Raw genomic sequence first — 461373 nt, 5'->3', positions numbered from 1 at the left:
GACGTGCTCGACTGGTATTCACGCGTCGCCGAGCCGATGCAGTTCGCGCTCAAGCTGCAGGAAATGCGGGAGATGATCGAGCCGTATGCCGCGGGTCTCGCGGCCGCTTCGCATTCCGACGAGACATTCGGCGCACTTGCGGCCGCTCACGCCGCGATGGCCGGTGCACGCAATGTCGATGAATGGGTGCGGGCCGATCTGCAATTTCACCTGAACGTGTTGATTGCGTGCAGCAACGAATTGCTGATACCGCTCGGCACGCTGATCGAGCGCACGCTCGAGGCGCAGCTTCGGCTGAATGCGAAACGCGCGGCCGTCTTCAACGCTTCACTCGCCGAACATACGGCGGTGTTCGAGGCGATTCGTGACCGCCACGCGGACGCGGCGCGCGACGCAATGGTGCGCCTGCTCAGCGTGACGCGGGCCCGCATCGAGGCGTGATCGGTTCATCGTCGCATGTGCCGTCGAAGCGTCTGGCGTCTTATGCGTCTGGCGGAGTGTCAGCAGTGACGGAATGACCGGCAGGTCGCGGCGATGTGCGTCAGCGTGAGGTCGTTTAGATAAGCGACCACTGACGCCAACTGTGTGGTTCATGCAGTTAAAGCTGGCATGCCGCAGTTCGAACCGCTGGCGAATTGTCGGCTGGGCCGGCGGGTTGAACGGCGTCGAAGTGACCGCCTGCTCTGCGTTTGAACGACGCAACTGGCGCGGCCGCTTCCGGTCGCATGCTATTTCGCCTCGGAGCCTGTAGCCGTGCCCGACGGCGGCGCAAGTTCATAGCAGCCCGGCGCGGTTTTGCCCGCTTCCGGCGCTTGTGGATCGATGCATTTGAAAGCGCTCTGATCGCGCTGCACGAATATCGTGTCGGCGGGGCCGCCGGCGCCGCGAGGCGTATTGACGACGGCGACGATCTTGTAGCCGTTTTGCAGGAGTGTCGACAACGTGGTCTGACTTGCGCGCCACTGATTGTCAGTCGGCGTTTGCGCCAGAACGGCAGTTGCGGAAGCGGCGCCGAGAAGCGCAATCGATGCGGCGGCCACGGCGCGCGCGGCGGTGCGAAACGTCATCAAGAAACCTCCTTGAAGTTGCGGGTGTAAAACAAAAAAGCCGCTGAACCTTGCGGATCAGCGGCTTTTTCTTGCAACTGGTGGCGAATCAGGGACTCGAACCCCGGACCTGCGGATTATGATTCCGTCGCTCTAACCAACTGAGCTAATTCGCCGAAAGAAGCGAGATTATGAGGATAGCGCCGAGGGCTGTCAACCCCCGGCGCCCAACTTTTTCAGTTGCCGCCTGAACAAGGCGCCTCAATCTTTTGCGTAGATGTCCGAGTCTTTGGTTTCACGAACGAACAGCATGCCGATCACGAAGGTGATGAGCGCGATCACGATTGGATACCACAGGCCCGAGTAGATATTGCCCTTCGCCGCGACGATCGCAAACGCCGTGGCCGGCAGGAAGCCGCCGAACCAGCCGTTGCCGATGTGATACGGCAGCGACATCGACGTATAGCGGATTCGAGTGGGGAACATCTCGACCAGCATCGCCGCGATCGGTCCGTAGACCATCGTCACGTAAATCACGAGGATCGTCAGAATCGCCACGCTCATCGGCCAGTTGATCTGCGAAGAATCGGCCTTCGGCGGATAACCGGCGGACTTCAGCGCCGTCGAAAGAGACTTGTCGAACACCTTGCCTTGATCTTTGGCGTCGGCGGCTTTGCCGTCATAGGTGGAGACCACCGTATCGCCGACCTTGATCTGCGCAAGGGTGCCCATCGGAGCCGCGACGTTTTCGTAGTTCAAGCCGGACTTCGAAAGCGCGCTCTTCGCGATGTCGCACGAACTCGTGAACTTCGACGTGCCGACCGGATTGAACTGGAACGAGCATTCGTCCGGGTTCGCGATCACGACGATCGGCGCCTTCGCCGTGGCCGTTTCAAGCGCCGGGTTGACATAGTGCGTCAGCGCCTTGAACAGCGGGAAGTACGTGAGTGCCGCGATCAGCAGGCCGGCCATGATGATCGGCTTGCGGCCGATCCGGTCCGACAGCGAGCCGAAGAACAGGAAGAAGGGCGTGCCGATCAGAAGCGCAATGGCGATCATGATGTTGGCCGTCGCGCCGTCCACCTTCAGTGTCTGCGTCAGAAAGAACAGCGTGTAGAACTGGCCCGTGTACCAGACCACGGCCTGGCCGGCGGTCAGGCCGATCAGCGCGAGAATCACGACCTTCAGATTCTTCCACTGGCCGAACGCCTCGGAAAGCGGCGCCTTGGACGTCTTGCCTTCGGACTTGATGCGCTCGAACACCGGCGATTCGTGCAACTGCAGGCGGATCCACACCGAAACGCCCAGCAGGAGGATCGACGCAATGAACGGAATCCGCCAGCCCCATGCGCCGAACGCGTCTTCGCCCATTGACGTGCGCACGCCGAGAATGACCAGCAGCGAGAGGAACAGGCCGAGCGTGGCAGTCGTCTGGATCCACGCGGTGTAGAAGCCGCGACGTCCCGGCGGCGCGTGTTCGGCCACATACGTCGCAGCACCGCCATATTCGCCGCCGAGTGCGAGGCCTTGCAGCATGCGCATCGCGATGAAAATCACCGGCGAAGCAATGCCGATCGCCGCATAGCCGGGCAGGAAGCCGACCAGGAAGGTCGACAGACCCATGATCACGATCGTGACGAGGAACGTGTACTTGCGGCCGACCATATCGCCGAGCCGCCCGAACACCACTGCGCCGAATGGCCGGACTGCGAAGCCCGCAGCGAAACTGAGCAGCGTGAAGATGAAGCCCGCAGTCGGATTGACGCCCGAGAAAAAGCTCTTGCTGATGAAGGCCGCGAGCGAACCGGCCAGATAGAAGTCGTACCACTCGAAAACCGTACCTAGCGACGACGCGAAGATCACCCGCTTCTCATCGCGCGTCATGGGCACGGGCGAAATGTGTCCGCCAACGGTAGCCATATGTCGTCTCCAAATATTGATATGCACGCGGTGCGCCGGCCCGCGGCGTTCCCGTGCAACCGATTATTGGAGTGAAAACTTACGGCCTTCTGACATGAACGGCTGCTGCCGCAGCTTTTGACGCGCCGGCGGAATGTCGTGAAAATTCGTCAATCAACCTGCAACGCCGCCTGGTTGCGCATGAACGCCGCCTATCTCGCCATTTGACACCCGTCGCGGTCAGTTCACGTTAGGGTAAGTCCTGCCCCGTTCCAGCACATGTAAACTGACGCGTACGAGCGTTCCCGCGAGCTGCGGAGAGTTCTGATAGACGTTGTCGTCGATAGTCAGCTCGCCGCCGTGCATCGTCGCAATCTCGCGAACGATCGCAAGCCCGAGGCCGCTACCGTCGCCCTCACGGCCGAGAATCCGGTAGAACCGCTCGACCACTCGCGAACGTTCGGCCACCGGAATGCCGAGGCCTGTATCTTCCACCTCCAGATGCACGAGCCGCGCGGCTTTCTCGTGCCGCACCCTGACCGTGATGCGGCCGCCCGCCGGCGTATAGCGAATGGCGTTGTCGATGAGATTCGACAACATTTCGCGCAGCATGACGGGATTGCCTTCGACTTCGACGGGCTCGTCCGGCGCTTCGTAGCCGAGGTCCATCTGTTTGGCGAACGCGGCCTGCACCCAGTCGCGCACGGCGTTGCGGGCCACTTCTGTCACTTCCACCGGCGTAAAAATCTGTCCGGACATGCGGTTTTCCGCGCGAGCAAGCGCCAGCAACTGCGTGACGAGGCGGGCCGCGTGTTCCGAACTCGTCGCAATCTGCTCGAGCGAGCGATGCACTTCCGCCGACGCGTCCTGCCGCAACGCCAGCTCCGCCTGGGTCCGCAGGCCGGCAAGCGGCGTTTTCATCTGATGCGCGGCGTCGGCGATAAAGCGCTTTTGCAATTCCATGTTCTGTTCGAGGCGCGTCAGCAGATCGTTGAACGACGTGACGAGCGGCTCGATTTCCGGAGGCGCGCGACGCGCTTCCAGCGGCGACAGGTCGTCAGGGCGCCGCGCGCGGATATGCGCCTGCAATGCGTGCAGCGGCGCGAGACCGCGTGACAGGCCGAACCACACGAGCAGGATGGCGAGCGGCAGGATCACGAACTGCGGCAGGATCACGCCTTTGATGATGTCGTTGGCAAGCTGACTGCGTTTGTCGAGCGTTTCCGCGACTTGCACCAGCACGGGCTCGGCGCCGGGCGTCTGCGGAAACTCGACCGTCGTATAAGCCACGCGGATGTCGTTGCCGCGCAGCATGTCGTCGCGAAATGCGACGAGCCCCGGTTGCGGCCGGTCTTCTTCGTGCGGTAGCGGCATGTCTCGCTCGCCCGCCACCAGTTCGCCTCGCGTGCCGAGCACCTGATAGAAAACACTGTCGACGTTGTCCGTGCGCAAAAAGTCGCGTGTGGAGTCGGGCAGCGTCAGTTCAGCCACGCCGTTGACCGGGTGGATCTGGCGCGCGAGCACATAGGCGTCGGTTTCGAGCGCGCGGTCGAACGGTCCGTTCGCGATCGATTTGGCAACGAGATAAGTCACCGCGAGACTCATCGGCCACAGCAGCAACAGCGGCGCGAGCATCCAGTCGAGAATTTCGCCGAAGAGCGAGCGCGGGCGGGCTGCGGCTGCGGCTTCGGTTTCGTCGGGCGGAGCGAACGGATTGGCGTAGCGCTCGTCGCGCGCCTCGTCGAGGTCCGCCGCGCGGGCCGTCGCGCGATCGGCGGGTGCGGACATGGGTGTGCTCTATTTGTAGTGGTGGCTTGCCGGCATCCCGTCTGACTGCGGCGACGAAGGCGGCTCGGGTTCGGGCTCGGCGGGCGTGGACGCGGCGGCGTTCGTATTGGGGTTTGCGGGCGCGACCGCCTTCTCGAGACAGTACCCGAGCCCGCGCACGGTAATGATGCGCACGCCGCTCGGCTCGATCTTTTTGCGCAGCCGGTGCACGTAAACCTCGATCGCGTTGTTGCTGACTTCCTCGCCCCATTCGCACAGATGATCGACGAGTTGCTCCTTCGAAACCAGACGCCCGATTCGCTGCAGCAGCACTTCGAGCAGTCCGAGTTCACGCGCCGAGAGCTCGATCACCTGCTCGTTGATATAGGCGATCCGGCCCACCTGGTCGAACGATAGTGAACCGTGCCGCACGACCGTCGGGCCGCCGCCCGCACCGCGCCGCGTCAGCGCGCGCACACGCGCTTCGAGTTCGTTGAGCGCGAATGGCTTGGCCATGTAGTCGTCGGCGCCGAGATCGAGGCCTTTGACGCGTTCGTCGACGCTGTCTGCAGCGGTCAGGATGAGTACGGGGAGATTGGAGTTGCGGGCGCGCAAGCGGCGCAGCACCTCGAGTCCGGACATGCGCGGCAGGCCGAGATCGAGAATCAGCAGGTCGAAACTTTGCATGGACAGCGCGGTGTCGGCCTCCACGCCGCTCTTCACGTGATCGACAGCATAGGCCGATTGGCGGAGTGATCGAACCAGACCGTCCGCGAGTATGCTGTCGTCTTCGGCAATCAGAATTCGCATGGTGCGCCAGCTCAAGGCTTGGCCGGCACCTCGGGTGTCCCCGCGGCGCACAGCGGTCTCCGAAAATTATTGTGGGTGATTTGGGCAGCGCGGCGGTAAACATGCGTGTTCGCATGAGAATCGCGCTTGCCAAAACCACTGTTTTTTTATACAGTGTCTGGGTTTCGTGTGCTGTCCTTCAAAAGGTGGGCCGCACATCTGCCTCAGACGCCGTTCATCATAGCAAAGGACGATTCATGGAAGAAAGCAAGAAAGGCTCGGCTGGACTGACTGCTGAAAAGAGCAAGGCACTCGCTGCCGCCCTCGCGCAGATCGAAAAGCAGTTCGGCAAAGGGTCGGTCATGCGGCTCGGCGCAGGTGAGGTAGTCGAAGACATCCAGGTCGTTTCAACGGGATCGCTCGGCCTCGACATCGCGCTTGGCGTCGGTGGTTTGCCGCGTGGTCGTGTGGTTGAAATTTACGGTCCGGAGTCGTCGGGTAAAACCACGTTGACGCTGCAAGTTATTGCTGAAATGCAAAAGCTGGGCGGCACGGCAGCGTTTATCGACGCCGAACACGCGCTGGACATCCAGTATGCGGGCAAGCTCGGCGTGAACGTGAACGACCTGCTGGTTTCGCAACCGGACACGGGTGAACAGGCGCTGGAAATTGCCGACGCACTGGTGCGTTCGGGCTCGATCGACATGATCGTGATCGACTCGGTCGCGGCGCTCGTGCCGAAGGCTGAAATCGAAGGCGAAATGGGCGATTCGCTGCCGGGTCTGCAAGCGCGTCTGATGTCGCAGGCGCTGCGCAAACTCACTGGCACGATCAAGCGCACGAATTGCCTCGTGATCTTCATCAACCAGATCCGCATGAAGATCGGCGTGATGTTCGGCAACCCGGAAACCACTACGGGTGGTAACGCGCTGAAGTTCTACGCGTCGGTGCGTCTGGATATTCGCCGCATCGGTTCGATCAAGAAGAACGACGAAGTGATCGGCAACGAAACGCGCGTGAAAGTGGTCAAGAACAAGGTGTCCCCACCGTTCCGCGAGGCGATTTTCGACATCCTGTACGGCGAGGGTATTTCGCGTCAGGGCGAAGTCATCGACTTGGGCGTGCAAGCCAAGATCGTCGACAAGGCCGGCGCGTGGTACAGCTATAACGGTGAGCGTATCGGCCAGGGTAAGGACAACGCGCGCGAATTCCTGCGCGAGAATCCGGACATCGCTCGTGAAATCGAAAACCGTATCCGCGAATCGCTGGGCGTGAATGCAATGGCTGAAGCGGTGACCGGCGCAGGCGCAGAAGTCGCGGGCGAAGAAGAGTAACCATTACGTGATACGCAAGGGCCGGCCACTGTCCGAGACCGGACGCAACGCGGGCGGCCCGCGTAATGACGAGAACGATTCGTTCGATCCGTCCGAATCGTTCGACGCGCATGATCGCGCTGCGGGCCGTGGCCCGCGGCGTGCCCAGTCCCAAAACCCGCCTGCTAGCCCAAATTCCGCGGATTTCTCGGACCCATTCGAGACTGCAGGAAATACCACGGCTACTGAGCCCACGTATAGCCGCTCACGTGACTCACGCCGAGCATCCGCCGACGCGAAATCCGGGCAAAACGAAGCGAAAAAATCCCAACGTCCCGCACGTTCGCTTAAGGGTCGCGCGCTCGGCTATCTGTCTCGTCGCGAATATAGCCGCAGCGAACTTGCGCGTAAGCTGAAGCCGTTCGTCGAAGAGAACGACTCGCTAGATACGCTGCTTGATACGCTGGAAGCCGAGAACTGGCTGTCCAATTCGCGCTTCACCGAAAGTCTGATTCATCGCCGGTCGTCGCGGATGGGCGCGAGCCGGATCGTCGGCGAATTGAAGCAACATTCTGTCGATCAAACGCTCGTCGAAGAGGCGAGCGCCCAATTGCGCGAAACCGAGCTTGCGCGCGCCCAAGCGGTGTGGCGCAAGAAGTTCGGCGAACTTCCACAGACATCGGCGGAGCGCGCGAAGCAGGCGCGTTTTCTTGCATCGCGCGGTTTCTCGGGCGCCACCATCGGCAAAATCCTCAAAGGCATCGACGAAGGATGGAGCGGTGACTAGGCGCACGCAGGGGAGTAGTCCGCGACCGCGCGCACAGCGTCGTCGAGCACGAAACCGGCTCTGGGCGGCCCGCAGGCCGTTCCGCCGCATTCGGGGCTGTCTCAAATACCCAGTATGCTAAAATTCACGCGTTTTCCAATTCGGCCTTTCCTTTCCGCATGCCGCTTTCCTCGCCAGTGCCCCGTCAATTGCGCCATCGCCGCGCAATCAGAGCGGAAGCTTTTGAGCGAGCCGATGGCCTGTGGGATGTGGAAGCGTGCTTGACCGACGAAAAGCCACGCGATGTGGCGCTTGCGTCGGGCGTCCGGCCCAATGGTCAACCGATCCATGAACTCTGGCTTCGCATCACCATCGATCGCAAGCTCAATGTCGTCGACGCCGAGGCGTCGTCCGACTGGGTGCCCTATCCTGGGCTATGCCAAGCCAGCAATCCTGCCTACCGTGCCCTCATCGGGCTCAATCTGCTTCACAACTTCCGTCGCGATGCTGCCCGTTTGCTGGCCGGCACGGCTGGTTGCACGCATCTCACCGAGTTGTGCGCGATCCTGCCGACCGCTGCTATCCAGGCGTTTGCCGGCGACGTGTGGGATACCGGTGACAAGGCAGCAGGCGCGAGCGCCAGTTCAGAAAATGAGTCGGCCGACGGTACCGCCGAACGTTTAAACGACAAACCGCCATTCCAGTTGGGACGCTGCCAGGCACTGCGTTTCGACGGGGAGGCAGTGCAGAAGTTTTACCCGCGCTGGTATGGCTACGCGCCACGCCCAGCTGACCGCCCGGCATCGCCAGACAACGGGGCGGCCCGCCAAGAAGGCAGGGGCAATGCGCCCGGCATGTTGGACGGTAGCGGAAACGAAGTTCAATCCAACTCTCAGACTGAAGGGAATCACGCATGAAGATTCACGAGTACCAGGGTAAGGAAATCCTGCGGAAATTCGGCGTCGCGGTACCGCGCGGCAAGCCGGTCTTCTCGGTGGATGATGCGGTCAAGGCCGCGGAAGAGCTCGGCGGCCCGGTTTGGGTCGTGAAGGCTCAGATCCACGCGGGTGGCCGTGGCAAGGGTGGCGGCGTGAAGGTTGCCAAGTCGCTGGAACAGGTTCGCGAATACGCGAACCAGATCCTCGGCATGCAACTCGTCACGCACCAGACTGGTCCGGAAGGCCAGAAGGTGAATCGCCTGTTGATCGAAGAAGGCGCGGACATCAAGAAGGAACTGTATGTCGGCCTCGTGATCGATCGTGTTTCGCAGAAGATCGTCGTGATGGCATCGAGCGAAGGCGGCATGGACGTCGAAGAAGTCGCGGAAAAGACGCCCGAGCTGATCCACAAGGTTGCGGTCGATCCGTCGACGGGCCTGAAGGACGCCGAAGCTGACGACCTCGCGAAGAAAATCGGCGTGCCCGACGCATCGATCCCGCAAGCGCGCGCGATCCTGCAAGGCCTCTACAAGGCATTCTGGGAAACCGACGCATCGCTCGCCGAAATCAACCCGCTGATCCTGACGGGCGACGGCAAGGTCATCGCGCTCGACGCGAAATTCAACTTCGATTCGAACGCACTGTTCCGTCATCCGGAAATCGTCGCGTATCGCGATCTGGACGAAGAAGATCCGGCTGAAGTCGAAGCGTCGAAGTTCGATCTGGCGTACATCTCGCTCGACGGCAACATTGGCTGTCTGGTGAACGGCGCCGGCCTCGCAATGGCAACGATGGACACCATCAAGCTGTTCGGCGGCGAACCGGCGAACTTCCTCGACGTGGGCGGTGGCGCCACGACCGAGAAGGTCACGGAAGCGTTCAAGATCATGCTGAAGAACCCGAACCTGACCGCGATTCTGGTCAACATCTTCGGCGGCATCATGCGCTGCGACGTGATCGCGGAAGGCGTGATCGCGGCGTCGAAGGCCGTGTCGCTGAAGGTGCCGCTCGTGGTCCGCATGAAGGGCACGAACGAAGACCTGGGCAAGAAGATGCTCGCTGAATCCGGTCTGCCGATCATTGCGGCTGACAGCATGGAAGAAGCGGCTCAGAAGGTCGTCGCGGCCGCTTCGGGCAAGGCGTAAGCCTAGTCCACAGCGCGTTTACCAGGATTAACCAGGATTACGAATGGCATCGCGCGAGCGACGCTGGCGGCGAACGTGTCGTCCAGTGGCGCCCCCGCGCGACGCCAAACGAACAGAGGTCAATACATGTCGATTCTGATTAACAAAGACACCAAGGTCATCACGCAGGGCATCACCGGCAAAACCGGTCAGTTCCACACGCGTGCTTGCCGTGAATACGCAAACGGCCGCGAAGCGTACGTTGCCGGCGTGAACCCGAAGCGTGCCGGTGAAGACTTCGAAGGCATTCCTATCTACGCGAGCGTCGCTGAAGCCAAGGCTGAAACGGGCGCGACCGTGTCGGTGATTTACGTGCCGCCGGCGGGCGCTGCTGCCGCAATCTGGGAAGCAGTCGAAGCCGACCTGGATCTCGCGATCTGTATCACGGAAGGCATTCCCGTGCGCGACATGATCGAGATCAAGGACCGCATGCGTCGCGAAAACCGCAAGACGCTGCTGCTCGGACCGAACTGCCCGGGCACGATCACGCCGGACGAGCTGAAGATCGGCATCATGCCGGGCCACATCCACCGCAAGGGCCGCATCGGCGTCGTGTCGCGTTCGGGCACGCTGACGTATGAAGCAGTCGGCCAGTTGACGGCGATCGGCCTCGGTCAGTCGTCGGCAGTCGGTATCGGCGGCGACCCGATCAACGGTCTGAAGCACATCGACGTGATGAAGATGTTCAACGACGATCCGGAAACGGACGCCGTCATCATGATCGGCGAGATCGGCGGTCCGGACGAAGCGAACGCGGCTGAGTGGATCAAGGGCAACATGAAGAAGCCGGTTGTCGGCTTTATCGCTGGGGTGACGGCGCCCCCGGGCAAGCGCATGGGCCACGCCGGCGCGCTGATCTCGGGCGGTGCCGATACGGCCGAAGCGAAGCTGGAAATCATGGACGCATGCGGCATCAAGGTCACGAAGAACCCGTCGGAAATGGCGCGTCTTCTGAAGGCCATGCTGTAAATCGAAACTGGCGCCCAGTTCGAGCGCCTTTTTTGATACGCTTACGAGATCCTTTCGTTAGCGTGCGGTTTCAAGAGCGGGGGAGTTAAACACTCCTCCGCTTTTTTAATTGGCCGCGCTTCCCGTTCCCTTCTATTCTTCCGTTCATGTTCGAGTTCCTCGCCACGCTCCATTGGGGCGCAGTCATTCAAATCATCGTCATCGACATCCTGCTGGGTGGCGACAACGCCGTCGTGATCGCGCTCGCCTGCCGCAACCTGCCGCCAGCCCAGCGCACGAAGGGCGTGCTGTGGGGCACGGCGGGCGCCATCCTGCTTCGTGTCGTATTGATCGCGTTCGCGGTCGCGCTGCTCGACGTGCCGCTGCTGAAGTTCGCGGGGGGGCTGTTGCTGTTGTGGATCGGGGTTCGCCTGATGGCGCCAGCGCACGACGCGCACGAGAACGTGAAGCCCGCTGACAAGCTGATGGCGGCAATCAAGACGATCATCGTCGCGGATGCCGTGATGAGTCTCGACAACGTGATCGCCATCGCAGGCGCAGCCGAGGCCGCCGACCCGCAGCATCGCCTAGCGCTCGTGATTTTCGGGTTGGTGGTGAGCATTCCGTTGATCGTATGGGGCAGCCAGTTGGTGCTGAAGCTGCTGGACCGTTTCCCGATCGTGATTACGCTCGGCGCCGCGTTGCTCGGCTGGATCGCGGGCGGGCTCATCATCAACGATCCGGCAGGCGACCGTTGGCCGGTCCTCGATACGTCCGTAGCCGAATATGGCATGAGCATCGCCGGTGCGCTGTTCGTCGTGATCCTCGGCTACCTGATCAAGCGCCGCAACGCGAATCGCGCGGCGGCTCAACATTAGCCATTCGGCCGACTATGTGACACGAGCGTCGCTCGCTACGATGGAAGCGCCTGTTCCCGATCCGTGGGGCAGGCGTTTTTCGTTTCTGGAGCCTGCCGATGATCGTCACTTTGCCTTATTCCCCATATTCTCAGTCCGCGCTGATCTCACAGTCGCGGCTCACGCGAGCACGCTGGTCGTCTACATTTGCGCGCGCGTGCCGGCGCCTCGGCCTCGGTTTTACGCTGATCGAACTGATGATCGTGCTCGCGATTGTCGGCGTGATCGCGGCCTACGCGATTCCCGCGTATCAGGACTATCTGGCGCGCAGCCGTGTCGGGGAGGGCTTGTCGCTTGCGGCGTCGGCGAGACTCGCCGTATCGGAAAACGCGGCGAGCGGCAACGCGTTTAGCGGGGGCTATGCGTCGCCGCCCGCAACGCGCAACGTCGAGTCCGTCCATGTCGACGACGACACGGGTCAGATCACCGTCGCCTTCACGACACGTGTGGCTCCGTCCGGCTCAAACACGATCACGCTTGTACCGTCGGTGCCCGACAACGTCGATGCACCCACCGCACGCGTTGCGCTGACGAAGGGTTCGGTGCAGGCAGGCGCGCTCGCGTGGGAATGCTTCGCTGGCGGTAAAACGGCGTCCTCTTTGCCGGCGCCAGGCGCAGGACCGAGTCCTGTCAACGCGCCTACGCTGTCGTCGAACCTTGCACCGCCCGAGTGCCGCACGTAATGCAACGGGCGGGCGCATGGCGGGCAGTTCGAGCGTAAATCGCTGATTTTCGGGATATTTCGGCAGGGCCGGCGCACAGCACAAGGATTTTTTTGTATAGTGCGCCGGTTGGTGCGACACGCACGCTCGTGTCCGTTCGCTCACGTTACGAGCATCGACTGCAGTAAAGATGCGCTTGAGGCCCCTTCGGGGGCGATTTCTAGTAGCTGAGTGTGTGGTCCTTCGGGACTACGCCCCATATTTTTGTGAAGCGTGACCCGGGCTTGTCCAGCCGGAGGATCGCATTGTATTGACCTGATTACCGTCAGGCCCCGCCCAGTCAGCGGCTTCATCTCCGCCGACCAGGCGGGATGTCGTGTGCAATTCCTGCGCTTTCAACAGCAACGGATTCGCAAACCGATACGAGCGAAAGCTCGGTGTGTCATTGTTTTGCCTTACCTGATGTCCGGGTGAGGAAGTGAACCTGCTGTACGACCAGCAGTAGCCTAGGAAGACATGCGTCACTGGCAACGGTGGGGTGTGAAGCTCTTCTGACAATGTAGCCCCCGGACGTTTCGGGCAGATCGGCTCCGCGAGGAACGATCTGGAGACTCCCAGCAGCAAGGGGGTTGAGGAGCTAGGCTGGCTGATAGGGTTAATGTAAGTGAACTGCTGATAAACCTCGTAAGCACTGAGGAGCCAAAGCTGCTTGAACATTGGGCTCTAACCAAAAGGTACGTGGCTGGTTAATCCGCTCAACCGTCGGATTACGTCGTCACTTAGCCACCGGGGAAGAGGCAGAACCTACGTCAGTCGTGTGACATGCCGGGAACGTGGTAAGCCTGTATGGTTGCCAGCGCAGTAAGGCTGGCAGGCGAACCGCAAGGGACGCTGTTGATTGTGCAGGTATGGGAGGACGGAAAAAGCGAAAGCCGGGCTGTAATGGTTCGGATAGGGGTTGGGACATCACCCCACGCGAAAGCGGGCAGACTTCCGTCTGGTCTACCGTCGCAAGACGGCTGACTACCCTCTGTAACTTGGTCAGATGCAGGTGCATGCGCCTGCATTGAGTTTTGTTGTTCCCCAGCGGGGTGTATCTGCCCCGCTGGGGGAGATGCGCCTTCTGTCTGGGGACTTTTCCAGGTAGGAGAGCAGCATGAAAGTATCTGGTCGGAAGTCCGGATCTGCGCTTTCCCACGCGCCGGACAACTGGCACGCCGTAGATTGGCGTCGGGTTGAACGGAACGTGAGAGGGATGCAGATTCGAATTGCGAAGGCGACGCGAGAAAGTGACTGGCGCAGGGTGAAAGCCTTGCAACGGATGCTGACTCGCACGTTGTCCGCAAAGTTGTATGCGGTACGACGTGTTACGCAGAACCAGGGTGCGCGAACGGCTGGAGTTGATCGCGAGCTATGGGATTCGCCTGAAAGCCGGTGGCTTGCTGTCGGCAGGTTGAAGCGGCACGGGTATAAGCCTCTGCCTCTACGGAGAGTCTTTATCCCCAAGGCCAACGGGAAGGAGCGCCCTCTGGGCATTCCGACCATGCAGGACAGGGCGATGCAAGCCTTGTATCTGCTTGCCTTGGAGCCGGTAGCAGAGTCGACGAGTGACCCGAACTCTTATGGGTTCAGGCTCAATCGTTCGACGGCTGATGCCATGTCTCAGATTTTCGTTGTCATGGCCCGTCGTCGTTCAGCGCAATGGGTACTTGAAGCGGACATCAAGGGATGCTTTGACCACATCAACCACGAGTGGCTGGAAAACAATGTCCCGATGGACAAAGTGATCCTTCGCAAATGGTTGAAGGCTGGCCTGATTTACAAAGGGCAGCTACAGGCGACGGAGGCCGGTACGCCGCAGGGAGGCATCATCTCTCCGACGCTGGCAAACGTGACGCTGAACGGGCTGGAACGTGAACTGATTGCGTACCTCGGTGCGAAATTTGGGATCGGGAAAGCGAACAAGCTAAAAGTGAATGTGGTGCGATACGCGGACGACTTCGTCATCACTGGCGACTCGAAAGAGATGCTGGAACACGAAGTCAGGCCTTGGATAGAAACTTTCCTTGAAGCACGGGGATTGCAACTATCGGAGGAGAAGACCCGGATCGTTCACGTTGACGAAGGCTTTGATTTCCTTGGGTGGAACTTCCGGAAGTATTCGGGAACGCTGCTCATCAAGCCGAGCAGGAAGAACGTGCAGACGTTCTATCGCAAGGTGGCGGATACGATCAGCGGTCACAAGGCGGTAAAGCAGGAGGAGTTGATCCGATTGCTGAATCCGATGCTACGAGGCTGGGCGCAATATCACAGCCCTGTAGTAGCCAAGCAGGCGTATAGCCGCATGGAGTCGTTGGTGTTTTACAGGCTCTGGCGGTGGTCGAAGCGGAGGCATCCAAACAAGAGCGCGGAGTGGGTGAGACGGAAGTACTTTCACTCGCTTGGCAATCGGCATTGGGTGTTCGCCGCTCCCGTAGTTCAAGAGGACGGCAGCAAGGGTTTGCTTGAGTTGTACCAGATCAGCGGTACGGACATCAGGCGCCACAGGAAGGTCAAAGGGGAATTCAATCCGTTTGATCCATTGTGGGAGCAGTACAGCGAGCAATTGCGGCAGGATCGCATGGAGTACTCGATGCGTTATCGCAAGCAATGGGTGGCGCTGTACAAATCACAGAGCGGCTTGTGTGCGCACTGTGGCTGGGCTCTGACGAACGAGACCAGTTGGCACGACCATCATCTGGAATATCGGATGCATGGTGGGACCAACGCTCTGTCGAACAGGGTTTTGCTGCACCCCGACTGCCACCGGCAGGTACACGTTGGTAAACTTGTGGTAACTAAGCCGGCTCCGTCGTTGCACTGACGGGGCTTTGTAAAGAAATATGTAGGCTTGAGCCGTATGCGGGGAAACTCGCACGTACGGTTCTTAGGGGGCCCCTGTTCCGCAAGGAAGGGGGGCTACCCTACCTGACGCCCACCGCTTATTCGATGCCCACCCCTTTCGCGCGCTACCTTTCTCTCGTTCTGTTGGCTCTCGCGTTGGTGCTGCCTTATGCAGTCGTCAACCATACCTATCCGATTCCGACGTTTTACGCGGAGTTCACCGCGCTCGCGCTGTACCTGTTGATGGGCGCGGGCGTCGTCTTCCTGATCGCGAGTTCGCGGCCGCGTATCGGCTTTGCGTCTCCCGTCGTCGCACTCGTGCCGTTCCTGTTCGGCTTGCTGCTAATCGCGCAGTCGGTGGTGTTGCCGGTCTCCCAGCCGTCGATGAACTGGCTCGGCGGCGGCTTTCTGCTCGCCGCTTTCATGGCGACGCATGCGGGCTACGGTTTCGTACGCGCGAAGCTCAATGAGACGGCGCTCCGGTGGGCCGCCTCAGCGCTGGTCGTCGGCGGTCTTTACGCGGTGTTCTGCCAGGTCATCCAGCTTTTTCATCTCGAGGCGCGAGTATCGCCGCTGGTCGTTGCATACAACGTGACCGTCGAGCGCCGGCCGTTCGGCAACATGGCGCAGGCGAATCACCTCGCCACTTATATCGCGTTCGCGATGGCGGGCGCACTGTTTCTCGTCCAGACACGCCGGATCGCCGTCGCCATCTGGGCATTGGTGTCCACGCTCTTCGCGGTCGGACTCGCGCTGACTGTCTCGCGCGGACCGTGGCTGCAAATGGGCGTGATCGTGGTAGCCGGTTTCTGGATGGCGTTTGCGCAGACTCGCGCCGAGCCGCAATTGCGCCGCAGTCATCGTCAGTGGCTTATTCCGATCGCGTTGGGGGTGCTGTTCTTTGTCGTCAACGCGCTGATTCGATGGGCCAACGTGCGTTATCACCTGGAGCTGGGGCAGTCCGCGGCCGATCGCTTCAAGGATGCCGGCCAAATCGCGCCGCGGCTTGCGCTTTGGAAATACGGCTGGACGATGTTCCGGACCCATCCGCTGATGGGCGTCGGTTGGGGCGAGTTTCCGAGTTACCAGTATCAGTTCGCGAAGACCCTTGGCGGGGTCGAGATCGCCAACAATTCACACGACATTTTTATCGACCTGCTCGCGAAGACAGGCTTGATCGGCCTCGCGATCGTGCTGTTTGGTCTCGTTACGTGGCTGGTGCGGGTAGTGCGCGCGCCGCAGAGCGCCGCGCGTGTTTTCGGCATCGCGCTGATCGGCGTGCTCGTCATGCATGCGCTCGTCGAATATCCCCAGCAGTACATGTTCTTCCTGCTGCCTGCCATGTTCGTGTTCGGCCTGCTGGAGACGCGCCCGCTGCGTCTCGTGCCCGCGCGCTTGTCGTTCGGCGCGTTTGCGGTGGTCGTGTTCGGCGGCATTGCTGCGCTGTATCCTGTTTATCGCGATTACGCGCGCGCCGAGGTGCTGTACTACGGCTCGCGTCCGGCCGAACAATATCGCGCCGATCCGTCGTTCCTGTTCCAGGCATGGGGCGAATACGGTATGGCCACACTGTTGCCGATGGATTCGACGGATCTGCGACACAAGCTCGCGATGCACCGGCAGGCGATGGCGCTGTTGCCCGGCGAAACCGTGCTGCGTCGTTATGCGGTGCTGCAGGCGTTGAGCGGCGATACGGCCGCGGCATTCGACACCGTTGAGCGACTGAAAATCTTCGCCCAGGAGTTGAAGGACTGGCCTTCGCAATTGAGCTACCTGTACCAACTCTGCGATGAGCAGAAAACGCTCGCCGGCTTCAAGGCGGAACTGGTCAAGCGTTATGGCATACCTTCGGGCGACGTCGCGCCGGACGACGACAGCGACGAGGATTGAGCCGCGCAGTCGTTTGAAGATGAGTCGAAGCGGGGCGACATGAGTGGGTATTCAGCCCGCCACCCAATCCCCCGATTTCCCGCCATGCTTCTCCAGCACCTTCACATCGGTGATTGTCATTCCCCGATCCACCGCCTTGCACATGTCGTACACCGTCAGCAGTCCAACCTGCACGGCGGTGAGTGCCTCCATCTCAACTCCGGTTCTGCCCAGCGTCTCGACCTGCACGGTGCAATGCACGCCCGGTAGAGTCTCGTCGAGTTCGAAATCCACTTTGACGCGCGTGAGCGCAAGCGGATGACATAGCGGAATCAGGTCGGCGGTGCGCTTCGAGCCCTGGATTGCGGCAATGCGCGCGACGCCAATCACGTCGCCCTTTTTGGCGTTGCCGTCGCGGATCAATGCGAAGGTTTCCGGCAGCATGCGAATCGAACCGCGTGCGATGGCAATGCGCTTCGTCTCCTGCTTGCCGCCGACGTCCACCATGTGCGCGTCGCCGGCAGCGTCGAAATGAGTGAGTTCAGGCATGGTTGGCTCCTTCAGAGGGCGCCTATCATAGCAGTGCGGCGCGGACGTCTGGCTTGCACGAGCGAGCCGGATCCGCGCAACGGCTGATTACAATTGCGGCGTGCCCGTTTATCTTAGACCGCTTGTCCTTGAGCGGACGGCGTCGCTTTCCGAATCCGTCATACGAACTCGCAATGTGTCCGAACCGGTTCCTTGCTGCGTTGCTGTGTGTCGCGCTTGCGGCGCCGCCCGAGGCGTTCGCGCAAGCGCGGGCCGCGTCCGGCGTCGCGCCTGTCGTTACGCAGTCCGCTGAGCCGCCGCTCGTCAGCGGGCCGGTGGAGTCTTACTCCGATCCGATGGTGCCGCCTGAGATCGCCCAAGGCGTGTTCGGCGTGTACGGCGGCGCGGAAAGCCGCTTTTCCGGCAATTTTGGCTTGAACCGCGGCGGCAATTCGGCCGGTGGCGGAAGCAACGACGGCTGGCGCGCGCCGATTGCCGCGCAGCAACTACCTGATCTCGGCAGCGGCGGCTCGGGCTCGCTTACGCCGCAGGCGGAGCGCAAGCTCGGCGAACGCGTCATGCGCGACTTGCGCCGGGACCCGGACTATCTCGACGACTGGCTGGTACGCGACTATCTCAACTCAGTCGCCGCGAAGCTCGCGGCGGCGGCCAACGCGCTCTATATCGGCGGCTATCGCCCGGACTTCGATCTTTTCGCGGTGCGCGACACGCAAATCAACGCCTTCTCGCTACCAGGCGGTTTCATCGGCGTGAACACGGGGCTGATCGTCGCCACCCAAACCGAGTCCGAACTCGCGTCCGTGCTCGGTCACGAAATGGGGCACGTCCTTCAGCGCCATATCTCGCGAATGATCACCGCCAGTGAGCGCAGCACCTACGCCGCGCTCGCCAGCATGCTATTCGGCGTTCTCGCGGGCGTGCTCGCGCACAGCGGCGACCTGGGCAGCGCGATCGCGTTTGGCGGCCAGGCTTATGCCGTCGACAACCAGTTGCGTTTCTCGCGATCCGCTGAGCACGAGGCCGACCGCGTCGGTTTTCTTCTGCTCGCGGGCGCAGGCTACGATCCTTATTCGATGATTACGTTTTTCGGCCGGCTCGACCGCGCGGCAATGAGCGACACCGGGATACCGGCGTATGCGCGCACCCATCCGCTGACTGGCGAGCGGATCGCCGACATGGAGGACCGCGCTCGCCGCGCGCCTTACCGTCAGCCGCATCAGGCCGCCGAATACGGGTTCGTGCGTGCGCGAGCGCGTCTGTTGCAGGACCGCTCCCGCAGCGAGTACGCGGACGAGATCTCGCGGATGCGCTCCGAGATCGAGGACCGCACCGCGCTGAACATCGCGGCGAACTGGTATGGCGTTGCGTTTGGCCAGATGCTGCTCGAACGTTATGACGACGCGGCGGCTTCGCTGGCGTCGTCACGCGCGGCGTTTGCCGCGGTCACACAGGCGGCGAGTGACGCCGGCCGCAGTTCGCCAAGCCTCGACGTGCTGGCCGCCGACATCGCGCGGCGCGCGGGCCATGACGACGAAGCCGTCCGTCTCGCCGACCTCGCGCAAAAGCGCTGGCCACAGTCGCATGCCGCTATCGACATGCACATACGCACGCTGCTGACGTTGCGGCGATTTACCGAAGCCCAGGCGCTAGCGCAGAAAGAGACGCAGGCGCAGCCCGATCAGCCCGCATGGTGGTTGTATCTTGCGCAGGCAAGCGTGGGGACTGGCGACGCGCTCACGCGGCGTCGGGCGCTCGCCGAAAAGTTCGCGCTCGAAGGCGCGTGGCCGTCGGCGATCCGGCAACTGAAGGACGCGCGTGATATGAAGACGATCGGCTATTACGACCTCGCGACCGTCGACGCCAGACTGCATGAGATGGAGAAGCGCTACCAGGAAGAGCGGCTCGACGAGAAGGGCTAGGCGCGGGTTGAGCGGTTCCGCGCTACGCGAGCATGGTGAGAGGCGCGGCTGTCAATTGAATGCGCGCGCGTGAGCCGCACGGGTTGCGCGGCAGATTGCCAAAGGCTTCTGCCTCAAGCGTTCGCCGCCGGACTTTGCACAAAGCCGAAGCGCGACGCAATATCCGCCCGACACACGGGCTCCAGCGACAGCTTCACGCCGTCGTTCCAGTGGAATTCGCCGCTCAGCGAATCTTCGGCGAGCGCTGCATGATCCGCGAAAATTTCGAGATCGTGATCGTGCAACACGGCCACTCGCGGCTGCGCGGAGGTGTCGGCGAACAGAATGCCGCCTTCGTCATCGGCCAATACCGCCGACGGCTCGAAATCGTTGCCTGCGTGGTCTTTCAGCGCCAGCGTGCCGTTGGGTTCGACTACCAGGCGCACGACCCAGGGCGTGTAACCGAGTTCCACATATACGCGCTGCGGACCGTTCTGAAAGAACCATTGCCCGCGTTCGTCGCGCTCGTAATTGCGGTTGATGAAGCCCAGCAACGCCTCGTGACGGATCGGCACGCCCGACGAACCGCTCGCCTGCGCGGCCTCGTCGCGCATACGCCAGTTGCCGCGCCGGTCGAGCATCAGCCAGCCGGTGCAACTCGGTACGTTCGGCCACTTGGCCAACGCCTGCTTGACGATGTCATCCATGATCGACGTGCTGCTCCAGGTAGCCGAGCACGCGCCTCGAAAGCCAGTCGATGCGGCCCGGAAACGGTCCGGTCATGAAGCCGGCGTGGCCACCGTGCCGCGGCTGATCCAGTTCCACCGCCGCCGACACCTCATGCTGTGACGGCAACGCCTCGGCCGGCAGGAACGGATCGTTCCGCGCGTTCAGCACGAGCGTGGGCACCTGAATGTGAGGCAACAACGGTCGCGTGGTTGCCGCACTCCAATAGTGGTCAGTATTGCGAAAGCCGTGCAGCGGCGCGGTGACGACGTTGTCGAACTCGTACATCGTGCGGCTTGCAAGCATCGCGTCGCGGTCGAAAAGACCCGGAAATTGCACGAGCTTCTGCGAAGCTTTCAGCTTGAGCGTCTTCAGGAAGTTGCGCGTATAGACGAGGCCGAAGCCCTGCGACAACGCTCGACCGCCAGCGTGCACGTCGATCGGCGTGGAGATCGCGGCGGCGGCGGAGATGATCGACGCCGCGTCCTCACGCTGCTCGCCGAGCCAGCGCAGCAGCACGTTGCCGCCGAGCGAGACGCCCGCTGCGGCGATCGGCCCGCGATGCACAGCGCGCAGGCGCCGCAGGACCCAATCGACTTCGTTGCTATCGGCGAGATGATAAAAGCGCGGCAAGCGATTCAGCGGGCCGCTGCAACTGCGGAAATGCGGCACTACGCCGTGCCAGCCGTACTCGCGCGCGGCCGCCATCAACGTGGACGCGTAGTGCGATGCTGAACTGCCTTCCAGGCCGTGGAACAGGACGAGCAACGGTGCGTCGGCGGCCGGAACTGGGGTTGCCGTATCCGCTGCAAGCGTCGGGCGCGGCTCGCTGCCGTGCACGACCCAATCGACGTCGATGAAGTCGCCGTCAGGCGTGTCCCAGCGCTCACGGCGGAACGCCACCGCCGGACGTCGGGCAAACAGCGACGGCACGATGGTCTGCACATGCTTGTTCGGCAGCCAGAGCGGTGCGCGGTAGAGCAGGTCGATGGCCACTTCGACAGCAGCTTCGGCGCGCGTCGCGCCCGAAGACGTGGATCCGTCTTGCATCGTTGCCGATGAGGACTTGCTGCGGAGCGTGCTCATGCCGGTCGTGGAGCGAGAGTGCGGCGGCGCCGACCGCGCGTCAGTGAAGCGACCCTTGGCCATGTCGCATCTTCGTGGCGAACTGGCTGGCTGCTTCGTTCGGCATAGGGCTCGCGTGAATGTGCGCGATGCGCCACTCGCCGCGTTCGTGAACCATCACGTAGGTGGTGAAGACCATTGCAGGCAAGGCTTTCGGATCGACCGGGCGATGCGCTTCCGCGATTGCGTAGACGACGGTGCCGAGGCTGTCGTACACGCGAATGTCGAGCGGCTCGATCGAGACCGGCGCGGCTTCGAGCTGGATCTGCAAGCCGGCCCGAATGCTCTCGAGGCCGTGCAAATGCGAGCCGTCGGCACAGATGCAGCTGACGAACTCTTCATCGATCCACAGGCCCATCAGGCTGTCGATATTGACCTCGGCGACAGCCTGGTAATAGGCGTTGAGGGTATCGGCGGCAGCTTCGAAGATATGGGCAAAACGTGGCATGGCTCGTCAGTCTCTTGTGCGCGGCGCGCGGTTGCGGGGCAGCGGTCAGCGGGACAGTCCGGCGCACCGGACAATCGCCCCGTGCGCCAGAATGCCCGCGCCGCAAGGCGTGAACATGACGCGACGCGCTCAGGGGCGTGCGGTGTTGCGTGCGAGTGCTGCGTACGAGTGTCAGCCGGCTCAGCGATGCGCGAGCAACATGCCGCGCAGATCGCCGAAAACCTGCTCGGCGCTCAACTGCTTCAGACAGTTCAGATGACCAAGCGGACACTCGCGCTGAAAACAGGGGCTGCATTCGAGATGAAGCCATTGTACCTTCGCGAGCTCCGACAAGGGCGGCGTGTGGCGCGGATCCGTTGAACCGTAGACGGCCACGAGCGGCCGGCGCAGCGCCGCGGCGACGTGCATCAACCCCGAATCGTTCGTGACGACCGCGTTGGCTCGCGCGATCAGCGCGCATGCTTCGCCGAGCGCCGTCTGTCCGCACAGATTGCGCACGTTGGGCGCTTTCTCGGCGATCGCCTGCGCCAGCGGCGCGTCCTTCGGGGAGCCGAGCGCGACGATCTGCGTGTACGGGAACGACTGTCCGACCATTTGCGCGAGCGCCGCGAAATGCTCGGGCGGCCAGCGCTTGGCCGGGCCGTACTCCGCGCCGGGGCAGAACACGAGCAGCGGCACGCGCGTGTCGAGGTTAAAGCGCGCCGACACGCGTGACGCTTCGTTCAGGTCGGCGTCGAGCCGCGGCATTGGCAGGTCGTCGGGGATTTTGGCGCCCGGAGCGTAGGCGAGGGCGGCGTAGTGGCCGACCATCGGCGGACGCTCGTCTTTGCGCGGATTTGCGTGGCGCACGTTCAGCAGGCCGAAACGGCTTTCGCCGGTATAGCCGATCCGCAAGCGGATGCCCGCCATCCACGGAATCAGCGCCGACTTGAACGAGTTCGGCAACACGTACGCCGCGTCATAGCCGACGTCACGCAAGTCGCTCGCGAGTTGCCAGCGGCGCAGCATCTGCAGCTTGCCGTGCGCGAGGTCCGTCGCGTAGACATCATGGATTTCCGGCATGCGTTCGAGCACGGGCGCGACCCAGGAGGGCGCGACCGCGTCGATGGCGATGCGGGGATGCAGTTTCACGAGGCGCGCAAACAGCGGCTGCGCCATCAATGCGTCACCGATCCAGTTCGGTGCGATAACCAACGCGCGACGCATCAGAGTGATTGTCCGGTGTCGAAACGAAGCGCCGCGCGCGATGCGCGTTGCGCTTCGGATAGGTAAAAGTGAAAGGGGAAGCCGTCAGCGAGGCGACGCGATGCCGTCATGGCTGTCACGCCGCGTGGCTGCCTTGCTGCTGCTTGCCCGTCTGCTCGCGATGCCTCGAACGCGCTGCCAACGGAGCGCAATGGAGCGCAACGGAAAGCAACGCGCCGAGGCGACGCATGCGAGGCTGAGTCTCGCGACACCGCGCGTTGCGAATCCACGCGATCAGTCGGACAGGCAGTGACAGGCAACTTCGCAGGCAACGACAGGCAACTTCGCAGACGAGCGAGTCAGAGCGCGAGCTTCAGTGGCCCTTGATGACTTCGCCGTCGCGCAGCTTGTAACGGGTGCTGCAATAGGGGCAGCGCGCTTCGCCGTGCGTGACGTCGATAAAGACGCGAGGATGCGCGCTCCAGCGCGGCATGGCCGGATTCGGGCAGTACGCCGGGAGGTCTTTCGCCGTCAGTTCGACCAGCGGCATTTCCTTGATATCGCTCATGAGACTTTCTCGTTGTATGCAGGGTGCGTGCGGCGCGCCGTCCCGGGCCGTCGTCAAACGAAGGCAGCCCGAAGCCAGGCGCGGCGCGCGTTAGATCTTGGTTAGCCAGTGCGCGTACTTCTCGCTCTTGCCGTTGACGATATCGAAGAAGCCCGACTGCAGCTTCTCCGTGATCGGACCGCGCGCGCCCGCGCCGATCGTGCGGTTGTCCAGTTCACGGATCGGCGTGACTTCTGCGGCGGTGCCGGTGAAGAACGCTTCGTCGCAGGTATAGACCTCGTCGCGGGTGATGCGCTTTTCAATGACCGGAATGCCCATGTCGCGGGCGAGCGTGATGACCGTGTCGCGCGTGATGCCGTCGAGGCACGACGACAGGTCCGGCGTGTACAGCTTGCCGTTGTTCACGAGGAAGAAGTTTTCGCCGGAGCCTTCCGACACGTAACCGTCGACGTCGAGCAGCAGCGCTTCGTCGTAGCCGTCGGCGATGGCTTCCTGGTTGGCGAGAATCGAGTTCACGTACCAGCCCGACGCCTTCGCGCGGACCATCGACACATTCACATGATGCCGCGTGAACGACGAAGTCTTTACGCGGATGCCCTTGGCAATGCCGTCTTCACCGAGGTAAGCGCCCCACGGCCACGCCGCGATCGCCACGTGGATGGTGTTGCCCTTGGCCGAGACGCCGAGCTTTTCCGAGCCGACCCAGATGATGGGGCGCAAATAGCACGACTCGAGCTTGTTCTCGCGGACCACCTCGCGCTGCGCGGCGGCGAGCGTTTCGTGGTCGAACGGCACGTCCATCTGGAAAATCTTGGCCGAGTTCAGCAGACGCTTGGTGTGTTCCTGCAAACGGAAAATCGCGGTGCCGCCGTCTGCTGTTTTGTAGGCGCGCACGCCTTCGAAAACGCCCATGCCGTAATGCAGCGTGTGGGTCAGCACGTGGATCTTGGCATCGCGCCAGTCGATCAGCTTGCCATCCATCCAGATCTTGCCGTCGCGGTCGGCCATTGACATACGATTCTCCAGCAGGTGCGTGTTTATCTGAGCCCCCAAGCCCGTCGCCTCGCGTCAGGCCCCCTAAGGGGCGGGAAAGCCGGTACGTGCCGGCGGCTTCCGGTGGGGTGCGGCGAAGAGCGTTATTTTAGCGTCTTTTGCACACGGAACGGGCATTTGGACGCACTTCGGGCGCTATAATTCGGCAGACGCATAATTCACATCCGGACGCGCCAGCGGGTGCTTGACGACCTGGCGCCCATTTCCCTCATCGCGGCCACCTGCGCTGGCGCTTTTTCGCCTCATGCTCGCTCGTCTGTCAGATACCGATCGCCGTGCCTTCCGTGAAGGCGCTCGCGACTATTCGCCAACGCTCATGGCAATCTGCTCGTGGGGCCTCGTCACCGGCATCGCAATGAGCAAGTCCGTGCTCACGCTGCCGCAGGCGCTCGCCATGTCGCTGCTGTGCTACGCCGGTTCGTCGCAGCTGGCGGTGCTGCCGCTCCTCGCCGCGAAGCTGCCGGTCTGGACCGTGCTGCTCACGGCCGCCATGGTCAATCTGCGCTTCGTGATCTTCAGCGTCGGCCTCGCGCCGCATTTTTCTTATCTGTCGATGTGGCGGCGCATCTCGCTTGGCTACTTCAACGGCGACGTGATCTATCTGCTGTTCGTAAAGAAGAACTTCCCGACCGGCTACGTCCCCGGCAAGGAGGCGTATTTCTGGGGCATGGCGTTGAGCAGCTGGCTGTCGTGGCAGGTCGCGTCGATCGCGGGCATCCTGCTCGCGAGCCTGATTCCCGACAACTGGGGCCTGGCGCTCGCCGGCACGCTTGCGCTGCTGCCAATCATGGTGGCGGCAATCGCGACGCGCTCCACACTGGTGGCGGTCGCCATCGCGGGCGTCGTCTCGCTCCTCGCGTTCGATCTTCCGTACCGGCTCGCGCTGCCGCTCGCGGTGATCGCGGCGATAATCGCGGGCAGTGCTGCGGATCTGATGGTTGAGCGTGCCGACTTACGGCGCATTCGCGGCGGCGCGGGAGATTCGCGGTGACATCTACGGAAATCTGGCTGGCAATCATCGGCATGACCATCGTCACCGCGGTGACACGCGCCATGTTTCTAATCGGCGGCGAGCGCACGGTTTTACCCGCGCGCGTTCAGCGCATGCTGCGCTATGCGCCGGCCGCAGCGCTCGCGGCGGTGGTGCTGCCCGACGTACTCGCAACGCCCGAGGGCCTGTCGTTTGCGCCGTCCAACCACGAGTTCTATGCAACGCTTGCCGGGCTTGGGTGGTTTTTGTGGCGCCGCACCATGCTTGGCACGATCGTCGTCGGAATGGTGGTGTTCACGATGTTGCGGCTCTTCATGTAACTCCGGTGCGGCCGATGCTGCGCTGCGGCATGCAGCGCGGTGTCCAAATACGGGACATTCGCCCGTTCGCGGGTCAGAAGGCAGTTCGGATCAGTTAAAATGGCCCTTTCCGGGATGATCGCGCCGATGCCTGGCGCCTGCGCCGCGGCCTTGCCGCCGGCCCCCGACTTTGTGGAGCCGCCGTGCCGACGCGCTGGAGTTCACCGCGCCCAAAGCCCTGAGCGACGTCCGCCACCGCCTTCTCATCAACTCGCACACAAACGCCCATGAACAAGGTATTGCGTCTCTCCGATCTGATCGCCGAAGGCAAGCTGTCCGGCAAACGGGTGTTCATCCGCGCCGATCTGAACGTGCCGCAGGACGATCAAGGCAACATCACCGAAGACACCCGCATCCGCGCCTCTGTGCCGGCGGTCAAGGCAGCGCTCGACGCTGGCGCGGCCGTAATGGTCACGTCGCACCTGGGACGTCCGACCGAAGGTGACTTCAAGCCGGAAGATTCTCTCGCGCCGGTCGCAAAGCGTTTCGCCGAACTGCTTGGCCGCGACGTGCCACTCGTCGCGAACTGGGTTGAAAACGGCGTGAACGTCGCGCCGGGCGACGTTGTGCTGTTGGAAAACTGCCGCGTCAACAAGGGCGAAAAGAAAGACTCCGACGAGCTCGCGCAGAAAATGGCGAAGCTCTGCGACATCTACGTGAACGACGCGTTCGGCACCGCGCATCGCGCTGAAGCCACCACGCACGGCATCGCGAAATATGCGCCGGTTGCTTGCGCCGGCCCGCTGCTTGCCGCCGAACTGGAAGCGCTCGGCAAGGCGCTCGGCGCGCCGAAACGTCCGCTGGTTGCGATCGTCGCGGGCTCGAAGGTGTCGACCAAGCTGACCATTCTGAAGTCGCTGGCCGAGAAGGTCGATCAGCTGATCGTGGGCGGCGGCATCGCCAACACGTTCATGCTGGCGGCCGGTCTGAAGATCGGCAAGTCGCTGGCGGAAGCGGATCTGGTGAACGAAGCCAAGGCAATTATCGACGCGGCGAAAGCACGCGGCGCATCGGTGCCGATCCCGACCGACGTGGTCACGGCCAAAGAGTTCTCGCCGACCGCCAAAGCTGAAATCAAGGCCGTCGCCGATGTTGAAGACGACGACCTGATCCTCGACATCGGACCGGAAACTTCGAAGGCGCTCGCCGCGCAACTGGAAAAAGCCGGCACCATCGTGTGGAACGGCCCGGTCGGCGTGTTCGAATTCGACCAGTTTGGCAATGGCACGAAGACACTGGCCGACGCCATCGCGAGATCGCCCGCGTTCTCGATTGCGGGAGGCGGCGATACGCTTGCCGCGATCGCCAAGTACGGCATCCACGACAAGGTGAGCTATATCTCGACGGGCGGTGGCGCCTTCCTCGAGTTCCTCGAAGGCAAGAAGCTGCCCGCCGTTGAAGTACTGGAATCGCGGGCTTAACGTGGCGACGCGCTCACCAACGTCGAAATCTGCAAAAGCGGACGGTCAGCGCGGCAAGCCGCGCGACACCGCAACAGGAGCGGCAGGGGAGCGCGCCACGCGCTCCGATGTGGCAACGGCAGCGATGGCGGCCCCGGAGTCGGCGCTTGCCGACACGGTTGCCGCCGCGGTTGCGGCTGTCGGCGAAGCCGCCCACGCTGTCAGTCAGCAAGAAACATCCGGGACGTCTCCCGAGCTCGCGGAGTCGACCACTGCGGGCGACACCTCTCGATTGGCCGGCGACCGGACTAGCGAATCGGCCCGCCCGTCGGCAGAACTCCCCGATCCGCAAGTCGCGCCCGCTCCCTCACCGGCGCCTCACGTGCTGGTTTCGAACACTGCTTCACCCCATAAAGCGACGCTGGTTTCAACCGGCGCGCAGCCCCTGGCAGCATCTTTCGGTGCGCAGCCTCCGCATCCGACTCGCAGCGCTCTTTCCAGCGATCCCATCCAGACGAGGAGACTCATGCATCGCGCCACCAAGATTGTCGCTACCATCGGACCGGCTTCCAGCACGCCGGAGATCCTGCTGCAAATGATTCAGGCAGGCGCCGACGTGGTGCGGCTCAATTTCTCGCACGGCACGGCCGACGACCACCGCCAGCGCGCCGAATTCGTGCGCGAGGCGGCTCGCCAGGCGGGCCGCGAGGTCGCCATCATGGCGGACCTGCAAGGCCCGAAGATCCGGGTCGGCAAATTTGAAAACGGCAAGGTTTCGCTCGTCGCGGGTGAGCCGTTTATCCTCGACGCCGACTGCGAGCTCGGCAACCAGGAGCGCGCCGGACTCGATTACAAGGACTTGCCGCGCGACCTGAAGCCTGGCGACGTGCTGCTGCTCAACGACGGTCTGATCGTGCTAAACGTTCAGCGCGTGATCGGCAACGAGATTCATACGATCGTGAAGATCGGCGGCGACCTGTCCAACAACAAGGGCATCAACCGCCAGGGCGGCGGTCTGTCGGCGCCCGCGTTGACCGCCAAGGACATGGAAGACATCCGCACGGCCATGTCGCTCGGCGTCGATTTTGTCGCGGTGTCGTTCCCGAAGAACGCGACCGACATGGAAATGGCTCGCCAGCTGGCGAACATCGCCGGCGCACCTTACGGCATCAAGCCGAAGATGATCGCCAAGATCGAGCGCGCGGAAGCCATTCCTGCGCTGCAAGGCATTCTCGACGCATCCGACGGCATCATGGTCGCGCGCGGCGATCTCGCCGTGGAAGTGGGGAATGCCGCAGTCCCCGCGCTGCAAAAGCGCATGATTCGTATGGCGCGCGAGTCGAACAAGTTCGTGATCACCGCGACGCAGATGATGGAGTCGATGATCTACGCGCCGGTGCCGACCCGCGCCGAAGTATCGGACGTCGCGAATGCGGTCCTAGACGGTACGGACGCGGTGATGCTATCGGCGGAATCGGCGGCGGGCAAGTATCCGGTGCAGACCATCGAGACAATGGCCGCGATCTGCGTCGAAGCCGAGAAGTCCGAGCAGTCGGAGCTGGACCGGGATTTCCTCGATCGCACGTTTACGCGCATCGACCAGTCGATTGCCATGGGCGCGCTCTTCACGGCGTTTCACCTTGGCGCGAAGGCGATCGTCGCGTTGACCGAATCGGGTTCGACCGCGCTGTGGATGTCGCGTCACTGGACGCACGTTCCGATCTTCGCGCTCACACCGCGGGTCGGCAGCGAGCGGGCAATGGCGCTGTACCGCAACGTGACGTCGCTGCATCTGGACACCAACACCGACCGCGACACCGCGTTGCAACAGGCGTTGGAGACGGTGGTCAGCAAGGGGTACGCGTCGCGTGGCGACATGGTCGTGCTGACTGTCGGCGAGCCGATGGGGCAGGCCGGCGGCACGAACACGCTGAAGATCGTGCGGGTCGGCGAGCCGTATTGATCGCATGCCCGGCGGACCGGGGTGAGTGGTTGCCACCCGCTCCGGTCGACCGCCCTGCATGAGATCGGAGTAACGCGCTAGAGCGACTCCGGTCGACAGCTTTGCATGACCGGTACTGGCTGGATCGAACGAAGCAGGTTGTCAGGCCCCGCGAGAGGCGGTGCACCCGCCGCGAGTGCGTGCGTGGCGTGAATGAACGGGTGCGCACGGGTATGCAGCTTGCTTCGCGACAAGATCGCCCACAAGATGCCGGCGGCACAAGAATTCGTTTCAATCTAAGGAGTTACAGCATGCCTCTCGTATCAATGCGTCAACTGCTGGACCATGCCGCTGAAAACGGCTACGGCCTTCCGGCATTCAACGTGAACAACCTGGAGCAGGTGCAGGCGATCATGGCGGCGGCCGACAAGGTCAATGCCCCGGTCATCATGCAGGCTTCCGCCGGCGCGCGTAAGTACGCGGGCGAGGCGTTCCTGCGCCATCTGATCGAAGCAGCGGTCGAGTCCTATCCGCACATTCCCGTCGTGATGCACCAGGACCACGGCCAGTCGCCGGCGGTCTGCATGGCGGCGATCCGCAGCGGCTTCACGAGCGTGATGATGGACGGCTCGCTCGAAGCCGACGGCAAGACGGTCGCTTCATACGAGTACAACGTCGACGTATCGCGCAAGGTCGTGGAAGCCGCGCATTCGATCGGCGTGACGGTCGAAGCGGAACTCGGCGTGCTCGGCTCGCTGGAAACCATGAAGGGCGACAAGGAAGACGGCCACGGCGCGGAAGGCACCATGACCCGCGAGCAATTGCTGACCGATCCGGAACAGGCCGCCGACTTCGTCAAGCTGACGCAGTGCGACGCGCTCGCAATCGCAATCGGCACGTCGCACGGCGCATACAAGTTCAGCAAGAAGCCGACGGGCGACATTCTGTCGATCCAGCGCATCAAGGAAATTCACCAGCGCATTCCGAACACGCACCTCGTGATGCACGGTTCGTCGTCGGTGCCGCAGGAACTGCTCGCGGAAATCCGCGAATTCGGCGGCGATATGAAGGAAACCTACGGCGTGCCGGTCGAGGAAATTCAGGAAGGCATCAAGCACGGCGTGCGGAAGGTCAACATCGATACCGACCTGCGTCTCGCAATCACCGGCGCAATTCGGCGCTACATGGCGACCAATCCGGGCAAGTTCGATCCGCGCGACTATCTGAAGCCGGCGCGTGAAGCTGCAATGAAGATCTGTATCGAACGCTACACGCAATTTGGCTGCGAAGGCCAGGCTGGCAAGATCAAGCCCGTTTCGCTTGATAAAATCGCGGAGAAGTACAAGTCGGGCGAGCTTGCACAGGTCGTCCGCTAAGCGGTATTTGCGTCAGCGCAGGCTCTGCACCTGGCCGTCTGGCCAGGTTGTCGTTAGATCGCCGTTCCCGCATCATCCGGGGAACGGCGTTTCCCTTTTGTTCCGGTCACACTTTTTGCCTTACTTTTAGCGAACCACGACGATGTCTACCCTCTACGAATCCACGCTCCGCTCGCTGCCGCTGCTCGGCCGCGGAAAAGTCCGCGACAACTATGCAGTGGGCAACGACCAGTTGCTGATCGTCACGACCGACCGTCTGTCGGCGTTCGACGTCATCATGGGCGAGCCGATTCCGAATAAGGGGCGCGTGCTCAACGAAATGGCGAACTTCTGGTTCGAAAAGCTCAAGCACGTGGTGCCGAATCACCTGACCGGAGTGGCGCCGGAATCGGTGGTGGCGGCGGACGAAGTCGAGCAGGTCAAAGGCCGCGCGGTCGTCGTGAAGCGCCTCGAGCCGATCCTCGTTGAAGCTGTGGTGCGCGGCTATCTGGCCGGCAGCGGCTGGAAAGATTACCAGGCCACGGGTTCGGTGTGCGGCGTCGAATTGCCGGCTGGTCTGCAAAACGCGCAAAAGCTGCCTGAGCCGATCTTCACGCCCGCAGCCAAGGCTGAGATGGGCCATCACGACGAAAACATCACGTACAACGACATGGAGCGTCGCATCGGCACCGAACTGTCGGCCACGATCCGCGACATTTCGATCAGGCTGTACAAGGAAGCTGCGGATTACGCCGCCACGCGCGGCATCATCATCGCCGACACGAAGTTCGAGTTCGGTCTGGACAACCACGGCAAGCTGTACCTGATGGACGAGGCGCTCACCGCCGACTCGTCGCGCTTCTGGCCGGCCGACCAGTATCAGGTCGGCACCAATCCGCCTTCGTTCGACAAGCAGTTCGTGCGCGACTGGCTGGAAACACAGGACTGGGCGAAAGAGCCGCCCGCGCCGAAGCTGCCGGACGACGTTATCCAGAAGACGGGCGAGAAATACCAGGAAGCGCTCGAACGCCTGACCGGGCAGAAGCTCGCCTGACCAGATCCGCGCCGTTCGAGAAAAGGAAGCCGCAAGATGAGTGAAGCACAGACCGCCCACACGCATGGCGCGCCGGTTATCGGCGTGTTGATGGGCTCCAGTTCCGACTGGGAAGTAATGAAGAACGCCGTCGCGATTCTGCAGGAATTCGGCGTGCCCTACGAGGCAAAGGTCGTCTCCGCGCACCGCATGCCGGACGAAATGTTCGCCTATGCTGAAAGCGCGCGCGAGCGCGGTATCCGGGCGATCATCGCGGGCGCGGGCGGCGCGGCGCATTTGCCGGGCATGCTGGCGGCCAAGACCACGGTGCCGGTGCTAGGCGTGCCGGTGGCGAGCAAGTATCTAAAGGGTGTCGACTCGTTGCACTCGATCGTGCAGATGCCGAAAGGCGTGCCCGTCGCCACATTTGCAATTGGGGAAGCGGGCGCGGCGAATGCGGCGCTGTTCGCGGTCTCGATCCTGAGCGGCACGAGCGGCGAATATGCCGAGAAGCTCGCGGCGTTCCGCGTGCGCCAGAACGAAGCGGCCCACGCAATGGTATTGCCGGCGCTGTAAGCACGCGCCGAAAAATGGGCCGATGCACCTGCTGAAAACAGACTCAGTAACGGCTCGATTGATACACACAGTCCTCTGTCAGACCCACCGGCCGGACGGTTGCCATTGCAGGAGTTGCAGAACTGCGGGCACACCCGGTCGCGACCGACCACTAAGATGAACCCAGACAACACACCGGTTTCACCGATTTTGCCCGGCGCATGGCTCGGCATGGTTGGTGGCGGCCAGCTCGGCCGCATGTTCTGCTTTGCCGCTCAGGCAATGGGCTACCGCGTCGCCGTGCTCGATCCGGACGAAAGCAGCCCGGCGGGCTCGGTCGCCGACCGCCATCTGCGCGCGGCCTACGACGATGAAGCGTCGCTGACCGAACTCGCCCGGCTATGCGCGGCGGTATCGACCGAATTCGAGAACGTGCCGGCCGCGAGCCTCGACTTCCTCGCGAAGACCACGTTCGTGAGCCCGGCCGGCCGGTGCGTCGCCGTAGCTCAGGATCGCATTGCCGAGAAGCGCTTTATCGCGTCGTCGGGCGTGGCGGTCGCACCGCACGTGGTGATCGAATCGTCGGACGCGCTCGCCGCGCTTGACGATGCGAAGCTCGAAGCCGTGCTGCCCGGCATCCTCAAAACGGCTCGCATGGGTTACGACGGCAAGGGCCAGGTTCGCGTGCGCAATGCCGCCGAAGTGCGCGAGGCGTATGCGTCGCTCGCCGGCGTGCCTTGCGTGCTGGAAAAACGCTTGCTGCTGAAGTTCGAAGTTTCCGCGCTGATCGCGCGCGCGGCGAGCGGCGCTTCGGTCGTGTACCCGCTCGCGCAAAACACGCATCGCGACGGCGTGCTGTCGCACACCATCGTTCCGGCGCCGGACGCAAGCGCCGCACTCGTCGAGCAGGCACAACAAGCCGCGCTGCAAATCGCCGACAAGCTCGGCTATGTCGGCGTGCTCTGTGTCGAATTCTTCATTCTCGAAGACGGCTCGCTCGTGGCCAATGAAATGGCGCCGCGTCCGCACAACTCCGGGCATTACACCGTCGACGCCTGCGCGACCAGCCAGTTCGAACAGCAGGTGCGTGCAATGACCGGCATGCCGCTTGGCGACACCCGCCAGCATTCGCCGGCAGTCATGCTGAACATTCTCGGCGACGTCTGGTTCCCGGCCGGCCCGAAGGGCGCGTCGGTCACGCCGCCATGGCACGAGGTGGCGGCGATGCCGGCGGCGCGTTTGCACCTGTACGGCAAGGAAGAAGCCCGTTGCGGCCGCAAGATGGGACATGTGAATTTCACGGCTGCGACGCTCGAAGAAGCACGCACGGCGGGGCGCGACTGTGCGCGGCTGCTCCACATCGCCACGAGTTAACGCGCGAGCCATGCCCGATCAACAGCAACCCGCCCAACCCGGCGCAGACGCCGCAAATGCTCTGCCCGTGAGCGCCGAACAAATCGAGCACGCAGCGGCGCTGCTCGACGCAGGCGGCCTCGTCGCGTTTCCCACGGAGACGGTCTACGGGCTCGGCGGCGACGCTGAGAACCCAGAAGCGGTGGCTCGCATTTATGCGGCGAAGGGCCGGCCGGCGAATCATCCGGTGATCGTGCATCTGGCTCCGCAGGGCGATCCGCAATATTGGGTCGAGCATTTGCCTCAGGAAGCGCAGCGTTTGATCGACGCGTTCTGGCCTGGGCCGCTCACGCTCATCCTGAAGCGCGCCGCTCGCATACCCTCGGCGGTCAGCGGCGGGCAGGATTCGGTTGGACTGCGCTGTCCTTCGCATCCTGTAGCGCAAGCGTTGTTGCAGGCGTTCAGCGCGTTGCGCGACGGACATGGCGGCGTCGCGGCGCCCTCGGCGAATCGCTTTGGACACGTGAGTCCGACCACCGCACAACATGTTCGCGAGGAGTTCGGCAACGCGATTCATGTGCTCGACGGCGGCGCGTCCGACGTCGGTATCGAATCGACAATCGTCGATTTGTCGCGTGGTTTTCCAGCTTTGCTGCGACCGGGCCGCGTCACGCCGCAAGACATTGCCGACGTGCTCGGTGAAGCGCCGCGCCTTCCCGACGGCTCCGACGCAACGGCGCCGCGTGCGTCCGGAACGCTGAAGGCGCACTACGCGCCTCGCACGCCGTTGGCGCTGTTGTCGTTCACCGAACTGGAACCAATGCTGGCCGCCCGCGCGCCGGGCGAGCGCGTTGCACTGGTCGCCCGCGCTTCGCGCGCGGGGCATTGGGCCGACGCCGAAGGCGTGCATTTCATCGCGGCCCCCGAAGATCCGCATGTGTATGCACGCGAGCTGTACGGGTTGTTGCGGGCGCTCGATCGTGCCGACGTCACGCGCATTTTGATCGAGAAATTGCCGGATACGATCGAATGGATCGCCGTGAATGATCGGCTGGGCCGCGCGGCAGCGGCGTTCGAAGCGCAAAGCCACGCCTGAACTCTCGCGTCTCCCGAAGCGCTCCAAAGTAGCGGAGAAGCGCGCAATAAAAAAACGCCTGGCTGCAATCGACACACTCGCACAGTCGATCAGCCAGGCGTTTCGCATTCCAACGTTCGCAGCTCGAGACCGCGTCACGCGCGGTCTCCCGAAACTCCACTTATTTACCGAGACCGGTCGCCGCGATCTGCTGCTGGACATACTGCGCGAACAACGCGTGCATGTGCGTGCTCGGGTGGACCGTGTCCGCGAACATGTAGGTCTGGTCCGCACCGGCCACCGTGTAGGTTTGCGGCGAGCAGAACAGCGAAGAGGCGAACTGGCTGCCGTACTGCTCCGGAGTCAGGCCGTTCGTCGCGGTGGGATTGGCTCGGGCGTAGGCCGTTGCGTTGGCCTGCATCGCGCTCAGGTTGCACGCAGTGTCAGTGTTGGACACCGTGAAGCCGAGCGCCTTGTAGTTCGGCAACTGCTGATCCTGCCACGCGAATGCATCGACCACGATCACTTTGCCCGTGCCCACGAGGCCGAGCGCCGTGAGGTTCTGAACGAAGAGATAGTTATACGCAGCGGCGATTCCCGACAGCAGCGCGGCGGAACCCGGTGTCTTCGCGTTGGATGCGACGCCAAGCGGCGTATTGCCGATGTCGGGCACAGTCGAGACCACCACGTGGGTCGCACCCGCGCCAACAATCGTTTTGACTTGCGCGGCGAGTTGGGCGGCGGCCTGAGCGACCTGCGGGTTAGGCAGCTGTTGCAGATAGCCGACGATAAACGCGACCTGGCCGGCCTGTGTGTTCGGCAGCTTGCCCGCCTGCACGAGCAGTGGGTATTGCGTCTGTAGCGCGGTGCCGAGCGCGGTCAGGTTAGCGGTGTTTTCCGCGAACTGGAAGATGTCGTTCGCTCCGCCGTTCACGAGCACCAGCTGGTTCGCGTTGAAGCTCGAATGGGCACCGAGGTAGTTCGCGACCTGAGTCACGATGGGCACCGTCGTGGCCGCCATGTTGTTAGGCGCCCAGCCTTTGCCTTGAGCATTGACGACGTCCGAGCCGCCCTGCGCATAACCGTAGCCGCCCGTTGCGACCAGCGGCTGGCCGAAGCCGCCGAGGTATGCCGGTTTCAAGGTGTCGCCGTAATACTCGGCCACTTTCTGCGTCCACACTTCGCCCGGATTGGTCGTGAAGCGGCCACCGCCGAAGCTGCCCTGAATCACCGGCGAATAGGTGCCGGCGTCCGACAGGCTGTCGCCGAACGAAACGACTTGCAACTTGACGCCGCCCGCAGGCGTGCTGCTGGCGTTGTTGTTATTGTCGCTGCCACCGCCGCACGCGGCGAGCAGCGCAAACGCCGCGCTCGCGATGGCGGTTTGCGAGAGGCGCAACCAATGCTGTTTCCTCGATGCTGTGTGCTTCATATTGACTACATCTCCTCGTATGTTTGGCCCTTGCGCCATATATTGCAGGCCGCGTCCACCGCGTCGGCGGCGTGACGACAGCTTACAGAATCTTCTACGGTCTGCGTCGTGCGGAATACGCGGCCGTATCGTTGTTGTCGTTGATGGTTGCGTGCGCAAGCGTGGCCGTTGAGCCGGCGCTGCGGCGCGCGTGATAATCGGCTGCCCACGCGGGCGGTGCAAAAAGCGCACGCAGCTTGTTACGCGCGCCGTGCACGCTCGCGAAGTCGCGCGCCATCGACGCCCATTCGTGGAACGTCACCTTCAGCGGGTTATACGTATCGAGCGGCTCCACGATGCCGTATACGGGCGGCTCGCGCGGGTCCTCGTCGACGTAGCTGTCGAACAGCCGGTCCCACACCACGAGCACGCCAGCGTAATTGCGGTCGATATAGCGGTCATTGCGCGCGTGATGCACACGGTGAATCGACGGCGTGTTGAATACGTACTCGAGCCAGCCGAGCTTGCTGCCCGCTTTGCTGCCGAATTTACCGATCGCCTGCGTATGCACGAAAAACTGGAAGCCCAGGTTGATCAGCACGATGGCGACGATCTGCTTCGGCGGAAACCCGAGTACGGCAAGCGGAATCCAGAAGAGCCACATGCCAGCCACCGGATACATCAGGCTCTGGCGGAACGCGGTCGAAAAATTCATTCGTACCGACGAGTGGTGCACGACATGCGCGGCCCACAGCCATCGCACGCGGTGGCTGCAACGGTGAAATACGTAGTAGAGCAGATCCTGCGCGACGAACAGCACGGCAAACGAAAGCCAGCCTGCGTGCCACGTGTAGACGCGGTAGCGATCGTAGAAGAACGCATAAACAGGGATGATCGCGAGCCAGGCGAGCTTGTCGGCAGCTTGCTGCATGAGCGCGAGCGCTGCGTTGCACAGCGTATCGCGCCAGCTGTAAAGCCGCGCGCCGGGGCGCGTTCGCCGCAGGTGCCACGCCTCCCAGCCGATACATGCGAGAAAGACTGGCGCCATGGCGAGCAGCAGCAATTCGGCGTCGAATTGCATGGTGTCTTCCTCCGTGGTCCCTTGTCGCCGCGTGATATGCCGCGGTGTTTTGTCGTGTTGCTGTGCGAGCGTGCAGCGCGTCTCGAACACTGCTCGACAGCGTACACGCTTAAGGTCTCACCGCGCGCCGCCTTCGCTAGAAGGAATCCTCAATGCGCGTCGTGTTTGCGCGGGTTTTTCCTGGGCTTGCCATGTGGTGCCACGCTGGCCGATTCCGCGGCAGGCACCGAGATTCTGCTGAAGCCTTGGTTTGGTCCCTGATACACCCATTCGAGCAGCGCGTCGTGCGCGGCGCGCGCGGCCTCGGAGTGCGGATCGTTGATGAAGCTCACCACCACGTAGCTGTTGCCGTCCGCCGATGCCACGTAGCCCGCGATCGCCCGCACGTCGCGCAAAGTGCCGGTCTTGATCTGCGCGTTGCCGCCCGCACCCTGGTTGGTCAGCCGGTTGCGCATGGTGCCGTCGACACCGGCGATCGGCAGCGACTGCACGAACACCTGGGCGACAGGGCTCGCGTTGGCGCGTTGCAGCAGGTCGGCGAGCGACAGCGCGGTGATGTGCTCCTCGCGCGAGAGGCCTGAGCCGTTGTCGAGCGTCAGATATTCCATGTCGATGCTGTCACGCCGCAGGAACGCCTCGATCGCGCGGGCGGACTTGGCGGGCGTCGCAGGCCCTTTTTCTTCGGCCGCTCCGATCGACAGGAACAGGTTTCGCGCCATGGTGTTGTTGCTGAACTTGTTGATGTCGCGAACGATATCTGACAGCACCGGCCCCTGATGCGTGGCCACCAGTTTTGCGCCGACGGGCACGGCGCCTTCACGCGTCGCGCCGCTAAAGGTGCCGCCCGTCTGCTGCCACAAAGCAAGGAAGCCGCCCGCGAAGAACGCCGAATGATCGAGCACCGCGACGTTGACGGTGCGTGGGCCGCAGCGCACCGAATAGTCGCCGGCGAACGATGCGACGAGGGCACCGTTCGGCGTCGGCGTGACGGTGGGCGACACGGATGCCGCTTCGCCGCGGCACGGGCCGTTGACCGCGCGCATCTGATTGTCGATCTGCAACTGTGCAAGCGCGGGCAGTACGTCGATCGTGACGGTGCCGTCCGATGAAGGCGTCAAGGTGAACGATAGCGACTTGAATGCGTACAGCAGTGGGTCGGGCCCGACGTTATATGGCGCGCTCGCGTCGTCATCGAACGGCGGCAGATCGCGCGTCGACGGATCGAAGTAGCGCTTGTCGAGCACGAGCGCGCCATCTATACCGCGAATTCCCGCCTTGTGAATCTTCTGCACGAGGTCGATGAGTTCTTCGGGCACGAGCTTCGGGTCGCCCGTACCTTGAATGTACAGATTACCGTGCAGCACGCCGTTGGCGTCGACTGTGCCGTCGGCGTACGCGTTGGTGCGCCAGCGGTAGTCGGGGCCGAGAATCGACAGACCGGAGTAGGTGGTGACGAGCTTCATCGTCGAGGCGGGCATCATCGGCTTGCCCGCATTCAGCGCGACGATCGGCGTGCGATCGCCGACTTTTTCGATGACCACGCTGATCGACGACAACGGCACGTGCGCGCGCTGCAAGCCGATCATGACCGATTGCGGCAGCACGGTGCTGACGTTGACGCTCGGATGCGCCGCCTTGACGCGCGCCTGCGCGGCAAGCGGCAGCGACGCGCCACCGGCGAGCGCGGCACAAACGAGCAGCCATGCGCTCGCGTGCGGCGCCGCGCGGCGCGGCGCGGCAGAAACAGAGCAGGCGGACAAGGATGCGATGAACGACGACGTTAAGCGCGTGCGCAGCGCCGCTTGACGAAGATGGCGTGCGGCGAAAGACAGGAAAGCGTGCGTCATGGACGGGCGAGAAAGCAAAATGTCAGGGCGTGCAGCACGCGGCGATTCAAAGCAGTGGAGATGCGCCGCACGAAGGTTCGCAGCGCGTCAGCGGGTGCGTCATTGCGCATGCGGCGTTGAAGCATTCGAGCTGGCGCGCATTGCTTGCGAACTACGTGAGTCAAGCCTCAAAACCGCCGCGCGACGCAAAGCGCCCATTGTAGTGACATGCCGCCGGCCTGCGGTGAAAAAAGCGCCACACGGCGCGCACGCGCAGAGCGGGCGCTAGAATGCGGCATCATCGAATGTTGAGGAAACGGGACCATGCGCATCTTGCTAGTCGAAGACGACCGGATGATCGCCGAGGGCGTACGCAAGGCGCTGCGCGGCGAAGGCTTCGCGGTCGACTGGGTGGAAGACGGCGAAGCGGCGCTCAGCGCGGCGGGCAGCCAGCCCTACGACCTCGTGTTGCTCGACCTTGGGCTGCCCAAGCGCGACGGTCTGGACGTATTGCGCACGCTGCGCGCGCGCGGCCACGCTTTGCCGGTGCTGATCGTCACGGCGCGCGACGCGGTGGCCGACCGCGTGAAGGGTCTCGACGCCGGCGCGGACGATTACCTCGTCAAGCCGTTCGATCTCGACGAACTTGGCGCGCGTATGCGCGCGCTGATCCGTCGTCAATCGGGCCGCAGCGATTCGACAATCCGCCACGCCAATCTGACGCTCGATCCCGCGTCGCATCAGGTCACGCTCGACGGCGCGCCGGTGGCCTTGTCGGCGCGAGAGTTTGCGCTGCTCGAAGCGCTGCTCGCCCGGCCCGGCGCCGTGCTCTCGAAGAGCCAGCTGGAAGAAAAAATGTACGGCTGGGGCGAGGAGATCGGCAGCAATACCGTCGAGGTCTACATTCATGCGCTGCGCAAGAAGCTCGGCGCGGACCTGATCCGCAACGTGCGTGGCCTTGGCTACATGATTGCCAAGGAAGCCTGAGCCGATGCGTTCGATCCGCCGTCAATTGCTGGTGTGGCTCCTCGCGCTCGTGTTACTCGGCGTCGGCGTTGCTGGCTGGCTGATTTACCGCCAGGCGCTTGCCGAAGCGAATGAACTGTTCGACTACCAGTTGGAGCAGATCGCGGCGGCCCTGCCGTCCGAACCATTCTCACAAGTGCTCGGCTCGCGCGATACCGGCGACGAAGGCATCGTGCTGCAGATCTGGAATCGCAACGGCGTGCTGATGTACTACTCGCGTCCTCGCGCGCCGCTCGCGCCGCGCGCTGAACTGGGCTTCACGACCGAGCATACGGATCGCGGCGACTGGCGCGTGTACGGGGCGATCGTCGGCGATAACGTCGTGCAGTTGGCGCAGCCGTTGTCGGTGCGCAACCGCCTTGCCGCCGACGTCGCATTGCGCACGTTGTGGCCGTTGATCGTGCTGCTGCCGGCGCTCGGGCTCGCGGTGTGGGTGATCATCGGACGCGGGTTGCGGCCGCTGCGGCGCGTGACGAGCGCGCTCGACACGCGTCATCCGGAGGCGCTCGATCCTTTGCCCGATCAGCGCCTGCCGCTCGAAGTGCAGCCGCTCGTGCGCGCGTTGAACGGGCTGTTGCAGCGGCTCGCCACCGCGCTCGACATCCAGAAGGCGTTCGTCGCCGACGCCGCGCACGAACTGCGCACGCCGCTTGCCGCCGTGCAGATTCAATCGCAACTGGTGGCGCGGGCAAAAGACGACGCGGCGCGCAGCGAAGCGCTCGCCGACCTGCAAGCGGGTGTGACGCGCGCGACGCGCCTTGCCGAGCAACTGCTCGCGCTCGCGCGCTCGGAACCGGACGGCCTCGGCGTAACTGACGCCGTCGACTTGCGCTCGTTGCTGCAGGACTGCGTGGTGACCTATGCGCCGCTTGCTGAAAATCGCGGCGTGGACCTCGGCATCGAGGCGAGCGAAGCGGCTACCGTGATCGGTGATCCCGAGTCGCTGCGCGTCATGTTCAACAATCTCGTGGATAACGCGACCAAGTACACGCCGCGAGGCGGGCGCGTCGACGTGAGCCTGCATGTCGAAGAGGGTCATCCGGTCGTGCGTATCGCCGACAGCGGGCCCGGCATCGAGCCTGCGGAACGCGAGCGCGTCTTCGACCGTTTCTATCGCGCGGGCGCCGGCGAAAATCGCGTACGTACCGATGTGGCCGGCAGCGGACTCGGCCTCGCGATCGTCCGGCGAATCGCGACGCAACATCACGCGACAGTGTCGCTCAACAAATCGTCGGCAGGCGGCTTGGAGGTCACGGTACGCTTCTGAACCAATGCTTTCGATTTGCCTGATGCAGAAAACCCCTGAAGAGAAGGCCAAAACACGATCTGTCGCTGCTTAAGACTCTTTTAAGCGATGCCCCGTACGCTTCCTGACATCCGAGTTTCTTTCTCCAGTCAGGAGTACACGATGAACGCGAAAACCTTGTCTCGCAGCGCTGTTGCAGCGGCTGTCGCCGTTGCGCTTTCCGCCGGCTATGTGGCGGGCCATCGCGACGTGCCCGCGCCCCAGGTCATCTCGCCGGCGCAAGCGGCGATGATGCCCGCCGAAGCTGCCGCGAAAACCGGCATTCCCGATTTCTCCGGTCTCGTCGAAACGTACGGACCGGCGGTCGTCAACATCAGTGCAAAGCACGTCGTGAAGCGCGCGGCGCTGCGCAACAACGGCGGCAATGGCGGCATGAGCGGCGGCAATCAGTTGCCGATCGATCCGAGCGACCCGTTCTACCAGTTCTACAAGCATTTCTTTGGCGGCATGCCGGGCGTGCAAGGCGGCGACGGCGGCGATGCGCCCGACCAGCCGAGCGCAAGCCTCGGTTCTGGGTTTATCGTCAGCAACGACGGTTACATCCTGACCAATGCGCACGTGGTTGACGGCGCCAACGTCGTCACGGTGAAGCTGACCGACAAGCGCGAGTTCAGAGCCAAGGTGATCGGCGCCGACAAGCAGTCGGACGTCGCCGTCCTGAAGATCGACGCAAGCAATCTGCCGACAGTGAAGATCGGCGATCCGCGTCAGAGCAAGGTCGGTCAGTGGGTCGTCGCGATCGGTTCGCCGTACGGCTTCGACAATACGGTGACCTCCGGCATCATCAGCGCGAAATCGCGTTCGCTGCCGAACGAAAACTACACGCCGTTCATTCAGACCGACGTGCCGGTGAACCCCGGCAACTCCGGCGGGCCGCTCTTCAATTTGCAGGGCGAGGTGATCGGTATCAACTCCATGATCTACTCGCAGACCGGCGGCTTCCAGGGGCTTTCGTTCGCAATCCCGATCAATGAGGCGATCAAGGTCAAGGACGACATCGTCAAGACGGGTCACGTGAGCCGTGGGCGCCTGGGTGTCGCGGTGCAAAGCATGAATCAGACGCTGGCAGATTCGTTCGGCATGCAGAAACCGCAAGGCGCGCTTGTCAGCTCGGTCGATCCGGACGGTCCTGCCGCGAAGGCGGGGTTGCAGCCGGGAGACGTGATTCTGTCGGTGAACGGCGATCCGGTGGGCGATTCATCGGCGCTGCCTTCACAGGTGGCAGGGCTCGCGCCCGGCAGCACGGCCACAGTGCAGGTGTGGCGGGACAAAGGAACGAAGGATCTGAAGGTGACGATCGGCTCGTTGTCGGACGCAAAACTGGCCTCGGACAAGACCGATCAGCCCGCGCAGTTGCAAGGGCGTCTGGGCGTGGCCGTGCGTCCGCTGACGCCCGAGGAAAAGAGCAGCGCTTCGATCTCGCACGGTCTTCTCGTGCAGCAGTCGGGCGGCGCGGCAGAAAGCGCGGGCATCCAGCCGGGCGACGTGATTCTCGCCGTCAACGGCCGGCCGGTGACGAGCGTCGATCAGTTGAAGCAGATGGTCTCCGGCGCGGGCAATAGCATCGCGTTGCTGATCCAGCGGGACAACGCGCAGATTTTCGTGCCGGTCGATCTGGGTTGATCGACGTCCGGTCAGTCATGACTGGTCGATAAACAGCATCGAGTAACGCTTGCCGGTCTGTTTGCACTTACTGCAGACAGACCGGCATTTTTCTTTCCGTGCCGGAAGCCGCAAACCGGGCGCTTTGCGGCGTGTGACGTGCGAAACAGGCGATTCGCCGTGCTGTCGAGCGGCCGCGTGGCACGGCAGTTGCATCGACATTGAATCCGGTCCCATCGACGGGTAACGGATAAGGACGTCAATAAGGAGCAAACCGATGAAGAACCAACGCACTCAGCGAAAGATCGTAGCCGCCGCGGCCAGCGTGGCGCTCACTCTCGGTCTGGCGGGCGGCGCATACGCGCAGCAGGCGAGCGAAGTAACCGGCGGCACCACCGCCGACCAGACGAGCGCAGGCAACGCCAACGGCGGAGGTCTGCCGCAAATCCAGCAACAAGGCGACGTGTCGTTCGTCTCGGGCGGCGTCGGTCTGGACGAGTCCAAGGCACTGCAGCAGGCGCAAAGCCAATGGCCCTTGTCACTGCGCTTTACGGGACCGGGCTCGGACTATCTGGCCGACGTCCACGTGCGGATCGTCGACGCGCATAACGGCGAGGTGTTGAGCACCGCGTCGCGCGGACCCTACATGCTCGTGAAGCTGCGCCCGGGGCGCTACACGGTGCACGCGACTTACAAGGACCGCGACCAGTCGAAGGCATTGACGGTGCCCGCGAAGGGCACGGCGAAAGCGGCGTTCTACTGGAACACGCAGTAAAGCCGGGACTTGTCGGGCATGCAGCACGGAGGCCGCGCACTCGCGAGGACTTTGACCGATAATGAAGCCACGGGCCCGTCCCGTGGCTTTGCTGTATGCACGACCGCACACTTTCACGGAGCCGAGACATGAGCGATGCCTTGACACCTCACGCAAACCCGGACAAACCCTCCGGCGGGCACGCCATTACGATAACGGGCAATCATCACCGGGTGCGGGTGATTCATGGCGGCGTGACGATGGCCGACACGCACGCGGCGCTCACGCTCGCCGAAACCGGTCTGCCCGACGTGTTCTATTTTCCGCGTGAAGACGTGAACATGGCGCGGCTCGAACGCTCCACGCACACGTCGCACTGTCCGTTCAAGGGCGACGCATCGTACTACCACCTGCGCACCGAAGACGGCTTGATCGAAAACGCCGTATGGACTTACGAGACGCCGTTCGAACAGGCAGCCCCGATCCAGGGATATCTCGCGTTTTACTCATCGCGCGTCGACCGCATCGATCAGACTTCCTGATCCGCTGTCGCGCGTCTGTCGGAGGCTGGGATGGAACTGAACGACGCGTTACGGATTCCACTTGCGCCGTCCGATGTCTGGGACGCGTTGCAAGACCTCGCGCTCCTGCGCGCCAGCCTCGATAACTGCGAGTCGTTCACGCGCCTGTCGCACGGCGAATACGCGCTGGCTATGACGGTGCCCCTCGGGCCGCTGCGTGCGCGTTACGAAGCGCGCGCGCACGTCGCGGGTCAGGATTCCGGCCCTGCCGACGCGGAGCGCCGCACGATCAATTTCAAGGCGCGCGCCGAAGGTATCGGCTCACTGCGCGGACAGATCGAAGTGCGCCTGCGCGCGGAAGAGGGCGCGCTCGGCAGCAGGGAGCGCGGCACGCGGATCGATTACACGATCTGGGCGACGTCTTCGGGGCCGCTCGCTGAACTGCCCACGCGTCAGCTGGAAAACGCGCTTCACCATCTCGCCGACGATTTCTTCGCCGAATTCAGCGCAGTAGTGCGGGCGAAGCATGGGCAGGGACCAAACCGCGCGCGCGGTTCGGCCGCGCGTCGCCAGCATGTATTTTTGCGGCCTATCACGCTGAGCGGCGTTTCGCGGCGCACCCGCGCCGAACATGGCAACCCGCTTGCCGGACGCGCTGCCAGCGTGTCGCACGGCGTCTCGCACCCCGAGCCGACGCCTCACGCCATGCCGAACTGGGCGTGGGCGGCGATGATTTTTCTCGTCGCGCTTCTGCTGTATGTGGCGCGCTGGATCAGCGAGCACTGAGGGCGGCCCGCTTGTTCTTCGCGCCTCGACCGGCGCGCGAGCGGCTTGGACGCGCGGAACGGTTGCGCAGCGTGCGGGGTCGAGTGTCGTGCGGGCGCGACTACGAATTCGCGGTGAGCGACTACGAAAGCGCGTCGCTTTTCACCTGCGCTGCTTCGCGACGTCGATGCCATGCTTCGCTTTCAATGTGTCACCCGGCGTCTTCATTGCCATTAGCGTGTCACGCGGCATTTGCGTGAGCGCTGTGTCTCATACGCCGCGAAACGCTCTTCGCCATGCTGAGGGCGAGGTTCGAAAGGCTTCTGCGAAATGTTGACGCAATGACGCCGCCGACCCAAACCCGGCGATGCCCGCAATCGCTTCCACCGACTGATCCGAACTCTCCAGCAACTGCTGCGCGCGCGTGAGCCGTTGTGCGAGCAGCCACGCGCCGACGGTCGTGCCGGTGGCGAGCCTGAAGCGTCGCGTGAAGGTGCGCCGGCTCATCAGCGCGCGCGCCGCGAGGCTGTCGAGCGTGTGCGGTGCGTCGAGGTTGCCGCACACCCAGTCGAGCAGGCCCGAGAGCCGGTCCTCGCGGACGTTCGGCGGCAGCGGCTGCTGGATGTATTGCGCCTGGCCGCCTTGCCGGTGCGGCGATACGACGAGCCGCCGCGCGACGAAGTTCGCTACCTCGGCGCCGCACATCTTGCGCAGCACATGTAAACAGCAATCGAGGCCGGCAGCCGTGCCCGCCGACGTCAGCACGTTGCCGTCGTCGACATACAGCACGTCGCGATCGAGCCGGACGCGCGGGTAACGGCCCGCGAAGTCGTCCGCCCATGCCCAATGCGTGGAGGCCGGGCGGCCGTCGAGAATGCCGGCGGCAGCCAGCACGAACGCGCCGAGGCATAGGCCGACGAGTTGCGCGCCGCGTGCGTGCGCCGCGCGCAGTGCGTCGAGCAAAGCGGCTGGCGGCGGCTCGGCGGGATCGCGCCAGCTCGGCACGATGATCGTGTCGGCTTCGGCGAGCGCTTCGAGGCCGTGAGTCACGGCAATGGAGAATCCTGCGGTCGTCGTCAGCGGGCCGGTTTCCGCTGCACACACGCGGAAGTCGAAGCCGGGAACGCCGGCGTCGCTGCGGTCCTCGCCGAACACCACGCATGGCACGGAAAGATGGAATGGGCTGATGCGGTCGAACGCGATCACAGCGACGATGTGTGTTCGCTGTCCGCGGGGCTTTGCGGCGACGGGGGCAGAAGCGGCGGCAGGTGTAGCCATGAGTCAGGCACCTTATGAGAGCGACGACGATGGCCCGATTCTAGCGAAGATTGTCAGTCGGGCCGCTGTTGGCATAACGGGCGTAGGCGAACAATGCGTCATCGCGGCGGCCTCGCTTGCCTGAAGCTAGCGGGGCTCTGGCGCGCGACCTCGTCAATCTTTTCCAGGAGTCTGGCCATGACCACACCACGCCGTGCGCTGATCGTCATCGACGTGCAGAACGAATACGTAACGGGCAATCTGCCGATCGAGTATCCCGACGTCCAAAGCTCGCTAGCCAACATCGGACGCGCGATCGACGCCGCGCGCACCGCCGGCGTGCCGGTGGTGATCGTGCAGAACTTCGCGCCGGCCACTTCGCCGCTGTTCGCGCGCGGGACCGCGGCAGCCGAACTGCACCCGGTGGTCGCTTCCCGTGAGCGCGATCATTATGTGGAAAAGTCGCTGCCGAGCGCCTTTACCGGCACGGACCTCGCCGACTGGCTGGCAGCACGGCAAATCGACACGGTGACGGTAGTGGGTTACATGACGCACAACTGCGATGCATCGACGATCAATCACGCGGTCCACGCGGGCCTCGCCGTCGAATTCCTGCACGATGCAACCGGCTCCGTGCCGTATGAAAACAGCGCGGGCTTTGCGAGCGCGGAAGACATTCATCGCGTGTTCAGTGTGGTGCTGCAATCGCGCTTTGCGGCGGTGGCGAGCACCGACGAATGGCTTGCCGCCGTCAGTAGCGGTGTGCCGTTAGAGCGCGGCAACATTTATGCGTCGAATCAGAAGGCGCGCAGCCGAAATCGCTGATGGTCCAGCGTGACAACGAGCGCTGCGAGAGCGGGCGCGGCCGTTTGCGTCAAATGGGAAGTTTGCCGACAACGACAGCCACCGCTCGATCAGCCGCAAACTACACCGCCCGAGCGGCCCGCAGCCGCCGCTTCACGTCGACTTACGCAGCGCCGGACTCAGACGTAATGCGTCGAAAATACCTTCGACCATGCGCTCGCCGAGCGCGGTGAAATCCGTGGCGTCGGGTAGAAACAGCATGTCGCGCAGCGACCCGCCGACAAACGCATGCACCATGGCGGCAGCGAGCTTCGTATCGAGGTCTGCCGGCAATTGTCCTTTCGAGATCGCGTTGCGCAAGCCGCCTTCGATCTTGATCAGCGCCTCGCGCATATTGGTCTGGTAGCGGACCATCACCGGTCCCATCTCTTCGACCAACTCGCACTTTAGAAACAGAATGTCGAACACGCGACGGCGCCGCTGATCGGTCGCGGTATCGCGTACACAGACGATGCAGATTTCCATCAGCCGCCCAAGCGGATCGGGCTCGTTCGGGTCCAGCGACGCGGCCTTGAGTTCGTCCAGCGGCAGCAGCACGCGGTCGAACATCTCGGTAAACAGATCGCTCTTGTGGGAAAAATGCCAATAAATGGCGCCGCGCGTGACGCCGGCCGCCTGTGCGATGTCGGCGAGCGAAGTGCGCGAAACACCCTTTTCGAAGAAGACCCGCTCGGCTGCGTCGAGGATGCTGTTGCGCGTCTCCAGCGCTTCTTCTTTGGTTCTTCTGACCATATTTGTATAACTTGCCCTGATTGCGGGTTTTCCCGAGCCTTTTTAAGTGCGCTCGATGACAATCCGTTTGCCTTGAACCGTTTGGCGAAGCTTTCTTCCGGGTCCCCGCCCCGCAAGAGAAGTAACGCACTTTTACATCCATTCGTGAATGTATATATAATAGCACCCCACGATCGGATAGCCCAAGCTGTGACGACCGGTTAATATCCGTCACTGTTGTCTTCAGAACGCTTACGCGCCGTGCTTCAACGGGCGGCGCGGTGCGGCATTTCCCGGTATGGCGCATTTGGTTCAGGTTGCCTCGCAACTGTTGCCGGCAACCATGGGCTTTCGGTCGAGCGTCGCAAGACGCATGTGTGCGCCGTCGTCCCCGGGGTAGGGATGCGCGCACTTTTTCATTCTCAGTCATAGACAGAGGTCGCTCCATGCGCGTCGAACGGGTTCCATTCCGCTTAATCAGTGCCGCGACGGCTGCCATATTGCTGGCAGCATGCGGACCAAAACAATCTGCCCCGCCGCAACAGACGCCCGAAGTCGGCGTCGTCACAGTCCAGCCGACTACCGTACCTGTCGTCACTGAATTGCCGGGCCGCACCAGTGCATTCCTCGTCGCGCAAGTGCGTGCGCGGGTGGACGGCATCGTTCTGCGCCGCGAATTCACCGAAGGCGGCCAGGTCAAGGCAGGCCAGCGCCTGTACAAGATCGATCCGGCGCCGTACATCGCCACGCTGAACAACGCGAAGGCGACGCTTGCCAAGGCGCAGGCCAACCTCGCATCCACCACGGCGCAGGCAAGCCGCTTCAAGGTGCTGGTTGCGGCCAACGCGGTCAGCAAGCAGGACTACGACAACGCTGTAGCCGCGCAAGGCCAGGCCGCAGCGGACGTCGCCGCAGGCAAGGCCGCTGTCGAGACGGCGCAAATCAACTTGGGCTATACCGACGTGACCTCGCCCGTGACGGGCCAGATCGGCGTGTCGCAAGTCACGCCGGGCGCTTATGTTCAGGCGAGCGCCGCGACCCTGCTCGCCACCGTGCAGCAACTCGATCCGGTCTACGTCGACCTGACGCAATCGAGCCTCGAAGGTCTGAAGTTGCGCCGCCAGATGCAGGAAGGGCGTCTCAAGACGAACGGCCCTGACGCCGCGAAGGTTTCGCTCATTCTCGAAGACGGCCGTACGTATTCCGAAAAGGGCAAGCTGCAGTTCACCGACGTGACGGTCGACCAGGGCACGGGCTCTGTCACGGTCCGCGCGATCTTCCAGAACAAGGACAAGGTGCTGCTGCCGGGCATGTTCGTGCGCGCGAAGATCGAGGAAGGCGTGAATGAGAACGCGCTCGTCGTGCCGCAAGTCGGTATCACGCACGACCAGAAGGGTCAGCCTACTGCGCTCGTCGTCGGTGACGACAACAAGGTCGCGTTGCGTCAACTCGTCACCTCGGGCACGTACGGTTCGAACTGGGTGGTCGAGAGCGGCCTGAAACCCGGCGACCGCGTGATCGTGCAGGGCACCGACAAGGCGAAACCGGGCATGCAGGTCAAGACCGTTGCCGCGCAACTTCCCGCTACACCCGCCTCCGGCGCAGCCGCTCAAGGTGCGCCGGCCGCCAGCGGCAGTGCGCAGACGGCTCAACCTGCCTCCGCTGCATCGGGCGCGTAATAACAGGGAGCCCGCCACATGGCAAAGTTCTTCATTGATCGCCCGATTTTTGCATGGGTGATCGCCATCATTTTGATGCTCGCGGGTATCGCGTCGGTGTTCACATTGCCGATCGCGCAATATCCGACCATCGCGCCTCCGGCTGTGCAGATCAGCGCAACGTATCCGGGCGCTTCGGCGAAGACGGTGGAAAACACCGTTACGCAGGTGATCGAGCAGCAGATGAGTGGTCTCGACCACTTGCTGTACCTGTCGTCCACTTCGGATGACTCGGGTACCGCAACCATCACGCTGACGTTCGCGGCCGGCACCAATCCTGACATCGCGCAGGTGCAGGTGCAGAACAAGCTGCAGCTCGCCACTCCGTTGCTGCCGCAAGCGGTTCAGCAGCTGGGTACGAAGGTCACGAAGTCGAGCAGCAGCTTCCTGCTGGTCATGGCGTTCGTGTCCGAAGACGGCAGCATGAGCAAGTACGACCTCGCGAACTACGTGGCGTCGAACATTCAGGACCCGGTGAGCCGTATCGACGGCGTGGGTACGGTCACGCTGTTCGGCTCGCAGTACGCAATGCGAATCTGGCTCGACGCGAACAAGCTGACCAACTTCGGCTTGACTCCGGTAGACGTGCAGACCGCGCTGCAGGCGCAGAACGTACAGGTCGCCGGCGGCTCGCTCGGCGGCACGCCGTCGGTGCCGGGGCAGGTGTTGCAGGCGACCATCACGGAAGCGACGCTGCTCAATACGCCTGAGCAGTTCGGCAACGTGCTGCTGAAGGTCAATCCCGACGGCTCGCAGGTCCGTATCAAGGACGTCGCGCGCGTCGAGCTCGGTGGCGAAAACTACAACTTCGACACCAAGTACAACGGTCAGCCGACCGCCGGCTTCGGTATCCAGCTCGCCACCGGCGCGAATGCACTCGCAACGGCGAAGGCGGTGCGCGCGAAGGTCGCCGAACTGTCGAAGTACTTCCCGCACGGCCTGGTCGTCCAGTATCCGTACGACACCACGCCGTTCGTGCGTCTGTCGATCGAAGAAGTGGTCAAGACACTGCTCGAAGGTATCGTGCTGGTGTTCCTGGTCATGTACCTGTTCCTGCAGAACCTGCGCGCCACGCTGATCCCGACCATCGCAGTTCCGGTGGTGCTGTTGGGCACGTTCGCGGTCATGAGCATGGTGGGCTTTTCGATCAACACGTTGTCCATGTTCGGGCTCGTGCTGGCAATCGGCCTCCTGGTGGACGACGCGATCGTGGTGGTGGAAAACGTCGAGCGGGTGATGGCGGAAGAGGGCTTATCCCCTCGTGAAGCCACGCGCAAGGCGATGGACCAGATTACCGGCGCGCTCGTCGGCGTGGCGCTCGTGCTGTCGGCGGTGTTCGTGCCGGTCGCGTTCTCGGGCGGTTCGGTCGGCGCTATCTACCGGCAATTCTCGCTGACCATCGTGGCCGCCATGGTGCTGTCGGTGCTGGTCGCGTTGATTCTGACGCCGGCTTTGTGCGCGACGATTCTCAAGCCGATTCCGCAAGATCATCACGAAGAGAAGAAGGGTTTCTTCGGCTGGTTCAACCGGAACTTCAACAAGAGCCGCGACAAGTATCACTCGGGCGTGCACCACGTGATCAAGCGCTCAGGCCGCTGGCTCATCATCTACATGGTGGTGATCTTCGCGGTTGGTTTGCTGTTCGTGAAACTGCCGAAGTCGTTCCTGCCGGACGAAGACCAGGGCACGATGTTCGTGCTGGTGCAAACGCCTTCGGGCTCCACGCAGGAAACCACGGCGCGCGCGCTGAAAGACGTGTCGGACTATCTGCTCAACGGCGAAAAGGCGATTGTCGAATCCACCTTCACGGTGAACGGCTTCAGCTTCGCGGGCCGCGGTCAGAACGCCGGTCTCGTGTTCGTGCGGATGAAGGACTACGCGCAGCGTCAGCACGCGGATGAAAAGGTGCAGGCGCTGGTGGGCCGCCTCTTCATGCACTTCGGCAGCTACAAGGGTGCACTCGTGTATCCGGTGAATCCGCCGTCCATTCCGGAACTCGGCACGGCTGCGGGCTTCGACTTCGAGCTGCAGGATCGCGCGGGTGTCGGCCACGAAAAGCTGATGCAAGCGCGCAACATGCTGCTGGGCATGGCCGCGCAAGATCCGACGCTGGCTCAGGTACGCCCGAACGGCCTGAACGATACGCCGCAGTTCAAGGTGAACATCGATCACGAAAAGGCCTCGGCACTCGGCGTATCGCTGTCCGCAATCGACCAGACGTTCTCGATCGCGTGGGCGTCGCAATACGTGAACAACTTCCTCGATACCGACGGCCGGATCAAGAAGGTGTACATGCAAGGCGATGCACCGTTCCGTATGACGCCGGAAGACCTGAACAGCTGGTACGTGCGCAACACGGCAGGCGGCATGGTGCCGTTCTCGGCGTTCGCAAGCGGCCAGTGGACCTATGGTTCGCCGAAACTCGAGCGTTACAACGGTATCTCCGCGGTGGAAATCCAGGGCGCGGCGGCACCGGGCAAGTCGACGGGCCAAGCGATGACGGCAATGGAAGCGCTCGTGGCGAAGCTGCCCGCGGGTGTCGGCTACGAATGGACAGGCCTGTCGTTGCAGGAACGCCAGTCCGGTTCGCAGGCGCCGATTCTGTACGGCATCTCGATCCTCGTCGTGTTCCTGTGTCTCGCGGCGTTGTATGAGAGCTGGTCCATTCCGTTCTCCGTGATCATGGTGGTGCCGCTCGGCGTGATCGGCGCATTGCTGGCCGCCACGCTGCGTGGGCTCGAGAACGACGTGTTCTTCCAGGTCGGTCTTCTGACAACAGTGGGGCTCTCGGCGAAAAACGCGATTCTAATCGTCGAATTTGCGCGCGAATTGCAGCTGAGCGAGGGCATGGGTCCGGTCGAGGCCGCGTTGGAAGCGGCACGTCTGCGACTGCGTCCGATTCTGATGACGTCGCTCGCGTTCATTCTCGGCGTGATGCCGCTCGCGATCAGTAACGGCGCGGGCTCGGCGAGCCAGCACGCAATCGGTACGGGCGTGATCGGCGGTATGTTGACGGCGACCTTCCTCGCGATTTTCATGATCCCGATGTTCTTCGTCGTGATCCGCGCGAAGTTCGGCGGCGAGAAGGAAGACCCGGACGCGGCGCTCGCACACTACAACGAGCACCATCCGCATGATCCGCAAGGTGGCGGAGCGGCTGGCGGTTCCGACACCAATGGCTCGGGCAAGGACGGACATTGAGATGCAAAAACACTCTTTGATTGCAGTGGCGGTCGCGTTCCTCGCTGCCGGTTGCACGATGGCGCCGAAGTACGAACGCCCCGCCGCGCCGGTGACGAGCACGTTCCCGACCGGCGGCGTGTATGACACGCAGCCGGGCGCAACGCAGCCTGACGGCTCCGGTGCGCGCAGCGCGAACGGCCTGGCGGCGGCCGACATTGGCTGGCGCGATTTCTTCATCGATCCGCGCATGCAGCAGTTGATCGAGATCGCGTTGAAGAACAACCGCGATCTGCGCGTGTCGGTGCTGAACATGCAGGCGTCGCAGGCGCAGTTCCGGATCGTTCGCGCGGGGCTGTTCCCGACGCTCGACGCCGCGGCATCGCAAAGCAAGCAGCGGACGCCGAAAGATCTGACGGTGTTTGGCAATACGATCTCGAATTCGTATTCGGTCGGCCTGAACGCATCGTGGGAAATCGACTTCTTCGGGCGTATTCAAAGCCTGAAGGACCAGGCGTTGGCTCAGTACCTGGCCACGGCTCAAGCGCGCAAGGCGGCTGAAATCGCGTTGGTCTCGCAGGTGGCGGATCAGTACCTGACGGTGCTCGAACTCGACGATCTGCTGAAGGTCACGCAAGGCACGCTCAAGACCGCGCAGGAGTCGTATCGCATCACGAAGCTGCAGTTCGACAACGGCACGGGCTCCGAACTCGATGTTCGCCAGGCGCAGACCGTGGTCGAGCAGGCAGAGGCGGCCCTGCAAGCGCAGGCGCGTCTGCGGGCCCAGGCGGAAAACGCGCTGGTGCTGCTGGTCGGCGAGCCGTTGCCCGCCGGCCTCGCGCCCGGCCTCTCGTTGAACGACCAGAATCTGCTCACGGATATTCCGGCGGGTCTGCCGTCCGATCTGCTGACTCGTCGTCCCGATATCATGGAGGCCGAAGAGAATCTGCTTGCGGCCAATGCGAATATCGGCGCTGCGCGCGCGGCCTTCTTCCCGAAGGTTTCGCTCACGGGTAGCTTCGGCACGCTGAGCCCGACGCTCGGCGGCTTGTTCAAGCCGGGTTCGGCAGCGTGGAGTTTCGCGCCGTCGATCACGCTGCCGATTTTCGAAGGCGGTCAGAACCTGGCCAACCTCGATCTCGCGAATATCCAGAAGAACGTCCAGATCGCCACGTACGAAAAGGCGATCCAGACGGCCTTCCGCGAGGTAGCAGACGCGCTCGCCGCGCGCGGCACATACGATCAGCAGATCCAGTCGCTCGAGCGCAACGCGTTTGCAGAACAGCGCCGGCTCGATCTGTCGAATCTGCGCTATACGAACGGGGTCGACAGTTACCTCGCGGTGCTGACCGCGCAGACCGCTTTGTATTCGGCGCAGCAGTCGTTGATTACCGCGCGCATGGAGCGTCTGCAGAACCTGGTGACGTTGTACCAGGCGCTCGGCGGCGGCTGGATCGAGCATAGCGGCGATCAGCCGCGTCCGGCCGACGCACCCGTCGACTACGGTGCGGCAAGTGCGCCGGCAGCGGCTTCCGCTGCGACCGCCGGCTGACTGTTAAAGCAGGTCGACGGCTAAGCGACCCGAGAAAAAAACGCCACGGCATGCCGTGGCGTTTTCTTTTACAGCGGTGAGCGGAACGAGCAGGGCGCGCCTGCTTGCGAGGCATTGCAAAAAAACCCAAGGCTTCACCGATTCAACGTCGGCTCCCTCACTTTCAATGCAGGTCCGCCGCGCGCAGCATTTCGTCGCGAGGTTGATCGTTGCCGCCGCGTCCGTCGAAATCGTGGCCGGCCTTGCGGATTTCGCACTGCGCCTTCTTCTCGCTTTTGACGCCGTTGAAAATCAGATTCAGCACGACCGCGGATACCGAAGCCAGCAGGATTCCACTATGCAGCAGCGGTGACAGCGCGGGCGGCAGTCTCGAGAAGAAGTGCGGCGACACGACCGGTACCAGTCCCAGCCCGATACTCACCGCAACGATGAACAGGTTGTGGTGATTCCTTACGAAGTCGACCTTCGACAGCACCTTGATGCCATTGGCTGCGACCATGCCGAACATCACAATGCCCGCTCCGCCGAGTACGAAAGCCGGCACTGACGCGACCACTTGCGCCATCTTCGGAAACAGGCCGAGCAACACGAGGATCACGCCGCCCATCGCGCAGACAAAGCGGCTCTTCACGCCCGTGACGCCGATCAGGCCGACGTTCTGCGAGAACGACGTATGCGGAAACGAGTTGAAGATGCCGCCGATCAGCGTGCCGAGTCCGTCCACGCGCAGGCCGCGCACTAGCGCTTTCTGATCGACCGGACGATCGACCATATCGCCGACCGCGAGGAACATGCCCGTGGATTCGATGAAGGTAACGAACATCACAGTGACCATGGTCGCAATCGACAACGGATCGAAGTGCGGCAGGCCGAAGTGGAACGGCATCACGAAGCCGACCCACGGTGCGTGCGTGACGCCTTCCATGTTGACGCGGCCGAGCGCCAGCGCGATCACGAAGCCCGCGACAATGCCCAGCAGTACGGAAATATTCGCAATGAATCCCTTGGCAAACTTGTTGATGAGCAAGATCAACATCAGCACGAGCAGCGACAGCCCGAGGTAGACCGGGTTGCCGTAGTCCGGATTGCCCACGCCGCCGGCCGCCCAGTTGATGCCGACGCCCATCAGCGACAGCCCGATCACCGAGATCACCACGCCGATCACCACCGGTGGAAAGAAGCGCAGCAGCTTGCCCACAGCCGGCGCAAGCAGGATGCCGATCACGCCGGCGGCAATCGTCGAGCCGAAGATGTCGAGGATGCCGAGCGACGGATTCGTGCCGATCGCGACCATCGGACCGACTGCGGCGAACGTGCAGCCCATGATGACCGGCAGCCGGATGCCGAAAATCCACAATCCGAGCGTCTGGATCAACGTGGCGATGCCGCACGAGAACAGGTCGGCACTGATCAGAAACGCGATCTGGTCTTTCGGCAGTTTCAGCGCGGCGCCGACGATCAGCGGGACGGCGACAGCGCCCGCGTACATCACCAAAACGTGCTGGATGCCGAGGGTGAGCAACTGGCCCGCAGGCAGCCGCTCGTCGCACGGGTGAACCGTGTTCGATTGCATAACGTCTCTCTCCACAATCTAGTTTTGGGATGGACTCCAAGGTATCGGGGACGAAAAAGCGCAACAAGACCGCTGGGGCCTATTCCGGCATTCCCGGTGACGATATGCGCAAGCCCGTTTTGAAAGACGGAATCGACGAGAGCGGCGGGTTCATCGGCGGTCAGCCCCTTGCAGCCGCGATGCGCGCGCGGTTGTGCGCATGCCCGAGCCGCCGCGATATATGTGAGAATCGATCAGGTGTATCCGGGCTGGCACATAGTCGTGTTTTCACGAAACTCGCCGCCGACCGGGGTTTACCCGCAATCTGGCCGCTTTGCGCATGCGGCAGCCCTTGGTTTGCACACATCGCGCGACTGGCAAAAGTCGGCGCTCACAGCACGGTTTGCGTGCTCTCACTGACACCCTAACTGACGACGCTCCATCACTCATGAGCTTTCTCGGCATCGACCTCGGCACCGGCTCCCTCAAAGTTGCAATCGTCGATGACGACGGCCATGAACAGGCCGCCGCGAGCGTCGCTTATCGCCTTGAGACGCCGCACGCCGGCTGGGCGGAGACGTCGGTGCAGACGTGGTGGCGCGCGCTGTGCGAAGCGGCTGCCCGCTTGCCCGACGGCTTGCGTCGCGAGGTCAAGGCGATCGGCTTGTCGGGGCAAATGCACGGCGTCGTGTTGATCGACGAAACCGGCAATGCCGTTCGGCCTGCCATGCTGTGGCCTGATACGCGCGCGTGGACTTTGCTCGACGCGTGGCCCGAGCCGCAGCCCAACCCGGTGGCGCCAGGCATGGCCGGTCCGTTGCTCCGCTGGATCGTGTTGCATGAACCGGAGTCCGCGCGCCGTACCCGCTGGGTATTGCAACCAAAAGACTGGCTGCGCGTCGCGCTGGGCGGGGCGGTCGCAACCGATCCGTCGGACGCCTGCGCGACCGCGCTCGCCGATCCTGACGGCACGTGGGACGCGGCGCTGGCCGAACGGCTCGGCATTCCGCACGAGTGGTTCCCGCCGTTGGGGCCGTCTTATGCAGCCGCGGGCGTGTTGTCGCAGAGTGCGGCGCAGGCGCTGGGTTTGCGCGCGGGGATCGTGCTTGCGACGGGTGCCGCCGACACCCCATGCGCTGCGCTAGGCAGCGGCATTGCACGCGACGGCGACGCGCTTCTGACGACGGGCACCGGTGGTCAGATCGTCGTACTCGCCGAGCATGAGCCGCAGGCGGTGAAAGGCTTGCATCGTTATCGCGCGGCGAGCGATCACTGGTATCGGATGGCGGCCATGCAGAACGTAGGCATTGCGCTTGAGCGGGCGCGCGGATGGCTATGCTACGAATGGAGCGACGCCTATGCCGAAGCGTTCGGCGAGCACGCAAACCACGGCTCCGACATCGACGCTAACGCTCACGCCAACGCCGCCGCAGCGACAGCGCCGCTGACCTTCCTCCCGTACCTCACAGGCGAGCGCACACCGTGGCTCAATCCTGCGGCGCGCGGCGGCTGGCTCGGCCTTGCTCTCGATCACACGCGCGGCGCGATGATGCGCGCCGCGTTCGAAGGCGTCGCTTTTTCGCTGCGCGCGGGGCTCGATGCGGTCCGCGCGAGCGGCGCAACAGTGACGTCATTGAAGCTTGCCGGAGGCGGTTCCGTCGATGCCCGCTGGCGCCAGTTGCTTGCCGATGCGCTGAATGCGGAACTGCACGCGGTCGACTGTCCAAATGCCGCCCCGCGCGGTGCGGCCATTCTAGGTGGCATTGCAAGCGGTCACTGGCATGTGCACGATCTCGCTGCGCTCGCGCCTGGTGCGACACACGTGGCGAGCCCGCGAGGCGATCGCGCGCTCGCTGAACGCTATGCACGTTTTCTGGATCTGTATGGTCGCGTCGAAACGTGGTTCGACGCACCCGCGGCGCCTGATGAGCAGAGCGGTAATGTCACCTGCTGACAATGCCGCGACGCACTTTGCAATACCATGACGCTTTTCATGCGTTAGCCTGTAGCTCGCGCGGCGCAGGCATCGGCCGCAGCATGATCCCCGTATATTCGCGCGTCGCCATGTTGCAGGCCTCGACGCGCGTCGCATTCACAGACTCACAGGAGCATTCACGATGAAGACCAAAGCAGCAATCGCATGGAAAGCCGGCGCACCGTTGACGATCGAAGAAGTCGATCTCGAAGGACCGCGCGCAGGCGAAGTCCTGATCGAAGTGAAAGCGACGGGCATCTGCCACACCGACTACTACACGCTCTCGGGCGCCGATCCCGAAGGCATCTTCCCGGCGATTCTCGGCCACGAAGGCGCGGGCGTGATCGTCGATACGGGTCCGGGCGTCGGCACGCTGAAGAAGGGCGATCACGTCATTCCTCTTTACACGCCGGAGTGCCGTCAGTGCAAATTCTGTCTGTCGCGCAAGACCAACCTGTGTCAGGCGATCCGCTCGACGCAAGGCAAGGGCCTGATGCCCGACGCCACGTCGCGTTTCTCGCTGGACGGCAAGCCTTTGTTCCACTACATGGGCACGTCCACCTTTTCGAACTACATCGTCGTGCCGGAGATTGCGGTTGCCAAGGTGCGTGAAGACGCGCCGTTCGACAAGATCTGCTATATCGGCTGCGGCGTGACGACGGGCGTCGGCGCGGTCGTGTATTCGGCGAAGGTGGAAGCGGGCGCGAATGTGGTCGTATTCGGGCTCGGCGGCATCGGTCTGAATGTGATTCAAGGCGCGAAGATGGTGGGCGCGGACAAGATCATCGGTGTGGACATCAATCCGGGCCGCGTGGAACTCGCGAAAAAATTCGGCATGACGCACTTCATCAACCCGAACGAAGTCGAGAACGTGGTCGATCACATCGTGCAGCTTACCGATGGCGGCGCGGATTATTCGTTCGAATGCATCGGCAATACGAAGGTGATGCGCCAGGCGCTCGAATGCACACATAAGGGTTGGGGTCAGTCGTTCATCATTGGCGTGGCAGCGGCGGGCGAGGAGATCAGCACACGTCCGTTCCAGCTCGTCACGGGCCGCGAGTGGAAGGGCTCCGCATTCGGTGGCGCGCGTGGCCGCACCGACGTGCCGAAAATCGTCGACTGGTACATGGAAGGCAAGATCAACATCGACGATCTCATCACGCACCGTCTGCCGCTCGAGCGCATCAACGAGGGCTTCGACCTGATGAAGAAAGGCGAGTCGATCCGCTCGGTCGTGCTGTATTAACTCGGCTCAATCAAAGCGACTCAATGAAAGCGACTCAATGAAAGCGACCAACAAGGAGCAAGACGATGCTTAAGCTACTGTCGTCGCACGCCTGTCATGGCGGCGAACAGCGCTTTTACCGGCACGAGTCGCGGACCGTCGGCCTGCCCATGCGCTTCTCGGTGTATCTGCCGCCGCAGGCCCTGCAGCCAGATGCGAAGGTGCCCGCGCTGTTTTATCTCGCGGGGCTCACCTGTACCGAAGAGACGTTTCCGATCAAGGCCGGCGCGCAGCGCTTCGCCGCGCAACATGGCGTTGCGCTCGTCGCGCCGGATACGAGCCCGCGGGGCGCGGGCGTGCCGAACGAGAGCGCCGCGTGGGACTTCGGCGTGGGCGCGGGCTTTTACGTCGATGCAACGCAGGAGCCGTGGGCGCGGCACTACCGGATGTACTCATACGTGCGCGACGAGCTGCGCGAAACGGTGCTGAAGGAACTGCCCGTCGACGGCTCGCGGCTCGGCATCTTCGGGCATTCAATGGGCGGTCACGGCGCGTTAATGATGGCGCTGCGCAATCCGGACATCTATCGCTCGGTATCGGCCTTCGCGCCGATCGCGGCGCCCACGCGTGCCCCTTGGGGCGAGAAAGCGTTCAGCGGCTATCTCGGCGAGGACCGCGAGACGTGGAAGGAATACGACGCAAGCGAACTCGTGCGGCGCGGATCGCGCCAGTTCGCAGAGGGAATTCTGGTCGATCAGGGACTGGCCGACCAGTTTCTCGCCGAGCAGTTGTACCCGGACGTGTTCGAAGCGGCATGCCGTGAGGCGGGCCAACCGCTGACGTTGCGCCGCCATGCGGGCTACGACCACGGCTATTACTTCATCTCGACCTTCATTCAGGACCACATCGCGCATCACGCGAAGGTCCTGGTCGGCTGAAATCTTTTGTACCGATGGCGGCGCCGTTGCGGGCCGCCATCCCCATCTAGCGCCTTTGGGTTTAGCGGCGCTTCAGCAGACTTCCGCCATACACCACCGCCGACAGCGCAGTGATCCAGAAGCTGGTCGGCCAATCGGTATAGAACGCGAGCGTCACGCCGAGCCACGCCTGCAGCAACGCGAACCCGGCGGCGAGCACCAGACCGGCGGAAAGCCGCGTCGTCATGTTTTGCGCGGCGGCGGCCGGGCCGACCATCAGCGTGAAGACCAGCAGCACGCCGACGATCTGCGTGCACGCGGCCACTGCGAGCGCGGCAATCGCGAGAAACAGCACCGACACGAGACGCAACGACACGCCCTTTGCTTCGGCCAGTTCAGGCTGCAGCGAAGCAAACAGCAACGGGCGCATGATTGCCGCGAGCGCGAGCAGGCTGACTACGCCCAAGGCGGCCAGCACAGCGAGCGTCGACTCGTTTACGCCGAGCACGTTGCCGAACAGCAGCGCTGTGACCTGCGTCGCGTAGGCGGTGAAGAAGTGCAGAAACAGCAGGCCGAAGCCGAGCGACAGCGACAGGATCACGCCGATCGCCACATCGCGTCCGGCAAGGCGCTCGCCGAGTGCGCCCATGCCGATGCCGGCCGCGAGCGTGAAGCCGACCATGCCCCAGATCGGCGAAATACCGATCAGTACGGCGCCGGTCGCGCCAGTGAAGCCGACGTGCGAAAGCGCGTGGCCGGCGAAGGTCTGTCCGCGCATCACGAGAAAATAGCCGACCACGCCCGCGAGCACCGCGACGATTCCCGACGCGGCGAACGCGTTCACCATGAAGTCGTATTCAAACATCGTGCTTATGTCCGTCGCGTGAGTCGTGCTGGTGTGAATGGCCGTGCGCGGGTCCGTGCGAGGTTCCGTGCGAATGACCACGGGAATGCGAGTGGCCGCCGTTCCCGTCGTGTTCATGTTCGTGATCGTGCTTTTCTACTTCGACGCCGCCCGACATCACGAAGATGCGGCCGTTCACGCGCATCACGTCGATGGGTGAACCGTAGAGGCGCGACAGCACGGGCCGGGTGATGACCTCGTCGACGGTGCCGAGCGCGGCCACGCCGCTGCCGAGGTACAGCACGCGATCGAGCGAGTTGAGCAGCGGATTGAGTTCGTGCGCCGAGAACAGCACGGCAATGCCGAGTTCCTGCTGCACGCGCCGCACGAGTTCGACGACGCTCTTCTGATGATGGGGATCGAGGCTGATGAGCGGTTCGTCGAGCAGCAGCAGTTTCGGCGCGCCGAGCAGACATTGCGCGAGCAGCAGGCGCTGCCGCTCTCCGCCTGAGAGTTCGGATAACGGGCGCTCGGCGAGTTTTCGGCCGTCGACCAGTTCGAGCACGCGCTCGACGTCCGCGCGCGTCCTGGCGTCTGCGTGCGGTAGTCCCCAACGGTGGCCGTCGGCCGCCATTGCCACGAAATCGCGGCCACGCACGCGCCGTCCGGCGAGCGCGCTGCGCGTTTGCGGCATATAACCGATCGACGAGTTGCCACGCTCAACCGGCTGCCCCAGTACGCGGATCGAGCCGCTTGCCGCCGGTACGAGGCCGAGCACCGCGCGCATCAGCGTGGTCTTGCCGGCGCCGTTCGGCCCCAGTACGCCGATGAATTCGCCCTGATTTACGACGAAGCCGGCATCGCGCAAGATCGTGCGGTCGCCGAGTTCGAGCGTGACGTGATCGACTTCGAGCACGGGCGCGCGGCTCATACCTGCACTTGCTGACAGATTGGCTGGCGTACTGCGGCCAGTGACATTCATTGCGTTTTTCCTTTGACGCTGGCCGCCGCCGCATTCGCGCCGGCCGCGCCGCCTTGGGCGAGCGCTGCGCCGAGCGCGTCGAGCTGCGAAAGCATCCACGTCTGATACGTCTTGCCCGCGGGCTCGGTCTCGGTGACGCTCATGGTCGGCACCTTCGATTGCTGCGCGAGCTTCAACATGCGTTTGGTCAGAGCCTCGGTTGCCTGGCTGTTATAGATCAGCACGCGCACGCGCTTTTCACGCAGATCGCGTTCGAACGCGGCGATGTCGGACGCGCTCGCTTCGGTTTCGTTCATGGCCGCCAGCTGAAAGCGCATGTTGCGCATGCTCAGCCCGATTGAGTCCGACATATAGCCGAACACCGGCTCGGTTGCCGTGACCGGCGTGCCGGCATAGCGCGCATGCAACTCCGCAACCTTCGCCTCCACCGGCTTCAGCGAATCCAGAAACTTCGCGAGATTCGCATCGTACGCCGACTTGTGCGCCGGGTCAGCCGCGACGAGCGCCTCGTTCACCGCGCGCGCCACCTTGGGCATGGTCGACGGGTCGTACCAGAGATGCGGATTGTCGCCGCTCTTCTTGCCGGTAAGGTCGGCCGCGACGATCGTCGCGCGCTTCGTGCCTTTCGAAGCCGCCAGCAGTTTCACCATCCACGGATCGTAGTCGGCACCGTTGTAGACCACGATGCTCGCGTGTTGCAACGCGCGAGCCGTCTTCGGGCTGGCTTCGAACAGATGCGGGTCCTGGTCCGGATTGCTGAGAATGCTCGTCACGTCGACGCTCTCGCCGCCGAGCTGCTGCACCACGTCCCCATAAAAGTTTTCCGCGGCGACCACCGGGATTTTCGCATCCGCGGCGAATGCTGCCTGGCTTAACGCGAAGGCGGCTGTAACCGCGGCGACATACTTCGAGAACAACCTCGTGCCGGTCTTTTTCATTATGTGTCCTGCTGCGTGAGGGTTGAATGAATGGCAAACGTGAAGCGATGGTTCATGTGGACGCAGTGGCGCGCGTCGCGCGTGCGCACCGTGCGCAAAGGCCGCTCAATTCGACGACCGCACGATGTACCTCGAAGCCGTGTGCCGGCGCACTATGCGACAACTGCCCGGCGAGGGCGTCGCCCGGAATCTCGACGGTCGCCCCGCAGCGGTCGCACATCAAAAACTGGCTGCAGTGCGGCACGCCGACCTCGCAGCAGGCGACAAACGCGTTCTTCGACTCGATGCGATGCACGAAGCCATGCGCGAGCAGAAAATCGAGCGCGCGATAGACCGTGGTGGGCGGTACGCGGCCGCGTTCGGGTTCGAGCGCGGCGAGCAACTCGTAGGCGCCGACAGGCCGTTCGCTCGCGACAATCGCCGCATACACCTGACGCCGCAGCGGCGTCAGGGCCAAGCCGTGCAACGCGGCATGCGCTTCGGCATGCGCAAGCCGCACAGCATGATGTTCTGCAGTCGATGTAGTCATCAGCGCGGATCTCCTTGTCGGTGACGTCAGGCGGATGTAAGGGCGGCTCGTGACGCGAGGTCGCAATGATATAACGTATCTTGTTTTTTTGTCACCGGTCGGACCCGAGAGCGCTGCAACCGTCGGGCGCGCTCGTTCCGCGCTGCACCATCGAAATCTGAGAGAGCGCCTTGACATGACCGGGTGCGTATCCGATCATTCGATCACAAACAGAGCAATTGATCGCGCAATGAGCGTTCGCTCACCGCGCCTCCAAAAAGCGAAACGAATCGGAGACAAAGCGTGTCGGCACGATTGCAAGACAAGGTGGCCATCCTGACAGGCGCGGCAAGCGGAATCGGCGAAGCCGTGGCGCGGCGTTATCTGGACGAAGGTGCGCAATGCGTGCTGGTGGACGTGAAGCCGGCTGACAGTTTCGGCGACGCGCTGCGCGCCGCATACGGCGAGCGCGTGCTCACGGTCAGCGCGGACGTCACTCGCCGCGAGGACATCGAGCGGATCGTGGCGAGCACGCTGGAGCGCTTCGGCCACGTGGATATCCTGTTCAACAATGCGGCGCTGTTCGATATGCGCCCGATCCTCGACGAATCGTGGGACGTGTTCGACCGCCTCTTCGCGGTCAACGTGAAGGGCATGTTCTTCCTCATGCAAGCCGTCGCACGGCAGATGGTCGAGCAAGGCCGCGGCGGCAAGATCATCAATATGTCGTCGCAAGCTGGGCGGCGCGGAGAAGCACTCGTGTCGCATTACTGCGCGACAAAGGCGGCCGTCCTCAGCTACACGCAATCTGCTGCATTGGCGCTCGCGCCGCACAAGATCAACGTGAACGGCATCGCGCCGGGTGTCGTCGATACGCCGATGTGGAAAGAAGTGGATGCGCTTTTCGCCCGCTATGAGAACCGGCCGCTCGGCGAGAAGAAGCGCCTTGTCGGCGAAGCGGTGCCGCTTGGGCGCATGGGCGTTCCCGACGATCTGACCGGCGCGGCACTATTCCTCGCATCCGCGGATGCTGACTACATTACGGCGCAAACCCTGAACGTCGACGGCGGAAACTGGATGAGTTGAGCGGCTGAACCCGCGTTATCCAGCGTCATTTTCGTAGAACAAACGCAGCATCACATAACGCACGAGAAAGGAGACAACACACATGAAACCAGCCCTCAAATCCGCGCTCAAGGCGGTTAGCGCAGGCGCCGCTGCATGCTTCGCGCTGAGTGCGTCGGCGGCCACGGTGACGATCGCGACGCTGAACAATCCGGACATGATCGAGCTGAAGAAGCTGTCGCCCGAATTCGAAAAGGCGAATCCGGACATCAAGCTGAACTGGGTGATTCTCGAAGAAAACGTGCTGCGTCAGCGCGCCACGACGGACATCACCACCGGCAGCGGCCAGTTCGACGTGATGACGATCGGCGCGTATGAAACGCCGCAGTGGGGCAAGCGCGGCTGGCTCACGCCGCTCACGAACCTGCCCGCCGATTACGATCTGAACGACGTCGTGAAGACGGCCCGCGACGGCCTCTCTGCCGGCGGCCAGTTGTACGCGCTGCCGTTCTACGTCGAAAGCTCGATGACGTACTACCGCAAAGACCTATTTGCGGCGAAGGGCCTGAAAATGCCTGATCAGCCGACCTACGACCAGATCGCGCAATTCGCCGACAAGCTCACCGACAAAGCCAACGGCATGTACGGCATCTGCTTGCGCGGCAAGGCGGGCTGGGGCGAAAACATGGCGTATGGCACGACCGTGGTGAACACGTTCGGTGGCCGCTGGTTCGACGAAAAGTGGCACGCGCAACTCACTTCGCCGGAATGGAAGAAGGCGATCACGTTCTATGTCGATCTGTTGAAGAAGAATGGGCCGCCGGGAGCGAGCTCGAACGGCTTCAACGAAAACCTGACGCTGATGTCCTCGGGCAAGTGCGCAATGTGGATCGACGCGACGGTGGCCGCGGGCATGCTGTACAACAAACAGCAGTCGCAGATCGCGGACAAGGTCGGTTTTGCCGCGGCGCCAATCGCGGTTACGCCGAAGGGTTCGCACTGGCTGTGGGCGTGGGCGCTCGCAATTCCGAAGTCCTCCAAACAGGCTGACGCAGCGAAGAAGTTCATTACGTGGGCCACGTCGAAGCAGTACATCGAGCTCGTCGCGAAAGATGAAGGCTGGGCATCGGTGCCGCCTGGAACGCGCCAATCGACGTACGCACGTCCCGAGTACAAGCAGGCCGCGCCGTTCGGCGACTTCGTGCTCAAGGCGATCGAAACGGCCGATCCGGAGCATCCGACGGCGAAGCCCGTGCCGTACACCGGTGTGCAATTCGTTGGGATACCTGAATTCCAGTCGTTCGGCACCGTTGTCGGTCAAAGCATCTCCGGCGCAATTGCCGGTCAGATGACGGTCGACCAGGCGCTGGCGGCAGGCCAGGCCACCGCGGATCGCGCGGTGAAGCAGGCCGGATATCAGAAGTAACGAAGAGTAGATCGGAAAGCTCGCCACTGCAGTTACGTGGCGCGTGCCGGCTGACGCCCGTCGGCCGGCTCACGCAGCACAGCGGGCCGTCACGGCCGCGCATACGCCGCAACGCCGACTCGTCTTCATAGCGATATGGCGATTCATGCGGTTCGTGCCGCCCGCGCATTACCGAACAGGTGGTCAATCATGCGTCCTCTGCGCCTACCTCTCATGCATGCCCATCCCCAGACAGAAAAAGAACGTGAAGTCCGCAAAGCCAATTCCGCGCGCTGGCTCGTGTCGCCGTCGGTCTCGGTGCTGTTGCTGTGGATGACGATTCCGCTCGCGATGACGATCTGGTTCTCGTTCTCGCGCTACAACCTGCTGAATCCCGACCTGAAGGGTTTCGCCGGTTTCGACAACTATCAGTTTCTCGCCAGCGATCCGTCGTTCGGCCCGTCGATCGGCCACACGTTGCAACTGATCGTGTCGGTGCTCGTGATCACGGTGGTTGGCGGCGTGCTAATGGCGATCCTGTTCGACCGCAAGTTCTACGGGCAGGGCGTCGCGCGGTTGCTGGCCATCGCGCCGTTCTTCGTGATGCCTACGGTGAGCGCGCTGATCTGGAAGAACATGATCCTGCATCCGGTCTACGGCCTCGTCGCGAGCGGCATGCGCGCGATTGGCCTGCAGCCGATCGACTGGTTCGCCGAGTATCCGTTGACTGCGGTCATCATGATCGTCGCGTGGCAATGGCTGCCGTTCGCGTTTCTGATTCTCTTCACGGCGATCCAGTCGCTCGATCAGGAGCAGAAGGAAGCGGCGCGCATCGACGGAGCGGGTCCATTCTCCATGTTCTTCTACATCACGCTGCCACACCTGAAACGTGCGATTGCCGTGGTGGTGATGATGGAGACGATTTTCCTGCTGTCCATCTTCGCCGAAATCTATACGACGACCGGTGGCGGTCCCGGCACCGCGACCACCAACCTGTCGTACCTGATCTATTCGCTCGGCCTGCAACAGTTCGACGTCGGTCTCGCCTCGGCGGGCGGCATTCTCGCTGTCGTGCTGGCCAATATCGTGTCGTTCTTCCTCGTGCGGATGCTCGCGAAGAACCTCAAAGGGGAGTACGAAAAATGAGCCAGGTTGTCTCTACTCCGGCGTCTACCACGGCGCCCATGACCGTGCCGGCGAAGTCGCCGTTCGCCGCGATCCGTCGCGGCATTCCCGGCGTGCTCGCCTGGCTTGTCGCGCTGCTGTTGTTCTTCCCGATCTTCTGGATGACGATCACCGCATTCAAGACGGAACAGCAGGCGTACTCGTCGTCGCTATTTTTTACGCCGACGTTCGACAGTTTTCGCGAGGTATTCGCGCGCAGCAACTACTTCTCGTTCGCGTGGAATTCGATCCTGATCTCGGTCGGCGTGACGGTTCTGTGCCTGATTCTCGCCGTGCCGGCGGCATACGCAATGGCGTTTTTCCCGACACGTCGCACGCAAAAAGTGCTGCTGTGGATGCTCTCGACCAAGATGATGCCGTCGGTCGGTGTTCTCGTGCCGATCTATCTGCTCTGGAAAAACAGCGGCTTGCTCGATACGGTTTCAGGTCTCGTGATCGTCTATACGCTGATCAATCTGCCGATTGCGGTGTGGATGTCTTTCACGTACTTCGCCGAAATTCCACGCGACATTCTGGAAGCGGGCCGTATCGACGGCGCGGCGACCTGGCAGGAAATCGTCTATCTGCTGATGCCGATGGCGCTGCCGGGGCTCGCTTCCACCGCGCTACTGCTCGTGATCCTTTCGTGGAACGAAGCATTCTGGAGCATCAACCTGTCGAGTTCCAACGCAGCGCCGCTCACGGTTTTCATCGCGTCGTACTCCAGTCCTGAGGGCCTGTTCTGGGCCAAGCTGTCCGCGGCTTCGCTGCTTGCGGTGGCGCCGATCCTGATCGTCGGCTGGCTCTCGCAGAAGCAACTCGTGCGCGGCCTCACGTTCGGGGCGGTCAAATGACGGCAGGCACCAGTGCAGGAAATTTCGCGCTGATCTGCGATTGCGACGGTGTATTGATCGACAGCGAGGCGGTGGCTGCGCGCATGCTCGTGCATGAGCTTGAAGCGCGCTGGCCGGGCGCCAATATCGAACCGGTCGTGCTGCCGTTACTCGGGTTGCGCATCGAAAAAGTGCTGGAAGGCACGGCGATGCAACTCGGCAGAAGCCTCGGCCTCGACGACATCGACGCGATCCGCCGGTCCGTGGAAGCAGCGGCGATGCAGGCGCCGGCAGTGCAGGGCATCGAGCAGGCGCTGGCGCAGGTCCCGCTCATCAAAGGTTGCGCGAGCAACAGCTTTCGGCCTTACGTGCAGACCGTTCTTGCGCGTACTGGGCTCGTGAGATTTTTCGGCGACCGTCTGTTTTGCGCCGATAGTGTGGCCAATCCGAAGCCCGCGCCCGATGTCTATCTGGCGGCGGCGAAGGGTTTGCGGCTCGCGCCTGCTGCATGCCTCGTGGTCGAGGACAGCGTGACCGGCGTCACGGCGGCGAGCGCGGCAGGAATGACTGTGCTGGGATTCATCGGCGGCGGTCATGCGAGCGACGCGCAAATCGACAAACTGCATGCGGCCGGTGCCCGGCATGTATTCGACGACATGCATCAGTTGCCGGAGCTGGTCGCGCAGTGGACGTTGAGCGCGACGGCCGCGGCGCCGTAAGCGCGGGCGGCGCGACGCACGACGAACGTGCGACCAGCGCGGCGGCAACGAGCAAACGCAACATGGCAATAGACAAGCAACACACAGCATTACACGGAGACACATCATGGCAAGCGTAACTCTGCGCAATATCCGGAAGGCCTACGACGACACCGAAGTGATGCGCGACATCAACCTCGACATCGCGGACGGCGAATTCGTCGTGTTCGTAGGTCCGAGCGGTTGCGGTAAATCGACGCTGATGCGGATGATCGCCGGCCTCGAAGACATCAGCGGTGGCGACCTCACCATCGACGGCACACGCATGAACGATGTGCCGCCCGCGAAGCGCGGTATTGCGATGGTGTTCCAGTCGTATGCGCTATATCCGCACATGACGCTGTACGACAACATGGCGTTCGGCCTGAAGCTCGCCGGCACGAAGAAGCCGGAGATCGACGCGGCCGTGCGCAACGCGGCAAAGATCCTGCATATCGATCATCTGTTGGACCGTAAGCCCAAGCAACTATCGGGCGGTCAGCGCCAGCGCGTCGCAATCGGCCGCGCGATCACCCGCAAGCCGAAAGTGTTTCTGTTCGACGAACCGCTGTCGAATCTCGACGCCGCGTTGCGCGTGAAAATGCGGCTGGAATTTGCGCGCCTGCATGACGAACTGAAGACCACGATGATCTACGTGACGCACGATCAGGTCGAAGCGATGACCCTCGCCGACAAGATCGTCGTGCTCTCTGCGGGCAATCTCGAACAGGTCGGCAGTCCGACCATGCTGTATCACGCGCCGGCCAATCGATTCGTCGCGGGTTTCATCGGCTCGCCAAAAATGAACTTCATGGAAGGCGTCGTGCAATCGGTCACGCACGACGGCGTGACAGTGCGCTATGAAACCGGCGAGACGCAGCGCGTCGCGGTAGAGCCTGGCGCGGTCAAGCAGGGCGACAAAGTGACCGTGGGCATCCGCCCCGAGCACTTGCATGTCGGTATGACGGACGACGGTGTATCGGCCCGCACGATGGCCGTCGAATCGCTCGGCGACGCAGCGTATCTGTACGCGGAGTCGAGCGTCGCGCCGGACGGTCTGATTGCACGCATTCCGCCGCTTGAACGTCATGCGAAGGGTGAGACGCAAAAGCTCGGCGCGACGCCCGAGCATTGCCATCTGTTCGATAGCGAAGGCAAGGCGTTCCAGCGGAAGATCGTCGAAGTATTGGCGGCTTGACGTGGCGGGAAGGCGCGAGTGCGGCCTTCCTGCTGTTTGTTTCAACGATACGGCGGCCTGCGCGTGTGGTCCGCGCTGAGCTAACGCCCCGCTCAAATACGCCGGGCGCTCTTTTAAGCTTCGAGAGCCGCCCGCGCGCACAGTTCGTCGGTAACGAGCCCCGACAGCCAGCCGCCCTTGAGCACTGCAATCAGTGCTTCACGCTTACGCTTGCCGCCCGCAAAACCAATGGTTGGCCGCAGCGGGGGCGAATCGATTTCGATGCTCGTCACGCGCCGGCCCGTCGGCGATTCGACGCGGGCACCGGCCGCGTCGATGGGCAGTCCGAGCATTTCGGCCACCGCGCCGTTCTGCATGAGTTCCTTCACTTCGGCCGACGTAATGAAGCCGTCCTCGTGCAGCGGGCATTTCGGCCCTATATTGCCGATGCCGACGAACGCGACGTCCGCCTGCGCCGACAGCGATTCGACGATCCGATAGAGCCGGTGATTGCACCACTGCGCGCGTTCGGCCTCGGTATCGGCAATCAACGGCGCGGGCAGCAGAAAATGCTTGCCTCCAGTCTTCTCCGAAATGTGCAGCGCAACGTCATAGCGGTTCGAGGAGCCGTCCTGAGCGATGGCCCCGACCATCGACACCAGCCGGTGCTGCGGACGGTCTAGCTGCGCGATCTGATCGACCGCGGCTTTGAGTGTCCGGCCGCTGCTCACCGCAACCACCATCGGCTTTTCTTCGGCGAGGTAACGTTCCATGACCTGCGCGCCCGCGACCGCGAGCTTGCGATCGACTTCATCGGGCGTGTCGCTGTCGATCGGCACCACCTCGCACATGGCGAGACCGTAGCGTTTCGACAGTTGATCGGCGAGCGACAAACAGTCCGCCAACTGGTGATCGACACGTACGCGGATCAGATTTTTTTCCACCGCGAACGCGACCAGCCGTTGCGCGACCGGGCGCGACACCTGCAGCTTCTCAGCGATCTCGTTCTGGGTATTGCCCGCGACGTAGTAGAGCCACGCGGCGCGAGTAGCAAGATCTAGTTTTTCTGTGGACTTGGGCACGGTGACGATTCGCTTGAAGGGCGCCGATAGTGGCAGCCGGCGCGCGCCTTCAGGCGCCGCCGGTTGCGGTTTGCGCTGTTGCCATGCGTTTCAGGCGAGCCGCTCGCGCGCGGGGTCGAATAGCGGCCGCACATGACGGTACAGCGCACGATAAGCGTCGAGCCGCGTCCGCAATTCAGCGTGGCGGCGCGGGTTCGGCGTGAACTCCTTTTCGATCGGCGGTTTGCTGAGCACGGTCGCCGGATCGCCGCCCGCCGCGAGCCAGCCGAGACGGGCCGCGCCGAGCGCCGCACCGGTCTCGCCGCCGCCGTGCTTGCGCGTGGCGGTGTCGAGCGCGTCGGCGAGCAACTGTGCCCAGTAGTCGCTGCGTGCGCCGCCGCCGAGCAGCGACAGCGCCTTTGCTTCCGTGCCGGCTGCGCGCAGCGCGTCGAGACCGTCGGTGAGTGCGAGTGTCACGCCTTCGAGCACCGCGTAGCCGAGCAGCGCACGGTCTGTTGCGTGGTTCATGCCGAAGAACACGCCTTGCGCATACGGGTCGTTGTGCGGCGTGCGCTCACCGGATAAGTACGGCAAGAAGAGCGGTGCGGTGGTGAGCGCTTCTGCGGGCAGCGCTTCTATTTCAGCGAGCAGCGTGGGTTCGTCGGTCGAGGTGAGCTTGCAGACCCAACGCAAACAGCTTGCCGCCGACAAGACCACGCTCATCTGATGCCAGCGGTCTGGAATCGCGTGGCAGAACGCGTGCACAGCGGAAGCAGGATTCGGCCGGAAGCTGTCGCCGACCACGCACAACACGCCGGACGTGCCGAGCGACACGAAGCCGTCACCCGGCTGCGTCGCGCCGATGCCGATTGCGCTGGTTGCATTGTCGCCGCCGCCGGCCGCGACGATTACGCCGTCGGCCAGACCATATTGGCGCGCAAGTTCCGGCAGCAACGTGCCCGACGGCGCACTGCCTTCGGCGAGGCTCGGCATCTGCTTGCGTGTCATGTTGCAGGCCGCAAGCAGCGAATCGGACCAGTCGCGTTTTGCGACGTCGAGCCACAGCGTGCCGGCCGCATCCGACGGATCCGAGACCTTGCCGCCCGTCAGCTGCAGACGCAGGTAGTCTTTCGGCAGGAGCACACAGGCAGTGCGCGCAAAGATGTCGGGTTCGTGACGCGCGACCCACAACAGTTTCGGCGCGGTGAAGCCCGGCATGGCGAGATTGCCTGCGACGCTATGCAGGTCTGGCGCGCGCTCCGTGAGCTCGGCGCACTCCTTGTCGCTGCGCATGTCGTTCCAGAGAATCGCGGGTCGCAACACGCGGTCTTCGGCATCCAGCAGCACGGCGCCGTGCATCTGCCCGGAAAGGCCAATGCCGCGAATCTGGGCGAACTCGTCCGGATGTTTCGCGCGCAATGCGGCAAGCGCACTCTGCGTGCCCTCCCACCAGTCTTCGGGATTCTGCTCCGCCCAGCGTTGATGCGGACGCGAAACCGTGAACGGAGAGCCCGCGGTGCCGATCACGCGTCCGTTGGAGGCGAGCAGCAGGACTTTCACTTCGGACGTGCCGAGGTCGATGCCGAGATACATGGGCGGAAAACCTTCGTCGTTAGAGATGCGCTACTTTAGCCGCACACGGCGCGCGGTGCCATGCGCATTAAGCCTGGCACCGCGCGTGAATTCGAACGTGGATGTACGGTGTTTCTTACGCGTGCGCGCGTTTGGCGAGCCAGACGTCGACACGCGCCAATGCACCGGCCAAAGCAGATTCCAGCTCCGGCGTTTGCGCCATGCTGCCCCATAGCAGACGGTCCGCCGCGAATGCCTGCAAAGGATCGGGCGCGGCGAAGAAGCCGCGCGCGACGCGCTCGTCCATCACGCCGTCCTGATACGTGTAAGGCAGCGTGCCCGCCTGCCAGCGCTCCAGGAAGCGGAAGAACAGAGCCGGCAGCATCGCGGTGGCTGCGGGCGTTACGCCGCGCTCGAAACATTCGGCGAGCGTCGGCGCGATGAAGCCAGGCAGTTTGGAAAAGCCGTCGGCGGCGACGCGCTGGTTGGTGTCCTGGATATAAGGATTGCCGAAGCGTTCGAGCACGACATCGCGATAACGCTCCAGGTCGAGCGGACTCGGCGACAGGCAGGGGATCACGTCTTCGGTCACGTAGTCGAACGCGAACTTGCGAATGTCTGCGTCTTGCGTGCCTTCGTGGATGTAGTTCAGGCCGACCAGCGTCCCGGCCCACGCGATGCAGCTATGCGTCGCGTTGAGTATGCGGATCTTCGCTTCTTCGTAGGGCAGTACCGAATCGACCAGTTCCGCACCGACTTTCTCCCATGCCGGACGGCCCGCTATGAATCGCTCTTCGATCACCCATTGAATGAACGCTTCGCCCATTACCGGGCACGCGTCGTCCACGCCCGTCGCGGCCTTCACACGTTCTCTCACGTCAGGTGTCGGGCGCGGCGTGATGCGGTCGACCATCGAGCTTGGACACGCGGTATTGTCGTCGAACCATTGCGCCAGTTCACCCGCGCCGCGTAGTTCGAGAAACGCGCTCATGCCCGCATGAAAACGCTCGCCGTTGCGTCGCAGGTTGTCGCAGGTTTGCAGCGTGACCGGACCCGCGCCGTTTTTCATGCGCGCATCGAGAATCGCCGCGAGCGCGCCGTAGATAGTGGTATGTCCGCCTTTCAGGTCGGTCGAGAGATCGGGGTTGGCCGTGTCGAGCTGGTCATGTTCGTCGAGATAGTAGCCGCCTTCGGTCACCGTGAACGAGATGATCTTGCAGGCCGGGTCGGCACCGGCTTCGATCAGCGCGTCGAGGCTTTCGGTCCACGGCACGACGCGCTCGATCGAGCGGATCGTCTCGTACGCGCGTTCGCCCTGAGGCGTGACGGTTTCGAGCGTATAGACGCCATCTTGTGCTGCGAGCGCTTCGAGCACCGCGTTCATGTCGCTGCGGATATTGCCCACGGTGAGCGACCAGTGCGGTTCGCCCGGCAGATTCGCTTCGTTCAACCTGTGGAGATACCACGCCTGATGCGCGCGATGAAACGATCCCGCGCCGATATGCAGGATTACGTGTGCGGCCGCGCCGCTATCTTGCCCGCTGCTCATGTGCGTCTCCATGTATCTGGCTCGCGCGGCTTGTCGCGCGCGTCTTTTCTTCAGTTAGAGCATTTGCTCTGTATGTGAGCGAATGATCGTACCCGGCGAAATGAAAGTCAAGGCGGCTGCACAGGGTTTTCGTGGCGCAGCGCGGCGGCGCGTGGTCGCCTGACACGTTGAATGACCGGGCGACGCGCTTCGTCGCACGTTTTTGCATTGCATCATTCTTGACGTTGAACCCGCCAGGACTTACCCGAATGCAAAAAAGTATCGGTCCGCAGTCTCATTTTTAGTGGTGGCTTACGCGTTTGGAGGCTACTTTTCGCTGTACACGAAGAAGACGAGCGGCATCCTTGTGAGCCGCATCATGGAGGCAGACAGTGCAACCCGATCTGGAGATCGTGGCCGTACGCCGCGACGAGTCGTTCAAAGTGTGGTCGCACGGCTATCCGTATCGCACGGTACGCTGGCACTTTCACCCGGAGTACGAGATTCATCTGATCGTGGCGACCACGGGCAAGATGTTCGTCGGCGATCACATCAGCAGCTTCGCGCCGGGCAACCTCGTGTTGATGGGCCCGAACCTGCCGCACAACTGGGTGAGCGACGTGCCTGAGGGCGAGAGCATCGCGCAGCGCAATCTCGTCGTGCAGTTCGGCCAGGAGTTCGTGTCGAGCTGCCTCGAAAGTTTCCCCGAGTGGCGTCAGGTCGAGGCGTTGCTCGCCGACTCGCGCCGCGGCGTGTCGTTCGGCGCCCGCACGAGCGCCGCGATCCAGCCGCTCTTCCTCGAGTTGCTGGCGGCGCGCGGGCTGCGCCGTCTCGTGCTCTTCATGTCGATGCTCGAAATCCTGATGGGCGCAGAAGATCGCGAGACGCTCGCGAGTCCCGCGTATCAGGCCGACTCAACGGGCTTTGCATCGACGCGTATCAATCATGTGCTCTCGTATATCGGCAAGAACCTCGCGAACGAGCTGCGGGAATCGGATCTCGCACAACTGGCCGGTCAGAGCGTGAGCGCCTTTTCGCGTTATTTCCGTCGGCATACGGGCTTGCCGTTCGTGCAATACGTGAACCGCATGCGCATCAATCTCGCATGTCAGTTGCTCACCGATAGCGAACTCAGCGTCACCGACATCTGCTTCAAGGCGGGCTTTAACAATCTGTCGAATTTCAACCGGCAGTTTCTCGCGGTGAAAGGCATGGCGCCTTCGAGGTTCCGCCGCTATCAGCAACTGAACGACGCGAGCCGCGATGCATCGGAAGAAGCCGCGGCGCGCGGCGCGGGCATCGACGATGCGCCCGCCATCGTGCTCGCGCCGGGTCTGCCGCGTCCTGCCGCCTCTGCGTATCCGCCAACGTAACGCCTACCTTGTTCATACGCCTCGCTTGCCAGCAAGGCGTTCTGCTTCACCTGTGTTTCAACACGTATCGCGCTGCCCGACGGCAGCGTGACGGACGTGCTCACTTCAAGAACGGAGACAACCATGACGCAAACCACCTTCAAACACGCATCGTTGAATACTTTCGCGCGGCGCGGCGTGTTGTACGCGAGCCTCGCATTCAGCCTGTCCGTGGTCGCGGCGCCTGCCGCGCAGGCAGCGCCGCTCAAGATCGGCATGACGTTTCAGGAACTGAATAATCCCTATTTCGTGACGATGCAGAAGGCCCTCAACGACGCGGCCTCGTCGACCGGCGCAACGGTGATCGTGACCGACGCGCATCACGACGTGAGCAAACAGGTGAGCGACGTCGAAGACATGCTGCAGAAGAAGATCGACATTCTGCTCGTGAATCCGACCGATTCGACCGGCATTCAATCGGCGGTGACGTCCGCGAAGAAAGCGGGCGTCGTGGTCGTCGCCGTGGACGCGAACGCAAATGGTCCGGTCGACTCGTTCGTCGGCTCGAAGAACTTCGACGCTGGGCAGATGGCCTGCGAGTATCTGTCGAAGTCGATCGGCGGCAGCGGCGAAGTGGCGATTCTCGACGGCATTCCGGTCGTGCCGATTCTCGAGCGCGTGCGCGGCTGCAAGGCCGCGCTTGCGAAGTCGCCCGGCGTAAAGCTCGTGGACACGCAGAACGGCAAGCAGGAACGCGCGACGGCGCTGTCGGTGACCGAAAACATGATCCAGGCGCATCCGAATCTGAAAGGCGTGTTCAGCGTGAACGATGGCGGATCGATGGGCGCATTATCGGCGATCGAGTCGTCGGGCAAAGACATCAAGCTGACGAGCGTCGACGGTGCGCCCGAAGCGATTGCCGCGATTCAGAAGCCGAATTCGAAATTCGTCGAGACGTCTGCGCAATTTCCTGCTGACCAGGTGCGTATCGCACTGGGCATCGCGTACGCGAAGAAGTGGGGCGCCAATGTGCCGAAAGCGATTCCCGTCGACGTGAAGATGATCGACAAGAGCAATGCCAAGGGTTTTAGCTGGTAAGCCGAATGCCCGCTGCCGCGCTTCGATTCCTGATGCGCGGCGGCGAGCAGTGATGGAGCACCCGATGGACACGATTCTCAAGCTCGACAACATCACCAAGAGCTTTCCCGGCGTGAAGGCGTTGCAAGGCATTCACCTCGAGATCGCACGCGGTGAGATTCATGCGCTGCTCGGCGAGAACGGCGCGGGCAAATCGACGTTGATGAAGATCTTGTGCGGCATTTATCAGCCGGACGAAGGCACGATCACGATCGAAGGCGAGCCGCGCCACTTCGCGAACTATCACGATGCGGTGGCTGCCGGCGTCGGCATCGTATTTCAGGAATTCAGTCTGATTCCGTATTTGAACGCCGTGGAGAACATGTTCCTGGGCCGCGAAATGAAGAATGGCCTGGGCCTGCTCAATCGCGGCGGGATGCGGCGCGCAGCTGCGGAAATTTTCGGGCGGCTTGGCGTTTCGATCGACCTGTCGGTGCCTATTCGCGAGCTCTCGATCGCGCAGCAGCAATTCGTCGAAATCGGTAAGGCGTTGTCGCTCGAAGCGCGCATCCTCATTCTCGATGAACCGACTGCGACGCTCACGCCTGCCGAAGCGGAGCATCTGTTTGCGATCATGCGCGACCTGAAAAAGCAGGGTGTCGCGATGATTTTCATCTCTCACCACCTCGAAGAAATTTTCGAAGTATGCGACCGCATCACGGTGTTGCGCGACGGCCAGTATGTCGGCATGACGGAAGTTGCGCAGTCCGACGTGGGCCGCCTCGTCGAGATGATGGTGGGGCGCCGCATTGAAAGCAGCTTTCCACCAAAGCCGCCGTTGCGGCCGGACGCGAAAATCGTACTGGACGTGCAGAAGCTGCAGCTGCTGAAAGACAGCCCGATGCTGCAATTCACACTGCGCGAAGGCGAGATTCTCGGCTTCGCCGGACTAGTGGGTTCGGGCCGCACCGAAACCGCGCTCGCCGTGATCGGCGCGGACCCGGCCTATGTGAAGGAGATTCGCATCAACGGCGAGGCTGCCAATCTGTCCGATCCGGCCGATGCATTGCGCGCGGGCGTGGGGATTCTTCCTGAAAGCCGTAAGACGGAAGGGTTGATTACGGACTTCTCGATCAAGCAGAACATCTCGATCAACAACCTCGGCAAGTATCGCTCGCTCCGATTCTTCATCGATCAGCGCAGCGAAGCGCGCGCCACCGCCGACATCATGAAGCGCGTGGGTGTGAAAGCGCCGACCATGCACACCGAAGTCGCGACGCTCTCGGGTGGCAACCAGCAGAAAGTGGTGATTGCGCGTTGGCTGAACCATCACACCAACATTCTGATCTTCGACGAACCGACGCGCGGCATCGACGTCGGCGCGAAGGCGGAGATCTATTTGCTGATGCGCGAACTCACTGCGCGCGGCTATTCGATCATCATGATTTCGTCCGAACTGCCGGAGATCGTCGGCATGTGCGACCGCGTCGCCGTGTTCCGCCAAGGTCGCATCGAAGCGCTGCTCGAAGGCGACCAGATCGACTCTAACGCCGTGATGACCTATGCAACCGCCGGCACTCGTGGAGCCCAGCATGAACACGCCTAATCCTTCTTCTTCGCCGAAAACATCGACCGTCAGTAGTGACACGCCCGGCGCGCCGGTGCGCTTTACATGGGCCGCGTTGAAGCGCTCCACGCTGTTCTATCCGTTCATCGGCTTGCTCGTTGTCTGCATCGTCATGGTGTTCGCGAGCGACAGCTTCCTCTCGGGCGCCAACATCGAGAACGTACTGCGCCAGGTGTCGATCAACGCAATCATCGCGGTCGGCATGACGTGCGTGATTTTGACCGGCGGCATCGATCTGTCCGTGGGCTCCGTGATGGCTCTGGCAGGCACGCTCGCCGCCGGTTTGATGGTGGCCGGCATGAATGCGCTTGCTGCGTTGGCGGTGGGCGTTGCCGTCGGCCTCGGCTTCGGCGCGGCCAACGGTTTCTTCGTCGCGTTCGCCGGCATGCCGCCGATCATCGTGACGCTCGCGACCATGGGCATTGCGCGCGGTCTGGCGCTGATCTACACGGGCGGGTATCCGATCGACGGTTTGCCCGACTGGGTCAGCTTTTTCGGCAGCGGCAAGATTCTCGGCATTCAGGCGCCGGTCGTGATCATGGCGGTGATCTATGTCATCGCGTGGGTGTTGCTGGAGCGCATGCCGTTTGGCCGGTACGTGTATGCGATCGGCGGCAATGAACAGGCGACGCGTCTATCCGGCGTGCGCGTGGCGCGCGTGAAGCTGATCGTCTACACGATCGCAGGGTTGACGTCCTCATTCGCGGCCATCGTATTGACCGCACGTTTGATGAGCGGTCAGCCGAATGCGGGCGTGGGTTTCGAACTCGACGCCATCGCCGCCGTGGTAATGGGCGGCACTTCGATTTCCGGCGGACGCGGCTCGATCATCGGCACGTTGATCGGCGCGCTGCTGCTCGGCGTGTTGAACAACGGGCTGAACATGGTCGGCGTGAATCCGTATGTGCAGAACGTGATCAAGGGCGGAATCATTCTGCTCGCGATTTACATCAGCCGTGACCGTAGAAAGTAAGGCTCGAATTTCCATCTGATCTCCACTTCAGGCAGGATTTGCAATGACGAATCAATCTACTTCATCCGACAAGCAGAACATGACCGCGATTGTTTGCCACGCACCGAAGGACTATCGCGTGGAACAGGTCGCGAAACCGCGTGCGCGAGCGCACGAACTGGTGATCCGTATTGCGGCGTGCGGCATCTGCGCGAGCGACTGCAAATGCCATTCGGGCGCGAAGATGTTCTGGGGCGGTCCAAGCCCGTGGGTCAAGGCGCCAGTGATTCCGGGCCACGAGTTCTTCGGCTTCGTGCAGGAGCTCGGAGACGGCGCGGCCGAGCATTTCGGCGTTAAGGTCGGCGACCGTGTGATCGCGGAACAGATCGTGCCGTGCGCAAAGTGCCGCTATTGCAAGTCGGGCCAATACTGGATGTGCGAAGTGCACAACATTTTCGGGTTCCAGCGCGAAGTCGCGGACGGCGGCATGGCCGAGTACATGCGCATTCCGCCGACAGCAATCGTCCACAAGATTCCCGACGGGATTTCACTGGAAGACGCTGCGATCATCGAGCCGCTCGCGTGCGCGATTCACACCGTCAATCGCGGCGACTTGCAACTGGACGACGTGGTTGTGATTGCCGGCGCGGGGCCGCTCGGATTGATGATGACGCAAGTCGCGCATCTGAAGACGCCGAAGAAGCTCGTGGTGATCGACCTCGTCGAAGAGCGCCTGGCGCTTGCGCGCGAATACGGCGCGGACGTCACGATCAATCCAAAAACTGACGACGCGCTCGCAATCATCCATTCGCTTACCGACGGCTACGGCTGCGACGTATATATTGAAACGACCGGTGCACCGATCGGCGTGAATCAGGGCATGGATCTGATCCGCAAGCTCGGGCGCTTTGTCGAGTTCTCGGTGTTTGGCGCGGATACTACGCTCGACTGGTCGGTGATCGGCGATCGCAAGGAACTCGACGTGCGCGGCGCGCATCTCGGCCCGTATTGCTATCCGATTGCGATCGATCTGCTCGCGCGCGGACTCGTTACGTCGAAAGGGATTGTCACGCACGGCTTTTCGCTGGAAGAATGGGATGAAGCGATCAAGATCGCCAATTCGCTCGATTCGATCAAAGTACTCATGAAGCCGCGCGCCTGAGCCTGCGCCTGGGCGGAAACCGGAGCGGCATATAAACGGAGACTGTATGGATTACGTCATCGGCGTGGATATCGGCACGCAGAGCACGAAGGCGCTGCTCGTCGATCAGCATGGGGCCATCGTCGCGCACCATGCGTCGAGCTACCAGCCGGATACGCCCAGGCCGCTATGGGCGGAACAGTGGCCCGCCGTGTGGTTCAAGGCGGTCACGGAATGCATTGCCGCGTGCGTTCGCAAGGCAAAGGAGGCGGGCGTCGCGGCAAGTTCGATCAAGACTGTGTGCGTGAGCAGTCTGTATGGCGGCTCGGGCATTCCTGTCGATAGCGATATGCGTCCGCTCTATCCCTGCCTCATATGGATGGACCGGCGTGCGACCGATCAGGTCGAGTGGGTGCGCAACAACGTCGACCTCGATCGGCTCTACACGATCACAGGCAACGGCGTGGACAGCTATTACGGCTACACGAAGATGTTGTGGCTGCGCGATCACGAGCCGGACGTATGGGCGCAAACACGTTATTTTCTTCCGCCGAACGCGTATGTGATCTACATGCTGACCGGCGAGATTGCAGTCGATCACAGTTCCGCCGGCAATATCGGCGGCATTTACGACATCGCGAAGCGCGACTGGTCGGACGAGGCGCTCGACATGCTTGGCATTCCCGCAACGATGATGCCGGAGCGCCTCGTTGAATCGTCTGAAGTCGTGGGCAGCTTGCTATCGCAGTGGACTGAAGAATTGGGACTCGCGGCAGGCACGGCGATCGTCGCGGGCGGTGTGGACGCGGCCGTCGCAACGTTCGCGGCCGGCGTGAGCCGCGCGGGGCAGCATGTGGCGATGATCGGCACGAGCATGTGCTGGGGATACATCAATCAGACGGTGGATGCCCGCCACGGATTGATCAGCATGCCTCACGTTTTCAACGGCCAGCGCGACATTTATGTATTCGGCGGCGCGATTACCGCCGGGGCGTCCGTGACCTGGTATCGCGATCAGTTCTGCCATGCGGAGATCGAAGCTGCGCGCGCGACGCCTCATGGCGATCCGCATCGGCTGCTTGAGGACAACGCCGCGAAGGTGCCGGCCGGGTCCGATGGCGTGATGTTTCTGCCGTATTTGATGGGGGAACGCAGCCCCGTCTGGGACGCAAAGGCGAGCGGCGCATTCGTCGGCCTAAGTCTGTTCCATACGCGGGCGCATCTATATCGCGCGGTACTGGAGGGCGTGTCGTTCGCGTTGAAGCACAACATAGAGGCGGGCCGCAAAGGCGCGCAGTCGCTGGAAGACAAACTGGTGGTGGTCGGCGGCGCGGCGCATTCCGACTTGTGGATGCAGATCATCGCCGACATCACCGGCTATCCGGTCTACACCATCGAGCAGGAAGTCGAGGCGGCAATGGGCGCCGCATTGCTCGCGGCGCTGGGCGTCGGACTGATTTCGCAGGAAGCGGCGCAGGGAGGATGGGTCACGCTGGTCGAGCGTGCGCAACCGGACGCCGCGCGAATGGCCCTCTATGAACAGCGCTTCGGCATCTACACGGATCTCTATCCGGCATTGAAACCGGTCATGCATCGCTTGCAAACATCATGAATGCTACTTTCGATTTTTCTGGCCGCTCGATACTGGTGACGGGCGCTTCGAGCGGAATCGGCCGCGCGACGGTCGAGATGTTGTGCACTTGCGGCGCGAACGTGGTGGCGGCGGCGCGCAATGTCAGCGAGCTTGCGCGCCTCGCTGAAGAGACCGGCTGCGAGCCGTTGATGCTCGACGTGAGCGACGAGGCTGCAATCGACGATGCGTTTGCGTCGCTCGGTCCTTTCGACGGTCTCGTGAATTGCGCAGGAATCGCGTTGCTCGAACGGGCAGTGGATACCACCGCCGCGAGTTTCGATCGCGTGATGGCAGTGAACACGCGCGGCGCCGTGCTGGTTGCGAAGCATGTGGCGCGAGGAATGATCGAGGCAAAGCGGGCTGGCAGCATCGTCAATGTGTCGAGTCAGGCGGCGCTCGTGGCGCTTGACGACCATCTGAGCTATTCGGCTTCAAAAGCGGCGTTGGATGCGGTGACGCGAGCCTTGTGCATCGAATTGGGGCCGTTCGGAATTCGCGCGAATAGCATTAATCCCACTGTGACGTTGACACCTATGGCCGTGCAGGCCTGGAGCGATCCTGTGAAGCGGGAGCCTGCTCTCAAGGCTATTCCTCTCGGGCGATTCGCCGAACCCGCTGAGGTGGCTTCGGTCGTAGCGTTCTTGTTGAGCGATGCGGCTTCTATGGTGAGTGGGGTTTCGTTGGCTGTCGATGGGGGATTTACTGCGAGGTGATGTTGGTCTCGTGGCGATTGCTGTTCTTCAACCCCAGGCCTTTCCTTGATGTCACCGTGGTTTATGAGCGCTGCCCCGTGCGGGGCAGCGCTCAGCAACTACAACACAACTACAACATAGTCCTGACATGCCAAAGCTCAGGAAACAGCACCACGTCGAGCATTTTGCGCAGATACGGCGCCCCACTTGTCCCGCCCGTTCCCTGCTTGAACCCAATGATCCGCTCGACCGTAGTCACATGCCTGAACCGCCACTGCCGGAAAGCATCCTCGAGATCGACCAGTTCTTCGGCCATCTCGTACAACTCCCAGTGCTTCGAAGGATTGCGATAGACCTCCAGCCAGGCCGCTTCAACGGAAGCATCATGAACCGTCGGCTGCGTCCAGTCGCGTGTGAGTCGCGAAGGAGAGATCGCGAACCCGCGACGCGCCAGCAGCTTCACTACTTCATCGTAGAAAGACGGGGACTCGAGAGAAGCCTTCACCTCGGCGAGCACTTCAGCACGGTGCGCATGCGGCTTTAACATCTGCTCGTTCTTGTTGCCAAGCAGAAACTCGATCTGCCGATACTGGTAAGACTGAAACCCCGACGAACTGCCCAGGTAAGGACGCATCGACGTGTACTCAGAAGGCGTCATCGTTGCAAGTACGCTCCAGGCTTGCACCAGTTGCTCCATGATCCGCGAGACGCGGGCAAGCATCTTGAACGCCGGAGGCAACTCATCGCGATGCACAGCGCCCAGCGCGGCGCGCAACTCGTAGAGCGCGAGCTTCATCCACAATTCGCTCGTCTGATGCTGAATGATGAACAGCATCTCGTTGTGATCGGGCGACAAAGGATGTTGCGCATCCAGCACCGTGCCGAGCGACAGGTAATCGCCGTAACTCATCGACTCGGAAAAGTCGAGTTGTGCGTCGTGCCAGCCATCGGCTGAAGCAGCGTTCGTAGCCGGCGCTTCAGCGGAAGCGGACGCAGCGCGCCCATGACCGAACGGACAACCTTGCGCGGGCTTTTCTTCGGGCAAGCCCGGCGTTTGCATATGATCGTTCATCGCGCGCTCCTCAGGTCACCGCGCTGCGCGCGGCGAATTCGGGTGCTCGCCAGGTCTCGCGCACGAGCACCTCGCGTAACGTTTCGACGGCATCCCATACATCGACGAAGCGCGTATACAGCGGCGTGAAGCCGAAGCGCAATACGTGCGGCTCCCGATAATCGCCGATCACGCCGCGCGCAATCAACGCCTGCATGACCTCGTAACCATGCGGATGTTCGAAGCTCGCATGCGAGCCGCGCTGTGAATGTGCGCGCGGCGTGACGAGCTTCAACGGAAATTCACTGCAACGGGTCTCGACCAGTTCGATGAACAGATCGGTCAGCGCGAGCGACTTGCGGCGAATCGCCTGCATGTCGGTCTGCAGGAAGACGTCGAGTCCGCATTCGACGAGTGCCATCGAGACCATCGGCTGCGTGCCGCACAGAAAGCGGCCAATGCCGTCGTCGGGCTGATATGCGGGGTCCATCTTGAACGGCGCACGGTGCCCCCACCAGCCGGAAAGCGGCTGCGCAAAATCGTTCTGATGGCGCTGCGGCACCCAGACGAATGCGGGCGAGCCCGGGCCGCCGTTCAGGTATTTGTACGTGCAACCCACTGCATAGTCGGCACCCACGCCGTTCAGATCGACCGGCACGGCGCCGGCCGAATGCGCGAGATCCCACAGCGCCAGCGCGCCGTTGTCGTGAATCAGTTTGGTCAACGCGGCCATGTTGTGCATGTAGCCGGTGCGGTAGTTGACGTGCGTGATCATCGCGATCGCGGTGTCTTCGCAGATTGCGTCGGGCAACTCGGACGGGTCGTCGACCAGTCGAAGTTCATAGCCGCGGTCGAGCTGCTCGATCAAGCCCTGCGCGATGTAAAGGTCCGTCGGAAAGTTAGAGCGCTCCGAGACGATCACGCGGCGCTGCGGGTCGCGTGCGTTCGCGAGCCGCAGCGCGGCGGACAGCAGCTTGAACAGATTGATCGAGATCGTATCGGTGACGACCACTTCGTTTTCAGCCGCGCCGATCAACGGCGCAAGCTTGTTGCCGAGGCGCCGCGGCAACGCGAACCAGCCCGCGGCGTTCCAGCTGCGGATCAAACCCTCGCCCCATTCGGCGGCGATCACGGTTTGTGCGCGTTGCGCCGCTGCGGCTGGCGGCACGCCGAGCGAATTGCCGTCGAGGTAAATGGTGGTCGGCGACAACGCGAACTGGTCGCGTAATGTCGCGAGCGGGTCGGCGCTATCGAGCGCCAATGCTTCTTCGCGGTGTTTCATGGTGGTCTCGTTCAGTCGGATGATGCGGATTCGACAATCAGTACGCGTCAGGAAGCGCGCGGAGCACTGCGCGCACGGGGCTTGCGTCGAGCGTGGTCAGTTTCAGCGGCAGCGCGATCAGCTCGTAGTCGCCGGGAGCTACGTCGTCGAGCACGATGCCTTCGAGAATAGCCATGCCGTGCGCGCGAACGCGGTGATGCGCGTCCATCGTTTTCGATTCCTGCAGATCGAGCGAAGGCGTGTCGATGCCGATCAGCTTGACGCCCTTCGTCGCCAGCAGGTCGATCGTCTCAGGCGCGACGGCGCAGAAGCCGCTGTCCCACGCCGCAGTCGGCGCATTTCTGTAAGTTCGCAGTAAGACTCGCGGTGGCAAGTCGCCCTGCAAACCATCTAGGTGTTGTGGCGTCACAACAGGCGAGGCGCCGATGCAATGAATCACGCGGCATCGTCCGAGGTAGATGTCGAGCGGTACATGGCCAATGGCGGCGCCTGCTGCGTCGTAGTGCAAGGGGGCGTCGGTATGGGCGCCGGTGTGCGGCGAGAGAGTCAGCCGTGCGACGTTCACGGGCGACCCGGCCTCGATTCGCCAGACGCGCTCAATGCCAACGGGGGTGTCGCCAGGCCAGACCGGCGTTGCCGTATCGACGGCGGGGGTTATGTCCCAGAGTGTCTGCATGTCTCCATCTGCGGTTGATGTCTATAGGGAATGATAGGTGTCTGACCGCGAAATGTGATTGCGAAAAAATCTCCTTCCGAGCCGTGTCTTGGAACATAATTTGAGACAAATGGGAAAGGGAGACCGAATATGAACGCGATCTCGCTCGACGCCACCGATTGCCGTATTTTGACGGTGCTCCAGCAAGAAGGACGAATCAGCAATCTCGATCTCGCGGAGCGCATCTCGCTGTCGCCGTCGGCGTGCCTGCGGCGCTTGCGACTACTCGAAGAGCAGGGCGTCATCGAGCACTACCGCGCGTGTCTAAACCGCGAGGTGTTGGGATTCGAACTGGAAGCATTCGTGCAGGTGTCGATGCGCAACGACCAGCAGAATTGGCACGAGCGCTTTGCGGATGCACTGCGCGATTGGCCGGAAGTGGTCGGCGCCTTTGTCGTGACAGGGGAGACGCATTACCTGCTGCGCGTTCTTGCGCACAACCTCAAGCACTATTCGGATTTCGTCCTGGAGCGTCTCTATAAGGCGCCGGGAGTGATGGATATTCGCTCGAATATCGTGTTGCAGACTTTGAAGGAAGATTCGGGCGTGCCGGTGTCGCTGGTCACGAAAACCGGCGGCCACGGCGCGCCGCACAACGATCGTTGAGGCGCTGCCTCGCGTTGGCGCCGTTGCAGCTGCTGAATGCAGCTACAGTGGTTTGAGTCCGTGAAACTGGCCGTTCTGAAACACGAGCGGCGCGATCTCCGCCGCATTCTCATGCACGCCGCAACGTTCCACCTCGCCGACGAAAATCACGTGGTCGCCTTCTTCGTAACGGCTGCGGTTATGGCACTCGAACCAGGCTAGCGCGCCGTCGAGTACGGGCATGCCCGTGTCGCCCGCCGCGTGCGATACGCCTTCGAACCGATCGCCTTTGACCGTGGCAAACCGCTTGCATAGATCGAGTTGCGACGAGGCCAGCACATTGACGACGTAATGGCTGTTCGTGCGGAACACCGGCATGGACGCCGAGCGCGTTGCGAGGCTCCACAGCACCAGTGGCGGGTCGAGCGAAACCGAATTAAACGAACTGGCGGTGATGCCGATCAACTGCCCCGACGCCGCACGCGTTGTGATCACGGTGACGCCGGTAGCAAACTGGCTGAGCGCCTGCCGGAAGGCGGCCTGGTCGAAATTGGGCGGGCTGGCTCGCTTCATTGCGCGCACGCCGTGGATGCACGTGGGCGGAAAGCCGCGCTAAAGCGCTTGCCCGCACAGCGGGAAACAGATAATTCAAAAGTCATAGTGAAAATCGTCGATTTGCCCCAATTTTAACTGCAATCGCGATGCACCGGCCGGACACAGAACGGCGCATCGCAAAACCCGCTAAGCTGAACACTGCGCCGGCACCATAAGCGCTGTAGCGAAGCGGAAGCGGCATAGGCCGATCACGAGCTTGAAGGAGCGAGCAGCATGAGTCAGACAGGCGAAGTCGCCACCTTGGGTGGCGGGTGTTTCTGGTGCCTCGAAGCGGTTTATCTGGGCGTCGAGGGAGTGAACTCCGTGGAGTCGGGCTATGCAGGCGGCGAGACGCAGCGTCCGACGTATGAGCAGGTGTGCGACGGCGCAACGGGCCACGCCGAGGTCGTCAAGGTAGATTTCGATCCGGCAAAGATCGGCTATCGCGAGATTCTCGATATTTTCTTCGCGATCCACGATCCGACGCAGTTGAACCGTCAAGGTAACGACGTCGGCACGCAATACCGCTCAGTGATCTTCACGCACTCCGACGCGCAGCGCGAGACGGCTTTGCAGGCAATCCGCGAAATCGGCGAGCAGGGCATCTACGACGGCCAGATCGTCACGCAGGTACTGCCGCTCGACGGCAACTACTGGCCCGCCGAGGCCTATCATCAGAACTATTTTGCGCAGCATCCGAATCAGGGCTACTGCTCGTTCGTGGTCGCGCCGAAAGTAGCGAAGTTCCGTCAGAAGTTCGCGCACCGCATCAAGGCGAGCTGACGGGGAGGGAGCCGACATCTTCGTGCTCGTGTGCAAGCCGCGCACAGGCTTCGACGATTTCGCGCGCCAGTTCCACACAACTGAGCGGCGCTGAGCCTTCAGCCTTGTTGTTGACCGCGATCACCACCGGCTGGCCGGCAAGCGCATAACGCGCGGCCAGTTCGGCGAGCGACGCGCGCGTCGCCGGATCCTGGTCGACGAGCCGGTCGAACGGCTCGTACTTCGCCTTCGCCTGCTCGTACTTGAAGCCGCCATGCAGGCTCCAGCGAACGATTAGCGGCCCGGCCGGTTCGCCGTCCAGCAGCGCGAGCGCCGCAGCCTGCCGCAGAGGGTCGGGCATCCGCGCATGGATGCCCACGCAGTAGCGCACGCCCGCCACTTTGAGTGTACGAATGAAGCGCGGCGTGAGCAGACTGGCGTCGCGGATTTCGATCGCATAGCAGGTGCCTTGCGGCAGCTTCGGCAACGCCGTCAGAAAGTCGCCGAGCCGTTCTATGAACGCGGCCGGCTGCGCGAGCATCTGGTCGGGCAGCGGCGACAGCTGGAACACCAGCGCGCCCGCCTTTGCGCCGAGACCTTCCAGACACGGCGTGACGAAATCGTCGATCGCCATCTGCGCGTTGAGAAAGCATGGGTTCAGCGACACCGGCTCGCCGCGTTCGGCGCGCACCGTTGCGTCGGTGATCGTCATCGGCGCTTTTACGATAAAGCGGAAATGCTCGGGCACCTGCTGTGCGTAGCGCAGGTATTCAGTGACCGTGAGCGCCTGATAGAACGACCGGTCGATGCTGACTGTCTTGAGCAGCGGATGCGCGCCGTAGGCGGTGAGGCCGTCGCGCGAGAGCTTGCTGTTGCTGTACTCATCGCCGTACACGATGCCGTTCCAGCCGGGAAACGACCATGTCGATGTGCCGAGGTGCACGTGCGGCGGCAGTTGCGCGGCGAGCGCGAGTAGCTCCGGCGAGGGCGGGGCGGCGAGGATTTCCTTCGTGCGGCGCTTTTGGGGCGTATTGGCTTGCAGCGGGTTTGCTGCGGCGAACGCCGGCGCTTCGTCCTGCTGCCCGTCTTGTTGCTCGTCCTGCTGCCACAGCGACGCGGCGGCGGCTGTCTCGCGCGCACCGCGCCGGCTCGCCGGCTCCGACACGGGGGCGGGGCTGGCGGGCGGGGACTGAGAGGCGGCCTCCTGCGCGTGCGGCAATGGATCGCCGGAGACAATGCCCGAAGGCTTCGCGCGCGCTCCGATTTCCGCCGATGCAACCGCCGGTTCCACCGGCATTCCGAACAGATCGAACTGCACCGCTTCGCTTTGCACGTCCGCCTGGAGTGGCGCTTCCGGCTCGCCCAGCGCCTGTTCGACTTCGCTTGTCCCGCTCTGGCCCATCGAGATTCGACCTGCTGTTCAGTAGTTTGCGCCGCGGCGGCACGCTGGTGCACGACGCTGCGGTGCTCACGTCACAGCGGCTTCTCGTACATGTAACGGCGCGACCACGGCAGGGTTTTAGCGCTGCGGCCGGCCTTCCGGCATACGACCTGATAGATGGAGACGTCGTCGTTTTCGAATGCGTACGCGCAGCCGGCCAGATAGACGCGCCAGATGCGGAATTTTTCGTCGTCGACGAGCTTGCGGGCTTCTTCCGCATGCGCCTCGAAATTCTCCGCCCAGATGTCGAGCGTGTGCGCATAGTGACGGCGCAGGCTTTCGACGTCAACCGCTTCGAGCCCGCCGCGCTGCATCGATTCGAGTGCGAGGCTGATGTGCGGCAACTCGCCGTCGGGAAACACATAACGGTCGATGAACTCGCCGCCGCCAAGCGCGGTTTCGCCACTATCCGAGTCGCTCGACGTGATGCCGTGGTTCATCGCGACGCCGTCGTCGGCGAGCAGGTCATGCATCTTCTTGAAATAACCCGGCAGATTTTTGCGTCCGACGTGCTCGAACATGCCCACGCTCGTGATGCGGTCGAATTGCCCTTCGACGTCGCGGTAATCCTGCAGACGAATCTCGATCTGATTTTCGAGGCCCGCGGCTTTCACACGCGCCGTGGCCAGATCGAACTGGTTCTGCGACAGCGTCACGCCCACGCATTGCGCACCGAATTTCTGCGCTGCGCGCAGCACCAGCGCGCCCCAGCCGCAGCCGATGTCGAGCAGGCGCTGCCCCGGCTGCAACTGGATCTTGGTGAGGATGTGGTCGATTTTCTTGATCTGCGCGGTCGCCAGATCTTCGTTGCCGTTCTCGAAGTACGCGCACGAGTACACCATGTTCTCGTCGAGCCACAGCTTGTAGAACTCGTTCGAGACGTCGTAGTGATACTGGATCGCCTTCCGGTCCGACGCTTTCGAATGCTGGAAATAGCGCCGCATGCGTGCGAGTTTGCTCGCACTGGTGACGGTATTGCGCGCGAGCTGATAGCCCACGTTGATGATGTCCGAGAGCTTGCCCTCGATGTCGATCTTGCCCTTGACGTACGCCTCGCCCAGATTGTCGAGGCTCGGTTCGAGCAGGTAAGGCAGCGCCGTCGCGCTTTTCACATGCAACGTGACCTGAGGCGCGGCGAACCGCCCGAAGTCGTGTTGCTGGCCGTCCCACAGCACCAGACGTGCTGGTAAGTCAGCCCTGGTCTTTACTTCTTCCACCCACTGCGCCAGCTTTTTCTCCCAGAACATGCGATCTCTCCGTGTCCGTTGAACTAAAGCGAAGCTTGTGTGGAGCGCAAATCAGTGCGGCGCGACTCCCATGCCGCGAGATGCGATCCGTGTGCCGCGCGCTGCTGCGTTGGCTGCGCGCTGGCGACATTGTTTGTGTCGATTCACGGCGACAGACGGGCGATCTGCCAGTCGCTGTTCTCGCTTACGCGCGTGTAAAGCAGGCGGTCATGCAAACGCGACGGCCGACCTTGCCAGAATTCGATTGCTTCGGGCACCAAACGATAACCGCCCCAATGCGGCGGACGGGGAGGCTCATCGCCATATTGCAGGCGCATTTCGCGTTCGCGGGTTTCGAGCTGCGAGCGGCTTTCAATCACCTGACTCTGATTCGATGCCCATGCGCCGATTCGTGAACCGGCCGGACGCGACGCGAAATACGCGTCGCTTTCTTCCGCGCTCGTTTTGACGACGCGCCCCTCAATGCGCACCTGGCGCTCGAGTTCGATCCAGTAGAACAGCAGGCTCGCGTACGGATTGGTGGCTAGCTCGCGGCCTTTGCGGCTTTCGTAGTTGGTGAAGAACACGAAGCCCCGTTCGTCGACGCCCTTAATCAACACGATGCGCGCCGAAGGCCGGCCGCGTGAGTCGACGGTGGCGAGCGTCATCGTATTCGGTTCGGGCAGCTTCGCGTCGACAGCCTGTTGAAACCAGACGTCGAATTGCCGCAACGGGTTGCGATCTACGTCGCCGATGTCCAGAGAACCCAGCGAATAGTTTTTTCGAAGTTCGGCGAGTGAGGTCATGTTGTTATGCGAACGCTACAGTCAGGGCAGTATAGCTAAGGCATTAATTTTTTGCGCGCGACTGGATCAAGCGCGACGCAGGCCCGGCGTGCATGATCGGGTAATGCCCCGGAGCGCGACAGGGTGATTGCGGCGGCAATGCTCATTCAGGCGTTCAGGCAAAATACGGCTGCGCGATCTGAAAGCGCGTCCGTTTTCTGCCTGTTCAATGAGCCCCATCATGTCGACCACCGCGCAATCCGATCTTACTACCAGCCTCGACGGGAGTGAAACCGCCGACCGTGCGCGGCGCTTCGGCGGCATTGCGCGTCTGTACGGCGCGCCGGCGCTCGCCGCTTTCGAAAGCGCGCATGTCGCGGTGATCGGGATCGGCGGAGTCGGGTCGTGGGTGGCCGAAGCGTTGGCGCGCAGCGCTGTCGGCACATTGACGCTGATCGATCTCGACAATGTCGCCGAGAGCAACACGAACCGGCAGATTCACGCGCTCGACGGCAACTACGGAAAACCGAAAGTCGAAGCAATGGCCGAGCGCATCGCGGCAATCAATCCGTTCTGCGACGTGCGCCTCGTGGAAGACTTTGTCGAGCCCGACAATTTCGCGGCGACGCTCGGCGGCGGCTTCGACTATGTGATCGACGCGATTGACAGCGTGCGCACCAAAACCGCGCTGATCGCGTGGTGCGTCGAGCGCAAGCAGCCGTTGATCACGATTGGCGGCGCGGGCGGCCAGCTGGATCCGACGCGCATTCGCATCGACGATCTCGCGTTGACGATTCAGGACCCGTTGCTGTCCAAGGTGCGTGGGCAGTTGCGAAAGCAGCATGGGTTTCCGCGCGGGCCGAAAGCTAGATTCAAGGTGAGCGCGGTGTATTCCGACGAGCCGCTCATCTACCCGGAGGCGGCGGTCTGCGATATCGATGCGGAAGCGGAGCACGTCACCACGTCGCCCGGTCATACGGGGCCGATCGGCTTGAACTGTGCGGGCTTCGGTTCGAGCGTTTGCGTGACGGCGAGTTTCGGTTTCGCCGCCGCCGCGCATGTGCTGCGTGCCTTGACGAAACAGGCGGGGTGATGCGTTTCTAGCGCGGCAAGCGGCGTGCGGCACGAGCCGGAATTCAGCCCGACGCCGCACGCGCGTAATCTGGGTGCCTAGACTCGCTTCAGTACAGCGCCGCGCTGAGCTTGCGCCGCCATTGCGACACCAGCTCTGGCTGATGCGCGGCGAGATCGAACACCGAGAGCATGGTCTTACGGCCAATGTCGTCGCGGAACGTGCGGTCGCGCTGCACGATGCCCAGCAGATGTTCTAGCGCGTCGGCGTACTTGCGGCGTGCGATCAGCGCGCTTGCCAGATCGAAACGCGCCTCCAGATCGTCCGGATGACTTGCGACGCGCGCTTCCAGCGCATCGGTGGGCGGCAGGTCGGCGGCGGCATCCACGGCGTCGAGCCGCGTCTTGATCGCGTTGAAGCGCGCGTCGATGCCTTGCGTGGTTTTCGGCGACAGCAGATCGACTTCGTTGCGCGCCTCGTCGATGCGGTTGTCGTCAAGCAGCATCTCGATGCGATCCATGCGTGCTTCGTCGAAGCCCGGGTCGTAGGCGAGCGCGGATTCCAGCGCATCGTAAGCGTCTTCGCGGCGACCTTCCTCGAGCGCGGTCTGTGCCTCGAGACGCGCAGCATCCGCGCCTTGCGGCACGAGCCGCTCGATGAATTCGCGCAGTCGGCCCTCAGGCAGCACGCCGATGAACTGATCCACCGGTTGGCCGTCGGCAAACGCCATGACGTGCGGGATGCTGCGCACCTGGAAGTGCGCGGCCAGTTCCTGATTCTCGTCTACGTTCACCTTGACGAGCTTCCATTTCCCGGCGGCTTCGGCTTCGAGCTTCTCCAGCATCGGGCCGAGCGTCTTGCAGGGGCCGCACCACGGCGCCCAGAAATCGACCAGCACAGGGGCCAGTGTCGACGCCGTGATGACGTCCTTTTCGAATGTGGCCAGAGTGGTGTCCATTGCGTCCTCGTCGATAAAAACGGTTTGTCTGCTAGTTGGGGCCGAGCGGCGTGGATTCAATGTTCAATGCGCGCCGCGACGTCGCCGGGACTGGCCGTCATTTCTTTTGCGGCAGTGGAATCCATTCGGTTTCGCCCGGCACTTTGCCCATCTCCTGATTGGTCCATGCCACTTTCGCGGCTTCGATCTTCTCGCGCGAACTCGCGACGAAATTCCATTCGATAAAGCGTTCACCGTCGAGTTTTTCGCCGCCCAGGACCATCACGCGCGCACCGTGCGTGCTCGCGAGGGTAACGGTCTCGTCGAGCGCGAGCACTGCCATCTGGCCGACTTCGAGCGGCGTGCCGTCGATTTCCAGATCGCCGTCGACAAGATACACGCCGCGTTCCTCATGCTCCGGTTCCAGCGCGAAGGCGCTGCCCGGCGCGAACTCGCCGGCGACATAAAGCGTGCCGGAAAACGTCGTGACAGGCGAGGTTTCGCCGAAGGCCGTGCCGGCGATCACGCGCAGCGTGACGCCGTTGCGCTCGACCACGGGCAGCGTGTCGGCGACGTGATGCGCGAACGACGGCTCCACCTCTTCGTCTTCGAGCGGCAGCGCGACCCACGTCTGAATGCCGTGGATGGTCTGACCGTTCGCGCGGTCCTCGGCGGGCGTACGCTCGGAGTGGACGATGCCGCGCCCGGCCGTCATCCAGTTGACGTCGCCGGGGATGATTTTCTGCTCGGAGCCGAGACTGTCGCGATGCATGATCGCACCTTCGAACAGGAAGGTCACCGTGGCGAGACCGATATGCGGGTGCGGACGAACGTCGAGGCCGACGCCCGGTTCCAGCGTCGCCGGTCCCATGTGGTCGAAAAAGATGAACGGTCCGATCAGCCGCGCGGCCATTGCAGGCAGCACGCGCCGCACAGTCAGACTGCCGACATCGCGCAGATGCGGTTTGAGAACTGCTTTGATCGAAGAGGACATGGGCGGGCTCGGCTGAATAAGGAGGAAGAAATTTCTCAATGGACGATTCTACTGCGGAGGGCGCAACGACGACGTTTCGCAGCACAGTCCTGCTCCGAAAATCCGTAGCACGAACAATCACGTGCCCCGCCACCCTCCGCTAAACTCGCAGGTTCAATAATCAATTGGAGACTGGGATGTCACCCAGGGACCTGCTGCTCGCACTGATCGTGGTGATCGCGTGGGGCGTCAATTTCGTTGTGATCAAGGTGGGCTTGCATGGCGTGCCGCCCATGCTGCTAGGCGCGCTGCGCTTCATGCTCGCCGCGTTTCCGGCGATATTTTTCGTCAAGCGTCCGCAATTGCCGTGGCGCTGGCTGCTGGCGTACGGAACGACGATCTCCTTAGGGCAGTTCGCCTTCCTGTTCTCGGCCATGTACGTCGGCATGCCTGCGGGGCTCGCGTCGCTCGTATTGCAGGCGCAGGCATTTTTCACGCTGATCTTTGCGGCGTTTTTTCTGCACGAACGCTTCCGCTTGCCGAACGTCGCCGGTTTGCTGATTGCAGCTGCCGGGCTCGCCGTGATAGGCATGCAAGGCGGTCACGCCATGACGCTCGCCGGTTTCCTTCTCACGCTGTGCGCCGCGTGTTCGTGGGCGCTCGGCAACATCGTCACGAAGAAAGTCGGCAAGGTGGATCTGGTCGGCCTCGTGGTGTGGGGCAGCCTGATTCCGCCGCTGCCGTTCCTGGCGCTGTCGTATGCGTTGGAGGGCCCGCAGCGAATCGCTGCAGCGCTGTCGGGTATCAGCGCCATGTCGATCTTCGCGATCGTTTATCTCGCGTTCATCGCCACGCTGATCGGCTACGGTTTGTGGAGCCGTCTGCTGTCGCGCTATCCGGCGAGCCAGGTCGCACCGTTTTCGCTGCTCGTGCCGATCGTCGGCCTGGCGTCTGCATCTCTCTTTCTCGACGAGCGGCTTTCCGGCGCGCAGGTCGCCGGGGCGGTACTGGTGATGGCAGGGCTCGCGGTCAACGTGTTCGGCGGTTGGGTCGCTCAGCGCCTGTCGCCGGCGCGCTGAATCGCGCTACTGAACGAGAAAGGAAGGAAAAACGGCCGCATTGCTGCGGCCGTTTTTGCATCGTCGTATAACAGCGCGCTATACGCGCATTACGTCATGCGGTTTTTCGCGAGCGGCGGGTTCGCCGCAAAGTAACGCTTGATGCCCGTCATGATCGCGTCCGCCATCTTGTCGCGATACGCGTCGTCGTTCAGGCGGCGTTCTTCGTCCGGGTTGCTGATGAACGCGGTTTCCACGAGGATCGACGGAATATCCGGCGCCTTCAGCACCGCAAATCCCGCCTGTTCGACCGAGCCCTTGTGCAGCTTGTTGATTCCGCCGATCTCTTTCAGCACGAAGTTGCCGTAGCGCATCGAGTCGCGAATCTGCGCGGTGGTGGACATGTCGAACAGTGCGCGGTTGACGGTCGCGTCGGCGGACTTGATGTTGATGCCGCCAATCTGATCCGATGAGTTCTCCTTGTTCGCCATCCAGCGCGCGGCTGCGCTCGACGCGCCGTGCTCCGACAGCGCAAACACCGACGAGCCCCGCGCGTCGGGCGTGGTGAACGCGTCCGCGTGGATCGACACGAACAGGTCAGCGCCAACGCGCCGCGCCTTTTGCACACGCACGTTCAACGGCACGAAGAAGTCGGCGTCGCGAGTCATCATGGAGCGCATGTTCGGCTGCGCGTCGATCTTCGCGCGCAGCTTCTTGGCGATGTCGAGCGCGACGTGCTTTTCGTAAGTGCCCGAGCCGCCGATTGCGCCAGGATCTTCGCCGCCATGCCCTGGATCGATCGCGACCGTGAGAAGGCGGACCGTGTTGCTCTTGCCGGGCTTCGGCGTGGTGAACGTGTAGGTGTCGTCGCTGGCGTCGTCGTCGTTGCCCAGGCTGTTAGCGCTGTTGCCACTGTTACTACCGCTGCCTTTATTGCGCGCGATTGCGCTGGGCGGCGACGCGGGAGCGCCCGGTGTCGCCGGCTTTGCGATGATCGGCGGGATCGGCGGCAGTGGCGTGGGTGCGCCGTGCGCGGGCGGACGTGGCACGCTCGGCGCCGACCCGCTGCCGCCGTTTTGCGCATAACGCTCGAAGAACGCTTCGCTGTTGTCGGCGACCGGCGGCGTCGTGCCCGGGCCGCTCAACGTGGCCGGCGGCGCGCTGTTTTCTTCGTTCAGCGTTTGCTGCTTGCGCTCGCTCTGGGCGAGCAGTTCCATCAGCGGATCCGGTGCGACGGCAGGATACAGGTCGAACACCAGCCGGTACTTGTACGCGCCGACAGGCGGCAGTGCGAACACCTGCGGCTTCACCGAGCCCTTCAGGTCGAACACCATACGCACGACGTGCGGCTGAAACTGGCCGACTCGCACCGACTGGATCTGCGGATCGTTTGGCGTAATCTTCGAGACGAGGTCCTTCAGCGCCTGATCGAGATCGAGGCCGCTGAGATCGACCACGAGCCGGTCCGGACCTTGAAGCAGCTGTTGCGCGTTTTGCAGCGGCTGATCGGATTCGATCGTCACCCGCGTGTAGTCGCGTGCGGGCCATACGCGCACACCCAGCACCGAGCTGGCCAGTGCAAGACGCGGTGCGACGAGACCGAGCACAAGCGTGGATGCGCCCGCGCACAGAATCTGCCGGCGCCGCCAGTTATGCGTTGCGGTGGCCGCCGATTCGATCGAGCGGAACGGTTTGATCAACATCTTTCGAGACATGCCTTTCCTGTTTCGCTGTATGCCCGTGCGACGAGTACGCGGCCGTCGCCCTCGCTATCCAGGTCGAGCGAGAAGACGAGATCCGGCACGCCGAGAAGACGCCCCGCGCGTTGTGGCCATTCGACGAGGCAGACCGCGCCGCTGTCGAAATACTCGCGAAAGCCGGCGTCGGCCCATTCGGCCGGATCGGTGAATCTGTACAGATCGAAGTGATAAAGCGCGAGTTCCCCGGTGGGTCGTTCGAGCACGTAGGGCTCGACGAGCGTGTACGTGGGACTGCGCACGCGGCCCGTGTGACCGAGGCCGCGCAACGTGGCGCGCACGAGTGTGGTTTTGCCGGCACCGAGATCGCCGACCAGTTGTACTTGTAGACCGTGGAATGCCTGAGCACCCTGGCCGCTGCCCTGGCCTTGCGCTGCGACGGCGACGCTTTCGATGGCCCGTGCGAAGCGCTCGCCGAATGCGAGCGTGGCGGCTTCGTCCACGAACGTGAAGGCGCGTTCGAGCAGAACTTCGGCGGGCGGCGCGATCGCGCGATCGGGATGGTCAGGCATTCTCGTAAAATGGCGTGATGAACCGAAGTCCGGAGTCTCCCGTGTCCCCTGCGCCCAATGCGCCAACGTCTTGTGACGAGGCGCGCGCCGAGCGTCAATTCGATGAAGCGGCGCTGCATGCGCTCGCGCGAAACATCAAGACGTGGGGCCGTGAACTGGGTTTCGGGGCGATCGGCATTAGCGATACCGATCTCTCCGCTGCCGAAGCGCCGCTTGCAGCCTGGCTGGAAGCGGGGTGCCACGGCGAGATGGATTATATGGCGAAACACGGTATGAAACGCGCGCGGCCTGCCGAGCTTGTGGCCGGCACGCTACGTGTGATTACCGCTCGCATCGCCTATTTGCCCGCCCATGCAATGAGCGGAAAGCCGGGCGAAAGCGAACCGCAGGAAGTGCCGCCCAGCGAGGACTGGCGGGCTGTCGAGCATGCGCGCCTCGCCGATCCGTCGGCCGCGGTGGTGTCGATTTATGCGCGCGGCCGCGACTATCACAAGGTGATGCGTAACCGTCTGCAACATCTGTCAGAGAAAATTCAGGCGGAGATTGGCGCGTTCGGTTATCGCGTGTTCACCGACTCCGCGCCGGTGCTCGAAGTGGAGCTTGCGCAAAAGGCCGGCATCGGCTGGCGCGGCAAACATACGCTGCTGCTGCAACGCGATGCGGGTTCGCTGTTCTTCCTTGGCGAAATTTATGTCGACGTGCCTTTGCCGACCGACGCGGAGACGACGCCCGAGCGCGCGCCCGAAACGCCGGGCTCGCATTGCGGCAGTTGCGCGCGCTGCATCGGCGCATGTCCGACAGGCGCGATCGTCGCGCCTTACAAGGTGGATGCCCGCTTGTGCATCTCGTATCTGACCATCGAGTTGAAGGGCAGTATTCCCGTCGACATGCGTCCGCTGATCGGCAATCGTGTTTATGGCTGCGACGATTGCCAGCTCGTGTGTCCGTGGAACAAGTTCGCGCAGGCTGCGCCGGTCGCCGATTTCGACGTGCGGCACGGGCTCGATCGCGCGTCGCTGGTGGAACTGTTCGGCTGGAGCGCGGACGAGTTCGACACGCGCATGCAGGGCAGTGCGATTCGCCGTATCGGCTACGAAAGCTGGCTACGCAACCTTGCCGTGGGCATGGGCAACGCGCTGCGTGCGCCGCGCGAGACTTTGAGTGCGGACGCTCGCGGGGCAATTGTAGAGGCGCTCCAGCGCCGCGCCGGCGACTCTTCTCACGTGGTGCGCGAGCACGTGCAATGGGCGCTCGAAGCGGCATGAAAAGCGGCGTAAAGTATCGGCAATCCGCGAGTCTGTTGTACGTCTCGAATCATCGTCGCGCGAGCCAGGAGGCGCCATGTTCAACGCAGTGATCGACGCGCCGTTCGGCAAGGTCGGCATTCGCCTGGAAGGCGAGGCCGTGCGCGAGATCGTCTATTTGCCCGAGTCGATGCAGAACGTCGCGCCCGACACGCCGTTGGCGCGACAGGCGGTCGAGCAGATCGAGCGGTATTTCAGCGAGGCGTCGGCGACATTCGAACTGCCGCTCGCGCCGGTCGGCACCGCTTTCCAGCGGCGCGTGTGGCAGGCAATTTGCGAGATTCCGCCGGGTGCCGTGCTGACCTACGGCCAGCTCGCCCGGCAGCTCGGCAGTGTGCCGCGCGCGGTCGGCCAGGCGTGCGGCGCCAACTACTTTCCCATTGTCATTCCATGTCATCGCGTGGTGAGTTCGAGCGGCATCGGCGGATTCGCGCATCACGCCGAAGACGGTTTCTTTCGCAACGTCAAGCGTTGGCTGCTGACGCATGAAGGCCTTCTCTACGCATGAGCGATACCCTGGTTGAAGACGCGAGCGCGCAATCGCCTTCGCCGCTATCGTCGCCTTTGTTCGCGACGAGTTCCGCGTCGATCGACGCATTCTGCGACGCGCTCTGGCTCGAACACGGCCTGTCGCGGAACACGCTCGACGCATACCGTCGCGACCTGCGTCTCTTTAGCGAATGGCTCGCGCAAACGCGCAACGCATCGCTCGACACCGCCGGCGAGGCCGATCTGAACGCGTACAGCGCCGCGCGTCAGAAAGACAAATCGACGTCCGCGAATCGGCGCCTCTCGGTGTTTCGCCGCTACTACGGGTGGGCCGTGCGCGAGCATCGCGCGAAAGTCGATCCGACGTTGCGCATCCGTTCGGCTAAGCAACCGCCGCGTTTTCCGTCGACGCTCAGTGAAGCGCAGGTCGAGGCGTTGCTCGGCGCGCCCGACATCGAGACCGCCCTGGGTCTGCGCGATCGCACGATGCTCGAACTCATGTACGCGAGCGGCTTGCGTGTTACCGAACTCGTCACGCTGAAGACGGTGGAAGTCGGTCTGAACGAAGGCGTGGTTCGCGTAATGGGTAAGGGCTCGAAAGAGCGGCTGATTCCGTTCGGCGAAGAGGCGCACGGCTGGATCGAGCGCTACCTGCGCGACGCACGCCCGGCGCTGCTCGGCGCGCGCGCGGCAGACGCGCTGTTTGTCACGAGCCGTGCCGAGGGCATGACGCGCCAGCAGTTCTGGAACATCATCAAGCGACATGCGGCGGTGGCTGGTGTGCACGCGCCGTTGTCGCCGCACACGTTGCGGCATGCGTTCGCAACGCATTTGCTCAATCACGGCGCCGACTTGCGCGTGGTGCAATTGCTGCTCGGGCACACCGATATTTCAACCACGCAAATCTATACCCACGTGGCGCGCGAGCGGCTGAAGTCGCTGCATGCGCAGCATCATCCGCGTGGGTGAACGTGGTATGAGCTAATCGCTGCCGCTGGCGACGTGTTGCGGCTTCAAAGGAATTCGCGCAGCCGGTGCTTGAGAATCTTGCCCGTCGATGCAGCCGGTAACGCGGCAAGCACCTTTACCTCGGCGGGCCGCTTGTAGGGCGCGAGGCGCTCTACGCACCAGGCAAGCAGTTCGGCCGGCGTCACGCTTGCATTCGCCGCCAGTTCGATGAACGCGATAACCTCTTCGTTGCCCTCGACGGGACGTCCGATCACCGCCGACTGAACGACCTGCGGATGCGCGTTGAGCACGTGCTCGACCTCGGCCGGATACACGTTGAAGCCGGAGCGAATGATCAAATCCTTGCTGCGTCCGACGATATGCAGCGCGCCGTCGGCGTCCTGCCTCGCCAGGTCGCCGGTTTTCAGCCAGCCGTCCTCGGTCACGGCGGCGCGCGTTTGCTGCGGGTTGCGATAGTAGCCAAGCATCACGTTCGGGCCGCGCACCCACAGCTCGCCGGTTTCGCCGACCGCGACATCGGCGCCGTCGAGGCCGACGAAACGCACTTCGACGCCGGGGATGACCTCGCCCACCGAGCAGTCGCGGCGCGGCGCGTCGAGCATGGTCTGTGAAACCGTGGGACTGCTCTCCGTCATGCCATAGCCGTTATGCAGCGGCAGACCGTAGACGCTTTCGACGTGCGCTTTCAGCGCGGCGTCGAGCGGCGAGCCCCCCGAATAGATGAAGCGCAGATACGGCGCGTGCCACGGATGCCCGTGCGTCTGCAAATGTTCGATCAATTTCGCGTGCATGGCTGGCACGCCCTGGAAAATCGACACGCGTTCGTCGGCAAGCGCGCGCCGCACTGCTTCCGGCGCGAAGCGCGGCGCGAGGCGCAAGGTCGCGCCAGCGTACAGGCTGCCGAGACACACAGACGCAAAGCCGTACACATGCGAGATCGGCAGCACGGCGTAGACGACATCGTCAGGACGGACCTGGCGCAGACGGCTCGATACCGCGGCGATGAACAGCAGATTGCGATGCGACAGCATCACGCCCTTTGGCGCGCCGGTCGTGCCGGTCGTGTAGATGAGCGCCGCGCATTGGCGGTCGTTCGCGGCTTCCACCGGTTCGGCTTGCGCGGACGTGTCCACCGTGAACGACCACGCGCCGATACCCGGCGCGACGTCTGGCGCTGCGCTTGCTCCATGACGCTGCGCGTGCTGACCAGCATCGACTGAGCTTTCCACCGCGTAGGCCGTCACGCGCGGCTGCGCGTGCGCGCGAATCGCGTCGAGCTCGGACGCCGACAGGCGCGCATTCGACACGAGCGCCCAGGCGTCGAGCCGCGCGGTCGCGAAGAGCAGCACGATCTGCGCGATGCTGTTTTCCGCCACGATCATGACGCGGTCGCCGCCACGCACGCCCCAATCGTGAAGCAAAGCAGCGGTGGCTTCGACGGCCCCAACCAGTTGGGCGTTGGTGAGACGGCGTCCGTCTTCGATCAACGCGACGTGTTGCGGATCGCGCCCGGCCGCCAGCGCGGGAATATCGGAGATGCGCGCGGGCAGGGCGTCCAGCAGCGCGGGAACGTCGATCATGGGGCGTAAAGGCGAAGCGGTACTCAAGAGCGTCTCCTAAATGCGATTGTGTGCCCGGCGTGCATCGCGCCGGAAGATTTTCGAACGATCGTGCCACAATGCATCGAGCCGCACAATTGACCATTCGGCAAATAGCCGTTGTGCAAACTCGCCATTACAATGCGCCGATGAGCAAATCCAGACACGTATCCGAAACGCCTGCCACGCAGTTCCTGCGCCGTCATGGCGTCGTTTTCGGCGAGCATCCATACGATTATGTGGAGCATGGCGGCACAGGTGAATCGGCTCGCCAGCTGGGCGTAGACGAACATCATGTGGTGAAGACGCTGGTCATGGAAGACGAGCATGCCAAGCCACTCATCGTCCTCATGCATGGCGACCGTACTGTCAGTACCAAGAACCTCGCGCGGCAGATTGGCGCGAAGCGCGTCGAGCCGTGCAAGCCCGAGGTGGCGAACCGTCATTCCGGCTATCTGATCGGCGGAACCTCGCCGTTCGGCACGCGCAAGCAGATGCCGGTGTACGTGGAGTCGAGCATTCTCGAGATGGACAGAATCTGGCTGAACGGCGGCCGGCGCGGCTTTCTCGTCAGCATCGAGCCGAAGGTGCTCACCGACCTGCTGGCAGCGAAGCCGGTGCAGTGCGCGAGCGTCGATTGACGTTTGCTTGAATGTTCGTAGCGAGCGCGCGTTCGGTAGAATGTGCGCCGCTCGGTGCGCCTCTGTGGCCCGCCGCATTGCGTCGCGTTCCGTTGCGATTTTCGTTCCCCGAGCGGTTGAGGTATCCAGTTGCAGACCGCCGATCCTTTTAAGAGTCACAGATGCAAAACCTGATCGTTGCTGTCGTTGCCTACCTGATCGGTTCGGTGTCGTTCGCCGTGATCGTGAGCGCCGCGATGGGGCTCGACGACCCGCGCTCCTACGGCTCGGGCAACCCTGGTGCGACGAATGTATTGCGCAGCGGCAGCAAGAAGGCCGCGATCCTGACGTTGATCGGCGACGCCTTCAAAGGCTGGCTGCCGGTGTGGTTCGTCGTGCATTTCGGCGCCCATTACGGGCTCGACGATATGTCGGTGGCGATTGCGTGTGTCGCCGTGTTTCTGGGCCACCTGTACCCGGTGTTCTTCCGCTTCAAGGGCGGCAAGGGCGTGGCAACGGCGGCCGGCGTGCTGCTCGCCATCAACCCGATCCTGGGCGTGGCGACGCTGCTCACGTGGCTGATCGTGGCGTTCTTCACGCGCTATTCGTCGCTTGCCGCGCTGGCGGCGGCAGTATTCGCGCCGATCTTCGACGGCTTCCTGTTCGGGCCGCACATCATTGCGCTGGCCATTGTCGTGATGAGCTCGCTGCTCGTGTGGCGTCATCGCGGCAACATCGCCAAGCTGATGCGCGGCGAGGAAAGCCGCATCGGCGACAAGAAAAAGGCGGCTGCGGCTGCCGGCGCGGGGGCAGGCGAGGATCGTTGAGCGGCTGGGTTCCGGCCGCGCGCGGCTGCGTGCTGCGGCTGCCATGCCTTTGCAACTGTTGCTTGCGTTTGCAATGCGCTCGCCGCAGCAACGCCCGCCATGGCTTACGCGCTGTGGCGCTTGAACAAACGCTCAGTCGCGGAAGTTGTTGAAGTCGAGCGGCGTGTCGGTCACGTCCTTGCGCAGCATCGCAATCACGCTTTGCAGATCGTCGCGCTTTGTTCCGGTGACGCGAACCGCGTCGCCCTGAATGCTCGCCTGAACCTTGATCTTGCTGTCTTTCACGAGTCGCACGATTTTCTTCGACAGATCGCCGGACACGCCTTTCTTGATCTTGATGACCTGCTTGACTTTGTCGCCGCCGATCTTCTCGATCTTGCCGTAGTCGAGAAAGCGTACGTCCACGTTGCGCTTCGCCATTTTCGACAGTAGCACGTCTTTCACCTGGCCGAGCTTGAAGTCATCGTCCGCGTAGGCGGTGATTTCGTTTTCCTTGTGTTCGACGCGCGCGTCGGACCCTTTGAAGTCGAAGCGGGTTGAGATTTCCTTGTTGGACTGCTCGATCGCGTTCTTGACTTCGATCATGTTCGCTTCGCAGACGACGTCAAACGATGGCATTGCATTCTCCCAATAGTGCGGCGGTGCGCGACGCAGCCGGTCGGCTCGTCGTGTGGCACTCGCTATAATCACGGACCGATGTCATTTTACCGACGCCGCCCCCATTTGCCTAAGGCCGCCGCGCGGCCGCAGCCCGAAGCCGTTTTCGGCTCGTCGCCCGATAGTTCTCATCCAATGTCTCACACCGATTCCGCCGAGTTCGTTGCCGGCTATCCGCTCAAGGCCCACAACACTTTCGGCTTCGACGTCCGCTCGCAGTGGGCTTGCCGCATCGAGCGCGAAGCGCAATTGCTCGCCGCGGTGCGCGATCCGCGCGCGGCCGGCTTGCCGCGTCTCGTGCTCGGCGGCGGCAGCAATGTCGTGCTGACAGACGACTTCGCTGGACTGGTGCTGCTCGTGGCCTTGCGCGGGCGTCGGATCGTGCGCGAAGACGCCGACGCCGTGTATGTCGAAGCGGCGGCCGGCGAACCGTGGCACGACTTTGTTGCGTGGACTCTCGCTCAAGGGCTACCCGGTCTCGAAAATCTTGCGCTGATTCCCGGGACGGTGGGCGCGGCGCCGATCCAGAACATCGGCGCGTACGGCCTCGAGATGTGCGAGCGCTTCGTGTCGCTGCGGGCCGTCGAGCTTGCGTCGGGTAAGACGGTCGAGTTCGATGCGCACGCCTGCGCGTTCGGTTACCGCGACAGCTTTTTCAAGCGCGAAGGGCGCGATCGTTTCGTCATCACGTCGGTCGTTTTCCGTTTGCCGAAGATGTGGCGACCGCGCGCGGGTTATGCAGACCTGGCGCGTGAACTCGCCGCGAACGGCTATGCCGCCAATGGCGGGCAACCCGACGCAAAGGCGATCTTCGACGCCGTCGTCGCGGTGCGGCGCGCCAAGTTGCCAGATCCGCTCGAACTGGGTAACGCGGGGAGCTTCTTCAAGAATCCGGTGATAGACGCCGCGCAGTTCGCGGCGCTGAAAAGCAGCGAGCCGGACGTGATTTCGTACGCGCAGCCCGACGGGCGCGTGAAACTTGCGGCAGGCTGGCTGATCGACCGTTGCGGATGGAAGGGCCGTGCGCTGGGCGCCGCTGGCGTTCACGAGCGCCAGGCGCTGGTGCTGGTCAATCGTGGTGGTGCGAGCGGGGCTGATGTGCTGGCGCTTGCACGAGCAATTCAACGCGATGTGCAGGCGAGATTTGGCGTCGAACTGGAAGCCGAGCCCGTGTGCGTGTGATTACGGGCGGCGCGTCGCCGAGCCTAAGTGGACGGCGTAAGCCGGTCTCACAAGCCGAGGACTGTCTGACGGTAAGGAAAAAATAAAGGCGCCGGGGCTTTTTGGCCCCGGCGCCTTTTTGTATGCCTGCGTTGCGGCGTCAGCCGCGCTTTCAGCACACCACGCGTCGGTCGCGGCTCAGGTCGTCGCCGTCCGCTACCGTGAGCCGCGCCGAGTGCATGTGTCGGCGCGGAACTTCACACGGCGCGAAGTGGCATCGCCGAGCTTCCGGCTTAACCGCGCTGACGGCGGGCGTTCTCCGCGATGCGCATACGCAAAGCGTTGAGCTTGATGAAGCCGCCGGCGTCGGCCTGGTTGTAGGCGCCGCCGTCGTCGTCGAACGTTGCAATGGTCTTGTCGAACAGCGTTTCCTTCGAATCGCGAGCGACCACCGACACGCTGCCCTTGTACAGCTTCACACGCACCCAGCCGTTGACTTTCTCCTGCGTGTGGTCGATCAGCACCTGAATCGCGCGACGCTCCGGGCTCCACCAGTAGCCGTTATAAATCAGCGACGCGTAGCGGGCCATCAGGTCGTCTTTCAGGTGTGCGACTTCACGGTCGAGTGTAATCGACTCGATGCCGCGGTGCGCCTTCAACATGATCGTGCCGCCCGGCGTTTCATAGCAGCCGCGCGACTTCATGCCTACATAGCGGTTTTCCACCAGGTCGAGACGGCCGATGCCGTGCTTGCCGCCAAGACGGTTCAACTCGGTGAGCATTTCCGCCGCCGAGAGGCGCTTGCCGTTCACCGCGACCGGGTCGCCGTGCTCGTATTCGATATCGACGTATTCGGCCTGATCCGGAGCCTGTTCGGGCGACACGGTCCAACGCCACATGTCGGCTTCGGCTTCCGCTTTCGGGTCTTCCAGATGACGGCCTTCGAACGAGATGTGCAACAGGTTCGCGTCCATCGAATACGGCGCGCCGCCTTGCTTGTGCTTCATTTCGATCGGAATGCCAGCTTTTTCCGCATAGGCGAGTAGCTTTTCGCGTGACAACAGATCCCATTCACGCCACGGCGCAATCACCTTGATGCCCGGCTCGAGTGCGTAGTAGCCGAGTTCGAACCGAACCTGGTCGTTGCCCTTTCCGGTTGCGCCATGCGACACCGCCTCCGCGCCGGTGGCGCGCGCGATTTCGATCTGACGCTTGGCAATCAGCGGACGCGCGATCGACGTGCCCAGCAAGTACTCGCCTTCGTAAATCGTGTTGGCGCGAAACATAGGGAACACGAAGTCGCGCACGAATTCTTCGCGCAGGTCTTCAATGAAGATGTTTTCCTGCTTGATGCCGAGTTGCAGTGCCTTCTTTCGCGCCGGTTCCAGCTCTTCGCCCTGGCCGATGTCGGCCGTGAACGTGACGACTTCGGCGTCGTAGTTGTCCTGCAACCACTTCAGGATGACGGAGGTGTCGAGGCCGCCCGAATAGGCGAGCACGACTTTCTTGATATCGCTCATGGTGAACTCGTAGCTGGAAAAAGCGGGAAAACAAGGCGCGCCGGCGGTCCCGGAGCGCGGAAAACAACTATTTTGACACTAAACGGCTGCGTGGCCGCATTTTGCGGCTTTCACGACCGGGCGACGGCGCATTTGCACGCTCACTTGCGGCCCGATTGACGACTGGATGTGCAGCCGCGCATTGGGCTTTGTGCGAAGCCGCGGCGCCGATGCCTTGTGGCTCCAGTCAACGCCTGGCCGCGCCTCACGCAGTGGCTGCAAAGCGGCCGGCTCAGTGATTGAGCTTGCCCAGCAGCAGATATTCCATCAACGCCTTTTGCACATGCAGACGGTTTTCGGCCTCGTCCCACACGACGCTTTGCGGGCCGTCGATCACTTCCGCGCTCACCTCTTCGCCGCGGTGGGCGGGCAGGCAGTGCATGAAGAGGGCGTCCGCATTGGCGCGCGACATCATCTCCGCGTCGACGCACCAGTCGGCAAAGGCCTTCTTGCGCGCTTCGTTTTCCGCTTCGAAGCCCATGCTGGTCCACACGTCGGTAGTGACGAGATCGGCGCCTGCACAAGCTTCGTTCGGATCGTCGAACTCCTCGAAAAACGGCGTGCTCTCCGCTGCGACCAACGCGCGGTCGAGCTTGTAGCCCGGCGGCGTGGACAGGCGCAGCTTGAAGCCGAGAATCTGCGCGGCTTCGATCCATGTGTACAGCATGTTATTGGCGTCCCCGACCCACGCAACCGTTTTTCCACGGATCGGACCGCGATGTTCGAAGTACGTAAAAATGTCGGCCAGCACCTGGCACGGGTGATATTCGTTCGTGAGACCGTTGATCACCGGCACGCGCGAATTTTCGGCAAAGCGCTGAATAATGTCCTGACCGAACGTGCGGATCATGATGATGTCGACCATGCGCGAAATTACCTGCGCTGCGTCTTCGATGGGTTCGCCGCGACCCAATTGCGTGTCGCGTGTGCTCATAAAGACGGCATGGCCGCCCAACTGGAAAATACCGGCTTCGAACGAGAGGCGTGTGCGAGTGGAATTCTTTTCGAAGATCATCGCCAGCGTGCGGTCGTGCAGCGGATGGTAAGTCTCGTAGTTCTTGAACTTGCGCTTCAGAATTCGCGCGCGCTCCAGCACGTACTCGTAGTCGTCTAGCGAGAAATCCTTGAACTGCAGATAGTGGCGAATTTTCTTGGCGGTCATGAAACAAATACGGCGGTCTCACCCGGCAGGATTGCCGGACGGCGCCGCCGTCGTTATGTGGTAACTCAATGCAGCATAAAGGATTTCGCCTCATTTGACGAGTCGGCGAAAAGGCCGGGAAAGCGCTTTGAAAGCCTAGTTGTGCTGTCGAAGCGAGCTTGTGTGCAGTGCGGAAAAAGGCCCGCTGCGCTATAATCTGCGGGTTATTCCAAGGCCCAGCAGGCCGGTGCTTCGCTTCGGCGGGGGCACGGCTCGTATGGCTCGCGCGGTCGGAAGGGCAGTTCGCGGTGCGCCGTCTCCACGTGCGTCACAGCGGCTCAGCCCGCCTCACGGTCTCCGTCGGCGCGGCTCTCTGGAGCGGCTCACACGCGAGGCTCAGGGTTTCGAAATCCGTTTTATCGCTTGCTGTCGCCGTCGTCCGCTGGGCAGTCACACAGGTATTCCTACATGGCCGAAGCAGCTCCAACCGAATATTTCATTCAGGGCATCACGTCGACGGGAAAGAAATTCCGGCCGAGCGACTGGTCGGAGCGGCTCGCGGGTGTGATGTCATCGTTCGGGCCGGGTGCGCGGAAAGGCCCGCACGCCTACATGCAGTACTCGGTGTACGTCCGGCCAACCATGATTGGCGACCTCAAGTGCGTGATTCTCGATTCGCGCTTGCGGGACATCGAGCCCATGGCGTTCGACTTTGTCATGAACTTCGCGAAAGACAACGACCTCGTGGTGACCGAAGCGTGCGAACTCGAACTCGAGCATGCTCCGCCGCCGCAAGCCAAACGGCATGTCATTTAAGGCACGCTGCGCTGGCTTTTCAGAATGCAAAAAACCCGCTGATCGCGGGTTTTTTTGTGCCGGCGTGGGGGCGGATCCAAGGCCGCTCTCTAGTCTTTCGCAGCAAACAAAAAAGCCCGCCAAAGCGGGCTTTCATGCGCAGCGGAAACAGGAGGTAGCCCGCCGAAGCGGGCTGACCGGAATTACTGTGCTGCGGACGCCTGCAGACCCTTGATGGCTGCGGCGAGGCGGCTCTTATGACGAGCTGCCTTGTTTTTGTGAACGATTTTCTTGTCGGCGATGATGTCGATGGTCTTCGACGATGCCTGGAAGATTTCAGCGGCCTTAGCCTTGTCGCCGGCGTCGATCGCCTTGCGCACTGCCTTGATAGCCGTGCGGAACTTCGAGCGCAGTGCCGAGTTGTGCGAGTTTGCCTTGGCGGCCTGGCGGGCGCGCTTGCGTGCTTGTGCGGAGTTAGCCATGACGGTTCCTTATCCTGTTCCTGTTTCCAGTACCTGACCTTCAAGTGGTGAGGCGCTGCTTTTAGATCCGAACTCTTGGAAGCGATTGCCCAAGAGCGCAAAAGTGTCGAAAAACGGTCGAACTACGCGAAGGCGGGCCGATGTTTGCGGCGCCATGTTCCGGCGTATTGCAGACCGGCAGCAGATAACTGGTGCCAGCCTCAGCCCTATCCGGAAGCCGTCCGAGAACTGAGCGAGCTTCGAAACCGGCGATTATAGCAACAAAATCATGGACGTGGCAACGGGAATGCGCTGCCTGCGTGCCGCGCCTTGGTCGGCAGGATCTCGTGACCCGCGGTCCCAACGCTGTCCGCGGACCTACGTCATTCGCAACCGCCCGTGCGCGACGCAACAAAAAACGACGCAATTCGCCGCCGCGCCGCGAACGTCTGCCGGGTAAATCGGTCCGAATCGCTTCCGGCTCGTCGTCCGCATCTGCGGCACCCTTATAATAAGCGCCCCATGAATCTATTCCGAGCCCTGCTGACGGTCAGCGGCTTCACGCTGTTGTCGCGCGTGACCGGACTGGCCCGCGAAACGCTGATCGCCCGCGCGTTCGGCGCCAGTCAATACACTGACGCGTTCTACGTCGCCTTCCGAATTCCGAATCTGCTGCGCCGCATCTCCGCCGAAGGCGCGTTCTCGCAGGCCTTCGTGCCGATCCTCGCCGAGTTCAAGAACCAGCAGGGGCACGACGCCACCAAGGCGCTCGTCGACGCCACTTCGACGGTGCTCGCCTGGGCGCTCGCCGTGCTGTCGCTGATCGGCGTCCTGGGCGCATCGGGCGTCGTGTTCGTGGTTGCCTCGGGTCTCGCCCACGAAGGCCAGGCCTACGCGCTCGCGGTCACGATGACCCGCATCATGTTCCCGTACATCATCTTCATTTCGCTCACGTCTCTCGCGTCGAGCGTTCTGAACACGTACAAGAATTTTTCGCTGCCCGCGTTCGCGCCGGTTTTGCTCAACGTCGCGTTCATCGTCGCCGCGGTGTTCTTTGCGCCGCGAATGCACACGCCGGTCTATGCGCTCGCGTGGGCCGTGATCGTGGGCGGCCTGTTGCAGTTCCTCGTGCAGTTGCCCGGTCTGAAGAAGATCGACATGGTGCCGCGCATCGGCCTCAATCCGGTTCGCGCGCTCGCGCATCGCGGCGTGAAGCGCGTGCTTTCGAAGATGGTGCCGGCTATGTTCGCCGTGTCCGTTGCGCAGATCAGCCTCATCATCAACACGAACATCGCGTCGCGGATCGGGCCGGGCGCCGTCTCGTGGATCAACTACGCCGACCGGCTGATGGAGTTCCCCACGGCGTTGCTCGGGGTGGCGCTTGGCACGATCCTGCTGCCGAGTCTCTCGAAGGCGCATGTCGACGCCGACCCTCACGAATATTCGTCGCTGCTCGACTGGGGCTTGCGGGTCACGTTCCTGCTGGCCGCGCCAAGCGCAGTCGCGCTCTTCTTCTTCGCCGAACCGTTGACGGCCACGCTGTTTCACTATGGCAAGTTCGACGGCAACTCGGTCGTCATGGTGGGGCGTGCGCTCGCCGCCTACGGCGTTGGCCTGATCGGCCTGATTCTGATCAAGATTCTCGCGCCGGGTTTTTACGCGAAGCAGGACATCAAGACGCCGGTGAAAATCGGCATCGGCGTGCTGGTGCTCACGCAGTTGAGCAACTATGTGTTCGTGCCGATCTTCGCGCATGCAGGGCTCACGCTGAGTGTCGGGCTCGGGGCTTGCGGCAACGCGCTGTTGCTGTTTCTCGGATTGCGCAAGCGCGGTATCTATATGCCGTCGAGCGGCTGGCTCAAGTTTTTCGTGCAGTTGCTCGGTGCGTGCCTCGTGCTGGCCGGCCTGATGCATTGGCTCGCTCAGAGCTTCGACTGGATCGGCATGCATGACCGGCCGATCGACCGTATCGCGCTGCTGGGCGCCTGCCTCGTGCTGTTCGCCGCGCTATATTTCGGTATGCTTTGGCTGATGGGCTTCAAATACGCGTATTTCAAAAGGCGAGTGAAGTGATTACGATGACGCGGGTTCTCGACTATTTCAGCACGCTCGTCGCCGAAGACGAAAGCTTGCCGCTGACGGAGGCGGCGCTCTCGCTCGCGCAAGATGCTTACCCCGACCTCGACTTGCAAGGCACGCTGGCCGAGATCGACGAACTCGTGGTGCGCCTGCAGCGCCGCATGCCGGAGGACGCCGACATCCGTCAGAAGGTCGGCGTTCTGAACCGGTTTTTCTTCCGCGAGCTCGGATTCGCGAGCAATCTGAACGACTATTACGACCCGGACAACAGCCACCTGAACGCGGTGCTCAAGCGTCGCCGCGGCATTCCAATTTCGCTCGCCGTCCTGTATCTGGAAATGGCGGAGCAGGTTGGCATCCCGGCGCGCGGCGTGTCGTTTCCGGGACACTTCCTGTTACGCGTAACGACACCTGACGGCGACGTGATGCTCGATCCGACCAGCGGACATTCGCTGTCGGAGTCGGAAATGGTCGACATGCTGGAGCCGTACGTCGCTTCGGCTGGCGAATCGGTGAGCAGAGCGCTGCGCATGCTGCTGCAGCCGGCCACGCGGCGCGAAATCATCGCGCGTATGTTGCGCAATCTGAAGTCCACGTATTTGCAGACGGAGCGCTGGCAGCGCCTGCTTGCCGTCCAGCAGCGCCTCACGATTTTGCTGCCGGAGAGTATCGAAGAGATTCGCGACCGCGGATTCGCGTACGCGCGCCTCGACTATCTGCGCCCGGCGCTCGAAGACCTCGAGCGCTATCTGGGCGAGCGCCCGGATGCCGAAGACGCGACGGTCGTCGAGTCACAGTTGCAGGAACTGCGTCAGCGCACGCAGCATAACGATCGCGACTAGCAAATAGCGAACGGCGCTCGCGAGCGCTTCAGAATAAAACGCCTGCACATGCGTCATGTGCAGGCGTTTTTCGTTGTCGCCGCAGGAATTTGCGGCGCAGGCGGTTGTTACTTCGGCTGCATGCGAATGGCGCCGTCAAGACGGATCACTTCGCCATTGAGCATCGGATTATCGAAAATCTGCTTGGCAAGCATTGCGTATTCCGCCGGCTTTCCGAGGCGCGGGGGGAACGGCACCATTGCGCCGAGCGCGTCCTGCACCTCTTGCGGCATGCCGAGCAGCATCGGCGTTTCGAAGATGCCCGGCGCGATCGTCATGACGCGGATCGCATTGCGCGACAGGTCGCGCGCGATAGGCAAGGTCATGCCGACCACGCCGCCCTTCGACGCCGCATAAGCTGCCTGGCCGATCTGACCGTCGTATGCGGCGACCGAGGCGGTATTGATGATCACGCCCCGTTCGCCGTTGGTGTTCGGCTCGTTTTTCGACATGGCGGTAGCCGCGAGCCGGATCATGTTGAACGTGCCGATCAGGTTGATCGAGATCGTGCGCGTGAACGAGTCGAGCGGATGCGGGCCGTCTTTGCCGACCGTTTTGACGGCGGGCGCAACGCCCGCGCAATTCACGAGGCCGCGCAGCGTGCCCAGCTTCGTTGCAGCGGCAACTGCTTGCGTCGCGTCGTCTTCGCGGCTCACGTCGCATTTGACGAAAATGCCGCCGAGTTCTTTGGCAAGGGCGTCGCCGGCATCCTGATTGAGGTCGGCCAGCACGACCTTGCCGCCGTTCTCCGCGAGAAGGCGCGCGGTGGCGGCCCCGAGACCCGATGCACCGCCGGTGATCAGGAATACGTTGTCGCGAATCTCCATGTTTCCTCCTTTGCTCGATATGGTAGGTAAGTCAGATTGAATCGGCTTTCGATGATTGATAATCCCACAACGCCATCGCCGGAGATCAAATAAAAACGTCCGTGCGGAAACGCAATAAAAAACCCGCCGAAGAGGGCGGGTTTTTCGTGTCAGCGAATGCTAAGGGGCCGATTACTTCAGCGCGTCGAACACACGGTCGCGAATTTCCTCGACCGTGCCGAGGCCCGAAATGCGACGGTATTGCGGCGCCCGCAGCGGCGTGCTTGCGTCGCCGTTTTTCGCCCAACCGTTGTAATACTCGATCAACGGCTTGGTCTGCGCTTCATACACTTGCAGACGCTTCTTGACCGTTTCTTCCTTGTCGTCCTCGCGCTGGATCAGCGGCTCGCCGGTGACGTCGTCGATTCCTTCGACCTTCGGCGGGTTGAACTTGACGTGATATGTACGACCCGACGCCGCGTGCGAGCGGCGGCCGCTCATACGTACGATGATCTCGTCGAACGGCACGTCGATTTCCAGCACGTAGTCGATCGCGACGCCCGCCTGCTTCATCGCCTCTGCTTGCGGAATGGTGCGCGGAAAGCCGTCGAACAGATAGCCGTTGGCGCAGTCCGGTTGTTGCAGACGCTCTTTCACCAGGTTGATGATCAGTTCGTCTGTGACCAGTTCACCAGCGTCCATAAAGCGCTTTGCTGCCAGGCCGAGCGGCGTGCCAGCTTTGACGGCCGCGCGCAGCATGTCACCGGTGGAAATTTGCGGAATGCCGAATTTTTCCTTGATGAAGTTTGCCTGAGTGCCTTTACCCGCGCCGGGCGCACCCAAAAGGATCAAACGCATGTGTATCTCCAGATCTATGTGAATTCTTTGGGGCGCTGCAAGCATCCCACGAGGACGAGGGACCCGCGTCGGCTACCGTCTGGTCTCGCGCTGCACGTCGAAGACGGCGCTGCAAGAAACACACACGGCGCGACGGGGCAAACCCAGGCTCTCGCGAATAACGGGAGGTGCGCACAAGCGTCCGATTATGCCATGGGTTTTTGCGCTCAAGACCCGAATAAAGCCCGCACGCGCGCCAGATCCGCGGGCGTGTCCACGCCCGGAAGCGGCACCTCGGGCGTGATCAGGACCGCAATGCGCTCGCCGTGCCACATCGCGCGCAATTGCTCGAGCGCTTCGACCTGTTCGATAGGCGAGATCGCGAGATCGGGATACGTGCGCAGGAACTTGGCGCGATACGCATACAGCCCGATGTGCCGATGAACCACCGCGGGCGCGGGCGGCACGGGCATCGACGCGACGTCGGGCCAGTGCGGCCGATAAGCGTCGCGCGCCCAGGGAATCGGCGCGCGTGAGAAATACAGTGCCACGCCGCGCGCATCGAGCACGACCTTGACCACGTTTGGATTGAAAATCTCCGCCGCGTCGACGATCGGATGCGCGGCAGTAGCGATCGCGCAGTCGTTTCTTGCCGCGAGGTGCGACGCGACGCCGCACACGAGAGCCGGATCGATCAGCGGTTCATCGCCTTGCACATTGACGACGATCGTCTCGTCGCTCCAACCGAATTGCGACGCAACCTCGGCAAGGCGGTCCGTGCCCGACGGATGGTCGGCGCGCGTCAACACGGAATCGAACCCATGCTCGCTGGCCGCATCGAGCACCGACTGGGCGTCCGACGCGATCAACACCTGCTGCGCGCCCGACTCGCGTGCGCGTTCGGCGACCCGCACCACCATCGGCTTGCCACCGATATCGGCGAGCGGCTTGTTGGGTAATCGGCTCGACGCCAGGCGCGCGGGCACAACGGCGATGAACGGGGGCGTGGCGGGGTTGGTGTGATTCATCGGAGAGATGCGCGCAAGGGTGGAGAGGACGGGAGCAGGGACGCGGTGGGACTGAGCCAGCAAACGCGAGACACGGGAGCCGGCAAACCGGGCTTGCACGGATAAAGCCCAAGACCTGGCCGATAACGCGAAGTCGACATTGCCGGCGGCAGATCGACAATGCAACGGGCACAGAAACCAGCCCACGATGCATCCGCGCTCGCGGCGCGCTTTGCGCCACCTGTCAGGCATTAACCCAAATGCGCTCTACGCGATATCCCTTCGCTAGCCAGACCCGCGTTAGGCGACCGAACCAGGATTCAGGTCGACCGGCGTGCCTTCGACAGTTTGGCGCGCCTCGTCGACCAGCATCACCGGGATGCCGTCGCGGATCGGATACGCGAGTTTGTCGGCGTTGCAAATCAGTTCCTGCGCGGCACGGTCGTAGCTGAGCGGGCCCTTGCAGATCGGGCAGACGAGGATTTCAAGCAGGCGAGCGTCCACGGACTTTCTCCACAACTAATGCAATGAGGCGATGATCGAGCGCGGCTTCCACGGGAACGACCCAGATGCGCGCGTCGCGCCAGGACCCTAATTTTACCGCATCCTTTTCGGTTATCAGGATGGCGTCGGCGTCAGCGTCGGTGAAAGGATTGCGCTCGAAAGCGTAGTGATCCGGCAGCGCGCGAGTTTCAGGCGCAAGGCCCGCGGCGCGCAGCGTAGCGAAGAAACGTTCCGGCGCACCGATGCCCGCGGCGGCCAGCACCCGGTCGCCGCTGAACTGCGCGAGCGGACGGCGCAGCGCGGGATTCCCGAGATGCCACGCGTCGGCGGGTGCGAGTTGCAGCGAGAAGGTGTTCGGCCACGCAGGCAGCGTTTTCGCGTACGGGTCGTTGATCAGCGTGGCGTCTCGACGACGCGAGAGCGGCTCGCGCAGCGGCCCTGCCGGCAGCAGAAACCCGTTGCCGCCAAGCCGGTGATCGAACACGACCAGTTCGGCGTCGCGTGCCAGCCGGTAATGCTGGAGGCCGTCGTCGCTGACAATCACGTCGACGTCCCGGTGCGCCGCGCACAACGCCTGCGCAGCCGCCACGCGGTCCGGGCACACCCAGACTGGCGCGCCGGTGCGGCGCGAGATCAGCAGTGGCTCGTCGCCGCCGACACTTGCTGCCGATGCAGGCGTCACCGGCGTGGGCGTCTTCACGCGTGCGCCGTAACCGCGCGACACGACGCCAGGATTGAAGCCGACCCCGCGCAACGCTTCGACTAGCGCGATCACGGTCGGCGTCTTGCCGGTGCCGCCGACTGTCACGTTACCGACCACCACCACAGGCACGCCCACGCGCACCGACTTCAGCCAGCCGAGCGAGAATGCGGCGCGGCGCATCCCGGCGACTGCGCCGAACATGCAGGCAAGAGGCGTCAGCGACCATGCGAGGGGTCCGCGGTGTTGCCACTCGCGGGTAACCCGCGTTTCCAGGCGATCGAGAATTCCGCTCATCGGCAAAGCGGACGAGCTAGCGGCGCACCGCTCGCGCGTCGGTTCAGGTGCAGCGGCGTGAAGGCGCCAGGGGCAATGCGCGGGACAGGCATGAACGCGATTCTCCGGACGGTCGAAGTGTGGGGCCGAGTGAGCACAGGTTGAGCACGAAAGGGCGCAAGCGGGTCGACACCGCGCCTAAGCGCCGCCCGGGTCTGCTGTGCTGTGCAACCCGCCACTCTAGCGCGCACGCGTCCCAGCCCGCAAGTCGCGGGCACGACATCCGATGCATCGGTTTCGTTTAGCCGGTTATTTGCGGCCTGTGGATAACTTTGTGGAGAACTGCACCGCCACCGGGCCGCGAAGGCCGTTGCAAGCCCTTCGCATCGGCAATCATTCTCATTGCCCATCAGTAAAATTCATATAAATCAACGAGATGGTTCGGATTTTCGTAGTCCTGCGGTCTCTTTGGCGGCATCGGCTTGGTAAGTCCCGACATGTGGACACTTTTGACATTTTGCGCGGCCTGCTGGACGCCGATGGCTGCTCGGTCTATCGTCTGTCCGGCCAGTCCCAACAGGTTTCCATGCATGAATTCCGATAGTTCTTTTAATTCGCCGACGCTGCCCGGCGGCGAAGTCGTCGTTCCAGTTTCCGCTTTGAACCGAGCGATCGGCACCATGCTTGAACGCTCGTTTCCGCTCGTGTGGGTCGCAGGAGAGGTGTCGAATTTCACGCGTGCCGCGAGCGGTCACTGGTACTTTTCAATCAAGGATGCGCAGGCGCAAATGCGTTGTGTGATGTTCCGCGGCCGTGCGCAGTACGCGGACTTCATGCCAAAGGACGGCGACCGTATCGAAGTGCGGGCCCTCGTCACGATGTACGAGCCGCGCGGCGAGTTGCAACTCAATGTGGAGGCGGTGCGGAGGACCGGGCAGGGGCGTCTTTACGAAGCGTTTCTGCGGCTCAAGGCGCAGCTGGAGGCCGAAGGGCTTTTCGCCGCAGAGCGCAAACGCGCGTTGCCTTCGCATCCGCGTGCAATCGGCATTGTCACCTCGTTGCAGGCGGCTGCGCTGCGCGATGTCCTTACAACGCTGTCACGTCGCGCGCCGCATATTCCGGTGATCGTGTATCCGGCGCCGGTGCAAGGTGTGGGCGCGAGCGCAAAGCTGGCGGCGATGGTCGATGCGGCCAGCGCGCGGCGTGAGGTGGACGTGTTGATCGTATGCCGTGGTGGCGGTTCGATAGAAGATCTGTGGGCCTTCAACGAAGAAGTGCTGGCCCGCGCGATTGCAGAAAGCGCGGTGCCGGTGGTCAGTGGCGTCGGTCACGAGACCGATTTTACGATTGCCGATTTCGCCGCCGATATGCGCGCGCCGACACCCACGGGCGCCGCCGAACTGGTAAGCCCGCAACGCGTGCTGTTGTTGCGCGAACTCGATCATCGGCACGCCGCGCTCGCTCGCGGCTTCGGCCGGATGATGGAGCGGCGCGCCCAGCAACTCGACTGGCTTGCGCGCCGGCTCGTGTCGCCAGCCGAGCGTCTTGCGCGGCAACGCATGCACCTGCAGCAATTGAGCGCGCGGCTCTCGTCGGCGGGCGCGCGACCAGTGCGCGACGCTCGAGCGCGTTTTTCGTTGCTGCAGATGCGTTGGCAGCGTTGGCGTCCCGACCTCGCCGCGCATCAGGCGAAACTCGACAATCTCACGCAACGACTCGATGCCGCGCTGTTACGCCAACATGAGCGTCAGGCCTCGCGCATCTCGACACTGGCCGCACGGCTCGAAGTGCTGAGTCCGCAGCGCACGCTCGAGCGCGGCTATGCCGCGGTGCTCGATGCCCAATCCGGTCGTGCGGTGCGAGCGCCGTCGTCGTTGAAACCTGGCCGCCGCCTGACCGTGCATCTCGCAGAAGGCGCCGCCGATGTCGCGCTCGCGGATGTGCAACCACGTCTCGCGGACGGTTTCTGACATTGCGCTGACACCATGCAGCGCGCGTACTTTTGACTGTGCGTTGTACCGGTTTCAGGTCTAACGCGAGCAGTAATTACGCGGTTTTGCAGGCAATTCGCCGATGCCGGACATAAAGTCCGTTCGTTTGCGGGGTTATTCCAAGTCGCCTACAATCGAGTGCTCTGAAGCGTTATCCGCAGACTCCCCACAACAGATACAGACTGAAGGAAAGCACCATGGAACATACGCTCCCGCCGCTGCCGTTCGCGAAAAACGCACTCGCTCCGCACATGTCGGAAGAGACGCTCGAGTTTCACTATGGCAAGCACCACCAGACCTATGTGACCAACCTGAACAATCTGATCAAGGGCACGGAATTCGAGAATCTGTCGCTCGAAGAAATCGTGAAGAAGTCGTCGGGCGGCGTGTTCAATAACGCGGCTCAAGTGTGGAATCACACGTTCTTCTGGAACAGCCTGTCGCCGCAAGGTGGCGGCGCTCCGACCGGCGCGCTGGCCGACGCGATCAACGCCAAGTGGGGCTCGTTCGACAAATTCAAGGAAGAGTTTGCGAAGACCGCTATCGGCACGTTCGGCTCGGGCTGGGCATGGCTCGTGAAGAAGGCAGACGGTTCGCTCGACCTCGTGTCGACAAGCAACGCAGCTACCCCGCTGACCACGGACGCTAAGGCGCTGATCACGATCGACGTGTGGGAACACGCGTACTACATCGACTACCGCAACGCACGTCCGAAGTTCGTTGAAGCTTACTGGAACATCGTCAACTGGGAATTCGCGTCGAAAAACTTCGCGTGAGTCGACAGTGAGCATAGCAACGATCCCGCGGCTTAGTTAATAAACGGCAGTGTCGTTGTGCTCAGACTCTAAGCTGGTTGCGATTTGAGCCTTAAGCGTAAGCAGAAATAGAAGCCCTCCGTGTGAGGGCTTTTGTTTTTCTCGCTGGCTGCAATTTACGGCTCGCGTGCTTACAGCAACTTTGTCACCGGTCGTAATCGTGCGAGTATAAAAGGGGCGCTGCTTAGGCCGCTTGCGCGGCTTTGTGTGTCAGCGCAAAACATATGGTAACTGTTCGGTAAACATAGCGCGCGCCGATTGGTCTAACGTGTGTTCTCCCAATTCCTTGCTACTCGCGCCATCATGATTTCAAGTCTAAAACCAGTGCGCGCCGCGCTGCCTCTCGGGGCCGTTGCGCTTGCACTGCTGGGCGGCTGCGCCGTTGTGCCGCCGAGCGGTCCCACGGTGGTGGCTCTGCCGCGCAGTGGCGAGCCGCTCAGTCAGTTCCAGCAAGACGATTACACTTGCCGTGACTATGCGTTCCATTCGTCCGATGTAGCCGGCGCCTCGCAGAGCGCGACCACGAGCAGTGTCAACAGCGCAGCGGTGGGCACGTTCGGCGGCGCGGCAGTCGGCGCACTGTTGGGCGCGGCGGCGGGCAACCCCGGCGCGGGCGCGGCCATCGGCGCGGGCAGCGGTTTACTGATCGGCGGTGCTGCTGGCGCGAATGGCGCACAGTACTCGGCGAACAGCCTCCAGGCACGGTATGACGCAGCCTACGCGCAGTGCATGACGTCGAAAGGCAACACCATCTCGCAGCCGCAAATGCCGGTCTACGCGCCGCAGCCGGTGTATGCGCCGCAGCCCGTCTATGTCGCTCCGCCGCCGCGTTATTACGGGCCGCCGCCGGTCATGTACTCGCCTTATCCGTACTACTGACCGTAGGTCTTGCATACGCGCGCATGAGCCGCGTCCGGCACATGCGCAGATGGATGAATGGCGCGAGCTATTCCGCGTCGCTGCTTCCCGCCGTCTTGCGCGGCCGGCGGTTGCGTGACGATGCCGTCTTTCGTGCGGCTCTCTTCTTCGGCGCTGGCGTTTCCTCTGCGACGGCTGACGATTCCGCAACTGACGGCGCGGTTTCCGCGGCACTGTCCGATTTTTGTGCTGCAGTCTTTCGCGCTTTCTTCGCGGCCGGTTTGCGCGGTTCGCGCGGCCTACGACGTTGAGTCTGCGTGTCGTCCGCCTGCTCCGCCTCGGCACTCGCGACTGCTTCGGCTTCGCTAGTCGTCATGTTGTCCGGTTGCGCGGCGGGTGCTTGAAGCAACTCCGACGAGGAATCCATGCTTGCCTGCGCGGGTGCCTGCCTCAATCCAGTATCCGGATCGCTTTGACTGGCCGCGCCGTAGTCGTCTTGTCGAGCAGAGGTTCCGGCGGATTCGTAGGGGCTTTCCTGTGCGACTTCGCGCGTGACTTGCTGGCTCGCTCCTCCTTTCCGGTTGCCACGGCCCCGACGACGCTGATCATGCTTACCGCCTGTCTCGGCTGTCACCGTTTCAGCCGCCTTAGGCTCGACAAGCTGTTCAGCAACCTGTGCGGTATCGGCACGTTCGCTCGCATGTTCAGTCGCCTGCTCGCCCGCACTTTCTCCGAGCACGTTCGAGACCGTGCTCCGGTACACATAGGCGCCTGACTTCTCGTCGCGGCCGAATTCCAGCAGTCCGCGCGCGTGCGCCTCCTCCAGCAGATTGCCGAACGCGCGAAAGCCATAATACGTCTCGTTGAAATCAGGCTTACGACGCTTGATGGCGTTTTTCAGTACTGACGCCCAGATTTTTCCGCTGTCGCCGCGCTCGGAAGCGAGTGCGTCGAACGTTTGCACTGCAATCTCGACGGCTTTAGTGCGACGCTTTTCGAGGTCTTCCTTGCTGCGGCTTTTATCTTCTTCCTGCGATGGCTTGCCGGTCGGCTGAGCCGCCTTCTGCGGCCTTGACGATTCCCGCTTCGCAACTGTCCGTTGACTTTCCCGGACGAGGTCGTCGTAAAAAAAGAACTCGTCACAGTTTGCGATTAGGAGGTCTGACGTGGATTGCTGCACGCCGACGCCAATCACCTGTTTCGCGTTTTCGCGCAGTTTCGACACAAGCGGTGAAAAGTCCGAGTCGCCGCTGATGATGACGAATGTATTGACGTGTGATTTGGTGTAGCAAAGGTCGAGCGCGTCGACGACCAGCCGGATATCCGCGGAATTCTTGCCCGATTGGCGCACGTGCGGAATTTCGATCAATTCGAAGTTGGCCTCGTGCATTGCGCCTTTGAAACTCTTATAGCGATCCCAGTCGCAATACGCTTTCTTTACGACAATGCTGCCCTTGAGCAGCAGACGTTCGAGCACCAGCTTGATATCAAACTTGTCGTACTTCGCGTCGCGCACGCCCAGCGCGACATTTTCGAAGTCGCAGAAGAGCGCCATGCTGACGGTTTCATTGGATGACGCCATGTAAATCTCCATTGAAGCGCTCGTCGATGTCGACGAATCGCGACCATGATAGCGATTCCAGCGAAGCTGATCAGCTTTTGTCGAGACAACGCAGTTCAACGCGCCGACCTACAGATCGTGGCGCTTACCTGGCGCGGCAGGAAACGGGCTTATCGCCGCCCGCGTTTCCAATACCTCGTCCACGAGGCCATAGGTTTTTGCCGCGAGGGCTGACATGAAATTGTCGCGGTCTGTGTCGCGCGCGATTTCCTCGATGCTTCGTCCCGTCCGTTCGGCCATCATCGCGTTCAGGCGTTCGCGCAGGTAGAGCACTTCCTTAGCCTGAATGTCTATATCTGCCGCCGTGCCTTGGCTACCACCCGAGGGCTGATGGATCATGATGCGTGCGTTAGGCAATGCGTACCGTTTGCCCCGTTGGCCGGCGCACAGCAGGAACGTGCCCATGCTTGCAGCAAAGCCGGTGCATAGCGTCGACACCTCCGGCTTGATGAACTGCATGGTGTCGTAAATGGCGAGGCCGTCGTAAACCGAGCCGCCCGGCGAGTTGATGTAAAACGAAATATCCTTGTCGGGGTTCTCGGATTCGAGGAATAGCAGTTGCGCCACGATAAGACTGGCCGACTGCTCGTTCACGGGCCCCACTAGAAACACGATGCGCTCGCGCAACAAACGAGAATAGATGTCGTAGGCGCGCTCACCGCGACCGGACTGCTCTATGACGGTTGGGACGAGCCCGAGACCTGTGACGGATGGGTAATTGGAATGCATTCTTGCCTCGCGGAAGTGGGCTGCTGTCCCTATGACGATCCCGCTGTCGGCCGCGTGACATAAGTATTTTTTGGCGCGCCTGTCACGCAACGGGTTGCCCAAGCGTCAAGCTGCAATGGATGCCCTTTTGCGGTGAGCCGACGGAGCATCCTGCATATCAGCGCACGCGCTTTTTATCACGCACGATCTGGAGGTCAACGCATGACAGAACACGAAATCGACAAGGCATCCAGCTTCGGTGCGGTGCGCGCCCGTCTTATCGCGTTGGCGTATCGCATGCTGGGCAGTCGCGCGGAGGCAGAAGACATCGTGCAGGACGTCTGGCTGAAGTGGCATCTTGCCGACACGCGTGAAGTGCAAACGCCGGCGGCCTGGCTGACCACGCTGACCACGCGCACGGCGATCGACCGTCTGAGAAATGTGCAGCGCGAGCGGGAATCGCAGGCCACTGGCTGGTTGCCGGAGCCTTGGCTCGACGAAGTCGCACCATCGGCCGAAGAACTCGCCTTACGCGCCGCGGAAATGTCGTATGGCGTGATGCTACTGCTTGAGCGTCTCAAACCGGATGAGCGCGCGGCGTTCGTGCTGCACGAAGCGTTTGATTGTGACTATGCCGAGATCGGCAAGATCCTGGAGCGTACGCCTGCAAGTTGCAGGCAGATAGTCCATCGAGCAAGAGTTCGATTGCAGCGTGCGGGCGCGCCGTTGCAAAGGCCCGACGCCCAAGCTCACGCGCGGATCGTCGAGCGTTTGCGCAGCGCGTTGGAGGCGCAAGACCGGGCTAGCTTGCTCGACCTGTTTAGCGACACACCGGTAGTCGTTAGCGACGAGCCGGAGTTCGGGGCGCTGAATGTTGTGGCAAGTTCGCCCGCACCTCTGGTCACGCCTTCAGTTACACGTGGAGGTGCGGACGCTGTAACAAACTCGCCGGGAATACCGGCACAGGCGGTTGCCCAAGCACCTGCCTGGGAGCAGGAGTCTACATTCGGCTCTACATTCGGCGATTGGATCGAGAAGGTGACGTCGCTGGCGGGGCGGGCGAGCCACGTCAAACTGGTGTCGGTGGGCGGAGCGCCGTCCATCGCTTTCCTTATCGAAGGCGAGGTCGTCGCGTTGATCGACGTCTCTACGGAAGGCTCACACCACAGCCACCCAAGCGGCGAGAGGCGCAGTCGGACACACGGCCCGGTCTGCGACGCGACCAACGGCGCTCAGAAGATCGTTTCGTTGCGTGCGGTAACGAGCGCGTCGCGGCTTCGGGCCGCCAACCGCGTTTTAGCCCGCGCAGCGGTCGCTGAGCTGCTGGCGCGGATTACGCGCAACCCGGCGCAGTCAATTGCGATGAGCCGCGACTTCCCAGTTGATGTCTACGCATAGCACCTGAGTGCCCTTCGGCGTATGCGCGGCGATTGAGGCAGTCACACACAAGTGCGCTTCGTTGATCGAAAGATAGGGAGGTGTTAGATGCACTTGACCCGGCACACGCATTGCCTGGATGAAATACGGCCGCCGCTCCCAACTTGCGCCCTCCGAATGCAACAGTGGTCGGAAGCGCTTGGCGCGTTGCGAGGCGCGCCCGGGAGGCAGCACGTTGTCGCCGATCTGCCGTCCTGAGCCGTCCAGAATGAAGCAGCGTGCTGTCTCGCCGAGTTTCAGCAACGGCGCAGTCGCCTCGGCAGCAGGCCGCCCAGCTACAAGCTCTGCGGCTGCCGTTTGGAGCGCAGTCACGTACGGCGCCAGCCGCGTCGCCTGCGCGCGCTCACGCGCTGCAACCCGCTCACGCAACGCCGCCGAAAGGGAGTCCATCAAACCAGCAGCGGTTTGTGGCTTGACCGCATCGACGCTCGGACCCGCAAAGAAGGCGCCCTGCACGAAATCGACGTTGCATTCGAGAGCGATCAGCGCATCACGTTCGGTAGTGAGGCCACCCATCAGCACCAATTGGCCGGACTCGTGCAGCAGCGAGACGAGGCCGGGCAGCACGCGTTCAATGTGCGAATGCTCGCTGGCTTGCGCAAGAATGCAGCGATCGAGCGTGACAATGTCGGGGCGCAGGTTCCAGACGCGGTCAATGTTCGAATGCTTGGCGCCAAAGCCGTCGAGCGCGATCAGAAAGCCTGACTTGCGAAGTGCGTCGATGATCTCGGCAAAACGTGTTGTTTCGCCGCCCGCCTGTTCGGACACTTCCAGGACAACGCGTTGTGGCGGCAAACCCAACGCCTTGAGGCCGGCCAGGAGTGCGTCGCCATAACTGGTGTCCATCAGTGCGGCCGGGTGAAGGCTTAGGAAGAGCCATTCATCGTGACTGTCGAACGCGTTGAAGTTGCCAAGGTGAAGTGATTCGGCCAGCCGACCCAGTTCGAGCAGGTCACCGCGCCGCGCGGCCTGCGTGAAGACCTCATGCGAGGGGACTTGCACCGCGTGCTCGTCGTGGGCGCGCAGCGACGCGTGATAACCGATTGCGCGCCGGTGCGATACCGAGAAAACCGGCTGGAACACGCTGAAGACGGTGTAGCCGCCGTAAAGAACGGTGCGCCGGGAGCCTTCGTCGCCGGCCATCGGGCGGGGAGGCTGGAAACCGGGAGGATCGAGTTCGATCATGCTCATCATGTCAGTCGTGTGAAGGGCAACGCGATTGCATGCTCGACGTGGTGTGCATGCGCGATACGTAAGTTTACAGGATAGAGGAGCAAGAATTATGCGCATGCAGAGACGCTACGTGCGCGCGCGATTGCTACGAGGGATCGGGGAACATTGTGCGCCAACCCGGGCGCTCGCGAGATAATTCGCACTTTGCTGGTGCGGGCTGCGCCCTGCGGCAGAGCCCGGTGTTGGCGGCCACGCTGCCGTCGAGAAAGTCCGGCAGGCGCTCTGCGGGGAGTTGTGTCAGGTGCTCGGACTGCTGTCGACGACCAACAGCTAACGTCTTTGACTGGCATCAACTATCGCTGCCCGCCGACAGCCAACGCCCCAACCAACGCCGCAACCCAACCCCACCACCGCAAGCCAACCTAAAAAACTCAGGTGCGCTCAGAAGGGTCGGTCTTTTTCGCGGGCGTCCGAATATCAGGCGACAACTGCGCGAAGATCCACGCCGATCCTGCGGTGATGATGCCGACGCACAGGAACGTCGCATGAAACGCGGGCAGCGAGTTAGCGGCTGTCACGCGTGGCAAGAGGCCCGTGAACGTGGCGAGCAGGGCGCCGGCCACCGTCACGCCGAGGCTCATCGACAGCATCTGGACAAGGGAGAACAAACTGTTGCCGCTGCTTGCGCCGCCGGTCCCGAGGTCCTTGAGCGTCAAGGTGTTCATCGCGGTGAATTGCATCGAGTTGACTGCGCCGAACAATGCCAGTTGCACAAGTCTCAACCATAATGGCTGGCCCGCGCTGGTGAGCGAGAAGCTCGCCATCGTCAAGCCGACAAGAACCGTGTTGGTCATTAATACGCGGCGATAGCTGTACTTAATGATCAGCGTCGTCACGAGGCGCTTGGACGCCATGCCCGCAGCTGCGACGGGCAGCATCATCATGCCGGCTTCAAACGCGCTATAGCCGAGGCTCACCTGCAATAGCAGCGGAATCAGATACGGCATCGCGCCGCTGCCGATCCGCGCGAATAGATTGCCGAGCAGTCCGACGCTGAAGGTGTGGATTTTGAACAGATCGAGCGAAAAAATAGGCGACGGCTCACGCACCGCGTGCAAACCGTAGGCGACAAAACACGCCAGGCTCAGGATCAGCAGCACGAGCACGGTCGCGTGTTGAATGCCGAATTCGGTGCGTCCGTCGAGCGCGGACGAAATCGCCACCATGCCGGCCACGAGCAGAAGGTAGCCTTTGACGTCGAACTTGCCGACCTGTTCGTTACGGCTATCCGGCATGAATATGAATGTGGCGATGCATCCGGCGATGCCCACGGGCACGTTGATTAGAAAGATCCAGTGCCAGGATGCAATCTTCACCAGCCAGCCGCCAAGCGTCGGGCCAATCAACGGACCGATCAGTCCGGGGATGGCAACGAATGACAGCGCCGGCAGATAGCGCTCGGCCGGAAACGTCCGCAGCACGGCGAGCCGCCCGACCGGCAGCAGCATCGCGCCGCCCACGCCCTGCACGATGCGGAACACCACCAGTTGGTTCAGCGTATGAGCGTTCGCGCACAGCAACGAGCCGACCGCGAAAACCAGGATCGCGCTGAAGAACACGCGTCGCGTACCAAGTTTGTCGGCGAGCCAGCCGGACACGGGAATCATCACGGCCATCGTCAGTGAATAGGCGATGACGACCGACTGCATGCGCAGCGGAAGTTCGCCGAGGCTCGTTGCCATCGCTGGGAGGGCGGTGTTGACGATCGTCGAATCGAGCGTCTGCATGAAAAAGCCGGTCGCGACGAGCCAAAGCATCACCGTCAGTGAGCGGGCGGAAGGGGCGCTGGCTGCGACGGTTGCCGAGGCGGGTGGAGTTGGCGGCGTGGACATGAAGTAGCGGCGAGGCGCAAGGACGGCAAGGACCCGCTATTCTAGGGAAAAGCAGCCGACGACGCAGGAAGGGCAGAGCCCGACCCCAACCCCAGCCCCGGAGGTGTCAGGAATTTTGTGTGCTGAGGTCGGTTAAAAAATCTCAGCTCATGGCGGCGGTGAATCGCTCGCCGAACAGAATGGCGAACTGATTGACAGCTTGCCGCCAGGTGATAGGCGGCATCTTCCAATCCTTTTCGATGTTGCGCAAGGCCAGATACAGCAGTTTGCTGGCGGCTTCGTCGCTGGGGAAGTGGCCGCGATTCTTGACGATTTTGCGCAACTGCATGTGCATGCTCTCGATGGCGTTGGTCGTATAAACGATTCGACGCACCTCGGGGGGATAGGCGAAGAAGGGAATCACCTGTTCCCATTGGCGTTGCCACATGGCCGCGACGGTAGGGAATTTGCGGCCCCATTCGCTTTGCGCAAAGGCGTCGAGCGCCACTGCCGCCGCCTCGGCCGAGGCGGCCTGATAGACCGGCTTGAGCGCAGCCGCCAACGGCTTGCGGTCCTTCCAGCTCGCCAGATTCAGCGAATTGCGGATCAGATGCACGATGCAGGTCTGAATCTGGGCGGCCGGATAGACCGCTTCGATCGCCTCCGGGAAGCCGCGCAAACCGTCAACCACCGCGATCAGGATGTCGTGCAGGCCACGGTTCTTCAGTTCGTTGAAGACCTTCAGCCAGAACTTGGCTCCCTCGGTTTGCTCGATCCACAAACCCAGCACTTCCTTGCGGCCGTCGGCGCGAATGCCCAGCGCGAGATACACCGCCTTGTTCCTGACCGTGCCTTCGTCGCGGATCTTCAGCCGAAGTGCGTCGAAATACACGATCGGATACATCGCCTCAAGCGGGCGTTGCTGCCACTGTTCGACCTCGGCCAGCACTTCATCGGTGACAGTCGAAATCAGATCGGGCGACACCTGCAGGCCATACAGTTCCAGCAAATGGCCCTGGATCTCGCGCACGCTCATGCCGCGCGCGTACATGCTGATGACGTGATCGTCGAAGCCCGGCAGCCGGCGTTGATACTTGCCGACCAGTTGCGGCTCGAACGTTGCCTGCCGATCACGCGGGATATCCAGATTCAGTTCGCCGTTGGGCGTGATGACCGTCTTATGGCTCGTGCCGTTGCGGTGGTTGCCGGCCTTGCCTTGCTCAACCTCGTTCTCCAGGTGATGCGTGAGCTCCGCCGCCAGCATGCGCTCAGCCAGTTGCTTCTTCAGTTGCCCGGCCAGGCCCGATTCGCCGAGAACCGACTCCGCATCCTTGTTTTGAATCTGCGCCAGCAGTTGATCGATCAGTTCATCGGGAAACAGCTTCGGCGCCTTCGGGTTCTTGATCTTCTTAGTCACAGTTGCTTCGGTCATAGGACGTTGTTTCCGTTATCGTCTCATGACCTCGGCACACTAAAATTCTGACAGGCTCCCAGCCCCGCAACCGCCCCTCTACCCCCGCAACGCCGCCGCCGCTCGAAAAAACGCTTGCGCCCTCGGCTCGTTTCCGAACGCGGCGTGAATCCGGATCCACGGACTCTGTTCCATGCCCGGCCGGAAATAGCTGCCCGGCGCAACGGTCACGCCCAAAGGCACACCGCACTCCACCAGCCGTTCCGCATTGTCCACGTGCGGCACGCGAGCCCACAGAAATTTGCCTCCAACCGGTTTCTCGAACACCTCCCAACCGGCATCTTCTAGCGTTTGTATCGTCGAGCCCAGCGCATCGCGCATACGACGCCGCAGTCGCTCGAGATATTTGCGGTATGCGCCGCGCTCGAGTAGCGATGCCGTCACCGTCTCTGCAAAGAGCGACCCGCCGATGCTAGTCAGCATCTTGATATCGACGAGATCCTTGATGATCGCGTGGCTCGCCACGACACAGCCGATGCGCAACGACGACGACAGTGTCTTCGACAGTCCGCCGATATAAATCACGTGTTCCAACTGATCGAGCGTCGCGAGGCGGTCCGTGATGTCGGTCTGAAAGTCGGCGTAGATGTCGTCTTCGATAATCGTGAAGTTGTGCTCGCGCGCGAGTTGCAGCAGACGGAACGCCACCGGCGGGGCAACCGTCGTCCCAGTCGGATTGTGGAACACGGTGTTGATGAAGAACAGCTTCGGCCTGTGCCGCTTCAACTGCGCCTGCATGACGTCGAGGTCCGGACCGCTCCGCGTACGCGGAATGCCGATCAGCCGGACGCCGTGCAGCTTCAGCAGGCCATACAGGTTGTAGTAGCCGGGGTCCTCGACGAAGATCGTGTCGCCCGCCTTCAGCATGTAGCGCATCAGCAGATCGAACGCCTGGCTTGCGCCGTTCGTAATGAGAATCTGCGAAGTGTCCGCGCGGATGCCCAGTTGCGCGATTCGTGCCTGCAAGTGCTCACGCAAGCTCAAGTTGCCGAGCGGCGTTGCGTAGTCGACCATGCTGGCCGGATCGGTGCGCAACACGTGCCGTATCGCCTGGGCGATGTTGTCGGTGTCCCGCCACGGCTCGGGAATGAAGCCGCTACCAAGCTTCAGCGTTTCGCCCGGATGGTTGAACTGCTGGAGCAGGTGGTCGGACTCGTCCTCGGCGCGGCGCGGGTCCGACGTGCCGTCGCACTGCGCGCCGCCCGGCGGCCGGTCGGCCACGTAGAAGCCCGAGCCGTGGCGCGAGTCGACGTAACCGAGCGACACGAGCCGGTCATAAGCCTCGATCACCGGAAAGCGGCTCACGCCATAGTCGGCTGCGAACTGGCGGATCGACGGCAATTTCGAGCCGGGATGCGCGGCGCGCGAGCGGATCCACGCGGTCACGCCGGCGACAATCTGCTCGGTCAGCGGCACACCATTGTCTCTGTCCAGCTGAATATCGAGTCGCATACGGTTTCCTTCACGAACGCGTTGGGCGGACAAACGGCGCCGTCGCGCGCCAACTGTTCGGTTTTTCAGCTGCACAGTTCCGACGAAAGTGTTCGGAACTGTGCATGGGTATTCGATCATCGCACGTCAATAATCCATACAACAGAGAAGCCCTTTTGAAGGAGAACGGCAATGCGTGAAGTGCGAATTTTCGAACTGGAGCATGAAGAGCCGGCCGCGGCCTGGCATGTCGCACGCCCGTCCACTTTCAAAGTGATCTCGGGTGAGATCTGGCTGACAGTCGAAGGCGACAGCGAAGATTACTGGCTTGCCACGGGTGAATCGATCGAGTTGCCGCGCCGGGCCGTGGCGTGGATCAGCGCCGGGCGTGATGGTGCGCGCTTCGCGCTCGCAAGCGGATCGGAGCGCGGAACCATCAAGCCGATGCTCGGCGTGCCGACACCGAACTGGCTGCCGCGCTGGCTCGGCGCCGCCTGACAGAAGGAACCGCAGAAATACCGGCAGAAGTACCGGCGCGAGGGGCGGCTGGCTTCCCGCCGCTCAAGCCTCGAGCTCGCCAACATAACGTGCTCGCGGCCGGATCAGGCTGCCGTCGCGCGCCTGTTCCATTGCGTGCGCAATCCACCCGACCACTCGCCCCACTGCAAAAAGCGTGAAGGCGGCGCCGGTCGGCAAGCCGAGCACACGCTCGATGGCCGCAAGCGCGAAGTCGACGGTCGGCTCGGCGCCGGTCGTATCGCGCACCGCTCGCGCGAGCGTCAGCACCTCGGGGAGCGGCGAGCGGGCTGGCGCACAGTCCTGCAACAACTCCAGCAGGAGCCGCGCGCGCGGGTCGCCGTCCGGATACAGCGGATGCCCAAAGCCCGACAGCACTGGCCCTTGCGTGCCTTGCTCGTGACGCGACAAGCGGGTAGCCAGATAACGATCGAGATCGGCGGCGCGTGAGGCTTCGTCCAATAGTGCGGCAATGCGCATGGTTTCTCCGCCGTGGCGCGGGCCCGCAAGCGCGGCGAGACCGCCCGCGACTGCCCCGAACAGATGAGTGCCCGTCGACGTGATGCAGCGAACCGTGAACGTCGACGCGTTCAGTTCGTGATCCGCGCACGCGACAAGCGCCGCGCGCAGCAGCCCCGCTTGCTGGCGGCTGCGCACCTGCCAGGCCGATGCCAGTTGCCGATGCAGCGGCGCATTCGACGGCGCCGCCGAGATCATCGCGGCGGCCAGCAGCCGCATCACGGCGCAGGCGTTGTCCAGCTGCGCATCGCGACCGAGCGCCCACACCCGCGGCATTTGTGCCGCCGCCGCGGGCAACAGCACCAGCGCGCGATCGAGCGGCGTATTGTCGCCCCACAGTTTCAGCCACGCGGCCCATTGAGCGGCGGCGATCGGCGCGGCCGGCGCGTCCGCAATGCGCGCCGCGCTGCACTCCCACAACAACGCGGCGACGTCTTCCAGCGATTCGGTGCGCGCGAGCGCCGTCGCATCATGCCCGCGATATCGCAGGCGCCCCTGCGCGACCAGCGTGATCGACGACTCGAGCACCGGCACGCCCCAGTCCAGCACTTTCTGCGCGACCTTGCCCGCGCGTTTGCCGTCTTCCTTGCGCCGCGCGAGCCGCCGCACCTCGCGTGCGTCGTAGCGACGATGCTTGCCTTGTGCGTCCGGCGACGAGCTCAGCAAGCCCCGGCTCACATACGCATAAAGCGTGGCAAGGCTGATGCCGAGTTCAGCGGCGGCTTCGCGGGCGGTCAACGAGTCGGGCAAAGGCACAGGAATGCGCGGCAAAGTAGAGGTCAACCAAAGAAATCAATATATATTGATTATCATAATCAAGATTGATTAACGCAAGGCGCGATTCTAGACTCGATCGCATCTCCGTTACTCGACTGTGAACAACATGACGCCCGAACTCGCGCTCGACCACATCTGGAGCCTCGCGAACTGCGAGCCAGCCGCGCTTCGTTCCGTACATTTCACCGGCTCGGAGCCGGGCTTGCCGTCGGTATTCCGGGTCGGGGCGCTGGCGTCCGCGACCATCGCAGCGGTGGGTTTGGCGGCGGCTGAGTACCATCGGTTGCGAACGAGGCACGGGCAGCGAGTGACGGTGGACATGCGGCGCGCGCTGGCTTCGTTCCGCAGCGAACGTTACCTGCGCGTCGACGACGGGCCGCCGCCTGCGCTCCGCGATCCGGTGACGGGTTTCTACGAGACGGGAGATGGCCGCTGGATTCAACTGCATACGAATTTCGCGCATCACCTGAACGGCGTGTTGAAGGTGCTCGGTTGCCAGAACGATCGTGCCGCGGTCGCGGCGGCAATTCGCGGCTGGGACGGCGCCACGCTCGATCAGACTCTCGCCGATGCGGGCCTGTGCGCCGCGTTGATCCGCTCGCCCGGCGAATGGGCCGCGCTCGATCAGGCGAAAGCGATCGCGGGTTTGCCGCTCTTCGAAATAGAGCGGATCGGCGATGCGCCGCCAGCATTGCCCACGTCCCCGCGGTCGTTCGAGCCGTCATCGCGCGATACTGGAAGCCGGCCGCTGTCCGGCGTGCGGGTGCTGGACCTGTCGCGCATCATCGCAGGACCAGTCGCCGGGCGAGCGCTTGCGCAGCATGGCGCTCAGGTGCTGATGATCAACGGGCCGCATCTGCCGAACATTGCGCCGCTCGTGATCGACAACGGGCGCGGCAAACGCTCGGCCGTGGTCGATCTGCGCGACGCGGCGGGGCGCGAGATTTTGCGCGGTTTGACGCGCGACGCCGACGTCTTTTTGCAGGCATATAGGCCCGGAGCGCTGGCTGCCCGCGGATTCGGTCCCGAGGACGTGGCGCGCTTGCGGCCCGGCATTGTCTATGTGTCGGTGTGTGCGTATGGATACGAAGGGCCGTGGGCCTCGCGACGCGGTTTCGATAGCCTCGTGCAGTCCGCGAGCGGCATCGCGATGACCGAGCAATCCGCGGCTGGATCGACCGAGCCGAGACATCTGCCGTGTCAGGCGCTCGATCACGCGACTGGCTATCTCGCCGCTTTCGGTGCCATGGCTGCGTTGGCGCGACGCGCCACCGAAGGCGGGAGCTGGCACGTCAAAGTCTCGCTCGCGCAGACGGGCCAATGGCTGCAATCGTTCGGCGAAATCGCCGACGGGTGGCAAGCCCCCGATGTTTCGCTTGACGACGTGCGCGACTGCCTCGTCACAGTGGATTCGGATTTCGGTCGCGTACAGGCAGTGCAACCGGCCGAACAACTGGAAGAGACGCCGGCTTTCCTCGGGCTGCCGCCGTCGCGTATCGGCGCGCACGACGCGAAATGGCTGTAGCGGAACTGCGTCGCTGCGTCGGCCCGCTCGTGACAGAACCGCCTATTTGCGGAGCTCCGCGACGAAATCGTAGTAGTCGTTGCGGCAATACGTGTCGGTCAATTCAATAGCGCGCTGGTCGGCCGTATATCCGACGCGCTTAATCAGCAGGAGCGCTTCGTTCGGCGCGATGCTCATTTGCTGCGCGATCTCCTCGCTCGCATTGACCGCGCGGAAATGCTGCAGTGCGCGGACGATCGTCAGTCCGCGATTCTCCAGATAGGTGTAAAGCGAATCGCCGATCGCCTGCGGATCGGGAATCACCGCAGCGGGGAAGGTGGAATTCTCGACCGCCATCACGATGCCGTCGGCGAGACGCAAACGCCGCAGCCGCGTCACGGCCGCAGCCGGCGAAAGCCCGAGTTGGATCACCTCTTCGCGATTGGCCGGCAGGATTTCGCGCGACAGCCATTTCGAACTCGGCGTAAAGCCTCGCCGCCGCAACATTTCGCTGAAGCTCGACAGACGCGACAGCGGATCTTCATAACGTGGTGTGATGAAACTGCCGGCGCCTTGCGTGCGTCGAATCAATCCCTGCTCGACGAGTAGCGCGATAGCCTTGCGTGAAGTGATTCGCGAGACGCCGAGCGCCTCCGAAAGCACCCGCTCCGACGGCAGCGCCTCGCCGGCGTTCCAGCGGTTCTCGTGAATGGCCGTGCCAAGCTTGCGGGCAAGTTGAAGATAAAGCGGTGTGTCGTTTTCCGGGTCCGGGCGCAGATCGCGCCAGCGGTCTTCCGAGGCAGAGGTCATGGGGCTTACGCTAGAAGGGCGAGGAGCAATTCTAAGACATCGGCGCGCTACGTTATAGCGGGCTTTTGCCTGATGGCCTGTCGGCCGGTCCTGCAACCGCTAAACTCGTCGATACGCTTTCTCGCAGCACCGCCGCGCGTTGGTTCGGCGCTGGCGCGTGGTCACACGTTCGGCCACAGTCCACAGTCAGTCACTTCAGGAGTCAACATGACGACCGATATCGCAAGCGTGAGCCTGCCCGACGGCGAGCGCATCCCCAAACTCGGGCAAGGCACGTGGGAAATGGGCGAGCAGCCGGCGCGCCGCGCGGCCGAGATCGACGCGATCCGCTTGGGCGTCGAGCTTGGCATGACGCTCGTCGATACCGCGGAAATGTACGGCGACGGCGCAGCCGAACTGTTGTTGGGCGAAGCGCTCGCGGGACTGCGCGATCAGGTGTTCCTCGTTAGCAAGGTCTATCCGCATAACGCAAGCAGGCGCGGCGTGATTTCTGCTTGCGAGCAGAGCCTCAAACGTCTGAAGACCGATCGGCTCGATCTGTATCTGCTGCATTGGCGCGGTTCGATCCCGCTCGAAGAAACAGTCGCCGGGTTCGAAGCGTTACGCGACGCGGGGAAGATCCGCCACTGGGGCGTGAGCAACTTCGATACCGAGGACATGGAAGAACTCATCGCTACGCCCGGCGGCACGGCGTGCGCGACGGACCAGATTCTCTACAACGTTGCGCGGCGCGGGCCCGAATTCGATCTGCTGCCGTGGCTCGCCGAGCGCAATATGCCGGCAATGGCCTACAGTCCCGTCGATCACGCACGTCTGCCGAAGCGCTCGCCGCTCGACGACATCGCTAGCGCGCGCGGCGTCTCCGTGTTTCAGGTGGCGCTCGCGTGGGTGCTGCAGAAGCCGGGCGTGTTCGCCATTCCGAAGACGGGCCGCGTCGAGCACGTGCGCGACAACCATCGTGCGCTGCAACTGCGGCTCGACGCTCAGGAACTCGCGGCCATCGACAGCTATTTCAAGCCGCCGCGCGGCAAGCGCCCGCTTGAAATGCTTTGAGCCAGGCGCGCGCCGCAGACGTATCGCGGCGCAGTGAGCGCCCGGCGGTGTTCAGAGCATTCTTGGCGTGCCGCCTACTACGCACACCAAGTCGCGACAGGAAAACCGCCGTGCGCGACGCTGCTCAGTGTCGTCAATTGCAATTGTGATGCAGATGCACAGAGCCCAGCACCGCGACTTCGGCGGGCGTGTGCTTGAGCGAATCTTCGTTGACCTGGCCCGCGTCCGCGACGAATTCGTCGACGATCGAAGAAACCGGTGTATTGCGCAGACACAGCGACACGCGCTGGGTTTCGTTGGCAGGCAAAGACGCGCGCTGGCCGAGGAACAGCACACCGTACTGATAACCGTGGATGATGCCGCGGATCGCGCCCACGCATTGACCGTGCGCAACGTTGTCGTTCTTCTGCTTACAGGCTTGCGCAAGCGAGTATGCGGAGAAGCTGGGGTCCACAGGCGGCGCGGCTTGCGACATCGTGGGCGACAGCGGCTGCGCCGTCGGTGCCGTGCTTTGCCCGCCGGTCTGCGCATTGGCGAGCGAGGCGAGGCTCAGAGCAGCGGCCGCTGCGAGGCCGACGACCGCGCGTGCCGCGGGGCAGGGGACGTTTCGTTGCATGTTGTGGTGCCCTCATATCGAACGTAGAAACTGATATGAGGCAATTGCCGCGCTTTGGTTCCGGACGTATGCGCCGCGCCGGCTCGTGGCATTTGTCGCGCATGTCGGCGTGCAGGCGAGAAAGCGAAAGGGGCAGTAGCGCATTCGCCGCGGTGCCTTACTTTCGAAGCAAACACAGAAAGCCTCGATGCGTGAGCTTCAACAGTGGGCAGCACTACGGCCGCAAACAACGCTTATGAAGTGGCGCTATGAGTCTCGCCCGGCACCGTTGGCGGGACTCGCGGGCTTGTCGCGGGCAACGTCGCGTGCTTCGTCGTTTGCCTGGTCGCGCGACGCGGTTTGCAGTGCCCGCAGTTCGTCGGCCGGAATGTGGCAGCGGATCAGATGGTTGCGGCCGATGCCGTTCGTAGCCTCGCGGGCTGAACCGGTCGCGTGGGACACATACGCTGCATCGGTTGCCTCGGCAAACGGCGGGTCCTGCTGTTCGCAGATCGCGCCGAGCTTGCGTGGACAACGCGTGTGAAACACGCAGCCGGACGGCGGCGACGCGGCGCTCGGCAGATCGCCCGACAGGCGGACTCGGGCCACGGTCCCGTGGCCGTCGAGTGTCGGCACGGAAGACAGCAGCGCTTCCGTATACGGATGCTGCGGCCCGTCGAATACCGCGGCCGCCGGTCCGATTTCAAGCAGTCTGCCGAGATACAGCACGGCGATGCGATCGGACAAATACCGAACGACGTGCAGATCGTGCGAAATGAATACGTAGCTCACGCCACGCTCGCGCTGCAGATCGGCAAGCAGATTGAGGATTGCCGCCTGCACGGAGACGTCGAGCGCGGAGGTCGGTTCGTCGCACACCACCACGCGCGGCTCGCCGGCGAACGCGCGCGCAATGGCCACGCGTTGTTTGAGTCCCCCGGAAAGCTGGCGCGTGCGCGAGCCGAGATAGCGCTCCGGCAAACGCACGGCGGCCGTCAACGTGGCAAGCCGATCGTCGATGGCCGCGCCGCGCAGCGCCGCAAGACGCGACAACGCGCGGCCAATCAGCCGCTTCACAGAATGCGCGCGGTTAAGCGCCGAGTCCGGATTCTGGAACACGATCTGCAGCGACTTGACCTGCTCGTCGTTGCGCCGCGTGACGCGTGCGGCGAGCGGCGCGCCGTCGAGTTCGAGCACGCTGCCTGCGTCCGGCGCGAGAAGGCCGAGCATCAGTTTCGCGAGCGTCGTCTTGCCGCTGCCCGATTCGCCGACGAGACCCAGCGTTTCGCCGGCCGCGAGATCGAGCGAAACCTTGTCGACGGCGCGCAGCGCTGTGCCGGACACATGGAAAGTCTTCGATAGATTCTCGGCGCGCAAGACGATTTCTCGCGGGTTTTTGTCCGCAGTCGCAAGGCCATGCTCGGGCAATGCTTGCGCGAGCGCGCGCGGCAACTCGATCGCGCGCTCGTGATAGTGACAGCGCGACATCTGGTCGCCATGCGCCGCGCTGACGCGGTACGGCGGCGGCGCTTCGCGGCGGCACCGGTCGTCGGCGAGACGACAGCGCTCCGCGTAGATGCAGCCTTGGGTCACCGAGCCAGGCGAGGGCAAGCCGCCTGCAATGGTATCGAGCCGCTCGGTATCCTTGCTGCGTCCCACGGTGGGCAGACAGCGCAACAGTCCCACGGTGTACGGATGACGCGGCCGCGTGAAAACGTCTTGCGTCGCGCCCTCCTCGACGAGCTTGCCTGCGTATAGCACGCCGACGCGCTCACACATTCGCCCGATCACCGCGAGGTTGTGGCTGATGAACAGCACGGCGGTACCGAGTTCCGCGCGCAGTTGCGCAACCAGATCGAGCACTTCCGCCTCGACGGTGGCGTCGAGCCCGGTGGTCGGCTCGTCGAGAATCAGCAGCGCCGGGTTCGACGCGAGCGCCATCGCGATCACCACGCGCTGCTGCATGCCGCCCGACAATTGATGAGGATAGCTGTCCATCACCCGTTCCGGCGATGCAATGCGCACGCGCTGCAGCATCTCGAGCGAGCGTCGCATTGCTTCATCGGGCGCGACGCCGGCGGCTTCGAACGCTTCGGACACTTGCCGTGCAATGGTCAACGACGGATTCAGCGCGCGCGCCGGGTCCTGATAGACCATTGAAATGGTGTTGGCGCGCATCGTGCGCAAAGCGTCGGCGTCGAGCTTGTTGACGTCGGCGCCGGCGATGACGATCTTGCCCGCCTTCACCTTGCCATTGCGCGGCAGATAGCGCAGCGCCGCCATCGCGACGGTCGACTTGCCGCAGCCCGATTCGCCGACGAGCCCGTAGGCTTCGCCGCGCCGCACGCGAAACGATACGTCCTGCAAGACTTCGCGATCGCGACCGCGCATCCGGTATGTGACCGTCAACCCGACGACGGTCAGCGCATCCGTGCGGTCGCTCTTCGACACGTCGAAGGCGGGGAACGAGGAGGGCGGAGGTCCGTTCATCGGTCGAGCACGCCTTGTACGCCGTCGGCGATGAGGTTCACGCCGACGACCAGCGTCGCAATTGCGCCGGCCGCGAATACGACGGTCCACCACGCGCCGCCCGCCATCAGCGTGTACGACTCGGAAAGCGCGAGGCCCCAGTCGGCTGAAGGCGGTTGAATGCCGAAGCCAAGAAACGACAGCGTGGCTACCGCGAAGATTGCATAACCGAGCCGCACGGTCGCCTCGACGATGATCGGCGGCAGCACGTTCGGCAGAATTTCGGCGAACATGATGTACGGCGCGCGTTCGCCGCGCAGTTGCGCGGCGGCGACGTAGTCGAGATGCCGCTCTGCGAACACGGCGGCGCGCACGGTGCGCGCGGTAATCGGCGTGAAGGTGATGCCGATCACGAGTATCACGGTCAGGTTCGACGCGCCCACCGCAGCAAGCGCGAGCAGCGCGACGATCACGAGCGGCAGCGCGAGTACCGCGTCGATCGCGCGGCCCACGACGTTATCGACCCAGCCGTCGAAGTAACCGACGACGAGACCTAGCGACGTTCCCGCCACCGTGCCGAGTAGTGTCGCGAGCGGCGCAATCGTGAGAATGTCGCGCGCGCCGACGATCACGCGCGAGAACACATCGCGGCCCAACTGGTCAGTGCCGAACCAGTGCGCGCGGTCGGGCGGCATGAGTGAATTGAGCGGGTCGGACGCATACGGATCAACAGGCACGAACCATTGCCCGGCAATCGCGCATACGATCCACCACACGACGATGAGCACGCCCACCACGAACGTCGGCGAGCGCAGCAACACACGCAACTGATCGAAGCGCGGCTCGCTTGTGGCGCGCGGTGCGGCCGGCGGAACAATGGTGCTCATTCGGCGCTCCTCACGCGCAGGCGCGGATTGAGCAGCACGTGCAACGCATCCGCGACGAGATTGGCGACGGTATAGACCACGCCGACCGTCAGCACACCTGCCTCCAGCATCGGGAAGTCCTTCGCCTTCGCGGCGTTGTAGATCAGCGAGCCGATGCCCTGATAGTGGAAGAGTGTCTCGACCACCACGAGGCCGCCAATCATGTAGCCGAGTTGAGTGGCGGCCACGGTGATGGTCGGCAGCAGCGCGTTGCGCAACACGTGCCGCCAGATCACGGTGTGACGCGGCAAGCCCTTGAGGATCGCTGTGCGCGTGTAGTCGGCGTCGAGCGCTTCGACGGTGCCGGCGCGCGCCATCCGCGCGATATAGCCGAAGAACACCAGTACCAGCGGCAGCACCGGCAGAATCAGATGACGCAGTTGTTCGAGCGCGCCGGCGTCGGGCGCATACGCAGCTTCGATAGGCAGCCAGCGCAGCCACACGCCGAACACGAGAATCAGCACGATCGACGACACGAACTCCGGCACGACGGTCGCCGACAAACCCGCAATGCTGATCGTGCGATCCAGCCAGCGTCCTGCGTGCATCGCGGACCACACGCCGCCCGCAATGCCCAGTGGCACCACGACGACGAACGCGAGCAGGCCGAGCTTCGCGGAATGCGCAAGTGCATCGGCGATAAACGGTCTCACCGGCTCGCGATAAGCGTACGAAAGTCCCATGTCGCCTCGCACGAAATGCGAAATCCACTCGACGTATTGCGTCATTAGCGGACGGTCGGCGCCGAGTTGATGATTGAGCGCCGCCACCGCGCGTGCGTCGGCGAGCGGCCCGAGCACCGCCCGACCGATGTCGCCGGGCAGCAGTTGCCCGCCGGCGAATACGATCACGGACAACAGCCATAGCGTGATGAGCGACAGCCCCACGCGCGTTGCAAGGAAACGCACGACGCGGCCGGCATTGCCCTTCGGGGACGAGGCGGGAGAACTCACTGTGGTCGACATCGTGAACGCTTGCCGAAGAATTGCGCGCCGATGCGAGACGCTTACGCGCTCAACACCGCACGGTCGAAGTAGAGCTGCGCGAGCGCGGTGAAGCGCACGCCGTTCACGCCCTTGCGCATCGCGATCAACTGATCGTAGAAGAACGGGATGATGATCGGCGTTTCATCGAGCAGCAGCGTCTGGATCTGGCCGGAGATTTTCTTCTGCGATGCGAGGTCGATGGCCGCGACGAATTGCGCGACCAGTTGATCGTATTGCGGGTTCTTGAAGTGCGCGGCGTTCCACGTGCCGCTGCTCGTGAGCGGCGCATTCAGAAACACGTTCGGCACGCCGCGATGACCGTAGTCGGTGATGCCGAGCGGCGAGTCGAGCCAGTCTGATTTGCCCGGCGTGCCCGCGCCGTAATACAGCGACTGGCTCTCCACCTTCAGATTGATGCGCACCCCGATCGCCTTGGCCGCGTTCTGCACTACGACCGCGAGGTCGGGAATCTCCATGTATTTTTCAGTGGTCAGCGTCACGTCGAAACCGTTGGGCACGCCCGCTTGCGCAAGCAGTTGCTTCGCTTTCGCTACGTCGATTTTGCGCTGCGCAACACCCGCATCGGACGACGGAAACACCGGCGCAAAGGGGCTGTCGTTGCCGAGTTGCGCGCGTCCCTTGAAGAGGCCGCGCACCAGCACCTCGCGATCGATCGATAGGGCAAGCGCCTGACGCACGCGCTTGTCTTTGAAAAGCGGGTTGTCGTTGCGCATGTGAATCTGCCGATGCGCGCTCGACTTCACGCCGATTGCCTTGTAGTCGGGATTGTTCAGAATGGCCGCGCCGCCTTGCACGGTGAAGGTGCCCATCACGTCGGCCTGATGGCCTTGCAATGCGAGCAGTTGCGCCTGCTGGTCCGCGTAGAAGGAGAACTGTACGCGTTGCGGTAACGCTTTCTCCCCCCAATAGTCGGGGTTGCGCACGAACGATGCACCGACCTTGGGCTGATACTTTTCGAACTTGAACGGACCGGTGCCGATAAAGCTCTTTTCATAACCGCCCGCGTAGTTCGCGGGCAAGATCACGGCGTTGTAATTGTCCGAGGAAACGTAGTACGGGAAATTGCCGTTCGGTGCGTCGAGGTGGAACGCGACGGTGTGCTCGTCGACCACCTTCGCGCCACCCTTGGACAACACGCCCTTCAACACCGAGAGCGCCGCCGAGCCGGTCGCAGGATCGGCGAGCCGGTCGAATGTCGCGACCACGTCTTTCGCCGTGAAGGGCTGGCCGTCGTGGAATTTGACGTTCTCGCGCAGCTTGAACGTCCACACGTCGCCCTTGTCGTTCGGCTTCCAGGACAGCGCGAGGGCCGGCTTCAGCATGAGCTTTTCGCCGTCGTCGTCGATCAGGAATTCGCCGGTCTGATTCAGTAGCGCGAGGCTCGCGGCATCCGTCACGGTCAACGGGTCGACGGCGCCCGTAGGCGTCAGATGCGCGACCCGGATCGTCTGGTTCGAAGGACCGCCCGCGCTTGCCTGACCTTGTGCATGCGCTGCCGGGAGATTCAGCACGCCGCCGCCAACGAGCGACAAACCGATCACGCTCGCGTAGCGCAGCAGATCGCGGCGAGTGATACGGCCGGCGAGAAATTCGTCGATTGCGTGATTGCCGTACGCGTCGGCGGTGCTGCGGAGGAGGTCAAGAGCGGGGAATCGGTCAGCGGGAGTCTTCATCGATGGAATGTCCAGTCCGTTCGGTTGCCGGTTCTGAGAAGCCGCGCCGGGCGCGACAGTCAGGCTGCGAGGCGGCACGATTGCGGCGATGCTTGTGACGATATTAGGCGGCTTCAGTTTAAGCGATTGCTCGCGGAATGGAGCGCTTGCGGCGGTGTCGTGTTGGCGATCCGTGAATAAAAGGGCCGGTGTGTGTCGTCATCACAACGGTGAGCGCGACATTGCCGTGGCACGTTCGGCGCCTCTCGCGAGGCGCGCCTGCCGCTGTCGGCGCCGCAGTGGACGAACCGGTGCGATAGCGATGGAAAGCTTACCGGCCGCAGCAAACGCGCGCGTCGATGTGGACGCAATTACCGCGCCGCGATGGCTGGGCGCTTCCAGCGATGAAACAGCACCGAGCCGATCCAGCACGCCATGAACGCCGCGACGATGCCGTAGCCGAGCACGCCGAACTGCTCATTGGCGTTCGTCACCGCATCCCATATTCCCCCGTTCAGACCGAGCTTGTCGGACAGCAGTCCCAACGCCTCTACGCCGCCGATCACGATCGCGACGACCGCCGACACGAAGGTAATGCTCGCGTTGTAGTAGAGCTTGCGTTTGGGGTCGTCCATGGCCCAGCCGTATGCATGGACCATCAGCACGTTATCCGTCGAATCGACGAGCGTCATGCCTGCGGTGAAAAGCGCAGGAAACACCAGGATCGAATACAACGGCAAGCCCTTGCCGGCTTCGGACGCGGCAATTGCAAGCAAGCCGATCTCGGTTGCCGTGTCGAAGCCCAGTCCGAACAGCACGCCGACCGGGTACATATGCCAGCTTTTAGTCACGAGCCGGAACAGCGGCCGCAACGCGCGTGACAACAAGCCTCCAGGACCGGCTGCATGGTCAGTGTCGAACGCAGCAGCAGCCAGTTCGCCGTCACGTTGGACATGACGATAGCGCCGCCACACGTCGCGCAGAATCACGAGGTTCACGGCCGCGAGCGTGAGCAGGAATGTTGCCGAAACAAGGGTACCGATGGTGCCGCCCACGGCCTTGAACGTCTCGAAGCGGCCGTGCAGCGAATGCGCGGTCCACGCGATGCCGAGCGTCGCGAGAATCACGATGCTCGAATGTCCGAGTGAGAACGACAGGCCCACGCCGAGCGGCCGCTTGCCGGTCTGCATCAGTTTGCGCGTGACGGCGTCGATAGCGGCAATGTGGTCGGCGTCGACTGCATGGCGCAGACCGAAACCGTACGCGAGCAGCGCCGTACCGAGCAGCAGCGGATAGTGGCGAAACGCAATCAGCGCCCATGCCCATGCGCCCAGATTGGCCGCGATCAGAACTGCGTACAGCGTGAGAAGGCGAGGGCGCAGCGAAGCAGTCGGCGTCATGAGTCGCGTGAAAGTGATTAGTGATCGTGCGGATGTTTGTGAATCGGATCGACCCAATACACCGCTTCCGGTTGTTCGACTGCGTCGATATTCAGATTGACCACGACCGCTTCGTTGTCGCTGCGCACGAGCACGCATTCGAGCGGATCGTCGGTGCTCGCATTGATTTCCTGATGCGGCACATACGGCGGCACGAAGATGAAGTCGCCAGGACCGGCTTCAGCGGTGAACTCCAGATGCTCACCCCACCGCATCCGCGCCTGCCCGCGCACCACATAGATCACGCTTTCGAGCGCGCCGTGATGGTGTGCGCCGGTCTTCGCATTCGGATGGATCGTCACCGTGCCGGCCCAGATTTTTTGCGCGCCGACGCGTGCAGCATTGATCGCCGCCGCGCGATTCATGCCTGGCGTTTGCGCGGTGTTGGTGTCGAGCTGATCGCCCCGAATCACCTTGACGCCGTGCTCGCGCCAATCGACGGGTGTGGCCTGCTGCTTGTCGCGCTCGTCCTTGTAATGCGGATGTTCGTGATCCTGGCTCATCGCATGTCTCCTCGTGGCTTGCGTTGACATTCGTCGTGGAAAGGGCCGCGGCGCCGTTCGGCATTTTTACACGTTAAAAAACGTCTGTGGGGCGAGGGACCGCCTGCGTCTTCGTGGACGAAAAAAAGCCCGTCCATGAAGGACGGGCTTTGGCCGGTCAGCCTGAGTGGCCATGCTGCGGCACGCAGGCTTGTTTCATTAGCGCAGCGCCTACTTGTGCTTCGCGTTGATCACGGCTTCGGCGACGTTGCTCGGGGTTTCAGCATAGTGCTTGAACTCCATCGTGTAGGTGGCGCGACCTTGCGTGGCCGAGCGCAGCGACGTGGAGTAGCCGAACATTTCCGCGAGCGGCACTTCGGCGCGCACCAGCTTGCCGCCGCCGCCCGCAATGTCTTCCATGCCTTGCACGAGGCCGCGGCGGCTGGAGAGATCGCCCATCACGTTGCCCATGAAGTCTTCGGGCGTTTCCACCTCGACGGCCATCATCGGCTCGAGCAGCACGGGCTTCGCCTTGCGCATTGCTTCCTTGAACGCCATCGAGCCGGCCATGCGGAACGCGTTTTCGTTCGAGTCGACGTCGTGGTACGAACCGAAGGTCAGCGTCACTTTCACGTCGACTACCGGATAGCCCGCCAGCACGCCGGCCTTTAGCGTTTCCTGAATGCCCTTGTCCACCGCCGGAATGTATTCGCGCGGAATCACGCCGCCCTTGATCGCGTCGACGAATTCGTAGCCCTTGCCCTGCGGCGCCGGCTCGAGCGTGACCACCGCGTGGCCGTACTGACCGCGGCCACCCGATTGCTTGACGAACTTGCCCTCGACGTCTTCGACCTTGTTGCGCACCGTTTCGCGATAGGCGACCTGCGGCTTACCGACGGTCGCTTCCACGCCGAACTCGCGCTTCATGCGATCGACCAGAATTTCGAGGTGCAGCTCACCCATGCCGGAAATGATCGTCTGACCGGATTCCTCGTCCGTTTGCACGCGGAACGAAGGATCTTCCTGCGCAAGACGATTGAGCGCGATGCCCATCTTTTCCTGGTCGACCTTGGTCTTCGGTTCCACGGCCTGGGAGATCACGGGCTCAGGGAAGATCATCTTTTCGAGGATGATCACGTTATTCGGATCGCACAGCGTGTCGCCGGTAGTCGCTTCCTTCAGGCCGACTGCCGCCGCGATATCGCCCGCGTAAACTTCCTTGATTTCCTTGCGCTCGTTCGCGTGCATTTGCAGAATGCGGCCGAGACGTTCCTTCTTTTCCTTGATCGCGTTGTAGACGGTGTCGCCCGAATTCACGACGCCCGAATACACGCGGAAGAAAATCAGCTGGCCGACGAACGGGTCGGTCATGATCTTGAAGGCGAGTGCCGAGAACGGATCGGTGTCGTTCGGGTGACGCTCGATTTCCTTGTCGTGTTCGTCGTGACCGGTAATCGCGGGCACGTCGACCGGCGACGGCAGATAGTCGATCACCGCGTCGAGCATTGCCTGCACGCCCTTGTTCTTGAACGCGCTGCCGCACAACATCGGCACGATTTCATTGGCGATGCAGCGCGCGCGGATGCCGTGCTTGATTTCTTCTTCGGTCAGCGTTTCGCCGCCCAGGTATTTATCGAGCAGTTCTTCGTTCGCCTCGGCGGCGGCCTCGACCATCTTGTCGTGCCATTCCTTCGCGGTGTCAGCGAGCTCCGCCGGAATGTCGCGGTATTCGAACTTGATGCCCTGGTTCTCTTCGTCCCAGAAAATCGCCTTCATCTTGACGAGATCGACCACGCCCTGAAAGTGTTCTTCCGCGCCGATTGGAATCTGGATGGGCACCGCGACGCCCTTCAGCCGCTCGCCGATCTGCCGCTGCACGCGGAAAAAGTCTGCGCCGACGCGGTCCATCTTGTTGACGAACGCGATGCGCGGAACCTTGTACTTGTTCGCCTGACGCCAGACGGTTTCAGATTGCGGCTGCACGCCGCCCACCGAGTCGTAGACCATGCAGGCGCCGTCTAGCACGCGCATGGAGCGCTCGACTTCAATCGTGAAGTCGACGTGCCCCGGCGTGTCGATGATGTTGATCCGATGCTCGGGGTAGTTGCCGGCCATACCTTTCCAGAAGGCGGTGGTGGCTGCCGACGTAATCGTGATGCCGCGCTCCTGCTCCTGTTCCATCCAGTCCATCGTCGCCGCACCGTCGTGAACCTCACCGATCTTGTGGGTCACACCGGTGTAGAACAGGATGCGTTCGGTAGTGGTGGTTTTGCCGGCATCGATGTGAGCGCTGATGCCGATATTCCGGTAGCGCTCGATGGGAGTCTTGCGGGGCACGTGAACCTCCTTGGAATAGCGCGCCTGAAACGGTTGGCGGGCGGCAGTCTGTGCCGCCCGGACCGCGGGATGCTGCATTGCTAAGAATACTAGGATAGCGCGTCGGCCCGTCTTTTGCAGGAATCTTGCCAGGCGCGGGCTGGCCGGGCGGGGCGGGGCGCGGCGGTGCCGTAACGCAAGAATGACGGGCAGTGCACGGCAAGAATGACAAAAGCCGCCGCCTTTGGAAAGGCGACGGCTTTGCGGTGGTGGATCTGACGAAGCGGCTGGCTTATCAGGCGCGCTGCCGCTGCGGAACGGGGCGGTGTTTGGGGCGGTGTTTGCGATGGAGCACTGCGCGATGATCGGCCCGCGAACTGCCGTGCAACTCGTGCGCCAGTTGCGCTAGTTACTGCGCAGCCGGCAGCCCCTGAATCTTCATTCCAGGCTTGATACCCTTCGACGTGAACCAGCCCTTGCTCATCTCGAGCGCATAGACGCCGTTATTCTTCGGGCAGTGATTGTTGGTCGTTTCCGCCTGCATTTCGTCGATGTCGGTCACGGTCCCGTCGGCTCTGATGAATGCAATCGACAATGGGATCAACGTGTTCTTCATCCAGAAGCAATGCACGGCATTCTCGTTGAAGACGAACAGCATGCCTTCGTTCGGCGCCAGGTTCGTGCGGTACATCAGACCTTGCTCGCGATCCGCGTCGTTGGCGGCGACGGCCGCGTCGATCACGAACATGCCGGCGGTGAGCTTCGCGCGCGGAAATTCGCCAGGCTGTTTCGCGCCGGCCGGCATTTGCTGCGCATGAGCGGGGGCCGCACTCAAAGCGGCGAACGACACCGCCGCGAACGGCAGGATTGCGGCAACGGCGAAACGCGCCATCAACGAGCGCATGGAAAATCGCACGGCATGACTCCTTGCTGAAATTAACCGGGGAATGTTACGCGAGCGCGTCAAAAACAAAAAGGCAGATCGCCTTGCGGTGATCTGCCTTTCAACGCCGTAAGAACGGCAATGAAGCTAGTTCTTGACTGCGTCTTTACAACAAACTTACTCCGAAGCGCCCGAAGCTGCAGCAGCTGCTGCTGCCTTCTTGTGCGACTTCTTGTGAGCGTGCTTCGTGGTCTTCTTAGCCGACGAAGCAGCAGCTGCCGGAGCTGCCGAAGCTGCTGCCGGTGCCGAAGCTTGTGCGAATGCTGCCGTTGCGAAGAGGCCAGCGACCAGAGCGGCGATCAGTTTGTTCATTTTGCAAATCCTCAGCTTTAGTTAATTAACCAAATGACCCGGTTATGTTTGAGTCATGTCGGTAAACGTGCCATCCACCTTTCGGTTGACAGGTGCGTCGAACAAATTTTTCGACGCGCCCGCCTAGCGCTCAGACTGCCCGCACGGACCGCGCATGCGGCTTGTACAAAGGCCCTTAAGGCTGAATGCCGGACGGCTTAGAGCGGCATCTGCGTCGAATAACGCGTGAGCTCGCGCACCGGTTGACGTGAATTTTCCGGAAAGTTTCGATGTGGGACGTTGAGGTGAACCAGGCTTTCGACGAGTTGCGCGAATGCCGGTGTTTCACGGTTTTTCACTCGCGAGTTTCACGCGCCGTTTTGCTCACGGAGACAATGACTTAGCGATTCAGGCGTAGCCTTCCCAAGGCGCTTTCAGCGGCAGATCGAGGCTTTCTCCTGGCTGCAGACCAAGCGAAAAAATATCGAGTGCGCCGATGCCGACACGCACGAGACGCAGCGTCGGAAAGCCGACCGCGGCCGTCATGCGGCGCACCTGGCGATTCTTGCCTTCGGTAATCGACAACTCGATCCACGTGGTGGGAATCGCGGCGCGATAGCGGATCGGCGGCGTGCGGGCCCAAAGCGTGTCGGTCGGCTCGACATAGTCGGCGCGGCAGGGCTGCGTCACGTAGTCGCCCAGATCGACGCCGCGCGCGAGCTTTTTCAACGCGATGGAATCGACGGTGCCTTCCACTTGCGCCCAGTAGCGCTTGACAAGCTTATGACGCGGTTCGGCGATACGCGCTTGCAGCGCGCCGTCGTCGGTGAGAAGCAGAAGGCCCTCGCTGTCCGAGTCGAGACGCCCGGCTGGATAGACGCCGGGTACCTTCACCCAGTCGGCCAGCGAAGCGCGCGTCTCGTGCGCGGAAAACTGGCAGATCGTGCCAAACGGCTTGTTCAGGGCGAGAAGGCGCATAAGAAATGATGGAGTCGTGCGACGCCCGTTGCGGCGTGAAGCGCCGATGCGCAAACAGAACACGCCCGGGCCTGTAGTCGATGGCGCGATCATAAAGCATAGCGCGTGTCCGAAAGCGCTGAGTCTTGTGTAAGACACGACGTTCGGCCGTGGCGGTCGTGGGCGCTTCATGTTGGAAAACCCCGAGCCGCTCTCGCCTCGGTGCAGCGCCCGCGTGGGCTAGAATAACGGCCAGGCCGCTTGCGGGCGTCCGGCATTGCGCGTAGCGAGGAGCGCCCATTTTCGCAGTCTCCCATCAGCTTTCAGCACAGCCTTCACTGGAGTCCGATCATGCCGTATCAGCACATCAACGTTCCGACCGGTGGTGACAAGATCACCGTCAATGCGGATTTCTCGCTCAACGTGTCCGACCAGCCGATCATTCCGTTTATTGAAGGCGACGGCACCGGTGTCGACATCACGCCCGTCATGATCAAGGTCGTGGACGCCGCAGTGGAAAAGGCCTACGCGGGCAAAAAGAAAATCCACTGGATGGAAATCTACGCGGGCGAGAAGTCGACCAAGGTCTACGGTCCGGACGTATGGCTGCCGGAAGAAACGCTTCAGGTGCTGAAGGAATATGTCGTGTCGATCAAGGGGCCGCTCACCACGCCGGTCGGCGGCGGCATCCGCTCGCTGAACGTCGCGCTGCGTCAGGAACTCGACCTGTACGTGTGCCTGCGTCCGGTTCAGTACTTCAAGGGCGTGCCGTCGCCCGTGCGCGAGCCGGAGAAAACCAACATGGTGATCTTCCGCGAGAACTCGGAAGACATCTACGCGGGTATCGAATGGCCGGCCGAATCCGAAGAGGCGAAAAAGGTCATCAAATTCCTGAAGGAAGAGATGGGCGTGAAGAAGATCCGCTTCCCCGACACATCGGGAATCGGTATCAAGCCGGTGTCGCGCGAGGGTACGGAGCGTCTCGTGCGCAAGGCGATCCAGTATGCAATCGACAACGATCGCCGCTCGGTCACGCTCGTGCACAAAGGCAACATCATGAAGTACACGGAAGGCGCATTCCGTGACTACGGCTATGCGCTCGCGCAGAAGGAGTTCAACGCCGAGCTGATCGACGGCGGTCCGTGGATGAAGGTCAAGAACCCGAAAACGGGCGGCGACATCGTCGTGAAGGACGTGATCGCCGACGCGTTCCTGCAGCAAATCCTGTTGCGCCCGGCTGAATACGACGTCATCGCGACGCTCAATCTGAACGGCGACTACGTGTCGGACGCGCTGGCCGCGCAGGTCGGCGGGATTGGCATCGCGCCGGGCGCGAACATGTCGGATTCGGTCGCGATGTTCGAGGCCACTCACGGCACGGCGCCCAAATACGCGGGCAAGGACTACGTGAATCCGGGTTCGGAGATTCTTTCCGCGGAAATGATGCTGCGCCATATCGGCTGGCTGGAAGCCGCGGATCTGATTATCAAGTCAATGGAAACGTCCATTCTGCAAAAGCGGGTCACTTACGACTTCGCGCGTCTGATGGAAGGCGCGACGCAGGTCTCGTGTTCGGGATTCGGCCAGGTGATGATCGAAAACATGTAAGCGGCGCGTGGCAAGCCGCCCTGCTGGCATCGCGAGGAACCCGGTTGCGCTTTTCAGGCAGCCGGGTTTTTTTACGCTAACCGGTCGATATGAGGTTTCGTGACCGACGCATACCGGCTGAAGGCGGAGTGCGCGATGACGCGAGGCGAGGCAAACGAGGAGCCTGCATGACCGACTGCCCGATATTTGGGACGTCGATCTATTTGCAACGGGATTGGGATTAACAGGAAGTGACGCCCAAAAAGAAACCCGGCGCGAAGCCGGGTTTCAAAAGGACGGGTACCGAACACGTGTCAGGCGGGTGCCTGGATGTTCGATGCCTGCTTGCCTTTCGGGCCTTGCACGACCTCGAAGGTCACTTTTTGGCCTTCCTTGAGGGTCTTGAACCCATTCATCTGGATGGCCGAGAAGTGTGCAAACAGATCCTCACCACCTTCGTCAGGCGTGATGAATCCGAAACCTTTTGCGTCATTGAACCATTTGACCGTACCAGTTGCCATTCCAACTTCCCCTGTAACTCATGTCACTACCACGAGCCCTCGAAAAGCTCGACGACCGCGCGATGCAGCCGCTCCCTCCTCACAAGCTCACCATCGGCATTTTTTCGAATTTGGCGCAGTGAAAAAAGTGCCAGCTTGATTGTTGAGGCTCTTTATTCGAGTGTCAAGAAAATTTTGAGATGGCGTTACACGCGTTGCCAACAGGCGGTTTCCAGGGTTTTTCCCGCTTTTGTTATGTGCGGTTGCGCAAGCGGGGCGTCTTGAAAAGTCGCATAATCGACTCACTTGCTGTTCTGCGGGTCGCTCGCCGCGAGATGGGCGAACGAGTGGCGGTCAGCTAGCTCCGGCAGGTTGTGCGATACTCGATCCGACTGCGGCGCAGCACGGCCGCGACGCATGATCTGGATAGGGGGCCGGCACCGCAATCGGCTCGTCGAATGGCGCATGCAGGCGGTGAGTTTCCGCCAGCGGCGGCGTTCGGGTGAACCGGCCGGTTTGCCGGGTTTTGACAGGATTGCGGGCCTGTCCTAGATGTTTAGAATGGGTGTATGGCGATTATCCCGGACAAGCAGGACGGCACCGTACTGGAGCGGCAGGAGAAAAAGCTCAAGCCGCCATCCATGTACAAGGTGGTGCTGCTGAATGACGACTTCACGCCAATGGAATTTGTCGTGATGATCGTGCAGGAATATTTCAATAAAGATCGTGAAACCGCAACACAGGTTATGTTGAAGGTGCATCGCGAGGGCAGGGGAGTTTGTGGGGTCTATACGCGGGACATCGCGTCGACCAAAGTCGAGCAAGTCGTTACCCACGCACGGCAGGCCGGGCATCCGCTGCAGTGTGTGATGGAGGAAGCATGATTGCCCAGGAACTGGAAGTCAGCCTGCACATGGCGTTCATGGAAGCACGCCAGGCGCGGCACGAGTTCATAACGGTCGAACATCTTTTGCTGGCACTGTTGGACAATCCGACAGCGGCGGAAGTGTTGCGTGCATGCGCGGCCAATATCGAGGATCTGCGCCAGAACCTGCGCAACTTCATTCATGACAACACGCCTACCGTGCCCGGCACGGACGACGTCGACACGCAGCCCACGCTGGGTTTCCAGCGTGTGATTCAGCGCGCGATCATGCATGTTCAGTCCACCTCGAATGGCAAGAAGGAAGTGACCGGCGCGAACGTGCTGGTTGCGATCTTCGGCGAGAAGGACTCGCATGCGGTCTACTACCTGCAACAGCAGGGCGTGACACGTCTGGACGTGGTCAATTTCATCTCGCACGGCATCGCCAAGACGAGCAGCACCGACGCCGCGAAAGCGAGCGACGCGAATGCCGAGTCCGACGAAGCCGCCGCGCAGAAAGAAACTCCGCTCGCCCAGTTCACGCAGAATCTGAATCAGATGGCGAAAGACGGCCGCATCGATCCGCTGATCGGGCGTGAGTCGGAAGTGGAGCGCGTGGTCCAGGTGCTGTGCCGCCGCCGCAAGAACAATCCGCTGCTAGTTGGCGAGGCGGGGGTCGGCAAGACGGCGATCGCCGAAGGTCTGGCGTGGCGAATTACGCGCGGCGAAGTGCCGGATATTCTGGCCGACGCTCAAGTGTATTCGCTCGACATGGGCGCGCTGCTGGCCGGCACCAAGTATCGCGGCGATTTCGAGCAACGCCTGAAGACGGTCCTCAAGGAATTGAAGGAACGCCCGCACGCGATTCTTTTCATCGACGAAATTCATACGCTGATCGGCGCTGGCGCCGCGTCGGGCGGTACGCTGGACGCGTCCAACCTGCTGAAGCCGGCGTTGTCGTCGGGTACGCTCAAGTGCATCGGCGCGACCACGTTCACCGAATATCGCGGCATCTTCGAAAAAGACGCGGCATTGTCGCGCCGTTTCCAGAAGGTCGACGTGACTGAGCCGTCTGTCGAACAGACGGTGGCGATTCTGCGCGGCCTGAAGTCGCGTTTCGAAGAGCATCACGGCGTGAAGTATTCGTCTGGCGCGCTGTCGGCGGCAGCGGAGTTGTCGGCACGATTCATCACAGATCGTCATTTGCCGGACAAGGCGATCGACGTGATCGACGAAGCCGGTGCGGCGCAACGCATCCTGCCGAAGTCGAAGCAGAAGAAGACGATCGGCAAGAACGAGATCGAGGAAATCATCTCGAAGATCGCCCGCGTCCCGCCGCAAAGCGTGTCGCAAGACGATCGTAGCAAGCTGCAAACGCTGGATCGCGATCTGAAGAGCGTGGTGTTCGGGCAAGACCCGGCTATCGACGCGCTGTCGGCCGCAATCAAGATGGCGCGTGCGGGTCTCGGCAAGCTGGATAAGCCGATCGGCGCGTTCCTGTTTTCGGGTCCCACGGGCGTCGGTAAGACAGAAGTGGCCAAGCAGTTGGCGTTCACGCTCGGTATCGAGTTGATCCGCTTTGACATGTCCGAGTACATGGAACGTCATGCGGTCAGCCGTTTGATCGGTGCGCCTCCAGGCTATGTCGGGTTCGACCAGGGCGGGTTGCTGACCGAGGCTGTCACCAAGAAGCCGCACTGCGTGCTGCTGCTCGACGAAATCGAGAAGGCGCATCCGGACATTTACAACGTGCTGCTGCAGGTCATGGACCACGGCACGCTGACGGACAACAACGGCCGCAAGGCGGATTTCCGTAACGTCATCATCATCATGACGACGAATGCGGGCGCCGAGGCGATGGGCAAGTCGGTGATCGGCTTCACGAATCGTCGGGAAACCGGCGACGAAATGGTCGACATCAAGCGCATGTTCACGCCGGAGTTCCGTAACCGTCTGGACGCGACAATCAGCTTCCGTGCGCTCGATGAAGAAATCATCATGCGCGTGGTCGACAAGTTCCTGATGCAACTGGAAGATCAGTTGCATGAGAAGAAGGTCGATGCGCTCTTCACCGACGCGTTGCGCAAGCACCTCGCGAAGCACGGTTTCGATCCGTTGATGGGCGCGCGGCCAATGCAGCGTCTGATTCAGGACACGATTCGCCGTGCGCTGGCCGACGAACTGCTGTTCGGCAAGCTGATGAGCGGCGGCCGTGTTTCGGTCGACGTCGATGCGGAAGACAAGGTCCAGTTGACCTTCGACGAGCATCCGGCGCCGCGCAATCCGAATCCGGAAGCGGTCGAAGTCGAGTAAGCGTCGAGCGTACTCGCCACAGAAAAAACGGCGTGGACCGCAAGGTCCACGCCGTTTTCATTTGCGCTGTTCAGTTCAGTGCTTGCCGGTGCTGCCAAAGCCACCTGCGCCACGTTCGCTTTGCTCGAACTCATCGACGATATTGAATTCGGCCTGCACGACCGGCACGATCACGAGTTGCGCGAGACGCTCCATCGGATTGAGCACGAACGCGGTCTGGCCGCGGTTCCATGTCGAGATCATCAGTTCGCCTTGATAATCGGAATCGATCAGGCCGACCAGATTGCCGAGCACGATTCCGTGCTTATGTCCCAGACCCGAGCGCGGCAGGATCAGCGCGGCATAGCCGGGGTCGCCCACGTGTATCGCGAGCCCCGTCGGCACGAGTGCGGTTTCGCCGGGCTTGAGCGTCAACGGCTCTTTGAGACACGCGCGCAAATCGAGCCCCGCGCTACCGCTCGTCGCGTAGGCAGGAAGCTGGTCGCGCATGCGCGCATCGAGAATCTTCAGGTCGAGTTTCATGCAGGTTCGAAGGTTTAAGAAGTTGAAGCCGGGCGCCCGAGATGGAACGCTTCGGCAAGGAGTTCATAGGAACGCAGGCGCGCGCGATAGCTGCCTGCGACGGTAAGCACGATGAGCTCGTCGGCCTGGAACTGCTCCTGCAATGCATGGAGGCGCTCGGTCACGACTTCGGGCGTGCCGATGATACTGCGCGGCTTCTCGCGGTCTATCACCAGTTTCTCGCGCTCGCCATACTCCTGCGCGACACCCTGTTCGATAGTCGGAATCGGTTCGTTCAGGCCATAAGCCATTTGCACCCGACGCAGATCGACGGCTTTCGCCAGATCAGCGGCTTCCTGTTCGGTGTCCGCGCAAATCACGAACACGGCGGCGGCCAGATACGATTGCTGCGTTTCCTCGCTCGGCTTGAAACGCTCGCGATACGCGTGCGCGACCTGATGCCCGAAATGAGCGTTGATGAAATGCGCAAACGCGAAGCGGATTCCGAGCTGCGCAGCGAGCAACCCGCCGAATTCGCTTGAACCGAGCATCCACAGCTGCGGACGCGTGGCAACTTGCGGTTGCAGCAGTACGCCTCGCGCGACGTGATCGGCAGGCAGCGTGCCGTGCATCAGGCCGAGCAGATCGGCCACCTGTTGCGGGAAGATTTCGCCGCGGTTGTAGTCGCCCGCAGCAACCGCCTGGGCGGTGCGCATGTCGCCGCCGGGCGCGCGCCCAACGCCGAGATCGATGCGGTTAGGGAACAGCGCCTCCAGCATCATGAATTGCTCGGCGACCTTGAACGGGCTGTAGTACGGCAGCATGATGCCGCCGGAGCCCAGCCGGATGCGCCGCGTGACGCTGCCAAGGCGCGCGAGCATCACTTCCGGACACGGGTTCGACACGCCACGTAAGCCGTGATGCTCAGCGCACCAGTAGCGCGTGTAGCCGAGATCGTCGGCGAGTTGCGCGAGTTCTACCGTGGCGGCAATCGCGTCCGCCACCGAGTGCCCTGAAATGACGGGCGTTTGATCGAGCACGGAAAGTAGCGTCATGTCAGTGTGCTCCAGATGGGTCATTCGCTTCGCCGCGTTGCTTGCGGCGACTGCATGCCGGCGCCGGACCGCCGGCTCAGCGAATCAAACTTGTGTCGGGCAGACGCTTCGCAATCTCCGCGATCAGCGCGCGCGCGAGCGTCTGCTTGTCCGCGCGCGGCAGCCTGGTGGCGCCGCCCGCTTCGAACAGGATGACCTCGTTATCGTCCATGCCGAATGTGAGCGGCCCGAGATTGCCGATCAGAAGCGGCACGTTTTTGCGCACGCGTTTTTCTTCGCCATGCACTTCGAGATCGCCGCTTTCCGCGGCGAAGCCGACGGTGAAGGGCGGATGCGGCAACTTCGCGACCGAGGCCAGAATGTCCGGATTTTCGACGAACGAAAAAGTGGGCAACGCGCGATCCGCGCTTTTCTTGATCTTGTGGTCGCTCGGGTGATCGACGCGCCAGTCAGCGACCGCGGCTACGCCGATGAAGATGTCCGCATCTGTCACCGCGCGCATCACGGCATCGTGCATCTGCTGGGCGGTCTGCACGTCTTCGCGGAACACGCCCCACGGTGTTTCGAGCGCGACAGGACCGGCGACGAGATGCACGTCGGCGCCGGCCTGTTGCGCGGCGCGGGCCAGCGCGAACCCCATCTTGCCACTCGATCGGTTGGTGATGCCGCGCACCGGGTCCAGCGGTTCGAACGTCGGCCCGGCGGTCAGCAACACGCGCCGGCCCGAAAGAATTTTCGGCGCAAAGAACGACGCGATCGCCTCATAGGTCGCCGCGGCTTCGAGCATGCGCCCGTCGCCGATTTCGCCGCAAGCCTGAGGACCGGAGTCCGGCCCGAGCACTTCAATTCCGTCCGCGCGCAATTGTGCGACGTTGCGCTGCGTGGCCGGGTTTTGCCACATCTGCCGGTTCATCGCGGGCACGACGAGCAGCGGACAATCGCGCGCGACGCATAGCGTAGCGAGCAGGTCATCGGCCATGCCGTGTGCGAGTTTGGCGAGGAAGTCGGTGGAGGCAGGCGCAATCACGATCGCGTCGGCTTCGCGCGACAGATCGATATGCGCCATGTTGTTCGCAATACGCGCGTCCCACTGGCTCGTGTAGACGGGCCGGCCAGACAGCGCCTGCATGGTCACCGGGGTGATGAACTGCGTGGCCGCTTCGGTCATGACGACCTGCACGGTTGCGCCGGCCTTGGTCAGCAGGCGCGTGAGTTCGGCGATCTTGTAGCAGGCAATGCCGCCCGTCATACCGAGGACGAGGTGTTTCCCTGCGAGTTCTGCGGTTGCCAACGAAAGCCTCCGACAAAGCGTGGTGGCCGAGCGCGGCGCGCTTGCACCGTTGCCGGCCGTCAAAGCGGACTTCTGGCACGAGGCGAGCGGTCGAAAGGCGACCGCGGCCTCGCGCTGTGAGGCGACCGCTATCGCGACCTTAACGCGAGCCGCGTACGCGCCGCAACTCGTCGATTACGAGCAGAATCGCGCCGACCGTAATCGCGCTGTCGGCCAGGTTGAACGCCGGCCAGTGCCACGCGCGCACGTGGAAATCCAGAAAGTCGATCACGTGGCCGTACGCGAGCCGGTCGATCACATTGCCGAGCGCGCCGCCGAGTATCAGCGCAAGCGCGGTGCAGAACATTTTTTGCCCGCCGTGGCGCTTGAGCAGATAGCAGATCACCAGCGCGGCGACCACGCCGAGCGCGGTAAACGCCCAGCGTTGCCAGCCGCCAGCCATTGCGAGGAAGCTGAATGCCGCGCCGCGGTTGTACACGAGAATCAGGTTGAAGAACGACGTGACCTCATGCGCGACGCCATAAGCAAACACCTTCTGCACCGCGATTTTCGTCAACTGATCGAACAGGATCACGATCAGCGCGACGCCCAGCCAGGGCGCCAGCGAACTGTTTCCGGCGGAAGCTTTCGATGTGGTTTTCGCCATGGTTCTCGCCATTATGCCGCGCTCCTCGCTTCACCGTTACCGAACAGGTTGCTGACACAGCGGCCGCACAGCGTGGGGTGTTCCGCGTCTGCGCCCACGTCCGCACGATAGTGCCAGCAGCGCTCGCATTTCAGATACTTCGACGTGATCACTTCGACGCCTTCTTCGTCTTCGCTCTCGACCTTGACGACGCTCGCCGCCGACGTGATCAGCACGAACTTCAGGTCGTCGCCGAGGCTCGTCAGCGCGTCGTAACGTGCGCCGCTCGCGCGGATTTCCACTTCCGCCTGCAGCGACGAGCCGATCAGGTTCGCGACGCGCGCTTCTTCCAGCGCCTTCGTCACGTCGCCGCGGGCAGCGCGCAACAACGTCCATTTGTCGAGCAGCGTGCCTGCGTCCGGCACCGCCGGAAACGCGTGGTACGTCTCGGTGAAAATGGTCTCGCTGTTCGGCTGGAACACCTTCCACGCTTCTTCGGCTGTGAACGACAGGAACGGCGCCATCAGACGCAGCAGGCCTTGCGCGATGTGATACAGCGCGGTTTGAGCCGAGCGGCGCGCGACGGAATCCGCAGCCGTGGTGTACAGGCGGTCCTTCAGCACGTCCAGATAGAAGCCGCCGAGGTCTTCGGAGCAGAACGTTTGCAGCTTCGCGACGACCGGGTGGAACTCGTACTTGTCGTAATGCGAGAGGATGTCATTTTGCAGATTCGCCGACAGCGCCACCGCGTAGCGGTCGATCTCGAGCCAGTCTTCGACCGGGCGCGCGTTCTTCTCGAAGTCGAAGTCCGACAGATTCGCGAGCAGGAAGCGCAGCGTGTTGCGAATGCGGCGATAGCCTTCGGTCACGCGCTTCAGGATTTCTTCGGAGATAGCGAGCTCGCCCGAGTAATCGGTCGACGCGATCCACAAGCGGATGATTTCTGCGCCGAGCCGGTTCGCCACTTCGTGCGGATCGATACCGTTGCCGAGCGACTTGCTCATCTTGCGGCCTTCGCCGTCGACGGTGAAGCCGTGCGTGAGCAGCGCGTTGTACGGCGGACGGCCGTCGAGCATGGACGCGGTCAAGAGCGACGAATGGAACCAGCCGCGATGCTGGTCCGAGCCTTCCAGATACAGGTCGGCCGGGAATTGCAGCTCGTCTTTATGCGAGCCGCGCAGCACGTGCCAATGCGTGGTGCCGGAATCGAACCACACGTCGAGCGTGTCGCGGTTCTTTTCGTACATGTTAGCGTCGTCGCCGATCAATTCGCGCGGGTCGAGCGTTTGCCATGCTTCGATACCGGCCTCTTCTACGCGCTTCGCGACTTCCTCCAGCAACTCCAGCGTGCGCGGATGCAGTTCGCCGGTTTCCTTGTGCACGAAGAAGGCCATCGGCACGCCCCATTGGCGCTGGCGCGACAGTGTCCAGTCGGGACGGTTTGCGATCATGCTGAAGAGGCGCTGCTTGCCCCACGACGGATAAAACGCCGTGTTTTCGATGCCTTCGAGTGCGGTTTCGCGCAGAGTCTTGTCGGTATCGTTCGGCTTCACGTCCATGCCGGCGAACCATTGGGACGTGGCGCGGTAGATGATCGGCGTCTTGTGGCGCCAGCAGTGCATGTAGCTGTGCGTGTACTTCTCGGTGCGCAACAGCGACCCGGCGCCTTGCAGCGCTTCGACGATCTGCGGATTGGCCGCCCAGATCGACAGGCCGCCGAACAGCGCGAGCGATTCGATGTAACGGCCGTCGCCCATCACAGGATTGATGATGTCGGAATCGGCCATGCCGTGTGCCTTGCAGGACACGAAGTCTTCCACGCCATAGGCCGGCGACGAATGCACGACGCCCGTGCCGGTTTCGGTCGTGACGTAGTCGCCCAGGTAGACCGGCGCCGTCCGCTTGTAGCCCGGATGAGCGGACGCGAGCGGATGGTTGAAACGCAGATTGACGAGCTTCGCGCCGGGCGTGGTCGCGACGACCGAGCCTTCCAGGCCATATGTGTTCAGACATGCTTCGACGCGTTCTTCGGCGAGGATCAGCAGGCCGCGCGGCGTGTCGACGAGCGCGTAGACGATTTCCGGATGCAGGTTCAGCGCCTGATTCGCGGGGATCGTCCACGGCGTGGTGGTCCAGATCACGATGCCGCCTTCGTTGCGCGGCAGCGCGGCGAGACCGAACGCCTGTGCGGTCTTTTCCGGCTCGGCGAAGCTGAACAGCACGTCGATGGTCGGATCTGTCTTGTCCTTGTACTCGACTTCTGCTTCAGCGAGCGCCGAGCCGCAGTCGAAACACCAGTTGACCGGCTTCAGGCCGCGGAACACGTAGCCCTTTTCCATGATCTTCGCGAGTGCACGGATTTCTCCGGCTTCGTTTGCGAAGTTCATCGTCTTGTACGGGTTGTCCCACTCGCCGAGCACGCCCAGACGACGGAAGCCGACCTTCTGCTTTTCGATCTGCTCGGTCGCATAGGCACGCGCCTTCTGCATCACTTCGGCGGCGGGCAGCGACTTGCCGAACTGCTTTTCGATCTGGATTTCGATCGGCATGCCGTGGCAGTCCCAGCCCGGCACATAGACCGCGTCGAAGCCCGCCATGTTGCGCGCCTTGACGATCATGTCCTTCAGAATCTTGTTCACCGCGTGCCCGAGGTGAATGTCGCCGTTCGCATACGGAGGGCCGTCGTGCAGGATGAATTTCTTGCGGCCCTTGCTGGCGGCGCGGATCTTCTCGTAGATCTTGCGTTCCTGCCATTCCTTGACCCATTGCGGCTCGCGCTTGGGCAGATCGCCGCGCATCGGGAACGGCGTGTCGAGCAGGTTCACGGGATAACGTGACGGCGGTTTCGAATCGGCTTTCTTGTTGCTCATGATGTGGTCGCGGTGAATTCTTTATAAGCGCAGCGGGGCGCGGGTTGCGCACGATGCGCGAGAGCGTGGGGCGCGCCCGGCAGGTATGTCGCGCGATGCACGGACGCCTTTCGACGCGCGAGAGCGGCGGTCCTTGCGGCAATCAGCGCGCATGGACCGCGGCGGCTATCTAATTCGGTCGGTGGCCGACGTGGCGAAACCGGTGGAACGGCTGCCCGGTGTACCCGCGCCGACGGCCGCGAACCAAGCGCGCGCGTTGGCGACGTCGCGCGCAATGGCGGCCGTGAGCGTTTCGAGGTCGACGTACTTTTCCTCGTCACGCAGCTTCTTCAGGAATTCGACGCGCACGAGCTTGCCGTATGCGTCGCCGTGCCAGTCGAGCAGGTGCACTTCGAGCAGCACGCGGCCGGAATCGTCGACGGTTGGACGCAGGCCGAGGCTCGCGACGCCCGGCAGCGGTTCGTCCGCCACGCCATGCACGCGCACGACGAAAATGCCCGCGAGCGCCGGACGCTTGTGCGCGATCGGCAGGTTTAGCGTGGGAAAGCCGAGATCGCGGCCGAGCTTCATGCCGTGCACGACGTGACCGCTGATCAGGTAATCGCGGCCCAGCGCGGCGCGCGCCGCGTCGAGATCGCCGGCCACCAGCGCCGCGCGTACCCCTGAGCTGGATATGCGCGCGCCGGACGGATCGGCGACCGTTGCCATTTGTTCGACTTCGAAACCGTAGTGCTGCCCCGCGGCTTTTAGCGACGCGAAGTCGCCCGCGCGCTTTGTGCCATAGCGGAAGTCGTCGCCGATCATCACCCAGCGCGCGTGCAGCCCGTTGACGATGATCCGTTCGACGAACGCATCCGGCGACTGGCTCGCGAATGTGTGATTGAAGTGTTCTACGACGACGCGGTCCACACCGTTGGTGCGCAGCGCCTCCAGCTTGTCGCGCAGCATCGCGATGCGTGGCGGCGCGCCGGCGGGATTGAAGAACTCGCGTGGGTGTGGCTCGAAGGTCATCACGCAGACGGGCAGGCCGCGCGCGTCGGCCGCCGCGCGCACGTGCGCGAGCAAAGCCTGATGGCCGCGGTGGACACCGTCGAAGTTGCCGATGGTCAGTGCGCAGGGCGCACGGCTTTCAGCATTGGGAAGACCGCGGAAGACTCTCACGATAGCGCGTCGGGATAGAGCGGGCGAGGTGCCGCAAAACAAACGATTATAAACGCTCGGCGCACGGGACGGCGGCGCGTCGCGGTTTGGGTGCCCCCGAATGATAAAATCCGCGCATGAAAAAACTCGTCATCCTGATTTCAGGGCGGGGAAGCAACATGGAAGCTATCGTTCGAGCCTGCTCGGACGAAGGCTGGCCGGCGCAAGTCGCTGCCGTGATTGCCAACCGTCCGGATGCCGCGGGCCTTGCGTTCGCGGCGTCGCACGGCATTGCCACGGCGGTGGTCGATCACCGCCAGTTTCCCGATCGCGACAGCTTCGACTCCGCGCTCGCTGAACAAATCGATCGTTTCGCGCCCGATCTGGTAGCGCTCGCAGGCTTTATGCGCGTGCTGACAGACGGTTTCGTCGACCGTTATGCGGGGCGCATGTTGAACGTGCACCCGTCGCTGCTGCCGAGCTTTCCGGGACTGAAAACGCATCAGCAGGCGCTCGACGCCGGCGTGCGCCTGCACGGCGCGTCGGTGCATTTCGTTACTTCGCAGCTCGATCACGGGCCCATCGTCGCGCAGTCGGCGGTGCCCGTCGAGGCCGGCGATACGCCCGCCACGCTCGCCGAGCGCGTGCTTGCAACTGAACACATTATTTATCCACGCGCGGTGCGCTGGTTCGTCGAAGGGCGTCTCGCTCTGGATGGCCTGCGCGTCACGCTTACGCCGCCGGAGCCGCAATGGCTCTTTGCCGGTCACACCGCCGGAGAGGGCGCATGAGATTACATGGTTTTCTGATTGGACAAACTGAGACTTTGCTGGCTGAAGTCCTTCGACTGAACGGCCCAGCCGACGCTACCACGAGCCGTTTCTTTCGCGCACATCCGAAGCTCGGGCACGGCGAGCGCGGCGTGATTGCCGAGGCGGTTTTCGCGGTGCTGCGTCGCCGGATGGAGTTTGCGCACCTTGCCGAAAGCGGCGCGGGCAGCCCGGCCCGCCGCATGGCCTTGCTCGGCCTGATGCAGACGGCCGGCCGCACGGCGCTCAAGCCGTTCGTGTCGGACGCGGAGTCGAAATGGCTCGAGCACGTCGCGATGATCGACCCGGACAGCTTGCCGCTGCGAATTCGCCTGAACCTGCCCGACTGGATCTATCAGGCGCTCGCAAAGCGTTTTGAGCCGGCCGAACTGGCTCAACTGGCGGCCGCGTTGAACTACCCGGCGCCTCTGGATCTGCGCGCGAACCCGATCAAGGCGAGCCGCGACGACGTACTGAACGCGCTGTCGAAAGCCGGCATCGAAGCCGGCGCAACGCCGTTCGCGCCGTTCGGCGTGCGGGTGGTGGGCAAGCCGCCGCTCACCAAGCTCGACGCGTTCCAGCAGGGTTGGGTCGAGGTGCAGGACGAAGGCAGCCAGTTGCTGTGCTCGCTGGTTGCGCCGAAGCGCGGCGAGATGATCGTCGACTTCTGCGCGGGCGCGGGCGGCAAGACTCTGGCGCTGGGCGCGGCGATGCGCTCGACCGGGCGTCTCTACGCGTTCGACATCTCCGAGCGGCGTCTCGCCAAGCTCAAGCCGCGACTTGCGCGCAGCGGTTTGTCGAACGTGAATCCGGTACTGATCGACAGTGAACACGACGCCAAGATCAAGCGGCTTGCCGGCAAGATCGACCGGGTGCTGGTTGACGCGCCCTGCAGCGGTTTGGGTACGCTGCGCCGCAACCCGGACCTGAAATGGCGCCAGTCGCCGGAGTCGGTCGCCGAACTCGCACCCAAGCAGGCGTCGATTCTGGCGAGCGCGGCGCGTCTGGTGAAAAAGGGCGGTCGCCTCGTGTATGCAACCTGCTCGATCCTGGAAGCGGAGAACGAAGCGGTCGTCCAGCAGTTCCTCGCAGATCATCCGGACTTTGCGCTCGTGCCCGCGCGCGAGGTGCTGGCCGAGCAGCGCATCGATCTCGAAATGGGCGATTATCTGTCGCTCTGGCCGCACCGCCACGCGACCGACGGCTTTTTCGCCGCCGTGCTCGAACGCCAGAGCTGAGCCCGCAATAGGCCAGCCGGCTCGCGGATCGACTACCCGAACCGCGAGCCGAACCGTCAGCCGGTCATTCCGGCAACATCATGCAAAACCGTATCTTTTCTCATTTGTTCGGCGATCTCGCGCGCGACTTCGGCCAGCCCGTCATGCTTTGGCAAGTCGGGGTGCTGATTGCCACGCTCGCGCTCGCCTGGTTACTCGCCAAGCTGCTGCGACGGGCGCTCGATTTGCGCCGTCAAACACGCTATCAGACGCTGCGCTTTGGCGCGGAAAGCCTGAACCGCGCGTTTTTCCCGCTGATCGGCGCAGTGCTGGTGTGGATCGCACGGGCGATCGCCGGGCGGTTCATCCACACGTCACTGCTCGATCTCGCGTTGGTGCCGCTCTTCGGCATCGGCTTGATTTACATCGTGTTTTTCTTCGCGCGGCGCGTCTTCAGCCATGACGGGGAGACTCACCCGTGGCTTTTCCTCGTCGAAAAGATCGTTTCTCTGGGCGTGTGGGTCGCGATGGTGCTCACCGTGATGGGCATTCAGGACGACGTGATCGCGTGGATGGCGAGCGTGCACTTTCGTGTCGCCAACGCGCACATGACGCTGCTCTCGCTCGTCACGGGCCTGCTGTGGGTCTGCGTGACGATGATCGTCGCAATGTGGCTCGGCTCGGCGTTCGAAGACCGTCTGATGCGCGCCGCGACGCTCGACGCGAATCTGAAAGTCGTGGTGGCGCGTGTCGGCCGCGCGGCGTTTGTACTGGCGGCGGTGTTGATCAGCTTGTCGCTTGTAGGCATCGACATCACCGTGCTCGGCGTGTTCGGCGGTGCTCTGGGCGTGGGGCTGGGGTTCGGTTTGCAGAAGATTGCAAGCAACTACGTGTCGGGCTTCATCATCCTGATCGACCGGTCGCTGCGAATCGGCGACACGATCAACGTGAGCGGCCTGCAAGGCATGGTCACGCAGATCCGCACCCGATATACGGTCGTGCGCGGTCTTGACGGTATCGAAACGCTCATTCCCAACGAAAAACTGATTACCGACGTCGTGCAGAATCAGTCGTCGTATCTGACGCGTGGCTATGCGAAGGCGGCCGTGCAGATCGCCTACACCGCCGATGTCGAGCAGGCCATGGCGCTCCTCGCGCAAGCGGCGGACGGCGTGCCCCGCGTACTGACGGACCCCGCGCCCACGCCTTATCTCGTAGGCTTTGGCGCCGATGGCATCAATCTGGAACTAGGCTTCTGGATTGCCGACGCGGCAACGGGCACATCAGCCGTCCGCTCGGCGGTCAATCGCAACATCTGGCAGCTTTTTTCCGCACACGGCATCTCCATTCCTTTCGCGCAACGCGAAGTCCGCATTGTCGGGAATGCGGCTGACATAGCAAATGTCGGAGGCGCGTTGTCCAGATCGGTAAATGTGACTGACGGGATGGCTGATCAGGCTGGCAACGCTATTTAGCGGGCACTCGCACGGCACTGATGAGTCTAAGAGGGCTTGCCGCGGGGCTATTTCCGTTGATGCTGCACAAAAAATCTCTATTTGTTACAAACACTTGGAACGCTTCCAGTAGAATGTCGTCCAATCCCGCTGTATGCTTTCACTTTCTTGACACGCGCAGTTCGCGGGTGTCTCGTGTCTCTCGTTCCACAGGTAAATTGCCTTGTTGAATTCTTTGCTCGATTTCCTTGCCCACGGTTTGATGCGCTTCTCGTGGTGGCAACTTGTTCTGTACACGCTCGCCGTGACACACGTCACGATCATCGGTGTGACGGTTTATCTGCATCGCTGCCAGGCGCACCGCGCGCTGGAGCTGCACCCTGTCGTCAGTCATTTTTTCCGATTCTGGCTGTGGATGACCACGGGCATGCTGACCGGTCAATGGGCGGCTATCCACCGTAAGCACCACGCGAAGTGCGAGACGGAGGAAGATCCGCATAGCCCGCAAACGCGCGGCATCTGGAAGGTGCTGCTCGAAGGCGCGGAACTGTACCGCACCGAAGCGAAAAATGAAGAGACGATGCGCAAGTTCAGTCACGGCACGCCGAATGACTGGATGGAACGCAACGTCTACACGAAGTACCCGATTCTCGGCGTCAGCCTGATGATGGTGCTGAACGTCGCGCTGTTCGGCGTGGTCGGCCTGACCATCTGGGCGGTGCAAATGGTGTGGATTCCGTTCTGGGCAGCCGGCGTGGTGAACGGTCTCGCGCACTTCTGGGGTTATCGCAACTTCAACTCGTCGGACGCCAGCACGAACATTTTCCCGTGGGGCATTATCATCGGCGGTGAAGAGCTGCACAACAATCACCACACGTATGCCACCTCGGCGAAGCTGTCGAACAAGTGGTACGAGTTCGACATCGGCTGGATGTACATCCGCATCATGTCGGCTTTCCGCCTTGCCAAGGTGAAGAAGGTCGCGCCCACGCCGCGTCTGACCACGGGCAAGATGGTGCTCGATCAGGACACGTTGCAAGCCGTGCTGGCTAACCGTTACGAAGTGATGGCGCGTTACGGCAAGGCGCTCAAGCGTGCGTATCGTCAGGAACTCGCGCATCTGAAGGAAGTGGGCGCGCGCGAGAAATATCAGGTCATGCGCGGGGCGCGCAGCTGGTTCCACAAAGAAGAAGCCGGGCTCGACGAGCCGCAGAAGCGTCTGCTGCCGCAAATCTTCGCGAACAGCCAGAAATTGAAGACCTACATCGACATGCGTAACGAACTTGCGTCAATGTGGGAGCGCTCGAATGCGTCGCGCGATCAGTTGCTGGCGCAGTTGCAGGACTGGTGCCATCGCGCTGAAGCGAGCGGCATCAAGGCGCTGCAGGAGTTCGCAATGCGACTGCGCCGTTATGCTTAGTCACGAAATCCATTAAAATTTCGTTACGTCACAAAACCCCGCGTTGGCGGGGTTTTGCTTTTTGGGCCGCGGAATTTGCATGACGCGATGGGTATTCCACGGCGGCAAAGCGAGGGCAGAAGAGATCATGGATCAGCAGGCGATCAAGGCCGTGGAATACGACCGGCCGTTGGCGCAGGGGACCTCCTGCGGGATCGGGCAGGCGTGGGCGAAGGTGCCCGAGGTGCCGTCGGCGCAGGAAAAAGTGGCGCTGAAAGAGCGCATTCGCGCATTGCTCAAGCGCGAGAAGGCCGTGCTCGTCGCCCACTACTATGTCGACGCCGAATTGCAGGAGCTGGCCGACGAAACAGGCGGCTGCGTGGCCGATTCACTTGAAATGGCCCGCTTCGGGCGCGATCACGAGGCCCAGACTCTCGTTGTGGCGGGAGTGCGGTTCATGGGCGAGACGGCGAAGATTCTCAGCCCGGACAAGCGCATTCTGATGCCGGATCTCGACGCAACATGTTCGCTGGACCTCGGCTGTCCGGTAGATGAGTTTTCGGCTTTCTGCGACGCACATCCAGACCGCACGGTGGTCGTTTATGCGAATACGAGCGCGGCCGTTAAAGCCCGCGCAGACTGGATGGTGACATCGTCGATCGGACTGGAGATCGTGGCCGACCTTCACGCGCGCGGCCAAAAGATCATTTGGGCGCCTGACCGGCACCTTGGCGGTTACATCCAGAACAAGACCGGCGCGGACATGCTGATGTGGCAGGGTTCGTGTCTCGTACACGACGAATTCAAGGGCATTGAACTCGATTTGCTGCGCGCCGAATATCCAGGAGCTAAAGTCCTGGTTCATCCGGAGTCTCCAGCCAACGTGGTGGCGCAGGCGGATGTCGTCGGCTCCACGACTCAGTTGATCGATGCCGCGCAGAAGTTGGATGCGACGCACTTCATCGTCGCAACCGACCTCGGCATCCTCCATAAGATGCAACTCGCTGCGCCCGGCAAGACGCTGATTGCCGCGCCTACTGCCGGCAACAGCGCGACATGCAAGAGTTGCGCGCACTGCCCGTGGATGGCTATGAACGGTCTCGCGAATCTCGCCGACGTCCTCGAACGCGGTCATAACGAGATTTTCGTCGAACGCGCTGTTGGGGAGCGGGCCCGTGTGCCGATCGACCGTATGTTGGACTTTGCGGCGCGCCATAAGAAGCGCGTGCAGGCGAGCGGCGATCTGGCGCGCGACGCGCAGTTGTATTCGAACGTGGGAGCCGCCTGATGAACGCGGCAGCGCATAGTTCAGCAGTGCCCCGTTCGGCGGCATACAGTCACGCCGAAGCCGTGTCGCCACTCTTCGCCGAGATCCATGCGCAATACGGCGCAGCGTTCCACGCAGCGCTCGCGCGCAACGTCGCCGACGCGCTTGCGGAAGACGTCGGCACGGGTGACCAGACCGGCCGCCTCGTCCCCGCCGACGACGTGCGCCGCGCGCGTGTCGTCGTCCGTGAAGATGCGGTGCTGTGCGGCGTGTCGTGGTTCAACGCGGTTTTGCGGCAAGTGGACTCGCGGATCGAGGTGCAGTGGCTTTACCGCGAAGGCGACCGGATGACAGCAGACACTCCCGTGTGCGAACTGCGTGGACCGGTCCGTGCGCTGCTCACTGCCGAGCGCAACGCGCTTAACTTCCTTCAGCTTTTATCAGGCGTGGCGAGCGCCACGCGCCGGTACGTCGATGCGGTCGCTCATACGCGTACCCGCATTCTCGATACGCGCAAGACGTTGCCCGGCTTGCGGCTCGCGCAGAAATACGCGGTGCGCGTGGGCGGCGGAGCGAATCAACGGCTCGCGTTGTATGACGGCATTCTGATCAAGGAAAACCACATTGCTGCTGCTGGCGGAGTGGGGGCGGCTATGGACGCCGCGCTCGCGCTCAACGCGGGCGTCTCTATCCAGATCGAGGTCGAGACGCTCGAGCAGCTGGAAACGGCATTGGCGCATCGCGCGGAGTCTGTTCTGCTCGACAACTTTTCGTTCGATTCGATGCGCGAAGCGGTGCGGATCACCGCGGGGCGCGCCGTACTGGAAGTGTCGGGTGGCGTGAACTTCGAAACAGTGCGGACTATCGCGGAAACGGGCGTCGACCGTGTGTCGATCGGCGCTCTGACGAAGGACGTACGAGCGACCGACTACTCTTTGCGGATCGTCTGACGGAAATTCTTGCTTATAGAACGCCACCGCCGGCCCGGAGCCGGCGGTGGCGTTTCGCCTTCGATCATACGTTGCGGTTTCGGACGTGCTCGGGCGAGAGCACGGTCGGCAGCGCTTTCGGCAAAGTTGCCGGCCAGTCGCGGCTGAAATGCAGGCCGCGGCTTTCGCGCCGGGAGCGCGCGCCGTCCACGATCAACGAGGCTACGTCCACCAGATTGCGCAACTCGAGCAAATCGCGGCTCACCTTGAAGTTCGCGTAATACTCGTGAATCTCGTCGCGCAATAGCGCCAGCCGGTGTTTGGCTCGCGCGAGGCGTTTGTCCGTGCGCACGATGCCGACGTAGTTCCACATGAGCCGGCGAAGCTCGTCCCAATTGTGTGCGACGACCACTTCTTCGTCGGGGTCCGAAACCCGGCTCTCGTCCCAGTCTGGCAAAGGCGCGTGGACGGCGCCGCAGAATCCCTCTTCTTCGATCGCACGTGCCGCCGAGCGGCCAAGCACGAGGCACTCGAGCAGCGAATTGCTGGCAAGGCGGTTCGCGCCGTGCAATCCAGTGCAAGATGTTTCGCCGACTGCATAGAGCCCTGCGAGATCGGTGCGGCCGGTCAGGTCGGTTACCACGCCACCACACGTGTAATGTGCCGCCGGAACTACGGGGATCGGTTCCTTCGTGATGTCGATACCGAATTCGAGGCACCGAGCGAGGATCGTTGGAAAATGCTCGCGAAGAAAGTCCGCCGGCTGATGGCTGATATCTAGATATACGCAATCTATGCCGCGTTTCTTGATCTCGAAGTCAATCGCGCGCGCCACGATGTCGCGCGGTGCCAGTTCGGCGCGTTCATCGTGATTCGGCATGAACCGCGTGCCGTCCGGCAGCTTCAGGACGCCTCCCTCGCCGCGCACCGCTTCGGAGATCAGGAACGACTTTGCGTACGGGTGGAAGAGGCAGGTGGGATGGAACTGGATGAATTCCATATTCGAGACCCGGCAGCCTGCACGCCATGCCATCGCGATGCCGTCGCCCGTCGCGGTATCGGGATTTGTCGTGTACAGATAGACCTTGCCGGCGCCCCCGGTGGCAAGCACCGTATGCGGCGCCTCGATCGTGACGGTGCGTCCGCTTTCTACATCGAGCGCGTACAGGCCATGGCAACGGCGGCCCGGCAGTCCGAGCCGGTCAGACGTGATCAAGTCGATTGCGTAGTGATCTTCCAGCAGTGTGATGTTCGGATGCTGCCGCACACGCTCGCTCAGCGTGGCGACTACCGCATGGCCCGTCGCATCCGCCGCATGAATGATCCGCCGATGGCTATGGCCGCCTTCCCGAGTCAGATGGAAGCCGAGTTCCGCGGAGTCGTCTTTGGTGAACGGCACGCCTTGTTCAATCAGCCATTCGATAGCAGCGCGTCCGTGCTCGACGATGAAACGCGTCGCGGCTTCATCACACAAGCCGGCGCCTGCAACGAGGGTATCGCGCACGTGATTCTCGATGCTGTCCGCCGAATCGAGCACCGCGGCAATGCCGCCTTGCGCCCAATCGCTCGCACCCTCGGTTATCGACCGCTTGGCGATCACCGCGACCCGCCGCGTCTGCGCGAGGTTGAGCGCGACGCTCAGTCCCGCGAGACCGCTACCGACAATCGCCACATCGAATTCCATTGCTCGCATCTCCGTCTTTCGTTTTGCTGTAGCAGCGTGCGATTTACGCGCTGCTAAAACGGGAAAGGATACGCGCCGCGACGGTCGAGGGAAAGCTGGCTGAAGGTTATAAGACTCTGTATCGCCGACGATGGCGACTCAGGGTCAGCTGGTTTGGTTAGTCCAAAGCAAAAAGCCTCGCACGAATGCGAGGCTTTTTGTGTATGTCTTGCCGTCGTCAGGCGGCAGGAGCCAAGATTTATTTAATCTTGGTTTCCTTGTACTCAACATGCTTACGGACGACCGGATCAAATTTCTTGATCAGCATCTTTTCCGGCATGTTGCGTTTGTTTTTCGTCGTCGTGTAGAAGTGACCCGTGCCTGCGGTCGATTCCAGCTTGATCTTGTCGCGTGCGCCTTTCGCCATGATTTACTCCTTAGGCTTCACCGCGTGCGCGCAGATCTGCGAGCACAGCGTCGATACCGTTCTTGTCGATCAGGCGCAGGCCGGCGTTCGAAATACGCAGACGCACCCAACGGTTTTCGCTTTCCACCCAAATGCGGCGGCTTTGCAGGTTCGGCAGGAACCGGCGCTTGGTTTTGTTGTTCGCGTGGGAAACGTTGTTGCCGCTCATCGGCGCTTTCCCAGTTACTTGGCATACGCGTGCCATGAGAGCACTCCTAATACGCTAATTCTGAGTTCGAACGCCGTGAAAGTTTCCCGAAAAGAAAAGAGTCGCGCTGAAATTCAGGCACGTATCCTTTCCGGAACGCCTTGGTGGCTTCGGAACAGGGGGTTGGAAACAGGCAAACCGGAATTCTAGCAGAAAAAAAGCCGCAAAATCAAACCTTATTTGCGGCAGCAAGACACGGCGCAGGGCCTTTTCCTTTGCCGTTCGTGCTTTTTCCGTACCGTTTCGGGGCGAGCTGCAGGCGTCGACGCATGGTCCAACGTCAGGGCCAACCGTCGCGGGCAAAGGAGTATACGCTGTCGGAGCCGATCACCAGATGATCGACCAGTTGAACGTCGATTAGCGCAAGCGCTTCGCGCAGTGCGCGCGTCAGGCTGCAGTCGCTCGCGCTCGGCCGCACAGCGCCAGACGGATGATTATGCGCGACGATCAGGCTCGCGGCATTGAGCGTCAACGCGCGCCGCACGATCTCACGCGGATACACCGCCATGCGCGTGAGCGTCCCGCGCGCGCTTTCCTCGCTGCGGATAAGCCGGTGCCGGGCGTCCAGAAACAACGACACGAACACTTCGTGCGGACGGCCGCCTATGAGCAGGCGCAGGTAGTTTTCGACCGCTTCCGGAGAATTCATGAGCGACCGGCGGCGCATTTTGTCGACGAGCGAGCGGCGCGCCATTTCCATGATCGCGAGCAATTGCGCTTTTTTCGCGGGCCCGATGCCGCGCAGCCCGTCGAAGTCCGTGTAAGTCGCGTCGAGCATTGCCCGCAGTGAGCCGAAACGGTCGAGCAACTCGCGAGCCACGCTGAAAACATCGTGGCCCGGCAAGCCGGAGCCCAGTACCAGCACGATCATTTCAGTGTCTGACAGTACGCTAGGGCCCTGGTCAATCAGCCGCTCACGCGGCATGTCACGCTTAGGCCATTTGCGCCTGCGACGCAATCTGTCCGCCGTGGGCGCCGAAGCACCCTGCGGCGAACGAGCGAAATCCAACATTGGTTCGTCGATCGTCGACGCATAATCAGACATATACAGACAATTCCTCCGCTTGGGGTTCGGCCCGGTGCGCGCGACGGACGCAAGCCGAGGCCAGCCATGTGGCTTACAATAGACGCTTTGCGCACGGCATGCCGACGGTTTGCCGCACGCGTCAGCTGCGCCCCGCGGCGCACGCGTGAGAGCGCGCTTCGACTGAGCGAGCATTGCATGAGCATCATCGACATTTCCGAAGTGAAGGCCGGTTCACACGTGACGCTTCACTACCGGCTTTCCCTTGCCGATGGCGCCGAAGTCATCAATACCTTCAACGACAAGCCCGCCACGCTGCTGCTCGGCGCGGGGCAACTCGCACCGCCGCTGGAAGACATTCTGATGGGTTTGAAGGTCGGCCACCATTCGACCTTTCAGCTAGCCCCCGGGGCCGCATTCGGTCCCCGCAATCCGGAGTTGATCCAGCGCGTGTCTCTGGCCACGCTGCGAGAAAACAGCATGATCGGCGAGGATTTTTCGCCAGGCGACCTGGTCGAATTCAACGCGCCGGGCGGCGGCCGCTACGCTGGCGTTCTGAAAGAAGTGAACGAAACGTCGGCCCTGTTCGATTTCAACCACCCGCTTGCCGGCCAGGCGCTGGCATTCGAAGTGAAAATCATCGGGATTCTTTAAACATGATCATCGCGGATACGACCCTTGCCGAAACGGAGATCCTGCTGGCTCAGCCGCGCGGTTTCTGTGCCGGCGTCGATCGGGCTATCGAGATCGTCGAGCGGGCTATCAAGCTGCACGGTTCGCCGATCTACGTGCGCCACGAAATCGTCCATAACGCCTACGTCGTCGAAGATCTGCGCAAGAAGGGCGCTATTTTCATCGAGCGTCTGGAAGAGGTGCCCTCCGGCAATACGGTCATTTTCAGCGCGCACGGTGTCTCGAAAGCGGTGCGCAGCGAGGCCGAATCGCGCGGGCTGCGCGTCTACGACGCCACCTGCCCGCTCGTCACCAAGGTGCACATCGAAGTGGCGAAGATGCGGCAAGACGGCTTCGACATCGTCATGATCGGTCACAAGGGCCATCCAGAAGTGGAAGGCACGATGGGCCAGGCGGGCGAAGGCATGTACCTCGTCGAGGACATCGAAGACGTGCAGGCGCTGGAACTGGCCCACCCAGACCGGATTGCGTTCGTCACCCAGACCACGCTTTCCGTCGACGACGCAGCGGAGATCATCGGCGCGCTCAAGGCGAAATATCCGTCCATTCGCGAGCCGAAGAAGCAGGACATCTGTTACGCCACGCAGAACCGCCAGGACGCCGTCAAATTCATGGCGCCGCAGTGCGACCTGGTGATCGTGGTCGGCAGCCCCAACAGTTCGAACTCCAACCGGCTGCGCGAACTCGCCGAAAAGCTCGGCGTGCCTTCCTATATGGTGGATTCGCCCGACCAGATCGATCCTGCATGGGTCGAGGGCAAGCGCCGGATCGGCGTGACTGCCGGTGCTTCGGCTCCCGAAGTGCTTGCGCAGGCCGTGATTGCCCGCTTGCGCGAGCTTGGCGTGCGAAACGTGCGCGCGCTCGAAGGCATTGAGGAAAACATCGCGTTCCCGTTGCCGCGTGGCTTGGGTCTGCCAGCCTGACCTTTTGCAATTGTCAAAAAAGCGCGCCCTCGGGCGCGCTTTTTTTTGCCCGTGGCCGGCGGGCGCCGTTCGTAATTGGTGCCATATCGAGTGAGGCACCGATTTTTGGCGTCCCATTTCGATATTTTTTCGCGAATCCGATCCGACGTTTATTGAAATTTGATGACTATGACCCCGTTTTATGACGTTTGATCCGGCCGCAAACTATTTTGACGCACTAACATGGTGCCGAGATGGACGCAGCGCCGTTTAAATATGATTTAAGCGAAAGCGCGGTCCGACCGGGGCTCGAACAACGCGTCTGCAACACTTGATGCCAATGGGTCCCACGCTGGTGCAACTGATGCACGAAAATCAGTCGCAACCGGGTTGCGCCTTCGGCTTCAATGCGGTCTTGAAAAGCGGTTGCAATGCAGGAAAACCCTGCCGGTTCAACAATATTGCCCGTCGCAAAATTGGAGTTACAATGCGCGCGTTCTCAAGGCCTTAGGGTCCCGAACAATAGATTTTGCAAGGCGCGGGAGACCTATTTAATGCGAGTCAAGTTTGCTTACGCCGTGTCCATCGCGGCCGCGGTTGCGATGCTGACCGCGTGCGGCAAAAAACAGGATGGCGAGGCGGGAGCAGGAGCATCGGCGGCAGTGGCGGCATCCGCTGCGCCGGCGAGCGAAGCAATCGTTGTGAAGATCGGCCATGCAGCCCCGCTGACGGGCGGCATCGCGCATCTGGGCAAGGACAATGAAAACGGCGCGCGTCTCGCGGTCGAGGAAATCAACGCACAAGGACTGACGATCGACGGCCACAAGATCGACTTGCAGCTCGACGCGCAAGACGACGCGGCGGATCCGAAGGCCGGTACGGCGGTCGCGCAGAAGCTCGTGGACGATCACGTGGTGGCCGTGGTCGGGCATCTGAATTCGGGTGTCTCGATTCCGGCTTCGAAGATTTATAGCGACGCAAGCATCGTGCAGATCTCGCCTTCGTCGACGAACCCGGCGTACACGCAGCAAGGTTTCAAGACGACCTACCGCGTCGTCGCGACCGACGCGCAGCAAGGTCCGGCGCTCGCCAATTACGCCACGAAGGCGTTGGGCGCCAAACGCATCGCCGTCGTGGACGATGCAACCGCCTACGGTAAGGGGCTCGCGGACGAATTCGCGAAGACCGTCGAGGCGAGCGGAGCGAAGATCGTCGCGCGGGAAGCGACGAACGACCGGGCCACGGACTTCCGGGCCATCCTCACAAAGATCAAAAGTGTTCATCCGGACGCCATCATGTTCGGCGGCATGGACGCGACGGGCGGGCCGTTTGCCAAACAGGCGGCGGCGCTCGGTATCAGGGCAAAAATCCTTGGCGGCGACGGCGTGTGTACCGACAAGGTGGGGGAGCTGGCGGGAACCGCAGTGCAAAACCTGGTCTGTTCGGAAGCGGGACTCGCGCTTTCGAAAATGGACAGGGGAGCGGACTTCGAGAAGAAGTACGTGGACCGCTTCCACACGCCGGTGCAGATTTACGCACCGTTCACGTATGACGCTGTGTACGTGATTGTCGATGCAATGAAGCGCGCTAATTCGATCGAGGCGCCCAAGGTGCTGGCTGCGATGCCGTCCACCGATTACCACGGGGTAATCGGCCGCATCGCGTTCGACGACAAGGGTGATTTGAAAGAGGGCGCCATTACGCTTTACGACTTCAAGGACGGCAAGAAAGCGGTTCTCGACGTCGTGAAGATGTGATGACGGGACGTTCAGCCTGACGGCACCGAACCACCCAACGGTGCCGTTTTTGCATCCGCTGAAGGCGAGCCTGCGACTGTGACCCAGTCGTCTGGGCAAACCGGCGGCGGATAAACCCTTACCGGTCTTTTACATCAGTACCCGCAGTGCCGTTGAGATTCCGTAACGCATCACCGCCCACCGGCTGATGAAGAGCGCGAATCCAGTCGCACGGGCTAAGGAGCATTAAATGGATATCTTCATCCAGCAGATCCTAAACGGACTGGTGCTGGGCAGCGTTTATGCCATCATCGCACTGGGCTATACGATGGTTTACGGCATTCTTGGCATCATCAACTTCGCTCACGGCGATGTGTTGATGGTGGGCGCGATGGTCGCGCTCTCCGCCATAGGCGTGCTGCAAAACCACTTCCCTGGCCTCGGCAATGTGCCGACGCTGTGCATCGCGCTGGCAATCGCCGCCGTGGTTTGCGCGGTGGTGGGCTACACGATCGAGCGCGTGGCTTACCGGCCCCTGCGCAAGGCGCCGCGTCTCGCTCCGCTGATCACTGCGATCGGCGTGTCGATCCTGCTGCAAACGCTCGCCATGATGATCTGGTCGCGCAACCCGCTGCCTTTCCCGCAGCTTCTGCCCACCGATCCGCTGAACGTGATCAAGGCCACCGACACGACGCCTGGCGCCGTGATCTCGATGACTGAAATCGTGATCATCGTCGTCGCGTTCCTCGTCATGGCAGGCCTGCTGCTGCTCGTGCACAAGACCAAGCTCGGCCGCGCGATGCGCGCCATCGCCGAGAACCCGGGCGTCGCCTCGCTGATGGGCGTGAACCCGAACTTCGTGATCTCGGCCACCTTCATGATCGGCTCGGCACTTGCTGCGCTCGCCGGCGTGATGATCGCGTCCGAATACGGCAACGCGCACTTCTACATGGGCTTCATCCCCGGCCTGAAGGCCTTTACCGCGGCGGTGCTCGGCGGTATCGGCAATCTCGGCGGCGCGATGGTGGGCGGCGTGATTCTGGGGCTGATCGAACAGTTGGGCGCCGGCTATATCGGCAACCTGACCGGTGGCGTGTTCGGCAGTAACTATCAGGACGTGTTTGCGTTCATCGTGCTGATCATCGTGCTGGTGTTCCGTCCGTCGGGTCTGCTCGGCGAACGCGTTGCGGATCGCGCTTGATCCAGGCCAAGGAGTAAATCAAATGACCTCAATTCAACCGATCGAGCCGTCCACGACGCTCATTCCCGAGAAGAACCTGGCGAAGACGCTGACCGTCGGCATCATCACCGCGTTCTTCGTGATCGCTGCGCCGATGATCATCGGCACCGCCGGCGGCAACTACTGGGTTCGCGTGCTCGACTTCGCGATGCTGTACGTGATGCTGGCACTCGGTCTCAATGTCGTGGTCGGCTTTGCCGGCCTGCTCGACCTGGGTTATATCGCCTTCTACGCGGTGGGCGCCTATACCGCGGCGCTGCTGTCCTCGCCGCATCTGGCCTCGCAGTTCGAGTGGATCGCGCATCTCGCACCGAACGGACTGCACGTGCCGTTTCTCATCATCGTGCCGTGCGCGATGGCGGTGGCGGCGTTTTTCGGCGTGATACTCGGGGCGCCGACGCTGCGTCTGCGAGGCGATTACCTCGCCATCGTGACGTTGGGCTTCGGGGAAATCGTCCGGATCTTCCTGAACAACCTCGACCGTCCGGTGAACATCACCAACGGCCCGAAGGGCATTACCGGGATCGATTCGGTGCACCTGGGCGACTTCAGTCTCGCGCAGACGCACTCGCTGTTCGGCTTCCAGTTCCCGTCGGTGTACTCGTACTACTACCTGTTCGTGCTTGCCGCGCTGCTCGTGATCTGGGTCTGTACGCGTTTGCAGCACTCTCGTATCGGCCGTGCATGGGCCGCGATCCGCGAAGACGAAATCGCCGCCAAGGCGATGGGCATCAACACGCGTAACGTGAAACTGCTCGCGTTCGCGATGGGCGCGTCGTTCGGCGGTCTGTCGGGCGCGATGTTCGGCGCGTTCCAGGGCTTCGTGTCACCTGAATCGTTCACGCTGCCGGAGTCGATCGTCGTGCTGGCGTGCGTGGTGCTGGGCGGCATGGGCCACATTCCTGGCGTGATTCTCGGCGCGGTGCTGCTCGCCGTGCTGCCGGAATTCCTGCGCTCGACGATGGGTCCGCTGCAGCACATGCTGTTCGGCCATGAAATCGTCGACACCGAAGTGATCCGCCAGCTGGTCTACGCACTCGCGATGGTGCTCATCATGCTGTATCGCTCGGAAGGCTTGTGGCCGTCGCCGAAGCACGAAGACAAGATTGCGAAACTGTCGAAGCGTAGCGGCAAGAAGCCGGTGCGCGCCTGACGGACAGGGAGAAAAAACATGAGCGATAACATTCGACTGTCGGTAAAGGGCGTCAACAAGCGCTTCGGCGGTTTGCAGGCACTGTCCGACGTCGGCCTCGAAATCAAGGCCGGCCAGATTTATGGTCTGATCGGCCCGAACGGTGCCGGCAAGACAACGTTCTTCAACGTGATCACGGGCCTGTACACGCCTGACTCGGGCGACTTCAAGCTCGACGGCCAGAACTACACGCCGACCGCGGTGTATCAGGTGGCGAAGGCGGGCATTGCCCGTACGTTCCAGAACATCCGTCTCTTTGGTGGCATGACCGCTCTGGAAAACGTGATGGTCGGCCGGCACGTGCGCACGAAACACGGCTTGCTGGGCGCGGTGTTCCAGACGCCGGCCGAGCGCAAGGAAGAGCGTGAGATCAAGGAGCGCGCGATCGAACTGCTGGAGTACGTCGGCATTGCGCAGTACGCGGACTACACGTCGCGCAATCTGTCGTACGGCCACCAGCGCCGCCTCGAAATTGCGCGTGCGCTTGCAACCGATCCGAAGCTGCTCGCGCTCGACGAACCCGCTGCCGGCATGAACGCAACGGAAAAAGTCGAACTCACGCGACTGCTCGACAAGATCCGCGCCGACGGCAAGACGATCCTGCTGATCGAGCACGACGTGAAGCTCGTGATGGGTCTGTGCAACCAGATGACGGTGCTCGACTACGGCAAGGTGATTGCGCAAGGACTGCCGCAAGACGTGCAGAAGGATCCGAAGGTGATCGAAGCTTATCTGGGTGCAGGAGTCCACTGATGTCCACGACGCAAGCAATGTTGAAAATCAAGGGCCTGCAGGTCAATTACGGCGGCATCCAGGCAGTGAAGGGCATCGACCTCGAGGTCGGCCAGGGCGAGCTGGTCACGCTGATCGGCGCGAACGGCGCGGGCAAGACCACGACGATGAAGGCGATCACCGGGCTCAAGCCGTATGCCGCAGGTGACATCGAGTACATGGGTCAGTCGATCAAGGGCGTGCCGCCGCATGAGCTTCTGAAGCGCGGCCTCGCGATGGTGCCGGAAGGTCGCGGTATCTTCGCGCGCATGTCGATCGTCGAGAATATGCAGATGGGTGCGTATCTGCGCAGCGACAACGACGGCATCAAGGCCGACGTCGACCGTATGTTCGGTTTCTTTCCGCGTCTGAAAGAGCGCGCCACGCAATACGCGGGCACGCTCTCGGGCGGCGAGCAGCAGATGCTGGCCATGGCGCGCGCGATCATCTCGCGTCCCAAGCTGCTGCTGCTGGATGAACCGTCGATGGGCTTGTCGCCGATCATGGTCGAGAAGATCTTCGAAGTGGTGCGCGCAATTTCCGCTGAAGGCATGACCGTGCTGCTCGTCGAGCAGAACGCGCGTCTTGCGTTGCAGGCGGCGAATCGCGGCTATGTGATGGACTCGGGTCTCGTCACGATGTCGGGTGACGCGAAGCAGATGCTGGACGATCCGAAGGTCCGGGCGGCTTATCTGGGTGAATAAGCGGGGTAAATAGCCCTTCAAGCTGAACCGCCGATGTAAAAAGGCCGCATGCGTGAGTCAAACGCATGCGGCCTTTTTCTTTTTACGACGCATGAAGCGCCTGAAAACTAAACCGGCGGCGAGTCCGCCAACTCACCAAGACGTTTGCCGAAACTGACCACCGCATCCGGGCGATAACCGAGCGCCTCGTAAAACGCGCGGACGTCGCTCTTCGCGGACAACACCTGCAGGTTCAGCTTCGGGCAACCAAGCGCCGTCAACGCATTTTCGACGTGTGCGACGAGACGCGAGCCGATGCCATGTCGCCGCAACGACTCGTCCACCGCGAGTGAATAAAGCCAGCCGCGATGACCGTCGTAGCCGCCCATCACCGTGCCGACCACTCGCTCAGCCAGCACCGCTACAAAGAACAACTCGGGCTGCGTCGCGAGCTTGTTCGCAATCGACAGATGCGGGTTGCGCTGCGGCTTCGTCACGTCCCTGTATTCCGGGAAGGCCTGCTGCCACAGCGCGACCACCGCGTCGGTGTCGCTCGCGTCGAAGCGGCGGATAGAGAGTGTTGCGGTCGCGGTCGTCGTCATACGCGTTCTGTGCAATTACAGCGTGTCGAGGATCGAACGCAGCATCGCCATCATCTGGTCGATCTCTTCGTTCGTGACGTTCAGCGCAGGCATGAAGCGCAGCAGGTTCGGACGCGCCGCGTTCAGCAGGAGACCGTCGGGCTGCATGTCACGCGCCTTTTCGACGATCTGGTTGCCGATGTCCTTGCCGAGGAGCAGCGCACGCAATAGACCTTCGCCGCGCTCTCCCTTGAAACCGCGCTCTTCCGACAACTCGAGCAGCTTCGCGCGCAAATACTCGCCGCGCGCACGCACGCCTTCAAGGAAGCCCGGCGCGGTGAGTTGCGAGATCACCGAGTAACCGACCGCGGTCATCAACGGATTGCCGTTGTACGTGCCGCCCTGGTCGCCTGCTTCGAACACGGCGACTTCAGCTTTCGCGAGCAGCGCCGCGAGCGGCACGCCACCGCCAATACCCTTGCCGAGCGTCATGATGTCCGGCTCGATGCCCGACAGCTCATACGCGAACAGCGTGCCGGCACGGCCGCAGCCGCTTTGCACTTCGTCGACGATCAGCAGCACATTGTGCTTGCGGGTCAACTCACGCAGTTGCTGCATGAATTCGCGCGTTGCCGGAATCACGCCGCCTTCGCCCTGGATCGGTTCGAGCATCACCGCGACCGTTTTCGCGTTGATGAGCTTTTCCACCGACGCGATGTCGTTCAGATCCGCTTTCGGGAAACCCGGCACTTGCGGCGCGTAGATCGTGTCCCAGCCCGGCTTGCCGCTTGCCGACATCGTGGCGAGCGTGCGGCCGTGGAAGCTGTGATCGAACGTGATGATTTCGAATGCGCCGTCCTTGAACTTCTTGCCCCACTTGCGCGCGAGCTTGATCGCGCCTTCGTTCGCCTCGGCGCCGCTGTTTGCGAAGAACACCTTGTCGAAGCAGCTATGCTGCGTGAGCAGCGCCGCGAGCTTCGCCATCGGCTCGTTGTAGAAAGCCGGCGACGGATTGAAGAGCAGCTTCGCCTGCTGGTTCAGCGCTTCGATCATGCCTTCGTTGCAATGACCCAGGCAATTGACCGCCCAGCCCTGAATGAAGTCCAGATATCGCTTGCCGTTGTTGTCGTAGAGCCACGAGCCCTTGCCGTGCGTGAAAACGATTTCGGGCCGGTTGGTGATGTACATCAGCGACTCGATCGGATATTCATTGAAATTCATGACGGCAGGCTCCAGACAGCGGGTAAGAGGTGGATAAGGCGTTGGCGCACGTCAGCCGATGAGCAAACGGGCAGGAAAAACAAAAAAGCCACGGCATGCCGTGGCTTTCATGATTCGAACAGCTTGCGCTTTGTTGTAGCGCGAATCCGTGACGAAGCCGGCGGCGTCCCTAGGGAAGCGGCGAGCGGCGACGTCGAAGTTCGGATTGGATGCGGTTCATGCGCGAAAGAATACGACAATAAAAGCGCTGGTGTAAACCTTGAATTTGCACGAATTCATCGCGATGGGCGCGTCTGGCAGTTTTTTCGCGCCTGTATTCATGCTGACATGTTGTCTCAGGCACGGCTCGCTCGTTGTTACGAGCGGGCCGTTTCTTTCAGCGGGTTTCGAGTTAAACCGCGTTCGCCAGGTCAGCGGCGCTCGTGAACGAGTCCGCGTAGAACTCGTCTTCGGGCAGGCTGTGATGCTGCGTGAAATCGCGCTGTGCCGACTCGACCATGACCGGCGCGCCGCACGCATATACCTGATACGCGGACAGGTCGGGAAGGTCTTCGATCACTGCCCGATGCACGAAGCCCACGCGGCCGGTCCACGCATCGCTCGCGTCCGGCTCCGAAAGCACCGGCACGAACTTGAAGTTCGGGATTTCGCGCGCCCATTGTTCGGCCAGTTCGAGCAGATACAGATCTTTCTTGCGACGCGCGCCCCAGTACAGCGTCATCGGGCGGTTCAGGTTCTTGAACACCGCATGCTCGACGATTGCCTTCAGCGGCGCGAAGCCGGTGCCCGAAGCAAGCAGCACGATCGGCTTGTCCGACTCTTCACGCAGGAAGAACGTGCCGAGCGGCGCTTCGAAGCGCAGGATATCGCGCTCCTTCATGGCGTTGAACACGTGGTCGGTGAAGGCGCCGCCAGGCATGTGGCGAATGTGCAATTCGATCGGGCCTTCGGCGTGCGGCGCATTCGCCATCGAATAGCTGCGGCGCTTGCCGTCCTTCAGAATGAATTCGAGGTATTGGCCGGCAAGATATTGCAGACGTTCGTTAGCAGGCAATTGCAGCTTGAGTACGGCGACGTCGTCGGCCTTGCGCTCGATCGCATTCACACGGCACGGCAGTTTTTTCACCTGCACGTCGCCCACACCTGCCACTTCGCGGATATCGATCTCGAGATCGGAGCACGCCGTTGCGCAGCAGAAGAGCGCCATGCCGCGCGTTTTTTCTTCGTTCGACAAAGCCGACGACGAATGTGCGCGCTGTTCGACCTGGCCGCTGACCACAGCGCCTTTGCACGAACCGCACGCGCCGTTCTTGCAGCCATACGGCAGACCGATGCCTTGACGCAAGGCGGCGTTCAGCACCGGCTCGTCCTGTTCTACCTGAAACTGCCGGCCGCTTTGCCGGAGCGTGACGTTGAATGCCATAAAGTGTTCGAAGTCGAAAAGTCGGTAATCGTTAAACGGAGAGACGGGGCACGCACAGCCGGGATCGTCGGAGCCAGCGGTATTGTCGCCCGGCGCCCCGCGAGCTTGACGGCTACAATGCGTGCACCATGAAAGCCACACGAAACTTCCGCCGTCCGCGCGTGCTGATCGTAGGTTGCGGCGATGTCGGCATGCGCTGCGTACCGCTGTTGCAGCGCGCCCACGTCTTTGCACTGACAAGCCATGCGGAGCGCAGCGCCGAGTTGCGTGCCGCGGGCGTTTCGCCGCTGGTCGGCGATCTCGACGAACGCCGCAGCCTGAAACGGCTCGCGGGCCTCGCGCCCACAGTGCTGCATCTGGCGCCGCCGCAGAAAACCGGCGACGACGACCGCCGCACTCGCGCGTTGCTATCAGCTCTCGCGATGCGCCGCGCTCGCGCGGTGTCACGCACGCATGGGACCCGCGCCACCATCGCGCCGGTCGGGCGCTTGCGCCGCGCGCGCGCTTCATGGGCACAAGCACGGCCACTCCCGGAACCAGCCGATATTGTACCCGACGGCCTTCGCCGCGCCGCCGCTTCACGAGCGCAGTTGCGCATCGTGTATGCGAGCACGACAGGCGTCTATGGCGATTGCGGCGGGGCGTGGATCGACGAGACGCGCGTCACGGAACCGGCCAATGCGCGTGCAAAACGTCGCGTGTCGGCCGAACAGCAATTGCGACGCGCGACCGCTCGCGGGTCGATTGCTGCGAGCATCGCGCGGATTCCGGGCATTTATGCAGCCAATCGTCTGCCGCTCGCGCGGCTTGAAAAACGCACACCGGCGCTAGTCGATGCCGACGACGTCTACACCAACCACATTCATGCGGACGACCTCGCCGCGATCCTCGTGCGCCTCGCCACTCGCGGCAGGCCGGCGCGCGTGGTTCACGCGTCCGACGACTCGTCGCTGAAAATGGGTGAGTACTTCGATCTTGTCGCCGACGCGTTTGGTTTGGCGCGTGCGCCGCGTATCACGCGGGCTCAGGCTGAAGAGCAGATCGAGCCGACCTTGCTGTCATTCATGCGCGAGTCGAGACGGCTCGTGAACCGCCGCCTGAAAGAAGAGCTAGGCATACGCCTGCGCTATCCGAGCGTCGAAGATTTTCTGCAGCAAGCGGCAGGCGCTGGGGAAGTGGCTAAAGACGCTGCTATGGGCGCTGCAAGCACGCCGTGAAGGCCCGGCAGAGGTATCGCGTTGCCTCAAAAGCCTGGCGACGCAGCGGCAAAGAAAGTCCGCCGGGCGTCGGCCGGACAACTTGGTGAAGCGTCGCCGCACGGCACACCACAGCACCGCATGGCAGCGCGCGTCGTGACTCACGTCAGCGCTGGCAGTGCTTCAAGCAGCAGGAAGCACAACATTCCGCCGATCAACGCGCCGATCAGATTCGGATCGTATTTGTGCCGCAGCCGCATGACGATCAGCAGTCCGCCGATCACTAGCAACCCGACACATACGAACGCCGGCAACACGTACGAGAGCATGACTCCGTTATGGACGATCATGGCCGCTCCTTGAACTCTTTGTAGTCTTTGTTTAAACGAGTATAGGGCGCGGCCTGATGAAGAGCATGCTGCAGCGCAGCGTCGATCGCATGCGCGGTCGCGCGAATGTGCGCGTGCGCACAGGGCTTTCCTAATCTTGTCAGATGGTTGCGCGTGACCTACCGGTTTACCCGCTCCGTAAAGATCCGAGGTCGGCTTCGTCGAGCCATTGCCACGCGCCTGGCGCGAGGGTCGCGGGCAAAGCGAGTCCGCCAACGCGCTCGCGATGCAGCGCTTCGCAACGGTTGCCGGCCGCCGCGATCATCCGCTTGACCTGGTGATACTTGCCTTCCATGACGGTGAGCGCCAATGTGTGCTCGCCGCGTGCGTCGGCCGCGACTGCCGCGACCGGCTTCGACTCGCCGTGCAATAACACGCCATTGCGCAGCGCGCTCAACTGCGCGTCGTCGATCGCATGACGGGTTGTCGCGACATACACCTTCGGGACCTTGCGTTTGGGCGACGTGAACATGTGGACGAACTTGCCGTCGTCGGAGAGCAGCAGCAAGCCGGTGGTGTCCTGATCGAGCCGGCCGACGCATTGCACGCCGCGCTCGGCGAACTGCGGCGGCAGCAGACTGAATACGCTCAGATGATGCTGCGGATCGCGCGAGCACTCGTAGCCGGCCGGCTTGTTGAGCAGGAGATATGCGCGCTCGCGATACGGCCAGACCACGCCGTCGACGCTGAAGCAGAACGACGCATCGTCAGTCGGAAAATCGGCGTCGGCGTCGGTGCACAGCGTTCCGCCGATGCTCACGCGAGCGTCGTTTATCAACGCGCGGCATTGGCGGCGCGAGCCGAAGCCCTGGGTGAAGAGAATGCTTTCGAGATTCATGGCGAGCGAAGAATAACACCGCAAGAAGCGGGGCGTCCCGCGGTGGGTTCGCGGCCACGATGGTCGCTCCTCTTTCGTTGCCGGAGCCATCGATGCACGCCTCGCCGTCTTCATCCCGTGTCCTTTTGCCGGCCGCTTTCCAGCGGCTCGCGTGGTCTAACCTCGTCGCGCAATCCGCTGAGCAGATCAGCCTCGCCGCCGCGCCGCTCGTCGCCGTGTTCGCGCTCGGCGCCGACGCACGCGGCACGGGACTTCTGCAGACAGCGCAGACGCTGCCTTTCCTGTTGCTGTCGATTCCGCTCGGCGTATGGGCCGACCGCCGCTCGCGCCGCACCTTGATGGCGCTCGCCGAAAGCGTGCGCGTCGTCGCAATGCTCTGCGTGCTTCTGCTTCTGATGACCCATGCGCTCAGCCTGCCGTTGCTCGCCGCGCTGGGCTTCGTGGCCGCGACTGGCACAGTGGCCTACAACGTCGCCGCGCCTTCGCTAGTGCCGTCGATAGTCTCGCGCGAAGCGTACGCCAGCGCGAACGGCCGTCTCGAACTTGCGCGCAGCGTCGCGTATTCGGCTGGGCCGGCGCTGGGCGGCCTGCTGGTGGGATGGATCGGCGCGGGATGGGCATACGGTTGCGCGGCCGCGTTGTCCGCGCTCGCGGTGGGTTTGCTTGCGGGACTGCGCGAACCGCCGCGCACGGCGACGCCTGCGCGTCACTTCATGCTGGAGTTGCGCGAGGGTACGCGCTTCGTATTGCGCGACTCGCTGCTGCTTCCCATGCTTGCGACGGCCGTATTTTTCAACCTTGGCTTTTTCGTGCTGCAAGCGGTGTATGTGCCGTACGCGGTGCATCGGCTGGGATTGAGCGCCTCGGCGGTAGGCATCACGCTGGGTGCGTATGGCGTCGGCATGGTGTGCGGCGCGCTGGCCGCACCCGCCGTCGCGCGACGCCTCGCGTTCGGCCGTGTGCTCCTGATCGGGCCGTCGTGCGGGCTGCTCGCGTCGCTCGTGATGGTGGGGACGCTCGTCGCGCCGTCGTTCTGGCTGGCGCTGCTCAGCTTCTTTCTGCTCGGCGCGGGACCGATCCTGTGGGTGGTCGGCTCGACCACGCTGCGCCAGGCCATCACGCCGCAACGGATGATGGGCCGCGTCTCCGCGCTAAACAGCACGGCGACCTATGGCGCGCGGCCGGCAGGCGCACTGCTCGGCGCGGCGATCAGCGCGCGCTGGAACATGGACGCCTGCCTGATCGCCGCCGCCGCGGCCTTTTTCGTGCAGGCGTCGATCATCGCGATGTCGCCTGCAGCGCGGCTCGCGCGCATTCCCGAGGAACGCGTCACGGCTTGCTGAAGATCAACTTCAGCGCAGGACGAGCGCCAGGGCAAACCCCCAAAAAATGAAAATGAATTTTTTCTCGGACCAATTTCATGTAAATATACTTTCATCCAATTTGCTTACACCTCGACACACTGCCGCGCTGACCACGCCGCTTCGCTCGCATGATTCATCAACCGTCCGTTGCATCCAATCCGGCCGAGCAGGCCATCGCTGCGCGCATCGAGGCGGCCATGCCAACGCTCACGCCGATTCATCGGCGTATGGGCGAGTACGTACTGGCCAATCTGTTCCGCGCGGCCACCATGCGAATCGACGAACTGGCGAGCGTGGTCGGCGCGTCGGTGGCGACCGCGAATCGCTTTGCCCGCGCGCTCGGTTTCGACGGCTATCCACAGTTCCGCGATGCGCTCGTGCGCGGCTTCGAGGCGACGCTCGCGCCGGTCGAACGGCTGCGTAGCGCGCAGGAGTCGCTCGCTGCGGGCGACGACGTGGTCGACGCGTCGCTCGAACAGGCAAGCAACAACCTGCACCTGACCCGCACGGCGATCGACAGCGCCGCCGCCGAGGCCGCGGTCGAAGCGATCCTCGCCGCGCGGCGTGTGTTCGTGCTGGGCGCGGGTACGAGCGCGTTCCTGGCCGGGTTGATGGAGCACGGCCTGATGGCGTATCACGACAACGTGCAATCGCTCGCGTTCATCGGCGGACCGTCGCATGCGGCGCGGCGCCTGTTCAACTGCGGCAAGGGCGACCTCGTGATCGGCATCGCGTTTCCACGTTATGTCGACGACACCATCGAGCTCGCGCGTCGTGCGGCAACTCGCGGCGCGCGCGTGCTGGCACTGACCGACGGACCGCGCTCACCGCTCGCGCAGTTCGCCGATCTCTCGTTATACGTGCGCTCTGAACGCCGCCTCGCGGCGAACGCGGATGCCGCTGTTCTTGCCGTGATAGAAGCGCTATGCGACGCGGTCGCTTATCGGGCGAAGCGCTCGGTGAAGGCAGCCGCCGACGTTACCGAGTTCGTATTGCCGTGGCTCACCGATCCGCTGTCCGCATCCGCGAGTGGGGCGGGTGAAGCCGTGCGCGAACCGGCGCGCACTGCGCGTACGTCAGTAGGCGCAGTACCGAACCCTCGCACCACCCAGGCAAAATCCAAACTCAAACGATGAACGACAACGCAGTCATTGCCATTCATGGCGGCGCGGGCACGATCCTGCGCGCGTCGCTGTCGGCCAGTGCCGAGGCCGAATACCACGCGGCTCTGCACGCCGTGCTCGCTGCCGGTCAACGCGTGCTTGCAGACGGCGGCAGCGCGCTCGACGCAGTCAGCGAGGCCGTGCGGTTGCTCGAAGACTGCCCGCTGTTCAACGCGGGCCGGGGTGCGGTCTACACGGCAGCGGGCACGCATGAACTCGACGCGGCGATCATGGACGGCAGCACGCTCGAGGCCGGCGCGATCTGTTGCGTGAAGCGTGTGCGCAATCCGGTTCTGGCCGCGCGCCGCGTGCTCGAGTGCAGCGAACATGTGCTCTTCACCGGCGAAGGCGCGGAAAGCTTCGCGGCCGCGCAGGGACTTGAATTCGTCGAACCGCAGTACTTCGATACCGAAGCGCGTTATCGTCAATGGCTGCTCGCGCGCGATCAGCAGCGCGCAATGCTCGATCACGACGGCGCGTCGCTCGCCGCGTCGCCGTCGTCTGCAGACAATAGCGATCCCATGCCGCACGAGCCGATCGATCCGAACCGCAAGTTCGGCACTGTCGGCGCGGTCGCACTCGACAGGCACGGCCACGTTGCGGCGGCGACGTCGACGGGCGGCGTTACCAACAAGCAGGTCGGGCGCGTGGGCGATACGCCGCTGATCGGCGCGGGCTGCTATGCGGACGACGCAACCTGCGCGGTCTCGACCACCGGCTCGGGCGAAATGTTCATGCGCATGGTCGCGGCTTACGACGTCGCCGCGCAAATGGCCTACCGCAACGTGTCGTTGCACGAAGCCGCGCATGACGTCGTGATGAACCGCCTGCCCAGGATCGACGGCCGCGGCGGCCTGATCGCCGTCGACGCACTCGGCAATATCGCGTTGCCGTTCAATACCGAGGGTATGTACCGCGGTTTCGTGCGTCTTGGCGAGGCGCCGACGACGGCGATCTACCGTTAGTTCGTTACCCTGAACACTGCTGAAGACCGCTAGCGCGTTCGAATTCAAAGGAATCATTGTGCCGACTTCATCGCACACCGCCAGCCCGATTACTGAAAACCTGCCGACGCAACGCGTGCTTGCAGTCGACAACCTGTCGGTCGCGTTTCGCAGCGGCGAGACCACCTTCAACGCGGTGCGCAATCTGTCGCTGACAGTCGAGCGCGGTGAGACGCTCGCGATAGTGGGCGAATCGGGTTCAGGAAAATCAGTGACATCGCTCGCGTTGATGCAGCTGATCGAGCATGGCGGTGGGCGCCTTGCCGGCGGCAGCATCGCATTCCGGCGCCGCGACGGCAGCGTGCTCGACCTCGCGAAAGCGTCGTCCGGCACGATGCGCTCGATTCGCGGCGCCGACATCGCGATGATTTTTCAGGAGCCGATGACCTCGCTCAATCCAGTCTTCACGGTGGGCGACCAGATCAGTGAGGCGATCTCGCTGCATCAGGGCAAGAGCCGCTCGGCGGCATTCGCGGAAACACTGCGTCTGCTCGAACTCGTGCGCATTCCCGAGGCGCGGCGCGTGGCGGCGCGGTTTCCGCATCAACTGTCGGGCGGAATGCGCCAGCGCGTGATGATCGCGATGGCGCTGTCGTGCAAGCCCGCGTTGCTGATCGCCGACGAACCGACCACCGCGCTCGACGTGACCATTCAGGCGCAGATCCTGCAACTGATTCGCGGCCTGCAGGACGAGATGAACATGGGCGTGATCTTCATCACGCACGACATGGGCGTGGTCGCTGAAGTGGCGGACCGAGTGCTGGTGATGTATCGCGGCGAGAAGGTCGAAGAGGGTGCGTCGGACGCGCTCTTCGCGGCGCCGTCGCATCCTTATACGAAGGCGCTGCTCGCCGCCGTGCCGCGTTTGGGCGCAATGCAAGGCACCGATCAACCCGCGAAATTTCCGATTCTGACGGTCGAGCAGGCGGGCGCGAGCGGCGCCGATGAACCCGTGCGCCCTGCAGCCGCCGTCGCGAAGGAAACGCAACCGCATGTCGACGAAAGCACGCCGCCGATTCTGCGCGTGCGCGATCTGGTCACGCGCTTTCCGGTCAGGACCGGGCTTTTTGGCCGCCTGACGGGCCGCGTGCATGCAGTCGAAAAAGTCAGTTTCGATCTGCGGCCGGGTGAAACGCTCGCGCTAGTCGGCGAGTCGGGCTGCGGCAAGTCGACCACGGGCCGCTCGCTGTTGCGGCTCGTGGAAAGTCAGAGCGGTTCGATCGAGTTCGACGGCAAGGAAATCAGCTCGCTCACAGGACCTGCGTTGCAGGCACTGCGTCGCGATATCCAGTTTATTTTCCAGGACCCGTTTGCGTCGCTCAACCCGCGGCTGACGGTTGGCTTCTCGATCATGGAGCCGCTCCTCGTGCACGGCGTCGCGCAAGGCGCCGAGGCGCAGGCGCGGGTCGCGTGGCTGCTCGAAAAAGTGGGCTTGCCGCCTGAAGCCGCGCGCCGTTACCCGCATGAATTTTCCGGCGGCCAGCGGCAACGCATCGCGATTGCGCGCGCGCTCGCGTTGAATCCGAAAGTCGTGATTGCCGACGAATCCGTTTCCGCGCTCGACGTCTCCGTGCAAGCGCAGATCGTCAATCTGATGCTCGATCTGCAGCGCGAGCTCGGCGTCGCGTATCTGTTCATCTCGCACGACATGGCGGTCGTGGAGCGCGTCAGTCATCGCGTTGCGGTGATGTACCTCGGCCAGATCGTCGAGATCGGTCCGCGCCGCGCAGTGTTCGAGGCGCCGCAGCATCCGTACACGAGAAAGTTGATGGGCGCGGTACCGGTTGCCGATCCCGCGCGACGTCACGCGAAACGGATGCTCGCCGCCGATGAAATCCCGAGCCCGATCCGCTCATTGAACGATGAACCGGCCGTGGCGCCGCTCGTCGCCGTGGGTCCGGGGCACTTCGTCGCACAACATCGCGTCGGCGGCGCGTATTGAACGGCGATGAGCGCAGCCAGCGGAGCCAGGCGTAGCCGGCACGCAAGCAGCCCTGACACAAGATCCGGGGAACAAAGCCGGACAACAAGCCGGACGCAAAAATCCGATGCGGCAACTTAAAGCAACGTAAAGCAACCTAAAGCAAATCGTCTCGCAGCAACTTAAACCATTTCATTTTCGCAGCCTGGAGCACACTCATGAACCTGCCGGTCCCGTCTTCCACGTTCCGTTTGCGCGCGCTGATCAGCGGCGGCGCGGTAATGTTCGCGATGCTCGCGGGCAATATGGCGCACGCCGAAACCACCGCGGTGATGGCCGTCGCCTCGACCTTCACCACGCTCGATCCGTACGATGCGAACGACACGCTGTCGCAAGCCGTAGCCAAGTCGTTCTACCAGGGGCTCTTCGGCTTCGACAAGGACATGAAGCTCGTCAACGTGCTCGCCGATAGCTACGAAGCGAGCCCGGACGCGCGCGTCTACACCTTCAAGCTGCGTCACGGCGTGAAGTTCCAGGACGGTAGCGACTTCAATGCCGCCGCAGTCAAAGCGAACTTCGACCGCGTGACGGATCCGGCGAACAAGCTGAAGCGTTACAACATGTTCAACCGCATCGAGAAGACGGAAGTGGTCGATCCGTACACGGTGAAGATCACGCTGAAGGCGCCGTTCTCGGCCTTCGTCAACGTGCTTGCGCATCCGTCCGCGGTGATGATTTCGCCGGACGCGCTGAAGAAGTACGGCAAGGACATTGCGTTCCATCCGGTCGGCACGGGCCCGTTCGAATTCGTGAAGTGGGACCCGGCAGGTGACCTGACGGTGAAGAAGTTCGGCGGCTACTGGAAGAAGGGCTATCCGAAGGTCGATGCAATCGACTGGAAGCCGGTGGTCGACAACAACACGCGCGCCGCGCTGATGCGCACGGGCGAAGCCGACTTCGCGTTTCAGGTGCCGTTCGAGCAGGCCGCGCAATTGCAGTCGAGCCCGAAGGTCGATCTGATCGCGTCGCCGTCGATCATTCAGCGCTACATCAGCCTGAACATGAATCAGAAGCCGTTCGACAATCCGAAAGTGCGCGAGGCGCTGAACTACGCGGTCAACAAGGAGGCGCTGACCAAAGTCGTGTTCGCCGGATATGCAACGCCTGCCGACGGCGTCGTGCCGCAAGGCGTGGACTACGCGGTGAAGCTCGGGCCCTGGCCGTACGATCCCGCGAAGGCTCGCGCGTTGCTGAAGGAAGCGGGTTACCCGAACGGTTTCGAAACCACGCTGTGGTCCGCGTATAACTACTCGACCGCGCAGAAGGTCATTCAGTTCGTGCAGCAGCAACTGGCGCAAGTCGGCATCAAGGCGCAGGTCGAGGCGCTCGAAGCCGGCCAGCGCGTAGCCAAGGTAGAAAGCGCGCAAGACGCGGCGACCGCGCCGGTGCGCATGTACTACGCGGGCTGGTCGTCGTCCACAGGCGAAGCCGACTGGGCGATCACGCCGCTGCTCGCGTCGGTCTCGTTCCCGCCGAAGATGGTCAATACCGCCTACTACAAGAACGATACGGTCGACGGCGACCTGAAGCAGGCGCTCGAAACCACGGATCGCACGCAGAAGGCCGCGCTTTACACGGACGCGCAAAAACGCATCTGGGCCGACGCGCCATGGATTTTCCTCGTCAAGGAAAAGGTCGTGTATGCGCGCAGCAAGCGTCTGTCGGGTGCTTATGTCGCGCCGGACGGCTCGTTCAATTTCGACGAGATCGCGGTCAAGTGATGAGTTGACCGTGCGGCGCTGCATGTTGCATCAGGACATGCGGCGCCGCGCTCGCGTATCGCTGCCCTACATGACACCTCGTTGCCCGCTTCATTGCCGGATTGAGCTTCAATGCTGAACTTCCTAGTCAAACGTCTCTTTGGTTTGCTGCCGACGCTCTTTATCGTCGCGGTGCTGGTCTTTCTGTTCGTGCATCTGTTGCCGGGCGATCCGGCGCGGCTCGCCGCCGGTCCCGATGCCGACGAAGCGACCGTCGCACTGGTGCGTGCGGACCTCGGACTCGACAAGCCGATGCCGCAGCAGTTCGCGCACTTCTTCGTGAAGATCGCGCACGGCGATTTCGGCACGTCCACGCGCAGCAAGCGGCCCGTTAGCCAGGAGATCGGCGAGCGTTTCATGCCGACGCTGCTGCTCACGCTCGCAAGCATGGTATGGGCGGTCGTGATGGGCATGGGTATCGGCATCGTGTCGGCGGTGTGGCGTAACCGCTGGCCTGACCGGCTCGGCATGACGCTCGCGGTGTCGGGTATTTCCTTTCCCGCATTTGCGCTCGGCATGCTGCTGATGGAGATTTTCTCGGTGAAGCTCGGCTGGCTGCCTATTGTCGGCGACGGCTCGTGGCAGAGCTACATACTTCCTTCGCTCACTCTCGGCGCGGCGGTTGCGGCGGTGATGGCGCGCTTCACGCGCGCATCGTTCGTCGAGGTGATGAACGAGGACTTCGTGCGCACCGCGCGCGCGAAGGGCGTGCCCGAGCGGCTCGTGATCGTCAAACACTGTCTGCGTAACGCAATGATCCCCGTCGTCACGATGATGGGTCTGCAATTCGGCTTTCTGCTCGGCGGCTCGATCGTGGTCGAAGTCGTGTTCAACTGGCCGGGCCTCGGGCGCTTGCTGGTGGACGCGGTGTCGATGCGCGACTATCCGGTGATTCAGGCCGAGGTGCTGCTGTTCTCGCTCGAATTCATCATCATCAATCTGGTCGTCGACGTGCTGTACGCCGTGATCAATCCGACCATCCGTTTCAAGTGAGGCCTGCATGAGCACGACAGCCACCGGGCCGGATGCGGCCAAACCTTCCGGCGCAGAGCGCGCGATCCGCACGCCTTGGAGCGAGTTCTGGCGCAAGTTTCGCAAGCAGCACGTCGCGCTCGCCGCCGGCATTTTCGTGTTGCTGCTGGTCGTGATCGCGATTGCCGCGCCGCATATCGTGCCCTACGACCCTGAGAATTTCTTCGACTACGACGCCTTGAATGCAGGGCCATCGGCCGCGCACTGGTTTGGCGTCGATTCGTTGGGCCGCGATATTTTCAGCCGTATTCTCGCGGGCTCACGCATTTCACTCGAAGCCGGCTTTTTGTCTGTAGCGATCGGCGCGGTGATCGGCACTTTCTTCGGGCTGCTCGCAGGCTACTACGAAGGTTGGTGGGATCGCATCACCATGCGTGTGGCCGACGTGCTGTTCGCTTTTCCCGGCATTCTGCTTGCAATCGGCGTGGTCGCGATTCTCGGCAACGGCATGATCAACGTGATCTGCGCGGTGGCGATCTTCAGCATTCCAGCCTTCGCGCGGCTCGTGCGCGGCAATACGCTGATGCTCAAGCAGCTCACGTATATCGAAGCGGCGCGCAGTATCGGCGCGTCGGATTGGACCATTATCGTGCGTCATATATTGCCGGGCACGATCTCGTCGGTGGTCGTGTACTTCACGATGCGTATCGGCACGTCGATCATCACCGCCGCTAGCCTGTCGTTTCTCGGACTGGGCGCTCAACCGCCAACGCCCGAGTGGGGCGCAATGCTCAACGAAGCACGCGCGGATATGGTCACCGCTCCGCATATCGCGCTGTTTCCGAGTCTCGCGATCTTCCTGACCGTGCTCGCGTTCAACCTGCTGGGCGACGGCTTGCGCGATGCGCTCGATCCGAAGCTCGATCGCCCATGAGTTCGACGCAGTTGCCGGGTTTGCACAATTTGCCGGATGCGCCGCATATCGGCGAGTTGCAGTGCGGGCCGCTGGGCACGATTGCCGACGTGCATGGCGTGAGCGTCGGACACTGCACGCTCGATGAAGGCGCGCTACAAACCGGCGTCACCGTGATTCGTCCGCATGCAGGTGATCCGTTTCTCGACAAGGTGCCGGCGGCGGCGTCGGTAATCAATGGCTTTGGCAAGAGCGTGGGCCTCGTGCAGGTCGACGAACTGGGCACGCTCGAAACGCCTATCGCGCTGACCAATACTTTCGGCGTGGCCGCTGTGGCGCAGGCGCAGATTCGCGCGGCCATACGCGCTAATCCGTGCATTGGCCGCGAGTGGCCGACCATCAATCCGCTGGTGTTCGAATGCAACGACGGATACCTGAACGATATCCAGGCGTTAGCCATCGGCGAGCAGCACTTCAATGAGGCATACGACGCGGCGAGTACGAGCGTTGCGAGCGGGTCGGTCGGAGCGGGGCGCGGCATGTCGTGCTTCGATCTGAAGGGCGGCATTGGCAACGCTTCTCGCGTGGTGCGGATCGGTCAACGTGAATACACAGTGGGCGCGCTCGTGCTCGCCAACTTCGGCCGTTTGCCGATGCTAATTGTCGACGGTACTCCACTCGGGCGAATTCTTGCCAGGCGTGCGGCAACAGAGAAGGCGGAATCGGCTGGCAAACGTGCGGATGTCGCGAAGCCCGAGCAAGGCTCGATCATCATGATCGTCGCAACCGATGCACCGCTCGACGCGCGTCAACTCAAGCGCCTTTCTTTGCGCGCGGCCGCGGGCCTTGCGCGCACGGGTTCCGTCTATGGTCACGGTAGCGGGGATATTGCGTTCGCTTTTTCAACGGCTTATACGGTGCCGCATATCGCCGAATTCATCGCCCTCCCGCCTCTGCTCGCCGATCAACACATGGACCCGCTCTTTCGCGCCTGCGCCGACAGCGTCGAACAGGCGATTCTCGATGCGTTGTGGAGCGCGGAGTCCGTGACCGGCCGCGATGGACATCGGCGTCTATCATTGGGCGAGAGCGCTCCCGACCTCGCGCATTTACTGAAAAGAAAGTCCTGATGAAAGTCCTTATTTCCGCCGACATCGAAGGGATTGCCGGCGTGTTTCATCCCGAACAAACGCGCTCGGGCAACGGCGAATACGAAGCCGCGCGCCGCTGGATGACGCTCGAAGCGAACGCGGCGATCGAAGGTGCGTTCGCCGGCGGCGCGACTCAAGTGTGGGTCAACGATTCGCACGGCGGGTTTCGCAATCTGCTGCCCGACCTGCTCGACCCGCGAGCTCAGGTGGTGCTCGGCAAGCCGCGCACGCTCGGCATGATGGCTGGTCTGGAATACGGCGCCGCGCTCGTGTTCATGATTGGGTATCACGCAATGTCGCAAACGCGCGGCATCCTCGCGCATACCATCAATAGTTTCGCGTTTGCACGCGTGTCGTTGAATGGGGAAGAGGTGGGCGAGGCGGGGCTCTACGGCGCGCTGGCGGAAGAATATGGCGCACAGGTAGCGCTTTTATCCGGCGACGACGTTTTCGCCGACGAAACCGCGCCGCGCTTTCCAGGCGCGCGCTTCGTCGTGACGAAGAGTGCGACCGGACACGCGAGCGGCGTCACGCAGTCGCCGGCCAGCGCTCGCGCGGCTATCGGAAGCACTGCACGCGAGGTGGTGCAGCAGCATCTCGCCAACGGTCACCCTTCGCAAGCTACACGCGGCACGGCTAAGCCTGTCGAGTGCGAATTGCGCGTGCAGACGAGCGCACTAGCCGATCTGTTTTGCCAGTGGCCGACGATCACGCGTGTCGATGCCGTCACGTTGCGCTTTGGCGCGGAATCGGCTGAACATGCGGTGCGCATGCTCAACTGTTTATCCGCGATGTCGTTCATGCTGCGATAGCGTTTGCGTTTGCAGACCCGCCGCGAGTAATTGAACGGCTGTACTACTGCTGCCTGCTCAATTCGCGCGCGGCTCGGTCTATCACGTCGGCAATCGCGCCCGCATGCGACACCGGCGCGAGATGGCTCGACGCCATCGGCACGATCTTCGCGCCCATCCGCTCTGCCATGAATCTCTCGACGTCCGGCGACACTGCGCGGTCTTTGGTCGTCACCACGTACCACGAGGGCTTCTCTTTCCACGCGACCTGGCTCACCGTTTCGCCGAAGGCCTTGGCGGCGATCGGTACTTGCGCGGCCGACAGCACACGCGTCAGATTTTCGGGGACGTCGGCGGCGAAGTCGGCGTGGTATTTACTGCGGTCCAGCCACAGAAAACCGCTCGCGTCCTTGACGATGCTTTGACCCGAGGGCATCGGCGCGCCGCGCTTCAGCAGGTCCATCGTCGACTCGTGCAGATCCGGTGCGATTGCCGCGATGTACACGAGCCCCGCGACGTTCGGCGCATTCGCCCCCGCTTCGGTAATCACGACGCCGCCCCATGAGTGGCCGACGAGCATCGTCGGGCCTGCCTGGCGAGCAAGCACACGACGCGTCGCGGCGACGTCGTCAGCGAGCGAGGTAAGCGGGTTTTGCACCGAACTCACGTGATAGCCCTTCTGCTGCAATTTCGCGACGACGCCATTCCAGCTCGAACCGTCGACGAACGCGCCGTGAACCAGCACGACATTGCGCACCGGCCCTGTTATCGCCGCGATGGCGGGCTTGGTGGCCGAGGCTGTAGCGGGCGCCCCGGAGGCGGCGGAAGGCACTGCAGATGGGCTGGCTTCGGCTGCCGGCGGAGCAACCGGCTCGGCGGACTGGGCGGGTTCGGGCGTGCGTTCCGCGGCCGGTGCACCAGGGGGTGTGGCCGCAGGCGCTGTGTTCTGTGCGACGTTTTGCGCAAAGACGCCGAGACTTTCAAAACCGAGACAAAGGACGGCGGCGCAAAACAGGTGTTTGGGTGACATGTTGCATCTCCTGAGGCATCGAACCGACTACGGCAACATACAGAAGCGGTGCGGCAGTGACAACCGCTATCCTCCCGTGCCGGTGCGTGCGAGACAAAGCGCGGGTTGGTACCAGTATTTGGGCAATTTCGGCCGAGGTAAAATTTTCGGTTCTGCCGGAGCGGACCACAAGTCCGCTCCGGCGATCGAAATCCATACACTGGGGCGCAATTTGGACAATGCACTACAGCAAGACGGCCTGAAACGCGGGCTGAAGAACCGCCACATCCAGCTCATCGCATTGGGCGGCGCGATCGGCACGGGACTCTTTCTCGGCTCGGCAAGCGTATTGCAGGCCGCGGGCCCTTCGATGATTCTCGGCTATGCAATTGGCGGTGTCATCGCGTTCATGATCATGCGGCAGTTGGGCGAAATGGTCGCGCAGGAACCCGTGGCCGGCTCGTTCAGCCACTTCGCGTACAAGTATTGGGGCGACTTTCCCGGCTTTCTGTCTGGCTGGAACTACTGGGTGCTATACGTGCTCGTTAGCATGGCCGAATTGACGGCGGTCGGCACATACGTTCATTACTGGTGGCCCGGTGTGCCGACGTGGGTGTCGGCGCTGGTGTGCTTCGCGGGCATCAACGCGATCAACCTCGCGAACGTCAAAGCATACGGCGAGACGGAATTCTGGTTCGCGATCATCAAGGTCGTGGCGGTCATCAGCATGATCCTGTTCGGCGGCTATCTGCTCGTCAGTGGACATGGCGGCCCGCAGGCATCGATCAGCAATCTCTGGAGCCATGGCGGATTTTTCCCGCATGGGTTCCACGGACTCTTCACGATGCTCGCCGTCATCATGTTTTCGTTCGGCGGGCTGGAACTGATCGGCATCACCGCAGCGGAAGCAGACGAGCCGCAAAAGAGCATTCCGAAGGCCGTGAATCAGGTCATCTACCGGATCCTGATTTTTTATATCTGCTCGCTCGCGGTGCTGCTGTCGCTGTATCCGTGGAACGAAGTGGCGGCCGGCGGCAGCCCGTTCGTGATGATCTTTTCGCAGATCGGTTCGACGCTGACCGCCAACGTGCTGAACGTGGTGGTGCTGACCGCGGCGCTGTCCGTCTACAACAGCGGCGTCTACGCGAATAGCCGCATGCTGTACGGCCTCGCGGAACAGGGCAATGCGCCGCGCGCACTGATGAAGGTCGACCGGCGCGGTGTGCCGTATATGGCGATCGGCTTATCGGCGCTGGCCACGTTCACCTGCGTGATCGTCAACTATCTGATTCCCGCCGAGGCGCTCGGCTTGCTGATGGCGCTTGTCGTCGCTGCACTCGTGCTGAACTGGGCGTTGATCAGCCTCACGCATCTGAAGTCGCGCCGGGCGATGGTCGCAGCGGGCGAGACACTCGTCTTCGAGTCGTTCTGGTTTCCCGTCAGTAACTGGATCTGCCTCGCATTCATGGCGCTGATCCTCGTGATTCTCGCGATGACCCCAGGCTTGTCGGTTTCCGTGCTGCTCGTGCCGGTGTGGCTCGTGGTGATGTGGGCGGGCTATGCGTTCAAGCGTCGTCGCGCGGCGGCGCATGTTGCCGCGCGGGTGGTGGGACGCTAGGAGGATGAGGCGAGCAAGGCGAGAGCCGTGCTCGCCGAAAAGCAAAAACCCGCGAAGCGTTCGGCTTGCGCGGGTTTGCGATACATCTTGCGGCTAATTCACCGCTGATTTCGTGCTGACCACGAAAATATTTGGTGCCCAGGGCCGGAATCGAACCGGCACGCCTTGCGGCGGGGGATTTTGAGTCCCCTGCGTCTACCAATTTCACCACCTGGGCAGGTCTTGCAGCGCACGCGCGAGATGCTGGCGCGTGGCGAAGACGCAGATTATGGCCGAAAATTCGACGACGGGCAAGCCGGTTGCAGCCACCGCGCGCCATGCCGTCAAACAGTGCGCGAGAAACGTTCGAGCGTCTGTTGGCCGAGATAGCGGTCGAACACCATTGCGATGTTGCGCACGAGCATGCGCCCGGCCGTCTGTACTTCCAGCTTGCGCTCGGTCAGCGACACGAGGCCGTCCTGCTCGAAGCCGCGCAAGCGGTCGAGTTCGGGTTCGAACGTATCGGCGAAGCGGATGCCGTACATCGCTTCGAATTCGTCGAACCGCAATTCCAGATTGCACATCAACTGGGTGATGATGTCGCGGCGCAGGCGGTCGTCGGCGGTGAGGCGTACACCGCGTGCAATTGCCAGTTTGCCGGCGTCGATCGCCGCGCTGTACGCGGGCAGGTCTTTTGCGTTCTGCGCGTAGACGTCGCCGACCTTGCCGATCGACGACGCGCCGAAGCCGATCAGATCGCATTCGGCACGCGTGCTGTAGCCCTGGAAGTTGCGGTGCAAGGTTCGCTGTGCCTGCGCGCGCGCCAGTTCGTCTGTGGGCAGCGCGAAGTGATCCATGCCGATGTAGACGTAGCCCGCCGCTGTCAGACGCTCGACTACCCGTTGCAAGATAGCGAGCCGCATTGCAGGCGAGGGCAGCGTGGCAGCGTCCATCTGACGTTGCATTTTAAAGAGCTGCGGCATATGCGCATACGCGAACACGGAGAGGCGATCAGGCGCGAGTTCGATCATCGTATCGAGCGTGCGAGTGAAGCTGTCCACCGTTTGATGCGGCAGGCCGTAGATCAGATCGACGCCGATCGAATGAAAGACTGTATGCCTCGCGGCCTGCATGACAGAGGCGGTCATGTCGAGCGGCTGAATGCGGTTGATGGCGCGCTGCACGAGCGGATCGAAGTCCTGCACGCCGAGACTGAGGCGATTGAAGCCGAGCTTGCGTAGATGCGCGATGGTCTCGGGCGAAGCCTCGCGCGGATCGACTTCAATCGAATATTCGGCTTCGTCGTCGGGCAGCAAGGTGAAGTGCTCGCGAGCCGCGCTCATCAGCTCGGCCAGTTCATCGTTCGACATGAACGTGGGCGTGCCGCCGCCCAGATGCAATTGCGATACTGGCCGGCGCGTATCGAAACACGCGGCCTGCAAGGCCATTTCGCGCTTCAACTGTTCGAGGTAGGGGCGGGCGCGCGCGCGGTTTTTCGTCGCGATCTTGTTGCAGCCGCAGTAGAAGCAAACCGTGTCGCAGAACGGAATATGGAAGTACAGCGAGAGGTCCGCGGCCGATGCGCCAGGGTCCGCTGCGGCGCGTAAATAGTCGGCAACGGAGAAGTTGTCGCGGAACTGAAGGGCAGTGGGATAGGACGTATAGCGTGGGCCGTTCGCGCTGTACTTGGCGAGCAGATCCGGGCGAAACAGCGAATTGGCGGTGGTCATGAAGGGCTCGTTGTGATGGCCACCGGCAAAGAGGCGGGAACTCCGCTGTTTCCCGCATTGATGAACGGAACTCGCGGCGCCTCACGAGCGTGGCCTTGAGGGTCAGTCGAGTTTACGTGAGCGGTCTCGCGCCGGATTGTGTAAAAAGGTCGCACGCGACGCAGTGGCACAATGCGGGTCGGGTGGCGATGCGCCGCTCTTCGATTTAAGGACAATGTAGTGAGTGATGTGCGCGATCGCGTGACGAACCGCGACTCTCCGTTTGATGTGGCAGATCATGCGTGCCGCCCCGATTGCGGCGCGTGTTGTATCGCGCCGTCGATTTCAAGTCCCATTCCGGGCATGCCGAACGGCAAGCCGGCGGGTGTGCGCTGCGTGCAACTAGGCGAAGACTTGCGATGCGCGATCTTCGGCCGGCCCGAGCGGCCGGCATGCTGCTCGGGGCTGCAGCCGCAGCTGGAAATGTGCGGGCCGGACAGAGGAAGAGCGCTTGCATGGCTCACGCTGCTCGAAGCGCAGACTCGGCCCGAAGTTGATTAAAGCAAGTACCTGGACCGAGGCAGGCTCTCAATGGTGGTTGATCGGAGATTGTGTATGACTGGACTTGTCGCGCCCACCAGGCGCCGTTTTCTGCTCGCAGCGCTGGCCGGTGCCGGCGCGCTTGGCATTGTTTCGCTCACGGCCTGCGCCGCGTCGATCTTTCCGTTCATTCCGTCGCACTACACGTTCTCGCAGCAGCAGGTGCAGGACGCCGTGCAGCGCAAATTCCCTTATCAACGCACTGTCTCACAAGTATTCGACGTCGCGCTGAGCCATCCGGTGGTCGGCTTGCTGCCCGACGCGAACCGCATTTCGGTGAAGCTCGATGCGCACCTCGCGAGCCCGTTCATGCCGCAGCCGGTCGACGGCGTCTTCACGTTGTCGAGCGAACTCGCGTACGACGCCGCGAGCAAATCCGTCGTGCTGAAATCGCCCAATGTCGACAACGTCAGCGTGAGCGGCGAGGCGCAGGCTTATACGCAACAGATCAACGCCGCCGCCGCCGTGCTCGCCACGCAGTTGTTGAGCAATTACCCGATCTATACATTCAAGCCGGAACAACTTCAATTTGCCGGAGTTAATTACGAACCCGGTACAATCACCATCCTTACAAACGGCATACGCGTGCAAATCGTCGAGAAATGACGTTGCGCGTGGCCGGCAGGGCCGTGCGTCGTCGTGCCGGCCGTGCCAGTTCCGACAATCGACAAACGAAAACGATGAGGGGCACGGATGGACTGGTTATTGGCTTGCAAGGCGTTGATTCTGGGCGTCGTCGAAGGCTTGACGGAATTTTTGCCGGTGTCGAGCACAGGGCACCTGATCGTCGCGGGGAGTCTCCTCAACTTCACCGACGAACACGCTAAGACCTTCGACGTCGTCATTCAGCTCGGCGCGATTCTGGCGGTGTGCTGGGAGTTTCGCCGCCGCATCGGCAGCGTGGCGACTGGCCTGCCGAGCCGTCCGGAAGCGCGGCGCTTTACGTTGAACGTGATCATCGCGACCATTCCGGCGGTCGTGCTCGGTCTGCTGCTGGAAAAGTCGATCAAGGCCGCGCTGTTTTCGCCGGTGCCCGTGGCGTTCGCGCTGGTGGTGGGCGGCGTCGTCATCTTGTGGGCAGAAGCGCGCCAGCGCGCGCAAGCTCGCGAAGGCGGACAAGCCAGGGTTGCGCGGGTGACCAGCGTGGACGACCTGAGCGCAATGGACGCGCTGAAAGTCGGCCTCGCTCAATGTTTCGCGTTGATCCCTGGCACGTCTCGCTCGGGCTCGACAATCATCGGCGGGATGTTGTTCGGACTCGACCGGCGCGTGGCCACTGAGTTTTCGTTTTTCCTCGCGATCCCGATCATGTTCGGCGCGACAGCCTACGAGTTGTACAAGGACTGGCATTTACTGTCCGTCGACGCGCTCGGCGTTTTCGCGCTGGGCTTCGTGGCGGCGTTCGTCAGTGCCTTTTTGTGTGTGCGCTGGTTGCTTCGCTACATCGCCGGACACGATTTCACGGCGTTCGCGTGGTATCGCATCGGCTTTGGATTGCTGATCCTGCTAGTCGGCTATAGCGGCGCGCTGAGCTGGACGGAGTGAGTCTCTCCCGCTTCTCCTATGCCGGGAAAAAAGGTCCGTCACTCGAGGTGGCGGACCTTTTTGTTTGTGCGGTCGATGTTCTGGCGGCAAACGTCTCTGCGTTTATGCGACGTCGCGTTTGCGGAACACGAGATCCCACACACCGTGGCCGAGGCGCAGGCCGCGTCGCTCGAACTTCGTTACCGGACGATATTCGGGGCGCGGCGCATAGCCGTCGACGGTGTTTTGCAACGTCGGCTCGGCATTGAGCACTTCAAGCATCTGTTCGGCGTAGTTCTGCCAGTCGGTCGCGCAATGCAGATAGGCACCGGGCTTCAGGCGCGACGCGAGCAGCGCGACGAACTTCGGCTGAATCAGGCGACGCTTGTGATGGCGAGCCTTGTGCCACGGGTCGGGAAAGAAAATGTGCACGCCGTCGAGGCTGTCCGGCGCGATCATCTGTTCGAGCACTTCCACGGCGTCGTGTTGAATGATGCGGATGTTGGTCAGCGCCTGCTCGCCCATCAACTTCAACAATGCGCCGACACCCGGTTCGTGCACTTCGACGCCGAGAAAATCGTCGCCCGGACGGTGCGAGGCGATTTCCGCGGTGGTCGCGCCCATGCCGAAGCCGATCTCCAGCACGCGCGGCGCTTCACGGCCAAATACGCTGTTCCAGTCCGGCTGCTGCGGCGCGAACGGAACGACGAAGCGCGGGCCGAGTTCGTCCATCGCGCGGCGCTGACCGGTCGACACGCGGCCGGCGCGCGTGACAAAGCTTCGAATGCGCCGGCGATGCAAGGCCTCGCCGTGCGGCGTTGCGTTGTCGGCAGCGGCGACATCGTCTGTTTCGTTGGAGGACGTCGGAATGTCGTCGGGCAAGCCGGCGTTGTTGGGATCGTGGATCATGGTCGATGCTGCTACAAGGATGAAGGCTTCGCGGCTTGCTCGGCGCGGGTTGGCGCTGATTGGCGCTCGCTGATAACGACGCGGCGCACCGCGTTAGCGCGAGCCGGTTGTCATTTCGGCAAGCGGAGTGCGATCAGTCGCCGCGCGGGCTAGCCGTCGCTACAAAAAAGCCGCCTTCGTAGAGGCGGCTCATGCCTGATTGATGCCCAAGGCTCGGCAATAACGTTGAGCGGGCGTTGCAAGTGCGCGTAAGGTAGCACAACGCGAAAGGGTGCGTCCAGACAGCGCGCGGTTCGCCGCGGCCGCAGGCAGCGCACGTTACGTTTTAGTAACGGTGCAGGTCTTGTATGATTTAATCGTTCTGTAAGCCATCTCGTTTCAACGATTAAACTACGCGCATACCGTTATGAGTAAGTACACACACAATCACCGCGAAGCAAAACCAGCGAAAACCGGCTGGAGCTCGATTAAGCCCACCAGTATTCCGGCTACGTCCGTGAATGCGCTTCGGGAAGCGATGTCGACTGAAGGTGTGCCGCTGACTCAATTCAACGATCTGCTGTGGCTCATGGCGCAGGAGTCGGGCGGTGCGGTGAATCTGCGCAATCCTAAATCCGGCGCACGTGGGCTGTTTCAATTGCTGCCGTCGCAATATGAATTGAATCCGGACGGCGTCACGTCTTTTGGCAATGCAGTGGAAGAATGCCGCGGCGGAATTCGATATATTCTCGGCCGCTATCACAATGCGGCGTCCGCCTGTTTGGCATGGAAAGCCAATCAGTGGATTTGACGTAGCAGGCGTTCGGGTTGACTAAGACTCAGCGCGGTGAATGCAGATACTTTCTTCGAAGCAGTTGCGAGCGGGCTGCAAAACTGCCGGAAAGTATCTGGAGCGGGCGATGGGAATCGAACCCACGGCTCTAGCTTGGGAAGCTAGGGTATTACCATTATACGACGCCCGCAGAGCGCGCTATTTTACTCGCGAAATGGCAGCGAGCGCAAACTGCGCCGCTGCTTTCCTTACGCCGCACCGTGCGCGGCGACATCGCCCGGCATTCCGCTTCGCTTCAGATCACGAAGTAAGTCAGTTGGACGGCGGCGCGCGTGACCACCATCAGCAGCACCTGCACGATCACGAACAGAAGAATCGGCGAGAGGTCGATGCCTCCCAGATGCGGCACGACGCGTCGCAGCGGATTCAGAAACGGCGCGGTCAGTTGATAAAGGATCGGCATTGCCGGCGAACGGGGATTCAGCCACGACAGCAGCGCCATGAGAATCGTCATCCAGATAATCAGATTCAACGCCCACTTGATCACGGTCAGTACCGCGACGATCAGCAGCGTCGGCACCAGCGTGAGCGGGTCGGCGCCCGTCAGGACCACCATCAGCACGACGTAGACAATCGCCGCGATCAGCGCCGCAACGAGGCTCGCCCAGTCGACGTTGCGCGTGCTCGGCAGAATGCGGCGCAGCGGCAGAACGATCCAGTTCGTCGCTTGTAGCACGGCGTTCGTGACCGGGTTGTACGGCGGCATGCGCACGACCTGCAGCCAGGCGCGCAGCAGCAACGCCGCGCCGAAGAGGGTGAAGACGGTATTGAGCAGAAAACGGGCGATATCGCCAAACATCGTGTGTCCTTATGCTTCTGATGACAGCCGTGAAACGGCATGGGCGCCTGTGCTTTTCGGTCTCGTGCACCGGCGGGTCAGTAACTGGCATCGGTCGCCGACGCGGCCGGATGCTTCGCAAAGCGGATGATACGGGTCGTGCAAGGCTCGCATGTTCAACGTCGGACGAAGAGCCGCCCCCCGCATCAACTGCGGCCAGTCACACGGAAACCTTGATTTCGCTGATGAGAATGGCGCCGTTGCCGCCGTCGGTGTAGTTCGGAATATCGGCCAGCAAGCGTTCGGATGCCGGCTTGAAGACCTTGTAGAAGTCATCCGTGCTGTCGAACAGGAAGTGACCCGCGGCCACATACGGCGGCGGCGTACCCGGCGGGCCCGCGTTGATGCCCACGTCGACGGACCAGCCCTTCAGCGACGGGCCAAACAGTTCCGCCGCGAGCGGCATGTGGGTGACGCAGTAATAGTCCACGTCGAAGTGGCCGTTTTCCCGATACGGATAGAGGATGCTGACCTTGATCATTGTGCGTTCTCGTCTGTTGGTCCCGAAGCGAGGCGCCGACGGATTGCGCGCGGCGCCGGACGTCACATTATCACGGCTTACTTGACGCTTGCACCTGCTGCCGCCTGATTCAGCGAGCGGCTCAACGAATCTTCCACCGCGTCGGCGATTGCGGCGATTGCCGCGGGCGGCGTGGCGCGGCGTTGCGCCAGCTCGACCGCGCGCCGTGACAGCAGACCATACAACGCAGCGTGATCGCCGCCGAGGCTTTCCATCAACGCCAACTGCTTTTGCACGACACCGGTGTCGCCGCGCGAGACCGGCCCGGCGAGCGCGTTGGGCAGTCCCTTGTCGCGAGCGGTCTGGATGGTGCCCGCGAGCATCGGCAATAGCGCGCGCAACGCTTCGTCCTCGGCAAAGCCGAGCGTGCGCCACAGGGCGACGCATTCAGCCAGGCTGCAGAGCGCGAAACTCGCCGCATAGTGCGCGGCGCCGTGGTACAGCATGCGGCCGCCCGGAGGAATCGACAACGGATGGCAGCCTAGCGCGACGGCCAACGCCGTCAGCGTGTCTTTCAGGTCGCCGTCGGCCTCGATCGTCACCGAGCAGCCGGCGATACGGTCGAGGTCGGCCAGCTCGCCGCTGAACAGGTAGAGCGGGTGAAAGCCGCCAATCGCCGCTCCCTGGTCCCGTGCGCCCGCCAGCAACTCGACCGGCGACGCGCCGCTGCAATGCACGAGCGCCTTGCCATAGACTGCATCGGGGGCGAAACGCAGTGTGTGCGCTGACGTACCGATGCTGTCGTCGGGAACGGCTAAAAAGACAACATCGGCGCCGTCGACGACTTGCTGAGGATCGTCGAGCGCCACGCAGTTGGGAATTTGACCGGCGAGCCGGCTAGCGGAAGCGGGCGTGCGGCTCGCCACGGCCGTCACCGGATAGCCTGCGCGCGAAAAACACAGCGCGAGGCATCGCGCGAGCCGGCCCGCGCCGATAAAGCCGAGGCGTGGCGAATGGGTGTGGGACTGGGACTGGGACATGTCGACGTGCTCCAGACGGGACGTGAAGGGGAACAAGCAGTATCGCGCATCGGCCGGCGTACAACGTGTGCAACGGTCGTCAGATGAGTTTGCCTGCGATATGACGCCGGCTGCTGGTCATGGCGTCGCGCGCGCCCCGCGGGCTTGAAAACTGCTCACAATTTCCCCATGGCCGATCGGCCGTGGCTGTCTATGGGTATTCGCTTCGCAATTTCGCAATCGGATTCGGGGAGGCTACGATGAATATTTTTTCTTACCGGAAGCACTTGCGGTTTTTGACCCACGCCCAGCGGCGTCGCTGGTGGGATCAGAAGAAGCGTCTGAGCCCGCGCGTGCGCATCAGCGCCGCGTACGTGCCACCCAACGTGTCCCGCGAATTCGCGTACGTGAAGGTCGGCTGACCGACACCCGTTTCGAGCCTTCAAAAAGCCCGGCCTCTGCGCCGGGTTTTTTATTGGGCCGTTGCCCTGCGTCGTCAGCATTGAAGCTAATTTGTAATTAAAGATTACCAAGCCGGCGTCCGTTTAACTCGCCATTGCCTTGCGACACCATCGTGTCCACCGCGAAGAGGCCTAGTCCGTTGATTCCTCAGGCGGTGCGCGCTCATTAAGCGACGCTGCTTATCGGGCGACAGCGCAAAACCTTTTCGTATATTGCAATTTGCAACAAATGCGAACAGCGTCGCGCAGGCTTTTTAGATAAATTGATTTCGTAGCATGCATGGCATGCGAAGTTGGCGACCTTTTGAATGGGCCGCGCCAGGAGAATAAAAGTGAAGAAGTTCGTTCCGTTCGTCGTTGCCGCCGCCCTCGGCGTGGGGCTTGCCGCCACCGCGCAGGCACACGTCTCTGTCGGTATCGGTATCGGGGTACCGGTCGCGCCGGCTTATCCTGTGTATGCCGCGCCTGTCTATGCGCCGCCGCCGCCGGTGTACTATTCGCCGCCGCCGCCCGTCGTCTACGCCCCGCCGCCTGTGGTCTACGCGCCGCCGCCCGTAGTCGTGGGCGGGTACTACGGCTACGGTCACCCTTATTATCGCCACGGCTACTACGGTGGCGGTTATGGCCACGGTTACTACGGTGGTGGTTATGGTCACGGTTACTATCGGCGCTAATTCTGCCTGGCGCACGGGTCTGGATCGACACCTGCCTGGTTGATGCCTCGCTATAGTCGGTCAGACAGTCTGAACGGCGTAACGTCGGCTTGATCGCCGCGTTACGCCGTTTTGTTTTTACGGCGTCGGGTCAGTTGGTGCCGACGTTTCAAAGCGTCGGCGAAGCTGGGAGAATGGCTGTTTCGCCACCGCTCTGGAGAACTCCGCCGATGCAGCCGATGCACCCACTTCCCGCTCCCACCTTCGACGACGTGCTCGACGCCGCAGCGCGACTCGAGGGCGTCGCGCACCGCACGCCCGTTCTGACCTCGAGCACGTTCAACGAGCGCACCGGAGCGTCGGTATTCTTCAAGTGCGAGAACTTTCAGCGAATGGGGGCCTTCAAGTTTCGCGGCGCCTATAACGCGATCTCGCATTTCGACGCGGAGCAGCGCAAGGCCGGCGTGCTGACCTATTCGTCCGGCAACCACGCGCAGGCTATCGCGCTGTCGGCGCGCCTTGCCGGCATCCGCGCGACGATCATCATGCCGCACGACGCGCCCGCGGCCAAAGTGGCCGCCACCAAGGGCTATGGCGGCGAGGTAATCACCTACGACCGCTATAAGGAGAACCGCGAGGAGATCGGCCGAAGGCTCGCCGAGGAGCGCGGCATGACGCTGATTCCGCCATACGATCATCCCCATGTGATCGCGGGGCAGGGTACGGCGGTGAAGGAATTGCTCGACGAAACGGGGCCGCTCGACCTGCTATTCGTGTGTCTGGGCGGTGGCGGGCTGATTGGCGGCAGCGCGTTGTCGGCGGCGGCCTTGAGCCCGGACTGCACGGTAATCGGCGTGGAGCCGCAAGCAGGCAACGACGGTCAGCAATCTCTTGCGCGTGGCGAGATCGTGCATATCGACACACCGCGCACCATCGCCGATGGCGCGGCCTCGACGCATCTGGGCGACTACACCTTCGCGATCATCCGCAAGCTGGTTGCGCGGATCGAAACCGTCACCGACGAGCAGTTGATCGACACCATGCGGTTTTTCGCCCAACGCATGAAGATCGTCGTTGAGCCGACCGGCTGCCTAGCGGCCGCGGCCGTGCTGAACGGCGTGGTGCCAGTGAAGGGCAAGCGCGTGGGCGTGGTGGTGAGCGGCGGTAACGTCGATCTCGAAAAGCTCGCGCAGTACCTGGCCTGATCATTTTCCGGCGCGAAGCCGGCTCGACGTGTATGAAGACGGCCCGCCCCAGGTTCACAGGGCGGGCCGTTGCATGTCAGCTTGCCACTTGTGCGACTGGCGAGCGCTCTGCCGTTTGCAGAATCAGATCGCGGTAACCGTTCACGATCACGCTGTATGAGAAGTAGGCGAACAGTAGCGCGGACAACACATGGCACGCGCGGAGCAAACCGGTGCCGGCGCGCTTGCGGCCGTGGCTGCCGAGGCCGCAGATGAACACCGTCCAGCACAAGCCGCCAAGAAAGAAACCGCCGAGAAATACGGGCGCGGTTTTGGCGCTCGTCGCGCCGGCTTTGGCGATCAGTGCGCCCCCCACCGCGGCGAACCATAGAATCGCCGAGGGCGACGACACCGCGAGCAATACCCCGCGCAGGAAACCGCGCCACGCAGACAGATGCGGCGAACTGGCGTCCGCCTCGCCGGCGACGGGCGGTGCCGACGCCGGAAACATCGCTTCGCGCGCCATCTTCCAGGTAAGAAACAACAGGATGACTGCGCCGCCGATCCACACGACCCAGCGCACCGACTCGAACTGCAGCAGCGCAGCCATGCCAGCTAGCGCAAGCGCCGCATAAATCAGGTCGCCGACGCACGAGCCAAGGCCGAGCCAGAAGCCCGGCTTGAATCCGTGCGACAGCGCCAGCGAAATCATCGCGACGTTCACGAGGCCGATGTCGAGACACAACGACAAAGACAGGAAGAACCCGTCCGACATCATCGAGAAGGCATGCATACCTGCAACTGCTCCATCTGTTTGTTATGCGGCCGCGCGCTGGGCTCGCTCGGCGCGCTCACAGTCCCAGTTCGTCCCACAAACTGTCGATTCGCTGCTTCACCGCCGCGTCCATTTCGATAGGCCGGCCCCATTCGCGATCGGTTTCGCCGGGCCATTTGTTGGTCGCGTCGAGTCCCATCTTTGAACCGAGGCCCGCGACCGGCGACGCGAAGTCGAGATAGTCGATCGGCGTGCGGTCGACGAGCACCGTATCGCGCGTCGGGTCCACGCGCGTGGTGATCGCCCAGATCACTTCTTTCCAGTCGCGAATGTTGACGTCTTCGTCCACGACGACAATGAACTTCGTATACATGAACTGTCGCAGGAAGCTCCAGACGCCGAACATCACGCGCTTGGCGTGGCCCGGGTAGCTCTTCTTCATCTGCACGATCGCCATGCGGTAGCTGCATCCTTCGGGCGGCAGATAGAAATCGGTAATCTCGCTGAACTGCTTCTGCAGAAGCGGTACGAACACTTCGTTGAGCGCGACGCCGAGCACGGCAGGCTCGTCGGGCGGTTTGCCGGTGTAGGTGGAATGGTAGATCGCGTCGCGGCGCATGGTGATGCGCTCGACAGTGAATACCGGAAACCACTCCTGTTCGTTGTAGTAGCCGGTATGGTCGCCATACGGGCCTTCCAGTGCGTGCTCATAGGCGGCCGAGGCGCCCTTGGCCGGCCGCGGCGGCGCGCCGGCCGGAGCGGGCGAGGGCGCACCTTGCTGCGGATAGATAAAGCCTTCGAGGACGATTTCCGCGCGTGCGGGTACCTGCAGACCGTCGACGCCCGGCGTAATGCATTTGGCCAGCTCCGTCCGAGCACCGCGCAGCAAGCCTGCGAACTGGTATTCGGACAGCGTGTCCGGCACCGGCGTTACCGCGCCGAGGATGGTTGCCGGATCTGCACCCAGCACGACCGCTACCGGATACGGTTGGCCGGGATTCTTCAACGCGAACTCGCGGAAGTCGAGCGCGCCCCCACGATGCGCGAGCCAACGCATGATCAGCTTGTTGCGTCCGATTAGTTGCTGGCGATAGATGCCGAGATTTTGTCGGCTCTTGTTCGGGCCTTTTGTGACGGTCAGGCCCCACGTGATCAATGGGCCGGCGTCCCCAGGCCAGCAAGTCTGGATAGGCAGCTTTTCCAGGTCGACGTCATTGCCCTCCCACACGATTTCCTGGCAGGGCGGCGCGCTCACGGTTCGTGGCGCCATGTCCCACACCGCCTTCGCGAGCGAGAACAGTTTGCCCGCGTCCTTCAGCCCTTTTGGCGGCTCCGGTTCCTTCAACGCAGAGAGCAGCCGGCCGACGTCGCGCAGCGAATCCAGCGCGGCGCCGTCGCCTTCGCCGGCTTCAGTGTCGATGCCCATACCGAGCGCTACCCGGCGCGGCGTACCGAACAGGTTGCCAAGCACCGGGAACGCATGCCCCTCCTGGTTCTCAAATAGCAGAGCCGGCCCCCCGGCGCGCAGCACGCGGTCGCACAGTTCGGTCATTTCCAGTACAGGCGATACCTTTTGCGGGATACGGCGCAGTTCCCCAATCGTCTCGAGACGGCCGATGAAGTCACGCAGGTCTTTGTATTTCATCTGATGCGGTTGTGTGCCGCGAGCGGCGATAGCGGAAAGCGCGACTGCGGAGGAGGCGCCAGAACGATTGTCGATTTTACCTGCGTTGGCTAGCGCACGTAGATCGGCCGAACGTCATAGGTCGAGCAACGATCGCCAGAATGCCGAAAAACCGCTCCGTACGGCCCTCTGAGCGGTCGGAACCCTTGCCGTTATTACAATTAGTTATATTTTTGCTAGTTTATAGTGTTGACGATCTATAAAACCGTGCCCTAGAATCCGTCCACGTTGGTTGCAGGGCGTGAACCTTTTACCACTGCCCCCGGTCCCATTAGACGCAACGCGTCACCGCTTACCGAAGCCCTGCACGGTATCCGTCGGTCTTATCGATGTCCTTGCCAGCGCCAACTGACGCTGGTTTTTCGCGTGGGAGCCACCGCCCGCATGTTTTAGGCATGCCGCGGACCGCTTTTCAGGAAGGCTCCCCACAAACGGTATATGCCGTTTTCCCGACGTCGCTGCTGCCCTAACCAGACAGAGCGCGCGATGTCTTGACTCTGCGAATGTGTGGTACCACCTGTTTTTCCGGTGGGGTTCGCGGATCATGCAACATGGGAGATCTGAATGAACGCCTGGTTATCGTGGCGTCCCGACGAACGTATCGCGCAAGTCGTGCGTGGTGCAGTCCGTCGCGGGACGCAATTGAGTCATCACCTGTTCAGCATTGTCGGCGGCATTGCCGTGGTGCTGGCAATCGCGCTGTGGCTGATGCCCACGTGGCGCGGCACCCTCGCGGCGAAGGCGATGCCGGTCCTTTCCGCGGCCGTGCAAGCGGGCCCAGCCCGCCTGCTGCAGGGCAATCCGCTGCCCGCTTTCGGGCCGCCGGGGCGCACCTCGTCGGACGAAACGCTGTCCGCGAACTCGAACCCAAACAGCGCTGACGTGGCAAGCGTCGGCAATAACGCGGGCGTGAGCGTCGGCAATACCAGTTATGACGGCGCGTTCGACGGTTCCGGCTCGGCCGGCATGGGGATCGCGGCGCTCAACGGTCTCGATCCGCGCACGATGCAAAGCGTTTCGGCGTTGGCCAGACTGATTCCTGCGCAACGCGTATCCGCCGACGCACGGGACGATCGCGTGCTGATTTCGTCGCGTGAACAAGCTCTCGTGGCGTCGTACCTGGCTCGTCGCTACCGCGTCGCCCAGGAGCCCGTCGGCGAGCTGGTGAAGGCTGCTTTCGACACTGGTCGCGAAGTCGGTCTCGACCCGCTGTTGTTGCTGTCGGTCATGGCAATCGAATCGGGCTTCAACCCCTACGCCGAGAGCGGCGTGGGCGCGCAGGGCCTGATGCAGGTGATGTCCAAGGTTCATTCGGACAAGTTCCAGTATTTCGGCGGCGAGAGCGCTGCCCTTGAGCCGGTCGCGAATATCAAGGTCGGCGCGCTGGTTCTGAAGGATTGCATCGCGCGCGGCGGTTCGCTGCCGGGCGGGCTGCGGCTGTATGTTGGCTCGACGTCGCAGGACGACGGCGGCTACGCCGCCAAGGTGATGGCAGAGCGCGCGCGTCTGCGTGACGTGGCGCGCGGCCGCAAGGTGCCGATCAACGCGCCGCAGGCGCCGGTTATCACGGCATCGAATAATGCTTCGTCGTCCTCGTCCTCGTCCTCGTCGTCGTCCGCTGCTGCGAACAACAGCAACGGCAAGCGGGTGCAGGTCACGCTGGAAGGAAGCCACCCGTTGAGCGCCGCTGCGCAGGGCAAAACGCCGGTCTCGGAACAGGACGATGCCAGCACGAGTGCTCCCAAACACGTGGCGTCTGCCGCGGAACTGGGCGCCTGAATCGCTCGCAGACCCTCATGCTGATCGCCTGACGCCAGTGCGAACGGCAAGAAAAAAGGACACCTTCGGGTGTCCTTTTTGCGTTTCAGGAGGCCGCCCGGCCAGGCGACAGCAGCGGCCCGCGTCCGGGTGTGCCCAGCGGCAAGCAACTCTCGCCGCGCGAGACACTCGCCAGGCCCGGCCGCCTTGCTCTCCTATTGCTGCTGGCCGAAAAGCCGCGCCAGGCGTTCCACCGCCTCTTCCAGCTTCTCGTAAGCGGTTGCGTACGACAGCCGGATATATTGTTTTGGAGCGTGGCTGCCGAAGTCCATTCCTGGCACGAGCACGACACCTGCCTCGTGCAGCATTGCTTTCGTGAGCGCCGAACTGTCGCCTGCGGCAGGATGAGCGACGCTCCGGCAGTCGGCGTAGACGTAGAACGCGCCGTCGGGCATGACGGGCACTGTGAAGCCCAGCGATTCGAGCGCCGGCGCGATGAAATCACGCCGACGTTTGAATTCGAGACGGCGTGCCTCGTACGTTGCGATGGTTTGCGGTTCGAAGCACGCGAGCGCCGCGTGCTGGGCGAGCGCTGACGCGCAGATGAAGAGATTCTGCGCCAGTTTCTCGAATGCGCTCACCATGCCCGGCGGGACCACCAGCCAGCCGAGGCGCCAGCCCGTCATGTTGAAGTACTTCGAGAAGCTGTTGACCGTGATGACGTCGTCGCCATAGGACAGCGCCGACACGGGTTTAGCGTCGTAGCTCAAGCCCTGGTAAATCTCGTCGACGATCGTGAAGCCCCAACGCGCGCGCACCGCTTTGACAATGCGTTCAAGTTCCGCCGGCTCGATCGAAGTGCCGGTCGGGTTGGACGGCGACGCGAGCAGCACGCCACGCGTGCGCTCGTTCCAGAGCTGCTCGACATCGGCGGCAGTCAGTTGGAAGCGTTCGGCAGGGCCACTCGGCACCATCACCGGTTTGCCTTCGGCGGCGATCACGAAATGGCGGTTGCATGGGTAGCATGGGTCCGGCATCAACACTTCGTCGTCGCGATCTACCAGTGCCGCGCATGCCAGCAGCAATGCGGCCGACGCGCCCGCGGTCACCACGATCCGGGCGGGATCCACGTCGACGCCATAGACGTCTGCGTAGTGCGCCGAAATTGCTTCGCGCAGTGCGTGCAATCCAAGTGCGCTGGTGTATTGCGTGACGCCGCGGCGCAGCGCGTTCGCTGCTGCCTCGATGACCGGTTCAGGGGCGGTGAAGTCGGGCTCGCCGATTCCCATGTGAATGATGTCGCGCCCGTCGCGCTCAAGAAGCGCAGCCTCTTTTGCCAGCTCCATCACGTAGAACGGCTGGATGGAGTCGACGCGTGCGGCGAGCCGCATAAGAGGTTCGGTCACAGAGTTCATACGGTCAAATCCAGTTCAAATGCGAAAGCGCGACCGCCATTCGAGCGGTTCTCGCGCGCGGCAGCGTTGTGACGAGCGATGCATTTCGTTGTGTCGGCGTCGCGCGCATAGGCGACGGTTACGACGCGATGTTGCGCGAGCCGACCACACGCATGTCTAGCCCTTTCGAGCGGCTTCGATTTCCGCGACGCGCAGCTTGGCCGCCAGCTTGTCGAGCACGCCATTCACGTACTTGTAGCCGTCAGCGCCGCCAAAGGTCTTGGCCAATTCAACCGCTTCGTTGATCACCACGCGGTAAGGAATATCGAGGTGATTCTTCAGTTCAAACGCGGCGACGAGCAGTACGGCGCGCTCGACCGGCGATAGCTGCTCGATTGGACGGTCCAGGCAAGGCGCGATATCGGCGGACAGTGCCTCGGAATCGCGAATCACGCCGTGCAGAACGGCGTCCAGATGCTCATGGTCCGCTTTGTCGAAGCCCTGCGCGCCGCGCAACTGCGCGTCGATCTCACCGCCGGGCGAACCCGACAGCAGCCACTGATAAAGCCCCTGCGTGGCCAGTTCGCGGGAGCGTCGGCGTGCGCTCTTCATGCCTCTTCCTCTTCTTCGTCTTCTTCTTCGTCGCCACCGAGTTGTTCCAGCGCGACCGCGAGGTTCGCCATTTCGACCGCTACGCGTGCCGCGTCGCGACCTTTCTCGGTCATGCGAGCGACGGCTTGCTCGTCGTTCTCCGTGGTCAGCACCGCGTTCGCAACAGGAATGCCGAAGTCGAGGCCGATGCGCGTGATGCCCGCGCCACTTTCGTTCGACACCAGTTCGAAGTGGTACGTTTCGCCGCGAATGACCGCGCCGAGCGCGATCAGAGCGTCGAACTGCGCGCTCTCAGCGAGCTTCTGAAGCGCCAGCGGGATTTCGAGCGCGCCCGGCACGGTGACGAGCAGCACGTCTTCGCCGGTCACGCCGAGGCGTTCGAGTTCTTCGATGCACGAGTCGGCGAGGCCGTTGCAGACGGGTTCGTTAAAACGCGCCTGGACGATGCCGATGCGCAGTCCGTCGCCGTCGAGGTTCGGTTGGTATTGTCCGATTTCCATGTGAATTCCGTAGTGTTTTTGAGTGAGCGCGAGGCGCGTGAATGACCGGATCAGCGTTATTGCGGAGGCTGCGCGGCGCTGCCTGGCATGGGTATAAAGCCTGTGACTTCGAGACCGTAACCCGACATGCTGCCCAGCTTGCGCGGATTCGACAGCACCTGCATCTTGCCGACGCCCAGCTCGCGCAAAATCTGCGCGCCGATGCCGTAAGTCTTGAAGTCGACGGGCCGGCGCTTGAGCGCGTCTGCTTTTTCTTTCGAATCGAACGCCTTGAAGACGTCGATCAGATGTTCCTTCGAGTCGCCGCAATTGAGCAGCACGATCACGCCGACTTCGCGCGAGGCGATCTCCTTCATGGCTGCGTCGAGCGTCCACGAATGAGTGGATTCGCCGACTTCGAGCAGGTCGAGCACCGACAGCGGCTCGTGCACGCGCACCGGCGTGTCCGTCTCCGGGTTCGGCGTGCCGCGCACGAGGGCAATGTGCGGCTGACCGCTCGGCTGATCAAGATACATGACCGCGCGGAAAGCGCCGTGCGCCGTCTGCATGGTGCGCTCGCAAATGCGCTCGACGATCGACTCGGTGCGGCTGCGATAGTGGATCAGATCCGCGATAGTGCCGACCTTCAGATCGTGCTCTTTTGCGAACTCCATCAGGTCGGGCAGGCGCGCCATGGTGCCGTCGTCGTTGATGACTTCGCAGATCACTGCCGCCGGCGTAAGGCCTGCCAGCGCTGTGAAGTCGCAGCCTGCCTCCGTGTGGCCGGCGCGCACCAGCACGCCGCCCGGCTGGGCCATGATCGGAAACACGTGGCCCGGCTGCACGATGTGCTCCGCCTTCGCGTCCGGTGCTACTGCCGTGGCGATCGTGCGGGCGCGGTCGGCGGCCGAAATGCCGGTCGTCACGCCCTCCGCCGCCTCGATGCTGACGGTGAACGCGGTTCCGTACTGCGTGCCGTTGCGGTACGTCATGAGCGGCAGGTTGAGCAGCTTGCAGCGTTCCTGCGTGAGCGTGAGGCAGATCAGGCCCCGGCCGTAGCGCGCCATGAAGTTGATCGCTTCCGGCGTCACGAATTCGGCGGCGAGCACCAGATCGCCCTCGTTTTCGCGATCTTCTTCGTCGACGAGGATCACCATCCGGCCGGCTTTGAGTTCGGCGATGATCTCTGTAGTGGAGGCGAGCGTCATGTTGGCGAGTTTTTCGGGAAAGCGCGTATTTTACGCCACGCGCGGTCCCAAGTCGCCTCCGCCGGACGGCATATGCCGTTTGGCCGACTGGCGCTGCGTCACCGGCCGTTGATATGCTCGGCAGAACGATAGACGCATGGACTGATGAGAAGCGGCAAGGCGCCGCATGCGGGGGCGCCCGGCGGCGGTTGCCGCTTTGAGTTGTTGCCGCCTGCTGGCGTTGCTGCTGGCGTTTTTGCCGGCTACTTCGGTGCGTTGAGCATGCGCTCCACGTAGCGAGCGATCAGATCGATTTCCAGATTCACCGGCGTGCCTTCGCGCAGGTGCTTGAGCGCGGTGACTTCCACCGTGTGCGGAATCAGATTGATCGAAAACTCGCAGCCGTCGTCACGATCTTTAACCGAGTTGACGGTCAGACTGACTCCGTTGACAGTGATAGAGCCCTTGTACGCAAGATAGCGGCCGATCTCGCGCGACGCCAGCACGCGTAGTTCGTGCGATTCGCCTACTGGCGCAAAGTGGGTGACCGTACCCAGGCCGTCGACGTGACCCGAGACGATATGGCCGCCCAGCCGGTCGTGCGCGCGCAGTGCCTTTTCCAGGTTGACTTCGCCCACTTCGCCAAGGCCCGCTGTGCGGTTCAGGCTTTCGCGCGACACGTCCACTTCGAACGAATGGTCGGTCTTCGCGACCACGGTCATGCAGGCGCCCTGAATGGTGATGCTGTCGCCGAGTTGCACGTCGGCGAGATCGAGGCCGCCGGCTTGCACGTTCAGGCGCACGCCCGCGTCGCCGTTCGTGCCGAGAGGCCTGACTGACTCGATGCGGCCCACTGCCGCGACGATTCCTGTGAACATCGTACTAATCCTTAAAACGAAACGGGTTGGGACGCGGTGTCGGTTCCGGCTGCGGTTACGCCCGCCGGCACGAGGCGCGCGAGAATCCGAAGATCTTCGCCGATCCGCTCGACGTTATGAAAAGCCAGCTTGACGCGTCCTTCAAGTGTTTCAGGCGCGCTCAGGTTGAACATGCTCATCGAGTCGATACCGAGCAGACTCGGCGCGAGATAGACGAGTAGTTCGTCCACGCAACCTTCGCGCAACAGCGAGCCGTTCAGCTTGTAGCCGGCTTCCACGTGTAGTTCATTGACCTGGCGCTCGCCCAGCACTTTCAGCATGGCCGGAAGGTCCACCTTGCCGGCCGCGTTGGCCAGCTGGACGATCTCAGCGCCGCGCTCGCGTAGTGCTTGCGCACGGTCGCTATGCCGTTGATCGAGATTGCCGCAAAAAATCAGCGTGGGCGCCCCGGCGAGAATCTGCGCCTGCGGCGAGACTTCCAGCTGACTGTCGATCAACACGCGTTGCGGCTGACGCGGCGTGTCGACAGCGCGCACAGTCATGCGCGGATCGTCTTCCCTGACGGTGCCGATGCCGGTCAGAACCGCCGACGCGCGGGCGCGCCATGCATGTCCGTCGGCCCGGGCGGCCTCGCCGGTGATCCATTGGCTGACGCCGGATGGGAGGCCGGTGCGGCCATCGAGCGAGGCTGCCACTTTCATGCGAACCCACGGCCGGCCGCGTGTCATGCGCGACACGAAGCCGATGTTCAATTCGTGCGCCTCATTGGCGAGCAGCCCGCAGCGTACTTCGATGCCCGCGTCGCGCAGCACCGCAAGACCGCGTCCGGACACCTGCGGATTGGGGTCTTCCATCGCGGCCACCACGCGCGCGACTTGCGCTTCGATCAGCGCGTTCGCGCACGGCGGCGTGCGGCCGAAGTGACTGCACGGTTCGAGCGTTACGTAAGCGGTGGCGTCGCGCAGATCGTGACCGCGCGAACGCGCGTCTTTCATCGCGCGGATTTCCGCGTGGTCCTGACCGGCCGGCTGCGTGAAGCCTTCGCCGATCACTTCGCCGTTCTTGACGAGCACGCAACCCACGCGCGGGTTCGGGTCGGTCGTGTACATGCCGCGCTTGGCCAACGCAAGCGCGCGTTCCATATGGACGAAGTCGGTTTGCGAAAACATCGGTGTGTGGTTGGGTCCGGTGGCAGGGTGGCGGCGGTTTCGGGACGCTCAGGCGCTCAGCGACGCGAACGCGCCACGGGCGGCCTCCACAGTTGCGTCGACGATCGCGTCGTCGTGCGCAATCGAAACAAAGCCTGCTTCATATGCCGACGGCGCGAAGTAGACGCCCGCGTCGAGCATCTTGTGAAAGAACGCGTTGAAGCGCGGCACGTCGCTCCTGGTCACTTCGGCGAAGCTTGTTGGAATCGACTCGGTGAAGTACAGGCCGAACATGCCGCCGAGCGAGTCGGCCGCGAACGGTACGTTGGCTTCGCGAGCGACCTGGGTGAGACCTTTCGCAAGACGGGCAGTGCGTGCGGCGAGCGTTTCGTAAAAGCCCGGCGCCTGGATCAATTGCAGCGTCTTCAGGCCCGCGGCGACCGCGATGGGATTGCCGGACAACGTGCCCGCCTGGTAGACGCCGCCGAGCGGCGCGAGGTGAGCCATGATGTCGCGCCGTCCGCCGAAGGCAGCCGCCGGCATGCCGCCGCCGATCACTTTGCCAAGACACGTCAGATCCGGCGTGATGCCGTAGACCTCTTGCGCGCCGCCCAGCGCCACGCGGAAACCGCACATTACTTCGTCGAAGATCAGCACGGAGCCGTATTCGGTGCACAGGCGTCGCAGCGCCTGCAGAAACTCGGGCGTGGCGCGCACCAGATTCATGTTGCCCGCCACCGGCTCGACGATTACCGAGGCGATTTCGTTGCCGAAAGCTTTGAACGCCTCTTCGAGCGCGGCGACGTTGTTGTATTCCAGAACCGTGGTGTGCTTTGCGATGTCGACCGGCACGCCCGCCGATGTCGGATTGCCAAACGTCAGCAGCCCCGAACCGGCTTTCACGAGCAGACTGTCGGCATGGCCGTGATAGCAGCCTTCAAACTTGACGATGCGGCTGCGGTTCGTGAATCCGCGCGCCAGACGCAGCGCGCTCATGGTCGCTTCGGTGCCGCTCGACACCATGCGCACCTGTTCGATCGACGGCACGAGCTTGCAGATTTCCTCCGCGATTTCAATTTCCGACTCGGTGGGCGCGCCGAACGAGAAGCCGTTGGCCAGCACGCGCTGCACCGCTTCCAGAACTTCGGGGTGCACATGCCCGAGGATCATGGGACCCCAGGAGCCGATGTAGTCGATATAACGCTGGCCATCGGCGTCCCAGAAATAAGGACCCTGTGCGCGTTCGATGAAACGCGGCGTGCCGCCGACCGAGCGGAATGCGCGGACCGGCGAATTCACGCCGCCGGGAATGGTGCGTTGCGCGCGGTCGAAGAGGGTTTGATTGTTGGACATGACGATGCCTGGAATTGGGTTGCGCAGCGGCGCGGCTTGCCCGCGAGCGGTTCGCGCGACGCCGGGATAGATGAGAGAAATTGTACCGGAGTCGGTGTGAACAGGTTTTGCGGAGCGACGTGGCTTTCAGACGCATTCGCAGCGCCGCGTCAGCGCCGCGGCGCGCGCTTCCGTGCGGGCGTCTTGATGGAGGCCTTCACAGGCGATGTGCCGGTGGGCGATTGCGACGCGTGCGCTGCCGCTTTGGTGGAGCGTGCCGGGCCAACCGGCGTGTCCAGTGGCGGCGGCTTGCGTTTGCCCGTGAGTTCAGCCCAGCGTTTTTCTAGCGCGCCTTCCGCGATCGGTTTGATCACCGTGCCTGAACTCTGCGCGTCCCAGATCTGCACCGAAAATGGATGCACGCGCAACATGTCGCGAGGGATCACCACGTTTTCATGCGCATCGACGAGCCAGTCGTAGACGAAGTCGATGCACAGGCGGTAGCCGCGCTTCGTGGTTGGGTCCGGGACCTCATACGGTGCGCGTGTCACATAGCCCGAGCCAAAGATGCCTTTCGGCTCCGTGGCGACACGATGCAAAAACACGCGGTCGCCGGGCAGAATGCCGCGCGCGAATCCACAACCCCACACATCGGCTACGGCGACGCCCGCCGCAACGCGTTTGGCCACATCGGGCAGTTCTGGCCACGGCCATTTCTTGGGGCTCCAGATCAGCAGGAAGGCAGTCATCGCAACGTTGCACAGAAAGGTATGAGGGACGCGCGCCGCTGCCATCTTCGCGCGACGCTGAACGGCCGAAACGGTTCACGCGGCAGCTTAACCGATCATTGGCAGGCTTGCCCTGCAAGCCTGCAACGGCCTCATGCTGCGGCTCGTGCTCGCTGCTGGCGAGGTCGATGCATTAACCGTCGCGTACAATCGATGCGATCAACTGCAGTCTTTTTGTACCCCCGCGCGCCGGTCTTCCGAGGACGCGCGCTTCACCTGGATTCCCATGTCTCACGTCACCGGACGCCGGCCAGATGGCCGGCTGATTCTGTTGCTCGGTGCGCTTGCCGCGTGCGGGCCGATTTCCATCGACATGTATTTGCCGAGCTTGCCGACCATCGCGCAGGCGTTCGCGATCGGAACGGGCGCCGCACAAGCCACGCTGACCAGTTTCATGTTCGGCTTCTCGATCGGCATGCTGCTCTACGGGCCGTTGTCCGATACATATGGCCGCCGGCCTGTGCTGCTGGGCGGCATCATGATGTATGCGCTGGCGAGCATTGCGTGCACGCTGTCATTCTCGATCGGCGCGCTGGTCACGTTCCGTTTCGTGCAGGCGCTGGGTGCGGGCGCGGCATCGGTACTGGCTCGCGCCATTGCCCGCGACGCGCATGGTCCGACCGACGCTGCGCGCGTCCTGTCCATGCTCGCCATCGTCACGTCGATCGGACCATTGCTCGCGCCGCTGATCGGCGGACAGTTGCTGCTGCTTGGCGGCTGGCGCGTCGTCTTTATTGCGTTGACGCTGTTCGGCATGGTGTGCGCGATAACCGCGTTTCTCAAAGTGCCGGAAACCTGGCCGCGCGAGAAGCGTGCGCATTCGGCGCTACTGAAATCGTTCGCTGCATACGGCCGGCTGGTACGCGATCCAGTTGCCTGGGGGCATATGCTGTGCGGCGGCATGGCATTCGCGTCGATGTTCGCGTACATCACGGCGACGCCGTTCGTCTATATCCAGTACTTTCACGTGTCGGCGCAGCACTATGGCTTTCTGTTTGCGCTGAATATTGTCGGGATCATGCTGGGCAACTTCATGAATACACGGCTTGTCGGCCGGCTTGGGTCGTTGCCGATCATTTCGTTCGCCGCGACCGTGAGCTGTATTGCGTCGTTGTTCGTCTGTCTTGTCTCATTGACCGGGTGGGGCGGGCTGTGGTCGATCGTTGCCGGCCTGTTCTTTGTCGTTGGCGTGGTGGGTTTGCTGTCCGCCAATTGCACGACGGATCTGATGCATCGCTATCCGGTGAATGCGGGGGCGGCCGCTGCCGTGTTCGGCGCGGTGCAACTGGCTCTCGGCGCGCTGTCGAGCCTCGCGGTCGGACTGTGGCAGGACGGCTCGCCGAAAGGCATGGGCGTCGTGGTGGGCGTCGCAGGATCGCTGTGCTACGTCGGCTGTATCCTGGTCGTCAGATGGCACGGGACGAAGGCGCCGGTGGCTGTCGTCTAACGACGTCGTGATGGAGATGCGCAGTAAAGGCGGCGGAGCAGGGACGGCGTAAAGAGAGCGCTCCGGGTTCCTGCACCTGGTGCGTACTCGCATTCCGGTGCATGAATCGCTTCTACCGGAAAACACCAGGTGTTGCGCGCACGCGACCTTGCCTTTGAATTGGCATTGCTATGATGGGATCACTGTTCCTCGGAGCGGCAATCATGGCGATCAGAGATTTGATGAACGGCGAGCGGCAACATGCTGCATTCGCCGAAGCGCGGAAGCTGGCGGACAGCGGCGCCTATCACGACTACACGGACATCGAATACGTTTTGCGCTTTGATTACGGCTTGACCGATGTGTCCACGCTGCTCGACAGCCAGTTGATGCATCGCGATCTGAACCGGCGTTGCGCCGACGCACGCGAAAAGCTCGACGCGGTTAGTGTGTGACGCGGGGTGGGGGCGTCGATCGTCGTCGTGCTGTCTTTATGGCGCGTACGGGCAATCGCACATCTATTCCGCAAATTCGTACGGCTTCAAGGTTGAAGCCAGGCGCCGGCGCGCGTGTAGTGTGCGGGGCGAGTACAAACAAAAACGGGCCTTGCGGCCCGTGGATGTGTACAGAGATCTGGCGGAGGCGTGACCCCCTTAATTAGCTCCGCAGCGATTGCACGGCATTGCCTATGCAGCTTATTCGGACCGGCAATTTACCACTGCCTGCCGGACTGCCTTGCACGGTACATCTGCGTTATTACACCGCCAACGACTGCAAGCAGAAGGCCGAAAACTAAGCCACAACGCAAGGCACACACCAGCGCTCGCGTACCGCACGCGTCTCCGCATTCGAGGGTTTGTGACGGTAGGGCTATATAAAGCCCCGCAAGGCCGCCCCCTACGGCGCCAATGACGAACAGGAGCGCGAAAACGAACGCCTTCTTCATTTGATTTCCCAGAATAGGATCGTTTTCGAGTCAGCAAGATTGGAGTATAGGTTTTCCGGACCGACGCCTAAAACGGATAGCGGATTCCACACCTTGTTTATACCGAACGTGAACCGAAGAGTCGTTTCGGAGCTCGGCGTAAGGCTATCTACGTTCCACAAGTCAATGTGATCGCCAGTCGGATCTTTGTCTTTCAAGTTGCGTCGCCAGTAACTCCCGAAGAAGATAACTCCCGTTTTTCCCTTCACCCTATCTTGCCAGCCTGTGCCTGTAATTTGTACTGGAACAGGGCAACCAGCGAAAGGGCGACGCTGAAGCCATTCCGCCACTTCCTTGGCCCGAAGCATGTGACTTGGTGGGTGACCTTGAAACCAGCACTTCTCGCCTTTGAACGACTTATTGGTGATTCCCACATTAGCGAGACATGTGCCGAAGCGAATGGCACACTCATCCTCAAAAGCTGGCTTTCCTGTTGACGGGTCCGTACACGGATCGGAGTGGGGATATGCCGACCACAACGCGGCAAAAGTAACAGCGTTCAACTCCACTTCTTTGATGGAGTTAGGCGTTGAGTTGGTTCTGACTAATGTCTTTCTGTTCGGCATCATTCAGTCTCCCTGTTTTGCAAGGGCTTCATCGCCCCAATACACTGTGTAGTCGCCGCGACTCTCGCCGGTGTGAATGCGAGGTAGCAGTCCATCCGCATCGAGGCGTCCCGCGCGCATCTGGCCGTCTGGCGTCTCGATCAGATACGGATACCCTTCGAGCGTCATGCCCGCAGCAGCGGCGCGGACCTGTTCGTCGTATATCGCATCTACTACCGATGAGGCGATCGCAGCAGCCGCCTCGCTGCTTACGCCCGCTGTGCTTTCGTCGGTCCAGTAGAAGCAACCCGGATTGGGACTAGCCATCACGCGATTCTGTCCGCAGGGACACAGCACCAGATCGCCTTCGACGACGCCGGGCTTTCCTCGGTAACATCTGCGTGTAGCCGTACCGGATATCCTGAATGCGCCCTTGCACTTGCCACACGTTGCTTCGTCACCGTGCAGCGCGAATGGCCTGCCGTGATCCGTCATGTGAGTAGCAGACCCACCGGTTACAACGCCACCTGTCGTCGTCGGGCTGCCTTGCACGACGAGCGCCTTACGCATGGGTGTCGCCTCTCGCATCGGCAGGCTCAGCGGCAGGCGGCACGTATCCGGAATTGAACGGGAGGTGAGTCGTTTCGCCGTTACTTTGACGCGAACCGATCAGCGCAGGCGGCTTACCCTTCCATGTGGCGGCATAAGCCGCGCCATCTATAACGGTAGTTTGACCGCCGTCGTCATACGCGTCGATATCTACGACGCGAGCGAATGCCTTGCCTCTATACTCGGCGCTGGTCAGTACCCGGCTCGCGTATCGGCCGCGTCTGGTACGAGTACCAATAATTGCAAACAGGTTTGTCGTTTGGTTCTTCTGCTGTTCCGGCATTTCTACGTCTCCTGTCCTGGTTGAGTTGCTCCGATGCATCGCGCGAAAACTGGCCCGCTGACGCGGCAAGGCATTACCCCGCAGGACAGGCCGACAGCCATATCGGACAACTCTGAAAACAGGTGACGTGCTGCGGTTTGGTGACGTGGGACAGTATTTCCCGCTCGCATTCCAGTGGGATAGTGACAATGCATTAATTCAGATATGCGTAGCATCCTTGTGATGCTGTCAATAAAAATCCGATCAGAACAGTCGGCTTCAGGTCACTACGGCATCCCGAATATGCGACTAGATATCGTGAGCTAACCCTGCGCTCACGTCGACGGGAGCAAGTCAACGGCAAACCCGCCGAACACCGCAAAACGGCGCCGAAATGGAAGATACCCTTGTAAGTAGGCTGGGAGCGCAAGATGTCGGGAAACTTATTTTTGACTGCCGAAGAGATGGTCGAACTGAGCGGCAAGCGGAAACACCATAGCCAGGCGAAAGTTCTTCGTGCGATGGGCGTCGAACACGTGATTCGCCCGGATGGTCGGGTGCTCGTGCTGCGACAGCATGTTGAACAGTTGTTTGGCGCTAAGGCCGAGGCCGACCGCGATTCGGATGCTGATTCATTGATCCACTGGAACGCGGCGTAGCCACCGCTCTCGATTTCTATGCAATTCGCATCAGGCGGGGCGGTTCGTTGAGCACTCGTCGCTATATGTTGTGGTGCAGCACATATTTTCCCTGTTATTTAGTACTTCTTCCACATATGAGGAATAGTTTACGGTAGTGTTTACCTGTGGCTGGCAGCGCAGTGTAAAAAGTGCGCTGCTGGTTACGAGGCCAGTCACCGACACTTCCCGAGCCGAGGCGCCTGTTCGTTACCCAAGTGCGCGAAGATAAATCCGCAAATGAGCGGCGTCAGGATGCCGCACTTGATAAGGAGTATTAAATATGAGTGGCAAACTTAAACCGGGGCAGCCGGCGCCGAGGTCCGGTGAGTACGGGATCGTAGGCCCCCGCGGGGGAAAGACTGGTGAAGAGCGAACAGCCGTACAAGGGAAGCCGATGCCTCCTACGCCTAAGCCAGGACAGAGCTACACAATGGACCGACCCGCCCACAACGGCGCGGGCAAGTCTCCCAAAAAGTGATGACGTACGCCGCGTCTGAGAGCGCGGCTTCTAATATGGATTTGTCATGGCCACAAGACATCAAATACTTTGCATTAACAAGACGCATCGTCAGAGCCGACATGAAGCGATTTCACACATCGGCGGTAAGAACGCCGACGGAAGCCGATGGAAGCTCAGCGAGAAAGATGCAATTGACGGAATCGAATCTGGTAAGTGGAACTTCTATGTGGTCGGCGGGGGCCAGACCGCCGAGGTGCTCGTCTGGCAGACCCCGCAAGGTCACAAGTTTCTGAGGACAGGGCGTGATTCCACTACCGCCGACAATCTGCTCAGCCTCGCTGAGTGTCCGTAGCCATTTTCGGGAGTGACAGCATGGCCTTCGAAGCATTATTGACTGACGATCTTGTTCGAATCGCCGCAGCAGGGGGCGGCTTTCGACTCCAGGCGGGCGTACGGGCCACGGAGGATCTGGTTCGCATCGCCGCTGCCGGTAGCAGGCATAACGCAAGACTTATTTTTGTCGGGCTTGGGGCAAGGACCACCGACGACATAGTGCGTATCAGCGCAGCTGGGAAAGGCGGTGTGTTCTTCGAATAGCGCCCTCGAGTCCACCATAAAACTTACGACTGAATGCGATTAATTGCAACGAAATCGGACAACTACTTTTGGGTGTTTTGCGCTGAGAGCCTTAGCTGGTAAGGCTTTGCGCGATTGAATCGGATTGATTCGGATGAGAGGCGAGGGGTGTCCTGGCGGAGGCGGTGAGATTCGAACTCACGGAAGGATCACTCCTTCGCCGGTTTTCAAGACCGGTGCCTTAAACCGCTCGGCCACACCTCCAAGCCGCAAATTGTAACCTGAAAAAACCTCGCTGCGGCGCTCTCTTGATCCGCATTCACTGCGGATCTTTCAGAAACAACGCCTGTAGATCGTTGAGGAACGCTTGTCCGAGCGGCGTGGGCGCAATCTTTTCGTGGTCTCGCGTAATCAGTTTGCGCCGTTCCGCCTCCTGCAAAGCCGGCTCGATAGATGTCATCGACAAACCCGTACGTTCGATGAACCGATGCACCGGAAAGCCTTCCACCAGTCGCAGCGCATTCAGCATGAACTCGAACGGCAGGTCGCGCGGTCCGACTTCGTGTTCTTCCTGCACCGCCGCGCCGGCCTTGGCGTGCTCGATGAACGTGGCCGGATGCTTGTAGCGCGCCTGACGCAACACACGATTCGGAAACGACAGCTTCGTGTGCGCGCCGGCGCCAATCCCAAGATAGTCGCCGAAACGCCAGTAGTTCAGGTTGTGCTTGCTCTGCCGATGCGGCCTGGCATACGCGGACACTTCGTAGCGCTCATATCCCGCCGCCGACGTGCGTTCGTGAATCCAGTCGTGCATGTCGGCGGACGCGTCGTCGTCCGGCAGCGCAGGCGGGAATTTCGCAAACAGCGTGTTCGGCTCGAGCGTCAGGTGATACAGCGAGAGATGCGGCGGCGCGAACGACAACGCAGTCTCGACGTCGGCCTGACATTCGGCGAGCGTCTGCTGCGGAAGCGCGAACATCAGGTCGAGATTGAAATTGTCGAACGTAGTGGCGGCCACTTCCACCGCATGGCGCGCTTGCGTCGAATCGTGAATCCGGCCGAGCGCCTTCAGATGCGCCTCGTTGAAACTCTGGATGCCCACCGACAACCGGTTCACGCCGCTCGCACGAAACTGCGCGAACTTGGCCGCCTCAAACGTGCCGGGATTGGCCTCGAGAGTGATCTCCGCATCGGCGTCGAGCGGCAAGAGGGCGCGCACGTCCGACAGCATGCGGTCGAGTCCGGCCGCTGACAGCAAGCTCGGCGTACCGCCGCCGATGAACACCGTATGCACCTGCCGTCCCCACACGAGCGGCAACGCCATCTCGAGGTCGGCACGCAATGCGTCGAGATACTCGCTCTCGGGAAAACTGTCGCCTTTCCATTCATGCGAGTTGAAATCGCAGTACGGACACTTGCGCACGCACCACGGAAAATGCACGTACAACGAGAGCGGCGGCAGCGACGTCAGACGGATGCTGCCCGGCGACGTGAATGCCTTGATCACGCCGTTTCCGACATCGGCGGGCGTCGGCTTGATCGGTATCACGCTTCCTCCGTCAGACGCGCAAGCAGTTGGCGCAACGCAATCGCGCGATGACTGCTGGCGTTTTTCAGCGCCGGTTCGAGTTCCGCGGCGCTCGCGTTCAGCGACGGCAGAAAGAAGTACGGGTCGTAACCGAAGCCGTTCGCGCCGCGCGGCGCATCGAGAATCTCGCCATGCCAGCGGCCTTCGGCGATCAGCGGCTCGGGATCGCCGGCGTGACGCACCAGTGCCAGCACGCAGTAGTAGTACGCGCGGCGATCGCTCTCGCCTTGTAGCGCGGAGACGAGCCGCGCGTTGTTTGCCGCGTCGCTCTTCTCGCCACCCGCCAGTTGCGCGTAACGCGCCGAATAGACGCCCGGCGCGCCGCGCAGCGCGCGCACGCACAGACCGGAGTCGTCGGCGAGGGCAGGCAGCCCGGTGAGCCTGGCCGCATGCCGTGCCTTGGTAAGCGCGTTCTCGACGAACGTGGGATGCGGTTCTTCCGCTTCCGGCACACCCAGTTCGCCCTGCGCAATCAACTCGATGCCGGCCGCGCCGAGCAGCGCGGCGAACTCGCGCAGCTTGCCGGCGTTATTCGACGCCAGCACGACCTTGTTCAACGGCGATCCCGATAGAGACGCGCCATTGCCTTCACGAACCTCACTCACCTCGATACTCCAATGCTTCTTTCTGTTTCGCAATCAGCGTGGCGATGCCGTCGCTCGCGAGATCCATCAGCGCGTTCATTTCATCGCGCGAAAAAGGCACGCCCTCTGCGGTGCCCTGAATTTCGACGAAGCCGCCCGCGCCCGTCATGACCACGTTCATGTCGGTGTCGCATTGCGAGTCTTCGTCGTAATCGAGATCGAGCACCGGCACGCCGTCGTACACGCCGACTGAAATCGCCGCGACGTAGTCGGTGATCGGCGAACTCTCGATGCGCCCCGCAACCAGCAGTTTGTTCACCGCGTCATGCGCAGCGACAAAAGCGCCGGTGATGCTCGCCGTGCGTGTGCCGCCGTCGGCCTGGATCACGTCGCAGTCGATATGCAGCGTGCGCGCGCCAAGCTTCCCCAGATCGAACACCGAGCGCAGCGCGCGGCCGATCAGACGCTGGATTTCCTGGGTGCGCCCGGTCTGCTTGCCGCGCGCGGCCTCGCGGTCGCTGCGCGTATGCGTGGCGCGCGGCAACATGCCGTATTCAGCGGTGAGCCAGCCCTGGCCGCGATCGCGCAGGAACGACGGCACGGTCTCCGCGATGCTCGCCGTGCAGATCACCTTGGTGTCGCCGAATTCGACCAGCACCGAACCCTCCGCGTGCTTCGTATAGTGGCGCGTGATATGCACGTCGCGCAGCTGATTGGCGAGACGGCAGCTAGGGCGTTGAGTGGTGTCGGTCATGTTGGTTGGGTCGGGAAGGAAGCAGGAGGGGAAAGCACGATTTTACAGCCGATCCGCGCAGGTATGCGCCCCGTCGGCGCGCCGTGTCGGCCGGGGCTCTCCAAGGGGTCCCATCGCCAAAAATGGGATAATGCCGTTTCACCGCCTCGCGTCTCGTACACGCCGGGCGATTCGACTCTTCGGCCAGCGTCTCACGCATGGCCACCATCGCGAGAAATACGATGATCTACAGCATGACTGGCTATGCGAGCGCGACACGCGAACTCGTTGCGGCCTCCGGCACGGGCGGCGTAAGCGTGTCGGTCGAACTGCGCACGGTGAACTCGCGCTTCCTCGACCTGAACTTCCGTATGCCCGAGGACGTGCGCGTATGCGAACCCGCGCTGCGCGAAATGCTGATGAACAAGCTGTCGCGCGGCAAGGTGGATATTCGTATCAATCTGCAGCGTAGCGAACAGACGGCAAACGCCGGTTCGATCAATCATGACGCGCTGACGCAGCTTGCGTTGCTGGAGCGCACCGTGCTGGCGACGTTTCCGGAAGCGGGCCGTCTGCGCTCGGGCGAAATTCTGCGCTGGCCCGGCGTGCTCGCCGAGACGGGCGTGGCGCCGGACGTGCTGCGCGACGCAGTGCTCGCATGCGGCAAGCAGGCCATTACCGATCTGATCGACGTGCGCGCCCGCGAAGGCGCACAACTGGCCACGATGCTGCTCGCCAACGTCACCGAGATGGAAGCGATCGTCACGAAGATCACGCCGCTCGTGCCGGAACTGATCACAAAGCATCAGCAGAAAATCGTCGAGCGACTGCAGGAAGCGCTCGGCATTGCCGCACCGGAAACGGCGGCGACCACCGTGTCGCGGGAAGAGATCAACGAGCGGATTCGCCAGGAAGTGACGATGTACGGTATCCGCATCGACATCGCGGAAGAGCTGTCGCGGCTCACGGCTCACCTGAACGAAACGCGTCACGTGATCCAGAAGGGCGGCAAGGTCGGCAAGCGGCTCGACTTCATGATGCAGGAACTCAATCGCGAAGCGAACACGCTCGGCTCGAAGGCGGCGGCGAAGGAACTGGCGGATTCGTCGATGACCCTGAAGCTGCTCATCGAACAGATGCGCGAGCAGGTACAGAATCTGGAATAAGGCTGGAGCATCACAACATGACCGATCACCACACACGCGAAAGCGGCGCACCGCGCAACCCGTATGCCGGAGCGTATCCGGGCAACCTGTTCATGGTCGTCGCGCCGTCGGGCGCCGGCAAGTCGACGCTCGTGAACGCGCTGCTTGCCGGCGACGACGCGATCCGTCTGTCGATCTCGTACACGACTCGCCCGCCGCGCCCGAAAGAGCAGGACGGCGAGCATTACCACTTCACGTCCGTCGACGATTTCATGCGGCGTCACGACGAAGGCGAGTTTCTGGAAAGCGCCGAAGTGCACGGCAACTACTACGGCACTTCGCGCGTGTGGATCGAGGAGCAGATGAAGAGCGGCCATGACGTGCTGCTCGAAATCGACTGGCAGGGCGCGCAACAGGTGAAGAAGCAGTTTCACAACGCGGTCGAAATTTTTATCCTGCCGCCATCGCTCGAAGCGCTCGAAGAGCGTCTGAAAAAGCGCGGCCAGGACGAGCCGAATGTGATTACGCGTCGGCTTCTCGCCGCAGGCAGCGAGATGGCGCACGCGGCCGAAGCGGAGTATGTGGTGATCAACGAGAACTTCGATCGCGCTCTCGGCGAACTGCAGTGTCTCGTGGCTGCCACGCGTTCGCGCTTCGCCTCGCAATACGCGCGTCATACGCAGCTTTTCGTGCAGCTCGGCATTCACCTTCCGCACCCCTGAGCGCGGCGGCGATTCGAGCACATAAGGTAGAATAAGCAACATACTGAGAAGGAACTCAACATGGCCCGCATTACCGTCGAAGACTGTCTCAAACAGATCCCGAATCGTTTCGAACTCGCGCTCGCCGCAACGTATCGCGCGCGTCAGCTCGCTCAAGGCCACACGCCGAAAATCGAAAGCCGTGACAAGCCCACGGTCGTCGCGCTGCGCGAAATCGCGGCCGGCCAGGTCGGCGTCGAAATGCTGAAGAAGGTGCCGGTTTAAGGCGCACTGTTTCTGTTTTCGGTTGGCAAGCATTTTTGCCATAGTTTTTGCGTCACCTGATTGCATCAACGTGCAGACCGGCGTTAACTCTCAACCGCTACGGAGGCGACCATGAGTACTACCCCGCCCACCGCCACGGAAGCGGAGCATGACGCCGACTCGCCTTCGTCTGCACGCAAGTACATCGACGCGGTCCTCGAACAGTCGTTTCGCCATCTGTTCGGGCCGACCGCCACGCCGGAGCAGCCGCGCCGGCATGACGTCGTATCGATTGCCAAGCTGACGTCCGCGTTGTCCGGCTATTTGCAGCCGGAAGAGATCAAAGACGTCAAGGCGGCCTTCCATTTCAGCGACGAAGCCCACCTCGGCCAGTATCGCCAGAGCGGCGAGCCCTACATCACGCACCCTGTTGCCGTTGCGGAAATCTGCGCCGGCTGGAATCTCGACGGCCAGGCAATCATGGCCGCGTTGCTCCATGACGTGATGGAAGACCAGGGCGTGACCAAGGCCGAGCTCGCCGAGCGTTTCGGCGCGAAGGTCGCGGAACTGGTCGACGGTTTGTCGAAGCTCGACAAGATGGAGTTTCGCAATCGCGAGGAAGCGCAGGCGGAAAACTTCCGCAAGATGCTGCTCGCCATGGCGCGCGACGTCCGCGTAATTCTCGTGAAGCTGGCCGACCGGCTGCACAACATGCGCACGCTCGGCGCGGTGCCGCCCGAAAAGCGTCGTCGCGTGGCGCGTGAAACGCTCGACATCTACGCGCCGATTGCGCACCGACTCGGCTTGAACAATACGTATCGCGAGCTACAGGACCTGAGCTTCGCGAACTTCAATCCGCATAGGTATGCCACGCTCGAGAAAGCCGTGAAGGCGGCGCGCGGCAACCGGCGGGAAGTGGTCGGCAAGATTCTGGAATCGGTGCAGCGCGCAATTGCCGACGCGAAGATCGACGCCGAAGTGACCGGTCGCGAGAAAACCATCTTTAGCATCTACAAGAAGATGCGCGACAAGCAGTTGTCGTTCTCGCAGGTGCTGGACGTGTACGGCTTTCGTGTGGTGGTGGACAGCGCGCTCGAGTGCTACACCTGCATCGGCGCATTGCATGCGCTCTACAAGCCGGTGCCGGGCAAGTTCAAGGACTACATCGCGATCCCGAAGGTGAACGGTTATCAGTCGTTGCACACTACGCTCGTTGGTCCGTTCGGCGCGCCGATCGAGTTCCAGGTGCGTACCCGCAAGATGCACGAGATCGCCGAAGCCGGCGTGGCGGCACACTGGCTGTACAAGAACGGCAGTGCCGATCTTAACGATGTGCAAAAGCGCGCGCATCAGTGGCTGAAGTCGCTGCTGGACATTCAGAGCGAAGCCGGCGACTCGAGCGAATTCCTCGAGCACGTAAAGATCGACTTGTTCCCCGACGCGGTGTACGTCTTTACGCCGAAGTCGAAGATCATGGCGCTGCCGCGCGGCGCCACGGCGCTCGACTTCGCGTATTCGATCCACAGCGACCTGGGCAACCAGTGCGTCGCGGTGAAGATCAATAACGAATTGCTGCCGCTGCGCACCGAGTTGAAGAGCGGCGATATCGTCGAAGTCATCACGGCGCCGTATTCGAAACCGAATCCGGCGTGGCTCGGTTTTGTGCGCACCGGCAAGGCCCGTTCCGCAATCCGCCATTATCTGAAGACGATGCGGCTGAACGAGTCGGTTCAGCTTGGCGAGCGTCTCGTCGATCAGGCTTTGAAGGGCTACGGCCTGGCGCTGTCGGACGTAACGCCCGAAGCGTGGGAAAAGCTCGTGCAGTGGACGGGCAACAAAAATGGCCAGGAAATTTTCGCGGACATCGGTCTCGGCCGACGCGTCGCGGCTGTCATGGCAAAGCGTATCGAAGTGTTGATGAGCGGCCGCGATGCCGACGACGACGGTTCGCGCTCCGAGTCCGGTTCCACGCCGCATGCGCCGCCGGTCGTGATCACCGGCACCGAGGGCATGTCGGTGCAATTGTCCGCATGCTGCCGTCCGATTCCGGGCGACGACATCATGGGCTATATCGGCATTGGCCTCGGCATGGCCATCCACACTACGGACTGCCGCGTTGCACAGCGAATCCACCGGCGCGATCCCGGCCGCTGGATCGACGTGGCGTGGGCGCCGCAACCGGGGCGTCTGTTCGACGTCGCAATCAAGGTGCTGGTCAAGAACACGAAGGGCGTGTTTGCCCGCGTGGCCGCAGACATTACTTCTGCGGACGCGAACATCGTGCATATCGCGATGGACGAAGACCTGTCGCAGGAATCCACGATCTTGCGCTTCGTAATCCAGGTCAGCGACCGCGTCCATCTGGCCAACGTCATGCGCCGCGTGCGTACAAATCTCGACGTAATGCGCATCGCGCGTGAGCGTCCGAGCGACGACGGCCATCACCGGCATGACGGCGGCATGCGAATCGACCGCGAGCGGGCCGATTACTGAGCTTTGCCGCCCATCGGGCGGAGAGGTGCCGTTTCTTTCTGCCGGAACGCCGGCGCCGCTAGCGAGTCTCACCTGAAAACTCAGGGAGAACGCTGATGAAAGTAGCTGACCTCGAAGGCCTCGCACTGGATTATTGGGTGGCGCGCAGCCTGCACGATTTCGTGCGAGAGATTCATTCACCGACAGCGGCGAGACCGTCGCCATCCGCGGGAACGATCATGGCCGTCCGTGGGATGGCCGTTTCACACCCACCACCTCATGGGATGCCGCTGCGGCAGTAATGGAGCGCGCGCGTCGGCTCGAAATGCGCGAGCGTAGCGGGGGAAGCCCTGCACACTGCGTGGCGGAATTCGAAGGCGGCCGCGGTGAAGTGGAGGGGCGTGGCGACTCGTTGCGCGTGGCATTGCTGCGGGCATTCGTGGAAAGCCGGTTCGGCGATAGCGTGGGCGAAATGCTGCACGAGTCGCAGATGCTGGTCGACAACACGGCTCGGCGCATAGCCGAAGCGACGGCGGGCGATACTTTTGAAGAGGTTCCGAGCCCGGACGGGCATATCGGCGATATTCAGTCTCCGCCGCGGCCATGAGGGCCATGCGCGATCACCGTGCTGTCGTGGGAGCGGTTGATGCAGAAACGCGCCCGAAAGACAAAGGGCCTTCCAACTGGAAGGCCCTTTAGAGGTGGTGCGGCTGGCAGGATTCGAACCCACGACCCCTTGGTTCGTAGCCAAGTACTCTATCCAACTGAGCTACAGCCGCACGCGAAACGGGTGGTGTACTACTTCACTAAAACTGGGTAAAACATAAGGGCCTCCCCGGAGGGAGGCCCTCGAATAAGTGGTGCGGCTGGCAGGATTCGAACCCACGACCCCTTGGTTCGTAGCCAAGTACTCTATCCAACTGAGCTACAGCCGCACGCAGAAACGAGATTATAGCAAAGGTTTCAAAAAAGGGAAGCGTGTAACTGCGATTTGTCTCATTGTCATGATCGTGTACCCTAGTGGAGCAGTCGTTTGCTGCAGCTTATGGATCATCATGAACAAGGCCTTTGTCAAAGAGTCGAGCGACGATAATGACGACGATCTCGACGTCGCCCAGCCGGAAATCCCTGCCGGAACCAAGAACTACATCACGCCTGCCGGTTACCACCGCATGCGCGATGAACTGCTGCATTTGATCGACGTCGACCGGCCAGAGGTCGTCAAGCTCGTGTCATGGGCTGCGTCGAACGGCGATCGCTCGGAGAACGGCGATTACATCTACGGCAAGCGCCGCCTGCGTGAGATAGATCGGCGCATCCGATTTCTGACAAAGCGTCTGGATCTCGCCGAGGTTGTCGACAGCAGTAAGCAGGAGAACGTCGATCAGGTCTTTTTCGGCGCGACTGTCGAATATGCGACAGAGGACGGTGAGCAGCACACCGTGACGATTGTCGGCATCGACGAGGTCGATCTCGATATCGGACACGTAAGCTGGATCTCGCCGATCGCACGGGCGTTGCTGAAGGCGAAAGTCGGCGACACCGTGACGTTGTACACGCCGGCCGGTCCGCAGCCGATCGACATTCTCGACGTCAAATATCCGCCTGCGAATAGCGACGTCTAGTCTGTCACCTCGTGCAGATTTGTCCGCACGGAACGTCTTCAGGCAACAAAAAAGGCGCCGCGAACGGCGCCTTCCATGCTGCGAGTCCTGCCAGCGATGTTAGAAGCGGTGACGCAGCCCTGCCGTGACCGCAACCTGCTTGTTGTTGCTCGAAGCACCCAAACCGTTGATGTCTGCACCGACGATCGCGCCTTCGTTGACCTGCTGGTATTCACCCTGCAGATAAACGTCCGTGCGCTTGGACAGTGCGTACGCCGTTTGCACATTGAACTGATTCCAGTGCGGACGGGTGCCCGCGAGGCTCGCGCGCGTGTACGTGTACGAACCGGCAATGCTGACAGCCGGCGTCAAAGCGTAACGAGCGTTTGCTTCGTAGTTCTGGAAGTGCGCGCTGTTGTTCGGCAGACCGATGCCGCCGGGTTGGCCCGATGCACCTGCGCCGATGCCAACGAGACCCGACAGGTTCGTCTGCGAATAGACGAGGCCGACGGTTGCCGGACCAAACGCGTAGCTGGCGCCTGCGCCCCACGTCTGCTGACGGCCAGCGAAGAACGTGTTGTCGCTGGATACGGCACCACCGGAGTTGAACGCCGCAGCCGCGCCGGTCGCTCCGTTACTGTTCAATTGCAAATACGCTGCGCCGACGTTCAGGCCGCCCCAGTTGTACGACGCGCCCGCGCTGTATGCGCGGTTGTTTGCGAAGCCGTCAGCCTGGTTCGAGAAGCCATACAGGCCGCCGAACTTGAAGCCGCCGTAGTTCGCGCTCGTGTATTTGACCGAGTTGTTGATACGGAACGAGTTGTTCAGGTTGTCGTTGTCGAACGGGTGGGCGAACTGCGTGCCGCCGTATTGCGTACCGGTCAGCGCCAGCGGGCCAACGTAGTCAACCATGCTGTCATATTGACGGCCGAGCGTGACGGCGCCGAACTGGTTGCTCGACAGACCAACGAATGCCTGACGGCCGAATTCGCGACCGCCTTGTTTCAGCGAGCCGTCGTTGATGCCGAAGCCGTTTTCCAACGTGAAGATTGCCTTCAGGCCGCCACCGAGGTCTTCAGCGCCGCGCAAGCCCCAACGGCTGCCATTCACCGAACCGCTCGTCTGTTGCCAGTTGCTGTGACCGTGCTGGTTGTTGGTGTACGTAATGCCGGCATCGATCAAGCCGTAAAGCGTGACGCTGCTTTGAGCGTGCGCCGCAGTTGCAAAAACGCCCGTCAGGGCCGCGACCATGAGAGTCTTTTTCATCTTGTTACTCCGAAAGCGAGAGTGAGCGGTGAATCGTGCTTCGGAAACCTTCACGCGGGCGCTGCGAGAGGCGTATCCGTGTCAAGGTGCGCTTGAAGATGAAGCGCTGATTTCCGGTTACGCAAAGTGTAGAGAGAGGCTCGATTCAATGGACGTTTCGATTTTTGCAATAAAGAATTACTTGATTCGAAACGATGAAAGAACCCCGGCAAAGCCTTGCTGGTCAATGCTTGCGGGCATGTCATGAAGTATTCGAACAGACGAATGCGAAGTGGCGTTGCGAAATCGCGACGGTAATCCGATGCGAAAAAACAACGAATTCGGCCGGGAACTTTATTGTTGTTGTTCTAGCAACAGACGATTGTATTTTGTGTGAATAATCGCATTGGGATTAAACGCTATACTGAAAGTTCTGCTTTCCGAAGCAGACTTTTTCGTTGACGAAAAAGATCTCCAAACCTTTGTCGGCGCGACTTCCCAGTCGCGCTTTTTTTTCGTCCGCTAATCGGCGAGTTGGCGTTATGGCGCTGGGCGATGATCAGTGCGCTGATGCGGCGCGGTCCGCACTCCACTCGTCCGCCGTGGGCGCGGTCCAATCTTCCATAACGTAGCGTCGGGCGTCCATTGGTGAGGACAGCAGGTTCTGCCAGTGGTCCCCGTGCCACATCGGATCGAATTCCAACGCTGATGGCTGACCAGGCTCAGATGGGAGAGGTGAGGGGGCGGGCGATCGTTCGAGATGAGGAATCAGATTAGAAAGGATTCGGCGGATTTCACTGAACTGCATGGCAACCTCCTGATGCGCATTACTGCAAAACGCTGGTTTCATGATCCGATTGCGTAGGTCCGCGAACAAGTCGGAGAAACACTTATCAACGTTGCAGAGCATTACCGGCAACGGCGGTCGGAAAATGCTTCCTTCTTATTATCAAGGATTGGTCGGCTAAAGTAATATTGACCAAGCACCAAAGACAATGAGATTACTTTATCGCTTCGAAGGCGCGATCTATCGCGTCACAGGACAAAGTGGGTATGGCCGCAGTCCTATTGGAATCACCTAACAAAGGGCGCGGAATTTCTCCGACGAACAATTTGGTAAGTGCGCAAGAAAAAGAATTGCCGAGTACCTTACCAAACCGGCGACTCTATTACCCACGCACTATATAACGCCGCGTACTTTCAATGCCCCACTGCGTCGGGAGGTGGGGCCGCGGCCGACGCTGAGGAGACCCTCGCCGACGAGGGGCGGACCAAGCCCCGCCCATGCCCGCGGGCCACTGGCCGCTAACTAGTGCATACTTGCCGCAAAGTCACGCGTCCAAGCATTCCTTTCATGTCTGAACAGTTTTTGTCCGAAACGGCCCTCAAAGATCCAATCGTCTTCGTCGATCTGGAAACCACCGGTGGCTCGACTAGCGAGCACCGCATTACCGAAGTCGGCGTCGTCGAAGTGGGGCCGGCCGGCGTCTCGCGCTGGAGCAGCCTCGTCGATCCGCAGCAACCGATCCCGTCGTTCATCCAGCAGCTCACCGGTATCACGAACGCGATGGTGCGCGGCGCGCCGACGTTCGACGCCATCGCGCCCGAACTGTTTGCCCGACTCAACGGCAAACTCTTCATCGCGCACAACGCGAGCTTCGACCGGGGGTTTCTGCGCGGCGAGTTCCGCCGTGTCGGCCTGTCCTTCGACCCGGACGTCTTGTGCACCGTGCGCCTGTCGCGCGCGTTGTTCCCGTCTGAAAAGCGCCACGGGCTCGACGCCCTGGTTGAGCGACACTCGCTGGTGCCGTCCGACCGGCATCGCGCGCTTGCCGACGCCGATCTGATCTGGCAGTTCTGGCAGCGGCTTCACGGCCTCGTGCCGCTCGACGTTCTGCGCGCGCATATTGAGCGCACGACGCGGCGCTATCGGTTGGCAGGCGACATCACCGAAGATCTGCTTGAGACCGCGCCTGCCGGATGCGGCGTCTACGCATTCTATGGAGACGACGACTTGCCGTTGTACGTCGGGCGGAGCGTGCGTGTCCGTCAGCGACTTCGTGCGCATCTGACAGGCGAACGACGTTCGTCGAAAGATATCCGGCTTGCGCAGCAAGTGCGGCGCGTAGAGTGGCGCGCCACCGGCGGCGAGTTGGGTGCGATGCTCGCCGAGGCGCAGTGGATCGCGACGCTGCGGCCGGGGCATAACCGTGTGCCACGCGTCTCGAAGAGCGATCCTGCGGGCGCGCCGTGGCCGTTCCAGGGGCCCGTCGTTTTCGAGGAGCATGAAGAAGCGTCGCAGGCGCGCGCTTTCCATGTCGTCGACCAATGGTGTTACATCGGCCATGCGCCGTCGCTGGCGCAGGCGACCGAACTGCATGCCGCCAGTCTGGCCGGCGGCTTCGAAGCGTCGACCTACAAGATTTTGCAGAGCCACCTTGCGCGCGGCTTGCGGATTATGCCGCTCAGCGTGCTGGGCGCCGCGCCAGCCGTAGGCGTCGTTTGACCGCTCTCGCCTGATTGCGCGGCTGCTACGGGTGACCGGGCGAGAATTCGTCGTTCCTCTCCGCGGCCGTTTTTCCTTCGACCGCGTCTTGCGTCTACCGCACCGTCAGCCGGTTGCGCCGACGCCACCGCTTTCGCATACGTGCCCAAGCGCGCGATTCAATGCAGTTGAGCGCGCGGAATCGTAGCGAGTCAGAGACTTCCAGCTAGCCAGCGATTGCGCGACGCGCGACGGACAATCCGGAGCCGCGCGCAGCGGTTGCACGCGAGCAAGGCCGGCGACGAGCGATTGCGTCAAGCGATCCAGTTGCGGACGCGTGCTCGTTGCGAGGTCGGGAGCCGGCTCCTGCGGCGGCTGCGTTGCGCGCCAGCTCGCAAAAAGTGCGTTCTGCACATCTTTGCTCGCGTCAATCTGATCCTGGAAGAACGCGCGCGCGAACGCCGGATCGACGTTGGCGGCTGCCGCCCGTTTCTCCACATCAGCAAGCAACGCCTGCTCGCGCGGCGTGTCGGTGATTGCCTGGTGATTAGCCCACTTCCAGCGCGCGACCGGTTCCGCGAGGGCGAGTCGCTGCGACGCGAGCGCGATCAGATTCGTGAGCGCGGTATCGTCGCCGTCGGCGAGGGCAGAACTAGGGGCAACCAGGAGTGATGCGAGAAGGGCGAGCGCGCACGGCGCGGCAAAGCGAAACAGACGATTCATAAGCTGGACGATGGCCGGGCGGCTGTGGAAGGAAAGCTGAAGCATAGACGATGCTTCATTGCACGAGCGTTTTCGCCGGCATCAAAGCGGTGCTGCCGGTCGCGGCAGAACCAGCCAGTTCACGCGAGCAGAGGCGGTCGCAGGCTCGAGTGCGAGCGTCAACGCCAGTCAGCGCTAGTCGGCCTGGTGAGAGTGTGATCCAAAGGAATCAGCGAGCCGCGCGGCACCGCGCCTTGTGCCATAAGCACAAGGACCGCTACCGAGTCGCGCCGCTGCACAATTACTTTGCGTCGCAAGACTTGCGTTGTTCGTCGAAAAAGGCGCGCACATGCTCTGGCAATTCCGCCCCGAGAAACTCGACGCCGACAGGTTCCGGATCCGGGCTAAAGACTTTGTCCGGGGTCGGGATCTTCGGTGGTTTGGCATCCATGATCGTTCTCCTTTACAAACCGATTATCGGCCTCGTGCCCCGTTTCGCACCAGTGTCCGATTAGCATCACACCATCTTTGTTGCTTTAACGGCACAGCGCACCATTTCAGCAGAGCTTCTGATCAAATTTATAGGTTCGCTTGGTCGCCGTTCCGTGGTCTTGCGTACAGTTTAAACGTCGAATGTTTCGAAAATCCCTTGCGAGCCTTATCCAGCGGGCTGTCACGAAGGCGAACGGTACATTTGCAGTATCAGTCTTCAGTATGCTCCGGGTATTCCCCGACTGACGATGCATTTGTGCATTGCGATATCGGCATAAAATTCCCGGTAAAAAGCGAACGTTCGTTTATTGCCGATCGGACATTTATTCTGTTGCAACCACGGTGATTACTTTGTAAACGATTTATTTGTCACCTCGTTGACGGAGACCAATTTTTAAAGCGCGATATGCGCAATAAGGCTCTCCTCGCATTCGAATGCGTCGGCCGTCTCTTGCTGCTGGCATCAACGCCGCGCACTTTGCGCCAAAACTTCGTCTTCTTTAGTGACGAGCCTCGCCGCGTCAACGTCGCCTCCTATGATGAACGTGACTGGTTTCCGTCGGCCACGGTGCGGTGGACAACTGACCCCCGGCGGCCAATGCGGAAGATGGTTGTCTTCGCCTTCAAAGGGTTCGTCATGGAAAACGGTGTGTACTGGAATGGACGGCAGGTCGGGATCGAATGCGATGGCCGCATCTCGTGGTTTCCGTCAGCGCCGAAGGAGGCAGTCGCTGCGTACGGAGACGCTAAACGCACGGACGGTAAACAAGACGCCGGCCAGATCAGCGACGCGGTCGTCGCGCGTAACCTCGGGACAGTCGCGCAATTTGGCAGACCTCACTTGCGTGACTAGGAAGCAAGCCGAAGACGTCGACGAAAAACAAAAAGCCCAGTCATGAGGACTGGGCTTTTTGCTTGAATCTTGATGGTGCCGGAAAGAGGAATCGAACCCCCGACCTTCGCATTACGAATGCGCTGCTCTACCGTCTGAGCTATTCCGGCATCAGGAGAAACGAGATTATAGGGACTTCTTTATTGGCTTGGCAAGCCCTCGAATCACTTTTTTGTTTCGAGATGGTAGCGGGTCACGCGGTCCACTTCGTTCTTCGATCCGAGGAACACCGCAACGCGCTCATGCAAGCTCTTGGGCTGAATGTCGAGAATGCGCTTTTCGCCGTTGGTTGCCGCGCCGCCCGCCTGTTCGACGATAAACGCCATCGGATTCGCTTCGTACATGAGCCGCAGCTTGCCGGGCTTCTCCGGCGTGCGCTTGTCGGCCGGATACATAAAGATGCCGCCACGATTCAGGATACGGTGCACGTCTGCCACCATCGACGCGATCCAGCGCATGTTGAAGTCGCTCTGACGCGGGCCGTCTTTACCCTGCTTGAGTTCGCCGATGTACTGCTCAACCGGCGGATACCAGTGACGTTCGTTCGACGCATTGATTGCGTACTCCCGCGTTTCGACAGGAATGCGCATGTCGCTTTGCGTGAGCACCCACGAACCAAGTTCCCGGTCGAGTGTGAAGCAGTTCACGCCATTGCCGGTGGTCAGCACCAGCACGGTTTGCGGTCCATACACGGCATAACCCGCAGCAACCTGTTCTGTGCCTGGCTGCAGGAACGACTGTTCGGTGGGCTGCTGGCCATCTGGGCAGCGGAGCACCGAAAAGATCGTGCCGATAGAAACGTTCACGTCGATGTTCGATGAGCCGTCGAGCGGATCGAACACCAGCAGGTACTCGCCCTTTGGATAGTTCGCGGGGATAGGGAAGAACTGCTCCATTTCCTCCGACGCCATGCCCGCCAGGTTGCCGCCCCATTCGTTGGCTTCGAGCAGGATTTCGTTCGACAGAATGTCGAGCTTCTTCTGTACTTCACCCTGGACGTTCTCGCTGCCCGCCGTGCCGAGTGCGTCGCCCAATGCGCCTTTGCTAACGTGATAGCTGATCGCCTTGCATGCGCGTGCGACAACTTCGATCAAAAGCCGCAGGTCGGCCGGCAGGTTATTGGTTTCCCGCTGCTGCTCGATCAGGTACTTCGTGAGAGTGGTACGACGTTGCAAGGACATTGCTGTACTCCAGGAGGCTTGAGGAATATCCCGATTTTAACCGCTCGGTGTGTCCGCTCTGTGCTTTTGACATCGGAGCGCGCATGCAATGGCTCCCGATTGGTCCGAGCGGCTCTGCGCGAGCGAGCCGTTCAGCCTTTGCGCCGGGCCTTTCCGCCCGTCGCGTTGCCGCTCACGCTGGCTGCAAGTGCCGCAGCAGGGGCGTGTTCCGCCGATACCTTCGGCAGCTTCGGACGGTCCGCCTTAGGCATGGGTTCTATCTCGCGTTCGATCTGCTCGCCCGCTGCCGCCGTGGCAACGCGCAGGTCGTATGCGATTTGCAGGTTGAGCCAGAACCGCGCGCTCGCGCTGAAATAGCGCTCGAGGCGCAGCGCAGTGTCGGCGGAAATTGCGCGCTTGCCGCGGACCACGTCGTTGATGCGCGGCGCTTTTACGCGCAACGCGAGCGCGAGCGCGTTGACTGACTTGCCGAGCGGTTCGAGAAGCATCGCGTTAAACGTAACCCGTTAAATGGATGGGTTTACTTTCACCCGTCCGGACGCGACCGAACAGTCAGCCAGACGGCTAACGTCGAGGCGAGCCTGAGGCCCGAGGTCGTCGCAAAACAAAAGGCGAAAAAAAGCCGGCAACGTGTGCCGGCTTGCTGATACGGAGGGCCGCGTCAGAGGAGCGTCATGCGAGCGCTTTCTCGACAATCTCACGTACGTCGCGCGATTTGACTTGCGATGCCACTTTCTCCAGTGCCGCGCGCATGCCTTCGCGCAGCGTCGGCGTGAAGCGGCGCCACAATTCGAGCGACCGCGCGAGGCGGGCGGCCACTTGCGGGTTGATCGCGTCGAGTGCGATTACCTGGTCCGCCCAGAACGCATACCCCGAGCCGTCTTCGGCGTGGAACTGCGCGGGGTTGGCCGCGCAGAAGCTGAAAATCAACGAGCGCGCGCGGTTAGGATTTTTCAGATTGAAGGCCGGATGCGTCATCAGCTTGCGTACGACGTCGATGACTGGACGCTGCGCGCTGCCGCGCTGCGTTGCCTGCAAAGCGAACCACTTGTCGATTACAAGCGGCTCCTTCTCGAAGCGCCGGTAGAAGTCGTCGAGCGCGTGCTGCGCTTCGGCGCTGCCACCATTTGCCGCGGATGCATTGAGCAACGCGGACAGCGCCGCCGCGCGGTCCGTCATGTTGTTCGCCGCATCGTATTGCGCAGACGCGAGCCGCACCGTTTCCGACGGATCGTCGAGCTCCGTGAGATAAGACAACGCCAGGTTCTTCAACGCACGGTGGCCTGCCGCCGCCGGCGTGGCTTCATACGGGCCCGGCGTGCGATGTTGCTCGTAGATCTTTAGCCAGTCGTTCTTGAGTGCATTGGCGAGGCGCTTGCGCACGAACTGCCGCGCCGCATGCACGGCCGCCGGATTGGATTCGGCCATCTGCTCGGCGAGATACGCTTCGGACGGCAGCATCAATGCAAGTTCGCGGAAAGCCGGCGAGAGCGACTCGTCCGTGAGTACGCGTGCGAACGCGGCCGCCACCGAGTCGTCGAGCTGCAGCTCGTCGCCGCTTGCGGCCCGTCCGGCTAGCGTCAGCAACTCGCGCGTGGCGAGCCGTTGACCGGCTTCCCAGCGGTTGAACGGATCGCTGTCGTGCGCGAGGAGGAACGCCAGTTGATCCGCCGAGTAATCGTATTCGACGATCACCGGCGCCGAGAAATTTCGCAACAGCGATGGCAACGGTTCCTGCGCGACATTGACGAACGTGAAGGTCTGCTCGGTCTGCGTGAATTCGAGCACGCGAGTGGTCGAGTCCGAAGCCTTCGGCTCGCTCTCCAGTTGCAGCGGCATGTCTTTTCCGTCTTTGCCGATCAGGCCGATCGCAAACGGAATCAGCAGCGGGCCCTTTTGCGTTTCGCGTGCGGCCGGTGCCGCGTCGCCATAACCTTGCGTGAGCGTTACGCTGTAGCGCTGCTGCGCGGCGTCGTAACGCGTGCGCACCGTCACCCGCGGCGTGCCCGCCTGGCTGTACCAGCGCTCGAACTGCGCGAGGTCGCGGCCGTTTGCGTCGGCGAGCGCATGACGGAAGTCGTCGCAAGTCACGGCCTGGCCGTCGTGCCGCTTGAAATACAGGTCCATGCCCTTGCGAAACCCTTCGCGGCCGAACAGCGTCTGATACATCCGCACGACTTCGGAGCCCTTTTCGTAGACCGTCATCGTGTAGAAGTTATTGATCTCGACGTAGCTTTCGGGACGCACCGGGTGGGCCATCGGCCCGGCGTCTTCGGCGAACTGCATCTGGCGCAGCACGCGCACGTCTTCAATGCGCTTGGTGGCGCGCGCGGCTTCGTCACTGCCGTCGGTCTCGCCGGCGGCCATGTCGGCCGAAAACTCCTGATCGCGAAATACTGTCAGGCCTTCCTTCAGGCTCAACTGGAACCAGTCGCGGCACGTCACGCGATTGCCTGTCCAGTTGTGGAAATACTCGTGGCCGACCACCGCCTCGATATTCGCGAAGTCGGTGTCGGTCGCCGTTTCGGGATTCGCCAGCACATACTTCGTGTTGAAGATGTTGAGCCCCTTGTTCTCCATCGCGCCCATGTTGAAGTCGCTCACTGCGACGATCATGAAGCGGTCCAGATCCAGTTCAAGCCCGAAGCGCTCCTCGTCCCAGCGGATCGAGTGAATCAGCGAATCCATTGCGTGACGGGTCTTGTCGAGATCGTGCGGCTCGACCCACACCTGCAGCAGCTTTTCCTTGCCCGAGCCCGTTTTTACGCGCTCTTCCAGCGCAACGAGCTTGCCGGCGACAAGTGCGAACAGATAGCTCGGCTTTCTGAACGGATCTTCCCAGCGCGCGAAATGACGGCCGTCCGGCAGATCGCCTTCTTCGAGCAGATTGCCGTTGGACAGCAGCACGGGGTAATCGGCCTTGCTGGCCCGCAGCGTAACCGTGTAAGTGGCCATGACGTCCGGCCGGTCGAGGAAGTACGTGATGCGACGAAAGCCTTCGGCCTCGCACTGCGTAAAGAAATTCCCACTCGAAACATACAGGCCGGAGAGCGTGGTGTTCGCGGCCGGATTGCAAATGCTCGTGAGCGTGAGTTCGAACTTTTCCGGCACGTTGTCGAGGACCAGGCCGTGTTCGTGCGCATGCGCGTTGGCGAACGGCTGGCCGTCGAGCGTGGCGCTGACGAATTCAAGCTGTTCGCCCATTAGCTCCAGATGCGCGGCGCGCGACGCGTCCGGATTGCGGCGCACGCGCATTGTGTTCTTCACGACCGTGCGTTCCGGCAGCAGGTCGAATTCGAGTGCGACGGTGTCGATCAGGAAAGCGGGCGGCGCATAATCGGCGCGGCGGATCACATTGGGCGTTGCGGTATCGGCCATGGCGTTCTGTAGTGATGGGACTCGAGCGGCCGGCGCGCGAAGGCACGTGAGCCGGGCTTGTCGAGCCATTGTACAAAGCCTCGGCGAATCGTGCGGAGCGAACTTTCGACCGTTCCCAATGCGCCGCAAGGCCGGCGCGCGACCGGCCGTCCAGACAGACGTAGGCGCACGCAGCGGGACCCGGAAAGGTGGGGCCGGGCCTACGGTCTACGTACAATACAAACACGAGCCGACCCAAACGCTTCCCGAGGTAGACCATGAAAACGAACCGATGGACGCGCCGCGCCATGCTGCTGCTGGCGGCGCTGACCGTGCTGCTGTCCGGCTGCACCACTTACGTCACGACACAAGTCACCGCGTTTTCCGACTGGAGCGGCGGCGACGCGACGCGTACCTACGCGTTCGCGCGCGAACTCGACCAGCGGAACAATCTCGAACTGACCACGTATGAGCACATCGTCGCCAATGAACTGGCCACGCACGCGTTTCGCCAGGTGGACGGCGCGGAGGCGCGCTATCTGGTCGGGCTATCGTATGGAATCCGCTCGGACGTGGTGACAGTGGCCGAGCCGGTCTATTACAACCCGTGGCCCGCGCCTTACTGGGGGTGGGGGCGCCCGTATGATCCGTGGGGGCCATGGGGACCGTTCCCCGCCGGATACGTGAACCAGAGCTATCCGATCTTCACACATCTGCTAGGTATTCGGATCACCGAGCGCGCGACCGGCAAGGAAGTCTACAACGTGACCGCGCGCAATTCGGGCGACGAGTCGTCGCTGGTGAGGGCTATGCCGTATCTCGCCCGCAGCGCGCTCGCTGACTTCCCGCTTGGCAATGGCGTCGTGCGTACGGTCAAGATTCCGCTCGGCGGTGGCGCAGGCGCTCCGAACGAAACGCCTGTGCCCGCCGCTGCACCGGCGTCGGCCATGGCGCCGGCGCCCGCATCCGGCGCGAAAGCCACGCAGTGACGGAGCGGTGAGCGCGGCGCGCAATCCGGTTGGCGCCCGGATCTCACGGTTCGCTTCAGATTCCCGCGCCGAACAATGCCATCGTCCCGAGAACGACGAACAGCACGGCGGCGATGCCATGCACGACGCCGGTCGGCAGACGGTGAGCGAAACGGTCGCCGAGCAGGATCGCCGGCACGTTGGCGATCGTCATACCCAGCGTGGTGCCGGCCACCACGCCGAAGAAATCGTGAAACCGCGCGGCAAGCGCCACCGTCGCGATCTGCGTCTTGTCGCCCATCTCCGCCAGGAAAAATGCCACCACAGTTGCGCCGAAGACGCCGAGGTGGGTGCGGTTCGTGTTGGCCTCGTCATCGGCGAGCTTGTCGGGTACGAGAATCCACAAACCCATGCCGATGAACGAAATAGCCAGCGCCCAGCGCATCACAGTGGGCGTGAGCAGCGAGCCGAGCCACGCGCCAAGTGCGCCCGCGCCCGCGTGATTGACGAGTGTCGCGGCCAGCACGCCCAGGATAATTGGCGCTGGCTTGCGATAACGCGCGGCAAGCACGAGCGACAGCAATTGCGTCTTGTCGCCGATCTCGGCGAGCGCGACCGCTCCGGTCGAAATAAGAAAAGCGTGGATCACGTTGTTTTGAATTCCCGGGCCGAGATTGAACGAGCGACGACCCACGACACGCCGGGCCCAATTGCGGCGGGGTGTGGGTCATCGGTCTCGCCAGGCCAGAGGCTGCGGCTGCCATGGCCGTGACGGCCAAGTCTGTTGACAGGCGCCCCCGCGAATTCGCGTTCCACGAGCCCAGCATGCTTGCCGGATGAACGCGCTGCAGGGCGGCTACTCCCCAATGAGGGGCGGATTATAGCAGGCGTCGCATGACGGCCGCAGCGCCGGCCCATGCATCGGCCGGCAAAATGAATGTATTGAAGTGCAACAGCGTTCGCAGAAAGTTTATTGAAAGTTTCAAGCGAGTTTCAGCGTAAGCCGCGTCGCGCAACACTGGAATCCGGCGGGAAAACGCGCCGCCATAGGCATTTCCCAAGGCGTCCCTTGAAACGTCCGCGAAATCTAATATGGTCTGAACGGCACCGTGGCAATCGCGACACGGATACAGATGGATACGTCTTTTTTGGCTGATTTAAACCAGAATCTTCAGTATGATTCCGGCCACTGCGGGAGCCGGAGCCAATCTATAAGGTCCATTGTCAGAGGCGCCTAAATAATCTGGCCGATGTGCCGTTAATTTCGGTGAACCTACAAAAAGACTGGATCGACCCGCGGCTGGAGTTGCCGGTCCGCGCGGCGCGCATACGCTATGAAGGCTGCGTGTTCCGTCAGGCGCTTCAACCTCTCCCTGCTTCTACGCGCGAACACCGATATGCCCGATCCGCACTGGACCATTCCGGTCGCTCGCTGGTCTAGCTGGCCTGCCGCCGCTTCTGCCGCACCCGACATCGGCTTTATCGAGCCGATCGTGCGGCGGCGTCTCAGCACTCTGTCCCGAGTCGCACTGAAGGTTGCGCACGATTGTGTCGGCGCCGGCGAGGCCCGCGTCGTGTTCGCCTCGCGGCACGGGGAGTTGCGCCGCACTACCGACATCCTCCGCGCGATCAGCTCCGGCGAGCCCGTCTCGCCGACCGCCTTCAGCCTCTCGGTGCTCAACGCCATGACGGGCGTGTTTGGCATTGCGCGGGGCGACCGCTCGGCGGCTAGCGCGATCTCCGCCGGCCCTGAAACGCTCGGCTATGCGCTCCTCGAAGCCCTTGCGCAATTCGCGACGCAGCCTGCGTCGCCGGTATTGCTCGTCTACGCCGACGAGCCTGCAGATCCTGCATACGGCACCATCGAAGACGAAGTCCAGGGCGGCGCGATCGCTATTCTGCTGAGCAGCGAAGGCGCGTTGGGCCATCTCGTGTGTGCGCGATCCGCGGCTGTCGGCCCGGACACCGCGCAACGGCGTGACACCACCGAGACCGACACGCGCTTCGCCACACAGAGCCAGGCGCTGCTGCACTGTCTCGAGACCCGCAAACCGACGGCCTGGCAGGGCGCCGGCGCCCTATGGCATTGGGAATGGCATGACCGCGCGGCTTGATTACGCCTGGCGACTCTTCGCCACCGGCATGGCGTTCGTCGTGTTCGGCATCTGCGGCGTGCTATTTTCGGTGCTCGTGTTTCCGCTCGCGTGGCTGTGGCCGCATCGCGCGTCGCGACAGCTTGCGGTGACGGGCGTGATCCACTGGTTCTTTCGCGCGCTTGTCGCCGTACTTCAGCGCATTGGCGTGATGGAGCTCGAAGTGTCGGGCGTGGACGCGTTGCGCGCGCGCAAGCCGTCCATCGTGGTGGCGAATCACCCCACGTATCTCGACGTGATGGTGCTGCTCTCGCTCACGCCGCATGCATGTTGCGTCGTGAAAAACGCGCACTGGAGCAATCCGTGTTTCTGGGGAATCGTGCGCTCGGCGGAATACGTCAGCAATGTCGATCCCGCGGAACTGGTCGAGGCCGGCGCGAGGCAGCTGGCCGCGGGCTATACGATGATCATATTTCCGGAAGGCACGCGCAGCCCCGCTCCGAACCGGTTGCATGCGTTCTCGCGCGGCTTCGCGCATATGGCGTTGAAGGTCGGCGCGCCGATCGTGCCTGTGCTGATGGATTGCGACCCGCCCGCGTTCACGAAGCAGATGCGCTGGTACCACGTGCCCGCGCGAGCGTTCCGCATGCGCGTGAACGTGCTCGAACCATTGGGCGTGGACCAGCTCAAGGCAGACGACACTACACCGGCTCTCGCTGCGCGCAGCGTGACGAGTGCCGTCGAAGCACACATTACTCAGCACCTGTTCGATTATGGATTCTTTAAAACTGGAAATTAAGCAGCTCCTCATCGAAGCGCTCGATCTGGAAGACCTGAGTCCCGCCGATATCGACGACGATGCGCCATTGTTCGATACCGACGGCATCGGTCTCGATTCGATCGACGCACTCGAAATCGGCATCGTGCTGCGCAAACAATACCAATTGACCATTGCGGCAAACGACGAACGCACGCGCGAACATTTCCGCTCGATCAGCACGTTGGCCGCGCTGGTCGAGAGTCAGCGCGAAGCGGCGCACGCTGCGAACGAAACCAACAGAAAAGGGGAATAAATCGTGTCCGAGGCAGAGATTCTTGAACGCATCCGCGCCATCTTCAAAGAGAACTTCGCAATCGAGCCCGAGCGCGTGACGCCCGACGCCCATCTGTTCGAAGACCTCGATCTGGATAGCATCGACGCCGTCGATCTCGCGATCAAGTTGCAGGAAATGACCGGCCGCCGAATCAAGCCGGAAGAGTTCAAGTCGGTGCGCACGGTCGGCGACGTGATCGGTGCTGTCGAATCCCTGCTGGCGGCCCAAGGCTGATGCCGGCAGTGCGCTCGGGAACGCCGGCGGCTGCGACTGAAGCGCCTGCTTCCGGCGCCTCGTCCACCGGCGGGCGCCATTGGGTCAAGGCAGTCGTGCAAGTGCTGGTGAAGCTCGCCTATCCGGCGTTAATCCTGTGCGCATGGCGGTGGGACACGCCGCGTTATGTCGGCTGCATGCTGTTCGCGATCCTGTGGTTGCAGCGCTGGGCCGGCAGCGGTCCGGTCGCGACATCGCTGCGCCGCCTCTCCGCAATCGACTGGACCGTGGTCGGCTTGCTGAGCTGCGCGTCGGCGGCAATCGTGTTGACCAACAGCGAGCTGCTGTTGCGCCTGTATCCATCGCTCGTCAATCTCGGCCTGCTGATCGCGTTCGGCGCGACGCTCGTGCGTGGCCCGTCGATGATCGAAAAGTTTGCGCGCCTCGGCAACCCCGATCTGCCGCTGGGCGCAGTGCGCCATACGCGGCGCGTTACTCAGGTGTGGTGTGTGTTTTTTCTGCTGAACGGTGCTTTCTCTGCTTATACCGCGCTCTACTGGAGCCGCGCGAACTGGTCGATCTATAACGGCGCAATTGCTTATGTGCTGATCGGTGTTTTGCTCATCGCCGAGGTCATATGGCGCTACCTCGTGGTGCTGCCGCGCGCCGCGCGTTCGGAGGCGGCATGATCGCGTTGCACGACCTGTTGTCGACTCCGTTGAGTACAGTAGCGGCCGCCGCGCCGGTTTGCCGCGATCGCGGTTTGCTGCTCGATCGCGCTGCGTTTCGCGCGCGCGTTGCGACGCTGCTGGCGGCATTGCAATCGCAGGCGGCGCAACGCTACGCATTGTGTATCGACGATCCCTTCGATTTCGCCTGCGCGTTATTCGCGCTGTTCGCATGCGGCAAGGAGCCGGTGATTCCGGCGAACGCGACGCCCGGCTATCTCGCCGATCTCGCCGATGCCTACGACGTCGTGCTCTCCGACGCTGCGCTGGCGCCGTATGCGCAAGCCGACGCGGACGCCGACGCCGACGCTCAAGCGCCGGGCGCACAAATCGACCCGCAAGCACCGCTCACGCTCTACACGTCGGGCAGCAGCGGCCGGCCCAAGCCGATTCGCAAGACGCTCGCGCAGTTCAACGCCGAGGTGCATACGCTCGAACAGCAGTGGGGCACGTTAGTTGGCAACGCGACGATGCTCGCGAGCGTGCCGCACCATCACATCTACGGTCTGCTGTTTCGCGTGATGTGGCCGCTGGCCGCCGGCCGCGCGTTCGACCGTGAGATCAGCATCGAACCGCTGCATCTGCAAGCGCAGCTCGCGCAGAGCGGAGCGGCGGTGATCGTGTCGACGCCCGCGCAGTTATCGCGCTGGCCTGCGCTGCCTGGCTTCGCCGGATTGACGCCCGCACCGCGCGCTTTTTTCTCGTCGGGCGGTCCGCTTGCGCTTGAAGCCGCGCACGAATATGCGGCGGCCTACGGCGCCGCGCCGCTCGAAATCTATGGCAGCACTGAGACGGGCGGCATTGCGTGGCGCCGCCAGGATCAGACGGATGCATGGCAACCGGTGAGCGGCATCGAAGTGCGCCGCGACGAAGACGGTGCGCTCAGCGTGCGCTCACCGCATCTGGACCACGACGGCTGGCATCGCACCGACGACCGGATCGCATTCGACGAGCAAGGCCGCTTCCGTCTGCAAGGCCGGCTTGATCGCGTAATGAAGCTCGACGGCAAGCGCGTGTCGCTGCCGGAACTGGAGGCGCGCCTCGCGCTGCATCCGTATGTCACGCAAGCGGCAATCGTGCCGCTCGAGGGCGGCGTACGTGAGCGCGTCGGCGCTGTCGTCGCGTTGACCGAAGCAGGTAATAAAGCATTGCGCGACGAAGGCCGCGTGCTGCTCGCGAAAACCTTGCGCCGACATCTCGCCGATTATTTCGATGTCGTCGTGTTGCCGCGTCACTGGCGCTTTCGTCTTGCGTTGCCGTTCGACGCACGCGGCAAGCTGCCGGTCTCGGCGGTCGCGGCGACGTTCGAACCGCGCGCCGAGGGCGTCGAAGTGCTGGCTGAAGCGCGCGGTGGCGACACCGCGGAGACACTGCATTACGAGTTGCGCGTGCCCGCCACGCTCCCGCATTTCGCCGGCCACTTTCCTGGCTTGCCGATTCTGCCGGGCGTGGTACAGATCGATTGGGCGATGCGGCTTGCCGCCGAGCAACTGCCTTGCGTGCGCGGTTTCACGTCGATCGATCGATTGAAGTTCATGGCGCCGGTTGGGCCGGGCGCGGTGCTCAAGCTCACGCTCGCGCACGATCCCGCACGTCAGCGGGTGCAGTTCGTGTATCGGGCGAACGAGCGCGAATGCGCGTCGGGCGTGATCGTTTATCGGGCGGACGCATGATGAACTTCGCTCCCTGCATCGTGATCCCGATCTACAACCACAAGGACGCGATTGGTGCGACCGTCGCGCATCTCGCGGTGCACGGCTTGCCGATTTTCGTCGTCGACGACGGCAGCGACGAGGCCACGCAGCAGGTGCTCGCGCAACTCGCGCACGAGTACGCGGCGCAGCTCACGTTACTGCGTCTGCCCGTCAACGGCGGCAAAGGCGCGGCGGTGATGGCGGGGTTGCGCGCCGCGCGCGAAGCCCACTACACGCACGCGTTGCAGATCGACGCCGACGGTCAGCACGACGCCACCGACGTGCCGCGCTTCATCCAAGCGGCGCGCGCCGAACCGGGTGCGGTGATTCTCGGCCGTCCCGTCTACGACGAGAGCGTGCCGAAAGCGCGTCTCTACGGCCGTTATCTGACGCATGTCTGGGTGTGGATCGAAACGCTTTCGCTGACCATTCGCGATTCCATGTGCGGCTTTCGCCTGTATCCGCTTGCGCTGGCTTGCGATCTGATCGACAGCGTGCAGTTGCCCACGCGCATGGACTTCGACATCGAAATTCTCGTGCGCCTTTATTGGCGCCGCGCCGCATTCCGCTCGATTCCCACGCGCGTCACCTATGCGAGCGACGGCGTTTCACATTTCGACGTGCTGTGGGACAACGTGCGCATCAGCCGCAGCCACACGCGGCTCGTGTGCGGCATGCTGGCGCGTCTGCCGATGCTGCTCGCGCACAAGTTCATGCCACGGCGTGCCGCGCCAGCCGATACACGGAGCAAACAAAGCGGCAGCCCTGAAGCGCAGGACTGGTGGCGTATTGCCGAACGTGGCAGTCATCTGGGCATGTCATTGCTCGCGCTCAGTTGCAAGTTGTTCGGCCGCCGCTTCACCGGGCTGTGGCTGCATCCGATCGTTGCTTATTTCCTCTTGACGGGACGTGCCGCGCGCGAGGCGTCCGCAAATTACTTCAGGCGTCTGCGCGAAGCCGAACCGCACGGCGATACGCCTCGCCCGGGCTGGCTCTCTGCGTATCGTCACATGCTGGCATTCGCCCAATCGGGCTTCGACAAGCTCGCCGCGTGGTCCGGGCGCGTCAACAATGCGGACGTCCAGTTCGAAGATCCTTCGGCGTTCGAAGCATTGGTCGCGAGCGGCAAGGGCGCGCTGGTTATCGGCGCGCATCTCGGCAATCTGGAGATGACCCGTGCGCTCGCCGCACAGGGCGCGTATGCGAAAGTCACGGCGGTCGTCTATACCGGACATGCGCGGCGCTTCAACAGCGTGCTGGCCTCCGCGAATGGAGAGTTCTCGCGGCACCTGCTGGAAGTCGCGGACTTCGGGCCCGAAACCGCGATGATGATGCAGGAGCGCGTCGACGCGGGCGAATTGCTGGTGATCGTGGGCGACCGTGTGCCTGCGCATGAAGCCGGCCGCACCACCGAGGCGCGTTTTCTCGGCGCGACTGCGCCTTTCGCACAAGGTCCATATGTGCTCGCGCATGCACTCGGCTGTCCGGTCTACCTGTTCTTCTGTCTGAAAGAACACGACGGTTATCGTCTTTATTTCGAGCCGTTCGCCGAGCGCATCGAATTGCCGCGCCGCGAACGCACGCAGCATCTCGCGGCCTGGGCGCAGCGTTATGCAGTGCGTCTCGAACATTACTGTCGCAAGGCACCTTATCAATGGTTCAACTTCTTCGATTTTTGGGCTCGCCCCAAGCGAGACGCGAATGGCCGAACATGACCTGATCGACGCGCCGGATGCCGGCGCGCATGCGGCTTCCAACGGCGACAGCCACGCGGCTCACGTCGTGATCGGCGGGCGCAAGCTGAGTATCGAAGACGTCATAGCGATTGCTCAGCATCGCGCGCCGGTTGCATTGAACGCGGACCCCGCGTGGCGCGCCCGTATTCAACGCGGCGCGGATTTTCTGCGCCGCCATCTTGCCGCGGGCGAGACGGTCTACGGCGTCAACACGGGTTACGGCGACGCCTGTGTGGTCGACGTGCCGATGGAGCTCGTCGAAGCTTTGCCGTTGCAACTCACGCGTTACCACGGCTGCGGCATGGGCCAATATCTCGACGACGCACAGACACTCGCCGTCATCGCCGCACGTTTGAACTCGCTCGCTTATGGCTTTTCAGGCGTGCGCCCGGTATTGCTCGAGCGCCTCGCTGACCTGGTCAATCATCGCGTGCTGCCGCGCATTCCCGCCGAAGGTTCGGTCGGTGCGAGCGGCGATCTGACGCCGCTCTCGTATGTCGCCGCGGCACTCGCGGGCGAACGGGAAGTCATGTTCGAAGGACGTCTGCGCGACGTGCGTGAAGTGTGGAACGAACTCGGACATACGCCGCTTACGCTCGCGCCGAAAGAAGGCCTCGCACTAATGAACGGCACAGCGGTGATGACCGGCCTCGCGTGTCTGGCGTTCGCTCGCGCGGATCATCTGACCCGGCTCACTGCGCGCCTGACCGCGCTTTGCACCGTCGCGCTCGACGGCCGCGCCGCGCATTTCGACGCCACGCTCTTCGAAGTGAAGCCGCACGCCGGCCAGGCGCAGGCAGCCGCATGGATACGCGACGATCTGGAAGGCCGCGACGATACGCCTGGCCACCGTTTGCAGGACCGCTATTCGATCCGCTGCGCGCCACATGTGATCGGCGTTGCGCGTGATGCGCTGAGCTGGGTGCGTCGCGACATCGAAAACGAACTGAACAGCGCAAACGACAACCCGCTGATCGATCCCGACAACGAGCGGGTACTGCACGGCGGCAACTTCTATGGCGGTCACATTGCATTCGCGATGGATTCGCTGAAGGTCGCGGTCGCCAATCTCGCCGATCTGATGGACCGGCAACTGGCGCTCCTCGTCGACGTCAATTTCAATAATGGCCTGCCGCGTAACCTGACTGGCGCCGCGCCCGCGCGCGCCGCGATCAATCACGGCTTCAAGGCCGTGCAGATTTCGTCGTCCGCGTGGACTGCCGAAGCGCTCAAGAACACGATGCCCGCGAGCGTATTCTCACGCTCGACCGAGGCGCACAATCAGGACAAGGTCAGCATGGGCACTATCGCCTCGCGCGACTGTTTGCGCGTGCTGGAGTTGACCGAGCAGGTTGCCGCCGCGCATACGCTGGCAACGGTTCAGGCCGCGCGTTTGCGCTTGCGCATCGACAGCGCCACGCCGGTTCCTGCAGCGTTGCGAACGTTCATGGAAAACGTCGGCACGCAATCTCCTTTCGTCGACGAAGATCGCGCGCTCGAACATGATTTGCGCGCGCTGACTGCGCGCATTGCCGCATGCGGGTTGTTGCACGATTACCGCGGAGGACCGCAAGCATGAGTACGACGGAAAGCGCGACCCGCAAGGTACTGAGCGCGAGTGCAATAGTGGAGGTGCCGTTCCACGACGTGGATGCGATGAATGTGTGCTGGCACGGCCATTATCTGAAGTACTTCGAGATCGGCCGTGCGGCGCTGTTGCGCGCATTCGATTACGACTACCGCGAGATGCAGGCGTCGGGTTATCTGTGGCCGATCGTCGAAGCACATCTCAAGTATGTTCGCCCGGCTACGTACGGTCAGAAGATCGACGTGCGCACCCAACTGCTTGAACACGAAAACCGCCTGAAAATAGGCTACGAAATTATCGATTGCGAATCGGGCACGAGACTCACCAAGGGCTATACGATCCAGGTGGCGGTCGATGCCGCCACGCAAGAGCTGCAGTTCGTGTCGCCGCCAGTGGTCTTCGAGAAACTGGAGCGCGTATGGCGATAATGAATTCCAGCGTGCGGTTGTTGAGTGGACTGCGTGCCTGTGCGTTTTCTATTGCGGTGGCCAGTGCGTTGAGCGTGCCGGCATGGCCAGTGTATGCCGCGTCTACAGACGGCAATCCCGCACTGGTCTCGCAGGTCGCATCGCATCTTGCGCAGGCCAAAGGCGTGCGCGCGCAATTCACGCAAACGCAGACGCTGGCCGCGATGAAGCAGCCGCTCGTCAGTACCGGTTCCTTGTTGTTTCTGCGTGAGCGCGGCGTGATCTGGCATATCGACACGCCGTACAAAGCCACTTATGTCATCACCGATGCAGGCGTCGCCGAAATCAATGCCAACGGTCAGCGCGTCACGACGCACAGCGCGCAAGGCACGCGCGGCGTCGCGCAAGTTTCGAAGATGATGCGTGCAATGCTCGGCGGCGATCTGTCCGCGCTGTATTCCCAATTCGACGTGCAGGCCGAGGGCAGCGCCGCGCACTGGCGCATGCAGCTGACGCCGAACCAGCCGCAGCTTGCGCAGTCGATTAAAGGCTTGCAGATGAGCGGCGGAGACTTCCTGCAGAGTTTGCGTATCACGCTCGCCAACGGCGATACGACGCAACTCGGATTCAGCAAGAGCGAAGCGGTGAGCGAACCGGCCGTGGCCGAACGCAGTCTGCTCGGGACGCCCTGATGGACCTGCTGCAACACAGGTCCGCGAAAAACGCGTGGGGCATGCGCGCCGCGTGGCTGCTGCTCGCGCTCGTCGCGGCGTTGTATTGCGGCTGGCGCTTCGCGGGGCCGTCGCCGTTGCAGACGAATCTGCTTGCGCTGCTGCCGGCAACTGAAGCAGATCCGGTCGCGGAGAAAGCGGTCGATACGCTGGCGAGCGCTCTCGGCGACCGCACGGTTTTTCTCGTCACCAGTCACGACGATGCACACGCCAAAGCGGCGGCAAAGCAACTCGGCGCTTCGCTGCAGAAAAGCGGGGCGTTCGCTTCGGTGACGGCGGAGTTGCCGCCATTCGATCTGTCGCAGATAGCGGCGCTGTATCTGCCATATCGTTTCGGCTTGCTGACGCCTGCCGACCGCGCGGCAATTGCAGGCAGTAAGGCGCCGGACGCCGCGTTGCGCGACGCGCTCGCCCAACGCATCTATAGCCCGGTGCGCGGCGGACTCACTACGTCGCTTGCCGACGATCCATTCGGCTGGCTCGAACACTGGCTCGGCAATCTGCCGCTTGCGACATCGAATCTCGAACTGGAAGACGGATTGCTGGTATCGCATCAAGACGGGCATCAAGGCACTGCGACGAGCGTACTGATCATGGCTACGCTGCCAGGCTCTGCATACGAAACCAAAACGCAGCACGCGGTGCTCGCGGCCCTGTCGCGAGGCGAGCGCTCGTTGAAGCAGGCATTCCCCGACGTGTCGGTCGCACGAACCGGCGCCGTGTTCTACGCCGAGTCGGCGCGCAGCGCGTCGGAACGCGAAGTGCATCTGATCGGCGTCGCGTCGCTCGTCGGCATCGCGCTGTTGATGATGTGGGTGTTCCGTTCACCGCGTCTGCTTCTGCTCGGCTTCGTCTCGACCGCGCTCGGCATCGTCTGCGCGCTTGCGGTGACGCTGCTCGTATTCGGCAAGTTGCATCTGCTGACGCTCGTGTTCGGCGCGAGTCTGATCGGCGAAGCTGTCGACTATTCGATCCAGTATTTCGTCGTCTATCTGGGTGCCGGGCGCCATTGGGATGCGCGACGGGGCGCACGTGCGGTGCGTCCCGCGCTGAGCGTGGCGCTTGCCACGAGCCTGCTTGGTTACGCGATTCTCACGTGGGTGCCGTTTCCCGCGCTCAAGCAGATTGCATGCTTTGCGATGGCGGGCATCGTGACGGCGTTCGCCTCGGTGATGTGGCTGTTGCCCGCGTTGCTGCCGCATGCGCCGAAGCGCAGTCCCCGGCGACTGTTCGAGCGCTCGGCGCGTTTGTTGAGCGCATGGCATCGCTTGATCGGCGGCAAGCGTGCGTGGATCGTGGCAGCGCTGTTGCTGATCGTCGCGATTCCCGGCTGGTTGCGTCTCACGAGCGACGACGACGTGCATCTGCTGATTCAGCGCGATCCGTCGCTCGTCGCGCAAGAGGACAAGGTGCGCAACGCGGTGGGAATCGATAACAGTGCGCAGTTTTTCGTCGTGCGCGGTGACACGCCGGAACTCGTGTTGGAGCGTGCCGAAGCGCTGGGGACAAAACTCGAGGCACTTGGCGGCACGCCGAACGAGGTGGGCGGTTATCAATCGGTCGCACAGTTCGTGCCGTCCGCACAGCAGCAGAACAGAGACCGCGCGTTGCTCGCGCAGCATGTGTTCGACGACACGGCGGCATTGCGCGCCACGCTGCTGCAAGCGGGCTTCAAGGACGAAGTCGCCGACGCGTGGATCGCAGCGGAAAAGAATGCGCAAACGAAACCACAAACGCTTCTGACCGTCGACCAGTGGCTCGCTGCGCCGTGGTCGCAACCATACCGGCATTTGTGGCTCGGTCAGGTCGATGCGGCGACGAAAGCGTATGCCGCCGTCGTGATTCCGCAAGGCGTGACACCGCGCAACGAGGCCGCCTTGATCGCGACCGCGCGCTCAGTGCCAGGCGTGGCTTTTGTCGACAAGGCCGCGAGCGTATCGAAGCTGTTCGGTGCGTATCGCGTGGACAGCGGCTGGTGGCTCGGCGGCGCGCTGACATTGGTGCTGATTCTGCTGATCGTGCGCTACGCCCGGAAACAACCGCACTCGGGGCACGCCGCGAACGAAGTGCCGCTCGCACACCGCATGCGCGGCGGCATCGCCGTGACGCTGCCTGTACTGCTCGCAGTAGGCGTCACACTGGCGGTATTCGGCTACGCTCGTGTGCCGCTCAATCTGTTCAACTGGCTGGCGCTCATGCTCGTGCTCGGCGTCGGCGCGAACTACGCCGTATTTCTGCGTGAAGGGTGCCTGCGCGGGGACGCGGATCTCGGCGCGGTGTGGACGGGCGTGCTGCTTTCGGCCGCCACCACGCTGTTGTCGTTCGGCATGCTCGGCATGAGCGCAATGCCTGCGCTAAAGAGTTTCGGCGCGACGCTCGCGCTCGGCATTGCGGTCTCGGTGCTGCTCGCGCCGATCGGCATGCCATCGGAATCCAGGAGGGCCGCATGAAAGCGCCACCAGTTTATTTGCACTCGCTCGGCATGATCAACGCGCTCGGCGGCGACCTCGACAGCATCGTGCCGGCGCTCGCCGCGAGCCACGCGCGAGGCATGGCGGCCGTGCATACGGGCATCGGCGACGCGTTTGTTGGCAGCGTCCTGACGCCGCTCGATCTCGCTCCGCCCGCCGATCTCGCGCGCTACGACTGCCGCAATAATCGCTTGCTGCTCGCCGCGCTTGCGCAGATCGCGCCGGCCGTCGACGCCGCGCGCGAGCGCCACGGCGCGCATCGGATCGGCGTGGTGCTCGGCACCAGCACATCTGGTATCGAAGCGGCTGAGGCCGCGTTCGTCTATCAGGCGCAAGCGGGCGACTTGCCGGCGAACTTCAACTACCGGCAGATGGAAATCGGCACGGCCGCGCCCTTCGCGGCGGCGGCACTTGGCTTGAAGGGCCCAGCGTTTACGATCTCGACAGCGTGCACGTCGAGCGCGAAAGCGTTCGCGTCGGCGCGGCGTCTGTTGCAATTGCAGGTGTGCGATGCGGTGGTGGTGGGCGGTGTCGATTCATTGTGCGAGTTGACGGTGCAAGGCTTTGCGTCGCTCGAATCGACCAGCGGCGAGCGCACCAATCCGATGAGCCGCAATCGTTGCGGCATCAATGTCGGCGAAGGCGCGGCCGTGTTTCTGATGAGCCGCGACGAAGCGGCGGTGCGCCTTGCGGGTGTCGGCGAATCGAGCGATGCGCATCATATTTCGGCCCCCGATCCGCAAGGTGTGGGCGGCGAGATGGCGCTGCGCGAAGCAATCGCGGATGCGGGCATCGCGCCGTCGTCTATCGGTTATGTGAACTTGCACGCCACGGCCACGCGCAAGAACGACGAGATGGAAGCGAACCTGATGTCGCGTGTGTTTCCCGACGGCGTCGCGACGAGCGGCACGAAACCGCTGACCGGCCATCAACTGGGCGCGGCGGGCGCGACCGAACTCGGCTTCGCCTGGCTCACGCTCGCACGCCATGACGTTGCACTGCCACGCCATGTCTGGGACGGCGAAGCGGACCCCGCGCTACCCGTGCTGGAACTCGTCGAAAGCGAACGGTTTTTGCCGCGCGGCGAGGGCGCTCAATACGTAATGAGCAACTCGTTTGCGTTCGGCGGCAGCAATGTCAGTCTGATTCTTGCACGGTAAGGCGCGATGAACTCGACACGAAGCATTGACGAACTGCTGCAGCAACCTATCGAAGCGATCATCCCGCATCGCGGCACCATGCTGCTGATCGACGCCGTGACCGCGTTCGACGAACAGACGCTGAGCGCTCGCGCGACCGTGCATGCCGATGCATGGTATGCGGACGCGCAAGGCGGGATGCCCGCGTGGATCGGCATTGAATTGATGGCGCAGTCGATCGCCGCACACGTCGCGTTGCTCGCCATGCGTGGCGGTGGCCGCGCGCGTCCCGGCGTGCTGCTCGGTTCGCGCAGCTACAAGGCGTTGCAGCCGTCGTTCGCAGGCGGCGCGCAACTGCTGATTCACGCAACGGAATTGCTGCGCAGTGACGAAGGCCACGGTGCATACGAATGCACGATTCATCACGACGACGTGTGTTGCGCCGAGGCGGTGATCAAGGTCTTCCAGCCGTCCGATTTTCAGTCATTCATCGAAGGGAGTTTCAATTCATGAGCCGGCGTGTTCTCGTTACCGGCGCAAGCCGCGGCATTGGCCGCGCGATTGCGTACCAGTTGGCCGCCGACGGCTTTGCAGTGTCCGTGCACTGCCGCACGGGGCGCGCCGAAGCCGAGGCAGTGGCGTCGGGCATCGCCGCTCAGGGCGGCACTGCGCGGGTGCTGCAATTCGACGTGCGCGAGCGCGCGGTGTGCCGCGATGTGCTCGAAACCGATGTGGCGGCGAACGGACCGTACTACGGCATCGTATGCAGCGCCGGCGTGACGCGCGACGCCGCGTTCCCCGCGCTCACCGACGAAGACTGGGACGTCGTGATCGAAACCGGTCTCGACTCGTTCTATAACGTCGTTCATCCGCTGACCATGCCGATGGTGCGTGCCCGCAACGGAGGGCGCATTGTGACTATCGCATCGGTATCGGGCGTGATGGGCAATCGCGGTCAGGTCAACTACAGCGCGGCAAAGGCCGGCCTGATCGGCGCGACCAAGGCGCTCGCGGTGGAACTCGCGACGCGCAACATCACCGTCAACTGCGTGGCGCCCGGTCTCATTGAAACCGGCATGCTCGACGAGATGCCGCTCGAACACGCATTGAAGACGGTGCCGATGAACCGCGTCGGCCAGCCTGCCGAGGTAGCGTCCGTGGTCAGCTTCCTGATGTCGGATGCGGCCTCGTATGTGACTCGCCAGGTGATCGGCGTCAACGGCGGGATGGTCTGATGAAGCGAGTCGTCATTACCGGCATGGGCGGCGTCACGGCGCTCGGCGATAGCTGGGACGCAATCGAAGCGCGTCTGAAAAGCGGCGTGAACGCAGTGCGGCGCATGCCCGAGTGGGACTACTTCGAATCGTTGCATACGCGGCTCGCATGTCCGTTGCCGCAGTTCGTCACGCCCGCGCATTATCCGCGCAAGAAGACGCGTTCGATGGGCCCCGTGTCGATGTATTCGGTGCGCGCAAGCGAACTCGCGCTCGCAGATGCGGGCCTCGCCGACGACGCGAGCATCAAGGACGGCCGCATGGGGGTCGCGTACGGCTCGTCGTCGGGCTCGGTGCAGCCGATCCGCGCGTTCGGCACGATGCTCGAAAGCGGCTCGATGAGCGACGTCACGTCGAACAGCTACGTGCAGATGATGCCGCACACGACAGCCGTGAACGTCAGCCTGTTCTGGGATCTGAAAGGGCGGATCATCCCCACGTCGTGCGCATGCGCGTCGGGCAGCCAGGCGATCGGCTACGCGTATGAAGCGATTCAGACCGGCAAGCAGACGCTGATGTTGGCGGGCGGCGCGGAAGAATTATCAGGTCCGGCGGTCGCGGTATTCGATACCTTGTACGCAACCAGCACGCGCAACGACGAGCCTCATCTGACGCCGCGTCCATTCGACGCCGCGCGCGACGGCCTCGTGGTCGGCGAAGGCGCCGCCACGCTCGTGCTCGAGGAATACGAGCACGCGGTGGCGCGCGGTGCGCGGATCCACGCGGAGATCGTGGGCTTCGGCTGCAACTCGGACGGCGCGCATATGACGCAGCCCACGGCGGAAACCATGGCGTTCGCGATGCAGCTTGCACTGAAAGACGCCGCGCTTCCGCCCGAAGCGATCGAGTATGTGAACGCGCATGGCACGTCCACGGATCGCGGCGATGTCGCGGAGAGCCACGCAACCGCGCAGACATTCGGCGAGCGCATGCCGATCAGTTCGCTGAAAAGCTATGTGGGCCACACGCTGGGCGCGTGCGGCGCGCTCGAAGCCTGGTGGACCATCGAGATGATGAAGCGCAACTGGTACGCGCCCACGCTGAATCTGCAGGACGTGGACCCGGCCTGCGCGCCGCTCGATTACATCATCGGGACGGGGCGCGAGATCGACGCCGAACTGGTGATGAGCAACAACTTCGCGTTCGGCGGGATCAACACGTCGCTCATTTTCAGGCGTGTTCGATGAGCGTGGCGTTGCAACGCGTGGTCGTTACCGGCATGGGCATCGTGTCGTGCCTCGGCAATTCGCTCGACGAAGTGTCGGCTGCATTGCGCGCGGGGAAATCGCGCATCGAACGAGTCGACGCATGGCGCGAACGCGGCTTTGCGTCGCAAGTCGCAGGCGTGGCGTCGGTCGCCAATGAAGCGCCTTTCGAGCGCAAGCTGGAGCGCTTCATGGGCGATACCGCGCGCTTTGCCTGCCATGCGGCGCGCAAGGCGATCGACGATGCCGGGCTCGATGCCGCCATGTTGCGCTCGCCGCTTGCCGGCACCGTGATCGGCTCGGGCGTCGGCACGATGTCGAGCTACGACGCCGCGATGGCCGTTGCCAACACGCGCGGCGTCGATAAAGTGCCGCCATACACGGTGCCGCATGCAATGAGCAGCACAGCCTCCGCGAACGTCGGGCAGGTGTTTGGGCTCGAAGGCGTGGGCTATTCACCGTCGTCGGCATGCACGACTTCCGCGCTCGCGATTGGCCAGGCGATGCAACTGATTCAGACCGGCCGCCAGCAGATCCTGCTCGCGGGCGGTAGCGAATCGCTGCACGACAACATGACGCTGATGTTCGACGCGATGGGCGCGTTGTCGCGCCGCTCCAACGATGCGCCCGAGCGCGCGTCGCGTCCTTACGATACGAAGCGCGACGGCTTCGTGATCGCGTCGGGCGGCGGCGTGCTCGTACTCGAAGCGCTGGACCACGCAGTGGCGCGGGGCGCGCGCATCTACGCGGAACTCACGGGGTTCGGCGACTGCACGGACGCCGGCATGGTCACTCCGCGCGCGGCAGGCATCGCGCGCGCCGTGCGCGGCGCACTGGACGAAGCGGGCAAGCGTCCGGACTACATCAACACGCATGCGCCTTCCACGCCGCTTGGCGACGTCGAGGAACTGCATGCGTTGAGGCAAGTGTTCGGTGCCGCATCCGAGCGCGGTGTGCCCGCATTTTCGTCGACCAAGGGTATGACCGGGCATCCGCTTGGCGCATGCGGCGCACACGAGGCGATCTACACGTTGCTGATGATGCGCGACGGGTTTATTGCAGGCACCACAGGGATCGATTCGGCGGAGCCGGAAATCGACAGCATGCCGCTCGTGTGTGAGACGCGTGACGCGCGTATTCGCACGGCGATGTCGGTGTCGTTCGGCTTCGGCGGCAGTTGCGCGAGCTTGATGTTCGAGGCATGGCAGGGCGGCTGAAACGGTCGCAATTTTAAAGACGAGGGTGATAAAAATGAAAAGAACATTGGTGCTGGGTGCATTGACGATTGCGGCCGCGACGCTGACGGGTTGTGCGACACAGGTGAAGTCGCTGCCGCTCGCGGCCGCGGGCGGCGAATCGCGCGGCGGCGTTCCCGTGTATTTCGGTGAGCAAAGCCATCCGGCCGTGAAGCGCGGATTGGGCGACGTCTCGTACTCGGTGCGCATCGCGCGCAAGGTTGCGGGCCCCGACGACGCATGCCGCGAGGCGCTCGCCGAAGCAATCGGCAAGCTTCGCGTGGCGGCGCGCGAGCGCAACGCGAATGCGGTGATCGACGTGACGACGCGCTTTCACAGCAGCGAAAGCAATTCGTCCAGCGAGTTCACCTGCGGCGTGAGCCCGAGTGCCGCCGCGATCGCGATCAGCGGCCGGCTCGCTGTGCTCGAGGCGAACTGATGCAATTACAAGAACGAAGTACGCGAAAGCGCGACTGAGTTCACCTGCGGCGCGGGTGCAGTGATTGCGGGCGTGGCGTTGAAGGGTGACGTCGTCACGTTGCGCAAGTAACGCAACCTGAGCCGACTCAGGCGGTCTTCACCGCCGCGACATTGACGAGCGTCTCACGGCGCTTGCCGGGTTGCGGACGGTAAAGGCCGAGCCGCTCGAGCAGACCGAAGTCTTTCGCGCGGCTCCACCAGAGATAAGGCAGGGACACGTTGCGTTCGGTAAAGGTGAAGCCGCCGCGACGAATCATGTCGAGATAGCCGTCCGCGCTTTTTTGCACCTGCATTGGATGACGAAACAGCAGCCGGATCACCCACGACCTGATGTACGCGTCGGTGGATTCGGCGAACAGCAGCACGCCGCCGGGCTTCAACACGCGGCGGAATTCGGCGAGCGCGCGGTCCTGCTCGACGAGATGATGGAAAGTCTGATGGCAGAACACGATGTCTGCGCTCGCATCGGGCAGCGGCAGCGCCGCGCAGTCGCCGTGCAGCAGTTCGATGTCGGCGACCTTGTCGCGGCAGGCGTTGGCCGCATTGGCCGCGAGCGCAAGCGACGGCTCGTGATAGTCGATGCCGACGATGCGGCGCGGCTCGAATGCATCGGCAAGCAGGCCAAACGAAATGCCTTGTCCGCAGCCAACGTCGACGATGACGGGCGCTGCGGGCAAGGGCGTATCGATCAGGCGCTTGAGGTCGTTGATCGCGACGCGCAACACATGATGTTCCCATGTGTGAGTACGCAGAAACCAGATTCCAAATGCCGTTTCCGGCACGAAAGGCACACTGGATGTTTGAGACAGCGACACGCTGGACTCCCCGGTGAAATATTTATTGCTGTTAGAGATGCGATGTAACAGGACGTAAGGATGCAGCGTAATGCTGCGTCGAGCAAGCAAACGATTGAGGCGAAATTGAGTACACATGACATGAAGCACACGGCGGGACACATCACGGTCGACGTCGCGATCATCGGCGCCGGTCCGGCCGGTGCAGTCGCGGCCGCATTGCTGCGCAAAGCGGGACGCTCGGTGCTCGTGCTGGAGCGCCAGCACTTTCCGCGTTTTTCGATTGGCGAAAGCCTGCTGCCGCAAAGCATGGCTTATCTGGAAGAAGCCGGCATGCTGCAGGCGGTGATCGAGGCCGGATTTCAGTACAAGAATGGCGCGCAATTCGTGTATCGCGGCCAATCGTCGTCGTTCGATTTCCGCGACAAGCACAGTGCGGGATGGGGCACGACGTATCAGGTGGAACGCGCGGTGTTCGACGAGATCCTGATTCGCTGCGCAGCGGAGCAAGGTGCGGATGTGCGCTTCGGGCATACAGTGCAGGCCGTGCATACCGGCGAGGGCACGGGTGCCGCGCCGCGCGTCGACGTGATCGACGAGGCAGGACATGCGTATCAGGTCGAAGCGCGTTTCATATTCGATGCAAGCGGCTTTGGCCGTGTGCTGCCGCGTCTGCTCAACCTTGAGGCGCCCACGCGTATGCCCACGCGCGCCGCGCTATTCTCGCATGTCTACGACGGCCTCCCCGCGGGCGCCCACGACCGCAACAAGATCTGCGTGGCAACGCATCCCGAGCGCCGCGACGTGTGGTTCTGGATGATTCCGCTTGCGGGCGGACGGTCGTCGGTCGGATGCGTCGCCGAGTCGAGTTTTCTCGACGTGCCGCCAACGGAGCGCGAGCCGAAGTTGCGTGCGCTGATCCAGAAGGAGCCGACGTTTAACCGGCTGATCGGCGACGCGCCTTTCCTGTTGCCTGTGCGGCATATTTGCGGCTATTCGGCGAATGTCGAGCGCCTGCACGGACCGGGTTATGCGCTCCTTGGCAACGCTGGCGAGTTCCTTGATCCGGTGTTCTCTTCGGGCGTAACGATCGCACTACGCTCGGCGCATCTGGCGGTACAGACCTTGAACCGTCAACTGGATGGCGAACAGGTCGACTGGTCCGCGAATTACGACGTGCCGTTGCGCAAGGGCATCGATACGTTCCGCGCGTTTGTCGAGCGCTGGTACACGGGCGAATTGCAGGACATCATTTTCCACCCTGACCAGACACCGTCGATCCGCCGCATGATCAGCGCGGTGCTGGCAGGCTATGCGTGGGACGAATCCAACCCGTATGTCGCCGATCCGGCGCGCAGGCTGAATGCCTTGCATGAGGTTTGCGCGCGGCGCTGAGTCCTCACGGGTGGGGCATGCAGCGAAACCATCAAGCCACTTTCGAGCGGCAATCAGGCCGCGAACCGGGCGACGCGCGGCGCGTGCTGCCGCACGTCGTCGCGGCGATGCACGCGCTTGCCTGCCGCGTAAGTTTCATAGACCGCGCGATCGTCGCCGAGCAGCGCGAAGGCGAACAGCAACTCTTCGAGCGACTCCGTGCGCGCGGTGCGGCGCGCGAGCAGCGGCGTTGCTCGAGGATCGAGCACGACGAAGTCCGCTTCCGACTTCGGCTTGAGCGTGCCCACCTTGTCTGCGAGATCGAGTGCTTCGGCCGCGCCCGCTGTCGCGAGATAGAACATGCGCGTGGCCGTCAAATGGTGGCCCGTCAATCGCGCGACCTTGTGCGCTTCATTCATTGTCTGCAGCATCGAGAACGACGTGCCGCCACCGACGTCCGTAGCGAGTGCGATCGGCATGTTAGCTTCGTCGGCCTTGTCGAAATCGAACAGACCGCTGCCGAGGAACAGGTTCGACGTCGGGCAATGCGACGCGACCGCGCCGGTTTGAGCCATGCGTTGCCGGTCTTGCGCGTCGAGATGAATGCAATGCCCGTACACCGCGCGGCGGCGTAGCAGGCCGTAGTGGTCGTAGATGTCCAGATAGCTGCGGTGACCGGGGAAAAGACTGTTGACCCATTTCACTTCGTCGGTGTTCTCGGCGACGTGACTCTGGATGAACACATCCGCATGCTTGCCCGCCAGCACGCCGCAAGCTTCCAGTTGCGCTTCGGTCGAAGTCGGCGCGAAACGTGGCGTGAGCGCGTACATCTGACGGCCGCGGTTGTGCCAGCGGCCGATCAGCTCGGCGCTGTCGTCATAACCGGATTGCGCGGTGTCGCGCAGGAACTCCGGACAGTTGCGATCCATCAGCACTTTGCCTGCCACCATGCGCAGATTGCGCGCCTCACTTTCGGCAAAGAGCGCGTCGGCCGACTCCTTGTGCACCGTGCAGTAGACAAGCGCGGTGGTCGTGCCGCAAGACAGCAGTTCTTCGAGGAAGAAGCTTGCTGTATCGCGGGCATAGGCCTGATCGGTGAAACGGCGCTCGGTCGGAAACGTGTACGTGTCGAGCCACGGCAACAGGCCAGCCGCAGGCGACGCGATCATGTCCGTTTGCGGGTAATGAATGTGCGTGTCGATGAAGCCCGGCACGATCAGCTTGTCGCGCATGTCCTGAACCGGCGTGCCCGGCGCAAGTCGAGACGCGAGTGCCGCGTACGCGCCCGCCGCGACGACATGGCCGTCTTCGACGATCAGAAGGCCGTCCTCATTGAAGATCGCCGCGTCGGGCGAGCGCGACGGATCGCCGTTGAAAGTCAGCAACTGCGCGCGGAATGCCGATTGGGCCGGGTTAGCCGTTGTAGCCGGGTGAGTCATGAGAAAACCGTCTCCGAATGTGAAAAGCTGAGCAGCGTGGAGGGCCGTGTTGCGATGCCCGCGCTGCAATACGTCGGCCCTTTAATGTGCGCCGCTTTGATTCCAATGCGCATCGAGCTTCGCGATCAGTTCCGCGCGCTCTTGCGGCGTAACGAACGACGCTTCGAAACCGTTGCGGATGATCGTGTAGACCTCCGCATCGTCGAGCTTCAATGCGTCGATGGTCGCCGCGTAGTTGGCGTTCACATAGCCGCCAAAATACGCCGGATCGTCGGAATTCACCGTGACGGCGACGCCGCGATCAAGCAGGTCCTTCAGCGTGTGCTTTGTCATGTCGTCGAACACGCAAAGCTTGAGGTTCGACAGCGGACACACCGTCAATGCGACACGCGTGTCGGCAAGACGCGCGACGAGCGCCGGGTCTTCGATGCTTCGCACGCCATGATCGACGCGGTCTACCTTGAGCAGATCGAGCGCTTCATAGATGTACGACGGCGGTCCTTCCTCGCCCGCGTGCGCGACGAGCTTCAGCCCGAGCGCACGCGCTTTTGCGAAGACACGTTCGAACTTCGACGGCGGATGGCCGCGCTCCGACGAATCGAGCCCCACGCCGATCAGGCGATGCTTGTACTGGTCGAACAGCGGCCGTGCTTCTTCGAACGTTGCAAGTGCATCTTCTTCCGACAGGTGACGCAGGAAGCACAGAATCAGCTTGCTCGACATGCCGCGCTTTTCCGCGTCGGCAAGCGCGCGCTCAATGCCGGCCACCACCGTCGCGATGGGCACGCCGCGCTCGGTGTGCGTCTGCGGATCGAAGAAAATCTCGCTGTGAATCACGTTGTCGGCGAGGCAGCGCTCGACATACGCCATCGTCATGTCGTAGAAATCCTGCTCATGCAGCAGCACGCTCGCGCCGGCGTAATAGATGTCGAGAAACGATTGCAGATCGGTGAATGCATAGGCTGCGCGCAGTGCTTCGATCGAGTCGTAAGCGAGCTTCACGCCGTTGCGCTCGGACAGCGCGAAAATCAGTTCGGGTTCGAGTGAGCCTTCAATGTGAATATGCAGTTCGGCCTTCGGTGCGAGCATGGCCTTTTCGATGAGGGACGTAGCGGTTGTTGTGTTCATGGTCGGTCAGAAGTTCGTTGGTGTCGTTGTGCGCCGGATGCGTAAGCGTGATGTCGACTCGCTTCGTCAAACCGTCTGCGCGGCGCGATGCACACTCGCGTTCGCTTCGACAGCTTGCAGCAGTTGCGCGGCCGCGGAAATCGCAATGATCTCCGGCGACTTGTCGACGATGCCATCCACGCCGAGCGGACACTTCATCCGCGCAATCCGCGAAGGATCGATGCCTCGCGCAGCGAGCCGGTGCTCAAACTGTTTGCGCTTGCTGTGCGAGCCGATCATGCCGAAGAACGCAAAATCGCCGCGCCGCAAAATACGCTCGGCCAGTTCGAGATCGCGCGTATGGTTGTGCGTCATGACGATGAAGTACGTGTTGGGCGCAGCCGTGTCGACGGCTTCGTCAGGCGCGTCGTTCGCGTCGATCTTTACGTTGTGCGCGTGCAGCGAGTCAACGGGCGGAAACTGCGCATCGCGCTCGTCGACCCAGCGTACCGTGCAAGGCAGCGTGGCGAGCACGCGAACCAAAGCGGCGCCCACGTGCCCCGCACCAAACAGCACGACCGGAAAGTCGCCTGGCGCAATGGTCTCGGTGAGCAGCGCGCCGCTGTCGTCGAACCCGGCGCCGTCCCACAGCAGGCAGTCGGCGGCATCGACACCCGGCTCGGGGTCGGACAGCATCACCGCATCCGGTGCGGGGCCGAATGATACGCTACGCACCGTCGATTGACCTGCGGCCACGCGCTTCGCGAGCGACGTGATCCAGCCGAGATCGCCGATGTCGAGCCGTTCGAACGCAAGTATTACGGCGCCGCCGCAGCATTGCCCGAGACTCGGACCGAGCGCGAAACGCTCGAGCCGGCGCATGTGCGGCGAGCGCATGCCGTCGCGCAGCACCTGGCGCGCAGTCTCGATCGCTTTCCATTCGAGGTGTCCGCCGCCAATCGTATGTTTCGCCGAATCGCGCGTAACGATCATCTTGGTCCCGGCCTCGCGGGGCGCCGAACCTTCGACGCGCGCGACCGTCACCAGCACGGCGGCGTCGCCGTGCGCGAGCAGTTGTTGCAGGTCAGGTAGCCATGCTTGCATCCGACGAATCTCCGTACAGTGCCGCTCGGGGTTTCCATGCGGCCGGTTGAGCCTGGTGCGAGGCGATCGTGTCGCGCCGGGCGTATCTGCAAGTCACTTGCGTTCGCTGCGCTTCGCCCGGATCTCCGCTTGCGTTGTCTGTTTCTCGCATGTCAGGCAGTCGTGTCGCTGGTCGACGCCTCTGTGCTCGTTCCTTGCTCGGATGCCGGCTCGCACGCGCTTTGTGCGTGCAACGCATCCAGTGCATCGAGGATCGCTTCGGGCGTCGCGGGCGCGCGCAACATCGGCGCATGCTGTGCACACGGTACCGCGGCCGCGATCGCGTCGCGAATCGCGAGGAACACGGAGAACGGCAACAGCAAAGGCGGCTCGCCGACAGCCTTCGAGCGGAACACTGTCGGCTCTGCGTTCGGGTTTGGGTAGAGCCGCACGTGGAAAGCGGCGGGCGTATCGTTCACAGCCGGAATCTTGTACGTGGACGGTGCATGCGTCATCAGACGGCCGTCGCGGTTCCACCATAGCTCTTCGGTCGTGAGCCAGCCCATGCCCTGAATGAAGCCGCCTTCGACCTGACCCAGATCGATCGCCGGATTGATCGACTGACCAGCGTCGTGCAGTACGTCGGCACGCAGCAGTTTCCATTCGCCGGTCAGTGTGTCGATCACTACTTCGGACACGGCCGCGCCATACGCGAAGTAATAAAACGGATGACCGGTCAGCGTTTTCGCGTCCCAATGCACCTTCGGCGTCGCGTAGAAACCGTCCGACCACAACTGCACGCGCGCGAGGTACGCGGCGCCGACCAGTTGATCGAAGGGCATCGCACCGCCGTTCACCGTTACCTCGCCGTTCGCGAACAGCACATCGTCCGCGTTGCCGCCGAGTTGTTTCGCCACGAGTTCGGCAAGCCGCGCACGAATGTTTCGCGCGGCGTCTTGCGCGGCCTTGCCGTTCAGATCGCTGCCGGTGGAAGCCGCGGTCGCCGACGTGTTGGCGATCTTCGAGGTATCGGTTGCGCTCACACGCACGCGCGAGAGCGGCAAGCCGAACTCATTCGCGACGACTTGCGCGACCTTCGTGTTGAGCCCCTGGCCCATCTCGGTGCCACCGTGATTGACGAGCACCGAGCCGTCCTTATACACATGCACCAGTGCGCCGGCCTGATTCAGAAACGGCACATTGAACGAGATGCCGAACTTGACCGGCGAAAACGCGAGGCCGCGCTTCAGTATTGGGCTTCTGGCGTTGAACGCGGCGATCGCTGCGCGGCGAGCGCGATAGTCGCTGGAGTCGAGCAGATCGTCGGTCAACGGCGCGATGATGTTGTCTTCGACAAGCTGTCCATATGGAGTCGTATCGCGCTCGCCTACGCCGTAGTAGTTGGCGAGGCGTACGTCTAGCGGATCGTGGTTCAGTTGACCCGCAATGCTGTCGAGCATCACTTCCATCACGAGTGCGCCTTGCGGGCCGCCAAAGCCGCGGAACGCGGTGTTCGACTGCGTATTCGTTTTGCAGCACAGCGCGACGATGTCGACGTCGGACAGGTAGTACGCGTTATCGAAATGACACACGGCGCGCGTGGCGACGGCGCCAGAGAGATCGGCGGAATAGCCTGCGCGCAACGCAATTTCCACACGGGCGCCGAGAATGCGGCCATTGTTGTCGAAGCCCGCTTCGTATTCGTAGATCGCGTCGTGCCGCTTGCCGGTGATCATGAAGTCGTCGTCGCGATCGGCGCGCAGTTTGACCGGACGACGCAGCAGCTTCGCCGCGAGCGATGCCACGCAGGCGAAGAGCGCCGATTGCGATTCCTTGCCGCCGAAGCCGCCGCCCATCCGGCGGCACTCGCACACCACGTTATGCGCGGGCCAGTCGAGCATATGCGCGACGACCTGCTGCATTTCGCTCGGATGCTGCGTCGAGCTATAGACGAGCATGCCGTCCATCTCTTTCGGCACCGCATACGCGACCTGGCCTTCCAGATAGAACTGCTCCTGGCCGCCGACTTCGAACGTGCCGCGAATTTTATTCGGCGCGGCGGCGATCTTCGCGTCCGGATCGCCGCGCTTCAGATGCAGCGGCGGCAGCACGAACTGTTTGGCGGCCTTCGCGTCCGCCGGGGTGAGAATCGCGTCGAGCGGCTCATAGCGGATCACGTCGTCGCTCTTTGCGAGCGCCGCGGCGCGGCGCGCGAGCTCGTGGCTCTGCGCAATCACGGCGAACACAGGCTGACCGAGGTACAGGACTTCGTTGACGGCGAGAATCGGGTCGTCGTGCAGCACAGGGCCGCAATTGTTTTCACCTGGGATGTCTTCGGCGGTCAGCACCGCTATGACGCCGGGCGCTTTCTTCACCGCGTCGAGATCCATCGACACGATGCGCGCGTGCGCATGCCGCGACAAGCCAAGCGCCGCGTGCAGCGTGCCTTGCAGTTCGGCGATGTCGTCGGTGTACGTGGCCTCGCCGCTCACGTGCAGCGCGGCCGATTCATGTGGCAGCGCGACGCCGATCGCGGCTTCGGGTCGATGCAGGTCGGCGGGGCTTCCAGCCGGGCCTTCCGCCTGTTTTGCAGCGCGTTCGACAAAAGCATCGGTGCGATTCATCACGACGGCTCCTTCACGATCGCGTCCGGCGTGCCGGCTTCGAACGCGAATGCATTCACGTCGAAGAGCGCGAGCGGCGCGCCCTCGCGCGTTTCCAGATGGAAGCGCCACAGCAGGTTGCGCGCCACCTTCAGCCGATAGGCGCTCGATGCGCGCATGTCGGTGAGCGGCTGATAGTCGGCGGCAAGTGCGTTCATGGCCTGCCGCGCGGTGCTTTCGTTCCACGTCCCGCCGCTCAGCACGGCTTCGGTTTGCGTGGCCCGCTTCGGCGTTGCAGCCATGCCGCCGAATGCGACGCGAGCCTCGACGATCGTGCTGCCTTCGTCAATATGCAGAGCGAATGCGGCGCAGACCGCCGAGATGTCCTGATCGTAGCGCTTGGACACTTTGTAGGTGCGAAAGCGCAGATTGCCCGCCGGCCGCGGCACGCGCAGCGCGGCGACGAATTCGCCCGACACGAGCGCGGTTTTCTGATAGCCGAGATAGAACTCGTCGAGCGGCAGCGTGCGCGTTTTCGTGCCGTGGCGCAGCACCACTTCGGCACCGAGCGCAAGCAGCGCGGGCATCGAATCGCCGATCGGCGAACCGTTTGCAACATTGCCGCCGAGCGTGCCGGCATTGCGGATCGGCAGCGATGCAAAGCGCGTCCAAAGTTCGGCGAGTTCGGGGTAGTCGGCGGCTAGAGCCGCATACGCGTCTTCGAGCGTGACAGCCGCGCCGATGGTGAGCGTCTGCGCATCGCGCTCGATCGTCTTCAGTTCACGCACATTGCCGATGTACAGAACGTCGCCGAGATCGCGGAACTGCTTGGTGACCCACAGGCCGACGTCAGTGCTGCCGGCCACGAGCCGGGCTTGCGGATGTTCGGCGCGAAGCCGCGCGAATGCGTCGAGCGTGAGCGGCGCATAAAACGCTGGCGCGCCGAAGGCCGCGCCGCGCGTGTCGGGCGCGCGGTACTCGAAGGTGTCGTTGCGTTGCAGTTTGCGCAGCGTTTCTTCGACAGCCTTGCGATCGAGCGTCACGCGCGGGTATTGCGCATAGTCGAACATTTTCTGCGATGCGTCCACGATCGGCCGGTACCCGGTGCAGCGGCACAGGTTGCCGGAGAGCGCAGTGTTGATTTCGTCGCGTGTCGGCAGGCCGGCAGCCGCTGGCTGGTTTTCGTAGAGTGCCCACATCGACATCACGAAGCCTGGCGTGCAGAAGCCGCACTGCGAACCGTGACAGTCGACCATTGCCTGTTGCACGGGATGCAGCGTGCCGTCCGCAGCGCGCAGGTCTTCGACCGTGAACAGGGCTTTGCCGTCGAGGGTGGGCAGGAACTGGATGCAGGCGTTGACCGCTTTCAGCGCGAGCGCGCCTTGCGCGTCGAGCTCGCCGATGACGACCGTGCAGGCGCCACAGTCGCCTTCAGCGCAGCCTTCCTTGGTGCCGGTGCAATGCAGGTCTTCGCGCAGATGCTGGAGCACGGTGCGCGATGCGGGTACGCCGGAGATCTCGTGGACGGACCCTTGGCGATAAAAGCGGATGGTTTGCGTTGTCATGGCGAATCCAGAAGACAGTGCGGACCGGGCGCGCGTTACGCATGGGGTCGCGCCAAAGCCGGCCTCGCGCACGTAGATCGCCATCCATATCCGAAGATAGCATTACGGCGCCCCAAAAATATTTCCGATGTCGCATGAAGCTTATTCGGAAGATGCAATGAGATCAGTCCGATTTGAGTCGGATTCGCTTCGCGCGGGGAAGTTGCGTCGGGCGGGGGACGCACCAGCAAAAGCTGGCAGAAGGCGGAGAAGGAGCAGGCGAAGGGGCCGGGGCGGGACTGCGGACCAGGCGAAGCGCCGACCCGGCGGTTCAAAAACGCCGGAAACCGGGACGCGCGACGGCGGCAGCAACCGGATCGGCCCCGATCCACATAGGCGGTATCACTGCGGCGGTCTTCGCCATAGCGCCGCGCCGTCTAAAACCGGCAAATTCCCTCAAGCAATCCGTCTGCGATTGCGCACTAGGCTAATCGCCAGCGGAACAAAAGCCAGCACGAAGCCGACCAGTGCCCACATCGGCAGCGTCAGCCCCAGGATCGGCGGATAGGCGGTTTCGCATAGCCCGGCCACCTTGAATACGCCCGGCAGCCAATGCGCAGGCGGCAAGCTGTCGACGATAGGCTGCAGCGCGTCGAAGCCACAGCTGAAGCCCGGATTCGCCTGCACATACACGTGCCGGGCCGCCGTCACGATACCCGCCAGCGCCGACAGTGCCGCCAGCGTTTCGAGCAGACGCACACCGCGCCAACTATTGAACCGCGCGCCGAGGAACGCGAAGATTGCGATCAGCAGGAAGAAATAGCGCTGGATGATGCACAGCGGGCACGGGTCCTCGTGCTTGACGTACTGCAGATACAGCGCGCCGGCAACGAGGCCGACGCAGATCAGGCCAAGCAGGACCAGCAGGGAGCGCTCGCGGCGCAGCATCGCATTGTCGTTGTTCATGGATCGTGTGGCGGTTGTGTAGCTGTTGTGTGGCCGCTAATCAGCGGAAACGGCGAGTGCCCGCGATTTTAGCGCGAACCCCCGCCCACACGACGCCACACCCGCACGCAAACCGTGACGCCGCTCAGCGAATCGCGTTGAGCACCGCTTCGGCGCCCCGGCCAATGGCGAGAAGCGCGTCGTCGGCGTGCGGCGCGCCTGCCAGCATCAGGCCGACCGGGGCGTCGCCTCGCAAGTGGCAGGGCAGCGACAGCGCGCAGGCGTCGAGGAAGTTGAACACGCCGGGGTTGCGCAGCATCAGTGCGTTGGTGCGGCCGAAGAGGTCGTCGTCGGAAACGAGTTCGGCGACGCGAGGCGGCAGCATCGGCACGGTCGGCGCGACTACCGCGTCGAAGCGCTGCCACAGCGTGCGCGCCGCTTCGGCGAGCATCGCGTCGCGTTCGGCGAGCAGGTCCAGATAGTCGGCGGCGCTTGCCGGCTGGCCCTTGAGAATGCGCACCAGCACGCGCGGATCGTATTGCTCGCGGTGCTTCTCCAGCAAAGGACGATGCCACGCATACGCTTCGATCGGCGAAAAGCCGAAACGGTTGATGTCCGGCAGACGGTCGAGCGGCGCAAAGCGCACTTCGCTGACAATCGCTCCGGCCGCTTCGAGGTGCTTGAGCGCGGTGTCTACAGCGGCCGCGACCTCGGGCTCGACGCCGTCTGTCACGTAGTTGGTCAGCACGCCGAGGCGCACGCCTTCGAGCGGCCGCGCAGCCGGCACGCGCGGTTCGAGCCCGGCGAGCGTGCGGTCCACCAGTGCGCAGCACGCCACCGAGACGCCGATCGGGCCGAACGAATCGAGCGTCGGCGAAAGCGGCACGCCGCCCTGCTTCGGAACGCGCGCGGCGGTCGGCTTGAAGCCGGTCAGACCGCACAGCGCGGCCGGAATGCGAAGCGAGCCACCCGTGTCGGTGCCGAGCGCGACGGCGGCCATGCCGTCCGCGACGGATGCCGCGGCGCCCGACGACGAGCCACCCGAGATCCGCTCGTCGCCCTTTACGTCGCGCCGGTACGGCGACAGCGGGTTGCCGTAGTGCGGATTGAGTCCAAGCCCGGAAAACGCGAATTCGCTCATATTGGTTCGTCCGACGATCACCGCGCCCGCCCGCTTCAGGCGCGCGACGGCTACGGCGTCATGCGTGGCGGGGGAGGCGTCGGCAAGCACCGTCGAGCCGGCGCGGGTCGGCTGTCCTTCAATGTCGAACAGATCTTTCACCGAGACCGGGATGCCGGCGAGCGGCGAGAGTACCGTGCCGGCGGCGCGCAAACGGTCGTGCGCGTCGGCGGCCTGGCGTGCGCCGTCTGCATCGATGTGCATGAAGGCGACCGCGCCCTGGCCCGCCGGATCGACGATCCGTTCGAGCGCGGTTTCGACGAGCGCGCGGCTCGTGGTGCGCCCCGCGACGAGGTCGGCGGCGAGCTGGGCAAGCGGCGGGAAGGGCGTGAATTCAGTGGCCATGATGTCGTTCGATCCGGTTGGTCTGCGTGAAGCCGCTTACGTAACGTTTCTACATGCGGTTTCTACATGCGGGTTTTACATGCGGTTGAAAAGCGTCGCGCGAAATGCCTCGATATGTTTCTGCACCGAGCGTTTCGCGCCTTCGGCGTCGCGCTCGCGCAGCAGGCGGAACAGTTCGAGGTGTTCTTCGTGAACGTCTTCGAGATGATGCGGCTCGGAGAGTGAAATGAACCAGAAGCGCAACGAGCGCTCATGCAGTCCGCGCAGAATGTCGGCGAGCACCGCGTTGCGCGAGGCGGCCGAAATGGCCAGATGGAACTCGCGGTCAATGTCCATCATGCCTTCTATGTCGTGCGCGGCGAGGCACACGGCCGAGCGCTCCAGCAGTGTCTGCATCGCGTCGTAGTCGTGCTGTTGCGCGTGACGCGCGGCGAGTTCGACGCAATAGCTCTCGTTGACGAGGCGCACGTCGATGATCGCAAGCACGTCGTCGAGTGAAACGGGACGCACCATGATGCCCTTGCGCGGCATGATGGTCAGCATCCCTTCGTGGACGAGCCGGTGCAGCGCCTGGTGCACCGGCGTCCTGCCGATGCCGGTCAGCGCCATCAACTCCGCTTCGTTGAGCACCTCGCTCGGCCGCAAACGCATCGTGATGATTTCGCGCTTGACGAACGCATATGCCTGTTCGGCGAGACTCGCGTTGGCGGTCGCGCGGGTGGGCCGTGGAGGGCGGGCGGTCTGCAAAAGCGTCATGTGAAGAAGGAGCGGACGATGTCGTCCGCGCATTGTAGAGCAAGGTCGAGCGAGCATTTCGCGGGCGCGGCGGGCGCTGGCTTCGGTCCGATGCAAGCTGCGTGAGCCTGGCCTGTCAGGGTGGCTCGTGCCGCCGAACCAGCCTCCGTGGACCGAGGCTGTTCGAGCCCGCCACGCCGCACAACTATTGATACCTCACGCGCTACCCGCCACCGTTGTCGCGGCGTGCTGAACCCTGACACGCGGCATCATCAGCGTGACGAGGCCTCCCACGATCAGCGCGCCCGCAATCAGCACGAGCCCGAACGTCACGCTATGCGTCGCGTCTTTCACAATACCGAGTACATACGGGCTGACATAACCGGCGAGGTTGGCGATCGAATTGATCACCGCAATGCCGGCGACCGCAGCGGTGCCTTGCAGGAAGCTCGTCGACATCGACCAGAAGATGCCGAAGCCCGCGAGAATGCCGATATACGCAATCGACAAACCGGTGACGGCTAGCGGAATCGAGTTCGTAACCGACGCGCTGCCGAGCAGGCCCGCCGCGCCGATGAAACAGCACACGGCGTAATGCCAGCGGCGCTCGCCGGTCACATCCGACGAACGGCCGATCAGAATCATGCCGATACCGGCAGCCAGATACGGGATGGCGGTAACGAAGCCGTTGGTCACGAGATTCGTCACGCCGAGGTCTTTGACGATCTGCGGCAGCCAGAACGAAAAACCTGCATTGCCGGTAACGAGGCAGAAGTAGATCAGCGTGAGCAGCCAGAAGCGGCCCGAACGCAATGCGATAGAGAGGCTATGTTCGGCGCCTTCCGCAGCTGCCGCGGCATTCTCACGCGAGATGCGGGCGAGGATTACGCGTTTTTCGTCGTCGCTCAGCCACGGGGCCTCGGCGGGCGTGTTGCGCAACACCGCGAGCGCCCAGAAGCCGGCGAGAATCGACGGAATGCCTTCGATCAGGAACATCCACTGCCAGCCGCGCAATCCGTGCGCTTCGTGCAGCGCCGACATCAGGAAACCCGACAACGGCGCACCGATGATGCCCGCCACCGGAATTGCAGCCATGAAGACGGCGACCATGCGCGCGCGGCGGTCGGACGGGAACCAGAACGTCAGATACAGCACGACGCCCGGCACCAGTCCGGCTTCAGCGACGCCGAGGAAAAAGCGCAGCACGTAGAACATGGTCTCGCTGCGTACGAACATCATCAGACACGACAGCAGGCCCCACAGCATCGTGATGCGGGCGATGGTGGCGCGCGCACCGAATTTCTTCAGCAGCAGGTTGCTCGGCACCTCGAATACGAAATAGCCGAAGAAGAAGATTCCCGCGCCCAGTCCGTACGCGGCGTTGGAAAGTCCGAGGTCGCCGGTGAACTGCAGCTTCGCATAACCGATGTTGACGCGATCCAGATACGACAGCACGTAGACAAGAAACAGGAACGGCATGATGCGCCACGTGATCTTGCGGATGGCGGCGGCTTCGAGCCAGGCGTCGGAAGACGCGTCGGCAGCGGATGGCAATGGGGTGCTCATGAATGCCTCATTGAACGATAGCTCATTCGACAACAGGTAACGCGCGCACGCGATAGGCGTGGCGCAGCGTGCGGTTCAGTACGGGGTCGTGCAATTCGAGTTCGAGCGCGTCGCCGTCGTCCATGCCGACAATGCCGCCTTGCACCGCGAGCGTGCCGCAGAACATGGCCGCGCCTTGTGCGAGCGGGGCGCGCGCGAGCAGGTCGGCGGCGGGTAGCAACGAGGCGACGCTGCCTTGTTGATACACGCGGCGCTCGCCGTTCGCGATCGCATGGGCGCGCAGTTCGAGCTGATCCCAATGGTCGGCGACGTCCTCGAATCGCCACGCGTCGCGCGCGACCGGCTTTGGACACACCTGCTTGGAGACGGTCACGCCGTAGGCCTCGACTTCCCGGTCGGTGTGATCGGAGCCGACGGTGACGAGCAGTCCCGCATTGGAATGCACCAGCACGCATTCCGCTTCGCCGCTCGACTTCGTGCCGACGACGTCGATCTGTTCGGCTTGCGTCAGCAGTTCTGAGCCCAGACGGTAAAAGCACGGCGTGGTGGAAGGGCGCTTCACGCCGAGTTCGGCAAGCTCGGCAATGTGGTGCTCGATTGCGGCCTGATCGCGGCCTGCCCAGCCAGCGATCGTGAGGCGGTTTACATCGGTTGAAATGGCGCGCTCGGCGCCGGAACGGTCTACAACCTTGAAAGACACCTGCTGCATGAGTGAACTCCGGAACGATATGCGGCAAATATTATTGTGATATTTCACAGGCGTCCAGCGTGTCAAAAACATTGGCTTCCAATCGCCGACCGGCGCGCAGGACGCGGCGCCGGAGACGGTTTGTTACACTGCGCTTCTTTGAACATTACTTTTTGTAAGGGAAAGACGCATGCACGAAGGCATCGGCTTCATTCAGGATCTGGCGGTCGTGATGGCGCTCGCCGGCGTCGTTACCGTGCTGTTCCATCGCCTGAAGCAGCCGGTGGTGCTCGGCTATATCGCGGCGGGGGTGATCATCGGTCCGTACACGCCGCCGTTTCAGCTGATCCACGACGAGCAGACCATCAAGACGCTGGGCGAACTGGGCGTTGTGTTCCTGATGTTTTCGCTCGGTCTCGAATTCAGTCTGCGGAAGCTCTTCAAGGTGGGCGCGACCGCGATCGTCGCGGCGCTCTCCGAAATCGTACTGATGCTGTGGCTAGGCTATGAAATCGGCAGCGCATTCGGCTGGAGTTCGATGGATTCGTTATTCCTCGGCGCGATACTCGCCATTTCGTCGACGACCATCATCGTCAAGGCGTTGTCTGAGCTTGGCCTGAAGCGCGAGAGTTTCGCGCAACTCGTATTCGGCATTCTGATCGTCGAAGACATTCTCGCCATCGCGATGCTCGTGCTGCTGTCCGGCATCGCGCAAACAGGGCAGTTGAGCGCGGGCGTTGCAGCTGTCACGCTGGGCAAGCTGTTGCTGTTCATGACGGTGTCGCTGGTTGTCGGCATTCTCGTCGTGCCGCGCGCGCTGAACTATGTCGCGCGTGCCCGCAGCGACGAGATGTTGCTCGTCGCCGTGCTCGGGTTCTGTTTCGGTTTCTGCCTGCTGGTGGTCAAGCTCGACTACAGCATTGCGCTGGGCGCGTTCCTGATTGGCGCGATCATGGCCGAATCGCGTCATCTGCATCGAATCGAGCATCTGATTGCACCGTTGCGCGATGCGTTTTCTGCGATCTTTTTCGTCACCATCGGATTGATGCTGAATCCCGCGGTGCTCGTCGACTATGCGTGGCCGATTGCCGTCATCACGGTCGCGGTCATCGTCGGCAAGATCGTCTCGTGCGGGCTAGGCACCTTTCTCGCGGGCAAGGACGGCCGCACGGCGATGCGCGTCGGCATGACGGTTTCACAGATCGGTGAGTTCTCGTTCATCATCGCGTCGCTCGGTTTGACGCTGAAGGTGACGAGCGCGTTTCTTTATCCGATTGCGGTGGCCGTATCGGCTTTGACCACGCTCTTCACGCCTTATCTGATACGCGCCGCAGATCCGCTCACGCGGCGTTTCGCCGACGCGATGCCGCGCACGCTCGTCAATGTGTTCGGCATGTATAGCCAGTGGTTGAGCAGCCTCAGCACAGAAAGCGGCGAGCCCACGCTTTTCAGCATGACGCGGCGAATCATTCTGCAAATCGCGGTGAATCTTGCGTTGGTTGCCGCGATCTTTCTGATCGTGTCCTACGGCGCGCCTTATATCAGTACGGTGTTGACGCGTTGGGTCAGTTCAGAGCCGATGCAGCGCGTCGCACTATGGAGCGCCGCACTGCTCGTGTCGATGCCGTTTCTGGTGGCGGTTTATCGCAAGACCAAGTCGCTCGCGTTGCTGCTCGCCGAGGTGAGCGTGCAGCCGGCGACGGCCGGGCGCTTTACGAGCGCGCTGCGTTATGCGATCTCCGATCTCGTGCCGGTGGTGTGCATGGTCGGCGTGTTTCTGCTCGTCGCGGCGCTGTCGGGCGGCATCCTGCCGCCCACCGGCCTACTCGCCGCGGTGCTGATCTGCGCGGCGCTGCTGCTCGCGCTCGTGTGGCGCTGGTGCGTGAAGATTCACGCGGCGATGCAGATCGCGCTGCGCGAAACTTTTGACGAACAGCCGGATCCCTAAGTTAGACAGAACTGCGCGAGGCGGCCCGACAATGTGAGCAATTGTGTGCGGGTTTGCCGGGTCAGGCACGCTGGCGGATAATCAGGGCATATTCATTCGTTCGCGTGGAAGGCGCCTGTCCAACAGTCATGAGCGAAAACAAACCTGAAAACGTCGGTCAACCCGGCAGTTCAACGCCGCCTGCGGCATCGCCGGAAAGCTTCGGCCAAACACCGGCCGAACCGACCGCATCGTTACCCCTCTCGCATGAAGATGCCATTCAGTCGCCCGTGAAAGATCCGGTCGCGTCGAAGGCGGCGCCGTCGTCTGTGCCAGTCACGGCATCGGTCACGGCGCCGGCCACTTCGTCGGAGGCGGCTGCGAGGTCATCGACTGACGATCCCGAAAGCGCGTCCACCGTTACGCCGGTCGCCAAGCGGACCGCCCAGCAACGCGACGCAGCCGAGGCGCGCAGTTCCGCCGCGGCTTCCACCGCGAAGCAGGAGGCCGCGGTCCATGAGCGCGACGCGCGTTCCGTTCGCGGGCGGGAAGTTCCTTCGGCGACGTCCGCCTCGTCCGGATCCTCATCGCAGATTCATAGCGCGACGCCGCTGACCAGTGAACCGATTCAAGGCGAACTCATCACTTCGGCTGACGACGTGCTCGCCGCGGAAGACGCCGCTGCATCTACCGCGCGTCCGGCCGGTTCGCCGCCGCCGGGCTTCGGCGCCGCGCCCGATTTCACCGCGACCAACCCGCCGCCGCCGAATGCGTTGCCGCCGTCACCACCGCGCTATCTGAAGCAGACGGACTCGGCGTGGTCCGTGTTCGGTCGCATCATCGCGGCGCGGGCGCGGCAACTGTTCGATCGTGCCGGTCAGCGGATCACGCAGCGCACGCTGCGCATCGGCGTATCGGCGCGAATCTTCCACCCGGAGCCGGGCGCGAAAGGTCTGCGCGGCAAGACGCTGCAATATCTCGAGGAGTCGATTGCGCACTGGGTGATGTCGCGCGACGTGCTCGTCTTCATGATTCCGACGGTCGGACACCAGGGCATGCTGCATCCGAGCAACATTCGTTTGCGCGACTACGCGAAGCATCTCGACGGCCTGTTGCTGCAAGGCGGCGCGGACGTTTCGCCCCAATCGTATGCGGAGGCGGCGACAAGTCCCGAATGGCCCGGCGACCGCGTGCGCGACATGTACGAGCTCGAACTGCTGCATGAATTCATCGAGTCTGGCAAGCCGGTGCTCGGCGTGTGCCGCGGTTGTCAGCTGATCAATGTGGCGTTCGGCGGGACCCTGTATCAGGATATCGCCACCGACGTGCCGACCGCCGGTGCGCACGTGAACGAAGATTACGATCAGCATCGGCACGCCATCCATTTCCCTGACGGCTCGACGCTCGCCAATATGTTCCCCGCCCGGCGCGACGCGATCGTCAACTCGATTCACCATCAGGCAGTCAAGACGCTCGGCCGCGATCTGAATATCGAAGCGGTGTCGGCATCGGACGGCATTATCGAAGCCGTGCGCTACCGGCGCGCGCCTTTCGTGATGGGTGTGCAATGGCATCCCGAGTTCCATCGCGCGGGCGGTCCTGAGTTGCTCGATTGCACGCCGCTGCTCGATACATTCCTGCGAGTGGCGCGCGAAACGCGCTTCTAGGCATGGAGTGACGGCAGTTCGGGCTTGCGTATTGCCGGCGCGGCCCGGTGCCGGAAAATGTCATTCGTCAGAGGCGCCACTGCGTAAGTGGCGCCTCGTTATTTATGGGTTTGTCGTTATCACTTGCGCGTGGCGTCTGGGCGTAACGTCTTGTCGATTGACGCCATATTTCTCCTGCGTTTCAAGCCTTATCCAGATATGTTTTATTTCGCGATAGACGGGCACGTCGTGTATTTCGGACAACGTAGTTTTATCTCAATTTAAAGTCCAATTTTGCGACGCTTCAATGCTTCGCTTAAGCGACAATCCGCGCGATAATCCAAAGCTGTTTTCTGGATCCGCATTGAGCATGCACGTATGAAGTACACCTTATTGATACGGCGCGCCATGCTGCTCGCGACTTCGTGTGCGCTGTTGCAGCATGGCGGGTTCGTGCTGGCCGCGCAAGGCGAAATGGCCGCGCCCATGGTCGGCACGCGGCCGGCCATGAACACTCTGACGCCGCAGCCCGTCGTCGCTGTGCTGCGCGACGCGGCGTCGGGGGGCGCCTCGGCCTCCGCTGTGTCGCTTGCTACGGGCGCCTCAGGTTCGTCAGGGTCGTTAGGTTCGTTGGCTCAGTCCGCTGCATCGCCCGAGTCGCCGATGTCTGGCGACGCGCAAGGCAACGTGGCCGAATTAATGCAAATGATTCAGGACACGAAGCTGAGCGAATTGCGCACCACGTACAACGGCAGTTATGGCGCGAGCCTTTTCTTTTATCCTCGCGAGATGACGTACTACGTCGCGTTGTTTCAGGACAAGCATTTCTGGCGGGTAATCAAGTCGGCGGACGCGGGCCGGGCTGAAGCAATCTACGCGGGATTCGTACAGCAAACCGCGCAGTTGGCTGAGGTGGAGATTCACCGGACGCAGTTGCAGGCGCAGAAGGCGTACATAGAGGACACGATCGCGTTATCCGAAGATCGTGCGAAGCGCCTGCAAGCCGACCTCGAAGTCGCCCGCACCCAGCAGGCCAAGGTCAACGACTACCAGCGTCAAACGCAAAACGAAGCGGCCGCGTTACGCGAGGAAAAGGAGCGGGCTCAGGCGCAACTGCGGCAGGTGCAAGGTCAGGTCATGCAATTGCAACGGCAGACCGAAATGGGCTTGGCAGGCCAGAAGTAAATGCGCTTGAATGCGGAGGAAGCCCGGCTTTGGCAGCCGGGCTTTTTTATGCCGCTTTTCGCGCGGCTATCTGATGAATTGATCCGGCGCTTCGGTCACGCGCCGATGTGTGAGACGGGCGCTCCACTGCTGCCCGGCGCTCTCGTCCAGATTCGCGGATGATGCCTGCTGCACCTGCTGCACCTGCTGCACCTGCTGCGTCGCGCTGCCGTGGCGAATGCTCGCGGACATGTCGGCGAACGTGTAGTCACTCGTGCCTGGTTGCGTCGGCGCGGGCGGCGAGTATGAGCCCGCAACCGATGGTTTGACGAACATCCGCGTTAGGGGCGTTGATATTGCGATTGTCGACACGCTGTCGACTGCATGCCGGCGATGATTCACAGCGTCAGCTCTCGGGCGATGTCCATAGACGATCCGGCGATCGCCGTCCTTCCTGCCGGCAACCGGCGTGCGTGTGCGGACGATGGTCGCTGAGCGGTGCGGTTCGATCGACGCGGTTGTCGACGAGTGCAGCGTCAAGTTGCCCGAAGGAACGGTCCGGGCCCTGCCGGACGCAGATGCGATTTGCGCATGCTGCCGTACGGCAACAGCGCTTGCACCGCTCAAGTTCGATGTTTCGGCGACGCTGTTTGAAACGTCAACGGTATCGCGCCGCAGAATCTGCGCGGCCGGCGTCTGGCGCTCGACAACAGCTATGTCAGCGCGCTTCGTAGGGTTGCCATTGCGCGGACCACGGACGTCGACATGACCGAATGCCGTCCATGCGAGCAGTGCGGCGCCACTCAACGCACAGGCGCCGCCCGCCAACGCCCACCGCGGCATGAGGAGCGCGCGTGCCGCGGGTCCTGCGACATGCGCTTTCACTGGGGCAAAAGCATCCTGAAAAGCGGGAGCCTCAGGCGCAGCCAGACTGTCCGCGAAACTCGAGTGCCCCGGAGGCAAGCCGCCGCGAAGTTGCAACGCTTCCGCGTCATGCTCACGCACTGTCTCCGCCGCCCTCGTGCCCATCGCCAATCCCATCATGGTCGCCGCGGACGCGTCGGCAAGCTGATGGTTCGGCGCTACCCATCGACAGAACGAGCGAATAGGCTGGTCGCTCAAATCAAATGTCTTGAGGACGGCTCCATAGAGCCCGTGCAGCCCTTTATCCGGGCGGTGGCTTGGCGCGAGCAACGCCCACCCGCGGCCGAAGGGCGCCGGCAGATCATTGAACGGGCGGGAGCGGGGCAACGCCATCGCGCCGTCAATTATGGTTAAAGCTGTGGTGGGCATCGATCTCTTCCAGCGCCTCGGGGACGGACGCCGCCTGGCGTCCCGTAGGTCGGTGAGACGATGGCCTCGGAGCAGTACGCAAAAAACGCTTCACGCGTCCACGCGCCGAAGCGCAGGGACGCGTATGAGCCTCCGCGAATGCATTAGCACTTCAACAGGGAAGCCATCGTCGGGAAGAAAGCATGATGCGCCCGAACGAAACCGGCAACGCTCAGACGCTTCGCAACGTGAGTGCAGATCTGTCCGGGATTGCAACGCTCAAGACGCAGGTCAGGCGCTCGACTTGTCCAACCGATAAACATAGCGCAGCGCAGTGATATCCACGCCGCCCATGCGATCCGGCTCTGCGCCGACATACTGCCAGCCTTGCCGTTCGTAGAAACCAATAGCCGGCAGATTGCCCTCTAGCGCGAATAGATAGAGTTGGGTCTCGCCCTGCGCGCGAGCCCAGTCTTCGGCGGCGCGCATCAGCAGTTTGCCGACGCCAATGCCCTGATGCTCCGGAAGTGCATGCAGGTTGTCCAGCAGCACGCCCCACGCGGATTCCGGTTGACTCTCCACGCATACGAAGCCAACGGGCTCGCCGCCCAATTCTGCAATCGCCACCATGCGACGCTCGCCACCCGGCGCGCTCATGCGGGCTTCCCAATAGGCGGCGCGTTCCTGAGTGACTTCACCGTCCAGAAAAGCGTCGGGCAACAGACCGCGATAAGTGGCGCGCCAGCTCGTGCTGTGAATAGAAGCGATAAGCGCTGCGTCGGCGATGGTTGCGGGGCGCAGCGAAAGGGCAGAGGCGGTTGGCATCGGGAAGGCATCACGGCAATGACGAGTTGCAATTCTAACGGTAGCGAGTGGCGCACCCGGCTGTAATGAAAATGTAGGAAATACGCAACAGCACTATCGACGGTAACATGATGCGGCGCGACTTCCGGCGGGTCTCAACGTTTACCCTGATACCGCTAAAGTGCATTGGGTCGCAGAATTCAGCGCCCCCGGCGCGGCTCAACCTGCGGCCAACCATTTGCCTGCGGCATCCGCTTTCTCACCGGGCGCGGATCGATTCAACTGCCAGATCGCCGCGGCTTGCCGGGCGTGGGCTTATCAGAGAACGTCATGTCAACAGCGTCACACGCCATCTCCTCGTCGCAAGAATCCAAAGCCAAGACCGTGTTCCGCGTAGTCAGCGGCAACTTTCTTGAGATGTACGACTTCATGGTCTACGGCTACTACGCGTCCGCGATTGCCAAGACCTATTTTCCGAGCGGCAGTGAGTTCGCGTCGCTGATGCTTTCGCTATCGGTGTTCGGCGCGGGCTTCCTCATGCGGCCGCTTGGCGCGATTGTCCTCGGCGCTTATATCGACCATCACGGTCGCCGCAAGGGGCTGATCCTCACCCTGGGCCTGATGGCGCTCGGCACGCTGACCGTAGCGTCCATTCCCGGCTACGCGACGATCGGCCTGCTTGCCCCGGTGCTCGTGCTGCTGGGCCGCTTGCTGCAAGGCTTTTCCGCGGGCGTGGAACTGGGCGGCGTGTCGGTGTATCTGTCGGAGATCGCCACCAAAGGCAACAAAGGCTTCTATTGCGCGTGGCAGTCGGGCAGCCAGCAGGTTGCCGTGGTGTTCGCCGCGCTGCTCGGCGTAATGCTCAACAAGATGCTGCCCGCCGACCAGATGAGCGCATGGGGCTGGCGCGTGCCGTTCCTCATCGGCTGCCTGATCGTGCCGTTTCTGTTCATGATTCGCCGCTCGTTGAAGGAAACCGAGGAGTTCTCGGCGCGCAAGCATCGTCCGGGAATGGGCGAGATCATGAAGACCATGGCCGCGAACTGGGGCACCGTGCTGGGCGGCATGGGCATGGTGATCATGACCACCGTGTCCTTCTACATGATTACGGCTTATACGCCGACCTTCGGCAAGGAAGTGCTGAAGCTGTCGTCGATCGATACGCTCGTCGTCACCGTCTGCATCGGTCTGTCGAACCTGATCTGGCTGCCGCTCGCGGGCGCGCTGTCGGACCGCATCGGCCGTCGTCCGGTGTTGCTCGCTTTTACGGCGCTCACCATCGTCACCGCGTACCCGGCGCTGCAATGGCTCGTCGCCGAGCCGTCGTTCGCTCGGCTGCTCGCCGTCGAGTTGTGGCTGTCGTTCCTCTACGGCAGTTATAACGGCGCGATGGTCGTGGCGCTGACCGAAGTCATGCCGGTCGAAGTGCGCACCGCAGGCTTCTCGCTCGCGTACAGCCTTGCCACGACGATCGGCGGTTTCACGCCGGCCATTTCCACGCTGCTGATCCATTCCACCGGCAACAAGGCGGCTCCGGGCCTGTTCCTCGGCGTGGCCGCGATCTGCGGGCTGATTGCCACGCTCGTGCTGTACCGCACGCCCGAATCGCGCGATCAATACAAAGCCGCATGATTCTGAGCGCGTGCTGACGCCGCTTGCGACGTCGACGCAACACAAACAAAAAACCCCGCGCTCGTCAGACCGCGGGGTTTTTTGTTGCCGTAGCGATCACACGACCGGGCGGCTAGCCCCGGCGCAATTCATTTGCGACCGCCTGCACGACCTCGCGCCATGCATCGGGCTGCGGCTGACGTACCAGTGTCGCACTCCCGTACCACGGGCTCCGCGTGTCGTCGGCGCACCAGCGCCAATCGGGCGCGAACGGCAGCATCAGCCAGAGCGGCTTGCGCAGCGCGCCGGCGAGGTGCGCGATCGACGTATCGATCGACACCACCGCGTCGAGGCGCTCGATGATCGCCGCCGTATCCGCGAAGTCGTCGATCCGCTTGTCGAACCGATGTATCGACCCGGCTCGCGGATGCGCGTCCAGCGCTGCGCATTCATCGGCACTGAGATTGGGCTGCAACACGATCCAGTCGATGCCTTCGATCGCGAAAAGCGGATCGAGCTCGGCGAGCGGCATAGAACGCGTTTCGTTCTGATGGATGCGCCCCGACCACGCAAGCCCAATCTTGCGCTTTGCCTGGCCGCCGAGTGAGCCGCGCCATTTCCGCCGGTACGCGGGTGGTACGCTGAGATAGGGCGCGCGCTCCGGAATCGTGTCCGACGTCGTGCCGAGCGCGAGCGGCAAGCTCAGCAACGGGCATTGAAGATCAGCGGCGGGGCGCGGCGCGCCTCGCGGGATGAGCGTCACGCGCCACGTCTGCGCGGCCGGCTCGAGCAGCGGCAGCAACTGCGGCTGTACTTCGAGCACCACACGCGCCGCACGTTGCGCGGCCAGCGGGACGAAGCGCACGAACTGCAACGTATCGCCGAAACCCTGTTCGGCGTGTATCAACAGCGTGCGTTGTGACACCGGCTCGCCGTGCCAGCGCGGTAAGGTTTCGATGGCCGGCTCGGCGACCGTTTGCAGACGCCATTCGTATTCAGGCAACCCACGCGCGAAGTCGCCCAGCGCGAGCCACGCTAGCGCCCGGTTCATATGCGCCGACGCGAGATCCGGCTGCACGCGCAGCGCCTGATCGAATGCGCGTACAGCTGTGGCGTGTGCGCCCAGCGCCTGGTGTGCGGTGCCAAGGCTCAGCCACGCGAGCGCGAATTGCGGATCCAGTCCGACTGAGCGTTCGAGATACGGTATCGCTTGAGCGTGACGCCCGAGCGCAGCCAGCGCGTTGCCCATGCCGAAGATGGCGGGCGGCAGGTTCGGCTGCAATACGAGCGCAGCCTCGAACGAGGCAACCGCCTCTGCATGCCGGCCGGTGGCGTCGAACGTATTGGCGAGGTTGAAATGCGCAGCGACGAAGCGCGGCTCGGCGGCGAGTGCGGCCTGGAAGCACGGGATCGCTTCGTCGGCGCGGCCGAGCGCATTGAGCGACATGCCCATGTTGTTGAGCGCTCCGGCGTGGCCTGGGCGCAATTCCAGCGTGCGCCGGAACGAGGCGATAGCTTCCTCGTGACGCCCGAGCGCGTGCAACGCGTTGCCCAGATTGTTATGCGACGAGGCGTCGTCCGGCTGCAGGCGCAACGAGCGGCGGAATGCGTCCGCGGCGTCTTGGTGACGACCTGCCGCCGTGTAGGCATTGCCGAGGTTGTAGTGCGCCATCGGGAACGACGGCGCAAGCGTGAGAGCGTTGCGGAACTGGTCGATGGCTTCGTCGATCTGGCCGAGCGCCTTCAGCGCGTTGCCTAGGTTCAATTGCAGCGCGGCGTCTTGCGGGCGCAGGTCTACCGCGCGCCGCACGAGTTCGGCGGCCTCGGCGTGCTGGCCCTGCTGGTGGCGCAGGACGCCCAGCAGGTGCAACGCATCGACGTGCACCGGGTCGCCGTCGAGCGTCGCGCGGTAGCCGCGTTCGGCATCGTCGAGCCGGCCGTCACGATGCGCCGCGAAAGCGCGGTCAAATACAGGTTGCATGACGGGGATGGTAGTCGGGTGAGGCAAAGCCCGCATTTTCCCACACTCGCTGACCCGCACCCCGGTTTGACCCGGCGTACCGGTTGCGCTAACATGTGAACACCTGTTCATATGTGTGCCGCCCATGATTCCCGCTACGGCTTCATTGCCGCCTTTGCCACCTTCGCCGGCGAGTTTCGAACCGCGCCTGGCGGACAGGATCGCGCCGCTCGCCGACCTGTTCCGCCTGCTGGGCGATCCGACGCGCTTGCGCATCGTGCTGGCTTGCGTCGACGAACGGCGGGCGGTGGGTGCCATTGCCGAAGAACTGAATCTGTCGCCGTCGCTCGTAAGCCATCATTTGCGGCTGCTGCGCGCGGCGCGAATCGTGCGGGCGCAGCGGCAGGGCAAGCAGGTCTTCTATCTCGCCGCCGACCGCCACATCAGCACGATGTTGGCCGGCATGCTGGAACACGTGGCCGAACCCGCCCGTGATGACGCATTGGATCTGCCATGAAGAAAATCGAAGAAAGGGAAGACGAACACGCCCCGGTGTGGCTCGACGCGTCGGATAACAACGACGTCGCGGACAAGCAGAGTCGCGTTGCCGACACGCAGGTCCACGAGGACAGTGATCGCGGGGTGGTAGCGGGGGAGCGTTCTGCTCGTGGGCTTGAACAGGACGGCCATAGAGACGGCGGCGATCACGGCCATGCCGCCGGCCACAGCCACAGCCACGACCACAGCGGCAGCGACGACCAAAGTCACGGCCACGACCACAGTCACGATCACGGCGGTGGCCACAGCCACACCCACGCAGGCCACCACCATCACCATCACGCGCCCGTCGCAGGCCACGGGTTCGCGTTCGCGCTGGCTGTCGCTTTGAATGTGGCGATCGTCGTAATTCAGGCGCTGTACGGCGTGCTCGCGCACTCGACCGCGCTGCTCGCCGATGCCGGCCACAACCTGTCCGACGTACTCGGCCTGCTGCTCGCCTGGGGCGCCGCCTGGCTCACGACACGCCGTCCTTCCGCACGCTACACGTTCGGCTACGGCAGTTCGTCGATTCTCGCGTCGCTGGCCAATGCGGCGCTCCTGTTGTTCGCATGCGGCGTGATCGTTGCCGAGGCGATCGGCCGCCTGATGAATCCGGCGCCGGTCGCAGGGCTCGCCGTGTTTGTCGTTGCGACCGTGGGCGTCGTCGTGAACGGGATTTCCGCGTGGCTCTTCATGCGTGGCCAGAAGGAAGACCTCAACATCCGCGGCGCCTTCCTGCATATGGCAGCCGATGCCGGTGTGTCCGCTGCGGTGGCCATAAGCGGTCTCGTGATTCTCTATACCAACTGGACCTGGCTCGACCCGCTTATGAGCCTGCTGGTGGTCGCGGTCGTCGTCTACGGGACTTGGGGGCTGTTGCGCGATTCGGTGAGGCTCGCGCTCAATGCAGTGCCGTCTGGCGTCGACCTGCCAAGCATCCGCGATTATCTGGCGGACCTGCCCGGCGTCGAGGGCGTGCACGATCTGCACGTGTGGGCGCTGTCGACCACCGGTAACGCGCTCAGCGTGCACCTCGTGATGCCGGCCGGGCATCCGGGCGACGAGCGGCTCGACGGTATCGTGCTCGCGTTGCGGGAGCGCTTTTCGATGCAACACGCGACGCTGCAGGTCGACCTCGGCACGACCAGTCATCGTTGCGCGATGGATCATCCGGCAGAGCAACACTGACATCTGCCGACACAGCAGCCCGCAGCCTGTTGACGCACCACAGCACAGCGCCGCGGCGCCGGTCTGCGTCAAGCCCGGCTCTGCGCGATACACCTCGCAATTGATGCAGCGCGCCGTTCAGCCCGGGGGCTCGGGGCGTACACTAGAACGCACTGTGCTCTGCGGAGTTTCGCATGGACGCTGCTGCTGATAATGCGTCGCCGGTCCTGATCGTCGGGGCGGGTCCGACCGGCCTCGCCGCTGCGATGAGCCTCGCGCGCGCTCATATTCCCGTGCGTCTGATCGACCGCGCGATGCAGCCGAACCCTTATTCGCGGGCAATCGGCATTCAGGCGCGCACGCTCGAACTGCTGGAGCAGCATCGACTTGTCGAGCGGTTTCTCGAACTGGGCCATCGCGCCCGCGTCGCGAATCTGTTTTCGCACGGCATGCGCCTCGCGCAACTTGACTTCGATCCGCTGCACACGCGCTATCCGTATCTGCTGTTTCTCGATCAGTCGGTGACCGAGCGTCTGCTGACCGAGCATCTCGCGACGCTCGGTGTCACGGTCGAGCGGGGCGTCGAACTCACGATGTTCACACAAGGCTCGGCCGGCATCCAGGCGACGCTGCGGCGCGCCGACGGTCACACGCAAACGCTGCGTCCGTCCTACATGATCGCTGCGGACGGCGCGCACAGCATGATCCGTCATAGCCTCGGACTGAGCTTCGAGGGCAAGACACTCGAGCAGACCTTCCTGCTCGCCGATCTGCACGCCGAGACGGACTGGCCCGAGGACGAATTCCACATCTTCGCTTCCGGTGAAGGTCTCGTCGCACTCTTTCCAATGGGCCACGGCCGGCATCGGCTGATCGCGGATCACGCAGTCGAGCGCGTCGCCGAAGCCGCACCGCTGTCGCCGGTAGTGCTTGGCGAACCGCCGCTCAATCGCGCACCCGGACCGTCGCTCGACGAATGCAAGGCACTGCTCGCGAGGCGGGTGCATGAACGCGTCGATGTCTCGGAACTGGCGTGGTCCTCGTATTTCCACCTGAACAGCCGGATGGTCGAGCGGCTGCGCGTGGGGCGCGTCTTTCTTGCTGGCGACGCCGCGCACGTGCATAGTCCGGCCGGCGCGCAGGGAATGAACACCGGCATCCAGGAAGCGTTCAATCTCGGCTGGAAGCTCGCGCGCGTTCTGAAGGGCGCGGCGCCCGATCGCCTGCTCGACACCTACCATCTCGAACGCCATCCCATTGAGCGCGACGTGCTGCGGCAAACCGGGTTCATCACGCAGATGGCCGAGGCGGATCACGGGCCGCTCAAGCTGCTGCGCGAGCGCGTGATGCCGGTTCTCGCCGCGCTTGGCCCGTTGCGCGACGCCGCGCGGCTCACGATCAGCGAGTTGTCGGTCCAGTACCGCCGCAGTCCGCTCACGCTCGAACGCGTGCTCGACGGCGGCCCGCGCGCGGGCGAGCGCGCGCCGGATGCGGTGGTGCACGTGGTCGACGGTCCGCTCGGACGCGCGCCCGGCATCGGCTGCATTTTCGATCTGCACGACCCCGCGTTCTTTTCGCTGTTCGTGCTCGTGCCGCCATTGCCCGTCGACGAAAAGCCGCTTGATCCGGACGCGAAGCACGAGCCGCCTCGCGACGCCGAGTTCGAGCGTCTAGTGGCCGACATGGAGAGATTGTTGCCAGGCGCGGTGCGCATCTGGCGCGTGACGGACACGACCGGCGACGGCGGTCCGTCGCTAGCCGAGTCGTATGGACGAACGCGGCCGTCGTTCTATCTGCTGCGGCCCGACGGCTACATCAGCGCGCGCGGGCGCACCGGCTCGGACCTGAACGGCCTCTTGCGGCATTGCGAAGCGTGGTTCACGGTTGGCGGACAGATACCCGAGCAGACAGCCGTGTAAAGCTGCGGCCGGCGGCTGCCCCGGTTGGAGCCGCCGCCTTTACGTGCAGACCGCACGACCTGTTATATGCCGCTTCAGGCGATTGAAGGCTCCGCAGGCGTCAGGCGCTCGCGGTGTTTGACGAGTGCTTCCCTGACGATCGCCGACATCGCGATGCCGCTTGCGTCCGGGTTATCGAGCGCCGCGAGCAACGCGCGCCGCATGCGTGGCTCCCAGAAACGGCGGATGTGGTCAGCGACGCCTGTAACCGCTTCTTCCCGATCCGGCATCGAATCGAAAAAGTCGCCGATGCGGTTTGCCATGTCGATCAGATTCTGTGTGTCCATGGATCGCCTCACTTACCCGCGGTCGCGTTGGCCATCTCGCGGTGCTTCAGCAGTTCGAGCTGCTCCGCGTTAAAGCGTGAATACTCTTTCTGCCATTGCGACGGCTGTTCGACCGGCATGACCTGCACCGCCGTGACCTTGTATTCCGGACAGTTGGTCGCCCAGTCCGAGCTATCGGTCGTAATCACGTTCGCTCCCGATTCGGGGAAGTGGAACGTCGTATAGACGACGCCAGGCTGCATCCGCTCGGTGACCTTCGCACGCAGCACGGTCTGTCCCGCGCGCGATTCGATGCCGACCCAGTCGCCTGTCTTGATGCCGCGTTCTTCTGCGTCGTGCGGATGCAGTTCGAGGCGGTCCTCGTCATGCCAGCGCGAGTTCTCCGTGCGGCGCGTTTGCGCACCCACGTTGTACTGCGACAGAATGCGCCCGGTGGTGAGGAGCAGCGGAAATTTGCGCGTGACTTTTTCCGGCGACGCGATGAACTTCGTAATCACGAACTTGCCCTTGCCGCGCACGAACGTATCGATGTGCATGGTCGGTGTGCCGTTGGGCGCCTCTTCGTTGCAAGGCCACTGGATACTGCCGAGTTCGTCGATCTTTTTGTACGACACACCGTGGAAGGTCGGCGTGAGACGCGCGATTTCGTCCATGATCTCGGACGGATGCGCGTAGTCCATTTCATAGCCTAGTGCGCGCGAAAGCAGCAGCGTGACTTCCCAGTCGGCGTAGCCCGGCACCGGCGGCATGACCTTGCGCACGCGCGAGATGCGGCGCTCCGCATTCGTGAACGTGCCGTCCTTTTCGAGGAACGTCGAGCCGGGCAGCAGCACATGCGCATACTTCGCGGTCTCGTTCAGGAAAATGTCCTGTACGACGATGCATTCCATCGACGACAACGCAGCGGCCACATGGTGCGTGTTCGGGTCCGACTGTACGATGTCTTCGCCCTGGCAATACAGGCCCATGAAGCTGCCGTCGAGTGCTGCTTCGAACATGTTCGGAATGCGCAGACCCGGTTCGGTTTGCAGCGTGACATTCCACGCGTCCTCGAACTGCGAGCGCACGATCGTATCGCTGATGTGTCGATAGCCCGGCAGCTCGTGCGGGAACGAGCCCATGTCGCACGAACCCTGCACGTTGTTCTGGCCGCGCAGCGGATTGACGCCGACGCCTTCACGGCCGATGTTGCCGGTGGCCATCGCGAGATTCGCAATGCCCATCACCATCGTGGAGCCCTGCGCGTGTTCAGTGACGCCGAGGCCGTAGTAGATCGCGGCATTGCCGCCCGTTGCATAGATGCGCGCGGCTTCGCGCACGTCTTTGGCCGGCACGCCGGTCACGGCTTCAGTTGCTTCAGGCGCATTCTCCGGAAGCGCCACGAAATCGCGCCATTGCTCGAACGCGCGTCCCTCGCAGCGCTCGGCGATGAATGCTTCGTTCAGCAGCCCTTCGGTCACGATGACGTGAGCGAGCGCGTTGACGATGGCGACATTCGTGCCGGGGCGCAATTGCAGATGATGCGACGCCCTCACGTGCGGTGTATCGACGATGTCGATCCGGCGCGGATCGACGACGATCAGCTTCGCGCCTTCGCGCACGCGGCGCTTCAGACGCGAGCCGAACACCGGATGGCCGTCGGTCGGATTCGCGCCGATCACCATGATCACGTCGGCCTTATCGACCGAGGCGAACGTCTGCGTGCCCGCCGATTCGCCGAGCGTTGTCTTCAGGCCATAGCCGGTCGGCGAATGGCAGACGCGTGCGCAGGTGTCCACATTGTTGTTGCCGAACGCGGCCCGCACGAGCTTCTGCACCAGATACGTTTCTTCGTTCGTACAACGCGACGATGTAATGCCGCCGATGGAATCGCGTCCATGCTTCGCCTGGATGCGGCGGAATTCGGAAGCTGCGTAATTGATCGCTTCTTCCCAGCTGACTTCGCGCCACGAATCGGTGATTTTCGCGCGGATCATCGGCTTGGTGATGCGGTCCTTGTGCGTCGCATAGCCCCATGCAAAGCGGCCCTTCACGCACGCGTGACCTTCATTCGCCTGACCGTTCTTGAACGGCACCATGCGAACGACCTGGTTGCCCTTCATCTCTGCCTTGAACGAGCAGCCGACGCCGCAATACGCGCAGGTGGTGACGACCGAATGTTCGGCCTGGCCGAGCATGACCACGGTCTTTTCCTGAAGCGTGGCGGTCGGGCACGCGGAGACGCACGCGCCGCACGACACGCATTCCGATTCCATGAACGGCTGGTTTTCGCTCGCCGCCACGCGCGATTCGAAACCGCGCCCCGCGATGGTCAGCGCGAACGTACCTTGGGTTTCTTCACATGCACGCACGCAGCGATTGCAGACGATGCATTTCGCCGGATCGTACGTGAAGTACGGATTCGATTCGTCCTTCTTGTCCTGCAGGTGATTTGCGCCGTCGATACCGTAGCGCACTTCGCGCAGTCCGGTGACGCCTGCCATGTCCTGCAGTTCACAGTCGCCGTTCGCGGGGCAGGTCAGGCAATCGAGCGGGTGATCGGAGATATACAGTTCCATCACGTTGCGGCGCAGCGATTGCAAACGATCGCTCTGCGTGCGCACCTTCATGCCGGCTTCGACCGGTGTCGTGCACGAGGCCGGGTAGCCGCGCTTGCCTTCAATCTCGACGAGACACAGGCGGCACGAGCCGAACGGTTCCAGCGAATCGGTCGCGCAGAGCTTCGGCACATTCACGCCGGCTTCGATAGCGGCGCGCATGACCGACGTGCCGGCCGGCACCGTTACCGCCTGGCCGTCGATTTCCAGCGTCACGTCGACATCGGCGTGACGCTCCGGCGTGCCGTAGTCGGTGTCGTCGAAGTAGGAGCGCGGGGTGCGCGATTGTGCTTGCGCTTGTGACTTGCACGCGCAGTTGCCGGAGCCGCAGCCGCCGACAGGAGTATTGAGCATGTCTGACATGGTTGGGCTCCTCGTTCAGGCCGCGGCTTTCGGTGCGTCGGCGCGAGCGTCGGCGAGACCGAAGTCTTCAGGAAAATGGTCGAGTGCGGACAGCACGGGGTAAGGTGTCATGCCGCCCATCGCGCACAGTGAGCCGGACACCATCGTGTCGCAAAGATCGCGCAGCAACTGCACTTGCCGCGTGGACGTGTCGCCGTTACGGATTCGTGCGATCACTTCGACGCCGCGTGTGGAACCAATGCGGCACGGCGTGCACTTGCCGCAGGATTCGAGCGCGCAGAAGTGCATCGCGTATTGAGCGAGTTCGGCCAGATTCGACGTGTCGTCGTGCACGACGAGACCGCCGTGGCCGACCACGGCGCCGACCGCCGCATACGCTTCGTAATCCATCGGAATGTCCCACTGGCTTTCCGGCAGATAGGTGCCGAGCGGGCCGCCAACCTGCACGGCGCGCGCGGGCCGGCCGCTTGCCGTGCCGCCGCCGTAGTCGTAGATCAGTTCGCTCAGTGTCACGCCGAATGCAAGTTCCACGAGGCCGCCTTGCTTGACGTTGCCTGCCAGCTGGAACGGCAGCGTGCCGCGCGAACGGCCCATGCCGAAGTCTTTGTAGAACGCAGCGCCGCGCGCGAAGATGATCGGCACCGTGGCGAGCGTGATGACGTTGTTGATCACCGTCGGCTGGCCGTACAGACCGACCAGCGCGGGCACCGGCGGCTTCGCGCGGACGACGCCGCGCTTGCCTTCGAGCGATTCGAGCAGCGCGGTTTCTTCGCCGCAGACGTACGAGCCGGCGCCCTTCGCGACGAACAATTCGAACCGATGCGCGGAGCCGAGCACGCTGTCGCCGAGCCAGCCGGCGGCGCGCGCTTTTGCGATTGCGGCTTCCAGCGTCGCGATCGAATGCGGATATTCGCTGCGCACGTAGATGTAGCCTGCCGTTGCGCCGGTCACGACGCCCGCGATGATCATGCCTTCTATCAGCACATACGGGTCGCTCTCCATCACAAGGCGGTCGGAGAACGTGCCGGAGTCGCCTTCGTCCGCATTACAGACGATGTACTTCTGTGCGGCTTTCGCCGCGCGCACCGTGCGCCATTTGATGCCGGCGGGGAACGCGGCGCCGCCGCGTCCGCGCAAGCCCGATTCGATCAGCGCTTCGCATGCCGCGTCGCCGTCGGTTTGCAACGCCTGGCGCAAGCCTTCGAGACCGCCGTGCGCAACGTAGTCGTCGGTGGAAAGCGGGTCGGTGATGCCGATGCGCGCGAACGTCAGGCGCTGTTGCTTCTTCAGATACGGAATCTCGTCCACCACGCCGACACGGCGAGCATGCTCGCCCCCGTTGATGAAGCCCGCGTCGAAGAGCGCGCCTACGTCACTTTCCTCGACGTTCGCATAACCTACGCGACCTTCGGCCGTTTGCACTTCGACGAGCGGTTCGAGCCACAGCAAGCCGCGCGAGCCGTTGCGAATCAGGTCTATCGCGATGCCGCGGCGTGCGGCCTCGGCTTTGATTGCGTCGGCCAGTGCATCGGCGCCGAGTGCGAGCGCGGACGAATCGCGGGGAACATAGATGCGCGTCATGCCGTCACCTCCACGCATTTGCTGGCAGCCGCGAAAATGGCGTCGAATTTCTGCGGCGTAACCTTGGCATGGAGCGTGCCGTTCACCATCATCGCCGGCGACAGCGCGCATTGGCCAAGGCAGTACACCGACTCGAGTTCCACCGTGTCGCCGGTTTCATGCCCGGCGTCGAAGCGGCAGCCCGTATGCGCCTCGATGTGCTGCGCGAGCGCCTCGGTGCCCATGCTGCGGCAGGCTTCCGCGCGGCATAGTTGCACCGTGACGGGCGCCGCCGGACTCGTGCGGAAATGGTGGTAGTAGGTGATGACGCCGTGCACTTCCGCGCGCGACAGGTTCATCACGCGAGCGAGCGATGGAACCGTGGCGGGCGGCACGTAACCGAGTTCGTCCTGAATCGCGTGCAGCACCGCTAGCAGCGACTTGCCAGGCAGCGCGTGACGCTCTACGAGCTGTTCCGGCGCGAAGGCGATGAGATCGTCCAAGTGGGGGCTCCTCCAAAGTCATATATGCACTTGTTATTCATAAAGTGTGCACTTATGCTTCGTTTATTCGATATGGGATAGCCGAACGATAGGCGGGCGAAACGGCCTATGCAATAGGAGAAACCTGTACATATATGATCAGAATCGAGTGCCGCGCGCAACTGGTGTTGAAGGGTCCCGACGGTCGGGAGGCAAGCCTGTCGGACGTCGTGCCGTTGCTCGCTCTCGTGAACGAGTCGGGCAGCATTGCGCAGGCGGCGACGCTTAAGGGTTTGTCCTACCGTCACGCGTGGGGTTTGTTGCGCGGAATCGAGGAGCGTCTGGGCGGTCCGCTGATCGCGAAGGAGCGCGGCCGAGGTTCGGTGCTTTCGGACCTCGGCCACGCGGTGCTGCGTGCGCAGCGTTTATGCGGCGAGCGGCTCGACGGCAATATGCAGGCGCTGGCGAGCGAGGTGGCAAGCGATCTGAATCGGTGGCTCGCGCCGCCCGTCGATCACGTACGCATTCATGCATCGCATGGTTATGCCGTGGCGGCGCTCGTGACCGCTCTGGTCGCGAACGAGCTGCCCGTCGAAATCAAATACCGCGACGGCGCCGACGCCGTGAGTGCGCTCGCGCGCGGCGAATGTGAACTAGCCGGCTTTCACTTGCCGCTCGGCGAGTTTCGCGAGGCTTGCGCCGATACGTACCGGCGCTGGCTCGATCCGCAACGCCACGTGCTCGTGCATCTGACGCGGCGCAAGCAGGGGCTTTTTCTCGGTAAGGGTAATCCGAAGACCATCGGCGGCCTGAGCGACCTCGCGCGCGACGACATCCGCTTCGTCAATCGTCAACATGGCTCCGGCACACGCATGCTGCTGGATCTGGCGCTGACAAAGCTTGGCATCGACCCGGATCGCGTGAATGGCTATGCGTCGGCGGAGCTTACGCATTCGGCGATCGCCGCATTCGTTGCTAGCGGCATGGCCGACGTGGGCTTTGGCGTAGAACCGGCGGCGCATCATTTTGGGCTCGACTTCATTCCTGCCGTCGACGAAGACTATTACTTCGCATGCGACCGCGCGCGGCTCGAGCGCGAGCCGCTGTCCACGGTAATAGAACTGTTGCGCGGCAGCGAGTTTCATGAAAGCGTCGATCAGCTGCAAGGCTATGATCCGCGCGAGTGCGGCAAAGTCGTGGACCTCGAAGCAGGATTGAGCGGAGCAGGCGCGTAAGCGGTTGTAAACATCGTGGCGCGTTCGACGCTGCGTATGGCTTTCGTTTGGGATACTCTCTAAGCTTCCGCTTTTGCCCAACCGCGCGCCACGCCGCGCTACGAATCGATATGAAAGCTCTTGTACATGCATGCGCCGCCGCAGCGTCGGCCGGTTTGCTCCTCGTGACTATTCCGGTCGCTTTCGCGCAGAATTCGCCGGGCATACCGGGCGGCATTCTGCAGGAGCAGTTCCGGCTTGCTGAACATCCGCAAATGCCGTTCGCGGCTTCCGCGCCGTCGGACAAATATCAGTCGGACAAGAAGTCGGCCATGCGCAAGCGCGGCGACCTGGGCGACCCGAATGGCTGCAACCTGCGCTGTCCGAAAGACGAGTAGGCTGCTGTTCAGTGCATTTTTGCTAGTTGAAACGCCGGCGCTTTGCCGGCGTTTTTCGTTGGTAGTGCGCCTGGGCGCCGATTACGGCTTTGCCGCGTGCCAGACGTCCTTGAAGCCGTCTCCTTTTGCGTCCCCCGCCTGCTTGTCCGCCGAGTAGCGATAAAGCGGATGACCTTTGTACGCCCATTGCTGCTTGCCGTCCGCCGACGGAATCAGTGTCCAGTCCCCGGACGGTTTGTCGGAGGGGCTGGCCACGGCAGCCGGCCAATAGCTCGTGCAACCGCCCGTGCAGGCGCTGACGCCCGGCGTCGTGTCCTTGTCGAAGGTGTAGAGCGTCATGCCGTCGGCGGTAACGAAGCGGCCGTCGACAACCTTCGGGGGTTCGGCAAAAGCGGTCTGTTGCAGTGCCAGCAAGGCGAGGCAGAAGAGGGTTTTGCGCATGATGTCGGCTCCTGTTGTTTGTGATCGTGTGAGTTGTTAGCGCGCAAGGCGGCTCGCGTCCGCGCGTGAGGTATCAACGAACGAGCCGGGAGGTTTATTCCACGTTTGCCGGATGTGTCGCTATTCACTTGCGGCCCGATGCTCATGCGCGTCGCCATCTCGTTCTCGGTACGCTTGCGCTCGCACTGTCACAGTAGGCGACGGATTCGGGTTTAGCAACGCGTCGTGATATTGCAAGGCGTGAATTCATCGCGGTTTCATTGAATTGAGTTGATTCCCATTCTGACGTAGGAATGTTTCGCATTGTATGTAGGTGCGATGAATTAACCCGGTGAGTGTTTTGCATACACCTGGGGCGTGAATAAAGAATGATTGAATGGTGATTTTAGAACGGGCGCTCATGCCACGCCTGGAAATCGAGCCGACTGGTCGATCCGACTGCCGCCGTCATGGTGCGGGCAGGCTCGCCATGTGCGCTGCCGGGCAACGTAGGCCGGAATATTCGTGGATTAAACAGAGAAAATTCTGATGAATAAAGATAAATGAAAAATTGCGTCAAGATGCTGCTTTTTAAAAAATATCGGATGCTAGAATCTGCGCCGCTCGATGAGTGATGAATTACTTGCGAGCTAAATCATTTATTCAGTTAACTTAGGTAAACAAAAATGCAAAAGATCAACCGTAATGAACTGGCCAAATCCGCTGTTGCGGGCGGTTGCTGCAAGAGCAGCACCGCAAAGACGACGCAGACGACGCTGAAGAGCGCTGCTCCGGTCAAGTCGCGCGCCTAATGCTCGACCGTGCCGGGACCGCGCCCGCTGGCGAGGTTCCGGCACACGAACGAACGCCAACATGAAGCCGTGGGTGGTCGGGCGGAACGTGCTGACTTTCCTGCGCAACCGGATTGCGATTGCGAGGCGCAGCGTACAGGTCGCGTTGATTGCGCGCATGCCGCGATCGGCAATCGAGCCGCTGTCCGCCGTCTTATGGCGAATCTATCGGCTCGTCGATGCGCGTACGCGCTGGGAAGGCGTGTGCCGTTACGAGATTGGACGCGACGTACTTGACTTGCCACTGTGCAACCCGGGCCGCGTTGCCGCCGGCCGCTTCCGGGAGCGCCTGATTGACCAGCGGATTTATTTCGGCCGGCTGTCGCGGGGCAGCGAAGCATGGCCCGACCTGCAACAGATCGCGAGTTCGCTCGCCACACGAATCAGGCAACTGCAGGCAAATGAACCTGGTCGCCCGGTCATCGTGTCGCCGTTTCACTATGTGTCGCAGTACGCGAATATTTACGTCATCGACGAACTGCGGGCGTTGCTCGGACTCGAGTCGATCGCCGTGGTGTCCGGCGTGCCACGAGATATGTATGGCGATGATCACTCGCTCATACCAGGCGTGAACGTGCTGTACACCTACGGGGAAGACGATCGCAATGGCCTCGGCCTGCGTGTCGCGCGCGCATTGAAGCGCAGTGGCGTCGCGGTGTTGTTTGCCGACGTGCCTCCGTTCGCACTGCACCGTTATCCCATGGAGACGGTGAGCGTCTCCATGTTTGGGCGCAACGCGCGCATTCATAACGGCGTGTTCCGGTTGGGCGCGCAGTTCGACGCGATATTGCTGCCGTTCTATTTGCGCTTTGAGCGCGGGCGTTTCGGCGCCGAAATATTCGAGCCGTTGCCGCTTGCCGGTACAGGCGCTGTTCAGCAAGTTGCGAGGTATATCGAAGCCGCGGCCGCGAACAACTATTCGGATTGGCTGGTTGCCGGCCATCCTTCGATGTACTCGTTCGCGCCCGTTCGCTAAAGCTCTCCCGCCCGGCACGAGAGTCGCGGCATCGCATTCGACCCAAAAGCGCGCAGGCATAGAAATGCGCACAGACCAGCACCGGCTGGCATCCGGCAGCAACGAGGCTATGGAACCGATCTATCTCCCACAATTCAGGGACGTCTCGTGGCGTTGGCTCGCCTATGCGGCGTCCACGCTCATCATTGTCGCGGTCGTTTTCGCGTTCGTTCACGACGTGGAACTGAAGCAGGACGTGCGCGCGGAAATCGTGTCGCCGTCGGAAATCAAAATTCAGGGGCTGAGCGGCCTGGTCTCGGACATCTATGTCAGCACCTCGGCGCGCGTCGGGCAGGGCGCACCACTCTTCAGGCTGGAGCGCGATCTTTCGCTGGCGAGTGACGGCCGGCAGCGCCCGGCATTTGACGCGCATGACCGCGACGAGCAGATTCGTACGAGCGAAGCGCAATACACGCAGCGCAAGGCCGACCTCAGCGCGCAGCTGGACGCCGCGCGTCTTGCTGCGCAAAGCCGTCGGGCGGAAATCCTGGCGCTCGATGAGCAATTGAGCCAGAACGAGCAATTAGCCAACGAAGCTCAACGTACGGTCGCACGGCTCGAATCGGTGTCGGACTACGTCACCGCAGACCGCGTCGAACAGGCGAGGGCGGTGACGCATCAGGCGAAGGTGTCGGTCGCGCAAAGCGCCGCGCGCCGTCAACAGTTGAACGCCGAACTCGGCGCGGCACTCGGCACGCAAACCGGGCTTGGCGCGCAGCTGACTGAACTTGAAGCGCGCCATGCGCGCGAGCTGCAGGACATTCGTGTGCGGTTCGAGCAGATTCGTCAGGACGCGACCATTTCCGCACCGAAGGCAGGCGTCGTCACTTTTTCTGGGCTCGTTCCCGGCCGCACGCTGGCCACGGACGACGTCGCACTCGTGATATCGACCGGCGAGAAGGGGCCGCTGCGCGCTGCATTGCGTATTCCTTCGCGACGGCGTGGCTTTATCCGCGAAGGGCAAGTTGTGCGGCTCAAGTTCGACGCGTTTCCCTATGCAAAATTCGGCAGCTACGCGGCGCGCATTGATTCGATCTCCCGCACCACGGTGCGATCAGGGATGTCACCTGCGGGCGCTTCGGAGCCGCGCGGTGCGCAAGGCGGCTATATGGCATGGGCCACGTTGAGCGACGACAAGTTCAAGTTCGAACAGCAACGCTTCGACATTCTGCCCGGCATGGCCGCGACGGCGAGCATCGTCATCGAACGGCGCACCATCGCCGAATGGGTGCTCGCGCCATTTTTTCGAATGCTGCGAGCTTGACGATGCGCGCTATCTATCAAAACGAAGTTGCCGAATGCGGCTACGCGTGTCTCGCCATGGTCCTGTCACACTTCGGCCGGGCCATTGAGGTGCGCGAGTTGCAGGCATTCAGGCCGATCTCAGCCAACGGCCTCTCGCTGATGGACCTGTACGACGTGGCAGTCGAATTCGGTCTCGCCGTCCAGGCGTACCGCTTTGACGCCGGCGATCTGCCGAGCATCAAGCGCGGTTCGATTCTGCACTTCGGCGGCGCGCATTTCGTCGTGTTCGAGAATTGCGGGCGCGGCTATGTGCAAGTGATCGATCCGGCAAGCGGGCGGCGGCGCATCTCCATGGACACTTTTGTCGCGAATGTGTCCGGCTACCTGCTCGAATGCTCGCCGACGCCAGCCATGCCGCGTATGCGCAACAAGTCGCGTGTGCCAGGCGCGCTGGCTCGCGTGCGTGCGCTCAATCCGCAGCTCACCGCGCAGATCGCCAAGGTGATGTTCGTCGCGCTCGGCAGCCAGTTCGCGATTCTCGCCATGCCGTACCTCGGCAATCTGTTGCTCGACGATGTTGTCGCCGCTGACAACCTGAACCTGCTCAATGTGTTGATGCTGACGTTCGGCGGCATTTTTATCGTCGGTGCGTTGAGCCAGTACGTTCAGAACTACCTCGTCGAGCTTCTGCACGGTTTAGTGCAGATGAACATGACCGAGGGAATCGTGGCGCAACTATTGCGCAACCCCATACCGTACTTCGAGAAGCGTCACGTCGGCGATCTGTTTGCGCGCGTGAAGGCGCAAGACGAAGTCAGCGCCTTCACCACCCGGACAACGATCTCGACAGGCATCGACGTCGCGGTCGGCATGCTCGCGCTCGCATTGATGCTGGTGCAAAGCAGGCAACTCACGGTGATCGCCGTGCTGATTTTTATGGTCTACGTGGCGGTGTCGTTCGCGCTGTTTTCGCGCATGCGCGATACCCATGCACTGGTGCTGGAGGAGTCGGCGCGCTGCGACGACACGCTTATCGAAACGATCCGCGCGGCTTCGTTGATCAAGCTGTCGCAGGGCGAGGCGCGGCGCACGGCGATCTTCATGGCGAAATATCGCGCGTATATGGCGGCGTTGGTGAAGAACAGCCGCCTCGCGAGCGCACGCGACGCGATCCTCAAACTTGTCGACTACGCGGACATGATCGCGGTGAGCTGGTTCGCCGCACGTCTGATGCTGAGCGGCACGATTTCGGTGGGCGTCTTTTATTCGTTTCTGATCTACAAGTCGCTGTTGTCCGAGCGCTTTGCGCGAGCCGTCAACGCAGCCTTCGAATATTTCATGCTGAGTGTTCCGGTTGCGCGCGTGGGCGATATTGTCGATGGCGAAGCGGAACGGTACACCGAGCCCGGTGAGATGCATAAGGCCGTCGAGGTGCGAACGTTCGAGCGCATCGATGTCCGCGGCGTCACGTTCCGCTACGGCGTTTCGGATCAACCGGTGCTCAAGGACGCAAACATCGTGATCCGGCGGGGCGCCAAGATTGTGATTACCGGCGCCTCGGGAAGCGGCAAGTCGACGCTCTTCAAGCTGCTTGCCGCAGCCGAGCCGCTGCAGGAAGGCGAGATCACGCTAAACGGAATAGCGTGGCCGAATCTCAGTGTCGATGAAATTCGACGACATGCCGTTCATATGCGGCAGGGCGATCTGATCCTGCACGGCTCGATTGCCGACAACGTCTCACTTTTCGCGGGCAATGCGGACGAGGCGCGCATTCATGCATTGCTGGACGACGTCGGCTTGCTGCCCGATGTCATGCGCCTGCCGATGCGCACACGCACGGTGATTAGCGACACGATCGCGAATATTTCGGCGGGCCAGCGGCAACGTTTGCTGCTCGCGCGAGCGTTGTATCAGCAACGGGAACTGCTGCTGCTCGATGAGCCGACTTCGAACCTCGACCCGGCATCCGTGCGGCATGTTGTCGACTTGTTGCTGCGTCTGGACCGTACGGTGGTCGTGATTACGCATGACATGTCGCTCGCTTCGGCGTTCGACACGCGCTATCGACTGGTCGACGGTGAACTGCTATGCGAGGCTCGCGAGGGAGTTCTGGCAGATGAATAAACGCACGATCGCGGGCGCACTGCTTGTGTTCAGCGGTGTGGTTTTCGCAGAGTCCGCGGCGGCTATCGATCTGCTCACCGTGGTGGAGCAGAGCACCGATCACGACGCGGACCTGGCAGCGTTTCGCGCCGGCTCGCGAGCAGCAGGCGAGGCCTTGCCGAAAGCCCGCGCGGCGCTGCTGCCGCAGCTGGCGGCGGGTTGGGGACGGGCATACAACAGCACGGTAACCGAGGGCGTTCCGAACACCCACTACTGGCAGAACGGGTGGACTGTCGCGCTTACGCAGCCGGTTTTCGACTGGAGCAGATGGACCACCTACAAGCAGGCGCACTTCGTTCAGGCGCGCGGCGCGGTCGATCTCGCGCGTGCGCAGCAATCGGCCATTCTGCGAGCCGTGCAAACGTACTTCGACGAACTCGCCGCCGAGGACGAACTGACACGCGCCGACGACTACACGGCGGCGCTGGATGTACACCTGGAAGAACTGCGGCGTCGGCGGGGTGCCGGCGAGGCCACGGTGATCGATGTGCAGGAAGCCGAGGCGGCTTGCGAACAGGCGCGGTCGCAACAGTTGGACGCCCGCGACGACTTGCAGTTGAAACGGCTCGCGCTGGAACACCTCACGGGGCAGCGGTTTGCGGGGCTGTCGCGCTTGTCGGACGCCGCTGTCATGCCAGGACTGTATCCGGAAGATATGGAAAGCTGGGCCTCCCAAGCCGAGGCGCACGACTACACGGTGCAACTGAAGCAGATCGACCGGCGCATTGCAGAACTCGAGGTCGAGAAGGCTCGCGCAGCGCGGTTACCGGTCGTGAATCTGACGGCGAGCCATACGCCAACCGGCGCGGCGTCCGGCTACGTCCGCCCGACGACGACAACGACGGCGATGCTGTCGGTGAGCATTCCCATTTTCGAAGGCGGTGCAACGAGCGCGAACATCGACGAAAAACTCGCACTCGAAGACAGGGCGCAGGACGAACTGGTTGCGGCGACACGGTTGGCGGGCGCTAGCGCACGGGAATACTGGTCGCGCTTTCTTGCCGGCGTCGCCCGGGTGGAAGCGCTGTCGCGATTGGTGCAGAGTTCGCGTGCCGCGCTCAGCGCGACGAAGGTCGGCTATCGCGTGGACAGTCGCGGGAGCGCAGATGTGCTGCGGGCATCTGACGCGTTTTTCGCGAATCGCCGCGATCTTATTCGGGCACGGTATGCAACAGTCGTTGGGCTTCTTCAACTGAAGGCGGCAACCGCAAGTCTGAATCTCGACGAGGTGGCGCGCGTTAATGAACTGATGCTGAACGTTGCGGATCGTCAGCCGGTGACTCGCGTGAATGTACAACACGCGGTGGTGGATGCCAAAGTGGACCGGGCGGCGGTTGAGGCAGAGATAGAGACGCGTGCAGCGGGTACTGAGACGCTGCGGGCGGTGGTGGGTACGCAGCCGCCACGAAGGGTAGCCGACACCGATCCGCAGCCGGCAGCGATTGACACGGCCGTGCAACGCGCGCTTGGCGCTATCCGCCAGCAATAAGCGCCGGCGCAATCCGCGCTGCACAGTTTGCGGTGCGCGGGATCGCCATGCCGAAGCGCTGGCGGTCTAAAGACAAAAAACCCCGAGCGGCGAGCGCCGTCGGGGTATTCGTTGAGGCATTGCCATTTGCCTGAAAGGTGTCTGGTGGAGGCGGCGGGAATCGAACCCGCGTCCAGAAGCACTCTACGACCAGTTCTACATGTTTAGTTCTGTCATTTGATTTAACCATAGTGACGCGGACGAACACGCTGCACTACGGCGATTCACTAGATTTTCGACCCGGACGTCGTGACTCCGTCAAGGCTTAACTGACGTATATGACCTCTGTCGGTATTGCTACCGGTCTTGCGACTCTAGCCCGTCAGTGAACTAGGCAGAGGACGGCGGCCCTTAGGCTGCCAGTGCGAACGTATCGTCGTTTGCAGTTACGTTTTTCCCATTGATTAACGAGGTGACGGGTCCTCGACATGCCCTAGCCGCTTCGCAACCCCTGTCGAAACCAGGTCGCCCCCGCGGTTCGTTGCTCACAACTTCGAGCCAACGTATATTTTACAATAGATTGACGGCCGTGTCTTGACCGATCCTGGGCTGGTGTGAGTTGCCGGTTCGGGCGCGTGCCGGGGCCGATGGCTAACCGATGTCGCGAAGCAGCTTCTGCAGTTCGGCCGGCGACTGCACGACATGCTGCGCATGCCATTGCGTCGGCGGAATATCGTCGCCGCAGTAGCCGTAGGCCGCAGCCACCGTCTTCATGCCGGCAGCAAAGCCCGCCTGCACGTCACGCAAGTCGTCGCCGACATAGACGACGCGCTCGGGCGTCACGTCGAGTTCGCGAGCCGCGTGCAGCAACGGCGCCGGGTGTGGTTTCGAATGCGGAGTCGTATCGCCGCTGACCACGCAGCCGGCCCGCTCTTCCAGACCCAGTTGCGCGATTAGCGGTTCCGTGAGCCGCGCCATCTTGTTCGTGACGATGCCCCAGCGCACGCCCCGCGCGTCGAGTTCATCGAGCAGTTCGGGGATGCCCGGAAAGAGCGTGGTTTCGATGCAAAGGTCCGCTTCGTAGTTGGCGAGGAACTCCTCGCGCATCGATGCGAACTCGTGGTCGTCCGGTCCGATGCCGAACGCCCCGCCGATCAGCCCTCGCGCGCCAGCCGACGCGAGCGGCCGTAGTCTTTCGAGTGGGACCATATCGAGTCCGCGATCATGGCGCATCTTGTTGACGGCGGCGGCAAGGTCTGGCGCCGTATCGGCCAGCGTGCCGTCCAGATCGAACAGCACGGCTTGGCAAAGACCCAGTGCGTCTTCGTGGTCTTCACGTTGGGGCAGGGGCGTAGGATCGCTCATCGATTGGATTAGGTCGGCGTTCGGGCGGATCAGGCGTCGCGGCGGCAGGCGAGCATGTAGTTCACACTCGTGTCTGCCGAAAGCGCGAAGTGCTTGCTGAGCGGGTTATAGACGATACCCTTGATGTCTGCTGTGCGTAGGCCGGCGGCTCGCACGAAGCCCGCGAGTTCGGACGGACGGATAAAACGCGCGTAGTCGTGCGTGCCTTTAGGCAGCATGCGCGCAATGTATTCCGCGCCGATCACCGCAAACAGGTATGACTTCACGTTTCGGTTGAGCGTGGAGAAGAACACCCAGCCGCCCGGTTTGACGAGCGTCTTGCACGCCTCGACGATCGCAGCGGGCTGCGGCACGTGTTCGAGCATTTCCATGCAGGTGACCACGTCGTAGGTGCCTGGCTCACGTGCGGCGAGCGCCTCGGCAGCGATCTCCTCGTAATTAACCGTTACACCGCTTTCAAGGCTGTGAAGATCGGCGACGCCAAGGGCTTCGCTCGACAGGTCGATTCCTTTGACGTCCGCGCCCAGGCCAGCCATTGACTCGGACAAAATGCCGCCGCCGCACCCAATGTCCAGCACGTGCTTGCCGGCCAGATGGGCGTGGGCGTCGATCCAGTTCAAGCGAACGGGGTTGAGTTCATGCAGCGGTTTGAACTCGGCGTTTGGGTCCCACCAACGATGCGCAAGGTCGCTGAATTTCTGTAGTTCGTGGGGATCGGCGTTGGTCATGGCAAAGCTGCCTCGATGAGAGCGGTGAGCGGGCGCTCGAGGATAAACCCGGAGTATATAGGCGAGGGGCCGGGGCGGCAAAATGCCGCCCGCGCGTGCAAGCGGTTGGCGGCGCTCGCCTGGCTTGATCGGCAATCTGCGCAGTCTGCGCAAAAAAAAGCCCCGCCGAAGCGGGGCTTTTCGTGCTGCGGTAGTTTGTAGCTTACTGCTTCGAAGTACCGACAACTTCGACTTCCACGCGACGATCCGGTGCGAGGCAGGCGATCAGTTGCTTGCGGTTCTTCTGGTTGCAACCGGTCGTGACCGGGTTGCGCTTGCCCTTGCCTTCCGTGTAGATACGGTTGGATTCGATGCCCTTGCTGACGAGGTATGCCTTCACAGCTTGAGCGCGACGCAGCGACAGACGGTCGTTGTACTTGTCCGAACCGATGCGGTCCGTGTAACCCGTTGCCACGACGACTTCGAGGTTCAAGCCCTGGATCTTCGATGCCAGATCGTCCAGCTTTTCCTTGCCAGCCGGCTTCAGGATAGCCTTGTCGAAGTCGAACAGTGCGTCAGCCTGATACGTGATTTTCTGGCTGGTGATGGCCGGTGCCGGTGCGACCGGTGCCGGCGGCGTCGGAGCCTGGGCAACCAGTGCGCCGTCGCACTTTGCGTTAGCCGTTGCCGGCGTCCAGAATGCATCGCGCCAGCAAAGCTCGTTCGTGCCGTTCATCCAAACGTATTCGCCAGTACCATTCACCCAGTTGTCATTGGTAGCTTGTCGCGACGCCGGCACCGACTGTGCCATTGCGGATGCAGCCATAACTGCGGTAGCTGCAATGAACGCGAGCTTTGAAAGTTTATTCATATTTCTCCTCTCGAATTTGAGATTACCGCAGGTTTACTGCGAGCCTGTTGACGAAGACAAGTCATACATTGCTCGAAGTATAACATTGGTGCCAAACAAAAAACGCTGTGTGTAGACTTCGAGCAGTGTCTGACTCTTTGTGCGTTGGCATTTTGCCATATCGTTCCCTTCCGACGATAAAAAAATCCGCCCCCGATCAAAACGCCTTCCAATTGTGGTGCATGCGCAACAGAACCGATCGCCCGGAGCGTCCCGCCAGTCATGGCTGAGCGCGAAATTGCCGCACGCATTAATCGAGCCTGGCCGGCCCGGATATGGGGCATTTGAACCCCGCTCTGACGCCTTTACCTAGCACTCGCTAATAGGTATACGTGCGACTGCCGGGCGCGGATGACCGGCATGTTAGAATCGCGTGATGCGTTGCGCCTGCAATGCTTACGCGAAGGCGCCGTCTTCCCGTCGCCTTCGCACGTAAAAGATACGGATAATGGATCAATTCGCCAAAGAGACTCTGCCAATCTCCCTAGAGGAGGAAATGCGCCGTTCGTATCTCGATTACGCGATGAGCGTGATCGTAGGGCGTGCGCTTCCTGACGTTCGCGATGGCCTGAAGCCGGTCCACCGGCGCGTGCTTTACGCGATGCACGAACTGAACAACGACTGGAACCGCGCGTACAAGAAGTCGGCGCGTATCGTCGGCGACGTCATCGGTAAGTACCACCCGCACGGCGACACGGCTGTATACGACACCATCGTCCGGATGGCGCAAGACTTTTCGCTGCGCTACATGCTCGTAGACGGCCAGGGCAACTTCGGTTCGGTCGACGGCGACAACGCCGCGGCCATGCGATACACCGAAATCCGCATGGCCAAGATCGGCCACGAACTGCTCGCCGACATCGACAAGGAAACGGTCGACTTCACGCCGAACTACGACGGCAGCGAGAACGAACCGGCCATTCTGCCCGCGCGTATTCCCAATCTGCTGATCAACGGCTCGTCGGGTATCGCGGTCGGCATGGCGACCAACATTCCGCCGCACAACCTCAACGAGGTTGTCGACGCGTGCCAGCACCTGCTCAGGAACCCGGAAGCCACGATTGACGAACTGATCGAGATCGTTCCGGCCCCCGATTTCCCGACCGCCGGCATCATTTACGGCGTGGCGGGCGTGCGCGACGGCTATCGCACCGGCCGTGGCCGCGTGGTAATGCGCGCGCTGACGCACTTCGAAGAGATCGATCGTGGCCAGCGCATGTCGATCATCGTCGACGAATTGCCGTATCAGGTGAACAAGCGCTCGCTTCTCGAGCGTATTGCCGAACTCGTCAACGAGAAAAAGCTGGAAGGCATTTCCGACATCCGCGACGAGTCCGACAAGAGCGGTATGCGCGTCGTGATCGAGTTGAAGCGCGGCGAAGTGCCGGAAGTCGTCCTGAACAATCTGTACAAGGCGACCCAGCTTCAGGACACTTTCGGCATGAACATGGTCGCGCTGGTCGACGGCCAGCCGAAGCTGCTGAATCTGAAGGAGATGTTGTCGTGCTTCCTGTCGCATCGCCGGGAAGTGCTGACGCGGCGCACTGTATATGAACTGCGCAAAGCTCGCGAACGTGGGCATGTGCTCGAGGGTCTCGCCGTTGCGCTCGCCAATATCGACGAGTTCATCGCGATCATCAAGGCCGCGCCGACTCCGCCGATCGCAAAGCAGGAATTGATGGCGCGTCCGTGGGATTCCTCCCTGGTGCGAGAAATGTTGTCGCGCGCCGAAACGGAAAACGCGTCGGCCGGTGGCCGCGAAGCCTATCGTCCTGACGGATTGAATCCGTCCTTCGGTATGCAGTCGGACGGCCTCTACCGTTTGTCCGACACGCAGGCTCAGGAAATTCTGCAGATGCGTCTGCAGCGCCTGACCGGCCTCGAGCAGGACAAGATCATTGGTGAGTATCGCGACGTCATGGCGCAGATTGCCGATCTGCTGGACATCCTGGCACGCCCGGAGCGGATTACGGCGATCATCGTCGACGAACTCACGTCGATCAAGTCGGAATTCGGCGACGCGCGTCGCTCGAAGATCGAGCTGAACGCGACGGAGCTGAACACCGAAGATCTGATCACGCCGCAAGAAATGGTCGTGACCATGTCGCACGCCGGTTACGTCAAATCGCAGCCGTTGTCCGAATATCGCGCCCAGAAGCGCGGCGGTCGCGGCAAGCAGGCGACTTCCATGAAGGAAGACGACTGGATCGACACGCTGTTCATCGCGAACACGCACGACCATATTCTGTGCTTCTCGAACCGCGGCCGCGTGTATTGGGTCAAGGTCTACGAAGTGCCGCAAGGTTCGCGGAACTCGCGCGGTCGTCCGATCGTCAACATGTTCCCGCTGCTGGAAGGCGAGAAGATCACGGTCGTGCTGCCGGTTAAGGAATTTTCCGCCGACAAATTCGTGTTCATGGCCACCGCGTTAGGAACGGTAAAGAAGACACCGCTCGAAGCCTTCAGCCGACCGTTGCGCAAGGGTATTATCGCGGTCGGTCTCGATGACGGCGATTACCTGATCGGCGCGGCTATCACAGACGGTCAACACGACGTCATGCTGTTCTCCGATTCCGGCAAGGCGGTCCGCTTCGACGAAAACGACGTGCGGCCAATGGGGCGCGAGGCGCGCGGCGTGCGCGGCATGCAACTCGAAGACGGCCAGAACGTGATCGCGTTGCTGGTGGCGGGCGACGAGCAGCAGTCGGTGCTCACGGCCACGGAAAACGGCTTCGGCAAACGCACACCGATCACCGAGTACACGCGTCACGGTCGCGGCACGAAGGGCATGATCGCGATCCAGACGTCGGAGCGCAACGGCAAGGTCGTTGCGGCCACGCTGGTCGATCAGGAAGCGCAGATCATGCTGATCACCAATACGGGCGTGCTTATCCGTACGCGCGTGTCGGAAATTCGAGAAATGGGCCGTGCAACCCAAGGTGTTACACTCATCAGCCTTGACGAAGGGACCAAGCTTTCAGGTCTGCAACAGGTTGCCGAAGCAGAAGCAGACGTCGATGTGGAAGGCGACGCCGAAGGTCCCGCCGACGGCAGCAACGACGTTGAAGACGGCGGTGCCGCCTGACCTGCGTCGCAGGCTTGTGCATTCGTTAACCGGTTGAAAGCCGCGCAGGAAACAATAGTGTGTCGGGCCGACATGCTTTCTGCGCGGCAAGCAGTTCAAGTCAATTTCTATTAGGGAGTAATGATGCAGAAACGATTTAAACAACTGGCGTTGCTGGCTGCCCTCGTGCCGACGTTTGCAATGGCTCAAGCGCTTCAGAGCCAGGCTCCGTCGGCTCCGGCTGCTGCCGCAGCACCGGTTGATCCGGCCAAGCAGGCTGCAATCAAGGACCTGCTGGACGCAATCGACGCGCAGAAGCTCGTTGGCGCAATCGGTAACAGCGCGCAAATGCAGGCAAAGCAGCTGGTCCCGGCTATCCTTTCGGACGCGCTGAGCGAGAACAAGACGATGACGGACAAGCAGAAGCAGGCTTCCGTCCCGACGCTGCAAAAGAACGCAGTGCCGAAGCTGGTTGACGGCGCAGGCCAGGTCTTCGCGACGGACAGCTTCCGCCAGGACGCAATGCAAGCTCAGTACGATGCTTACGCAAAGTACTACAGCACGTCGGAAATCAAAGATCTGACCACGTTCTACAAGAGCCCGACGGGCCGCAAGTTCATCCAGGTTCAAGACCAGGTGGGCCGCGACGTCGTCAACGGCTTGATGCAAAAGTACATGCCGCAATCGATCAAGGCGACGCGTGACCAGGCTGACAAGGAAGTCGCTTCGGTCAAGCCGGCTAAGTAAAGCCTCGGGCGAAGACTGCGCTCGCGCGCCAGTGGCGGCCCCTCACAGGGCCGCCGGTTTGGCGGGTTCGCGGGGACAGTGCGATAATGGCCGTTTGCGCGTGTGCGCAAATGGCCATTATTTTTTGGCGCGAGATTGCGGAGCCTGCTGCGTTTTGATCGCCGCGTTGCAGATCGACACAGCGTTTCTCGTCTGCCAATAAATCTAGCCGGTTCAGCAGCTTTTTTTCGCGGCGGCCTCTTCGTCGACTCGTGCGCGATCTTCCGTTTTCGCGCCGCTTTCAGGATCTCACGATGCGCGTCTTTAATTTCTCCGCCGGTCCGGCGGCCATGCCCGAAGAAGTGCTGCGTCAGGCAGCCAACGAGATGCTCGACTGGCAAGGCAGCGGCATGAGCGTGATGGAGATGAGCCATCGTGGGAAAGAGTTCATGTCGATCCACGAGGAAGCGCTGCTCGACCTGCGCGAGTTGCTGGCCGTGCCGGCGAGCCACCGCATCCTGTTTCTGCAAGGCGGCGGTCTCGGCGAAAACGCAATCGTGCCGATGAATCTGCTCGGTTCGAAGCCGCGCGCCGACTTCGTCGTCACGGGTTCGTGGTCGCAAAAGTCACTGAAGGAAGCGCAGAAGTACGGCACCGTGCACGTTGCGGCAAGCGGCGAGACGGCTGACGGTTTCACGCGCGCGCCCGCATTTTCCGAGTGGCAAATGTCGGACGATCCGGCTTACGTGCATTTGTGCACGAACGAAACGATCCACGGCGTCGAGACATTCGAGATTCCTGATCTCGGCAACGTGCCGTTGGTGGCGGACGCGTCGTCTCACATCCTGTCGCGTCCCATGGACATCGCCAAATACGGCGTGCTGTTTGGTGGCGCGCAGAAGAATATCGGCATGGCCGGCGTGACGGTGGTGATCGTACGCGAGGACATGCTGGATCGCGCGCAGGCCATTTGCCCGTCGGCGTTCGAATGGAAGATCGTCGCCGAGAACAATTCCATGTACAACACGCCGCCCACGTATGCGATCTACATCGCGGGGCTGGTGTTCAAATGGTTGAAAAAGCAGGGCGGCCTCGCTGCAATCGAGGCGCGTAATCTCGAGAAATCCAAGCTGTTGTACGACACGATCGACTCGAGCAGCTTCTATCTGAACAAAGTCGAGCGTAGCTCGCGTTCGCGGATGAACGTACCGTTCTTCCTCGCCGACGAGTCGCGCAATGAAGAATTTCTCGCCGGCGCGAAAGCGCGGGGAATGGTGCAGCTAAAGGGCCACAAGTCCGTCGGCGGCATGCGGGCGTCGATTTACAACGCCGTTCCGCTCGAAGGCGTCAAAGCGCTTGTCGAATACATGAAGGAATTTGAACAGCGCAGCGCTTGAGTGCTTCGGCATTCGGCGCGCGTATCCTTTCCAGCACGCTTTTTTTTCAGCAGCTATCGGCAGGACCGTTTTCACGCATGGACGACGAACTCAATAACCGACTCAAACCTCTTCGCGAACGCATCGACGCGCTCGACGCGCAGCTGATCGCGCTTCTCAATCAGCGCGCCGCGGTGGCGCTCGAAGTCGGCGAGGTCAAAAAGCATTTCAACGCGCCGGTGTTTCGCCCCGAGCGCGAGCAGCAGGTGATCGCCCGTTTGCAGGACATGAGCGAGGGGCCGCTCGCGAGCGAGCATATCAGCGCGATCTGGCGCGAGATCATGGCGGCCAGCCGGGCGCTCGAAAAGCCAATCAAGGCGGCTTACCTCGGGCCGGTGGGCACCTACAGCGAGCAGGCCATGCACGAGTACTTCGGTCAATCGATCGAGGGGCTGCCGTGTCCGTCGATCGACGAAGTGTTCCGCTCGGTCGAAGCAGGCGCCGCCGAATTCGGCGTCGTGCCTGTCGAGAATTCGACCGAAGGCGCGGTATCGCGCACGCTGGATCTGCTGTTGCAAACTCAGTTGGCCATTGGCGGCGAACTTGCGTTGCCGATTCATCACAATCTGTTGACGCTGAATGGCGGCCTTGCGGGCGTCACGCGCGTGTGTGCGCACGCGCAGGCGCTCGCGCAATGTCAGCGCTGGCTCGCGACCAATGCGCCGCATCTGGAGCGCCAGGCGGTGTCGAGCAACGCCGAAGCCGCGCGTATGGCGGCGGAAGATCCGACCGTCGCGGCGATCGCGGGCGACCGCGCTGCGACCCATTACGGCTTGCAAGTCGCCTATGCGCTGATTCAGGACGACCCGCACAATCGCACCCGCTTCGTCATGATCGGCAAGGAACGCACAGGCGTGAGCGGACACGACCAGACGTCGCTGATCGTGTCGGTGGCAAATGAGCCGGGCGCCGTGTTCAAGCTGCTGGAGCCGCTCGCGCGTCATAGCGTCTCGATGACCCGCTTCGAATCGCGGCCAGCGCGCGTGGGTACGTGGGAGTACTACTTTTATATCGACGTCGAGGGCCACCGCGACGATCCGGCTGTAGCTGCCGCGCTTGAAGAGCTTGGCCAGAAGGCAGCATTTCTGAAGATTCTCGGCTCGTATCCGCGTGCGCGCTAACGGTCAACGGTCGGCGAGTAAGCTCACGCAGACAGTGGGCCGGAGCGCTGGCCGCGACTTTTCTAATAATCGTTCGGAGATTTCATGACAACGTCCTTCGGTCCTTCTTACGTACGCGCTATAGCGCCCTACATTGCCGGTAAGCCCATTTCTGAAGTGGCGCGCGAGTTCGGGCTGGACGAAGCGAACATCGTAAAGCTCGCGTCGAACGAGAACCCGCTCGGCATGCCGGAGTCCGCTAAACGTGCGATGGCGCAAGCCGCGAGCGAACTGGGCCGCTATCCCGATGCAAATGCGTTCGAGCTGAAGGCCGCACTGAGCGAGCGCTACGGCGTGCCGTCGGACTGGATCACGCTCGGCAATGGCAGCAACGACATTCTCGAAATTGCCGCGCATGCGTTCGTCGAGAAAGGGCAGTCGATCATTTACGCGCAGTACTCGTTCGCAGTCTACGCGCTCGCCACGCAAGGCCTCGGCGCGCGTGCGATCGTGGTGCCGGCTGTGAAATATGGGCACGATCTCGACGCGATGCTGGCCGCGATCACCGACGACACGCGCCTGATCTTCGTCGCCAATCCGAACAACCCGACCGGTACGTTTATCGAAGGTTCAAAGCTCGAAGCGTTTCTCGACAAGGTGCCGCGCAACGTGGCAGTGGTTCTGGACGAGGCGTACACGGAATATCTGCCCGCGGAAAAGCGCTACGACTCCATCGAATGGGTGCGCCGTTATCCGAACCTGCTCGTGTCGCGCACGTTTTCGAAGGCGTTCGGTCTCGCGGGCTTGCGTGTCGGATTTGCGATTGCCCAACCGGAGTTGACCGACTTGCTGAACCGTCTGCGTCAGCCGTTCAATGTGAACACGCTCGCGCAAGCCGCAGCGATCGCCGCGCTCAACGACAAGGCGTTCCTGGAGAAAAGCGCGGCGCTGAACGCGCAGGGTTATCGCCGTTTGACCGAAGCGTTCGAGAAGCTCGGCCTCGAATACGTGCCGTCCGACGGCAATTTCGTGCTGGTGCGCGTCGGCAATGACGACGCGTCCGGCAACCGCGTGAACATCGAATTGCTGAAGCAGGGCGTGATCGTGCGTCCGGTCGGCAACTACGGATTACCGCAGTGGCTGCGCGTCACGATCGGACTGCCGGAAGAAAACGAAGCGTTCATCGCCGCACTCGAAAAAACCCTCGCCACCGCTTAGGCGGCAAACCTTGACCCACGCGCCTCGTCGATATGAAAGGCGCGCTTTTTGTGTGACCGACGTGGCCGCGTTTTCTTTTAACAAGCTGGTGATTTTTGGTGTCGGCCTGATCGGCGGATCGCTTGCGCGCGCACTGCGCGAGCGCGGCGAAGCGGACGGTGCGCGGACGGTAATTGGCGTGGGCCGCTCGGCTGCGTCGACCGGGCGCGCGGTCGAACTCGGCGTAATCGATAGTGCGGCGGCATTGACCGACGACGCCGCGCTGCGCGAAGCGCTTGCGGGCGCCGACGTCGTGTTGCTCGCGGCGCCTGTTGCCCAGACGCAGCCGCTTCTTGAACGCATTGCGCCATTTCTCGGCGCAGATACGATCGTGACCGACGCCGGCAGCACCAAATCCGACGTTGTGGCCGCTGCCCGTGCCGCACTGGGCGCGCGCATCGGCCAGTTCGTGCCGGGGCATCCCATTGCCGGGCGCGAGGCGAGCGGTGTCGAGGCCGCGTTGCCGGACCTGTATGTAGGCCGCAATGTCGTACTGTGTCCGTTGCCGGAGAATGCGCCGTCTACCGTCGAGCGCATCGCGGCGATGTGGCGCGCGACTGGCGCGCTCGTGCGCGACATGGCGCCCGGGCAGCACGACCGCGTGTTCGCGTCGGTCAGTCATTTGCCGCATGTATTGTCGTTCGCGCTCGTCGAGCAGATTCTCAATTCGCCCGATGCCGCACTGAAATTTTCGTTCGCCGCGGGCGGCTTTCGCGACTTCACGCGAATTGCCGCGTCGAGCCCGGAAATGTGGCGCGACGTCTGCATCGCCAACCGCGTTGCACTGCTTGACGAACTCGACGCCTACTCTGCGGTGCTAGCGCGTCTGCGCACGGCTATCGAGGCTGCCGACGGCGCCGCGCTCGAAGCCGTGTTTGCCCGCTCTCGTCTCGCGCGTACCGAATGGCAGGAACAACGCGCGGGCGGCGGCGCGCCGGGCGACGCGTCCAAATAACCGGAAACTGGACTCAATCATGGAATTCCTCGATCTCGGACCATTTTCTCGTGCGTCCGGCACGGTTCGTTTGCCTGGCTCGAAGAGCATTTCGAATCGGGTGCTGCTGCTCGCGGCGCTCGCCGAAGGCGAAACGACAATCATGAACCTGCTCGACTCCGACGACACCCGCGTGATGCTCGACGCGCTCGAAAAGCTGGGTGTGCGTCTGAAGCGCGACGGCGACACGTGCGTCGTGACCGGCACGCGCGGCGCTTTCACGGCGCGCACGGCCGATCTGTTCCTCGGCAATGCCGGTACGGCGGTTCGTCCGCTGACCGCGGCACTCGCGGTGAATGGCGGCGACTACCGCATTCACGGCGTGCCGCGCATGCACGAGCGGCCAATCGGCGATCTGGTCGATGGACTAAGACAGATCGGCGCGAGAATCGACTACGAAGAAAACGAAGGCTTTCCGCCGCTGCGAATCCGTCCGGCGCAGATTTCCGCCGAGGCGCCGATCCGCGTGCGCGGCGACGTCTCCAGCCAGTTCCTTACGTCGCTGCTGATGACACTGCCGCTTTTGCGCACCGAAAGCGGCGTGAGTACCGTTCAGGTCGACGGCGAACTCATTTCCAAGCCGTATATCGATATCACGATCAAGCTGATGGCGCGCTTTGGCATCGAGGTCAAGCGCAATGGCTGGCATCAGTTCGTGGTGCCGGCGGGGCAGCGTTATCAATCGCCGGGCACCATCATGGTGGAGGGCGACGCGTCGTCGGCGTCCTATTTCCTCGCGGCGGGCGCGCTCGGCGGCGGGCCGCTGAAGGTAGAGGGCGTCGGCCGTTCAAGCATCCAGGGCGACGTCGGCTTCGCGGATGCGCTCATCAAGATGGGCGCGAATCTGCAAATGGGCGAGGACTGGATCGAAGTGCGCGGCGTCGGCCACGACAGCGGCAAGCTCGAGCCGATCGACATGGACTTCAACCTGATCCCCGACGCCGCCATGACCATAGCGGTTGCCGCGCTGTTCGCCGACGGCACGACCACGCTGCGCAACATTGCGAGCTGGCGCGTGAAAGAAACGGACCGGATCGCGGCAATGGCCACCGAACTGCGCAAGGTCGGCGCGAAGGTGCAGGAGGGCGAAGACTTCCTCGTGGTCACGCCGCCAGAGAAACTGATTCCGAACGCGTCGATCGACACCTATGACGATCACCGCATGGCAATGTGTTTTTCGCTCGTGAGTCTCGGCGGCGTGCCGGTCCGGATCAACGACCCGAAGTGCGTCGGCAAGACATTTCCCGATTATTTCGAGCGCTTCACCGCGCTTGCCCAACCCTGATTCCTGTGCGAATCGCCTGACGTGCGACTTTTTCGATGAAACCGATCCGTCCCTTTCACCAGACGCCCGTCATTACGATCGACGGCCCGAGTGCCTCCGGTAAAGGCACCGTGGCCGCGCTGGTTGCCGCGAGCCTCGGCTTCCACCTGCTCGACAGCGGCGCGCTATACCGCCTCGCCGCGCTCGCCAGCATTCGCTACAACGTTGCGGCGGACGACGTCGAGGCCCTTGTAAAGCTGATCGACGACCTGCATATCACGTTTCGCGAAGGCCTCGCTCAGCTCGACGGAGTGGACGTTTCGGCGGACATTCGCGCCGAGGAAGTGGGCAGCCGCGCTTCCGCGATCGCCGTGCATGCCCCGGTGAGGGCCGCGCTGGTGGCGCGCCAGCGGGCGTTTCGCAAGGAGCCGGGCCTCGTCGCGGACGGTCGCGATATGGGGACGGTCATCTTCCAGGACGCCGTGCTCAAGGTGTTCATGACGGCCAGCGTGGAAGCCCGCGCGGCGCGGCGGCATAAGCAATTGATACAAAAAGGCTTTTCTGCTAACATAGATAACTTGCTCCGGGATTTGCGCGAGCGCGACGAGCGTGACAGTCAGCGCGCAGCCGCGCCGCTTAAGCCCGCAGCGGATGCAAAGCTGCTCGATACGTCCGCCTTATCGGTCGATCAGGCGGTCGAGCAGGTAGTCCAATGGTACGAAGCCCTGGTTCCGCAGGCGTGACTGGAATGCATCGAGCATCGGTCGCACATGAATGCGCGGCCGCAGTCGTAGTTCCATTGTGTGTTGGTGCTTCGCGATGGTCGCGAAGCGTTGTATTAACCCTTTAACCCCGCGTGGCATTCGCATTCTTGCCGTAGTTGCTGACCGTCCGGCCAGCCGGGCAGCGCGAGAACCATGCAAATTTTGATTTTTATGTCCGACCTGCAAACCTCTACCCCGAATACCGAATCTTTTGCGGCTCTGTTCGAAGAGTCGCTGACCAAGCAAGACATGCGCGCCGGCGAAGTGATCTCCGCCGAAGTCGTGCGTGTTGACCACAACTTCGTGGTCGTCAACGCTGGTCTCAAGTCCGAAGCCTACATCCCGCTCGAAGAGTTCCTGAACGACGCGGGCGAGGTAGAAGTGCAGGCGGGCGACTTCGTTTCCGTCGCGATCGACGCGCTGGAAAACGGCTATGGCGACACGATCCTGTCGCGCGACAAGGCGAAGCGTCTGGCTTCGTGGCTGTCGCTGGAAAAAGCTCTCGACAACAACGAACTCGTGACCGGCACGATCACGGGCAAGGTCAAGGGCGGCATGACCGTCATGGTCAACGGCATCCGCGCGTTCCTGCCGGGTTCGCTGGTCGACACGCGTCCGGTCAAGGACACGACCCCGTACGAAGGCAAGACGCTCGAATTCCGCGTCATCAAGCTCGACCGCAAGCGTAACAACGTCGTGTTGTCGCGCCGTGCCGTGATCGAAGCAACCCAGGGCGAAGAGCGCGCAAAGCTGCTCGAAACGCTGAAGGAAGGCGCGATCGTGGAAGGCGTGGTGAAGAACATCACCGACTACGGCGCGTTCGTGGACCTCGGCGGTATCGACGGCCTGCTGCACATCACCGACATCGCATGGCGTCGTGTGCGTCACCCGAGCGAAGTTCTGTCGGTTGGCCAGGAAGTCACCGCGAAGATCCTCAAGTTCGACCAGGAAAAGAACCGCGTTTCGCTGGGCATCAAGCAACTCGGCGACGATCCGTGGGAAGGCATCTCGCGTCGTTACCCGTCGGGCACGCGCCTGTTCGGTAAGGTCACGAACATCACCGACTACGGCGCATTCGTCGAAGTGGAATCGGGCATCGAAGGCCTCGTCCACGTGTCGGAAATGGACTGGACGAACAAGAACGTTGCACCGTCGAAGGTTGTTCAGCTGGGCGACGAAGTCGAAGTCATGGTTCTCGAAATCGACGAAGACCGCCGCCGTATCAGCCTCGGCATGAAGCAGTGCAAGCCGAACCCGTGGGACGACTTCAGCCGCAACTTCAAGAAGGGCGACAAGCTGCAAGGCGCAATCAAGTCGATCACCGACTTCGGCGTCTTCATCGGTCTGCCGGGTGGCATCGACGGTCTGGTTCACCTGTCGGACCTGTCGTGGTCGGAAACGGGCGAAGAAGCTGTTCGCAAGTACAAGAAGGGCGACGAAGTGGAAGCGATCGTTCTCGGCATCGACGTCGAGAAGGAACGCATTTCGCTGGGTATCAAGCAGCTCGAAGGCGACCCGTTCAGCAACTTCGTTGCAATGAACGACAAGGGCTCGATCGTCGACGGCGTGGTCAAGACGGTAGACGCGAAGGGTGCAGTGGTTCAGCTGTCGGCTGAAGTCGAAGGCTACCTGCGCGCTTCGGAAATCGCACAAGACCGTGTGGAAGATGCTCGCAACGTGCTGAAGGAAGGCGACAAGGTCAACGCGATGATCATCAACATCGATCGCAAGTCGCGTGGCATCAACCTGTCGATCAAGGCGAAGGACTCGGCTGAGCAACAGGAAGCGATCCGCGGCCTGGCTTCGTCGGATTCCAGCGCAGCTGCTACCGGCACGACCAACCTCGGCGCACTGCTGAAGGCCAAGCTCGACGGTCAGAACCAGTAATTGAGGAACGCCCCCGAACCTGCCGTCTTGCGCGGCAGGTATCCCTTTGCGGGGAAAACCTTGGGGGCGGCTCGGCGTTTTCTTGAGAGGTCTGCTGCAGTATGACCAAATCGGAATTGGTCGCCCAACTGGCTACGCGGTTTCCGCAACTTGTCCTAAAAGATGCGGATTTCGCGGTGAAGACGATGCTTGATGCGATGTCTGAGGCGCTTGCCAAAGGTCATCGCATCGAAATTCGAGGTTTCGGCAGCTTCGGCCTGAACCGCCGTCCTTCCCGCGTCGGGCGCAATCCGAAGTCGGGCGAAAAAGTGCTGGTGCCTGAGAAGTACGTGCCGCACTTCAAGCCGGGCAAGGAATTGCGCGAGCGGGTCGATCGCCGCGCGGGTGAGCCGTTGAAGGCGGAAGAGCCGGACGACGATCTGTAAATGCTCCGCCATACGCTGTGTATTGGGCAGCGTGGTATTGGTAGCGTCAGCGGCCAGTGCCAGTCGGCAAAAAGAAGAAATGCGCCTCCGGGCGCTTTTTTTTCGCCTGCGCATTTTCGGTCCACCTCGGCGGACGCGCACCTGCCGGTTGAGTTGTCGGTCGCAATGTTTGGCGCCGTAATAGCCGCGCTTTCAGCCAAGTTCTCAGGCAGGTTCCACGCCAGGTTCTCGGTCGACTTCAAGACCTCTTCTAAGTCGAATCTCAAGCCGAGTCTCAGCCACCTTCAAAGCCGCCATCCCAGCCGCCATCCCAGCCGCCGTTCAAGCCCCAATCCCCCGACACGTTCAGCCACACTGAGCTCACAACGATCGCGCCAAATCGAAACCCCCGTCCGCATCGTCTCCAGCGCTTTTCTGTAAGCGCAGGATCCGCCAGTTCCTGCCCAGCCGCGAGGGCTTCAATTACAATACGGGTCACTTCGGCGCGGGCAACACCGTGGCGCGACGCGTCATCAGGCCGGCGTCACCCCGCAACTGCCGTCAAGAGATCTATTCATGAAATTTATCGTCTGGCTGATCCGTGTACTGGTGTTCGTGCTGCTGCTGGTGCTGGCACTCTCCAATACGCAACCTGCTACGCTGAATTTCCTCGCTGGCTACGCGTGGTCGGCGCCGCTCATCCTGATTGGCCTCGCGTTCTTCGGGGTTGGGCTGCTCGCGGGTCTCGTTTCGTCGATGCCGGCTGTCGTGCGCCTGCGCATGGAGAATGGCCGCCTCAAACGAGAACTGCGTGTGGCGCGCGAGGCGCCGGTCGTCGTTGAACAGCCGCCCATGCCGCCGCTGATCTGATTTTGTCGTTCGCCGCGCACATAGCGCGCGGCATTCCATTTCCGCCTTCAGGCTCATTTGTATTCATCGCATGGATCTAGACTTCTGGTGGCTGCTTGTCATACCCGTCGCTTTTGCGTTCGGCTGGATGGCTGCGCGCTACGACCTCAAGACGCTGCTGTCAGAAAGCGCCAATCTTCCGCGCTCCTATTTCCGCGGACTAAACTTTCTGCTCAACGAGCAGCCGGATCAGGCGATCGACGCGTTCATCGAAGTGGTCAAGCTCGATCCTGAAACCGTCGAACTTCACTTTGCACTGGGCAATCTTTTCCGCCGCCGCGGAGAAACGGACCGCGCGATTCGCGTGCATCAGAATCTCCTCAGTCGTGCCGATCTACCGGTCAGCGAGCGTGATCACGCGCTATTCGAACTCGGACAGGACTTCCTGAAAGCCGGCCTGCTGGACCGCGCGGAAGAAACCTTTCGTTCGCTCGAAACCGGCGACTACGCGTTGGGCGCGCAGCGCGCGCTGCTTACCATTTACGAAATCGAGAAGGACTGGATCAAGTCGATCGACACAGCGCGTCATCTGGAAACAATGGGCGCGGAGCCGCTCGACAAGGAAATCGCGCAGTTCCATTGCGAACTCGCGCAGGAAGCGCTGCAACAGAAAAATCCCGACGAAGCACGCCGGCAACTTGGATTCGCGCTGAAGGCGAACCCTACCAACGTGCGCGCCACGATTCTGTTTGGCGACGTCGACGCGGCCGGCGGCGCACAAGAAGCGGCGATTGAACAATGGCGGCGCGTCGAGGAACAGAACCCGGCCTACCTGCCGCTCGTCGCCGAGAAGCTGATGAAGGCGTACGAAGCGCTCGGCCGAGCGCAGGAAGGCGCTGATCTGCTCACCACGTGGGTCGACCGCTATCCGAGCAATGATCTGCTCGACGTCGCGTACCAGCACGTCGCGTCCTTGCGCGGGCCCGATGCGGCGCACGCGCTCGCGCGCTCGCAGATGCAAAAGTCGCCAAATCTCGCGGGTATGACGCGGCTGCTCGAAGCGCAACAGGCCGTCGCGGAAGAGCCGCGGCGTAGCGAACTCGAACTGATGCGCACGCTGATCCGCCAGCGCACCAAAAATCTGCCGCGCTACACGTGCCAGAATTGCGGCTTCAGGGCGCGGCTTTTCTACTGGCAGTGCCCGGGTTGCAGCGGTTGGGAAACCTACGCGCCGCGCCGGGTCGAACCGATCACCGCGACGAACTGAGTTCGCGGACGGATTTGACATCGTGCTGATGACCGGCTTTTTCACCGCCGGGAATCATCACCGGAACCTTCAACCGGAAAGCGTATGAAAATCACCATTATCGGCACCGGCTATGTCGGCCTCGTCACTGGCGCGTGCCTCGCTGAAATCGGCAACGACGTGTTCTGTCTCGACGTCGATCCGCGCAAAATCGAAATCCTCAACAACGGTGGCGTGCCTATTCACGAGCCGGGCTTGCAGGAAATCATCGCGCGTACGCGCGCGGCCGGCCGCATCACGTTTTCGACGGACATCGAAGCGAGCGTCGCTCACGGCGACGTGCAATTCATCGCCGTCGGCACGCCGCCCGACGAAGACGGCTCGGCCGATCTGCAATACGTGCTGGAAGCCGCGCGTAACATTGGCCGTACGATGAACGGCTTCAAGGTGATCGTCGACAAGTCGACGGTGCCGGTCGGCACTGCGCAGCGCGTGCGTGCGGTGATCGAAGAAGAACTGGGCAAGCGCGGGCTCGCCGGTAGCGGACAGCATCGCTTCTCGGTGGTGTCGAATCCCGAGTTCCTGAAGGAAGGCGCCGCAGTAGACGACTTCATGCGACCCGACCGCATCGTGCTCGGCAGCGACGAAGACGAAGCCGGCTTGCGCGCGCGTGAACTGATGAAGCGCTTGTATGCGCCGTTTAACCGCAATCACGAACGCACCTTGTACATGGACGTGCGTTCGGCCGAATTCACCAAGTACGCAGCCAACGCGATGCTCGCCACGCGCATCTCGTTCATGAACGAGATGTCCAATCTCGCGGACCGTGTCGGAGCGGACATCGAGGCGGTGCGCCGCGGCATCGGCTCGGACCCGCGGATCGGCTATCACTTCCTGTATGCCGGTTGCGGCTACGGCGGTTCATGCTTCCCGAAAGACGTGCAGGCGCTGATTCGCACTGCCAGCGAAAGCGGCCACAATCTGCGCATTCTCGAGGCCGTCGAGGAAGTGAACTACACGCAGAAAGACGTGCTTGTACAGAAGATCGCGCACAAGTGGGGCAACGACCTGTCGGGCCGCACGTTCGCCGTTTGGGGCCTCGCGTTCAAGCCGAACACCGACGACATGCGCGAAGCGCCGAGCCGCCGCGTCATCGCTGAACTGCTGGCGCGTGGCGCTCACGTGCGCGCGTATGATCCGGTCGCCGTGACAGAAGCGCGCCGCGTTCTCGCGATGGATCTGCACGATTCGCCGGAACAGCTCGATCGTCTCACTTTCACGAGTACGCAGGACGAAACGCTCACGGGCGCCGACGCGCTCGTGATCGTCACCGAATGGAAGGAGTTCAAGAGCCCCGACTTCGCGCATCTGAAATCCGTGCTCAAGTCGCCGGTGATTTTCGACGGCCGCAATCTGTACGAGCCGGATGCCATGAACGAACTCGGCATCGACTATCACTCGATTGGACGTCCTTATGCCCAACCCTCCAAACGTGCGGCCGATGCCTGAGATCATGCCCGCATCCGCCACGTCCACGCCCACCTCCACGTCTACGCCTGCACTTACCGTGGTGCCGCGCGCGCAACTCGCTGCCGCGCGCGTCCTCGTGGTCGGCGACGTGATGCTGGACCGCTACTGGTTCGGCGACGTCAATCGTATCTCGCCGGAGGCGCCGGTGCCGGTCGTGCACGTGCAGCGCCAGGAAGACCGGCTTGGCGGCGCTGCGAATGTCGCGCGCAATGCTGCGGCGCTCGGTGCACAAGCGGGCCTCCTGTGCGTCGTCGGACATGACGAACCGGGCGAGCGCATCGTGCAGTTGCTCGGCGAGAGCGGCGTGAACCCGCATCTCGAACGCGATCCCGCGCTTCTAACGACGATCAAGCTGCGTGTGTTGTCGCGTCAGCAGCAGCTGCTGCGCGTCGATTTCGAGAACTCGCCGGCGCATGAAGTGCTGCTCGCGGGTCTTGCTCGCTTCGACGAATTGCTGCCTTCGCACGACGTGATCCTGATGTCCGATTACGCAAAGGGCGGCCTGACCCACGTCACGCAGATGATCGCGAGAGCGCATGCTGCGGGCAAGCCGGTGCTGGTCGATCCGAAGGGTGACGACTGGGAACGCTATCGCGGCGCCACCTTGATCACGCCGAATCGCGCGGAGTTGCGCGAAGTGGTCGGTCAGTGGAAATCGGAAGAGGACCTGACCGAGCGCGTGAGCAAACTGCGCGCGGATCTCCAGTTCGAGGCTTTGCTGCTCACGCGTTCGGAAGAAGGCATGACGCTGTTCTCCAATGACGGCATCCTGCACACATCGGCTGTCGCGCGTGAAGTGTATGATGTTTCCGGTGCGGGCGACACGGTGATCGCCACGCTCGCGGCCATGCTGGGCGCCGGTCTCACGCTGGTCGAAGCGGTTGGCCTCGCCAATCGCGCGGCCGGAATCGTGGTCGGCAAACTCGGCACCGCCACCGTCGACTACGACGAACTCTTTCAATGACGCCGCCCGCCAGATTCGTTGCCGCACGCCTTCGGGCTGCGTGCAGAATGGATCGGCGGGACGTCGACTGACCCTGACGATTCGCGTTGGTGCCCCAGCGCTTACGCGAGTCCCTAAAGGCTCATTACCGCGGGACCATCATGACCCTTATCGTCACCGGCGCGGCCGGTTTTATCGGCAGCAACCTCGTAAAAGCGCTCAACGAGCGCGGCGAACAACGCATCATCGCCGTGGACAATCTGACGCGCGCCGACAAGTTCAAGAACCTCGTCGACTGTGAAATCGACGACTACCTGGACAAGACCGAATTCGTCGAACGCTTCAAGCGTGGCGACTTCGGCAAAGTGCGCGCGATTTTCCACGAAGGCGCCTGTTCGGACACGATGGAAACCGACGGGCGCTACATGATGGAGAACAACTTCCGCTACAGCCGCGACGTGCTCGACGTCTGCCTCGCGCAGAACATCCAGTTCCTGTACGCGTCCTCGGCTGCAACGTATGGCGGCTCGAGCCGTTTCGTCGAAGAGCGCGAAGTCGAGCAGCCGCTGAACGTGTACGGCTATTCGAAGTTCCTGTTCGATCAGGTCATTCGCCGCGTGCTGCCCACTGCCAGAAGCCAGATCGCCGGATTTCGCTACTTCAACGTGTACGGTCCGCGCGAAACGCATAAGGCGCGCATGGCGTCCGTGGCGTTCCACAACTTCAACCAGTTCCGCGCCGAGGGCAAGGTCAAGCTGTTCGGCGAATACAACGGCTACGCCGCGGGCGAACAGACCCGCGATTTCGTCTCCGTGGAAGACGTGGTGAAGGTCAACTTGTTCTTCTTCGACAACCCCGACAAGTCGGGCATCTTCAACCTGGGCAGCGGGCGCGCGCAGCCGTTCAACGACATTGCGAGCACGGTGGTCAACACACTGTGCTCGTTGAACAATGAGCCGTCGCTCTCCCTTGCAGATCAGGTGCAACGCGGGCTAATCGAGTACATCCCGTTTCCCGACGCATTACGCGGCAAGTACCAGTGCTTCACGCAAGCGGACCTCACGAAGCTGCGGGCGGCGGGTTACGACGCGCCGTTCCTCAGCGTGCAGGAAGGGGTCGATCGCTACGTGCGTTGGCTGTTCGGCCAGGTGTAAATAATTCGGATACCTCTTTAAACTGGAATCTCCCGGTTGGTGATGTCGCCAACCGGTTGTACGAGGGAGATTCCATATGTTTCGAAAAATTCTGGTTACCGCGGCCATGCTCGCCGCTTTCGGTCACGCGTATGCGTCGGTCGACGTCAACACGGCTAACGAGGACGCACTGCGCGGCATCAAAGGCATCGGTCCTGCCAAAGCGAAAGCCATTCTCGAAGAGCGTTCAGCGCATGGTCCATTCAAGGACCCGAGCGATCTCGGCAAGCGGGTCAAGGGCATGGGCGGGCATACCGTCGAGCGCCTGCAGGCGGAGGGTCTCGCTGTCGGTCCGGCTGGCGCGGCTGCTGGCTCGCAGGTTGCGGCGTCTTCACAGACCAAAGGCGCGACCGTTCCGGCCAATACGCCTAAAGGCGGCGCCACAGTGGCGGTGAAGAAATAGTCTGACACGAGTTGGGCGCGCGGTACCGGTCGCGCCGCGCGCGCTTCGTCATCGTATTCCCTTCATGGTCGGAGCCGGCAGCAGCGCTCCTTAAGCCGTCACTCGCATGACTGGCTCCCGCGGTACTCAGCCGCGGGCTTTTTGCGTGGAGGACGTTGCATCCATGCGGGCAGAAGGGCCGCGCGGCAACGGTGGGCACGGTGGTTTAGAATCAAAGCATTGAAGACTTCGCGCATCGACAGCACCAGAACCTATATGGCTTACAAAACGATTGAAGACACGATCGGCAATACACCGCTCGTGCAACTCGTCCGGCTCCCCGACGACGAGATCCGCAGCCGTAACAACGTGGTCCTCGCCAAGCTCGAGGGTAACAACCCCGCAGGGTCGGTGAAAGATCGCCCGGCGTTGTCGATGATCAAGAAAGCGGAAGCGCGCGGCCGTATCAAACCGGGCGACACGCTGATCGAATCGACAAGCGGCAATACCGGCATCGCGCTCGCCATGGCAGCGGCGATCCGCGGCTACAAGATGGTTCTGATCATGCCGGAAGACCTGTCGGTGGAGCGCCGTCAAAGCATGGCCGCATACGGCGCGCAGATCATTCTCACGCCCGTAACGGGCGGCATGGAATACGCGCGCGATCTGGCCGAACAGATGCAGCGCGACGGCAAGGGCATCATCCTCGATCAATTTGCGAATCCGGACAATCCGGCGGCGCACGTCGAAGGCACAGGCCCCGAAATCTGGCGCGATACCGAAGGGCGCATCACGCACTTCGTGTCGTCCATGGGCACGACGGGCACCATCATGGGCGTGTCCAGTTATCTGAAGCAGCAGAATCAGGCGATCGAAATTGTCGGCGCGCAGCCCGAGGAAGGGTCGCGCATTCCCGGCATCCGTAAATGGCCAGAGGCTTATATGCCGAAGATCTTCGACCGTAGCCGGGTTGACCGCGTCGAGAACGTGAGTCAGGCCGCTGCCGAAGCAATGGCGCGCCGCTTGGCGTCCGTCGAAGGCATTTTTGCGGGTATTTCGTCGGGCGGAGCGTGCGAGGTGGCATTGCGCGTCGCGCGTCAGGTCGAGAATGCGACCATCGTGTTCATCGTCTGCGACCGCGGCGACCGTTACTTGTCCACTGGCGTGTTTCCGGCGTAAGCGGGCAGTGTCGCTCGCGCGCAATACGAAATAGCGTCAGTTAAAAAAAGCGCCAGGAGGCGCTTTTTTTACATCTGGCAGCGGGTATCGTATCGGCCTGCGGTCCGCGCTACGAACTATTGCGAAGCCGCGCTTGGCGGCGCTGCGTTGTTCTGAGCATTGCCCGGACTCGCTGCGTCGCTGGCTTGCATCTGGGACTTGATGCGTTCGCCCAACTGATAAACCGCGAGTGCATAAAAGAAGCTGCGGTTATAGCGCGTGAGCACGTAGAAGTTTTTCAGGCCCAGCATATATTCCGTGCCGCGGCCCGGCGACGGCAGGTCGACCACCGTGACAGGCGTTCCCGCTTCCGCTGCGATATTCACGCCCGGCTCATTGAGGAGCAGACCCGCGCGCAACAACTGGTCGAGCGGCCAATGCGGTTCCGGCGCACCGTCGGCGGCGGCTTGAGCGACGCCCAGGCTGCCAGCGTCCGTACCGATTTTCCAAACCACGGGCCGGCCGTTTTCCCAGCCGTTCTGCCGCAGATAGTTCGCCACGCTGCCGATCGCATCCGCCTGGCTCGTGCGCAGGTCGATTTCCTTGTTGCCGTCGTAACTCACCGCGTACTGCGTGATGCTGCTCGGCAGGAACTGCGGAATGCCGATCGCGCCCGTGTACGAGCCGAGCACCGTGGTCGGGTCGATCTGCGAATCGCGCGTCCACACCAGGTAGTCTTCGAGATTCTTGCGGAACGTTGCCTGACGGTCGGCGCGATTAGGCGTGTTCGGATAGTCGAAACTGAGCGTAGTCAGCGCGTCGAGGACGCGGAAGTTGCCCATGAAACGGCCGTAGATCGTTTCCACGCCGAGAATGCCGACGATCACCTCCGGCGGCACGCCAAACTCCTCGTACGCACGCTGCAGCGTGGCCTGATTCGCGCGCCAGAAACGAATGCCCGCGTTGATGCGAATCTGATCGAGAAAGCGCGACTGATACGCGCGCCAGTTCTTCACCGAAGGAGAAGCCGACGGCGTCACCAGCTTGACCGCGGTCGCCGAATAGCTCACGCCGGCAAAAAGCGAATGCAGCGACGACTCGTCGAAGTCGTAGCGCGCCGCCATATCGTTGATGAATGCATCGACATTCGGGTTGTTCGCGTAGCGCTGCGGAATGATTTCTTCTTCGAAGGTTTGCCCTTGCGGCACCGCTGTTTGCGGTTGTGCCTGAGCGAGCAGCGTCGGCGGTTTTTTTCCGGCGATCTGCGCAAGTGCCGGAGTGGTTGCCATGAACATGCACGATGCGATGGAGAGTGCGGCGGCGATGGTTCGGGTGCTGAGCCGGTTTCGTGCAGACAGAGCAAGCTTGACGGTCATAGTGAGCTAGGGGCGCAGTGCGAAAGGACAAAGACAGGAGGAAAACGGATCGGGGCAGTATACCCGAGGCCTCTCGCGAAACTGTGCCGGACGCGTTACAGCCACGTCGTGTGGTAACTTGACGATGTTGGCGCGCCGCGGGCGCGCGCCCCTGGATGGAGACGCGCCGCGCACGCCTCGAAGGCGACGCGCCGCAGAAGAAAATCATGGCAACAGGCTTCTATTCTCACGCCGACTGTCTGCTGCACGACATGGGGCAATGGCATCCCGAGTGCCCTGCACGGCTGCAGGCCATCGAAGATCAATTGATCGCAAGCCGCATCGACGCGTTGATCGAACGCGAGTCGCCGCCGCTCGCCGACGAAGCGGCGCTGCTACGCGTGCACACCCAAGCGCACATCGATTACATTCGCAGCCGTTCGCCGGCCGAGGGCATGGCTGAAATCGACCCCGACACGTCGATGAATCCGCATACCTTGCAGGCAGCGTTACGCGCAGCCGGCGCCGCAGTGGCCGCCACCGACGCGGTCATCGAAGGCCGCTTCGACAACGCCTTCTGCAGTGTGCGCCCGCCCGGTCATCACGCGGAACCTGCGCGCGCCATGGGCTTCTGCTTCTTCAACAATGTCGCGATTGCCGCGCGTCATGCGTTGGAGGTGCATGGCTTGCAACGCGTCGCGATCATCGACTTCGACGTACACCACGGCAACGGTACCGAGGCGGCGTTTTCCGGCGACTCGCGCGTGCTGATGTGCAGCATCTTCCAGCATCCGTTCTATCCGTTTACCGGTGCCGACAATCAGGCGCCCAATATGTGCAACGTGCCGATGCCCGCGCGCTCGAAAGGCATGGCGGTGCGCGAGGCGGTCGACATGCTGTGGCTGCCTCGTCTGAATGAATTCAAGCCTGAGATGCTGTTCATTTCGGCAGGCTTCGACGCGCATCGCGAGGACGATCTCGGCAACATGGGTCTGGTCGAAGACGACTACGTGTGGATCACCGACCAGATGCGCGACATCGCAAACCGCTATGCGCGCGGGCGAATCGTGAGTTGCCTCGAAGGGGGCTACAACCTGTCCGCTCTTGGGCGCAGCGTCGTCGCACACGTGCGAGCGCTCGCGGGAATCTGACGAGTCGCCGCGCCGCATAGACTGCGGTCGCCGGACATTGAAATGGAACGAGCCATGAATGCCGATGCACTGAGCGCTTCGCTGATCGAGACGGAAGCCGACGCGTACGGCGTGCCGGGCGTCGTCCTTCTGACGATGAACCGGCCCGACGCATTCAACGCACTCTCGGAGCCGTTGCTTGACGCATTGCAGGAAGCGTTGAACGGACTCGCTGTGTCGCAAGCGCGCGTGGTGGTGATCGCCGGCGCAGGGCGCGCATTCTGCGCGGGACACGATCTGAAAGAGATGCGCGCGGCGCCGTCGCTCGAGTATTACCAGACGCTGTTCGCGCGTTGCACGAAACTCATGATGACGATCCAGCGCTTGCCTCAGCCGGTGATCGCGCGTGTTCACGGGATTGCGACGGCGGCCGGCTGCCAGCTCGTCGCGATGTGCGATCTGGCCGTGGCTTCGGACACCGCGCGGTTTGCCGTCTCGGGCGTGAACCTGGGACTGTTTTGCGCGACGCCGTCGGTGCCGCTGTCGCGCAACCTCTCGCGCAAGGCCGCGCTCGAAATGCTGTTGACCGGCGATTTCATCGACGCCGCAGAGGCGAAGCGTCAGGGCCTCGTCAATCGCGTGGTCCCTGCGGACTCCCTGGATGCGGAGGTGGCAAGGCTTGCCACCAGCATTTGCGCAAAGCCGGTCGAAGCCGTCACTGCAGGCAAGGGGCTGTTCTACCGGCAGCTCGAAATGGGCATCGAAGCGGCGTATCAGCTTGCGGGCCAGACGATGGCCTGCAACATGATGGACGACTCGGCGCTCGAAGGCGTGCAGGCGTTCATCGACAAACGCCCACCTGACTGGAAGCGCTAGCGCATGCGCCCCAGTCTCTGATCGATCCACTCGATCAGTTCGCTCATAACACGCTCGCCGTCCAGATCGTTCATCGTCTCGTGAAAGCTGCCTTCATAGAGCCGCAGCGTCTTGTCCGGCGATCCGGCGTGGTCGCTAAAGTCGCGGCTTCCTTGAGGCTCGGTGAGTTTGTCGGCGGTGCCGTGATAAACGAGTAGCGGCAAGCGCAGCGCCGCGCGGCCCGCTTCGATACGCGTCATCGCCAGCAACAATTCCGCGCCGGTGCGCGCGGGGATCGGACCGTGATGCACGAGCGGGTCGTTGCGGTTCGCGTCCACCACGGCAGGCACGCGCGAGAGCAGGGCGGCGTCGATTTTCATTGCCGGGAAGCTTGGCCATACGCGGCTGATCACCTGACTCAGCTTGAGCATCCAGCGAGGCACGTCGCGGCCTGGCGCGAGCGCGGGGCTCGACAGAATCAGGCCGCTCACGCGTGTGCCGAGGCCGTCGTGAGCGGTGCCGAGGCGCTCGGTCGCGTAAAGCGCGGCTACGGCGCCTCCCATGCTATGGCCCATCAGAAAAAGCGGGGCATGCGGACGCGCCTGGGATGCGGCATTGAGTAAAGCCTGTGCGTCCAGCAGGTAATCGTCGAATCGTTCGACGTATGCGCGCTTGCGGGTGCCCGGCCATGGCCGCGCAAGTCGATTGCCACCAGTTCGACGCCGGCTGCATTGAGCCGCGTGGCCAGCGCCCGATAGCGGCCCGCGTGTTCAGCCAGTCCGTGGATGAGTGCGACCGTTGCGCGCGGCGTTCCTATGACAGGCCAGCAGTACAGCGGCAACTCCACGTTGTCGGCGGTGAAGACGGACGAGCGAAAAGGCTCGGTGCTTTCTGCGCCGGTCGGGGCGGTGAAAGCGCTGCTGTTTTGGGAAGTCTGCATGACGGCACGTCCATGGGTTCTGGTCCCGGCAGATCATAGACCGCCGCCATGTCGGCCGGAGAAATCGCCCCTTGCGCGTCCCTCTAATGTCGATTAGTTATGAAAGAATCGTAATTGATTATTAAAGGGAATGACGTCGCCTACGGTAGAATCGCGGGCTCAAATCCCAATAAAAGTGACGGCGGATGCTTGGTCGGAAAGCGCATGACGCTCGTCGACAAACCCGCCGTTTCGTTTTTCCATGATCGAAATACGCAATATCTCCCAGCGGTTCGCGGGACCCCGGGGCTGGGTCGAGGCACTGCACAACGTCAATCTGTCGATTCCGGCTGGCGAAGTGTTCGGCATCATCGGCCGCAGTGGCGCCGGCAAGAGTACGCTTGTGCGTACCATCAACCTGCTGACGCGTCCGACGGAAGGCAACATCGTCGTCGACGGCCGGGATCTGACCACGCTGCCCGCTGCGCAATTGCGCGAGGCGCGCCGCGAAATCGGCATGATCTTCCAGCACTTCAACCTGCTGTCGTCGCGCACGGTGTACGAGAACGTCGCGCTTCCGCTCGAACTCGCCGGCATGAAGCCCGACGAGATCGAGGCGCACGTGCTGCCGCTGCTTGAACTCGTGGGCTTGTCCGCGCAGAAGGACCGCTACCCGGCGCAGATCAGCGGCGGACAAAAGCAACGCGTGGGCATCGCGCGAGCGCTCGCTAGCAAGCCGAAGGTGCTGCTCTCCGACGAAGCGACGTCCGCGCTCGATCCCGAAACCACGCGCGCAATCCTTGAACTGCTCAAGCGGATCAATCGCGAACTGAATCTGACCATCGTGCTGATCACGCATCAGATGGACGTGATCAAGCAGGTTTGCGATCGCGTCGCCGTGCTCGACGCGGGCCGCGTGGTCGAAGAGGGCAAGGTGATCGACGTGTTCCTGCAACCGCATCACGAAGTCACGCGCGCGCTGATCGGCGACGTGATCGCGCAAGAACTCCCGCCTGCAATGAAGGCACGTGTGGCCGAGCGTCTGAAGACCGGCAGCGGTCATCTGCTGCGTCTCGCCTTTACGGGTTCGGGCGTCGATCAGCCGATTCTCTCGGAGACGATTCGCCGCTACGAGCTCGACTTCAACATCCTGCACGGACAGATCGACGAGATCCAGGGGCAGGCGTTCGGCTCGCTCGCGGTGCTCGCGGGCGGCGAGCCGGCCAAGGTGGCGCAAGCGCTCGCTTATCTGCGCGAACAAGGTGTGGTGGTGGAGGAACTCTCGTATGTTGAGTGAAATGTTCGACATGTTCGTCCAGTCGTTCTGGGAAACGCTCGTCATGGTGGGCATTTCCGGACTGGTCGGCGCACTGGTGGGTTTGCCGCTCGGCGTGCTGTTGTATCTGACGGACCGTCAAGGCGTATTGCAGAACGTCGCAGTCAATCGTGCGATGGGCGTGGTCGTCAATGCCGTTCGCTCGACGCCGTTCATCATCCTGCTCGTGGCGGTGATTCCGTTCACGCGCCTCGTGGTCGGCTCGTCGATCGGCACGGCTGCGGCTGTTGTGCCGCTGACCATTGCCGCGGCGCCGTTCATTGCGCGACTCGTCGAGACCGCGCTGCGCGAAGTCGATCGCGGCCTGATCGAGGCGGCGCAAGCAATGGGCGCGACCACCAGCCAGATCGTATTCAAGGTGTTGTTGCCGGAATCGTTGCCGGGCGTCGTCGCCGGATTGACGATCACATTCGTTTCGCTGGTCGGGTATTCGGCGATGGCGGGCGCGATCGGCGGCGGCGGTCTCGGCGACCTGGGCATCCGGTACGGGTATCAGCGGTTTTTGCCGGAAGTCATGTTGACGGTCGTCGTGATTCTGATCGTTTTCGTACAGTTGGTGCAGTCGTTCGGGGATTGGCTCGTGCGTCGTCTGAGCCATAAATAATCAAAAGGTCCATCATGCAACGTCGTTTCATTCTTAAGCTCGCCGCGGCGCTCGGTGCCGTATCGATGTTCGCCGCCAGCGCGGCTCACGCTGAAGACGCGATCAAGGTCGGCGTCACCGGCGGTCCGCACGCGCAGATCATGGAAGTCGTGAAGACTGTCGCGGCAAAGAACGGTCTGAACATCAAGATCGTCGAATTCTCCGACTATGTGCAGCCGAACGCGGCGCTCGCCGGCGGCGACCTCGACGCAAACAGCTATCAGCACGACCCGTACTTGCAGGCGCAGGTGAAGGACCGCGGCTACAAGCTGATTCGTGTCGCCGATACGGTCACGTATCCGATGGGCATCTATTCGAAGAAAGTAAAGACGCTGGCCGACCTGCAGCCGGGCGCGAAGATCGCGGTGCCGAACGACCCGACCAACGGCGGCCGCGCGCTCCTGCTGCTGCAAAAGCAAGGGCTCCTGAAGTTGCGCGCCGACGCGGGTCTGAAGGCTACGCCGCTCGACATCGCCGACAATCCCCGGAAGCTGAAGATCGTCGAGCTCGACGCCGCGCAGATTCCTCGCTCGCTAAACGACGTGGATGCTGCGGCAATCAACACCAACTTCGCCATGGAAGCAGGGCTGAAGCCGAAGCAGGACGCGATCGCGATCGAGGACCCGAAGGGTCCGTACGTGAACATCATTGCGATCCGCGAGGCAGACAGGAATAAGCCGTGGGTCGCCAAGCTGGTGGCGGCTTACCATTCGCCGGAAGTGAAGCAGTTCGTCGAGGGCAAGTTCGGCGGCGCTGTCATCACCGCCTGGTAAGCCGAGCGGCTTCAGAAACGGCAAGACACGTCGGCGATATGAGAACTAGAGTCGTAAGTGAGAACCCGGGGTTGCTGCCCGGGTTTTTTTGCGATTAAAATAGAACGACCGTTCGATATTGCCGTCACGCCACTGGGGAGCGATATCCTCGTGCTAGAACACCCGCGATAAGGCTGCAGTGAGGCAGTCGCTATAATGTTCGCTGGGTTGACGTATTCGTAACTTTGGAGCGTGTGCATGAAAATCCTGGTGCCAGTCAAGAGAGTGGTCGATTACAACGTGAAGGTCCGAGTCAAGTCGGACGGCACGGGCGTCGACATTGCGAACGTAAAGATGTCGATGAATCCGTTCGACGAAATCGCGGTTGAAGAAGCCGTGCGTCTGAAAGAAGCCGGTGTGGCGACCGAGGTCATCGCGGTATCGGCCGGTGTCACGCAATCGCAGGAAACGCTGCGCACGGCGCTCGCCATCGGCGCGGACCGCGCGATCCTGATCGAGTCGTCGGAAGAATTGCAGCCGCTGGCGGTGGCCAAGCTGCTCAAGGCGCTCGTCGACAAGGAACAGCCGCAACTGGTGATTCTCGGCAAGCAGGCCATCGACGACGATTCGAACCAGACCGGTCAGATGCTTGCCGCACTGGCCAACCTGCCGCAGGCAACGTTCGCGTCGAAAGTGGTCGTGGCCGACGGCAAGGCAACGGTATCGCGCGAAGTGGACGGCGGCGCCGAAACGCTGTCGCTCACGCTGCCCGCAGTGGTCACCACCGACCTGCGGCTGAACGAGCCGCGCTATGTGACGCTGCCGAACATCATGAAGGCGAAGAAAAAGCCGCTCGAAACGATCAAGCCTGAAGACCTCGGCGTCGATGTCACGCCGCGTCTGAAAACGCTGAAGGTTGTCGAGCCGCCCAAGCGCTCTGCCGGTGTGAAGGTGCCGGATGTGAAGACGCTGGTCGAGAAGCTGAAGACCGAAGCCAAGGTGCTGTGAGCAGCGCACGGAGACGAATGAAATGACGAATCTGGTGAATCTTGTAATAGCAGAACACGACAACACGTCGATCAAGGGCGCAACGCTGAACACGATCGCAGCCGCGCAGAAGGTCGGCGGCGATATTCATGTGCTGGTCGCAGGTCAGAATGCACAGGCTGCAGCGGATGCGGCGGCGAAGATCGCCGGTGTTTCCAAAGTGTTGCTGGCCGACGCGCCGCAACTGGCCGAAGGGCTCGCTGAAAACGTCGAAGCAACGGTGCTGAACATTGCGAAGGACTACTCGCACATCTTCGCGCCGGCCACTGCCTACGGCAAGAACATCGCGCCGCGTATCGCAGCGAAGCTCGACGTCGCGCAGATCAGCGATATCACCGCGGTCGATTCCGCCGACACGTTCGAGCGCCCGATCTATGCGGGCAACGCTATCGCGACGGTGCAGTCGGCCGATCCGATCAAAGTCATTACCGTACGCACGACGGGCTTCGACGCAGTTGCAGCCGAAGGCGGCAGCGCGACGGTGGAGAAGATCGAAGCAGCCGCGGACGCGGGCATCTCGCAGTTCGTCAGCCGTGAAGTGACGAAGCTGGATCGTCCCGAACTGACGTCGGCGAAGATCATTGTTTCGGGCGGCCGCGGCCTGGGCAACGGCGAGAACTACACCAAGGTTCTCGAGCCGCTGGCCGACAAGCTGAACGCGGCGCTGGGTGCATCGCGTGCAGCAGTGGACGCGGGCTTCGTGCCGAACGACTATCAGGTCGGCCAGACCGGCAAGATCGTCGCGCCGCAGTTGTATGTGGCGGTCGGCATCTCCGGCGCGATCCAGCATCTGGCGGGTATGAAGGACAGCAAGGTGATCGTCGCCATCAACAAAGACCCGGAAGCGCCGATTTTCAGCGTTGCCGATTATGGCCTTGTTGGCGATCTGTTCACGCTGGTGCCGGAGCTCGTCAGCGAACTCGGCTAAGCGTCCGGGCGCCGTATAAAAGCCATTCAAAGGCGTTAGGCGACATATAAAGGGCGCGGGACCAACAAGTCCGGCGCCCTTTTTCCATCAAGGCAGGAGGGGAACACAATGAGCTATACGGCGCCTATCAAGGACATGCTGTTCGTGATGAAAGAACTGGCGGATCTCGAGCAGATCGCGACGCTGCCAGGCTTTGAGGACGCGAATCTGGACACCGCCCAGGCCGTGCTGGAAGAGTCGGCGAAACTATGCGGCGAAGTGCTGGCTCCGCTGAATGTGGAAGGCGATCGCAATCCGAGCAGTTGGAAAGACGGCGTAGTCACCGCGACGCCGGGCTTCAAGGAAGCGTTCCGCCAGTTTGGCGAAGGCGGCTGGCAAGGCGTGCAGCATCCCGTCGACTATGAAGGTCAGGGTCTGCCCAAGCTGATCGCGACCGCGTGCATCGAAATGCTGAACGCGTCGAACCTGTCGTTCGCGCTGTGCCCGTTGCTGACCGACGGCGCGATCGAAGCGCTGCTGACCGCCGGCACCGACGCGCAGAAACAGACCTATGTGCCCAAGCTGGTTTCCGGCGAATGGACCGGCACGATGAACCTCACCGAGCCGCAAGCCGGCTCCGACCTCGCGCTCGTGCGCACGCGCGCCGAGCCGCAAGGCGACGGTTCGTTCAAGCTGTTCGGCACGAAGATTTTCATCACGTGGGGCGAGCACGACATGGCGAAGAACATCGCGCATCTCGTGCTGGCGCGCACGCCGAATGCGCCTGAAGGCGTGAAGGGCATTTCGCTCTTCATCGTTCCAAAGTTTCTGATCAATGAAGACGGTTCGCTCGGCGAGCGTAACGACGTGCACTGCGTGTCGATCGAACACAAGCTCGGCATCAAGGCGAGCCCGACCGCGGTGCTGCAATTCGGCGATCACGGCGGCGCGATTGGGCACCTGATCGGCGAGGAAAATCGCGGCCTCGAGTACATGTTCATCATGATGAACGCGGCTCGTTTTGCCGTGGGCATGCAGGGCGTCGGCGTGTCGGATCGCGCGTATCAGAAGGCGGTCGCGTATGCGAAGGACCGCGTGCAAAGCCGTCCCGTCGACGGCTCTGCAAAACAGCCGGTCGCGATCATTCAGCATCCGGATGTGCGCCGCATGCTGTCGACAATGCGCGCGCTCACGGAAGCATCGCGTGCGCTCGCTTACGTCGCGGCAGGGCATTGCGACATCGCGCATCGTCATCCGGACGAAGCGACGCGTGCGAGCCACCAGGCGATTTACGAATTCCTCGTGCCGATCGTGAAGGGCTGGAGCACCGAGTTGTCGATCGACGTGACGAGTCTCGGCGTGCAGGTGCACGGCGGCATGGGTTTCATCGAGGAAACGGGCGCCGCGCAGTATTACCGCGATGCCCGCATCCTGCCGATTTACGAAGGTACGACTGCGATTCAGGCAAACGATCTGATCGGCCGCAAGACGGTGCGTGATGGCGGCAAGGTTGCGAAGTTGCTGCTCGAGGGCGTCGCTGAGACCGTCGAATCGCTCGGCGCGCAGCAAGGGCCTGCGTTCGAGTCGATGAAAAAGTATCTGGGGCAGGGGCAGCGCTCGTTGAGCGCCGCAATCGATTTCGTCGTCGCGAACACGAAAGAGGATCCGAACGCCGTGTTTGCCGGCAGCGTGCCTTATCTGAAGCTCGCCGGAATTGTGCTCGGCGGCTGGCAGATGGCGCGTGCACTGCTCGTCGCCGCCCAGAAACGCGATGAAGACCCGGCGTTCTACAGCGCGAAAACCGCGACCGCGCAATTCTACGCGGAGCATGTGTTGCCGCTTGCGTCCGCACTCGAAGCGTCGATTGTCAGCGCGAAGGGCGGCGAGGGCGTGCTCGCGTTGTCGGCGGACCAGTTCTGACACGGTCTGTGCTGGACATTGCCCCGTAAATGCAAACGGCGCCTTGAAGCAAGGCGCCGTTTCTCTTTTTACGAGTCGCTTCGTGCAGTCACGAACCGGCTGACGACGCGGTATGCGTCAAATCTCACGAGCTCGCGAAGTCACGCTTCATGCATAAGCCGGACGATGCGCGGCGCCGGTGTCGCCGAGATAACGATGTACCGACAGATCGTCTGCCTTGATGGCAGGCTGCTTGCCCGAGATGACGTCGGCGAGCAATTGGCCGGAACCACACGACATGGTCCAGCCGAGTGTGCCGTGGCCGGTGTTCAGGAACAGATTTGCCACCGGCGTGCGGCCGACGATCGGTGTGCCGTCCGGCGTCATGGGGCGCAGCCCGGTCCAGAAGCTCGCCTTCGACGTATCGCCGCCACCCGGGAACAGGTCGTTCACGCACAGTTCCAGCGTTTCACGGCGCGCCTGGCGCAACGACTTGTCGAAGCCGACGATCTCAGCCATGCCGCCCACGCGAATCCGGTTGTCGAAACGAGTGATCGCGATCTTGTAGGTTTCGTCCAGCACCGTGGAAATGGGCGCGGCCGCTTCATTGACGATAGGCGCCGTGATCGAGTAGCCCTTCAGCGGATACACCGGAATCTTCACGAGCCCGGACAGGAATTTCGTCGAATACGAACCCAGCGCGACCACGAACGAATCGGCGCGCACCAGTTCGTTCCCGCATTGCACGCCGGCAATGCGGTCTCCGGCCATGGCGAGTGCGTCGATCGGCGTGTTGTAGCGGAATTTGACACCCAGTTGCTCGGCCAGCGCGGCAAGGCGCGTGGTGAACATCTGACAGTCGCCGGTTTCGTCGCCCGGCAGGCGCAGACCGCCGGTCAGCTTGTGGGAGACAGCGGCGAGCGCCGGTTCCGCCTGCGCCAGTTCGGCGGCCGACAGCAGTTCGTACGGCACATTGGCTTCGCGCAGCACCGCGATGTCTTTCGCCGCGCCGTCAAATTGCTGCTGCGTGCGGAACACCTGCAACGTGCCGCCAGTGCGGCCTTCGTACTGGATGCCGGTCTCGGCGCGCAGCGCCTGCAGGCAATCGCGGCTGTATTCGGCAAGACGGACCATGCGGCCTTTGTTGACCGCATAGCGCGACTCGGTGCAGTTCTGCAGCATTTGCCACATCCATTGCAGCTGGAACTGCGTGCCGTCGAGGCGGATTGCGAGCGGTGCATGTTTCTGGAACATCCACTTGACGGCTTTCAGCGGCACGCCCGGTGCGGCCCATGGCGACGCATAACCGGGCGAGATCTGCCCGGCGTTGGCGAAACTGGTTTCGAGCGCCGGGCCGGCTTCCCGATCGATAACGGTCACTTCATGACCCGCCCGTGCCAGGTAATACGCGCTTGTCACGCCGACGACGCCACTGCCCAAAACGACGACTCGCATAGCTGCTCCGGAAAATTCGCAAAGATTCAGGGGCGGTGCGCTCGTTGGTTCGTGGATTCGTGCGATTAACGAGGTGTAACGCGGTTCGCCCAGTGTTAACCGCTATACTATGGGCGAGCCTGTAGGTTTTGTTATTGTATTTTTGCGATTTTCAGAAGAAACACTATGCGAACGCAGCGCCAGCCGGTCCGAGCTCTCGACAAGCTCGATCACAAGATTCTCCGTCTGCTGCAGCAGGACGGTCGCATGGCCATGAAAGACCTCGCCGAGCAGGTCGGACTGTCGGTCACCCCGTGTATTGAGCGCGTCAAGCGCATGGAGCGCGACGGCGTCATTACCGGCTACTACGCGCGCGTGAATCCGGCGGAACTGGGCGCGGCACTGCTCGTATTCGTAGAAATCACGCTGGATCACAAAAGCGGCAACATGTTCGACCAGTTTCGGCGCGAAGTTCAGAAAATCCCCGAAGTGCTCGAATGCCACCTCGTGTCGGGCGACTTCGACTATCTGATCAAGGCGCGTATCGGGGAAATGGCCGACTACCGCAAGCTGCTGGGCGACATCCTGCTGCAGCTCCCGGGCGCGGTGCAGTCGAAAAGCTATGTGGTGATGGAGGAGATCAAGGAAACGTTGACCATTCCCGTCGGCGACGAAGCCACGCGCTAGTTTTCCGCGGGGCTCGACAAACGGCGTAAACACTGTATATTTATACAGGTGTTTTGCGCCGTTTTTCATTTGTTTTGTGCTTGCCGTGACCAAGTCCCCCGTTTCTCCCGTCCGCGAGTTTCCAATCGCACCGCCAGCGCCTCGCAAGGGGCGCGGTGCGGTAACGAACTTGCAGGGACGCTATGAAGTCGACCACCGCGAAGCCGTAGACGACGGCTGGCTCGCGGTCCCGGACGAAGAAGGAGGGCCGAAGGTTCTGCGTACGAAGGTTTTCGAGGAAAGGGCGAAGAGCATCCTCACGCGCAATAGCTCGCCGGATATCCCGTTCAGTGTGTCGCTCAACCCGTATCGAGGTTGCGAACACGGCTGTATCTATTGTTTCGCGCGGCCCACGCATAGTTATCTCGGGCTCTCGCCGGGACTCGACTTCGAAAGCCGGATCTATGCGAAGGTCAATGCGCCTGAATTGCTGGAGCGCGAACTTTCGAAGAAATCGTATGAGCCGGAGCCCATCGCGCTTGGCGTGAATACCGACGCCTGGCAGCCCGCAGAACGCGATTGGCGGCTCACGCGGCGCGTGGTCGAGGTGCTCAGCGAGCGGAATCACCCATTTGCAGCGATCACGAAGTCGTCGCTGATCGAGCGCGATCTGGATCTGCTTGCGCCCATGGCGGCTCGGGGCCAGTTTATGGCAGCCATCACAATCACTACGCTAGACGCGGATATCGCCCGTACGCTGGAGCCGCGCGCGGCCACGCCCTCGCGGCGGCTGCGAACCATCCGCACACTGAGCGAGGCTGGCATTCCGGTCGGTGTGAGCATTGCGCCCGTCATTCCGTTTGTCACCGAGCCCGACATGGAGCGCGTGCTCGAGGCGTGCGCGGAAGCCGGCGCCACCAATGCGAGCTATATCGTGCTCCGCTTACCGTGGGAGGTCGCACCGCTTTTCAAAGACTGGCTCGCAGCGCATTTTCCCGATCGCGCTGAACGGGTCATGGCGCGCGTGCGCGATATGCGCGGTGGGAAAGACTACGACTCGTCTTTTTCTGCCCGCATGAAGGGCGAAGGTTTGTGGGCCGATCTGCTCAAGCAGCGTTTTCACAAAGCGGCGCGCCGTTTAGGGCTGAACCAGCGCGACCGGGGCATTCTGGATATGTCCCACTTCCGGCGAAACGAGCCTCAGCGCGTTCCGGCGGCAATTCCGGACAATCCGCAACTCGATCTGTTCTAGCGTATTGCGCGGCGCGCCGGGTTATTGCGAAAGCGCTTTGGCAGCCTGAACTTGTCCTTCGAAGTAGGTCTGGAAGGAAATGGCGAGGCCGGTCATCAACAGGAAAGCCCCGATCAGCAGCGAAAAGATCACCACGAAGATTACGGTCCAGCCGGATCGGCTGGTGCGCTGCGTGTGCGCGTTGAACTGCCTGTCCCATTTTTCGTCGGGGCGCAGGCCGTAGACGATCGCGGCGAGGAATGCAGCCAGAAGCGAGACGGCGCCAGGAAACGCGAGGACCCAGCCGAGCATTGAAGTGCGTTCGCTCGCCACCAGCAACATCGCGCCTGGAATGCCGATCAGCGTGCCGATCACGTGAGCCCAGCCGAAAAGGTCGCGCGGTCCGTACAGGTAGAAGCGATGTGCGCCGACGGTGCCCAGGAAAAATGCCAGTGCGGCGGTGATGGTTTTGGATCGAAAGTAAGGCGAGGTCGAAACTGGCTTGGACATGTAGGCGAGGGCAGGGTAACGGGCGGTCAGTAACGCGGGCCGAAGGAGCGGTCAATGGAGCGGACACACCGTTGCCGCGGACCGTCGCGCATTCTACGCCGCTCGAGTGCGGCCGGTCACGCGGCGTACGGCCTCATGGGACTCGGGCATGTTGCCGTTTGGCTTGATGGTTCCGGTGGCGGGAGCACCGTCTGACTAGATTGACTGCTGGCCCACTGAAATGTCGAGCGGCCCGACGGGCGTTCAAGGCGCAGAGTAAGTGACGCGATAGATAGCGCCGGCGTAGTCGTCGCTGATAAGCAGGGACCCGTCGGGCAGCGGCAGGACATCGGCCGGGCGACCCCAGACGGTTTCTCCCGACTGGAGCCATCCTTCGGCGAACACTTCCTGACGCGCATGACTGCCGTCCGGCTCCGTGACGACGCGCATCACGCGGTAACCGGACTTCTTGCTTCGGTTCCAGGAACCGTGCTCGGCAATGAAAATATTGGCGCGGTAGTCCGGCGGGAACATGGAGCCGCTATAGAAACGCATACCGAGCGCGGCAACGTGCGCACCGAGTTTGGCGACGGGCGGCGTGTACGCGCTGCATGGGTGACCCCCGCCAAATTCCGGATCGGGAATGACGCCGGCGTGGCAGTACGGAAAGCCGAAGTCCATGCCGACGCGCGGGGCGCGGTTGAGTTCGTCATCGGGCGCGTCGTCGCCCAGCAGGTCGCGACCGTTATCGGTGAACCATAGCTCGTGCGTCGCCGGATGCCACGCAAACCCGACCGTATTACGCACACCACGCGCCACGACTTCGTAATGGTTGCCGTCAGGGTCCATGCGGCCGATCATCGCGTAGCGGTCACGGTCTTTCTCGCAGACATTGCAGGGCGCGCCTTGCGGCACGTAAAGCTTGCCGTCCGGCCCGAAAGCAATGAATTTCGCGCCATGATGAGTCTCTGTCGGCAGTTTGTCCGTCACTATGACTGGCTTGGGCGGCGCATTAAGGCGCGTATCAATCGAGTCGAAGCGTAAAATCTTCGACACCGCGGAGACGTACAGCGCTCCGTCGTGCCAGGCCACGCCGACCGGGGTCTCCAGGCCCGAGGCCACCACGTGGCGCCCCGTGGCGCGTCCGTTCTGCAGTTTAAGTGCGTACACGTGGCCGTCGAGGCTGCCTATATATAGAACGCCTTGCGGCGACAACGTCATGGCGCGAGCAGTCGGTACAGCGTCCGACAAAACCTCAATGCGAAAACCGGCCGGCAGCTTGATGCGTTCGACGGGCAGCGCGGCAAACACATTGCACGCGAAGGAAGCCAGGAACCCTGCCGCCACCGTGCGAAAAGCGCGACAGAGCGAGGCATTAGCGGTCCGACGGGCGAAGAAGAAGAGTACGAGAGCGGCTCGGGACAGTGGTTTCACAAGGCGTTCCGTCAGGTTGTTTGGGCTTCTGGGCGCCGCCGACCACCCGCGCCGTATGGGCGGCGCAACCGCGCTGCTCAGTTTATCCCGGTAAGTGTTTGTTATGGCGTCAGTTTCCCGCTATAATCGCGTGTTTCAGTCGTTCCGAACCCCGGTTTTCAAGGATTCTAGTATGGTCATCATCCGCTTGGCTCGTGGCGGCTCCAAGAAGCGCCCGTTCTACAACATCGTCGCAACCGACTCGCGTAACCGTCGTGACGGCCGCTTCATCGAGCGCGTTGGTTTTTACAACCCGGTCGCTACGAAGGGCGAAGCCCTGCGTATCGCTCAAGACCGCCTCACGTACTGGCAAGGCGTTGGCGCGCAACTGTCGCCGACCGTCCAGCGTCTCGTGAAAGAAGCGCAAAAGGCGCAGCCGGCTGCTTAATGGTAGCTCGCATGCGGATCGTCGTCGGTTTGGCCGGCGGCTCGCGCAACTTGCATGAGCAGTCCGATACGCAAGATTTTTTGCCGAAGCAGGCGTCGAAGTTCGTAGTGAGGCTCAATCATGTCCGAGCGTGAATCCGGCAGTTCAGGTCGCGTAAAGGCCAAAGAGCCGCCGAAAGGTGCGAACTCACGTGCGAAGACGTCTGGTCAGGCGCCATTCGGTGCATTCGTCCGCAAGCCGGTCGAACGGGCCGAAGGCAAGACGAAAGCCAATGTTGCAAACGCCGGTTCCGAGGCAGCAGCAATGCGCGCGGAAACGGCGGAGAGTTGGCCGGCCGACGCGGTCGAGGTCGGCGCAATCGTCGACGCATACGGCCTCAAAGGCTGGGTCAAGGTGGCCGCTCATGCGGATGCCGGCCATGGCGGCGACGCTTTGCTCAGTGCAAAGCGCTGGTGGCTGATGAAAGGCCGCGAGCGGAAGTCGGCGCCGTCATTGCAGGCGAAAACGCATAGCGACAGTGTGGTGGCCCATCTGGGCGGCGTCACTGACCGTGATGCGGCGTTGTCACTTCGCGGCTCTCGCGTCTATATCAGCCGCAGCGAATTTCCGGCGCTGGAAGCCGACGAATTCTACTGGGTCGACCTGCTCGGCCTGGATGTGGTGAACCTTGCCGGCGTCAACCTGGGCAAGGTGGCAGACATGATCGACAACGGCGCGCATTCGGTTTTGCGCGTCGAATATGCGGCAGCCGACAAAATCGGCAAGCCGGTCACCGCCGAGCGTTTGATCCCGTTCGTCGGTGTGTTCGTCAAAACGGTGGACCAGGCGGCAAAGCAGATCATCGTCGACTGGGAAGCCGATTATTGACAGTTCAGCAAATCGAGTTCGCTAAAACGGAGAGAGCGATGCAGTTCGATGTCGTCACGCTCTTTCCCGAAATGTTTCGTGCGCTGACCGACTGGGGTATAACCAGCCGGGCAGCAAAGCAGGAGCGCTATGGGTTGCGCACGTGGAATCCGCGTGATTTCACAACCGACAACTACCGCACAATCGACGATCGCCCATACGGCGGCGGCCCCGGCATGGTCATGCTGGCCAAGCCGCTGGAAGATGCGATTGGCGCAGCCAGGACGGCGCAGGCGGAGCAGGGCATCGGTGCGCCGCGCGTTGTGATGATGTCGCCGCAAGGCGCCACGTTGAATCACGAGCGTGTCATGAAGTTCGCCGCGCAGCCGGGGCTAATCTTGCTGTGCGGGCGTTACGAAGCGATCGATCAGCGTTTGCTCGACCGCGTTGTAGACGAAGAAGTCAGTCTTGGCGACTTCGTGCTGTCGGGCGGAGAGTTGCCCGCCATGGCCTTGATGGATGCGGTCGTGCGCCAGCTACCGGGCGTGCTCAATGATTCGCAGTCGGCGGTGCAGGACAGTTTTGTCGACGTGCTGCTCGATTGTCCGCACTACACGCGCCCCGAGGAATATCAAGGTGTGCGCGTGCCTGATGTGTTGCTTGGCGGCCATCACGCGGAGATCGAAGCGTGGCGTCGACGCGAGGCCTTGCGAAACACGTTGCGCAAGCGGCCTGACCTGATCGTCAAGGCTAGAAAAAACAAGATGTTGAGCCGTGCCGACGAGGCATGGCTTGCAAGTCTCGCGAAGAAAGAGCCGAAGGCGTAAAGCTTCGGTCTTTTGAGCGGACACCAGGCGGCGCCGCACATGCGTGTACGGCGCCTGATGTGAACCCATCCTCTATCGGGGCCGTAGCCGGGCATTTTCATGCGAGGCAGGTACGAACGCCGACAAGATGGACTTAGGAGTCAGTGATGAATCTGATTGCAAAACTCGAGCAGGAAGAAATTGCGCGCGCCCTCGGCGAAAAGACCATTCCCGAATTCGCCCCTGGCGATACGGTGATTGTCAGCGTGAACGTGGTTGAAGGTACGCGTAAGCGTGTTCAGGCTTACGAAGGCGTCGTGATCGCCAAGCGTAACCGTGGTCTGAATTCGTCGTTCATCGTCCGTAAGATTTCGTCGGGCGAAGGCGTCGAGCGTACGTTCCAGACGTACTCGCCGCTGCTGGCAAGCATCGTCGTGAAGCGTCGTGGCGATGTGCGTCGTGCGAAGCTGTACTACCTGCGCGACCGTTCGGGCAAGTCGGCTCGAATCAAGGAAAAGCTGGTCTCGAAAGACCGCGCTGCTTCCCAAGCGTAAATGCTGTAAGAAAAAGCACCCCTCGCGGGTGCTTTTTTGTTTGCCAGGTCAAAATAGCGGCATCGCCTCTACCGCTCACTCGAGAGATCCGTTGATCCGCCCCGCCTTTGAACCTGAAACTCTGCCTGTCGAAGCGACCGGCGCCCACTTGCCGCCAGTGCACGCCGAGCGTCTTACGCCCGACGGCCTGCGCCGCCGTTTCAAGCAGCATCTTTGCTGGACACCCGAGCCGATCGTCGAGACGCCGTGGCGCAATACACAGGGCGATCCGCGTGTCGCCTCTGTACTGGTCCCGCTCGTAATCCGCGCAAATGGCCTGACGGTGCTGCTCACGCAGCGTGCCGACCATCTTAACGATCACGCAGGCCAGGTCAGCTTCCCCGGTGGCCGGCAGGAACCGTTCGACGCAGACGCCACAGCTACTGCTTTGCGCGAAGCGCAGGAGGAAGTGGGCTTGGCGCCGTCGCGCGTCGAAGTGCTTGGCGCGCTGCCCGACTATTTGACGGGCACGGGCTTCCGCGTGACGCCGGTAATCGGCCTCGTGCATCCGCCGTTCGCATTGAAAGCGGACGCGCTTGAGGTCGCAGAAGTATTCGAAGTGCCGCTCGCATTTCTGATGAACCCGGCGCATCACGAAGAACGCGTGTTCCGATACGAAGGAGGCGAACGGCGATTCTTCGCTATGCCGTACCCGCGCGGCGCGTCATTGGAAGCGGCTGAAAGAGACGACGGCACGGGTAGCCACTATTTCATCTGGGGCGCGACGGCCGCCATGCTGCGCAATTTCTATCGCTTTCTAACGGCTTAAGGTGAGGTGACGCGCACGGTCGCCGGATGTTTGGCAACGACCTCGCTCAGTGGCATCCGACCCTGTGCTATCGTTATGAAACAATCGTAAAACTCGAAAAGCACGGCGCATCGCATGACTTTTTTTTCCGTATTGCTGGCTCTGATCATTGAACAGGTGCGCGCACTGTCGCCGAACAATCCGGTATCCGCGCTGCTTCAATACCATGCGGAGTCGGCGGCGCACGGATTCGATGCGGGCAAGCCCAAGCACGGCCTTCTTGCGTGGCTCGTCGTAGTGGTTCCGTGGACGCTCGTCGTCGCGCTCGTCTACTACGTTCTGTACAACATCCATTTCGCGCTGGCGTTCCTGTGGAACGTCGCGGTGCTGTACTTCACGCTGGGCTTCCGCCAGTTCAGCCATTACTTTACGGACATTCATCTCGCGCTCAACAACGACGATGTGCCGCGCGCCCGTGAAATTCTGAACGAATGGACCGGTCTCGACACGCTCGACATGCCGGTCAGCGAGATCGTGCGCCATACGCTGATTCACGCAGTCGTCGCGTCGCATCGCCACGTTTTCGGCGTGTTCTTCTGGTTCCTGATTCCGGTCGGGCCGGCGGGCGCGGTGCTGTATCGCATCGCCGAATATTTGTCGCGTACGTGGGCCCGTCCGGTCGACGACCGTACCATCGCGTTTTCAAGTTTCGCGCAGCGCGCATTTTTCGTGATCGACTGGGTGCCGGCGCGGCTTACGTCGCTGGGCTTTGCGATTGTCGGAAATTTCGAAGACGCGATCTATGCATGGCGTAACCATGCGCGTCAGTGGCCGGATGCGAACGACGGCGTGTTGCTGGCCGCCGGCAGTGGCGCGCTTGGCGCACGTCTGAGCGGGCCGCTCGCAGAGCCGTCGAGTCTCGACGCGCTCGCCACCGGCGACGGCGGTCCCATGCAAGTCGGCGACGATTGCACGCCGCGCACGCTCCAATCGGCCGTCGGGCTGGTGTGGCGCGCAGTCGTGCTGTGGATGATCCTGTTGCTCATGCTGACAATCGCCGTGTGGCTCGCTTGATCACACACGCATGCGAACAAAAAAAGCCGGGTTACCCCGGCTTTTTTTACGTCCTTCTCCGGGCTCAGGGCGCTTTGAGAACTGTAGTCCGCTGAGGCAGAACATCGACCACGCCGCGTCAGTCTGAACAGCATCGGATGAAGCGCATCAAGCGCATCAGCTCATGTCCATACTGTGGAGGCGCGAATCACCCGTCCAACGGATCGCGCGCCGTACCGCACTGCCAGCACACAGTGAATTGCGCTTCGAGCCTCTCACCGCACTGGCGGCACTGCCAGCCAGGCGCCCCGGCCGCTGGACCTTGCGACGCGGCATCGATCAAGCGCCGCGCCACGGCCTCGTCGCGGTCGTCGACGAGCCATAGCTCAGGGGCGCATTGATCGGCAGGAATATCGCCGAGCGCGCCGTTCAGATAGCGGTTGTGCAACTCGCACGGAATGCCGGCCGCGGCCAGCACATTGACCCAATGCTGTCCGATGATCAGGTTTGGCGCGCGCATCAGCCTCATGTCAGCGAACGACTTGACTGGCTTCGTGCACGAGTTGCGCGTACAGCGCATGTCGTTCGCGGCGGATACGGCCATCAGCAACCGCCTCGAGGATTGCGCAGCCCGGCTCTTGCAGGTGATGGCAGTTGTAGAACCGGCAATTGGGCAAGAGCGGCCGGAACTCCGGAAACGCGCGTTCGAGCCGGCCTTCGGTCAAATGATGCAGGCCGAATTCCTGGAAGCCCGGCGAGTCGATCAGTGCGCCGCCTTCGCCATCCACGCTGCGAGTGTCGTGCACGATGTCCGTGGTGTCCGCTGTGTACGCTATGTCCGTTTTGTCATTACGGGCGAAGTTCGGCAACGGATAGAGACGCGTGAACGTCGTCGTATGGCGGCCGCTGTTCAACGCCGTCGAGATCTCGCGCGTGGCGACTTCGGCGTCCGGAATCAGCAGATTCACGAGCGTGGACTTGCCCATGCCGGACTGGCCGAGCAACAGCGTCGAATGGCCGCGCAAGTGTTCGATCAACGCGGTGCGAGCGGCCTCGGGTTGGGCCTTGATCGACACTTCCACGACCGTGTAGCCGAGCGCGCGATACGGCTCCAGCCGTTTGCGAGCGCCTTCGAGCGCATCGGTCACGTCGATCTTGTTCAGCACGATCAACGGCTTCAGTTCGTTAGCTTCCGCTGCGACGAGCGCCCGGCCGAGCAGGTCTTCGCTGAAATGCGGCTCTGTCGCGAGCACGATCAGCAACTGGTCGAGATTCGCGGCGAACAACTTCGACTTGTACTGATCCGAACGATAGAGCAGATTGCGCCGCTCGCCGATTTCGACGATCACGCCCTGGTCGGCGGAAGTGGGCTCGTAGATCACGCGGTCGCCTACTGCGACTTCGCTGCGCTTGCCGCGTGGGAAGCATTGGAGCATCGGGCCGCCGTCTTCGGGCGCGACCAGATAATGGCGGCCATGCGCGGCCACCACGAGGCCGCCTACGCGCGTGCTGGACGGCGCGCGCGGCGCTTTCTGAGGGCGGCCGCTCATGCGTGGCGCAACAGTCGGTCGATCCGCTGCGACGCAGGCGGATGCGAGTAATAGAACGCGGTGTAGAGCGGATCGGGCGTCAGCGTGGACGCATTGTCTTCATACAGCTTGACGAGGGCGTTGACGAGGTCTTGCGCGTGAGTTTGCGTGGCGGCGAATGCATCGGCCTCGAACTCATGCTTGCGCGACGTGAGACTGCCGAGCGGCGTCACGAAGAACACGAACACAGGCAGTGCAAGGAAGAACAGCACGAGCGCGAGTCCGCTATTACCGCCGACTAGCGACGGCCGCACGCCCAGCCCTTCGTAAAACCACACGCACTGCGTGAGCCAGCCGAGCAAGGCGAGCATGACGAGGCTGAGCGCGAACGTGACCAGCATCCGCTTGATCACGTGACGGCGCTTGAAGTGGCCGAGTTCGTGCGCGAGCACGGCTTCAATCTCGCTGCCCGACAGGCGCGCAAGCAGCGTGTCGAAGAACACGATCCGCTTGGCTGCGCCGAAGCCGGTGAAATACGCGTTGCCGTGCGCGGAGCGGCGGCTGCCGTCCATCACGAAGAGCCCTTTGGCCGCGAAGCCGCAGCGTTTCATCAGCGCCTCGATGCGGCTTTTCAGCGCTTCGTCCTTGAGCGGTTCGAATTTGTTGAAAAGCGGTGCGATAAACGACGGGTACAGCACTAGCACGAGCATCTGGAAGGCGACCCAGACGATCCATGTCCACAGCCACCAGAAGCTGCCCGCCTGGTTCATCAGCCACAGTACGACAAACAGCAACGGCAGACCGAACGCGGCGCCGAGCAACACGCCCTTCAACCGGTCGACGATAAAAATGCGCTTGCTCATCCGGTTGAAGCCGAAGCGTTGCTCGATGACGAACTGCCGGAAGTAATCGAACGGCAGGTCGATCGCGCTGGTAATCGCGATCACGGCCGCGACCAGTGCGATCTGCCCGACGTAGCCGCGGCCGAGCCAGTCCGTAATCGCCAGATCGAGTGCCTGCACGCCGCCGAGCAGTGTCAGGCCGATCAGTACGGCGGCGCCGACGACGATCTCGATCATCGTGAGACGCGTGCGCTCGACGGTGTAGTCGGCGGCGCGCTGGTGCGCACTCAGCGCGATAGTGCCGGCAAACTGGCTCGGTACCTGCTCGCGATGGCTGGCGACGAAGCGGATCTGCCGCGACGCGAGCCAGAGTTTGGTGCCGACCATCGCCACGACGGCGACGACGAACAGAACGGTGAAGTACAGGGTAGGCATCCGTGGATTCCGTGGTATCTATGCGAGAATTATATGTTTCTTCCCGCGTCGCAGCGGGGACATGCTCAAACCATCTCAAACGACCAACCGCCGCCGCAACGGGGCTTCCCGCAAGCTTCCTGCCCGGCCATCAGGACTGCCTTCATGACCGACACTCCCGAATCCGCGCAACGGCTGCCACTCGTGCGCAGCGACATGAATCTCATCTGGCTGGACATGGAAATGACCGGACTCGACCCGGATTCGGACCGCATCATCGAAATTGCGGTGGTGGTGACGAATTCGACACTCGACAGAATGGTCGAGGGGCCGGTTCTGGCGATTCATCAGAGCGACGAGACGCTCGCCAGGATGGACCAGTGGAATCAGAACACACACGGCCGGTCGGGACTGATCGACCGCGTGAAGGCATCTACGGTGAGCGAAGCCGATGCCACTGAACAGATTCGCAATTTTCTCAGCACACATGTGCCACCCGGCAAGTCGCCGATGTGCGGGAACTCGATCTGCCAGGACCGCCGCTTCATGGCGCGCTGGATGCCGGACCTGGAAAGCTTCTTCCACTACCGCAATCTCGACGTCAGCACGCTCAAGGAGCTGTGCCGACGCTGGCAGCCGGCAATCTACAAAGGTTTTCAGAAGCGTGCGCTGCACACGGCGCTCGCCGACATTCACGAGTCGATCGATGAACTGAAGTACTACCGGGAGCACTTCCTGATTCCGCCGACGCCGGACGCGTCCCTCAACGCGGAATAAGCTAAGCCTGCCGAGGGGCGCGCACCGCGCTCTTCGGCCGGAACGCCTTCACCACTTCCGCACTGGTCTCCACATACGGCCCACCGATCAGATCGATGCAGTAGGGGACCGCCGCAAAGATGCCGGGCACTTTCACCGTGCCGTCGGCGTCGCGCAGGCCTTCCAGCGTTTCCTTGATCGACTTCGGCTGACCCGGCAGGTTGATGATCAGCGCCGCGTGATCCGCCGTCTCGCGGATCACCGCGACCTGGCGCGACAGGATTGCGGTCGGCACGAACTTCAGGCTGATCTGCCGCATCTGTTCGCCGAATCCCGGCATCTCCTTCGTCGCGACCGCGAGCGTGGCTTCAGGCGTCACGTCGCGCCGCGACGGGCCCGTGCCGCCGGTAGTCAGCACGAGATCGCAGCCGACTTCGTCGACGAGTTCCGTGAGCGTTGCCGAGATGGTCGGCGCGTCGTCCTGAATGAGGCGCGTGACCACTTGCCACGGCGAACTCAATGCGGCGCCCAGCCACTCCTGCAACGCCGGAATGCCTTTGTCTTCGTAGACGCCGGTGGATGCGCGATCGCTGATCGACACGAGGCCGATCAGGATCTCGTCGGGGTGATTGCGCTTCAGCTTGGTGTCAGGCGTCGCGGTCGTCATCGTCGTCTTCCAGGGCGTCGTCGGCATCGGAATCGCTCGCTGCCGCAGGTCCGTCCGCGTTCTTGATCCACTGGAACAACTCGCGGAAGTAACGCGGCGGCTTGTTCTGCTCGGCTTCCTTGCGGGCGTTGCGGATCAGCGTGCGGCCTTGCTGCGGATCGGCGTTCGGATGCTGGCGGATGAAATCGGTCAGCGCGGCGTCGTCGGCGAGCAGTTTTTCGCGAGTGCGCTCGATCCAGTGCAGTTTGGCCGTTTCCGCCTTGTTGACACCGTTGTAAGTGTCGAGCGCGGTGCGCAGCGCGGCGGTTTCCTCGTCCAGCAACGAGCGCATCACGCGCCCGACGTACTGCACCTGACGGCGCTTGCCTTCGTGATCCGTAATGCGGCGAGCCTCGCGCACGGCGTCGTCGAGCTTTTCTGGCATCGGCATGCGCTTGAGCGCGTCTTTGGGCAGCGCGATCAGCGCCGAGCCGAGTTCCTGCAGCTCGTGCATTTCGCGCTTGAGCTGCGACTTGCTCGGACGGTCGTAACCGTTTTCGTCGACTTCCGGCTCGGCGGATTCGATGGGTTGAATGCGGGTTTTGCGTGTCATGTCGATATTGTAGCGTGCCAGGCCCGACGAACCGGCTGCGCCGCCGTGCATGGCGACCGACATCGCCGGAAGCGAGCAGCGAATGCCAGGTGCTGCAGCGCTTAGCTTGATATGATCGCGGGATGCGTTAGTGCGCTCGAACGCACGGCAAACGCAGACTGGCGCGCATACGAGCAGCGCATATGAGGCGCACTGAACAGCGCGGCATGTGCGAACACCCAAGGGCCGTTCGGCCCCGAACAGGACGGCAACGACAATGGCAGCAGACATGGACGTCAAGCAGCGCTTTTTTCCGCATACCCAGGATGAACTGAAGGAAATCGCCTCGGACATTCTTCGTCACGCGAAGTCGCTCGGCGGTACCGACGCGGCAACCGAAATTTCCGAAGGCGACGGCCTGTCCGTCTCCGTGCGGCGCGGCGAAGTCGAGACGATCGAACATAACCGCGACAAGATGGTCGGCGTGACCGTGTTCATCGGCAACAAGCGCGGCAACGCGAGTACTTCCGACTTCTCGTCACAAGCGCTAAAGGACACGGTCGCGGCCGCGTACAACATCGCCCGCTTCACGGCGGAAGACGATTGTGCGGGTCTCGCCGAGGCAGAGTTGCTCGAAACCGAGCCGCGCGACCTCGATCTCTACCATCCGTGGAATCTGTCCGCCGACGAGGCCGTGGAAATCGCCCGTCGCGCGGAGGACGCCGCGTTCGCCACCGATCCGCAAATCAAGAACTCGGAAGGCGCGAGCGTGTCGGCGCAGCACTCGCAGTTCGTGCTTGCGACGTCGCGCGGTTTCCTCGCCGGCTATCCGTACTCTCGTCACTACATCGCCTGCGCGCCGATTGCCGGCAGCGGCCGCAACATGCAGCGCGACGACTGGTACACGTCTACGCGTAGCGCGGAGCAACTGGCCGACCCCGAAGCGGTCGGTCGTTACGCGGCGCAGCGCGCGCTTGCGCGCATCGGCGCGCGTGGCCTCGACACGCGCAAGGTGCCGGTGCTGTTCGAAGCACCGCTCGCCGCGGGTCTGCTCGGTGCGTTCGTCCAGGCTACGAGCGGCGGCGCGCTGTATCGCAAGACGTCGTTTCTCGTCGATAGTCTTGGCAAGCCGGTGTTTGCGCCGCACGTGCAGATCGTCGAAGATCCGCACGTGCCGCGCGCCATGGGCAGCGCGCCGTTCGACGAAGAAGGCGTGCGCACGCGGCAGCGTTCGGTGGTGAAAGACGGCGTCGTGGAAGGCTATTTCCTCTCGACCTATTCGGCGCGCAAGCTGGGCATGCAGACTACCGGCAACGCGGGCGGCTCGCACAACCTGTCGCTGCTCAGTTCGAACACGCGTGCGGAAGACGACTTCGAAGAAATGCTGAGGAAGCTCGGTACAGGGCTGCTGCTGACCGAACTGATGGGCCAGGGTGTCAACTACGTGACGGGCGACTATTCGCGCGGCGCGTCCGGCTTCTGGGTCGAGAACGGCAAGATCCAGTACCCGGTCGAGGAGATCACCGTCGCAAGCACCTTGCAGGAGATGTTCCGCCATGTCGTAGCGATCGGCGCGGACACGATCACTCGGGGCACCAAGCAGACCGGCTCGGTGCTGATCGAGCGGATGACGATCGCCGGACAATAAGCGGTTTCCCAGCGTTGTAGCGGCACAGACGAAAACGCCACGCAAGTTTGCGTGGCGTTCTGCTTTTCGGCGTGCTTCGTTCCGCTTTTGTCAGCGCGCTTCACTGCGCTCGGGGCGCCTCACGTCACCGGCTTTTGCGCTTGTATGTGACGAACGCGTAGTCGAAATCGTTCGGTGCATGCGCGCGATGCGTTTCGTGTGCAACTTCTTCCCACTCGTTTGGATCGACCGCCGGGAACGTCGCGTCGCCGTCGAAATCAGCCGAAATTTCCGTGACGATCAGCTTGTCTGCGAGACGCAGCCCTTCCACATACAACTGGGCACCGCCGATCAGAAACGCTTCCGGCGCCTGGTCCTGCGCGGCGAGCTTGAGTGCTTCGTCGAGCGTGGTGGCCGCGTCGCAACCCTGGAAGCGCCGGCCTACATCGCGAGTCACGACAATGTTGCGGCGTCCCGGCAACGGCCTGCCGATCGACTCATGCGTTTTGCGGCCCATGATGATGGGCGCGCCCATGGTGGTCCGCTTGAAAAACGCGAGGTCTTCGGGAAGTCGCCAGGGCAACTGGTTGTCGCGGCCGATCACGCCATTATTGGCGCGAGCAACGATCAGGGTGAGCGTCGTCATCGAATGGAAGAGGGAACATAACCTGCCTGATTCTACCTGACGCACACGCTCCGGCCGCCGCTCTGGCGGGGTCCATCGAGCGGCAACGTCCATTGGCACCGGCCGAAAAATGCGGCGCACACTGCGACATCGCTGAATCCGCGCGCAATAAAACCCCTTGAGTGGTGTGAGACTATGTATACATAGCGATTGGCGAACATCTCGGACCGCTCGCAAACCATTGGTGCATTGGTGAACAACGTTCCCGTCACCAATCAGATAAAGTAGTGGCACAGGAAACTATGCGGGTTGAACCCGCCAGAAGAAAATACCTATTAGATACTGATTGAAACGGTATGATCTACCTGCGTTCCTATGTATGAGAAAAGCGCTTCCACATTTCGTAATTCGTAAGTTGATTACTTATTTATCGGCGTGGACGCCTTGCTGGGCAAGGGCGGGCGGATTAAATTCGCATAATTGTTTTCCAAGCCGCGCGCGTATAGTAAGCTCTCGGAAAGAGCTTCAATTTTAAAAAAAGCCCGCTAACGGGCCGTCTCAAACACACACGCCGCTTTCTGGGGATCAGCTGTCCGCACGGAATGGAATGGCCGTTCGGTTTTTGCTATTTGCGAATCCCGAATGTGTCAGCGTGTCTGAATTGCGGTTCAGGTGCGTGCATCATCCTTAACGTTCGTTGACGAGAGGATCTGAATAATGGAACCCGCAACGCGGCAACTGATTTACGTTTCGCGAGAGCCAAGCGCGGAACTGAACACCCGCTTCCACCAGCGTGGCTGGAATGTTGAAGTGGTGGGATCGGCGCGCGACGCGCGCCGGGCCGTACGCGCCGGTTCGGCAGCGGGTGGCCTGCTCGATTTATCGAGCCATTTCCAGCCGCATGAAATTGCAGCATTCGAATCCTGCCTGACCATGCCGAACGTCGGCTGGGTCGCCGCGACCATGCCTGGGCAACTCCAGGACGCAGCGCTGCGCCGTCTGGTACGCGACTATTGTTTCGACTATGTGACCGTCCCCTACTCCGGCGACCGGATCGTCGATTCCGTCGGTCACGCGTACGGCATGATCTCGCTCGGCGAACCCGCTTCGAACGATGCATCGCAGGGCGCCGAAGGCGAAATGGTCGGGTCGTGCGACGCAATGTTGGCGCTGTTCCGCTCCATCCGCAAAGTCGCGATGACTGACGCGCCCGTCTTTATCTCGGGCGAGTCAGGAACGGGAAAAGAACTGACGGCCGTTGCGATTCACGAACGCTCGGCGCGACGCAACGCGCCGTTCGTACCGATCAACTGCGGCGCGATTCCGCCGCACCTGCTGCAGTCCGAACTGTTCGGCTATGAACGCGGCGCGTTTACCGGTGCGAATCAGCGCAAGATCGGCCGCGTGGAAGCGGCCAACGGCGGCACGCTTTTCCTCGACGAAATCGGCGATCTGCCGCTCGAAAGTCAGGCGAGCCTGCTGCGTTTCCTTCAGGAGCGCAAAGTCGAGCGGCTGGGCGGCCATAGCGCGATCGACGTCGACGTGCGGATTATTTCCGCAACGCACGTGGATATGACGGCTGCCATGATCGAAGGACGTTTCCGCTCGGACCTGTATCACCGCCTGTGCGTGCTGCAAATCGACGAACCGCCGCTGCGCGCGCGCGGCAAAGACATCGAGCTGCTCGCGCGCCACATGCTGGAGCGTTTCAAGAAAGACGCGAGCCGGCGCCTGCGCGGTTTCGCACCCGACGCAATCGCCGCTTTGCACAACTACGGCTGGCCGGGCAACGTGCGTGAGCTCATCAACCGTGTGCGTCGTGCGATTGTGATGTCCGAAGGGCGCGCGATCACGGCGCGCGATCTCGAACTCGCCGAGTATGTGGAGATCGTGCCGGTGTCGCTCGCTCAGGCGCGCGAAGCGGCCGAGCGCCAGGCGATCGAGCTTGCACTGTTGCGTCATCGTGGACGTCTCGGCGACGCGGCCCAGGAACTCGGTATCTCGCGTGTCACGCTGTACCGGCTGCTGTGCTCGCACGGCATGCGTCATATGGAAAGCGAGCCGCTGGCGTCCCCGCACGGCACGTTGCCCGCATCGGTGCCGCATCTCTGAGATGCGGCCGCACGCAACGGTTGTGAGCTGGCCGCTCCGCAGCGGCCTGTAGACCGGACGGGCCGCGACGCGTGGGCCTCGCCGTGGTTTCGCGCGGGGTTCGTCGCATCAGGCCGCCTTCCTTCCATAGTCTCTCGCAAGCGGTCGGCGCCCGCCGGCCGCGCTTGGTAAAATCGGGTTTTCCGCTCAATCTCGCGGCGCACCGCTTCCGGACCGCGTCGAAGGAACCCGCATGAAACAATACCTGGACCTCGTCCGCACGATTCTCGACACTGGCACGTGGCAGGAGAATCGCACCGGCATCCGTACCATCAGCATGCCGGGCGCCATGTTGCGCTTCGATCTTCAGCAGGGTTTCCCGGCGGTCACGACGAAAAAGCTGGCATTCAAGTCGGCCGTGGGCGAACTGGTCGGTTTCCTGCGCGCGTCGCGCAGCGCCGCTGATTTTCGCGACCTCGGCTGCAAGGTGTGGGACGCGAACGCCAACCAGAATCCGCAATGGCTTGCCAATCCGTATCGCGAGGGCCCCGACGATCTGGGCGACGTGTACGGCGTTCAGTGGCGGCAATGGCCGGCCTACAAGGTGCTCGACGCCAGTGCGACCGCGCAGCTTGCGGATGCGACCGCGCGCGGTTTCCAGGTGATCACTGAATTCGACGAGAACGGCAGCCGCAAGGTGCTGCTGTACAAGGCGATCGATCAATTGCGTCAATGCCTCGACACCATCATGCAGAATCCGTCGGACCGGCGGATCCTGTTTCATGCCTGGAATCCTGCGGTTCTGGATCAGATCGCCTTGCCGGCTTGCCATCTGCTCTACCAGTTCCTGCCGAACGTGGCGAAGCGCGAAATCTCGTTGTGCCTATACATCCGCAGCAACGATGTCGGGCTCGGCACGCCGTTCAATCTGACCGAAGGCGCCGCTCTGCTGCATCTGGTGGGACGCTTGACGGGCTACACGCCGCGGTGGTTCACGTACTTCATCGGCGACGCGCACATCTACGAGAACCAGCTGGACATGCTGAAGCAGCAGCTCACGCGCGAGCCCTATGAAAGCCCCAAGCTCGTCATTTCCGAGCGCGTGCCGGACTACGCGAAGACTCATGTGTACGAACCGGAATGGCTCGAGAAGATCGAGCCTTCGGATTTCTCGCTGGTCGGCTACCGGCATCACGAGCCCCTCACGGCGCCCATGGCTGTCTGACGCGCCTGACCAAAAAAGCCTCCGCGATGCGAATCGCGGAGGCTTTTTGTTTTGTGCCGACGACAGACTGCTTGTGGGGAAAGGCGCTTAGCCCTTGTGATGCTCGTCGTGGCCACCGGACGAGCGCTGCTCACCGTGCTGCTGCGGCTCAGGACGCGGCTGCTGCGCCTGCTGAGCTTGCGGTTGCGGACGCGGCTCAGGGCGCGGCTGCTGCACTTGCTGCGGATGAAACTCCTGACGCGGCGCCTGCTGAGCTTGCGGTTGCGGACGCGGTTCAGGACGCGGCGGCTGCACTTGCTGCGGATGTAACTCCTGACGCGGCGCCTGCTGAGCTTGTGGTTGCGGACGCGGTTCAAGACGCGGCTGCTGTTGGACCTGCGGCCGCTCGACCGCTTCGGCGTGCTGCGCGGGCTGCCGTTGATCTTGCGCCGCATGCGGCTGTTGCCCGATCGCCGGATTTCCCACGGCGTGCGGCACCTCGCGTGACTGCATCGCTGGGTTCCGCTGACCTCCTGGCTGCTGCGACCACTCCGGCCTTGGCGTCTGCGCCTCTTCACCGCCTCGCTGGCGACCCTGCTGCGCTTGCTGGGCCATAGGCATATGCGGCTGCGTCCACGCCGGCTGCTGACGCCCATCCGCGGCACCTGACTGGCCCTGCTGCTGAGCCGGTTGTCGAGCCGGTTGCGCTGCCACTCCCCGCTGTTGTGCGACGCCCGGGTTGCCGCCGTTCGCCTGCGGTGGCCGCGGCACGCCGTTCGGCGGGGCACCTGCTGCGCCAACCTGCTGCCCGTTCCACCGCAAGGGCATGCCGGGACGCTCCGGCTGTGCGCCCGCGCGCCCCGGCTGAACTGCGACAGGCGCGTCACCCGGCCGGCGCCCAGCCTGCGGCACGTTCTTCTGCGGCTGGCCCGTGGCGCCCGGCGCGGCCTGTCCTCCCGGTCCCGGCTGAAGAACTGGTGCTCCCGGCGCCGCCCCCGGCATTCGTCCCGGAAGATGCGACTGGACGACCCGCACGTTCTGCACCGGCAACGCACCGGGCCCACCCGACATGTGCGCCGGGACCGACGTCCGAACGATCGGCTGCCCGGCGCCCGGCACGCGTCCACCGCTTTGCGCGAAACGCTGCGCGAGGCCATCGCGGTAGGCGGGCGGCATCGACGGACTACGCGTCGCGACGACTGGACGCGTCATCACCGCCGCCGGCGGCCGGTAATTCGCGTTGCGCAGACCAGGCCCGTAACTCTCGCGCACCGGCGCGATGCCCGGGGCGCCCGGGTTGATCCGCGCATTGCGCCACTGCGCGGGATCGACCTTCTGCGCGAAGCGCCCCACGGGCTGTCCATGCACGAAAGCCGTCGCCGGAACCGCCGTCACAGCGCGCGGCGCCCGGTAGTTGACGTACGTGTTGTGGATGTTGGTGATATTGCGGTTGTAGTTGTTGATGACCGTCGTCTGATTGACGCGTTCGTAGTAGCGCGGGCTCCAGTGATCGTGGTCGCCCCAGTGCGGATGCCACCGTTCGCCCGGCCCGAGTGGGAACCACGCGACGCCCGCGGCCACCGCACCGCCAATCGCCAGGTTCACGCCCCAGTCGACGCCGCCGCCTCCGCCATCGCCGCCGACGAAAGCCACCAGCGCTGGCGCATAGACCGGCGGCGCGCTGACCACGACCGGCCCCGGCACCCATGCCCAGGAGTCGTCGACGTAGGCCCAGCGGCCGTAGTGATACGGCGCGAAGCCCCACGGTGCGTCGTCGACCCAGGTCCAGCCCCAAGGCGCCTGCCATACCCAATGTCCGTCGTGGTAAGGCGCCCAGCCGGCGGGCGTCGCGCGCGGCACCCATACCTCGCCGTATTGCGGGCTGCTGCGCCACGTACCGTTGGCATCCAGATCCTGATAACCGGGGATTTCACGCGACACATAGCGCGCCGATACCGAGCGGTTTTCGGCAGCGTCGCGGCTCGTGGCCCATTGGTCGAAGCCGTCGGGGCCGGGCGCGCCATTGTCGGCGAGCGTTTGCAAAGAAGTGCCGGCAAAGCGGATCTGCTGGCCGGCCGCGATCGGCACCTGTGCGCCGTCGCCGTAAATCGTCGCATTGCCGTTGCGAACGGTGACGGTGGTGCTGCTGCCGTCCGGCGCGACATCGACGCGGTAGTCGCCCGGACCGTTCAAGCCGAGCGCGAGATTCGGCGTGTCGATTTCATACGACGACCCCGGCGGCAGTTCCCGCACATGCGCCGACAACGTCCCTTGCGCAACCTTCAACTGCGCGCTGTTGTCGTCGAGACCGAGGATATCCAGGCTTGTCGACTGGCCGAGACGCACGGCGGTCGAACCAATATGCAGCTCGGAACGCGCGTTCTGATCGTTCCACAACTGGTCGCCGGTGGTGAGCGGCCGGTTGATCTGCGCGTACGACCAGTCGGCAGCGCCGGCGGGCTCGGTGGTCACGGTTCCGGCCATGTAGTTCAGCCGCGCAACGCGCCCGGGCGGATCGCTGTCCGCAGCGACGCCCTGCGGCGCCGGCGCGGCTTGCTGCGCGAGCGCGGCCTGCGCGGCGAACAGGAAGGCGGCCGCGGCGATCAGTGAGTAGCCGATGGTGCGACGGGTTGACGATGGTGAGGGCGTGGTTCTCATGATTGTTCTCCGACGGACGATGCACGTGCAGCATCCGTGAACCACTGTACCCGCGCCGTTTGTTTCAAGACGCCCACTTTTGTAAAGCCTCGCGGCGACTGGTAACAAAAGGTCTCTATCAGGTTGCGTCGGGCTCCGAGCCCGCCGTCACTCACTCGGCCAGGAAGGCGTCGAAATACCGGTGTCCGGCGGGCGTGATGCGCAAGATCCGTGGCCGTTCGGTGCGTTCGACCCAGCCGTGGGCGGCCCACGAGTCGAGCAGCGCCGCCCCGAGCGCGCCACCGAGGTGCGGGCGACGTTCGCTCCAGTCCGGGCACGTGCATGCAAAGCGGCGCCGGCGGCTGCGCTGCGCCGACAGGTCGATGCCCCAGTCGGAGAAGCGGGCGGCGCCCTCCGGTGTGGCTTCGAGCGACGCACCGTTCAAAGCGAGCAGTCCTCGTCCGACGAGCCGCTCGAACACGCGTACGGACAACTCACCGGCCATATGGTCGTAGCAGGTGCGTGCGTAGCGCATGTCGGTCGGCACCGTGCGCACCGGGCGCGGCACCGGACGCTGCGGCGCGCTGACTTGCGCGACGTTGGCGAGCGCTTCGATGGACGCCGCGATGTCGGCCGACGCAATGCGGAAATAGCGATGCCGGCCGCGCACCTCGAGCGCGAGCAGGCCTCCCTCGGTCAGGCGCGCGAGATGAGCGCTGGCCGCCGATGGCGACAGTCCCGCGATCATCGTCAGTTCGCCGGCGGGGCGGGCGCTGCCGTCCATCAACACCCACAGCATGGCTGCGCGGCCGGGATCGGCGAGCAGCGCGCCAATGCGGCTCAGGCCGGGAAAATGATTGTGTTCGTCTGCGAGGCTGGCGGGCATGACGCGTCTCCGTGTTCTGTCGGTCTCCGATGCGCGGGGCGCAACGTACGATGCAGCCACTTTACCTGGCAAATGCATTCGATGTTTCAGCGTGGCGTGAACGGTGGATTGCAACCTGGCGCATGCGCCTGGAGCGCCAGGCTAGAATCGACGCCTGTCTTTGCAGGAAACGCAGTCATGAAAACAGTTCTGGCCGTCGTCGTTTGCATTGTCGTGCTGGGCGCCTGTGCTGAGGGCGGCTCCGGCTCGGCATCGGGCGCAGGTACCGGCAGCGTCACCATGTACGGCACGATCGACGAAGGCATCACCTTCCATAAATAAAGGCGTCATCCGCCTCAGTGCCCCTTTCGGCAAGCAGCGAATTGGCAGAAACTGATACATCGTTGTCATTGCTGCCACGCGCAGTCATGTGACGATGTGGTTTTCGACAAGTGAGTACTCGCCGGCTCAGCTCAGTCAGGCCAGTCGGGCGCCTTAAGGCATGACGGCGAGTGAGGGCCGCTCGGGCCACATCGACCACCTTCGCCGCCGGGACCGATCCATGCCGCCTGCCGCACCAGCTTCGTCTTCTCGATCCGCCGCCGCTTCAACTGCCGGGTCCGCCGCCGGCTCCGCTTCCCCCGCAGTTTCCGCGGACCTGCGCGGCTCCGGCCCGCATGGACGTCGCGACGCGCGTGTGCTGGCTGTTTGCCAGGCGTTGTACACCTCGTCAGTGTCGATCGATCTCACGCTGACCGGCCTCGTTGGCTACACGCTCGCCGACGACAAGGCGCTCGCCACGCTGCCTTTTTCGCTGATCACGGTGGCTGCGGCGCTTACGACGATCTTCGCGTCGTTTCTGATGGGGCGCATCGGCCGTCGCGCGGGTTTCGTGCTGGGCGCGAGCGTCGGCGCGCTGGGCGGCGCTGTGTCGGTGTGGGCGATCTTTCATCACGACTTCTGGGCGTTTTGCGCGGGGACCGCGACGGTCGGCGTATTCCAGGCGTTTGCGCAGTACTACCGGCTCGCCGCCGCCGACGCCGTCCATCTCGAAGCCAAGAGCCGCGCAATTTCGACGGTTCTTACGGGCGGCGTGGTCGCGGCCGTCTGCGGGCCACTTCTCGCCGCGTGGAGCAAAGACTGGCTCGCGCCGGTGACGTTCGCGGGCTCTTACGCGCTCGTCACCGGACTCGCGCTCGCGTCGATTGTCCTGTTGATGCTGCTTTATCGCGACATGGCGCCTGCGCCGGCCGTGGTAAGTACCCACGACGTCGCACGGCCGCTCGGGGAGATCGTGCGGCAGCCGATCTTCGCCGCGGCGCTCGCGAACAACGCGCTCGGCTATGCCGTAATGATGTTCGTCATGACCGCCACGCCGATCGCGGCGGTCGCGTGCGGGCACAGCATCGGCGACGGCGCGTCGATCATCCAGTGGCATCTGGTCGGCATGTTTGCGCCGTCTCTGTTTTCCGCCCGGCTCATCAAGCGTTTCGGCGTGCTGCCGGTGATCGGCGCGGGCATTGCGCTCTCGTCACTATGCGGTGTCTTCGCATTGCGTTCGACCGATCTGCCGCACTTCTACGCCGCGCTTGCGTGTCTCGGCGTGGGCTGGAATTTCATGTTCGTGGGCGGCTCCACGCTGCTCGCGCAGTCGTACAGGCCGTCGGAACGCGCGAAGACGCAGGCCACCAGCGAATTCACGACGTTCGCGTTCTCCGCGCTCGGTTCGCTATTCGCAGGGCAATTACTGGCGCGCTTCGGCTGGGCGACGATCAACGCAGCGATCTTTCCGCTGCTTGCCGCAGCGGCGCTCGCCACGCTCGCCTATGCGCGGTCGTCCAGACGGCGCGCGGCGGGAGGGGGCGCGTGATGAGCGTGCGTCATATCGTATTTGCGGTCGCACCCGATCTGGTCTTGCTCGATGCGTGCGGCCCGCTGGAAGCCTTCTGGCGCGCCGAACTGACGATGGCCGCTGCGCAGGGCGCGGGCGATGGCGGTGTGCGGGCGCCGATGCAGGCGAACCCGGCCGCACATCCGCTCACGCCTACGGATGCGTCCGCACCGGCATGCAAACGCCCGGTCGCCTATCGCACGACGGTCGCTTCCATCGACGGTGGCGTCTTGCAGACTTTTCCGGGCCTGCCGGTCGTGACTGAATGCCTCGATTCACTTGACGCTGAGCCGATCGACACGCTGATCGTCCCCGGCGTTCCGGTCGATCAGCATTGCACGCTGCAGCCGGAACTCGTCGCGTGGATCAGGCGCAATGCGCCGCGCGCACGGCGCGTGTGCTCGGTATGCACGGGCGCGTTCTATCTGGCGGCGGCCGGTCTGCTGGACGGCCGCCGCGCGACCACACACTGGCGCGATGCGCCGCATCTCGCGCGCCGCTTTCCCAATGTTCATGTCGATGCCGATCCGATCTTTATCCGCGACGCGGGCCCGGACCGAGCACCAGGTGGAGGCGAACGCGTGGTCTGGACGTCGGCGGGTGTGACGGCTGGCATCGATCTGGCGCTTGCACTGATCGAAGAAGACGTCGGCCACGCCGTTGCGATGCAAGCCGCGCGGCGCCTCGTCGTCTTCATGAAGCGGCCCGGCGGGCAGTCGCAATTCAGCGCGGCGCTCGCGGCACAGGCGTCGGCGGGAGGGCCGTTCGAGGCCTTGCATAGCTGGATGGTTGACCATTTGCGCGAGGACCTCACGGTCGAGCGACTCGCCGAACACGCGCGGATGACGCCGCGGACCTTCGCACGCCGCTACGTCGACGAGGTCGGGCGCACGCCGGCGAAAACCGTCTCCGCATTGCGCCTCGAAGCGGCTTCGCAGGCACTGGCCGAATCGCGCCGGCCGCTGAAGCGCATCGCGCTCGATTGCGGTTTCGGCAGCGAGCAGCACCTGCGGCGCGCGTTCGTGCGGCGCTTCGGCGTTCTCCCACTCGAGTATCGTGAACGGTTCATGTCCGCGACCGCGCCTGCGTCGGCGAACCATCGCGAGGCGCCCGCCCGCGCAGGCGACGACGTGCGCTGAACGGCTGCGCGCAACGACGTCGCGCGTATTTCCGCCCGATAAGTGGCCACGCTGTCAATATTGCGCTCGTATAATCGCCTCCTTTCAATGCATCCGATTGACCGGAGTCAAGATGAGTAGCCATCTCTCAGCGCCGCTGGAACGTTCCGAAACCACGTTCCGCTTTCTCGCCGAACCCAGCTCGGTCAACTTCGGCGGCAAGGTGCACGGCGGCGCGCTGATGAAGTGGATCGACGAAACCGCGTATGCGTGCGCGGCGGTGTGGTCGGGGCGTTATTGCGTGACGGTGAGCGTCGGCAATATCCGTTTCCGTCGACCGATTCTGGTGGGCAACCTCGTCGAATTGCGCGCGCGCGTGGTGGCGACAGGGCGCACCAGCATGCACATCCATGTGTCGGTGCAGGCTGGCGACCCGAAGGGCGGGGAGTTGCTGCAAACCACGGATTGTCTCGTCGTGATGGTCGCGGTCAATGAAAACGGACACCCGGTGCAGGTGCCGTCGTTCGTGCCGGAAACCGACGAGCAGAAGCGCCTCGCGAAGTACGCGATGGACGTGAAGGAAGCGCTCGACGCGATCGTCGAGCTGAAGCCGGAAGAAGTGGCGCAGGGCAAGGTTTGAACGACGCTTGCGGGCGTTCACTCGGGCGCCGGCAAAACTTCAGGCGGCGATCCTTTGCCGCTTAAGCGCCCCGTTTTCCCGTCCACGCTAGTCTGAATAAAACCCGCATCGAATCAGACCGGGCGACTCACCGCGAGTCGCCCGGCGCGTCAAGTTGGGAGCGGGCAGGCGCCAATCAAGGCGCCGAATGGCCCACCATATCGCCCGGCCGCACCCATTCGTCGAACTGTTGCTCAGTGACATACCCGAGCGCGAGCGCCGCGGCCTTCAGCGTGGTGCCCTCCTTGTGCGCCTTCTTCGCGATCTGCGCGGCCTTGTCATAGCCGATGTGCGGATTCAGCGCCGTCACGAGCATCAGCGATTCGTTAAGCAGTGCGTCGATCCGCTCGCGATTGGGCTCGATGCCGACTGCGCAGTTGTCGTTGAAACTCAGAGCGCCGTCGCTGAGCAGGCGGATGGACTGCAGCACGTTGTGCGCGATCATGGGCCGGAACACGTTCAACTCGAAGTTGCCGCTCGCCCCGCCGATGTTCACCGCGACGTCATTGCCGAACACTTGCGCGCACAGCATCGTCAAGGCTTCGGACTGCGTGGGATTGACCTTGCCCGGCATGATCGAGCTGCCCGGTTCGTTCTCCGGAATCGACAGTTCGCCCAGGCCGCAGCGCGGACCGCTCGCGAGCCAGCGGATGTCGTTGGCGATCTTGTTCAGGCTTGCGGCCACCGTTTTCAGCGCGCCGTGCGCGAAAACGAGCGCATCGGCTGCGGCCATCACCTCGAATTTGTTGGGCGCGGAAACGAACGGCACGCCGGTGAGCTGCGCGATTGCAGCCGCGACCTTGCCGGCGAACTGCGGATGCGCATTCAAACCGGTGCCGACAGCCGTGCCGCCCTGCGCGAGCTCGTACAGATGCGGCAACGTTGATTCAACGTGGCGGATGCCATGGTCGAGCTGCGCGACATAGCCCGAGAACTCCTGACCGAGCGTGAGCGGCGTTGCGTCCTGCAAGTGCGTGCGGCCGATCTTGACGATGCCGGCGAACGCCTTCGCCTTGCCGTCCAGCGTGTCGCGCAACGTCTTGAGGGCAGGCAGTAGATGCTTGACGATGCCATACGCGGCGGCCACGTGCATGGCCGTCGGGAAGACGTCGTTCGACGACTGGCCGCGATTCACGTCGTCGTTCGGATGCACTTTGCGCGCTTCACCGCGCTCGCCGCCGAGCAGTTCGCTCGCGCGATTCGCGATCACTTCATTCAGATTCATGTTGGTTTGCGTACCGGAGCCGGTTTGCCAGACCGCGAGCGGGAACTCTTCCGGATGCTTGCCTGCGATGATCTCGTCGGCCGCCTGCATGATCGCGTGCGCCTTCGTCTCGTCCAGCACGCCGAGGCCCAGGTTCACCTCGGCGGCGGCGCGCTTGATCACGGCCAGCGCGGTGATCAGTTCAGGCGATTGCTTCTCGGTGGAAATGCGGAAATTCTGCAGCGAGCGCTGCGTCTGCGCGCCCCACAAATGAGCGTTCGGCACGGCGATTTCACCGAACGTGTCGCGCTCCATTCGTACGTCTTCAGTCATGGTTGAGCTCCGCTTTTAAAGTTCTGCGTTGACCGGCAATAGGGAGAATAGCCCCGTTAGCGCGTTCCGGTATAACCCTGCCTGCGGGTCGAAAATGTAGGTGCGGCGCGTGCCGTCTTCGACATCGGTCCACACGAGCGGTGACAGCGGCGCGCCGATCGAACGAAGATAGGCGAGTTGCGCGTCGTCGGCGAGCGTCACGCGGTAGCTCCGCTCGGGCGCCGTGGCCGTGGCGAAAATGTCGGCGACCTGCGCAGCCAGTTCCGGGTTGTGGATCACGAGTGCGAGTTCGGTATTCAGATGCGCCGAGCGCGGATCGAGGTTCATCGAGCCGATCACCAGAATCCGGCGGTCGATCACATAAGTCTTCGCATGCAGACTGGCACGCGAACGCGACCCGGCGATTCCCGCCGTGGGCGTATCCTGGCGCGGCTTGAACTCGTATAACTCGACGCCCTGTTGCAGCAGCGGCACGCGAAACGGACTGTAGCCCGCTTGCACCGCGACCGCGTCGGTGGCGGCGAGCGAATTCGTCAGGATCGCTACGCGCACGCCCCGGTGCGTGAGTGCGCCGAGCGCCGTCACGCCGGCCTCGTGCGGAACGAAGTAGGGCGACACGACGAGGAAATCCTTGTGCGCATCCTTCATGAGTTCGCCGAGCCGCTTCATCGGTGGACTGACGTAGTCGGGCGACGGGCTCTCGATTTTCTCCGGCTGATCCGCCTTGAACTCCGCTTGTGCCCAGGTCAGGCCGAGTTGCTTGCCCGCAATCTGCGTGGCGAGCGGCGTCGCGTTCAGGGGTTTCGCGTTGTATGGATCGGCGTTGGTGCGCCAGTGCTTGCGTAGGTCGTCGCGCGTCTGATCGAGTTCCTCGCGATCGAATTTCTGCTTGTTCAGCACGCCGAGCGGATAGGCGACGCTGCTGTTCCAGTAGTCGTCGAAGCTCGCCGAGACATCGGCGGTGATCGGGCCGGCGGCGAGCACGTCGATGTCGCGAAACTGCAGGACTTCGCTCGCGCTGAAGTATTCGTCGCCGAGGTTGCGGCCGCCGACAATCGCCAACTGGTTGTCTGCGATCATCGCCTTGTTGTGCATGCGGCGCGTGAAGTGGCCGATCTGCGTGAAGACATTCGTGGTGCGCTCGAACACACCCTCACGCGCGCTGCCGAACGGGTTGAAGACGCGAATCTCGATGTTGTTGTGCGAGTTGAGCCCCGCCATGATGCGGTCGATGTCCTTGAAGTTCAGGTCGTCGACCAGCATGCGCACGCGCACGCCGTGATCCGCCGCGTACAGCGCCGCGCCGAGCAGCAGCTTGCCGGTGGTGTCCTCGTTCGCGATGTAGTACTGCATGTCGAGCGTTTTCGTCGCCGCGCGGGCGAGCGCGATGCGCATCTGCAGTGCGTCCGTGCCGCTCGAGAGCACACGAAAACCCGATTCCCCCGGATGAGCGGCTTCGAGCGGTTCAAGCGCCGCGCGAAGCGGCGTGTTTTCGCTCGGCGCCAACGCGTGAGTGACGGGGCGGTCGAATGCGGTGGCGGGAGGTTTGGTTGCGCACGCAGTCAGAAATGCCGATGTGCAGCACAGCAAGAAAAAATGTCTGGCGGAGCGGATTGCGCGCTTGCGTTGCGTCGCGGTCTGCTTTTGTTCTATATGCCACTGCACGCTTTTTCCCCTTGTTGTTCAGGCTTTTCGTAACGGCAGCGCAGATGTTGCACTCGCGCTGCCGAGAAATCCATTCTAAGGGGAATCGCGCCGCCGGACTGTGCACCGCGGCACGCCGGCGGCGCGCGGGACCGCGATGAGCGGTCGTTCGAAGCCGTCAGACACGTTCGGTGTTCAGCCCGCGTTCGCCTTCGGCATACGTCGAGCCCTTCGCCGGACGCCCTGCCCAATAACCCGCGAGCAGTGACCCCGACAGGTTGTGCCAGACGGAGAACAGCGCGCCGGGCAACGCGGCAATTGGCGTGAAGTAGAGTTTGCCGAGCGTCGCGGCGAGGCCCGAGTTCTGCATGCCGACTTCAATCGCAAGCGTGCGGCAAACGGCTTCGTCGAAACCTAGCAGACGGCCGCCCCAATAGCCGCCGAGCAGGCCGATGCCGTTATGCAGCACCACCCCGAGCATCACCACGAGGCCGACAGACGCAATGCTCTTTTGCGTGCCGCCCACCACCGCGCCGATGATCAGCAGGATCGCGACCATCGAGACCAGCGGCAGCACTGGCTCGATCTTGCGAACCGTCTTGCCGAACAGATGATTCACCACGAGGCCGACCACGATCGGCAGCGCGACGATTTGCAGGATGCTCATCAACATGCCGTGGACGTCGACGGCGATCGACGCATCCACGTAAAGGCGCGTGAGAAGCGGCGTCGCAAAGACACCGACGAGCGTGGACAACGCACTGATCGTCACCGACAGCGCGACGTCGCCGCGCGCGAGATAGATCATCACGTTCGACGCCGTGCCGCTTGCCACGCTGCCCACCAGCACCATGCCGGCGGTCAGGTCGGGCGGCATGCGCAAGGCTTTGGCGATGACCCAGGCGGCGAGCGGCATCACGAGATAATGCAACACGATGCCTGCGATCACCGGCGCCGGCCGTGTGAAGACGCGTTGAAAGTCCGCGACGGACAGCGTGACGCCCATCGCCAGCATGATGATGGTCAGAAGCGTGGTGACGTGCGGAGCGATGCCGGTGAACGAAGCCGGCGAGAAATACGCTGCAACCGAAATGAGCACGGCCCAAACGGGAAAAAGACGGGTGATGCGGGCAGGCATGGGGCAAGGTCCTTGGTTATGTTTTATGGCGAGAAGCGGGGGTTGGTCGTTCGCAAGCGAGCGCAGCGCTGAAGGCGGCGACGGTCTGCCGGGCGCGGCGCCTCACGGGCTGCAACGAGTGCCTGGGAGCGGGACGCGCCATACTTCGCGGTTGCTGCAGTTGTGTCGCAAGAGAACGGCAGGTTGTCAGCGGATGGTGGACCTGCCGGCGGCGCGGTCCTTTGTGAGGCGCGCAAGCGGAGCTCCGGTGGATGGACGCGGGTTCGCGACACGCACCGAAGAAGTCATGCATTTTAACGTTGTGGGCGGCAGCTTGCCGGCGCTATGGTTGCGCGTGCAACGGCTTTGCAGGGACGTTGTTTTGGTGTGCCATTGTCCCTTTTGCGGCGCGGCCGGCCGCCGGGCCTTAAAGCGGACCTGTCACGCAGCGCGGGCGCGCCTAAACGGCGAGTCCGTTCTCCGCGTTCAAACCGATGCGGCAGGCGGGGCGTCCGCCGCAACCGGCACGCGCCGCAAACTTAGCTTGTGAAAGCGCAGCGTCATTAGCAGCGCGACGCTCGCAAGGCCTGCTGCGAGTCCCCACCATAAACCTCGAGCACCCAGCCCGGCATGAAAGGCGAGCGTATAGCCGGTTGGAAAACCAATCACCCAGTAACCGAATGCGGCGGCGATCATTGGTATGCGCGTGTCTTTCAGACCGCGCAGACAGCCAGATCCGACCGTTTGCATGCCGTCGACAATCTGAAAAATCGCCGCCACGCCAAGGAGCGAACTCGCGAGCGTGACCGTTGCTGCATTGGCCGGGTCGTCCAGGTGCAGATAGAGGCCGACGATCCAATGCGGCGCGGCGATCAGCACGATTCCCGACAACGTCATGAAGCCGACGCCGAGTGCCAGCGCGACGAAGCCCGCATGACGCGCGGCGAGCGGCTGCCCGGCGCCGGACCAGAAACCGACTCTCACATTGGCCGCCTGGCCGATCGCGAGCGGCACCATGAATGCCACTGACGCGACGTTCAGCGCGATCTGATGTGCGGCCAGTTGCGACTCGCCAAGCAGCCCGACCATCAGGCCGGTCGCGAGGAAGAGCGTCGATTCGACGCCGTAGGTGATCGCCACCGGCCAGCCGATACCGAACAGCTCGCCCATCAGCGGGACGTTGGGACGCGTGGCGACCACGAAATGGCGATAGCGCGGCCGCAGATGCAACAGCGCCATCAGCACGAGCGCGGTCAGCCAGACGGTGATGGACGTCGCAGCCGCCGAGCCGAGGAAGCCGAGCCGCGGCAGCCCATAGGCGCCGTGAATGAGTCCGTAGTTGAGAAAGCCGTTTACGCCGACACTCACCAGCGAGACCCACAGCAGCCGCCGCGCCGCGCCGATCGCCGGCAGGAACGAGCGCATCAGACCGACGCCGATCAGACTGCCCAGCGCGCCCCAGCGCAGCACCGCCGCGTATTCGCCGACGTTATGCGCGAGCAGCGCCGGCTCGCCGAACGCAAGCAGGATGGGCGTCGCGAACGACAGCAAGGCGAACGCCGGCACCGACAGCAACACCGACAACACAAAACCGGTCCAGTAGATGTGCGGCACGCGGCTTTCGTCCTGCGCGCCGCGCGCATGCGAAACGCTCACGCTGACCGACGTCAGCACGCCCTGAAGCAGCGTCACCACGACGAAGAACAGATTGGCGCCCAGGCCGCCGGCCGCGAGCGCGTCCGGCCCGAGAGAGCCGAGCAGGATCGTGTCGGTGACGCCCATGGCCATTTGCGACAGCTGCGCGATGGCGAGCGGCGCGGCGAGCCGCGCGGTGTCGGCGGCGTGGCGGGACAAGGTCGGCGGACGGGTGGCCACCCGGGTGAAGCCGGATTGAGTCATGGAGCGTGTGAAAGTTGACGGAATGACGACGCCGTGACCGCCGCCCACCGCGGCACTGGAAGCACCGAAGGCAACGGAAGCGCGCTCTGTGAGAGACGCGCGGGCTCGCGGTCGCATGGCCGCTCAGCCTCGCGACGACACCCACCAGCGCGGCTCCACGCGGTTCCAGGAGAGCCGCCAGCCGGCGATGTCAGCGAGGCCGTTCGTCTAGCGAAACCAACAGCTTATTGCGTGACCGCTGCAAAGTCGATGGATTAAGCACATTTTTGGTGCGCGAGTTTCCTGCGGAATCTCATGGTTCGAGAGCGGGCGGGAGCCGTCAGGCTTCGTGGACCGCGATTCGCGTGTCGCCGAGCAGCACCACCTGTCCTGCGCGGATCTTGCACGTTTTACGCGTTTCGACGCGGCCGTCCACGGTGACGGCTCCGTCCGCCACCATCATCTTCGCCGAGCCGCCGCTGTCCGCGAGCCCCGTGATCTTCAGCAGATTGTGAAGTTCGACGTAGTCGCCGGTGAGCGTGAAATCGAGGTTGGGCATGTGCTTTGCACCTTCAGGCAAGGGGTTCGCATCATAAAGCACAAGCTTGCCCCTAAGAAGTCGCGTTGTCTCGCGCAGTGTTTCGTGAACGCATCGCAAGCAAATGCAAGCAGATGTTATCCGTTTGTCGGAAAGTGAAACGTTGCGTAACACCAGTCGTCACGACGGGACTTCACTCGTAAAGTGCATCTCAGCAGGAAAGCTTGCCGGATCTAGTTCGGCTATGAGCAGACCGGGAGGGCGTCCAGCGCGCCGCAGTGCGATGCAGGGCGGTTCGACCCGGCCACAACAACTCTAGAGAGGAATTTGCCATGACCCAGATTCGTACGCTCCTGATCGGTACCGCCATGACCGCATTCGCCGCCACGGCAGCTGTCGCGCAGACCGCGCAACCCGTTCAACCGGCTGCGGGCATGAATACGCAGGTACAGGTTCAGACGCCCGGTGCCGACGTCGCGCCGGCCACTCCTGCCGCCCAAGGCGTGCAGCCGGTCACCCCGGCGCCGACCCGCCTGACGGCCTCGGGCTCGCCCGATCCGCTCGTACAAAAGCGCGAAGCCAACGCGAAGGCTAACGCAGAGTACCGCGCGTCGAAGAAGGCGTCGAAGGCCGAGCTGAAGGAGCAGCAGAAGGCTGCCAAGTCCGAATACAAGGAGCAGGTGCGCGACGCGAAGATCAACAAGAAAGCGGACAAGCAGGCCGCTGACAACGAAATGAAGATGAACCTGCAAAGTCAGGCGGGCGCGCAGACCGACGGCGGCGAAGTTAAGCACTAATGGCAGGCGGCGCCGCGGGCTCAGGTTAGCCCGCGGCGTCGAACCCGGCTTGACCTGATGAGACTGGTAAGGAGGAATCGCATGAGCAACGCTCGATTTGCTAATTCCGCAAAATCTCCGACCGCGCGGCTTTGCGCGCTGCTGATCGCGGGCTGCCTGTCGTCGGCCGCATTCGCGCAGGCAAGTGACCCCGCAGCGCCGGTCACGCACGCCGATCAGAAGGCGGCGAAGCAGCAAGCGAAGGCAGACAAGAAGGCGGCTGTCGCGCAAGCCAAGGCCGACAAGGAAAAGACCGAAGCTCAGGCCGACGCCGACAAGGCGCATGCCGAGGCCAATCTGAAGGACGCGAAGAAGCAGTAGGTTCCTGCTTCCTGATGGGCAGGTGCGACTTGCTCAACGAAACGGCCCGTTTGCGTTAAGCACACGGGCCGTTTCGTTTGACCGGCTCGTAAGCGTGTGGCGCGGCGCGCGCGTGACGGCGCCGCAGCCGCGCTAAAAAAGGGCGCTTGTGCGCTCGGGTTGTATGGATATACAGTATGCGTCGCCGTTCCCGATCCATTCAACGCCCTTAAAACACCGTGCTTTCCGTCGCAGAAACGCCGTCGCCGTCCGATACCGCCGCCTGGCTTGCGAAGCTGAACGACGCTCAGCGCGAGGCCGTCGAATTCGGCACCGACACGGCTCATTCGCCGCCAGGCGCCTTGCTGGTCATTGCGGGCGCGGGCTCGGGCAAGACCAGCACGCTTGCGCATCGTGTGGCCAATCTGATGGTGAAGGGCGCCGATCCGCGCAGAATCCTGCTCTTAACATTTTCGCGTCGCGCGGCGCTGGAAATGACACGCCGCGTCACGCGTATTGCCACGACGGCGCTCGGCACGCGCGCCGCGCTCGCGCAAGGGCTGACATGGGCGGGCACGTTCCATAGCGTCGGCGCGCGGCTTTTGCGCGAATATGCAGAACTGATCGGTCTTGCACCGGCCTTTACGATCAACGACCGCGAGGATTCCGCCGACCTGATGAATCTGGTGCGGCATGAGCTGGGTCTGTCCGCGAAAGAACGGCGCTTTCCGGCTAAGGGAACCTGTTTCGCGATTTACTCGCGCGTCGTGAACACCGGCGCGTCGCTCGGGCAGGTGCTCGACAGCGCGTTCCCGTGGTGCCGCGAGTGGGAAGCCGATCTGCGCATGCTGTTCGCCGCCTACGTCGACGCCAAGCAGAAGCAGAGCGTGCTCGATTACGACGACCTGCTGCTTTACTGGTCGCATATGGCCGCGGAGCCGGCGATTGCCGCGGATCTGTCGGCGCGCTTCGATCACGTGCTGGTCGACGAATATCAGGACACCAACCGGCTGCAGGCGTCGATTCTCTTCGCGCTGAAGCCGGACGGACGCGGCCTGACCGTGGTCGGCGACGACGCGCAGTCGATCTATTCGTTTCGCGGCGCTACCGTGCGCAATATTCTCGATTTCCCGGCGCATTTCGATCCGCCCGCGGTTCAGGTCACGCTCGAACGCAATTACCGCTCGACCGAGCCGATTCTTGCCGCGTCGAACGCGGTGATCGAACTGGCCAGCGAGCGATATACGAAGAACCTGTGGACCGACAAGTCGTCGGCGCAGCGGCCCCGGCTCGTCACCGTCGCGGACGAGGCCGACCAGGCGCGCTATATCGTCGAGCAGGTGCTGGAAGCGCGCGAGCAGGGCATGACACTGAAGTCGCAGGCCGTGCTGTTTCGTGCCGCGCATCACAGCGCGGCGCTCGAGATCGAACTCACGCGGCGCAACATTCCGTTCGTGAACTTCGGCGGCCTGAAGTTTCTCGATTCCGTGCACGTCAAGGACGTTCTGGCGGTGCTGCGTTGGGCCGAGAATCCGCGTGACCGGGTGGCCGGTTTTCGCGTCGTACAGTTATTGCCTGGTGTGGGGCCGGCCACGGCCGCCAGAGTGCTCGACGAAATTGTCGCGCGCGCTGGCGTGGGCAATCCGGCCGACACCGCGGGCAGCACGCTCGCTGCGTTCGCACCGCCGCCTCGCGCGCAAGAGGACTGGCATCCCTTCGTCAGGCTGATGTCGAGCGTGTATGGGCGGCAGACGCCATGGCCTGCGGAGTTCGAGATGGTGAGGCGCTGGTATGAGCCGCATCTGGAGCGCAATCATGAAGACGCCGCGATCCGTCATGCCGACGTGTTGCAGATGGAAAGCATTGCGGGCACGTATGCGTCGCGCGAGCGCTTTCTGACGGAGCTGACGCTCGATCCGCCCGATGCCACGAGCGACGAATCGGGCGTGCCGCTCATCGACGAAGACTATCTGATCCTGTCCACCATCCATTCGGCAAAGGGACAGGAATGGCGCAACGTGTTCGTGCTGAACGGGGTCGACGGCTGCATTCCGTCCGATCTGGGTACCGGCAGCGAAGAGGAAATCGACGAAGAACGCCGCCTGCTTTACGTGGCGATGACGCGCGCAAAAGAAGACCTGCATATCGTCGTGCCGCAGCGCTTTTACGTGCACAACCAGACGCATATGGGCGATCGTCACGTGTGGGCGTCGCGCACACGCTTTATCCCGGCGCACCTGATGCCTTTGTTCGACGCGTACGCATGGCCGCGCGTGCCGGTGCCCAGTGCGCCGACGGCCGCGGGGCTTGCCGCGGCGGCGCAGGCAAAGATAGAAATTGGAGCAAGGCTCAGGAAGATGTGGGATTGAGCGCGGCTCAGGTGTGCGGCGAGGCGGGTCTCGATGCCCGCGGGCTGCTGTAGCCGCGCGGGAGCTTCCCGGAGGGCTCCCAGGATCGCTTTCGGTGGCAGCCAGCGTGCTTCGCACGCCAGCTGCTGCTGGGCAGACGCTGGGTCGAGCTAGCGCGACTGCCGTTGCTGCTGTTGCGGGGCGGGGCGCGGCGGCACGAAGAAGTTGCGCAGCCACGCCGCCATCCGCGAAAACACGTCGTACGGTTCCTCGACGAAGATCTCCGGCTTCAGCAGGCGCAGATATTCCATGATCTGTTGCGCTTCCTGCTTCTGGAACGAGCCGTGCGAAATGCCGAGCCGCAGCAGGCCGCGCAGTTCGCCCAGCTTTTCGCGGGCGGTGCTGCCCACGTTCGTTTCGCACGCCACCTTCGCTTCATAAACGCGCTGACGCAGCGATTCCACGAGCCGCCATGCCGGCGTCTGCATGATTTCCTCGAGCGCCTGGATATCCTGTACCGCGCCCTTGATCTGCGCCGAGAGCGGGTCGACCAGCACCGCGTCGCCTTCGGCTTCCCTGACGATCGCCGCCGCCCAGTCGCGACATTGTTTGGCCAACTCTTCCGGCGTCCACTCCGAGCGCGCTGCAAAGCCGAAACCGAATTCGCCCGCCTGCCGCATCAGAATCGCGACGACGTCGGGAAACTCCTTGTCCAGCGTGCGTTTCGCCCATGCATACTGGCCGCCCTGCAACATCCGCTGAACGGCGTGTTCGGTCAGCGGCACCATGTTGTCGAGCAGCTTGGCTCGCAAAAAGTCCTCGAACGAAGGCGTCGCAAACTGCGGATCGAGCTTCAGCGATACGCGCAGAAATGCATCGAAATCCTTTCGCAGCGTCGCAATGGTCTCGTCTTTGAGCGTGAGGGTAATTTGACCCATGTGTCTATCCCGTTGGTCCTGCCGCGCGGCCTCGTCGAATGGCTGCGCGTTTGATTCCTGCCTGTTGCCGCGTCTGGCGGGACGTATCCCGACGAGCGGACCTCGACTGCATATCGGCGGATCAACGGGAAACTTAAGGGTTTTGTCGGATATGAGGCAGGCTTTGCAGTGCTGCCTGGACGGTTTTGCGACTCTCGTCCGGAGCCGACGGTGAACGCGGAAGCCCCGTTACCGGCGGCTTCCGTGTGAGTGAGCCCTTACGTGTCGGAGCGCAGGCGCGTTATCGCAGCACCACGCCTTGCCAGACGAAAAATACCGTGAGGCCCACGGCGATGGTTACGAGCGGCCGCCGCGTCAGCGCGCTCACGACGACAGCGGCCAGTGCGCCGACCAGTTGCGGATTGCGCCACGTCAGCTCGGCACCGGTGTCGGCGCCATGCGGCGAGACGGCCATCGGCACGATGATCGCCGTCAGCACGGTGACCGGCACGAAGCCGAGCGCCGTGCGCACCAGAGGCGGAAATACCAGCCGGTCGCCGAGCACGAAGACGGCGGCGCGGATCACCCACGTGATGAGCGCCATGCCGAGTATCAAAACGACGTAGTTCATCGGGATCCCTCCGCCGACCGGCGCGCACGCCGCAATCCGAAGCCCGACGTGGAAAGCAGTACACCGACCACGACGCCCGCGAAGACGGCGGCGAGCAGTCCGAGCTTGTACGGCCATGCTTGCCAGAAGAAGGCCAGCGTGCCCGCGGTTACCGCGGCCGCGATATAGCGCAACGCGGTGAGCTGCGGCACGACGATCGCAATGAAAGTGGCGACCATTGCGAAATCGAGTCCGAGCGATTGTAGTCCGGGGAAGGCAGCGCCGAACAGCAGGCCGGCGACCGTCCACACCTGCCAGTTCAGATACATCGCGAAACCGGCGCCGAAGAAATAGTGCGGACCCACGGTGCCCGGCTCGCGGTTTCGATAGTGCTCCCACGCGACTGCGAATACTTCGTCCGTGAGCAGCGCGCCGAGGGCCCAGCGCCAGCGCGCCGGAAGATGCGCGACGTGCGGCGCTAGTGTCGCGCTATACAGAACATGGCGCAGATTGACCACGAGCGTGGTGGCCCAGATCACCGCGAAACTCGCGTGGCCCGCGATCAGCCCAAGCGCGATAAATTGCGCGGAGCCCGCGAAAACGATAAGCGACATCAACTGGCCGTGCCACAGATGCAGCGGCCCGGACGCGACAAGCGTGCCGAAAATGACGCCGAAAGGCGCCGAGCCGACCATCATCGGGATGATGTCGCGTGCGCCCGCAGTGACTTCCTTTAAACGGACTGAGTGGGTCAAAACTTGCCTCCTTTGAGTCGGGAAGCATAACGGGGCAGGGAGGGCCGGGCTTGTACGTTCTTGCGGAGATCACTGCCCCTGCCAGCGTCCGGGCGGCACGCCGAACATGCGTCGGAAGTGCCGCGTGAAATGGCTCTGATCGGTAAAGCCGCTGGCGGCCGCCACATCTGTTACCGGGACGCCTGCCCGCAACGGCGCAAGCGAGCGTTGCAGGCGTATCTGATTGCGCCAGGCGTGGGGCGGCAGACCCGTCGCGCGGTTGAAAAGGCGCGCGGCGTGAAATGGCGAGAGTCCGGCCGCCTGCGCCACGTCGGCGAGCGTGACCGGTTCGAGCAGGTCGCCTGCCAGGCGTTCTTTCATGACGGCGACGCGCGTGTCGTCGGTGGCCACGCGCGAAGGCTCGGGCTGCGTCTGCGAATAGCGCACGAGCAGCGTGGAGAGCGCGTCGAGCATTGCGGTTTCAGCTGCTAGCGCGTCGCTGCCCGCTTCGAGCATACGGTGCGCATTCGCGAGCCGCGCGGCAAGGTCGGGATCGTGGATTACGCCGGGCGCAAACCACGGCAAAGGCTGTGGTTTGCCGGCGATCTGATCGGCGAGTTCGTGGATGAACTGCACCGGCGCGTACGTTACGCGATAGCGCCAGCCCGCTTCGACTGCCTTCGAACCCGTGTGGAGTTCGCCGGGATTGATGATCGGCACGCCTCCGGCTTCGGCGACATAGTCCGAACCGCGATACCGATAGCCTTCGGCGCCCGCGACGATCACGGGAATCGTGTACGCATCGTGCCAGTGCGGTGCGAACTCGTGGTCGTGATATTCAGCCGTGAGCAGGTCCGCACCGGGCAGAAGCGGCGTGCGCCAGTAACGGGCTGAATTCTGGAAACGATGAACGGCGGTCATTGCATGGCTCTCGCACGGCCAGTCAGTTTAGCGCGGAGCGACGGTTGCGGGCATGGCGGCGCGCTTCGTACGGGAGCGCGCGCCGTGCGCTTTTTCGTAGGACATCGCCCGCGCCGACCGACGGTCGGTCACTTCACAGGGATGGTGGTGCCGGCCGGCATCGGCACGGCGCTCACGCTGTTTTTCGCGCTGCCGCTGACGACCCGATCGCTGTAGGTCAGATACACGAGCGCGTTGCGCTTTGTGTCGACCACGCGTACTACATGCAACGCCTTGAAGATCAACGACATGCTCACCGAAAACACATCGGCTTGCTGTTTCACCGGACCGGTGAAATGAATTGCACCGACCTGACGGCAGGCGATCGACGCCTCCGTGGGATCTTCCGCGATGCCGAGGGTGCCCTTCACGCCACCCGTGCGCGCACGCGACACGTAACAGGTCACGCCTTGAACGAGAGGATCGTCGTAGGCCTCGACGACCACCCGGTCGGAACCGGTGATGTGAAAGTTCGTATTGACGCTGCCGACTTCTTCGCCGTGCGCGACAGGTACGGCGACGGCGGCGACGACTGCGAGCGCGATTTGCAACGTGGTGATTTTCATGAGATGGCCGATTGAGCGGGAAGCGTTGGAGGCGCGGTGCGCGCCGCAAAGCTGTCATCGTATACCGCTGGAAGATTGGCGAGACGTCCGGCAACGGCTCGGCAAACGAGCCTCGGAAAAACCGCCGTGAATTGATGAATGGAGAACGGCGCGCTGATCGCGAATGAGGTGCTCGCCCTGAAGGAAGGCCGAACTGAAGGGAGACCAAAAACAAAAAGGCCCGCACGGATGCGGGCCTTTAAAATTTTGGCTCCTCGACCTGGGCTCGAACCAGGGACCTACGGATTAACAGTCCGGCGCTCTACCGACTGAGCTATCGAGGAACAGCAGTACAACTTGATCTTCATAAAAAAGCCCGTCTTGGTTAACGGGCTTTTGCAATTCTTGGCTCCTCGACCTGGGCTCGAACCAGGGACCTACGGATTAACAGTCCGGCGCTCTACCGACTGAGCTATCGAGGAACAGAAAAACAACAGCAGAGAAGCGAAATTGTAGAAGCAGCGTTGGCGCCTGTCAATACCTTGTGTTCATCTCAATTTGATCCGAACTACCGGGACGTATGACGGGCTCTCAAACGCTCAGCGCGCGAGCAGGGCGAGCTTTTCCTTGACGTCCTTGAACTCGTCGGCTTCCGGCAGCGGCGCCTTCGTCTTGGTGATGCTCGGCCAGTTCTTGGCGAGATCGGCATTCAGCTCGATGAAGTTCTGCTGGTCGCCCGGCACGTCTTCTTCGGCATAAATGGCGTTCACCGGGCACTCGGCCACGCACACGGCGCAGTCGATGCATTCATCGGGGTCGATCGCGAGGAAGTTGGGACCTTCGCGAAAGCAGTCCACCGGGCACACATCGACGCAGTCGGTATAGCGGCACTTGATGCAGCTTTCGGTCACAACGTGAGTCATTCAGGCAGCTCCTGCATGCGGAATCAGGGAAGGCGCAAACGCCAAAAGCGGTATTGTAACGTAACGTCAAGAGGCGCATGCAGCATCGCACAACGCCTTTTATATGTTTTCGTGATTAGTTTATTGCGTGCGCAAAGAGTAACGGGTTCCCGCTCAGCGGCGCGAGGGCGGGCCGCGCTCGCGCCTGAATGACGGCGCATTCGGGTAACATGCGTCAAGCCGGCGCACGAGGCGCCCTTATGCATGGGTTGAGTCAGGCCTTCCGTACTTCCTGCGGTCCAGTTCGCACCATCATGATTATTACTTCGCTGCTCGACACCGATCTGTACAAGTTCACGATGATGCAGGTGGTTCTGCATCACTTTCCCGCGGCCAACGTCGAGTACCGCTTCCGTTGCCGCACGCCGAACGTCGACCTCGTGCCTTACATCGGCGAGATACGTGACGAAGTGCGCAAGCTCTGCCAGCTGCGCTTCACCGACGAGGAACTCGACTACCTCCGGCGCATGCGCTTCATTAAGGGCGACTTCATCGAGTTCCTCGCGCTCTTTCATCTGAACGAGAAGTACATTTCGATCGAGCCGTCGCCGAAGAACAACGGCGAGATCGACATTGAGATCAAAGGTCCGTGGCTGCACACGATCCTGTTCGAGATTCCAATGCTCGCAATCGTCAACGAGGTCTACTTCCGCAATACACAGCAGGAGCCGGACTACAGCGAAGGCCGCGGGCGCCTGGTCGACAAGATGAAACTTCTGGGCGCGCGGCCGGAATTTGCCGACTGCAAGATTGCCGACTACGGCACGCGTCGCCGCTTTTCGAAGCAATGGCACGAAGAAGTGATCCTCACGCTGAAAGACGGTCTTGGCGAGCAGTTCGCCGGCACGAGCAACGTGTTTTACGCAATGAAGCACAACCTGACGCCGCTCGGCACCATGGCGCACGAGTATCTGCAGGCGTGCCAGGCGCTCGGCCCGCGGCTGCGCGATTCGCAGATCTTCGGCTTCGAAATGTGGGCGAAGGAATATCGCGGCGACCTTGGCATTGCACTGTCGGATGTCTATGGCATGCAGGCGTTTCTGCGCGACTTCGACATGTACTTTTGCAAGCTGTTCGACGGCGCGCGCCACGATTCGGGCGACCCGTTCGATTGGGGCGAGCGCCTCCTCCAGCACTACGAGGCGAACCGTTGCGATCCGCGCACGAAGATCCTGGTGTTCTCCGACGCGCTCGATATTCCCAAGGTGCTGCAGCTCTACGAGCGCTTCCGCGGACGCTGCAAGCTCGCATTCGGCGTGGGCACGAATCTGACCAACGACCTCGGCTACAACCCGCTGCAGATCGTGATCAAGATGGTTCGCTGCAACGGGCAGCCCGTGGCGAAGCTGTCCGATTCGCCGGGCAAGAACATGTGCGAGGACAAGGCGTATCTCGCGTATCTGCGGCAGGTCTTCGGCATCGCGCAGCCCGAGGAAGAGTCCGCGAATTAACGGCTTGGGCACGCGTGTTCCGCGCGTCTGAAGTGTTCCTATGCCGTTCGGCCAGGGTGTTCGCGTGGAGGGTGGCCGGTATAATTCCGACATATCGCACGGCTATCGACACGAGGACTTTCGCATATGGACACATCGATTGCCCGCCGCAACATTCTGGCGCGCATCCGCGCGGCGCAAGGCCGGGAACCGGAGCCGTCCCCGTCCGAGCGGGAAGCAGCGGCGGACTATCTGGCGCGCCATCCGTCTGGCCCGCGCCCGGATATGCCTGCGGACCTGACCAGGCGGTTCATTGAAGAAGCGCAGAAAATGGCGACCACCGTCGACACGGTAGCGTCGCTGAGCGACGTGCCGGCCGCGGCGTATCGCTATCTCGCAGATCACGCGTTGCCGTTGCAGGCCATTGCCTGGGGCACGCTGCAGGATCTGCGCTGGAACGACGCGGGCCTCACGGTCGAATTTCGCAAGCCGAAAGACGGCGACGTAGTGGGCCTGACCGGCTGCTTCTGTGCGACTGCCGAAACGGGCTCGCTCGTGTTGCTGTCCGGTCCGGACACTTATGCGTCAGCCGGTCTGCTGCCGGAAACGCATATTGCAATCGTGCCGGCTTCGCGCATCGTGGCGGGACACGAAGAAGCATTCGCATTGATCCGCAGCGAGCGGGGCGAGCTTCCGCGTGCGGTCAACTTCATCTCTGGGCCATCGCGCACCGGGGATATCGAGCAGACCATCGTGCTCGGCGCGCATGGACCTTATCGCGTGCATGTGATCGTCGTACTCGGCGCCTGAGTGAAAACCATGCTTGTCTTCACGCGTGCGTAACTGTCCGCGGTGTTCAAGTCATTTCAACAAAAAAGGATCTCCAGCATATGACTAGACGTGCCGTGCCGACGTGCATGGTGCTCGTGGCCGCACTGACGCTGACGAGCTGGCCCCAGCTAGCCTGCGCCGCCACACTCGAAGGGGCATCGCTTTCCGCGCTCTGGGGATTGCCGTTCGCGGGCATGCTGCTCTCCATTGCCCTCTTTCCTCTCGTCGCACCGACATTCTGGCATCACCATTTTGGCAAGATCGCAGCGGCGTGGGCGCTGGTGTTTCTCGTGCCGTTCGCGCTTACATTCGGCTGGGGGATCGCGTTCGGCGCGCTAGTTCATGCGTTGCTCGAGGAATACATTCCCTTCATCGTGTTGCTGACCGCGCTGTACACGGTTGCGGGCGGCATCTGCGTGCGCGGCAATCTGCACGGTACGCCGCGCCTGAACACGACGATTCTCGCGCTCGGCACGTTGTTCGCGAGCGTGATGGGCACGACCGGCGCGGCGATGCTGCTCATCCGTCCGTTGCTGCGCGCGAACGACAATCGCCGGCATGTGGTGCACGTGGTCGTGTTCTTCATTTTCCTCGTCGCGAATGCGGGCGGCTCGCTGTCGCCGCTGGGCGACCCGCCGCTCTTCCTGGGCTTCCTGCAGGGCGTCGACTTTTTCTGGACCACCACGCATCTCGCGCTGCCCATGTTGTTCGTTTGCGGTGTGCTCCTAACAGCGTTCTATTTCCTCGACTCGCACTATTTCCATCAGCGTGAGGAAGAGCGTTCGCGTTTTTTTGACCCTACGCCCGACTCGCCGCTCGGCATCGACGGCAAGGTGAATTTCCTTTTACTTGGCGCGTTTGTCGGGCTCGTACTGATGAGCGGGCTGTGGAAACCCGGTGTCAGTTTCGACGTGCTCGGAACCCATGTAGATTTGCAGAACGCCGTACGCGACGTCGCGCTCGTCGTCGTCATGCTGCTTTCGCTCGCATTAACGCCGCGTGCGGCTCGCAAGGGCAACGACTTCAACTGGGCGCCAATCGAAGAGGTGGCCAAGTTGTTCGCCGGCATCTTCGTGACGATTGCACCCGTCATCACGATACTGCGCGCGGGCGAAGCCGGTGCGTTTGCCGGCGTGGTTCATCTCGTCAACGATTCCGCGGGACGACCGCACGACGCAATGTACTTCTGGGCGACCGGCCTGCTATCTTCGTTTCTGGACAACGCGCCGACGTACCTCGTGTTTTTCAACCTGGCCGGCGGCGATGCTTCGTCGCTCATGACAACCGGCGCCACCACGCTCGCAGCGATTTCCGCGGGCGCGGTGTTCATGGGCGCGAACAGTTATATCGGCAATGCGCCCAACTTCATGGTAAAGGCGATTGCGGAGTCGCGCGGTGTTCGCATGCCGAGCTTTTTCGCTTATCTGGGGTGGTCCGGTGCGGTGTTGCTGCCGCTTTTTCTTGTCACCGGTTGGCTGTTTTTCTGACACTGAGTCTGAAGCCGAGGCCGTCGAACTCGACACGCTATACGGAGAATTGCAATGCAGAAGATCCTCGTCGCCCGTCCGATTTTTCCCGATGTGATCGAACGGCTCAAACAGTATTTCGACGTCGACTGGAACCATGGCGACGTGCTGTCCGCGGAAGAACTGAAGCGCCGTCTCGTTGACAAGGACGGCGCACTGACCGCGGGCGATCCTGTCGGCGCGGAGGTTCTCGCGGCCGCGCCGCGCCTTCGCGTGGTGTCGAATATGGCGGTGGGTTACAACAACTTCGACATGGCGGCGTTCAACGCGGCCAACGTGCTCGGCACGAATACGCCGGACGTGTTGAACGAGTCGACCGCGGACTTCGGCTGGGCGCTGATGATGGCTGCGGCTCGGCGCATCGCGGAATCGGAGCACTGGCTGCGCGCCGGCAAGTGGCAGAAGTGGGCGTACGACGGCTTTCTCGGTAGTGATATCTACGGCTCTACGCTGGGCGTGATCGGCATGGGGCGAATCGGCCAGGCGCTCGCACGGCGCGCGAAGGGCTTCAACATGCAGGTCATTTATCACAACCGCTCCCGGGTCGCGCCCGAGATCGAAGCCGAGCTGAATGCCGAATATGTGTCGAAGCAAGACCTGCTGCGGCGCGCCGATCATGTGGTGCTCGTGCTGCCCTATACGAAGGAGAATCATCACACGATCGGCGCTGCCGAACTCGCACGGATGAAGCCGACTGCGACGCTGACCAATATCGCGCGTGGCGGTATCGTCGACGACGCGGCGCTCGTCGAGGCGCTGCGCTCCGGGCAGATCGCGGCCGCCGGCCTCGACGTCTTCGAGGGCGAGCCGAATCTGAATCCCGATCTGCTGAGCGTGCCGAACATCGTGTTGACGCCGCATATTGCGAGCGCGACCGAGGCGACGCGCCGTGCAATGGCCAATCTCGCCGCGGACAATCTGATTGCCGGCCTTGGCGAAGGTCCACGCGCCGGTCGGCCACCCAATCCGATCAATGCTGAAGTTATCGGCCGGGCGCGTGCATGACGATGATTCTTGTCGCGGCCGTCGCGGTGCTGGCGGTCGCGCTCGTGCTTACCGTGGTCTTGCTGATGCGAATCCACGGTCGCGCTAATGAGCACGAGCAGTTCGAAATGCTGAGCGATCGCATCGATACCGCAGCCAACGCGCAGGCACATGCCTATGAGCGCCTCGAGCGGCAATTGCGCAATGACATCGCCGAGACCGCGCGCGTGTCGCGTACAGAGCAGAGCAGCGGCTTCGCGCATTTCCAGCAAACGCTGGCCGCGCAATTCAGCAGCATGACGACTGTGCAGGGCGGCAAGATCGACGGATTCGCGCAGCAACTGGACGCAGTGCGTCACAGCCTTCAGCAGCAGGCGCAGCAGGCGCGTGACGAACAGGGACGCTCACTCAAGCAGTTCGGCGACACCCTCAGCCTGCAGCTCGGACAACTCACCGAGGTAAACGATCGCCGCTTCGCCGAGGTTCGCGCGACCATCGAACAGCGGCTGAAGGACATCGAGGCGAACAATGCCAGCAAGCTGGATGAAATGCGCCGTACCGTCGACGAAAAGCTGCACGCCACGCTCGAACAACGCCTAGGCGAGTCGTTTAAGCTCGTGTCGGACCGCCTCGAACAGGTACATCGCGGCCTGGGCGAAATGCAGACGCTCGCGGCCGGCGTCGGCGATCTGAAGAAGGTGCTGACGAACGTGAAAACGCGCGGCACCTGGGGCGAAGTGCAGCTCGAAGCCTTGCTCGAACAACTGCTCACCGCCGACCAATACGCGAAAAACGTGGCTACCGTGCCGAAGAGCGCGGATCGCGTCGAGTTCGCTATCCGCTTGCCTGGAAGGGGGGAGGCGGGCGGTGCGGCCACTCCGGTATGGCTGCCCATCGACGCCAAGTTTCCGCGCGAAGACTACGAGCGGCTTATCGATGCGCAGGAACGGGCCGACCCTGCCGCGGTGGAAGACGCTTCGCGCGCGCTGGAAGGGCGGATTCGCGCGGAGGCACGCGCCATCGCCGAAAAATACGTGTCGCCGCCGCACACCACCGATTTCGCGCTGCTGTACCTGCCCACCGAGGGTCTCTACGCCGAAGTGCTGCGTCGGCCAGGTTTGTCGGATCTGCTGCAACGCGATTACCGCGTGACGATTGCGGGTCCCACGACGCTGACCGCGTTGCTCAATAGTTTGCAGATGGGTTTTCGCACGCTTGCCATCGAGCGTCGCTCAAGTGAGGTGTGGCAAGTGCTCGGCGCGGTTAAGACGGAGTTCGGCAAGTTCGGCGACGTGCTGGCAAAGACCAAAGCGCAACTCGAAACAGTCACGCGTTCTATTGAGGCTGCCGAGACGCGCACCCGCGTGATGAATCGCAAACTGCGCGATGTCGAGGCGCTGCCCGGAGAGGAGGCGAATGGTCTGATAGGCGGTGCGTTGCCGGGCGCCGATCCCGACGAGCAATAAGCAATGAGCAGTAACGCTGGCGCGGCGCGTGCGCGTCAGCAGTCCGCGCCTGCCGCGTCCGCGAGCGCGGCGGCAGTGGCGCGGAGCGGGGCACGCATCAGGCTTCTTCCGGTGCGTCGGTCAACTGGATCTCAATGCCGCCGAATCGCGACGCAACCCAGTTGTATGCGTGGCATGCAATCCACAGCAGGATGAAGCCAAGAATCGCATTCAACAGCAGCGCGCTGAACACAGTGCTCAGTTCGACAGAACCGTAGCGCACGAACGCGACGAGCACGCCGAGCAGCACAATCGGTACAGAGAACGTCAGATAGACGAGGATAAGTGCTTTGGCCGTCTGTCCCGGTGCGATGAACGAGATCTGTTTTTTCATGTAAGTCAAACCCGCATGTCGTAGTGGTAATGGGTAAAGCTGAATGTGACCGTGGATAGAAGCGCCGCGAGGCGGATACGTCAGATCAAGCCGTGGAACAGCATGATACTGACGCGTTCGCCCTCGCCAATGTCGCCTTCTTCATGGCCGAGCACGATGAAACAATTGGCCTCGCTCATCGAACTCAATACGCCGGAGCTTTGCGAGCCTGTCGGCGTGACTTGCCACTGGCCGTTCGCGGCCTGGCAAGCTACGCCGCGCTGGAACTCCGTGCGTCCGGCGCGTTTGCGGATTGGCCGCATGCTCGCCGCGTGAATCAGCGGCAGCGGCTGCGACGCGGCGCCCGACATGAGCAGCAGCACTTCGCGAACGATCTGATAGAACGTCACCATCACGGCGACCGGATTGCCCGGCAGACCGAAGAATAACGCAGGTCGTCCAAGACCCGGCCGCTCGCCGGACCATACGCGGCCAAACGCGAGAGGGCGGCCCGGGCGCATGGCGAGGCTCCAGAACGCGACGTCGCCGAATGTCTGCAACAACTGCCTTGTGAAATCCGCCTCGCCAACTGAAACGCCGCCGGAGGTCAGCACCACGTCGGCACTCTCCGCGGCGCTGCGCAGCGCGGCTTCGAGCGCGGCGGGTTCGTCACGGATCACGCCCAGATCCAGCGCTTCAACATTCAGGCGCCGCAACATGGCGAAAAGCGTGTAGCGGTTGCTGTCGTAGACCGCGCCCGGGTCGAGCGGCTCGCCCAGAGAGCGCAGTTCGTCACCTGTAGAAAAGAAAGCGACGCGCAAGCGCCGCCGAACATTGATTTCGCCGATGCCGAGCGAAGCCAGCAGGCCGAGGTCGGACGCGCGGATAATGCGGCCCGCATGCAATGCAACGTGGCCGCGAGCGAGGTCCTCGCCGGCCAGCCGCCGGTTTGCGCCGGCCTCTACCGCGTCGGCTGCAAAGCTGATCGAAGCGGAGTCGGCGTTGCGCTCGACCAGTTCCTGCGGCACCACGGTGTCGCAGCCTTCCGGAACGCACGCGCCCGTCATGACGCGCACGCATTGCGCTGCTCCGACGTGGCCAGCAAACGGATGGCCCGCCAAAGCTTTGCCGACGACGGTCAGCTCGACCGGCTGCTCGCCGCTTCGCAATGCGACGCTGTTGAACGCATAGCCGTCCATTGCGGAATTGACGTGCGACGGCACGTCGATAGGCGAAACGATGTCTGCGGCCAGCACGCGGTCGAGTGCGTCGCGTAAGGCCACGCGTTCGACGGCCGTAACCGGCGTCGCCCACTGGCGGGTAATCGCCTGGGCAGCCGAAACAGGTAGCGCATGAGGATCGTACTGCGCGACGCAGCGGGAAAATTCGTTATGCGTGGTCATGAAGAGCTGGACGTCGCGGCTGGCGGCTAGGTGGCGCTTGCCGTGCGGCGGAGCGGGATTCAGCCGGGGCCCCGATCACGCTCGAGGTCGGCGAGTTCTTGTAACGAATTGATATTGTAAAACGCACGCTCGTCGGTAAAGACGACTTCCACGGTCTTGTGGCGCGCGTACCACGCGCGCACCTTTCGCTCGCCGGCGGCCAGGTAGGTGGCGAGGTCGTCGGCGAGACCGGTTCGCAGCAGCGCGAAAACCGGGTGAAGCGAGCGATTTCCGTCGGCGTCAACGGTTATAACAGTGGCGATGTCGGCTGCGTTTGCAGCAAGGGCCTGAGCAAGGCGCGCGGCTAGGTCGGCGGGGAGCCAGGGCGTGTCGCACGGCGCGCTCAGCAGGTATTCGCTGCGAGCAGTGCGCAGGCCGGCCAGCAAACCGGCCAACGGCCCTGGGAATTCGGGCAACGTGTCGGCGACAATCTCTGCGCCGAACGGCGCACCGAGTGCTGCGTAAGCGTCCGGGTGGCGATTGGCGCTGATCAGCAGCGCGCCCGTCTGCGGCGCAAGGCGCTTCAGCACATGACCGGCGAGTGGCTCGCCGTGCAAGGTCTGCAAGCCTTTGTCGGCGCCGCCCATGCGTGTACCGCGGCCGCCCGCGAGCAGCAGGCCGGTAATCTGTTCGCGCGTCGGCGTCGCGGCTTGACCCATCCCGGCGATCAGCCGCCGATGTACGACATTTCGACGCGCCGTGCGTCCGGCTCGCGTGCTTCGGCCGCGTTGCTGCCGCGCAATTGCGAATAGCGGTCGCCGCGGCCTTGCCAGATTTCGGCCACCGCAGTTGCGATTTCGGCGTCGGTTGCCCCGCTGCGGAGCAACGCGCGCAGGTCGTGGCCCGACGATGCGAACAGACACAGATACAGCTTGCCCTCGGTCGAAAGGCGCGCCCGGGTACAGCTCGCACAAAACGCGCGGGTCACGCTGGAAATGACGCCGATTTCGCCGCTGCCGTCGGCATAGCCCCAACGCTGCGCTGTCTCAGCTGCACTGTGCGCTTCGAGCGGCGCAAGCGGGAAATGCTCGGCGATGCGCGCGACCACGTCCGCCGACGGCAGCACTTCGGTCATGTTCCAACCGTTGGACGTGCCCACGTCCATGTATTCAATGAAGCGCAGTACGGCGCCCGAGCCTTTGAAATGGCGCGCCATCGGCACGATTTCGCTGTCATTCGTACCGCGCTTGACCACCATGTTGACCTTCACCGGCGCGAGGCCGACGGCGTGCGCGGCGGCGATTCCGTCGAGGACGTCGGCCACCGCGAAATCGGCGTCGTTCATGCGGCGAAACAGCATGTCGTCGAGCGCGTCGAGGCTGACGGTTACGCGGGTGAGACCTGCGTCCTTGAGGCTGCGCGCCTTTCGGGCGAGCAGCGAGCCATTCGTGGTAAGCGTCAGGTCGAGCGGCCGGCCGGCTGATGTAGTGAGTTGCGCGAGACGTTCGATCAGGAATTCGAGATTCTTGCGCAGCAGCGGCTCGCCGCCCGTCAGACGAATTTTCTCCACGCCATGCGCGACGAATAGCCGCGCGAGCCGCTCGATTTCCTCGAAGCTCAACAACGCGCTGTGCGGCAGGAATGCATAGTCCTTGTCGAACACGGCGCGCGGCATGCAGTAGACGCAGCGAAAGTTGCAACGGTCCGTCACCGAAATGCGCAAGTCTCGCAACGGACGCGCGAGCGTATCGTGCAGTTCGCCGCTAGGCGTCTGCACCGGGCCGTAAATGACCGGCGCCGCGCTGAGGTCGGCAACAGGGATGATGCGTCGGGACATGAGTGACTTGCGTTGTGCCAAACGGATAGGCGATTCCTTCATTCTATCGGAAATGCCTTAAACGGCTGGGCGATGCCGGCCCCTGTCGGGGTTTACGGGGAGGGCAGGGAGTCCGCGAGGGCGATGCGTTTCGCATGCGCGAAAAACAAAAAGCCCGCCGGTGAGGGCGGGCTTTTCGAAGCGAGTTGCAAGCTTACTGCGGATGCTTCCCGGTTTCCACTTGCTGCATCGGTGCCGTGTCGAGCGGCGGCAGCGGCTTGCGCTCACGCACTACGCGCGGCGGTTTCACCGTCTGCGCGGCGGCTTCTTGCGCCGCGCGCAGCTTGTCGGCGTCAGTATTGACCCAGACAAGACCGGCTTGCTCCAGCACCGGCTTCAGGGCTTCAGCCGAGACGCCGCCGTTGAACGACGCGCGCGGTGCCGACGGCGCTTGCGATGGCTGCGTGGCTTCGGCGGCTTCGGCGACTTGCGGCGCGGCGGCGACAGGCGCCGGCTCGATCGCTGCTGATTCCGCAGCCGGTGCAACTGCTGCCACGACCGGTTTCTGCTCGACGATCTGCGGTTGCGGTGCCGGCTCGGCGGCCGGGGCCGCGATCACTTCCGCCGGAGCGGCGGCCGCAGGTTCGACGTGAGCCTGCTCGGCTTGCGCTTCAGCCGCCGGCGCAACAGCCGCAGCCTCTTCACGAACGACTGGTTCCACGAGCGATACCGTCTCCGCCGCAGCCGGTGCAGCCTGCGCCGGTTCGACCGGCGCCACCGCTTGTGCAACAGGCGCCTGCACGACCGGTTCGACAGCAGCCGGAGCAGCCGGCACTTCGGCGACCGGCACGACCGTTTCCGTCTTCGCTGCCTTTTCGGCGGCGAGAGCCGGCGTTTCGGTTGCAGCGTGCAGCTCCGTGACGACAGCCGTTTCGGTTGCAACGGCGGCAACAACGACTTCCACCGGCGCCACTTCCTTCACTTCCCGGGCTTCGCTCACTTCGGGCTTCGGTTGGACCGGCTGATGCGCGGTGCGCACCGGTGCATCGTCGCTGACGTTGACGTTGTCGCCTTCCGCTTCCGCGACGTCTGCGGCCAGGTTGCCGTTCACGTCTTCCTCACGCTCACGACGACCGCCGCGACGGCCGCGACGGCGACGACGACGCTCTTCGCCATCACGCGCCACGGCTTCCTGATCGACCGGCGCAGCGTTGTCAGTAACGGCCGTCTGGTTTTGCGCCAGTGCCAGTTCTTCGGCAGTTTGCGCTTCGGCCTGGGTCAACGCATCGGCGGTTTCTGCCTGCGGCTTGCGGCGCTCGCCGCGCTCAGCGCGTTCGCCACGTTCGCGGCGTTCGCCGCGTTCCTGACGCTCGCTACGCTGTGCGCCTTCTGCCGTTTCAGTACGCTCGGCGCCGCGATTGTCGCGCTCGCGGTTGTCACGCCCTTCGCGCGGTTCCCGTGCCTCGCGGGGCTCGCGGCCCTCACGCGCTTCGCGGTTGCCGCGAGGTTCACGAGCCTCGCGCGGTTCCCGCGGCTCACGGCCTTCGCGTGCTTCACGCACCTCGCGGCCTTCGCGCGGCTCGCGTTCCTCGCGACGCTGCGAAGGCTGCTGGCCTTGACGGCCGCCGTTCGTAGCTTCGCCACGGGCTGCCGCATCGCGGCCACCCGCGCCACTGCGACGATTACGGTTGCGATCGCCGCCGCGTTCGCCGGTGCGCTCACCGCGCTCCGAACGCTCGCCACGCGGTTGCGGACGGGCGGGCTTTTCGCTAGCCGCAGGCGCAACTGGCGCCGGCGCCGCCGGCTGCATGCCAAACAGATTTTTCAGCCAGCCGATGAAGCCGCCGCTCGCCCGTGTAACAGCGACGGGAGCCGGCGCTGCGACCGGTCGAACCGGCGCGCTCGGAGCCGGCTTCTCGGGCGTGATGCCCTTGACCGCCGCTTCCTGCTTCGGCTTCACTTCTTCGGTGCGCTTGCTGTAGCCGGTTTCCGACTCCAGTTCGCGAGCCGCTTCTTCGGCCATCTTCCACGAAGCGCGCGGTTCGTCGAGGCGCGCGTCGTCGTGACGCAGACGTTCCAGCTTGTAGTGCGGCGTATCCAGGTGCTTGTTCGGCACCAGCACGACGTTCACCTTGAAGCGCGATTCGATCTTGTTGATTTCCGAACGCTTTTCGTTCAGCAGGAAGGCGGTCACTTCGACAGGCACCTGGCAATGGATCGCCGCGGTGTTTTCCTTCATCGCTTCTTCCTGAATGATCCGCAGCACTTGCAGCGCGGACGATTCGGTATCGCGGATGTGGCCCGTGCCGTTACAGCGCGGGCACGTCACGTGGCTGCCTTCCGACAGGGCCGGACGCAGACGTTGACGCGACAGTTCCATCAGGCCGAAGCGCGAAATTTTGCCCATCTGGACGCGCGCACGATCGTGCTTGAGGGCGTCTTTCAGTCGCTGCTCGACTTCGCGCTGGCTCTTGGCCGACTCCATGTCGATGAAGTCGATCACGATCAGGCCGCCCAGATCGCGCAGGCGCAACTGGCGCGCGACTTCGTCGGCGGCTTCGAGGTTGGTGCGCGCGGCCGTTTCCTCGATGTCTGCGCCCTTCGTGGCGCGGGCCGAGTTCACGTCGATTGCAACGAGTGCTTCAGTGTGATCGATCACGATCGCGCCGCCCGACGGCAGCGGAACCGTGCGCGAGTACGCCGTTTCGATCTGATGTTCGATCTGGAAGCGGGAGAAGAGCGGCACGTCGTCGTGGTAGCGCTTCACCTTGCTGACATTGTCCGGCATCACGATGTCCATGAAGGCGCGTGCCTGGTCATGAATTTCGGTGGTGTCGATCAGAATTTCGCCGATGTCCGGCTGGAAATAGTCGCGGATCGCGCGAATCACGAGGCTCGATTCGAGATAGATCAGCATCGGCTGGCCGCTCGAACCGCTTTGCGACGCCGCTTCGATCGCGCGCCACAGTTGCATCAGGTAGTTCAGGTCCCACTGCAGCTCTTCGGCGCTGCGGCCAATGCCGGCCGTGCGCGCGATGATGCTCATGCCTTCCGGCAATTGCAGCTGCGCCATGGTTTCGCGCAATTCCTGGCGGTCGTCGCCTTCGATCCGGCGCGACACGCCGCCGCCGCGCGGATTGTTCGGCATCAGAACCAGATAGCGACCGGCGAGCGAGATGAAGGTGGTGAGGGCTGCGCCCTTGTTGCCGCGCTCTTCCTTTTCGACCTGGACGATCAGTTCCTGACCTTCCTTCAGCGCGTCCTGAATGCGCGCGGAGCGCATGTCGATGCCGTCGCGGAAATACTGGCGGGCGACTTCCTTGAACGGCAGGAAGCCGTGGCGGTCTTCGCCGTAGTTGACGAAACAGGCTTCGAGCGACGGCTCGATACGTGTAATGATGCCCTTGTAAATATTGCCTTTGCGCTGTTCGCGCCCGGCGGTTTCGATGTCGATGTCGATGAGTTTTTGCCCATCGACGATGGCAACGCGCAGTTCTTCCTGCTGCGTCGCATTGAACAACATGCGTTTCATGGAACGGCTCCAGTGCGGCTCGGCCGGCGCGCGTCGCCTTCGCGGTTGTCAGTCGCGAGCGCGAAGCGGGCAGCGGCATGCCGCGCCTTATTGTGTTTTCACAAGCACGCTGGAGCGGGAAAATGGCGGGAGAATTGCCTGAGAGGGCCCGGCTCCATAAAGAAGGAGCGCGGTGCCGCAGGGCACATGCGAACACGGCTTCAAATAACGACCCGACACGCCGCGGGTTCTGCCGGCAGACCTTCATAAGCCTTTCGTCCCCTCTCGCCGGTGCGCCAACTGGGCGCGTGACCGGAGGGTCGAAGGCTGCGGTCGTGCCGCAACGGGAAGTTCGCGCAAGCGGCGCGTCTTTTCCTGCTGGGGGTGTCTCGCCTCATTTTGACGTCGCCAAGTCTTGTACTTTCTACAAGACGCCATGGGCGCACGCCGTATTTTCGCAACTCGCAGCTTCGTACAGCAGGACGTCAGACGCCCGATACCGAAGCTGGGAGTTAAATTCTTTTTTACCAAAATTCCGTTACCGTCGAAGCCGACCTTGACCGAACGCGCCTGTGGGCGCCGTCCCTGCCGGGTGCTGACTTCGTGCGTGCAACTTGTTGCATCTCATTTTCAGGGTGAGCAACCAGACCCCGGCACAAGTAAAATAACGATTTACGCTTGCACCTGCGCAATCCGCCCGAATTCCGGACACTGCGCCGGCCGCCGCAGACTGCTGGGCAAATTATATTCAGAATGAAAGAGTTAGGCAAAATATCCCAGAAATCGGTGACAAGCGCGGTCGCGAGCGATCAGGTCTCAGTGATCGAGATCGACGACAGCGCGGCCGGACAGCGCATCGACAACTTTTTGTTGCGGGTCTGTAAAGGCGTCCCCAAGAGCCATATTTATCGCATCCTGCGTAGCGGGGAAGTGCGTGTGAACAAGGGCCGGATCGATGCGCAGTACCGGCTCGAACTCGGCGATCTCGTGCGCGTGCCGCCCATCCGGGTCGCGCAGCCCAGTGAGGCGATCGCCCATGCGCCGGTGCCCAGCGCTGAGTTCCGGACCATTTTCGAAGACGAACACCTGCTTGTTATCGACAAACCGGCGGGTGTCGCGGTGCACGGCGGCAGCGGCGTCGCGTTCGGCGTGATCGAGCAGATGCGTGAGGCGCGGCCACAGGCGAAATTTCTCGAACTGGTGCATCGGCTGGACCGCGAGACCTCCGGCATCCTCATGCTCGCCAAGAAGCGTTCGGCCCTCGTGAATCTTCACGACCAGATTCGCGAGAACAAGATGGATAAGCGCTACTATGCGTGCGTTCATGGCGAATGGGCGAGCGACTGGGGGCGCCGCCGCGCCGTCAAGGAACCGCTGCACAAATACCTGACCGCGGACGGCGAGCGGCGCGTGCGCGTGCAGGCCGACGGTCTGGCGTCGCACACGGTCTTTAATCTGATCGACCGCTGGCCCGACTACGCGTTGCTCGAAGCAGAGTTGAAGACGGGCCGCACGCACCAGATCCGCGTTCATCTGCAGCATCTGGAACTGCCGATCGTCGGCGATGCCAAATACGGCGACTTCGCGCTGAACAAGGCGCTGGCTCGCGCGTATGCCAAACCTGGGCTCAAGCGCATGTTCCTGCACGCTTACCGGCTGAAGCTGACGCACCCGGCGACCGGCGCGCCGCTGCAACTGGAGGCACCGTTGCCGGCCGAATGCCGCAATTTCATCGCGCAGCTCAACGAATTACGAAGTGGGTCACACCCGGAGACGGCACCGCATGGCTAGAGAGCAATTTGACCTGATCGTTTTCGACTGGGACGGAACGCTGATGGATTCCACCGCGCACATCACGCGCAGTATCCAGGCAGCGTGCCGGGATCTCGGTCTGCCGGTTCCAGCGGACGAAGCCGCGAGCTATGTAATCGGCCTCGGCTTGCGCGACGCGTTGCAAATCGCGGCGCCCACGCTCGATCCGAGCGACTACCCGCGGCTTGCCGAGCGCTATCGGTTCCACTATCTGGTCAAAGATCAGACTACCGAGTTGTTCGTCGGCGTGCGCGAAATGCTGCAGGAGTTGCGCGATCAGGGCTATCTGCTGGCGGTGGCGACCGGCAAAAGTCGCGTTGGACTCAACCGCGCGCTCGATCAGGTGCGGCTGACCAGCCTGTTCGACGGCACCCGCTGCGCGGATGAGACGTTTTCCAAGCCGCATCCAGCCATGTTGCACGAATTGACGCGCGAACTGGGGCAGGACCCGGTGCGCACGGTGATGGTTGGTGACACCACTCATGATCTGCAGATGGCGATCAACGCGGGAGTCGCCGGTGTCGGCGTGACCTACGGCGCGCATCCGGCCGGGTCGTTGAGCGCGCTGTCGCCGAAATATGTCGCGTCCAGCGTGGGTGCACTGTCGTCCTGGTTGAGGGAAAACGCATGAGCACCGGCGTGAGCGAGGGCGGGGGCGAGGCTACTGTTCAGGCGGTGCGGGTGTGCGCGTCCGGGGAGCTCGTGGACGGCGGAATGGGCGTGCGGCGTGCCGCCAGAATCGGTGCTGATGAAGTCGTGGTGTTTTTCGTTCGCTACGACGGTCGTGCTCACGGCTATCTGAACCGTTGCGCTCACGTCCCGATGGAACTGGATTGGGCTGAGGGACAGTTCTTCGAATCGTCCGGTTTATACTTAATGTGTGCCACGCATGGGGCGATTTACGCGCCGGATACCGGCAAATGCGTAGGCGGTCCGTGCCGCGGCGGTAGGTTGCGGGCCCTGCAGGTAGACGAGCGCGATACGCCCGAGGGCCGCGCTGTGTTCTGGCTTCCCGACGGGGAATTGCAACCCGCCGCGTCCTGATCCGCGCTTTGATCTGTCTTACTCGAAAATTCCACTGCACGCATGTCCGACAATTTGACGCCCGAAACGAAAGAACCGGCCATGAGCGGCGGTAGCCGCGTTTCTGCCAACGAGCCTGGCTGGGAACGCGCGGCGCTCGAGCGCATCGCGCTCGCTGCAATCAACGAACAGCGTGCCGCTCGCCGCTGGAAAATCTTCTTCCGTCTGCTGTTTCTCGTCTTGCTGGGACTGGTGATCTGGGCGGTGTTCATATTTTCCGGCGACAAGCTGGCCGCTACGGGGCGTCATACGGCGTTGATCGCACTTGACGGCGAAATCTCCGCAGATACAAACGCTAACGCCGAAGATATCGGCGCGGCGCTTGAAAGTGCGTTCGGCGACACCGGCACGGCCGGGGTAATCCTTCGCTGCAACAGCCCGGGTGGCAGTCCCGTGCAAGCGGGCATCATCTTCGACGAAATCCGTCGATTGCGTGCAAAACATCCGTCAATTCCGCTCTACGTCGTCGTGGGCGACATGTGTGCGTCGGGCGGTTACTACGCTGCCGCGGCCGGCGACAAGATCTATGTCGACAAGGCGAGCATCGTGGGCTCGATTGGCGTGCTGATGGACAGCTTCGGTTTCACCGGCCTCATGGACAAGCTGGGCATCCAGCGCCGTCTCCATACGTCTGGTGAGAACAAGGGCTTTTACGACCCGTTTTCGCCCGAAACGCCGAAGATGGACGAGCATGCACAAGAAATGCTCGATCAGATCCACGGGCAATTTATCAACGCAGTTCGCCAGGGTCGCGGCAAGCGCCTTCACGAAACACCTGATATGTTCTCGGGGCTTTTCTGGACCGGCCAGAAAAGCGTGGAACTGGGTCTCGCGGATGGTTTTGGCGACGCCAACTTTGTGGCGCGCGAGATTATCAAGGCGCCGGACATCGTCGACTACACGGTGAAGGAAAGCATCACCGACCGCGTCGCGCGCAAGTTCGGCGCGGCCGTCGGCGATGGCGCCGTGCACGCGATGGCGCTGGGCGGTAAGCTCAATCTGCGCTGATCGGCGCGAGGCGCGCCTATCGCAAAAGCCCCGCGCGGTCGCTGGGAGGCCGTTTCGTTCAAGCGGCCAATATCAGAAAAATCGCCGGCCGCTTATGCAGATCGAGTGCCGGCTTCTTCTTCCAGTCGGCCACCGTGTGGCTGCAGATCGTTTCCGTTTGCAGCGTCAGATCCACGGCGACACAAACAAGTGTCGACGGGGCGCAGGTTGCCAGCAGGGTATCCAGCAGTGCGCGGTTGCGATACGGCGTTTCAATGAAGATCTGCGTCTGCTTGCCCTTGCGCGATGTCAGTTCGAGATCGCGCAGACGTTTGGCCCGCTCGGCCGCGTCGACCGGCAAATAGCCGTGGAAAGCAAAACTCTGTCCGTTGAGCCCGGAAGCCATCAGCGCAAGCAGGATCGAGCTCGGCCCTACGAACGGCACGACCTTGACTCCGCGTTCATGCGCCCGTCGCACCAGCAACGCGCCCGGATCCGCTACCGCGGGGCAACCCGCTTCGGACACGAGCCCGGCGTCCGTGCCGGCCAGAACCGGCGCAAGCAGTTTGTCGATCTCGCCGGCGGGCGTGTTGACGTTCAGTTCGCGGATCTCGATTTCCTGAATGGGCCGCTCGGTGCCGACTTTCTTGAGAAATGCTCGTGTGGTCTTAGCGTTTTCGCCGATGTAGTACCGAAGCGCCGCGGCGCGGGCCCGCACCGGGGCCGGCAGGACGGCGTCCAGAGCGTCGGCGTCGCCTTCGCCTAGCGTGTTCGGAATCAGATAGAGCGTACCGCTCATTGCGCCCCCAATAACGGATAACCCGCCGTCAGCAGCATGTCCGACAGTGCAATCAGTGGTAGGCCCACCAGTGCAGTCGGATCGTCGGAATGGATGGCTTCGAGCAGCGCAATGCCGAGCCCTTCGGACTTGGCGCTCCCGGCTACGTCGTACGGCGTTTCGGCCAGAAGATAGGCTTCGAGCGTTGCGTCCGGCAGTTGGCGGAATCGCACGCGGGTGATCACGTCCACGCTCTGGGCGGCTTGCGAGCGGCTGTCGAACAGACACAGTGCACTATGAAACAGCACCTCGCGGCCGCGCATCGCTTGCAATTGTGCGAGCGCCTTGTCGTGGGTCCCCGGCTTGCCGATTTGCAGGCCGTCGTAAGTGGCAACCTGGTCGGAGCCGATTACGAGGACGGCTTCGTCGGCGGGAAGCGCGTTGGCCACCGCTCGAGCCTTCGCCTCGGCGAGCCGCAAAGCGGTGGCGTCGGGCGCTTCGCCGGCGTGCGCGGTTTCGTCGATCGCGGGCACCGCAACGTCGAATGGAATGCGAAGGCGTTCAAGCAACTCGCGGCGATAGGGCGAACTGGACGCCAGAATGACGCGTGGCGGGCTTTGTGGGGAGTCTGGCATGGGCGATCAACGGCTAAAAGGGCGGGGCGTACGACGTTGCGCGGAGGTCGCGCTGGTACGAGCTTAAGTGTTTGACTCGAAAAGACAAAGCGGATATGATTTTGGGCTTTTCATCGGTATGCTTGCGTCAGGCGTGGCTCGCCGGGCGTGACGCGGTGAGAGCCGGAAAGGTAGCTGCAAGCAGGGCTGCGGTGTCGCTGCGGTCATGCAGTGTAGCGGCAACAAATCGTACATCGCTCAAGTTTCGCGGGCCCTCTCGCGGACTGATTCACCCCGGATTTACCCTTGATTGACCCGTGAGTTGCCGGTGTTTAACCGGCGAAATTAGCCGGCGAAAGCAACCGGCGAAATCATTGCCGACGCAGGAGCGCACATGACTCAATATCCTGGCAAACCTGCAGGTCTGTCCGACCCGCATGAGCTCGATCTATTCGAATTTGCGCGAAGTGGGCGGCAGGCCGCGGGTGTCGTGCGCGTCTCGCAACTGCCGCGCATGTTAAACGAAGTCCCGGCAGAAGCGCCAGAGCGCGACACCGCGTTCACGTGGCAAGCCGAAGGGGCGACGCAGCCGGAATTGCAGGACGATGGCACCGAGGGCCCTCAACCTTATCTGAGGTTGGCGATCCACGGCGCTGCATGGCTCGAATGTCAGCGATGCATGACCCCGTATTCGCAGGCGTTCAACGTCGACGCAACTTATCGGATGGTCAACACCGAGGCGGAAGCCGAAGAGTTTCCGCTCGACGAGGATGAAGTCGAAGTGATCGTGGGCTCGCGCCAGTTCGATCTCATCGACTTGATCGAAGAAGAGTTGCTGCTTTCTTTGCCGCTCGTGCCTAAGCATGAGGTCTGTCCCGAGGTGCACGAAAGTCTCGTCTCGGGTGTGGCCGGTGCCGAAGGCGAAGGTGATGAAGCCGCGTTGGACGAAGCAGGTGAGGGCGATGAGCCCGAGCGGCCGAATCCATTCGCGGCGCTCGAAAGTCTCAAGCGCGGCGAGCCGGGCGACAAGAAGCATTGAACAGTTGCATGGGAGCGCGATACGGGCGCATTGGCCATTCGGCCAATGGCGGACACCGGGTCGGGCTGTGTTAGAATTCGGAAAATTTTTAGGAGTTAGTCATGGCAGTTCAACAAAATAAGAAGTCGCCGTCGAAGCGCGGCATGCACCGTTCGCACGATTTCCTGACGGCTGCGCCGCTGGCCGTGGAACCGAGCACGGGCGAAGTGCATCTGCGTCACCACGTTAGCCCGAACGGCTACTATCGCGGTAAGAAAGTCGTCAAGACGAAGAACGACTAATCGTTTCACTGCGTTGCGCCAACTGGCGTTTCGCGTGGCGATCAGCTCGCTTGACATTTTCCCGGCTCGACAAAAAGGCGGCATTCATTTGCCGCTTTTTTGTGTCGATCGCAGTTGCAGCTTCAGCGCTTACTGCGATCTCATGCAGAGCGCCTGAAATTCGCCGCACTCCATGACAGTAAAGCTCACGATAGATTGCATGGGAGGCGACCACGGCCCGTCCGTGACCGTTTCCGCTGCCGTCAACTTCGTTCGTTCGCATCCCGACGCGCAATTGCTGCTCGTCGGCATTGAAGCTGCGATTCGTGCGCAGCTGAAGAAGTTGAAGGCTCAGGACCTGCCGGCGCTGACGGTCGTATCCGCTTCCGAGATCGTTGCAATGGACGACCCGGTTGAAGTCGCGCTGCGCAAGAAAAAAGATTCATCCATGCGCGTCGCGCTGAATCGCGTCAAGGAAGGCGAGGCCCAAGCCTGCATTTCCGCCGGCAACACCGGCGCACTAATGGCCGTTTCGCGTTATGTGCTGAAAACGCTGTCGGGAATCGAGCGCCCGGCAATTGCGTCTGCATTGCCGAACCCGAACGGCTACACCATGATGCTCGACCTGGGCGCCAACGTCGACTGCGAACCTCAGCATCTGCTGCAATTCGCGGAGATGGGGCACGCGCTCGTGTCGGCGCTGGAAGGCCGCGAGCGGCCCACCATTGGTCTCCTGAATATCGGCGAAGAAGTCATCAAGGGTAATGACACGATCAAGCGTGCCGGGGAGTTGCTGCGGGCGAGTACACTCAACTTCCACGGCAATGTAGAAGGCAACGACATCTTCAAGGGCACGGTCGACGTGATCGTGTGCGATGGTTTCGTCGGCAACGTGGCGCTCAAGACCTCCGAAGGTCTCGCGCAAATGCTGTCGAACATCATCAAGGAAGAGTTCGGGCGTTCGTGGCTCACCAAAGTGATGGCGGTGCTCGCGCTGCCCGTGTTGATGCGCTTCAAGAAACGCGTCGATCATCGGCAATATAATGGTGCTGCGCTGCTCGGTCTGCGTGGGCTGGTGATCAAAAGCCACGGTTCCGCAGATGCCTACGCGTTTGAGTGGGCTATCAAACGCGGGTATGATGCCGTCAAAAACGGCGTGCTGGAGCGCCTGGCGCAAGCGATGGAAGAGAACGCGGGTTCTCTTGAACAGGCGGCGCGCGACGCAAGCGGTGCGGGTCACGCAAGCCCCATCGCAGGCCAGCCGGCCGAGCCCTACGCTGCGCAATCCTCGAAGGCATAATGTCTCAATCGACAATTTATTCCCGCGTCCTCGGTACCGGCAGCTATCTGCCGCCCGCGCGCGTCACCAATCAGGACCTCGCTGAGCGTCTGGCGAAGCAAGGCGTCGAAACGAGCGACGAGTGGATCGTGGCCCGCACGGGCATCCATGCACGTCACTTCGCGGATCCTGATGTCACGACCAGCGACCTCGCGCAGTTCGCGTCGCTGCGTGCGATCGAAGCGGCGGACATCGACCCGCAATCCATCGATCTGATCATTGTTGCCACTTCCACGCCGGACTTCGTGTTTCCGAGCACGGCGTGCCTGTTGCAAAACAAGCTCGGCATCAAGAATCACGGCGCGGCGTTCGACGTGCAGGCCGTCTGCTCCGGCTTCGCTTACGCGGTGGCTATGGCCGACAGTCTGATTCGCGGCGGCCAGCATCGCACGGCGCTCGTCGTCGGCGCCGAGACGTTCTCGCGCATTCTCGATTTCAATGACCGCACCACATGCGTGCTGTTCGGCGACGGCGCCGGCGCGGTGATCCTGCAGGCGTCGGACGAGCCGGGCGTGCTTGCGAGCGCATTGCACGCAGACGGCAGTCATTCGAACATTCTGTGCACGCCGGGTAACGTGAACGGCGGTGTGATCGCCGGTAGCGCGTTCCTGCATATGGACGGGCAGGCGGTATTCAAGCTGGCCGTGAACGTGCTTGAAAAGGTCGCGGTCGAGGCACTCGAAAAAGCGAATCTTTCCGCCGATCAGATCGACTGGCTGATTCCGCATCAGGCCAACATTCGCATCATGCAGAGCACTTGCCGCAAGCTTGGTTTGCCGCAGGAACGCATGGTCGTCACAGTGGGCGAGCACGGCAATACGTCGGCTGCGTCCATTCCGCTTGCGCTCGACGTCGCTGTCCGCGACGGTCGCATCAAGCGCGGCCAGAACGTGCTGATCGAAGGCGTCGGCGGCGGCTTCACGTGGGGCGCGTCGGTCATTCGCTACTAAGCGGGCCGACTTCGGGCGGCGCTCTCATGCGCCCACGCGTCGCGTGCTTCTGAGGCGCACGCACCTCACATCTGACTAAATCGATTTTGGGGACGATATGAAATTTGCGTTCGTTTTTCCCGGACAGGGTTCGCAATCGGTCGGCATGCTCAATGCATTTGCCGACCATGCGGTTGTGCGCGAGACAGTTCAGGAAGCGTCCGACGCGCTCAATCAGGACGTCGGCAAGCTGATCGCCGAGGGCCCGGCCGAAGATCTGAATCTCACTACGAACACGCAGCCGGTCATGCTGACCGCGGCCTACGCGATTTATCGCGCTTGGCAGCAGGCGGGCGGCCCCGCGCCGGCAATCGTCGCGGGTCATAGTCTCGGCGAATACACGGCGCTCGTCGCGGCTGGCGCGATCGCGTTTCGCGATGCCGTGCCGCTCGTGCGTTTCCGCGCGCAGGCGATGCAAACGGCGGTGCCCGTCGGCGAAGGCGGCATGGCGGCGATCCTCGGTCTGGACGACGACACCGTGCGCGCTGTTTGCGCCGAAGCGGCGGCCACGGGTGTCGTCGAAGCGGTCAATTTCAACGCGCCCGCCCAGGTCGTGATCGCGGGCCATAAGGCTGCGGTCGAAAAGGCCTGTGAAGTGGCGAAGGCGAAGGGCGCAAAGCGCGCGCTGCCGCTGCCGGTATCGGCGCCGTTCCATTCGTCGCTGCTGAAGCCCGCGTCGGATCAATTGCGCGAGTATCTGGCGAGCGTCAACGTTCAGGTGCCGTCGATTCCGGTCATCAACAATGTCGACGTCGCGATCGTGAATGAGCCGGCGCAGATCAAAGATGCATTGGTGCGCCAGGCGGCCGGCGCGGTGCGCTGGGTCGAATGCATTCAGGCCATGGCGGCTCAAGGTGTCACGCACGTCGTCGAATGCGGGCCGGGCAAGGTCCTTGCGGGCCTCACGAAGCGTATCGACGGCAATCTGGTCGGCGCGTCCGTGTTCGATCCCGCTTCGCTGGAAGAAACGCTCAAGCTCGTTACGGCAGGCTGAGCGCTGCATCGCGAAGACAGCAACAAGGCATCAGCAATCAATCAGCCCTCCGAAGGGCATTCGGACCGACAGATGGAAAAGAATCTCGATAAGCAGATCGCAATCGTAACGGGCGCCTCGCGCGGCATCGGCCGCGCCATCGCTATGGAACTCGCGCGCCAGGGCGCAACGGTGATCGGCACGGCGACCAGCGAAAGCGGCGCGGCGGCAATCAGCGAAGCGTTTAACGCGGCCGGCGTGAGCGGGCGCGGCGCGGTGCTCGACGTGAACGACGCGGCTGCTGCCGAAGCGCTGATCGAAGGCATGGTGAAGGAATTCGGCGCGCTGCATGTGCTCGTGAACAACGCCGGCATCACGCAGGACCAACTGGCCATGCGTATGAAGGACGACGACTGGGATGCGGTGATCGACACCAATCTGAAGTCGGTGTTCCGTCTCTCGCGCGCGGTGCTGCGTCCAATGATGAAGGCGAAGGGCGGCCGCATCATCAACATTACGTCGGTGGTCGGTTCGGCGGGCAACCCTGGACAGATCAACTACGCCGCGGCGAAAGCGGGCGTTGCCGGCATGACTCGCGCGCTTGCACGCGAGATCGGCAGCCGTGGCATTACCGTGAATTGCGTGGCGCCCGGTTTCATCGATACAGACATGACGCGCACGTTGCCGGAAGAGCAGCAAACGGCGCTGAAAACGCAGATTCCGCTGGGCCGTCTCGGCAGCCCGGAAGATATCGCACACGCCGTCGCATTCCTCGCGTCGCCGCAAGCAGGCTACATCACCGGCACGACGATGCATGTGAACGGCGGAATGTACATGTCGTAACCGAATTCGGTTACTATCCGCGCCTTGATGCGTTTGCAAATGCGTAAGGCGCATGCCTTGACAGCAACCTGATGCGCCGCTTTTTTGCCGGGTCAAACCTGATAAAATGCGCGCACCTGTATTTTTGAACTTCTTTCCCTTGGAGGGGTAATGGACAATATCGAACAGCGCGTCAAGAAGATCGTCGCAGAACAACTGGGCGTGGCCGAAGCTGAAATCAAGAACGAAGCTTCGTTCGTGAACGACCTCGGCGCCGACTCGCTGGACACGGTTGAACTCGTGATGGCCCTCGAAGACGAATTCGGCATGGAAATTCCGGATGAAGAAGCCGAGAAGATCACCACCGTTCAGCAAGCGATCGATTACGCTCGCGCAAACGTCAAGGCCTAAGGTCATTCGCGCCTGCGTTTATGCGTTAGCGGCGTATGACGCCCTGCCGTGTCGGTTGCCGACGCCAGCGGGGTCGCCATTTTTTCCCGCGAGGTGTGCCGTGCAGGAGCCAGCGATGTTGACAGCGCATTCTTCAGCGCGATTGCCGACTTAACAGCCACAGGGTACACAGGTCAGGTTCCTGTGGCCGCTGTGGCTTTTGTTTTTGTCATCTATGAAAAAGGGGTTACCGTGAGCCGCCGTCGTGTTGTTGTTACAGGCCTGGGGCTGATTTCGCCTGTTGGCAATAATGTTGCCGACGGCTGGGCCAATCTGGTCGCCGGCAAGTCGGGTATTGCCAATATCACGAAGTTCGATGCGTCGAACTTCTCGACTCGTTTCGCCGGCGAGGTGAAGGGCTTCAATATCGAGGATTACATCCCCGGTAAGGAAGCGCGCCACATGGATACGTTTATCCATTACGGCGTGGCTGCCGGCATCCAGGCGATGCAGGACAGCGGCCTGGAAGTCACAGACGAGAATTCGGAGCGTATCGGCGTCGTGGTCGGCTCGGGCATCGGCGGTCTGCCGATGATCGAAGTCACGCAGACCGAACTGCTGAATCGCGGCCCGCGTCGCATTTCGCCGTTCTTCGTGCCGGCGTCGATCATCAACATGATCTCCGGGCACCTGTCGATCAAGTTCGGCATCAAGGGTCCGAATCTCGCCATCGTCACCGCGTGCACAACGGGTTTGCACTGTATCGGCGAGGCTTCGCGCCTGATCGAATACGGCGACGCAGACGTGATGATTGCGGGCGGTGCGGAATCGACCGTGTCACCGCTCGGTATCGGCGGCTTTGCGGCGGCTCGCGCGCTGTCGCAACGCAATGACGATCCGGCGACGGCAAGCCGTCCGTGGGACAAGGATCGCGACGGTTTCGTGCTTGGCGAAGGCGCCGGCGTAATGGTGCTCGAAGAGTACGAACACGCGAAGGCTCGCGGCGCGAAGATTTACGCCGAAGTCGGCGGCTATGGGATGAGCGGCGACGCCTATCACATGACCGCACCGCTCGAAGACGGTGACGGCGCGCGCCGCTGCATGCTTGCGGCCATGAAGAACGCGGGCATCAACGCCGATCAGGTCAACTACCTGAACGCGCACGGCACCTCCACGCCGCTCGGCGATCTGGCTGAGACGACCGGCATCAAGCGCGCGTTCGGCGACCATGCCAAAGACATCGTCGTGAATTCGACCAAGTCGATGACGGGTCACCTGCTCGGCGGCGCCGGCGGTCTTGAGTCGGTGTTCACCGTGCTGGCTGTTCACCATCAGGTGTCTCCGCCTACGATCAACATCTTCAACCAGGACCCCGAGTGCGACCTGGACTACTGTGCCAACACCGCACGGGAGATGAAGATCGACGTCGCGCTGAAGAACTCATTCGGGTTCGGCGGCACGAACGGTACGCTCGTCTTCAAGCGCGCCTGATCTCTCGCAACGGGTGACGCGCCAGCCAACGGCGCCGGCTTCGCCGGCGCTTTTCCGTGATACGGCCATCTCCGAAGGAACGTCGCAGCAAATCGTGCTGCGACGTTCCTTCGCGATGCGCGTTGCGTTGGCTGCTTTCGTGGTGACGGCGTCGTACGCGGTTTATAGCTGCATAGCGTCGTGGCTCACCGCATGGCAGGCGGTTCCGTTGACGCTTGCCGTGTTTGCGCTCCTGACGCTTTGCGCGGTCCGGCACGACCGGGCGCAGCCAGTGGCGTTCAGAATGGGACGCGAGGGCATTTCTGTCTGGGGCCGGGCCGGAAATCTGCTCGTATACGGTGAAATCGCCGGCTGTGCCCACTGGAGCGACCGTTTGCTGGTGCTCGAAGTGACGCCAGACGAGGGTCGCCGTCAAACGCTTCTTGTTCCCGCCGACACTGTGCCGACGGCCGTTTTCCGCGAATTGGCGGTGCGCGGGCGGCGCCGCTCCGGCGCGTGACTGTAACGAAAGTAACCGCTGTTACCGCGCGTCATGACCTCCGTAACGTGCCTCGTCGACGGGAACGCTACAATGGTGCCCCCGTCATGCGCCCCAAAGTTAACGGATTTATCAGGTGAGCGAAAAAGAAATTGATCAGGTGCTGGTCGAGCGCGTCCAGAAGGGCGACAAGGCCGCCTTCGAGCTTCTGGTCTCCAAATACCACCGCAAAATTCTCCGGCTGATCTCGCGCCTCGTGCGCGACCCCGCCGAAGTAGAAGACGTTGCGCAAGACGCTTTCATCAAGGCGTATCGGGCGTTGCCGCAATTTCGCGGGGAATCGGCTTTTTATACGTGGTTGTACCGGATTGCGGTCAACACGGCAAAGAACTACCTTGCGACCCAAGGCCGGCGCGCGCCGACTTCGACCGAAGCAGATGCTGAAGAAGCTGAAACTTTCTCGGACGCCGACCAACTAAGGGATATCAACACGCCTGAGTCGATGTTGATGAGCAAGCAGATCGCTGAGACGGTCAATGCTGCGATGGCGGTTTTACCGGAAGAGTTGCGTACCGCCATTACTCTTCGTGAAATTGAAGGTTTGAGCTACGAGGAAATCGCTGAGATGATGGGCTGCCCAATCGGCACTGTCAGATCGCGAATTTTCCGCGCTCGCGAAGCCATTGCGGCAAAATTGCGTCCGTTGCTTGACACACCTGAAGGCAAGCGCTGGTAAGTCACTAGCGCGCCGAACGGGGCGCGGGTGCAATATCTGGATTAGTGGTGTCACTACGGGGTCTTTGTAAGATGGGGAGCATCATGGGGTCGGTCTCGATGCAATCGCAAGCCAGCTCGCGCGGCGAGCGTCTGTCCGCTTTTGTCGACGGTGAGCTGTTCGGCGAAGAGCATCTGAATCTGGACAAGTTTCTGTCCGAGCTGGACGGCGAAGATCGCGCCGCGTGGTCCAGCTATCACCTGATCGGCGACGCATTACGTTCCGACGATCTTGCGGTCGGTTCCGCGACTAGCAGCGCATTCCTCAGCGGATTCGCCGCCAGGCTGGAAAGCGAGCCGCACTTGCTCGCGCCGGCAGCCATACCGGTTGCGCGCCGTCTGCTTGCGCTGCGGCGCCGGGTGGTGCCTGCCTTCGCGGTGGCCGCCGCGGCCGCTACGCTAACGTGGATCGTCGTGCCGCAACTGCAGCGCGTACCCGGCGGGCCGGGTTCGACGCAAGTCGCTTCGGTCTCCTCGCACGGCGACGCGGTGCAGAAGGTTGCCATGGTGTCCGTGCCGGTCGCGCAGGACGCGAACATCATTCGCGACGCGGGTCTCGACCAGTATCTCGAAGCTCATCAGCAGTTCGCGCAGCAACCGGTCATGCCGGGCTCAATGCCGCTGATTCGTGCTGCCGCAGTCTCTACGCAAGGCCAATAGTTTGATGCAGACTCCGCGGTTGAATATAACGACTATCTGGGGGCGGCTGCCGGCATTTCTGTTCTGCGCAGCCGTGTTGTTGTCCGCTACACCGCGGGTTTTTGCACAAACCGATGATCCGCTCGTCGCCCGCCGCACCGCTGCCGATCTGCTGGATCGCATCCATCAGGCCGCGCAGCAGCAGAACTATGAAGGCGCGTTTGTCTATCAGCGGGGCAATTTCGTCCAGACGTCGCGGATCGCGCACTATGCGACGAAGGCAGACGGCGAATTCGAGCAGCTCGAAAGCCTCGACGGCAAGCCACGCAAGATGCTTCGTCATAACGAGGAGCTCTATACGTTCGTGCCGGAACGGCATTTGTGCGTCGTAGAAAAGCGCCAGAACAAAGACTCGTTCCCCGCGCTGCTTGCCGTAAGCGGCGAGCAGGTCCTGTCGGTGTACGAGCCGAAACTGCTCGGCGACGACCGCGTTGCGGGCATCGAAAGTCAGGTGATCGAGCTCGATCCGAAAGACGCCTACCGATTCGCTTACAAACTGTGGGCCGACAAGAAAACCGGCCTGCTTCTGCGCGCGCAAACGCTCGATCCGAGCGGTCAGGTGCTCGAGCAACTGTCGTTCTCGCAGATCCGCATTGGCGTGCCCGTCGACAAGGCGGGCATTGTCAACGGTATTCGCAATACCGCTGGCTGGACGGTGGTGCATCCGCCTATCGAGCCGGTTGATATGGCCGCGCAAGGCTGGCAGTTCGGGGTGACGGTCCCGGGCTTTCGCAAGATCCGGGAGCTGCGCCGCCCAATGGCAGCGCGCGAAGCAGGCCAGCCCACCATTCCTGTTGATCAGGCCGTATTCTCCGACGGTCTCGCCGCGATCTCAGTGTTCATCGAGCCGGTTGAAAACAACACGCGCAAGGAAGGCGCGGGCAGTACCGGTGCTACGCATGTACTAGTCAAGCGCCGCGGCGACTTCTGGATTACCCTGCTCGGAGAAGTGCCCCAGACCACGTTGCAGCAATTCGCGTCTGCCATAGAATACAAGGCTCCGAAGTAATCCTTCGAATCCTGAATCCCTCGGCTTCCTACGATATGACGACTTTCTCGGTGCGCAAATTCCTCGCGGCCGCGGTGGTGGCGGCATGTTTGCCGTTCGCACCGCATACGGCGTCAGCGGCCTCCGCAGCCAATCTGCCCGACTTCACCGACCTCGTCGACAAAGTCGGTCCGGCGGTCGTCAACATTCGCACGACCACGCGCGTGACGAACAGTGGCGCGCGCGGCGGCTTGCCGCCCGGCATGGACGACGGCGACATGTCGGAGTTCTTCCGACGCTTTTTCGGCATTCCGATGCCGCAGTCGCCGCAATCTCCCGGCGCGCCGCGCGGCGGGGACAACGGCGGCGGCAGCGGCGGTAGCGGTGGCAGCCAGGACACGCCGGACAGCAACGATCCCGAGCAGAATAGCGGCGTCGGCTCGGGTTTCATCCTGTCGGCGGACGGCTACGTGATGACCAACGCTCACGTGATCGACGACGCGGACACCATTTACGTCACGCTCACCGACAAGCGCGAATTCAAGGCGAAGCTGATCGGCGTCGACGATCGCACCGACGTCGCGGTCGTGAAGATCAGCGCGGCGAATCTGCCGACCATCACCATCGGCGACTCGAACAAGGTTCGCGTGGGCGAGTGGGTGGTCGCAATCGGCTCGCCGTTCGGGCTCGAGAACACGGTGACGGCCGGCATCGTCAGTGCGAAAGGGCGTGACACGGGCGACTATCTGCCGTTCATTCAGACCGACGTAGCCGTCAACCCGGGCAATTCGGGCGGACCGCTCATCAACATGCAGGGCGAAGTGATCGGCATCAACTCGCAGATCTACAGCCGTACTGGCGGCTTTATGGGCATTTCGTTCGCGATTCCGATCGACGAAGCGATGCGCGTGGCCGATCAATTGAAAGCCTCGGGCAAGGTGGTGCGCGGCCGGATCGCGGTGGCGATCGGCGAAGTGACCAAAGACGTCGCCGATTCCCTCGGTCTGCCGAAGTCGCAGGGAGCGCTTGTCAGCAGCGTGGAGCCGGGCGGTCCGGCGGACAAGGCGGGCGTGCAGCCAGGCGACATCATCCTGAAGTTCAACGGTCATTCGGTCGATACGGCCACGGACTTGCCGCGCATGGTCGGCGATACGAAGCCGGGCACGAAGGCGACCATTACGGTCTGGCGCAAGGGCCAAACCCGCGAGCTGCCGGTCACGATCGCAGAGATGCAGCCGGACAAGACTGCAAAGGCCGATCAGCGCAAGCCACAGGCGCCGAAGCAGCGGGCCACGAATGCACTCGGCCTGGCCGTCAGCGACATCCCGGCCGATCAGCTGAAGGCGCTGAAACTGCGCAACGGTGTGCAGATCGACGCCGTGGACGGTCAGGCGGCACGCGTCGGTCTGCAAAAGGGCGACATCATCCTGCGTGTGGGCGACACGGACATCACGAGCGCGAAGCAGTTCGACGAACTGACCTCGCATCTCGACTCGCAGAAGATGGTCGCACTGCTGGTGCGTCGCGGCGAGAACACCCAGTTCGTGCCGATTCGCCCGCGCAGCGCTCAGAAATGACAACGGTGGCGCCGCTCACGCTTTATTCGCGCGCGTGGTGCCACTTGTGCGACGACATGCGCGCCGCGCTCGGGCCCTTGCTGGCCGAGTTCGGCGCGCAAGTAGAAGTCATCGACGTCGACAGCGACCCTTCGCTCGAAGCCCGCTACAACGAGCTGGTACCCGTTCTCTTGTGCGACGGAATCGAGCTTTGTCACTACCGTCTCGACGAATCGCGGGTGCGTGAAGCGTTGGCTGCCCGCACCGCTGCGGCCTCCTGAACCCATCTTTCGTCGAAGGTCTCTGCATCCAGGCCCTGCAAGATGCGCCGGGTGTCGGCCTTTTCGGCTAAAATAGATAAGTTTTTCACCTACTTACAAGGCGTGCTCCGCTATTGTCCGAGCGCGCCTTTTTTGCTTGATCGGCACTGAATGGATCATATTCGTAACTTCTCGATCATTGCGCACATCGACCATGGCAAGTCGACGCTTGCCGATCGCATCATCCAGATTTGCGGCGGTTTGTCCGACCGCGAGATGGAAGCTCAGGTGCTCGACTCGATGGACCTCGAGCGCGAGCGCGGCATCACTATCAAGGCACAGACTGCGGCCCTGACCTATCGCGCCCGCGACGGGAAGGTCTACAACCTGAACATGATCGACACGCCGGGGCACGTCGACTTCTCGTATGAAGTCAGCCGCTCGTTGTCCGCGTGCGAAGGCGCACTGCTGGTTGTCGACGCAAGCCAGGGCGTGGAGGCGCAAACAGTCGCCAACTGCTATACGGCAATCGAACTCGGCGTCGACGTCATTCCGGTGCTCAACAAGATCGATTTGCCGGCCGCGAATCCCGAGAACGCGATCGCCGAGATTGAAGACGTAATCGGTATCGACGCGACCGACGCCACGCATTGCAGTGCCAAGACGGGCCAGGGCGTGGAAGACGTGCTCGAAGCGTTGATCGCGAAAGTGCCGCCGCCGAAGGGCGATCCGGAAGCGCCGTTGCAGGCGCTGATCATCGACTCGTGGTTCGACAACTACGTCGGCGTCGTGATGCTCGTGCGTATCGTCAACGGCACACTGCGTCCGAAAGACAAAATCCGCATGATGGCGACCGGCGCGCAGTATCCGGTCGAACACATCGGCGTGTTCACGCCGAAGTCCAAGAACCTCGAATCGTTGTCGGCGGGGCAGGTGGGTTTCATCATCGCCGGTATCAAGGAATTGGCCGCGGCGAAGGTGGGCGACACCGTCACGCTGGTGAACGCGCCTGCTGCCGAGCCGTTGCCTGGTTTCAAGGAAGTGAAGCCGCAGGTGTTCGCCGGCCTCTATCCGGTCGAAGCGAACCAGTACGACGCGCTGCGCGACTCGCTTGAAAAGCTGAAGCTGAACGACGCATCGCTGCAATATGAGCCCGAAGTTTCGCAGGCGCTCGGTTTCGGTTTCCGTTGCGGCTTCCTGGGTCTGCTGCACATGGAGATCGTGCAGGAACGTCTCGAACGCGAGTTCGACATGGACCTGATCACCACGGCGCCGACCGTCGTGTACGAAGTCCTGCAACGCGACGGCACGACCATCATGGTCGAAAATCCGGCCAAGATGCCGGAGCCCTCGAAGATCGAAGAAGTGCGCGAGCCGATCGTCACCGTGAACCTGTACATGCCGCAGGATTACGTCGGTTCGGTGATCACGCTGTGTACGCAAAAGCGCGGCAACCAGATCAACATGCAGTATCACGGCCGTCAGGTGCAGTTGACCTACGAGATCCCGATGGGCGAGGTCGTGCTTGATTTCTTCGATCGGCTGAAATCGATCTCGCGCGGCTACGCGTCGATGGATTACGAATTCAAGGAATATCGCGCGTCCGACGTCGTGAAGGTCGACATGCTGATCAACGGCGACAAGGTGGACGCGCTGTCGGTCATCGTGCACCGTTCGCAAAGCCAGTACCGCGGCCGCGAAGTCGCGGCGAAAATGCGCGAACTGATTCCGCGCCAGATGTACGACGTTGCGATTCAGGCCACGATCGGCTCGAACATCATCGCGCGCGAAAACATTAAAGCATTGCGTAAGAACGTGCTGGCAAAATGCTACGGCGGCGATATTTCACGTAAGAAAAAGCTGCTGGAAAAGCAGAAGGCAGGCAAGAAGCGAATGAAGCAAGTGGGGTCCGTCGAGATTCCGCAAGAGGCTTTCCTCGCCATCCTGCGTGTCGAAGACAAATAAGACGAACAACGGAACCCTATGAATTTTGCGCTGATTCTTTTTGTGCTCGTCGTTTTGACGGGCGTCGCATGGGTCGCAGACAAACTGGTGTTCATGCCGCAAAGGCGGCGCGCGGCGGAAGCCGCGGTCGCTGAGTTCGACCGTCAGCAGGCACGTATCGGTGAGCGCTTCGCCGACGAAAACGCCGCGCAGACGCGCGCGCGTCTGCGTGACGACAAGCTGCGCCAACCGTGGTGGCTCGAATATTCCGCGAGCTTTTTCCCGGTGATTCTGGTGGTTTTCGTGGTGCGCTCGTTTGTCGTCGAGCCGTTCAAGATTCCGTCCGGCTCAATGGTGCCAACGCTGCTGGTCGGCGACTTCATCCTCGTCAATAAATTCGATTACGGTATCCGTCTGCCGATCGTCAATACGAAAATCACAGAGGGCCGGCCGCTCCAGCGCGGCGACGTGGTGGTGTTCCGCTATCCGAAAGACGAGTCAGTCGACTATATCAAGCGCGTGATCGGCTTGCCGGGCGACACGGTTGCGTATCAGGACAAGCAGTTGACCATCAATGGCAAGCCGGTGCCTGAAACGCCGCTGCCCGATTATCTCGACGAGGAGCGTCTTGGCTACGCGAAACAGTTCGAGGAAAATCTCGACGGCCGCAAGAACGCAATTTTGAACAATCCCGCGGTGCCGCCGTTTATCGTCGGCGCAGAAGATTATCCGTATCGCGACAACTGCACATACAACGCGCGGGGCGTGATTTGCAAAGTGCCGCCGGGCAATTACTTCATGATGGGCGACAACCGCGATAACAGCGCCGACAGCCGTTATTGGGGTTTTGCGCCGGACAAAAATATTGTCGGACGCGCGTTTTTCATCTGGATGAACTTCAGCAATCTCAAGCGCATCGGCTCGTTCCAGTAAGTTTTGCGCCGACTGCATGACGCAATGTGAACGTGATCGCTTATCGAAGATCAGCGATCACGTGAACGACGCAGCGAGCGCCCGCGCGTTATCGCTACATAAAGTCCTCTAACGTCGCTTCACCACGCTTTTCCTGTCGGGCCGGCCGCGTTTTCGCCCGGCCCGGCGCCCGCGTTATACTCTGCCCATGCCCTCATCTCCGTTGGAAAGCCGTCTGCGCTACGAATTTCGCAATGCGGAATTGCTGCGCCAGGCTTTAACACACCGCAGTCACAGTTCCACGCATAACGAACGGCTCGAATTTCTAGGCGATTCCGTTCTGAATTGCGCGGTGGCTGCGCTTTTGTTCCAACGTTTCGGGAAGCTGGACGAAGGCGACCTGTCTCGCGTGCGCGCTAATCTCGTTAAACAGCAATCGCTTTACGAAATCGCTCAGGCCCTGAATATTTCCGAAGGACTTCGGCTCGGGGAGGGCGAACTGCGCAGCGGCGGCTTCCGGAGGCCGTCAATCCTTGCAGACACGCTCGAAGCGGTACTGGGTGCAGTGTTCCTTGACGGCGGTTTCGAAGCCGCCCAGACGGTCATTAAGCGCCTGTATGTGCCAATCCTCGATCACATCGACCCGCGCACCCTCGGCAAAGACGCCAAGACGCTTTTGCAGGAATATCTGCAGGGTCACAAGATCGCTTTGCCCACGTACACCGTCGTGGCGACGCATGGTGCGGCGCACAATCAGCAGTTCGAAGTTGAATGTACGGTGCCGAAGCTGGACGTGAAGGTTTCTGGCTCGGGCGCCAGTCGGCGCGCGGCTGAGCAGGCCGCGGCCAAAAAAGCGCTCGACGAGGTCCTCGCCGCCGCGCCTGCAGTCGTCGGCAAGTCAAAGCGTTCGAAGGGCGCCCGCGCGGCGAAAAACGTCGAACTCGAGATTGTCCCCGGCGTGGCTGGCGTTCAGACCGCGCTCGACCTGCGCAGCCCCGATCGTAAGAGCGAGCGTGGCGCGGCGAGGGGAGAACCGCGGGTAACGTCGGGAACGGAGTCCGCAGCGGAACGCAGCGCCCTGGCGACGGTGGTTGCGGCTGCGCCGCTGGCGGTGATTCGCGCGGCGCACGTCGAGTACAGCGCCCCGGAAAGAGTCGAACGCGCCGATAAGGGCGAGCGGCTGGATAAAGCCGACAGGGCGGAAAAGCCTGAGAAATCGGACAAAGCCGCGGTGCAGTCTGGCGACAAATCGACGGAAAGATCAGCAGGGGACAAGCCGGAAGCGCGGTTGGCCGAAGCCAAGCCGGTAGAGTCAAAACCCGCCGACCCGAAAGCCGCCAACGCCTCGTCCGCAGACCTGAAGCCGGCCGAACCCAAGCCCACCGACACAAAGGCAGAGTCCGCCGTCCGCGGCGTAGACAAACCGCCCCGCAGTCGCGAGCCGGCGTCCGACGCCGTATCGCCCGCGACGAACACTGCGGCCCCCACCGAAAACGAACCTGGCGTAGCCGACGCGGTACAAACGCGCGTCGCCGACGCGGGCCATTGATTGCCCCGGTGCGCCACCCGAGCGCGTCGATCCGAACCTGCCGTAGCCCAATATGAACGCTCCCACTCCCACTGGTTTCCGCTGCGGCATGGTCGCGATCGTCGGTCGCCCTAACGTTGGCAAATCCACGCTGATGAACGCGCTGGTCGGCCAGAAAGTCAGCATCACGTCGCGCAAGGCGCAGACTACGCGCCATCGCATCACCGGCATCCATACGCTCGAAGATGTCCAATACATTTTCGTCGACACGCCCGGTTTTCAGACCAAGCACAGCGGCGCGCTGAACCGTTCGCTGAACCGCGCGGTGACGTCTACGCTGACTTCCGTCGATGCGATCCTGTTCGTTATCGAAGCCGGCCGTTTCGGCCCGGACGACCAGAAAGTGCTCGACCTGATTCCGCCTTCCGTACCCACGTTGCTGATCGCAAACAAGCTCGACCGTGTGTCGGATAAAGACTCGCTGTTTCCGTTCATGCAGCAGGTGAGCGCGCTGCGCCAGTTCAGCGAGATCGTGCCGCTGTCGGCCAAAAACCCGGACGACATCAAGCGCCTGATGGCCACCGTCAAGCCGTATCTGCCGGAAGGCGCACCGATTTACGGCGAAGACGATCTCACCGATCGCAGCGAGCGCTTTCTCGCGGCCGAGATTCTGCGCGAGAAAGTTTTCCGTTGGACCGGCGACGAACTGCCGTACACGAGCACCGTGCTGATCGACAAGTTCGAAACCGAAGGGCGCCTGCGCCGCATCTTCGCGACGATCCTCGTCGAACGCGACACGCACAAGGCCATGATCATCGGCCAGAAGGGTGCGAAGCTGAAGCAGATCAGCACCGAGGCGCGCCTCGACATGGAGAAGCTGTTCGACGGACCCATCTATCTGGAAACCTTCATCAAGGTGAAGAGCGGTTGGGCCGACAACGAAGCAGGACTTCGTGCGTATGGGTACGAATGACGCGTGGGTCACGCTGAATTCCGACACGGATCCGGACGACGCGGAGCCGGCCGGGCCGTCGCGCGAGCCGTCAAAGCCGGCTCGCGCCAGCCGCAAATCTTCCACTAAAAGCAACTCCGACACCGGCCCCGATGACGCGCCTTGCAAGGCGCCGGCTCGCCGGTCCTCACGCGGTTCCACATCGGCTTCCGAGTACCGCATCGCCGAGCAGCCCGCCTTCGTTCTGCATAGTTATCCGTATCGTGAGACGAGTCTGATCATCGACGTGCTGTCGCGCGATCACGGTCGCCTCGCGCTCGTCGCTAAGGGCGCGAAGCGTCCGCACTCCGCGTTGCGCGGCGTGCTGCAGACGTTCCAGCCACTCGCGCTGTCGTGGTCCGGCAGAGGTGAGGTACGTACGCTGACCGGCGCCGAGTGGGTCGGCGGCATGCTTCCTTTGACGGGCGACGCGCTGCTGTGCGGCTTCTACGTGAACGAACTCCTCGTGAAGTTCTGCGCGCGCGAAGATCCGCATCCGCAACTGTTCCATCACTATGTCGTCACCATGACGCGTCTCGCGCACGACGAGCCGCCGGTCCAGGTGCTGCGTTCGTTCGAGCGCGTGTTGCTGCGCGAAACAGGTTACGCGATGGCGCTCGATCGCACGGTCGCGCGCAAAGCGGTGGAAGCCGGCAGCCGCTATGTGTTCGATCCAGAGCGCGGCGTCCGCGAAGCATCCGACGACCTGCCGGCGCAGTGGCCGGTGATTGCAGGTCAAACCTTGCTCGATATGGAAAAGGACGATTACCATCGGGCGCAGACCGTGGCGCAAAGCAAAACGCTGATGCGCTTTCTGCTCAACACTTATCTTGGCGGCACGCCGCTCGCGACGCGCCAGATCCTGATCGACTTGCAGAACTTATGAGCTTCTTTCTAACGTCGCCGAATGTGATCGATCTCGGCGTGAACATCGATCACGTCGCCACGCTGCGCAACGCGCGCGGAACTTCGTACCCGGACCCGATCCGCGCCGCGCTGATGGCCGAGGAAGCGGGCGCCGACGTCATCACGTTGCATCTGCGCGAAGATCGCCGCCATATCGTGGACGCCGATGTGCGCGCGCTGCGCCCGCTGCTCAAGACGCGGATGAACCTCGAATGCGCGGTCACGCAGGAGATGCTCGACATCGCCTGCGAAGTAAAACCGCATGACGTTTGCCTCGTGCCGGAAAAGCGCCAGGAATTGACGACAGAAGGCGGTCTGGATGTCGCCGGTCAGTTCGAGGCCGTGCGCGCCGCGTGCAGGCAACTGGCCGACGCGAACTCACGTGTGTCACTCTTCATCGATCCAGACGAGACGCAGATCCGTGCAGCGCACGAAGCCGGCGCACCGGTAATCGAGCTGCACACCGGACGTTATGCCGAGGCGCACGATCCAGCCGAACAACAACGCGAATTCGAGCGCGTGGTTCGCGCGGTCGAATTCGGCGCGACGCTCGGTCTCAAGGTGAACGCGGGCCACGGCCTTCACTACACGAACGTCCAGCAGATCGCGGCGATCGATGGCATCGTCGAGCTGAATATCGGTCACGCGATCGTCGCACACGCGATTTTCGCGGGCTGGGACAACGCGGTGCGCGAGATGAAAGCGATCATGGTCGCCGCCCGTCTCGGCGCACGTGCATAACGCGTAACGGGCCGGCCCCATATGGCGATCTACGGTATTGGTACAGACATCGTTCAGGTGAGTCGTGTGGCCGCGGTCATGACGCGCACCAACGGCCGCTTTGCCGAGAAGGTACTCGGTCCAGACGAGCTGCGCGTCTACCACGCGCGTAACGCTCGTTCGGCCGCGCGCGGGCTCGCATTCCTCGCCACGAGGTTTTCGGCGAAAGAGGCGTTTTCGAAGGCGATCGGTCTCGGCATGCACTGGCCCATGACATGGCGCGCGCTGCAAACGCTCAATAAGCCGAGCGGCGAACCGATGGTTGTCGCATCCGGGGAGTTGGCCGAATGGCTCGAGGCGCGCGGCATCACGGCGCGCGTCACGATCACCGACGAGCGCGATTACGCGGTGTCGTTCGTGATTGCCGAAAGTGCGCAAGCGGAAGAGGCGAACGGCTCCGACTCTTAAGCTGCGGCTAACCAAAAATAATTTTGAATGCGGCCCGCGCGGTCGCATCTCTCCTTGCTTCACGCAATCTTCAAGCGGAAATCAATGAAAACCAATCCCGGACCGGTGATGCTCGACGTCGTCGGCAAAACGCTGAACGACGACGACAAGCGCCGCCTCGCTCATCCGATGACCGGTGGCGTGATTCTGTTCGCGCGCCACTACGAGAGCCGGGCGCAACTGATTGCGCTGACCGACTCAATTCGCGCGATTCGCGAGGACCTGCTGATCGCGGTCGATCACGAAGGCGGACGTGTGCAGCGCTTTCGAACCGACGGGTTCACCGTGCTTCCCGCAATGGGCAAGCTCGGCGCGCTGTGGGACAGCGACGTTATGCATGCCACCAAGGTCACGACCGCAGTCGGCTATATCCTCGCTTCGGAATTGCGCGCCTGCGGCATCGACATGAGCTTTACGCCGGTGCTCGATCTGAACTACGGCCAGTCGCAGGTAATCGGCGATCGCGCGTTCCATAGCGATCCGCGCGTCGTGGCGATGCTCGCGAAAAACCTCAACCATGGTCTTGCGCTCGCCGGCATGAGCAACTGCGGCAAACACTTTCCGGGGCATGGTTTCGCGCACGCGGACTCGCACGTCGCGATGCCCGTCGACGACCGCTCGCTGGCGGACATTCTGCGCGATGACGTAGCGCCGTATGACTGGCTTGGGCTGTCGCTCGGCTCGGTGATTCCCGCGCACGTCGTCTATCCGCAAGTCGACTCCAGGCCGGCGGGCTTTTCTCGCATCTGGCTGCAGGACATCTTGCGCGGCAAGCTGCGCTTCGAAGGCGCTATTTTTAGCGACGACCTCTCGATGGAAGCCGCGCGCCAGGGCGGCACGCTCACCGAAGGCGCGACTGCCGCGCTGCAGGCCGGTTGCGACATGGTGCTAATCTGCAATCAGCCCGAAAAGGCCGAACAGGTGCTGGACGAATTGCGTTTCACGCCATCGAAGGAATCGCAGCAGCGGCTCAAACGCATGCGCCCGCGCGACAAGGCGCTGAAGTGGAGCAAGCTGGTGGCGGAGCCGCGATATCTGCAAGCGCAGGCTTTGCTGCGCAGCGTGTTCGCCTGAGCGACGCTCGAAGACAGTAGATAAACCAACGGCGCCTCGCTTCAGGCGCCGTTGTTCATTGGTCATATGCGCGCGCGCATGTGATGTGCGCCGCCCCCGTCCGCTTTGCGAGTGCTTCAACGTGCAAAGCGAAGAGGGCGGTCAGTTCAGCCGCATCCGTTGCAGTTTGTTGTACAGCGTCTTCGGGCTGATGCCCAGCAGCGACGCCGCCCGATGGCGTGTACCGCCCACCGCGTCGAGCGTCGCGCGAATCAGCATTTCTTCCACATCGGCGAGCGGGGTGCCGACCGTGACTTGAACGCGGCTGCCATTCAGATCGCGACCGTTGACTGAGCCGGCTTCGTCGGCGCGCAACGACTCCAGCACGTCGCCCGACGCGTGGTACGCGCGCCGCACGCGGTCCTGCAACTCGCGCACGTTGCCCGGCCATTCGTATGTCAGACATTCGCGCAGGAAGTTGGGCCCAATCTGCTTGGCGACGTCGGACACGCCGCGTGCCGCGGCGTCGTGATTCAGTTCGTCGACAATCGCCTGCGCGATCAGCGCAGGATCTTCGTCGCGCTCGCGCAACGGCGGCAGCGTCACCGCTGCGGCTTCGAGACGCAGCGCGAGGTCCTCATGCAGACTGCCGTCTGCGACCGCAGCGCGCGGCGGCTTGCGCGTCGACGCGATCAACCGGAAATCGGTCACGACCTGACTCGTGCCGCCGACCCGCATGAAGGTCTGCGAATCCAGCGCGCGGAGCAACGCTTCCTGCTGCGCGCGCGGCAACTCCGCGATCTCGTCGATGAAAAGCGTCCCGCCGCTCGCCTGCTCGAAGAGGCCGGGCTCGCGCTGATCGGCGCCGCTAAACGCGCCGCGTTCGTGGCCGAACAGCACGCTATCCAGCGAACGCAACTGCGAACTGGCCGCGCTGCGGCAATCGAGCGTGACGAACGGGCCTTTGCGGCGCCGGCTCATATCGTGCATCGTCTGGGCGGCCACCTGCTTGCCGGTACCGGCTTCGCCTGAAATCAGTACGGCCGCTTCGGTCGGCGCGATATGTTCGATGGTGTCGTACACGTGCTGCATCGCGGCGCTGCGGCCCAGCACCGAGCCGAAGCGCCCGAGTTGACGCAACGATGCGCGCAGCGTCTGCACTTCTTCCGTCAACTCATACGGGCGCGGAATTCTCGCAAGCAGACTGCGCAGGCGGGGAATGTTGACCGGCTTGAGCAGATAGTCCCAGATGCCATGTCGCAAGCCTTCGATTGCGCTTTCCACGGTCGCATTGCCGGTCATGACGATCACGGGCAGTGCGCCGCCTGGCGGATGCGCGGGCAGATGCTGCAACAGATCGAGCCCGCTGCCGTCGGGGAGATTCAGGTCGACCAGAACAACGTCGGGGATGAAGCGCGTCAGCGCGGCGCGCGCTTCGGCGATGGTCGTTGCGGTGTCGACGGAAAAACCATCCGCGGCAAGAATCGCGGATAGGCCCGACAGGCTATTGGGGTCGTCTTCAACAATCAGAGCGTGTGGCATGGCGAGCGCAACTTTTTAAATGGATGAAATAGCCGCTTTTTTGCGCCTGAACCGCAGCGCGGCGAAGCGGGCACGATGGCTGGCCGGTACTGTCGGTCGGATGCGTCGCCACGCAAGTCAGCACTAGCCGGGCGGCGCGCAAGCGGCCTCCCGGTCGGCATGACCGCGGTACCCGGCATTCATGACACCGGGCGAAGCGGGCGGCGAGTCGACTCACGTAGTTCTGGTCCTTTGCTGTATCTGGGCGGGCGATTCGCCGCGCGCTGGTTAGCGTTGCGGCCCGCCTGGTTCTATTCGCCGGCATCCTGCGGCCACGATGCAACGCTGCAAGGGCGCCGGCGCTTACTTCGCGTCCGTTGCTTCTGCTGTCACAAATCCCGATTGCTGTCGAAGAAGCGGCGTACTTCGCGCTCCGCGTCCTCGCGAGTCTTGCCATAGCGTTCCTGAATCAGGCCCGCGAGCCGGTCGGCGCGACCTTCGGCCTTGGTGAGTTCGTCGTCGGTCAGTTCGCCCCATGCAGCCTTTGCCTTGCCGACCAGTTGCTTCCACTTGCCTTCTGCGATGTCGTTATTCATCTCGCATCTCCGGAGTCGAGAGATATTGGGTATGGGGTCTCTAGCACGAGCTATGCCAACGCGCTTTGACTTGGCATATCAAGGGCTTACATTCGCCCACACGGCAACATCGAACGCTGCAACCGGAAATTTGGACAAAATTGCCGGTAAAGTTTTCCTCAACAATACTCGGCGGCACAAAAAAGAAAAAGCGCCCAATTGGGCGCTTTTCATTTTTTGCCAGCGCACGTTGCGTCGCGCTGGGCGGGGGCCTCTTGCCGGCGGTTATGCGCGGCTACGATACTCGTGCGTACGCGTGTCGATTTCGATCTTGTCGCCGATGTTGCAGAACAGCGGCACTTGCAGTTCGAAGCCGGTGTTCAGCTTGGCATTCTTCAGCACCTTGCCCGACGACGTGTCGCCCTTCACAGCCGGTTCCGTGTAGATGATTTCGCGGACCAGCGTGGTCGGCAGTTCGACGGAGATGGCTTTCTCGTTGTAGAACACGACTTCGCAAGTCATGCCGTCTTCGAGGTAGTTCATCGCGTCGCCCATCATTTCGGCTTCGACTTCATACTGGTTGTAGTCGGCGTCCATGAACACGTACATCGGGTCTGCGAAGTACGAGTACGTCACTTCCTTGCGCTCGAGCACGACGACGTCGAACTTGTCGTCTGCCTTGTACACGCTTTCCATGCCTGCGCCGGTCAGCAGGTTCTTGAACTTCATCTTGACGACGGCGGAGTTGCGGCCCGATTTGTTGTATTCGGCCTTTTGCACGACCATTGCGTCTGCGCCGATCATTACGACGTTGCCGGTGCGGAGTTCCTGTGCGGTCTTCATAAAACTGTCCTGTACGAAATAAGTAGCTTCAACTTGTGCTCAACGGCATACGGCGCAAGCGGCTTCGACGTTTCCTGCGCTTTACGCCGCGCCGCGATGAGACGGCCCGGCGAGAAGCGGTGCATGAAGCGCGGTTGGCTTGCTGCGAGGGTTCCAGTGGCGTAGCCGATGCGACGCGTTCCGCAATTCCCGCAAATCCGTTACCTGCTTTTTACCCGATGCGGGCGTGTACACGAGTGGCGCCGGTCGGCAGCGTGTTTCCTGAAGTGCGCTTCTGCCCACCGTTTCTCCACCGAGTGCATGCGGCTTGCGCGAAGCGTCGCGTTGCATCTTTGGATGCCGGGGGATCGGCTAAAAGCCGGACACTAAAGCCAACTGAATCCAGGATTTTTTGCTGCGATCGGGCCGCGCTTGCGTCGTCGGCCGTTGGATAACCGCTTATTTTAACTGACTTTTTGTGAACAAGGCCAGATTTCCAGCGAGGTCGCCGACTCGCGCGAGTTCGCCGGCCCATTCGACGGCGCGTCGCTGCAGCGCCGGGTAGTGGTCGCGCAGCGTTGCCCAGTCCGGGTCGCCGACGCCGTTCCAGGCATGCCAGAAGCGCGCTAGCGCGGCGCGGGCATCGACGGGAAGCGTGCGGCCGTAGTGTTCAAGCGCGGCGTCGAGTTTCGGCAGATGCGCGTCGTCCGCTTGCGGGTAGATGTGCCAGACGAAGGGCTTGGCGGCCCACTGCGCGCGCACAAACGAGTCCTCGCCGCGCACGAAATTGATGTCACTGGCCCAGAGCAGCGCGTCGTAGCCGGATTGTTCGGTGAACGCGAGGCCATGTGCGCTCAATCCGCCGCGCTCCGCACGACTGCCGGCGGTGAACGCCGGCATTCCGAAAAAGCGCGCGACCGCGCCGGAGATGCGGCCCTCGGGCACAAGCAGCACCACAGGTTCGACACTGTCGCGCCATTGCTCGAGCAGGTTGTCGACTGCCGGGTTCTCATAGGCGAAGAGCGAAACGACAGTCGCCCCGACAGGCGGCGCGCGTCCCACGGCCTGCAGCCACCACGCTTCTCGTGCCGCGGGCGACGCCTCGAACGCCGCGCGTGCGGCATCCAGATTCCGCTCCTTCAGCACGCCGCCCGTGCCCGGCCCGAGACCGGGAAAGAAGAACGTCTTGACGAGCGGATAGCGTGGATGCGGTGACGGTCGCAGGTGAAAGTCCGCGACCCAGTCCTCGGCGCTCAGATATTCGAGGTTGATCCACACAGGCGGGCGCTTGCGCTGCGCCATCGCAGCCACGTAGATGGGCGGCAGTTCGCAGGCGAACGCCTCGATCACCACGTCGGCCACTTCGAGCGTGTCGCCGGCATGCGTCGGCGCGTGCCAGTGTTCGACGACGATCCCGTCGATGGTCTGCCGTGCACGATCGAGCGCGAGCGACGGACACAGTTTCTGGAACGCATGCAGATCGTCGACGAAGACTCGCACTTGCCACCCGTGCTCGCTCGCGAGCTGACGCGCGAGGCGCCAGCACACGCCGATGTCGCCGAAATTGTCGATTACCGCGCAGAAAATATCGCACGCGATCGCTGCGGACGGTTCGTGAGGCGCAGCGGCGGCTGGATCGGCGGCTGGGTCGGCGGTTGGGCCGACGGCTGGGTCGGATGGCGGCGCGGTGGAGGGCATCGGCGGGCTCGGGCGGACGCGGAATGTTCTAAACTGGCGATTCTAGTGCGACACGCACGCTCGTGTCCGGGTAGCCCCAACGTAAGGGGCATCGACTAGCGGCAAAGGAGGCGTCTGTATGAGCCTAACCAGTCGCGAAGATATCACGCGGAGCATCGGGAAGGGGCGCGAGTCCCTCGACGCAACTGCTCGGAAGTGGGGTATCTCTTGTAGCGAAGCGAGAGCCGGTAGAGGTTTGCCGGGTCTCGTCCATACGAGTCTCGGTGAAGCACATCCTCCGAGAGCTCGCATTGCATTGACCTGATTACCGTCAGGTCCCGCCCAGTCAGCGGCTTCATCTCCGCCGACTGGGCGGAGTGATGTATGCAATTCCTGCGCCGTCATCGGCAACGGATTCGCGAACCGATACGAGCGAAAAGCTCGGCGTGTCATTGTTTGGCCTCGTCAGTTGCACGGCGAGGATAGTGAACCTGCTGTACGACCAGCAGTAGCCTAGGAAGACATGCGTCACTGGCAACGGTGGGGTGTGAAGCTCTTCTGACAATGTAGCCCCCGGATGTTTCGGGCAGGCCATTCCCGTGAGGGATTGGTCTGGACACTCCTAGCAGCAATGGGGTCGAGGAGCTAGGCTGGCTGATAGGGTTAACGTATGTGAACTGCTGATAAACCTCGTTACCAGTGAGGAGCCAAAGCTGCTTGAACATCGGGCTCTAACCAAAAAGGTACGTGGCTGGTTAGCCCACTTAGAATTTGGGCTACGTCGTTGTCAAGCCACCGGGGGATAGGCGGAACCTACGTCAGTCGTGTGACACGCCGGGAACGTGGTAAGCCTGTATGGTTGCCAGCCGTCGTTTGGCTGGCAGGCGAACCGCAAGGGACGCTGTTGATTGTGCAGGTATGGGAGGACGGAAAAAGCGAATGTCGGGCTGTAATGGCCCGGATAGGAGTTGAGACATTACTCCACGCGAAAGCGGGCAGACTTCCGTCTGGTCTACCGTCGCAGGGCGGCTGACTACCCTCTGTAACTTGGTTAGGTGCGAACGCATGCGCTCGTACTGAGGTGTTTGTCCGAGATGGGGGCGCATGCGCTCCTATTGAGGTGTCTGTTGTTCCCCAGAGGGGTGTGTCTGCCCCTCTGGGGGAGATGCGCCTTCTACCTGGGGACTTTTTCCAAGTAGGAGAGCAGCATGAAAGTATCTGGTCGAGAGACCGGGTCTGCGCTTTCCCATGCGCCAGACAACTGGAACGCTGTCGATTGGCGTCGGGTTGAACGGAACGTGAGAGGGATGCAGATTCGAATTGCGAAGGCGACGCGGGAAAGTGACTGGCGCAGGGTGAAAGCTCTGCAACGGATGCTGACTCGCACGTTGTCTGCGAAGCTGTATGCGGTACGACGTGTTACGCAAAACCAGGGTGCGCGAACGGCGGGAGTCGATCGCGAACTGTGGGACTCGCCTGAAAGCCGGTGGGAGGCCATCGGTGGGTTGAAGCGGCGCGGGTACAAGCCTCTGCCATTACGGAGAGTCTTTATCCCCAAGGCCAATGGAAAGGAGCGCCCGCTGGGCATCCCGACCATGCGGGACAGGGCGATGCAAGCTCTGTATCTGCTGGCGTTGGAGCCGGTGTCGGAATCGACGAGCGACCCGAACTCTTATGGGTTCAGGATAAACCGTTCGACGGCTGATGCTATGGGTCAGGTACGTGCTTGCACGTCCCGGAAGGATTCGTCCCGATGGGTACTGGAAGCGGATATCAAAGGCTGCTTTGACCACATCAACCACGACTGGCTGGAAAACCATGTCCCCATGGACAGGGAAATTCTCCGGAAGTGGTTGAAGGCTGGCCTGATTTACAAGGGTCAGCTACAGGCGACTGAGGCCGGTACGCCGCAGGGAGGGATCATCTCCCCGACACTGGCGAATGTGACGCTGAACGGGCTGGAGCGTGAACTGGTTGCGCACCTCGGTGCGAAATTCGGGATCGTCAAGGCTAAGAAGTTGAAGGTCAATGTGGTGCGATACGCGGATGACTTCGTGATTACCGGCGACTCGCGAGAGATACTGGAAAGCGTGGTCAGGCCTTGGGTGGAAGCGTTCCTCGCTGTTCGAGGCTTGCAACTGTCTGAGGTAAAAACGCGCGTCACTCACATTGATGACGGCTTCGATTTCCTTGGGTGGAATTTCCGAAAATACTCGGGAAAACTGCTCATCAAACCGAGCAAGAAGAACGCGCAAGCGTTCTATCGCAAGGTGGCGGAAACGATCAGCGGCAACAAGACGGCAAAGCAGGGGGATCTAATCCAACTGCTGAACCCGATGTTGCGCGGATGGGCGCAGTATCACCGTCCGGTCTCAGCCAAGCAGACGTACAGCCGCTTGGAGCATCTGATTTTTCGGAAGCTCTGGCGGTGGTCGAAGCGGAGGCACCCGCAAAAGAGCGCTGTGTGGGTGAAGCAGAAGTACTTTCACTCTATCGGTGCCCGGCACTGGGTGTTTGCGGTTCGTACGGAACGCGAAGACGGCAGTTGGGGGCTGAATGAGCTATACCAGCTTAGTGGTATGGCTATCAAACGGCACACGAGGATCAAGGGCGAGTTCAACCCTTTTGATCCGACATGGGAGCAATATGGCGAAACCTTGCGGCAGGGGCGCATGTGGGAACAAATGCGCTACCGAAAGCAGTGGGCGACGCTGTATATGTCACAAGGCGGGCTATGCGCGCATTGTGGCTGTGCGCTAACGGACGAAACGGGCTGGCACGACCATCATCTGGAATATCGGATGCATGGTGGTACCGACGCTCTGTCCAACCGGGTGCTGCTCCACCCGCACTGCCACCAGCAAGTGCACGCTGGTAAGCTGGTTGTAACTAAGCCGGTTCTGTCGTAGACAGAACTTTGTTTGTAGATTTGAGCCGTATGCGGGGAAACTCGCACGTACGGTTCTCGGGGGGCCCGGCTTTCGCAAGAAAGTCGGGCTACCCGACAAGCACCCGTTCGATCTCCTCGCGCCGGACTTCTTTGAGCGCGAAACCGATGCGGCCACACCAGGCCAGACGGGGCCACCGCCCGCGAGACAGTTCCATCAGCCGATCCTGCATGACCGAACCCGAAGCAAACATCGCTTTCGAGCCGAAAAAAGTGCTCGCCCAGTTGCCGCATCTGCCCGGCGTCTATCGCTATTACGACACGCACGGCGCGGTGCTGTACGTCGGCAAGGCGCGCGATCTCAAGAAGCGTGTTTCGAGCTATTTCACGAAGACGCAGCTGTCGCCACGCATTGCGATGATGGTGACGCGCATTGCGCGCATCGAGACGACCGTGACGCGCTCCGAGGCAGAAGCGCTGTTGCTGGAAAACAATCTGATCAAGGCGCTCGCGCCGCGTTACAACATTCTGTTTCGGGACGACAAGTCGTATCCGTACCTGAAGCTGACCGGCCACAAGTTTCCGCGCATGGCCTATTACCGCGGCTCGGTGGATCGCAAGAACCAGTACTTTGGTCCGTTTCCGAGCGCGTGGGCGGTGCGCGAGAGCATTCAGATCCTGCAGCGTGTATTCCAGTTGCGCACGTGCGAAGACTCCGTGTTCAACAACCGCACGCGGCCGTGCCTGCTACATCAGATCGGCCGTTGCACGGCACCGTGCGTTGGCAACATCGGCGAAGAGGACTACGCGCGCGACGTCGCGAATGCGTCGCGCTTTCTGCTCGGCCGTCAGGGCGAAGTGATGAAGGAACTCGAGCAGAAGATGCATGCGTTCGCGAGCGAGCTGAAGTTCGAGCAGGCTGCGGCCGTGCGCAATCAGATGAGTTCGCTGTCGACGGTGCTGCATCAGCAGGCTATTGAGGTCGGTAGCGATAGCGATGTCGATATTCTCGCGGTGGTCGCCCTCGGCGGCCGCGTCTGCGTGAATCTCGCTATGGTGCGCGGCGGCCGGCACCTCGGCGACAAGGCGTATTTCCCCGCGCACGTTGAAAGTGCGTTGACGGCGGAAGAGGGTGGTCTCGAAGAGGAAGGCGACGACGACGTTTTGGTCGACGTCGCCTCGGATGCAGGCTCGGTCTCTGCGGAAAACGCGCACAGCAATGTAAGCGGCGACAAACTATCGTCGGACACCGCGGATGCGCTTGCAATCGCGCAGGAACTGCCGCCGGAAGATGACGACGACCTCGCTGACGACGCAAGTGACGCGGGCGACGCAGGCGCGCTGGATGCCAACCCCGATTCAAGTTCGGAACCGGCGAAGCCGCGCAAGAACAGCGCGTCGGGCAGCATCGAATCGGAAGTGCTCGAGGCGTTCATCGCGCAGCATTATCTCGGCAATCGCGTACCGCCCGTGCTGGTGGTCAGCCACGCGCCGGCTACGCGAGAACTCGTCGACGTGCTGATCGAGCAGGCCGGCCACAAGGTCACCGTGCTGCGTCAGCCGCAAGGGCAACGACGCGCGTGGCTCGCGATGGCCGAGCAGAACGCGCGGCTCGCGCTCGCACGACTGTTGTCCGAGCAAGGCTCGCAACAGGCGCGCACCCGCGCGCTTATCGACACGCTCGGCATGGAGTGCGACGACCTCGCGCATGTGCGCATCGAATGTTTCGACATCAGCCACACCATGGGCGAGGCGACGCAGGCTTCGTGCGTCGTGTATCACCATCACAAGATGCAGTCATCGGAATATCGCCGCTACAACATTACCGGCATCACGCCCGGCGACGACTACGCGGCGATGCGCCAGGTGCTCACGCGCCGCTACGAGAAAATGGTCGCGCAGGCCGCCGCGAATGCCGCCGACGAGGCCGCCGATCTGCAAAGCGATGCGGCGGTGGATCCGTCGCTCACGCCCGAGGCCGCTGAACCGGTCGCGTCGGGAGGTATCTTGCCCACCATCGTGTTGATCGACGGCGGCAAGGGTCAGGTGGAAATCGCGCGGCAGGTGTTCACCGAGCTTGGGCTCGATACGGGCATGCTCGTCGGCGTCGCGAAAGGCGAGGGGCGCAAGGTCGGCCTCGAAACCCTGATTTTCGCCGACGGCCGCACGCCGCTCGAACTCGGCAAGGAAAGCGCGGCGTTAATGCTGGTCGCGCAGATCCGCGACGAAGCGCACCGTTTTGCGATCACCGGCATGCGCGCGAAACGCGGCAAGACGCGTCAGACATCGCGGCTCGAGGAACTCGAAGGCGTGGGCGCGAAACGGCGTCAGCGGCTGCTGGCGCGCTTCGGCGGGCTGCGCGGCGTGGTCGCGGCAAGCGTCGAAGATCTTGCGAGCGTCGAAGGAATTTCGCAGGCGCTCGCCGAGCAGATCTACCGGCAATTGCACTGAATCGCGGTGCGCGAGTCACATTGCCTCTAGCTGGACGCGGCGGCAACGCTGCTGCCGCGGTACCTTGGGCGACGAGCCCGATGCGCCTCGCCGGCGTCCGCGCGTGGCCTCGCTCCATGTGCTGGGCTCACGCGAGGTGAGTCGCGCAAGCGGTGCGCGCGTCGCTCTCGGCGCCGCTTTGCTTGTGGCACGCACTGCGACACGGCACAATTGCATCTCTCCCGTCAGACGCTGCGCCTGCCCATGCCGTTCAATTTCCCGATTTTCCTGACCTGGCTGCGGATTGTTCTGATTCCGCTGGTCGTCGGCGTGTTTTATTTGCCCGACATGATGATGAGTCCCCCGCACCGTAATCTCGCGGCGGCGACGATCTTCGTGCTGGCTGCGCTGACCGACTGGTTCGACGGCTACCTGGCCCGCAAATGGAATCAGACGTCGGCGTTCGGCGCGTTTCTCGACCCTGTCGCGGACAAGCTGATGGTGACCGCCGCCTTGCTGGTGCTCGTGCAACTCGCGCGAATCGACTCCGCGATTGCCCTCGTGATCGTTGGACGCGAGATCGCAATCTCGGCGCTGCGCGAATGGATGGCGCAGATCGGCGCGTCGAAGAGCGTGGCCGTGAATTCGCTTGGTAAATTCAAGACCGTTTGCCAGATGGTGGCTATTCCGATGCTGCTGTTCAACGGTCCGTTGTCCTTCGGCGGCGTGGCGATCGACACACGAACGTGGGGCTTGTGGCTCATCTATCTCGCGGCATTCCTGACGATCTGGTCCATGCTGTATTACATGAAGCTCGCATGGCCGCAAATTCGCGAGCGCAGCGGGGCTGCCTGAGCGCCGTGCGCGCTCGCATTGAAGGCGATTCGCGGGAACGTCATGAGTGAAATCTGTTCAGTTAAAGAGATTGGCAAAAGGGGTTGACACGTTTCGGTCGTTTCTCCATAATCTCGTTTCTCCGATGCACGCAGTTCGAAACGTCGGTTGCAGTAGAAGGAAGAAGGGCGCAGTAGGGCCTTTTAAGCAGCACAAAAGCAGCAATACGCGGGAGTAGCTCAGTTGGTAGAGCGCAACCTTGCCAAGGTTGAGGTCGCGAGTTCGAGCCTCGTCTCCCGCTCCAGATTTTTGAAGCAGCGCGTTGGTCGGTAATGTAGTTGAGAAGTGCAAGGCGTTGCGAAGCAGTGCAATGCGGGAGTAGCTCAGTTGGTAGAGCGCAACCTTGCCAAGGTTGAGGTCGCGAGTTCGAGCCTCGTCTCCCGCTCCATACATCAGGGGAAGCAACGCTTCCCTTTTTGTTTGGTGGACTGATGGTTGTCCACGAGACAAATCAGCGAATCTGCAGCTAGATTCCGATCCGCTTGCGGCGCGATAGCAAAGCGGTTATGCAGCGGCCTGCAAAGCCGTTTAGGCCGGTTCGACTCCGGCTCGCGCCTCCAGTAGTTGAAGTGCAGAAAAGCCCCGCCATGTCGGGGCTTTTCTTTTTTCCGCGTCGACAATCCAGTGCGGGCTCGTGCGTATCGACGTGCTGCGCCGCGCGGACGATATGGCGCACAATGCACGTTTGTTCCTTGTCACACAACGTGCATGTACCTACACAGCACCGGCACGAATGTGCGCCTCCTTGGCTCCATGCATCTCTTTCCCGCATCGAGCCGCAGAACGCCACCGTGGATCGAGCAAGCATATGACTGGGCCGAGGCGCTCGTTTTCGAATCCGACGCGCCGACAATTCTGCCCTTCCTCACAGCCGATTCGCAGCGTGGCGCGCAAAGCCTCGCGTCTTTCCTTTCCGTCGACACCTGGACTCGTCTGCAAGCGGCTTGGCCCGCTCACGGGCCGCTCACGCCGCTCACCGGTTTGCGTCCATGGGCCGCGCTGATCATTGCGCCTACGTTGTTTCAGCAACTCGTCGAGGGTGTCGAGCCGCGCATGCTGCGCTGGGCGACAGGCGAGGGCAAAGCCTATGAGTTCCTGGAGACAGCGCAGGAAGTCGCTGGCGCGCTCGAATCGATTCCGCTCGATGCAGTTGCCGCGGCACTCGAGTTGCTCATGGCCGACATCAGCGAGCCGCAGCGCACGCTCGAGCGCATGCATGAAGCGTGGCTCGATGGAGATCTGACAGCCGTGCACCGCATCGCCGTCGAGTCATCCATGTTCAATCTGCCCGATATCCGACGCACGATTCTGGACGGGCGCAATCACATGTGGGCGGCGCGCATAAACGATTTACTCGCCCGACCTGAACGAACTCTGGTCGTAGTCGGCGCGCTTCATCTATGTGGACCGGGTAACCTCGTCGAACGTCTCGCACGATCCGTCGAGCCGGTGTTTGCCGGCGAGTAGCAGCGGCGCTATGGGGAATTTGTCCGCACGCGTAAAATCGCAGATTGAGAAGCCTCGAATCACTCAGAAAAATCACTCAGGAATCACCCGATCACTACTCGCTGTTTCACGCGATGGTTTCAGAGGACACCCCATGCATCTGCCACCCGTTCCTGGCAATGAAAGCACGCGTCTGGAGACGTTACGCGCGCTGAATATTCTCGATACTTCGCCCGAAGAGCGCTTCGACCGCCTGACGCGACTCGCGAAGCGTCTGTTCGGTGTGCCGATCGCGCTGGTAAGCCTCGTGGATGCAGACCGGCAATGGTTCAAGTCGTGCGTGGGCCTGTCGGCGAGCGAGACGTCGCGTAACGTCTCGTTCTGCGCGCATGCAATCGTGTCGGACGAGATACTCACGGTGCCCGACACGCTGGCCGACGACCGCTTCCACGACAATCCGCTCGTGACCGAAGCGCCCAATATCCGCTTCTATGCCGGTTGTCCTTTGACAGTGCCCAACGGCAGCAAACTGGGCACGTTGTGTCTGATCGACGTCAAGCCACGGGAACTCGACGAAGAAGAGCGCGAACTACTGCGCGATCTGGCGCGTATGGCCGAACAGGAACTGGCGGCCGTGCAGCTCGCCACGCTGGACGACCTCACGCTGCTGTCCAACCGGCGTGGATTCTCCGCGCTCGCCCAACATGCGCTCAATGTCTGCAAGCGCCTGAACAAGCCGGCGTCGCTGCTGTTTTTCGATCTCAACGATTTCAAACAGATCAACGACACGTTCGGTCACGCCGAGGGCGATCGTGCACTAAAGACTTTCGCCGACGTGCTGCGCACCGCGCTGCGCGAAAGCGATGTGATCGGGCGGCTCGGCGGCGATGAGTTCGTCGCGTTGCTCAGCGACGCGGACGAGGTCGCCACGCGCGACGTGACGGAGCGTCTTACGCACTTGCTCGACGAGCGCAATGCGCAGGATCAGCGCGGCTATCGGATTCGCTTTAGCGTTGGGCAGATTCAGTACGACGCCGGGCGGCACGGTTCCATCGCCGAATTGCTCACCGCGGCCGACGCCGCGATGTACAGCCACAAGCAGGCGTCGAAAGTGCGCGCCGCGCGAGGCGCGTAAGCAATTGATTATTCCGGTGCCGCGACGCGCGGCATCATTGTCCATTCGCCGCCGTCGGTGACGGCGCGCTTCATCCCCAAAGCCTGTCATGACCGAACCGCAACACACCGCTGCCGCGAGGCTCGCGCAACTCGAATGGCGCTGGAAGGCGTTCGATGAACTCACGAGCGCCGAGGTCTACGCGATGCTCGCCGCGCGCAGCGCTGTCTTCGTGATCGAACAGAACTGCCTGTATGGCGATATCGACGGTCTCGATCTCGAGGCCTGGCATCTGCTCGCGTTCGGCGCAACGGAAGATGCAACCGCGGGCGCAGCGCGACCGCCGCTCGCCGGCTATTTGCGCGTGCTTCTACCCGACGCCGACGACGGCGATATTCGGATCGGCCGCGTACTGACTACCGCGGAATTCCGCGGCATCGGTCTCGGCAATGCGATGCTCGACCGCGCGATCGCGAATATCCGCACGCAGTGGCCTGGCACGCCGATCCGCTTGCACGCGCAGGCACATCTGCAAGGCTTCTACGGCGCTTTTGGGTTTGCGCCGGTGTCCGAGATTCACGAAGAGGACGGCATTCCCCACGTGTGGATGCGTTCGGTCTGAGCGTGCATCGGCGTGCCTGGGTGATCGCCGGGCATCAGCGCGAGGCCGGCGAGGCGTTAGCGGATATCGGCGAGACGTCAGCGGTGAACGCCGACAGTCGATGAAGCCGTGTTCGCGACATCGGCTTTTGTGGGGCTTGCCGGCATCACACGCCGTTCGCCGCGCACGCGTCCGCGCGCGGAGAGGCGCATCCAGTGACGCAACGCGACGAGCGCGCCGATCACGCTCATCATCGAACCTGGGATCCACAGAAGCAGGCCGCCGATCTGTTGATCGCGCATCGGGCTCAGCCAGGTGAACGCGCGCCCGCAGATCGAATAGATCGGATACAGCTCACGCGGCGAAAAGAAGATGAACGCGCCGAGGATGATCTGCGGCGGGATCGCAGCGATCACCACCAGCACGCGCTTGCCCGGCGACAAGCGCGCCGGCGGCGCGGGACGTGGATCGAGCACGAGCCACCAGAACAGCAGGCCGTCGACCACCATGCTCCAGTTCATTACGCGATAAAGCCGCCAGTCGAGCATCGCGACGAAATGGACCGGCGACATCAGCCAGAAGTAAATCAGGCCGACGAACAATGTCACCGCGACGACCGGATGCATGACGACGTCGAGCAGCTTTCGTACGAACGGCAGCGCGAGCGCGGGCCGCACGAAGCGCTGTCGCCAGCGGAACGGAATGCCAGCGCGCAATGCCGCGCCCGGATAAGACAGCGCGATAAAGAAAGGCCCGAGATGATGCAGCACGAGGTGCTGCGCGCGATGCATGAAAAACTCATGCTCGAAGAAATAATCGAGCCGCGTGTGCAACGCGACGTATAACGCCACCAGCCCGAACCAGAAGGAAACGCGGCGCGCGACCGACACCTTTGCCTTGCTCGCGCCGCGCACGAACAGGATTGCGGGCAGCAGCAGAGCGATGACGACCGTCGGTGAGAATTCCCAGGGATCGAGCCAGTAGAGCAGGTTCATTGCCGCGGATTGCCGTGAAATGCCGTGAGTTGCCGTGCTTACTTGGTCTGCGCGGGCGACTTCACCGCGAACGGTGTATCGAGCGTTGCGCCGTCCGAAAACTTCAGCATCAGATGTACCGTGTCGCCCGGCGCGATCTTGTGCTTCGCGCCTTCGAGCATCACGTGATAGCCGCCCGGTGCGATTGCAACCTGCCCGTGCGCGGGCACCGTCAGCTTGTCGACCATCACCATTTTCTGCGACGAACCGTTTGAGACTGTCTGATGCAGCATCGCGTCGCCGTAGTCGGCGCTCGAAATATCGACGAGGTCCACGGGCTTGTCCCCTGAGTTCACGAGCGTCACATAACCGGCGGCCGGCAGGTTGTTCGGCAGCCAGCGGACCCACGCATTCTGTGCGGTGATCGGCTGCGCGCCGACGGCGTGGGCACTCGCCGCGAAAGCAAACGAAAGGGCAAAGGCGCCGGCCACGGCGGAGAGCGTACGCATTCTGGACGTTGAGATCTGTGTCATGGATTGAGTCAGGAGCGTTGATCGACGATGCGGCGCAGATCCTGCGCGATCGCATCTGGAGTGTCGTGGTCGGTGGCGAGCAGGCGTGCGCGGCCTTGCGCGTCGAACACGTAGACGGCGGAACTATGAGTGACTTCGTAATTGCCGTTCGGGTCGCGCTTTTCCATCTGATACGCAACCCTGTAGCGCTTGGCGAGCGATTCGATCTGCCAGTCGCTGCCCGTCAGTCCCTCGGCATGCTTCGAATCGAATGCGCCGACGTAATCGTGCAGAGCTTGCGGCGTGTCGCGCGCCGGATCGACGGTGATGAACAGGATGCGCACCTTCTGCGCGTCGGGGCCAAGCTTTTCTAGCACCTGCATCAGCCGCCCCATGGTTTCGGGACAGACGTCCGGGCAATGCGTGTAGCCGAAATAGACGAGCGAGGCGCGCCCCTTGAACGAATCGCTGCTGACGGGACGCCCGTCGTCGCCTGTCAGCGTGAAGTCGAGGTCGGGCAAATGTCCCGTCACGTTCGTCAGATGCCACGGCTCCGCGCGACTCGTGCAGCCGGCAAGCGCGATCATGGCGAGGAGCGCGCCGGTCCTGATCGTCGAGCGGAACCGGCGCGCGCGGCTCTCGCGAGGCCGCGAGCCCGGGCGCGCTTGCAAGCGTTGCAGTGAGATGTTCGGGAACAAAGCAGGTATCAATGACTCGATTGAAGAGCGGGGCATTGCGCACGCTTTCGAGTGCGCGCGCCCAAACTTGTGCCGGCGAACGGGCGCGATAGTGGACGAAAATCGTCGTAACGCCAAAGTCCCGTTTGGCTGCGACTGTATCGCAAAATGACGGAAGGCGTCGCTCATGGCCCACGGGCAGAGCGTTTGCGAGGCAATATGACGCACATGGCTGAAAGCCCGTTGAAGCCCGATCGTTTCCGTTTTGAACGCAATGCCAGCGAACCGGGGGCGACCTCGCTGCCGTGCTGCTCCGTTTGGCTTGCGGCCCGGCTCTCTTTCTCGAAAAATTGATGGATGCGCGGTAAGATGCGCACACTTTTCCGGCTGCGAAAGGCCGAAAGGCAAAATACCCGATGCAACCACTTCCGGCTTTCCTGTCTCGTGGCGAGACCGCATTTTTCTTCGATTTCGACGGCACGCTCGTCGAACTCGCGCCCACGCCGGACGGCGTGCAGGTGCAACCTCGCGTCATCGAGCTACTCGCCGAACTGCGACGCTTGACCAATGGAGCGGTCGCTGTGGTGTCCGGGCGCGGCATCGACAGTATCGACGCTTTTCTCGGCATGCCCGATCTGCCGATTGCCGGTCTGCATGGCGCCGAGCGGCGCGATGCGAACGGCGATACGCAACGTATCGGCTTTCACGACGAACGCCTTCTGCGTATGGAGCAGGTTCTGGCCGAGGTGGTCAACGCCAACCCTGGCATGCTGCTCGAGATCAAGGGCGCCGCGCTCGCGCTGCACTACCGCAATGCGCCGGATCGCGAGCAGGCGGCGCGCGAGGCGACCGAGCGGCTGGTCGCGGATTATCCGAACTCCTACGTGCTGCAGCCGGGCAAGATGGTCTATGAAATCAAACCGAAGGACGTCGATAAAGGCCGCGCCATGCGCGCGTTCCTCGACGAGCCGCCGTTCGTCGGACGCAAGCCGGTTTTTGCCGGCGACGACCTGACCGACGAGAAGGGCTTCGCCGTCGTCAACGAGCGCGACGGACTGTCGGTCAAGGTCGGCGCGGGCGAGACGATCGCGCAAACGCGCGTCGAATCCGTCTCCGCGCTGCTCGACTGGCTAGAGACGGTCGTTGCGGCGGCGCGTGCAGGATGAGCGACGCGGTATCCGGCGCAGGACGTTTACAACGCACACGACATAGTGCGACAACAAGGCATTACATCGGGGACAGCGTTTCATGAGCCGATTGATTATCGTTTCGAACCGGGTTGCGCCGATCTCGGAGGGCGGTCCGGCGGCGGGCGGTCTGGCGGTCGGCGTGTACGACGCGCTCAAGGAGACCGGCGGCATGTGGTTCGGCTGGAGCGGCGACGTGCTGAGCTCCGGCCAGCCGCAGATCAAGGTCGAAGAGCGCGGCCCGGTGACTTTTGCGACCATCGCGCTGATGCGCCGCGATTACGACCAGTACTATCGCGGCTTCTCGAACGCGACGCTGTGGCCGGCCTTTCACTACCGCGCCGACCTGCTGCAGTATGACCGGCATGACTTCGAGGGATATTGCCGCGTGAACGCGTGGCTTGCGCAGCAACTCGTGCCGCTGCTACGTGAAGACGATGTTATCTGGGTCCACGACTATCACCTGATTCCGTTCGCCGAGGCGCTACGCGCGGCGGGCGTGAAGAATCGCATCGGCTTTTTCCTGCACATTCCGTTTCCGGCTTCGCAGGTTCTGCTGGCTGTGCCGCCACATCGCGAACTGGTACAGGCGTTGTGTTCGTTCGATCTGCTCGGTTTCCAGACCGCCCCTGACCTGCGCGCTTTCTGCGATTACATCGTCAACGAGGCGAACGGCACAGTCGACGCCTCGGCCGCCGGGCCGCTCGCAGTCCATGCGTTTGGCCGCACGTTGCGTGCAGCGGCTTATCCGATTGGCGTGTATCCGGACGAGATCGCCGAACTCGCCAAGGCGGGTGAGCGTGGCAAGCCGGTGCGCACGATGAAGGCTACGCTGCATTCGCGCAAGCTGATCATGAGCGTGGACCGTCTCGATTACTCGAAGGGACTGGTCGAGCGGTTTCGCGCGTTCGAGCGTCTGCTGGAACACGCCACCGCGCAACGCAACAAGGTGTCGTTCCTGCAGATCGCGCCGCCGACCCGCGCCGACATGCACGCCTATCAGGACATCCGTCTGCAGCTGGAAGGGGAGTCGGGCCGCATCAACGGACGTTTCGCGGAACTGGACTGGACGCCGATCCTGTACATCCATAAGCAATACGAACGCTCGGTACTCGCCGCGCTCTTTCGTACCGCCCATGTTGGCTATGTCACGCCGTTGCGCGACGGCATGAATCTGGTCGCCAAAGAGTACGTGTCGGCGCAGGACCCGGAGAATCCGGGCGTGCTTGTTTTGTCACGCTTCGCAGGCGCGGCGCAGGAACTGGACGGTGCGCTGATCGTCAATCCGGTGGATATCGACGGCATGGCCGATGCGCTCGCCAAGGCGCTCGACATGCCGCTCGCGGAGCGTCAGGCGCGTCATCGCGACATGATGGCGCAGTTGCGGGAGAACAATGTCTCAGTCTGGCGCGACAATTTCATGCGTGACTTGCAGAACGCCGGTGGTGCAACCCGCACCAGGAGCGGGCGGGCGCGTACCGCTTCGGGGAAGAAGACCGCGCGCGAGGTTCTCGCGAGCTAGCTACGGTGAGCCGGTTCTAATCGGAAAAACGAAAAAAAGCCGCTTGAAAAAGCGGCTTTTTTTTGACTAGACACGTTTCTGTCTATGGCGCACGGCTCAGATAACGTGCTGTTCGTCGACTTTCTTTCCGCCCACATGGAGGGTAGCGCCCTTGCCGTATTGCTTCGACAGCAGGTCGCGATACAGCCCGGGACGCAGGCGCAACTCTTCGGGACTGCCGTCGTCGATCACCTTGCCGGCGCTCATCACGATAATGCGGTCGAAATTGTTGAGCGTCGACAGGCGGTGAGCAATGGCGATCACCGTGCGGCCTACCATCAGCCGGTCGAGCGCCTTCTGGATCGCTTCTTCGGATGCGCTGTCGAGCGCAGACGTGGCTTCGTCGAGCAGCAGGATCGGCGCATTCTTCAGGATCGCGCGTGCAATGGCGATCCGCTGACGCTGTCCGCCTGACAGCTTCACGCCGCGGTCGCCGACGATCGTATCGAAGCCTTCCGGCATCGCTTCGATGAAGTCGGTGCAGCGGGCCTCGCGCGCCGCAGCCAGCACTTCTTCGCGGCTCGCTTCGGGGCGGCCATACGCGATGTTCTCGTACACCGTGCGATGGAACAGCGAAATGTCTTGCGGCACGAGCGCGATCGCATGGCGGAGGCTGTCCTGCGTGATCGTGTTGATGTCCTGACCGTCGATTTTGATCGAACCGCCTTGCGTTTCGTAGAAGCGCTGCAGCAAGGCGAGCACGGTCGACTTGCCCGCGCCCGACTTGCCGATCAGACCGACTCGCTGGCCCGGCTCGATATGCAGGTCGAAATGGTCGAGGATCGGCCGGCGGCGCGGATAGGCGAACGTCACACTTTCGAAATCGACCCGACCGCCCTGCGGCACGAGCTCGGTCGCGCCGTCGCGGTCCGGCATGCCATGCGGCTCGAGCAAGGTGCGCACGGCTTCCGCGAGACGGGCCACGTGCTGCGTGACGTCCACCAGCGCGACTGCGAGATCGCGCGTGCCGTGCAGAATAGTGAAGCCGAGCGAGCTGACCAGCACGATGTCGCCCGAAGTCGCTTTGCCTTGATCCCACAGCACGAGCGCCCAGCCCAGCAGGCCGGCCGACAGAAGCGCGGTGATCACCGCGTGCAGCAGACGCAGCTTTTCCAGATAAAGCAGGCTTTGCTGACGCGCGTCCATCTCGGCCTTGACCGTCGCACCGAAGCGCTGCTGTTCGCGAAACGTCATGCCGAAGGCGCGCACGAGACCCATGTTGCTGATGACGTCCACGAGTTCGCCGTCGACCGAGGCCGCCTTGGTCGCGAAATGGTGATGGCGCGCCGAGCCGCGGCCGGCAAGCTTGTACAGCACGACCGATAGAATGGCCGAGCACAGCATCAGGCCGCCGGCCATCAGCGGATTCACCGCGATGATCATGAAGATCGCGCCGAGCACGGCGATGCACGGCGGCAGCACGTTCCAGGCGGTGGTGTTTTCGGCGGTGTAGACCGCATTCGACGTCGCGGTGATCCGGCTTGCCAGCATGCCGGGCTGCTTTTCGGAGTAGTAGGTCGGCGAGTGTCCGCTCAGGTACTGGAACAGGTCACGCCGCAAGTCGCCGGTCACGGCGACAAAAGTGTGGGCGGCGACCCAGCCGCCGACGCGCCACAGCAGATTGTCAGCGGCGATCAGCCCGACCAGGATCGCAAAAGCGCCCCACAGCGGCCCCGGATGATGCCGGCCAGCGCCGAGCACATCGATGAGATGTTTGATCGCATATTGCGAAGCGAGCGCACAGCCCACGGCCGCTATCACGCTGCACAGCACGGTCGCATGAGCGAGCGGGTGCCGGCGGATAAAGCGGAAAAGGAACGCAAGGGGCCGGTGCGCATAGCTCGCGAGCTTGGCGTTCTGGGCGTTGCGCTGGGCGATGGTCAAATGTTCCAATTGATCGTGAGGTTGATGAGGTTCGGGGGTGTGCATGCAAAGCGTGGGCCACGCGAAAAGATCCGCGGCGAAGCCAATGCTTCGCATTGTAAACATGCAAAAGCGATTGCGCCCTGCGTAACCGGGCTTTTGGCGCGATAGATGTCGCGATGGACGTCCGCGACCTACTTCTTGCTCGACTCACTGCAGCGGCAGTGGTTCACGCGGTCGGGGAATGTTTTCGAGATATAATTACAAATTGCATTCAGCCGGCACTCTGCATTCTCTTCAACGGGTACCGGCAAGATCGATGCGAGAACTTACAAGAACCCGCAGGCGAACCGGGGGCAGCCGTAGGTGGCGGCCAGTCCCTACTGTAGAACTGTCTTGCAAAACAAGGGTTTGCAAAGTGTATCCCCCTTGTAACAACGTAAAGACTTTGAAATGTTGTGGTGCAGCGTGCGGCTCGGCATCGATAATGCATGCGCTCTTTGCCTTACGCGGAATTTTCTGACAGTTTGTCAACGTCCGTGTTGTTTGTGCGTTTACCGCACAGGCATGAACGGTGATCATCGTTCGGGCTCTCTAACCTGAAGCGATCTATCGCAGGATTTCTCGAAAGAATAAGGCCCGCGCCGGCATGTCCAGCCCGGCTGACCTGGCGAGCAAGCGAGTCGCTTTTACCAAACGCAGTACTTTTGCCGGTTTTTTACGAGGAGTTCTTCATTATGCGAATCGCACAAATCGCTCCGTTGCACGAGGCGGTTCCTCCCAAGCTGTACGGTGGTACGGAACGTGTGGTGTCCTATCTGACCGAAGCGCTGGTCGAGCAGGGCCACGACGTCACGCTCTTTGCGAGCGGCGATTCGCAAACCTCGGCGAAGCTCGAAGCGTTCTGGCCGCAGGCTCTGCGCCTCGACCCCACCATTCGCGACGTGATGGCGCCGCACATGCTGCTGCTCGAGGAAGTGCGCCGCCGCGCGGACGAATTCGATGTGCTGCATTTCCACATCGACTATTACCCGTTTTCGCTGTTCGCGCGCCAGCCCGTGCCGTTCGTGACCACGCTGCACGGCCGTCTCGACCTGCCGGAATTGCAGCCGATCTTCAACACGTTCAAGGACGTGCCGGTCGTGTCGATCTCGGACAACCAGCGCATTCCGCTGCCGCAGGCTCACTGGCTGCAAACCGTTTATCACGGCCTGCCGGAAAATCTGCTCACGCCGATCAAGGACGTGAAGCCCAGCTATCTCGCATTCCTCGGCCGCATCTCGCCGGAAAAGCGTCTGGACCGTGCGATCCGCATCGCCGAACAGGTCGGCATGCCGATCAAGGTCGCGGCCAAGCTCGACAAGGCTGACCGCGCTTATTACGACGAAGTCATCAAGCCGCTCATGGCGCTGCCGCACGTCGAATATATCGGCGAAATCAGCGAAGCGGAAAAGACGGAGTTCCTCGGCAACGCGCACGCGCTGCTGTTCCCGATCGACTGGCCGGAGCCCTTCGGTCTGGTGATGATCGAGGCAATGGCGTGCGGTACGCCGGTGATCGCTTTCAATCGCGGTTCGGTGCCGGAAGTGATCGAAAACGGCGTGTCGGGCTTTGTCGTCGAAGACGAAATCAGCGCTGTTGCAGCGGTCAAGCGCCTGCATACGCTGCCGCGCGAAACGGTGCGCAAGGCGTTCGAAGCGCGCTTCTCGTCGAAGGTCATGGCGCAGAACTACGTCGCTACGTACGAAGAGCTGCTGCGTCGGAAGCACCGTACCGTGCTGCGTGAAGTCAACGCGAGCTGATTGAGCCGGGCCGGATAGTTCCGGTCCGAGAACGGGCTTGCTGGGAGGAGCGTCTTCTAAGCGTCTCCCCAGCGCCCGCAACGCCCCGCGCGCAAGCCGCTCGCGGGGCGTTGTTGCATCCACGCCGCGTTTTTCGCGTTCCGCGATGCAAAGTGAGCAGTTCAGGCACGCGGCGGCGAGCCGGTCTTCGTAATATCCCTATAATGGCCGTGCCGCGAAATTGGCTGCGGCGCCGCCGACGACAGGAGGATGCCTTGGCGAGAACGAAAGAGACGCGTGCGAATGCCGCGCCCGGCGCCGGAACGATTTTCGCGTTACGCGCTATCGGTCTCGTGCTTCTCGCCCGGTGGCTGTTCTCCATGTCGGAGATGGATCTGACCGCGTCGCTGTCGGCCATGGCCTCCTCGCCGTGGGCGTGCATCAACCTGGTCTTCCTGTTTCTGCTCATCTTTCTTCCTGGCGCACGCGCGGTCGCAGAGCGTCCTTTTCATCCGCTGCCGCAATGGCTGCGGCAAGCGCTGCGGCTATTCGCATTCCTGGGATTTCTGTTCGCGGTGTGGTCGGTTAGCGCCTTTGCGGTGAGCGCCGGCTGGCGCCGCGCCGCGCAAGCCGTGGCGGCGACCAACGGCTGGCTGTTGGCGGCGCCCGCGCTGTATGCGGCCGTTTTGTGGATCTGCCGTCCGCGCGCGCTATGGCGCACCAACATTGCTGCGCGCCGTTTCGCGATCGGCCGCTATGCCGTCTCGCTCGATCCGCTTACGCGCACAGTCAGCGTCTGGGCCGAGCGTCGCAAGGTGGGGCAGTATGACGCGCGCGAACTCTCCGTGCGCTGGGCGGACGTAGCAGGCACGCGCTCTGCGACGGCGCCCACGCCGGTCATCGCGCTCCATGCCGCTGGCGATACTGGCGCCGGCATCGCGTCGTCATCCTCGAGCGGCGCTCCGTCGCTTGCCCGAGCCGCGTTTGGCCGACGTCCGAAAATCGAGTTGCTGTGGGATTCGCCCGCGGCGGCCGGTCACAACCGGCAAACCGTGTTTCGCGCGGCCCTGACGACCGAAGGGGATCGCGTCGCCGCGCGCGCGCTCGACAGCACGTTGCGCCAGGTCTAAGGCAGAGGTTTTGTGCAGTCGGTCACATGCAGTGACGGTTGCGCGCGTTGTAAAGTAAGCCGTGGTCGATAATGAAACAACGATGCCGCTCGTACTGACGGCGGGCGAGTGAAACAACAATCGATATGCCGTGTCGTTTGCAGGAGTCGCTATGCTGGTTCGCTGGTTGCTTGCCGCTCTTCATCTGCTCGCTTATGGCTTCGCACTTGCGTCGATTCTGCGGCGCACGTGGGCGCTGCGTCGTGCCGCGGTGCCAGCGGCGCTCCGCTCGGTGTTCCGGGCCGATACACGCTGGGGCCTCTCCGCACTCGTGTTGATCGTCACCGGCTTGATGCGCGTTTTCGGCAACTATGAGAAGGGCGCCGATTACTATCTCCACGAGCCGCTCTTTCACGTCAAGATGACGCTGCTCGTGATAATCATCGTGCTGGAAGTTCCGTCGATGCTCGCGCTAATGCGCTGGCGCGCATCGATACGAAAAGGCGCAGCGCCGGAGCTGCAAAACGCACGTCGCTATGCGCATTTGAGCGTGATTCAGACTGTGTTGCTCGTGTTGATGGTCTTTGCGGCAACCGGCATGGCGCGCGGCATCGGTTTGCCTGCGGGCGCGGTGTAATGATAGCGGCGCGCCGGCGGAAAATGCCTTGTACAAAGGCCTATTCAGCAAGACACGCCGCATCTTTCCCTCTTCAGTCATTGACCAGCAGGCTTGAATCGTCCACCGCGTGGCTGCGCGCGCGGGGCCGTTCTTGCGATGCCGGCGCTTCATTCAAGCCCTTGATCAGTTCCAGCGCCTGACGCTCGAACAGACGCCGGTACAGTCCGTTCTCGAGTCGGATCAACGTCTCGTGACTGCCTTCTTCGATTACCTTGCCCTTGTCGAGGACGAGCAAGCGGTCGAGTGCGCGCACGGTCGAAAGGCGGTGTGCCACGACGAGCGTCGTGCGGCCTTGCATCAGCCGCTCCATCGCCTGCTGGATCAGCACTTCGCTTTCGCTGTCGAGGCTCGAAGTGGCTTCGTCCAGAATCAGGATGGGTGCGTCCGCCAAAAACGCACGTGCAATCGCCACGCGCTGGCGCTCGCCTCCGGAGAGCTTGATGCCGCGCTCGCCGACCAGCGTGTCGTAAGCGTTGGGCAGCGCGCTGATGAAGTCGTGCGCGTTCGCCAGTCGCGCGGCGTGTTCGATCTCGGCGCGGCTCGCGTCCGGACGTGCATACGCAATGTTCTCCGCGAGCGAACGGTGAAACAGCACCGGCTCCTGCTGCACGATCGCAATCTGACTGCGCAACGACGTCTGCCTGACTTGCGCGATGTCCTGACCGTCGATCGTGATGCGGCCTTCAGACACGTCGTAAAGACGCTGAATCAACTTGATGAAGGTCGTCTTTCCCGAACCCGAATGGCCGACCAGCCCAACGCGTTCTCCGGGCGCAATGCGCACGGAGAAGTCGCGATAGAGCGGCGTGGCGTCCGCACCGTAATGAAACGTCACGTGCTCGAAGCGGATCTCGCCTTTGCCGATGGCAATCGGACCGGCGCCCGGGCGGTCTTCGATGCCGAGCGGCTGGCGCTCCAGCGAGACGAGTTCTTCCATGTCGTTGACCGAGCGTTGCAAGTTGCGGATGTGCATGCCGACCTCGCGCAGATAGCCTTGCAGCATGAAGAACATCGTCAACGCAAAAGTGATGTCGCCGACGCTCGCCTCACCGCGCAACCACAGTGCCAGCGCGGCGCCGAGAATCGCGGTCTGAATCGCAACTAGCATCGCGCCTTGCACGCCGCCGTTGATCGTGCCGCGAATCCACGTGCGACGCGTGCGGTTGCGCCACTTGCCGATCACACGCGCAAGTAGCAACTCCTCGCGCTCTTCGGCGCCGAAAGCCTTGACCACACCGTTGCAACTCACCGCGTCCGCGAGCGCGCCGCCCATGCGCGTGTCCCACGCGTTGGCGAGGCGCGCGGCCGGCGCCACGAAGCCGAGCGACAGCGCGACAGTCACCGCGATATAAAGCACCGAGCCTACGCCGACCACCGCGCCCATCATCGGCCAACGCCAGCCGAGCAGCAGCGTCGCACCCACCAGCATGACGAGCGACGGGAACAGCGCGATCAGCAGCGTGTCGTTGAGCAGATCGAGCGCCCACATACCACGCGTGATCTTGCGCACCGTCGAGCCGGCAAAGCTGTTGGCATGCCAGTCGGTTGAAAAGCGTTGCACGCGATGGAATGCGTTGGCGGCGATCTCACTCATCATCTTCAACGTCAGCTTGATGATGTTGAAGTACATGGCTTGCCGAAGCAAAGTGGCGCCCAGTCCCAGCGCGGCCAGAACACAAAAGGCCGTGATGGCTGCGTGCCATGCGCTCGCACGTGCGGCCGGGCCGGACGCGATGGCGTCGACAAGGTGGCCGGCGAACATCGGCGTGAGCACGTCCGCCACGGCGGAGAGCATGACAAGCGCGGAAATGACGACAATGCGCCACGGCTGTTGAGCCCAGTGCCGGAAGGTGAAGCCGAGGACATCCTTGAACGCTTGCCCGCGAAAGTCGAGTTTTTTTCTGGTCATTTGCGACAACCCGTTCGCGCATGGCGCACCGGGGTTCCAGTCAGAAGCGAGACGGGGAGACAGTCGAAGCGCGCCGCTTAACGGCAATGAAACTGCTGGCAATAAGCCTGCGGACTTGGCTGCGAACTATCTGGGATTGCGCGGAGCGCCTTTTCAGGCCGACTTGCGCGGTCGACGAGTCAACGTCGTGGGACCATGTCAGGGATGGCCATATGCACTGCGAACATGTGACGCCTCCCTGTGGTCAATGAGGTGGAGAGAGTAGACGGGGCGAATGCCCGAAAGCCGACTATAGCAGCACTGTTTTGCCGCCGCAATCGACGAGGTTTCGTTGTTGACTCGCACGCACACCGTGCTCCCGACGACAGATATCGACATGCAAGCAGCGAGAAATACAATGACGAGGCAAACGGGAAGTGACGAAACGGAAAACACAAAACGGAAAAGGGCTTACGCATTGCTGCGTAAGCCCTTTTTTCTTCGGTGATCGACACACCAAAATTCTGGTGGGTAGTACTGGGATCGAACCAGTGACCCCTGCCGTGTGAAGGCAGTGCTCTACCGCTGAGCTAACCACCCGAAGAGATCGAAATTATGCCGGGGATTTGCGAGCTCGTCCAGCACTTTTTAAGCAGCTTGCTCATCCGATACGGGCACGGGTTCGAGGCGCCACACGCTCGTGCCTTTGATCGCCTTGTCGAGGCCATCCAGAACCGCCTGGTGTGCGGCGAGTTCTTCGTCGCTCGCGGCAATCACGACGAGGTCCAGCGAGTCGATGGCTACGCGCGGCGCATGCGCTTCGCCGCTGCCGTGCGATTCGCCAAGCATGTCGATGACAAGGCTTTCCTGGCCGCGTGTCATCGCAAGATAAACCTCGGCGAGCAGTTCCGAGTCGAGCAGGGCGCCGTGCAGCGTGCGGTGGGCATTGCTGATGCCGAAGCGGTCGCACAAAGCGTCGAGTGAATTGCGCTTGCCGGGGAACATCTGCTTCGCGCGCGCGAGCGTGTCGATGATCTCGCCGCAATGGGTGCTGACGGGCGGTAGCCCGAGCAACGCGAATTCGGCGTCGAGGAATCCGATGTCGAATGGCGCGTTGTGAATGATCAGGTCCGCGTCCTGAATGAAGTCACGAAACTGGTCGGCGATCTCCGCGAACTTCGGCTTGTCGCTCAGGAACTCGGTGGTCAGCCCGTGGACGGCCAATGCGCCCGGATCACTGTCGCGCTCGGGGTTGATATAGAAGTGCAGATTGTTGCCGGTGAGGCGCCGGTTCACCAGTTCGACGCAACCCAGTTCGAGGATGCGGTCGCCGGTTCGAGCGTTCAGGCCGGTTGTTTCAGTGTCGAGGATAAGTTGACGCATGTTGAGTTAGCTTTGCCTCAGAAATTGCAGCCGAAAATGAGCGGAGAGAAAGAGGGTCGCGCAGCGTGGCGGCCAACGGTCACAATTCCGCGAGCGACGCGACGCCACGATTGGCGAGCTGATCCGCGCGCTCGTTTTCCGGATGCCCGTTATGCCCGCGCACCCAGCGCCATTCGATCTCATGTTGCGCGACGAGCGCGTCGAGCCGCTTCCACAAATCGGCGTTTTTCACCGGTTGCTTTGCAGCAGTGACCCAGCCTTTCTTTTTCCAGCCGTGAATCCACTCGCTGATGCCTTTCTGCACGTACTGCGAGTCGGTGTGCACAACGGCTTTGCACGGACGCTTCAGCGCTTCGAGCGCGGATATCACGCCCATCAGTTCCATGCGATTGTTGGTGGTATTCGCTTCGCCGCCGAACAGCTCTTTTTCCTGATCGCCGAAGCGCAGCAAAGCGCCCCAGCCGCCCGGGCCGGGGTTGCCCTTGCAGGCGCCGTCGGTATAGATGTCGATGATGTTTGCTGTCATTGAGTATGGTTGCGTGTGTTCGGTGTAGCGGCGGGTGCGAGGCCCGCGGCGAGGACGGGCTTTTTGACCTTGAGTGGTCCGACGAGGCGCATGCCGCGCACGCGCTTGATCGCCTTGATCATGTAGGTCGCGCCGAAGATCGGCCACCAGCGGTCGCCGGCAGCTTCCATGAAGCCGTAGCGGGAGAGCCACTGATCGCTGTCGAGCGGCGGACGATAGCAGCCGAAGCGCCCGCGTTCAAGGTCGAAACCGAGCAGCTTGATCCAGTCTTTCAGACGCGTGAAGGCGATCAGATCGACAGCGGCGGGCACGAACGGCCGGCCCGTCATCTTGCCGACCGATTGCCGCGCGCCCCACAACGAAAGCGAGTTGAAGCCGAGAATGATCAGCTGGCCTTCCGGCATCAGAACGCGCTCCGCTTCGCGCAGCAGGCGGTGCGGATCGCTCGTGAATTCGAGTGTATGCGGCATCACGATCAGATCGACGCTCTGGGCTTCGAACGGTAAATCCAGCAGGTCGCACCAGACCGCGCTGCGTCCGGCGGGCGAGGGCAGCGGTGCCGACGCTGGTCCGCCGCGCGTGGCGCCGTTGCCCGGGGCGCCTCTCAACCCGTCTCTTAAGCCGTCTCGCAAGCCGTCCATTGAGCCCTTCCCGGCAAGTGCCTGAGCGTGCGGGAAACTATACGGCGCACTCGCGCCGCTCGCGGCATCGAGCACGAGCCCCCGGCAGGGCATGCGGTTTTCGCGCAACGCGTCAAGCTGCGGCAGGCCGAGTTGCAGCGCGTGGTAGCCGAAAACGTCCGACACCACTCGGTCGAGCTGTGTCTGTTCCCATTCCAGCACGTAGCGGCCGGGCGGCGAATCCGTCCAGGCGGGCCAGTCTATAATCGCTCGGTCAGTCATATCAAAGAATGCGTCGCCTATGAATGCGCTCGAGTACGTACCGGTCCCGGCGTTTGAAGACAATTACATCTGGGTCGTTTCCGACGGATACCATGCGGTAGTCGTCGATCCGGGTGAAGCCGCTCCCGTTCGCGCCTATCTGGCGAGGCGCGGTTGGCGACTGAGCGCTATTTTACTCACGCACCATCATCAAGACCATGTCGGCGGGGTAGCCGATCTGCTGAATGACCAGGCCGTTCCCGTCTACGGGCCCGCTGGTGAAGCGATCGGACATCTCACGCACCGTCTGAAACATGGCGATCGAGTGACGATCGCCGCGCCCGCACTCGATTTGAGCGTACTCGAGGTCCCGGGCCATACGAGCGGCCACATCGCTTATTTCCAGGCGGCGGACCCGGGCGGCACGCCCCATGTGTTCTGCGGCGACACGCTGTTCGCCTGCGGGTGCGGCCGGCTCTTCGAAGGCACGCCGAGCCAGATGTTGTCGTCGCTCGACTCGCTCGCGGCGTTGCCCGGCGCGACCGAAGTGCACTGCGCACACGAGTACACGCTGTCCAACATCCGCTTCGCGCTCGCTTGCGATCCCGACAACGACGAACTGCTTGCCTGGCGCGACAAGGCGAGCGATCTGCGGGCTCGCAATGTGCCCACGTTGCCGACCACGATCGCCCACGAGCGCGGCGTGAATCCGTTCCTGCGTGCCGACAACCCCGCCATTCAGGCGACCTTGCGGGATCAGCTGCATGCCGACGTCCCTGACCGGCTGGCGTCGTTTACATTGATGCGCGAGTGGAAAAACCGCTTCCGGTGACCGGGTTCGTCCAGGGCGCTTCCTCAAGCGAAGAATCGGAAGAATTCGCCAAGCCCTAGATTTGCTTGATATTTTGGTCAATTTCCGATTGACGTAGACGTTACGGTTTCGTACTATCGGCTGCAAATTCCAGCCCTTGTGGAAGCCGAGACGTTCATGCGATTTATCTTTAGTGCGTTGCTGGTCCTGACGCTCGCCGCCTGCGCGAGCCAGGGACCAACGACGATCAGCCCCACCACCGCAACAAATCCCGCCAGCCAGCAAGCAGTAGCCGACGCACTCCGCAAGACAGCCACCGCCAAGGAAACGATTAATGTCGACCAAGGCTCGGTCACGCAGTTGACGAGCGCCGACGCCGATTTATGGGGCCGCATTCGCCGTGGTTTCCAGATGCCGGATCTGCAAACGGATCTGGTCGACATGCAGGTCAACTGGTACGCGCAGCGTCCGGATTACGTGCAGCGCATGACTGAGCGCTCGCAGAAATATCTGTATCACATCGTCGAAGAGCTCGAAGCGCGCCATATGCCGACCGAGCTCGCGTTGCTGCCGTTCATCGAATCGGCGTACAGCCCGCAGGCGTTGTCGGTGGCGAAAGCAGCCGGCATGTGGCAATTCATGCCGGGTACCGGCCGCACTTACAACCTCAAGCAGAACATGTGGCAGGACGAGCGCCGCGACGTGCTGGCGTCGACCAGTGCCGCGCTCGACTATCTGTCACGTCTGCACGACATGTTCGGCGACTGGCAACTAGCACTTGCTGCGTACAACTGGGGTGAGGGCAACGTGCAGCGCGCGATTGCGCGCAATGAAGCGGCGGGCTTGCCGACAGACTATCTGAGCCTGCGCATGCCCAACGAAACGCGCAACTACGTGCCGAAGCTGCAGGCGGTCAAGAACATCGTGTCGAACCCGCAAATGTACGGGCTCGCGTTGCCGTCGATCCCGAACCACCCATATTTTGTGACCGTCACCACGTCGCACGATATCGACGTGGACATGGCCGCCAAACTGGCTAATCTCTCGCTCGACGAATTCCGTTCGTTGAACCCGTCGTTCAGAAAGCCGGTGATTCTGGGCGCTACGCAGCCGCAAATCCTGCTGCCGTTCGACAACGCGAGCGCGTTCGAGCGCAATCTGAAAACGTACTCGGGTTCGCTGTCGTCGTGGACCACGTATACGGTCACCGAGCGCTCGGCGCCGGCGGCAATCGCGCAAAAAATCGGTGTCGATGCCGACACGCTCATGGAAGTCAACAAGATTCCGGTCGGCATGCGTCTGAAGCCGGGTTCAACCATCGTCGTGCCGCGCGGTTCAGATGACGACGAGGACATCAGCGCGGACGTCGCCGAAAGCGCCGTGCTCGCTATGGAGCCCGACGTTCCCGACACCCGCAAAATGCTGATCCGCGTGCGCCGCAATCAGTCCATGGCGGCTATCGCGTTGCGTTATGGCGTATCCGTCGGGCAGTTGAAGTCGTGGAATCGCACGCATCGGGACAGCGTGACGCGCGGGCAGGTCATCGTGCTGCACGTGCCGGTCGGCAGGACTGTTCCGAGCGAACCGGGTCCCGAGCGTATCGCGACCGACGTCCAGGGTGGCGGGGTCCAGAAGATCGGCACGCGCGTGGGCGGCTCTAAAAGCGAATCGCACAACGACTCAAAGAAGGGGCGTGGCCACTCCGCTGTAGTGAAGGTGTCCGAGCCGGTTGTCAAGGCCGGCAAATCGAAAGCGTCTGCCGAGCCTGCTGGCAAAGTGACCAAAGTGTCGGCTTCCACGTCGAGCAAGACAAAGAAGAGCAAGTAGGCACGGCGGTGCAATCGGGGCCCTGACCGGGCCCCTTGCATTTGGGGCTCGCCCAGCCGGTTCGCTGTGATCGCACTCCCGTTTCATCGACGCCGTCACCCTGTGGTGACGGCGTTTTCCATTTGCAGGGCCGTCGGCGAACACCGTCGAATTCCGATATCGTTCGTCATTTGGCCTGCGGCCAACCGGATATTGAACGTATGTCGTCGACCCACTTGCGCGTCTTTCTGCTGTTTTCTGCCGGTTATTTCGTGTCCTATGTGTTCCGGGGCGTCAATCTCGGTTTTGCGCCGTTTATCACCCACGACCTCGGGTTGTCCGCGGCCGATCTCGGCGTGCTGACCAGTCTGTACTTTCTTGGCTTCGCGGGAGCGCAAATTCCGGCCGGCGTGTTACTCGACCATTTTGGCCCGCGGCGCGTCACGGCAGTCACCTTGCTGTTTGCCGCCGCGGGAATCTGGGTGTTCGGAGCAGCCCACAGCCTCAGAATGATGATGGCGGGGCGGTTGCTCATCGGCGTGGGCGTGTCCGTGTGCCTCGGTGCCGCATTCAAGGCGTTGGCGCAGCATTTCGCATCGGCGCGTCTGCCGCTGATGAACGGTCTCGTCATGGCGATCGGCGGCTTCGGCGGAGTGATGGTCGGCTCGCCGCTCACATGGGTGCTCACCTTCAGCAGCTGGCGTTCGGTCTGTGTTGGCCTGGGCCTATTGACGGTCGCCGTTGCGCTCGCCCAATGGATGCTCGTTCCGGAGACGAATGAAACCCGTCATCAGGCGAGTATCGGCGCGCAGTTTCAGGGCACGCTGCATATTCTACGGAGCGCCACCTTCTGGAAAATCGCGTCGTTTTCCGTCGTCACGCAGGGCGTTTTCTATGCAATGCAATCGCTATGGGTCGGCGCGTGGCTCCGCGACGTTCAGGGCTTCGAGCCGAGGGAAGCCGCTGCACTGGTGTCGATTCTTGGTTTCGCGATGATGGCCGGTTGCGTCGGTTTCGGCGCAGCGGCTCGCAGTCTGGAGCGGCGCGGCGTATCGCTGTATGCGTTTTGCGGCATCGGCATGGCGCTGTATGTGCTGACCCAGCTGCTGATCGTGTTCAACGCGCCACTCCCGGCGAGCTTGCTGTGGGCCGCGTACGGAATCTTCGGCGGGACGGGCATTCTCACGTATGCGGTCATGGCGCGCAGCTTTCCAGCGCAGATGATCGGCCGTGTGAACACCACGCTGACATTGATCATTTTTCTACTGATCTTCGGCTTCCAGATCGGGGTGGGTGCTGTGCTGTCGCATTGGCCGGCGAGCGGCGGCCATTATCCGGCTGCCGCTCACCTCGCGGCATGGGGGATTCTCATCGCGTTTCAGGTGCTCAGCGCAGTCTGGTACGTGCTTCCGGGGCGCAAGCCAGTGCACGCCGCGGCGCACGCTCAGCAGGACGCATGAGCCTTTCCCGGTAATTTTCCGGGAAGCCGCTGAAGTGGCACCCTATAACTCGTACTATCCCGAATCCGGCGACGTAAAACTTGCCGGCTTGCCGTGCAGGCCCGCCCAATAAGGCCTTGACCGAATTGCCGTGGGTCGCGGTGGGATCGGTAGGCCATCTCGGATTTGGAGGGAAGGGCAGTCTCACGCTATAATCCCGAGGTTTGAGCTTATCAACCCGCACCCTAGCGCCTACCTCTTCCAAACCGTTCATCCGCCGCGCGCCACTGGCGTAGCAAGCAGCCCGCATCAAGCCGATCCGTCCACAAAATGGACACATTGGACACCTCGCGCGCACTTTGCAACGTCAACGGCAGTACGCGAGCGAGTCTGCGCGCGCATCGCATGATGCTGTCCGCTGCGGCTCGCAAACCGGATAGGCAGGTCGGCAACAGGGTGTTCCCCCAAGGAGTCTCCCGTGTTGCCGTCATTTTCTCCCGCTCTGCTCGCGCTCGCCGACGGCACGGTCTTTCGTGGTTATTCGATCGGCGCCCCCGGGCATACCATCGGCGAAGTGGTGTTCAACACCGCTATCACCGGCTATCAGGAAATTCTGACTGACCCGAGCTACGCGCGCCAGATCGTGACCCTCACGTACCCGCATATCGGCAACGTCGGCGTGAACGCCGAAGACGTCGAAGCGACGAAAGTCCATGCCGCCGGGCTGATCATTCGCGACCTGCCGGTTCTCGCGTCGAATTTCCGCATGGAGCGCACGCTCACGCAGTATCTGCAGGACGAAGGCGTGGTCGCGATTGCCGGTCTCGACACCCGCAAGCTGACCCGCGTTCTGCGTGACAAGGGCGCTCAGAACGGCGCGATTCTCGCCGGTTCGGACGACGAGGCCAAGGCTATCGAACTCGCACGCTCTTTCCCGGGCCTCGCGGGCATGGACCTGGCGAAGGTCGTGTCGACGAAAGAAACCTACGAATGGACGCAGACCGAGTGGCGTCTGGAAAGCGGCTACGGCAAACAGAATTCGCCGAAGTATCGCGTTGTCGCGTTCGACTACGGCGTCAAGTTCAACATCCTGCGCATGCTCGCTGAGCGCGGCTGCCACGTGACCGTGCTGCCGGCAGAGGCTTCGGCCGCCGACGCGCTCGCGCTCAATCCGGACGGCATCTTCCTGTCGAACGGCCCGGGCGATCCCGAGCCGTGCGACTACGCAATCGCGGCCACGAAGGAACTGATCGAACGTGGCATTCCTACGTTCGGCATCTGCCTCGGCCACCAGATCATGGGCCTCGCGCTCGGCGCCAAAACCGTGAAGATGAAAACCGGCCACCACGGCGCCAACCATCCGGTGAAAGATCTGGACGACGGCCGCGTGATCATCACGTCGCAAAACCACGGCTTCGCGGTGGACGCCGACACGCTGCCGGCCAACGCGCGCGTCACGCACGTGTCGCTCTTCGACGGCACGCTGCAAGGCTTTGCCCTGAGCGACAAGCCAGCGTTCTGCTTCCAGGGCCATCCGGAAGCGTCGCCGGGCCCGCACGACATCGCCTATCTGTTCGACCGCTTCACCGCGTTGATGGACGCGAAGAAGGCCGGCAAGACCGCGGCGGCATAACTAGCGCGGCCAGACGCAGCGAGAGGTAAAGCGCGCGCAACGCCTAGGCGGCGCGCGCTGACGGAAAGAATTCAGGAATACATTAGCGAGAGCGTTATGCCCAAGCGGACAGACATCAAGAGCATTCTCATTATCGGCGCGGGTCCGATCATCATCGGCCAGGCGTGCGAGTTCGATTACTCGGGCGCGCAGGCATGCAAGGCGCTGCGTGAGGAAGGCTACAAGGTCATCCTCGTCAACAGCAATCCGGCGACGATCATGACCGACCCGAACACGGCCGACGTGACTTATATCGAGCCAATCACGTGGGAAGTGGTCGAGCGCATCATTGCCAAGGAGCGCCCGGACGCGATCCTGCCGACGATGGGCGGCCAGACCGCGCTGAACTGCGCGCTCGATCTGCACGCGCACGGCGTGCTGGAAAAGTACAAGGTCGAGCTGATCGGCGCATCGCCGGAAGCAATCGACAAGGCGGAAGACCGCCAGAAGTTCAAAGACGCGATGACCAAGATCGGTCTCGGTTCGGCCAAGTCGGGCACCGCGCATTCCATGGAAGAAGCGCTGCAGGTTCAGGCGCGCATCGCCGTCGAAACCGGCAGCGGCGGTTATCCGGTCGTGATTCGTCCGTCGTTCACGCTCGGCGGTTCGGGCGGCGGCATTGCGTACAACCGGGAAGAGTTCGAGGAAATCTGCAAGCGCGGTCTCGATCTGTCGCCCACGCGCGAGTTGCTGATCGAAGAATCGCTGCTCGGCTGGAAAGAGTACGAGATGGAAGTCGTCCGCGACAAGAAGGACAACTGCATCATCGTTTGCTCGATCGAAAACCTGGACCCTATGGGTATCCACACCGGCGACTCGATCACCGTCGCGCCGGCTCAAACGCTCACGGACAAGGAATATCAGATTCTGCGTAACGCGTCGCTCGCCGTGCTGCGCGAAATCGGCGTGGACACCGGCGGTTCGAACGTGCAGTTCTCGATCAATCCGAAAGACGGCCGGATGATCGTGATCGAAATGAACCCGCGCGTGTCGCGTTCGTCGGCGCTGGCGTCGAAGGCGACCGGCTTCCCGATCGCCAAGGTCGCGGCGAAGCTTGCAGTCGGCTACACGCTTGACGAACTGAAGAACGAAATCACCGGTGGCCAGACGCCGGCGTCGTTCGAACCGACGATCGACTACGTCGTCACCAAGATTCCGCGTTTTGCGTTCGAAAAATTCCGCGAAGCCGATTCGCGCCTGACCACACAAATGAAGTCGGTCGGCGAAGTCATGGCGATCGGCCGCACTTTCCAGGAGTCGTTCCAGAAAGCGCTGCGTGGTCTTGAAGTAGGCGTCGACGGTCTGGACGAAAAGACCGATAACCGCGACGAGATCATCCGCGAGATCGGCGAAGCCGGTCCGGACCGTATCTGGTACGTCGGCGACGCGTTCCGTATCGGCATGACTGCGCAGGAAATTTTCGAAGAGACGTCGATCGACCCGTGGTTCCTCGCACAGATCGAACAGATCATCCTGAAGGAAAAGGCGCTGGCCGGCCGCACGCTCGCGAGCCTCTCGAAGGAAGAACTGAAGTATCTGAAGCAAAGCGGTTTCTCGGACCGGCGTCTCGCGAAGCTTGTCGGCGCGAAGCCCGCCGAAGTGCGCGCTCGCCGCATTGAGCTGAACGTGCGCCCGGTGTACAAGCGCGTCGATACGTGCGCGGCCGAGTTCGCCACGAAAACGGCCTACATGTACTCGACCTACGAGGAAGAGTGCGAGGCAAATCCGACGAACAACAAGAAGATCATGGTCCTGGGCGGCGGCCCGAACCGGATCGGCCAAGGCATCGAGTTCGACTACTGCTGCGTGCATGCCGCGCTCGCCATGCGCGAAGACGGCTACGAAACGATCATGGTCAACTGCAACCCTGAAACGGTTTCGACCGACTACGACACGTCCGATCGTCTGTACTTCGAATCGCTGACGCTCGAAGACGTGCTCGAAATCGTCGACAAGGAAAAGCCGGTCGGCGTGATCGTGCAATACGGCGGTCAAACGCCGCTGAAGCTCGCGCTCGATCTCGAAGCGAACGGTGTGCCGATCATCGGCACGTCGCCCGACATGATCGACGCGGCTGAAGACCGCGAGCGTTTCCAGAAACTGCTGCAAGACCTCGGCCTGCGCCAGCCGCCTAACCGCACCGCGCGCGCCGAAGACGAAGCGCTCAAGCTCGCCGCCGAAATCGGCTATCCGCTGGTGGTGCGTCCGTCGTACGTGCTGGGCGGCCGCGCAATGGAAATCGTCCACGAGCCGCGCGACCTCGAGCGCTACATGCGCGAGGCCGTGAAAGTGTCGAACGACTCGCCGGTGCTGCTCGACCGCTTCCTGAACGACGCAATCGAATGCGACGTAGATTGCATTTCAGACGGCGAAGCGGTGTTCATCGGCGGCGTGATGGAGCATATCGAACAGGCGGGCGTGCATTCGGGCGACTCGGCTTGCTCGCTGCCGCCGTACTCGCTATCGAGCGAGACAGTTGCCGAATTGAAGCGTCAGACCGGTGCAATGGCGAAGGCGCTGAACGTGGTCGGTCTGATGAATGTGCAGTTCGCGATTCAGCAAGTTCCGCAGGCGGACGGCTCGAAGCAGGACATCATTTACGTGCTGGAAGTGAATCCGCGTGCTTCGCGCACGGTGCCGTACGTGTCGAAGGCGACCAGCCTGCCGCTCGCGAAGATCGCAGCGCGCGCTATGGTCGGTCAAAAGCTTGCGGCACAAGGCGTGACGAAGGAAATCGATCCGCCGTACTTCAGCGTGAAGGAAGCCGTGTTCCCGTTCGTCAAGTTCCCGGCTGTCGACCCCGTGCTCGGGCCGGAAATGCGTTCAACCGGTGAAGTGATGGGTGTCGGCCAAACGTTCGGCGAGGCGCTTTTCAAGTCGCAGCTGGCGGCGGGCTCGCGTCTGCCGGAGTCGGGCACGGTGCTGTTGACCGTGATGGACGCCGACAAGCCGAAGGCCGTCGAAGTCGCGCGCATGCTGCACGAACTCGGCTATCCGATTGTCGCGACCAAGGGCACGGCGGCTGCGATCGAAGCGGCCGGCGTGCCGGTCAAAGTCGTCAACAAGGTGAAGGACGGGCGGCCGCACATCGTCGACATGATCAAGAACGGCGAAATTGCGCTGGTCTTCACGACCGTCGACGAGACGCGTGCCGCGATCGCCGACTCGCGCTCGATCCGCATGAGCGCGCAGGCGAACAAGGTCACGTACTACACGACCATGTCGGGCGCGCGCGCGGCCGTCGAAGGCTTGCGCTATCTGAAGGACCTGGAAGTCTATGATTTACAAGGCTTGCACGCTCGCCTAAACTAAGGCTTCGAGTTCCTGTCCAAGATGTAAGTGCCGCGGTTAAGCGGCGTTCCGCAGGTGCTGTGTCCCGGTTTCTTCCCGGGTCGCCGGCTCCCACGGAATGCACTTAACCGCGGTGTTTTTTTACGGCCGCTTTTTGTTTCAAAGCTCCCCTCGCATCCGGCTCTTTCGCTTCAGATGCGGCGCGGGGCTTAGTAAATTGGAAGCGGCCCGGCGTTTTCACGAGAGTTGTTTATGAGCACTATTCCATTGACTAAGCGCGGCGCAGACATGTTGCGCGACGAATTGCAGCGCCTGAAATCGGTTGAGCGTCCCGCCGTGATCAACTCGATCTCGGAAGCTCGCGCGCAGGGCGACCTGTCGGAAAACGCAGAATACGACGCAGCGAAGGAAAAGCAGGGCTTTATCGAGGGCCGCATCGCAGAAATCGAATCGAAGCTCGCCGGCGCTCAGGTGATCGATCCGTCCAAGGTGGACGCGGATGGCCGCGTCGTGTTCGGCGCAACGGTCGAACTCGAAGATCTCGCCTCGGGCGCTTCGGTCAAATATCAGATCGTCGGCGACGACGAAGCGGACATCGACCACGGCCTCATTTCCATCAGCTCGCCGATTGCGCGCGCGCTGATCGGCAAGTCGGAAGGCGACGTGGCGTCGGTGCAGGCGCCCGGCGGCGTGCGCGAGTACGAAATCATCGCAGTTAGCTACGTTTGAGGGCCGCTCCGGTGTCCCTGATGCCGCATCGGATTTTCCGTCTGCTGACGGTCGTGTGGGTCGGCAGCCTGCTGACTATCGGCTATGCCGTTGCGCCTGTGCTGTTCACTTCGCTCGACCGGACGACGGCGGGCGCAGTGGCCGCGCAGCTGTTTCGCATCGAAGGGGTGCTCGGCGCCGTGTGCGGCATTTTGCTGCTCGGTCTCGCGAACGTGGTAATCCGGCGCGGCGGCAACGCGTATCGCCGGTTGCGCTGGCTTGTCGCCGGTATGCTGGTGTGTGTGCTGGTTGGTTATTTCGCGCTGCAGCCGTTCATGAATGCAATGCGTATCGCCGCAGTCGAAGCGGGTACCGACGTCGGGCATTCCGCCTATGCGGCGCGCTTTGGCATGCTGCATGGCATTTCGAGTCTGTTCTATCTGATTGAAAGCCTGCTCGGCGTAGTTCTGGTCTGGAAGCTGCCGCTGGGCGAGGGGGCCGGTCCATTACAGCAGAGCGCTCCCGGTGTTTCGGGGAAAGTAACAGGCTAAAGCGCC

At 62.5% G+C, this 461373-nt stretch carries 415 protein-coding genes, 13 tRNA genes, 1 other RNA gene, 3 pseudogenes and 1 riboswitch (1 of these 433 cut by a window edge); of the genes and pseudogenes, 245 read left to right on the top strand and 187 right to left on the bottom strand.

What is annotated here, in order from left to right; translation table 11 throughout:
- Positions 1-441, top strand: the 3' portion of a protein-coding gene (locus tag OH764_RS14225; protein WP_498848828.1) for a FadR/GntR family transcriptional regulator. Its footprint begins 237 nt before the window's first position; only the last 441 of its 678 coding nucleotides appear in the window; its start codon lies beyond the left edge, outside the window; the stop codon is at positions 439-441.
- A gap of 287 nt (positions 442-728) precedes the next feature.
- On the opposite strand, the gene OH764_RS14220 is transcribed toward OH764_RS14225, so the two are convergent.
- From OH764_RS14220 to OH764_RS14200, 5 genes are all read right to left on the bottom strand, one after another.
- Positions 729-1067, bottom strand: a complete 339-nt coding sequence (locus OH764_RS14220; protein WP_498847229.1) for a hypothetical protein — start codon at positions 1065-1067, stop codon at positions 729-731.
- A 78-nt stretch (positions 1068-1145) separates the two neighbouring features.
- Positions 1146-1222, bottom strand: a tRNA-Met gene (locus tag OH764_RS14215).
- A gap of 85 nt (positions 1223-1307) precedes the next feature.
- The gene (locus tag OH764_RS14210; protein WP_498847228.1) at positions 1308-2966 is read right to left on the bottom strand and encodes an MFS transporter; all 1659 of its coding nucleotides are present in this window, start codon (positions 2964-2966) and stop codon (positions 1308-1310) included.
- A gap of 219 nt (positions 2967-3185) precedes the next feature.
- Positions 3186-4733 (bottom strand): sensor histidine kinase, encoded by a 1548-nt coding sequence (locus tag OH764_RS14205; protein ID WP_498847227.1) that lies wholly within the window; start codon positions 4731-4733, stop codon positions 3186-3188.
- Between the two features lie 9 nt (positions 4734-4742).
- Positions 4743-5522: a response regulator gene (locus OH764_RS14200; RefSeq protein ID WP_498847226.1), complete on the bottom strand. Its 780-nt coding sequence runs from the start codon at positions 5520-5522 to the stop codon at positions 4743-4745.
- A gap of 236 nt (positions 5523-5758) precedes the next feature.
- Between OH764_RS14200 and recA the strand changes: the two genes are divergently transcribed.
- From recA to OH764_RS14155, 9 genes are all read left to right on the top strand, one after another.
- A complete protein-coding gene (gene recA / locus OH764_RS14195; protein WP_020069253.1) occupies positions 5759-6835 on the top strand; it encodes a recombinase RecA in 1077 nt (358 codons plus the stop codon).
- A gap of 7 nt (positions 6836-6842) precedes the next feature.
- Positions 6843-7601 carry a regulatory protein RecX gene (recX, locus tag OH764_RS14190; RefSeq protein ID WP_498847225.1) on the top strand — a complete coding sequence of 253 codons (759 nt, stop codon included), beginning with the start codon at positions 6843-6845 and terminating at the stop codon, positions 7599-7601.
- Between the two features lie 158 nt (positions 7602-7759).
- Complete coding sequence (locus OH764_RS14185; protein ID WP_087752946.1) at positions 7760-8497, top strand: DUF2889 domain-containing protein; 738 nt, start codon at positions 7760-7762, stop codon at positions 8495-8497.
- Positions 8494-9663, top strand: coding sequence for a succinate--CoA ligase subunit beta (gene sucC, locus OH764_RS14180; RefSeq protein WP_498847224.1), 1170 nt, complete (start codon positions 8494-8496; stop codon positions 9661-9663). The genes OH764_RS14185 and sucC overlap by 4 nt, the downstream gene beginning before the upstream one ends.
- Positions 9664-9789: 126 nt before the next feature.
- The gene (sucD, locus tag OH764_RS14175; protein ID WP_020069249.1) at positions 9790-10671 is read left to right on the top strand and encodes a succinate--CoA ligase subunit alpha; all 882 of its coding nucleotides are present in this window, start codon (positions 9790-9792) and stop codon (positions 10669-10671) included.
- Between the two features lie 146 nt (positions 10672-10817).
- Positions 10818-11528: a TerC family protein gene (locus OH764_RS14170; protein ID WP_498847223.1), complete on the top strand. Its 711-nt coding sequence runs from the start codon at positions 10818-10820 to the stop codon at positions 11526-11528.
- Between the two features lie 98 nt (positions 11529-11626).
- Positions 11627-12250 carry a pilin gene (locus OH764_RS14165; RefSeq protein WP_020069247.1) on the top strand — a complete coding sequence of 208 codons (624 nt, stop codon included), beginning with the start codon at positions 11627-11629 and terminating at the stop codon, positions 12248-12250.
- 1135 nt (positions 12251-13385) lie between these two features.
- The gene (ltrA, locus tag OH764_RS14160) at positions 13386-15092 is read left to right on the top strand and encodes a group II intron reverse transcriptase/maturase (protein WP_498847222.1); all 1707 of its coding nucleotides are present in this window, start codon (positions 13386-13388) and stop codon (positions 15090-15092) included.
- 125 nt (positions 15093-15217) lie between these two features.
- Positions 15218-17002, top strand: coding sequence for a PglL family O-oligosaccharyltransferase (locus OH764_RS14155; RefSeq protein ID WP_498847221.1), 1785 nt, complete (start codon positions 15218-15220; stop codon positions 17000-17002).
- Positions 17003-17053: 51 nt separating this feature from the next.
- On the opposite strand, the gene moaC is transcribed toward OH764_RS14155, so the two are convergent.
- Positions 17054-17530, bottom strand: a complete 477-nt coding sequence (gene moaC, locus OH764_RS14150; RefSeq protein ID WP_498847220.1) for a cyclic pyranopterin monophosphate synthase MoaC — start codon at positions 17528-17530, stop codon at positions 17054-17056.
- Positions 17531-17703: 173 nt separating this feature from the next.
- On the opposite strand from moaC, the gene OH764_RS14145 reads away from it, so the two are divergent.
- Positions 17704-19449, top strand: coding sequence for a M48 family metalloprotease (locus OH764_RS14145; RefSeq protein WP_498847219.1), 1746 nt, complete (start codon positions 17704-17706; stop codon positions 19447-19449).
- Positions 19450-19562: 113 nt separating this feature from the next.
- Here OH764_RS14145 and OH764_RS14140 read toward each other — a convergent pair whose 3' ends face one another.
- From OH764_RS14140 to OH764_RS14115, 6 genes are all read right to left on the bottom strand, one after another.
- Positions 19563-20135 (bottom strand): DUF2946 family protein, encoded by a 573-nt coding sequence (locus tag OH764_RS14140; RefSeq protein WP_498847218.1) that lies wholly within the window; start codon positions 20133-20135, stop codon positions 19563-19565.
- Positions 20128-21240, bottom strand: a complete 1113-nt coding sequence (locus OH764_RS14135) for a YheT family hydrolase (RefSeq protein ID WP_498847217.1) — start codon at positions 21238-21240, stop codon at positions 20128-20130. Before OH764_RS14135 ends, OH764_RS14140 begins: the two co-directional genes overlap by 8 nt.
- 40 nt (positions 21241-21280) lie before the next feature.
- Positions 21281-21727: a nuclear transport factor 2 family protein gene (locus tag OH764_RS14130; RefSeq protein ID WP_498847216.1), complete on the bottom strand. Its 447-nt coding sequence runs from the start codon at positions 21725-21727 to the stop codon at positions 21281-21283.
- A 180-nt stretch (positions 21728-21907) separates the two neighbouring features.
- Entirely contained in the window at positions 21908-22933 is a 1026-nt protein-coding gene (waaF, locus tag OH764_RS14125; RefSeq protein ID WP_027778876.1) for a lipopolysaccharide heptosyltransferase II, read from the bottom strand.
- A gap of 352 nt (positions 22934-23285) precedes the next feature.
- Positions 23286-23480: a zinc-finger domain-containing protein gene (locus tag OH764_RS14120; protein WP_020069238.1), complete on the bottom strand. Its 195-nt coding sequence runs from the start codon at positions 23478-23480 to the stop codon at positions 23286-23288.
- 90 nt (positions 23481-23570) lie between these two features.
- Positions 23571-24494, bottom strand: coding sequence for a branched-chain amino acid transaminase (locus OH764_RS14115; RefSeq protein ID WP_020069237.1), 924 nt, complete (start codon positions 24492-24494; stop codon positions 23571-23573).
- A 283-nt stretch (positions 24495-24777) separates the two neighbouring features.
- Between OH764_RS14115 and OH764_RS14110 the strand changes: the two genes are divergently transcribed.
- From OH764_RS14110 to OH764_RS14070, 9 genes are all read left to right on the top strand, one after another.
- A complete protein-coding gene (locus tag OH764_RS14110) occupies positions 24778-25524 on the top strand; it encodes an AzlC family ABC transporter permease (RefSeq protein WP_498847215.1) in 747 nt (248 codons plus the stop codon).
- The gene (locus tag OH764_RS14105; RefSeq protein WP_027778879.1) at positions 25521-25844 is read left to right on the top strand and encodes an AzlD domain-containing protein; all 324 of its coding nucleotides are present in this window, start codon (positions 25521-25523) and stop codon (positions 25842-25844) included. Before OH764_RS14110 ends, OH764_RS14105 begins: the two co-directional genes overlap by 4 nt.
- A 266-nt stretch (positions 25845-26110) precedes the next feature.
- A complete protein-coding gene (locus OH764_RS14100; protein ID WP_498847214.1) occupies positions 26111-27304 on the top strand; it encodes a phosphoglycerate kinase in 1194 nt (397 codons plus the stop codon).
- Between the two features lie 505 nt (positions 27305-27809).
- Complete coding sequence (pyk, locus tag OH764_RS14095) at positions 27810-29246, top strand: pyruvate kinase (RefSeq protein ID WP_020069233.1); 1437 nt, start codon at positions 27810-27812, stop codon at positions 29244-29246.
- A gap of 290 nt (positions 29247-29536) precedes the next feature.
- Positions 29537-30601 (top strand): class II fructose-bisphosphate aldolase, encoded by a 1065-nt coding sequence (gene fba / locus OH764_RS14090; RefSeq protein ID WP_020069232.1) that lies wholly within the window; start codon positions 29537-29539, stop codon positions 30599-30601.
- A 142-nt stretch (positions 30602-30743) separates the two neighbouring features.
- Positions 30744-31634, top strand: coding sequence for a phosphoribosylaminoimidazolesuccinocarboxamide synthase (locus OH764_RS14085; protein ID WP_088175699.1), 891 nt, complete (start codon positions 30744-30746; stop codon positions 31632-31634).
- 36 nt (positions 31635-31670) lie between these two features.
- Complete coding sequence (purE, locus tag OH764_RS14080; protein ID WP_020069230.1) at positions 31671-32189, top strand: 5-(carboxyamino)imidazole ribonucleotide mutase; 519 nt, start codon at positions 31671-31673, stop codon at positions 32187-32189.
- 156 nt (positions 32190-32345) lie between these two features.
- The gene (locus OH764_RS14075) at positions 32346-33542 is read left to right on the top strand and encodes a 5-(carboxyamino)imidazole ribonucleotide synthase (RefSeq protein ID WP_498847213.1); all 1197 of its coding nucleotides are present in this window, start codon (positions 32346-32348) and stop codon (positions 33540-33542) included.
- A 10-nt stretch (positions 33543-33552) separates the two neighbouring features.
- Complete coding sequence (locus OH764_RS14070; protein WP_498847212.1) at positions 33553-34617, top strand: L-threonylcarbamoyladenylate synthase; 1065 nt, start codon at positions 33553-33555, stop codon at positions 34615-34617.
- A 160-nt stretch (positions 34618-34777) separates the two neighbouring features.
- On the opposite strand, the gene OH764_RS14065 is transcribed toward OH764_RS14070, so the two are convergent.
- From OH764_RS14065 to dacB, 3 genes are all read right to left on the bottom strand, one after another.
- On the bottom strand, positions 34778-36028 hold the full coding sequence (locus OH764_RS14065) for an SGNH/GDSL hydrolase family protein (RefSeq protein ID WP_498847211.1): 1251 nt from the start codon (positions 36026-36028) through the stop codon (positions 34778-34780).
- Positions 36029-36122: 94 nt separating this feature from the next.
- Positions 36123-37088: a sterol desaturase family protein gene (locus tag OH764_RS14060; protein ID WP_498847210.1), complete on the bottom strand. Its 966-nt coding sequence runs from the start codon at positions 37086-37088 to the stop codon at positions 36123-36125.
- Between the two features lie 149 nt (positions 37089-37237).
- Positions 37238-38935 (bottom strand): D-alanyl-D-alanine carboxypeptidase/D-alanyl-D-alanine-endopeptidase, encoded by a 1698-nt coding sequence (gene dacB / locus OH764_RS14055; protein WP_498847209.1) that lies wholly within the window; start codon positions 38933-38935, stop codon positions 37238-37240.
- 303 nt (positions 38936-39238) lie between these two features.
- On the opposite strand from dacB, the gene OH764_RS14050 reads away from it, so the two are divergent.
- The 6 genes from OH764_RS14050 to OH764_RS14025 all read left to right on the top strand — a co-directional run bounded on the left by OH764_RS14050 (position 39239) and on the right by OH764_RS14025 (position 44909).
- The gene (locus OH764_RS14050; RefSeq protein WP_020069223.1) at positions 39239-39901 is read left to right on the top strand and encodes a response regulator; all 663 of its coding nucleotides are present in this window, start codon (positions 39239-39241) and stop codon (positions 39899-39901) included.
- 4 nt (positions 39902-39905) lie between these two features.
- Complete coding sequence (locus OH764_RS14045; protein WP_498847208.1) at positions 39906-41207, top strand: sensor histidine kinase family protein; 1302 nt, start codon at positions 39906-39908, stop codon at positions 41205-41207.
- A 141-nt stretch (positions 41208-41348) separates the two neighbouring features.
- Entirely contained in the window at positions 41349-42869 is a 1521-nt protein-coding gene (locus OH764_RS14040) for a DegQ family serine endoprotease (RefSeq protein WP_498847207.1), read from the top strand.
- A gap of 256 nt (positions 42870-43125) precedes the next feature.
- On the top strand, positions 43126-43623 hold the full coding sequence (locus OH764_RS14035; RefSeq protein WP_027778890.1) for a hypothetical protein: 498 nt from the start codon (positions 43126-43128) through the stop codon (positions 43621-43623).
- A 128-nt stretch (positions 43624-43751) separates the two neighbouring features.
- Positions 43752-44144 carry a DUF427 domain-containing protein gene (locus OH764_RS14030; RefSeq protein ID WP_027778891.1) on the top strand — a complete coding sequence of 131 codons (393 nt, stop codon included), beginning with the start codon at positions 43752-43754 and terminating at the stop codon, positions 44142-44144.
- A 30-nt stretch (positions 44145-44174) separates the two neighbouring features.
- A complete protein-coding gene (locus OH764_RS14025; RefSeq protein WP_020069218.1) occupies positions 44175-44909 on the top strand; it encodes an SRPBCC family protein in 735 nt (244 codons plus the stop codon).
- Positions 44910-45158: 249 nt separating this feature from the next.
- Here OH764_RS14025 and OH764_RS14020 read toward each other — a convergent pair whose 3' ends face one another.
- Complete coding sequence (locus OH764_RS14020; RefSeq protein ID WP_498847206.1) at positions 45159-46166, bottom strand: helix-turn-helix domain-containing protein; 1008 nt, start codon at positions 46164-46166, stop codon at positions 45159-45161.
- Between the two features lie 177 nt (positions 46167-46343).
- Here OH764_RS14020 and OH764_RS14015 point away from each other — a divergent pair, with 177 nt between their 5' ends.
- Positions 46344-46970, top strand: coding sequence for a cysteine hydrolase family protein (locus OH764_RS14015; protein WP_498847205.1), 627 nt, complete (start codon positions 46344-46346; stop codon positions 46968-46970).
- Positions 46971-47102: 132 nt separating this feature from the next.
- Here OH764_RS14015 and OH764_RS14010 read toward each other — a convergent pair whose 3' ends face one another.
- Positions 47103-47741, bottom strand: coding sequence for a TetR family transcriptional regulator (locus OH764_RS14010; protein ID WP_214877820.1), 639 nt, complete (start codon positions 47739-47741; stop codon positions 47103-47105).
- Positions 47742-48166: 425 nt separating this feature from the next.
- Between OH764_RS14010 and OH764_RS14005 the strand changes: the two genes are divergently transcribed.
- Genes OH764_RS14005 through OH764_RS13995 form a run of 3 tightly spaced genes read left to right on the top strand, consistent with a single transcriptional unit; the run spans position 48167 to position 54170 of the window.
- A complete protein-coding gene (locus OH764_RS14005; protein WP_131320096.1) occupies positions 48167-49399 on the top strand; it encodes an efflux RND transporter periplasmic adaptor subunit in 1233 nt (410 codons plus the stop codon).
- 18 nt (positions 49400-49417) lie between these two features.
- A complete protein-coding gene (locus tag OH764_RS14000; RefSeq protein ID WP_498847204.1) occupies positions 49418-52639 on the top strand; it encodes an efflux RND transporter permease subunit in 3222 nt (1073 codons plus the stop codon).
- Between the two features lies 1 nt (position 52640).
- Positions 52641-54170 (top strand): outer membrane factor lipoprotein domain-containing protein, encoded by a 1530-nt coding sequence (locus tag OH764_RS13995; protein WP_498847203.1) that lies wholly within the window; start codon positions 52641-52643, stop codon positions 54168-54170.
- Between the two features lie 163 nt (positions 54171-54333).
- Here OH764_RS13995 and OH764_RS13990 read toward each other — a convergent pair whose 3' ends face one another.
- A complete protein-coding gene (locus OH764_RS13990; RefSeq protein ID WP_020069209.1) occupies positions 54334-55743 on the bottom strand; it encodes a nucleobase:cation symporter-2 family protein in 1410 nt (469 codons plus the stop codon).
- A 29-nt stretch (positions 55744-55772) separates the two neighbouring features.
- Between OH764_RS13990 and OH764_RS13985 the strand changes: the two genes are divergently transcribed.
- The 4 genes from OH764_RS13985 to fghA all read left to right on the top strand — a co-directional run bounded on the left by OH764_RS13985 (position 55773) and on the right by fghA (position 59863).
- Entirely contained in the window at positions 55773-56150 is a 378-nt protein-coding gene (locus tag OH764_RS13985; protein ID WP_498847202.1) for a hypothetical protein, read from the top strand.
- 20 nt (positions 56151-56170) lie between these two features.
- Positions 56171-57676 carry a xylulokinase gene (locus OH764_RS13980; RefSeq protein WP_498847201.1) on the top strand — a complete coding sequence of 502 codons (1506 nt, stop codon included), beginning with the start codon at positions 56171-56173 and terminating at the stop codon, positions 57674-57676.
- A gap of 163 nt (positions 57677-57839) precedes the next feature.
- The gene (locus tag OH764_RS13975) at positions 57840-58946 is read left to right on the top strand and encodes an S-(hydroxymethyl)glutathione dehydrogenase/class III alcohol dehydrogenase (protein WP_020069206.1); all 1107 of its coding nucleotides are present in this window, start codon (positions 57840-57842) and stop codon (positions 58944-58946) included.
- Positions 58947-59011: 65 nt separating this feature from the next.
- The gene (fghA, locus tag OH764_RS13970) at positions 59012-59863 is read left to right on the top strand and encodes an alpha/beta hydrolase family protein (protein ID WP_498847200.1); all 852 of its coding nucleotides are present in this window, start codon (positions 59012-59014) and stop codon (positions 59861-59863) included.
- Between the two features lie 61 nt (positions 59864-59924).
- On the opposite strand, the gene OH764_RS13965 is transcribed toward fghA, so the two are convergent.
- Genes OH764_RS13965 through OH764_RS13950 form a run of 4 tightly spaced genes read right to left on the bottom strand, consistent with a single transcriptional unit; the run spans position 59925 to position 63135 of the window.
- Entirely contained in the window at positions 59925-60707 is a 783-nt protein-coding gene (locus OH764_RS13965) for a metal ABC transporter permease (protein WP_498847199.1), read from the bottom strand.
- Complete coding sequence (locus tag OH764_RS13960; protein WP_498847198.1) at positions 60700-61668, bottom strand: ABC transporter ATP-binding protein; 969 nt, start codon at positions 61666-61668, stop codon at positions 60700-60702. The genes OH764_RS13965 and OH764_RS13960 overlap by 8 nt, the downstream gene beginning before the upstream one ends.
- Complete coding sequence (locus OH764_RS13955; RefSeq protein WP_498847197.1) at positions 61665-62606, bottom strand: metal ABC transporter solute-binding protein; 942 nt, start codon at positions 62604-62606, stop codon at positions 61665-61667. The genes OH764_RS13960 and OH764_RS13955 overlap by 4 nt, the downstream gene beginning before the upstream one ends.
- Positions 62607-62658: 52 nt before the next feature.
- Entirely contained in the window at positions 62659-63135 is a 477-nt protein-coding gene (locus OH764_RS13950; protein WP_498847196.1) for a Fur family transcriptional regulator, read from the bottom strand.
- A gap of 282 nt (positions 63136-63417) precedes the next feature.
- Between OH764_RS13950 and OH764_RS13945 the strand changes: the two genes are divergently transcribed.
- The 6 genes from OH764_RS13945 (at position 63418) to OH764_RS13920 (ending at position 69516) form a co-directional block, all read left to right on the top strand.
- Positions 63418-64200 (top strand): L-iditol 2-dehydrogenase, encoded by a 783-nt coding sequence (locus OH764_RS13945; protein ID WP_481368120.1) that lies wholly within the window; start codon positions 63418-63420, stop codon positions 64198-64200.
- Between the two features lie 82 nt (positions 64201-64282).
- Positions 64283-65605 carry an ABC transporter substrate-binding protein gene (locus OH764_RS13940; RefSeq protein ID WP_020069199.1) on the top strand — a complete coding sequence of 441 codons (1323 nt, stop codon included), beginning with the start codon at positions 64283-64285 and terminating at the stop codon, positions 65603-65605.
- A 189-nt stretch (positions 65606-65794) separates the two neighbouring features.
- Positions 65795-66730 (top strand): carbohydrate ABC transporter permease, encoded by a 936-nt coding sequence (locus tag OH764_RS13935; RefSeq protein ID WP_498847195.1) that lies wholly within the window; start codon positions 65795-65797, stop codon positions 66728-66730.
- On the top strand, positions 66727-67602 hold the full coding sequence (locus OH764_RS13930; RefSeq protein WP_498847194.1) for a carbohydrate ABC transporter permease: 876 nt from the start codon (positions 66727-66729) through the stop codon (positions 67600-67602). The genes OH764_RS13935 and OH764_RS13930 overlap by 4 nt, the downstream gene beginning before the upstream one ends.
- On the top strand, positions 67599-68300 hold the full coding sequence (locus OH764_RS13925) for an HAD family hydrolase (protein WP_498847193.1): 702 nt from the start codon (positions 67599-67601) through the stop codon (positions 68298-68300). Before OH764_RS13930 ends, OH764_RS13925 begins: the two co-directional genes overlap by 4 nt.
- Positions 68301-68406: 106 nt before the next feature.
- Positions 68407-69516: an ABC transporter ATP-binding protein gene (locus OH764_RS13920; protein WP_288825263.1), complete on the top strand. Its 1110-nt coding sequence runs from the start codon at positions 68407-68409 to the stop codon at positions 69514-69516.
- A 113-nt stretch (positions 69517-69629) separates the two neighbouring features.
- Here the strand turns inward: OH764_RS13920 and OH764_RS13915 are convergent, their stop codons facing one another.
- From OH764_RS13915 to dalD, 3 genes are all read right to left on the bottom strand, one after another.
- On the bottom strand, positions 69630-70577 hold the full coding sequence (locus OH764_RS13915; protein WP_020069194.1) for a sugar-binding transcriptional regulator: 948 nt from the start codon (positions 70575-70577) through the stop codon (positions 69630-69632).
- A gap of 90 nt (positions 70578-70667) precedes the next feature.
- Positions 70668-72149 carry a xylulokinase gene (xylB, locus tag OH764_RS13910; RefSeq protein ID WP_498847192.1) on the bottom strand — a complete coding sequence of 494 codons (1482 nt, stop codon included), beginning with the start codon at positions 72147-72149 and terminating at the stop codon, positions 70668-70670.
- Positions 72150-72264: 115 nt separating this feature from the next.
- Entirely contained in the window at positions 72265-73677 is a 1413-nt protein-coding gene (gene dalD, locus OH764_RS13905) for a mannitol dehydrogenase family protein (protein WP_498847191.1), read from the bottom strand.
- A gap of 371 nt (positions 73678-74048) precedes the next feature.
- Here dalD and OH764_RS13900 point away from each other — a divergent pair, with 371 nt between their 5' ends.
- From OH764_RS13900 to OH764_RS13870, 7 genes are all read left to right on the top strand, one after another.
- Positions 74049-75029, top strand: coding sequence for an AraC family transcriptional regulator (locus OH764_RS13900; protein WP_020069191.1), 981 nt, complete (start codon positions 74049-74051; stop codon positions 75027-75029).
- A 123-nt stretch (positions 75030-75152) separates the two neighbouring features.
- On the top strand, positions 75153-76106 hold the full coding sequence (locus tag OH764_RS13895) for an ABC transporter substrate-binding protein (RefSeq protein ID WP_498847190.1): 954 nt from the start codon (positions 75153-75155) through the stop codon (positions 76104-76106).
- A gap of 64 nt (positions 76107-76170) precedes the next feature.
- Positions 76171-77691: a sugar ABC transporter ATP-binding protein gene (locus OH764_RS13890; RefSeq protein ID WP_498847189.1), complete on the top strand. Its 1521-nt coding sequence runs from the start codon at positions 76171-76173 to the stop codon at positions 77689-77691.
- Complete coding sequence (locus tag OH764_RS13885) at positions 77678-78685, top strand: ABC transporter permease (protein WP_020069188.1); 1008 nt, start codon at positions 77678-77680, stop codon at positions 78683-78685. Before OH764_RS13890 ends, OH764_RS13885 begins: the two co-directional genes overlap by 14 nt.
- Positions 78686-78728: 43 nt before the next feature.
- The gene (locus OH764_RS13880) at positions 78729-79826 is read left to right on the top strand and encodes an MDR/zinc-dependent alcohol dehydrogenase-like family protein (RefSeq protein WP_498847188.1); all 1098 of its coding nucleotides are present in this window, start codon (positions 78729-78731) and stop codon (positions 79824-79826) included.
- A gap of 46 nt (positions 79827-79872) precedes the next feature.
- On the top strand, positions 79873-81417 hold the full coding sequence (locus OH764_RS13875) for an FGGY-family carbohydrate kinase (RefSeq protein WP_498847187.1): 1545 nt from the start codon (positions 79873-79875) through the stop codon (positions 81415-81417).
- Positions 81414-82151 (top strand): SDR family oxidoreductase, encoded by a 738-nt coding sequence (locus OH764_RS13870; protein ID WP_498847186.1) that lies wholly within the window; start codon positions 81414-81416, stop codon positions 82149-82151. Before OH764_RS13875 ends, OH764_RS13870 begins: the two co-directional genes overlap by 4 nt.
- A gap of 109 nt (positions 82152-82260) precedes the next feature.
- On the opposite strand, the gene kynA is transcribed toward OH764_RS13870, so the two are convergent.
- Genes kynA through kynB form a run of 3 tightly spaced genes read right to left on the bottom strand, consistent with a single transcriptional unit; the run spans position 82261 to position 85139 of the window.
- A complete protein-coding gene (gene kynA / locus OH764_RS13865) occupies positions 82261-83202 on the bottom strand; it encodes a tryptophan 2,3-dioxygenase (RefSeq protein WP_498847185.1) in 942 nt (313 codons plus the stop codon).
- Positions 83203-83212: 10 nt separating this feature from the next.
- Complete coding sequence (gene kynU, locus OH764_RS13860; RefSeq protein ID WP_498847184.1) at positions 83213-84463, bottom strand: kynureninase; 1251 nt, start codon at positions 84461-84463, stop codon at positions 83213-83215.
- Between the two features lie 37 nt (positions 84464-84500).
- Positions 84501-85139: a cyclase family protein gene (gene kynB, locus OH764_RS13855; RefSeq protein WP_498847183.1), complete on the bottom strand. Its 639-nt coding sequence runs from the start codon at positions 85137-85139 to the stop codon at positions 84501-84503.
- Positions 85140-85268: 129 nt separating this feature from the next.
- Here kynB and OH764_RS13850 point away from each other — a divergent pair, with 129 nt between their 5' ends.
- Positions 85269-85784 carry an Lrp/AsnC family transcriptional regulator gene (locus OH764_RS13850; RefSeq protein WP_498847182.1) on the top strand — a complete coding sequence of 172 codons (516 nt, stop codon included), beginning with the start codon at positions 85269-85271 and terminating at the stop codon, positions 85782-85784.
- 42 nt (positions 85785-85826) lie between these two features.
- Here the strand turns inward: OH764_RS13850 and OH764_RS13845 are convergent, their stop codons facing one another.
- Positions 85827-86336, bottom strand: coding sequence for a flavin reductase family protein (locus OH764_RS13845; RefSeq protein ID WP_027804823.1), 510 nt, complete (start codon positions 86334-86336; stop codon positions 85827-85829).
- A 255-nt stretch (positions 86337-86591) separates the two neighbouring features.
- Between OH764_RS13845 and msrA the strand changes: the two genes are divergently transcribed.
- A complete protein-coding gene (msrA, locus tag OH764_RS13840) occupies positions 86592-87140 on the top strand; it encodes a peptide-methionine (S)-S-oxide reductase MsrA (protein ID WP_020069179.1) in 549 nt (182 codons plus the stop codon).
- On the opposite strand, the gene OH764_RS13835 is transcribed toward msrA, so the two are convergent.
- The 3 genes from OH764_RS13835 to pdxH all read right to left on the bottom strand — a co-directional run bounded on the left by OH764_RS13835 (position 87127) and on the right by pdxH (position 90592).
- Positions 87127-88521: a DUF72 domain-containing protein gene (locus tag OH764_RS13835; RefSeq protein ID WP_498847181.1), complete on the bottom strand. Its 1395-nt coding sequence runs from the start codon at positions 88519-88521 to the stop codon at positions 87127-87129. The genes msrA and OH764_RS13835 overlap by 14 nt on opposite strands.
- Before the next feature lie 71 nt (positions 88522-88592).
- The gene (locus OH764_RS13830; RefSeq protein WP_498847180.1) at positions 88593-89807 is read right to left on the bottom strand and encodes a class I SAM-dependent methyltransferase; all 1215 of its coding nucleotides are present in this window, start codon (positions 89805-89807) and stop codon (positions 88593-88595) included.
- Between the two features lie 143 nt (positions 89808-89950).
- Positions 89951-90592 carry a pyridoxine/pyridoxamine 5'-phosphate oxidase gene (pdxH, locus tag OH764_RS13825; RefSeq protein WP_498847179.1) on the bottom strand — a complete coding sequence of 214 codons (642 nt, stop codon included), beginning with the start codon at positions 90590-90592 and terminating at the stop codon, positions 89951-89953.
- A 220-nt stretch (positions 90593-90812) separates the two neighbouring features.
- On the opposite strand from pdxH, the gene tcdA reads away from it, so the two are divergent.
- Entirely contained in the window at positions 90813-91664 is an 852-nt protein-coding gene (tcdA, locus tag OH764_RS13820; RefSeq protein WP_498847178.1) for a tRNA threonylcarbamoyladenosine dehydratase, read from the top strand.
- Positions 91665-91752: 88 nt separating this feature from the next.
- Here the strand turns inward: tcdA and trxA are convergent, their stop codons facing one another.
- Together trxA and OH764_RS13810 are read right to left on the bottom strand one after the other, a co-directional pair.
- Positions 91753-92601, bottom strand: a complete 849-nt coding sequence (gene trxA / locus OH764_RS13815; RefSeq protein WP_498847177.1) for a thioredoxin — start codon at positions 92599-92601, stop codon at positions 91753-91755.
- A 97-nt stretch (positions 92602-92698) separates the two neighbouring features.
- The gene (locus tag OH764_RS13810; RefSeq protein WP_498847176.1) at positions 92699-93574 is read right to left on the bottom strand and encodes a pirin family protein; all 876 of its coding nucleotides are present in this window, start codon (positions 93572-93574) and stop codon (positions 92699-92701) included.
- 176 nt (positions 93575-93750) lie between these two features.
- Between OH764_RS13810 and OH764_RS13805 the strand changes: the two genes are divergently transcribed.
- Positions 93751-94632 carry an EamA family transporter gene (locus OH764_RS13805; protein ID WP_498847175.1) on the top strand — a complete coding sequence of 294 codons (882 nt, stop codon included), beginning with the start codon at positions 93751-93753 and terminating at the stop codon, positions 94630-94632.
- Between the two features lie 89 nt (positions 94633-94721).
- On the opposite strand, the gene OH764_RS13800 is transcribed toward OH764_RS13805, so the two are convergent.
- Positions 94722-96326 carry an N-acetylmuramoyl-L-alanine amidase gene (locus tag OH764_RS13800; RefSeq protein WP_498847174.1) on the bottom strand — a complete coding sequence of 535 codons (1605 nt, stop codon included), beginning with the start codon at positions 96324-96326 and terminating at the stop codon, positions 94722-94724.
- A complete protein-coding gene (tsaE, locus tag OH764_RS13795; protein ID WP_498847173.1) occupies positions 96308-96880 on the bottom strand; it encodes a tRNA (adenosine(37)-N6)-threonylcarbamoyltransferase complex ATPase subunit type 1 TsaE in 573 nt (190 codons plus the stop codon). The genes OH764_RS13800 and tsaE overlap by 19 nt, the downstream gene beginning before the upstream one ends.
- Positions 96881-96897: 17 nt before the next feature.
- Here tsaE and queG point away from each other — a divergent pair, with 17 nt between their 5' ends.
- The 3 genes from queG (at position 96898) to xerD (ending at position 99642) form a co-directional block, all read left to right on the top strand.
- Positions 96898-98145, top strand: coding sequence for an epoxyqueuosine reductase (queG, locus tag OH764_RS13790; RefSeq protein WP_498847172.1), 1248 nt, complete (start codon positions 96898-96900; stop codon positions 98143-98145).
- A 76-nt stretch (positions 98146-98221) separates the two neighbouring features.
- Complete coding sequence (locus tag OH764_RS13785) at positions 98222-98692, top strand: methylated-DNA--[protein]-cysteine S-methyltransferase (protein ID WP_498847171.1); 471 nt, start codon at positions 98222-98224, stop codon at positions 98690-98692.
- Positions 98689-99642 carry a site-specific tyrosine recombinase XerD gene (gene xerD / locus OH764_RS13780; RefSeq protein ID WP_498847170.1) on the top strand — a complete coding sequence of 318 codons (954 nt, stop codon included), beginning with the start codon at positions 98689-98691 and terminating at the stop codon, positions 99640-99642. The genes OH764_RS13785 and xerD overlap by 4 nt, the downstream gene beginning before the upstream one ends.
- Positions 99643-99686: 44 nt before the next feature.
- On the opposite strand, the gene OH764_RS13775 is transcribed toward xerD, so the two are convergent.
- Positions 99687-101249, bottom strand: coding sequence for a class I adenylate-forming enzyme family protein (locus OH764_RS13775; protein ID WP_498847169.1), 1563 nt, complete (start codon positions 101247-101249; stop codon positions 99687-99689).
- 140 nt (positions 101250-101389) lie between these two features.
- Between OH764_RS13775 and ybaK the strand changes: the two genes are divergently transcribed.
- Both ybaK and plsY read left to right on the top strand, forming a co-directional pair.
- On the top strand, positions 101390-101881 hold the full coding sequence (gene ybaK / locus OH764_RS13770; RefSeq protein ID WP_498847168.1) for an aminoacyl-tRNA deacylase: 492 nt from the start codon (positions 101390-101392) through the stop codon (positions 101879-101881).
- A 161-nt stretch (positions 101882-102042) separates the two neighbouring features.
- Positions 102043-102687: a glycerol-3-phosphate acyltransferase gene (plsY, locus tag OH764_RS13765; protein WP_498847167.1), complete on the top strand. Its 645-nt coding sequence runs from the start codon at positions 102043-102045 to the stop codon at positions 102685-102687.
- Between the two features lie 132 nt (positions 102688-102819).
- On the opposite strand, the gene OH764_RS13760 is transcribed toward plsY, so the two are convergent.
- A complete protein-coding gene (locus OH764_RS13760; RefSeq protein WP_020069163.1) occupies positions 102820-103305 on the bottom strand; it encodes a YajQ family cyclic di-GMP-binding protein in 486 nt (161 codons plus the stop codon).
- A 174-nt stretch (positions 103306-103479) separates the two neighbouring features.
- On the opposite strand from OH764_RS13760, the gene murB reads away from it, so the two are divergent.
- Complete coding sequence (gene murB / locus OH764_RS13755; RefSeq protein WP_498847166.1) at positions 103480-104526, top strand: UDP-N-acetylmuramate dehydrogenase; 1047 nt, start codon at positions 103480-103482, stop codon at positions 104524-104526.
- Positions 104527-104798: 272 nt separating this feature from the next.
- Here murB and OH764_RS13750 read toward each other — a convergent pair whose 3' ends face one another.
- Positions 104799-106025: an argininosuccinate synthase gene (locus OH764_RS13750; RefSeq protein ID WP_498847165.1), complete on the bottom strand. Its 1227-nt coding sequence runs from the start codon at positions 106023-106025 to the stop codon at positions 104799-104801.
- Between the two features lie 271 nt (positions 106026-106296).
- On the bottom strand, positions 106297-107226 hold the full coding sequence (argF, locus tag OH764_RS13745) for an ornithine carbamoyltransferase (protein WP_498847164.1): 930 nt from the start codon (positions 107224-107226) through the stop codon (positions 106297-106299).
- A gap of 447 nt (positions 107227-107673) precedes the next feature.
- On the opposite strand from argF, the gene OH764_RS13740 reads away from it, so the two are divergent.
- On the top strand, positions 107674-108021 hold the full coding sequence (locus OH764_RS13740; RefSeq protein ID WP_498847163.1) for a DUF3579 domain-containing protein: 348 nt from the start codon (positions 107674-107676) through the stop codon (positions 108019-108021).
- Between the two features lie 182 nt (positions 108022-108203).
- Here the strand turns inward: OH764_RS13740 and rpsT are convergent, their stop codons facing one another.
- Positions 108204-108482, bottom strand: a complete 279-nt coding sequence (gene rpsT / locus OH764_RS13735; RefSeq protein WP_020069158.1) for a 30S ribosomal protein S20 — start codon at positions 108480-108482, stop codon at positions 108204-108206.
- Between the two features lie 501 nt (positions 108483-108983).
- Here rpsT and murJ point away from each other — a divergent pair.
- Both murJ and OH764_RS13725 read left to right on the top strand, forming a co-directional pair.
- Positions 108984-110534 (top strand): murein biosynthesis integral membrane protein MurJ, encoded by a 1551-nt coding sequence (gene murJ / locus OH764_RS13730; RefSeq protein WP_087752904.1) that lies wholly within the window; start codon positions 108984-108986, stop codon positions 110532-110534.
- Positions 110535-110539: 5 nt separating this feature from the next.
- Positions 110540-111382, top strand: a complete 843-nt coding sequence (locus tag OH764_RS13725) for a SirB1 family protein (RefSeq protein WP_498848827.1) — start codon at positions 110540-110542, stop codon at positions 111380-111382.
- A 107-nt stretch (positions 111383-111489) separates the two neighbouring features.
- On the opposite strand, the gene OH764_RS13720 is transcribed toward OH764_RS13725, so the two are convergent.
- The 6 genes from OH764_RS13720 to OH764_RS13695 all read right to left on the bottom strand — a co-directional run bounded on the left by OH764_RS13720 (position 111490) and on the right by OH764_RS13695 (position 116233).
- The gene (locus OH764_RS13720; protein ID WP_498847162.1) at positions 111490-112248 is read right to left on the bottom strand and encodes a 3-hydroxyacyl-CoA dehydrogenase; all 759 of its coding nucleotides are present in this window, start codon (positions 112246-112248) and stop codon (positions 111490-111492) included.
- A gap of 171 nt (positions 112249-112419) precedes the next feature.
- Positions 112420-113085, bottom strand: a complete 666-nt coding sequence (gene adk, locus OH764_RS13715; RefSeq protein WP_498847161.1) for a nucleoside monophosphate kinase — start codon at positions 113083-113085, stop codon at positions 112420-112422.
- Positions 113086-113291: 206 nt separating this feature from the next.
- Positions 113292-114092 carry a 3-deoxy-manno-octulosonate cytidylyltransferase family protein gene (kdsB, locus tag OH764_RS13710; RefSeq protein WP_498847160.1) on the bottom strand — a complete coding sequence of 267 codons (801 nt, stop codon included), beginning with the start codon at positions 114090-114092 and terminating at the stop codon, positions 113292-113294.
- Positions 114093-114371: 279 nt separating this feature from the next.
- Complete coding sequence (locus OH764_RS13705) at positions 114372-114575, bottom strand: Trm112 family protein (protein WP_007180583.1); 204 nt, start codon at positions 114573-114575, stop codon at positions 114372-114374.
- Complete coding sequence (lpxK, locus tag OH764_RS13700) at positions 114556-115572, bottom strand: tetraacyldisaccharide 4'-kinase (RefSeq protein ID WP_498847159.1); 1017 nt, start codon at positions 115570-115572, stop codon at positions 114556-114558. Before lpxK ends, OH764_RS13705 begins: the two co-directional genes overlap by 20 nt.
- A gap of 388 nt (positions 115573-115960) precedes the next feature.
- The gene (locus tag OH764_RS13695) at positions 115961-116233 is read right to left on the bottom strand and encodes a hypothetical protein (RefSeq protein WP_498848858.1); all 273 of its coding nucleotides are present in this window, start codon (positions 116231-116233) and stop codon (positions 115961-115963) included.
- Here OH764_RS13695 and xseA point away from each other — a divergent pair.
- From xseA to OH764_RS13680, 3 genes are all read left to right on the top strand, one after another.
- Entirely contained in the window at positions 116142-117521 is a 1380-nt protein-coding gene (xseA, locus tag OH764_RS13690) for an exodeoxyribonuclease VII large subunit (protein WP_498847158.1), read from the top strand. The genes OH764_RS13695 and xseA overlap by 92 nt on opposite strands.
- A gap of 218 nt (positions 117522-117739) precedes the next feature.
- Positions 117740-118318, top strand: coding sequence for a superoxide dismutase [Fe] (gene sodB / locus OH764_RS13685; RefSeq protein WP_006050063.1), 579 nt, complete (start codon positions 117740-117742; stop codon positions 118316-118318).
- A gap of 342 nt (positions 118319-118660) precedes the next feature.
- Complete coding sequence (locus tag OH764_RS13680; RefSeq protein ID WP_498847157.1) at positions 118661-119236, top strand: glycine zipper family protein; 576 nt, start codon at positions 118661-118663, stop codon at positions 119234-119236.
- Between the two features lie 67 nt (positions 119237-119303).
- Here the strand turns inward: OH764_RS13680 and OH764_RS13675 are convergent, their stop codons facing one another.
- The gene (locus OH764_RS13675; protein ID WP_498847156.1) at positions 119304-120797 is read right to left on the bottom strand and encodes an NYN domain-containing protein; all 1494 of its coding nucleotides are present in this window, start codon (positions 120795-120797) and stop codon (positions 119304-119306) included.
- 108 nt (positions 120798-120905) lie between these two features.
- Positions 120906-121565, bottom strand: a complete 660-nt coding sequence (gene clpP / locus OH764_RS13670) for an ATP-dependent Clp protease proteolytic subunit (protein ID WP_498848826.1) — start codon at positions 121563-121565, stop codon at positions 120906-120908.
- A 201-nt stretch (positions 121566-121766) separates the two neighbouring features.
- Between clpP and OH764_RS13665 the strand changes: the two genes are divergently transcribed.
- Positions 121767-122942 carry a sigma-70 family RNA polymerase sigma factor family protein gene (locus OH764_RS13665; RefSeq protein ID WP_498847155.1) on the top strand — a complete coding sequence of 392 codons (1176 nt, stop codon included), beginning with the start codon at positions 121767-121769 and terminating at the stop codon, positions 122940-122942.
- On the opposite strand, the gene OH764_RS13660 is transcribed toward OH764_RS13665, so the two are convergent.
- The 4 genes from OH764_RS13660 to OH764_RS13645 all read right to left on the bottom strand — a co-directional run bounded on the left by OH764_RS13660 (position 122898) and on the right by OH764_RS13645 (position 128948).
- Complete coding sequence (locus OH764_RS13660; protein ID WP_033379648.1) at positions 122898-124172, bottom strand: EAL domain-containing protein; 1275 nt, start codon at positions 124170-124172, stop codon at positions 122898-122900. The two genes, OH764_RS13665 and OH764_RS13660, sit on opposite strands and share 45 nt — an antisense overlap.
- A 413-nt stretch (positions 124173-124585) precedes the next feature.
- On the bottom strand, positions 124586-125971 hold the full coding sequence (mdtD, locus tag OH764_RS13655; protein ID WP_498848825.1) for an MFS transporter: 1386 nt from the start codon (positions 125969-125971) through the stop codon (positions 124586-124588).
- 217 nt (positions 125972-126188) lie between these two features.
- A complete protein-coding gene (locus tag OH764_RS13650) occupies positions 126189-127457 on the bottom strand; it encodes an IS256 family transposase (RefSeq protein WP_408968216.1) in 1269 nt (422 codons plus the stop codon).
- Between the two features lie 78 nt (positions 127458-127535).
- Positions 127536-128948 carry an aminotransferase-like domain-containing protein gene (locus OH764_RS13645; RefSeq protein ID WP_498847154.1) on the bottom strand — a complete coding sequence of 471 codons (1413 nt, stop codon included), beginning with the start codon at positions 128946-128948 and terminating at the stop codon, positions 127536-127538.
- A 171-nt stretch (positions 128949-129119) separates the two neighbouring features.
- On the opposite strand from OH764_RS13645, the gene OH764_RS13640 reads away from it, so the two are divergent.
- Positions 129120-129425, top strand: coding sequence for a DUF2917 domain-containing protein (locus OH764_RS13640; RefSeq protein WP_408202203.1), 306 nt, complete (start codon positions 129120-129122; stop codon positions 129423-129425).
- 63 nt (positions 129426-129488) lie between these two features.
- Here the strand turns inward: OH764_RS13640 and OH764_RS13635 are convergent, their stop codons facing one another.
- Positions 129489-130718: a citrate synthase gene (locus OH764_RS13635; RefSeq protein WP_498848824.1), complete on the bottom strand. Its 1230-nt coding sequence runs from the start codon at positions 130716-130718 to the stop codon at positions 129489-129491.
- Between the two features lie 127 nt (positions 130719-130845).
- Here OH764_RS13635 and OH764_RS13630 point away from each other — a divergent pair, with 127 nt between their 5' ends.
- Positions 130846-132264 (top strand): CoA transferase, encoded by a 1419-nt coding sequence (locus OH764_RS13630; RefSeq protein WP_498847153.1) that lies wholly within the window; start codon positions 130846-130848, stop codon positions 132262-132264.
- Between the two features lie 42 nt (positions 132265-132306).
- Here the strand turns inward: OH764_RS13630 and OH764_RS13625 are convergent, their stop codons facing one another.
- A complete protein-coding gene (locus OH764_RS13625; protein WP_498847152.1) occupies positions 132307-133053 on the bottom strand; it encodes a GntR family transcriptional regulator in 747 nt (248 codons plus the stop codon).
- Positions 133054-133260: 207 nt separating this feature from the next.
- On the opposite strand from OH764_RS13625, the gene OH764_RS13620 reads away from it, so the two are divergent.
- Positions 133261-134106, top strand: a complete 846-nt coding sequence (locus OH764_RS13620; RefSeq protein ID WP_498847151.1) for an aldo/keto reductase — start codon at positions 133261-133263, stop codon at positions 134104-134106.
- Positions 134107-134239: 133 nt separating this feature from the next.
- Here the strand turns inward: OH764_RS13620 and OH764_RS13615 are convergent, their stop codons facing one another.
- The 11 genes from OH764_RS13615 to OH764_RS13565 all read right to left on the bottom strand — a co-directional run bounded on the left by OH764_RS13615 (position 134240) and on the right by OH764_RS13565 (position 147204).
- Positions 134240-134722: a hypothetical protein gene (locus OH764_RS13615; RefSeq protein ID WP_498847150.1), complete on the bottom strand. Its 483-nt coding sequence runs from the start codon at positions 134720-134722 to the stop codon at positions 134240-134242.
- Positions 134723-134968: 246 nt separating this feature from the next.
- Positions 134969-137191 (bottom strand): ABC transporter ATP-binding protein, encoded by a 2223-nt coding sequence (locus tag OH764_RS13610; protein ID WP_498847149.1) that lies wholly within the window; start codon positions 137189-137191, stop codon positions 134969-134971.
- Positions 137188-138057, bottom strand: a complete 870-nt coding sequence (locus tag OH764_RS13605) for an ABC transporter permease (RefSeq protein WP_288825340.1) — start codon at positions 138055-138057, stop codon at positions 137188-137190. Before OH764_RS13605 ends, OH764_RS13610 begins: the two co-directional genes overlap by 4 nt.
- On the bottom strand, positions 138054-139061 hold the full coding sequence (locus tag OH764_RS13600) for an ABC transporter permease (RefSeq protein WP_498847148.1): 1008 nt from the start codon (positions 139059-139061) through the stop codon (positions 138054-138056). The genes OH764_RS13605 and OH764_RS13600 overlap by 4 nt, the downstream gene beginning before the upstream one ends.
- A gap of 41 nt (positions 139062-139102) precedes the next feature.
- Positions 139103-140776 carry an ABC transporter substrate-binding protein gene (locus OH764_RS13595; protein ID WP_498847147.1) on the bottom strand — a complete coding sequence of 558 codons (1674 nt, stop codon included), beginning with the start codon at positions 140774-140776 and terminating at the stop codon, positions 139103-139105.
- A gap of 350 nt (positions 140777-141126) precedes the next feature.
- The gene (locus tag OH764_RS13590) at positions 141127-142155 is read right to left on the bottom strand and encodes a HoxN/HupN/NixA family nickel/cobalt transporter (protein ID WP_498847146.1); all 1029 of its coding nucleotides are present in this window, start codon (positions 142153-142155) and stop codon (positions 141127-141129) included.
- Positions 142156-142172: 17 nt separating this feature from the next.
- Positions 142173-142697 carry a cupin domain-containing protein gene (locus OH764_RS13585; protein WP_498847145.1) on the bottom strand — a complete coding sequence of 175 codons (525 nt, stop codon included), beginning with the start codon at positions 142695-142697 and terminating at the stop codon, positions 142173-142175.
- A gap of 210 nt (positions 142698-142907) precedes the next feature.
- Entirely contained in the window at positions 142908-145013 is a 2106-nt protein-coding gene (gene fusA, locus OH764_RS13580; protein ID WP_027804816.1) for an elongation factor G, read from the bottom strand.
- 388 nt (positions 145014-145401) lie between these two features.
- On the bottom strand, positions 145402-145908 hold the full coding sequence (locus tag OH764_RS13575; RefSeq protein ID WP_498847144.1) for a DUF192 domain-containing protein: 507 nt from the start codon (positions 145906-145908) through the stop codon (positions 145402-145404).
- 144 nt (positions 145909-146052) lie between these two features.
- On the bottom strand, positions 146053-146247 hold the full coding sequence (locus tag OH764_RS13570) for a hypothetical protein (RefSeq protein ID WP_011489640.1): 195 nt from the start codon (positions 146245-146247) through the stop codon (positions 146053-146055).
- Positions 146248-146634: 387 nt separating this feature from the next.
- Complete coding sequence (locus OH764_RS13565; RefSeq protein ID WP_498847143.1) at positions 146635-147204, bottom strand: pseudouridine synthase family protein; 570 nt, start codon at positions 147202-147204, stop codon at positions 146635-146637.
- Positions 147205-147534: 330 nt separating this feature from the next.
- On the opposite strand from OH764_RS13565, the gene icd reads away from it, so the two are divergent.
- Positions 147535-148791, top strand: coding sequence for an NADP-dependent isocitrate dehydrogenase (gene icd, locus OH764_RS13560; RefSeq protein WP_392394296.1), 1257 nt, complete (start codon positions 147535-147537; stop codon positions 148789-148791).
- A 293-nt stretch (positions 148792-149084) separates the two neighbouring features.
- Here icd and OH764_RS13555 read toward each other — a convergent pair whose 3' ends face one another.
- Positions 149085-149291: a cold-shock protein gene (locus OH764_RS13555; RefSeq protein ID WP_007180614.1), complete on the bottom strand. Its 207-nt coding sequence runs from the start codon at positions 149289-149291 to the stop codon at positions 149085-149087.
- Positions 149292-149839: 548 nt separating this feature from the next.
- On the opposite strand from OH764_RS13555, the gene clpS reads away from it, so the two are divergent.
- Both clpS and clpA read left to right on the top strand, forming a co-directional pair.
- Entirely contained in the window at positions 149840-150154 is a 315-nt protein-coding gene (gene clpS, locus OH764_RS13550; RefSeq protein WP_006050100.1) for an ATP-dependent Clp protease adapter ClpS, read from the top strand.
- A complete protein-coding gene (gene clpA / locus OH764_RS13545) occupies positions 150151-152448 on the top strand; it encodes an ATP-dependent Clp protease ATP-binding subunit ClpA (protein ID WP_020069123.1) in 2298 nt (765 codons plus the stop codon). Before clpS ends, clpA begins: the two co-directional genes overlap by 4 nt.
- A gap of 75 nt (positions 152449-152523) precedes the next feature.
- On the opposite strand, the gene dut is transcribed toward clpA, so the two are convergent.
- From dut to OH764_RS13515, 6 genes are all read right to left on the bottom strand, one after another.
- Positions 152524-152970 carry a dUTP diphosphatase gene (dut, locus tag OH764_RS13540; RefSeq protein WP_498847142.1) on the bottom strand — a complete coding sequence of 149 codons (447 nt, stop codon included), beginning with the start codon at positions 152968-152970 and terminating at the stop codon, positions 152524-152526.
- Between the two features lie 14 nt (positions 152971-152984).
- Positions 152985-154004, bottom strand: a complete 1020-nt coding sequence (locus tag OH764_RS13535) for an LLM class flavin-dependent oxidoreductase (RefSeq protein ID WP_498847141.1) — start codon at positions 154002-154004, stop codon at positions 152985-152987.
- A 76-nt stretch (positions 154005-154080) separates the two neighbouring features.
- Positions 154081-155295 (bottom strand): bifunctional phosphopantothenoylcysteine decarboxylase/phosphopantothenate--cysteine ligase CoaBC, encoded by a 1215-nt coding sequence (gene coaBC, locus OH764_RS13530; RefSeq protein ID WP_027804813.1) that lies wholly within the window; start codon positions 155293-155295, stop codon positions 154081-154083.
- A 139-nt stretch (positions 155296-155434) separates the two neighbouring features.
- Positions 155435-155941 (bottom strand): signal peptidase II, encoded by a 507-nt coding sequence (gene lspA / locus OH764_RS13525; RefSeq protein ID WP_020069119.1) that lies wholly within the window; start codon positions 155939-155941, stop codon positions 155435-155437.
- An 11-nt stretch (positions 155942-155952) separates the two neighbouring features.
- On the bottom strand, positions 155953-158790 hold the full coding sequence (gene ileS / locus OH764_RS13520) for an isoleucine--tRNA ligase (protein WP_498847140.1): 2838 nt from the start codon (positions 158788-158790) through the stop codon (positions 155953-155955).
- A gap of 165 nt (positions 158791-158955) precedes the next feature.
- Positions 158956-159951, bottom strand: a complete 996-nt coding sequence (locus OH764_RS13515) for a bifunctional riboflavin kinase/FMN adenylyltransferase (protein WP_498847139.1) — start codon at positions 159949-159951, stop codon at positions 158956-158958.
- A 116-nt stretch (positions 159952-160067) separates the two neighbouring features.
- Between OH764_RS13515 and purN the strand changes: the two genes are divergently transcribed.
- The 6 genes from purN (at position 160068) to nadC (ending at position 167026) form a co-directional block, all read left to right on the top strand.
- Positions 160068-160721 carry a phosphoribosylglycinamide formyltransferase gene (gene purN, locus OH764_RS13510; RefSeq protein ID WP_498847138.1) on the top strand — a complete coding sequence of 218 codons (654 nt, stop codon included), beginning with the start codon at positions 160068-160070 and terminating at the stop codon, positions 160719-160721.
- The gene (locus OH764_RS13505) at positions 160718-161977 is read left to right on the top strand and encodes an RsmB/NOP family class I SAM-dependent RNA methyltransferase (protein ID WP_498847137.1); all 1260 of its coding nucleotides are present in this window, start codon (positions 160718-160720) and stop codon (positions 161975-161977) included. Before purN ends, OH764_RS13505 begins: the two co-directional genes overlap by 4 nt.
- Before the next feature lie 80 nt (positions 161978-162057).
- On the top strand, positions 162058-163431 hold the full coding sequence (locus OH764_RS13500; protein ID WP_498847136.1) for a mechanosensitive ion channel family protein: 1374 nt from the start codon (positions 162058-162060) through the stop codon (positions 163429-163431).
- Positions 163432-163633: 202 nt separating this feature from the next.
- Complete coding sequence (locus OH764_RS13495) at positions 163634-164830, top strand: DesA family fatty acid desaturase (protein ID WP_498847135.1); 1197 nt, start codon at positions 163634-163636, stop codon at positions 164828-164830.
- 127 nt (positions 164831-164957) lie between these two features.
- Positions 164958-166097 carry a quinolinate synthase gene (gene nadA, locus OH764_RS13490; protein ID WP_498848823.1) on the top strand — a complete coding sequence of 380 codons (1140 nt, stop codon included), beginning with the start codon at positions 164958-164960 and terminating at the stop codon, positions 166095-166097.
- Entirely contained in the window at positions 166097-167026 is a 930-nt protein-coding gene (nadC, locus tag OH764_RS13485) for a nicotinate-nucleotide diphosphorylase (protein ID WP_498847134.1), read from the top strand. The genes nadA and nadC overlap by 1 nt, the downstream gene beginning before the upstream one ends.
- 64 nt (positions 167027-167090) lie before the next feature.
- Here nadC and nadB read toward each other — a convergent pair whose 3' ends face one another.
- From nadB to radC, 4 genes are all read right to left on the bottom strand, one after another.
- Positions 167091-168689, bottom strand: coding sequence for an L-aspartate oxidase (nadB, locus tag OH764_RS13480; protein WP_498847133.1), 1599 nt, complete (start codon positions 168687-168689; stop codon positions 167091-167093).
- 238 nt (positions 168690-168927) lie between these two features.
- Positions 168928-169095 carry a 50S ribosomal protein L33 gene (rpmG, locus tag OH764_RS13475; RefSeq protein ID WP_007180630.1) on the bottom strand — a complete coding sequence of 56 codons (168 nt, stop codon included), beginning with the start codon at positions 169093-169095 and terminating at the stop codon, positions 168928-168930.
- Between the two features lie 10 nt (positions 169096-169105).
- On the bottom strand, positions 169106-169339 hold the full coding sequence (gene rpmB, locus OH764_RS13470; RefSeq protein WP_006050117.1) for a 50S ribosomal protein L28: 234 nt from the start codon (positions 169337-169339) through the stop codon (positions 169106-169108).
- Positions 169340-169622: 283 nt separating this feature from the next.
- On the bottom strand, positions 169623-170387 hold the full coding sequence (gene radC, locus OH764_RS13465) for a JAB domain-containing protein (protein WP_498847132.1): 765 nt from the start codon (positions 170385-170387) through the stop codon (positions 169623-169625).
- A gap of 177 nt (positions 170388-170564) precedes the next feature.
- Between radC and OH764_RS13460 the strand changes: the two genes are divergently transcribed.
- The 7 genes from OH764_RS13460 to OH764_RS13430 all read left to right on the top strand — a co-directional run bounded on the left by OH764_RS13460 (position 170565) and on the right by OH764_RS13430 (position 177604).
- On the top strand, positions 170565-171020 hold the full coding sequence (locus OH764_RS13460) for an FKBP-type peptidyl-prolyl cis-trans isomerase (RefSeq protein ID WP_020069108.1): 456 nt from the start codon (positions 170565-170567) through the stop codon (positions 171018-171020).
- A 2-nt stretch (positions 171021-171022) separates the two neighbouring features.
- Positions 171023-171982, top strand: a complete 960-nt coding sequence (gene ispH / locus OH764_RS13455; protein ID WP_498847131.1) for a 4-hydroxy-3-methylbut-2-enyl diphosphate reductase — start codon at positions 171023-171025, stop codon at positions 171980-171982.
- 533 nt (positions 171983-172515) lie between these two features.
- Positions 172516-173718 (top strand): branched-chain amino acid ABC transporter substrate-binding protein, encoded by a 1203-nt coding sequence (locus OH764_RS13450; protein ID WP_498847130.1) that lies wholly within the window; start codon positions 172516-172518, stop codon positions 173716-173718.
- A 229-nt stretch (positions 173719-173947) separates the two neighbouring features.
- Positions 173948-174898 carry a branched-chain amino acid ABC transporter permease gene (locus tag OH764_RS13445; RefSeq protein ID WP_013340266.1) on the top strand — a complete coding sequence of 317 codons (951 nt, stop codon included), beginning with the start codon at positions 173948-173950 and terminating at the stop codon, positions 174896-174898.
- A gap of 22 nt (positions 174899-174920) precedes the next feature.
- Positions 174921-176090 carry an ABC transporter permease family protein gene (locus tag OH764_RS13440; RefSeq protein WP_498847129.1) on the top strand — a complete coding sequence of 390 codons (1170 nt, stop codon included), beginning with the start codon at positions 174921-174923 and terminating at the stop codon, positions 176088-176090.
- 18 nt (positions 176091-176108) lie between these two features.
- On the top strand, positions 176109-176882 hold the full coding sequence (locus OH764_RS13435; protein WP_013340264.1) for an ABC transporter ATP-binding protein: 774 nt from the start codon (positions 176109-176111) through the stop codon (positions 176880-176882).
- A 17-nt stretch (positions 176883-176899) separates the two neighbouring features.
- Entirely contained in the window at positions 176900-177604 is a 705-nt protein-coding gene (locus OH764_RS13430) for an ABC transporter ATP-binding protein (protein WP_027804809.1), read from the top strand.
- A gap of 107 nt (positions 177605-177711) precedes the next feature.
- On the opposite strand, the gene OH764_RS13425 is transcribed toward OH764_RS13430, so the two are convergent.
- The 3 genes from OH764_RS13425 to OH764_RS13415 form a co-directional block, all read right to left on the bottom strand.
- Positions 177712-178185 carry a GNAT family N-acetyltransferase gene (locus OH764_RS13425; RefSeq protein WP_498847128.1) on the bottom strand — a complete coding sequence of 158 codons (474 nt, stop codon included), beginning with the start codon at positions 178183-178185 and terminating at the stop codon, positions 177712-177714.
- A 15-nt stretch (positions 178186-178200) separates the two neighbouring features.
- The gene (locus OH764_RS13420) at positions 178201-179385 is read right to left on the bottom strand and encodes an acetylornithine transaminase (RefSeq protein WP_087752873.1); all 1185 of its coding nucleotides are present in this window, start codon (positions 179383-179385) and stop codon (positions 178201-178203) included.
- A gap of 391 nt (positions 179386-179776) precedes the next feature.
- Entirely contained in the window at positions 179777-180808 is a 1032-nt protein-coding gene (locus OH764_RS13415; RefSeq protein WP_498847127.1) for a CDP-6-deoxy-delta-3,4-glucoseen reductase, read from the bottom strand.
- Positions 180809-180936: 128 nt separating this feature from the next.
- Between OH764_RS13415 and OH764_RS13410 the strand changes: the two genes are divergently transcribed.
- A complete protein-coding gene (locus tag OH764_RS13410) occupies positions 180937-182025 on the top strand; it encodes a Rossmann-fold NAD(P)-binding domain-containing protein (protein ID WP_498847126.1) in 1089 nt (362 codons plus the stop codon).
- 140 nt (positions 182026-182165) lie between these two features.
- Here the strand turns inward: OH764_RS13410 and OH764_RS13405 are convergent, their stop codons facing one another.
- Together OH764_RS13405 and OH764_RS13400 are read right to left on the bottom strand one after the other, a co-directional pair.
- Positions 182166-182354, bottom strand: coding sequence for a hypothetical protein (locus OH764_RS13405; RefSeq protein WP_410800438.1), 189 nt, complete (start codon positions 182352-182354; stop codon positions 182166-182168).
- A 166-nt stretch (positions 182355-182520) separates the two neighbouring features.
- The gene (locus OH764_RS13400; protein WP_131317023.1) at positions 182521-183231 is read right to left on the bottom strand and encodes a pseudouridine synthase; all 711 of its coding nucleotides are present in this window, start codon (positions 183229-183231) and stop codon (positions 182521-182523) included.
- Positions 183232-183323: 92 nt separating this feature from the next.
- Here OH764_RS13400 and OH764_RS13395 point away from each other — a divergent pair, with 92 nt between their 5' ends.
- From OH764_RS13395 to OH764_RS13355, 9 genes are all read left to right on the top strand, one after another.
- On the top strand, positions 183324-184574 hold the full coding sequence (locus OH764_RS13395) for an MFS transporter (RefSeq protein ID WP_498847125.1): 1251 nt from the start codon (positions 183324-183326) through the stop codon (positions 184572-184574).
- 149 nt (positions 184575-184723) lie between these two features.
- On the top strand, positions 184724-185731 hold the full coding sequence (locus OH764_RS13390; protein WP_498847124.1) for a MurR/RpiR family transcriptional regulator: 1008 nt from the start codon (positions 184724-184726) through the stop codon (positions 185729-185731).
- Positions 185728-186723, top strand: a complete 996-nt coding sequence (locus OH764_RS13385; RefSeq protein WP_498847123.1) for an isoaspartyl peptidase/L-asparaginase family protein — start codon at positions 185728-185730, stop codon at positions 186721-186723. Before OH764_RS13390 ends, OH764_RS13385 begins: the two co-directional genes overlap by 4 nt.
- Positions 186724-186781: 58 nt before the next feature.
- Positions 186782-188704: a dipeptide ABC transporter ATP-binding protein gene (locus OH764_RS13380; protein ID WP_498847122.1), complete on the top strand. Its 1923-nt coding sequence runs from the start codon at positions 186782-186784 to the stop codon at positions 188702-188704.
- A gap of 197 nt (positions 188705-188901) precedes the next feature.
- Positions 188902-190464 (top strand): glutathione ABC transporter substrate-binding protein GsiB, encoded by a 1563-nt coding sequence (gene gsiB, locus OH764_RS13375; RefSeq protein ID WP_498847121.1) that lies wholly within the window; start codon positions 188902-188904, stop codon positions 190462-190464.
- A gap of 111 nt (positions 190465-190575) precedes the next feature.
- Positions 190576-191496: a glutathione ABC transporter permease GsiC gene (gsiC, locus tag OH764_RS13370; RefSeq protein WP_020069091.1), complete on the top strand. Its 921-nt coding sequence runs from the start codon at positions 190576-190578 to the stop codon at positions 191494-191496.
- Between the two features lie 7 nt (positions 191497-191503).
- Positions 191504-192409, top strand: a complete 906-nt coding sequence (gene gsiD, locus OH764_RS13365) for a glutathione ABC transporter permease GsiD (RefSeq protein WP_020069090.1) — start codon at positions 191504-191506, stop codon at positions 192407-192409.
- A complete protein-coding gene (locus tag OH764_RS13360) occupies positions 192406-193518 on the top strand; it encodes a DmpA family aminopeptidase (protein ID WP_498847120.1) in 1113 nt (370 codons plus the stop codon). The genes gsiD and OH764_RS13360 overlap by 4 nt, the downstream gene beginning before the upstream one ends.
- Positions 193518-194351 carry a M55 family metallopeptidase gene (locus tag OH764_RS13355; protein ID WP_498847119.1) on the top strand — a complete coding sequence of 278 codons (834 nt, stop codon included), beginning with the start codon at positions 193518-193520 and terminating at the stop codon, positions 194349-194351. Before OH764_RS13360 ends, OH764_RS13355 begins: the two co-directional genes overlap by 1 nt.
- Before the next feature lie 43 nt (positions 194352-194394).
- Here OH764_RS13355 and OH764_RS13350 read toward each other — a convergent pair whose 3' ends face one another.
- Complete coding sequence (locus tag OH764_RS13350) at positions 194395-195360, bottom strand: alpha/beta fold hydrolase (RefSeq protein WP_498847118.1); 966 nt, start codon at positions 195358-195360, stop codon at positions 194395-194397.
- A 211-nt stretch (positions 195361-195571) separates the two neighbouring features.
- Between OH764_RS13350 and OH764_RS13345 the strand changes: the two genes are divergently transcribed.
- Positions 195572-196957 (top strand): APC family permease, encoded by a 1386-nt coding sequence (locus OH764_RS13345; protein WP_498847117.1) that lies wholly within the window; start codon positions 195572-195574, stop codon positions 196955-196957.
- 132 nt (positions 196958-197089) lie between these two features.
- Here OH764_RS13345 and OH764_RS13340 read toward each other — a convergent pair.
- Both OH764_RS13340 and hemN read right to left on the bottom strand, forming a co-directional pair.
- Positions 197090-197174 (bottom strand) — tRNA-Leu (locus OH764_RS13340).
- Between the two features lie 106 nt (positions 197175-197280).
- Complete coding sequence (gene hemN / locus OH764_RS13335) at positions 197281-198666, bottom strand: oxygen-independent coproporphyrinogen III oxidase (protein ID WP_498847116.1); 1386 nt, start codon at positions 198664-198666, stop codon at positions 197281-197283.
- Positions 198667-198885: 219 nt separating this feature from the next.
- On the opposite strand from hemN, the gene OH764_RS13330 reads away from it, so the two are divergent.
- From OH764_RS13330 to OH764_RS13320, 3 genes are all read left to right on the top strand, one after another.
- Positions 198886-199206, top strand: coding sequence for a YkgJ family cysteine cluster protein (locus OH764_RS13330; protein WP_498847115.1), 321 nt, complete (start codon positions 198886-198888; stop codon positions 199204-199206).
- A gap of 54 nt (positions 199207-199260) precedes the next feature.
- Positions 199261-199851 (top strand): YceB family lipoprotein, encoded by a 591-nt coding sequence (locus OH764_RS13325; RefSeq protein WP_498847114.1) that lies wholly within the window; start codon positions 199261-199263, stop codon positions 199849-199851.
- A gap of 87 nt (positions 199852-199938) precedes the next feature.
- Entirely contained in the window at positions 199939-200790 is an 852-nt protein-coding gene (locus tag OH764_RS13320; protein ID WP_498847113.1) for an undecaprenyl-diphosphate phosphatase, read from the top strand.
- A 102-nt stretch (positions 200791-200892) separates the two neighbouring features.
- Here OH764_RS13320 and trmB read toward each other — a convergent pair whose 3' ends face one another.
- The gene (gene trmB, locus OH764_RS13315) at positions 200893-201678 is read right to left on the bottom strand and encodes a tRNA (guanine(46)-N(7))-methyltransferase TrmB (protein WP_498847112.1); all 786 of its coding nucleotides are present in this window, start codon (positions 201676-201678) and stop codon (positions 200893-200895) included.
- Between the two features lie 406 nt (positions 201679-202084).
- On the opposite strand from trmB, the gene OH764_RS13310 reads away from it, so the two are divergent.
- A complete protein-coding gene (locus OH764_RS13310; protein ID WP_498847111.1) occupies positions 202085-202468 on the top strand; it encodes a lysozyme family protein in 384 nt (127 codons plus the stop codon).
- Between the two features lie 98 nt (positions 202469-202566).
- Here the strand turns inward: OH764_RS13310 and OH764_RS13305 are convergent.
- From OH764_RS13305 to OH764_RS13290, 4 genes are all read right to left on the bottom strand, one after another.
- Positions 202567-202640: transfer RNA gene (locus OH764_RS13305), tRNA-Gly, on the bottom strand.
- A 105-nt stretch (positions 202641-202745) separates the two neighbouring features.
- On the bottom strand, positions 202746-203309 hold the full coding sequence (locus OH764_RS13300) for a YggT family protein (protein WP_027776334.1): 564 nt from the start codon (positions 203307-203309) through the stop codon (positions 202746-202748).
- 199 nt (positions 203310-203508) lie between these two features.
- Complete coding sequence (locus tag OH764_RS13295; protein WP_020069078.1) at positions 203509-203829, bottom strand: EthD family reductase; 321 nt, start codon at positions 203827-203829, stop codon at positions 203509-203511.
- A gap of 77 nt (positions 203830-203906) precedes the next feature.
- The gene (locus OH764_RS13290; RefSeq protein WP_498847110.1) at positions 203907-204848 is read right to left on the bottom strand and encodes a Rossmann-like and DUF2520 domain-containing protein; all 942 of its coding nucleotides are present in this window, start codon (positions 204846-204848) and stop codon (positions 203907-203909) included.
- Between the two features lie 239 nt (positions 204849-205087).
- Here OH764_RS13290 and OH764_RS13285 point away from each other — a divergent pair, with 239 nt between their 5' ends.
- The 3 genes from OH764_RS13285 (at position 205088) to OH764_RS13275 (ending at position 207146) form a co-directional block, all read left to right on the top strand.
- Positions 205088-205249, top strand: coding sequence for a hypothetical protein (locus tag OH764_RS13285; RefSeq protein WP_164701921.1), 162 nt, complete (start codon positions 205088-205090; stop codon positions 205247-205249).
- 371 nt (positions 205250-205620) lie between these two features.
- The gene (locus tag OH764_RS13280; RefSeq protein ID WP_498847109.1) at positions 205621-205962 is read left to right on the top strand and encodes a hypothetical protein; all 342 of its coding nucleotides are present in this window, start codon (positions 205621-205623) and stop codon (positions 205960-205962) included.
- A gap of 218 nt (positions 205963-206180) precedes the next feature.
- Complete coding sequence (locus OH764_RS13275) at positions 206181-207146, top strand: threonine/serine dehydratase (RefSeq protein WP_498848822.1); 966 nt, start codon at positions 206181-206183, stop codon at positions 207144-207146.
- 76 nt (positions 207147-207222) lie between these two features.
- Here the strand turns inward: OH764_RS13275 and OH764_RS13270 are convergent, their stop codons facing one another.
- Entirely contained in the window at positions 207223-207918 is a 696-nt protein-coding gene (locus tag OH764_RS13270) for a LysE family translocator (RefSeq protein ID WP_498847108.1), read from the bottom strand.
- Positions 207919-207976: 58 nt separating this feature from the next.
- Positions 207977-209545, bottom strand: a complete 1569-nt coding sequence (locus tag OH764_RS13265) for a UbiD family decarboxylase (protein WP_498847107.1) — start codon at positions 209543-209545, stop codon at positions 207977-207979.
- Positions 209546-210148: 603 nt separating this feature from the next.
- Here OH764_RS13265 and OH764_RS13260 point away from each other — a divergent pair.
- Complete coding sequence (locus OH764_RS13260) at positions 210149-211363, top strand: transglycosylase SLT domain-containing protein (protein ID WP_498847106.1); 1215 nt, start codon at positions 210149-210151, stop codon at positions 211361-211363.
- Between the two features lie 194 nt (positions 211364-211557).
- Here the strand turns inward: OH764_RS13260 and OH764_RS13255 are convergent, their stop codons facing one another.
- From OH764_RS13255 to OH764_RS13220, 8 genes are all read right to left on the bottom strand, one after another.
- A complete protein-coding gene (locus tag OH764_RS13255) occupies positions 211558-212757 on the bottom strand; it encodes a pyridoxal phosphate-dependent aminotransferase (protein WP_498847105.1) in 1200 nt (399 codons plus the stop codon).
- A gap of 156 nt (positions 212758-212913) precedes the next feature.
- A complete protein-coding gene (nusB, locus tag OH764_RS13250) occupies positions 212914-213348 on the bottom strand; it encodes a transcription antitermination factor NusB (RefSeq protein WP_214877526.1) in 435 nt (144 codons plus the stop codon).
- Complete coding sequence (gene ribH / locus OH764_RS13245) at positions 213345-213848, bottom strand: 6,7-dimethyl-8-ribityllumazine synthase (protein ID WP_020069066.1); 504 nt, start codon at positions 213846-213848, stop codon at positions 213345-213347. The genes nusB and ribH overlap by 4 nt, the downstream gene beginning before the upstream one ends.
- 56 nt (positions 213849-213904) lie before the next feature.
- Positions 213905-215035: a bifunctional 3,4-dihydroxy-2-butanone-4-phosphate synthase/GTP cyclohydrolase II gene (gene ribBA / locus OH764_RS13240; protein ID WP_498847104.1), complete on the bottom strand. Its 1131-nt coding sequence runs from the start codon at positions 215033-215035 to the stop codon at positions 213905-213907.
- Positions 215036-215277: 242 nt separating this feature from the next.
- Positions 215278-215892 (bottom strand): riboflavin synthase, encoded by a 615-nt coding sequence (locus OH764_RS13235; RefSeq protein WP_020069063.1) that lies wholly within the window; start codon positions 215890-215892, stop codon positions 215278-215280.
- Between the two features lie 11 nt (positions 215893-215903).
- A complete protein-coding gene (ribD, locus tag OH764_RS13230; RefSeq protein WP_498847103.1) occupies positions 215904-217061 on the bottom strand; it encodes a bifunctional diaminohydroxyphosphoribosylaminopyrimidine deaminase/5-amino-6-(5-phosphoribosylamino)uracil reductase RibD in 1158 nt (385 codons plus the stop codon).
- A 48-nt stretch (positions 217062-217109) separates the two neighbouring features.
- Complete coding sequence (hemL, locus tag OH764_RS13225; RefSeq protein ID WP_498847102.1) at positions 217110-218393, bottom strand: glutamate-1-semialdehyde 2,1-aminomutase; 1284 nt, start codon at positions 218391-218393, stop codon at positions 217110-217112.
- Between the two features lie 149 nt (positions 218394-218542).
- Entirely contained in the window at positions 218543-219121 is a 579-nt protein-coding gene (locus tag OH764_RS13220; RefSeq protein ID WP_498847101.1) for a hypothetical protein, read from the bottom strand.
- Positions 219122-219386: 265 nt separating this feature from the next.
- Between OH764_RS13220 and OH764_RS13215 the strand changes: the two genes are divergently transcribed.
- The gene (locus tag OH764_RS13215) at positions 219387-220607 is read left to right on the top strand and encodes a Bcr/CflA family multidrug efflux MFS transporter (RefSeq protein ID WP_498847100.1); all 1221 of its coding nucleotides are present in this window, start codon (positions 219387-219389) and stop codon (positions 220605-220607) included.
- Between the two features lie 203 nt (positions 220608-220810).
- Complete coding sequence (locus OH764_RS13210; RefSeq protein WP_020069058.1) at positions 220811-221041, top strand: hypothetical protein; 231 nt, start codon at positions 220811-220813, stop codon at positions 221039-221041.
- 487 nt (positions 221042-221528) lie between these two features.
- On the opposite strand, the gene OH764_RS13205 is transcribed toward OH764_RS13210, so the two are convergent.
- From OH764_RS13205 to OH764_RS13195, 3 genes are read right to left on the bottom strand one after another with little or no spacing between them, the layout of a single operon-like run.
- Positions 221529-222140: a T6SS effector amidase Tae4 family protein gene (locus tag OH764_RS13205; protein WP_498847099.1), complete on the bottom strand. Its 612-nt coding sequence runs from the start codon at positions 222138-222140 to the stop codon at positions 221529-221531.
- The gene (locus OH764_RS13200) at positions 222141-222686 is read right to left on the bottom strand and encodes a PAAR domain-containing protein (RefSeq protein WP_498847098.1); all 546 of its coding nucleotides are present in this window, start codon (positions 222684-222686) and stop codon (positions 222141-222143) included.
- Complete coding sequence (locus OH764_RS13195; RefSeq protein WP_498847097.1) at positions 222679-223008, bottom strand: hypothetical protein; 330 nt, start codon at positions 223006-223008, stop codon at positions 222679-222681. The genes OH764_RS13200 and OH764_RS13195 overlap by 8 nt, the downstream gene beginning before the upstream one ends.
- 410 nt (positions 223009-223418) lie before the next feature.
- Here OH764_RS13195 and OH764_RS13190 point away from each other — a divergent pair, with 410 nt between their 5' ends.
- The 3 genes from OH764_RS13190 to OH764_RS13180 all read left to right on the top strand — a co-directional run bounded on the left by OH764_RS13190 (position 223419) and on the right by OH764_RS13180 (position 224724).
- Entirely contained in the window at positions 223419-223646 is a 228-nt protein-coding gene (locus OH764_RS13190; protein ID WP_498847096.1) for a DUF4224 domain-containing protein, read from the top strand.
- Between the two features lie 545 nt (positions 223647-224191).
- Entirely contained in the window at positions 224192-224479 is a 288-nt protein-coding gene (locus OH764_RS13185) for a DUF3892 domain-containing protein (protein ID WP_498847095.1), read from the top strand.
- Positions 224480-224499: 20 nt separating this feature from the next.
- Positions 224500-224724: a hypothetical protein gene (locus OH764_RS13180; protein WP_088175271.1), complete on the top strand. Its 225-nt coding sequence runs from the start codon at positions 224500-224502 to the stop codon at positions 224722-224724.
- Positions 224725-224877: 153 nt separating this feature from the next.
- Here OH764_RS13180 and OH764_RS13175 read toward each other — a convergent pair.
- The 4 genes from OH764_RS13175 to rph form a co-directional block, all read right to left on the bottom strand.
- Positions 224878-224967 (bottom strand) — tRNA-Ser (locus tag OH764_RS13175).
- Between the two features lie 55 nt (positions 224968-225022).
- The gene (gene hemW, locus OH764_RS13170) at positions 225023-226252 is read right to left on the bottom strand and encodes a coproporphyrinogen-III oxidase family protein (RefSeq protein WP_498847094.1); all 1230 of its coding nucleotides are present in this window, start codon (positions 226250-226252) and stop codon (positions 225023-225025) included.
- Positions 226249-226896 (bottom strand): non-canonical purine NTP pyrophosphatase, encoded by a 648-nt coding sequence (gene rdgB / locus OH764_RS13165; protein ID WP_498847093.1) that lies wholly within the window; start codon positions 226894-226896, stop codon positions 226249-226251. Before rdgB ends, hemW begins: the two co-directional genes overlap by 4 nt.
- The gene (gene rph, locus OH764_RS13160) at positions 226889-227629 is read right to left on the bottom strand and encodes a ribonuclease PH (RefSeq protein WP_498847092.1); all 741 of its coding nucleotides are present in this window, start codon (positions 227627-227629) and stop codon (positions 226889-226891) included. Before rph ends, rdgB begins: the two co-directional genes overlap by 8 nt.
- Before the next feature lie 221 nt (positions 227630-227850).
- On the opposite strand from rph, the gene OH764_RS13155 reads away from it, so the two are divergent.
- The 5 genes and pseudogenes from OH764_RS13155 to OH764_RS13135 all read left to right on the top strand — a co-directional run bounded on the left by OH764_RS13155 (position 227851) and on the right by OH764_RS13135 (position 232797).
- Positions 227851-228774 (top strand): YicC family protein, encoded by a 924-nt coding sequence (locus OH764_RS13155; protein WP_498847091.1) that lies wholly within the window; start codon positions 227851-227853, stop codon positions 228772-228774.
- 17 nt (positions 228775-228791) lie between these two features.
- Positions 228792-229475 carry a guanylate kinase gene (gmk, locus tag OH764_RS13150; RefSeq protein ID WP_020069050.1) on the top strand — a complete coding sequence of 228 codons (684 nt, stop codon included), beginning with the start codon at positions 228792-228794 and terminating at the stop codon, positions 229473-229475.
- A 60-nt stretch (positions 229476-229535) separates the two neighbouring features.
- The gene (rpoZ, locus tag OH764_RS13145; RefSeq protein ID WP_006025620.1) at positions 229536-229739 is read left to right on the top strand and encodes a DNA-directed RNA polymerase subunit omega; all 204 of its coding nucleotides are present in this window, start codon (positions 229536-229538) and stop codon (positions 229737-229739) included.
- A gap of 111 nt (positions 229740-229850) precedes the next feature.
- Positions 229851-232211, top strand: coding sequence for a RelA/SpoT family protein (locus OH764_RS13140; protein ID WP_020069049.1), 2361 nt, complete (start codon positions 229851-229853; stop codon positions 232209-232211).
- 95 nt (positions 232212-232306) lie between these two features.
- Positions 232307-232797: pseudogene (locus OH764_RS13135) on the top strand (phage protein NinX family protein).
- Between the two features lie 95 nt (positions 232798-232892).
- On the opposite strand, the gene OH764_RS13130 reads toward OH764_RS13135, so the two are convergent.
- Both OH764_RS13130 and OH764_RS13125 read right to left on the bottom strand, forming a co-directional pair.
- Positions 232893-232969: transfer RNA gene (locus OH764_RS13130), tRNA-Arg, on the bottom strand.
- A gap of 79 nt (positions 232970-233048) precedes the next feature.
- A tRNA-Arg gene (locus tag OH764_RS13125) sits at positions 233049-233125 on the bottom strand.
- 120 nt (positions 233126-233245) lie between these two features.
- Between OH764_RS13125 and greB the strand changes: the two genes are divergently transcribed.
- Positions 233246-233815 carry a transcription elongation factor GreB gene (gene greB, locus OH764_RS13120; protein WP_498847090.1) on the top strand — a complete coding sequence of 190 codons (570 nt, stop codon included), beginning with the start codon at positions 233246-233248 and terminating at the stop codon, positions 233813-233815.
- 99 nt (positions 233816-233914) lie between these two features.
- Here the strand turns inward: greB and OH764_RS13115 are convergent, their stop codons facing one another.
- Together OH764_RS13115 and OH764_RS13110 are read right to left on the bottom strand one after the other, a co-directional pair.
- Complete coding sequence (locus tag OH764_RS13115; RefSeq protein WP_498847089.1) at positions 233915-235060, bottom strand: porin; 1146 nt, start codon at positions 235058-235060, stop codon at positions 233915-233917.
- 538 nt (positions 235061-235598) lie between these two features.
- The gene (locus tag OH764_RS13110; protein WP_498848821.1) at positions 235599-235847 is read right to left on the bottom strand and encodes a hypothetical protein; all 249 of its coding nucleotides are present in this window, start codon (positions 235845-235847) and stop codon (positions 235599-235601) included.
- A gap of 546 nt (positions 235848-236393) precedes the next feature.
- On the opposite strand from OH764_RS13110, the gene OH764_RS13105 reads away from it, so the two are divergent.
- Complete coding sequence (locus OH764_RS13105; RefSeq protein WP_498847088.1) at positions 236394-237545, top strand: exonuclease domain-containing protein; 1152 nt, start codon at positions 236394-236396, stop codon at positions 237543-237545.
- Between the two features lie 105 nt (positions 237546-237650).
- Here the strand turns inward: OH764_RS13105 and OH764_RS13100 are convergent, their stop codons facing one another.
- Both OH764_RS13100 and OH764_RS13095 read right to left on the bottom strand, forming a co-directional pair.
- A complete protein-coding gene (locus OH764_RS13100; RefSeq protein ID WP_498848820.1) occupies positions 237651-238247 on the bottom strand; it encodes a chorismate mutase in 597 nt (198 codons plus the stop codon).
- Between the two features lie 280 nt (positions 238248-238527).
- Positions 238528-238677 (bottom strand): hypothetical protein, encoded by a 150-nt coding sequence (locus tag OH764_RS13095; RefSeq protein WP_006050185.1) that lies wholly within the window; start codon positions 238675-238677, stop codon positions 238528-238530.
- 447 nt (positions 238678-239124) lie between these two features.
- On the opposite strand from OH764_RS13095, the gene OH764_RS13090 reads away from it, so the two are divergent.
- The gene (locus OH764_RS13090) at positions 239125-239571 is read left to right on the top strand and encodes a hypothetical protein (RefSeq protein WP_498847087.1); all 447 of its coding nucleotides are present in this window, start codon (positions 239125-239127) and stop codon (positions 239569-239571) included.
- Between the two features lie 73 nt (positions 239572-239644).
- On the opposite strand, the gene OH764_RS13085 is transcribed toward OH764_RS13090, so the two are convergent.
- The 4 genes from OH764_RS13085 to pepN form a co-directional block, all read right to left on the bottom strand.
- Positions 239645-239720: transfer RNA gene (locus OH764_RS13085), tRNA-Thr, on the bottom strand.
- A 54-nt stretch (positions 239721-239774) separates the two neighbouring features.
- On the bottom strand, positions 239775-240791 hold the full coding sequence (locus OH764_RS13080; protein WP_020069041.1) for a class 1 fructose-bisphosphatase: 1017 nt from the start codon (positions 240789-240791) through the stop codon (positions 239775-239777).
- A 131-nt stretch (positions 240792-240922) separates the two neighbouring features.
- The gene (locus OH764_RS13075; protein WP_498847086.1) at positions 240923-241279 is read right to left on the bottom strand and encodes a helix-turn-helix transcriptional regulator; all 357 of its coding nucleotides are present in this window, start codon (positions 241277-241279) and stop codon (positions 240923-240925) included.
- Positions 241280-241463: 184 nt separating this feature from the next.
- Positions 241464-244169, bottom strand: coding sequence for a M1 family metallopeptidase (pepN, locus tag OH764_RS13070; protein ID WP_498847085.1), 2706 nt, complete (start codon positions 244167-244169; stop codon positions 241464-241466).
- 257 nt (positions 244170-244426) lie between these two features.
- Between pepN and OH764_RS13065 the strand changes: the two genes are divergently transcribed.
- Positions 244427-245137: a DUF4136 domain-containing protein gene (locus OH764_RS13065; protein WP_498847084.1), complete on the top strand. Its 711-nt coding sequence runs from the start codon at positions 244427-244429 to the stop codon at positions 245135-245137.
- A 55-nt stretch (positions 245138-245192) separates the two neighbouring features.
- Here the strand turns inward: OH764_RS13065 and OH764_RS13060 are convergent, their stop codons facing one another.
- On the bottom strand, positions 245193-245765 hold the full coding sequence (locus OH764_RS13060; RefSeq protein WP_498847083.1) for a TMEM165/GDT1 family protein: 573 nt from the start codon (positions 245763-245765) through the stop codon (positions 245193-245195).
- Between the two features lie 11 nt (positions 245766-245776).
- Positions 245777-245993, bottom strand: a riboswitch (yybP-ykoY riboswitch).
- A 520-nt stretch (positions 245994-246513) separates the two neighbouring features.
- Here OH764_RS13060 and OH764_RS13055 point away from each other — a divergent pair.
- From OH764_RS13055 to OH764_RS12970, 18 genes and pseudogenes are all read left to right on the top strand, one after another.
- Positions 246514-247230: a beta-ketoacyl synthase chain length factor gene (locus OH764_RS13055; RefSeq protein ID WP_498848819.1), complete on the top strand. Its 717-nt coding sequence runs from the start codon at positions 246514-246516 to the stop codon at positions 247228-247230.
- The gene (locus tag OH764_RS13050; protein ID WP_498847082.1) at positions 247214-248008 is read left to right on the top strand and encodes a lysophospholipid acyltransferase family protein; all 795 of its coding nucleotides are present in this window, start codon (positions 247214-247216) and stop codon (positions 248006-248008) included. The genes OH764_RS13055 and OH764_RS13050 overlap by 17 nt, the downstream gene beginning before the upstream one ends.
- Positions 247983-248282, top strand: coding sequence for a phosphopantetheine-binding protein (locus OH764_RS13045; RefSeq protein WP_020069033.1), 300 nt, complete (start codon positions 247983-247985; stop codon positions 248280-248282). Before OH764_RS13050 ends, OH764_RS13045 begins: the two co-directional genes overlap by 26 nt.
- Positions 248283-248285: 3 nt before the next feature.
- Positions 248286-248537 carry an acyl carrier protein gene (locus tag OH764_RS13040; RefSeq protein WP_020069032.1) on the top strand — a complete coding sequence of 84 codons (252 nt, stop codon included), beginning with the start codon at positions 248286-248288 and terminating at the stop codon, positions 248535-248537.
- Positions 248537-249205, top strand: coding sequence for a COG4648 family protein (locus tag OH764_RS13035; protein WP_498847081.1), 669 nt, complete (start codon positions 248537-248539; stop codon positions 249203-249205). Before OH764_RS13040 ends, OH764_RS13035 begins: the two co-directional genes overlap by 1 nt.
- Positions 249202-250917, top strand: a complete 1716-nt coding sequence (locus OH764_RS13030; protein ID WP_498848818.1) for an ApeI family dehydratase — start codon at positions 249202-249204, stop codon at positions 250915-250917. Before OH764_RS13035 ends, OH764_RS13030 begins: the two co-directional genes overlap by 4 nt.
- Entirely contained in the window at positions 250917-252653 is a 1737-nt protein-coding gene (locus OH764_RS13025; RefSeq protein WP_498848817.1) for a glycosyltransferase family 2 protein, read from the top strand. Before OH764_RS13030 ends, OH764_RS13025 begins: the two co-directional genes overlap by 1 nt.
- Positions 252640-254253, top strand: a complete 1614-nt coding sequence (locus OH764_RS13020; protein WP_498847080.1) for an HAL/PAL/TAL family ammonia-lyase — start codon at positions 252640-252642, stop codon at positions 254251-254253. Before OH764_RS13025 ends, OH764_RS13020 begins: the two co-directional genes overlap by 14 nt.
- Positions 254250-254690 carry an acyl-CoA thioesterase gene (locus OH764_RS13015; RefSeq protein ID WP_131317086.1) on the top strand — a complete coding sequence of 147 codons (441 nt, stop codon included), beginning with the start codon at positions 254250-254252 and terminating at the stop codon, positions 254688-254690. Before OH764_RS13020 ends, OH764_RS13015 begins: the two co-directional genes overlap by 4 nt.
- Complete coding sequence (locus OH764_RS13010) at positions 254681-255361, top strand: LolA family protein (protein ID WP_498847079.1); 681 nt, start codon at positions 254681-254683, stop codon at positions 255359-255361. Before OH764_RS13015 ends, OH764_RS13010 begins: the two co-directional genes overlap by 10 nt.
- Positions 255361-257850, top strand: a complete 2490-nt coding sequence (locus OH764_RS13005) for an MMPL family transporter (protein ID WP_498847078.1) — start codon at positions 255361-255363, stop codon at positions 257848-257850. The genes OH764_RS13010 and OH764_RS13005 overlap by 1 nt, the downstream gene beginning before the upstream one ends.
- Complete coding sequence (locus OH764_RS13000; protein ID WP_498847077.1) at positions 257847-259031, top strand: beta-ketoacyl-[acyl-carrier-protein] synthase family protein; 1185 nt, start codon at positions 257847-257849, stop codon at positions 259029-259031. Before OH764_RS13005 ends, OH764_RS13000 begins: the two co-directional genes overlap by 4 nt.
- Positions 259032-259037: 6 nt before the next feature.
- Positions 259038-259523, top strand: a complete 486-nt coding sequence (locus tag OH764_RS12995; protein WP_131317092.1) for a hotdog family protein — start codon at positions 259038-259040, stop codon at positions 259521-259523.
- Positions 259520-260245: a 3-ketoacyl-ACP reductase FabG2 gene (locus OH764_RS12990; RefSeq protein WP_020069022.1), complete on the top strand. Its 726-nt coding sequence runs from the start codon at positions 259520-259522 to the stop codon at positions 260243-260245. The genes OH764_RS12995 and OH764_RS12990 overlap by 4 nt, the downstream gene beginning before the upstream one ends.
- Positions 260245-261471 carry a beta-ketoacyl-ACP synthase gene (locus OH764_RS12985; RefSeq protein WP_204522302.1) on the top strand — a complete coding sequence of 409 codons (1227 nt, stop codon included), beginning with the start codon at positions 260245-260247 and terminating at the stop codon, positions 261469-261471. The genes OH764_RS12990 and OH764_RS12985 overlap by 1 nt, the downstream gene beginning before the upstream one ends.
- Complete coding sequence (locus tag OH764_RS12980) at positions 261468-262706, top strand: beta-ketoacyl-[acyl-carrier-protein] synthase family protein (protein WP_498847076.1); 1239 nt, start codon at positions 261468-261470, stop codon at positions 262704-262706. The genes OH764_RS12985 and OH764_RS12980 overlap by 4 nt, the downstream gene beginning before the upstream one ends.
- 34 nt (positions 262707-262740) lie before the next feature.
- A complete protein-coding gene (locus OH764_RS12975; protein WP_498847075.1) occupies positions 262741-263163 on the top strand; it encodes a signal peptidase in 423 nt (140 codons plus the stop codon).
- A gap of 3 nt (positions 263164-263166) precedes the next feature.
- Positions 263167-263274, top strand: a pseudogene (locus OH764_RS12970) (excinuclease ABC subunit A); the annotation flags it as partial.
- A gap of 16 nt (positions 263275-263290) precedes the next feature.
- Here OH764_RS12970 and OH764_RS12965 read toward each other — a convergent pair.
- On the bottom strand, positions 263291-264019 hold the full coding sequence (locus tag OH764_RS12965) for a class I SAM-dependent methyltransferase (RefSeq protein ID WP_498847074.1): 729 nt from the start codon (positions 264017-264019) through the stop codon (positions 263291-263293).
- 120 nt (positions 264020-264139) lie between these two features.
- On the opposite strand from OH764_RS12965, the gene OH764_RS12960 reads away from it, so the two are divergent.
- On the top strand, positions 264140-265393 hold the full coding sequence (locus tag OH764_RS12960) for an NAD(P)/FAD-dependent oxidoreductase (protein ID WP_498847073.1): 1254 nt from the start codon (positions 264140-264142) through the stop codon (positions 265391-265393).
- Positions 265394-265446: 53 nt separating this feature from the next.
- Here the strand turns inward: OH764_RS12960 and guaD are convergent, their stop codons facing one another.
- The 10 genes from guaD to OH764_RS12910 all read right to left on the bottom strand — a co-directional run bounded on the left by guaD (position 265447) and on the right by OH764_RS12910 (position 278628).
- The gene (gene guaD / locus OH764_RS12955) at positions 265447-266811 is read right to left on the bottom strand and encodes a guanine deaminase (protein WP_498847072.1); all 1365 of its coding nucleotides are present in this window, start codon (positions 266809-266811) and stop codon (positions 265447-265449) included.
- 81 nt (positions 266812-266892) lie between these two features.
- Complete coding sequence (locus OH764_RS12950) at positions 266893-267939, bottom strand: adenosine deaminase family protein (RefSeq protein WP_498847071.1); 1047 nt, start codon at positions 267937-267939, stop codon at positions 266893-266895.
- 66 nt (positions 267940-268005) lie between these two features.
- Positions 268006-269022 carry a xanthine dehydrogenase accessory protein XdhC gene (gene xdhC, locus OH764_RS12945; protein ID WP_288826203.1) on the bottom strand — a complete coding sequence of 339 codons (1017 nt, stop codon included), beginning with the start codon at positions 269020-269022 and terminating at the stop codon, positions 268006-268008.
- 152 nt (positions 269023-269174) lie between these two features.
- Positions 269175-271625, bottom strand: a complete 2451-nt coding sequence (gene xdhB / locus OH764_RS12940) for a xanthine dehydrogenase molybdopterin binding subunit (RefSeq protein ID WP_498847070.1) — start codon at positions 271623-271625, stop codon at positions 269175-269177.
- The gene (gene xdhA, locus OH764_RS12935; protein WP_498847069.1) at positions 271625-273169 is read right to left on the bottom strand and encodes a xanthine dehydrogenase small subunit; all 1545 of its coding nucleotides are present in this window, start codon (positions 273167-273169) and stop codon (positions 271625-271627) included. Before xdhA ends, xdhB begins: the two co-directional genes overlap by 1 nt.
- Before the next feature lie 435 nt (positions 273170-273604).
- The gene (locus tag OH764_RS12930; protein WP_498847068.1) at positions 273605-274114 is read right to left on the bottom strand and encodes a disulfide bond formation protein B; all 510 of its coding nucleotides are present in this window, start codon (positions 274112-274114) and stop codon (positions 273605-273607) included.
- A gap of 124 nt (positions 274115-274238) precedes the next feature.
- Positions 274239-275618, bottom strand: coding sequence for an amidase (locus OH764_RS12925; protein ID WP_498847067.1), 1380 nt, complete (start codon positions 275616-275618; stop codon positions 274239-274241).
- A gap of 75 nt (positions 275619-275693) precedes the next feature.
- Positions 275694-276374, bottom strand: coding sequence for a GntR family transcriptional regulator (locus OH764_RS12920; RefSeq protein ID WP_498847066.1), 681 nt, complete (start codon positions 276372-276374; stop codon positions 275694-275696).
- A 195-nt stretch (positions 276375-276569) separates the two neighbouring features.
- Complete coding sequence (locus tag OH764_RS12915; protein ID WP_498847065.1) at positions 276570-277919, bottom strand: MFS transporter; 1350 nt, start codon at positions 277917-277919, stop codon at positions 276570-276572.
- A 22-nt stretch (positions 277920-277941) separates the two neighbouring features.
- Positions 277942-278628, bottom strand: coding sequence for a DUF2848 domain-containing protein (locus OH764_RS12910; RefSeq protein ID WP_498847064.1), 687 nt, complete (start codon positions 278626-278628; stop codon positions 277942-277944).
- Positions 278629-278797: 169 nt separating this feature from the next.
- Here OH764_RS12910 and OH764_RS12905 point away from each other — a divergent pair, with 169 nt between their 5' ends.
- The 3 genes from OH764_RS12905 (at position 278798) to OH764_RS12895 (ending at position 283365) form a co-directional block, all read left to right on the top strand.
- Positions 278798-280555, top strand: coding sequence for a cation:proton antiporter (locus OH764_RS12905; RefSeq protein WP_498847063.1), 1758 nt, complete (start codon positions 278798-278800; stop codon positions 280553-280555).
- Between the two features lie 128 nt (positions 280556-280683).
- The gene (locus OH764_RS12900; RefSeq protein ID WP_498847062.1) at positions 280684-282201 is read left to right on the top strand and encodes a gamma-glutamyl-gamma-aminobutyrate hydrolase family protein; all 1518 of its coding nucleotides are present in this window, start codon (positions 280684-280686) and stop codon (positions 282199-282201) included.
- Between the two features lie 357 nt (positions 282202-282558).
- The gene (locus tag OH764_RS12895) at positions 282559-283365 is read left to right on the top strand and encodes a DUF2968 domain-containing protein (protein ID WP_498847061.1); all 807 of its coding nucleotides are present in this window, start codon (positions 282559-282561) and stop codon (positions 283363-283365) included.
- A gap of 66 nt (positions 283366-283431) precedes the next feature.
- Here the strand turns inward: OH764_RS12895 and OH764_RS12890 are convergent, their stop codons facing one another.
- Both OH764_RS12890 and OH764_RS12885 read right to left on the bottom strand, forming a co-directional pair.
- Positions 283432-284466 (bottom strand): hypothetical protein, encoded by a 1035-nt coding sequence (locus tag OH764_RS12890; RefSeq protein WP_498847060.1) that lies wholly within the window; start codon positions 284464-284466, stop codon positions 283432-283434.
- A 441-nt stretch (positions 284467-284907) separates the two neighbouring features.
- A complete protein-coding gene (locus OH764_RS12885; RefSeq protein ID WP_027804791.1) occupies positions 284908-285441 on the bottom strand; it encodes a GNAT family N-acetyltransferase in 534 nt (177 codons plus the stop codon).
- A 309-nt stretch (positions 285442-285750) separates the two neighbouring features.
- On the opposite strand from OH764_RS12885, the gene OH764_RS12880 reads away from it, so the two are divergent.
- Positions 285751-287052, top strand: a complete 1302-nt coding sequence (locus OH764_RS12880; protein ID WP_027804790.1) for an MFS transporter — start codon at positions 285751-285753, stop codon at positions 287050-287052.
- Positions 287053-287164: 112 nt separating this feature from the next.
- On the opposite strand, the gene OH764_RS12875 is transcribed toward OH764_RS12880, so the two are convergent.
- Positions 287165-289012, bottom strand: a complete 1848-nt coding sequence (locus OH764_RS12875; RefSeq protein WP_498847059.1) for a tetratricopeptide repeat protein — start codon at positions 289010-289012, stop codon at positions 287165-287167.
- Positions 289013-289136: 124 nt separating this feature from the next.
- On the opposite strand from OH764_RS12875, the gene OH764_RS12870 reads away from it, so the two are divergent.
- The 3 genes from OH764_RS12870 to OH764_RS12860 all read left to right on the top strand — a co-directional run bounded on the left by OH764_RS12870 (position 289137) and on the right by OH764_RS12860 (position 292617).
- A complete protein-coding gene (locus OH764_RS12870) occupies positions 289137-289508 on the top strand; it encodes an ArsR/SmtB family transcription factor (protein WP_498847058.1) in 372 nt (123 codons plus the stop codon).
- Positions 289505-290719 (top strand): cation diffusion facilitator family transporter, encoded by a 1215-nt coding sequence (locus OH764_RS12865; RefSeq protein WP_498847057.1) that lies wholly within the window; start codon positions 289505-289507, stop codon positions 290717-290719. Before OH764_RS12870 ends, OH764_RS12865 begins: the two co-directional genes overlap by 4 nt.
- Positions 290720-290892: 173 nt before the next feature.
- Positions 290893-292617 carry an FAD-dependent monooxygenase gene (locus tag OH764_RS12860; protein WP_498847056.1) on the top strand — a complete coding sequence of 575 codons (1725 nt, stop codon included), beginning with the start codon at positions 290893-290895 and terminating at the stop codon, positions 292615-292617.
- A 74-nt stretch (positions 292618-292691) separates the two neighbouring features.
- Here OH764_RS12860 and OH764_RS12855 read toward each other — a convergent pair whose 3' ends face one another.
- Genes OH764_RS12855 through OH764_RS12840 form a run of 4 tightly spaced genes read right to left on the bottom strand, consistent with a single transcriptional unit; the run spans position 292692 to position 297966 of the window.
- Entirely contained in the window at positions 292692-292943 is a 252-nt protein-coding gene (locus OH764_RS12855; RefSeq protein ID WP_020068993.1) for a formate dehydrogenase subunit delta, read from the bottom strand.
- 8 nt (positions 292944-292951) lie between these two features.
- Complete coding sequence (gene fdhF, locus OH764_RS12850) at positions 292952-295903, bottom strand: formate dehydrogenase subunit alpha (RefSeq protein ID WP_498847055.1); 2952 nt, start codon at positions 295901-295903, stop codon at positions 292952-292954.
- 15 nt (positions 295904-295918) lie between these two features.
- Complete coding sequence (locus OH764_RS12845; RefSeq protein WP_498847054.1) at positions 295919-297484, bottom strand: formate dehydrogenase beta subunit; 1566 nt, start codon at positions 297482-297484, stop codon at positions 295919-295921.
- Complete coding sequence (locus OH764_RS12840) at positions 297481-297966, bottom strand: thioredoxin domain-containing protein (RefSeq protein WP_498847053.1); 486 nt, start codon at positions 297964-297966, stop codon at positions 297481-297483. Before OH764_RS12840 ends, OH764_RS12845 begins: the two co-directional genes overlap by 4 nt.
- A 134-nt stretch (positions 297967-298100) precedes the next feature.
- On the opposite strand from OH764_RS12840, the gene OH764_RS12835 reads away from it, so the two are divergent.
- A complete protein-coding gene (locus tag OH764_RS12835; protein ID WP_498847052.1) occupies positions 298101-299180 on the top strand; it encodes a substrate-binding domain-containing protein in 1080 nt (359 codons plus the stop codon).
- Positions 299181-299290: 110 nt separating this feature from the next.
- Positions 299291-299557, top strand: a complete 267-nt coding sequence (locus OH764_RS12830) for a hypothetical protein (protein WP_498847051.1) — start codon at positions 299291-299293, stop codon at positions 299555-299557.
- A gap of 81 nt (positions 299558-299638) precedes the next feature.
- Here the strand turns inward: OH764_RS12830 and OH764_RS12825 are convergent, their stop codons facing one another.
- Complete coding sequence (locus tag OH764_RS12825; RefSeq protein WP_498847050.1) at positions 299639-299998, bottom strand: COG4315 family predicted lipoprotein; 360 nt, start codon at positions 299996-299998, stop codon at positions 299639-299641.
- Positions 299999-300663: 665 nt separating this feature from the next.
- Here OH764_RS12825 and OH764_RS12820 point away from each other — a divergent pair.
- The 5 genes from OH764_RS12820 to OH764_RS12800 all read left to right on the top strand — a co-directional run bounded on the left by OH764_RS12820 (position 300664) and on the right by OH764_RS12800 (position 306740).
- Positions 300664-300789: a hypothetical protein gene (locus OH764_RS12820; RefSeq protein WP_020068986.1), complete on the top strand. Its 126-nt coding sequence runs from the start codon at positions 300664-300666 to the stop codon at positions 300787-300789.
- A 61-nt stretch (positions 300790-300850) separates the two neighbouring features.
- Positions 300851-301804, top strand: a complete 954-nt coding sequence (locus tag OH764_RS12815) for a lysophospholipid acyltransferase family protein (protein ID WP_498847049.1) — start codon at positions 300851-300853, stop codon at positions 301802-301804.
- Positions 301805-301913: 109 nt separating this feature from the next.
- Entirely contained in the window at positions 301914-303107 is a 1194-nt protein-coding gene (locus tag OH764_RS12810; protein ID WP_498848816.1) for an HlyD family secretion protein, read from the top strand.
- Positions 303108-303109: 2 nt separating this feature from the next.
- Positions 303110-305212, top strand: coding sequence for a peptidase domain-containing ABC transporter (locus tag OH764_RS12805; RefSeq protein WP_498847048.1), 2103 nt, complete (start codon positions 303110-303112; stop codon positions 305210-305212).
- Entirely contained in the window at positions 305205-306740 is a 1536-nt protein-coding gene (locus OH764_RS12800) for a TolC family protein (protein ID WP_498847047.1), read from the top strand. Before OH764_RS12805 ends, OH764_RS12800 begins: the two co-directional genes overlap by 8 nt.
- 142 nt (positions 306741-306882) lie before the next feature.
- On the opposite strand, the gene ssrA is transcribed toward OH764_RS12800, so the two are convergent.
- The 4 genes from ssrA to ompA form a co-directional block, all read right to left on the bottom strand.
- Positions 306883-307252: a transfer-messenger RNA gene (gene ssrA / locus OH764_RS12795) on the bottom strand.
- Between the two features lie 118 nt (positions 307253-307370).
- Complete coding sequence (gene gph / locus OH764_RS12790) at positions 307371-308084, bottom strand: HAD family hydrolase (protein WP_498847046.1); 714 nt, start codon at positions 308082-308084, stop codon at positions 307371-307373.
- 29 nt (positions 308085-308113) lie between these two features.
- Positions 308114-308812 (bottom strand): bifunctional 2-polyprenyl-6-hydroxyphenol methylase/3-demethylubiquinol 3-O-methyltransferase UbiG, encoded by a 699-nt coding sequence (gene ubiG / locus OH764_RS12785; protein WP_498848815.1) that lies wholly within the window; start codon positions 308810-308812, stop codon positions 308114-308116.
- Between the two features lie 202 nt (positions 308813-309014).
- Positions 309015-309662, bottom strand: a complete 648-nt coding sequence (ompA, locus tag OH764_RS12780; RefSeq protein ID WP_013340148.1) for an outer membrane protein OmpA — start codon at positions 309660-309662, stop codon at positions 309015-309017.
- 487 nt (positions 309663-310149) lie between these two features.
- On the opposite strand from ompA, the gene gyrA reads away from it, so the two are divergent.
- The 17 genes from gyrA (at position 310150) to cysM (ending at position 329919) form a co-directional block, all read left to right on the top strand.
- Entirely contained in the window at positions 310150-312786 is a 2637-nt protein-coding gene (gene gyrA / locus OH764_RS12775) for a DNA gyrase subunit A (protein WP_027804785.1), read from the top strand.
- 123 nt (positions 312787-312909) lie between these two features.
- Positions 312910-313512, top strand: a complete 603-nt coding sequence (locus OH764_RS12770) for a DUF2059 domain-containing protein (protein WP_027776416.1) — start codon at positions 312910-312912, stop codon at positions 313510-313512.
- Between the two features lie 293 nt (positions 313513-313805).
- Entirely contained in the window at positions 313806-314888 is a 1083-nt protein-coding gene (gene serC, locus OH764_RS12765) for a 3-phosphoserine/phosphohydroxythreonine transaminase (RefSeq protein WP_498847045.1), read from the top strand.
- A 77-nt stretch (positions 314889-314965) separates the two neighbouring features.
- Complete coding sequence (gene pheA / locus OH764_RS12760) at positions 314966-316048, top strand: bifunctional chorismate mutase/prephenate dehydratase (RefSeq protein ID WP_498847044.1); 1083 nt, start codon at positions 314966-314968, stop codon at positions 316046-316048.
- 84 nt (positions 316049-316132) lie between these two features.
- A complete protein-coding gene (gene hisC, locus OH764_RS12755; protein WP_498847043.1) occupies positions 316133-317245 on the top strand; it encodes a pyridoxal phosphate-dependent aminotransferase in 1113 nt (370 codons plus the stop codon).
- A 52-nt stretch (positions 317246-317297) separates the two neighbouring features.
- A complete protein-coding gene (locus OH764_RS12750) occupies positions 317298-318239 on the top strand; it encodes a prephenate dehydrogenase (RefSeq protein ID WP_498847042.1) in 942 nt (313 codons plus the stop codon).
- A 19-nt stretch (positions 318240-318258) separates the two neighbouring features.
- Positions 318259-319563: a 3-phosphoshikimate 1-carboxyvinyltransferase gene (aroA, locus tag OH764_RS12745; protein WP_498847041.1), complete on the top strand. Its 1305-nt coding sequence runs from the start codon at positions 318259-318261 to the stop codon at positions 319561-319563.
- Positions 319564-319598: 35 nt separating this feature from the next.
- Positions 319599-320285 (top strand): (d)CMP kinase, encoded by a 687-nt coding sequence (gene cmk, locus OH764_RS12740; protein WP_088175316.1) that lies wholly within the window; start codon positions 319599-319601, stop codon positions 320283-320285.
- Positions 320286-320459: 174 nt separating this feature from the next.
- Complete coding sequence (gene rpsA / locus OH764_RS12735; protein WP_121315383.1) at positions 320460-322193, top strand: 30S ribosomal protein S1; 1734 nt, start codon at positions 320460-320462, stop codon at positions 322191-322193.
- A 101-nt stretch (positions 322194-322294) separates the two neighbouring features.
- Entirely contained in the window at positions 322295-322618 is a 324-nt protein-coding gene (locus tag OH764_RS12730) for an integration host factor subunit beta (protein WP_006050255.1), read from the top strand.
- A 555-nt stretch (positions 322619-323173) separates the two neighbouring features.
- Positions 323174-323467 (top strand): LapA family protein, encoded by a 294-nt coding sequence (locus OH764_RS12725; RefSeq protein ID WP_020068970.1) that lies wholly within the window; start codon positions 323174-323176, stop codon positions 323465-323467.
- A gap of 70 nt (positions 323468-323537) precedes the next feature.
- Entirely contained in the window at positions 323538-324713 is a 1176-nt protein-coding gene (lapB, locus tag OH764_RS12720) for a lipopolysaccharide assembly protein LapB (RefSeq protein WP_498847040.1), read from the top strand.
- 84 nt (positions 324714-324797) lie between these two features.
- Entirely contained in the window at positions 324798-326201 is a 1404-nt protein-coding gene (locus tag OH764_RS12715) for a UDP-glucose dehydrogenase family protein (protein WP_498847039.1), read from the top strand.
- Complete coding sequence (gene rfaE1 / locus OH764_RS12710) at positions 326167-327186, top strand: D-glycero-beta-D-manno-heptose-7-phosphate kinase (RefSeq protein ID WP_498847038.1); 1020 nt, start codon at positions 326167-326169, stop codon at positions 327184-327186. Before OH764_RS12715 ends, rfaE1 begins: the two co-directional genes overlap by 35 nt.
- A gap of 140 nt (positions 327187-327326) precedes the next feature.
- Positions 327327-328319, top strand: coding sequence for an ADP-glyceromanno-heptose 6-epimerase (gene rfaD / locus OH764_RS12705; RefSeq protein WP_498847037.1), 993 nt, complete (start codon positions 327327-327329; stop codon positions 328317-328319).
- 76 nt (positions 328320-328395) lie between these two features.
- Complete coding sequence (locus tag OH764_RS12700) at positions 328396-328761, top strand: ComEA family DNA-binding protein (RefSeq protein WP_020068965.1); 366 nt, start codon at positions 328396-328398, stop codon at positions 328759-328761.
- A 255-nt stretch (positions 328762-329016) separates the two neighbouring features.
- Positions 329017-329919: a cysteine synthase CysM gene (cysM, locus tag OH764_RS12695; protein WP_020068964.1), complete on the top strand. Its 903-nt coding sequence runs from the start codon at positions 329017-329019 to the stop codon at positions 329917-329919.
- 116 nt (positions 329920-330035) lie between these two features.
- Here cysM and mltB read toward each other — a convergent pair whose 3' ends face one another.
- Positions 330036-331193, bottom strand: a complete 1158-nt coding sequence (gene mltB, locus OH764_RS12690; protein WP_498847036.1) for a lysozyme family protein — start codon at positions 331191-331193, stop codon at positions 330036-330038.
- A 287-nt stretch (positions 331194-331480) separates the two neighbouring features.
- Here mltB and OH764_RS12685 point away from each other — a divergent pair, with 287 nt between their 5' ends.
- Together OH764_RS12685 and OH764_RS12680 are read left to right on the top strand one after the other, a co-directional pair.
- A complete protein-coding gene (locus tag OH764_RS12685) occupies positions 331481-332404 on the top strand; it encodes a histone deacetylase family protein (RefSeq protein WP_027776429.1) in 924 nt (307 codons plus the stop codon).
- Positions 332405-332458: 54 nt separating this feature from the next.
- A complete protein-coding gene (locus OH764_RS12680; protein ID WP_498847035.1) occupies positions 332459-333259 on the top strand; it encodes an enoyl-CoA hydratase in 801 nt (266 codons plus the stop codon).
- On the opposite strand, the pseudogene OH764_RS12675 reads toward OH764_RS12680, so the two are convergent.
- A pseudogene (locus tag OH764_RS12675) lies at positions 333256-334178 on the bottom strand (alpha/beta hydrolase). The gene OH764_RS12680 and the pseudogene OH764_RS12675 overlap by 4 nt on opposite strands.
- A 241-nt stretch (positions 334179-334419) precedes the next feature.
- On the opposite strand from OH764_RS12675, the gene OH764_RS12670 reads away from it, so the two are divergent.
- The 6 genes from OH764_RS12670 to OH764_RS12645 all read left to right on the top strand — a co-directional run bounded on the left by OH764_RS12670 (position 334420) and on the right by OH764_RS12645 (position 340762).
- A complete protein-coding gene (locus OH764_RS12670; RefSeq protein WP_498847034.1) occupies positions 334420-335454 on the top strand; it encodes a methionine ABC transporter ATP-binding protein in 1035 nt (344 codons plus the stop codon).
- Positions 335444-336097, top strand: a complete 654-nt coding sequence (locus OH764_RS12665) for a methionine ABC transporter permease (RefSeq protein ID WP_020068958.1) — start codon at positions 335444-335446, stop codon at positions 336095-336097. Before OH764_RS12670 ends, OH764_RS12665 begins: the two co-directional genes overlap by 11 nt.
- A 14-nt stretch (positions 336098-336111) precedes the next feature.
- A complete protein-coding gene (locus OH764_RS12660; RefSeq protein ID WP_498847033.1) occupies positions 336112-336909 on the top strand; it encodes a MetQ/NlpA family ABC transporter substrate-binding protein in 798 nt (265 codons plus the stop codon).
- 237 nt (positions 336910-337146) lie between these two features.
- Positions 337147-337896: an electron transfer flavoprotein subunit beta/FixA family protein gene (locus OH764_RS12655; RefSeq protein WP_408490482.1), complete on the top strand. Its 750-nt coding sequence runs from the start codon at positions 337147-337149 to the stop codon at positions 337894-337896.
- A gap of 31 nt (positions 337897-337927) precedes the next feature.
- Positions 337928-338863: an electron transfer flavoprotein subunit alpha/FixB family protein gene (locus OH764_RS12650; RefSeq protein ID WP_214877613.1), complete on the top strand. Its 936-nt coding sequence runs from the start codon at positions 337928-337930 to the stop codon at positions 338861-338863.
- A 108-nt stretch (positions 338864-338971) separates the two neighbouring features.
- Entirely contained in the window at positions 338972-340762 is a 1791-nt protein-coding gene (locus OH764_RS12645) for an acyl-CoA dehydrogenase (protein ID WP_498847032.1), read from the top strand.
- Between the two features lie 147 nt (positions 340763-340909).
- Here OH764_RS12645 and OH764_RS12640 read toward each other — a convergent pair whose 3' ends face one another.
- On the bottom strand, positions 340910-342196 hold the full coding sequence (locus OH764_RS12640) for a D-amino acid dehydrogenase (protein WP_498847031.1): 1287 nt from the start codon (positions 342194-342196) through the stop codon (positions 340910-340912).
- A 165-nt stretch (positions 342197-342361) separates the two neighbouring features.
- Between OH764_RS12640 and OH764_RS12635 the strand changes: the two genes are divergently transcribed.
- Both OH764_RS12635 and OH764_RS12630 read left to right on the top strand, forming a co-directional pair.
- Positions 342362-342862 carry an Lrp/AsnC ligand binding domain-containing protein gene (locus OH764_RS12635; protein WP_013340120.1) on the top strand — a complete coding sequence of 167 codons (501 nt, stop codon included), beginning with the start codon at positions 342362-342364 and terminating at the stop codon, positions 342860-342862.
- Between the two features lie 85 nt (positions 342863-342947).
- Entirely contained in the window at positions 342948-344093 is a 1146-nt protein-coding gene (locus OH764_RS12630; RefSeq protein ID WP_498847030.1) for a radical SAM family protein, read from the top strand.
- A gap of 21 nt (positions 344094-344114) precedes the next feature.
- On the opposite strand, the gene OH764_RS12625 is transcribed toward OH764_RS12630, so the two are convergent.
- Both OH764_RS12625 and OH764_RS12620 read right to left on the bottom strand, forming a co-directional pair.
- Positions 344115-344582 carry a TM2 domain-containing protein gene (locus OH764_RS12625; protein WP_498847029.1) on the bottom strand — a complete coding sequence of 156 codons (468 nt, stop codon included), beginning with the start codon at positions 344580-344582 and terminating at the stop codon, positions 344115-344117.
- 243 nt (positions 344583-344825) lie between these two features.
- Complete coding sequence (locus OH764_RS12620; protein WP_498847028.1) at positions 344826-345995, bottom strand: PQQ-dependent sugar dehydrogenase; 1170 nt, start codon at positions 345993-345995, stop codon at positions 344826-344828.
- Positions 345996-346167: 172 nt separating this feature from the next.
- Between OH764_RS12620 and rpsP the strand changes: the two genes are divergently transcribed.
- The 6 genes from rpsP to OH764_RS12590 all read left to right on the top strand — a co-directional run bounded on the left by rpsP (position 346168) and on the right by OH764_RS12590 (position 350489).
- Entirely contained in the window at positions 346168-346422 is a 255-nt protein-coding gene (gene rpsP / locus OH764_RS12615; RefSeq protein WP_006400702.1) for a 30S ribosomal protein S16, read from the top strand.
- A gap of 120 nt (positions 346423-346542) precedes the next feature.
- Complete coding sequence (rimM, locus tag OH764_RS12610) at positions 346543-347289, top strand: ribosome maturation factor RimM (RefSeq protein WP_498847027.1); 747 nt, start codon at positions 346543-346545, stop codon at positions 347287-347289.
- Positions 347290-347327: 38 nt separating this feature from the next.
- Complete coding sequence (gene trmD, locus OH764_RS12605; protein WP_498847026.1) at positions 347328-348095, top strand: tRNA (guanine(37)-N(1))-methyltransferase; 768 nt, start codon at positions 347328-347330, stop codon at positions 348093-348095.
- A gap of 146 nt (positions 348096-348241) precedes the next feature.
- Positions 348242-348628 (top strand): 50S ribosomal protein L19, encoded by a 387-nt coding sequence (gene rplS / locus OH764_RS12600; RefSeq protein ID WP_020069334.1) that lies wholly within the window; start codon positions 348242-348244, stop codon positions 348626-348628.
- Positions 348629-348719: 91 nt separating this feature from the next.
- Complete coding sequence (locus OH764_RS12595) at positions 348720-349436, top strand: CoA pyrophosphatase (RefSeq protein ID WP_027776443.1); 717 nt, start codon at positions 348720-348722, stop codon at positions 349434-349436.
- A gap of 114 nt (positions 349437-349550) precedes the next feature.
- Entirely contained in the window at positions 349551-350489 is a 939-nt protein-coding gene (locus OH764_RS12590; RefSeq protein ID WP_020069336.1) for a CobD/CbiB family protein, read from the top strand.
- A gap of 187 nt (positions 350490-350676) precedes the next feature.
- Here OH764_RS12590 and OH764_RS12585 read toward each other — a convergent pair whose 3' ends face one another.
- From OH764_RS12585 to OH764_RS12575, 3 genes are read right to left on the bottom strand one after another with little or no spacing between them, the layout of a single operon-like run.
- Complete coding sequence (locus tag OH764_RS12585) at positions 350677-350997, bottom strand: putative signal transducing protein (RefSeq protein WP_087752516.1); 321 nt, start codon at positions 350995-350997, stop codon at positions 350677-350679.
- 1 nt (position 350998) lies between these two features.
- Positions 350999-352018, bottom strand: coding sequence for a ribosome small subunit-dependent GTPase A (rsgA, locus tag OH764_RS12580; RefSeq protein WP_498847025.1), 1020 nt, complete (start codon positions 352016-352018; stop codon positions 350999-351001).
- A complete protein-coding gene (locus OH764_RS12575; protein WP_498847024.1) occupies positions 352015-353274 on the bottom strand; it encodes a M48 family metallopeptidase in 1260 nt (419 codons plus the stop codon). The genes rsgA and OH764_RS12575 overlap by 4 nt, the downstream gene beginning before the upstream one ends.
- Positions 353275-353418: 144 nt before the next feature.
- Here OH764_RS12575 and orn point away from each other — a divergent pair, with 144 nt between their 5' ends.
- On the top strand, positions 353419-354030 hold the full coding sequence (orn, locus tag OH764_RS12570; RefSeq protein WP_498847023.1) for an oligoribonuclease: 612 nt from the start codon (positions 353419-353421) through the stop codon (positions 354028-354030).
- A gap of 1 nt (position 354031) precedes the next feature.
- On the opposite strand, the gene mog is transcribed toward orn, so the two are convergent.
- Positions 354032-354676 carry a molybdopterin adenylyltransferase gene (mog, locus tag OH764_RS12565; protein WP_498847022.1) on the bottom strand — a complete coding sequence of 215 codons (645 nt, stop codon included), beginning with the start codon at positions 354674-354676 and terminating at the stop codon, positions 354032-354034.
- Positions 354657-355268 (bottom strand): ribosome biogenesis factor YjgA, encoded by a 612-nt coding sequence (gene yjgA, locus OH764_RS12560; RefSeq protein WP_088173629.1) that lies wholly within the window; start codon positions 355266-355268, stop codon positions 354657-354659. The genes mog and yjgA overlap by 20 nt, the downstream gene beginning before the upstream one ends.
- Positions 355269-355524: 256 nt before the next feature.
- On the opposite strand from yjgA, the gene pmbA reads away from it, so the two are divergent.
- Positions 355525-356895, top strand: a complete 1371-nt coding sequence (pmbA, locus tag OH764_RS12555) for a metalloprotease PmbA (protein ID WP_020069344.1) — start codon at positions 355525-355527, stop codon at positions 356893-356895.
- Between the two features lie 124 nt (positions 356896-357019).
- Here pmbA and OH764_RS12550 read toward each other — a convergent pair whose 3' ends face one another.
- Positions 357020-357520: a dihydrofolate reductase gene (locus OH764_RS12550; RefSeq protein WP_498847021.1), complete on the bottom strand. Its 501-nt coding sequence runs from the start codon at positions 357518-357520 to the stop codon at positions 357020-357022.
- 696 nt (positions 357521-358216) lie between these two features.
- On the opposite strand from OH764_RS12550, the gene OH764_RS12545 reads away from it, so the two are divergent.
- Together OH764_RS12545 and OH764_RS12540 are read left to right on the top strand one after the other, a co-directional pair.
- Positions 358217-359611: a sigma-54 dependent transcriptional regulator gene (locus OH764_RS12545; RefSeq protein ID WP_020069346.1), complete on the top strand. Its 1395-nt coding sequence runs from the start codon at positions 358217-358219 to the stop codon at positions 359609-359611.
- 232 nt (positions 359612-359843) lie between these two features.
- Positions 359844-360815, top strand: coding sequence for a thymidylate synthase (locus OH764_RS12540; protein WP_214877451.1), 972 nt, complete (start codon positions 359844-359846; stop codon positions 360813-360815).
- 87 nt (positions 360816-360902) lie between these two features.
- On the opposite strand, the gene OH764_RS12535 is transcribed toward OH764_RS12540, so the two are convergent.
- Complete coding sequence (locus OH764_RS12535) at positions 360903-363452, bottom strand: DUF6600 domain-containing protein (RefSeq protein WP_498847020.1); 2550 nt, start codon at positions 363450-363452, stop codon at positions 360903-360905.
- A 151-nt stretch (positions 363453-363603) separates the two neighbouring features.
- On the bottom strand, positions 363604-364317 hold the full coding sequence (locus OH764_RS12530; protein WP_498847019.1) for an ArsR/SmtB family transcription factor: 714 nt from the start codon (positions 364315-364317) through the stop codon (positions 363604-363606).
- Between the two features lie 177 nt (positions 364318-364494).
- Here OH764_RS12530 and OH764_RS12525 point away from each other — a divergent pair, with 177 nt between their 5' ends.
- The 4 genes from OH764_RS12525 to OH764_RS12510 all read left to right on the top strand — a co-directional run bounded on the left by OH764_RS12525 (position 364495) and on the right by OH764_RS12510 (position 367945).
- Complete coding sequence (locus tag OH764_RS12525; protein WP_498847018.1) at positions 364495-364638, top strand: hypothetical protein; 144 nt, start codon at positions 364495-364497, stop codon at positions 364636-364638.
- 220 nt (positions 364639-364858) lie between these two features.
- A complete protein-coding gene (locus OH764_RS12520) occupies positions 364859-366166 on the top strand; it encodes an MFS transporter (protein ID WP_498847017.1) in 1308 nt (435 codons plus the stop codon).
- A complete protein-coding gene (locus OH764_RS12515) occupies positions 366166-367326 on the top strand; it encodes a GlxA family transcriptional regulator (RefSeq protein WP_498847016.1) in 1161 nt (386 codons plus the stop codon). Before OH764_RS12520 ends, OH764_RS12515 begins: the two co-directional genes overlap by 1 nt.
- A gap of 112 nt (positions 367327-367438) precedes the next feature.
- Complete coding sequence (locus tag OH764_RS12510) at positions 367439-367945, top strand: acyl-CoA thioesterase (protein WP_020069353.1); 507 nt, start codon at positions 367439-367441, stop codon at positions 367943-367945.
- Positions 367946-368120: 175 nt separating this feature from the next.
- Here the strand turns inward: OH764_RS12510 and fumC are convergent, their stop codons facing one another.
- From fumC to OH764_RS12485, 5 genes are all read right to left on the bottom strand, one after another.
- A complete protein-coding gene (gene fumC, locus OH764_RS12505; protein WP_498847015.1) occupies positions 368121-369521 on the bottom strand; it encodes a class II fumarate hydratase in 1401 nt (466 codons plus the stop codon).
- A 15-nt stretch (positions 369522-369536) separates the two neighbouring features.
- A complete protein-coding gene (locus tag OH764_RS12500) occupies positions 369537-371186 on the bottom strand; it encodes a phospholipase D family protein (RefSeq protein ID WP_498847014.1) in 1650 nt (549 codons plus the stop codon).
- Positions 371187-371343: 157 nt separating this feature from the next.
- Positions 371344-372303, bottom strand: a complete 960-nt coding sequence (gene panS / locus OH764_RS12495) for a bile acid:sodium symporter family protein (protein ID WP_498847013.1) — start codon at positions 372301-372303, stop codon at positions 371344-371346.
- Positions 372304-372768: 465 nt separating this feature from the next.
- Complete coding sequence (locus tag OH764_RS12490) at positions 372769-374181, bottom strand: MATE family efflux transporter (protein WP_020069357.1); 1413 nt, start codon at positions 374179-374181, stop codon at positions 372769-372771.
- A gap of 319 nt (positions 374182-374500) precedes the next feature.
- Positions 374501-374719: an RNA-binding S4 domain-containing protein gene (locus tag OH764_RS12485; protein WP_011489423.1), complete on the bottom strand. Its 219-nt coding sequence runs from the start codon at positions 374717-374719 to the stop codon at positions 374501-374503.
- A gap of 311 nt (positions 374720-375030) precedes the next feature.
- Here OH764_RS12485 and OH764_RS12480 point away from each other — a divergent pair, with 311 nt between their 5' ends.
- The 3 genes from OH764_RS12480 to OH764_RS12470 all read left to right on the top strand — a co-directional run bounded on the left by OH764_RS12480 (position 375031) and on the right by OH764_RS12470 (position 378203).
- Complete coding sequence (locus OH764_RS12480) at positions 375031-375495, top strand: hypothetical protein (protein ID WP_498847012.1); 465 nt, start codon at positions 375031-375033, stop codon at positions 375493-375495.
- 81 nt (positions 375496-375576) lie between these two features.
- A complete protein-coding gene (locus tag OH764_RS12475; RefSeq protein WP_498847011.1) occupies positions 375577-375855 on the top strand; it encodes a hypothetical protein in 279 nt (92 codons plus the stop codon).
- Between the two features lie 218 nt (positions 375856-376073).
- A complete protein-coding gene (locus OH764_RS12470) occupies positions 376074-378203 on the top strand; it encodes an ATP-dependent helicase (RefSeq protein WP_498847010.1) in 2130 nt (709 codons plus the stop codon).
- 149 nt (positions 378204-378352) lie between these two features.
- Here OH764_RS12470 and OH764_RS12465 read toward each other — a convergent pair whose 3' ends face one another.
- The 8 genes from OH764_RS12465 to fdxA all read right to left on the bottom strand — a co-directional run bounded on the left by OH764_RS12465 (position 378353) and on the right by fdxA (position 382871).
- Positions 378353-379120: a DUF4088 family protein gene (locus OH764_RS12465; protein WP_498847009.1), complete on the bottom strand. Its 768-nt coding sequence runs from the start codon at positions 379118-379120 to the stop codon at positions 378353-378355.
- A gap of 280 nt (positions 379121-379400) precedes the next feature.
- The gene (locus tag OH764_RS12460) at positions 379401-379730 is read right to left on the bottom strand and encodes an AzlD domain-containing protein (protein ID WP_498847008.1); all 330 of its coding nucleotides are present in this window, start codon (positions 379728-379730) and stop codon (positions 379401-379403) included.
- On the bottom strand, positions 379727-380407 hold the full coding sequence (locus tag OH764_RS12455) for an AzlC family ABC transporter permease (RefSeq protein WP_498848814.1): 681 nt from the start codon (positions 380405-380407) through the stop codon (positions 379727-379729). The genes OH764_RS12460 and OH764_RS12455 overlap by 4 nt, the downstream gene beginning before the upstream one ends.
- 126 nt (positions 380408-380533) lie before the next feature.
- Positions 380534-381364 carry a helix-turn-helix transcriptional regulator gene (locus OH764_RS12450; protein WP_498847007.1) on the bottom strand — a complete coding sequence of 277 codons (831 nt, stop codon included), beginning with the start codon at positions 381362-381364 and terminating at the stop codon, positions 380534-380536.
- A gap of 128 nt (positions 381365-381492) precedes the next feature.
- Positions 381493-381969, bottom strand: coding sequence for a CreA family protein (locus OH764_RS12445; protein ID WP_204522254.1), 477 nt, complete (start codon positions 381967-381969; stop codon positions 381493-381495).
- A gap of 247 nt (positions 381970-382216) precedes the next feature.
- Positions 382217-382292 (bottom strand) — tRNA-Asn (locus OH764_RS12440).
- Positions 382293-382354: 62 nt separating this feature from the next.
- Positions 382355-382430 (bottom strand) — tRNA-Asn (locus OH764_RS12435).
- A gap of 117 nt (positions 382431-382547) precedes the next feature.
- Positions 382548-382871 carry a ferredoxin FdxA gene (fdxA, locus tag OH764_RS12430; protein ID WP_020069367.1) on the bottom strand — a complete coding sequence of 108 codons (324 nt, stop codon included), beginning with the start codon at positions 382869-382871 and terminating at the stop codon, positions 382548-382550.
- A 293-nt stretch (positions 382872-383164) separates the two neighbouring features.
- Here fdxA and pncB point away from each other — a divergent pair, with 293 nt between their 5' ends.
- The 5 genes from pncB to OH764_RS12405 all read left to right on the top strand — a co-directional run bounded on the left by pncB (position 383165) and on the right by OH764_RS12405 (position 389147).
- Positions 383165-384361 carry a nicotinate phosphoribosyltransferase gene (gene pncB, locus OH764_RS12425; RefSeq protein ID WP_204522253.1) on the top strand — a complete coding sequence of 399 codons (1197 nt, stop codon included), beginning with the start codon at positions 383165-383167 and terminating at the stop codon, positions 384359-384361.
- Between the two features lie 126 nt (positions 384362-384487).
- Positions 384488-385150 (top strand): LutC/YkgG family protein, encoded by a 663-nt coding sequence (locus OH764_RS12420; protein WP_498847006.1) that lies wholly within the window; start codon positions 384488-384490, stop codon positions 385148-385150.
- Positions 385151-385230: 80 nt separating this feature from the next.
- On the top strand, positions 385231-386658 hold the full coding sequence (locus OH764_RS12415; protein WP_498847005.1) for a sodium:proton antiporter: 1428 nt from the start codon (positions 385231-385233) through the stop codon (positions 386656-386658).
- Between the two features lie 54 nt (positions 386659-386712).
- A complete protein-coding gene (locus OH764_RS12410; protein ID WP_498847004.1) occupies positions 386713-387702 on the top strand; it encodes a 2-hydroxyacid dehydrogenase in 990 nt (329 codons plus the stop codon).
- Entirely contained in the window at positions 387699-389147 is a 1449-nt protein-coding gene (locus tag OH764_RS12405) for a DNA recombination protein RmuC (protein WP_498847003.1), read from the top strand. The genes OH764_RS12410 and OH764_RS12405 overlap by 4 nt, the downstream gene beginning before the upstream one ends.
- Positions 389148-389244: 97 nt before the next feature.
- Here OH764_RS12405 and OH764_RS12400 read toward each other — a convergent pair whose 3' ends face one another.
- From OH764_RS12400 to OH764_RS12380, 5 genes are all read right to left on the bottom strand, one after another.
- The gene (locus OH764_RS12400) at positions 389245-389520 is read right to left on the bottom strand and encodes a hypothetical protein (RefSeq protein ID WP_006053283.1); all 276 of its coding nucleotides are present in this window, start codon (positions 389518-389520) and stop codon (positions 389245-389247) included.
- Positions 389521-389600: 80 nt separating this feature from the next.
- Positions 389601-390902 carry a molybdopterin molybdotransferase MoeA gene (gene moeA, locus OH764_RS12395; protein WP_498847002.1) on the bottom strand — a complete coding sequence of 434 codons (1302 nt, stop codon included), beginning with the start codon at positions 390900-390902 and terminating at the stop codon, positions 389601-389603.
- A gap of 59 nt (positions 390903-390961) precedes the next feature.
- Complete coding sequence (gene mobA, locus OH764_RS12390; protein WP_498847001.1) at positions 390962-391600, bottom strand: molybdenum cofactor guanylyltransferase; 639 nt, start codon at positions 391598-391600, stop codon at positions 390962-390964.
- 8 nt (positions 391601-391608) lie between these two features.
- The gene (gene moaA / locus OH764_RS12385; protein ID WP_498847000.1) at positions 391609-392718 is read right to left on the bottom strand and encodes a GTP 3',8-cyclase MoaA; all 1110 of its coding nucleotides are present in this window, start codon (positions 392716-392718) and stop codon (positions 391609-391611) included.
- Between the two features lie 193 nt (positions 392719-392911).
- Positions 392912-396229 (bottom strand): Rne/Rng family ribonuclease, encoded by a 3318-nt coding sequence (locus tag OH764_RS12380; protein ID WP_498846999.1) that lies wholly within the window; start codon positions 396227-396229, stop codon positions 392912-392914.
- A gap of 732 nt (positions 396230-396961) precedes the next feature.
- Between OH764_RS12380 and OH764_RS12375 the strand changes: the two genes are divergently transcribed.
- Genes OH764_RS12375 through OH764_RS12360 form a run of 4 tightly spaced genes read left to right on the top strand, consistent with a single transcriptional unit; the run spans position 396962 to position 400111 of the window.
- Positions 396962-397999, top strand: a complete 1038-nt coding sequence (locus OH764_RS12375) for an RluA family pseudouridine synthase (RefSeq protein WP_498846998.1) — start codon at positions 396962-396964, stop codon at positions 397997-397999.
- Entirely contained in the window at positions 397992-398651 is a 660-nt protein-coding gene (locus OH764_RS12370; protein WP_020069378.1) for an HAD-IA family hydrolase, read from the top strand. Before OH764_RS12375 ends, OH764_RS12370 begins: the two co-directional genes overlap by 8 nt.
- The gene (locus tag OH764_RS12365) at positions 398648-399064 is read left to right on the top strand and encodes a Rieske (2Fe-2S) protein (protein WP_498846997.1); all 417 of its coding nucleotides are present in this window, start codon (positions 398648-398650) and stop codon (positions 399062-399064) included. Before OH764_RS12370 ends, OH764_RS12365 begins: the two co-directional genes overlap by 4 nt.
- Positions 399065-399106: 42 nt before the next feature.
- Positions 399107-400111 (top strand): S49 family peptidase, encoded by a 1005-nt coding sequence (locus tag OH764_RS12360; protein ID WP_498846996.1) that lies wholly within the window; start codon positions 399107-399109, stop codon positions 400109-400111.
- Between the two features lie 58 nt (positions 400112-400169).
- Here OH764_RS12360 and OH764_RS12355 read toward each other — a convergent pair whose 3' ends face one another.
- Both OH764_RS12355 and OH764_RS12350 read right to left on the bottom strand, forming a co-directional pair.
- The gene (locus tag OH764_RS12355; RefSeq protein WP_498846995.1) at positions 400170-400889 is read right to left on the bottom strand and encodes an SAM-dependent methyltransferase; all 720 of its coding nucleotides are present in this window, start codon (positions 400887-400889) and stop codon (positions 400170-400172) included.
- A complete protein-coding gene (locus OH764_RS12350) occupies positions 400886-401503 on the bottom strand; it encodes a Maf-like protein (protein WP_498846994.1) in 618 nt (205 codons plus the stop codon). The genes OH764_RS12355 and OH764_RS12350 overlap by 4 nt, the downstream gene beginning before the upstream one ends.
- A 373-nt stretch (positions 401504-401876) precedes the next feature.
- Here OH764_RS12350 and OH764_RS12345 point away from each other — a divergent pair, with 373 nt between their 5' ends.
- The 22 genes from OH764_RS12345 to nagZ all read left to right on the top strand — a co-directional run bounded on the left by OH764_RS12345 (position 401877) and on the right by nagZ (position 422122).
- Entirely contained in the window at positions 401877-402521 is a 645-nt protein-coding gene (locus tag OH764_RS12345) for a DUF177 domain-containing protein (protein WP_498846993.1), read from the top strand.
- 101 nt (positions 402522-402622) lie between these two features.
- Entirely contained in the window at positions 402623-402802 is a 180-nt protein-coding gene (rpmF, locus tag OH764_RS12340) for a 50S ribosomal protein L32 (RefSeq protein WP_006051932.1), read from the top strand.
- 172 nt (positions 402803-402974) lie between these two features.
- On the top strand, positions 402975-404081 hold the full coding sequence (plsX, locus tag OH764_RS12335; RefSeq protein WP_498846992.1) for a phosphate acyltransferase: 1107 nt from the start codon (positions 402975-402977) through the stop codon (positions 404079-404081).
- Positions 404081-405070 carry a beta-ketoacyl-ACP synthase III gene (locus tag OH764_RS12330; protein ID WP_498846991.1) on the top strand — a complete coding sequence of 330 codons (990 nt, stop codon included), beginning with the start codon at positions 404081-404083 and terminating at the stop codon, positions 405068-405070. Before plsX ends, OH764_RS12330 begins: the two co-directional genes overlap by 1 nt.
- Positions 405071-405167: 97 nt before the next feature.
- Positions 405168-406103, top strand: a complete 936-nt coding sequence (fabD, locus tag OH764_RS12325) for an ACP S-malonyltransferase (RefSeq protein ID WP_498846990.1) — start codon at positions 405168-405170, stop codon at positions 406101-406103.
- A 72-nt stretch (positions 406104-406175) separates the two neighbouring features.
- The gene (gene fabG, locus OH764_RS12320; protein ID WP_498846989.1) at positions 406176-406925 is read left to right on the top strand and encodes a beta-ketoacyl-ACP reductase; all 750 of its coding nucleotides are present in this window, start codon (positions 406176-406178) and stop codon (positions 406923-406925) included.
- Positions 406926-407075: 150 nt separating this feature from the next.
- Positions 407076-407315, top strand: coding sequence for an acyl carrier protein (gene acpP, locus OH764_RS12315; RefSeq protein ID WP_004197638.1), 240 nt, complete (start codon positions 407076-407078; stop codon positions 407313-407315).
- A gap of 231 nt (positions 407316-407546) precedes the next feature.
- Positions 407547-408785 (top strand): beta-ketoacyl-ACP synthase II, encoded by a 1239-nt coding sequence (gene fabF, locus OH764_RS12310; RefSeq protein WP_020069388.1) that lies wholly within the window; start codon positions 407547-407549, stop codon positions 408783-408785.
- Between the two features lie 115 nt (positions 408786-408900).
- Positions 408901-409284, top strand: a complete 384-nt coding sequence (locus tag OH764_RS12305; RefSeq protein ID WP_498848813.1) for a protein YgfX — start codon at positions 408901-408903, stop codon at positions 409282-409284.
- Positions 409285-409399: 115 nt separating this feature from the next.
- Entirely contained in the window at positions 409400-409999 is a 600-nt protein-coding gene (rpoE, locus tag OH764_RS12300) for an RNA polymerase sigma factor RpoE (RefSeq protein ID WP_006051939.1), read from the top strand.
- Between the two features lie 83 nt (positions 410000-410082).
- The gene (locus OH764_RS12295) at positions 410083-410697 is read left to right on the top strand and encodes a sigma-E factor negative regulatory protein (protein ID WP_498846988.1); all 615 of its coding nucleotides are present in this window, start codon (positions 410083-410085) and stop codon (positions 410695-410697) included.
- Positions 410698-410701: 4 nt separating this feature from the next.
- Positions 410702-411745: a MucB/RseB C-terminal domain-containing protein gene (locus OH764_RS12290; RefSeq protein ID WP_020069391.1), complete on the top strand. Its 1044-nt coding sequence runs from the start codon at positions 410702-410704 to the stop codon at positions 411743-411745.
- A gap of 35 nt (positions 411746-411780) precedes the next feature.
- A complete protein-coding gene (locus OH764_RS12285; RefSeq protein ID WP_498846987.1) occupies positions 411781-413301 on the top strand; it encodes a DegQ family serine endoprotease in 1521 nt (506 codons plus the stop codon).
- Positions 413298-413561, top strand: a complete 264-nt coding sequence (locus OH764_RS12280; protein WP_498846986.1) for a glutaredoxin family protein — start codon at positions 413298-413300, stop codon at positions 413559-413561. The genes OH764_RS12285 and OH764_RS12280 overlap by 4 nt, the downstream gene beginning before the upstream one ends.
- A gap of 150 nt (positions 413562-413711) precedes the next feature.
- Positions 413712-415505 carry a translation elongation factor 4 gene (gene lepA, locus OH764_RS12275; RefSeq protein WP_020069394.1) on the top strand — a complete coding sequence of 598 codons (1794 nt, stop codon included), beginning with the start codon at positions 413712-413714 and terminating at the stop codon, positions 415503-415505.
- An 18-nt stretch (positions 415506-415523) separates the two neighbouring features.
- Positions 415524-416417: a signal peptidase I gene (gene lepB, locus OH764_RS12270; RefSeq protein WP_020069395.1), complete on the top strand. Its 894-nt coding sequence runs from the start codon at positions 415524-415526 to the stop codon at positions 416415-416417.
- 187 nt (positions 416418-416604) lie between these two features.
- The gene (rnc, locus tag OH764_RS12265) at positions 416605-417945 is read left to right on the top strand and encodes a ribonuclease III family protein (protein WP_498846985.1); all 1341 of its coding nucleotides are present in this window, start codon (positions 416605-416607) and stop codon (positions 417943-417945) included.
- Positions 417946-417997: 52 nt separating this feature from the next.
- A complete protein-coding gene (gene era, locus OH764_RS12260; RefSeq protein WP_027804855.1) occupies positions 417998-418897 on the top strand; it encodes a GTPase Era in 900 nt (299 codons plus the stop codon).
- Positions 418884-419801, top strand: coding sequence for a DNA repair protein RecO (gene recO / locus OH764_RS12255; protein WP_498846984.1), 918 nt, complete (start codon positions 418884-418886; stop codon positions 419799-419801). Before era ends, recO begins: the two co-directional genes overlap by 14 nt.
- Positions 419798-420562: a pyridoxine 5'-phosphate synthase gene (gene pdxJ, locus OH764_RS12250; RefSeq protein WP_498846983.1), complete on the top strand. Its 765-nt coding sequence runs from the start codon at positions 419798-419800 to the stop codon at positions 420560-420562. Before recO ends, pdxJ begins: the two co-directional genes overlap by 4 nt.
- Positions 420563-420583: 21 nt before the next feature.
- On the top strand, positions 420584-421009 hold the full coding sequence (gene acpS, locus OH764_RS12245; RefSeq protein ID WP_498846982.1) for a holo-ACP synthase: 426 nt from the start codon (positions 420584-420586) through the stop codon (positions 421007-421009).
- An 84-nt stretch (positions 421010-421093) separates the two neighbouring features.
- Complete coding sequence (nagZ, locus tag OH764_RS12240) at positions 421094-422122, top strand: beta-hexosaminidase (protein WP_498846981.1); 1029 nt, start codon at positions 421094-421096, stop codon at positions 422120-422122.
- A 141-nt stretch (positions 422123-422263) separates the two neighbouring features.
- On the opposite strand, the gene OH764_RS12235 is transcribed toward nagZ, so the two are convergent.
- From OH764_RS12235 to earP, 4 genes are all read right to left on the bottom strand, one after another.
- Entirely contained in the window at positions 422264-423643 is a 1380-nt protein-coding gene (locus OH764_RS12235) for a sigma-54-dependent transcriptional regulator (RefSeq protein WP_498846980.1), read from the bottom strand.
- Positions 423644-424011: 368 nt separating this feature from the next.
- Positions 424012-424218 carry a CsbD family protein gene (locus OH764_RS12230; RefSeq protein WP_498846979.1) on the bottom strand — a complete coding sequence of 69 codons (207 nt, stop codon included), beginning with the start codon at positions 424216-424218 and terminating at the stop codon, positions 424012-424014.
- A 264-nt stretch (positions 424219-424482) separates the two neighbouring features.
- Positions 424483-425040: an elongation factor P gene (efp, locus tag OH764_RS12225; protein WP_020069404.1), complete on the bottom strand. Its 558-nt coding sequence runs from the start codon at positions 425038-425040 to the stop codon at positions 424483-424485.
- Positions 425041-425478: 438 nt separating this feature from the next.
- A complete protein-coding gene (earP, locus tag OH764_RS12220) occupies positions 425479-426717 on the bottom strand; it encodes an elongation factor P maturation arginine rhamnosyltransferase EarP (protein ID WP_498846978.1) in 1239 nt (412 codons plus the stop codon).
- Positions 426718-427904: 1187 nt separating this feature from the next.
- Between earP and ltrA (OH764_RS12215) the strand changes: the two genes are divergently transcribed.
- The 9 genes from ltrA (OH764_RS12215) to OH764_RS12175 all read left to right on the top strand — a co-directional run bounded on the left by ltrA (OH764_RS12215) (position 427905) and on the right by OH764_RS12175 (position 436089).
- Complete coding sequence (gene ltrA, locus OH764_RS12215) at positions 427905-429605, top strand: group II intron reverse transcriptase/maturase (protein ID WP_440784312.1); 1701 nt, start codon at positions 427905-427907, stop codon at positions 429603-429605.
- Positions 429606-429814: 209 nt separating this feature from the next.
- Entirely contained in the window at positions 429815-432034 is a 2220-nt protein-coding gene (uvrC, locus tag OH764_RS12210) for an excinuclease ABC subunit UvrC (protein WP_498846977.1), read from the top strand.
- A 243-nt stretch (positions 432035-432277) separates the two neighbouring features.
- Positions 432278-432868, top strand: a complete 591-nt coding sequence (gene pgsA, locus OH764_RS12205) for a CDP-alcohol phosphatidyltransferase class-I family protein (RefSeq protein WP_498848812.1) — start codon at positions 432278-432280, stop codon at positions 432866-432868.
- Between the two features lie 207 nt (positions 432869-433075).
- Positions 433076-433151: transfer RNA gene (locus tag OH764_RS12200), tRNA-Gly, on the top strand.
- A gap of 68 nt (positions 433152-433219) precedes the next feature.
- A tRNA-Gly gene (locus OH764_RS12195) sits at positions 433220-433295 on the top strand.
- Between the two features lie 98 nt (positions 433296-433393).
- Positions 433394-433467 (top strand) — tRNA-Cys (locus OH764_RS12190).
- A gap of 148 nt (positions 433468-433615) precedes the next feature.
- Positions 433616-434374, top strand: coding sequence for a TraB/GumN family protein (locus OH764_RS12185; RefSeq protein ID WP_498846976.1), 759 nt, complete (start codon positions 433616-433618; stop codon positions 434372-434374).
- A 133-nt stretch (positions 434375-434507) separates the two neighbouring features.
- A complete protein-coding gene (locus OH764_RS12180) occupies positions 434508-435488 on the top strand; it encodes a sensor domain-containing diguanylate cyclase (protein WP_498846975.1) in 981 nt (326 codons plus the stop codon).
- Between the two features lie 88 nt (positions 435489-435576).
- A complete protein-coding gene (locus OH764_RS12175; protein ID WP_498846974.1) occupies positions 435577-436089 on the top strand; it encodes a GNAT family N-acetyltransferase in 513 nt (170 codons plus the stop codon).
- A gap of 77 nt (positions 436090-436166) precedes the next feature.
- Here the strand turns inward: OH764_RS12175 and OH764_RS12170 are convergent, their stop codons facing one another.
- Genes OH764_RS12170 through OH764_RS12160 form a run of 3 tightly spaced genes read right to left on the bottom strand, consistent with a single transcriptional unit; the run spans position 436167 to position 438141 of the window.
- Entirely contained in the window at positions 436167-437063 is an 897-nt protein-coding gene (locus OH764_RS12170; protein WP_498846973.1) for a cytochrome c oxidase assembly protein, read from the bottom strand.
- A 38-nt stretch (positions 437064-437101) separates the two neighbouring features.
- On the bottom strand, positions 437102-437575 hold the full coding sequence (locus OH764_RS12165; RefSeq protein WP_498846972.1) for a copper chaperone PCu(A)C: 474 nt from the start codon (positions 437573-437575) through the stop codon (positions 437102-437104).
- Between the two features lie 8 nt (positions 437576-437583).
- Positions 437584-438141, bottom strand: coding sequence for an SCO family protein (locus OH764_RS12160; protein WP_498848811.1), 558 nt, complete (start codon positions 438139-438141; stop codon positions 437584-437586).
- A gap of 506 nt (positions 438142-438647) precedes the next feature.
- Between OH764_RS12160 and otsB the strand changes: the two genes are divergently transcribed.
- Both otsB and otsA read left to right on the top strand, forming a co-directional pair.
- Positions 438648-439397 (top strand): trehalose-phosphatase, encoded by a 750-nt coding sequence (gene otsB / locus OH764_RS12155; RefSeq protein WP_498846971.1) that lies wholly within the window; start codon positions 438648-438650, stop codon positions 439395-439397.
- 82 nt (positions 439398-439479) lie between these two features.
- Positions 439480-440940 (top strand): alpha,alpha-trehalose-phosphate synthase (UDP-forming), encoded by a 1461-nt coding sequence (gene otsA, locus OH764_RS12150; RefSeq protein WP_498846970.1) that lies wholly within the window; start codon positions 439480-439482, stop codon positions 440938-440940.
- Positions 440941-441036: 96 nt separating this feature from the next.
- Here otsA and OH764_RS12145 read toward each other — a convergent pair whose 3' ends face one another.
- Complete coding sequence (locus OH764_RS12145; protein ID WP_179214139.1) at positions 441037-442908, bottom strand: ABC transporter ATP-binding protein; 1872 nt, start codon at positions 442906-442908, stop codon at positions 441037-441039.
- A gap of 671 nt (positions 442909-443579) precedes the next feature.
- Between OH764_RS12145 and OH764_RS12140 the strand changes: the two genes are divergently transcribed.
- From OH764_RS12140 to OH764_RS12130, 3 genes are all read left to right on the top strand, one after another.
- Positions 443580-444644: a glycosyltransferase family 4 protein gene (locus tag OH764_RS12140; RefSeq protein ID WP_498846969.1), complete on the top strand. Its 1065-nt coding sequence runs from the start codon at positions 443580-443582 to the stop codon at positions 444642-444644.
- A gap of 254 nt (positions 444645-444898) precedes the next feature.
- A complete protein-coding gene (locus OH764_RS12135; RefSeq protein ID WP_498846968.1) occupies positions 444899-445753 on the top strand; it encodes a hypothetical protein in 855 nt (284 codons plus the stop codon).
- A gap of 151 nt (positions 445754-445904) precedes the next feature.
- Positions 445905-446369, top strand: a complete 465-nt coding sequence (locus OH764_RS12130; protein ID WP_498846967.1) for a DUF2214 family protein — start codon at positions 445905-445907, stop codon at positions 446367-446369.
- Positions 446370-446442: 73 nt separating this feature from the next.
- Here OH764_RS12130 and OH764_RS12125 read toward each other — a convergent pair whose 3' ends face one another.
- From OH764_RS12125 to OH764_RS12105, 5 genes are all read right to left on the bottom strand, one after another.
- Positions 446443-448320: an ABC transporter ATP-binding protein gene (locus tag OH764_RS12125; protein WP_498846966.1), complete on the bottom strand. Its 1878-nt coding sequence runs from the start codon at positions 448318-448320 to the stop codon at positions 446443-446445.
- A 504-nt stretch (positions 448321-448824) separates the two neighbouring features.
- Positions 448825-448899, bottom strand: a tRNA-Val gene (locus OH764_RS12120).
- A 48-nt stretch (positions 448900-448947) separates the two neighbouring features.
- The gene (gene dnaQ / locus OH764_RS12115) at positions 448948-449682 is read right to left on the bottom strand and encodes a DNA polymerase III subunit epsilon (RefSeq protein ID WP_498846965.1); all 735 of its coding nucleotides are present in this window, start codon (positions 449680-449682) and stop codon (positions 448948-448950) included.
- A gap of 79 nt (positions 449683-449761) precedes the next feature.
- A complete protein-coding gene (gene rnhA / locus OH764_RS12110; RefSeq protein WP_006051973.1) occupies positions 449762-450208 on the bottom strand; it encodes a ribonuclease HI in 447 nt (148 codons plus the stop codon).
- Positions 450205-451110 (bottom strand): class I SAM-dependent methyltransferase, encoded by a 906-nt coding sequence (locus tag OH764_RS12105; RefSeq protein WP_498846964.1) that lies wholly within the window; start codon positions 451108-451110, stop codon positions 450205-450207. The genes rnhA and OH764_RS12105 overlap by 4 nt, the downstream gene beginning before the upstream one ends.
- Before the next feature lie 19 nt (positions 451111-451129).
- Between OH764_RS12105 and gloB the strand changes: the two genes are divergently transcribed.
- The 7 genes from gloB to OH764_RS12070 all read left to right on the top strand — a co-directional run bounded on the left by gloB (position 451130) and on the right by OH764_RS12070 (position 461367).
- Complete coding sequence (gene gloB, locus OH764_RS12100) at positions 451130-451921, top strand: hydroxyacylglutathione hydrolase (protein ID WP_498846963.1); 792 nt, start codon at positions 451130-451132, stop codon at positions 451919-451921.
- 156 nt (positions 451922-452077) lie between these two features.
- Complete coding sequence (locus OH764_RS12095; protein WP_498846962.1) at positions 452078-453727, top strand: lytic transglycosylase domain-containing protein; 1650 nt, start codon at positions 452078-452080, stop codon at positions 453725-453727.
- A 200-nt stretch (positions 453728-453927) separates the two neighbouring features.
- The gene (locus OH764_RS12090; protein WP_498846961.1) at positions 453928-455166 is read left to right on the top strand and encodes an MFS transporter; all 1239 of its coding nucleotides are present in this window, start codon (positions 453928-453930) and stop codon (positions 455164-455166) included.
- Positions 455167-455623: 457 nt separating this feature from the next.
- On the top strand, positions 455624-456778 hold the full coding sequence (gene carA / locus OH764_RS12085; protein WP_498846960.1) for a carbamoyl-phosphate synthase small subunit: 1155 nt from the start codon (positions 455624-455626) through the stop codon (positions 456776-456778).
- Between the two features lie 96 nt (positions 456779-456874).
- The gene (gene carB, locus OH764_RS12080; RefSeq protein ID WP_498846959.1) at positions 456875-460129 is read left to right on the top strand and encodes a carbamoyl phosphate synthase large subunit; all 3255 of its coding nucleotides are present in this window, start codon (positions 456875-456877) and stop codon (positions 460127-460129) included.
- Between the two features lie 231 nt (positions 460130-460360).
- Positions 460361-460837 (top strand): transcription elongation factor GreA, encoded by a 477-nt coding sequence (gene greA, locus OH764_RS12075; protein ID WP_020069431.1) that lies wholly within the window; start codon positions 460361-460363, stop codon positions 460835-460837.
- Positions 460838-460857: 20 nt separating this feature from the next.
- Positions 460858-461367 (top strand): DUF4149 domain-containing protein, encoded by a 510-nt coding sequence (locus OH764_RS12070; RefSeq protein ID WP_498846958.1) that lies wholly within the window; start codon positions 460858-460860, stop codon positions 461365-461367.
- Positions 461368-461373 lie beyond the last annotated feature (6 nt).

This window comes from Burkholderia sp. M6-3, from assembly GCF_050858985.1.
Lineage (GTDB): Bacteria > Pseudomonadota > Gammaproteobacteria > Burkholderiales > Burkholderiaceae > Paraburkholderia > Paraburkholderia caledonica.
This window is presented reverse-complemented; position numbering and strand designations above follow the sequence as displayed.

Bases quoted from the DNA above. Each gene is read 5' to 3' on its own strand.
- OH764_RS12645 (WP_498847032.1), top strand. From the start codon at position 338,972: ATGAGCTATACGGCGCCTATCAAGGACATGCTGTTCGTGATGAAAGAA.
- ribBA (WP_498847104.1), bottom strand. From the start codon at position 215,035: ATGACGCTCGCCTCCACTACAGAGATCATCGCCGAACTCAAAGCCGGC.
- OH764_RS12670 (WP_498847034.1), top strand. From the start codon at position 334,420: ATGATCGAAATACGCAATATCTCCCAGCGGTTCGCGGGACCCCGGGGC.
- panS (WP_498847013.1), bottom strand. From the start codon at position 372,303: ATGCCTGCCCGCATCACCCGTCTTTTTCCCGTTTGGGCCGTGCTCATT.
- OH764_RS14205 (WP_498847227.1), bottom strand. From the start codon at position 4,733: ATGTCCGCACCCGCCGATCGCGCGACGGCCCGCGCGGCGGACCTCGAC.
- OH764_RS13810 (WP_498847176.1), bottom strand. From the start codon at position 93,574: ATGTCCTCTTCGATCAAAGCAGTTCTCAAACCGCATCTGCGCGATGTC.
- OH764_RS12375 (WP_498846998.1), top strand. From the start codon at position 396,962: ATGAAAGAGTTAGGCAAAATATCCCAGAAATCGGTGACAAGCGCGGTC.
- OH764_RS14145 (WP_498847219.1), top strand. From the start codon at position 17,704: ATGTGTCCGAACCGGTTCCTTGCTGCGTTGCTGTGTGTCGCGCTTGCG.
- greB (WP_498847090.1), top strand. From the start codon at position 233,246: ATGAACAAGGCCTTTGTCAAAGAGTCGAGCGACGATAATGACGACGAT.
- OH764_RS12725 (WP_020068970.1), top strand. From the start codon at position 323,174: ATGAAATTTATCGTCTGGCTGATCCGTGTACTGGTGTTCGTGCTGCTG.
- OH764_RS12730 (WP_006050255.1), top strand. From the start codon at position 322,295: ATGACCAAATCGGAATTGGTCGCCCAACTGGCTACGCGGTTTCCGCAA.
- OH764_RS13590 (WP_498847146.1), bottom strand. From the start codon at position 142,155: ATGACGCCGACTGCTTCGCTGCGCCCTCGCCTTCTCACGCTGTACGCA.
- OH764_RS12235 (WP_498846980.1), bottom strand. From the start codon at position 423,643: ATGCCACACGCTCTGATTGTTGAAGACGACCCCAATAGCCTGTCGGGC.
- OH764_RS13090 (WP_498847087.1), top strand. From the start codon at position 239,125: ATGCGCAATAAGGCTCTCCTCGCATTCGAATGCGTCGGCCGTCTCTTG.
- mog (WP_498847022.1), bottom strand. From the start codon at position 354,676: ATGACGACCGCGACGCCTGACACCAAGCTGAAGCGCAATCACCCCGAC.
- OH764_RS13050 (WP_498847082.1), top strand. From the start codon at position 247,214: ATGACCGCGCGGCTTGATTACGCCTGGCGACTCTTCGCCACCGGCATG.
- cmk (WP_088175316.1), top strand. From the start codon at position 319,599: ATGAAACCGATCCGTCCCTTTCACCAGACGCCCGTCATTACGATCGAC.
- ispH (WP_498847131.1), top strand. From the start codon at position 171,023: ATGATCATCGCGGATACGACCCTTGCCGAAACGGAGATCCTGCTGGCT.
- OH764_RS12930 (WP_498847068.1), bottom strand. From the start codon at position 274,114: ATGAACAACGACAATGCGATGCTGCGCCGCGAGCGCTCCCTGCTGGTC.
- adk (WP_498847161.1), bottom strand. From the start codon at position 113,085: ATGCGTTTGATCCTTTTGGGTGCGCCCGGCGCGGGTAAAGGCACTCAG.
- fdxA (WP_020069367.1), bottom strand. From the start codon at position 382,871: ATGACTCACGTTGTGACCGAAAGCTGCATCAAGTGCCGCTATACCGAC.
- OH764_RS13180 (WP_088175271.1), top strand. From the start codon at position 224,500: ATGGCCTTCGAAGCATTATTGACTGACGATCTTGTTCGAATCGCCGCA.
- OH764_RS12855 (WP_020068993.1), bottom strand. From the start codon at position 292,943: ATGGACACACAGAATCTGATCGACATGGCAAACCGCATCGGCGACTTT.
- OH764_RS12445 (WP_204522254.1), bottom strand. From the start codon at position 381,969: ATGAAAATCACCACGTTGCAAATCGCGCTCGCAGTCGTCGCCGCCGTC.
- OH764_RS13620 (WP_498847151.1), top strand. From the start codon at position 133,261: ATGACGACCGATATCGCAAGCGTGAGCCTGCCCGACGGCGAGCGCATC.
- OH764_RS13505 (WP_498847137.1), top strand. From the start codon at position 160,718: ATGAGATTACATGGTTTTCTGATTGGACAAACTGAGACTTTGCTGGCT.
- OH764_RS13585 (WP_498847145.1), bottom strand. From the start codon at position 142,697: ATGAGCCAGGATCACGAACATCCGCATTACAAGGACGAGCGCGACAAG.
- OH764_RS13005 (WP_498847078.1), top strand. From the start codon at position 255,361: ATGGACCTGCTGCAACACAGGTCCGCGAAAAACGCGTGGGGCATGCGC.
- OH764_RS13270 (WP_498847108.1), bottom strand. From the start codon at position 207,918: ATGCATGCCTTCTCGATGATGTCGGACGGGTTCTTCCTGTCTTTGTCG.
- OH764_RS13295 (WP_020069078.1), bottom strand. From the start codon at position 203,829: ATGATCAAGGTCAGCATCCTCTATCCGTATCGGGAAAACGGCCACTTC.
- OH764_RS12400 (WP_006053283.1), bottom strand. From the start codon at position 389,520: ATGAAAAAACAGATCTCGTTCATCGCACCGGGACAGACGGCCAAAGCA.
- OH764_RS13220 (WP_498847101.1), bottom strand. From the start codon at position 219,121: ATGACTGCCTTCCTGCTGATCTGGAGCCCCAAGAAATGGCCGTGGCCA.
- OH764_RS12165 (WP_498846972.1), bottom strand. From the start codon at position 437,575: ATGACACAGATCTCAACGTCCAGAATGCGTACGCTCTCCGCCGTGGCC.
- OH764_RS14135 (WP_498847217.1), bottom strand. From the start codon at position 21,240: ATGAGCACGCTCCGCAGCAAGTCCTCATCGGCAACGATGCAAGACGGA.
- sodB (WP_006050063.1), top strand. From the start codon at position 117,740: ATGGAACATACGCTCCCGCCGCTGCCGTTCGCGAAAAACGCACTCGCT.
- OH764_RS12825 (WP_498847050.1), bottom strand. From the start codon at position 299,998: ATGCGCAAAACCCTCTTCTGCCTCGCCTTGCTGGCACTGCAACAGACC.
- OH764_RS14220 (WP_498847229.1), bottom strand. From the start codon at position 1,067: ATGACGTTTCGCACCGCCGCGCGCGCCGTGGCCGCCGCATCGATTGCG.
- OH764_RS12490 (WP_020069357.1), bottom strand. From the start codon at position 374,181: ATGACTCAATCCGGCTTCACCCGGGTGGCCACCCGTCCGCCGACCTTG.
- OH764_RS12070 (WP_498846958.1), top strand. From the start codon at position 460,858: ATGCCGCATCGGATTTTCCGTCTGCTGACGGTCGTGTGGGTCGGCAGC.
- OH764_RS13065 (WP_498847084.1), top strand. From the start codon at position 244,427: ATGAAAACGAACCGATGGACGCGCCGCGCCATGCTGCTGCTGGCGGCG.
- OH764_RS13420 (WP_087752873.1), bottom strand. From the start codon at position 179,385: ATGAATTTCAATGAATATCCGATCGAGTCGCTGATGTACATCACCAAC.
- mobA (WP_498847001.1), bottom strand. From the start codon at position 391,600: ATGGGTCAAGCCGCGACGCCGACGCGCGAACAGATTACCGGCCTGCTG.
- OH764_RS12185 (WP_498846976.1), top strand. From the start codon at position 433,616: ATGTACCTACACAGCACCGGCACGAATGTGCGCCTCCTTGGCTCCATG.
- kynU (WP_498847184.1), bottom strand. From the start codon at position 84,463: ATGAAACACCGCGAAGAAGCATTGGCGCTCGATAGCGCCGACCCGCTC.
- lspA (WP_020069119.1), bottom strand. From the start codon at position 155,941: ATGGCGAAAACCACATCGAAAGCTTCCGCCGGAAACAGTTCGCTGGCG.
- xseA (WP_498847158.1), top strand. From the start codon at position 116,142: ATGAATTCCGATAGTTCTTTTAATTCGCCGACGCTGCCCGGCGGCGAA.
- OH764_RS13430 (WP_027804809.1), top strand. From the start codon at position 176,900: ATGTTGAAAATCAAGGGCCTGCAGGTCAATTACGGCGGCATCCAGGCA.
- murB (WP_498847166.1), top strand. From the start codon at position 103,480: ATGTCTCACACCGATTCCGCCGAGTTCGTTGCCGGCTATCCGCTCAAG.
- OH764_RS13845 (WP_027804823.1), bottom strand. From the start codon at position 86,336: ATGAAGCGAGCCAGCCCGCCCAATTTCGACCAGGCCGCCTTCCGGCAG.
- ltrA (WP_498847222.1), top strand. From the start codon at position 13,386: ATGAAAGTATCTGGTCGGAAGTCCGGATCTGCGCTTTCCCACGCGCCG.
- OH764_RS13155 (WP_498847091.1), top strand. From the start codon at position 227,851: ATGATCTACAGCATGACTGGCTATGCGAGCGCGACACGCGAACTCGTT.
- OH764_RS12625 (WP_498847029.1), bottom strand. From the start codon at position 344,582: ATGTCCAAGCCAGTTTCGACCTCGCCTTACTTTCGATCCAAAACCATC.
- OH764_RS12510 (WP_020069353.1), top strand. From the start codon at position 367,439: ATGAGTAGCCATCTCTCAGCGCCGCTGGAACGTTCCGAAACCACGTTC.
- OH764_RS12865 (WP_498847057.1), top strand. From the start codon at position 289,505: ATGAAGAAAATCGAAGAAAGGGAAGACGAACACGCCCCGGTGTGGCTC.
- OH764_RS12410 (WP_498847004.1), top strand. From the start codon at position 386,713: ATGCAGAAGATCCTCGTCGCCCGTCCGATTTTTCCCGATGTGATCGAA.
- OH764_RS13435 (WP_013340264.1), top strand. From the start codon at position 176,109: ATGAGCGATAACATTCGACTGTCGGTAAAGGGCGTCAACAAGCGCTTC.
- OH764_RS12820 (WP_020068986.1), top strand. From the start codon at position 300,664: ATGCAAAAGATCAACCGTAATGAACTGGCCAAATCCGCTGTTGCGGGC.
- OH764_RS12480 (WP_498847012.1), top strand. From the start codon at position 375,031: ATGACCCAGATTCGTACGCTCCTGATCGGTACCGCCATGACCGCATTC.
- OH764_RS13660 (WP_033379648.1), bottom strand. From the start codon at position 124,172: ATGAGCATGATCGAACTCGATCCTCCCGGTTTCCAGCCTCCCCGCCCG.
- OH764_RS13015 (WP_131317086.1), top strand. From the start codon at position 254,250: ATGAGTACGACGGAAAGCGCGACCCGCAAGGTACTGAGCGCGAGTGCA.
- OH764_RS12460 (WP_498847008.1), bottom strand. From the start codon at position 379,730: ATGAACTACGTCGTTTTGATACTCGGCATGGCGCTCATCACGTGGGTG.
- OH764_RS12540 (WP_214877451.1), top strand. From the start codon at position 359,844: ATGAAACAATACCTGGACCTCGTCCGCACGATTCTCGACACTGGCACG.
- OH764_RS12990 (WP_020069022.1), top strand. From the start codon at position 259,520: ATGAGCCGGCGTGTTCTCGTTACCGGCGCAAGCCGCGGCATTGGCCGC.
- rpmG (WP_007180630.1), bottom strand. From the start codon at position 169,095: ATGGCGAAAGGCGCACGCGACAAGATCAAGCTGGAATCGACCGCAGGC.
- OH764_RS13760 (WP_020069163.1), bottom strand. From the start codon at position 103,305: ATGCCATCGTTTGACGTCGTCTGCGAAGCGAACATGATCGAAGTCAAG.
- ubiG (WP_498848815.1), bottom strand. From the start codon at position 308,812: ATGACCAACGCCGATCCCCACGAACTACAGAAATTCAGCGACCTTGCG.
- nadA (WP_498848823.1), top strand. From the start codon at position 164,958: ATGGATCAGCAGGCGATCAAGGCCGTGGAATACGACCGGCCGTTGGCG.
- xylB (WP_498847192.1), bottom strand. From the start codon at position 72,149: ATGTATCTCGGCATCGACCTCGGCACGTCCGAAGTGAAAGTCCTGCTG.
- OH764_RS13835 (WP_498847181.1), bottom strand. From the start codon at position 88,521: ATGGGCCAGAGCGGGACAAGCGAAGTCGAACAGGCGCTGGGCGAGCCG.
- ribD (WP_498847103.1), bottom strand. From the start codon at position 217,061: ATGTTTTCGCAAACCGACTTCGTCCATATGGAACGCGCGCTTGCGTTG.
- OH764_RS12985 (WP_204522302.1), top strand. From the start codon at position 260,245: ATGAAGCGAGTCGTCATTACCGGCATGGGCGGCGTCACGGCGCTCGGC.
- OH764_RS12880 (WP_027804790.1), top strand. From the start codon at position 285,751: ATGTCAACAGCGTCACACGCCATCTCCTCGTCGCAAGAATCCAAAGCC.
- moaC (WP_498847220.1), bottom strand. From the start codon at position 17,530: ATGCCTGAACTCACTCATTTCGACGCTGCCGGCGACGCGCACATGGTG.
- OH764_RS13355 (WP_498847119.1), top strand. From the start codon at position 193,518: ATGAAAGTCCTTATTTCCGCCGACATCGAAGGGATTGCCGGCGTGTTT.
- rfaE1 (WP_498847038.1), top strand. From the start codon at position 326,167: ATGCCCAACCCTCCAAACGTGCGGCCGATGCCTGAGATCATGCCCGCA.
- kynA (WP_498847185.1), bottom strand. From the start codon at position 83,202: ATGAACGATCATATGCAAACGCCGGGCTTGCCCGAAGAAAAGCCCGCG.
- ltrA (WP_440784312.1), top strand. From the start codon at position 427,905: ATGAAAGTATCTGGTCGAGAGACCGGGTCTGCGCTTTCCCATGCGCCA.
- OH764_RS13390 (WP_498847124.1), top strand. From the start codon at position 184,724: ATGATTCATCAACCGTCCGTTGCATCCAATCCGGCCGAGCAGGCCATC.
- tsaE (WP_498847173.1), bottom strand. From the start codon at position 96,880: ATGCCTGACCATCCCGATCGCGCGATCGCGCCGCCCGCCGAAGTTCTG.
- gph (WP_498847046.1), bottom strand. From the start codon at position 308,084: ATGAGCGATCCTACGCCCCTGCCCCAACGTGAAGACCACGAAGACGCA.
- OH764_RS14040 (WP_498847207.1), top strand. From the start codon at position 41,349: ATGAACGCGAAAACCTTGTCTCGCAGCGCTGTTGCAGCGGCTGTCGCC.
- OH764_RS13940 (WP_020069199.1), top strand. From the start codon at position 64,283: ATGAAACCAGCCCTCAAATCCGCGCTCAAGGCGGTTAGCGCAGGCGCC.
- OH764_RS14070 (WP_498847212.1), top strand. From the start codon at position 33,553: ATGCCCGATCAACAGCAACCCGCCCAACCCGGCGCAGACGCCGCAAAT.
- pdxH (WP_498847179.1), bottom strand. From the start codon at position 90,592: ATGACCTCACTCGCCGAACTTCGAAAAAACTATTCGCTGGGTTCTCTG.
- OH764_RS12465 (WP_498847009.1), bottom strand. From the start codon at position 379,120: ATGGGTCAAATTACCCTCACGCTCAAAGACGAGACCATTGCGACGCTG.
- OH764_RS13675 (WP_498847156.1), bottom strand. From the start codon at position 120,797: ATGGCGTCATCCAATGAAACCGTCAGCATGGCGCTCTTCTGCGACTTC.
- carB (WP_498846959.1), top strand. From the start codon at position 456,875: ATGCCCAAGCGGACAGACATCAAGAGCATTCTCATTATCGGCGCGGGT.
- OH764_RS14045 (WP_498847208.1), top strand. From the start codon at position 39,906: ATGCGTTCGATCCGCCGTCAATTGCTGGTGTGGCTCCTCGCGCTCGTG.
- plsY (WP_498847167.1), top strand. From the start codon at position 102,043: ATGCAAAACCTGATCGTTGCTGTCGTTGCCTACCTGATCGGTTCGGTG.
- lepB (WP_020069395.1), top strand. From the start codon at position 415,524: ATGAATTTTGCGCTGATTCTTTTTGTGCTCGTCGTTTTGACGGGCGTC.
- earP (WP_498846978.1), bottom strand. From the start codon at position 426,717: ATGCCCTCCACCGCGCCGCCATCCGACCCAGCCGTCGGCCCAACCGCC.
- OH764_RS12660 (WP_498847033.1), top strand. From the start codon at position 336,112: ATGCAACGTCGTTTCATTCTTAAGCTCGCCGCGGCGCTCGGTGCCGTA.
- OH764_RS14165 (WP_020069247.1), top strand. From the start codon at position 11,627: ATGATCGTCACTTTGCCTTATTCCCCATATTCTCAGTCCGCGCTGATC.
- OH764_RS13870 (WP_498847186.1), top strand. From the start codon at position 81,414: ATGAATGCTACTTTCGATTTTTCTGGCCGCTCGATACTGGTGACGGGC.
- sucD (WP_020069249.1), top strand. From the start codon at position 9,790: ATGTCGATTCTGATTAACAAAGACACCAAGGTCATCACGCAGGGCATC.
- OH764_RS14155 (WP_498847221.1), top strand. From the start codon at position 15,218: ATGCCCACCCCTTTCGCGCGCTACCTTTCTCTCGTTCTGTTGGCTCTC.
- OH764_RS12455 (WP_498848814.1), bottom strand. From the start codon at position 380,407: ATGATGGTCGGCTCGGCGCCTTTCGGCGTCATTTTCGGCACGCTTGTC.
- OH764_RS13045 (WP_020069033.1), top strand. From the start codon at position 247,983: ATGGATTCTTTAAAACTGGAAATTAAGCAGCTCCTCATCGAAGCGCTC.
- OH764_RS13310 (WP_498847111.1), top strand. From the start codon at position 202,085: ATGAGTAAGTACACACACAATCACCGCGAAGCAAAACCAGCGAAAACC.
- OH764_RS13605 (WP_288825340.1), bottom strand. From the start codon at position 138,057: ATGAGCACCATTGTTCCGCCGGCCGCACCGCGCGCCACAAGCGAGCCG.
- rph (WP_498847092.1), bottom strand. From the start codon at position 227,629: ATGACCGACACCACTCAACGCCCTAGCTGCCGTCTCGCCAATCAGCTG.
- OH764_RS12885 (WP_027804791.1), bottom strand. From the start codon at position 285,441: ATGCCAACCGCCTCTGCCCTTTCGCTGCGCCCCGCAACCATCGCCGAC.
- OH764_RS13725 (WP_498848827.1), top strand. From the start codon at position 110,540: ATGACGCGGGTTCTCGACTATTTCAGCACGCTCGTCGCCGAAGACGAA.
- mdtD (WP_498848825.1), bottom strand. From the start codon at position 125,971: ATGCTTTGGCTCGTCGCGACCGGCTTTTTCATGCAGACGCTCGATTCG.
- rplS (WP_020069334.1), top strand. From the start codon at position 348,242: ATGAATCTGATTGCAAAACTCGAGCAGGAAGAAATTGCGCGCGCCCTC.
- OH764_RS12915 (WP_498847065.1), bottom strand. From the start codon at position 277,919: ATGAGCACCCCATTGCCATCCGCTGCCGACGCGTCTTCCGACGCCTGG.
- OH764_RS13740 (WP_498847163.1), top strand. From the start codon at position 107,674: ATGGCCGAAGCAGCTCCAACCGAATATTTCATTCAGGGCATCACGTCG.
- rnc (WP_498846985.1), top strand. From the start codon at position 416,605: ATGCCCTCATCTCCGTTGGAAAGCCGTCTGCGCTACGAATTTCGCAAT.
- OH764_RS12345 (WP_498846993.1), top strand. From the start codon at position 401,877: ATGACTCAATATCCTGGCAAACCTGCAGGTCTGTCCGACCCGCATGAG.
- OH764_RS12635 (WP_013340120.1), top strand. From the start codon at position 342,362: ATGCGAACGCAGCGCCAGCCGGTCCGAGCTCTCGACAAGCTCGATCAC.
- lpxK (WP_498847159.1), bottom strand. From the start codon at position 115,572: ATGAGCGGAATTCTCGATCGCCTGGAAACGCGGGTTACCCGCGAGTGG.
- OH764_RS13750 (WP_498847165.1), bottom strand. From the start codon at position 106,025: ATGAGCGATATCAAGAAAGTCGTGCTCGCCTATTCGGGCGGCCTCGAC.
- OH764_RS13320 (WP_498847113.1), top strand. From the start codon at position 199,939: ATGGACTGGTTATTGGCTTGCAAGGCGTTGATTCTGGGCGTCGTCGAA.
- OH764_RS12835 (WP_498847052.1), top strand. From the start codon at position 298,101: ATGATCAGAATCGAGTGCCGCGCGCAACTGGTGTTGAAGGGTCCCGAC.
- dalD (WP_498847191.1), bottom strand. From the start codon at position 73,677: ATGAGCAGCGGGCAAGATAGCGGCGCGGCCGCACACGTAATCCTGCAT.
- hemL (WP_498847102.1), bottom strand. From the start codon at position 218,393: ATGTCCAACAATCAAACCCTCTTCGACCGCGCGCAACGCACCATTCCC.
- fdhF (WP_498847055.1), bottom strand. From the start codon at position 295,903: ATGTCAGACATGCTCAATACTCCTGTCGGCGGCTGCGGCTCCGGCAAC.
- dacB (WP_498847209.1), bottom strand. From the start codon at position 38,935: ATGACGCACGCTTTCCTGTCTTTCGCCGCACGCCATCTTCGTCAAGCG.
- OH764_RS12285 (WP_498846987.1), top strand. From the start codon at position 411,781: ATGACGACTTTCTCGGTGCGCAAATTCCTCGCGGCCGCGGTGGTGGCG.
- OH764_RS13290 (WP_498847110.1), bottom strand. From the start codon at position 204,848: ATGTCCCAGTCCCAGTCCCACACCCATTCGCCACGCCTCGGCTTTATC.
- ileS (WP_498847140.1), bottom strand. From the start codon at position 158,790: ATGAGCAACAAGAAAGCCGATTCGAAACCGCCGTCACGTTATCCCGTG.
- lapB (WP_498847040.1), top strand. From the start codon at position 323,538: ATGGATCTAGACTTCTGGTGGCTGCTTGTCATACCCGTCGCTTTTGCG.
- OH764_RS13075 (WP_498847086.1), bottom strand. From the start codon at position 241,279: ATGCTTCTCGAACCGCTCGGCAAGTCAGTCAACGCGCTCGCGCTCGCG.
- gsiD (WP_020069090.1), top strand. From the start codon at position 191,504: ATGAGCACGACAGCCACCGGGCCGGATGCGGCCAAACCTTCCGGCGCA.
- OH764_RS13055 (WP_498848819.1), top strand. From the start codon at position 246,514: ATGCCCGATCCGCACTGGACCATTCCGGTCGCTCGCTGGTCTAGCTGG.
- gyrA (WP_027804785.1), top strand. From the start codon at position 310,150: ATGGATCAATTCGCCAAAGAGACTCTGCCAATCTCCCTAGAGGAGGAA.
- trmD (WP_498847026.1), top strand. From the start codon at position 347,328: ATGCAGTTCGATGTCGTCACGCTCTTTCCCGAAATGTTTCGTGCGCTG.
- OH764_RS14130 (WP_498847216.1), bottom strand. From the start codon at position 21,727: ATGCCACGTTTTGCCCATATCTTCGAAGCTGCCGCCGATACCCTCAAC.
- OH764_RS12305 (WP_498848813.1), top strand. From the start codon at position 408,901: ATGCGCGTTGCGTTGGCTGCTTTCGTGGTGACGGCGTCGTACGCGGTT.
- gsiC (WP_020069091.1), top strand. From the start codon at position 190,576: ATGCTGAACTTCCTAGTCAAACGTCTCTTTGGTTTGCTGCCGACGCTC.
- argF (WP_498847164.1), bottom strand. From the start codon at position 107,226: ATGACCGCCAAGAAAATTCGCCACTATCTGCAGTTCAAGGATTTCTCG.
- OH764_RS12160 (WP_498848811.1), bottom strand. From the start codon at position 438,141: ATGATCGCGCTTGCCGGCTGCACGAGTCGCGCGGAGCCGTGGCATCTG.
- pyk (WP_020069233.1), top strand. From the start codon at position 27,810: ATGCATCGCGCCACCAAGATTGTCGCTACCATCGGACCGGCTTCCAGC.
- OH764_RS13110 (WP_498848821.1), bottom strand. From the start codon at position 235,847: ATGCAGTTCAGTGAAATCCGCCGAATCCTTTCTAATCTGATTCCTCAT.
- OH764_RS13935 (WP_498847195.1), top strand. From the start codon at position 65,795: ATGCGTCCTCTGCGCCTACCTCTCATGCATGCCCATCCCCAGACAGAA.
- OH764_RS12920 (WP_498847066.1), bottom strand. From the start codon at position 276,374: ATGACGCTTTTGCAGACCGCCCGCCCTCCACGGCCCACCCGCGCGACC.
- OH764_RS13200 (WP_498847098.1), bottom strand. From the start codon at position 222,686: ATGCGTAAGGCGCTCGTCGTGCAAGGCAGCCCGACGACGACAGGTGGC.
- OH764_RS13080 (WP_020069041.1), bottom strand. From the start codon at position 240,791: ATGTCCTTGCAACGTCGTACCACTCTCACGAAGTACCTGATCGAGCAG.
- OH764_RS13275 (WP_498848822.1), top strand. From the start codon at position 206,181: ATGCACCCACTTCCCGCTCCCACCTTCGACGACGTGCTCGACGCCGCA.
- OH764_RS12975 (WP_498847075.1), top strand. From the start codon at position 262,741: ATGAAAAGAACATTGGTGCTGGGTGCATTGACGATTGCGGCCGCGACG.
- OH764_RS12360 (WP_498846996.1), top strand. From the start codon at position 399,107: ATGTCCGACAATTTGACGCCCGAAACGAAAGAACCGGCCATGAGCGGC.
- OH764_RS13030 (WP_498848818.1), top strand. From the start codon at position 249,202: ATGATCGCGTTGCACGACCTGTTGTCGACTCCGTTGAGTACAGTAGCG.
- OH764_RS12895 (WP_498847061.1), top strand. From the start codon at position 282,559: ATGAAGTACACCTTATTGATACGGCGCGCCATGCTGCTCGCGACTTCG.
- OH764_RS12910 (WP_498847064.1), bottom strand. From the start codon at position 278,628: ATGCAGCAGGTGTCTTTCAAGGTTGTAGACCGTTCCGGCGCCGAGCGC.
- OH764_RS13535 (WP_498847141.1), bottom strand. From the start codon at position 154,004: ATGACGCTACTTTCCGTGCTCGATCAAACGCCCGTCATTTCAGGGCAC.
- nadB (WP_498847133.1), bottom strand. From the start codon at position 168,689: ATGGAATTCGATGTGGCGATTGTCGGTAGCGGTCTCGCGGGACTGAGC.
- OH764_RS13960 (WP_498847198.1), bottom strand. From the start codon at position 61,668: ATGAATGTCACTGGCCGCAGTACGCCAGCCAATCTGTCAGCAAGTGCA.
- OH764_RS14025 (WP_020069218.1), top strand. From the start codon at position 44,175: ATGGAACTGAACGACGCGTTACGGATTCCACTTGCGCCGTCCGATGTC.
- OH764_RS12125 (WP_498846966.1), bottom strand. From the start codon at position 448,320: ATGACCAGAAAAAAACTCGACTTTCGCGGGCAAGCGTTCAAGGATGTC.
- OH764_RS13095 (WP_006050185.1), bottom strand. From the start codon at position 238,677: ATGGATGCCAAACCACCGAAGATCCCGACCCCGGACAAAGTCTTTAGC.
- OH764_RS12420 (WP_498847006.1), top strand. From the start codon at position 384,488: ATGGACACATCGATTGCCCGCCGCAACATTCTGGCGCGCATCCGCGCG.
- OH764_RS12520 (WP_498847017.1), top strand. From the start codon at position 364,859: ATGCCGCCTGCCGCACCAGCTTCGTCTTCTCGATCCGCCGCCGCTTCA.
- OH764_RS12280 (WP_498846986.1), top strand. From the start codon at position 413,298: ATGACAACGGTGGCGCCGCTCACGCTTTATTCGCGCGCGTGGTGCCAC.
- purE (WP_020069230.1), top strand. From the start codon at position 31,671: ATGAGTGAAGCACAGACCGCCCACACGCATGGCGCGCCGGTTATCGGC.
- nusB (WP_214877526.1), bottom strand. From the start codon at position 213,348: ATGAAGAGCGCACGCCGACGCTCCCGCGAACTGGCCACGCAGGGGCTT.
- trxA (WP_498847177.1), bottom strand. From the start codon at position 92,601: ATGGACACCACTCTGGCCACATTCGAAAAGGACGTCATCACGGCGTCG.
- OH764_RS13805 (WP_498847175.1), top strand. From the start codon at position 93,751: ATGTCACCCAGGGACCTGCTGCTCGCACTGATCGTGGTGATCGCGTGG.
- OH764_RS13105 (WP_498847088.1), top strand. From the start codon at position 236,394: ATGTCTGAACAGTTTTTGTCCGAAACGGCCCTCAAAGATCCAATCGTC.
- rpoZ (WP_006025620.1), top strand. From the start codon at position 229,536: ATGGCCCGCATTACCGTCGAAGACTGTCTCAAACAGATCCCGAATCGT.
- dnaQ (WP_498846965.1), bottom strand. From the start codon at position 449,682: ATGCGTCAACTTATCCTCGACACTGAAACAACCGGCCTGAACGCTCGA.
- xdhA (WP_498847069.1), bottom strand. From the start codon at position 273,169: ATGACAACGCAAACCATCCGCTTTTATCGCCAAGGGTCCGTCCACGAG.
- uvrC (WP_498846977.1), top strand. From the start codon at position 429,815: ATGACCGAACCCGAAGCAAACATCGCTTTCGAGCCGAAAAAAGTGCTC.
- hisC (WP_498847043.1), top strand. From the start codon at position 316,133: ATGACAACGTCCTTCGGTCCTTCTTACGTACGCGCTATAGCGCCCTAC.
- OH764_RS12640 (WP_498847031.1), bottom strand. From the start codon at position 342,196: ATGCGAGTCGTCGTTTTGGGCAGTGGCGTCGTCGGCGTGACAAGCGCG.
- OH764_RS12545 (WP_020069346.1), top strand. From the start codon at position 358,217: ATGGAACCCGCAACGCGGCAACTGATTTACGTTTCGCGAGAGCCAAGC.
- gmk (WP_020069050.1), top strand. From the start codon at position 228,792: ATGACCGATCACCACACACGCGAAAGCGGCGCACCGCGCAACCCGTAT.
- OH764_RS14210 (WP_498847228.1), bottom strand. From the start codon at position 2,966: ATGGCTACCGTTGGCGGACACATTTCGCCCGTGCCCATGACGCGCGAT.
- OH764_RS12980 (WP_498847076.1), top strand. From the start codon at position 261,468: ATGAGCGTGGCGTTGCAACGCGTGGTCGTTACCGGCATGGGCATCGTG.
- OH764_RS14100 (WP_498847214.1), top strand. From the start codon at position 26,111: ATGAACAAGGTATTGCGTCTCTCCGATCTGATCGCCGAAGGCAAGCTG.
- serC (WP_498847045.1), top strand. From the start codon at position 313,806: ATGCGCGTCTTTAATTTCTCCGCCGGTCCGGCGGCCATGCCCGAAGAA.
- murJ (WP_087752904.1), top strand. From the start codon at position 108,984: ATGAATCTATTCCGAGCCCTGCTGACGGTCAGCGGCTTCACGCTGTTG.
- plsX (WP_498846992.1), top strand. From the start codon at position 402,975: ATGACAGTAAAGCTCACGATAGATTGCATGGGAGGCGACCACGGCCCG.
- radC (WP_498847132.1), bottom strand. From the start codon at position 170,387: ATGTCTGATTATGCGTCGACGATCGACGAACCAATGTTGGATTTCGCT.
- OH764_RS12130 (WP_498846967.1), top strand. From the start codon at position 445,905: ATGCTGGTTCGCTGGTTGCTTGCCGCTCTTCATCTGCTCGCTTATGGC.
- OH764_RS13880 (WP_498847188.1), top strand. From the start codon at position 78,729: ATGACGAATCAATCTACTTCATCCGACAAGCAGAACATGACCGCGATT.
- OH764_RS13555 (WP_007180614.1), bottom strand. From the start codon at position 149,291: ATGGCAACTGGTACGGTCAAATGGTTCAATGACGCAAAAGGTTTCGGA.
- OH764_RS13925 (WP_498847193.1), top strand. From the start codon at position 67,599: ATGACGGCAGGCACCAGTGCAGGAAATTTCGCGCTGATCTGCGATTGC.
- OH764_RS13235 (WP_020069063.1), bottom strand. From the start codon at position 215,892: ATGTTCACAGGAATCGTCGCGGCAGTGGGCCGCATCGAGTCAGTCAGG.
- fabG (WP_498846989.1), top strand. From the start codon at position 406,176: ATGGAAAAGAATCTCGATAAGCAGATCGCAATCGTAACGGGCGCCTCG.
- rimM (WP_498847027.1), top strand. From the start codon at position 346,543: ATGTCCGAGCGTGAATCCGGCAGTTCAGGTCGCGTAAAGGCCAAAGAG.
- pmbA (WP_020069344.1), top strand. From the start codon at position 355,525: ATGGCAGCAGACATGGACGTCAAGCAGCGCTTTTTTCCGCATACCCAG.
- clpP (WP_498848826.1), bottom strand. From the start codon at position 121,565: ATGCATTCCAATTACCCATCCGTCACAGGTCTCGGGCTCGTCCCAACC.
- nagZ (WP_498846981.1), top strand. From the start codon at position 421,094: ATGAAAACCAATCCCGGACCGGTGATGCTCGACGTCGTCGGCAAAACG.
- OH764_RS14010 (WP_214877820.1), bottom strand. From the start codon at position 47,741: ATGGTCAGAAGAACCAAAGAAGAAGCGCTGGAGACGCGCAACAGCATC.
- OH764_RS13950 (WP_498847196.1), bottom strand. From the start codon at position 63,135: ATGACTACATCGACTGCAGAACATCATGCTGTGCGGCTTGCGCATGCC.
- acpP (WP_004197638.1), top strand. From the start codon at position 407,076: ATGGACAATATCGAACAGCGCGTCAAGAAGATCGTCGCAGAACAACTG.
- pncB (WP_204522253.1), top strand. From the start codon at position 383,165: ATGATTATTACTTCGCTGCTCGACACCGATCTGTACAAGTTCACGATG.
- OH764_RS12295 (WP_498846988.1), top strand. From the start codon at position 410,083: ATGGGGTCGGTCTCGATGCAATCGCAAGCCAGCTCGCGCGGCGAGCGT.
- OH764_RS13565 (WP_498847143.1), bottom strand. From the start codon at position 147,204: ATGCGCCTTCTCGCCCTGAACAAGCCGTTTGGCACGATCTGCCAGTTT.
- rpsT (WP_020069158.1), bottom strand. From the start codon at position 108,482: ATGGCTAACTCCGCACAAGCACGCAAGCGCGCCCGCCAGGCCGCCAAG.
- icd (WP_392394296.1), top strand. From the start codon at position 147,535: ATGCCGTATCAGCACATCAACGTTCCGACCGGTGGTGACAAGATCACC.
- fghA (WP_498847200.1), top strand. From the start codon at position 59,012: ATGCTTAAGCTACTGTCGTCGCACGCCTGTCATGGCGGCGAACAGCGC.
- OH764_RS12550 (WP_498847021.1), bottom strand. From the start codon at position 357,520: ATGACGACGCTCACCCTGATCGTTGCTCGCGCCAATAATGGCGTGATC.
- rpsP (WP_006400702.1), top strand. From the start codon at position 346,168: ATGGTCATCATCCGCTTGGCTCGTGGCGGCTCCAAGAAGCGCCCGTTC.
- OH764_RS12585 (WP_087752516.1), bottom strand. From the start codon at position 350,997: ATGAGGCTGATGCGCGCGCCAAACCTGATCATCGGACAGCATTGGGTC.
- OH764_RS12685 (WP_027776429.1), top strand. From the start codon at position 331,481: ATGGCAACAGGCTTCTATTCTCACGCCGACTGTCTGCTGCACGACATG.
- rnhA (WP_006051973.1), bottom strand. From the start codon at position 450,208: ATGACAGCAAACATCATCGACATCTATACCGACGGCGCCTGCAAGGGC.
- OH764_RS12875 (WP_498847059.1), bottom strand. From the start codon at position 289,012: ATGCAACCTGTATTTGACCGCGCTTTCGCGGCGCATCGTGACGGCCGG.
- era (WP_027804855.1), top strand. From the start codon at position 417,998: ATGAACGCTCCCACTCCCACTGGTTTCCGCTGCGGCATGGTCGCGATC.
- OH764_RS14115 (WP_020069237.1), bottom strand. From the start codon at position 24,494: ATGTCAATGGCCGACCGCGACGGCAAGATCTGGATGGATGGCAAGCTG.
- orn (WP_498847023.1), top strand. From the start codon at position 353,419: ATGACCGACACTCCCGAATCCGCGCAACGGCTGCCACTCGTGCGCAGC.
- OH764_RS12925 (WP_498847067.1), bottom strand. From the start codon at position 275,618: ATGGCCACTGAATTCACGCCCTTCCCGCCGCTTGCCCAGCTCGCCGCC.
- cysM (WP_020068964.1), top strand. From the start codon at position 329,017: ATGGCTTACAAAACGATTGAAGACACGATCGGCAATACACCGCTCGTG.
- OH764_RS13215 (WP_498847100.1), top strand. From the start codon at position 219,387: ATGTCTCACGTCACCGGACGCCGGCCAGATGGCCGGCTGATTCTGTTG.
- OH764_RS13010 (WP_498847079.1), top strand. From the start codon at position 254,681: ATGGCGATAATGAATTCCAGCGTGCGGTTGTTGAGTGGACTGCGTGCC.
- OH764_RS12290 (WP_020069391.1), top strand. From the start codon at position 410,702: ATGCAGACTCCGCGGTTGAATATAACGACTATCTGGGGGCGGCTGCCG.
- sucC (WP_498847224.1), top strand. From the start codon at position 8,494: ATGAAGATTCACGAGTACCAGGGTAAGGAAATCCTGCGGAAATTCGGC.
- pepN (WP_498847085.1), bottom strand. From the start codon at position 244,169: ATGGCCGATACCGCAACGCCCAATGTGATCCGCCGCGCCGATTATGCG.
- OH764_RS12380 (WP_498846999.1), bottom strand. From the start codon at position 396,229: ATGAAACGCATGTTGTTCAATGCGACGCAGCAGGAAGAACTGCGCGTT.
- OH764_RS13260 (WP_498847106.1), top strand. From the start codon at position 210,149: ATGAACGCCTGGTTATCGTGGCGTCCCGACGAACGTATCGCGCAAGTC.
- OH764_RS12170 (WP_498846973.1), bottom strand. From the start codon at position 437,063: ATGAACCTGCTCTACTGGCTCGATCCCTGGGAATTCTCACCGACGGTC.
- OH764_RS13895 (WP_498847190.1), top strand. From the start codon at position 75,153: ATGACGCAAACCACCTTCAAACACGCATCGTTGAATACTTTCGCGCGG.
- OH764_RS13440 (WP_498847129.1), top strand. From the start codon at position 174,921: ATGACCTCAATTCAACCGATCGAGCCGTCCACGACGCTCATTCCCGAG.
- lepA (WP_020069394.1), top strand. From the start codon at position 413,712: ATGGATCATATTCGTAACTTCTCGATCATTGCGCACATCGACCATGGC.
- OH764_RS12140 (WP_498846969.1), top strand. From the start codon at position 443,580: ATGCGAATCGCACAAATCGCTCCGTTGCACGAGGCGGTTCCTCCCAAG.
- OH764_RS13680 (WP_498847157.1), top strand. From the start codon at position 118,661: ATGATTTCAAGTCTAAAACCAGTGCGCGCCGCGCTGCCTCTCGGGGCC.
- pgsA (WP_498848812.1), top strand. From the start codon at position 432,278: ATGCCGTTCAATTTCCCGATTTTCCTGACCTGGCTGCGGATTGTTCTG.
- OH764_RS13630 (WP_498847153.1), top strand. From the start codon at position 130,846: ATGACGCCCGAACTCGCGCTCGACCACATCTGGAGCCTCGCGAACTGC.
- guaD (WP_498847072.1), bottom strand. From the start codon at position 266,811: ATGACTCACCCGGCTACAACGGCTAACCCGGCCCAATCGGCATTCCGC.
- OH764_RS13965 (WP_498847199.1), bottom strand. From the start codon at position 60,707: ATGTTTGAATACGACTTCATGGTGAACGCGTTCGCCGCGTCGGGAATC.
- OH764_RS12715 (WP_498847039.1), top strand. From the start codon at position 324,798: ATGAAAATCACCATTATCGGCACCGGCTATGTCGGCCTCGTCACTGGC.
- xdhC (WP_288826203.1), bottom strand. From the start codon at position 269,022: ATGCAAGCATGGCTACCTGACCTGCAACAACTGCTCGCGCACGGCGAC.
- hemN (WP_498847116.1), bottom strand. From the start codon at position 198,666: ATGACCACCGCCAATTCGCTGTTTCGCCCGGATCTGCTCGCCAAGTAC.
- OH764_RS12655 (WP_408490482.1), top strand. From the start codon at position 337,147: ATGAAAATCCTGGTGCCAGTCAAGAGAGTGGTCGATTACAACGTGAAG.
- fumC (WP_498847015.1), bottom strand. From the start codon at position 369,521: ATGACTGAAGACGTACGAATGGAGCGCGACACGTTCGGTGAAATCGCC.
- OH764_RS13930 (WP_498847194.1), top strand. From the start codon at position 66,727: ATGAGCCAGGTTGTCTCTACTCCGGCGTCTACCACGGCGCCCATGACC.
- OH764_RS12950 (WP_498847071.1), bottom strand. From the start codon at position 267,939: ATGAACACAACAACCGCTACGTCCCTCATCGAAAAGGCCATGCTCGCA.
- OH764_RS13610 (WP_498847149.1), bottom strand. From the start codon at position 137,191: ATGAACGGACCTCCGCCCTCCTCGTTCCCCGCCTTCGACGTGTCGAAG.
- OH764_RS12330 (WP_498846991.1), top strand. From the start codon at position 404,081: ATGTCTCAATCGACAATTTATTCCCGCGTCCTCGGTACCGGCAGCTAT.
- OH764_RS12575 (WP_498847024.1), bottom strand. From the start codon at position 353,274: ATGCCTACCCTGTACTTCACCGTTCTGTTCGTCGTCGCCGTCGTGGCG.
- OH764_RS13695 (WP_498848858.1), bottom strand. From the start codon at position 116,233: ATGGTGCCGATCGCTCGGTTCAAAGCGGAAACTGGAACGACGACTTCG.
- OH764_RS13615 (WP_498847150.1), bottom strand. From the start codon at position 134,722: ATGCAACGAAACGTCCCCTGCCCCGCGGCACGCGCGGTCGTCGGCCTC.
- OH764_RS13140 (WP_020069049.1), top strand. From the start codon at position 229,851: ATGAGTACTACCCCGCCCACCGCCACGGAAGCGGAGCATGACGCCGAC.
- OH764_RS12145 (WP_179214139.1), bottom strand. From the start codon at position 442,908: ATGCACACCCCCGAACCTCATCAACCTCACGATCAATTGGAACATTTG.
- greA (WP_020069431.1), top strand. From the start codon at position 460,361: ATGAGCACTATTCCATTGACTAAGCGCGGCGCAGACATGTTGCGCGAC.
- OH764_RS13195 (WP_498847097.1), bottom strand. From the start codon at position 223,008: ATGCCGGAACAGCAGAAGAACCAAACGACAAACCTGTTTGCAATTATT.
- OH764_RS13425 (WP_498847128.1), bottom strand. From the start codon at position 178,185: ATGACGACGACCGCGACCGCAACACTCTCTATCCGCCGCTTCGACGCG.
- OH764_RS13980 (WP_498847201.1), top strand. From the start codon at position 56,171: ATGAGCTTTCTCGGCATCGACCTCGGCACCGGCTCCCTCAAAGTTGCA.
- OH764_RS14120 (WP_020069238.1), bottom strand. From the start codon at position 23,480: ATGAGCGATATCAAGGAAATGCCGCTGGTCGAACTGACGGCGAAAGAC.
- OH764_RS13025 (WP_498848817.1), top strand. From the start codon at position 250,917: ATGAACTTCGCTCCCTGCATCGTGATCCCGATCTACAACCACAAGGAC.
- OH764_RS12665 (WP_020068958.1), top strand. From the start codon at position 335,444: ATGTTGAGTGAAATGTTCGACATGTTCGTCCAGTCGTTCTGGGAAACG.
- OH764_RS13875 (WP_498847187.1), top strand. From the start codon at position 79,873: ATGGATTACGTCATCGGCGTGGATATCGGCACGCAGAGCACGAAGGCG.
- OH764_RS12090 (WP_498846961.1), top strand. From the start codon at position 453,928: ATGTCGTCGACCCACTTGCGCGTCTTTCTGCTGTTTTCTGCCGGTTAT.
- rfaD (WP_498847037.1), top strand. From the start codon at position 327,327: ATGACCCTTATCGTCACCGGCGCGGCCGGTTTTATCGGCAGCAACCTC.
- OH764_RS13300 (WP_027776334.1), bottom strand. From the start codon at position 203,309: ATGTTTGGCGATATCGCCCGTTTTCTGCTCAATACCGTCTTCACCCTC.
- OH764_RS12810 (WP_498848816.1), top strand. From the start codon at position 301,914: ATGGAACCGATCTATCTCCCACAATTCAGGGACGTCTCGTGGCGTTGG.
- waaF (WP_027778876.1), bottom strand. From the start codon at position 22,933: ATGCGTCGCGCGTTGGTTATCGCACCGAACTGGATCGGTGACGCATTG.
- OH764_RS13955 (WP_498847197.1), bottom strand. From the start codon at position 62,606: ATGAAAAAGACCGGCACGAGGTTGTTCTCGAAGTATGTCGCCGCGGTT.
- OH764_RS12485 (WP_011489423.1), bottom strand. From the start codon at position 374,719: ATGCCCAACCTCGATTTCACGCTCACCGGCGACTACGTCGAACTTCAC.
- OH764_RS13460 (WP_020069108.1), top strand. From the start codon at position 170,565: ATGAGCATCATCGACATTTCCGAAGTGAAGGCCGGTTCACACGTGACG.
- moeA (WP_498847002.1), bottom strand. From the start codon at position 390,902: ATGACCACGCATAACGAATTTTCCCGCTGCGTCGCGCAGTACGATCCT.
- aroA (WP_498847041.1), top strand. From the start codon at position 318,259: ATGGAATTCCTCGATCTCGGACCATTTTCTCGTGCGTCCGGCACGGTT.
- otsA (WP_498846970.1), top strand. From the start codon at position 439,480: ATGAGCCGATTGATTATCGTTTCGAACCGGGTTGCGCCGATCTCGGAG.
- xdhB (WP_498847070.1), bottom strand. From the start codon at position 271,625: ATGAATCGCACCGATGCTTTTGTCGAACGCGCTGCAAAACAGGCGGAA.
- OH764_RS13400 (WP_131317023.1), bottom strand. From the start codon at position 183,231: ATGAATCTCGAAAGCATTCTCTTCACCCAGGGCTTCGGCTCGCGCCGC.
- OH764_RS13995 (WP_498847203.1), top strand. From the start codon at position 52,641: ATGCAAAAACACTCTTTGATTGCAGTGGCGGTCGCGTTCCTCGCTGCC.
- gloB (WP_498846963.1), top strand. From the start codon at position 451,130: ATGAATGCGCTCGAGTACGTACCGGTCCCGGCGTTTGAAGACAATTAC.
- OH764_RS12350 (WP_498846994.1), bottom strand. From the start codon at position 401,503: ATGCCAGACTCCCCACAAAGCCCGCCACGCGTCATTCTGGCGTCCAGT.
- OH764_RS12800 (WP_498847047.1), top strand. From the start codon at position 305,205: ATGAATAAACGCACGATCGCGGGCGCACTGCTTGTGTTCAGCGGTGTG.
- OH764_RS12475 (WP_498847011.1), top strand. From the start codon at position 375,577: ATGAGCAACGCTCGATTTGCTAATTCCGCAAAATCTCCGACCGCGCGG.
- OH764_RS12960 (WP_498847073.1), top strand. From the start codon at position 264,140: ATGAAGCACACGGCGGGACACATCACGGTCGACGTCGCGATCATCGGC.
- moaA (WP_498847000.1), bottom strand. From the start codon at position 392,718: ATGTCCCGACGCATCATCCCTGTTGCCGACCTCAGCGCGGCGCCGGTC.
- OH764_RS14085 (WP_088175699.1), top strand. From the start codon at position 30,744: ATGTCTACCCTCTACGAATCCACGCTCCGCTCGCTGCCGCTGCTCGGC.
- OH764_RS13115 (WP_498847089.1), bottom strand. From the start codon at position 235,060: ATGAAAAAGACTCTCATGGTCGCGGCCCTGACGGGCGTTTTTGCAACT.
- OH764_RS12180 (WP_498846975.1), top strand. From the start codon at position 434,508: ATGCATCTGCCACCCGTTCCTGGCAATGAAAGCACGCGTCTGGAGACG.
- kdsB (WP_498847160.1), bottom strand. From the start codon at position 114,092: ATGAATCACACCAACCCCGCCACGCCCCCGTTCATCGCCGTTGTGCCC.
- OH764_RS14075 (WP_498847213.1), top strand. From the start codon at position 32,346: ATGAACCCAGACAACACACCGGTTTCACCGATTTTGCCCGGCGCATGG.
- msrA (WP_020069179.1), top strand. From the start codon at position 86,592: ATGAGTCAGACAGGCGAAGTCGCCACCTTGGGTGGCGGGTGTTTCTGG.
- OH764_RS13405 (WP_410800438.1), bottom strand. From the start codon at position 182,354: ATGATCGTCCATAACGGAGTCATGCTCTCGTACGTGTTGCCGGCGTTC.
- OH764_RS12530 (WP_498847019.1), bottom strand. From the start codon at position 364,317: ATGCCCGCCAGCCTCGCAGACGAACACAATCATTTTCCCGGCCTGAGC.
- rsgA (WP_498847025.1), bottom strand. From the start codon at position 352,018: ATGAGCGGCCGCCCTCAGAAAGCGCCGCGCGCGCCGTCCAGCACGCGC.
- OH764_RS14065 (WP_498847211.1), bottom strand. From the start codon at position 36,028: ATGAAGCACACAGCATCGAGGAAACAGCATTGGTTGCGCCTCTCGCAA.
- OH764_RS12415 (WP_498847005.1), top strand. From the start codon at position 385,231: ATGACTAGACGTGCCGTGCCGACGTGCATGGTGCTCGTGGCCGCACTG.
- dut (WP_498847142.1), bottom strand. From the start codon at position 152,970: ATGAAACTCGACCTGAAGATTCTCGATGCGCGCATGCGCGACCAGCTT.
- ybaK (WP_498847168.1), top strand. From the start codon at position 101,390: ATGAGCAAATCCAGACACGTATCCGAAACGCCTGCCACGCAGTTCCTG.
- OH764_RS12900 (WP_498847062.1), top strand. From the start codon at position 280,684: ATGAGCGAAAACAAACCTGAAAACGTCGGTCAACCCGGCAGTTCAACG.
- purN (WP_498847138.1), top strand. From the start codon at position 160,068: ATGAAAAAACTCGTCATCCTGATTTCAGGGCGGGGAAGCAACATGGAA.
- OH764_RS13595 (WP_498847147.1), bottom strand. From the start codon at position 140,776: ATGAAGACTCCCGCTGACCGATTCCCCGCTCTTGACCTCCTCCGCAGC.
- OH764_RS13325 (WP_498847114.1), top strand. From the start codon at position 199,261: ATGACTGGACTTGTCGCGCCCACCAGGCGCCGTTTTCTGCTCGCAGCG.
- OH764_RS12860 (WP_498847056.1), top strand. From the start codon at position 290,893: ATGGACGCTGCTGCTGATAATGCGTCGCCGGTCCTGATCGTCGGGGCG.
- OH764_RS13415 (WP_498847127.1), bottom strand. From the start codon at position 180,808: ATGGCATTCAACGTCACGCTCCGGCAAAGCGGCCGGCAGTTTCAGGTA.
- OH764_RS12700 (WP_020068965.1), top strand. From the start codon at position 328,396: ATGTTTCGAAAAATTCTGGTTACCGCGGCCATGCTCGCCGCTTTCGGT.
- ompA (WP_013340148.1), bottom strand. From the start codon at position 309,662: ATGAATAAACTTTCAAAGCTCGCGTTCATTGCAGCTACCGCAGTTATG.
- OH764_RS13640 (WP_408202203.1), top strand. From the start codon at position 129,120: ATGCGTGAAGTGCGAATTTTCGAACTGGAGCATGAAGAGCCGGCCGCG.
- OH764_RS13185 (WP_498847095.1), top strand. From the start codon at position 224,192: ATGGCCACAAGACATCAAATACTTTGCATTAACAAGACGCATCGTCAG.
- OH764_RS14035 (WP_027778890.1), top strand. From the start codon at position 43,126: ATGAAGAACCAACGCACTCAGCGAAAGATCGTAGCCGCCGCGGCCAGC.
- OH764_RS13445 (WP_013340266.1), top strand. From the start codon at position 173,948: ATGGATATCTTCATCCAGCAGATCCTAAACGGACTGGTGCTGGGCAGC.
- acpS (WP_498846982.1), top strand. From the start codon at position 420,584: ATGGCGATCTACGGTATTGGTACAGACATCGTTCAGGTGAGTCGTGTG.
- OH764_RS13665 (WP_498847155.1), top strand. From the start codon at position 121,767: ATGACAGAACACGAAATCGACAAGGCATCCAGCTTCGGTGCGGTGCGC.
- OH764_RS12175 (WP_498846974.1), top strand. From the start codon at position 435,577: ATGACCGAACCGCAACACACCGCTGCCGCGAGGCTCGCGCAACTCGAA.
- OH764_RS12355 (WP_498846995.1), bottom strand. From the start codon at position 400,889: ATGAGCGGTACGCTCTATCTGATTCCGAACACGCTAGGCGAAGGCGAC.
- xerD (WP_498847170.1), top strand. From the start codon at position 98,689: ATGAGCGATACCCTGGTTGAAGACGCGAGCGCGCAATCGCCTTCGCCG.
- clpS (WP_006050100.1), top strand. From the start codon at position 149,840: ATGGCGATTATCCCGGACAAGCAGGACGGCACCGTACTGGAGCGGCAG.
- OH764_RS14005 (WP_131320096.1), top strand. From the start codon at position 48,167: ATGCGCGTCGAACGGGTTCCATTCCGCTTAATCAGTGCCGCGACGGCT.
- OH764_RS13360 (WP_498847120.1), top strand. From the start codon at position 192,406: ATGAGTTCGACGCAGTTGCCGGGTTTGCACAATTTGCCGGATGCGCCG.
- OH764_RS13210 (WP_020069058.1), top strand. From the start codon at position 220,811: ATGGCGATCAGAGATTTGATGAACGGCGAGCGGCAACATGCTGCATTC.
- OH764_RS12535 (WP_498847020.1), bottom strand. From the start codon at position 363,452: ATGAGAACCACGCCCTCACCATCGTCAACCCGTCGCACCATCGGCTAC.
- OH764_RS13500 (WP_498847136.1), top strand. From the start codon at position 162,058: ATGCAAAACCGTATCTTTTCTCATTTGTTCGGCGATCTCGCGCGCGAC.
- OH764_RS13190 (WP_498847096.1), top strand. From the start codon at position 223,419: ATGTCGGGAAACTTATTTTTGACTGCCGAAGAGATGGTCGAACTGAGC.
- OH764_RS12450 (WP_498847007.1), bottom strand. From the start codon at position 381,364: ATGACCGCCGTTCATCGTTTCCAGAATTCAGCCCGTTACTGGCGCACG.
- OH764_RS12515 (WP_498847016.1), top strand. From the start codon at position 366,166: ATGAGCGTGCGTCATATCGTATTTGCGGTCGCACCCGATCTGGTCTTG.
- OH764_RS13285 (WP_164701921.1), top strand. From the start codon at position 205,088: ATGAATATTTTTTCTTACCGGAAGCACTTGCGGTTTTTGACCCACGCC.
- OH764_RS14110 (WP_498847215.1), top strand. From the start codon at position 24,778: ATGCTCGCTCGTCTGTCAGATACCGATCGCCGTGCCTTCCGTGAAGGC.
- yjgA (WP_088173629.1), bottom strand. From the start codon at position 355,268: ATGACACGCAAAACCCGCATTCAACCCATCGAATCCGCCGAGCCGGAA.
- queG (WP_498847172.1), top strand. From the start codon at position 96,898: ATGAACCGAAGTCCGGAGTCTCCCGTGTCCCCTGCGCCCAATGCGCCA.
- fba (WP_020069232.1), top strand. From the start codon at position 29,537: ATGCCTCTCGTATCAATGCGTCAACTGCTGGACCATGCCGCTGAAAAC.
- OH764_RS12370 (WP_020069378.1), top strand. From the start codon at position 397,992: ATGGCTAGAGAGCAATTTGACCTGATCGTTTTCGACTGGGACGGAACG.
- OH764_RS13035 (WP_498847081.1), top strand. From the start codon at position 248,537: ATGCCGGCAGTGCGCTCGGGAACGCCGGCGGCTGCGACTGAAGCGCCT.
- trmB (WP_498847112.1), bottom strand. From the start codon at position 201,678: ATGATCCACGATCCCAACAACGCCGGCTTGCCCGACGACATTCCGACG.
- OH764_RS12830 (WP_498847051.1), top strand. From the start codon at position 299,291: ATGAAAGCTCTTGTACATGCATGCGCCGCCGCAGCGTCGGCCGGTTTG.
- rpsA (WP_121315383.1), top strand. From the start codon at position 320,460: ATGCAAATTTTGATTTTTATGTCCGACCTGCAAACCTCTACCCCGAAT.
- pdxJ (WP_498846983.1), top strand. From the start codon at position 419,798: ATGAGCTTCTTTCTAACGTCGCCGAATGTGATCGATCTCGGCGTGAAC.
- OH764_RS13410 (WP_498847126.1), top strand. From the start codon at position 180,937: ATGAAAGCCACACGAAACTTCCGCCGTCCGCGCGTGCTGATCGTAGGT.
- OH764_RS13100 (WP_498848820.1), bottom strand. From the start codon at position 238,247: ATGAATCGTCTGTTTCGCTTTGCCGCGCCGTGCGCGCTCGCCCTTCTC.
- clpA (WP_020069123.1), top strand. From the start codon at position 150,151: ATGATTGCCCAGGAACTGGAAGTCAGCCTGCACATGGCGTTCATGGAA.
- OH764_RS12815 (WP_498847049.1), top strand. From the start codon at position 300,851: ATGAAGCCGTGGGTGGTCGGGCGGAACGTGCTGACTTTCCTGCGCAAC.
- ribH (WP_020069066.1), bottom strand. From the start codon at position 213,848: ATGGAAATCGGACAATACCAACCGAACCTCGACGGCGACGGACTGCGC.
- OH764_RS14015 (WP_498847205.1), top strand. From the start codon at position 46,344: ATGACCACACCACGCCGTGCGCTGATCGTCATCGACGTGCAGAACGAA.
- OH764_RS13885 (WP_020069188.1), top strand. From the start codon at position 77,678: ATGAACACGCCTAATCCTTCTTCTTCGCCGAAAACATCGACCGTCAGT.
- OH764_RS13625 (WP_498847152.1), bottom strand. From the start codon at position 133,053: ATGACCTCTGCCTCGGAAGACCGCTGGCGCGATCTGCGCCCGGACCCG.
- OH764_RS13350 (WP_498847118.1), bottom strand. From the start codon at position 195,360: ATGTCACCCAAACACCTGTTTTGCGCCGCCGTCCTTTGTCTCGGTTTT.
- OH764_RS12680 (WP_498847035.1), top strand. From the start codon at position 332,459: ATGAATGCCGATGCACTGAGCGCTTCGCTGATCGAGACGGAAGCCGAC.
- fabD (WP_498846990.1), top strand. From the start codon at position 405,168: ATGAAATTTGCGTTCGTTTTTCCCGGACAGGGTTCGCAATCGGTCGGC.
- OH764_RS13395 (WP_498847125.1), top strand. From the start codon at position 183,324: ATGCACGCCTCGCCGTCTTCATCCCGTGTCCTTTTGCCGGCCGCTTTC.
- tcdA (WP_498847178.1), top strand. From the start codon at position 90,813: ATGTCGACCACCGCGCAATCCGATCTTACTACCAGCCTCGACGGGAGT.
- OH764_RS13570 (WP_011489640.1), bottom strand. From the start codon at position 146,247: ATGAACAAACTGATCGCCGCTCTGGTCGCTGGCCTCTTCGCAACGGCA.
- OH764_RS14060 (WP_498847210.1), bottom strand. From the start codon at position 37,088: ATGCAATTCGACGCCGAATTGCTGCTGCTCGCCATGGCGCCAGTCTTT.
- mltB (WP_498847036.1), bottom strand. From the start codon at position 331,193: ATGTTCATGGCAACCACTCCGGCACTTGCGCAGATCGCCGGAAAAAAA.
- OH764_RS14020 (WP_498847206.1), bottom strand. From the start codon at position 46,166: ATGGCTACACCTGCCGCCGCTTCTGCCCCCGTCGCCGCAAAGCCCCGC.
- recO (WP_498846984.1), top strand. From the start codon at position 418,884: ATGGGTACGAATGACGCGTGGGTCACGCTGAATTCCGACACGGATCCG.
- OH764_RS12230 (WP_498846979.1), bottom strand. From the start codon at position 424,218: ATGAATAACGACATCGCAGAAGGCAAGTGGAAGCAACTGGTCGGCAAG.
- OH764_RS13990 (WP_020069209.1), bottom strand. From the start codon at position 55,743: ATGCAATCGAACACGGTTCACCCGTGCGACGAGCGGCTGCCTGCGGGC.
- OH764_RS14140 (WP_498847218.1), bottom strand. From the start codon at position 20,135: ATGGATGACATCGTCAAGCAGGCGTTGGCCAAGTGGCCGAACGTACCG.
- OH764_RS12405 (WP_498847003.1), top strand. From the start codon at position 387,699: ATGACGATGATTCTTGTCGCGGCCGTCGCGGTGCTGGCGGTCGCGCTC.
- OH764_RS13255 (WP_498847105.1), bottom strand. From the start codon at position 212,757: ATGAACTCTGTGACCGAACCTCTTATGCGGCTCGCCGCACGCGTCGAC.
- OH764_RS13720 (WP_498847162.1), bottom strand. From the start codon at position 112,248: ATGGAGATTCGCGACAACGTATTCCTGATCACCGGCGGTGCATCGGGT.
- OH764_RS13830 (WP_498847180.1), bottom strand. From the start codon at position 89,807: ATGTTCTGGGAGAAAAAGCTGGCGCAGTGGGTGGAAGAAGTAAAGACC.
- OH764_RS12095 (WP_498846962.1), top strand. From the start codon at position 452,078: ATGCGATTTATCTTTAGTGCGTTGCTGGTCCTGACGCTCGCCGCCTGC.
- OH764_RS13600 (WP_498847148.1), bottom strand. From the start codon at position 139,061: ATGTCGACCACAGTGAGTTCTCCCGCCTCGTCCCCGAAGGGCAATGCC.
- OH764_RS13265 (WP_498847107.1), bottom strand. From the start codon at position 209,545: ATGAAATACAAAGACCTGCGTGACTTCATCGGCCGTCTCGAGACGATT.
- efp (WP_020069404.1), bottom strand. From the start codon at position 425,040: ATGAAGACCGCACAGGAACTCCGCACCGGCAACGTCGTAATGATCGGC.
- OH764_RS13205 (WP_498847099.1), bottom strand. From the start codon at position 222,140: ATGATGCCGAACAGAAAGACATTAGTCAGAACCAACTCAACGCCTAAC.
- OH764_RS12905 (WP_498847063.1), top strand. From the start codon at position 278,798: ATGCACGAAGGCATCGGCTTCATTCAGGATCTGGCGGTCGTGATGGCG.
- OH764_RS12105 (WP_498846964.1), bottom strand. From the start codon at position 451,110: ATGACTGACCGAGCGATTATAGACTGGCCCGCCTGGACGGATTCGCCG.
- OH764_RS13385 (WP_498847123.1), top strand. From the start codon at position 185,728: ATGAACGACAACGCAGTCATTGCCATTCATGGCGGCGCGGGCACGATC.
- rpmF (WP_006051932.1), top strand. From the start codon at position 402,623: ATGGCAGTTCAACAAAATAAGAAGTCGCCGTCGAAGCGCGGCATGCAC.
- gsiB (WP_498847121.1), top strand. From the start codon at position 188,902: ATGAACCTGCCGGTCCCGTCTTCCACGTTCCGTTTGCGCGCGCTGATC.
- pheA (WP_498847044.1), top strand. From the start codon at position 314,966: ATGGACGACGAACTCAATAACCGACTCAAACCTCTTCGCGAACGCATC.
- OH764_RS13785 (WP_498847171.1), top strand. From the start codon at position 98,222: ATGTTCAACGCAGTGATCGACGCGCCGTTCGGCAAGGTCGGCATTCGC.
- OH764_RS13450 (WP_498847130.1), top strand. From the start codon at position 172,516: ATGCGAGTCAAGTTTGCTTACGCCGTGTCCATCGCGGCCGCGGTTGCG.
- kynB (WP_498847183.1), bottom strand. From the start codon at position 85,139: ATGCAGACACTCTGGGACATAACCCCCGCCGTCGATACGGCAACGCCG.
- OH764_RS13020 (WP_498847080.1), top strand. From the start codon at position 252,640: ATGGCCGAACATGACCTGATCGACGCGCCGGATGCCGGCGCGCATGCG.
- OH764_RS14185 (WP_087752946.1), top strand. From the start codon at position 7,760: ATGCCGCTTTCCTCGCCAGTGCCCCGTCAATTGCGCCATCGCCGCGCA.
- OH764_RS12365 (WP_498846997.1), top strand. From the start codon at position 398,648: ATGAGCACCGGCGTGAGCGAGGGCGGGGGCGAGGCTACTGTTCAGGCG.
- rpmB (WP_006050117.1), bottom strand. From the start codon at position 169,339: ATGGCACGCGTATGCCAAGTAACTGGGAAAGCGCCGATGAGCGGCAAC.
- OH764_RS13975 (WP_020069206.1), top strand. From the start codon at position 57,840: ATGAAGACCAAAGCAGCAATCGCATGGAAAGCCGGCGCACCGTTGACG.
- OH764_RS12870 (WP_498847058.1), top strand. From the start codon at position 289,137: ATGATTCCCGCTACGGCTTCATTGCCGCCTTTGCCACCTTCGCCGGCG.
- OH764_RS12525 (WP_498847018.1), top strand. From the start codon at position 364,495: ATGAAAACAGTTCTGGCCGTCGTCGTTTGCATTGTCGTGCTGGGCGCC.
- OH764_RS14200 (WP_498847226.1), bottom strand. From the start codon at position 5,522: ATGCGAATTCTGATTGCCGAAGACGACAGCATACTCGCGGACGGTCTG.
- OH764_RS13985 (WP_498847202.1), top strand. From the start codon at position 55,773: ATGGACTCCAAGGTATCGGGGACGAAAAAGCGCAACAAGACCGCTGGG.
- OH764_RS13920 (WP_288825263.1), top strand. From the start codon at position 68,407: ATGGCAAGCGTAACTCTGCGCAATATCCGGAAGGCCTACGACGACACC.
- OH764_RS12770 (WP_027776416.1), top strand. From the start codon at position 312,910: ATGCAGAAACGATTTAAACAACTGGCGTTGCTGGCTGCCCTCGTGCCG.
- nadC (WP_498847134.1), top strand. From the start codon at position 166,097: ATGAACGCGGCAGCGCATAGTTCAGCAGTGCCCCGTTCGGCGGCATAC.
- OH764_RS13800 (WP_498847174.1), bottom strand. From the start codon at position 96,326: ATGTCTCGAAAGATGTTGATCAAACCGTTCCGCTCGATCGAATCGGCG.
- OH764_RS14000 (WP_498847204.1), top strand. From the start codon at position 49,418: ATGGCAAAGTTCTTCATTGATCGCCCGATTTTTGCATGGGTGATCGCC.
- OH764_RS12590 (WP_020069336.1), top strand. From the start codon at position 349,551: ATGACTTTTTTTTCCGTATTGCTGGCTCTGATCATTGAACAGGTGCGC.
- OH764_RS14170 (WP_498847223.1), top strand. From the start codon at position 10,818: ATGTTCGAGTTCCTCGCCACGCTCCATTGGGGCGCAGTCATTCAAATC.
- OH764_RS13645 (WP_498847154.1), bottom strand. From the start codon at position 128,948: ATGCGACTCGATATTCAGCTGGACAGAGACAATGGTGTGCCGCTGACC.
- OH764_RS13890 (WP_498847189.1), top strand. From the start codon at position 76,171: ATGGACACGATTCTCAAGCTCGACAACATCACCAAGAGCTTTCCCGGC.
- OH764_RS12845 (WP_498847054.1), bottom strand. From the start codon at position 297,484: ATGACGCGCATCTATGTTCCCCGCGATTCGTCCGCGCTCGCACTCGGC.
- OH764_RS14030 (WP_027778891.1), top strand. From the start codon at position 43,752: ATGAGCGATGCCTTGACACCTCACGCAAACCCGGACAAACCCTCCGGC.
- recA (WP_020069253.1), top strand. From the start codon at position 5,759: ATGGAAGAAAGCAAGAAAGGCTCGGCTGGACTGACTGCTGAAAAGAGC.
- OH764_RS13000 (WP_498847077.1), top strand. From the start codon at position 257,847: ATGAAAGCGCCACCAGTTTATTTGCACTCGCTCGGCATGATCAACGCG.
- OH764_RS12805 (WP_498847048.1), top strand. From the start codon at position 303,110: ATGCGCGCTATCTATCAAAACGAAGTTGCCGAATGCGGCTACGCGTGT.
- otsB (WP_498846971.1), top strand. From the start codon at position 438,648: ATGCAACCACTTCCGGCTTTCCTGTCTCGTGGCGAGACCGCATTTTTC.
- OH764_RS13650 (WP_408968216.1), bottom strand. From the start codon at position 127,457: ATGACCGAAGCAACTGTGACTAAGAAGATCAAGAACCCGAAGGCGCCG.
- OH764_RS13850 (WP_498847182.1), top strand. From the start codon at position 85,269: ATGAACGCGATCTCGCTCGACGCCACCGATTGCCGTATTTTGACGGTG.
- OH764_RS12995 (WP_131317092.1), top strand. From the start codon at position 259,038: ATGAACTCGACACGAAGCATTGACGAACTGCTGCAGCAACCTATCGAA.
- OH764_RS14050 (WP_020069223.1), top strand. From the start codon at position 39,239: ATGCGCATCTTGCTAGTCGAAGACGACCGGATGATCGCCGAGGGCGTA.